General features: G+C 51.2%; 407 protein-coding genes, 8 tRNA genes, 1 other RNA gene, 38 pseudogenes and 1 other annotated feature (2 of these 455 cut by a window edge). Of the genes and pseudogenes, 210 read left to right on the top strand and 244 right to left on the bottom strand.

Going from position 1 to position 461,373, the window contains the following annotated elements; all coding sequences use genetic code 11:
• On the top strand, nucleotides 1–27 hold the end of the coding sequence (gene zorC / locus C1192_RS11025) for a type I Zorya anti-phage system protein ZorC (RefSeq protein WP_038355726.1). Its footprint begins 1,761 nt before the window's first position; only the last 27 of its 1,788 coding nucleotides appear in the window; its start codon lies beyond the left edge, outside the window; its stop codon occupies nucleotides 25–27.
• Nucleotides 27–3,266, top strand: coding sequence for a type I Zorya anti-phage system protein ZorD (gene zorD / locus C1192_RS11020; RefSeq protein WP_038355725.1), 3,240 nt, complete (start codon nucleotides 27–29; stop codon nucleotides 3,264–3,266). The genes zorC and zorD overlap by 1 nt, the downstream gene beginning before the upstream one ends.
• Before the next feature lie 388 nt (nucleotides 3,267–3,654).
• Here the strand turns inward: zorD and C1192_RS11015 are convergent.
• Nucleotides 3,655–4,286, bottom strand: a pseudogene (locus tag C1192_RS11015) (LysE family transporter).
• 133 nt (nucleotides 4,287–4,419) lie between these two features.
• A pseudogene (locus C1192_RS11010) lies at nucleotides 4,420–7,000 on the bottom strand (autotransporter outer membrane beta-barrel domain-containing protein).
• A gap of 582 nt (nucleotides 7,001–7,582) precedes the next feature.
• Between C1192_RS11010 and yahO the strand changes: the two are divergent.
• Complete coding sequence (yahO, locus tag C1192_RS11005) at nucleotides 7,583–7,858, top strand: DUF1471 family periplasmic protein YahO (protein ID WP_000848012.1); 276 nt, start codon at nucleotides 7,583–7,585, stop codon at nucleotides 7,856–7,858.
• 110 nt (nucleotides 7,859–7,968) lie between these two features.
• Here the strand turns inward: yahO and prpR are convergent, their stop codons facing one another.
• The gene (gene prpR, locus C1192_RS11000) at nucleotides 7,969–9,555 is read right to left on the bottom strand and encodes a propionate catabolism operon regulatory protein PrpR (protein WP_038354647.1); all 1,587 of its coding nucleotides are present in this window, start codon (nucleotides 9,553–9,555) and stop codon (nucleotides 7,969–7,971) included.
• A gap of 236 nt (nucleotides 9,556–9,791) precedes the next feature.
• On the opposite strand from prpR, the gene prpB reads away from it, so the two are divergent.
• From prpB to prpE, 4 genes are all read left to right on the top strand, one after another.
• Complete coding sequence (prpB, locus tag C1192_RS10995; RefSeq protein ID WP_001515833.1) at nucleotides 9,792–10,682, top strand: methylisocitrate lyase; 891 nt, start codon at nucleotides 9,792–9,794, stop codon at nucleotides 10,680–10,682.
• A gap of 243 nt (nucleotides 10,683–10,925) precedes the next feature.
• Complete coding sequence (gene prpC, locus C1192_RS10990) at nucleotides 10,926–12,095, top strand: bifunctional 2-methylcitrate synthase/citrate synthase (RefSeq protein ID WP_038354646.1); 1,170 nt, start codon at nucleotides 10,926–10,928, stop codon at nucleotides 12,093–12,095.
• 33 nt (nucleotides 12,096–12,128) lie between these two features.
• A complete protein-coding gene (locus tag C1192_RS10985) occupies nucleotides 12,129–13,580 on the top strand; it encodes a bifunctional 2-methylcitrate dehydratase/aconitate hydratase (RefSeq protein ID WP_038354645.1) in 1,452 nt (483 codons plus the stop codon).
• A 39-nt stretch (nucleotides 13,581–13,619) separates the two neighbouring features.
• Nucleotides 13,620–15,506, top strand: a complete 1,887-nt coding sequence (gene prpE, locus C1192_RS10980; protein ID WP_016248397.1) for a propionate--CoA ligase — start codon at nucleotides 13,620–13,622, stop codon at nucleotides 15,504–15,506.
• 74 nt (nucleotides 15,507–15,580) lie between these two features.
• Here the strand turns inward: prpE and C1192_RS25135 are convergent, their stop codons facing one another.
• Nucleotides 15,581–15,754: a hypothetical protein gene (locus C1192_RS25135; protein ID WP_158650415.1), complete on the bottom strand. Its 174-nt coding sequence runs from the start codon at nucleotides 15,752–15,754 to the stop codon at nucleotides 15,581–15,583.
• 82 nt (nucleotides 15,755–15,836) lie between these two features.
• Between C1192_RS25135 and codB the strand changes: the two are divergent.
• Nucleotides 15,837–17,100, top strand: a pseudogene (codB, locus tag C1192_RS10975) (cytosine permease).
• Nucleotides 17,090–18,373 (top strand): cytosine/isoguanine deaminase, encoded by a 1,284-nt coding sequence (gene codA / locus C1192_RS10970; protein ID WP_038354644.1) that lies wholly within the window; start codon nucleotides 17,090–17,092, stop codon nucleotides 18,371–18,373. Before codB ends, codA begins: the two are co-directional and overlap by 11 nt.
• Nucleotides 18,374–18,463: 90 nt before the next feature.
• Here codA and lacA read toward each other — a convergent pair whose 3' ends face one another.
• The 7 genes and pseudogenes from lacA to C1192_RS10930 all read right to left on the bottom strand — a co-directional run bounded on the left by lacA (nucleotide 18,464) and on the right by C1192_RS10930 (nucleotide 27,445).
• Nucleotides 18,464–19,069, bottom strand: a complete 606-nt coding sequence (gene lacA, locus C1192_RS10965) for a galactoside O-acetyltransferase (protein WP_001515838.1) — start codon at nucleotides 19,067–19,069, stop codon at nucleotides 18,464–18,466.
• Between the two features lie 65 nt (nucleotides 19,070–19,134).
• Nucleotides 19,135–20,388 (bottom strand): lactose permease, encoded by a 1,254-nt coding sequence (gene lacY, locus C1192_RS10960; RefSeq protein WP_038354643.1) that lies wholly within the window; start codon nucleotides 20,386–20,388, stop codon nucleotides 19,135–19,137.
• Nucleotides 20,389–20,439: 51 nt separating this feature from the next.
• A pseudogene (locus C1192_RS10955) lies at nucleotides 20,440–23,507 on the bottom strand (beta-galactosidase).
• Nucleotides 23,508–23,629: 122 nt separating this feature from the next.
• The gene (locus tag C1192_RS10945) at nucleotides 23,630–24,712 is read right to left on the bottom strand and encodes a LacI family DNA-binding transcriptional regulator (RefSeq protein ID WP_038354642.1); all 1,083 of its coding nucleotides are present in this window, start codon (nucleotides 24,710–24,712) and stop codon (nucleotides 23,630–23,632) included.
• A gap of 36 nt (nucleotides 24,713–24,748) precedes the next feature.
• Nucleotides 24,749–25,701 (bottom strand): annotated as a pseudogene (gene ovrA, locus C1192_RS10940) (OI-19-encoded virulence regulator OvrA).
• 19 nt (nucleotides 25,702–25,720) lie between these two features.
• Entirely contained in the window at nucleotides 25,721–26,497 is a 777-nt protein-coding gene (locus C1192_RS10935; protein WP_038354641.1) for an MBL fold metallo-hydrolase, read from the bottom strand.
• A gap of 114 nt (nucleotides 26,498–26,611) precedes the next feature.
• On the bottom strand, nucleotides 26,612–27,445 hold the full coding sequence (locus C1192_RS10930) for a DNA-binding transcriptional regulator (RefSeq protein ID WP_038354640.1): 834 nt from the start codon (nucleotides 27,443–27,445) through the stop codon (nucleotides 26,612–26,614).
• Nucleotides 27,446–27,635: 190 nt separating this feature from the next.
• Between C1192_RS10930 and C1192_RS10925 the strand changes: the two genes are divergently transcribed.
• From C1192_RS10925 to C1192_RS10890, 8 genes are all read left to right on the top strand, one after another.
• Nucleotides 27,636–29,300, top strand: a complete 1,665-nt coding sequence (locus C1192_RS10925; RefSeq protein WP_038354639.1) for a bifunctional 3-(3-hydroxy-phenyl)propionate/3-hydroxycinnamic acid hydroxylase — start codon at nucleotides 27,636–27,638, stop codon at nucleotides 29,298–29,300.
• A gap of 1 nt (nucleotide 29,301) precedes the next feature.
• Nucleotides 29,302–30,246, top strand: coding sequence for a 2,3-dihydroxyphenylpropionate/2,3-dihydroxicinnamic acid 1,2-dioxygenase (gene mhpB / locus C1192_RS10920; protein ID WP_016248402.1), 945 nt, complete (start codon nucleotides 29,302–29,304; stop codon nucleotides 30,244–30,246).
• A 17-nt stretch (nucleotides 30,247–30,263) separates the two neighbouring features.
• Nucleotides 30,264–31,130 (top strand): 2-hydroxy-6-oxonona-2,4-dienedioate hydrolase, encoded by an 867-nt coding sequence (gene mhpC / locus C1192_RS10915; protein WP_038354638.1) that lies wholly within the window; start codon nucleotides 30,264–30,266, stop codon nucleotides 31,128–31,130.
• 9 nt (nucleotides 31,131–31,139) lie between these two features.
• Nucleotides 31,140–31,949 (top strand): 2-keto-4-pentenoate hydratase, encoded by an 810-nt coding sequence (gene mhpD / locus C1192_RS10910; protein ID WP_038354637.1) that lies wholly within the window; start codon nucleotides 31,140–31,142, stop codon nucleotides 31,947–31,949.
• Nucleotides 31,946–32,896 (top strand): acetaldehyde dehydrogenase, encoded by a 951-nt coding sequence (mhpF, locus tag C1192_RS10905; protein ID WP_038354636.1) that lies wholly within the window; start codon nucleotides 31,946–31,948, stop codon nucleotides 32,894–32,896. The genes mhpD and mhpF overlap by 4 nt, the downstream gene beginning before the upstream one ends.
• Nucleotides 32,893–33,906, top strand: a complete 1,014-nt coding sequence (gene mhpE, locus C1192_RS10900) for a 4-hydroxy-2-oxovalerate aldolase (protein ID WP_038354635.1) — start codon at nucleotides 32,893–32,895, stop codon at nucleotides 33,904–33,906. The genes mhpF and mhpE overlap by 4 nt, the downstream gene beginning before the upstream one ends.
• Before the next feature lie 214 nt (nucleotides 33,907–34,120).
• Entirely contained in the window at nucleotides 34,121–35,332 is a 1,212-nt protein-coding gene (gene mhpT / locus C1192_RS10895) for a 3-(3-hydroxy-phenyl)propionate transporter MhpT (RefSeq protein WP_038354648.1), read from the top strand.
• A 100-nt stretch (nucleotides 35,333–35,432) separates the two neighbouring features.
• Complete coding sequence (locus tag C1192_RS10890) at nucleotides 35,433–35,972, top strand: DUF2058 domain-containing protein (protein WP_024191844.1); 540 nt, start codon at nucleotides 35,433–35,435, stop codon at nucleotides 35,970–35,972.
• 167 nt (nucleotides 35,973–36,139) lie between these two features.
• Here the strand turns inward: C1192_RS10890 and frmA are convergent, their stop codons facing one another.
• The 5 genes from frmA to C1192_RS10865 form a co-directional block, all read right to left on the bottom strand.
• Nucleotides 36,140–37,249, bottom strand: coding sequence for an S-(hydroxymethyl)glutathione dehydrogenase (frmA, locus tag C1192_RS10885; RefSeq protein ID WP_000842111.1), 1,110 nt, complete (start codon nucleotides 37,247–37,249; stop codon nucleotides 36,140–36,142).
• Between the two features lie 35 nt (nucleotides 37,250–37,284).
• Nucleotides 37,285–37,560 carry a formaldehyde-responsive transcriptional repressor FrmR gene (frmR, locus tag C1192_RS10880; protein WP_001515852.1) on the bottom strand — a complete coding sequence of 92 codons (276 nt, stop codon included), beginning with the start codon at nucleotides 37,558–37,560 and terminating at the stop codon, nucleotides 37,285–37,287.
• A 198-nt stretch (nucleotides 37,561–37,758) separates the two neighbouring features.
• A complete protein-coding gene (locus C1192_RS10875; RefSeq protein ID WP_000596077.1) occupies nucleotides 37,759–38,532 on the bottom strand; it encodes a YaiO family outer membrane beta-barrel protein in 774 nt (257 codons plus the stop codon).
• 1 nt (nucleotide 38,533) lies between these two features.
• Nucleotides 38,534–39,058 carry an LbetaH domain-containing protein gene (locus C1192_RS10870; RefSeq protein WP_001515853.1) on the bottom strand — a complete coding sequence of 175 codons (525 nt, stop codon included), beginning with the start codon at nucleotides 39,056–39,058 and terminating at the stop codon, nucleotides 38,534–38,536.
• Nucleotides 39,059–39,092: 34 nt separating this feature from the next.
• Nucleotides 39,093–40,289 carry a glycosyltransferase family 2 protein gene (locus C1192_RS10865; RefSeq protein ID WP_000860451.1) on the bottom strand — a complete coding sequence of 399 codons (1,197 nt, stop codon included), beginning with the start codon at nucleotides 40,287–40,289 and terminating at the stop codon, nucleotides 39,093–39,095.
• 24 nt (nucleotides 40,290–40,313) lie between these two features.
• Between C1192_RS10865 and C1192_RS26190 the strand changes: the two genes are divergently transcribed.
• Nucleotides 40,314–40,382: a hypothetical protein gene (locus tag C1192_RS26190; protein ID WP_420842033.1), complete on the top strand. Its 69-nt coding sequence runs from the start codon at nucleotides 40,314–40,316 to the stop codon at nucleotides 40,380–40,382.
• A gap of 374 nt (nucleotides 40,383–40,756) precedes the next feature.
• Nucleotides 40,757–41,907 (top strand): IS3-like element ISEc16 family transposase gene (locus C1192_RS10855; protein WP_103194781.1). Its coding sequence is split into 2 segments (ribosomal slippage): nucleotides 40,757–41,018 and nucleotides 41,018–41,907, totalling 1,152 coding nucleotides; the frame shifts between segments, so codons are not numbered across the junction.
• A 31-nt stretch (nucleotides 41,908–41,938) separates the two neighbouring features.
• Here the strand turns inward: C1192_RS10855 and C1192_RS10850 are convergent.
• A pseudogene (locus C1192_RS10850) lies at nucleotides 41,939–42,217 on the bottom strand (PIG-L deacetylase family protein); the annotation flags it as partial.
• Nucleotides 42,218–42,839: 622 nt separating this feature from the next.
• Between C1192_RS10850 and tauA the strand changes: the two are divergent.
• The 4 genes and pseudogenes from tauA to tauD all read left to right on the top strand — a co-directional run bounded on the left by tauA (nucleotide 42,840) and on the right by tauD (nucleotide 46,253).
• Nucleotides 42,840–43,802, top strand: a complete 963-nt coding sequence (gene tauA / locus C1192_RS10840) for a taurine ABC transporter substrate-binding protein (protein WP_038354849.1) — start codon at nucleotides 42,840–42,842, stop codon at nucleotides 43,800–43,802.
• 12 nt (nucleotides 43,803–43,814) lie between these two features.
• Nucleotides 43,815–44,582 (top strand): taurine ABC transporter ATP-binding subunit, encoded by a 768-nt coding sequence (gene tauB, locus C1192_RS10835; protein WP_001515857.1) that lies wholly within the window; start codon nucleotides 43,815–43,817, stop codon nucleotides 44,580–44,582.
• Nucleotides 44,579–45,405, top strand: a pseudogene (gene tauC, locus C1192_RS10830) (taurine ABC transporter permease TauC). Before tauB ends, tauC begins: the two are co-directional and overlap by 4 nt.
• Nucleotides 45,402–46,253, top strand: a complete 852-nt coding sequence (tauD, locus tag C1192_RS10825; protein WP_038354848.1) for a taurine dioxygenase — start codon at nucleotides 45,402–45,404, stop codon at nucleotides 46,251–46,253. Before tauC ends, tauD begins: the two are co-directional and overlap by 4 nt.
• 40 nt (nucleotides 46,254–46,293) lie before the next feature.
• On the opposite strand, the gene hemB is transcribed toward tauD, so the two are convergent.
• A complete protein-coding gene (gene hemB / locus C1192_RS10820; protein ID WP_001515859.1) occupies nucleotides 46,294–47,268 on the bottom strand; it encodes a porphobilinogen synthase in 975 nt (324 codons plus the stop codon).
• A gap of 527 nt (nucleotides 47,269–47,795) precedes the next feature.
• Here hemB and C1192_RS10815 point away from each other — a divergent pair.
• The 4 genes and pseudogenes from C1192_RS10815 to iprA form a co-directional block, all read left to right on the top strand.
• A pseudogene (locus tag C1192_RS10815) lies at nucleotides 47,796–48,614 on the top strand (autotransporter YaiT-related protein); the annotation flags it as partial.
• Between the two features lie 66 nt (nucleotides 48,615–48,680).
• A complete protein-coding gene (locus tag C1192_RS10810) occupies nucleotides 48,681–49,889 on the top strand; it encodes an IS256-like element IS1414 family transposase (protein WP_103194764.1) in 1,209 nt (402 codons plus the stop codon).
• 41 nt (nucleotides 49,890–49,930) lie between these two features.
• Nucleotides 49,931–51,628, top strand: a pseudogene (locus C1192_RS10805) (autotransporter outer membrane beta-barrel domain-containing protein); the annotation flags it as partial.
• Between the two features lie 85 nt (nucleotides 51,629–51,713).
• On the top strand, nucleotides 51,714–52,337 hold the full coding sequence (gene iprA, locus C1192_RS10800; RefSeq protein WP_038354485.1) for a hydrogen peroxide resistance inhibitor IprA: 624 nt from the start codon (nucleotides 51,714–51,716) through the stop codon (nucleotides 52,335–52,337).
• Here iprA and ampH read toward each other — a convergent pair whose 3' ends face one another.
• Nucleotides 52,338–53,495, bottom strand: a complete 1,158-nt coding sequence (ampH, locus tag C1192_RS10795; RefSeq protein ID WP_038354484.1) for a D-alanyl-D-alanine-carboxypeptidase/endopeptidase AmpH — start codon at nucleotides 53,493–53,495, stop codon at nucleotides 52,338–52,340.
• Nucleotides 53,496–53,846: 351 nt separating this feature from the next.
• Between ampH and sbmA the strand changes: the two genes are divergently transcribed.
• Both sbmA and yaiW read left to right on the top strand, forming a co-directional pair.
• Nucleotides 53,847–55,067 carry a peptide antibiotic transporter SbmA gene (sbmA, locus tag C1192_RS10785; RefSeq protein ID WP_001515862.1) on the top strand — a complete coding sequence of 407 codons (1,221 nt, stop codon included), beginning with the start codon at nucleotides 53,847–53,849 and terminating at the stop codon, nucleotides 55,065–55,067.
• A 12-nt stretch (nucleotides 55,068–55,079) separates the two neighbouring features.
• Entirely contained in the window at nucleotides 55,080–56,174 is a 1,095-nt protein-coding gene (yaiW, locus tag C1192_RS10780; RefSeq protein ID WP_038354483.1) for a surface-exposed outer membrane lipoprotein YaiW, read from the top strand.
• 57 nt (nucleotides 56,175–56,231) lie between these two features.
• On the opposite strand, the gene C1192_RS10775 is transcribed toward yaiW, so the two are convergent.
• On the bottom strand, nucleotides 56,232–56,540 hold the full coding sequence (locus C1192_RS10775) for a DUF2755 family protein (RefSeq protein WP_000763136.1): 309 nt from the start codon (nucleotides 56,538–56,540) through the stop codon (nucleotides 56,232–56,234).
• Nucleotides 56,541–56,798: 258 nt separating this feature from the next.
• Between C1192_RS10775 and C1192_RS10765 the strand changes: the two genes are divergently transcribed.
• Nucleotides 56,799–57,011, top strand: coding sequence for a DUF2754 domain-containing protein (locus C1192_RS10765; RefSeq protein ID WP_001515864.1), 213 nt, complete (start codon nucleotides 56,799–56,801; stop codon nucleotides 57,009–57,011).
• Between the two features lie 203 nt (nucleotides 57,012–57,214).
• Here C1192_RS10765 and ddlA read toward each other — a convergent pair whose 3' ends face one another.
• Entirely contained in the window at nucleotides 57,215–58,309 is a 1,095-nt protein-coding gene (gene ddlA, locus C1192_RS10760) for a D-alanine--D-alanine ligase (protein WP_038354482.1), read from the bottom strand.
• Between the two features lie 460 nt (nucleotides 58,310–58,769).
• Here ddlA and iraP point away from each other — a divergent pair, with 460 nt between their 5' ends.
• The 4 genes and pseudogenes from iraP to adrA all read left to right on the top strand — a co-directional run bounded on the left by iraP (nucleotide 58,770) and on the right by adrA (nucleotide 62,203).
• On the top strand, nucleotides 58,770–59,030 hold the full coding sequence (gene iraP, locus C1192_RS10755) for an anti-adapter protein IraP (protein WP_001515866.1): 261 nt from the start codon (nucleotides 58,770–58,772) through the stop codon (nucleotides 59,028–59,030).
• 101 nt (nucleotides 59,031–59,131) lie between these two features.
• The gene (gene phoA / locus C1192_RS10750; protein WP_000814409.1) at nucleotides 59,132–60,544 is read left to right on the top strand and encodes an alkaline phosphatase; all 1,413 of its coding nucleotides are present in this window, start codon (nucleotides 59,132–59,134) and stop codon (nucleotides 60,542–60,544) included.
• Between the two features lie 121 nt (nucleotides 60,545–60,665).
• Nucleotides 60,666–60,986 (top strand): annotated as a pseudogene (gene psiF, locus C1192_RS10745) (phosphate starvation-inducible protein PsiF).
• A gap of 101 nt (nucleotides 60,987–61,087) precedes the next feature.
• Nucleotides 61,088–62,203, top strand: a complete 1,116-nt coding sequence (adrA, locus tag C1192_RS10740) for a diguanylate cyclase AdrA (RefSeq protein ID WP_000484071.1) — start codon at nucleotides 61,088–61,090, stop codon at nucleotides 62,201–62,203.
• Nucleotides 62,204–62,219: 16 nt separating this feature from the next.
• Here adrA and proC read toward each other — a convergent pair whose 3' ends face one another.
• Nucleotides 62,220–63,029 (bottom strand): pyrroline-5-carboxylate reductase, encoded by an 810-nt coding sequence (proC, locus tag C1192_RS10735; protein WP_000412183.1) that lies wholly within the window; start codon nucleotides 63,027–63,029, stop codon nucleotides 62,220–62,222.
• Between the two features lie 121 nt (nucleotides 63,030–63,150).
• Here proC and C1192_RS10730 point away from each other — a divergent pair, with 121 nt between their 5' ends.
• From C1192_RS10730 to ppnP, 5 genes are all read left to right on the top strand, one after another.
• Nucleotides 63,151–63,609, top strand: a complete 459-nt coding sequence (locus tag C1192_RS10730; RefSeq protein WP_000158170.1) for a YaiI/YqxD family protein — start codon at nucleotides 63,151–63,153, stop codon at nucleotides 63,607–63,609.
• 182 nt (nucleotides 63,610–63,791) lie between these two features.
• A complete protein-coding gene (gene aroL, locus C1192_RS10725; RefSeq protein ID WP_000193402.1) occupies nucleotides 63,792–64,316 on the top strand; it encodes a shikimate kinase AroL in 525 nt (174 codons plus the stop codon).
• Nucleotides 64,317–64,365: 49 nt separating this feature from the next.
• A complete protein-coding gene (gene yaiA / locus C1192_RS10720) occupies nucleotides 64,366–64,557 on the top strand; it encodes a protein YaiA (RefSeq protein WP_001142443.1) in 192 nt (63 codons plus the stop codon).
• A gap of 257 nt (nucleotides 64,558–64,814) precedes the next feature.
• Nucleotides 64,815–65,492, top strand: a complete 678-nt coding sequence (locus tag C1192_RS10710; protein ID WP_001276430.1) for an AroM family protein — start codon at nucleotides 64,815–64,817, stop codon at nucleotides 65,490–65,492.
• 71 nt (nucleotides 65,493–65,563) lie between these two features.
• On the top strand, nucleotides 65,564–65,848 hold the full coding sequence (ppnP, locus tag C1192_RS10705; RefSeq protein ID WP_000941942.1) for a pyrimidine/purine nucleoside phosphorylase: 285 nt from the start codon (nucleotides 65,564–65,566) through the stop codon (nucleotides 65,846–65,848).
• Nucleotides 65,849–66,205: 357 nt separating this feature from the next.
• Here the strand turns inward: ppnP and rdgC are convergent, their stop codons facing one another.
• On the bottom strand, nucleotides 66,206–67,117 hold the full coding sequence (gene rdgC, locus C1192_RS10700) for a recombination-associated protein RdgC (protein WP_010379449.1): 912 nt from the start codon (nucleotides 67,115–67,117) through the stop codon (nucleotides 66,206–66,208).
• Nucleotides 67,118–67,241: 124 nt separating this feature from the next.
• Here rdgC and mak point away from each other — a divergent pair, with 124 nt between their 5' ends.
• On the top strand, nucleotides 67,242–68,150 hold the full coding sequence (gene mak / locus C1192_RS10695) for a fructokinase (protein WP_001515873.1): 909 nt from the start codon (nucleotides 67,242–67,244) through the stop codon (nucleotides 68,148–68,150).
• Nucleotides 68,151–68,328: 178 nt separating this feature from the next.
• On the opposite strand, the gene araJ is transcribed toward mak, so the two are convergent.
• The 3 genes from araJ to sbcD form a co-directional block, all read right to left on the bottom strand.
• A complete protein-coding gene (gene araJ / locus C1192_RS10690) occupies nucleotides 68,329–69,513 on the bottom strand; it encodes an MFS transporter AraJ (protein ID WP_052462990.1) in 1,185 nt (394 codons plus the stop codon).
• A gap of 125 nt (nucleotides 69,514–69,638) precedes the next feature.
• On the bottom strand, nucleotides 69,639–72,782 hold the full coding sequence (gene sbcC, locus C1192_RS10685) for an exonuclease subunit SbcC (protein ID WP_038354481.1): 3,144 nt from the start codon (nucleotides 72,780–72,782) through the stop codon (nucleotides 69,639–69,641).
• Nucleotides 72,779–73,981 (bottom strand): exonuclease subunit SbcD, encoded by a 1,203-nt coding sequence (sbcD, locus tag C1192_RS10680; RefSeq protein WP_038354480.1) that lies wholly within the window; start codon nucleotides 73,979–73,981, stop codon nucleotides 72,779–72,781. Before sbcD ends, sbcC begins: the two co-directional genes overlap by 4 nt.
• 189 nt (nucleotides 73,982–74,170) lie before the next feature.
• Between sbcD and phoB the strand changes: the two genes are divergently transcribed.
• The 5 genes from phoB (at nucleotide 74,171) to malZ (ending at nucleotide 81,360) form a co-directional block, all read left to right on the top strand.
• Nucleotides 74,171–74,860, top strand: coding sequence for a phosphate response regulator transcription factor PhoB (gene phoB, locus C1192_RS10675; protein ID WP_000113928.1), 690 nt, complete (start codon nucleotides 74,171–74,173; stop codon nucleotides 74,858–74,860).
• A gap of 57 nt (nucleotides 74,861–74,917) precedes the next feature.
• Entirely contained in the window at nucleotides 74,918–76,213 is a 1,296-nt protein-coding gene (gene phoR, locus C1192_RS10670) for a phosphate regulon sensor histidine kinase PhoR (RefSeq protein WP_000893630.1), read from the top strand.
• Between the two features lie 406 nt (nucleotides 76,214–76,619).
• Nucleotides 76,620–77,939: a branched-chain amino acid transporter carrier protein BrnQ gene (gene brnQ, locus C1192_RS10665; protein ID WP_038354479.1), complete on the top strand. Its 1,320-nt coding sequence runs from the start codon at nucleotides 76,620–76,622 to the stop codon at nucleotides 77,937–77,939.
• A gap of 75 nt (nucleotides 77,940–78,014) precedes the next feature.
• Nucleotides 78,015–79,388 carry a proline-specific permease ProY gene (gene proY / locus C1192_RS10660; protein ID WP_001515878.1) on the top strand — a complete coding sequence of 458 codons (1,374 nt, stop codon included), beginning with the start codon at nucleotides 78,015–78,017 and terminating at the stop codon, nucleotides 79,386–79,388.
• Nucleotides 79,389–79,542: 154 nt separating this feature from the next.
• Nucleotides 79,543–81,360, top strand: coding sequence for a maltodextrin glucosidase (gene malZ / locus C1192_RS10655; protein ID WP_052462989.1), 1,818 nt, complete (start codon nucleotides 79,543–79,545; stop codon nucleotides 81,358–81,360).
• A gap of 4 nt (nucleotides 81,361–81,364) precedes the next feature.
• On the opposite strand, the gene acpH is transcribed toward malZ, so the two are convergent.
• A complete protein-coding gene (acpH, locus tag C1192_RS10650; RefSeq protein ID WP_001009874.1) occupies nucleotides 81,365–81,946 on the bottom strand; it encodes an ACP phosphodiesterase in 582 nt (193 codons plus the stop codon).
• Between the two features lie 295 nt (nucleotides 81,947–82,241).
• On the opposite strand from acpH, the gene queA reads away from it, so the two are divergent.
• The 7 genes and pseudogenes from queA (at nucleotide 82,242) to yajD (ending at nucleotide 88,487) form a co-directional block, all read left to right on the top strand.
• On the top strand, nucleotides 82,242–83,312 hold the full coding sequence (queA, locus tag C1192_RS10645; RefSeq protein ID WP_001266487.1) for a tRNA preQ1(34) S-adenosylmethionine ribosyltransferase-isomerase QueA: 1,071 nt from the start codon (nucleotides 82,242–82,244) through the stop codon (nucleotides 83,310–83,312).
• Between the two features lie 54 nt (nucleotides 83,313–83,366).
• Complete coding sequence (gene tgt, locus C1192_RS10640) at nucleotides 83,367–84,494, top strand: tRNA guanosine(34) transglycosylase Tgt (protein WP_000667317.1); 1,128 nt, start codon at nucleotides 83,367–83,369, stop codon at nucleotides 84,492–84,494.
• Between the two features lie 22 nt (nucleotides 84,495–84,516).
• Nucleotides 84,517–84,849 (top strand): preprotein translocase subunit YajC, encoded by a 333-nt coding sequence (yajC, locus tag C1192_RS10635; RefSeq protein ID WP_000007629.1) that lies wholly within the window; start codon nucleotides 84,517–84,519, stop codon nucleotides 84,847–84,849.
• 27 nt (nucleotides 84,850–84,876) lie between these two features.
• A complete protein-coding gene (gene secD / locus C1192_RS10630; RefSeq protein ID WP_032141503.1) occupies nucleotides 84,877–86,724 on the top strand; it encodes a protein translocase subunit SecD in 1,848 nt (615 codons plus the stop codon).
• A 10-nt stretch (nucleotides 86,725–86,734) separates the two neighbouring features.
• Nucleotides 86,735–87,706 carry a protein translocase subunit SecF gene (gene secF / locus C1192_RS10625; RefSeq protein WP_038354477.1) on the top strand — a complete coding sequence of 324 codons (972 nt, stop codon included), beginning with the start codon at nucleotides 86,735–86,737 and terminating at the stop codon, nucleotides 87,704–87,706.
• A 193-nt stretch (nucleotides 87,707–87,899) separates the two neighbouring features.
• Nucleotides 87,900–88,052, top strand: a pseudogene (locus C1192_RS10620) (type II toxin-antitoxin system RelE/ParE family toxin); the annotation flags it as partial.
• 87 nt (nucleotides 88,053–88,139) lie between these two features.
• Nucleotides 88,140–88,487: an HNH nuclease YajD gene (yajD, locus tag C1192_RS10615; RefSeq protein ID WP_000268400.1), complete on the top strand. Its 348-nt coding sequence runs from the start codon at nucleotides 88,140–88,142 to the stop codon at nucleotides 88,485–88,487.
• A 38-nt stretch (nucleotides 88,488–88,525) separates the two neighbouring features.
• Here the strand turns inward: yajD and tsx are convergent, their stop codons facing one another.
• On the bottom strand, nucleotides 88,526–89,410 hold the full coding sequence (gene tsx, locus C1192_RS10610) for a nucleoside-specific channel-forming protein Tsx (protein ID WP_038354476.1): 885 nt from the start codon (nucleotides 89,408–89,410) through the stop codon (nucleotides 88,526–88,528).
• A 297-nt stretch (nucleotides 89,411–89,707) separates the two neighbouring features.
• Nucleotides 89,708–90,247, bottom strand: a complete 540-nt coding sequence (locus tag C1192_RS10605; protein WP_038354475.1) for a SadB/YajI family lipoprotein — start codon at nucleotides 90,245–90,247, stop codon at nucleotides 89,708–89,710.
• A gap of 149 nt (nucleotides 90,248–90,396) precedes the next feature.
• On the opposite strand from C1192_RS10605, the gene nrdR reads away from it, so the two are divergent.
• The 6 genes from nrdR to pgpA all read left to right on the top strand — a co-directional run bounded on the left by nrdR (nucleotide 90,397) and on the right by pgpA (nucleotide 94,498).
• Nucleotides 90,397–90,846, top strand: a complete 450-nt coding sequence (gene nrdR, locus C1192_RS10600) for a transcriptional regulator NrdR (protein WP_000543535.1) — start codon at nucleotides 90,397–90,399, stop codon at nucleotides 90,844–90,846.
• Between the two features lie 3 nt (nucleotides 90,847–90,849).
• On the top strand, nucleotides 90,850–91,953 hold the full coding sequence (ribD, locus tag C1192_RS10595) for a bifunctional diaminohydroxyphosphoribosylaminopyrimidine deaminase/5-amino-6-(5-phosphoribosylamino)uracil reductase RibD (RefSeq protein ID WP_001150410.1): 1,104 nt from the start codon (nucleotides 90,850–90,852) through the stop codon (nucleotides 91,951–91,953).
• A gap of 87 nt (nucleotides 91,954–92,040) precedes the next feature.
• Nucleotides 92,041–92,511, top strand: coding sequence for a 6,7-dimethyl-8-ribityllumazine synthase (gene ribH, locus C1192_RS10590; protein ID WP_001021161.1), 471 nt, complete (start codon nucleotides 92,041–92,043; stop codon nucleotides 92,509–92,511).
• Between the two features lie 19 nt (nucleotides 92,512–92,530).
• Entirely contained in the window at nucleotides 92,531–92,950 is a 420-nt protein-coding gene (nusB, locus tag C1192_RS10585) for a transcription antitermination factor NusB (RefSeq protein WP_038354474.1), read from the top strand.
• 77 nt (nucleotides 92,951–93,027) lie between these two features.
• Nucleotides 93,028–94,005 (top strand): thiamine-phosphate kinase, encoded by a 978-nt coding sequence (thiL, locus tag C1192_RS10580; RefSeq protein ID WP_038354473.1) that lies wholly within the window; start codon nucleotides 93,028–93,030, stop codon nucleotides 94,003–94,005.
• Nucleotides 93,983–94,498, top strand: coding sequence for a phosphatidylglycerophosphatase A (pgpA, locus tag C1192_RS10575; RefSeq protein WP_001515886.1), 516 nt, complete (start codon nucleotides 93,983–93,985; stop codon nucleotides 94,496–94,498). Before thiL ends, pgpA begins: the two co-directional genes overlap by 23 nt.
• An 87-nt stretch (nucleotides 94,499–94,585) precedes the next feature.
• On the opposite strand, the gene yajO is transcribed toward pgpA, so the two are convergent.
• The 4 genes from yajO to xseB form a co-directional block, all read right to left on the bottom strand.
• The gene (gene yajO / locus C1192_RS10570; RefSeq protein ID WP_001199769.1) at nucleotides 94,586–95,560 is read right to left on the bottom strand and encodes a 1-deoxyxylulose-5-phosphate synthase YajO; all 975 of its coding nucleotides are present in this window, start codon (nucleotides 95,558–95,560) and stop codon (nucleotides 94,586–94,588) included.
• Between the two features lie 256 nt (nucleotides 95,561–95,816).
• Entirely contained in the window at nucleotides 95,817–97,679 is a 1,863-nt protein-coding gene (gene dxs, locus C1192_RS10565; protein WP_038354472.1) for a 1-deoxy-D-xylulose-5-phosphate synthase, read from the bottom strand.
• A 24-nt stretch (nucleotides 97,680–97,703) separates the two neighbouring features.
• Nucleotides 97,704–98,603 (bottom strand): (2E,6E)-farnesyl diphosphate synthase, encoded by a 900-nt coding sequence (ispA, locus tag C1192_RS10560; RefSeq protein ID WP_000347244.1) that lies wholly within the window; start codon nucleotides 98,601–98,603, stop codon nucleotides 97,704–97,706.
• Entirely contained in the window at nucleotides 98,603–98,845 is a 243-nt protein-coding gene (gene xseB / locus C1192_RS10555; protein WP_001124936.1) for an exodeoxyribonuclease VII small subunit, read from the bottom strand. Before xseB ends, ispA begins: the two co-directional genes overlap by 1 nt.
• A 205-nt stretch (nucleotides 98,846–99,050) precedes the next feature.
• Between xseB and thiI the strand changes: the two genes are divergently transcribed.
• Nucleotides 99,051–100,499, top strand: a complete 1,449-nt coding sequence (gene thiI, locus C1192_RS10550) for a tRNA uracil 4-sulfurtransferase ThiI (RefSeq protein WP_038354471.1) — start codon at nucleotides 99,051–99,053, stop codon at nucleotides 100,497–100,499.
• A 52-nt stretch (nucleotides 100,500–100,551) separates the two neighbouring features.
• Here the strand turns inward: thiI and yajL are convergent, their stop codons facing one another.
• Nucleotides 100,552–101,142, bottom strand: a complete 591-nt coding sequence (gene yajL, locus C1192_RS10545) for a protein deglycase YajL (RefSeq protein WP_001276331.1) — start codon at nucleotides 101,140–101,142, stop codon at nucleotides 100,552–100,554.
• Nucleotides 101,105–102,016, bottom strand: coding sequence for a 2-dehydropantoate 2-reductase (gene panE / locus C1192_RS10540; RefSeq protein ID WP_038354470.1), 912 nt, complete (start codon nucleotides 102,014–102,016; stop codon nucleotides 101,105–101,107). Before panE ends, yajL begins: the two co-directional genes overlap by 38 nt.
• 167 nt (nucleotides 102,017–102,183) lie before the next feature.
• Between panE and yajQ the strand changes: the two genes are divergently transcribed.
• A complete protein-coding gene (yajQ, locus tag C1192_RS10535) occupies nucleotides 102,184–102,675 on the top strand; it encodes a nucleotide binding protein YajQ (RefSeq protein WP_001138904.1) in 492 nt (163 codons plus the stop codon).
• A 138-nt stretch (nucleotides 102,676–102,813) separates the two neighbouring features.
• Here yajQ and C1192_RS10530 read toward each other — a convergent pair whose 3' ends face one another.
• The 8 genes from C1192_RS10530 to C1192_RS10495 all read right to left on the bottom strand — a co-directional run bounded on the left by C1192_RS10530 (nucleotide 102,814) and on the right by C1192_RS10495 (nucleotide 111,679).
• Complete coding sequence (locus C1192_RS10530) at nucleotides 102,814–104,178, bottom strand: MFS transporter (RefSeq protein WP_038354469.1); 1,365 nt, start codon at nucleotides 104,176–104,178, stop codon at nucleotides 102,814–102,816.
• A gap of 149 nt (nucleotides 104,179–104,327) precedes the next feature.
• Nucleotides 104,328–105,218, bottom strand: coding sequence for a heme o synthase (cyoE, locus tag C1192_RS10525; RefSeq protein WP_000971348.1), 891 nt, complete (start codon nucleotides 105,216–105,218; stop codon nucleotides 104,328–104,330).
• 11 nt (nucleotides 105,219–105,229) lie between these two features.
• Nucleotides 105,230–105,559, bottom strand: a complete 330-nt coding sequence (locus C1192_RS10520; RefSeq protein ID WP_000019804.1) for a cytochrome o ubiquinol oxidase subunit IV — start codon at nucleotides 105,557–105,559, stop codon at nucleotides 105,230–105,232.
• Nucleotides 105,559–106,173 carry a cytochrome o ubiquinol oxidase subunit III gene (locus C1192_RS10515; protein ID WP_000179822.1) on the bottom strand — a complete coding sequence of 205 codons (615 nt, stop codon included), beginning with the start codon at nucleotides 106,171–106,173 and terminating at the stop codon, nucleotides 105,559–105,561. The genes C1192_RS10520 and C1192_RS10515 overlap by 1 nt, the downstream gene beginning before the upstream one ends.
• On the bottom strand, nucleotides 106,163–108,154 hold the full coding sequence (cyoB, locus tag C1192_RS10510) for a cytochrome o ubiquinol oxidase subunit I (RefSeq protein ID WP_000467192.1): 1,992 nt from the start codon (nucleotides 108,152–108,154) through the stop codon (nucleotides 106,163–106,165). The genes C1192_RS10515 and cyoB overlap by 11 nt, the downstream gene beginning before the upstream one ends.
• Nucleotides 108,155–108,175: 21 nt before the next feature.
• Nucleotides 108,176–109,123: a cytochrome o ubiquinol oxidase subunit II gene (gene cyoA, locus C1192_RS10505; RefSeq protein ID WP_038354468.1), complete on the bottom strand. Its 948-nt coding sequence runs from the start codon at nucleotides 109,121–109,123 to the stop codon at nucleotides 108,176–108,178.
• 458 nt (nucleotides 109,124–109,581) lie between these two features.
• Nucleotides 109,582–111,057: a muropeptide MFS transporter AmpG gene (gene ampG / locus C1192_RS10500; protein WP_038354467.1), complete on the bottom strand. Its 1,476-nt coding sequence runs from the start codon at nucleotides 111,055–111,057 to the stop codon at nucleotides 109,582–109,584.
• Between the two features lie 43 nt (nucleotides 111,058–111,100).
• Nucleotides 111,101–111,679 (bottom strand): lipoprotein, encoded by a 579-nt coding sequence (locus tag C1192_RS10495; RefSeq protein WP_000473501.1) that lies wholly within the window; start codon nucleotides 111,677–111,679, stop codon nucleotides 111,101–111,103.
• Nucleotides 111,680–111,983: 304 nt separating this feature from the next.
• On the opposite strand from C1192_RS10495, the gene bolA reads away from it, so the two are divergent.
• The 12 genes from bolA to fadM all read left to right on the top strand — a co-directional run bounded on the left by bolA (nucleotide 111,984) and on the right by fadM (nucleotide 125,004).
• Nucleotides 111,984–112,301, top strand: coding sequence for a transcriptional regulator BolA (bolA, locus tag C1192_RS10485; RefSeq protein ID WP_000973458.1), 318 nt, complete (start codon nucleotides 111,984–111,986; stop codon nucleotides 112,299–112,301).
• Nucleotides 112,302–112,644: 343 nt separating this feature from the next.
• Entirely contained in the window at nucleotides 112,645–113,943 is a 1,299-nt protein-coding gene (gene tig / locus C1192_RS10475; RefSeq protein WP_001198397.1) for a trigger factor, read from the top strand.
• A gap of 245 nt (nucleotides 113,944–114,188) precedes the next feature.
• A complete protein-coding gene (clpP, locus tag C1192_RS10470; protein ID WP_000122253.1) occupies nucleotides 114,189–114,812 on the top strand; it encodes an ATP-dependent Clp endopeptidase proteolytic subunit ClpP in 624 nt (207 codons plus the stop codon).
• A 125-nt stretch (nucleotides 114,813–114,937) separates the two neighbouring features.
• A complete protein-coding gene (clpX, locus tag C1192_RS10465) occupies nucleotides 114,938–116,212 on the top strand; it encodes an ATP-dependent protease ATP-binding subunit ClpX (protein WP_038354465.1) in 1,275 nt (424 codons plus the stop codon).
• A 187-nt stretch (nucleotides 116,213–116,399) separates the two neighbouring features.
• On the top strand, nucleotides 116,400–118,754 hold the full coding sequence (lon, locus tag C1192_RS10460; protein WP_001295325.1) for an endopeptidase La: 2,355 nt from the start codon (nucleotides 116,400–116,402) through the stop codon (nucleotides 118,752–118,754).
• A gap of 208 nt (nucleotides 118,755–118,962) precedes the next feature.
• On the top strand, nucleotides 118,963–119,235 hold the full coding sequence (gene hupB, locus C1192_RS10455) for a nucleoid-associated protein HU-beta (protein WP_001043542.1): 273 nt from the start codon (nucleotides 118,963–118,965) through the stop codon (nucleotides 119,233–119,235).
• 191 nt (nucleotides 119,236–119,426) lie between these two features.
• On the top strand, nucleotides 119,427–121,298 hold the full coding sequence (gene ppiD / locus C1192_RS10450; protein WP_000969351.1) for a peptidylprolyl isomerase: 1,872 nt from the start codon (nucleotides 119,427–119,429) through the stop codon (nucleotides 121,296–121,298).
• 175 nt (nucleotides 121,299–121,473) lie between these two features.
• The gene (tnpA, locus tag C1192_RS10440) at nucleotides 121,474–122,151 is read left to right on the top strand and encodes an IS66-like element accessory protein TnpA (protein WP_001339397.1); all 678 of its coding nucleotides are present in this window, start codon (nucleotides 121,474–121,476) and stop codon (nucleotides 122,149–122,151) included.
• Nucleotides 122,151–122,498, top strand: a complete 348-nt coding sequence (tnpB, locus tag C1192_RS10435; RefSeq protein ID WP_069906977.1) for an IS66 family insertion sequence element accessory protein TnpB — start codon at nucleotides 122,151–122,153, stop codon at nucleotides 122,496–122,498. Before tnpA (C1192_RS10440) ends, tnpB (C1192_RS10435) begins: the two co-directional genes overlap by 1 nt.
• Nucleotides 122,499–122,517: 19 nt before the next feature.
• A complete protein-coding gene (locus C1192_RS10430) occupies nucleotides 122,518–124,089 on the top strand; it encodes an IS66-like element ISCro1 family transposase (protein ID WP_103194797.1) in 1,572 nt (523 codons plus the stop codon).
• A 66-nt stretch (nucleotides 124,090–124,155) separates the two neighbouring features.
• Complete coding sequence (locus C1192_RS10425) at nucleotides 124,156–124,500, top strand: helix-hairpin-helix domain-containing protein (protein ID WP_038354576.1); 345 nt, start codon at nucleotides 124,156–124,158, stop codon at nucleotides 124,498–124,500.
• Nucleotides 124,501–124,605: 105 nt separating this feature from the next.
• On the top strand, nucleotides 124,606–125,004 hold the full coding sequence (fadM, locus tag C1192_RS10420) for a long-chain acyl-CoA thioesterase FadM (RefSeq protein WP_038354577.1): 399 nt from the start codon (nucleotides 124,606–124,608) through the stop codon (nucleotides 125,002–125,004).
• A 94-nt stretch (nucleotides 125,005–125,098) separates the two neighbouring features.
• Here fadM and queC read toward each other — a convergent pair whose 3' ends face one another.
• Both queC and C1192_RS10410 read right to left on the bottom strand, forming a co-directional pair.
• Nucleotides 125,099–125,794, bottom strand: coding sequence for a 7-cyano-7-deazaguanine synthase QueC (queC, locus tag C1192_RS10415; RefSeq protein WP_001515891.1), 696 nt, complete (start codon nucleotides 125,792–125,794; stop codon nucleotides 125,099–125,101).
• Between the two features lie 64 nt (nucleotides 125,795–125,858).
• Nucleotides 125,859–127,558, bottom strand: a pseudogene (locus C1192_RS10410) (SgrR family transcriptional regulator).
• Nucleotides 127,559–127,657: 99 nt separating this feature from the next.
• Between C1192_RS10410 and cof the strand changes: the two are divergent.
• The 6 genes from cof (at nucleotide 127,658) to amtB (ending at nucleotide 134,498) form a co-directional block, all read left to right on the top strand.
• Nucleotides 127,658–128,476, top strand: coding sequence for an HMP-PP phosphatase (gene cof, locus C1192_RS10405; RefSeq protein WP_038354578.1), 819 nt, complete (start codon nucleotides 127,658–127,660; stop codon nucleotides 128,474–128,476).
• 152 nt (nucleotides 128,477–128,628) lie between these two features.
• Complete coding sequence (decR, locus tag C1192_RS10400) at nucleotides 128,629–129,087, top strand: DNA-binding transcriptional regulator DecR (RefSeq protein ID WP_000884589.1); 459 nt, start codon at nucleotides 128,629–128,631, stop codon at nucleotides 129,085–129,087.
• Nucleotides 129,088–129,116: 29 nt separating this feature from the next.
• Nucleotides 129,117–130,889 carry a SmdA family multidrug ABC transporter permease/ATP-binding protein gene (locus tag C1192_RS10395; protein ID WP_038354579.1) on the top strand — a complete coding sequence of 591 codons (1,773 nt, stop codon included), beginning with the start codon at nucleotides 129,117–129,119 and terminating at the stop codon, nucleotides 130,887–130,889.
• Nucleotides 130,882–132,663: a SmdB family multidrug efflux ABC transporter permease/ATP-binding protein gene (locus C1192_RS10390; protein WP_038354580.1), complete on the top strand. Its 1,782-nt coding sequence runs from the start codon at nucleotides 130,882–130,884 to the stop codon at nucleotides 132,661–132,663. The genes C1192_RS10395 and C1192_RS10390 overlap by 8 nt, the downstream gene beginning before the upstream one ends.
• A 180-nt stretch (nucleotides 132,664–132,843) precedes the next feature.
• On the top strand, nucleotides 132,844–133,182 hold the full coding sequence (gene glnK, locus C1192_RS10385) for a P-II family nitrogen regulator (protein WP_000780338.1): 339 nt from the start codon (nucleotides 132,844–132,846) through the stop codon (nucleotides 133,180–133,182).
• Nucleotides 133,183–133,211: 29 nt separating this feature from the next.
• The gene (gene amtB, locus C1192_RS10380; RefSeq protein WP_000685045.1) at nucleotides 133,212–134,498 is read left to right on the top strand and encodes an ammonium transporter AmtB; all 1,287 of its coding nucleotides are present in this window, start codon (nucleotides 133,212–133,214) and stop codon (nucleotides 134,496–134,498) included.
• A 181-nt stretch (nucleotides 134,499–134,679) separates the two neighbouring features.
• Here the strand turns inward: amtB and tesB are convergent, their stop codons facing one another.
• Nucleotides 134,680–135,540 carry an acyl-CoA thioesterase II gene (gene tesB, locus C1192_RS10375; RefSeq protein ID WP_000075873.1) on the bottom strand — a complete coding sequence of 287 codons (861 nt, stop codon included), beginning with the start codon at nucleotides 135,538–135,540 and terminating at the stop codon, nucleotides 134,680–134,682.
• A gap of 218 nt (nucleotides 135,541–135,758) precedes the next feature.
• Here tesB and C1192_RS10370 point away from each other — a divergent pair, with 218 nt between their 5' ends.
• On the top strand, nucleotides 135,759–136,331 hold the full coding sequence (locus C1192_RS10370; protein WP_000779815.1) for a YbaY family lipoprotein: 573 nt from the start codon (nucleotides 135,759–135,761) through the stop codon (nucleotides 136,329–136,331).
• A gap of 30 nt (nucleotides 136,332–136,361) precedes the next feature.
• On the opposite strand, the gene C1192_RS10365 is transcribed toward C1192_RS10370, so the two are convergent.
• Nucleotides 136,362–136,673, bottom strand: a complete 312-nt coding sequence (locus tag C1192_RS10365; protein ID WP_038354581.1) for an MGMT family protein — start codon at nucleotides 136,671–136,673, stop codon at nucleotides 136,362–136,364.
• 162 nt (nucleotides 136,674–136,835) lie between these two features.
• Between C1192_RS10365 and ffs the strand changes: the two genes are divergently transcribed.
• An RNA gene (gene ffs / locus C1192_RS10360) (signal recognition particle sRNA small type) lies at nucleotides 136,836–136,932 on the top strand.
• A 120-nt stretch (nucleotides 136,933–137,052) separates the two neighbouring features.
• A complete protein-coding gene (locus C1192_RS10355) occupies nucleotides 137,053–137,406 on the top strand; it encodes a DUF1428 domain-containing protein (protein WP_000878149.1) in 354 nt (117 codons plus the stop codon).
• 36 nt (nucleotides 137,407–137,442) lie between these two features.
• Here C1192_RS10355 and pdeB read toward each other — a convergent pair whose 3' ends face one another.
• The 7 genes from pdeB to acrA form a co-directional block, all read right to left on the bottom strand.
• The gene (gene pdeB, locus C1192_RS10350) at nucleotides 137,443–138,993 is read right to left on the bottom strand and encodes a cyclic di-3',5'-guanosine monophosphate phosphodiesterase PdeB (protein ID WP_038354588.1); all 1,551 of its coding nucleotides are present in this window, start codon (nucleotides 138,991–138,993) and stop codon (nucleotides 137,443–137,445) included.
• A gap of 163 nt (nucleotides 138,994–139,156) precedes the next feature.
• The gene (locus tag C1192_RS10345) at nucleotides 139,157–139,627 is read right to left on the bottom strand and encodes a YlaC family protein (RefSeq protein WP_001515897.1); all 471 of its coding nucleotides are present in this window, start codon (nucleotides 139,625–139,627) and stop codon (nucleotides 139,157–139,159) included.
• 114 nt (nucleotides 139,628–139,741) lie between these two features.
• Nucleotides 139,742–140,293 carry a maltose O-acetyltransferase gene (maa, locus tag C1192_RS10340; protein WP_000102537.1) on the bottom strand — a complete coding sequence of 184 codons (552 nt, stop codon included), beginning with the start codon at nucleotides 140,291–140,293 and terminating at the stop codon, nucleotides 139,742–139,744.
• A 171-nt stretch (nucleotides 140,294–140,464) separates the two neighbouring features.
• On the bottom strand, nucleotides 140,465–140,683 hold the full coding sequence (hha, locus tag C1192_RS10335; protein ID WP_001280991.1) for a hemolysin expression-modulating protein Hha: 219 nt from the start codon (nucleotides 140,681–140,683) through the stop codon (nucleotides 140,465–140,467).
• Nucleotides 140,684–140,687: 4 nt separating this feature from the next.
• Nucleotides 140,688–141,083: an Hha toxicity modulator TomB gene (gene tomB / locus C1192_RS10330; protein ID WP_000344801.1), complete on the bottom strand. Its 396-nt coding sequence runs from the start codon at nucleotides 141,081–141,083 to the stop codon at nucleotides 140,688–140,690.
• Nucleotides 141,084–141,639: 556 nt separating this feature from the next.
• Nucleotides 141,640–144,789, bottom strand: coding sequence for an efflux RND transporter permease AcrB (gene acrB / locus C1192_RS10325; RefSeq protein WP_001132495.1), 3,150 nt, complete (start codon nucleotides 144,787–144,789; stop codon nucleotides 141,640–141,642).
• A gap of 22 nt (nucleotides 144,790–144,811) precedes the next feature.
• Complete coding sequence (gene acrA / locus C1192_RS10320) at nucleotides 144,812–146,005, bottom strand: multidrug efflux RND transporter periplasmic adaptor subunit AcrA (RefSeq protein ID WP_001515899.1); 1,194 nt, start codon at nucleotides 146,003–146,005, stop codon at nucleotides 144,812–144,814.
• A gap of 141 nt (nucleotides 146,006–146,146) precedes the next feature.
• Between acrA and acrR the strand changes: the two genes are divergently transcribed.
• Together acrR and mscK are read left to right on the top strand one after the other, a co-directional pair.
• Nucleotides 146,147–146,800 (top strand): multidrug efflux transporter transcriptional repressor AcrR, encoded by a 654-nt coding sequence (acrR, locus tag C1192_RS10315; RefSeq protein ID WP_038354582.1) that lies wholly within the window; start codon nucleotides 146,147–146,149, stop codon nucleotides 146,798–146,800.
• A gap of 121 nt (nucleotides 146,801–146,921) precedes the next feature.
• Nucleotides 146,922–150,284 carry a mechanosensitive channel MscK gene (gene mscK, locus C1192_RS10305; protein WP_000177768.1) on the top strand — a complete coding sequence of 1,121 codons (3,363 nt, stop codon included), beginning with the start codon at nucleotides 146,922–146,924 and terminating at the stop codon, nucleotides 150,282–150,284.
• A 203-nt stretch (nucleotides 150,285–150,487) separates the two neighbouring features.
• On the opposite strand, the gene rsmS is transcribed toward mscK, so the two are convergent.
• Nucleotides 150,488–150,655, bottom strand: coding sequence for a pleiotropic regulatory protein RsmS (gene rsmS, locus C1192_RS10300; RefSeq protein WP_000051145.1), 168 nt, complete (start codon nucleotides 150,653–150,655; stop codon nucleotides 150,488–150,490).
• 13 nt (nucleotides 150,656–150,668) lie between these two features.
• Entirely contained in the window at nucleotides 150,669–151,196 is a 528-nt protein-coding gene (gene priC, locus C1192_RS10295; RefSeq protein ID WP_038354583.1) for a primosomal replication protein N'', read from the bottom strand.
• Nucleotides 151,197–151,265: 69 nt separating this feature from the next.
• On the opposite strand from priC, the gene C1192_RS10290 reads away from it, so the two are divergent.
• The 8 genes from C1192_RS10290 (at nucleotide 151,266) to hemH (ending at nucleotide 159,386) form a co-directional block, all read left to right on the top strand.
• Nucleotides 151,266–151,634: a DUF454 family protein gene (locus C1192_RS10290; protein ID WP_001188908.1), complete on the top strand. Its 369-nt coding sequence runs from the start codon at nucleotides 151,266–151,268 to the stop codon at nucleotides 151,632–151,634.
• A 161-nt stretch (nucleotides 151,635–151,795) separates the two neighbouring features.
• Nucleotides 151,796–152,347: an adenine phosphoribosyltransferase gene (apt, locus tag C1192_RS10280; protein ID WP_038354584.1), complete on the top strand. Its 552-nt coding sequence runs from the start codon at nucleotides 151,796–151,798 to the stop codon at nucleotides 152,345–152,347.
• A 118-nt stretch (nucleotides 152,348–152,465) separates the two neighbouring features.
• Nucleotides 152,466–154,397 (top strand): DNA polymerase III subunit gamma/tau, encoded by a 1,932-nt coding sequence (gene dnaX, locus C1192_RS10275; RefSeq protein WP_038354585.1) that lies wholly within the window; start codon nucleotides 152,466–152,468, stop codon nucleotides 154,395–154,397.
• Nucleotides 153,730–153,794, top strand: a sequence feature (DnaX frameshifting element). It overlaps the preceding gene by 65 nt.
• A gap of 52 nt (nucleotides 154,398–154,449) precedes the next feature.
• The gene (locus tag C1192_RS10270; protein ID WP_001515903.1) at nucleotides 154,450–154,779 is read left to right on the top strand and encodes a YbaB/EbfC family nucleoid-associated protein; all 330 of its coding nucleotides are present in this window, start codon (nucleotides 154,450–154,452) and stop codon (nucleotides 154,777–154,779) included.
• Nucleotides 154,779–155,384: a recombination mediator RecR gene (gene recR / locus C1192_RS10265; protein WP_001195021.1), complete on the top strand. Its 606-nt coding sequence runs from the start codon at nucleotides 154,779–154,781 to the stop codon at nucleotides 155,382–155,384. Before C1192_RS10270 ends, recR begins: the two co-directional genes overlap by 1 nt.
• Nucleotides 155,385–155,494: 110 nt before the next feature.
• The gene (htpG, locus tag C1192_RS10260) at nucleotides 155,495–157,369 is read left to right on the top strand and encodes a molecular chaperone HtpG (protein ID WP_000678206.1); all 1,875 of its coding nucleotides are present in this window, start codon (nucleotides 155,495–155,497) and stop codon (nucleotides 157,367–157,369) included.
• 219 nt (nucleotides 157,370–157,588) lie between these two features.
• Nucleotides 157,589–158,233: an adenylate kinase gene (gene adk / locus C1192_RS10250; RefSeq protein WP_001313630.1), complete on the top strand. Its 645-nt coding sequence runs from the start codon at nucleotides 157,589–157,591 to the stop codon at nucleotides 158,231–158,233.
• Nucleotides 158,234–158,423: 190 nt separating this feature from the next.
• Nucleotides 158,424–159,386, top strand: coding sequence for a ferrochelatase (gene hemH / locus C1192_RS10245; protein ID WP_016248423.1), 963 nt, complete (start codon nucleotides 158,424–158,426; stop codon nucleotides 159,384–159,386).
• Here the strand turns inward: hemH and aes are convergent.
• Nucleotides 159,361–160,329, bottom strand: a complete 969-nt coding sequence (gene aes / locus C1192_RS10240; protein WP_016263004.1) for an acetyl esterase — start codon at nucleotides 160,327–160,329, stop codon at nucleotides 159,361–159,363. The genes hemH and aes overlap by 26 nt on opposite strands.
• A 151-nt stretch (nucleotides 160,330–160,480) precedes the next feature.
• Here aes and gsk point away from each other — a divergent pair, with 151 nt between their 5' ends.
• A complete protein-coding gene (gsk, locus tag C1192_RS10235; RefSeq protein ID WP_000671588.1) occupies nucleotides 160,481–161,785 on the top strand; it encodes an inosine/guanosine kinase in 1,305 nt (434 codons plus the stop codon).
• 120 nt (nucleotides 161,786–161,905) lie between these two features.
• Here gsk and ybaL read toward each other — a convergent pair whose 3' ends face one another.
• Both ybaL and C1192_RS10225 read right to left on the bottom strand, forming a co-directional pair.
• On the bottom strand, nucleotides 161,906–163,582 hold the full coding sequence (gene ybaL, locus C1192_RS10230; protein ID WP_000546244.1) for a YbaL family putative K(+) efflux transporter: 1,677 nt from the start codon (nucleotides 163,580–163,582) through the stop codon (nucleotides 161,906–161,908).
• A gap of 238 nt (nucleotides 163,583–163,820) precedes the next feature.
• The gene (locus C1192_RS10225; protein ID WP_038354586.1) at nucleotides 163,821–164,960 is read right to left on the bottom strand and encodes an MFS transporter; all 1,140 of its coding nucleotides are present in this window, start codon (nucleotides 164,958–164,960) and stop codon (nucleotides 163,821–163,823) included.
• A 220-nt stretch (nucleotides 164,961–165,180) separates the two neighbouring features.
• Here C1192_RS10225 and C1192_RS10215 point away from each other — a divergent pair.
• Nucleotides 165,181–165,537 (top strand): annotated as a pseudogene (locus tag C1192_RS10215) (metallophosphoesterase); the annotation flags it as partial.
• A 35-nt stretch (nucleotides 165,538–165,572) separates the two neighbouring features.
• On the opposite strand, the gene C1192_RS10210 reads toward C1192_RS10215, so the two are convergent.
• From C1192_RS10210 to C1192_RS10195, 4 genes and pseudogenes are all read right to left on the bottom strand, one after another.
• Nucleotides 165,573–166,781, bottom strand: coding sequence for an IS256 family transposase (locus C1192_RS10210; RefSeq protein ID WP_103194796.1), 1,209 nt, complete (start codon nucleotides 166,779–166,781; stop codon nucleotides 165,573–165,575).
• A gap of 126 nt (nucleotides 166,782–166,907) precedes the next feature.
• A pseudogene (locus tag C1192_RS25690) lies at nucleotides 166,908–167,168 on the bottom strand (transposase); the annotation flags it as partial.
• 93 nt (nucleotides 167,169–167,261) lie between these two features.
• Nucleotides 167,262–168,953 carry an NEL-type E3 ubiquitin ligase domain-containing protein gene (locus C1192_RS10205; RefSeq protein WP_103194795.1) on the bottom strand — a complete coding sequence of 564 codons (1,692 nt, stop codon included), beginning with the start codon at nucleotides 168,951–168,953 and terminating at the stop codon, nucleotides 167,262–167,264.
• Between the two features lie 160 nt (nucleotides 168,954–169,113).
• A complete protein-coding gene (locus C1192_RS10195; RefSeq protein WP_103194764.1) occupies nucleotides 169,114–170,322 on the bottom strand; it encodes an IS256-like element IS1414 family transposase in 1,209 nt (402 codons plus the stop codon).
• Nucleotides 170,323–170,395: 73 nt separating this feature from the next.
• On the opposite strand from C1192_RS10195, the pseudogene ushA reads away from it, so the two are divergent.
• A pseudogene (gene ushA / locus C1192_RS10190) lies at nucleotides 170,396–171,693 on the top strand (bifunctional UDP-sugar hydrolase/5'-nucleotidase); the annotation flags it as partial.
• 36 nt (nucleotides 171,694–171,729) lie between these two features.
• On the opposite strand, the gene ybaK reads toward ushA, so the two are convergent.
• From ybaK to copA, 3 genes are all read right to left on the bottom strand, one after another.
• On the bottom strand, nucleotides 171,730–172,209 hold the full coding sequence (gene ybaK, locus C1192_RS10185) for a Cys-tRNA(Pro)/Cys-tRNA(Cys) deacylase YbaK (protein WP_038355883.1): 480 nt from the start codon (nucleotides 172,207–172,209) through the stop codon (nucleotides 171,730–171,732).
• Between the two features lie 202 nt (nucleotides 172,210–172,411).
• A complete protein-coding gene (locus C1192_RS10175) occupies nucleotides 172,412–173,206 on the bottom strand; it encodes a TraB/GumN family protein (RefSeq protein WP_000365166.1) in 795 nt (264 codons plus the stop codon).
• A 386-nt stretch (nucleotides 173,207–173,592) separates the two neighbouring features.
• The gene (gene copA / locus C1192_RS10170; RefSeq protein WP_038355882.1) at nucleotides 173,593–176,094 is read right to left on the bottom strand and encodes a copper-exporting P-type ATPase CopA; all 2,502 of its coding nucleotides are present in this window, start codon (nucleotides 176,092–176,094) and stop codon (nucleotides 173,593–173,595) included.
• A 261-nt stretch (nucleotides 176,095–176,355) separates the two neighbouring features.
• Between copA and glsA the strand changes: the two are divergent.
• From glsA to cueR, 5 genes and pseudogenes are all read left to right on the top strand, one after another.
• A pseudogene (glsA, locus tag C1192_RS10165) lies at nucleotides 176,356–177,293 on the top strand (glutaminase A).
• Nucleotides 177,294–177,295: 2 nt separating this feature from the next.
• Nucleotides 177,296–178,588, top strand: a complete 1,293-nt coding sequence (locus C1192_RS10160; protein ID WP_038355881.1) for an APC family permease — start codon at nucleotides 177,296–177,298, stop codon at nucleotides 178,586–178,588.
• A gap of 341 nt (nucleotides 178,589–178,929) precedes the next feature.
• Nucleotides 178,930–179,466, top strand: a pseudogene (locus C1192_RS10155) (TolC family protein); the annotation flags it as partial.
• Between the two features lie 28 nt (nucleotides 179,467–179,494).
• A pseudogene (locus C1192_RS10150) lies at nucleotides 179,495–179,944 on the top strand (beta-barrel domain-containing protein); the annotation flags it as partial.
• Complete coding sequence (cueR, locus tag C1192_RS10145; RefSeq protein ID WP_001026744.1) at nucleotides 179,941–180,348, top strand: Cu(I)-responsive transcriptional regulator; 408 nt, start codon at nucleotides 179,941–179,943, stop codon at nucleotides 180,346–180,348. The pseudogene C1192_RS10150 and the gene cueR, both read left to right, overlap by 4 nt.
• A gap of 4 nt (nucleotides 180,349–180,352) precedes the next feature.
• Here cueR and C1192_RS10140 read toward each other — a convergent pair whose 3' ends face one another.
• The 3 genes from C1192_RS10140 to C1192_RS10130 are packed head-to-tail and all read right to left on the bottom strand — an operon-like array spanning nucleotide 180,353 to nucleotide 182,287.
• Nucleotides 180,353–180,556: a hypothetical protein gene (locus tag C1192_RS10140; RefSeq protein ID WP_038355880.1), complete on the bottom strand. Its 204-nt coding sequence runs from the start codon at nucleotides 180,554–180,556 to the stop codon at nucleotides 180,353–180,355.
• Nucleotides 180,553–180,975: a hypothetical protein gene (locus C1192_RS10135; RefSeq protein ID WP_038355879.1), complete on the bottom strand. Its 423-nt coding sequence runs from the start codon at nucleotides 180,973–180,975 to the stop codon at nucleotides 180,553–180,555. The genes C1192_RS10140 and C1192_RS10135 overlap by 4 nt, the downstream gene beginning before the upstream one ends.
• Before the next feature lie 52 nt (nucleotides 180,976–181,027).
• Complete coding sequence (locus C1192_RS10130; RefSeq protein WP_241482982.1) at nucleotides 181,028–182,287, bottom strand: YadA C-terminal domain-containing protein; 1,260 nt, start codon at nucleotides 182,285–182,287, stop codon at nucleotides 181,028–181,030.
• A 485-nt stretch (nucleotides 182,288–182,772) separates the two neighbouring features.
• Between C1192_RS10130 and C1192_RS10125 the strand changes: the two genes are divergently transcribed.
• The gene (locus C1192_RS10125) at nucleotides 182,773–183,135 is read left to right on the top strand and encodes a hypothetical protein (RefSeq protein WP_001001646.1); all 363 of its coding nucleotides are present in this window, start codon (nucleotides 182,773–182,775) and stop codon (nucleotides 183,133–183,135) included.
• A 103-nt stretch (nucleotides 183,136–183,238) separates the two neighbouring features.
• Here C1192_RS10125 and C1192_RS10120 read toward each other — a convergent pair whose 3' ends face one another.
• Both C1192_RS10120 and C1192_RS10115 read right to left on the bottom strand, forming a co-directional pair.
• Nucleotides 183,239–183,697: an NfeD family protein gene (locus C1192_RS10120; RefSeq protein WP_038355877.1), complete on the bottom strand. Its 459-nt coding sequence runs from the start codon at nucleotides 183,695–183,697 to the stop codon at nucleotides 183,239–183,241.
• Nucleotides 183,694–184,611, bottom strand: a complete 918-nt coding sequence (locus C1192_RS10115) for an SPFH domain-containing protein (protein ID WP_000904499.1) — start codon at nucleotides 184,609–184,611, stop codon at nucleotides 183,694–183,696. The genes C1192_RS10120 and C1192_RS10115 overlap by 4 nt, the downstream gene beginning before the upstream one ends.
• 145 nt (nucleotides 184,612–184,756) lie before the next feature.
• Between C1192_RS10115 and fetA the strand changes: the two genes are divergently transcribed.
• Together fetA and fetB are read left to right on the top strand one after the other, a co-directional pair.
• Nucleotides 184,757–185,434: an iron efflux ABC transporter ATP-binding subunit FetA gene (fetA, locus tag C1192_RS10110; RefSeq protein WP_001114841.1), complete on the top strand. Its 678-nt coding sequence runs from the start codon at nucleotides 184,757–184,759 to the stop codon at nucleotides 185,432–185,434.
• Nucleotides 185,421–186,200: an iron efflux ABC transporter permease subunit FetB gene (gene fetB, locus C1192_RS10105; RefSeq protein WP_038355876.1), complete on the top strand. Its 780-nt coding sequence runs from the start codon at nucleotides 185,421–185,423 to the stop codon at nucleotides 186,198–186,200. The genes fetA and fetB overlap by 14 nt, the downstream gene beginning before the upstream one ends.
• 194 nt (nucleotides 186,201–186,394) lie before the next feature.
• Here the strand turns inward: fetB and cnoX are convergent, their stop codons facing one another.
• Genes cnoX through tesA form a run of 3 tightly spaced genes read right to left on the bottom strand, consistent with a single transcriptional unit; the run spans nucleotide 186,395 to nucleotide 188,732 of the window.
• Entirely contained in the window at nucleotides 186,395–187,249 is an 855-nt protein-coding gene (cnoX, locus tag C1192_RS10100; RefSeq protein ID WP_001515914.1) for a chaperedoxin, read from the bottom strand.
• A gap of 60 nt (nucleotides 187,250–187,309) precedes the next feature.
• Nucleotides 187,310–188,119 carry an NADP(+)-dependent aldehyde reductase gene (gene ybbO / locus C1192_RS10095; protein WP_077784596.1) on the bottom strand — a complete coding sequence of 270 codons (810 nt, stop codon included), beginning with the start codon at nucleotides 188,117–188,119 and terminating at the stop codon, nucleotides 187,310–187,312.
• Nucleotides 188,109–188,732 carry a multifunctional acyl-CoA thioesterase I/protease I/lysophospholipase L1 gene (gene tesA / locus C1192_RS10090; RefSeq protein WP_024191847.1) on the bottom strand — a complete coding sequence of 208 codons (624 nt, stop codon included), beginning with the start codon at nucleotides 188,730–188,732 and terminating at the stop codon, nucleotides 188,109–188,111. The genes ybbO and tesA overlap by 11 nt, the downstream gene beginning before the upstream one ends.
• Here tesA and ybbA point away from each other — a divergent pair.
• Together ybbA and ybbP are read left to right on the top strand one after the other, a co-directional pair.
• Entirely contained in the window at nucleotides 188,703–189,389 is a 687-nt protein-coding gene (gene ybbA, locus C1192_RS10085) for a putative ABC transporter ATP-binding protein YbbA (RefSeq protein WP_001515917.1), read from the top strand. The genes tesA and ybbA overlap by 30 nt on opposite strands.
• On the top strand, nucleotides 189,386–191,800 hold the full coding sequence (ybbP, locus tag C1192_RS10080) for a putative ABC transporter permease subunit YbbP (protein ID WP_038355875.1): 2,415 nt from the start codon (nucleotides 189,386–189,388) through the stop codon (nucleotides 191,798–191,800). Before ybbA ends, ybbP begins: the two co-directional genes overlap by 4 nt.
• A gap of 333 nt (nucleotides 191,801–192,133) precedes the next feature.
• Here ybbP and mnmH read toward each other — a convergent pair whose 3' ends face one another.
• Both mnmH and allS read right to left on the bottom strand, forming a co-directional pair.
• Nucleotides 192,134–193,228, bottom strand: coding sequence for a tRNA 2-selenouridine(34) synthase MnmH (mnmH, locus tag C1192_RS10070; protein ID WP_001158163.1), 1,095 nt, complete (start codon nucleotides 193,226–193,228; stop codon nucleotides 192,134–192,136).
• 68 nt (nucleotides 193,229–193,296) lie between these two features.
• Nucleotides 193,297–194,223, bottom strand: a pseudogene (allS, locus tag C1192_RS10065) (HTH-type transcriptional activator AllS).
• 229 nt (nucleotides 194,224–194,452) lie between these two features.
• Between allS and allA the strand changes: the two are divergent.
• The 8 genes and pseudogenes from allA to C1192_RS10025 all read left to right on the top strand — a co-directional run bounded on the left by allA (nucleotide 194,453) and on the right by C1192_RS10025 (nucleotide 203,696).
• On the top strand, nucleotides 194,453–194,935 hold the full coding sequence (gene allA / locus C1192_RS10060) for an ureidoglycolate lyase (RefSeq protein WP_038355874.1): 483 nt from the start codon (nucleotides 194,453–194,455) through the stop codon (nucleotides 194,933–194,935).
• 77 nt (nucleotides 194,936–195,012) lie between these two features.
• Nucleotides 195,013–195,828 carry an HTH-type transcriptional repressor AllR gene (gene allR / locus C1192_RS10055; RefSeq protein WP_000141275.1) on the top strand — a complete coding sequence of 272 codons (816 nt, stop codon included), beginning with the start codon at nucleotides 195,013–195,015 and terminating at the stop codon, nucleotides 195,826–195,828.
• Nucleotides 195,829–195,917: 89 nt separating this feature from the next.
• Entirely contained in the window at nucleotides 195,918–197,699 is a 1,782-nt protein-coding gene (gene gcl, locus C1192_RS10050; RefSeq protein ID WP_038355873.1) for a glyoxylate carboligase, read from the top strand.
• A 12-nt stretch (nucleotides 197,700–197,711) separates the two neighbouring features.
• Nucleotides 197,712–198,488: a hydroxypyruvate isomerase gene (gene hyi, locus C1192_RS10045; RefSeq protein ID WP_000943579.1), complete on the top strand. Its 777-nt coding sequence runs from the start codon at nucleotides 197,712–197,714 to the stop codon at nucleotides 198,486–198,488.
• A gap of 99 nt (nucleotides 198,489–198,587) precedes the next feature.
• Nucleotides 198,588–199,466, top strand: coding sequence for a 2-hydroxy-3-oxopropionate reductase (gene glxR / locus C1192_RS10040; protein ID WP_016248432.1), 879 nt, complete (start codon nucleotides 198,588–198,590; stop codon nucleotides 199,464–199,466).
• 197 nt (nucleotides 199,467–199,663) lie between these two features.
• Nucleotides 199,664–201,118: an allantoin transporter gene (locus C1192_RS10035; RefSeq protein WP_038355872.1), complete on the top strand. Its 1,455-nt coding sequence runs from the start codon at nucleotides 199,664–199,666 to the stop codon at nucleotides 201,116–201,118.
• 60 nt (nucleotides 201,119–201,178) lie between these two features.
• Nucleotides 201,179–202,282: pseudogene (gene allB / locus C1192_RS10030) on the top strand (allantoinase AllB); the annotation flags it as partial.
• A gap of 85 nt (nucleotides 202,283–202,367) precedes the next feature.
• A complete protein-coding gene (locus C1192_RS10025) occupies nucleotides 202,368–203,696 on the top strand; it encodes an IS4 family transposase (protein ID WP_103194794.1) in 1,329 nt (442 codons plus the stop codon).
• A 92-nt stretch (nucleotides 203,697–203,788) separates the two neighbouring features.
• On the opposite strand, the gene C1192_RS10020 is transcribed toward C1192_RS10025, so the two are convergent.
• Nucleotides 203,789–204,997 carry an IS256-like element IS1414 family transposase gene (locus C1192_RS10020; protein WP_103194764.1) on the bottom strand — a complete coding sequence of 403 codons (1,209 nt, stop codon included), beginning with the start codon at nucleotides 204,995–204,997 and terminating at the stop codon, nucleotides 203,789–203,791.
• 72 nt (nucleotides 204,998–205,069) lie between these two features.
• Between C1192_RS10020 and C1192_RS10015 the strand changes: the two are divergent.
• From C1192_RS10015 to glxK, 3 genes and pseudogenes are all read left to right on the top strand, one after another.
• Nucleotides 205,070–205,300 (top strand): annotated as a pseudogene (locus C1192_RS10015) (allantoinase); the annotation flags it as partial.
• Nucleotides 205,301–205,354: 54 nt separating this feature from the next.
• Nucleotides 205,355–206,656, top strand: coding sequence for a uracil/xanthine transporter (locus C1192_RS10010; protein WP_001515923.1), 1,302 nt, complete (start codon nucleotides 205,355–205,357; stop codon nucleotides 206,654–206,656).
• A gap of 21 nt (nucleotides 206,657–206,677) precedes the next feature.
• Nucleotides 206,678–207,823, top strand: coding sequence for a glycerate 3-kinase (gene glxK, locus C1192_RS10005; protein WP_001515924.1), 1,146 nt, complete (start codon nucleotides 206,678–206,680; stop codon nucleotides 207,821–207,823).
• A gap of 221 nt (nucleotides 207,824–208,044) precedes the next feature.
• On the opposite strand, the gene allE is transcribed toward glxK, so the two are convergent.
• Genes allE through allD form a run of 3 tightly spaced genes read right to left on the bottom strand, consistent with a single transcriptional unit; the run spans nucleotide 208,045 to nucleotide 211,147 of the window.
• Nucleotides 208,045–208,830, bottom strand: coding sequence for a (S)-ureidoglycine aminohydrolase (gene allE, locus C1192_RS10000; RefSeq protein WP_038355212.1), 786 nt, complete (start codon nucleotides 208,828–208,830; stop codon nucleotides 208,045–208,047).
• 10 nt (nucleotides 208,831–208,840) lie between these two features.
• Nucleotides 208,841–210,076 carry an allantoate deiminase gene (gene allC / locus C1192_RS09995; protein ID WP_010380095.1) on the bottom strand — a complete coding sequence of 412 codons (1,236 nt, stop codon included), beginning with the start codon at nucleotides 210,074–210,076 and terminating at the stop codon, nucleotides 208,841–208,843.
• Nucleotides 210,077–210,097: 21 nt separating this feature from the next.
• On the bottom strand, nucleotides 210,098–211,147 hold the full coding sequence (gene allD / locus C1192_RS09990; RefSeq protein ID WP_001515927.1) for an ureidoglycolate dehydrogenase: 1,050 nt from the start codon (nucleotides 211,145–211,147) through the stop codon (nucleotides 210,098–210,100).
• 316 nt (nucleotides 211,148–211,463) lie between these two features.
• Here allD and C1192_RS09985 point away from each other — a divergent pair.
• The 4 genes and pseudogenes from C1192_RS09985 (at nucleotide 211,464) to C1192_RS09970 (ending at nucleotide 216,121) form a co-directional block, all read left to right on the top strand.
• Nucleotides 211,464–213,130: pseudogene (locus C1192_RS09985) on the top strand (acyl-CoA synthetase FdrA).
• Between the two features lie 9 nt (nucleotides 213,131–213,139).
• Nucleotides 213,140–214,399 (top strand): YlbE family protein, encoded by a 1,260-nt coding sequence (locus C1192_RS09980; protein WP_038355213.1) that lies wholly within the window; start codon nucleotides 213,140–213,142, stop codon nucleotides 214,397–214,399.
• A 10-nt stretch (nucleotides 214,400–214,409) separates the two neighbouring features.
• The gene (locus C1192_RS09975) at nucleotides 214,410–215,225 is read left to right on the top strand and encodes an oxamate carbamoyltransferase subunit AllH family protein (protein WP_016263019.1); all 816 of its coding nucleotides are present in this window, start codon (nucleotides 214,410–214,412) and stop codon (nucleotides 215,223–215,225) included.
• Entirely contained in the window at nucleotides 215,222–216,121 is a 900-nt protein-coding gene (locus C1192_RS09970) for a carbamate kinase (protein ID WP_038355215.1), read from the top strand. Before C1192_RS09975 ends, C1192_RS09970 begins: the two co-directional genes overlap by 4 nt.
• A gap of 113 nt (nucleotides 216,122–216,234) precedes the next feature.
• Here the strand turns inward: C1192_RS09970 and purK are convergent, their stop codons facing one another.
• The 5 genes from purK to ppiB form a co-directional block, all read right to left on the bottom strand.
• On the bottom strand, nucleotides 216,235–217,302 hold the full coding sequence (gene purK, locus C1192_RS09965) for a 5-(carboxyamino)imidazole ribonucleotide synthase (RefSeq protein WP_000815515.1): 1,068 nt from the start codon (nucleotides 217,300–217,302) through the stop codon (nucleotides 216,235–216,237).
• Entirely contained in the window at nucleotides 217,299–217,808 is a 510-nt protein-coding gene (gene purE / locus C1192_RS09960; RefSeq protein ID WP_038355216.1) for a 5-(carboxyamino)imidazole ribonucleotide mutase, read from the bottom strand. The genes purK and purE overlap by 4 nt, the downstream gene beginning before the upstream one ends.
• Before the next feature lie 95 nt (nucleotides 217,809–217,903).
• A complete protein-coding gene (locus tag C1192_RS09950; RefSeq protein WP_001250482.1) occupies nucleotides 217,904–218,233 on the bottom strand; it encodes a hypothetical protein in 330 nt (109 codons plus the stop codon).
• A gap of 111 nt (nucleotides 218,234–218,344) precedes the next feature.
• Nucleotides 218,345–219,067 (bottom strand): UDP-2,3-diacylglucosamine diphosphatase, encoded by a 723-nt coding sequence (gene lpxH, locus C1192_RS09945; protein WP_000212261.1) that lies wholly within the window; start codon nucleotides 219,065–219,067, stop codon nucleotides 218,345–218,347.
• Nucleotides 219,068–219,069: 2 nt separating this feature from the next.
• A complete protein-coding gene (gene ppiB / locus C1192_RS09940; RefSeq protein ID WP_000256002.1) occupies nucleotides 219,070–219,564 on the bottom strand; it encodes a peptidylprolyl isomerase B in 495 nt (164 codons plus the stop codon).
• Nucleotides 219,565–219,737: 173 nt separating this feature from the next.
• Here ppiB and cysS point away from each other — a divergent pair, with 173 nt between their 5' ends.
• Complete coding sequence (gene cysS, locus C1192_RS09935) at nucleotides 219,738–221,123, top strand: cysteine--tRNA ligase (RefSeq protein WP_038355217.1); 1,386 nt, start codon at nucleotides 219,738–219,740, stop codon at nucleotides 221,121–221,123.
• 41 nt (nucleotides 221,124–221,164) lie between these two features.
• Here the strand turns inward: cysS and C1192_RS09930 are convergent, their stop codons facing one another.
• The 4 genes from C1192_RS09930 to C1192_RS25685 form a co-directional block, all read right to left on the bottom strand.
• Entirely contained in the window at nucleotides 221,165–221,695 is a 531-nt protein-coding gene (locus tag C1192_RS09930) for a metal-dependent hydrolase (protein ID WP_038355218.1), read from the bottom strand.
• Between the two features lie 108 nt (nucleotides 221,696–221,803).
• On the bottom strand, nucleotides 221,804–222,016 hold the full coding sequence (gene ybcJ / locus C1192_RS09925; RefSeq protein WP_000190288.1) for a ribosome-associated protein YbcJ: 213 nt from the start codon (nucleotides 222,014–222,016) through the stop codon (nucleotides 221,804–221,806).
• A 1-nt stretch (nucleotide 222,017) separates the two neighbouring features.
• Nucleotides 222,018–222,884 (bottom strand): bifunctional methylenetetrahydrofolate dehydrogenase/methenyltetrahydrofolate cyclohydrolase FolD, encoded by an 867-nt coding sequence (gene folD, locus C1192_RS09920; protein ID WP_000729173.1) that lies wholly within the window; start codon nucleotides 222,882–222,884, stop codon nucleotides 222,018–222,020.
• 52 nt (nucleotides 222,885–222,936) lie between these two features.
• Complete coding sequence (locus tag C1192_RS25685; protein WP_256734171.1) at nucleotides 222,937–223,059, bottom strand: hypothetical protein; 123 nt, start codon at nucleotides 223,057–223,059, stop codon at nucleotides 222,937–222,939.
• A gap of 95 nt (nucleotides 223,060–223,154) precedes the next feature.
• On the opposite strand from C1192_RS25685, the gene C1192_RS09910 reads away from it, so the two are divergent.
• A tRNA-Arg gene (locus C1192_RS09910) sits at nucleotides 223,155–223,231 on the top strand.
• 15 nt (nucleotides 223,232–223,246) lie between these two features.
• On the opposite strand, the pseudogene C1192_RS09905 reads toward C1192_RS09910, so the two are convergent.
• Nucleotides 223,247–223,416, bottom strand: a pseudogene (locus C1192_RS09905) (integrase); the annotation flags it as partial.
• A 93-nt stretch (nucleotides 223,417–223,509) separates the two neighbouring features.
• Here C1192_RS09905 and emrE point away from each other — a divergent pair.
• Complete coding sequence (gene emrE / locus C1192_RS09900) at nucleotides 223,510–223,842, top strand: multidrug efflux SMR transporter EmrE (RefSeq protein WP_001070455.1); 333 nt, start codon at nucleotides 223,510–223,512, stop codon at nucleotides 223,840–223,842.
• A 352-nt stretch (nucleotides 223,843–224,194) separates the two neighbouring features.
• Here emrE and C1192_RS09895 read toward each other — a convergent pair whose 3' ends face one another.
• The 6 genes from C1192_RS09895 to cusR form a co-directional block, all read right to left on the bottom strand.
• On the bottom strand, nucleotides 224,195–224,872 hold the full coding sequence (locus C1192_RS09895; RefSeq protein WP_038355219.1) for a hypothetical protein: 678 nt from the start codon (nucleotides 224,870–224,872) through the stop codon (nucleotides 224,195–224,197).
• A 658-nt stretch (nucleotides 224,873–225,530) separates the two neighbouring features.
• The gene (locus C1192_RS09890; RefSeq protein WP_038355220.1) at nucleotides 225,531–226,421 is read right to left on the bottom strand and encodes a DUF4434 family protein; all 891 of its coding nucleotides are present in this window, start codon (nucleotides 226,419–226,421) and stop codon (nucleotides 225,531–225,533) included.
• Nucleotides 226,422–229,394, bottom strand: a complete 2,973-nt coding sequence (nfrA, locus tag C1192_RS09885) for a bacteriophage adsorption protein NfrA (protein WP_038355221.1) — start codon at nucleotides 229,392–229,394, stop codon at nucleotides 226,422–226,424. It abuts the gene before it with no gap.
• Nucleotides 229,381–231,618 carry a cyclic di-3',5'-guanylate-activated glycosyltransferase NfrB gene (nfrB, locus tag C1192_RS09880; RefSeq protein WP_038355222.1) on the bottom strand — a complete coding sequence of 746 codons (2,238 nt, stop codon included), beginning with the start codon at nucleotides 231,616–231,618 and terminating at the stop codon, nucleotides 229,381–229,383. The genes nfrA and nfrB overlap by 14 nt, the downstream gene beginning before the upstream one ends.
• Before the next feature lie 149 nt (nucleotides 231,619–231,767).
• Nucleotides 231,768–233,210 (bottom strand): Cu(+)/Ag(+) sensor histidine kinase CusS, encoded by a 1,443-nt coding sequence (gene cusS, locus C1192_RS09875; RefSeq protein WP_038355223.1) that lies wholly within the window; start codon nucleotides 233,208–233,210, stop codon nucleotides 231,768–231,770.
• Complete coding sequence (gene cusR / locus C1192_RS09870; RefSeq protein WP_000770938.1) at nucleotides 233,200–233,883, bottom strand: copper response regulator transcription factor CusR; 684 nt, start codon at nucleotides 233,881–233,883, stop codon at nucleotides 233,200–233,202. Before cusR ends, cusS begins: the two co-directional genes overlap by 11 nt.
• A 156-nt stretch (nucleotides 233,884–234,039) precedes the next feature.
• Between cusR and cusC the strand changes: the two genes are divergently transcribed.
• From cusC to pheP, 5 genes are all read left to right on the top strand, one after another.
• Nucleotides 234,040–235,422, top strand: a complete 1,383-nt coding sequence (cusC, locus tag C1192_RS09865) for a Cu(+)/Ag(+) efflux RND transporter outer membrane channel CusC (RefSeq protein WP_038355224.1) — start codon at nucleotides 234,040–234,042, stop codon at nucleotides 235,420–235,422.
• 24 nt (nucleotides 235,423–235,446) lie between these two features.
• Entirely contained in the window at nucleotides 235,447–235,779 is a 333-nt protein-coding gene (gene cusF / locus C1192_RS09860) for a Cu(+)/Ag(+) efflux RND transporter periplasmic metallochaperone CusF (protein ID WP_038355225.1), read from the top strand.
• Between the two features lie 15 nt (nucleotides 235,780–235,794).
• Nucleotides 235,795–237,018, top strand: coding sequence for a Cu(+)/Ag(+) efflux RND transporter periplasmic adaptor subunit CusB (gene cusB, locus C1192_RS09855; protein WP_038355226.1), 1,224 nt, complete (start codon nucleotides 235,795–235,797; stop codon nucleotides 237,016–237,018).
• 11 nt (nucleotides 237,019–237,029) lie between these two features.
• Nucleotides 237,030–240,167, top strand: coding sequence for a Cu(+)/Ag(+) efflux RND transporter permease subunit CusA (gene cusA, locus C1192_RS09850; protein ID WP_038355227.1), 3,138 nt, complete (start codon nucleotides 237,030–237,032; stop codon nucleotides 240,165–240,167).
• A 244-nt stretch (nucleotides 240,168–240,411) separates the two neighbouring features.
• Nucleotides 240,412–241,794 carry a phenylalanine transporter gene (pheP, locus tag C1192_RS09845; RefSeq protein ID WP_000786335.1) on the top strand — a complete coding sequence of 461 codons (1,383 nt, stop codon included), beginning with the start codon at nucleotides 240,412–240,414 and terminating at the stop codon, nucleotides 241,792–241,794.
• Nucleotides 241,795–241,890: 96 nt separating this feature from the next.
• Here the strand turns inward: pheP and ybdG are convergent, their stop codons facing one another.
• The 6 genes and pseudogenes from ybdG to C1192_RS25880 all read right to left on the bottom strand — a co-directional run bounded on the left by ybdG (nucleotide 241,891) and on the right by C1192_RS25880 (nucleotide 246,344).
• The gene (gene ybdG / locus C1192_RS09840) at nucleotides 241,891–243,138 is read right to left on the bottom strand and encodes a mechanosensitive ion channel YbdG (RefSeq protein WP_001153127.1); all 1,248 of its coding nucleotides are present in this window, start codon (nucleotides 243,136–243,138) and stop codon (nucleotides 241,891–241,893) included.
• A 107-nt stretch (nucleotides 243,139–243,245) separates the two neighbouring features.
• A complete protein-coding gene (nfsB, locus tag C1192_RS09835; RefSeq protein ID WP_038355228.1) occupies nucleotides 243,246–243,899 on the bottom strand; it encodes an oxygen-insensitive NAD(P)H nitroreductase in 654 nt (217 codons plus the stop codon).
• A gap of 92 nt (nucleotides 243,900–243,991) precedes the next feature.
• Nucleotides 243,992–244,360, bottom strand: a complete 369-nt coding sequence (locus tag C1192_RS09830) for an MmcQ/YjbR family DNA-binding protein (protein WP_000360970.1) — start codon at nucleotides 244,358–244,360, stop codon at nucleotides 243,992–243,994.
• Between the two features lie 64 nt (nucleotides 244,361–244,424).
• Entirely contained in the window at nucleotides 244,425–244,673 is a 249-nt protein-coding gene (locus tag C1192_RS09825; protein ID WP_000682506.1) for a DUF1158 domain-containing protein, read from the bottom strand.
• A gap of 65 nt (nucleotides 244,674–244,738) precedes the next feature.
• The gene (locus C1192_RS09820) at nucleotides 244,739–245,857 is read right to left on the bottom strand and encodes a YbdK family carboxylate-amine ligase (RefSeq protein ID WP_038355229.1); all 1,119 of its coding nucleotides are present in this window, start codon (nucleotides 245,855–245,857) and stop codon (nucleotides 244,739–244,741) included.
• A 219-nt stretch (nucleotides 245,858–246,076) separates the two neighbouring features.
• Nucleotides 246,077–246,344: pseudogene (locus C1192_RS25880) on the bottom strand (hypothetical protein).
• On the opposite strand from C1192_RS25880, the pseudogene C1192_RS09810 reads away from it, so the two are divergent.
• Nucleotides 246,277–246,462 (top strand): annotated as a pseudogene (locus C1192_RS09810) (Hok/Gef family protein); the annotation flags it as partial. The pseudogenes C1192_RS25880 and C1192_RS09810 overlap by 68 nt on opposite strands.
• A gap of 125 nt (nucleotides 246,463–246,587) precedes the next feature.
• Here C1192_RS09810 and entD read toward each other — a convergent pair.
• Both entD and fepA read right to left on the bottom strand, forming a co-directional pair.
• Nucleotides 246,588–247,208: an enterobactin synthase subunit EntD gene (entD, locus tag C1192_RS09805; RefSeq protein WP_077633338.1), complete on the bottom strand. Its 621-nt coding sequence runs from the start codon at nucleotides 247,206–247,208 to the stop codon at nucleotides 246,588–246,590.
• Between the two features lie 174 nt (nucleotides 247,209–247,382).
• Nucleotides 247,383–249,623: a siderophore enterobactin receptor FepA gene (fepA, locus tag C1192_RS09800; RefSeq protein ID WP_001034945.1), complete on the bottom strand. Its 2,241-nt coding sequence runs from the start codon at nucleotides 249,621–249,623 to the stop codon at nucleotides 247,383–247,385.
• A 244-nt stretch (nucleotides 249,624–249,867) separates the two neighbouring features.
• Between fepA and fes the strand changes: the two genes are divergently transcribed.
• The 4 genes from fes (at nucleotide 249,868) to wzz(fepE) (ending at nucleotide 256,518) form a co-directional block, all read left to right on the top strand.
• Nucleotides 249,868–251,070 carry an enterochelin esterase gene (gene fes / locus C1192_RS09795; RefSeq protein WP_001515944.1) on the top strand — a complete coding sequence of 401 codons (1,203 nt, stop codon included), beginning with the start codon at nucleotides 249,868–249,870 and terminating at the stop codon, nucleotides 251,068–251,070.
• Nucleotides 251,071–251,072: 2 nt separating this feature from the next.
• Nucleotides 251,073–251,291, top strand: a complete 219-nt coding sequence (locus C1192_RS09790; protein ID WP_038355230.1) for an MbtH family protein — start codon at nucleotides 251,073–251,075, stop codon at nucleotides 251,289–251,291.
• The gene (gene entF, locus C1192_RS09785; RefSeq protein WP_038355231.1) at nucleotides 251,288–255,169 is read left to right on the top strand and encodes an enterobactin non-ribosomal peptide synthetase EntF; all 3,882 of its coding nucleotides are present in this window, start codon (nucleotides 251,288–251,290) and stop codon (nucleotides 255,167–255,169) included. The genes C1192_RS09790 and entF overlap by 4 nt, the downstream gene beginning before the upstream one ends.
• Before the next feature lie 215 nt (nucleotides 255,170–255,384).
• Nucleotides 255,385–256,518, top strand: a complete 1,134-nt coding sequence (wzz(fepE), locus tag C1192_RS09780; RefSeq protein WP_001515946.1) for an LPS O-antigen length regulator Wzz(fepE) — start codon at nucleotides 255,385–255,387, stop codon at nucleotides 256,516–256,518.
• Here the strand turns inward: wzz(fepE) and fepC are convergent.
• From fepC to fepD, 3 genes are read right to left on the bottom strand one after another with little or no spacing between them, the layout of a single operon-like run.
• A complete protein-coding gene (gene fepC, locus C1192_RS09775) occupies nucleotides 256,515–257,330 on the bottom strand; it encodes an iron-enterobactin ABC transporter ATP-binding protein (protein WP_000140656.1) in 816 nt (271 codons plus the stop codon). The two genes, wzz(fepE) and fepC, sit on opposite strands and share 4 nt — an antisense overlap.
• Entirely contained in the window at nucleotides 257,327–258,319 is a 993-nt protein-coding gene (fepG, locus tag C1192_RS09770; protein WP_038355232.1) for an iron-enterobactin ABC transporter permease, read from the bottom strand. The genes fepC and fepG overlap by 4 nt, the downstream gene beginning before the upstream one ends.
• Nucleotides 258,316–259,320: a Fe(3+)-siderophore ABC transporter permease gene (gene fepD / locus C1192_RS09765; protein WP_038355233.1), complete on the bottom strand. Its 1,005-nt coding sequence runs from the start codon at nucleotides 259,318–259,320 to the stop codon at nucleotides 258,316–258,318. Before fepD ends, fepG begins: the two co-directional genes overlap by 4 nt.
• 110 nt (nucleotides 259,321–259,430) lie before the next feature.
• Here fepD and entS point away from each other — a divergent pair, with 110 nt between their 5' ends.
• The gene (entS, locus tag C1192_RS09760; RefSeq protein ID WP_038355234.1) at nucleotides 259,431–260,681 is read left to right on the top strand and encodes an enterobactin transporter EntS; all 1,251 of its coding nucleotides are present in this window, start codon (nucleotides 259,431–259,433) and stop codon (nucleotides 260,679–260,681) included.
• Between the two features lie 3 nt (nucleotides 260,682–260,684).
• Here entS and fepB read toward each other — a convergent pair whose 3' ends face one another.
• A complete protein-coding gene (gene fepB, locus C1192_RS09755) occupies nucleotides 260,685–261,641 on the bottom strand; it encodes a Fe2+-enterobactin ABC transporter substrate-binding protein (RefSeq protein ID WP_038355235.1) in 957 nt (318 codons plus the stop codon).
• A gap of 188 nt (nucleotides 261,642–261,829) precedes the next feature.
• Here fepB and entC point away from each other — a divergent pair, with 188 nt between their 5' ends.
• The 7 genes from entC to C1192_RS09720 all read left to right on the top strand — a co-directional run bounded on the left by entC (nucleotide 261,830) and on the right by C1192_RS09720 (nucleotide 269,290).
• The gene (gene entC / locus C1192_RS09750) at nucleotides 261,830–263,005 is read left to right on the top strand and encodes an isochorismate synthase EntC (protein ID WP_016248453.1); all 1,176 of its coding nucleotides are present in this window, start codon (nucleotides 261,830–261,832) and stop codon (nucleotides 263,003–263,005) included.
• Nucleotides 263,006–263,014: 9 nt separating this feature from the next.
• The gene (entE, locus tag C1192_RS09745) at nucleotides 263,015–264,625 is read left to right on the top strand and encodes a (2,3-dihydroxybenzoyl)adenylate synthase EntE (RefSeq protein ID WP_038355236.1); all 1,611 of its coding nucleotides are present in this window, start codon (nucleotides 263,015–263,017) and stop codon (nucleotides 264,623–264,625) included.
• Nucleotides 264,626–264,638: 13 nt separating this feature from the next.
• Nucleotides 264,639–265,496, top strand: coding sequence for an enterobactin biosynthesis bifunctional isochorismatase/aryl carrier protein EntB (gene entB / locus C1192_RS09740; RefSeq protein WP_001515953.1), 858 nt, complete (start codon nucleotides 264,639–264,641; stop codon nucleotides 265,494–265,496).
• A complete protein-coding gene (gene entA / locus C1192_RS09735; protein ID WP_001011656.1) occupies nucleotides 265,496–266,242 on the top strand; it encodes a 2,3-dihydro-2,3-dihydroxybenzoate dehydrogenase EntA in 747 nt (248 codons plus the stop codon). Before entB ends, entA begins: the two co-directional genes overlap by 1 nt.
• Before the next feature lie 2 nt (nucleotides 266,243–266,244).
• The gene (entH, locus tag C1192_RS09730) at nucleotides 266,245–266,658 is read left to right on the top strand and encodes a proofreading thioesterase EntH (protein WP_038355237.1); all 414 of its coding nucleotides are present in this window, start codon (nucleotides 266,245–266,247) and stop codon (nucleotides 266,656–266,658) included.
• 180 nt (nucleotides 266,659–266,838) lie between these two features.
• Nucleotides 266,839–268,944, top strand: coding sequence for a pyruvate/proton symporter CstA (cstA, locus tag C1192_RS09725; RefSeq protein WP_038355238.1), 2,106 nt, complete (start codon nucleotides 266,839–266,841; stop codon nucleotides 268,942–268,944).
• 148 nt (nucleotides 268,945–269,092) lie between these two features.
• Nucleotides 269,093–269,290: a YbdD/YjiX family protein gene (locus tag C1192_RS09720; protein ID WP_000460431.1), complete on the top strand. Its 198-nt coding sequence runs from the start codon at nucleotides 269,093–269,095 to the stop codon at nucleotides 269,288–269,290.
• Between the two features lie 9 nt (nucleotides 269,291–269,299).
• On the opposite strand, the gene hcxA is transcribed toward C1192_RS09720, so the two are convergent.
• Nucleotides 269,300–270,388, bottom strand: a complete 1,089-nt coding sequence (gene hcxA / locus C1192_RS09715; protein ID WP_001515956.1) for a hydroxycarboxylate dehydrogenase HcxA — start codon at nucleotides 270,386–270,388, stop codon at nucleotides 269,300–269,302.
• A 108-nt stretch (nucleotides 270,389–270,496) separates the two neighbouring features.
• On the opposite strand from hcxA, the gene ybdL reads away from it, so the two are divergent.
• On the top strand, nucleotides 270,497–271,657 hold the full coding sequence (ybdL, locus tag C1192_RS09710; protein WP_000183958.1) for a methionine-oxo-acid transaminase: 1,161 nt from the start codon (nucleotides 270,497–270,499) through the stop codon (nucleotides 271,655–271,657).
• Here the strand turns inward: ybdL and C1192_RS09705 are convergent, their stop codons facing one another.
• The 4 genes from C1192_RS09705 to dsbG form a co-directional block, all read right to left on the bottom strand.
• The gene (locus C1192_RS09705; protein ID WP_000526876.1) at nucleotides 271,658–272,287 is read right to left on the bottom strand and encodes an IbrB-like domain-containing protein; all 630 of its coding nucleotides are present in this window, start codon (nucleotides 272,285–272,287) and stop codon (nucleotides 271,658–271,660) included.
• Nucleotides 272,260–273,480 carry a phosphoadenosine phosphosulfate reductase gene (locus C1192_RS09700; protein WP_038355239.1) on the bottom strand — a complete coding sequence of 407 codons (1,221 nt, stop codon included), beginning with the start codon at nucleotides 273,478–273,480 and terminating at the stop codon, nucleotides 272,260–272,262. Before C1192_RS09700 ends, C1192_RS09705 begins: the two co-directional genes overlap by 28 nt.
• 141 nt (nucleotides 273,481–273,621) lie before the next feature.
• Nucleotides 273,622–274,527: a DNA-binding transcriptional repressor CitR gene (gene citR, locus C1192_RS09695; RefSeq protein ID WP_038355240.1), complete on the bottom strand. Its 906-nt coding sequence runs from the start codon at nucleotides 274,525–274,527 to the stop codon at nucleotides 273,622–273,624.
• Between the two features lie 207 nt (nucleotides 274,528–274,734).
• Nucleotides 274,735–275,481, bottom strand: a complete 747-nt coding sequence (gene dsbG, locus C1192_RS09690) for a thiol:disulfide interchange protein DsbG (protein WP_000913734.1) — start codon at nucleotides 275,479–275,481, stop codon at nucleotides 274,735–274,737.
• Nucleotides 275,482–275,854: 373 nt separating this feature from the next.
• On the opposite strand from dsbG, the gene ahpC reads away from it, so the two are divergent.
• Complete coding sequence (ahpC, locus tag C1192_RS09685; protein ID WP_000052796.1) at nucleotides 275,855–276,418, top strand: alkyl hydroperoxide reductase subunit C; 564 nt, start codon at nucleotides 275,855–275,857, stop codon at nucleotides 276,416–276,418.
• Between the two features lie 243 nt (nucleotides 276,419–276,661).
• Nucleotides 276,662–278,227 carry an alkyl hydroperoxide reductase subunit F gene (gene ahpF, locus C1192_RS09680; RefSeq protein WP_010380701.1) on the top strand — a complete coding sequence of 522 codons (1,566 nt, stop codon included), beginning with the start codon at nucleotides 276,662–276,664 and terminating at the stop codon, nucleotides 278,225–278,227.
• Nucleotides 278,228–278,347: 120 nt separating this feature from the next.
• On the opposite strand, the gene uspG is transcribed toward ahpF, so the two are convergent.
• The 11 genes from uspG to citC form a co-directional block, all read right to left on the bottom strand.
• On the bottom strand, nucleotides 278,348–278,776 hold the full coding sequence (gene uspG / locus C1192_RS09675; RefSeq protein WP_001515959.1) for a universal stress protein UspG: 429 nt from the start codon (nucleotides 278,774–278,776) through the stop codon (nucleotides 278,348–278,350).
• A 123-nt stretch (nucleotides 278,777–278,899) separates the two neighbouring features.
• The gene (yldA, locus tag C1192_RS26090; RefSeq protein ID WP_353889723.1) at nucleotides 278,900–278,989 is read right to left on the bottom strand and encodes a small membrane protein YldA; all 90 of its coding nucleotides are present in this window, start codon (nucleotides 278,987–278,989) and stop codon (nucleotides 278,900–278,902) included.
• Nucleotides 278,990–279,131: 142 nt separating this feature from the next.
• Complete coding sequence (gene rnk, locus C1192_RS09670; RefSeq protein ID WP_000089740.1) at nucleotides 279,132–279,542, bottom strand: nucleoside diphosphate kinase regulator; 411 nt, start codon at nucleotides 279,540–279,542, stop codon at nucleotides 279,132–279,134.
• A gap of 227 nt (nucleotides 279,543–279,769) precedes the next feature.
• Nucleotides 279,770–280,579 (bottom strand): ribonuclease I, encoded by an 810-nt coding sequence (rna, locus tag C1192_RS09660; protein ID WP_001515960.1) that lies wholly within the window; start codon nucleotides 280,577–280,579, stop codon nucleotides 279,770–279,772.
• Nucleotides 280,580–280,692: 113 nt separating this feature from the next.
• The gene (gene citT, locus C1192_RS09655) at nucleotides 280,693–282,156 is read right to left on the bottom strand and encodes a citrate/succinate antiporter CitT (protein ID WP_000050312.1); all 1,464 of its coding nucleotides are present in this window, start codon (nucleotides 282,154–282,156) and stop codon (nucleotides 280,693–280,695) included.
• 50 nt (nucleotides 282,157–282,206) lie between these two features.
• A complete protein-coding gene (citG, locus tag C1192_RS09650; RefSeq protein WP_000062439.1) occupies nucleotides 282,207–283,085 on the bottom strand; it encodes a triphosphoribosyl-dephospho-CoA synthase CitG in 879 nt (292 codons plus the stop codon).
• A complete protein-coding gene (gene citX / locus C1192_RS09645; RefSeq protein ID WP_038355241.1) occupies nucleotides 283,060–283,611 on the bottom strand; it encodes a citrate lyase holo-[acyl-carrier protein] synthase in 552 nt (183 codons plus the stop codon). Before citX ends, citG begins: the two co-directional genes overlap by 26 nt.
• Before the next feature lie 3 nt (nucleotides 283,612–283,614).
• On the bottom strand, nucleotides 283,615–285,147 hold the full coding sequence (gene citF, locus C1192_RS09640) for a citrate lyase subunit alpha (protein ID WP_038355242.1): 1,533 nt from the start codon (nucleotides 285,145–285,147) through the stop codon (nucleotides 283,615–283,617).
• A gap of 10 nt (nucleotides 285,148–285,157) precedes the next feature.
• Nucleotides 285,158–286,066, bottom strand: coding sequence for a citrate (pro-3S)-lyase subunit beta (gene citE, locus C1192_RS09635; RefSeq protein ID WP_000622357.1), 909 nt, complete (start codon nucleotides 286,064–286,066; stop codon nucleotides 285,158–285,160).
• Nucleotides 286,063–286,359: a citrate lyase acyl carrier protein gene (gene citD / locus C1192_RS09630; RefSeq protein WP_000700699.1), complete on the bottom strand. Its 297-nt coding sequence runs from the start codon at nucleotides 286,357–286,359 to the stop codon at nucleotides 286,063–286,065. Before citD ends, citE begins: the two co-directional genes overlap by 4 nt.
• A 14-nt stretch (nucleotides 286,360–286,373) precedes the next feature.
• Nucleotides 286,374–287,432, bottom strand: a complete 1,059-nt coding sequence (citC, locus tag C1192_RS09625) for a [citrate (pro-3S)-lyase] ligase (RefSeq protein ID WP_038355243.1) — start codon at nucleotides 287,430–287,432, stop codon at nucleotides 286,374–286,376.
• A gap of 367 nt (nucleotides 287,433–287,799) precedes the next feature.
• On the opposite strand from citC, the gene dpiB reads away from it, so the two are divergent.
• The gene (gene dpiB, locus C1192_RS09615) at nucleotides 287,800–289,458 is read left to right on the top strand and encodes a sensor histidine kinase DpiB (RefSeq protein ID WP_038355244.1); all 1,659 of its coding nucleotides are present in this window, start codon (nucleotides 287,800–287,802) and stop codon (nucleotides 289,456–289,458) included.
• The gene (gene dpiA, locus C1192_RS09610; RefSeq protein ID WP_038355245.1) at nucleotides 289,427–290,107 is read left to right on the top strand and encodes a two-component response regulator DpiA; all 681 of its coding nucleotides are present in this window, start codon (nucleotides 289,427–289,429) and stop codon (nucleotides 290,105–290,107) included. The genes dpiB and dpiA overlap by 32 nt, the downstream gene beginning before the upstream one ends.
• Before the next feature lie 37 nt (nucleotides 290,108–290,144).
• On the opposite strand, the gene dcuC is transcribed toward dpiA, so the two are convergent.
• Nucleotides 290,145–291,530, bottom strand: coding sequence for an anaerobic C4-dicarboxylate transporter DcuC (dcuC, locus tag C1192_RS09605; protein WP_038355246.1), 1,386 nt, complete (start codon nucleotides 291,528–291,530; stop codon nucleotides 290,145–290,147).
• Between the two features lie 573 nt (nucleotides 291,531–292,103).
• Here dcuC and pagP point away from each other — a divergent pair.
• Nucleotides 292,104–292,534, top strand: a pseudogene (gene pagP / locus C1192_RS09595) (lipid IV(A) palmitoyltransferase PagP).
• Nucleotides 292,535–292,708: 174 nt separating this feature from the next.
• Nucleotides 292,709–292,918, top strand: coding sequence for a transcription antiterminator/RNA stability regulator CspE (cspE, locus tag C1192_RS09590; protein WP_000034825.1), 210 nt, complete (start codon nucleotides 292,709–292,711; stop codon nucleotides 292,916–292,918).
• A gap of 52 nt (nucleotides 292,919–292,970) precedes the next feature.
• Here cspE and crcB read toward each other — a convergent pair whose 3' ends face one another.
• Complete coding sequence (gene crcB / locus C1192_RS09585; RefSeq protein WP_000939742.1) at nucleotides 292,971–293,354, bottom strand: fluoride efflux transporter CrcB; 384 nt, start codon at nucleotides 293,352–293,354, stop codon at nucleotides 292,971–292,973.
• Nucleotides 293,355–293,446: 92 nt separating this feature from the next.
• On the opposite strand from crcB, the gene C1192_RS09580 reads away from it, so the two are divergent.
• On the top strand, nucleotides 293,447–294,235 hold the full coding sequence (locus C1192_RS09580; RefSeq protein ID WP_038355247.1) for a deaminated glutathione amidase: 789 nt from the start codon (nucleotides 293,447–293,449) through the stop codon (nucleotides 294,233–294,235).
• Nucleotides 294,236–294,363: 128 nt separating this feature from the next.
• Nucleotides 294,364–294,567: a twin-arginine translocase subunit TatE gene (gene tatE, locus C1192_RS09575; RefSeq protein WP_000503933.1), complete on the top strand. Its 204-nt coding sequence runs from the start codon at nucleotides 294,364–294,366 to the stop codon at nucleotides 294,565–294,567.
• A gap of 99 nt (nucleotides 294,568–294,666) precedes the next feature.
• On the opposite strand, the gene lipA is transcribed toward tatE, so the two are convergent.
• The 15 genes and pseudogenes from lipA to leuS form a co-directional block, all read right to left on the bottom strand.
• Nucleotides 294,667–295,632, bottom strand: coding sequence for a lipoyl synthase (gene lipA, locus C1192_RS09570; protein ID WP_038355248.1), 966 nt, complete (start codon nucleotides 295,630–295,632; stop codon nucleotides 294,667–294,669).
• 209 nt (nucleotides 295,633–295,841) lie between these two features.
• A pseudogene (locus tag C1192_RS25675) lies at nucleotides 295,842–296,004 on the bottom strand (YbeF family transcriptional regulator); the annotation flags it as partial.
• A 42-nt stretch (nucleotides 296,005–296,046) separates the two neighbouring features.
• Complete coding sequence (gene lipB / locus C1192_RS09560) at nucleotides 296,047–296,688, bottom strand: lipoyl(octanoyl) transferase LipB (RefSeq protein ID WP_000284037.1); 642 nt, start codon at nucleotides 296,686–296,688, stop codon at nucleotides 296,047–296,049.
• Between the two features lie 99 nt (nucleotides 296,689–296,787).
• Nucleotides 296,788–297,051 carry a DUF493 family protein YbeD gene (gene ybeD, locus C1192_RS09555; protein WP_000850550.1) on the bottom strand — a complete coding sequence of 88 codons (264 nt, stop codon included), beginning with the start codon at nucleotides 297,049–297,051 and terminating at the stop codon, nucleotides 296,788–296,790.
• Nucleotides 297,052–297,159: 108 nt separating this feature from the next.
• Nucleotides 297,160–298,371, bottom strand: coding sequence for a D-alanyl-D-alanine carboxypeptidase DacA (gene dacA / locus C1192_RS09550; protein WP_010380725.1), 1,212 nt, complete (start codon nucleotides 298,369–298,371; stop codon nucleotides 297,160–297,162).
• Nucleotides 298,372–298,509: 138 nt separating this feature from the next.
• The gene (gene rlpA / locus C1192_RS09545; protein ID WP_038355249.1) at nucleotides 298,510–299,586 is read right to left on the bottom strand and encodes an endolytic peptidoglycan transglycosylase RlpA; all 1,077 of its coding nucleotides are present in this window, start codon (nucleotides 299,584–299,586) and stop codon (nucleotides 298,510–298,512) included.
• A 10-nt stretch (nucleotides 299,587–299,596) separates the two neighbouring features.
• Nucleotides 299,597–300,709 (bottom strand): peptidoglycan glycosyltransferase MrdB, encoded by a 1,113-nt coding sequence (gene mrdB / locus C1192_RS09540; protein ID WP_000131717.1) that lies wholly within the window; start codon nucleotides 300,707–300,709, stop codon nucleotides 299,597–299,599.
• A 2-nt stretch (nucleotides 300,710–300,711) separates the two neighbouring features.
• Nucleotides 300,712–302,613 (bottom strand): peptidoglycan DD-transpeptidase MrdA, encoded by a 1,902-nt coding sequence (gene mrdA / locus C1192_RS09535; RefSeq protein WP_038355250.1) that lies wholly within the window; start codon nucleotides 302,611–302,613, stop codon nucleotides 300,712–300,714.
• Between the two features lie 30 nt (nucleotides 302,614–302,643).
• On the bottom strand, nucleotides 302,644–303,111 hold the full coding sequence (gene rlmH, locus C1192_RS09530; RefSeq protein WP_000776105.1) for a 23S rRNA (pseudouridine(1915)-N(3))-methyltransferase RlmH: 468 nt from the start codon (nucleotides 303,109–303,111) through the stop codon (nucleotides 302,644–302,646).
• Between the two features lie 3 nt (nucleotides 303,112–303,114).
• A complete protein-coding gene (gene rsfS, locus C1192_RS09525; RefSeq protein WP_001161664.1) occupies nucleotides 303,115–303,432 on the bottom strand; it encodes a ribosome silencing factor in 318 nt (105 codons plus the stop codon).
• 259 nt (nucleotides 303,433–303,691) lie between these two features.
• Nucleotides 303,692–304,303 carry an adenosylcobalamin/alpha-ribazole phosphatase gene (locus C1192_RS09520; RefSeq protein ID WP_016248457.1) on the bottom strand — a complete coding sequence of 204 codons (612 nt, stop codon included), beginning with the start codon at nucleotides 304,301–304,303 and terminating at the stop codon, nucleotides 303,692–303,694.
• Between the two features lie 23 nt (nucleotides 304,304–304,326).
• Entirely contained in the window at nucleotides 304,327–304,968 is a 642-nt protein-coding gene (nadD, locus tag C1192_RS09515; protein WP_010380730.1) for a nicotinate-nucleotide adenylyltransferase, read from the bottom strand.
• Nucleotide 304,969: 1 nt separating this feature from the next.
• Nucleotides 304,970–306,001, bottom strand: a complete 1,032-nt coding sequence (holA, locus tag C1192_RS09510; RefSeq protein WP_000620521.1) for a DNA polymerase III subunit delta — start codon at nucleotides 305,999–306,001, stop codon at nucleotides 304,970–304,972.
• Entirely contained in the window at nucleotides 306,001–306,579 is a 579-nt protein-coding gene (gene lptE, locus C1192_RS09505; RefSeq protein ID WP_038355251.1) for an LPS assembly lipoprotein LptE, read from the bottom strand. Before lptE ends, holA begins: the two co-directional genes overlap by 1 nt.
• Before the next feature lie 14 nt (nucleotides 306,580–306,593).
• Nucleotides 306,594–309,176, bottom strand: coding sequence for a leucine--tRNA ligase (leuS, locus tag C1192_RS09500; RefSeq protein ID WP_001366479.1), 2,583 nt, complete (start codon nucleotides 309,174–309,176; stop codon nucleotides 306,594–306,596).
• 234 nt (nucleotides 309,177–309,410) lie between these two features.
• Between leuS and C1192_RS09495 the strand changes: the two genes are divergently transcribed.
• Nucleotides 309,411–309,893, top strand: a complete 483-nt coding sequence (locus C1192_RS09495; RefSeq protein WP_001044880.1) for a zinc ribbon-containing protein — start codon at nucleotides 309,411–309,413, stop codon at nucleotides 309,891–309,893.
• Nucleotides 309,894–309,967: 74 nt separating this feature from the next.
• On the opposite strand, the pseudogene C1192_RS25670 reads toward C1192_RS09495, so the two are convergent.
• Nucleotides 309,968–310,072, bottom strand: a pseudogene (locus C1192_RS25670) (hypothetical protein); the annotation flags it as partial.
• Nucleotides 310,073–310,164: 92 nt separating this feature from the next.
• On the opposite strand from C1192_RS25670, the pseudogene C1192_RS09490 reads away from it, so the two are divergent.
• Nucleotides 310,165–310,497, top strand: a pseudogene (locus tag C1192_RS09490) (J domain-containing protein); the annotation flags it as partial.
• 28 nt (nucleotides 310,498–310,525) lie between these two features.
• Here the strand turns inward: C1192_RS09490 and C1192_RS09485 are convergent.
• Nucleotides 310,526–311,080, bottom strand: a complete 555-nt coding sequence (locus C1192_RS09485) for a tetratricopeptide repeat protein (protein ID WP_038355252.1) — start codon at nucleotides 311,078–311,080, stop codon at nucleotides 310,526–310,528.
• Nucleotides 311,081–311,181: 101 nt separating this feature from the next.
• Between C1192_RS09485 and C1192_RS09480 the strand changes: the two genes are divergently transcribed.
• Nucleotides 311,182–311,889, top strand: a complete 708-nt coding sequence (locus C1192_RS09480) for a DUF1266 domain-containing protein (protein WP_016263043.1) — start codon at nucleotides 311,182–311,184, stop codon at nucleotides 311,887–311,889.
• A complete protein-coding gene (locus tag C1192_RS09475; protein WP_038355253.1) occupies nucleotides 311,886–313,337 on the top strand; it encodes a molecular chaperone DnaJ in 1,452 nt (483 codons plus the stop codon). Before C1192_RS09480 ends, C1192_RS09475 begins: the two co-directional genes overlap by 4 nt.
• 110 nt (nucleotides 313,338–313,447) lie before the next feature.
• Here C1192_RS09475 and hscC read toward each other — a convergent pair whose 3' ends face one another.
• From hscC to C1192_RS09460, 3 genes are all read right to left on the bottom strand, one after another.
• Nucleotides 313,448–315,118, bottom strand: coding sequence for a molecular chaperone HscC (gene hscC, locus C1192_RS09470; RefSeq protein WP_038355254.1), 1,671 nt, complete (start codon nucleotides 315,116–315,118; stop codon nucleotides 313,448–313,450).
• A gap of 83 nt (nucleotides 315,119–315,201) precedes the next feature.
• Nucleotides 315,202–316,137 carry a pyrimidine-specific ribonucleoside hydrolase RihA gene (gene rihA / locus C1192_RS09465; RefSeq protein ID WP_001515969.1) on the bottom strand — a complete coding sequence of 312 codons (936 nt, stop codon included), beginning with the start codon at nucleotides 316,135–316,137 and terminating at the stop codon, nucleotides 315,202–315,204.
• Nucleotides 316,138–316,155: 18 nt separating this feature from the next.
• Nucleotides 316,156–317,484 (bottom strand): IS4-like element IS4 family transposase, encoded by a 1,329-nt coding sequence (locus tag C1192_RS09460; protein ID WP_103194760.1) that lies wholly within the window; start codon nucleotides 317,482–317,484, stop codon nucleotides 316,156–316,158.
• 116 nt (nucleotides 317,485–317,600) lie between these two features.
• On the opposite strand from C1192_RS09460, the gene C1192_RS09455 reads away from it, so the two are divergent.
• Nucleotides 317,601–318,809 (top strand): IS256-like element IS1414 family transposase, encoded by a 1,209-nt coding sequence (locus C1192_RS09455; RefSeq protein ID WP_103194764.1) that lies wholly within the window; start codon nucleotides 317,601–317,603, stop codon nucleotides 318,807–318,809.
• 205 nt (nucleotides 318,810–319,014) lie between these two features.
• Here C1192_RS09455 and gltL read toward each other — a convergent pair whose 3' ends face one another.
• The 9 genes from gltL to miaB all read right to left on the bottom strand — a co-directional run bounded on the left by gltL (nucleotide 319,015) and on the right by miaB (nucleotide 328,241).
• Nucleotides 319,015–319,740, bottom strand: a complete 726-nt coding sequence (gene gltL / locus C1192_RS09450; protein ID WP_038355673.1) for a glutamate/aspartate ABC transporter ATP-binding protein GltL — start codon at nucleotides 319,738–319,740, stop codon at nucleotides 319,015–319,017.
• Nucleotides 319,740–320,414, bottom strand: a complete 675-nt coding sequence (gltK, locus tag C1192_RS09445) for a glutamate/aspartate ABC transporter permease GltK (RefSeq protein ID WP_000272808.1) — start codon at nucleotides 320,412–320,414, stop codon at nucleotides 319,740–319,742. Before gltK ends, gltL begins: the two co-directional genes overlap by 1 nt.
• Complete coding sequence (gene gltJ, locus C1192_RS09440) at nucleotides 320,414–321,154, bottom strand: glutamate/aspartate ABC transporter permease GltJ (protein ID WP_000020950.1); 741 nt, start codon at nucleotides 321,152–321,154, stop codon at nucleotides 320,414–320,416. Before gltJ ends, gltK begins: the two co-directional genes overlap by 1 nt.
• Before the next feature lie 169 nt (nucleotides 321,155–321,323).
• Nucleotides 321,324–322,232 carry a glutamate/aspartate ABC transporter substrate-binding protein GltI gene (gltI, locus tag C1192_RS09435; protein ID WP_016248465.1) on the bottom strand — a complete coding sequence of 303 codons (909 nt, stop codon included), beginning with the start codon at nucleotides 322,230–322,232 and terminating at the stop codon, nucleotides 321,324–321,326.
• 396 nt (nucleotides 322,233–322,628) lie between these two features.
• Nucleotides 322,629–324,167 carry an apolipoprotein N-acyltransferase gene (lnt, locus tag C1192_RS09430; protein WP_038355674.1) on the bottom strand — a complete coding sequence of 513 codons (1,539 nt, stop codon included), beginning with the start codon at nucleotides 324,165–324,167 and terminating at the stop codon, nucleotides 322,629–322,631.
• A gap of 24 nt (nucleotides 324,168–324,191) precedes the next feature.
• The gene (gene corC, locus C1192_RS09425; RefSeq protein WP_001278605.1) at nucleotides 324,192–325,070 is read right to left on the bottom strand and encodes a CNNM family magnesium/cobalt transport protein CorC; all 879 of its coding nucleotides are present in this window, start codon (nucleotides 325,068–325,070) and stop codon (nucleotides 324,192–324,194) included.
• A gap of 89 nt (nucleotides 325,071–325,159) precedes the next feature.
• Nucleotides 325,160–325,627 carry an rRNA maturation RNase YbeY gene (gene ybeY, locus C1192_RS09420; protein WP_000084457.1) on the bottom strand — a complete coding sequence of 156 codons (468 nt, stop codon included), beginning with the start codon at nucleotides 325,625–325,627 and terminating at the stop codon, nucleotides 325,160–325,162.
• Nucleotides 325,624–326,664 carry a PhoH family protein gene (locus C1192_RS09415; protein ID WP_024191850.1) on the bottom strand — a complete coding sequence of 347 codons (1,041 nt, stop codon included), beginning with the start codon at nucleotides 326,662–326,664 and terminating at the stop codon, nucleotides 325,624–325,626. Before C1192_RS09415 ends, ybeY begins: the two co-directional genes overlap by 4 nt.
• Nucleotides 326,665–326,816: 152 nt before the next feature.
• Nucleotides 326,817–328,241, bottom strand: coding sequence for a tRNA (N6-isopentenyl adenosine(37)-C2)-methylthiotransferase MiaB (gene miaB / locus C1192_RS09410; protein WP_001515972.1), 1,425 nt, complete (start codon nucleotides 328,239–328,241; stop codon nucleotides 326,817–326,819).
• A 145-nt stretch (nucleotides 328,242–328,386) separates the two neighbouring features.
• Here miaB and ubiF point away from each other — a divergent pair, with 145 nt between their 5' ends.
• Nucleotides 328,387–329,562 (top strand): 3-demethoxyubiquinol 3-hydroxylase, encoded by a 1,176-nt coding sequence (gene ubiF / locus C1192_RS09405; RefSeq protein ID WP_038355675.1) that lies wholly within the window; start codon nucleotides 328,387–328,389, stop codon nucleotides 329,560–329,562.
• A gap of 153 nt (nucleotides 329,563–329,715) precedes the next feature.
• Here ubiF and C1192_RS09400 read toward each other — a convergent pair.
• From C1192_RS09400 to C1192_RS09370, 7 genes are all read right to left on the bottom strand, one after another.
• Nucleotides 329,716–329,790: transfer RNA gene (locus C1192_RS09400), tRNA-Gln, on the bottom strand.
• A gap of 37 nt (nucleotides 329,791–329,827) precedes the next feature.
• Nucleotides 329,828–329,902, bottom strand: a tRNA-Gln gene (locus C1192_RS09395).
• 46 nt (nucleotides 329,903–329,948) lie between these two features.
• A tRNA-Met gene (locus C1192_RS09390) sits at nucleotides 329,949–330,025 on the bottom strand.
• Between the two features lie 15 nt (nucleotides 330,026–330,040).
• Nucleotides 330,041–330,115, bottom strand: a tRNA-Gln gene (locus tag C1192_RS09385).
• A 34-nt stretch (nucleotides 330,116–330,149) separates the two neighbouring features.
• Nucleotides 330,150–330,224, bottom strand: a tRNA-Gln gene (locus tag C1192_RS09380).
• Between the two features lie 23 nt (nucleotides 330,225–330,247).
• A tRNA-Leu gene (locus C1192_RS09375) sits at nucleotides 330,248–330,332 on the bottom strand.
• An 8-nt stretch (nucleotides 330,333–330,340) separates the two neighbouring features.
• Nucleotides 330,341–330,417 (bottom strand) — tRNA-Met (locus C1192_RS09370).
• Between the two features lie 331 nt (nucleotides 330,418–330,748).
• Here C1192_RS09370 and C1192_RS09360 point away from each other — a divergent pair.
• A complete protein-coding gene (locus C1192_RS09360) occupies nucleotides 330,749–331,186 on the top strand; it encodes a hypothetical protein (protein ID WP_000943492.1) in 438 nt (145 codons plus the stop codon).
• Nucleotides 331,187–331,227: 41 nt separating this feature from the next.
• On the opposite strand, the gene asnB is transcribed toward C1192_RS09360, so the two are convergent.
• From asnB to nagB, 5 genes are all read right to left on the bottom strand, one after another.
• The gene (gene asnB / locus C1192_RS09355) at nucleotides 331,228–332,892 is read right to left on the bottom strand and encodes an asparagine synthase B (protein WP_038355676.1); all 1,665 of its coding nucleotides are present in this window, start codon (nucleotides 332,890–332,892) and stop codon (nucleotides 331,228–331,230) included.
• Nucleotides 332,893–333,297: 405 nt separating this feature from the next.
• Complete coding sequence (gene nagD, locus C1192_RS09345) at nucleotides 333,298–334,050, bottom strand: ribonucleotide monophosphatase NagD (RefSeq protein ID WP_038355677.1); 753 nt, start codon at nucleotides 334,048–334,050, stop codon at nucleotides 333,298–333,300.
• 47 nt (nucleotides 334,051–334,097) lie between these two features.
• On the bottom strand, nucleotides 334,098–335,318 hold the full coding sequence (gene nagC, locus C1192_RS09340; RefSeq protein ID WP_000187581.1) for a DNA-binding transcriptional regulator NagC: 1,221 nt from the start codon (nucleotides 335,316–335,318) through the stop codon (nucleotides 334,098–334,100).
• Between the two features lie 8 nt (nucleotides 335,319–335,326).
• Complete coding sequence (gene nagA / locus C1192_RS09335) at nucleotides 335,327–336,475, bottom strand: N-acetylglucosamine-6-phosphate deacetylase (RefSeq protein WP_038355678.1); 1,149 nt, start codon at nucleotides 336,473–336,475, stop codon at nucleotides 335,327–335,329.
• Nucleotides 336,476–336,536: 61 nt separating this feature from the next.
• A complete protein-coding gene (gene nagB, locus C1192_RS09330) occupies nucleotides 336,537–337,337 on the bottom strand; it encodes a glucosamine-6-phosphate deaminase (RefSeq protein WP_001237072.1) in 801 nt (266 codons plus the stop codon).
• 331 nt (nucleotides 337,338–337,668) lie between these two features.
• Here nagB and nagE point away from each other — a divergent pair, with 331 nt between their 5' ends.
• The 4 genes from nagE (at nucleotide 337,669) to C1192_RS09310 (ending at nucleotide 343,767) form a co-directional block, all read left to right on the top strand.
• Nucleotides 337,669–339,615, top strand: a complete 1,947-nt coding sequence (nagE, locus tag C1192_RS09325; protein WP_001023084.1) for a PTS N-acetyl glucosamine transporter subunit IIABC — start codon at nucleotides 337,669–337,671, stop codon at nucleotides 339,613–339,615.
• Between the two features lie 243 nt (nucleotides 339,616–339,858).
• Entirely contained in the window at nucleotides 339,859–341,523 is a 1,665-nt protein-coding gene (glnS, locus tag C1192_RS09320) for a glutamine--tRNA ligase (RefSeq protein WP_038355679.1), read from the top strand.
• A gap of 455 nt (nucleotides 341,524–341,978) precedes the next feature.
• Nucleotides 341,979–343,385, top strand: a complete 1,407-nt coding sequence (chiP, locus tag C1192_RS09315) for a chitoporin ChiP (RefSeq protein ID WP_038355680.1) — start codon at nucleotides 341,979–341,981, stop codon at nucleotides 343,383–343,385.
• A gap of 49 nt (nucleotides 343,386–343,434) precedes the next feature.
• Nucleotides 343,435–343,767, top strand: coding sequence for a ChiQ/YbfN family lipoprotein (locus tag C1192_RS09310; RefSeq protein ID WP_001515975.1), 333 nt, complete (start codon nucleotides 343,435–343,437; stop codon nucleotides 343,765–343,767).
• Nucleotides 343,768–343,860: 93 nt separating this feature from the next.
• Here the strand turns inward: C1192_RS09310 and fur are convergent, their stop codons facing one another.
• The 5 genes from fur to ybfF form a co-directional block, all read right to left on the bottom strand.
• Nucleotides 343,861–344,307, bottom strand: a complete 447-nt coding sequence (gene fur, locus C1192_RS09305) for a ferric iron uptake transcriptional regulator (RefSeq protein WP_000131707.1) — start codon at nucleotides 344,305–344,307, stop codon at nucleotides 343,861–343,863.
• Entirely contained in the window at nucleotides 344,300–344,386 is an 87-nt protein-coding gene (gene uof / locus C1192_RS09300; RefSeq protein ID WP_010380762.1) for a fur leader peptide, read from the bottom strand. Before uof ends, fur begins: the two co-directional genes overlap by 8 nt.
• Before the next feature lie 209 nt (nucleotides 344,387–344,595).
• Nucleotides 344,596–345,126 carry a flavodoxin FldA gene (gene fldA, locus C1192_RS09295; RefSeq protein WP_001515976.1) on the bottom strand — a complete coding sequence of 177 codons (531 nt, stop codon included), beginning with the start codon at nucleotides 345,124–345,126 and terminating at the stop codon, nucleotides 344,596–344,598.
• A 191-nt stretch (nucleotides 345,127–345,317) separates the two neighbouring features.
• The gene (gene ybfE, locus C1192_RS09290; RefSeq protein WP_001300829.1) at nucleotides 345,318–345,611 is read right to left on the bottom strand and encodes a LexA regulated protein; all 294 of its coding nucleotides are present in this window, start codon (nucleotides 345,609–345,611) and stop codon (nucleotides 345,318–345,320) included.
• Between the two features lie 139 nt (nucleotides 345,612–345,750).
• Nucleotides 345,751–346,515, bottom strand: a complete 765-nt coding sequence (ybfF, locus tag C1192_RS09285) for an esterase (RefSeq protein ID WP_038355681.1) — start codon at nucleotides 346,513–346,515, stop codon at nucleotides 345,751–345,753.
• A 184-nt stretch (nucleotides 346,516–346,699) separates the two neighbouring features.
• On the opposite strand from ybfF, the gene seqA reads away from it, so the two are divergent.
• Both seqA and pgm read left to right on the top strand, forming a co-directional pair.
• Nucleotides 346,700–347,245, top strand: a complete 546-nt coding sequence (gene seqA, locus C1192_RS09280; RefSeq protein ID WP_001515978.1) for a replication initiation negative regulator SeqA — start codon at nucleotides 346,700–346,702, stop codon at nucleotides 347,243–347,245.
• 28 nt (nucleotides 347,246–347,273) lie between these two features.
• Nucleotides 347,274–348,914, top strand: coding sequence for a phosphoglucomutase (alpha-D-glucose-1,6-bisphosphate-dependent) (pgm, locus tag C1192_RS09275; RefSeq protein ID WP_038355682.1), 1,641 nt, complete (start codon nucleotides 347,274–347,276; stop codon nucleotides 348,912–348,914).
• 163 nt (nucleotides 348,915–349,077) lie between these two features.
• Here pgm and kdpE read toward each other — a convergent pair whose 3' ends face one another.
• The 6 genes from kdpE to kdpF are packed head-to-tail and all read right to left on the bottom strand — an operon-like array spanning nucleotide 349,078 to nucleotide 356,843.
• Complete coding sequence (kdpE, locus tag C1192_RS09270; protein ID WP_038355683.1) at nucleotides 349,078–349,755, bottom strand: two-component system response regulator KdpE; 678 nt, start codon at nucleotides 349,753–349,755, stop codon at nucleotides 349,078–349,080.
• Nucleotides 349,752–352,436 carry a two-component system sensor histidine kinase KdpD gene (gene kdpD / locus C1192_RS09265; RefSeq protein WP_038355684.1) on the bottom strand — a complete coding sequence of 895 codons (2,685 nt, stop codon included), beginning with the start codon at nucleotides 352,434–352,436 and terminating at the stop codon, nucleotides 349,752–349,754. Before kdpD ends, kdpE begins: the two co-directional genes overlap by 4 nt.
• A complete protein-coding gene (kdpC, locus tag C1192_RS09260; protein WP_001515981.1) occupies nucleotides 352,429–353,001 on the bottom strand; it encodes a K(+)-transporting ATPase subunit C in 573 nt (190 codons plus the stop codon). Before kdpC ends, kdpD begins: the two co-directional genes overlap by 8 nt.
• A gap of 8 nt (nucleotides 353,002–353,009) precedes the next feature.
• A complete protein-coding gene (gene kdpB / locus C1192_RS09255; RefSeq protein ID WP_000087925.1) occupies nucleotides 353,010–355,058 on the bottom strand; it encodes a potassium-transporting ATPase subunit KdpB in 2,049 nt (682 codons plus the stop codon).
• A gap of 22 nt (nucleotides 355,059–355,080) precedes the next feature.
• On the bottom strand, nucleotides 355,081–356,754 hold the full coding sequence (gene kdpA, locus C1192_RS09250) for a potassium-transporting ATPase subunit KdpA (RefSeq protein ID WP_000741116.1): 1,674 nt from the start codon (nucleotides 356,752–356,754) through the stop codon (nucleotides 355,081–355,083).
• Nucleotides 356,754–356,843, bottom strand: coding sequence for a K(+)-transporting ATPase subunit F (gene kdpF / locus C1192_RS09245; RefSeq protein WP_001272653.1), 90 nt, complete (start codon nucleotides 356,841–356,843; stop codon nucleotides 356,754–356,756). The genes kdpA and kdpF overlap by 1 nt, the downstream gene beginning before the upstream one ends.
• Before the next feature lie 314 nt (nucleotides 356,844–357,157).
• Here kdpF and C1192_RS09240 point away from each other — a divergent pair, with 314 nt between their 5' ends.
• The 14 genes and pseudogenes from C1192_RS09240 (at nucleotide 357,158) to phrB (ending at nucleotide 371,319) form a co-directional block, all read left to right on the top strand.
• Entirely contained in the window at nucleotides 357,158–357,364 is a 207-nt protein-coding gene (locus C1192_RS09240; RefSeq protein WP_000424791.1) for a YbfA family protein, read from the top strand.
• Nucleotides 357,365–358,122: 758 nt separating this feature from the next.
• Nucleotides 358,123–358,575, top strand: coding sequence for a DcrB-related protein (locus C1192_RS09235; protein WP_038355685.1), 453 nt, complete (start codon nucleotides 358,123–358,125; stop codon nucleotides 358,573–358,575).
• Between the two features lie 18 nt (nucleotides 358,576–358,593).
• Nucleotides 358,594–363,233 (top strand): annotated as a pseudogene (locus tag C1192_RS26275) (RHS repeat-associated core domain-containing protein).
• A gap of 3 nt (nucleotides 363,234–363,236) precedes the next feature.
• A pseudogene (locus C1192_RS09220) lies at nucleotides 363,237–363,596 on the top strand (Imm8 family immunity protein).
• A gap of 94 nt (nucleotides 363,597–363,690) precedes the next feature.
• Nucleotides 363,691–364,164 (top strand): annotated as a pseudogene (locus C1192_RS09215) (HNH endonuclease); the annotation flags it as partial.
• Nucleotides 364,164–364,661, top strand: a complete 498-nt coding sequence (locus C1192_RS09210; protein WP_038355687.1) for an SMI1/KNR4 family protein — start codon at nucleotides 364,164–364,166, stop codon at nucleotides 364,659–364,661. The pseudogene C1192_RS09215 and the gene C1192_RS09210, both read left to right, overlap by 1 nt.
• A 5-nt stretch (nucleotides 364,662–364,666) precedes the next feature.
• Nucleotides 364,667–364,833, top strand: a pseudogene (locus C1192_RS26085) (hypothetical protein); the annotation flags it as partial.
• Nucleotides 364,834–364,976: 143 nt separating this feature from the next.
• Nucleotides 364,977–366,112 (top strand): annotated as a pseudogene (locus C1192_RS09200) (ISAs1-like element ISEc1 family transposase).
• A gap of 204 nt (nucleotides 366,113–366,316) precedes the next feature.
• Nucleotides 366,317–366,994: an IS66-like element accessory protein TnpA gene (gene tnpA, locus C1192_RS09195; RefSeq protein WP_001631765.1), complete on the top strand. Its 678-nt coding sequence runs from the start codon at nucleotides 366,317–366,319 to the stop codon at nucleotides 366,992–366,994.
• A complete protein-coding gene (tnpB, locus tag C1192_RS09190) occupies nucleotides 366,994–367,341 on the top strand; it encodes an IS66 family insertion sequence element accessory protein TnpB (protein ID WP_069906977.1) in 348 nt (115 codons plus the stop codon). Before tnpA (C1192_RS09195) ends, tnpB (C1192_RS09190) begins: the two co-directional genes overlap by 1 nt.
• A gap of 19 nt (nucleotides 367,342–367,360) precedes the next feature.
• Nucleotides 367,361–368,932, top strand: coding sequence for an IS66-like element ISCro1 family transposase (locus C1192_RS09185; RefSeq protein WP_103194767.1), 1,572 nt, complete (start codon nucleotides 367,361–367,363; stop codon nucleotides 368,930–368,932).
• A 115-nt stretch (nucleotides 368,933–369,047) separates the two neighbouring features.
• Nucleotides 369,048–369,236: a hypothetical protein gene (locus C1192_RS09175; RefSeq protein WP_241482979.1), complete on the top strand. Its 189-nt coding sequence runs from the start codon at nucleotides 369,048–369,050 to the stop codon at nucleotides 369,234–369,236.
• Between the two features lie 158 nt (nucleotides 369,237–369,394).
• Entirely contained in the window at nucleotides 369,395–369,904 is a 510-nt protein-coding gene (locus C1192_RS09170) for a YbgA family protein (RefSeq protein WP_000350026.1), read from the top strand.
• Nucleotides 369,901–371,319: a deoxyribodipyrimidine photo-lyase gene (gene phrB, locus C1192_RS09165; protein ID WP_038355817.1), complete on the top strand. Its 1,419-nt coding sequence runs from the start codon at nucleotides 369,901–369,903 to the stop codon at nucleotides 371,317–371,319. The genes C1192_RS09170 and phrB overlap by 4 nt, the downstream gene beginning before the upstream one ends.
• 175 nt (nucleotides 371,320–371,494) lie before the next feature.
• Here the strand turns inward: phrB and dtpD are convergent, their stop codons facing one another.
• Nucleotides 371,495–372,976 (bottom strand): dipeptide permease DtpD, encoded by a 1,482-nt coding sequence (gene dtpD / locus C1192_RS09160; protein ID WP_001032669.1) that lies wholly within the window; start codon nucleotides 372,974–372,976, stop codon nucleotides 371,495–371,497.
• A gap of 270 nt (nucleotides 372,977–373,246) precedes the next feature.
• Here dtpD and ybgI point away from each other — a divergent pair, with 270 nt between their 5' ends.
• From ybgI to nei, 5 genes are read left to right on the top strand one after another with little or no spacing between them, the layout of a single operon-like run.
• The gene (gene ybgI, locus C1192_RS09155) at nucleotides 373,247–373,990 is read left to right on the top strand and encodes a radiation resistance protein YbgI (RefSeq protein WP_000798885.1); all 744 of its coding nucleotides are present in this window, start codon (nucleotides 373,247–373,249) and stop codon (nucleotides 373,988–373,990) included.
• 22 nt (nucleotides 373,991–374,012) lie between these two features.
• Nucleotides 374,013–374,669 (top strand): 5-oxoprolinase subunit PxpB, encoded by a 657-nt coding sequence (pxpB, locus tag C1192_RS09150; RefSeq protein ID WP_001188383.1) that lies wholly within the window; start codon nucleotides 374,013–374,015, stop codon nucleotides 374,667–374,669.
• Nucleotides 374,663–375,595 carry a 5-oxoprolinase subunit PxpC gene (gene pxpC, locus C1192_RS09145; protein WP_038355816.1) on the top strand — a complete coding sequence of 311 codons (933 nt, stop codon included), beginning with the start codon at nucleotides 374,663–374,665 and terminating at the stop codon, nucleotides 375,593–375,595. Before pxpB ends, pxpC begins: the two co-directional genes overlap by 7 nt.
• Complete coding sequence (pxpA, locus tag C1192_RS09140) at nucleotides 375,585–376,319, top strand: 5-oxoprolinase subunit PxpA (protein ID WP_038355815.1); 735 nt, start codon at nucleotides 375,585–375,587, stop codon at nucleotides 376,317–376,319. The genes pxpC and pxpA overlap by 11 nt, the downstream gene beginning before the upstream one ends.
• A gap of 35 nt (nucleotides 376,320–376,354) precedes the next feature.
• The gene (gene nei / locus C1192_RS09135) at nucleotides 376,355–377,146 is read left to right on the top strand and encodes an endonuclease VIII (protein WP_038355814.1); all 792 of its coding nucleotides are present in this window, start codon (nucleotides 376,355–376,357) and stop codon (nucleotides 377,144–377,146) included.
• Here the strand turns inward: nei and C1192_RS09130 are convergent.
• The 7 genes and pseudogenes from C1192_RS09130 to C1192_RS25115 all read right to left on the bottom strand — a co-directional run bounded on the left by C1192_RS09130 (nucleotide 377,143) and on the right by C1192_RS25115 (nucleotide 385,203).
• Nucleotides 377,143–378,189, bottom strand: a complete 1,047-nt coding sequence (locus C1192_RS09130; protein WP_038355813.1) for an AbrB family transcriptional regulator — start codon at nucleotides 378,187–378,189, stop codon at nucleotides 377,143–377,145. The two genes, nei and C1192_RS09130, sit on opposite strands and share 4 nt — an antisense overlap.
• A 148-nt stretch (nucleotides 378,190–378,337) precedes the next feature.
• Nucleotides 378,338–379,399 carry a fimbrial protein gene (locus C1192_RS09125; RefSeq protein WP_001272413.1) on the bottom strand — a complete coding sequence of 354 codons (1,062 nt, stop codon included), beginning with the start codon at nucleotides 379,397–379,399 and terminating at the stop codon, nucleotides 378,338–378,340.
• Entirely contained in the window at nucleotides 379,396–380,127 is a 732-nt protein-coding gene (locus C1192_RS09120; RefSeq protein ID WP_038355812.1) for a fimbrial biogenesis chaperone, read from the bottom strand. The genes C1192_RS09125 and C1192_RS09120 overlap by 4 nt, the downstream gene beginning before the upstream one ends.
• 14 nt (nucleotides 380,128–380,141) lie before the next feature.
• Nucleotides 380,142–382,600: pseudogene (locus C1192_RS09115) on the bottom strand (fimbria/pilus outer membrane usher protein).
• 50 nt (nucleotides 382,601–382,650) lie between these two features.
• A complete protein-coding gene (locus C1192_RS09110) occupies nucleotides 382,651–383,217 on the bottom strand; it encodes a fimbrial protein (protein WP_000472404.1) in 567 nt (188 codons plus the stop codon).
• A gap of 389 nt (nucleotides 383,218–383,606) precedes the next feature.
• The gene (gltA, locus tag C1192_RS09105; protein ID WP_000785838.1) at nucleotides 383,607–384,890 is read right to left on the bottom strand and encodes a citrate synthase; all 1,284 of its coding nucleotides are present in this window, start codon (nucleotides 384,888–384,890) and stop codon (nucleotides 383,607–383,609) included.
• Between the two features lie 205 nt (nucleotides 384,891–385,095).
• A complete protein-coding gene (locus tag C1192_RS25115; protein ID WP_122983127.1) occupies nucleotides 385,096–385,203 on the bottom strand; it encodes a hypothetical protein in 108 nt (35 codons plus the stop codon).
• A 380-nt stretch (nucleotides 385,204–385,583) separates the two neighbouring features.
• Between C1192_RS25115 and sdhC the strand changes: the two genes are divergently transcribed.
• The 14 genes from sdhC to C1192_RS09010 all read left to right on the top strand — a co-directional run bounded on the left by sdhC (nucleotide 385,584) and on the right by C1192_RS09010 (nucleotide 403,817).
• Entirely contained in the window at nucleotides 385,584–385,988 is a 405-nt protein-coding gene (gene sdhC, locus C1192_RS09090) for a succinate dehydrogenase cytochrome b556 subunit (RefSeq protein ID WP_000263344.1), read from the top strand.
• Nucleotides 385,982–386,329, top strand: coding sequence for a succinate dehydrogenase membrane anchor subunit (sdhD, locus tag C1192_RS09085; RefSeq protein ID WP_000254367.1), 348 nt, complete (start codon nucleotides 385,982–385,984; stop codon nucleotides 386,327–386,329). The genes sdhC and sdhD overlap by 7 nt, the downstream gene beginning before the upstream one ends.
• Nucleotides 386,329–388,095 carry a succinate dehydrogenase flavoprotein subunit gene (gene sdhA, locus C1192_RS09080; RefSeq protein WP_000775533.1) on the top strand — a complete coding sequence of 589 codons (1,767 nt, stop codon included), beginning with the start codon at nucleotides 386,329–386,331 and terminating at the stop codon, nucleotides 388,093–388,095. Before sdhD ends, sdhA begins: the two co-directional genes overlap by 1 nt.
• 15 nt (nucleotides 388,096–388,110) lie before the next feature.
• Entirely contained in the window at nucleotides 388,111–388,827 is a 717-nt protein-coding gene (gene sdhB / locus C1192_RS09075; protein WP_001235258.1) for a succinate dehydrogenase iron-sulfur subunit SdhB, read from the top strand.
• 388 nt (nucleotides 388,828–389,215) lie between these two features.
• A complete protein-coding gene (gene sucA, locus C1192_RS09070; RefSeq protein WP_001181470.1) occupies nucleotides 389,216–392,017 on the top strand; it encodes a 2-oxoglutarate dehydrogenase E1 component in 2,802 nt (933 codons plus the stop codon).
• A 14-nt stretch (nucleotides 392,018–392,031) separates the two neighbouring features.
• The gene (gene odhB, locus C1192_RS09065) at nucleotides 392,032–393,249 is read left to right on the top strand and encodes a 2-oxoglutarate dehydrogenase complex dihydrolipoyllysine-residue succinyltransferase (RefSeq protein WP_038355811.1); all 1,218 of its coding nucleotides are present in this window, start codon (nucleotides 392,032–392,034) and stop codon (nucleotides 393,247–393,249) included.
• A gap of 1,036 nt (nucleotides 393,250–394,285) precedes the next feature.
• Nucleotides 394,286–395,452 (top strand): ADP-forming succinate--CoA ligase subunit beta, encoded by a 1,167-nt coding sequence (gene sucC, locus C1192_RS09050; protein WP_001048605.1) that lies wholly within the window; start codon nucleotides 394,286–394,288, stop codon nucleotides 395,450–395,452.
• Nucleotides 395,452–396,321 carry a succinate--CoA ligase subunit alpha gene (sucD, locus tag C1192_RS09045; RefSeq protein WP_001515996.1) on the top strand — a complete coding sequence of 290 codons (870 nt, stop codon included), beginning with the start codon at nucleotides 395,452–395,454 and terminating at the stop codon, nucleotides 396,319–396,321. Before sucC ends, sucD begins: the two co-directional genes overlap by 1 nt.
• Nucleotides 396,322–397,105: 784 nt before the next feature.
• Nucleotides 397,106–398,803 (top strand): urocanate hydratase, encoded by a 1,698-nt coding sequence (gene hutU, locus C1192_RS09035; protein WP_038355810.1) that lies wholly within the window; start codon nucleotides 397,106–397,108, stop codon nucleotides 398,801–398,803.
• A 164-nt stretch (nucleotides 398,804–398,967) separates the two neighbouring features.
• A complete protein-coding gene (locus C1192_RS09030) occupies nucleotides 398,968–400,377 on the top strand; it encodes a cytosine permease (protein WP_052463071.1) in 1,410 nt (469 codons plus the stop codon).
• Nucleotides 400,378–400,402: 25 nt separating this feature from the next.
• Nucleotides 400,403–400,969 (top strand): HutD/Ves family protein, encoded by a 567-nt coding sequence (locus C1192_RS09025; protein WP_256734163.1) that lies wholly within the window; start codon nucleotides 400,403–400,405, stop codon nucleotides 400,967–400,969.
• Nucleotides 400,966–402,177 carry an imidazolonepropionase gene (gene hutI / locus C1192_RS09020; protein ID WP_038355808.1) on the top strand — a complete coding sequence of 404 codons (1,212 nt, stop codon included), beginning with the start codon at nucleotides 400,966–400,968 and terminating at the stop codon, nucleotides 402,175–402,177. Before C1192_RS09025 ends, hutI begins: the two co-directional genes overlap by 4 nt.
• The gene (gene hutG / locus C1192_RS09015) at nucleotides 402,177–403,115 is read left to right on the top strand and encodes a formimidoylglutamase (protein ID WP_038355807.1); all 939 of its coding nucleotides are present in this window, start codon (nucleotides 402,177–402,179) and stop codon (nucleotides 403,113–403,115) included. The genes hutI and hutG overlap by 1 nt, the downstream gene beginning before the upstream one ends.
• Nucleotides 403,116–403,175: 60 nt before the next feature.
• The gene (locus C1192_RS09010; RefSeq protein ID WP_173405933.1) at nucleotides 403,176–403,817 is read left to right on the top strand and encodes an aromatic amino acid lyase; all 642 of its coding nucleotides are present in this window, start codon (nucleotides 403,176–403,178) and stop codon (nucleotides 403,815–403,817) included.
• Here the strand turns inward: C1192_RS09010 and mom are convergent.
• The 3 genes from mom to C1192_RS08995 form a co-directional block, all read right to left on the bottom strand.
• Complete coding sequence (gene mom, locus C1192_RS09005) at nucleotides 403,799–404,524, bottom strand: tRNA(Gly)-dependent adenine aminoacyltransferase Mom (RefSeq protein ID WP_370567129.1); 726 nt, start codon at nucleotides 404,522–404,524, stop codon at nucleotides 403,799–403,801. The genes C1192_RS09010 and mom overlap by 19 nt on opposite strands.
• Nucleotides 404,445–404,633, bottom strand: a complete 189-nt coding sequence (locus C1192_RS09000) for a Com family DNA-binding transcriptional regulator (RefSeq protein WP_001300256.1) — start codon at nucleotides 404,631–404,633, stop codon at nucleotides 404,445–404,447. Before C1192_RS09000 ends, mom begins: the two co-directional genes overlap by 80 nt.
• A gap of 82 nt (nucleotides 404,634–404,715) precedes the next feature.
• A complete protein-coding gene (locus C1192_RS08995; protein WP_000905066.1) occupies nucleotides 404,716–405,309 on the bottom strand; it encodes a recombinase family protein in 594 nt (197 codons plus the stop codon).
• 65 nt (nucleotides 405,310–405,374) lie between these two features.
• Here C1192_RS08995 and C1192_RS08990 point away from each other — a divergent pair.
• Nucleotides 405,375–406,328, top strand: a pseudogene (locus C1192_RS08990) (tail fiber protein); the annotation flags it as partial.
• A gap of 2 nt (nucleotides 406,329–406,330) precedes the next feature.
• Nucleotides 406,331–406,864, top strand: a complete 534-nt coding sequence (locus C1192_RS08985; protein ID WP_000972169.1) for a tail fiber assembly protein — start codon at nucleotides 406,331–406,333, stop codon at nucleotides 406,862–406,864.
• Nucleotides 406,865–406,941: 77 nt separating this feature from the next.
• Here the strand turns inward: C1192_RS08985 and C1192_RS08980 are convergent, their stop codons facing one another.
• From C1192_RS08980 to C1192_RS08810, 35 genes are all read right to left on the bottom strand, one after another.
• Nucleotides 406,942–408,150, bottom strand: coding sequence for an IS256-like element IS1414 family transposase (locus tag C1192_RS08980; protein WP_103194764.1), 1,209 nt, complete (start codon nucleotides 408,148–408,150; stop codon nucleotides 406,942–406,944).
• A gap of 58 nt (nucleotides 408,151–408,208) precedes the next feature.
• A complete protein-coding gene (locus tag C1192_RS08975; RefSeq protein WP_038354873.1) occupies nucleotides 408,209–408,742 on the bottom strand; it encodes a tail fiber assembly protein in 534 nt (177 codons plus the stop codon).
• A 1-nt stretch (nucleotide 408,743) separates the two neighbouring features.
• Nucleotides 408,744–410,270, bottom strand: a complete 1,527-nt coding sequence (locus tag C1192_RS08970; protein WP_103194791.1) for a phage tail protein — start codon at nucleotides 410,268–410,270, stop codon at nucleotides 408,744–408,746.
• Entirely contained in the window at nucleotides 410,270–410,812 is a 543-nt protein-coding gene (locus C1192_RS08965; RefSeq protein WP_000301698.1) for a putative phage tail protein, read from the bottom strand. Before C1192_RS08965 ends, C1192_RS08970 begins: the two co-directional genes overlap by 1 nt.
• The gene (locus C1192_RS08960; RefSeq protein ID WP_021564714.1) at nucleotides 410,803–411,885 is read right to left on the bottom strand and encodes a baseplate J/gp47 family protein; all 1,083 of its coding nucleotides are present in this window, start codon (nucleotides 411,883–411,885) and stop codon (nucleotides 410,803–410,805) included. Before C1192_RS08960 ends, C1192_RS08965 begins: the two co-directional genes overlap by 10 nt.
• Nucleotides 411,886–412,323: a phage GP46 family protein gene (locus tag C1192_RS08955; protein ID WP_000130548.1), complete on the bottom strand. Its 438-nt coding sequence runs from the start codon at nucleotides 412,321–412,323 to the stop codon at nucleotides 411,886–411,888.
• Nucleotides 412,320–412,913 carry a phage baseplate assembly protein V gene (locus tag C1192_RS08950; protein WP_038355564.1) on the bottom strand — a complete coding sequence of 198 codons (594 nt, stop codon included), beginning with the start codon at nucleotides 412,911–412,913 and terminating at the stop codon, nucleotides 412,320–412,322. Before C1192_RS08950 ends, C1192_RS08955 begins: the two co-directional genes overlap by 4 nt.
• Nucleotides 412,901–414,040, bottom strand: coding sequence for a phage baseplate assembly protein (locus C1192_RS08945; protein ID WP_038355565.1), 1,140 nt, complete (start codon nucleotides 414,038–414,040; stop codon nucleotides 412,901–412,903). The genes C1192_RS08950 and C1192_RS08945 overlap by 13 nt, the downstream gene beginning before the upstream one ends.
• A complete protein-coding gene (locus C1192_RS08940; RefSeq protein WP_038355566.1) occupies nucleotides 414,033–415,520 on the bottom strand; it encodes a DNA circularization protein in 1,488 nt (495 codons plus the stop codon). Before C1192_RS08940 ends, C1192_RS08945 begins: the two co-directional genes overlap by 8 nt.
• 4 nt (nucleotides 415,521–415,524) lie before the next feature.
• Entirely contained in the window at nucleotides 415,525–417,597 is a 2,073-nt protein-coding gene (locus C1192_RS08935; protein WP_038355567.1) for a tape measure protein, read from the bottom strand.
• A gap of 144 nt (nucleotides 417,598–417,741) precedes the next feature.
• The gene (locus tag C1192_RS08930; RefSeq protein ID WP_072039167.1) at nucleotides 417,742–418,176 is read right to left on the bottom strand and encodes a phage tail assembly protein; all 435 of its coding nucleotides are present in this window, start codon (nucleotides 418,174–418,176) and stop codon (nucleotides 417,742–417,744) included.
• A 9-nt stretch (nucleotides 418,177–418,185) separates the two neighbouring features.
• On the bottom strand, nucleotides 418,186–418,542 hold the full coding sequence (locus C1192_RS08925; RefSeq protein WP_000918404.1) for a phage tail tube protein: 357 nt from the start codon (nucleotides 418,540–418,542) through the stop codon (nucleotides 418,186–418,188).
• Between the two features lie 9 nt (nucleotides 418,543–418,551).
• Nucleotides 418,552–420,039 (bottom strand): phage tail sheath subtilisin-like domain-containing protein, encoded by a 1,488-nt coding sequence (locus C1192_RS08920; RefSeq protein ID WP_001280310.1) that lies wholly within the window; start codon nucleotides 420,037–420,039, stop codon nucleotides 418,552–418,554.
• Nucleotides 420,036–420,242, bottom strand: coding sequence for a DUF2635 domain-containing protein (locus C1192_RS08915; RefSeq protein WP_173405931.1), 207 nt, complete (start codon nucleotides 420,240–420,242; stop codon nucleotides 420,036–420,038). The genes C1192_RS08920 and C1192_RS08915 overlap by 4 nt, the downstream gene beginning before the upstream one ends.
• A complete protein-coding gene (locus tag C1192_RS08910; protein ID WP_038355568.1) occupies nucleotides 420,226–420,774 on the bottom strand; it encodes a phage protein Gp37 in 549 nt (182 codons plus the stop codon). The genes C1192_RS08915 and C1192_RS08910 overlap by 17 nt, the downstream gene beginning before the upstream one ends.
• Nucleotides 420,774–421,199, bottom strand: a complete 426-nt coding sequence (locus tag C1192_RS08905; protein ID WP_001104972.1) for a gp436 family protein — start codon at nucleotides 421,197–421,199, stop codon at nucleotides 420,774–420,776. The genes C1192_RS08910 and C1192_RS08905 overlap by 1 nt, the downstream gene beginning before the upstream one ends.
• Complete coding sequence (locus tag C1192_RS08900) at nucleotides 421,196–421,606, bottom strand: HI1506-related protein (RefSeq protein WP_000017158.1); 411 nt, start codon at nucleotides 421,604–421,606, stop codon at nucleotides 421,196–421,198. The genes C1192_RS08905 and C1192_RS08900 overlap by 4 nt, the downstream gene beginning before the upstream one ends.
• A 66-nt stretch (nucleotides 421,607–421,672) precedes the next feature.
• Nucleotides 421,673–422,590 carry a Mu-like prophage major head subunit gpT family protein gene (locus C1192_RS08895; RefSeq protein WP_021526017.1) on the bottom strand — a complete coding sequence of 306 codons (918 nt, stop codon included), beginning with the start codon at nucleotides 422,588–422,590 and terminating at the stop codon, nucleotides 421,673–421,675.
• Nucleotides 422,587–423,672, bottom strand: a complete 1,086-nt coding sequence (locus C1192_RS08890; RefSeq protein WP_038355569.1) for a phage protease — start codon at nucleotides 423,670–423,672, stop codon at nucleotides 422,587–422,589. The genes C1192_RS08895 and C1192_RS08890 overlap by 4 nt, the downstream gene beginning before the upstream one ends.
• 196 nt (nucleotides 423,673–423,868) lie before the next feature.
• Complete coding sequence (locus C1192_RS08885) at nucleotides 423,869–424,339, bottom strand: phage virion morphogenesis protein (protein ID WP_000050891.1); 471 nt, start codon at nucleotides 424,337–424,339, stop codon at nucleotides 423,869–423,871.
• Nucleotides 424,336–425,655, bottom strand: coding sequence for a phage minor head protein (locus C1192_RS08880; protein ID WP_038355570.1), 1,320 nt, complete (start codon nucleotides 425,653–425,655; stop codon nucleotides 424,336–424,338). Before C1192_RS08880 ends, C1192_RS08885 begins: the two co-directional genes overlap by 4 nt.
• Nucleotides 425,636–427,174: a DUF935 domain-containing protein gene (locus C1192_RS08875; protein WP_021579478.1), complete on the bottom strand. Its 1,539-nt coding sequence runs from the start codon at nucleotides 427,172–427,174 to the stop codon at nucleotides 425,636–425,638. The genes C1192_RS08880 and C1192_RS08875 overlap by 20 nt, the downstream gene beginning before the upstream one ends.
• On the bottom strand, nucleotides 427,174–428,829 hold the full coding sequence (locus C1192_RS08870; RefSeq protein WP_038355571.1) for a terminase large subunit domain-containing protein: 1,656 nt from the start codon (nucleotides 428,827–428,829) through the stop codon (nucleotides 427,174–427,176). Before C1192_RS08870 ends, C1192_RS08875 begins: the two co-directional genes overlap by 1 nt.
• A gap of 7 nt (nucleotides 428,830–428,836) precedes the next feature.
• Nucleotides 428,837–429,412, bottom strand: coding sequence for a DUF3486 family protein (locus tag C1192_RS08865; RefSeq protein WP_000375394.1), 576 nt, complete (start codon nucleotides 429,410–429,412; stop codon nucleotides 428,837–428,839).
• A gap of 11 nt (nucleotides 429,413–429,423) precedes the next feature.
• On the bottom strand, nucleotides 429,424–429,714 hold the full coding sequence (locus C1192_RS08860) for a VpaChn25_0724 family phage protein (RefSeq protein WP_000606409.1): 291 nt from the start codon (nucleotides 429,712–429,714) through the stop codon (nucleotides 429,424–429,426).
• A complete protein-coding gene (locus C1192_RS08855) occupies nucleotides 429,711–430,010 on the bottom strand; it encodes a DUF2730 family protein (RefSeq protein WP_000364295.1) in 300 nt (99 codons plus the stop codon). Before C1192_RS08855 ends, C1192_RS08860 begins: the two co-directional genes overlap by 4 nt.
• Nucleotides 430,010–430,204, bottom strand: coding sequence for a hypothetical protein (locus C1192_RS08850; RefSeq protein ID WP_001001316.1), 195 nt, complete (start codon nucleotides 430,202–430,204; stop codon nucleotides 430,010–430,012). Before C1192_RS08850 ends, C1192_RS08855 begins: the two co-directional genes overlap by 1 nt.
• Nucleotides 430,161–430,382, bottom strand: coding sequence for an Rz1-like lysis system protein LysC (lysC, locus tag C1192_RS26175; protein ID WP_138650923.1), 222 nt, complete (start codon nucleotides 430,380–430,382; stop codon nucleotides 430,161–430,163). The genes C1192_RS08850 and lysC overlap by 44 nt, the downstream gene beginning before the upstream one ends.
• The gene (locus tag C1192_RS08840; protein ID WP_103194790.1) at nucleotides 430,363–430,749 is read right to left on the bottom strand and encodes a DUF2570 domain-containing protein; all 387 of its coding nucleotides are present in this window, start codon (nucleotides 430,747–430,749) and stop codon (nucleotides 430,363–430,365) included. Before C1192_RS08840 ends, lysC begins: the two co-directional genes overlap by 20 nt.
• Nucleotides 430,733–431,248 (bottom strand): lysozyme, encoded by a 516-nt coding sequence (locus tag C1192_RS08835; protein ID WP_000907404.1) that lies wholly within the window; start codon nucleotides 431,246–431,248, stop codon nucleotides 430,733–430,735. The genes C1192_RS08840 and C1192_RS08835 overlap by 17 nt, the downstream gene beginning before the upstream one ends.
• A gap of 94 nt (nucleotides 431,249–431,342) precedes the next feature.
• A complete protein-coding gene (locus C1192_RS08830) occupies nucleotides 431,343–431,765 on the bottom strand; it encodes a Mor transcription activator family protein (RefSeq protein WP_038355572.1) in 423 nt (140 codons plus the stop codon).
• Between the two features lie 141 nt (nucleotides 431,766–431,906).
• Nucleotides 431,907–432,269, bottom strand: a complete 363-nt coding sequence (locus C1192_RS08825; protein WP_000004161.1) for a hypothetical protein — start codon at nucleotides 432,267–432,269, stop codon at nucleotides 431,907–431,909.
• Nucleotides 432,262–432,480, bottom strand: a complete 219-nt coding sequence (locus C1192_RS08820; RefSeq protein WP_000515807.1) for a hypothetical protein — start codon at nucleotides 432,478–432,480, stop codon at nucleotides 432,262–432,264. Before C1192_RS08820 ends, C1192_RS08825 begins: the two co-directional genes overlap by 8 nt.
• Nucleotides 432,481–432,557: 77 nt before the next feature.
• The gene (locus tag C1192_RS08815) at nucleotides 432,558–432,947 is read right to left on the bottom strand and encodes a Mor transcription activator family protein (RefSeq protein ID WP_000133856.1); all 390 of its coding nucleotides are present in this window, start codon (nucleotides 432,945–432,947) and stop codon (nucleotides 432,558–432,560) included.
• Complete coding sequence (locus C1192_RS08810; RefSeq protein WP_001082361.1) at nucleotides 432,944–433,495, bottom strand: gp16 family protein; 552 nt, start codon at nucleotides 433,493–433,495, stop codon at nucleotides 432,944–432,946. Before C1192_RS08810 ends, C1192_RS08815 begins: the two co-directional genes overlap by 4 nt.
• A 30-nt stretch (nucleotides 433,496–433,525) precedes the next feature.
• Between C1192_RS08810 and C1192_RS08805 the strand changes: the two genes are divergently transcribed.
• Nucleotides 433,526–433,942: a DUF2513 domain-containing protein gene (locus C1192_RS08805; protein WP_038355573.1), complete on the top strand. Its 417-nt coding sequence runs from the start codon at nucleotides 433,526–433,528 to the stop codon at nucleotides 433,940–433,942.
• Here C1192_RS08805 and C1192_RS08800 read toward each other — a convergent pair.
• The 13 genes and pseudogenes from C1192_RS08800 to C1192_RS08735 form a co-directional block, all read right to left on the bottom strand.
• Nucleotides 433,904–434,215 (bottom strand): hypothetical protein, encoded by a 312-nt coding sequence (locus C1192_RS08800; RefSeq protein ID WP_001059085.1) that lies wholly within the window; start codon nucleotides 434,213–434,215, stop codon nucleotides 433,904–433,906. The two genes, C1192_RS08805 and C1192_RS08800, sit on opposite strands and share 39 nt — an antisense overlap.
• A 1-nt stretch (nucleotide 434,216) precedes the next feature.
• The gene (locus C1192_RS08795) at nucleotides 434,217–434,399 is read right to left on the bottom strand and encodes a hypothetical protein (protein WP_000429706.1); all 183 of its coding nucleotides are present in this window, start codon (nucleotides 434,397–434,399) and stop codon (nucleotides 434,217–434,219) included.
• On the bottom strand, nucleotides 434,386–434,916 hold the full coding sequence (locus tag C1192_RS08790) for a Mu-Gp12 family protein (protein ID WP_000465549.1): 531 nt from the start codon (nucleotides 434,914–434,916) through the stop codon (nucleotides 434,386–434,388). The genes C1192_RS08795 and C1192_RS08790 overlap by 14 nt, the downstream gene beginning before the upstream one ends.
• Complete coding sequence (locus C1192_RS08785; protein ID WP_038355574.1) at nucleotides 434,916–435,446, bottom strand: hypothetical protein; 531 nt, start codon at nucleotides 435,444–435,446, stop codon at nucleotides 434,916–434,918. The genes C1192_RS08790 and C1192_RS08785 overlap by 1 nt, the downstream gene beginning before the upstream one ends.
• Before the next feature lie 98 nt (nucleotides 435,447–435,544).
• Complete coding sequence (locus C1192_RS08780) at nucleotides 435,545–436,069, bottom strand: host-nuclease inhibitor Gam family protein (RefSeq protein ID WP_001107930.1); 525 nt, start codon at nucleotides 436,067–436,069, stop codon at nucleotides 435,545–435,547.
• Nucleotides 436,070–436,088: 19 nt separating this feature from the next.
• Entirely contained in the window at nucleotides 436,089–436,376 is a 288-nt protein-coding gene (locus tag C1192_RS08775; protein ID WP_000650004.1) for a hypothetical protein, read from the bottom strand.
• Nucleotides 436,377–436,388: 12 nt separating this feature from the next.
• A complete protein-coding gene (locus tag C1192_RS08770) occupies nucleotides 436,389–436,808 on the bottom strand; it encodes a hypothetical protein (protein ID WP_001101153.1) in 420 nt (139 codons plus the stop codon).
• Between the two features lie 20 nt (nucleotides 436,809–436,828).
• Nucleotides 436,829–437,098 carry a hypothetical protein gene (locus tag C1192_RS08765; RefSeq protein WP_021560932.1) on the bottom strand — a complete coding sequence of 90 codons (270 nt, stop codon included), beginning with the start codon at nucleotides 437,096–437,098 and terminating at the stop codon, nucleotides 436,829–436,831.
• A gap of 11 nt (nucleotides 437,099–437,109) precedes the next feature.
• Nucleotides 437,110–437,340, bottom strand: a complete 231-nt coding sequence (locus tag C1192_RS26270) for a hypothetical protein (protein ID WP_000334953.1) — start codon at nucleotides 437,338–437,340, stop codon at nucleotides 437,110–437,112.
• A gap of 2 nt (nucleotides 437,341–437,342) precedes the next feature.
• Nucleotides 437,343–437,570: a Kil protein family gene (locus tag C1192_RS08755; protein WP_000968313.1), complete on the bottom strand. Its 228-nt coding sequence runs from the start codon at nucleotides 437,568–437,570 to the stop codon at nucleotides 437,343–437,345.
• 15 nt (nucleotides 437,571–437,585) lie between these two features.
• Nucleotides 437,586–438,524 (bottom strand): AAA family ATPase, encoded by a 939-nt coding sequence (locus C1192_RS08750; RefSeq protein ID WP_001026711.1) that lies wholly within the window; start codon nucleotides 438,522–438,524, stop codon nucleotides 437,586–437,588.
• Nucleotides 438,525–438,562: 38 nt separating this feature from the next.
• Nucleotides 438,563–440,509: pseudogene (locus C1192_RS08745) on the bottom strand (transposase domain-containing protein).
• Between the two features lie 7 nt (nucleotides 440,510–440,516).
• Nucleotides 440,517–440,738: a helix-turn-helix domain-containing protein gene (locus tag C1192_RS08735; protein WP_000551058.1), complete on the bottom strand. Its 222-nt coding sequence runs from the start codon at nucleotides 440,736–440,738 to the stop codon at nucleotides 440,517–440,519.
• Between the two features lie 185 nt (nucleotides 440,739–440,923).
• Here C1192_RS08735 and C1192_RS08730 point away from each other — a divergent pair, with 185 nt between their 5' ends.
• The 3 genes from C1192_RS08730 (at nucleotide 440,924) to C1192_RS08720 (ending at nucleotide 444,127) form a co-directional block, all read left to right on the top strand.
• On the top strand, nucleotides 440,924–441,448 hold the full coding sequence (locus tag C1192_RS08730) for a MerR family transcriptional regulator (protein WP_038355575.1): 525 nt from the start codon (nucleotides 440,924–440,926) through the stop codon (nucleotides 441,446–441,448).
• A 373-nt stretch (nucleotides 441,449–441,821) separates the two neighbouring features.
• Entirely contained in the window at nucleotides 441,822–442,955 is a 1,134-nt protein-coding gene (locus C1192_RS08725) for an aromatic amino acid lyase (protein ID WP_077784581.1), read from the top strand.
• A gap of 266 nt (nucleotides 442,956–443,221) precedes the next feature.
• The gene (locus C1192_RS08720; RefSeq protein WP_001214252.1) at nucleotides 443,222–444,127 is read left to right on the top strand and encodes a LysR family transcriptional regulator; all 906 of its coding nucleotides are present in this window, start codon (nucleotides 443,222–443,224) and stop codon (nucleotides 444,125–444,127) included.
• Nucleotides 444,128–444,294: 167 nt separating this feature from the next.
• Here the strand turns inward: C1192_RS08720 and C1192_RS08715 are convergent, their stop codons facing one another.
• The 7 genes and pseudogenes from C1192_RS08715 to glmS all read right to left on the bottom strand — a co-directional run bounded on the left by C1192_RS08715 (nucleotide 444,295) and on the right by glmS (nucleotide 452,462).
• The gene (locus tag C1192_RS08715; protein ID WP_077784582.1) at nucleotides 444,295–445,947 is read right to left on the bottom strand and encodes a class I fumarate hydratase; all 1,653 of its coding nucleotides are present in this window, start codon (nucleotides 445,945–445,947) and stop codon (nucleotides 444,295–444,297) included.
• 284 nt (nucleotides 445,948–446,231) lie between these two features.
• Nucleotides 446,232–446,549 carry a DUF4387 domain-containing protein gene (locus C1192_RS08710; protein ID WP_038355578.1) on the bottom strand — a complete coding sequence of 106 codons (318 nt, stop codon included), beginning with the start codon at nucleotides 446,547–446,549 and terminating at the stop codon, nucleotides 446,232–446,234.
• Nucleotides 446,546–447,916, bottom strand: a complete 1,371-nt coding sequence (locus tag C1192_RS08705) for an acyclic terpene utilization AtuA family protein (RefSeq protein ID WP_038355579.1) — start codon at nucleotides 447,914–447,916, stop codon at nucleotides 446,546–446,548. The genes C1192_RS08710 and C1192_RS08705 overlap by 4 nt, the downstream gene beginning before the upstream one ends.
• Nucleotides 447,917–447,919: 3 nt before the next feature.
• A complete protein-coding gene (locus C1192_RS08700; RefSeq protein ID WP_000695017.1) occupies nucleotides 447,920–449,161 on the bottom strand; it encodes a methylaspartate ammonia-lyase in 1,242 nt (413 codons plus the stop codon).
• Entirely contained in the window at nucleotides 449,161–450,606 is a 1,446-nt protein-coding gene (locus C1192_RS08695; protein WP_038355580.1) for a methylaspartate mutase subunit E, read from the bottom strand. Before C1192_RS08695 ends, C1192_RS08700 begins: the two co-directional genes overlap by 1 nt.
• Nucleotides 450,607–450,624: 18 nt before the next feature.
• A pseudogene (gene glmL, locus C1192_RS08690) lies at nucleotides 450,625–452,013 on the bottom strand (methylaspartate mutase accessory protein GlmL).
• Complete coding sequence (glmS, locus tag C1192_RS08685) at nucleotides 452,013–452,462, bottom strand: methylaspartate mutase subunit S (RefSeq protein WP_038355581.1); 450 nt, start codon at nucleotides 452,460–452,462, stop codon at nucleotides 452,013–452,015. Before glmS ends, glmL begins: the two are co-directional and overlap by 1 nt.
• Nucleotides 452,463–453,850: 1,388 nt before the next feature.
• Between glmS and cydA the strand changes: the two genes are divergently transcribed.
• The 9 genes from cydA to tolB form a co-directional block, all read left to right on the top strand.
• The gene (gene cydA, locus C1192_RS08680; RefSeq protein ID WP_001516006.1) at nucleotides 453,851–455,419 is read left to right on the top strand and encodes a cytochrome ubiquinol oxidase subunit I; all 1,569 of its coding nucleotides are present in this window, start codon (nucleotides 453,851–453,853) and stop codon (nucleotides 455,417–455,419) included.
• Between the two features lie 15 nt (nucleotides 455,420–455,434).
• A complete protein-coding gene (gene cydB / locus C1192_RS08675) occupies nucleotides 455,435–456,574 on the top strand; it encodes a cytochrome d ubiquinol oxidase subunit II (protein WP_000568264.1) in 1,140 nt (379 codons plus the stop codon).
• A 14-nt stretch (nucleotides 456,575–456,588) separates the two neighbouring features.
• Nucleotides 456,589–456,702 carry a cytochrome bd-I oxidase subunit CydX gene (gene cydX, locus C1192_RS08670; RefSeq protein ID WP_000270283.1) on the top strand — a complete coding sequence of 38 codons (114 nt, stop codon included), beginning with the start codon at nucleotides 456,589–456,591 and terminating at the stop codon, nucleotides 456,700–456,702.
• Nucleotides 456,702–456,995, top strand: coding sequence for a cyd operon protein YbgE (gene ybgE, locus C1192_RS08665; protein ID WP_000034596.1), 294 nt, complete (start codon nucleotides 456,702–456,704; stop codon nucleotides 456,993–456,995). Before cydX ends, ybgE begins: the two co-directional genes overlap by 1 nt.
• A gap of 149 nt (nucleotides 456,996–457,144) precedes the next feature.
• Nucleotides 457,145–457,549, top strand: a complete 405-nt coding sequence (gene ybgC / locus C1192_RS08660) for a tol-pal system-associated acyl-CoA thioesterase (protein ID WP_001098372.1) — start codon at nucleotides 457,145–457,147, stop codon at nucleotides 457,547–457,549.
• On the top strand, nucleotides 457,546–458,238 hold the full coding sequence (gene tolQ / locus C1192_RS08655) for a Tol-Pal system protein TolQ (protein ID WP_000131311.1): 693 nt from the start codon (nucleotides 457,546–457,548) through the stop codon (nucleotides 458,236–458,238). Before ybgC ends, tolQ begins: the two co-directional genes overlap by 4 nt.
• Nucleotides 458,239–458,241: 3 nt before the next feature.
• Nucleotides 458,242–458,670, top strand: a complete 429-nt coding sequence (gene tolR, locus C1192_RS08650) for a colicin uptake protein TolR (RefSeq protein ID WP_000090096.1) — start codon at nucleotides 458,242–458,244, stop codon at nucleotides 458,668–458,670.
• Between the two features lie 64 nt (nucleotides 458,671–458,734).
• Entirely contained in the window at nucleotides 458,735–460,033 is a 1,299-nt protein-coding gene (gene tolA / locus C1192_RS08645) for a cell envelope integrity protein TolA (protein ID WP_103194788.1), read from the top strand.
• Nucleotides 460,034–460,165: 132 nt separating this feature from the next.
• Nucleotides 460,166–461,373: the 5' portion of a Tol-Pal system beta propeller repeat protein TolB gene (tolB, locus tag C1192_RS08640; protein ID WP_010352214.1), read on the top strand. Its footprint extends 85 nt past the window's final position; only the first 1,208 of its 1,293 coding nucleotides appear in the window; it begins with the start codon at nucleotides 460,166–460,168; its stop codon lies off the right edge, out of view.

Here is a 461,373-nt window from a genome sequence, read left to right as displayed (position 1 = left end):
GGTAAATTTACTTACTGGAGCAAATAGTGTTCAAAAAATTGTTGGGTAAATTTATTAAAGAGAATACCTTACTACCCGCTTCATTTGTGCCGCTGTATGCAATGAAAGAGGAGGGCTTTGCTTTCCCCTTTAGTCTTGCTGATAGTGAAGATAACTGGCCTGTCGCCTCATGTCTGGAACAGCTTCATGAGGAAGATTATGTTTCACACTGGTCTGATTGCTGGTTTCTTAGCTGGGATGATTTTTATCGCATCCGGAAAAATGATGACTATGCCAGCAGCCTGGCGATTTTCGCTTTTCCTCCACAGCGCAATCTGACGGCTCATCTTGCTGCAACGGGAAGTATTAGCGATGATACTTTTCGCGTTTTCATTGATAAATGGACGCAGCCCGACGACTATCGCCCCGTCGGAATAACTTGCACGGGAGCCAGCTTTTCCTCTGCGGAAGGCACCTTTGTGTTAAGCGAAGAGAACTGGCAGCTTCTGGACGCACTACAGCAACTCAGATTGCAGCAGCGACAGACGCCGGGCGAAACGGTCAACCAAACCAGTTGGGCTAAAATACGGCGGCAGGCCAAAAAAGCAGGGGCAAAACTGGATGACTATCTCGCAAAAACGATCGTTATCAGGCCAGAATCGTTACAGTTAAAACTGCGAAAATCGCTGGTGGTAGATACTCCGGTACTGGAAATTGAACCGGTTTTTGATGAGCAGCCTGCAAACTGGTTACAGAGTTTTGACCGTACGCAACAGGTGCAGGATCGTTACCGTGTTTTAGGGGATGATGGTGTCTTAAATCATGTCATTCTTTCTCCTGAAGTCAAAGACGTCCTGACCTCCGTGCACGCTATTACCGGGCGTCGCGTGGCGGGGGATGATGCGCTCTCATTTGTTCGCAATCCCTACACCTGGATTGGTGAAGAGGCGAGCCAGGTGCTCGATCCTGACGTTTACGAGCAGAATTTACAGGACGCCGGGATCTACTTTTATGATTTTCGTCTGGAGCCGCAGATCGATGAAAACAGGCAAATTGCATCTGTAACGCTTTTTCTCAGCCCCAGAACTGAACAATCCGTGCCGGATGAAACCTATATCTTTAAACGCCCAGGTGAACTGGCGGCGTTGCTCTCTGAACTGGAACAAAAGTTAGCGGCACAACTGCCCGCCGGAGTCTGGCAGGGTTACGATCTGGAGCTTTCCAGATTCAGCCAGGAAGAACTGCAAGGTTATCAGGCGTTGCTTGAAAACTGGCAGCAACAGGCGGCGGGAATGAATTTTACCCACGTTCTCGATCTCAACAAATACAGTGACCGGGTTATCGGGATCGGTGAATTTGAAAAAATCAGTTCGCCTTATCTGGTCAAAAGTGAAAGTGAAAAATGGCTTCCGGAGAACCTTGCGCAAGAGATGTGCGAGGTCATGTTCTCTGGCTGGGATCTCGATAATCATCAACATTTTCAGGAACTGGAAGAGCGGCTGGAAGAGGCAAAAGCCACGGATGCGCCGGAAGTTGTCATGCCCTGGAACGACAACCTTTTGCCTCGCGAAGAAGCAGAAATTTTCCACGATAAATGGAAAAAGAAAATCGGTGGCGAAACAAATGATGGCGTAAGCAGTGAACCGGTTAGTCGTGCCGTTCTGCTGATAGAACAAAATATTGAGCAGGCGCTGTATGTTAAACAACGGCGGGATTCCTTGCTCGGCGCACATCAGGCAGAAGTCGAACTGCCGATGATCCTCAAAACGTCCATTCAGCTACGTGAACATCAGCGTAAAGGGGTGGCGTGGCTCCAACAGTTGTATCTAAAGTCGCCAACCGAGACGGTGGGATGTTTACTGGCGGACGATATGGGGTTGGGTAAAACCTTACAGATTTTAACCTTTCTCATCTGGCATCGAGAACGTTTCCCGGATGCGCCCCCCTCGCTGATTGTTGCTCCGGTATCGTTACTCGATAACTGGGAACGTGAGGTCGGGAATTTCTTCCTGCGCGAGCAGGTGTCGATTTTAAAACTCTATGGTAATGAGCTTAAGGCGAAGAAGTGCGCGAAAGAGAGCATTCCTCAGGCACTTAAAAGCAAGGGCATTAAGAACTTACTGCAAAATGACTGGGTGGGTGACGCGCATATTGTTCTTACTACCTACGAGACGTTGCGCGATCAGGAATTTTCCCTGGCTCGTCAGCCCTGGTCCATAATGGTGTGCGACGAAGCGCAGAAAATCAAAAATCCGGCGGCATTAATAACCCAATCGGCAAAAGCCATTCAGGCGCAATTTAAAGTCGCATGTACCGGAACACCAGTCGAAAACACCCTTGTCGATCTGTGGTGTTTATTTGACTTCGTTCAGCCGGGATTGTTGGGGGCTTTAAATAATTTTGGTAAAGATTATCTGCGCCCCATTGAGCAACAGAATGATAATGCTGTCCTCGAATCGCTACGCAAATTAATAGAACCGCAGACACTGCGCCGCACCAAAGAAGAAGTAGCGAAAGATCTGCCGGATAAGATTGAAGATCAGTACTGTAAACAGTTGAATATGCTGCCATTGCAACGGGATCTCTATACCCACTCGGTTGTAAGCTGGCAAAACCAACAGGAGATCAGTGAAGGGCTGGATCAACGAGGCTCAGGTATGCTGGGGTTGCTGCATCGGCTGAAACTGATTTGCGCATGGCCTTATTCCGTAAGTGCAGATTTGCGCTTACGTAACGATGCTCCGAAAGTAAAATGGCTGCTGGAGACGTTAAACACCATTCGCCAGTCATCTGATGACAAAGTGATTATTTTTACGGAACTGCGCGATATTCAACGAGAGCTGCAACATCTGATTGCGCAGCATTTTGGCTTTAAGCCTTTTATTATTAATGGTGATACCAGCACCAAATCTGGCAGTGACCAAAATCGTCAGAGCCTGATCGATGCATTTCAATCAACGCCAGGTTTTAACGTTATTATTTTATCCACCATCGCCGTTGGGTTTGGCGTCAATGTCCAAAAAGCGAATCATGTCATCCACTTTACCCGCTGTTGGAATCCGGCGAAGGAAGATCAGGCGACTGACAGAGCCTACCGCATTGGGCAGCAGAAAGATGTTTACGTCTATTATCCGACAGTGCGTGATAGCCAGTTAATGACTTTTGAAGAAACGCTGGATGAATTACTGAACCGACGCAGAGCGTTGGCCAGAGATATGCTCAAAGGGGCAAGCGATCTGACCGCCGCAGATTTTGAAGCGGTGCTGGCGGGCGCTCCCCCGGCATAGGGAACGCAATGGTTGATGACAAGACCTAAAAGAGCGCGAAGTTGCCCCCTTCTATAACCCTGAATATGCCGGGGCAGGGCAAGTCAACCGACAGGGATTCGGTGTTGCTTGGTTTATGAATAATAAATATATTTTGTGAATGTATGAGTTGACATTTATATGAAAAAAATCATAATTCCATCAAGTTTGCATGGGGCGCTTTCTGTATCTTATGCATCGCACCAAAGCCTGACAGCGAATAATACTGTAAGGCTCATATCAAAAACCGCCATTAGCTCATCAGGAAGAGCAGACGACAACCAGGATTGTTGTATGGTACGGGGTTCGAGGCCTCGATGGCGGTCCAACTTCTCAATTAAGTTGATGACCTGGATATACCATTATCAGCTCATCGCTGTGTTACCCCTTCATAAATCAGCCGTAGCGCGAAGACACCGATAATCGCACCAATAATCCGACTGGCGACATGCTGCATACGCCCGTATGCGCGACGCACGGTCGGTAAAGAAAACGCCTGGCTAAGAAATACACGCCAGATAACAGACGCGAGTACAATTCCTGCCCAGGCCATTAAACGCGCCCAGGTCGGCGTTTCTGCATTTAACGTCACTGAGAAGATACTGATAAAAAATAAAACTGTTTGTGGATTAGAGAGATCGGTAATTAATCCACGGCGGAAAAATACATACCACGGGGCACTAAGGGGCTGTTGTAGCGCGCTCATCTGTGGTGTTGATTGTCGGCGCATACTGTTCAGGCAAACCATAAGAGATAAGTGCCGCCGACGATTTTAATGAGTGAGAAAATCTCTTCACACTGGGTAATGAGCGTTGCCATTCCAAACAACCCCAGCCCGGAATAGATGGCATCGCCCAACGCGACACCAAGCCCGGTGAGTACGCCCGCGCGACGGCCTGAAGCCAGACTGGTTTGAACCACGACAAAGAGATTTGCCCCGGGATTAAAAAAGGTGATAACGAACAGTCCAACGGTCAGGTAAACGGCGTGCAAAGGAACCATAGTGATTTCACTCATAAATAAGCTGAATTAACTTCATCATATTTATAGTAAAAATGACTGAATGCGAGCGCGATCACAAAGAACGCGGATCTAAAAAGAGTGCCACCTGTACGCGACAGGTGGCAAAGTGGCATTAAAAGAGATATTTCATGCCCAGCATTCCCTGGGTATCGCTGTAACCGTTGTCACCCAACTGCTGGGCGACGTTGCCCCACAGTTGCAGACGCGGATTAAGCTGACCTTCCACCCCGACTTTTAACTCACCGATGTTACGCGCACCGATGATTTCATCGCTGATGCCATCCATCTTCACACTGTAATTGCGGGAGTTATAAATCCAGTTGGCTTCCACAAAAGGCTGGAAGGAACGCTCTTTATGCTCATCAAGAGCATTATGGCCTTGCAGATACGCTTTCACCCCCAGACGCGTTTGTAGGTTGCCTTCGGTGCTGTCCTCAACCAGAGTGCCATTGTCTTCAGTATGATTGTCTGCCTTCACATCCATCCACGTCAGTTGCATTTTTGGCTGCAACCAGTAGCTGGTACGCGCATCGGCGCTTTCACCAAGACGGAAGGTATAACCCGCTTCAATGGCAGCGGTGATGCCGTCAGAGTGATATTTCTCACCCGGCAGGTACTCGCCGGAGACGGTGTTATCAAACCAGTTATAGAGCAACCAGCTATCAACATAAGTCCCGGTTTTGTCCGCTTCGTTAGCGTACCAGGTGCCATACACCCCCACACTGTAGCCGTCGATTTGCCCACGTGAGCTGTACCCGGTCAGGTTGGAATGGGTGTGACTCTTGCTGTTGGCATAGCCAGCCATTAAGCCGAGATGCCAGCGATCAAGGTCATTAGTGCTCCATTGTGCGAGGTCACCGCCCAGTTGCAGAACATAACGGTTGCTCTGGGTGCTCAATTCATCCGAACGATCTTTAAAGCGATTATGTCCGCCAATGTTACGCATCCACAGACTGGTCACTTTCTGCTCGCCGGTCAGCAGGTCGGTGTATTGTGTTTCCCCCAGACGGTCATGCAGTCGGGTATTAAACAGCGTATTTGCCGCCTGAATATTGGCCAGATAGCTGCCAATTTCCGGGCGATACAGATGTTTTCGTTCTGGTTGTGGAACAGATGGCTCCGGTGTCACAGGCGGTTCTGGTGTTACAGGGGGTTCTGGTGTTACAGGTGGCTCAGGATCTGGTTCCGGGATGACGGGCAGTTCCGGTGGGGTATACGGTCCTGCGGGAATTTCACTGGTTAAAAACCAGTTCTGGTTGTCGCTTTTTACCACGTTGTAGTTATAGGGACCGGCAACAATACGACCTTCTTTACTGAAAACGCCCTCTGACAGGCCGTCAACCTCCACAATTTTTATCCCTTCCAGAGTATCCGCGCCCAGACCGCCCGCATTGTTGACCATGACGCGGGTACTACCGGAAGTATCACCTTTTACGATGAGTTTATCCGTTACGGAATTATCATCGCCTAATACCGTATGCATGACTAACAAACCATCATTGGCAGTATAGTTACCGTTAATGGTCAGTGTGGTCGGCGTGAACTCGTGGCCATTTTCATACGCAGACAACGTTGCTGTTCCAGCCAGTGCCAGCGTTTTTAACGTTTGTGAATAACCATTTAAATCGAGATCTCCACCGCTGTCGACAATATAATCGGAGTTGGGGCTGAAGGTATCTACTTTACCAGCGCGTAGGCTGCCTTTGGTTATATAGGTATCACCAGTATAGATATTCGAGCCGGATAATGTGGTTGTTCCGGAACCTACCTGGTTAACCTGGCCTTTACCGTCTATGTATGAGGTCAGAACAAAATCAGCGTTGGTGTGATTAAAGTTTAATATTGAAGTGGTTGACGCATTTGTCCCCCCTAAATAAATTCGGGGTGTATTAATTGAACCAGCAGGCTGCGCAGCCTCACCTTGCGCACCTCCAATATTTAACATTCCTGTTCCGTTAGAGGAGACACCAACCCAGATATATGAATTCGCATTGATTACACCATCGTTGCTGACAGTGAGAATTCCAGTGGTATCAGAAACGGAAGATGTATTATATCCGCCAAGAAGTATATATGGGGCATTTACTGTTGAATTTTTGTCGGCAACCAGAACTTCTCCATAGCTACTCTGGTTAGCTGACAGAGAAGAATGGGCGTCAACATACCCAATATTCATTTGAGTCAGGGAAGTGAGTGTTCCGCCATTAGTAACAGATACTTTCCCTGTTCCCTGATCGCCAATAATAGCAATTTTAGAGGTGACTGATGAGCTTTCCCCATCAATAACCAACGTCCCCCTGGCATCACCATAAAACTCACCAACTCTTATTGATTGCAGGCCACTTATCTTACTACCTTCTAACACGTATAACGTACCGGAGCCTTCGTTAGTACCTAAAAAAATATTGGAGGAAGGTGTGTCGAACTGCCAGTTGGTATGGTTTGTTAAAGTGATGGAGCCTTCAGCATTATTACCAATGCTGGCTGCTGAAGTGGTAAGTGAAAGATTATCAATGAGTAATGAACCATTAGAGTCTTCACCTACTTTCAATGAGTTTTATCTCTTCATTATTATTAATGACAACATTACTATCTGAATTTACAGGTGGGGTGATAGCCAAGGATACTGGCGTAAATAATATGGTATAAATGGCTATCGCCCGTGTTGATAAGCTTTTTTTTGCTGATTTCATATCACTTACTTTTATCCTTAAAAATTAAATGGCGAAATGCTTTTTTATTGCACATCTTTTCTTCCTGAAACCTTGTAAGGCGTAAGCATGCAATTCTCTAAATAAGAATATCTGTAACAGAGGCTGCAATAAAAATATTAAAGTGTTAGTTATTCATTGCATTGATAGCTTTTTGTGGTTTGTTATCGATGTCAATATGTTAACATGGTATTTTTGAAAAAAATAATAATAAATCGTCTTAAGAACTATAAAAGTGCAATAAGTAAATCTTATATAAATCAATTAAATAGATGGTTAAGGTTTTTTTATTAAGAAAAATGATGTGGACTTCATGATTTTTACATTGAGTTTCTGGCAGGGTGAAAATTTGAGATTATTATAAAAATAATTCAAATGATACCAGCGACAATTGCAGGAAGAGTTATTAACTGGCAGAAGAAGTGGGATTCACATTAAGAATAATACAAATATATTCTCTTTTGCTATAGATTTTTCTTAATCGCTGAACTACTTATTAATCAACCCTGATGATGACTGTTAGCTTCAGGGTATTAGCCTAATCACACATCATGGAGTTCACCGATGAAAACTGGAACTAAGCTCTTAGTTGGTGCGTTAGCTTTTGTTGTCACAAACGTCTATGCAGCGGAATTGATGACCAAAGCGGAATTTGAAAAGGTTGAATCGCAATATGAAAAAATAGGTGATATTTCAACCAGTAATGAAATGTCGACCGCAGATGCGAAAGAAGATTTGATCAAAAAAGCGGATGAAAAAGGGGCTGATGTGTTAGTGCTGACCTCCGGTCAGACTGACAATAAGATCCACGGCACGGCAAATATTTATAAGAAGAAGTAATTCTTAAGTCCATGTAAACATGCCTAATGCGCACGTTTATCAGTAAATGCAACATATTGATATTCATAGTTTTGCAGGCCGGATGAGGCGTTCACGCCGCGTCCGGCAATTTAATTTTTTAATCGCCGCCAGAACGTCGTGCGGCTGATGCCTAAATAATTCGCTGCTGCTGTTTTATCGCCGTTAAATTTCTCCAGCGCCTGCCGTGGTGTCAGCACGGTGGCGGCGATAACGTTAACCGATTCTTTGGCCAGTTCTGGCAATAATCGCTGCAGAAATTGCAGCGTTAAATCTGGCATCGGTTCCACGCTTAAAAATAGCGCCAGTCGTTCCATCATATTGCGTAGTTCGCGAATATTCCCCGGCCACTTATAGTGCAATAACACCGCCTGGCAGGTATTTAACCCCTCGCGTAACGCAGCAGAATACGGGGCGGCAAGTGCTGCCAGTGACACTTTCAAAAAGCTTTCCGCCAGCGGCAGAATATCCGCAACCCGCTCGCGTAGTGGGGGTAACTGCAGGCGCAAAATACTCAGCCGATAAAACAGATCACGGCGAAACCGCCCTTGCTGCATATCCTCTTGCAGATTGCAGTGGGTGGCGCTGATAACTCGCACATTCACCGGAATCGGTTGATGCCCGCCGACGCGGGTGACCTCTTTTTCTTCCAGTACCCGCAGCAGGCGAGTCTGCAACGGCAGCGGCATTTCGCCTATCTCATCCAGAAACAGCGTGCCGCCGTGGGCAATTTCGAACAGCCCGGCGCGGCCTCCGCGTCGCGAGCCGGTAAATGCCCCTTCCTCATAGCCAAACAACTCCGCTTCCAGCAGTGATTCAGCAATCGCCCCGCAGTTAACGGCAACAAACGGATGCGATTTTTTCCCCTGTCGCGCATCGTGGCGGGCAACGTATTCCCGATGAATTGCCTGTGCTGCCAGCTCTTTGCCGGTTCCTGTTTCTCCCTCAATCAGCACCGCAGCATTTGAGCGGGCATACAGCAAAATGGTTTGCCGCACCTGTTCCATCTGTGGCGATTGACCGAGCATATCGCCCAGAACGTAGCGAGTACGCAGCGCGTTGCGGGTCGCATCGTGGGCGTTATGGCGTAGCGTCATGCGCGTCATATCCAGCGCATCGCTGAATGCCTGGCGCACGGTGGCGGCAGAATAGATAAAAACGCCGGTCATCCCGGCTTCTTCTGCCAGATCGGTAATTAGCCCAGCACCAACTACCGCTTCGGCGCCGTTGGCTTTCAGTTCGTTGATCTGCCCACGTGCGTCTTCTTCGGTGATGTAGCAGCGTTGGTCGAGGCGCAAATGAAACGTTTTTTGAAAAGCCACCAGCGCCGGGATAGTTTCCTGATAGGTGACGACGCTGATAGACGAGGTGAGTTTTCCTGCTTTTGCCAGTGCCTGTAATACATCAAAGCCGCTGGGTTTAATCAGAATCACCGGCACCGACAGGCGGCTTTTCAGGTACGCGCCGTTAGAGCCTGCGGCGATGATGGCGTCGCAGCGTTCGCTTGCCAGTTTCTTACGGATGTAGGCCACCGCTTTCTCAAAGCCAAGCTGGATAGGGGTAATGTTCGCCAGGTGATCAAACTCGAGGCTGATATCGCGAAACAGCTCGAACAAGCGCGTCACCGATACTGTCCAGATAACCGGTTTATCGTCGTTAAGTCGAGGTGGATGTGCCATTGCGCGCCATAAATCAAGAAACCGAATATTGGGTTTAGACTTGTTTCATCATTGTTGCAATGAAACGCAGTGAAACATTGTCTGAAACGTTAACTGAAACGCATATTTGCGGATTAATTAAGCGTGATTTTAATAACTCATTGAAATTTAATGCTTAGTTTGATTTGAGTAATTGTGGCACAGCCCTTGCTTTGTGTTTATCAACGAAATAACAAGTTGATAACAAAGGATGGGCTATGTCTCTACACTCTCCAGGTAAAGCGTTTCGCGCCGCACTCACCAAAGAAACCCCGTTGCAAATTGTCGGCACCATTAACGCTAACCATGCGTTGCTGGCACAGCGTGCCGGATATCAGGCAATTTATCTCTCCGGCGGCGGTGTGGCGGCCGGTTCGCTGGGGTTGCCCGATCTCGGTATTTCTACCCTTGATGATGTACTGACCGATATTCGCCGTATTACCGACGTTTGCTCGCTGCCGTTGCTGGTCGATGCTGATATTGGTTTTGGCTCTTCGGCCTTTAACGTCGCTCGTACCGTTAAATCGATGATTAAGGCCGGTGCGGCGGGGCTGCATATTGAAGATCAGGTTGGTGCGAAACGCTGCGGTCATCGCCCGAACAAAGCGATCGTCTCGAAAGAAGAGATGGTGGATCGGATCCGCGCGGCAGTGGATGCGAAAACCGATCCTGATTTTGTGATCATGGCGCGCACCGATGCGCTGGCGGTTGAAGGACTGGATGCAGCGATTGAGCGTGCGCAGGCTTACGTTGAAGCCGGTGCCGAGATGTTGTTCCCGGAGGCGATTACCGAACTCGCCATGTACCGCCAGTTTGCCGATGCGGTGCAGGTGCCGATCCTTGCCAACATTACCGAATTTGGCGCTACGCCGCTGTTTACCACCGATGAATTACGCAGCGCTCATGTCGCAATGGCGCTGTACCCTCTGTCAGCGTTCCGCGCCATGAACCGCGCTGCCGAACATGTCTACAACGTCCTGCGTCAGGAAGGCACGCAGAAAAGCGTCATCGACACCATGCAAACCCGCAACGAGCTGTACGAAAGCATCAACTACTACCAGTACGAAGAGAAGCTCGACGATCTGTTTGCCCGTAGTCAGGCGAAATAAAACAAACGCCCGTTGGTTGTATCCGACAACCAATGCCTGATGCGCCGCTGACGCGACTTATCAGGCCTACGGGGCGTGCTGAACTGGACGCATGGCGTCGCATCCGACAACCGATGCCTGATGCGCCGCTGACGCGATTTATCAGGCCTACGGGATGCACTGAACTGTAGGTCGGATAAGACACATGGCGTCGCATCCGACAACAATCCTGACCCTACAAATGATAACAATGACGAGGACAACATGAGCGACACAACGATCCTGCAAAGCAGTACCCATGTCATTAAACCGAAAAAATCTGTGGCACTTTCCGGCGTTCCGGCGGGCAATACGGCGCTCTGCACGGTGGGTAAAAGCGGCAATGACCTGCACTACCGTGGTTACGATATTCTCGACCTCGCAGAACATTGCGAATTTGAAGAAGTGGCGCATCTGCTGATCCACGGCAAGCTGCCGACCCGTGACGAACTCGCCGCCTACAAAACGAAACTGAAAGCCCTGCGTGGTTTACCGGCTAACGTGCGTACCGTGCTGGAGGCCTTACCTGCGGCGTCGCACCCGATGGATGTCATGCGCACAGGCGTTTCTGCGCTCGGCTGTACGCTGCCGGAAAAAGAGGGGCACACCGTCTCAGGCGCGCGGGATATTGCTGACAAATTATTGGCGTCGCTGAGTTCGATTCTTCTCTATTGGTATCACTACAGCCACAACGGCGAACGCATCCAGCCGGAAACCGATGACGACTCCATCGGCGGCCACTTCCTGCATCTGCTGCATGGCGAAAAGCCGTCGCAAAGTTGGGAAAAGGCGATGCAAATTTCGCTGGTGCTGTACGCCGAGCACGAGTTTAACGCCTCCACCTTCACCAGCCGGGTTATTGCGGGCACCGGTTCTGACATGTATTCAGCCATTATCGGCGCAATCGGCGCACTGCGTGGGCCGAAACACGGCGGGGCGAATGAAGTTTCGCTGGAGATCCAACAACGCTACGAAACGCCGGATGAAGCCGAAGCGGATATTCGTAAACGCGTGGAAAACAAAGAAGTGGTCATTGGTTTCGGGCACCCGGTTTATACCATTGCCGATCCGCGCCATCAGGTGATCAAACGTGTGGCGAAGCAGCTCTCGCAGGAAGGCGGTTCACTGAAGATGTACAACATCGCCGATCGTCTGGAAACGGTGATGTGGGAGACGAAAAAGATGTTCCCCAATCTCGACTGGTTCTCTGCCGTTTCCTACAACATGATGGGCGTCCCCACTGAGATGTTCACTCCGCTGTTTGTCATCGCTCGCATTACCGGCTGGGCGGCGCACATTATTGAACAACGTCAGGACAACAAAATTATCCGTCCTTCCGCGAATTACGTTGGACCGGAAGACTGTCAGTTTGTTGCGCTGGATAAGCGCCAGTAAACCTCTACGAATAACAATAAGGAAACGTACCCAATGTCAGCTCAAATCAACAACATCCGCCCGGAATTCGACCGTGAAATCGTTGATATCGTCGATTACGTCATGAATTACGAAATCAGTTCCAGAGTGGCCTACGACACCGCCCATTACTGCCTGCTCGATACCCTCGGCTGTGGTCTGGAAGCGCTGGAATATCCAGCCTGTAAAAAACTGCTGGGGCCAATTGTCCCCGGCACCGTCGTACCTAACGGCGTGCGTGTCCCCGGAACTCAGTTCCAGCTCGACCCTGTCCAGGCTGCGTTTAACATCGGTGCGATGATCCGCTGGCTCGATTTCAACGATACCTGGCTGGCAGCGGAGTGGGGCCATCCTTCCGACAACCTCGGCGGTATTCTCGCCACGGCGGACTGGTTATCCCGCAACGCGGTCGCCAGCGGCAAAGCGCCATTGACCATGAAGCACGTGCTGACCGCAATGATCAAAGCCCACGAAATTCAGGGCTGCATCGCGCTGGAAAACTCCTTTAATCGCGTCGGCCTCGACCACGTTTTGTTAGTGAAAGTGGCTTCCACCGCCGTGGTGGCCGAAATGCTCGGCCTGACCCGCGAGGAAATTCTCAACGCTGTTTCGCTGGCGTGGGTGGACGGTCAGTCGCTGCGTACCTATCGTCATGCGCCGAACACCGGCACGCGTAAATCCTGGGCGGCGGGCGATGCCACATCCCGCGCGGTACGTTTGGCGCTGATGGCGAAAACCGGCGAAATGGGTTATCCGTCAGCCCTGACTGCGCCGGTGTGGGGCTTCTACGACGTCTCCTTCAAAGGTGAGTCGTTCCGCTTCCAGCGTCCGTACGGTTCCTACGTTATGGAAAATGTGCTGTTCAAAATCTCCTTCCCGGCGGAGTTCCACTCCCAGACGGCAGTTGAAGCGGCGATGACGCTCTATGAACAGATGCAGGCTGCAGGTAAAACAGCGGCGGATATCGAAAAAGTGACCATCCGCACCCACGAAGCCTGTATTCGCATCATCGACAAAAAAGGGCCGCTCAATAACCCGGCTGACCGCGACCACTGCATTCAGTACATGGTGGCGATCCCGCTGCTGTTTGGGTGCTTAACGGCGGCAGATTACGAAGACAAGGTTGCGCAAGATAAACGCATCGACGCCCTGCGCGAGAAGATCACTTGCTTTGAAGATCCGGCGTTTACTGCCGACTACCACGACCCGGAAAAACGCGCTATTGCCAACGCCATTACCCTTGAGTTCACCGATGGTACGCGCTTTGAAGAAGTGGTGGTGGAGTACCCAATTGGTCATGCCCGCCGCCGTCAGGATGGCATTCCGAAGCTGGTCGATAAATTCAAAATCAACCTTGCGCGCCAGTTTCCGACTCGCCAGCAGCAGCACATTCTGGCGGTTTCTCTCGACAGAACTCGCCTCGAGCAGATGCCGGTCAATGAGTATCTCGACCTGTACGTGATTTAAGCAAACGGCGGTAAGGCGTAAGTTCAACAGGAGAGCATTATGTCTTTTAGCGAATTTTATCAGCGTTCGATTAACGAACCGGAGCAGTTCTGGGCCGAGCAGGCCCTGCGTATCGACTGGCAGACGCCCTTTACGCAAACGCTCGATCACAGCAATCCGCCGTTTGCCCGTTGGTTTTGTGAAGGCCGAACCAATTTGTGCCACAACGCCGTCGACCGCTGGCTGGAGAAACAGCCAGAGGCGCTGGCGCTGATTGCCGTCTCTTCGGAAACAGAAGAAGAGCGCACGTTTACCTTTCGCCAGTTATATGACGAAGTGAACGCGGTGGCGTCAATGTTGCGCTCATTGGGCGTGCAGCGCGGCGATCGGGTGCTGGTGTATATGCCGATGATTGCCGAAGCGCACATTACCCTGCTGGCCTGCGCGCGGATTGGTGCTATTCACTCGGTGGTATTTGGTGGATTTGCTTCGCACAGCGTGGCGGCGCGAATCGACGACGCCAAACCGGTGCTGATTGTCTCGGCAGATGCCGGGGCGCGTGGCGGCAAAATCATTCCCTATAAAAAATTGCTCGATGATGCGATAAAGCAGGCGCAGCACCAACCGCGCCACGTTTTGCTGGTGGATCGCGGGCTGGCGAAAATGGCGCGCGTCAGCGGGCGGGATGTTGATTTCGCTTCGTTGCGTCATCAGCACATCGGCGCGCGGGTGCCGGTCGCCTGGCTGGAATCTAACGAAACTTCCTGCATTCTCTACACCTCCGGCACGACCGGAAAACCTAAAGGCGTGCAGCGTGACGTCGGCGGTTATGCGGTGGCGCTGGCAACCTCAATGGAAACCATTTTTGGTGGCAAAGCGGGCGGTGTGTTCTTTTGCGCGTCGGATATCGGCTGGGTGGTGGGGCATTCTTATATTGTCTACGCACCGCTGCTGGCGGGGATGGCGACCATTGTTTACGAAGGGTTGCCGACCTGGCCGGACTGTGGCGTGTGGTGGAAAATTGTCGAGAAATATCAGGTGAGCCGAATGTTCTCAGCGCCGACCGCTATTCGCGTGCTGAAAAAATTTCCTACTGCTGAAATTCGTAAACACGATCTCTCGTCGCTGGAAGTGCTCTATCTGGCAGGAGAACCGCTGGATGAACCGACCGCCAGTTGGGTGAGCAATACGCTGGATGTGCCGGTCATCGACAACTACTGGCAGACCGAATCCGGCTGGCCGATTATGGCGATTGCTCGTGGTCTGGACGACAGGCCGACGCGTCTGGGAAGCCCCGGCGTGCCGATGTATGGCTACAATGTGCAGTTGCTCAACGAAGCTACTGGCGAACCGTGCGGCGTGAATGAGAAAGGGATGCTGGTGGTGGAAGGGCCGCTGCCGCCGGGCTGTATTCAGACTATCTGGGGTGACGACGACCGCTTTGTGAAGACATACTGGTCGCTGTTTTCCCGTCCGGTATATGCCACCTTTGACTGGGGTATCCGCGATGCTGACGGCTATCACTTTATTCTCGGGCGCACTGATGATGTGATTAACGTTGCCGGGCATCGGCTGGGCACGCGCGAGATTGAAGAGAGTATCTCCAGTCATCCTGGCGTTGCCGAAGTGGCGGTGGTAGGGGTGAAAGATGCGTTGAAAGGGCAGGTGGCGGTGGCGTTTGTTATTCCGAAAGAGAGCGACAGTCTGGAAGACCGCGAGGTGGCACACTCCGAAGAAAAGGCAATTATGGCGCTGGTGGACAGCCAGATTGGCAACTTTGGCCGCCCGGCGCACGTTTGGTTTGTCTCGCAGTTGCCGAAAACGCGATCCGGAAAAATGTTGCGCCGCACGATCCAGGCTATTTGCGAAGGACGTGATCCGGGGGATCTGACGACCATTGATGATCCCGCGTCGTTGGATCAGATCCGCCAGGCGATGGAAGAGTAAGGTATTGTCGGACGCGTCGCGCGCCGCATCCGACAACTGTGCTGTGATGCCTGATGCGACGCTGGCGCGTCTTATCAGGCCTGCAGGTCTGAACCGTAGGTCGGATAAGGTGCTCGCGCCGCATCCGACAACCGTGCTTTGATGCCTGATGCGATGCTGGCGCGTCTTATCAAGTCTACCCACTGTTTTTCCAGAGATAATTTTTTATCCACTTTTTCGCACTCATCCATATAAAAAATATATTCCACCACGGAAACGATTGCTTTTTATTTTCAGATGAATAGAATGCGGCGGATTTTTTGGGTTTCAAACAGCAAACGGAGGAATTTCGTGTCGCAAGATAACAACTTTAGCCAGGGGCCAGTCCCGCAGTCGGCGCGGAAAGGGGTATTGGCATTGACGTTCGTCATGCTGGGATTAACCTTCTTTTCCGCCAGTATGTGGACCGGCGGCACTCTCGGAACCGGTCTTAGCTATCATGATTTCTTCCTCGCAGTCCTCATCGGTAATCTTCTCCTCGGTATTTACACTTCATTTCTTGGCTACATTGGCGCAAAAACTGGCCTGACGACCCATCTTCTTGCTCGCTTCTCTTTTGGTGTTAAAGGTTCATGGCTACCTTCACTGCTGCTGGGCGGCACCCAGGTTGGTTGGTTGGTTTGGTGTTGGCGTGGCGATGTTTGCCATTCCGGTGGGCAAGGCGACGGGATTGGATATTAATCTGCTCATCGCCGTCTCTGGTTTACTGATGACCGCCACCGTGTTCTTTGGCATTTCGGCGCTGACAGTTCTTTCTGTAATTGCGGTTCCGGCGATCGCCTGTCTTGGCGGTTATTCCGTGTGGCTGGCCGTTAACGGCATGGGCGGTCTGGAGGCATTAAAAGCGGTCGTTCCCGCACAACCGCTAGATTTCAATGTCGCGCTGGCGCTGGTTGTCGGTTCATTTATCAGTGCAGGTACGCTCACTGCCGACTTTGTCCGTTTTGGTCGCAATGCCAAACTGGCGGTGCTGGTGGCGATGGTGGCCTTTTTCCTCGGCAACTCGTTGATGTTTATTTTCGGTGCGGCAGGTGCTGCGGCATTGGGCATGGCAGATATCTCTGATGTGATGATTGCTCAGGGCCTGCTGCTGCCTGCGATTGTGGTGCTGGGGTTGAATATCTGGACCACCAACGATAACGCGCTCTATGCGTCGGGTTTAGGTTTCGCCAACATTACCGGTATGTCGAGCAAAACCCTTTCGGTCATCAACGGTATTATCGGTACGGTCTGCGCATTATGGCTGTACAACAATTTTGTCGGCTGGCTGACCTTTCTTTCGGCAGCTATCCCTCCCGTTGGCGGCGTAATCATCGCGGACTATCTGATGAACCGTCGCCGCTATGAGCACTTTGCGACCACGCGTATGATGAGTGTCAATTGGGTGGCGATTCTGGCTGTCGCGCTGGGGATTGCCGCAGGCCACTGGTTACCGGGGATTGTTCCGGTCAACGCTGTATTAGGTGGCGCGCTGAGCTATCTGATCCTTAACCCGATTTTGAATCGCAGAACGACAGCAGCAATGACGCATGTGGAGGCTAACAGTGTCGAATAACGCTTTACAGACAATTATTAACGCCCGGTTACCCGGCAAAGAGGGGCTGTGGCAGATTCATCTGCAGGACGGAAAAATCAGCGCCATTGATGCGCAATCCGGCGTCATGCCCGTGACTGAAAACAGTCTGGATGCTGAGAAAGGTTTAGTTTTACCGCCGTTTGTGGAACCGCATATTCACCTGGACACCACGCAAACTGCCGGGCAACCGAACTGGAATCAGTCCGGCACGCTGTTTGAAGGCATTGAACGCTGGGCCGAGCGCAAAGCGTTATTAACCCATGACGACGTTAAGCAACGCGCCTGGCAAACGCTGAAATGGCAGATTGCCAACGGCATTCAACATGTGCGTACCCATGTAGATGTCTCCGACGCAACCCTGACTGCACTGAAAGCGATGCTGGAAGTGAAGCAGGAAGTCGCGCCGTGGATTGACCTGCAAATCGTCGCCTTCCCGCAGGAAGGGATTTTGTCGTATCCCAACGGTGAAGAGTTGCTGGAAGAGGCGCTACGCCTGGGAGCTGACGTAGTGGGGGCGATTCCGCATTTTGAATTTACCCGCGAATACGGCGTGGAGTCGCTGCATAAAACCTTCGCGCTGGCGCAAAAATACGACCGCCTGATCGATGTTCACTGCGATGAGATAGACGATGAGCAGTCGCGTTTTGTCGAAACTGTTGCCGCGCTGGCGCACCGTGAAGGAATGGGCGCGCGCGTCACCGCCAGCCACACCACCGCAATGCACTCTTATAACGGGGCGTATACTTCGCGTTTGTTCCGCTTGCTGAAAATGTCCGGCATTAACTTTGTTGCCAATCCGCTGGTCAATATTCATCTGCAAGGACGTTTTGATACTTATCCAAAACGTCGCGGCATTACGCGCGTCAAAGAGATGCTGGAGTCCGGCATTAACGTCTGCTTTGGTCACGATGATGTCTTCGAACCGTGGTATCCGCTGGGAACGGCGAATATGCTGCAAGTGCTGCATATGGGGCTGCATGTTTGCCAGTTGATGGGCTACGGGCAGATTAACGATGGTCTGAATTTAATCACCCATCATAGTGCCAGAACGCTCAATTTACAGGATTATGGTGTTTCCGCTGGAAACAGCGCCAACCTGATTATCCTGCCTGCAGAAAATGGGTTTGACGCGCTGCGTCGTCAGGTTCCGGTACGTTATTCGGTACGTGGCGGTAAGGTGATTGCCAGTACACAACCGGCACAAACCACTGTATATCTGGATCAGCCGGAAGCCATTGACTACAAACGGTAATCGTCTGGGGTGAACAGCCACTGACTTGTGTCAGTGGCTACCATGATTTATTACTCTGCTACCTTCTTTTGTTCCTGTGTTTATTTAACCTTAAGATTCAACTTTATAATCTTTGTAATAATACTGTTTATCACGCTCGTTTATTTCGCGAATAACCCGACAGGGAACGCCTGCAGCAACGACATTTGGCGGAATGTCTTTTGTTACGACACTGCCCGCGCCAATAACAGAGTTTTCTCCGACGGTGACGCCTGGATTAATGACCACATGACTCCCAATCCAGACATTATTGCCAATCGTTATCGGAAAAGAGTACATCTCTCCGTTTTTTCTCAATTCATGGTGTACAGGGTGCCCGGTAACGGAAAGGGTAACGTTGGGGGCAATCAGTACGTTATCACCGATAGTGACTGTGTGGTCATCGACGATGGTTAAATTGAAATTTGCGTAAAAATTGCGGCCTATATGGATGTTGGAACCATAAGAGAAATAAACAGGTGGTTCTATCCAGGCATTTTCTCCTACCGTGGCAAACATTTCTTTAATCAGGCTTTCCCTTTTTTCAACTTCCGATGGATGTGAGTGATTAAACTCATACATCAACGCTTTCCCACGAAGTCTTTTTTCAGGTAAACCTTCGCACATATCGGTAAATAACTTTCCTGCTTTTACTCTTTCGGTCATTGGCATGTTCATTACGATTATTCCGCTCTGGTATGTTGGTCGGATAAGGCGCTCGCGCCGCATCCGACATTGATTGCTTAAGCGACTTCGTTCACCTGCCGACGCAGCAAGGAAAGCGGGCCTGGGCCGCTAAGCGTGAATACGGAAATTAAGGTAAAGCCCAGCGCCACCAGACCCAGCACCAGATAAGCGCCCTGGAAACCGATGCTTTCATACATATTGCCCGCCAGAACAGACATGAAAATCATCGCCAGTTGTTTAAAGAAGCAGAAACAGACCAGATAAATTGTTGCCGAAAAACGCACTTCAAACTGGCTGGTAATATATTTAAAGCAGCCCACCAGCAGGAACGGTACTTCAAACATATGCAGCGTTTTTAGAATAACCACTTCCAGCGCCGAGGTGGCGAACGATGAGCCAATAATACGCACAGACATAATGGTGCCAGCCAGCAGCAGGGCATTTTTCCCACCGATGCGATTAATAATCAGTGGTGCAAAGAACATAATCGAAGCGTTAAGTAATTCACCCATTGTTGTGACATAGCCAAATACTCGCGTACCCTGTTCACCAGTGGTGAAAAACGAAGTAAAGAAATTAGCAAACTGTTGGTCAAAAACATCGTAGGTGCAGGAAACACCAATAACATACAGCGATAAAAACCACAGTTTCGGTTGTTTGAACAACTCCAGCGCCAGTTTAAGACTAAATGCGGAATGATTTGCACCTACGGCATTGGCAACCGTGGCGGAAGAAGGTGCATCTGTTTTGGCGAAAAAAAGCAGAACGGCGAGGATGAGCGCACAGCCGGAACCCAGCCAGAAGACAAAGTGGTTATTGATGGTGAACATGATGCCGACAATTGAGGCACACAGCGCCCAGCCAACGCAACCAAACATCCGCGCGCGACCAAATTCGAAATTACTGCGACGGCTGACCTTCTCGATAAATGCTTCTACTGCCGGTGCACCCGCGTTAAAACAGAAGCCAAGATAAATGCCGCCAACAATCGAACCTAATATAATATTGTATTGTAACAGTGGGCCAAAGATAAAAATAAAGAACGGCGCAAACATCATTAACATGACGGTAATAATCCATAGCAGATATTTGCGCAGCCCGAGTTTGTCAGAAAGCAGACCAAACAACGGTTGAAATAACAGGGAGAACAGAGAAATAGCAGCAAAAATAATGCCAGTATCACTTTTGCTGATATGGTTGATGTCATGTAGCCAAATCGGGAAAAACGTGAAATAGGCCCCCATGATAAAAAAGCAAAAGAAAAAGAATAAGCCGAACATCCAAAAGTTTGTGTTTTTTAGATAGAACATAATGGATTTCCTTACGCTAAATACGGGCAGACATTGCCTGTCCGGTTATTATTATTTTTGACACCAGATCAACTGGTAATGGTAGTGACCGGCGCTCAACTGGAATTCCGTCGAAACTGACGGACTCCAGGAGTCGTCGCCGCCAATCCCCATATGGAAACCGTCGATATTCAGCCAGCTCCCTTCCTCCGCGTGCAGCAGATGGCGATGGCTGGTGTCCATCAGTTGTTGTTGGCTGTAACGGCTGATATTGAACTGGAAGTCGCCGCGCCACTGGTGTGGGCCATAATTCAATTCGCGTGTTCCGCAGCGTAGACCGTTTTCGCTCGGGAAGACGTATGGGGTATACATCTCTGACAACGGCATATCCCAGCGGTCAAAACAGGCCGCAGTAAGGCGGTCGGGATAGTTTTCTTGCGGCCCTAATCCGAGCCAGTTAACCCGCTCTGCGACTTGTGCCAGTTGGCAGGTCAGACCCACCCGCGCCGGATGCGGCGTATCACCTGCTACTTCAACATCCACGCTGATGGCCATCTCACCGTGTCCATCAATACGGTAGGTTTTCCGGCTGGAAAATAAGGTTTTCCCCTGATACTGCCACGCGTGGGCTGTCGTAATCAGTACCGCGTCGGTAATCCGATCTGCCGTACACTGCAACAGCACTGCTTCTGCCTGGTAATGGCCTGCCGCTTTCCAGCGCTCTACCCATGCGTTCGGGTCAATACGAGTCGCTTCGCTTACGCCAATGTCATTATCCAGCGGCGCTCGGGTGAACTGATCGCGCAGCGGGGTCAGCAGTTGTTTTTCATCGCCAATCCACATTTGTGAAAGAAGACCTGACTGGCGGTTGAATTGCCAACGTTTATTACCCAGCCCGATGCAAAAATCCGTTTCGCTGGTGGTCAGTTGCGGGGCGGAGTGGGGCGCAGACGAGAGCGTTACGCGGAGGTTTTCTGCGAGTCGCCATTGCTGCCAGGCGCTGATGTGTCCGGCTTCTGACCACGCGGTCGCGTTTGGTTGCACCACCTGTACCGTGAGCCAAAGTTGCCCGGCACTCTCCGGCTGGGGCAGTTCAGGCAATTCAATCAACTGTTTTCCTTGTGGGGCGACAGCCAGAGGCACTTCACCACTCGTTAGCGGCTTGCCATCCAGCGCCAGCGACCAGTGCAGGATTTCGTTATCGCTATGACGGAACAGGTATTCGCTGGTGACTTCGATTGTTCGCCCGGATAAGCGGAACTGGAAAAACTGCTGTTGGTGTTTTGCTTCCGTCAGCGCCGGATGCGGCGTGCGGTCGGCAAAGACCAGACCGTTCATGCAAAACTGGCGATCGTTCGGTGTATCGCCAAAATCACCGCCATAAGCCGACCACGGGTTGCCGTTTTCATCATATTTAATCAGTGACTGATCGACCCAGTCCCAGACGAAGCCGCCTTGTAAACGCGGATACTGACGAAATGCCTGCCAGTATTTGGCAAAGCCGCCGAGGCTGTTACCCATCGCGTGGGCGTATTCGCAAAGGATCAGCGGGCGCAACTCACCAGGCAGTGAAAGCCATTTTTTGATTGACCATTTCGGTGCTGCCGGGAAGGGCTGATCTTCATCCACACGGGTATACATCGGGCAAATAATATCGGTAGCCGTAGTGTCTGCTCCGCCACCTTCATACTGCACCGGACGGGAGGGATCGACGGATTTTATCCAGCGATAGAGCGCGTCGTGATTAGCGCCGTGACCGGATTCATTACCCAGCGACCAGATAATCACGCACGGGTGATTGCGATCGCGCTGTACCATCCGCGTTACGCGCTCGCTCATCGCCGGTAACCAGCGCGGATCATCCGTCAGGCGATTCATCGGCACCATGCCGTGGGTTTCGATATTAGCTTCATCCACCACATACAAGCCGTAGCGGTCGCACAGCGTGTACCACAGCGGATGGTTCGGATAATGCGAACAGCGCACGGCGTTAAAGTTGTTCTGCTTCATTAGCAGGATATCCTGCACCATCGTCTGCTCATCCATGACCTGACCGCGCAGAGGGTGATGCTCGTGGCGGTTAACGCCGCGAATCAGCAACGGTTTGCCATTCAGTAACAGCAGACCATTTTCAATGTGTACCTGACGGAAGCCAACATCACAGGCTTCCGCTTCAATCAGCGTACCGTCGGCGGTGTGCAGTTCAACAACTGCACGGTAAAGGTTCGGGAGTTCTGCGCTCCACAGCGCCGGATTTTCGACGCTCAGACGTAGCGTGACGCGATCGGTATAACTGCCGCGCTCATCGATAATTTCGCTGCCGAAAGGTGCGGTGCTACTGGCGACCAGGTTTTCACCTTGCCACAAAGAAACTGTTACCCGCAGAAAGTCGCGCAACTCGCCACCCATGCGCACTTCAGCCTCCAGCACGGCGCGGCTGAAATCGTCATTAAAATGGGTAGCAACATGGAAATCGCTGATTTGCGTGGTCGGTTTGTGCAGCAACGAGACGTCGCGGAAAATGCCGCTCATTCGCCACATATCCTGATCTTCAAGATAACTGCCGTCACTCCAGCGCAGCACCATCACCGCGAGGCGGTTTTCTCCGGCGTGCAAAAAGGCGCTCAGGTCAAATTCAGACGGCAGGCGGCTATCCTGGCCGTAGCCAACCCAGCGTCCGTTACACCACAGGTGAAACGCCGAGTTAACACCATCAAAGATAATCCGCGTCTGGCCATCCTGGAGCCAGCTTTCATCAACATTAAATGTGAGCGAGTAACAACCCGTTGGGTTTTCTGCGGGAACAAACGGCGGATTCACCGTAATGGGGTAGGTCACGTTGGTATAAATGGGGGCGTCGTAACCGAGCATCTGCCAGTTTGACGGCACCGGAATATTATCGGCTTTTGGGAGATCGCGTTCGAGCCAGCTTTCCGGCACCGCTTCCGGTGCCGGAAACCAGGTAAATAACCATTCAGACTGCGCAATTGACGGGAAGGGTGATTATCACGGGCTTCTTTGCTATTGCGCCAACTGGAAAAAGGGGGATGTGCTGCAAGGCGATTGAGTTGGGTAACGCCTGGGTTTTCCCAATCACGACGCTGTAATACGACGGCCAGTGAATCCGTAATCATGGTCATAGCTGTATCCTGTGTGAAATTGTTATTCGCTCACAATTTCACACAACATACGAGCCAGATGCACAGAGTGTAAAGCCTGGGGTGCCTAATGAGTGAGCTGACTCACATTAATTGAGTTGCGCTCACTGTCCGGTTTCTAGTCGGGAAATTTGTCGCGCCAGTTGCATTAAAGAATCGGCCAATTCGCGGGGAGAGGCTGCTTGCGCGTTCGGAGGTTGCGTGGTTTTTCGTTTAACCAGTGACACGGGTAATAGCTGATTTCCCTTCACCGCCTGGCCCTGGGAGAATTGCAGCAAGCGATCCACGCTGGTTTGTCCCAGCAGGCGAAAATCCTGTTTGATGGTGGTGAGCGGTGGGATATAACACGAGCTATCTTCGGTATCGTCGTATCCCACAACCGAGATATCCGCACCGACGCGCAGCCCGGACTCGGTAATGGCGCGCATTGCGCCCAGCGCCATCTGATCGTTAGCAACCAGCATTGCGGTGGGGATGATGCCCTCATTCAGCATCTGCATGGTTTGCTGAAAACCCGATATTGCGCTCCAGTCACCTTCAAGCTCTGCTATTGGCTTAAGTTGATTGTGGCCGAGATATTTATGCCAGCCTGCCAGGCGCAGACGCGCCGAGACAGAACTTAATGGACCGGCTAACAGCGCGATTTGCTGGTGACCCAACTCGACCAGATGCTCCACGCCCAGCCGCGTACCGTCGTCATAGGAAAAAATAATACTGTTGACGGGTGACCTGTCAGAGGCGTCAAGAAACAAAACGGGCACGTTACCACAGGCGGCTTCCACAGCAATGGCATCTTGCTCATCCAGCGGGTAGTTGATGACAAGACCGCTGACGCGTTGCGCGAGAAGATTGTGTACCGCCGCTTTACAGGCTTCGACGCCGCTTCCTTCCACCATCGAGACTACGACGCTAGCTCCCAGTTGATCGGCGCGGGATTTTATTGCCGCGACAATTTGTGACGGTGCGTGCAGAGCCAGACTGGACGTGGCAACGCCAATCAGCAACGACTGTTTGCCTGCCAGTTGCTGTGCCACACGGTTGGGAATGTAATTCAGCGCTGCCATTGCCGCTTCCACTTTTTCCCGTGTTTTCGCAGAAACGTGGTTGGCCTGATTCACCACGCGGGAAACGGTCTGATAAGACACACCGGCATACTCAGCGACATCGTATAGCGTTACTGGTTTCACATTCACCACCCTGAAATGACTCTCTTCCGGGCGCTATCATGCCATACCACGAAAGGTTTTGCGCCATTCGGCGGGGCTGACGCCGAAGTGAGATTTAAAATGCTGACGCCACGTCACAGGTGAGAGGAAGCCCACCTCAGCCGCTACCCGCTCAACGGGCAACTGACTGGAACCCAACAGTTCCTGGCTACGGCGTAAGCGTTCAGTGATGAGCCATTCAGCGATACTCGAACCGGTCGCTTTCATAAAATGGCGGGTTAGTGTGCGGCGACTCATCATTACTCGCTGCGCCAGCGAGTCGAGATCATGCTGTTGTGCAATGTTTTGCCGCAGGTAATCCAGCAGGAGGTTGATGCGTTCATCATGGGTATTTTTCGGCACCGGTTGCTCAATAAACTGCGCCTGACCGCCGGTGCGATATGGCGGTACGACCATCCGTCGGGCAATGTGGTTAGCATAGTCGCTGCCAAAATGTTGCCGAACAATATACAAACAGCAATCCAGCGCCGCGGCAGTACCGGCAGAGGTAATAATGCCGTCATCGTCTACATACAACGCGTTAATATCCAGATGTGTTTCTGGAAAACGTGCCTGAAATTCACGTTCGAACTCCCAGTGCGTGGCTGCACGCTTATTCTTCAGTAAACCTGCATAGCCGAGCACAAACGTGCCCAGACAAAGCCCGACAATCTGTGCCCCGTTATCCTGTGCGGTCGTTAAGGCTTCCAGCAGTTTTTGTGGCGGTTTTTGTGTAATTGTTCCCCAGTAAGGAATTATCACAATATCCGCTTGTATGACTGCGGTATAGTCATGGGGGGCGGTTACGGAAAACCCATCGGCAGAGTCCACGTTTCCCGGCTTTTCAGCGCAGATAATCACGTGAAAGCGTTTTTTTCCGCCATTTTTTCGCTAAACACGATAAACGGTACGGAAAGGTGAAAAGGACTAAAACCGGCAACGGCGATAATGGCAACAGTCAGCGGGCGCATAACACTCTTTATCTCCGAATTAGAATGTCAACGTTTCACCATCTTCTGGTACGTTCACAAATTCGATAATTTGATTATCTCTGGCGTATTCCTTGAGCGCATCACGCGTCAGCAAACAGTGGTTTATGGCCTCCATATGTGTCGCGACAATTTGCGCTTCTGGCAGGGTAAAATGTGTTTTGAGAATATCTTCTGCTCCCATAATTATCGCACCATGCCCCAGAACATGCGCAAATCCGGCATTCAACACAACCACTTCTGGTTGGAAAGTTAGCATTGTAGCCTCGACGTCGTCACGCCAGAGGGTATCGCCAGCCAGATAGAGCGTTTTCTCTGTCGGATGCCGGAAAACAACGCCGCAGGCTGCGCCTAAACGCTTCGCCATAGCCGGGTCGGCATAGGTGCGATCGGAGCCGTGCTGCCCTGTCGTTTTATGCAGAGTTATATCGCCAAATTTAGTCTCGTCGGTAAGTACGGTAAGATGCGTAAATCCTTGTTTATGCAGTGATTCAGCATCTTGCTCATTTTGCACATAAATCAGTTTATCTTTGGGGACAACGCGGGAGGCTGTTTCGTCCCAGTGATCTTCATGCAAATGGGTCACGATTAGGGCGTCAACGTTGAGTAACGTTGTTAAATCACACGGTAATTCTACCGTTGGATTGCGGATTTCTGCGCGTGCCGTTCCGGCAAAACCCGGATAACTTCCTTTTGGCGAGAGTAACGGGTCGATAAGAAATGTTTTGCCAGCGTATTGGATAATTTGGGTGGCATTACGAATTTGAGTAATTTTCATGATTTGCTCCACATCACAGTATTGATGTCATTAGCGTAGCGTGCAGCCCGTACTGTGCATGTGGGCAAATGGGCGAATAACGATGAGAATGGGCCAAATTACACATTGACGTCGCTAGCGTAAATGCACGCCGCTTCGCCGTCCGGCCACCAGAATAGCCTGCGATTCCACACCTTCTTCGATCTGTTTTGCCACCCGTTGCAGCGCCGGAAGATGCTTTTCCGCTGCCTGTTCGATGGTCATTGCGCTCGCCATATACACCAGATTCAGACAGCCAATCACCCGTTGTTCACTGCGTAGGGGCACGGCAATGGAGGCGATCTTCTCTTCCTGATCCCAGCAGCGGTAGTTCTGTCCGTAACCCTCTTCGCGCGCGCGTGCCAGAATGGCTTCCAGCTTTAACGGTTCTCGTGCCAGTTGATAGTCATCACCGGGGCGGGCGGTTAACATTTCGATTAACTCCTTGCGTTCTTGTTCCGGGCAAAAGGCCAGCCAGGTCAGTCCTGAGGCGGTTTTCAGCAGCGGTAAACGTCGCCCGACCATCGCCCGGTGAAAGGATAACCGGCTGAAACGGTGGGTGGTTTCGCGTACTACCATTGCGTCAACATCCAGCGTGGACACATCTGTCGGCCATACCACTTCGCGCAACAGATCGCCCAGTAGCGGGGCCGCCAGTGCAGAAATCCATTGTTCGTCACGAAATCCTTCGCTTAATTGCCGCACTTTGATGGTCAGACGAAAACTGTCATCGGAGGTACTGCGGCGGACATATCCCTCTTCCTGCAGCGTTTCCAGCAGTCGCCGCACAGTGGTGCGATGTAGGCCGCTGAGCTCCGCCAACAGCCCGACGCTGGCACCGCCATCGAGTTTATTTAACATATTTAATAACATTAGACCGCGGGTTAAGCCGCGCACGGTTTTGTATTCCGCCTGCTCATCTTTCTGCATATTAATTGACATTTATATAGTTAAAACAACGTTGTGCACTTGGTGCACACTCAGACATGTTTTGATTGTAGCCGAAAACCCCCTTCCTATACTGAGCGCACAATAAAAAATAATTTACATGTTTTTAACAAAATGAGTTGCGCTGTACTGTGCGCGCAACGGCATTTTGTCCGAGTCGTGAGGTACTGAAATGGCAATACAACACCCTGACATCCAGCCTGCTGTTAACCATTGCGTTCAGGTGGCGATCGCTGGTGCCGGTCCGGTCGGGTTGATGATGGCGAACTATCTCGGCCAGATGGGCATTGACGTGCTGGTGGTGGAGAAACTCGACAAACTGATCGATTATCCCCGTGCGATTGGTATTGATGACGAGGCGCTGCGCACCATGCAGTCGGTCGGCCTCGTTGATAATGTTTTACCGCATACTACGCCGTGGCACGCGATGCGTTTCCTCACCCCAAAAGGTCGCTGTTTTGCCGATATTCAGCCAATGACCGATGAATTTGGCTGGCCGCGCCGTAACGCCTTTATTCAGCCGCAGGTCGATGCAGTGATGCTGGAAGGGTTGTCGCGTTTTCCGAATGTGCGCTGCCTGTTTTCCCGCGAATTGGAGGCCTTCAACCAACAAGATGACGAAGTGACCTTGCATCTGAAAACGGCAGAAGGGCAGCGGGAAACCGTCAAAGCCCAGTGGCTGGTAGCCTGTGACGGTGGCGCAAGTTTTGTCCGCCGTACCCTGAATGTACCGTTTGAAGGTAAAACAGCACCAAATCAGTGGATTGTGGTGGATATCGCCAACGATCCGTTAAGTACGCCGCATATCTATTTGTGTTGCGATCCGGTGCGCCCGTATGTTTCTGCGGCTCTGCCTCATGCGGTACGTCGCTTTGAATTTATGGTGATGCCGGGAGAAACCGAAGAACAGCTCTGCGAGCCGCAAAATATGCGCGAGCTGTTAAGCAAAGTGCTGCCTAATCCGGACAACGTCGAATTGATTCGCCAGCGTGTTTACACCCACAACGCGCGGCTGGCGCAACGTTTTCGTATTGACCGCGTACTGCTGGCGGGCGATGCCGCGCACATCATGCCGGTATGGCAGGGGCAGGGCTATAACAGTGGTATGCGCGACGCCTTTAACCTCGCCTGGAAACTGGCGTTGGTTATCCAGGGGAAAGCTCGCGATGCGCTGCTCGATACCTATCAACAAGAACGTCGCGATCACGCCAAAGCGATGATTGACCTGTCGGTGACGGCGGGCAACGTACTGGCTCCGCCGAAACGCTGGCAGGGCAGCTTGCGTGACGGCGTTTCCTGGCTGCTGAATTACTTGCCGCCAGTAAAACGCTACTTCCTCGAAATGCGCTTCAAGCCGATGCCGCAATACTACGCCGGTGCGCTGGTACGTGAGGGCGAGGCGAAGCACTCTCCGGTCGGCAAGATGTTTATTCAGCCGAAAGTCACGCTGGAAAACGGTGACGTAACACTGCTCGATAATGCGATCGGCGCGAACTTCGCGGTGATTGGCTGGGGATGCAATCCGCTGTGGGGGATGAGCGATGAGCAAATCCAGCAGTGGCGCGCGCTGGGCACACGCTTCATTCAGGTGGTGCCAGAAGTGCAAATTCATATCGCGCAGGATAACCACGACGGAGTGCTGCGCCTGGGTGATATGCAAGGTCGCCTGCGTAGCTGGTTCGCACAACATAATGCTTCGCTGGTGGTGATGCGCCCGGATCGCTTTGTTGCCGCCATCGCCATTCCGCAAACTCTGGGTAATACGCTGAATAAACTGGCGTCGGTGATGACACTGAACCGCCCTGATGCCGACGTTTCTGTCGAAAAGGTAGCCTGATATGCACGCTTATCTTCACTGTCTTTCCCACTCGCCGCTGGTGGGGTATGTCGACCCGGCGCAAGAGGTACTCGATGAGGTCAATGGCGTGATTGCCAGTGCCCGCGAGCGCATTGCGGCTTTCTCCCCTGAACTGGTGGTGCTGTTTGCGCCAGATCATTACAACGGTTTTTTCTATGACGTGATGCCACCGTTCTGTTTAGGCGTCGGAGCGACGGCAATTGGTGATTTCGGCAGTGCGGCGGGAGAGCTACCCGTGCCTGTGGAGCTGGCGGAGGCTTGTGCGCATGCCGTAATGAAGAACGGGATCGATCTTGCCGTTTCTTACTGTATGCAGGTGGATCATGGGTTCGCCCAGCCGCTGGAGTTTTTGCTCGGTGGGCTGGATAAGGTGCCGGTCCTGCCTGTATTCATCAACGGCGTCGCCACGCCGCTGCCCGGTTTTCAGCGAACCCGAATGATGGGTGAAGCGATTGGTCGTTTCACCAGTAGTCTGAATAAACGCGTGCTGTTTCTTGGTTCCGGTGGGCTTTCCCATCAGCCGCCGGTGCCCGAACTGGCAAAAGCCGATGCCCATATGCGCGATCGTCTGTTGGGTAGTGGGAAAGATTTGCCCGCCAATGAGCGCGAAATGCGCCAGCAACGGGTGATTAACGCCGCTGAGAAGTTTGTTGAGGATCAGAGAACTCTGCATCCGCTTAACCCGATTTGGGATAACCAGTTCATGACTTTGCTGGAGCAGGGACGCATACAGGAACTGGATGCCGTCAGTAACGAAGAGCTTTCCGCCATTGCCGGAAAGTCGACACATGAAATCAAAACCTGGGTCGCTGCTTTTGCCGCTATTTCTGCGTTTGGCAACTGGCGTAGCGAAGGGCGTTATTACCGCCCAATCCCGGAGTGGATTGCCGGATTTGGCTCGTTAAGCGCCAGAACACAGAACTGAATATGCAGGAGAAGATGATGGGTTATCAGCCACAAACCGAAGCCGCCACCAGCCGTTTTCTGAATGTAGAAGAAGCGGGTAAAACGCTACGCATCCATTTTAATGACAGCGGACAAGGTGACGAAACCGTTGTCCTGCTGCACGGTTCCGGCCCGGGGGCTACTGGCTGGGCGAACTTCAGCCGCAATATCGATCCGCTGGTAGAGGCGGGCTATCGGGTGATCCTGCTGGATTGTCCTGGATGGGGTAAGAGTGATTCGATCGTTAACAGTGGTTCGCGATCGGATCTCAATGCGCGCATCCTGAAAAGCGTCGTGGATCAACTGGATATCGGCAAAATCCACCTGCTGGGCAACTCGATGGGTGGGCACAGTTCTGTTGCGTTTACTCTTAACTGGCCGGAGCGCGTCGGCAAACTGGTGCTGATGGGCGGCGGTACAGGTGGCATGAGTTTGTTTACGCCGATGCCAACTGAAGGCATTAAGCGACTGAATCAGCTTTATCGTCAGCCGACTATCGAAAACCTGAAGCTGATGATGGATATCTTCGTTTTCGATACCAGCGATTTGACCGACGCTCTGTTTGAAGCGCGCCTGAATAATATGCTGTCGCGCCGCGATCACCTGGATAACTTCGTTAAGAGCCTGGAAGCCAATCCGAAACAGTTCCCGGATTTTGGTCCACGTCTGGCGGAAATTAAAGCGCAAACCCTGATTGTCTGGGGGCGTAACGACCGTTTTGTGCCGATGGATGCGGGGCTGCGTTTGCTGTCCGGTATCGCCGGTTCTGAACTGCATATCTTCCGCGACTGTGGTCACTGGGCGCAGTGGGAACATGCCGACGCTTTCAATCAACTGGTGCTGAATTTCCTCGCACGTCCTTAAGGAACGGTCATGACGAAGCATACTCTTGAGCAACTGGCGGCGGATTTACGCCGCGCCGCAGAGCAGGGCGAAGCGATTGCGCCGCTGCGCGATTTGATTGGTATTGAAAACGCGAAAGCCGCCTACGCGATTCAGCGCATCAATGTGCAACATGATGTCGCGCAGGGGCGTCGCGTTGTGGGGCGTAAAGTGGGACTGACGCATCCGAAAGTGCAGCAACAACTGGGGGTTGATCAACCGGATTTCGGAACATTATTTGCCGACATGTGTTATGGCGATAACGAAACCATTCCTTTTTCCCGCGTCTTGCAACCCCGCATTGAAGCGGAGATCGCACTGGTGCTAAACCGCGATTTGCCCGCGACCGATACCACGTTTAACGAACTGTATAACGCCATTGAATGGGTGCTTCCGGCGCTGGAAGTGGTGGGCAGCCGTATTCGCGACTGGTCGATTCAGTTTGTCGATACCGTGGCAGATAACGCCTCCTGCGGGGTGTATGTCATCGGCGGTCCGGCGCAACGTCCGGCAGGGTTAGACCTGAAAAACTGCGCTATGGCGATGACGCGTAATAACGAAGAGGTTTCCAGCGGGCGCGGCAGCGAATGCCTGGGGCATCCACTTAATGCCGCCGTCTGGCTGGCACGCAAAATGGTCAGCCTGGGTGAACCGCTGCGCGCCGGAGATATCATTCTTACCGGGGCATTAGGTCCGATGGTGGCGGTAAATGCGGGCGATCGTTTTGAAGCCCATATCGAAGGCATAGGCTCAGTTGCTGCGACATTTTCAAATGCGGCCCCAAAAGGAAGTCTGTCATGAGTAAGCGTAAAGTCGCCATTATCGGTTCTGGCAACATTGGCACCGATCTGATGATTAAAATTTTGCGTCACGGTCAGCATCTGGAGATGGCGGTGATGGTCGGCATTGACCCTCAGTCCGACGGTTTGGCACGTGCCAGACGTATGGGCGTCGCCACCCCCCATGAAGGGGTGATCGGGCTGATGAACATGCCTGAATTTGCTGATATCGACATTGTCTTTGATGCTACCAGCGCGGGCGCGCATGTGAAAAACGATGCCGCTCTGCGCGAAGCGAAACCGGATATTCGCTTAATCGACCTGACGCCGGCTGCCATCGGCCCTTACTGTGTGCCGGTGGTTAACCTCGATGCAAACGTCGATCAACTGAACGTCAATATGGTCACCTGCGGCGGCCAGGCAACTATTCCGATGGTGGCGGCTGTTTCACGTGTGGCGCGTGTTCATTACGCCGAAATTATCGCTTCTATAGCCAGTAAATCTGCCGGACCCGGCACGCGTGCCAATATCGATGAATTTACGGAAACCACCTCGCGAGCCATTGAAGTCGTGGGCGGCGCGGCAAAAGGGAAGGCGATTATTGTGCTTAATCCGGCAGAGCCGCCGTTGATGATGCGCGACACGGTGTATGTATTGAGCGATGAAGCTTCACAAGATGATATCGAAGCCTCAATCAATGAAATGGCTGAGGCGGTGCAGGCTTACGTACCGGGTTATCGCCTGAAACAGCGCGTGCAGTTTGAAGTCATCCCGCAGGATACACCGGTTAATTTACCGGGCGTTGGTCAGTTCTCCGGTCTGAAAACGGCGGTCTGGCTGGAGGTCGAAGGCGCAGCGCATTATCTGCCTGCCTACGCAGGCAACCTCGACATTATGACTTCCAGTGCGCTGGCGACAGCAGAAAAAATGGCCCAGTCACTGGCGCGCAAGGCAGGAGAAGCGGCATGAACGGTAAAAAACTTTATATCTCGGACGTCACGTTGCGTGACGGTATGCACGCCATTCGTCATCAGTATTCGCCGGAAAATGTCCGCCAGATTGCCAAAGCACTGGATGATGCTCGCGTGGATTCGATTGAAGTGGCTCATGGTGATGGTTTGCAGGGTTCCAGTTTTAACTATGGTTTCGGTGCATATAGCGACCTTGAATGGATTGAAGCAGCGGCGGATGTGGTGAAGCACGCCAAAATCGCGACGTTGTTGCTGCCAGGAATTGGCACTATTCACGATCTGAAAAATGCCTGGCAGGCTGGCGCGCGGGTGGTGCGCGTGGCGACCCACTGCACCGAAGCTGATGTTTCCGCCCAGCATATTCAGTATGCCCGTGAGTTGGGAATGGATACCGTTGGCTTTCTGATGATGAGCCACATGACCACGCCGGAGAATCTCGCGAAGCAGGCAAAGCTGATGGAAGGCTACGGTGCGACCTGTATTTATGTGGTGGATTCTGGCGGTGCGATGAACATGAGCGATATCCGTGACCGTTTCCGCGCCCTGAAAGCGGTGCTGAAACCGGAAACGCAAACCGGCATGCATGCTCACCATAACCTGAGTCTTGGCGTGGCGAACTCTATCGCGGCGGTGGAAGAGGGCTGTGACCGCATCGACGCCAGCCTCGCGGGGATGGGCGCGGGTGCAGGTAACGCGCCGCTGGAAGTGTTTATTGCCGCCGCGGATAAACTGGGCTGGCAGCATGGGACCGATCTCTATGCGTTAATGGATGCCGCTGACGACCTGGTGCGTCCGTTGCAGGATCGTCCGGTACGTGTCGATCGCGAAACGCTGGCGTTGGGATACGCTGGCGTTTACTCCAGTTTCTTGCGTCACTGTGAAACGGCAGCGGCGCGTTACGGCTTAAGTGCGGTGGATATTCTCGTTGAGCTGGGCAAACGCCGGATGGTTGGCGGCCAGGAGGATATGATCGTCGACGTGGCGCTGGATCTGCGCAACAACAAATAATGATGACTGCCGACAACGTGCATTTTGTATGCCCATCCCAGGCATGATAAGACGCGTCAGCGTCGCATCAGGCATCTGTGCACGACTGCCGGATGCGGCGTGAACGCCTTATCCGGCCTACATTTCGCCCGGAGGCTGTCATTAAATGGTTCTGATTACGCGGTTGGCAATGCATCAGCCGCGATTCACCTGCACCCGCAACGAGGTTCATCTTATGTCGACTCGTACCCCTTTATCATCTTCATCCCGCCTGATGCTTACCATTGGGCTTTGTTTTTTGGTTGCCCTGATGGAAGGGCTGGATCTTCAGGCGGCTGGCATTGCGGCGGCAGGTATCGCCCAGGCCTTCGCACTCGATAAAATGCAAATGGGCTGGATCTTCAGCGCCGGAATACTCGGTTTGCTACCCGGCGCGTTGGTTGGCGGGATGCTGGCGGACCGTTACGGTCGTAAACGTATTTTGATTGGTGCAGTTGCGCTGTTTGGTCTGTTCTCGCTAGCGACCGCTATGGCATGGGATTTTCCCTCTCTGGTCTTTGCGCGGCTTTTGACCGGTATCGGGCTGGGGGCGGCGTTGCCGAATCTCATCGCCCTGACGTCTGAAGCGGCAGGGTCACGTTTTCGCGGGACGGCGGTGAGCCTGATGTATTGCGGTGTCCCCATTGGCGCGGCGCTGGCGGCTACGCTGGGTTTCGCTGGAGCAAATTTAGCCTGGCAGACGGTATTTTGGGTAGGCGGTGTGGTGCCGTTGATTCTGGTGCCGCTGTTAATGCGTTGGCTGCCGGAGTCGGCGGTTTTCGCTGGTGAAAAACAGGCCGCGTCGCCGCTGCGTGCGTTATTTGCGCCAGCCACGGCAACCGCGACACTACTGTTGTGGTTGTGTTATTTCTTCACGCTGCTGGTGGTCTACATGTTGATCAACTGGCTACCGCTGCTTTTGGTGGAGCAAGGATTCTTGCCGTCGCAGGCGGCAGGGGTGATGTTTGCACTGCAAATGGGGGCGGCAAGCGGGACGTTAATGTTGGGCGCATTGATGGATAAGCTGCGTCCAATGACCATGTCGCTACTGATTTATAGCGGCATGTTAGCTTCGCTGTTGGCGCTGGGAACGGTGTCGTCGTTTAGCGGTATGTTGCTGGCGGGGGTCGGCGCTGGGTTGTTTGCGACAGGTGGGCAAAGCGTTTTGTATGCGCTGGCACCGTTGTTTTATAGCACGCAGATCCGCGCAACCGGTGTGGGAACCGCCGTGGCGGTTGGGCGTCTTGGAGCAATGAGTGGTCCGTTGCTGGCCGGGAAAATGCTGGCCTTAGGTACCGGCACGGTCGGCGTAATGGTAGCTTCTGCACCGGGCATTCTTGTTGCTGGGTTAGCGGTGTTTATTTTGATGAGCCGGAAAACACGAATGCAGGCGTGCACTGATGCCTGACGCGCTTTATCAAGCAGGGGAGAAAGGGACTTCCCCCAATACACCCACGGCGTTTACAGGTATACTCGCTAAAAATTATTCATCGGGTTTGGAAACAAAGATGGCAAAACTTACCTTACAGGAGCAGTTGCTCAAAGCGGGATTAGTCACCAGCAAAAAAGCAGCGAAGGTTGAGAGAACGGCGAAAAAATCGCGTGTTCAGGCGCGTGAAGCGCGGGCGGCGGTAGAAGAAAATAAAAAGGCACAGCTTGAGCGCGATAAACAACTTAGCGAACAACAAAAACAAGCGGCGTTAGCGAAAGAATATAAAGCCCAGGTGAAGCAGCTCATTGAAATGAATCGTATCACCATTGCCAATGGCGATATCGGTTTTAACTTCACTGACGGTAATCTGATTAAGAAGATTTTTGTCGATAAGCTTACGCAAACGCAGTTGATTAATGGACGCCTGGCGATTGCCCGATTGCAGGTCGATAACAATAGCGAAAGTGAATATGCGATTATTCCGGCAAGCGTTGCCGATAAGATCGCCCAGCGCGATGCCAGCAGTATCGTATTACACAGCGCACTCAGCGCTGAAGAGCAGGATGAAGAAGATCCGTATGCCGATTTCAAAGTGCCTGATGATTTGATGTGGTGATAATACCAAAGGCTAAATTGCCTTATAAGGCATTCACGCCGCATCCGGCAATTGCACACAGATGCCTGATGCGACGCTTGCACATCAGGTCATCTTACGTTTGTCATCAGTCTCAAAAGAAAACGCGACTCCCCGCCCGAACCGGACGGGGTAAAACCAGCGGGAAATTAGTAACGAATTACGGTTCGAATGGATTTGCCTTCATGCATCAGATCAAAGGCGTTATTAATTTCATCTAGGCTCATGGTATGAGTGACAAACGGTTCCAGGTCGATATCACCTTTCATCGCATCTTCAACCATCCCCGGTAACTGAGAACGACCTTTTACGCCGCCAAACGCGGAACCCTTCCATACGCGACCGGTGACTAACTGGAATGGACGGGTTGAGATTTCCTGACCGGAACCCGCGACACCGATGATCACCGATTGACCCCAGCCGCGGTGAGCACTTTCCAGCGCCGCACGCATCACGTTGACGTTACCGATGCACTCAAAGGTATGGTCGATGCCCCATTTGTTGATATCCAGCAGGACATCTTTAATCGGTTTGTCGTGGTCGTTCGGGTTAATGCAGTCGGTGGCACCGAAGCGACGCGCCAGATCGAATTTCTTCGGGTTTGTATCGATAGCGATAATTCGTCCAGCTTGCGCCTGACGAGCGCCCTGAACAACCGCCAGACCAATTGCGCCAAGCCCAAACACGGCAACGGAATCCCCTGACTGGACTTTTGCGGTGTTGTGTACCGCGCCAATTCCGGTGGTTACGCCACAGCCCAGCAGACAGACGTGTTCATGGTTTGCTTCTGGATTAATTTTTGCCAGAGAAACTTCCGCAACTACGGTGTATTCACTGAATGTAGAGCACCCCATGTAGTGATAAAGTGGCTGCCCGTTGTAAGAAAAGCGCGTGGTGCCATCTGGCATCAGGCCTTTGCCCTGGGTTTCGCGAACGGCGACACAGAGGTTGGTTTTGCCGGAACGACAGAACTCACACTCGCCGCACTCTGCGGTGTAAAGCGGAATCACATGGTCGCCAGGTTTAACGCTGGTCACGCCCTCACCGACTTCAACCACGACGCCAGCCCCTTCGTGACCGAGAACCACCGGGAATACACCTTCTGGATCATCGCCAGAGAGGGTAAAAGCGTCGGTATGGCAGACGCCGGTATGGGTGACTTTAATCAGCACTTCACCTTTTTTCGGTGGTGCGACGTCAATTTCAACGATTTCCAGCGGTTTACCGGGCGCAAATGCAACGGCAGCACGTGATTTCATATCTCGTTCTTCCTCAATAAGGTAAATAGGTTCAGCTACTTAAGATAGGTGCGAACCAATTCAATAGTGTCGTCAACGGATTGGCTGACTTCGCGGCTGTAGCAGTCATTTCGGTCAAACGTTTCCCGGATATGGCTTTCAAGCACTTCTGCCATTAGCCCGTTAGCCGCGCCCCGAACGGCGGCGATCTGTTGGAGTATGGCACGGCATTCGGCATCACCCTCCAGCGACCGTTCCAGAGCATCAATCTGCCCCCGAATACGACGAACTCGAGTAAGAACCTTTTTCTTCTCTTCCGGAGTACTGGGCATTTCGCACCTCATCATCTGCACGCAATATACTATAGGGGGGTATGTTATGAGTCAATGCATACCCCCCTATAGTATATAACATTGGCGAATAAAATTTATCTGCTGAATATGAGAGATATCTGGAGAAGAATGAAGAGGAAAGTGTTTGTGCGCTAATCAAGTGAGATTGCCGCCCCGGGAAGTGGGCGGCGGAAGGAATCAGAATTTCCAGGTCAGATGGGCTGCGAGTTGCAGACCGTTATAATCATCGGTTGGTGTGTCGTACCACACTTTACCTGCCGTCAGACCCAGATTAAGTTGTTCTGTCAGCGGCTGGATACGTTGCAAGCTTACGCTCTTCATGCTGCCGTAGCGCGTCTCTGGCGTCCAGTCATAGGTGTAAGCGCCTGTTCCGCGGCTTAGCCAAAGCTGGGTATAGCCACCGCCGCGCGGATCATTCAGGCGCACGGAAATCATATTGCTGTAACTGCCACCTGCATCGCTGGAGTCATAATGAGTATAGCGATAGCTGGTGATCACCGGGCCAGTATAGAGCGATACGCCGCCTTGCCAGGCATCGACTTCAACATCATCATAATATTTAGTGTAGCGATAACCGGTCGTGAACAGCGTTTTTGGCAGCAGGGCCAGGTTAATATCCTGACGAAAATCCTGGCGAGCAAAGACCGGCGTATTATCTGCAAAGGCAATACCCGTTCGGGTTGTCAGCCAGTTATTCCATTTGTACCAGACAGCCCCCTGACCGCGTGTGGCATTGAAATGTTCAGTTTCATAATCACGACGTCCCTGGGAAAGATTAAAAAGCAGCGTTGCGTTTTCAACTTTCGCCACCAGTTCAGCATACGCCAAATTACGGTTACCGTGATCGCCAGAATAATCGGTAAAATCGTAGCCTGCGGTAATGGAAGTTAACCCGGCACAAGCGGGAAATGCACTAAAAATTGCCGCTGCTAATAACGTCCGTTTTATCATTTTAATCTCCTGTACGGATAAGTTCTTGCCGGAGTGAATAACTTCCGGTAGGTAAATTACGTTCTACAATCACACGCGGGCCAAGTTGTGTGTTCGGGGAAATAATTCGTCCTGGCAATATAATAACCTGCACGCCAAGACGTGAACGTTGTCCAATATAACACCCTAATTTATCGCATCCGGTAGCGATAATACCTTCTGGAGTGTGCACAGACACTGGCTGTTCATCCAGACGATGATTACTGGTACGCACTTGTGCGCCCAAATATGCCAGGCTTGCAATTACCGAGTCGGCAATAAAACATTGCGGTCCAATCATTGCTTCCGATTCAATAACTGCATTTTTTATTTCAGTAGCAAAACCAATTTTTACACCATTGCTGATTACTGTGCCTGGGCGAATAAATGCATAATTACCTATCAGACAGTTTGCGCCAATCACTACTGGTCCCTGAATAACTGCGCCGTGGCAAATACGTGTATTCGCGCCGATAATAACCTCACCAGCACTTTCATCAATAATCACATGGTCTGCAATCTGAATATTTTTCTCTTTAATATTAAGCTTCAGATAGCTTTTCAGTTCCGGTGACAGAAGGTTGGGAATAAGCGATTGGCGCTTCCACCAGTGCGGAATAACGTGTAGGTTTGTCGCGTTGAGGCTCGCGTCCAGTAAAAAAGGCAATAAGTCCATAAATAATCCAGATGGCATAAGCTAATAATACATACACAACGGAAAGTGGCGCTAAAGGCACCAACAACCAGCAACGATGAAACCAGGCGCTAAAAGCACCAATAACACAAACTACGCCGACCCAGATAAGCGGAAACATTGCCAATACCACGCCATGTGGCCCGGTGGTGATGAATTCATTAAACCAGGTAGCGAGATAAATTCCAACGCCATAAAGCACAACCAAAAGCATAGGAAATATACTGAAGATGCCGAAACGGCTAAATAAAAGCTTTTTATGCAGGCGCATACAGACGGCATAGCCCACAATCCAACGCCGCCAGCGTCGCCATTCATCAAGTGGATTATTGCACTCTTGTGGGTAAACGATGCAGCGATTCGCCTGACGAATGCGGTAACCATTGGCGACCAACGTCCAGGTGAGGTCAAGATCTTCAACTTTCGTTCGGTCCGAAAAACCGAATTTACGCAATACATCAGTACGGAACATCCCGCACGCACCGCTGATAATAAACGGTGCGCCGCCCAGGAGTTGCTGTAGCGTGCGTTTCATAATGATCATCGGCAACTTTACGGTCGCGCGGATGTGCGGCAACAGGCCTGCGCCTTTCAAGGCTGTCGAGGGAATGCCGCCTACGGCGTCAGCGCCGTGCTCAATTTCCGCCAGCATATACCCCATGCCATTTTTATCTGGAGGGACGTAAGTATCGGCATCGCTTAAAAAAACCTGGTCACATGTGGCGTAGTTGAGGCCGTTCATTAGAGCACCGCCTTTGCCGGTGTTTTTTTGTGTAACAGCAACAAACCTATCGCCCCATTTGCGTTTGACTTCCGCCATTACTGCTTCTGTGTTATCCGTAGAGCCGTCGTTAACGCAAATCACACGGCAAAAATAAGGGTTGCGCAGTAGATTTTCCAGCGACTGTGCCAGACAAGGGCCTTCGTTATAGGCAGGAATAATTGCGTCAATACAGCCTTTCTTTTGGCTGGGCTTACGCCTTAACGTACTCAAAAACCATAGCAATATTGCGACGGCCATAAATATAAAGATCCAGGTTTTCATTTTATCTGCTCAAAGAATCATTTTATGAATAACAAAGCCTTCACCCAGATCGCTATTGACCTGTTGTCCGCGAAATTGTGCAACAGCACGTAAACGTTCATGACGCATATAATCACGTTGCTCCTGGCTTTTATGTTTTTTTAATGCTGCAAGTTTGACGGTGAAATATTCTTCTTTCACGGATTCAAAAAACTGGGGCATAAATGAAAGCCAGGTGCTTGGGGTTTCATAGCCGAGAATTTGTGGAATAGTGCGGCAGGCAACCATTGACGCCTGATAAACTGCCAGATGATCCTGATGGCGGTCAGCATCATGCATGGTATATACCCGTATGATTTCTACATCAGAGGGAATTTGATTTTTAATAATATCTTCCAGGGAAGAAATCATATCATTGAGTTGCATGATCTTACCCACCAATAGTGGACACAGGACTAAGTGAGTAAACTCTCAACCAGAGGTGACTCATGACAAAACCAGTATCAATCAGCAAGAAGCCCCGTAAACAACATACGCCTGAATTTCGTAACGAAGCCCTGAAACTCGCTGAACGCATCGGTGTGGCCGCCGCAGCCCGTGAACTCAGCCTGTATGAATCTCAGCTTTATGCCTGGCGCAGTAAACAGCAGCAACAAATGAGTTCGTCAGAGCGCGAAAGCGAACTGGCCGCTGAAAATGTCCGCCTTAAACGACAACTGGCGGAGCAGGCTGAGGAACTGGCCATCCTCCAAAAGGCCGCGACATACTTCGCGAAGCGCCTGAAATGAAGTATGTCTTCATCGAAAATCATCGGGCAGAGTTCAGCATCAAAGCGATGTGTCGTGTACTTCGGGTTGCCCGCAGCGGCTGGTATGTCTGGCTCAGGCGTCGTCACCAGATGAGCCTGCGCCAACAGTTTCGGCTCACCTGCGATACCGCTGTTCATAAGGCATTCTTTGAGGCAAAGCAGCGATACGGTGCTCCCCGCCTTGCTGACGAACTGCCGGAGTTCAATATTAAAACCATTGCCGCCAGCCTGCGTCGTCAGGGGCTGCGGGCGAAAGCCGGCCGGAAGTTCAGCCCGGTCAGCTACCGTGCACATGGCCTGCCCGTATTGGAGAATCTGCTGGAGCAGGACTTCAGCGCCAGCGGCCCGAACCAGAAGTGGGCGGGTGACATCACGTACTTGCGTACCGATGAGGGCTGGTTGTATCTCGCAGTAGTCATCGACCTGTGGTCACGCGCCGTTATTGGCTGGTCGATGTCACCGCGAATGACAGCACAACTGGCCTGTGATGCACTGCAAATGGCGTTGTGGCGGAGAAGACGCCCGGAAAGCGTCATTGTTCATACGGACCGTGGTGGTCAATACTGTTCAGGGGATTATCAGGCGCTGCTGAAGCGACACAACCTGCGTGGCAGTATGAGTGCGAAAGGCAACTGTTATGACAATGCCTGTGTGGAAAGCTTCTTTCATTCGCTGAAGGTGGAATGTATCCACGGGGAACGCTTTAGCAGCCGGGAAATAATGCGGGCAACGGTGTTTAATTATATCGAGTGTGATTACAATCGCTGGCGTCGTCACAGTGCCTGTGGCGGTCTCAGCCCGGAACAATTTGAAAACCATAATCTCGCTTAGGGCCGTGTCCACATTACGTGGGTAGGATCAGCAGATGTGTACGGGTGTCTGCAAAATTAAGATGAATAGTTTGCTGACAACCCAACATCTTTAATGCTTCGCGAGATTCTTCACAACGATCGATGACATCGCTTACACCCGAATTGCCGGCAGTCATGACAACAGCAGTGATATAAATTCCTTTCTGCGAAAGACGAGCAAGCGATGCACCACAACCTAATTCTATATCGTCAGGATGTGCGCCAATCGCAAGGATACCTTTCCTCTTTTCTGCTGAAGAATGCAACGCAGAATTTAAAACCTTGTCCAATTCATGACACTCCATTTTAATTATTATGCTGAAAGCGCGGCGAATGCAGAGCTGCAATCCTCTGCAACATACTCAGATGTTAAAAATGGCACGCTGTAAAAAAGAATAATCCTGAGAACGGGGTTATTTGATGCCCGGAGGGCCGTAAGCGGTATAAGTTTGAATTGTGTATATCATATGTTAACTGTTTGTGTGTTTTGTGAATGTGTTTATATTTTTTATATATTGTATTTAGATGTGATTTAGTTTGTCAATTAATTGCATTTAAAAAATATCTTCTGTGAAAAACTGGTTTTTATATTCGTATTGTGAATGAATTTGTATGATAAAGTGGTTTCTATGCTTTGCATTATATAAAATTGGAATGATATATGTATTTGTTATTGGTTTACTTAGTCAGTAGGTTGGAGAAATAAACTAGCGTAGTTCGAATTTTTATTCGCATATAAAAAGAAATATGGCATTACTTTGTAGGGAAACGATTAGCAAATGCATAACTAATCTATCGTTTGCCGTTTTTTTGCTAAGAATAAAAACATATTGCCCATAATGATTAATTCTTTTAATAAATGTCTTTACCCGCGAATACTGCACCCATAACAAGACAGGGGAGCAGATAATCATGACAATTTCATCGCGTAACACACTTCTTGCCGCACTGGCATTCATCGCTTTTCAGGCGCAGGCGGTGAACGTCATCGTGGCGTATCAAACCTCCGCTGAACCGGCGAAAGTGGCTCAGGCTGATGGCACCTTTGCCAAAGAGAGCGGAGCGAGCGTGGACTGGCGTAAGTTTGACAGCGGAGCCAGCATCGTGCGGGCGCTGGCTTCTGGCGATGTGCAAATCGGCAACCTCGGCTCCAGCCCATTAGCGGTGGCTGCCAGCCAACAGGTGCCGATTGAAGTCTTTCTTTTAGCCTCAAAACTGGGTAACTCCGAAGCGCTGGTGGTGAAGAAAACCATCAGCAAACCGGAAGATCTGATTGGCAAACGTATCGCCGTGCCGTTTATCTCCACCACGCACTACAGTTTGCTGGCGGCGCTGAAACACTGGGGCATAAAACCCGGACAAGTGGAAATTGTGAACCTGCAGCCGCCCGCGATTATCGCCGCATGGCAACGGGGAGATATTGATGGTGCTTATGTCTGGGCACCTGCGGTTAACGCCCTGGAAAAAGACGGCAAGGTGCTGACCGATTCTGAACAGGTCGGCCAGTGGGGCGCGCCGACGCTGGATGTCTGGGTAGTGCGTAAAGATTTTGCCGAGAAATATCCGGAGGTAGTGAAAGCGTTTGCTAAAAGCGCTATCGATGCCCAGCAACCGTATATTGCTAATCCTGACGCGTGGCTGAAACAGCCGGAAAATATCAGCAAGCTGGCGCGCTTAAGCGGCGTGCCGGAAGGCGATGTACCAGGGCTGGTGAAGGGGAATACCTATCTGACGCCGCAGCAACAGACGGTAGAACTGACCGGGTCGGTGAACAAAGCGATCATCGATACCGCCCAGTTTTTGAAAGAGCAGGGTAAAGTTCCCGCCGTGGCGAATGATTACAGCCAGTTTGTCACCTCGCGCTTCGTGCAATAAAAGGAGGCGCGAATGCTGCAAATCTCTCATCTTTACGCCGATTATGGCGGCAAACCGGCGCTGGAAGATATCAACCTGGCGCTGGAAAACGGCGAATTGTTGGTAGTGCTGGGGCCGTCCGGTTGCGGCAAAACTACCTTGTTAAATTTGATAGCTGGTTTTGTGCCTTATCAGCACGGCAGCATTCAACTGGCGGGCAAGCGTATTCAGGGACCGGGGGCTGAGCGCGGCGTGGTTTTTCAGAATGAAGGATTGCTGCCGTGGCGCAATGTGCAGGATAACGTGGCGTTTGGCCTGCAACTGGCGGGGATGGAGAAAACGCCACGTCTGGAAATCGTGCGCCAGATGCTGAAAAAAGTAGGTCTGGAAGGCGCAGAAAAAAGATATGTCTGGCAGCTTTCCGGTGGTCAGCGTCAACGGGTGGGAATTGCCCGCGCGCTGGCGGCTAATCCTCAGTTGTTATTACTCGACGAACCGTTTGGCGCGCTGGATGCCTTTACCCGCGACCAGATGCAAACCTTACTGCTGAAACTCTGGCAGGAGACCGGCAAGCAGGTGCTGTTGATTACCCACGATATAGAAGAAGCGGTGTTTATGGCAACTGAACTGGTTCTGCTTTCATCCGCTCCTGGTCATGTGCTGGAGCGGTTGCCGCTCAACTTCGCCCGCCGCTTTGTTGCGGGGGAGTCGAGTCGCAGCATTAAGTCTGATCCACAGTTTATCGCCATGCGCGAATATGTCTTAAGCCGCGTATTTGAGCAACGGGAGGCGTTCTCATGAGCGTGGTCATTAATGAAAAACTGCATTCGCGTCGGCTGAAATGGCGCTGGCCGCTCTCAGGTCGGGTGACTTTAAGCATTGGCACGTTAGCCGTTTTACTTTCTGTATGGTGGGCAGTGGCGGCGCTGCAACTGATTAGCCCGCTGTTTTTACCACCGCCGCAGCAGGTGCTGGAAAAACTGCTCACCATTGCCGGGCCGCAAGGATTTATGGACGCCACACTTTGGCAGCATTTGGCAGCCAGCCTGACGCGCATTTTGCTGGCGTTACTTGCGGCGGTATTGATCGGCATTCCGGTCGGGATCGCGATGGGGATAAGCCCGACGGTGCGCGGCATTCTTGATCCGGTAATCGAACTGTATCGCCCGGTGCCGCCGCTGGCCTATTTGCCGCTGATGGTGATCTGGTTTGGTATTGGTGAAACCTCGAAGATCTTACTGATCTATCTGGCGATTTTTGCACCGGTGGCGATGTCGGCGCTGGCGGGAGTGAAAAGCGCGCAGCAGGTTCGCATTCGTGCCGCGCAGTCGCTGGGCGCAAGCCGTGCGCAGGTGCTGTGGTTTGTTATTCTGCCTGGTGCGCTGCCAGAAATTCTCACCGGAATACGTATTGGTTTGGGGGGGGCTGGTCTACGCTGGTGGCGGCGGAACTGATTGCAGCGACGCGTGGTTTGGGCTTTATGGTTCAGTCTGCGGGGGAGTTTCTTGCGACTGACGTGGTACTGGCGGGGATTGCGGTGATCGCGATTATCGCCTTTCTTTTAGAACTGGGGTTGCGCGCGTTACAGCGCCGCCTGACGCCCTGGCATGGAGAAATACAATGAGTGAACGTCTGAGCATTACCCCGCTGGGATCGTATATTGGCGCACAAATTTCGGGTGCCGACCTGACGCGTCCGTTAAGCGATAACCAGTTTGAACAGCTTTACCATGCGGTGCTGCGCCATCAGGTAGTCTTTCTGCGTGAACAAGCCATTACGCCGCAGCAGCAACGCGCGCTGGCCCAGCGTTTTGGCGAGCTGCATATTCACCCTGTTTATCCTCATGCCGAAGGGGTTGAGGAGATTATCGTATTGGATACCCATAACGATAATCCGCCAGATAACGACAACTGGCACACCGATGTGACGTTTATTGAGACGCCACCCGCTGGGGCGATTCTGGCGGCGAAAGAGTTGCCCTCGACCGGCGGTGACACGCTATGGACCAGCGGTATTGCAGCGTATGAGGCGCTTTCAACCCCCTTCCGCCAACTGTTGAGCGGGCTGCGTGCGGAGCATGATTTCCGTAAATCGTTTCCGGAATACAAATATCGTAAAACTGAGGAGGAACATCAACGCTGGCGCGAGGCTGCTGCGAAAAATCCACCGTTGTTCCATCCGGTGGTGCGTACGCATCCGGTGAGCGGTAAACAGGCGCTGTTTGTTAATGAAGGTTTTACTACGCGAATTATCGATGTCAGCGAGAAAGAGAGCGAAGCGTTGCTGGGCTTTTTATTCGCCCATATCACCAAACCGGAATTTCAGGTGCGCTGGCGCTGGCAGCCAAATGACGTGGCGATTTGGGATAACCGTGTGACTCAGCACTATGCGAATGCTGATTATCTGCCGCAGCGGCGGATTATGCATCGGGCGACAATTCTCGGGAATAAACCGTTTTATCGGGCAGAGTAAGGTGAAGTGCCGGGTAGGGATTACCCGGCATCCATGGTCATTAACGCAGAATTTTTTTCTCAGCCAGATCCAGCGCAAAGTAGCTGAAAATCAGATCCGCGCCCGCACGCTTAATTGAACCTAAGCTTTCGAGCACCACTTTCTCTTCATCTATTGCACCTGCCAGCGCGGCGAACTTAATCATCGCGTACTCACCGCTGACCTGATACGCACCAATCGGCAATTCAGTACGTTCACGCAGTTCACGCACGATGTCGAGGTACGCTCCGGCTGGTTTAACCATCAGGCAGTCTGCGCCCTGGGCTTCATCCAGCAGTGACTCACGAATCGCCTCGCGACGGTTCATTGGGTTCATCTGGTAACTTTTGCGGTCGCCTTTTAATGCGCTTCCGGCAGCTTCGCGGAACGGGCCATAAAAGGAGGAGGCGAATTTAGTCGAATACGACATGATCGCAGTATCTTTAAAACCTGCGGCGTCCAGCGCCTGGCGAATTGCCTGCACCTGACCGTCCATTGCAGCGGAAGGGGCGATGAAGTCTGCACCCGCAGCAGCAGCAACTATCGCTTGTTTGCCTAAATTTTCCAGGGTTGCGTCGTTGTCGACGCCGTGATCGCACAGCACTCCGCAGTGACCGTGAGAAGTGTATTCACAGAAGCAGGTGTCTGACATGACGATCATTTCTGGCACGGTCTGCTTGCAGATGCGTGACATACGCGCCACCAGACCATCTTCCCGCCAGGCATCGCTGCCCGTTTCATCGGTATGGTGAGAAATGCCGAAAGTCATTACGGAACGAATGCCGGCGTTGGCGATGCGTTCTATTTCGCGTGCCAGATGTTTCTCTGGAATGCGCATCACGCCTGGCATGGCTTCAACGGCTTTGTAGTCGTCAATTTCTTCTTCAACAAAGATCGGCAACACCAGGTCGTTAAGGCTAAGTGTTGTCTCTTCAAACATGGCGCGCAGCGCAGGAGATTTGCGCAGGCGACGAGGGCGTTGGATTAAGTCTGTCATGGTCTGCCTGATGTTTGTGGAATTAAGGTGCACAGTATACCTGAAGCGGGGAAGGAGTGTTTTACGAAAGTTGTCGCGATGTTGTTAAGAAGGGAATGAAAGAGAGGCCATGACATCTTTTTAATAGAAATAGCAATAATTTCATATTCATTGAAAATATTTTTAATTTTTATTTATAGCTATTGGTTATTGTTTTTGGTTATTTGATTGCACTGTCAAAAACAGAATGATTAAAAGTTATTCTGGTTATTGATACATTATTTGTCTGATTTGTTTTTGTAATATATTGCAAAGTGTATGAGTTAAAATTAAGGCCATCATTAACATATTGAAATGCTGCGTTTTTATCTATTTTTGTAATAAGTGTGCACGTGTGATTTATATATGTCCACATTCGGACTTAGGGGAAAGAATAATTGAACCATTCGTCTGTAACGCAGCATAATCGTTAGCGCGAAACATAATATGTTTTCTATGCATTGATAATTGATGGATCAACTTATTACGTCCCTGAGGAGGGATGACAAATGCACTCCTGGAAAAAGAAACTTGTAGTATCACAATTAGCATTGGCTTGCACTCTGGCTATCACCTCTCAGGCTAATGCAGCGACCAACGATATTTCTGGTCAAACTTACAATACTTTCCATCACTACAATGACGCCACCTATGCTGATGACGTTTACTATGATGGTTATGCAGGCTGGAACAACTACGCAGCTGACAGCTATTACAACGGCGATATTTATCCCGTCATCAATAAAGCTACCGTTAATGGCGTAATCTCTACCTACTATCTGGACGATGGTATTTCTACCAATACCAACGCCAATAGTCTGACAATCAAAAACAGCACTATCCACGGTATGATTTATTCCGAGTGCATGACAACTGATTGTGTTGATCGTGCGGATGACTACTACCATGATCGTCTGGCGCTGACTGTTGATAATTCAACAATCGACGACAACTACGAACACTATACTTATAACGGCACCTACAATAATGCCGCTGATACTCATGTTGTAGACGTTTATAACATTGGTACTGCCATTACTCTGGATCAAGAAGTTGATCTGTCCATCTCTAATAACTCTCATGTGGTAGGTATTACGCTGATTCAGGGTTATGAGTGGGAAGATATTGACGACAACACGGTCAGCACTGGCGTAAACAGCAGTGAAGTGTTTAATAACACTATTACTGTTAAAGATTCTACCGTGACCTCAGGTTCATGGACTGATGAAGGAACTACTGGTTGGTTTGGTAATACCGGTAATGCCAGTGATTACAATGGTAATGGCTGGAACGCTGATGATATCGCATTAGCCGTTATTGCAGAGCCTGTACATAGATTTGTGTAATTGCCTGATTTTGATATGTTCAATCCAGCATCAAATGAAGGTTAATTTATGGACGAAAAACAGTTACAGGCTCTGGCTAACGAACTGGCCAAAAACCTCAAAACCCCTGAAGACCTCAGTCAGTTTGATCGGCTGCTGAAAAAGCTCAGCGTTGAAGCCGCTCTCAATGCAGAGATGACACACCATCCTGGGTATGAGAAAAATCAGTCCAGACCAGGAGCTAACTCCCGCAACGGTTTTTCCACAAAGACCGTTATCACAGGCGACGGTCCACTGGAACTGCGTACTCCGCGCGATCGTGACGGTACCTTCGAACCACAACTGGTAAAGAAAAATCAGACCCGTATTACCGGGATGGATAACCAGATCCTCTCGTTGTATGCCAAAGGGATGACCACCCGTGAGATAGCTGCTGCGTTCAAAGAACTGTATGACGCAGATGTTTCACCGGCACTGATATCAAAGGTTACCGATGCCGTGATGGAGCAGGTTGTAGAATGGCAAAACCGACCACTGGATGCTGTTTACCCCATTGTTTATCTTGACTGTATCGTCCTGAAAGTTCGGCAGGACAGTCGCGTCATCAACAAATCGGTGTTCCTGGCACTGGGCATCAATATCGAAGGTCAGAAAGAACTGCTGGGTATGTGGCTGGCCGAAAATGAAGGGGCGAAGTTCTGGCTCAATGTGCTGACTGAACTGAAAAACCGCGGTCTGAACGATATCCTCATCGCCTGTGTGGATGGCCTGAAAGGCTTCCCGGATGCCATCAACACAGTATATCCGAAGGCCCGCATCCAGTTATGCATCGTGCATATGGTGCGCAACAGCCTGCGCTTCGTGTCATGGAAGGACTACAAAGCCGTCACTCGCGACCTGAAAGCGATTTATCAGGCTCCCACGGAAGAGGCAGGCCAGCAGGCACTGGAAGCGTTCGCTGCGGCCTGGGACTGTCGCTATCCTCAGATAAGCCGAAGCTGGCAGGCTAACTGGCCGAATCTTGCCACGTTCTTCGCTTATCCAACGGACATCCGCAAAGTGATCTATACGACGAATGCCATCGAGTCGCTAAACAGCGTGATCCGCCATGCGCTCAAAAAGCGTAAAGTGTTCCCGACAGACGACTCGGTGAAAAAAGTGGTGTGGCTGGCAATCCAGTCTGCGTCCCAGAAATGGACGATGCCGTTGAAGGACTGGCGAATGGCAATGAGCCGCTTTATTATCGAGTTCGGTGACCGCCTGGACGGTCACTTCTGAGAAAAGGCATTTACACAGAATCTTAAACAGGCTCTTATTGGACTCTGAACACTGGTTCACAGTGGGATACCACCAAAACTTCTCTGATCGATACTCTGAGCATCAACAGTGGTTCAACTGTTAATGTTGCTGATTCAACGCTGATTTCTGACTCTATCTCTCTGACAGGTCTTTCTGCGCTGAACATCAACGAAGATGGTCATGTTGCAACTGATTCACTGACTATCGACAACAGTACCGTAACCATCTCTGATGAAGTTTCTGCTGGTTGGGCTGTAGGTGATGCAGCTCTGTATGCGAACAACATCAAAGTGACTAACGACGGTATCCTGGATGTTGGTAACACTGCGGCGAATGCTCTTCAGGTTGATACACTGAACCTGACCAGCACCACTGATACCAGTGGCAACATTCATGCTGGTGTATTCAACATCGAAAGCAACCGCTTCGTACTTGATGCAGACTTGACCAACGACCGTACCAACGACACTACCAAGTCAAACTACGGTTATGGCGTAATCGCAATGAACTCTGATGGTCACCTGACCATTAATGGTAACGGCGATAACGATAACACTGCTTCTATCGAAGCTGGTCAGAACGAAGTTGATAACAGTGGTGACCATGTTGCCGCTGCAACCGGTAACTACAAAGTTCGTATCGACAACGCTACTGGTGCTGGTTCAATCGCTGACTACAACGGTAACGAGCTGATTTACGTTAACGATAAAAACAGCAATGCTACCTTCTCTGCTGCTAACAAAGCTGACCTGGGTGCTTACACCTACGAAGCCCGCCAGGAAGGTAACACCGTTGTTCTGCATCAGACCGAGCTGACCGACTACGCGAACATGGCGCTGAGCATTCCGTCTGCAAACACCAATATCTGGAACCTGGAACAAGACACCGTTGGTACTCGTCTGACCAACTCTCGTCATGGCCTGGCTGATAACGGTGGCGCGTGGGTAAGCTACTTCGGTGGTAACTTCAACGGCAACAACGGCACCATTGACTACGATCAGGATGTTAACGGCATCATGGTCGGTGTTGATACCAAAATTGACGGTAATAACGCTAAGTGGATCGTCGGTGCGGCTGCAGGCTTCGGCAAAGGTGACATGAATGACCGTTCTGGTCAGGTGGATCAAGACAGCCAGTCTGCCTACATCTACTCTTCTGCTCGCTTCGCGAACAACATCTTTGTTGATGGTAGCTTGAGCTACTCTCACTTCAACAACGATCTGTCTGCAACCATGAGCAACGGTACTTACGTTGACGGTAGCACCAACTCTGACGCGTGGGGCTTCGGTTTGAAAGCCGGTTACGACTTCAAACTGGGTGATGCTGGTTACGTAACGCCTTACGGCAGCGTTTCTGGTCTGTTCCAGTCTGGTGATGACTACCAGTTGAGCAACGACATGAAAGTTGACGGTCAGTCTTACGACAGCATGCGTTATGAGCTGGGTGTAGATGCAGGTTATACCTTCACTTACAGCGAAGACCAGGCTCTGACTCCGTACTTCAAACTGGCTTACGTCTACGACGACTCTAACAACGATAACGATGTGAACGGCGATTCCATCGATAACGGTACTGAAGGGTCTGCGGTACGTGTTGGTCTGGGTACTCAGTTCAGCTTTACCAAGAACTTCAGTGCCTATACCGATGCTAACTACCTCGGTGGCGGTGACGTAGATCAAGACTGGTCCGCGAATGTGGGTGTTAAATATACCTGGTAATATTCTTCATTCTGAAGAAATAGGTAATTTAATCTAAATAATGCCCGTCAAGGATTTGACGGGCATTACTGCAAAGGACGCGCAAATGTTATCTGTAGTTAAACCTCTTCAGGAATTTGGTAAGCTCGATAAGTGTTTGTCCAGATACGGCACGCGCTTCGAGTTTAATAATGAAAAACAAGTTATATTTTCAAGTGATGTTAATAGCGAAGATACATTCGTTATTTTAGAAGGTGTTATCTCTCTGCGTAGAGAAGAAAACGTACTTATCGGTATTACCCAGGCTCCTTATATTATGGGTCTGGCTGATGGATTAATGAAAAACGATATACCATACAAATTAATATCAGAAGGAAACTGTATGGGATATCATCTGCCTGCCAAACAAACCATTACTCTTATTGAACAACATCAACTCTGGCGTGACGCTTTCTATTGGTTAGCCTGGCAAAATCGAATTCTGGAATTACGTGACGTTCAGCTCATTGGTCACAATTCCTATGAACAAATCCGCGCTACTTTATTATCAATGATTGACTGGAATGACGAATTGCGTTCATGTATTGGTGTTATGAATTATATCCATCAACGTACACGCATATCACGTTCTGTCGTGGCAGAAGTTCTCGCGGCTTTACGCAAGGGCGGCTATATCGAAATGAATAAAGGCAAACTGGTTGCTATCAACCGTTTGCCTTCAGAGTATTAATCAGGACGCGGGGATGACCAATGGTTTATTCCCGCTAAGTTCGGTCACCAAATCATTGATGCCATCACTCATATTTTTAAAGCGTGTCAACGGCGAACGCGTGACGACCACAAAAGCACCAATATTTTTTTGCGGGATCATCGCCATATAGGTAATGAATCCGCCACCGCCGCCTGTTTTCTGAATAATTCCCGGACGCCCATCTTTCGGTGCCATATATACCCAGCCTAAACCGAGCGCATCTGCTTTACCGGGTACATCCATGCCGATCACTTTCGTAAACTGCGTGCGTTGATAAATCAGCGTCTGCATACGATCCGCCTGGTTGCTGCGCTGATAAAAATCAGACGACAAATACTGCTGCATCCAGCGCATCATATCGCCAGGCGTGGAATAAACACCGCCGCTGCCTATTGCTGCCAGGGTATTATTACAAGGACTGGCCCCGCGCTCGGCAACCATTAAACGACGGCACTGGTCCGGTGATGGTGTGTATGTGGTGTCTTTCATCCCCAGCGGACGGGTAATCTGCTCTTCAAACAACTGCGTATATGGTTTGCCGGAAGCATTCGCCAGCGCATCTGCCAGTAAGTCGAATGCGAGGTTGGAATATGCAGCCTGACTACCCGGTGCGGCTTTTAGTTTGGCGGTAGAAAGGTATTTCCAACGTTGCTCGCGAGTCGGCCAGACAAACACCGGACGATTTGCTGCGCCGCCGGGCTGTTCACGCGGCAGGGCGCTGGTATGGGTTGCCAGATTCACCAGCGTAATGGGCGTTCCATTGTAGGTCGGCACGCGTGCGCCTGGCGGCGCATATTTACTTAGCGGATCGTTTAATTTCACCGTCCCTTGATCGAGCAATTTCACCAGCATCTCACTGGTCATCAGCTTAGTGAGCGACGCAATTCGCACGACAGAATCTAATTGTGGGCGAACGTTATTACCGGGACGCGTTTCCCCATAACTGCGGAAGACGCGCTGATTACCATCGATAACAACCAGGGCCATCCCCGTGGCACCGCTGCCGTAAAAAATATGATCGGCATAGCGATCGACAATATCAGAGGCGAACTCCGGTTCGGTGATCGACTGCGCCGCATGGACGGAGGTCAATGACGCCGCACACAGCACGGCAGAAAAAAGCAGACTACGTTTCAACGGTGGTGTCCATAAATTAAATGAAGGTAACTAAGCGTATTTATACTACTCATAGATGGATTGCAAAGGGCGAATTAGTGCAATAATAGTGTTAAAAACGTAACGGCGCGTAAACACGTTCTTTTTCCTGCTCACCAATGCCTGCATTTGTGATCCTGCGCGTGTTAATCCGCTAATGTAAACAATCCTTTGTTTGTGAAATCCGTCGAAACAATTCTTACGTTCAGGTTGACGAACTAAGTAGCTTGCCATTGGTCACAATGGGCGGTTTCATTTGGCTTGCTCTTTGGAGTGGTCATGCGGTTTATGCACAGCAGTTGTTAAAATGATAAGAAGTTAGCAGGAGAGCATATGTTTAAGTCTTTTTTCCCAAAGCCGGGTACGTTTTTCCTCTCGGCCTTTGTTTGGGCATTGATTGCCGTGATCTTCTGGCAAGCCGGTGGTGGTGATTGGGTGGCTCGTATCACCGGGGCTTCCGGGCAGATCCCGATTAGCGCCGCCCGTTTCTGGTCATTAGACTTCCTGGTTTTTTATGCTTACTACATTGTTTGTGTAGGACTCTTTGCGCTGTTCTGGTTTATATACAGCCCGCATCGTTGGCAATACTGGTCAATACTCGGTACTGCGCTGATTATCTTCGTTACCTGGTTTCTGGTGGAAGTTGGGGTTGCCGTCAACGCCTGGTATGCGCCGTTCTATGATCTGATCCAAACCGCGCTAAGTTCGCCGCATAAAGTGACCATTGAACAGTTTTATCGCGAAGTGGGCGTCTTTCTGGGGATTGCGCTGATTGCGGTAGTGATCAGTGTGTTGAACAATTTCTTTGTTAGCCACTATGTGTTCCGCTGGCGTACAGCGATGAACGAGTACTACATGGCAAACTGGCAACAACTCCGTCATATCGAAGGTGCCGCCCAGCGTGTGCAGGAAGACACTATGCGTTTTGCCTCTACGTTGGAAAATATGGGGGTAAGTTTTATCAACGCTATCATGACGTTGATCGCCTTCTTGCCGGTGTTGGTGACGCTCTCCGCGCATGTGCCGGAATTGCCGATTATTGGACATATTCCGTATGGCCTGGTGATTGCTGCCATCGTCTGGTCGCTGATGGGCACCGGGCTGCTGGCGGTGGTGGGGATCAAACTGCCGGGACTGGAATTTAAAAACCAGCGCGTAGAAGCGGCTTATCGTAAAGAGTTGGTTTATGGTGAAGACGATGCATCGCGCGCGACGCCGCCAACGGTACGCGAGCTGTTCAGCGCCGTGCGGAAGAACTATTTTCGTCTCTATTTTCACTATATGTATTTCAATATTGCCCGCATTCTCTATTTGCAGGTTGATAACGTTTTCGGTTTGTTCTTGCTGTTTCCGTCGATTGTTGCCGGTACGATTACGCTCGGCCTGATGACGCAAATTACCAACGTTTTCGGTCAGGTGCGCGGTGCTTTCCAGTATCTGATTAACTCATGGACTACGTTGGTAGAGTTAATGTCTATCTACAAACGTCTGCGCAGCTTTGAACATGAGCTGGATGGTGACAAAATTCAGGAAGTAACCCATACGTTGAGTTAAAAAGGAGAGGTAATGTCGCAGTTCACTCGTCTTTCTTCGCTTTCATTGTTGGCGGTTCTGGTTTTAGCGGGGTGTAGTAGTCAGGCTCCGCAACCGTTGAAAAAGGGCGAAAAAGCGATAGATGTAGCGAGCGTCGTGCGGCAGAAGTTGCCCGCCAGCGTGAAAGACCGCGATGCCTGGGCGAAAGATATTGCCACCACTTTTGAAAGTCAGGGGCTGGCACCGACGCTGGAAAACGTCTGCTCGGTGCTGGCGGTGGCACAGCAGGAGTCTAATTATCAGGCGGATCCGGCCGTTCCGGGCTTAAGTAAAATTGCCTGGCAAGAGATTGACCGTCGCGCCGAACGGATGCATATCCCCGCTTTTTTGGTTCATACCGCGCTGAAAATTAAATCACCAAACGGCAAAAGTTACAGCGAACGGTTAGATTCCGTGCGTACAGAAAAGCAGTTAAGCGCGATTTTTGACGATCTGAGCAGCATGGTGCCGATGGGCCAGACGCTGTTTGGTTCGCTTAACCCGGTGCGCACGGGTGGGCCGATGCAAGTCAGCATTGCTTTTGCCGAACAGCATACCAAAGGCTATCCGTGGAAAATGGACGGTACTGTCCGTCAGGAAGTCTTTAGTCGTCGCGGCGGATTATGGTTTGGTACTTACCATTTACTGAATTATCCCGCCAGTTACAGCGCGCCGATATATCGTTTTGCTGACTTTAATGCCGGCTGGTATGCCAGTCGGAACGCCGCGTTTCAGAACGCGGTCAGCAAAGCCAGCGGCGTGAAACTGGCGCTGGATGGGGATTTGATTCGCTATGACAGCAAAGAACCCGGTAAAACAGAACTGGCAACGCGCAAACTGGCAGGCAAACTGGGTATGAGTGACAGCGAAATTCGCCGTCAGTTAGAGAAAGGGGACCGCTTCTCTTTTGAAGAGACGGCGCTGTACCAGAAAGTTTATCAGCTTGCAGAAGCGAAAACGGGTAAATCGCTACCACGTGAAATGTTGCCCGGTATCCAACTGGAAAGCCCGAAAATCACTCGTAACCTTACAACAGCATGGTTTGCGAAGCGCGTTGATGAGCGACGGGCGCGTTGTATGAAACCGTGATCAATGGGGAATCGTAGGCCAGATAAGGCGTTTACGCCGCATCTGGCACAGCAAATCTTACTGGCGACGATGTCGCCAGTGCAGCCATAAAGCAACCACGGCAAAAATGAAGCAACCAACCAAAAATGGGATTAGCCCAAAAATGGTGCCGACACCTAAGCCGATTTCCACTCGTGGGCGGCCTGTATCCTGAACCTGCATTAAACGCTCATAGACGCCAGGCGCATGCACCAACAGATTCAGTAATTGCGCCCCAATCCAAAAGCAAAACAGTACAAACAGCGCATAGGCAATGTTGCCAGGCGTTGAAGAGGTGTTGCGATATTTTCCGTTAAACAGCGATTTTGATAGGGTGAAATCAGCCATAAAAACCTCCGGAAGTCATTTGCTTCTCTTCTGGTGTGATACCAGCGGCTATGGCAAGTCTGACAGGTCATTGAGATTGTCAATATCAGAATCATGGTAAATTGATGGTGGGAATATTCCCGAAGCGTGAATATTCGTCGTGAGTCACAAAATGGTAACTTTAAGCTAAATTTTTTAACGACACTGGAAATGCTGTCTACGCCACAGACGGATGTTACAGAATATGCGAGGATGCTGTTTTTCATTATCGGAGCTGCCATGAATTTGCCTGTAAAAATCCGCCGCGACTGGCACTACTATGCGTTCGCCATTGGTCTCATTTTCATTCTTAACGGTGTGGTGGGTTTGCTGGGATTTGAAGCAAAAGGTTGGCAGACATATGCAGTCGGTCTGGTGACGTGGGTAATTAGTTTCTGGCTGGCGGGGCTGATTATTCGTCGTCGCGATGACGAAACTGAAAACGCCCAATAACATATGATTGGGCGTTCAGGGGATGGCAAAGTGCTCGTTGTTAATGCCGGATGCGGCATTAACGCTTTAGCCTGTCTACAAAATCTTGCAAAATCAATATATTGAAATTGTCTGGTAGGCCTGATAAGCGTAGCGCATCAGGCAATCTTACGCTTGTCACCAGTCTTAAACGCCCAATAAAAATATTACCGGGCGATTGAAAATTACATTGTGGTTTTCAACGCGTTATCCGCAGCGTGACGTTCCAGTGCCAGTTCAATCAAACGCGTGATCAGGTCGGTGTAGCCCAGACCGCTGGCTTGCCACAACTTCGGATACATGCTGATATTAGTGAAGCCCGGCAGCGTGTTGATCTCGTTGATCACCACCTCGTTTTCCGGCGTTAAGAAGACGTCTACACGCGCCATGCCAGCACAGCCCAGCGCCTGATAAGCCTGAATGGCAATCGCCCGGATCTTATCGTTGATGTCTGGCGCAATGGCTGCCGGAACCACCACTTTCGCACCATCTTCGTCAATGTATTTGGTGTCGTAGGCGTAGAAATCGCTGGTCAGGACGATCTCGCCACAGGTGCTGGCTTGCGGATTGTCGTTGCCCAGAACCGCGCATTCGATCTCACGCCCTTTGATCCCTTGTTCAACGATCACTTTGTGATCGAACTCGAACGCCAGATCGACGGCAATCGTGTACTGTTCTTCGTTAGTCACTTTGCTGACGCCAACAGAAGAGCCCTGGTTAGCGGGTTTAACGAACAGCGGTAAACCCAGTTTAGACTCCACTTCGGCAAAACTGATTTTGTGACGATTGGCGCGTGTCAGGGTAATAAATGGCGCAATGTTCAACCCGGCATCACGCAGCAGACGTTTGGTGACGTCTTTATCCATACAGGCGGCAGAGGCCAGCACATCGGAACCGACAAACGGTAAATTAGCGACCCGCAACATCCCCTGCAGGGAGCCATCTTCACCCAGCGTACCGTGGACAATCGGGAAAATGACATCTACCGTCGGCAATGGTTGGCCGTTCTGTGCATCAATAAGTTGATGCTCATGTCTACCCGGCACCTGCGCGAGGCTGGTAGCCGAAGGGCGCAACGCGATATGGGCAGGATCGTCTGCGTTTAGCAGATAATTACTGGCATCGCTGACGTGCCATTGCCCTTGTTTATCAATGCCCAACAGCACAACGTCGAAACGACTTTTATCAATGGCATCGACAATGTTTTTTGCCGATTGCAGAGACACTTCATGTTCCGCTGATTTTCCACCAAAAACGATACCTACCCGCAGTTTTTCCATCTTAAAAACCTATCCCGTCGAACATAAAGAACATACATTACCACGACAAAACGGTTGATTCGCGGCCTTCTGACAGAATGTTGCAATCTTCTGGTCACAAAGCGCTCAGCGTACTGACTGTGAAATATCATCGATTAAATTATGTGCTACAGATCACAAAAATGATGAACGGGAAGCTAATTTGTTGCTGGCATTAACCATGACTCGGCTTGTGAATAACTTAATAATAAGTTAACGAACTAAATATATTTCATAACTTTTTATTATATTAATGATTTATAATTGAATAGCTGTTTTATTTGTAAGGTAATTATTTAAATAAGAGAAACGTTTCGCTGATAAATATGTAGAAATATTTGTGCAAAGTATTTCCTTCGTCATAAAAATACTACTTCCAGCCCCTATGCAGTTATGAAGCATAATGTTAACTTCTCCATACTTTGGATAAGGAAATACAGACATGAAAAATCTCATTGCTGAGTTGTTATTTAAGCTTGCCCAAAAAGAAGAAGAGTCGAAGGAACTGTGCGCGCAGGTTGAGGCACTGGAGATTATTGTCACCGCGATGCTTCGCAATATGGCGCAAAAAGACCAACAGCGGTTGATTGATCAGGTTGAGGGGGCGTTGTATGCGGTAAAGCCCGATGCCAGCATTCCTGATGACGACACGGAGCTGCTGCGCGATTACGTAAAGAAGTTATTGAGGCATCCTCGTCAGTAAAAAATTAAGCCTTTTCAACGATTGTCATAAAGCTGTCACGCCAGAGACTTATAGTCGCTTTGTTTTTATTTTTTACTGTATTTGTACATGGAGAAAATAAAGTGAAACAAAGCACTATTGCACTGGCTCTCTTACCGTTATTGTTTACCCCTGTAACAAACGCCCAGACGCCGCAGACACCCATTCTGGAAAACCGGGCTGCACAGGGAGATATTACTACGCCCGGCGGTGCCCGCCGTTTAACAGGCGATCAGACCGCCGCCTTGCGTGATTCACTTAGCGATAAGCCGGTAAAAAATATTATATTACTGATTGGCGATGGGATGGGGGATTCGGAAATTACTGCCGCACGAAATTATGCCGAAGGTGCGGGCGGTTTTTTTAAAGGAATCGATGCGTTACCGCTTACCGGGCAATACACTCACTATTCTCTGGATAAAAGAACCGGTAAACCGGACTACGTAACCGACTCCGCTGCGTCAGCAACCGCCTGGTCAACTGGCGTCAAAACCTATAACGGCGCGTTGGGCGTCGATATTCATGAAAAAGATCATCCAACGATACTGGAGATGGCAAAAGCCGCAGGCCTGGCCACTGGCAACGTTTCAACGGCTGAATTGCAGGATGCCACACCTGCCGCGCTGGTGGCGCATGTGACGTCGCGCAAATGCTACGGACCGAGCGTTACCAGTGAAAAATGCCCGAGTAATGCGCTGGAAAAAGGCGGTAAAGGCTCCATCACTGAACAACTGCTTAACGCTCGTGCCGATGTAACGCTTGGCGGCGGTGCAAAAACGTTTGCAGAAACAGCAACCGCCGGTGAATGGCAGGGAAAAACGCTGCGTGAACAAGCACAGGCGCGTGGTTATCAGTTAGTGACTGATACAGCCTCGTTAGAAGCGGTGACGGAGGCAAATCAGGATAAACCACTGCTCGGATTATTTTCCGATGGCAATATGCCGGTACGCTGGAAAGGTCCAAAGGCGTCTTATCACGGCAATATCGATAAGCCTGCGGTAACTTGTACTCCGAATCCGCAGCGTAATGACAGCATACCGACGTTAGCGCAGATGACCGACAAGGCCATTGAGTTATTAAGTAAAAATGAAAAAGGCTTCTTCCTGCAAGTCGAAGGTGCATCGATCGACAAACAGGATCACGCCGCGAATCCTTGTGGGCAAATTGGTGAGACGGTTGACCTTGATGAAGCTGTACAACGGGCGCTGGAATTTGCCAAAAAAGATGGTAACACCCTGGTAGTGGTAACGGCTGACCATGCTCACGCCAGCCAAATTGTCCCGCCGGATACCAAAGCACCGGGTCTGACTCAGGCGTTAAATACCAAAGATGGCGCAGTAATGGTGATGAGCTACGGTAACTCTGAAGAGGATTCGCAAGAGCATACTGGCAGCCAGTTGCGTATTGCTGCTTATGGCCCGCACGCTGCAAATGTCGTTGGCCTGACCGATCAGACCGATCTCTTCTACACCATGAAAGCCGCATTGGGCCTGTAATTAAACCGCACCCGACGATGAATTTGTGTCGTCGGGTGGTTTTTTTGCTGTTAGCAACCAGACTTAAAGGCAGATCACGGGCGCAAACGCTCCTGGTTAAAATGTTAAGAGGGATAGTGCTATGAAAATAACATTACTGGTTACCCTGCTATTCGGTTTAGTTTTTTTAACCACAGTTGGCGCTGCCGAGAGGACGTTAACCCCGCAACAACAGCGTATGACTTCCTGTAATCAACAGGCCACGGCGTAGGCGTTGAAAGGGGATGCCCGTAAGACGTACATGAGTGATTGCCTGAAGAACAGTAAGTCTGCGCCCGGCGAGAAGAGTTTGACGCCGCAACAGCAGAAGATGCGCGAATGCAATGGTCAGGCGACGCAGCAATCTCTGAAAGGTGATGATCGCAATAAGTTTATGAGCACCTGCCTCAAGAACGCCGCGTAATACCTGATAGTGCTAACGGGTGAGCTAAGAAAATGGCTCACCCGAAATATCATACTCCCGCTCTTAATCCCGTCTCTATAATTTGGGCAAATTGTTTCTAAATGTTCCCAAAAATAATGAATGATGAAAACTTTTTCAAAAAAGCGGCGGCGCACGGGGAGGAACCACCATTAACTCCTCAAAACGAACATCAGCGTTCCGGGCTGCGCTTTGCCCGTCGCGTCAGGTTGCCCCGTATGGTTGGGCTGGCTGGGATGTTCTTACCGATTGCATCAACGCTGGTTTCGCACCCGCCGCCGGGGTGGTGGTGGCTGGTGTTGGTCGGCTGGGCTTTTGTCTGGCCGCATTTAGCCTGGCAGTTAGCGAGCAGGGCCATTGATCCACTTAGCCGGGAAATTTACAACTTAAAAACTGATGCAGTATTAGCGGGGATGTGGGTAGGCGTGATGGGCGTAAACGTGCTGCCTTCGATCGCGATGTTAATGATTATGTGTCTGAATTTGATGGGGGCTGGTGGCCCTCGTCTGTTTGTCGCTGGTCTGGTGTTAATGGTAGTTTCCTGCCTTGTCACGCTTGAACTAACGGGTATCACGGTGTCGCTAAATAGTGCACCGCTGGAGTGGTGGCTTTCCCTTCCCATTATCGTTATTTATCCTCTGCTGTTTGGCTGGGTCAGCTACCAGACGGCAACAAAACTTGCAGAACATAAACGCAGATTGCAGGTAATGAGCACTCGTGATGGCATGACGGGGGTTTATAACAGGCGTCACTGGGAAATTATGCTGCGTAATGAGTTTGATAATTGTCGGCGGCATAACCGCGATGCGACGTTATTAATCATCGATATCGACCATTTCAAAAGCATCAACGACACCTGGGGCCACGATGTGGGTGATGAAGCGATTGTGGCACTGACCCGACAGTTACAAATCACTCTGCGCGGCAGTGATGTGATTGGTCGTTTTGGGGGCGATGAATTTGCGGTGATTATGTCTGGTACGCCAGCAGAAAACGCCATTACCGCCATGTTACGCGTACATGATGGGCTAAATACATTACGCTTACCAAGTACGCCGCAGGTGATGTTGCGGATAAGTGTTGGTGTCGCGCCGCTGAGTCCGCAAATGAGTCACTATCGCGAGTGGCTGAAATCGGCCGATATGGCACTCTATAAAGCAAAGAAAGCCGGACGTAACCGCACCGAAGTGGCGGCCTGACGTCCGGAGTGGTTCATCAGGATTTGCTAAGTTTTTCTGATTTTTCCATACACTTCGTCATCGCTTCGATCACTGCGGCACGGAAACCTTTCTCTTCCAGCACGCGTACTGCTTCAATGGTGGTGCCTCCTGGTGAGCAGACCATATCTTTCAATACGCCCGGATGTTCTCCGGTTTCCAGCACCATTTTTGCAGATCCCATTACCGCCTGGGCGGCAAATTTATACGCCTGCGCGCGTGGCATCCCACCTAGTACGGCGGCGTCGGCCATCGCTTCGATAAACATAAAAACATAGGCAGGTGAAGAACCGCTCACGCCGACCACCGGGTGGATCATCGGCTCGGCAATCACCTCCGCCTCGCCAAAACAGCGGAAAATATTCAGCACATCGGCGGTATCCTCTGGCGTGACCAGTGCGTTTGGCGTCACGGAGGTCATCCCGGCATTGACCAGCGCGGGAGTGTTCGGCATGGCGCGGATAATTTTCCGGTCATGGCCCAGTGCCCGGGCAAGTTGGTCGAGTGTGACGCCCGCAGCAATAGAAACCACCAGCGAGTCTTTATTCAGGCTGGAAGTGATTTCACTAAGCACTTTGATCATAATGCCAGGTTTAACAGCGGCAAAAACGATGTCGGTGATTTGTGCCACTTCCTGCGCCGATTCTGCGGCGTTGATGCCAAACTGATCATGCAAAGCGGCGACTTTATCCGGGGAGGGGGTATAGACCCAGATTTGCCCTGGAAGAACCTGACCACTGGCAATCAGACCGCCGAGAATGGCTTTTCCCATATTGCCGCAGCCAATAAAACCGATTTTCTTTTCCATTGCCTCACTCCTGCCGTGAAATTCATTGTTTTGGAAAGCGCCTGGTCAGAAGCATAAACAGAACTATGCCGGAAGGCAAAAGCGCGACACAATAGAGGATTACCCAACAAAGGAGGGGCTTATGACGATATGGGTGGATGCCGATGCGTGTCCCAATGTAATTAAAGAGATTCTGTATCGCGCAGCAGAACGTATGCAGGTGCCGTTGGTGCTGGTGGCAAATCAGAGTTTACGCGTGCCGCCATCGCGGTTTATTCGCACGCTACGCGTCGCGGCAGGCTTCGATGTTGCCGATAATGAAATTGTACGTCAGTGTGAGCCGGGCGATCTGGTGATCACTGCTGATATTCCTTTGGCTTCTGAAGTCATCGAGAAGGGGGCTGCGGCACTTAATCCACGTGGCGAACGTTATACGACGGCGACCATTCGCGAACGCCTGACAATGCGCGATTTTATGGACACCTTACGCGCCAGTGGTATTCAAACCGGGGGGCCAGATAGCCTTTCACAACGTGACCGCCAGGCCTTTGCCGCTGAGCTGGAAAAGTGGTGGCTGGAAGTGCAACGTAGTCGCGCATAAATGTAATTTATTATTTACACTTCTTTCTCGCTAATTTCTTGGTATAGTAAGGTGTAGATTGAAATTTTTACCTTAAGTGGAATTATTTCTTTACAATCGAAATTGTACTAGTTTAATGGTATGATCGCTATTCTCACGAAACCGGCTTTCGCCGCATTGCGGCCTTTTGGGGAAAACCCACGATGACACAACCTCTTTTTCTGATCGGGCCTCGGGGCTGTGGTAAAACAACGGTCGGAATGGCCCTTGCCGATTCGCTCAACTATCGGTTTGTCGATACCGATCAATGGCTGCAATCACAACTCAATATGACGGTCGCAGAGATCGTCGAAAGGGAAGAGTGGGGCGGATTTCGCGCCAGAGAAACCGCAGCACTGGAAGCGGTGACTGCGCCATCCACTGTTATTGCCACGGGTGGCGGCATTATTCTGACGGAATTTAATCGTCACTACATGCGCAATAACGGGATTGTGGTTTATTTGTGTGCGCCAGTAGCGGTACTGGTTAATCGCCTGCAAGCTGCACCCGAAGAGGATTTGCGACCAGCCTTAACCGGAAAACCGCTAAGTGAAGAAGTTCAGGAAGTGCTGGAAGAACGCGATGTGTTATATCGCGAAGTTGCGCATATTATCATTAACGCTAACAACGAACCCAGCCAGGTGATTTCTGAAATTCGTTGCGCCCTGGCACAGACGATCAATTGTTGATTCCCGAGTGCCTATACTTAACGTTCATCCTGTGAAATAAGGAAGAACGATGCCAACGAAACCACCTTATCCTCGTGAAGCATATGTTGTGACGATTGAAAAAGGAAAACCAGGGCAGACCGTAACCTGGTATCAGCTTAGAGCCGATCATCCCAAACCTGACTCTTTAATCAGCGAACATCCGACAGCTTTGGAAGCGATGGATGCGAAAAAACGCTATGAGGATCCTGACAAAGAGTGACCGTATCAGACTGCTCGGAAAGGACTCTGAGTGCTACCACAACGGACTTGCGTCACATTTTTCGCAATTCATGTTTTCCTAATAATTAGAATATTAAACAATAACAATCCATTACTGGAATCATTTGGAATCTTTACATTATGCCGGATGCGTCTGCTGCTACGCTTTTTGTCATTTGTAGCACAGGTAAGTGTCAGCAGTGGTGCTTAGCATTTGCCCGGTAATTAACGACGAAATAAAAGTAAGGTGGAAGAACAATGAGTGCGTCGTTGGCGATCCTGACCATCGGCATTGTACCTATGCAGGAAGTTTTGCCGCTCCTGACTGAGTACATTGACGAAAATAACATTTCCCATCATAGCCTGCTGGGGAAGTTAAGCCGCGAAGAAGTGATGGCGGAGTATGCGCCAGAAGCAGGTGAAGAAACGATTCTCACTTTATTAAATGATAATCAACTGGCCCACATTTCGCGTCGTAAAGTGGAGCGCGATCTGCAAAGCGTGGTTGAAGTGCTTGATAATCAGGGGTACGACGTCATTTTGTTGATGAGTACGGCAAACATTAGCTGTATGACGGCGCGTAATACAATCTTTCTCGAACCGTTACGTATATTACCACCGCTGGTTTCCTCCATTGTCGAAGGTCATCAGGTCGGTGTTATTGTACCGGTAGAAGAACTGTTGCACGTTCAGGCGCAAAAATGGCAAATCCTGCAAAAACCCCCCTTGCTTTCTCTGGGCAATCCCATTCACGATTCTGAACAGAAAATCATCGATGCCGGGAAAGAATTACTGGAAAACGGCGCAGATGTCATCATGCTGGATTGTTTGGGATTTAACCAACGTCATCGCGATTTACTGCAAAAACAGCTCGATGTTCCTGTTTTGCTCTCTAACGTATTGATTGCAAGGCTGGCAGCAGAATTACTGGTTTAATTTTGCGTGACAGTCAGCGCCTCTGACCCCTATAGTGAAGTGGATGTTTAACTACCAGACAGGGCCAGTTTATGCTTCAAAGTAACGAGTACTTTTCCGGCAAAGTGAAATCGATCGGCTTTTCCAGCAGCAGCACTGGTCGCGCCAGCGTTGGTGTCATGGTTGAAGGCGAATACACCTTCAGCACCGCTGAACCTGAAGAGATGACGGTAATCAGCGGGGCGCTGAATGTGTTGCTGCCTGATGCGACCGACTGGCAAGTGTATGAAGCCGGTTCCGTATTCAATGTTCCCGGCCACAGTGAATTCCATTTGCAAGTTGCTGAACCGACCTCTTATTTGTGCCGCTATCTGTAATATCTCGCCTTCCCGTTGATTGGGAGGGCATTTTTCTGAAAAGTAATTTGTTTTTATAATTAAAAATTTCAAAGGCTGCTGATTTTTATATTTTTGATATATTCAAATCAATTGGCTTTATTGAACGTTAACATTTAAATCAAAGGGTTAGGTGCTTGTATTGCTGGCCATGACGTTCAATCTCTAATTCATTGCTACCGCTACCTGATGCGCAATTAAAATAGTGGAAGCTCCGGTTTGCCATGTTATAAAAATCATTGCTCGATGTAGCGAATGATTATATTAATGCCTGGTATGGCGTCACATGCCAGATAAGACGCGTAGGCGTCTTATCTGGCGTTGAAGAAAAATCAGCAATTAACGTTGTGCTTCGCCACCTAATCCTTCGATCAGGTTTTGAATTAATGCTGCCAGTTCGCCGGTCATCAGGATGAAATCGGCATCAAAACGCTGGGCGTAATCTTCACGGTCGATGTCTTCGTTTTGATCTCGCAGTTCGTCGCAGAACTTCAGGCGCTTAAGCGAACCATCGTCACACATCACAAACTGAACGCGCTGCTGCCAGTCGAGCGCCAGTTTAGTCACCACTTTTCCGGCTTCAATATGATTGGTGATCTCTTCGCAGGTCAGATCCTGTTTTTTCGCACGGATCACGCCGCCATCTTCCAGCAGCGATTTCAGCTCGGCTTCATCAAGCAACTGGAATCCCTGTGCCGCGCTACCGGAGCGTACCCATTCGGTCAACGTCAGTTCAATCGGGTTTTCCATGCTCAACGGCACAACCGGTAACGACCCCAGACTTTTACGCAGCAGCGCCAGCGTATCTTCCGCTTTTTTGGCGCTGGCGCAGTCCACCATGATCAAACCATTAACCGTGTCGATCCACATCATAGTTTGGCTAAAGCGGCTGAATGCGCGCGGCAGCAGAGAGTGCAGCACCTCATCTTTCAGGGAATCTTTTTCGGTCTTCTTCAGCTTACGCGCCTGTTCCGCTTCCAGTTTGGCGATTTTCGCTTCCAGCGCCTGTTTAATGACCGGAGACGGGAGAATTTTTTCTTCTTTACGCGCACAGATAACAATTTGACCATTGGCAACGTGCGTTAATGCATCGCTGTGCGATCCCATCGGAGGAACCCAGCCCATCTTCGCCATGTCCTGGCTGCCGCATGGGGTAAATGCCATCGAGGCTAGCTGTTTTTCCATCTCTTCCGCACGCAGCGAAATTTCGCGGCTAAGACGGTAAACCATTAAATTTTTGAACCACAGCATGATAATTTCCACGGCCTTGTCGTTAAATTTAGCGGGCATAATAACGAATTGTCGGCGGCCTTGCATTGTCAATCCGGGTGTCCGTCTCTACGCTATTGATATTGAAAAAAATAAGGAGAGTTCTGTGCGTATAGGTATCGATTTAGGCGGCACTAAAACTGAAGTGATTGCACTGGGCGAGGCCGGGGAGCAGTTGTACCGTCATCGTCTGCCCACGCCGCGCGATGATTACCAGCAGACCATTGAAACGATCGCCACGTTGGTAGAGATGGCGGAGCAGGCGACAGGGCAGCGCGGAACGGTAGGCATGGGCATTCCAGGCTCGATTTCGCCCTACACCGGCGTGGTGAAAAATGCCAATTCAACCTGGCTTAACGGTCAGCCATTCGATAAAGACTTAAGTGCGCGACTGCAGCGGGAAGTCCGTCTGGCCAATGACGCCAACTGCCTGGCGGTTTCAGAAGCGGTAGATGGTGCGGCAGCAGGAGCGCAAACGGTCTTTGCCGTGATTATCGGCACGGGGTGCGGCGCGGGGGTAGCCTTCAATGGTCGGGCGCATATCGGCGGCAATGGCACGGCAGGCGAGTGGGGACATAATCCGCTACCGTGGATGGACGAAGATGAACTGCGTTATCGCGAGGAAGTCCCTTGTTATTGCGGTAAACAAGGTTGTATTGAAACCTTTATTTCTGGCACTGGATTTGCCACGGATTATCATCGTTTAAGTGGAAATGCGCTGAAAGGCCGCGAAATTGTTCGTCTTGTTGAAGAGAAAGATCCAGTTGCAGAGCTGGCATTGCGTCGTTACGAGCTACGACTGGCAAAATCGCTGGCACATGTGGTGAATATTCTCGATCCGGATGTGATTGTGCTGGGCGGTGGAATGAGCAATGTTGACCGTTTATATCAAACGGTTCCGCCGTTGATTAAACAATTTGTCTTCGGTGGAGAATGTGAAACGCCGGTACGTAAGGCGAAGCATGGTGATTCGAGCGGCGTACGCGGTGCCGCGTGGTTATGGCCGCAAGAGTAAAAACAGTTAGGCCATTGGTGCATCATGCCTGATGCTCAGGTCGGATAAGGCGCTCGCGCCGCATCCGACATCGTACTCCGATGCCTGATGTGACGCTTGCCGCGTCTTATCAGGCCTACAAAATGAGCATATCTGTACGCCGCATCCGGCAACAAGCAACGTTCACCGTGACCGCGACCTACCCCAATGGTTTCGCCAGCACCGGATTATCCGCTGCTTGCTGGCGCTTATAGCGACCATACAGCAGCAACGACGACATCGCAGCAAACGAAAGCAAGGCGGCGGGCAGCGCCACGTAATTATATGCCAGCCCCAGCGTCAGCATCATACCACCGCAATATGCGCCAACTGCGCTACCGAGGTTAAACGCTATTTGCCCACCTGCAGCACCTAATAACTCTCCACCTTTGGCATTTTGCAGTAGCAGAATTTGCAGCGGTGCAGAGAGGGCAAATAATCCCGCACAACAAATAAAAGCAAAAACCAGCGACGTTGTTTTCATACCGCCGAAGAAAAAGAGCATCAGCAATGCAAGCACAATAATGAAGTCAGTCACTGCCGCAATGCGCAGCGGAGAGTAACGTCCTGAAATCCGGCCACTTAGCACATTCCCCAGTACCATCCCCAGCCCGACCAGCATCATAATGAAGGTCATCGCCGTTTCCGAAAAACCGGAAATAAACATCATGTAAGGTTTTACGTAACTGAACCAGGCGAATACCCCCGCGTTACCAAACATGGTGGCGGCAAAAATTAGCCACGGCGCGGGGCTTCGCAAAAAATGAAACTGTTCGCGCAGGTTTCCTTTCACCTCGTCGCGAATATCTGGCACCCAAAAATAGACCGATGCCATCACTGCAATATTAAAAACAGAGATTAATAAAAAGGTGTAACGCCAGCTAAATTCCTGGCTTAAATACGTTCCCAGCGGAATACCCAGCAGATTGGCGACCGTCATCCCGGAAACCATACCCGCCACGGCGGCGGTGACTTTACCGGGTTTGATAATTTTCGATAATACAATCGCTCCGACACCAAAAAATGCGCCATGTGGAAAGCCGGAAACCAGTCGGCCAATGGCGAGCATCAGGTAAGACGAAGATAACGTAAACATGGCGTTGCCAATGACGCACAACGTCACCAGAAACAACAAGATATGTTTGAGCGAGTAGCGGTTGGAGAAGAGGGCGATTATCGGCGCGCCGACCACCACGCCCAGCGCATAATACGAAATCATATGCCCGGCGGCAGGAATAGAAATCCCCACATTATGCGCCAGCTCCGTGAGCACGCCCATAATGCCAAATTCGGCCATCCCCAGACCAAACGTGCCGAGAGCTAAAGATAAAATAACTTTATTCATACCACCATCACAACCAACAGGACGGCTACGAATCACCGTAGCCAATAAAGTGATAGCTTGCAGGATAACGACCAATCAGGCCAAGAGATAATTCGCCCCTCTGTATTCATTATCCTGCTGAATAGTTATTTCACTGCAAACGCGCTGTCCAGTTTGCTGTAGCCCAGACCGTTGATCTTCTTCACTTTGATTTGCACAGGAATACGCTCTTTCATCGCTTCAACGTGGCTAATTACGCCGATAGTTTTACCGCTGGCGTTCAGGGCATCCAGTGCATCAAGGGCGGTATCCAGCGTTTCGCTATCCAGCGTGCCGAAACCTTCATCAAGGAAAAGTGAGTCAATACGCGTTTTATGGCTGACCAGATCCGAAAGCGCCAGCGCCAGCGCCAGACTGACGAGGAAACTTTCGCCGCCGGAAAGGGTGCGGGTATCGCGCACCGCGTCGGCCTGCCAGGTATCGACAACCTCGACTTCCAGCGCCTCGCTGGCTTTGCGCTTTAACAGATAGCGCCCGTGCAGACGGGTCAGTTGCTGATTAGCGAGATGGACCAGATTATCCAGCGTCAGCCCCTGGGCGAATTTACGGAATTTGTCACCCTCTTTGGAGCCAATCAGCGAATTAAGATAACCCCAGTCCTCAACCTGCTGTGTCGTTTGAGTAATTTGCTGCATTAAGGTTTGTTGTTGCTGATGGTTGTCTGCATCCTGTTTCAGTTGCTGGCGAATCTCGCCCTGATGGGTGGTATTTTCACGCAGTTTTTGGTTAGTTTGTGCTAACTCTTGCTGAATCTGTTCCGCTGTCAAAGTGAGATCCAACCCGTCAGGCTGGTGTTGCTGATGCTGTGCCAGAGCTTCTGCCGCCTGAGTTGCCAGCGTTTGTGCCTGACGGCGCTGGTTTTCCAGATTCTGCTTGAGCTGTTCCAGTTGCGCTAGTGTTTGTTCATCCATCAGTGCCGCAAGAAACGCTTGCTGATCGGCAAAAATGCTGGCCTGTAGGGCAGCGTCAAACTGTGCCTGGACATTTTGCAGACTTTGCGCCGCCAGAACTTCCTGTTGCTGCAACGTCTGTTGCTGGCTTTGTAACGCGAGGCATTGCTCGTGAATTTGCCGCCAGTTTTCCAGCGTCACCGTTTCTTCGCTGTGCGGAAGTTCATCACTTTGCGGCAGCGTTTCCAGAATCGGCGTCAGTTGCTGGATGCGGTTTTGCAGCCCGCTTAATTCGTTCTGGCGCTGTTGCCAGATCTGCGCTTCTTGCTGACGTGCCGATAACCAGCTCTCTTCTTCATCTTCCTTCGGCAATGCCAGCGCGTAATCCGCTAATGCCGTAGAGAGTTGCTGATGGCGTTGCTCAATTTGCTGTTGATACTGGATAATTTGCTGATTATGCGCGGCAATTTGCGCCTGCAATTCTTGACGCTGATTGAGTAATTGCAGTTGCTTTTCATGCTCTTCCTGGGCGGTAAGCCACGGTTGAATATCGTCCTGCGGCTGCAAGGTGATATTGAGGCTGGCAGTGAGTGTCTGCCATTCCTGAGTAAGTGCTTGCTCATCTTGCCGGAGGCTTTGTGCTTCGTTTTCATCCCGCTGAAGCTGCCAGGTTAATGCGTCCAGTTGTCCACGTAATGCCGCGCCTTCTTCACCGAGCTTTTTCACTTCGTTTTCCAGCGTCAGTAATCGGGCCTGATTAACGCCAGGTTCCAGTGCCTGATACGCCTCTACCGCCGGGTGGCTGGTGGAACCACAAAGTGGACAAGGTTGACCTGCTTGTAACTGTGCGCGCTGTGCTTCCAGCGTTTTGATGCGCTCTTCCTGCTCGCAAATGGTTTTGACGTCGGCAAGCTGTTGCGTTTTTTCCTTATAACGCTGGCGCATTTCGGTCAGTGCGGCGTTACGTTGCGTCTGTTCCTGCGTGACGCTCTGGATAGTGGCTTGTAACTGCGCCAGCCGTTTTTGCTGGGGAGCAATTTGCCCATGCAGTGCAATCAGGCGCTGACGTAGCGGGCGTTGTTCAGCATGTTGCGCTTGTGCGACAGCAACTTCATCGCCGGTTAAAGCTAAAGAGATAGCCGGAAGGGCATTAAGTTTTTGCCGGGCATGGGTTAATTGCTGTTGCCACTGTCGCAGATGCCCGCGTTCACTGGCCTGTTGGGAGAACTGCGCACGCCAACCCGCCAGCTCGTTGTTCCATAGACGGAAGCGGTCGTGTTCCTGTAACCACGCATTCAGGGTTTGTTGATGGTGCTGTAATTCAGCCGACTGCTTCGCCGCCTGGTGACGAATGCTCGCGCGAAACACCATTGTGCTCTGTAAGCGAGTATTTACTTCTTCAATCTGTTGGCGAGTATGCGCCAGCGCCGTAGAGTGTTCTGCAATACGTTCCCAGTGCGGACGGAGATTTCGTGCGGGTTGTGCCAGACTAAGCGCCGCCAGTTGAGGTTGCGCTTTTTCTTCTTCGGTCAACGCCAGTTGCAGAGCCTGCTGACGACGGCTGGCCTCCTGCTGTAATTCATCCAGACGTGTTAACCAGTTAAGCGATTGTTGCTCTTGCTGCTGTGCGGCGAGTAACTGCTTTTCTTCGTCAGTGAGTACCTGCAAACTTTCTGTTAATGATTGCACCTGCTCAGGTGCTAATAACGCAACGCCGCTGGCCTGCGCTTGCAGTTTCTCCAGCGCAGTGCGGGCCGATTTGTGCTGTTCAAAGACCATCGCGGAGATTTGCCCGTAAATTTCGGTGCCGGTTAACTCCTCCAGCAATTCTGCGCGTTCTTTCGGTTTAGCATTGAGGAAGGCAGCAAATTGCCCCTGCGAAAGCAGCATCGAACGGGTGAAACGTCCGTAATCCAGCCCGGTTAACGTCGCCGTCATTTCCAGCTTATCTTTCACTTTATCAGCGAGGATTTTACCGTCTGTGCAGCGCGCCAGCTCTACGCGTGGCACCTGCAAATTACCGTCCGGCTGGTTACGCGCCCGGTTCTGGCTCCAGAATGCGCGGTAGGCCTCGCCTTTCACTTCAAACTCCACTTCCGCCAGACATTCGGCAGTATCGCGGGTCATCAGGTCATTTTGCGATTGCGAAACGTTGGAGAGGCGCGGCGTTTCGTGATACAGCGCCAGACAAATGGCATCGAGCAGCGTGGTTTTACCCGCGCCGGTTGGGCCGGTAATGGCAAACAGACCGTTGCTGGCGAACGGTTCGCGGGTGAAATCAATCTTCCATTCGCCTTTTAATGAGTTCAGGTTTTTCAGGCGCAGGCTGAGAATTTTCATGCTTCGTGTTCTCCGGCGAGGGTCTGCAACGTCATGGCGAAAAGATGTTGCAGGCGTTGATGCTGCGATTCATCCAGTTCTTCCAGTGCCAGACGACGATTAAAAACGTCTTCGACGCTAAGTTCGCTGAGTGTTTCACGCTGTTGGCTGGCTAACACACGCTCGCGCTGCTCCCGACTGCGACGCACCAGTAATACTTCGACAGGCAGTGATTCGGTTAATGCCTGGATTTTGCGCTGAATATCATGCAGATACTCATCGGTAGTGATTTCAATATCCAGCCAGACAGGCGGCTCCTGTGGCACATTACGCCATTGTTCAAGTTGCGCGGTAATCGATGCCAAATCGCCTTTCAGCACTGCCATCGGTTGCGTTACCGGTACGCTCAGGTTTTCCACGCTCTCTAATTTGCCATTTGAAAATGTCACCAGATGGACATATTTACTCTTGCCGCATTCATCAAAACTCAGTGGGATGGGAGAGCCGCAATAGCGGACATGTTCCATGCCGCCAATGATCTGCGCGCGGTGAATATGCCCGAGCGCGATGTAGTCGGCCGGCGGAAAGTTTTGTGCCGGAAACGCGTCCAGCGTGCCAATATAAATGTCACGCACGGCGTCACTTTTACTCGCGCCAACGGTCGTTAAATGCCCCGTTGCGATGATGGGCAGAGGTTGATCGCTGCGCAATTTGCAGGCATCTGCATAATGTTGTTGGTAATAATCGGTGATTGCTGCCAGCAAATGCTGCTGTTTTTCAATACCGTTAAGTCCCGCCTGGCTGGTAATAATGTCACGCGGGCGTAAAAAAGGGATAGGGCACAGTACCGCGCCAGGCGTTCCGTCGCGACGAGGCAATATTTGCGGCGCATGTCCGGCGCTGGCGACCACGGTGGTATTGAGAAACGCCATGATATCGCGCGATTCATTCAGCGTGGCTACTGAGTCATGGTTTCCTGCCAGTACCACCAGATGACAGCCTGTTTGCTGTAAATTGACAACAAAACGGTTATATAACGTGCGGGCGTAGCTGGGCGGTGAGCCGGTATCGAAAACATCACCGGCAACAATAATTGCATCCACCTGATGGGTTTGCGCTGTCTCCAGCAGCCAGTCAAGAAAGGCCTGGTGTTCAGCTTCGCGGCTTTTACTGTAGAAGTTCTGGCCGAGATGCCAGTCTGAGGTGTGAAGGATGCGCATAACAATTCCCTGGCGAAAAAGCATAGGCGCGATTATACCCAATCAGGTGTCTTATTTGCTTTTTTCTGCGCCACGGAAATCAATAACCTGAAGGGGAGTGCGACGTTCTTTTCATAAATCTGTCATAAATCTGACGCATAATGACGTCGCATTGATGATCGCAATCTATTTATTACAACAGGGCAAATCATGGCGAGACGTATTCTGGTCGTAGAGGATGAAGCTCCAATTCGCGAAATGGTCTGCTTCGTGCTCGAGCAAAATGGCTTTCAGCCGGTCGAAGCGGAAGATTATGACAGTGCTGTGAACCAACTGAATGAACCCTGGCCGGATTTAATTCTCCTCGACTGGATGTTACCCGGCGGCTCCGGTATCCAGTTCATCAAACATCTGAAGCGTGAGTCGATGACCCGGGATATACCGGTGGTGATGTTGACCGCCAGAGGGGAGGAAGAAGATCGTGTGCGCGGTCTTGAAACCGGCGCGGATGATTATATCACCAAGCCGTTTTCACCGAAGGAACTGGTGGCACGTATTAAAGCGGTGATGCGCCGTATTTCACCGATGGCGGTGGAAGAGGTGATCGAGATGCTGGGGCTAAGTCTGGACCCGACGTCTCATCGGGTGATGGCGGGCGAAGAACCGCTGGAGATGGGACCGACTGAATTTAAGCTGCTGCACTTTTTTATGACTCACCCCGAGCGTGTGTACAGTCGCGAACAGCTATTAAACCACGTCTGGGGAACCAATGTTTATGTAGAAGACCGTACGGTTGATGTCCACATTCGTCGCCTGCGTAAAGCACTGGAACCTGGCGGGCATGACCGCATGGTACAGACCGTGCGCGGTACAGGATATCGTTTTTCAACCCGCTTTTAACGCCTTGCTCGTCGGACGCAGAGCAAGGCTTGTTTGTTCATAACTGGAGTATCTTACGTGCTGGAACGGCTGTCGTGGAAAAGGCTGGTGCTGGAGCTGCTACTTTGCTGCCTCCCGGCCTTCATCCTGGGTGCTTTTTTGGGTTATCTGCCCTGGTTTTTATTGGCATCGGTAACGGGACTGCTTATCTGGCATTTCTGGAATTTATTACGCCTCTCATGGTGGCTGTGGGTGGATCGCAGTATGACGCCGCCACCCGGGCGTGGAAGCTGGGAACCGCTGCTGTATGGCTTACACCAGATGCAGTTGCGTAATAAAAAACGCCGCCGCGAACTGGGCAATCTCATCAAACGCTTTCGTAGCGGCGCGGAGTCGCTGCCCGATGCGGTGGTGCTGACCACGGAAGAGGGCGGGATCTTCTGGTGTAACGGGCTGGCGCAACAAACTCTTGGCCTGCGCTGGCCGGAAGATAACGGGCAGAACATCCTTAACCTGCTGCGTTATCCGGAATTTACGCAATATCTGAAAACGCGTGATTTTTCTCGCCCGCTCAATCTGGTGCTCAACACCGGGCGGCATCTGGAAATTCGCGTCATGCCTTATACGCATAAACAACTGTTAATGGTGGCGCGTGATGTCACGCAAATGCATCAACTGGAAGGGGCTCGGCGCAACTTTTTTGCCAACGTGAGCCATGAGTTACGCACGCCATTGACTGTGTTGCAGGGTTACCTGGAAATGATGCATGAGCAGCCGCTGGAAGGTGCGGTACGTGAAAAAGCGTTGCACACAATGCGCGAGCAAACCCAGAGAATGGAAGGACTGGTGAAGCAGTTGCTGACGCTGTCGAAAATTGAAGCTGCGCCAACACAGTTACTCAATGAAAAGGTTGATGTACCTATGATGCTGCGTGTCGTTGAGCGTGAAGCCCAGACTCTGAGTCAGCACAAACAGACATTTACCTTTGAAATAGATAATGACCTAAAAGTGTCTGGCAATGAAGATCAGCTACGCAGTGCGATTTCGAATCTGGTCTATAACGCGGTGAATCATACGCCAGAAGGTACACATATCACGGTGCGCTGGCAGCGAGTGCCGCACGGTGCCGAGTTTAGTGTTGAAGATAATGGGCCGGGTATCGCACCGGAGCATATTCCACGGCTGACCGAGCGTTTTTATCGTGTTGATAAAGCGCGTTCCCGACAAACCGGTGGTAGCGGACTGGGGTTAGCAATTGTTAAACATGCGGTGAATCACCACGAAAGCCGCCTGAATATTGACAGTACGGTGGGCAAAGGTACGCGTTTCAGTTTTGTTCTGCCGGAACGTTTAATTGCCAAAAACAACGATTAATCTGCCTTTGTCATTTTTTGTTGCCATAAGCCAGCCGACGCTGGCTTTTTTTCTTTGCAGCCAAAAAATAAGCGCTAAATCTTACAAGGGTTGGTGATTTTTTGTTCGCATGATTAGCCATGACTTTTTCGCTGAAATAGCGTTTTATACTGGTTAGTGATTTCTTATCGTTATATCCCTCTGGTTTTTAGATCCCATCTTGCTTTAAAACGTTATAAGCGTTTAAATTGCGCTTCAGGTGCTGTCATACTGACTGCATTCAAGCGGTAAATCGAAAAACTATTCTTCGCCGCGTCAGGTTGGGAGTATTTCCCGCTGAAATTGTTTAAAAATACCGCTGTATCATCCCCAGGGATTGGCACAAAAATTTAACGTTACAACACCACATCCACAGGCAGTATGATTTATGACCCATCAATTAAGATCGCGCGATATTATCGCTCTGGGCTTTATGACATTTGCGTTGTTCGTCGGCGCAGGTAACATTATTTTCCCTCCTATGGTCGGCTTACAGGCGGGCGAACACGTCTGGACTGCTGCGTTTGGCTTTCTCATTACCGCCGTTGGTCTGCCGGTATTAACGGTAGTGGCGCTGGCGAAAGTTGGCGGCGGCGTTGATAGCCTGAGCACCCCCATCGGTAAAGTTGCTGGCGTGTTACTGGCAACCGTCTGCTATCTGGCGGTGGGGCCGCTGTTCGCTACGCCACGTACGGCAACCGTCTCCTTTGAAGTCGGTATTGCGCCGCTGACGGGTGATTCTGCACTGCCGCTGTTTATCTACAGCCTGGTCTATTTCGCTATCGTCATTCTGGTTTCGCTCTATCCGGGCAAACTGCTGGATACCGTCGGTAACTTCCTTGCGCCGCTGAAAATTATCGCGCTGGTCATTCTGTCCGTTGCTGCAATTGTCTGGCCTGCGGGTTCTATTAGCACCGCGACTGAGGCTTATCAAAACGCTGCGTTTTCTAACGGCTTTGTTAATGGCTATCTGACGATGGATACGCTGGGTGCGATGGTGTTTGGTATCGTTATTGTTAACGCGGCGCGTTCTCGCGGCGTTGCTGAAGCGCGTCTGCTAACCCGTTACACCGTCTGGGCTGGCCTGATGGCGGGCGTTGGTTTAACTCTGCTTTATCTGGCGTTGTTCCGTCTGGGGTCAGACAGCGCGTCGTTGGTTGACCAATCCGCAAACGGTGCGGCTATTCTGCATGCTTACGTTCAGCACACCTTTGGCGGCGGCGGGAGCTTCCTGCTGGCAGCGTTAATCTTCATCGCCTGCCTGGTCACGGCTGTTGGCCTGACCTGTGCCTGTGCGGAGTTCTTCGCCCAGTATGTACCGCTCTCTTATCGTACCCTGGTATTTATCCTCGGCGGCTTCTCGATGGTGGTGTCTAACCTCGGTTTGAGCCAGTTGATTCAGATCTCTGTGCCGGTGCTGACTGCCATTTATCCGCCATGTATCGCACTGGTTGTATTAAGTTTTACACGCTCATGGTGGCATAATTCGTCCCGTGTGATTGCTCCGCCGATGTTTATCAGTCTGCTTTTTGGTATTCTCGACGGGATCAAAGCATCTGCATTCAGCGATATCTTACCGTCCTGGGTGCAGCGTTTACCGCTGGCCGAACAAGGTCTGGCGTGGTTAATGCCAACAGTGGTGATGGTGGTTCTGGCCATTATCTGGGATCGCGCGGCAGGTCGTCAGGTGGCCTCCAGCGCTCACTAAATCACTGAAAATTTGTTTTAACCACGGGGCTGCGATGCCCCGTGGTTTTTTATTGTGTTGATGGGTTAGGAATTGATGGAAAGTAAGAACAAGCTAAAGCGTGGGCTAAGTACCCGACACATACGCTTTATGGCACTGGGTTCAGCAATTGGCACCGGGTTGTTTTACGGTTCGGCAGACGCCATCAAAATGGCCGGTCCGAGCGTGTTGTTGGCCTATATTATCGGTGGTGCCGCGGCGTATATCATTATGCGTGCGCTGGGGGAAATGTCGGTACATAACCCTGCTGCCAGCTCTTTCTCGCGTTATGCGCAGGAAAACCTTGGCCCACTGGCAGGTTACATTACCGGCTGGACCTACTGCTTTGAAATCCTTATTGTCGCCATCGCTGATGTGACCGCTTTCGGTATCTATATGGGCGTCTGGTTTCCGACGGTGCCGCACTGGATTTGGGTGCTGAGCGTAGTGCTGATTATCTGTGCCATCAACCTGATGAGCGTGAAAGTGTTTGGCGAGCTGGAGTTCTGGTTCTCGTTCTTTAAAGTCGCCACCATTATCATTATGATCGTTGCTGGTTTCGGCATTATCATCTGGGGGATTGGCAACGGCGGGCAACCGACAGGTATCCATAACCTGTGGAGCAACGGCGGCTTCTTCAGTAACGGCTGGCTAGGCATGGTGATGTCGTTGCAAATGGTGATGTTTGCCTACGGTGGGATCGAAATTATCGGGATCACCGCCGGTGAAGCAAAAGATCCTGAGAAATCTATTCCGCGTGCGATCAACTCAGTGCCGATGCGTATTCTGGTGTTCTATGTCGGTACGCTGTTCGTCATTATGTCTATCTATCCGTGGAATCAGGTCGGCACTGCCGGTAGCCCGTTTGTGCTGACGTTCCAGCATATGGGCATTACTTTTGCCGCCAGCATTCTTAACTTCGTTGTGCTGACTGCCTCGCTGTCGGCAATTAACAGCGACGTGTTTGGCGTAGGCCGTATGCTGCACGGCATGGCAGAGCAGGGTAGTGCGCCGAAAATCTTCAGCAAAACGTCGCGTCGTGGTATTCCGTGGGTCACAGTGCTGGTAATGACCACCGCGCTGCTGTTTGCGGTGTATCTGAACTACATCATGCCGGAAAACGTCTTCCTGGTGATCGCTTCGCTGGCGACCTTCGCTACCGTGTGGGTGTGGATTATGATCCTACTGTCGCAGATAGCCTTCCGTCGCCGTCTACCGCCAGAAGAAGTTAAGGCGCTGAAATTTAAAGTCCCAGGTGGGGTGGCAACGACTATCGCGGGGCTGATTTTCCTGATCTTTATCATCGGACTGATTGGTTATCACCCTGAAACGCGCATCTCTCTGTACGTTGGTTTCGCGTGGATTGTTGTGCTGTTGATTGGCTGGATGTTTAAACGCCGCCACGACCGCCAGTTGGCTGAAAACCACTAATTCCCGCTTTTGTCAGCCGGATCAGGACACATCCTGATCCGGCTATTCCGAAAGTTATCCGCCCCCGTCCTCCTCCCCCCAAATATCCTTCAGATGATGATTGATCCTGAATCAGGCTGTGGCAAGGTGATCATATTTTAATCACAGGGGATTTATGATGTTGAATGCATGGCACCTGCCGGTGTCCCCGTTTGTTAAGCAAAGTAAAGATCAACTGCTTATTACACTGTGGTTGACAGGCGAAGAGCCGCCACAGCGCATTATGCTGCGCATGGAAAACGATAACGAAGAAACATCAGTGCCGATGCATAAACAGCGCAGTCAGCCGCATCCAGGCGTAACAGCATGGCGGGCTGCGCTCTCTCTCTCCACCGGGCAGCCACGGCGGCGCTACAGTTTCAAATTGCTGTGGCACGATCGCCAGCGATGGTTTACGCCGCAAGGTTTTAGCCAAATACCGCCAGCACGGTTGGAGCAGTTTGCCGTCGATGTGCCGGATATCGGGCCACAATGGGCAGCGGATCAAATCTTTTATCAGATCTTCCCGGATCGTTTTGCCCGAAGTCAGTCACGTGAAGCAACGCAGGATCATGTCTATTATCATCACGCAGCCGGACGGGAGATCATACTGCGTGGCTGGGACGAACCCGTCACGGCACAAGCGGGCGGATCAACGTTCTATGGCGGTGATCTGGACGGGATAAGCGAAAAACTGCCGTACCTGAAAAAACTCGGCGTGACAGCGCTGTATCTCAATCCGGTATTCAAAGCTCCCAGCGTGCATAAGTACGATACCGAAGATTATCGCCACGTCGATCCGCAGTTTGGCGGCGACGGGGCGTTGCTGCGTTTGAGGCACAATACGCAGCAACAGGGAATGCGGCTGGTACTGGACGGTGTGTTTAACCACAGTGGTGACTCTCATGCCTGGTTTGACCGGCACAATCGTGGAACGGGCGGCGCTTGTCACAACCCCGAATCGCCCTGGCGTGACTGGTATTCATTTAGTGATGATGGCACGGCGCTCGACTGGCTGGGCTATGCCAGTTTGCCGAAACTGGACTATCAGTCGGAAAGTCTGGTGAATGAAATTTATCGTGGTGAAGACAGCATTGTCCGTCACTGGCTGAAAGCGCCGTGGAATATGGACGGCTGGCGGTTGGATGTGATGCATATGCTGGGAGAAGCGGGTGGTGCGCGCAATAATTTGCTGCATGTCGCCGGGATCACCAGGGCTGCGAAAGAAACCCAGCCGGAAGCGTACATTGTGGGTGAATATTTTGGTGATGCGCGGCAGTGGTTGCAGGCAGATGTGGAAGATGCCGCTATGAACTACCGTGGCTTTACATTCCCGTTGTGGGGATTTCTGGCCAACACCGATATCTCTTACGATCCCCAGCAGATTGACGCCCAAACCTGTATGACCTGGATGGATAATTATCGCGCCGGGCTTTCTCATCAACAGCAATTGCGTATGTTTAATCAGCTCGACAGCCACGATACTGCGCGATTTAAAACGCTGCTTGGACGAGACGTCGAGCGTCTGCCGTTGGCCGTTGTCTGGTTGTTTACCTGGCCAGGCGTGCCTTGTATTTATTACGGTGATGAAGTGGGGTTGGATGGTAACAATGATCCGTTTTGCCGTAAGCCATTTCCGTGGCAGGTGGAAAAACAAGATGCGGAGCTATTCTCGTTGTACCAGCGAATGATTGTGCTGCGTAAGAAGAGCCTGGCACTGCGTCGCGGTGGCTGTCAGGTGCTGTACGCGGAAGATAATGTGGTGGTGTTTGTGCGCTTGCTAAATCAGCAGCGTGTGCTGGTGGCGATTAACCGTGGCGAAGCGTGTGAAGTGGTGCTGCCCGCGTCACCGTTGCTCAATGTTACAGCGTGGCAACGCAAAGAAGGGCACGGGCAACTGGCGGACGGGATTCTGACATTGCCAGCGATATCGGCCACAGTGTGGATGAATTAACGCCTTACAACGCTTTGCGTGAAGCCTGCGCCATCATCCGCGGATAAAACTGCCAGAAGCGGCTTTCGAGCGCGTCGTAATGGGTGTCTAAATCGTACCAGGAGTCACGCAGGGCATCCAGGCGTGGGCGACGGCTTGCCATGCCGTTTAACACACTCTGGATGAAATCCATATCGCGATAACGCACCAGCCACTGCTCTGACCATAAGTAATTGTTCAAATTGATAAAGCGTGGTGGTGAATCCGGCAGAATAGTGATTACTTGCTCGCGGGCATAACAGACAAATTCCTCTAACGGAAAATCGGGCGATAGCTGCGACCAGTGGCGGGAAAGAAAGTGATCCCACATGACATCCAGCGTGATAGGCGCAACCCGGCGGGTTTCACGACGAAACCACTCACGCGCTTCGCGGACTTCCGGCAGATTGTCGGTCAAAACGTCGATACGCCGATGCATATGAATGCCAGCCACGACGTCGGGTGGAAAACTTTCTTCAGGGTTTCCACGAACAAAATCAGCCAGTAAGTTGCCAGAAAGCGAGCTTTCAGCGAGATGGGCTAAATGCAGGTGAGCTAAAAAATTCATATACACTTCATCCTTCAAACTGCCTCTTCGTTGGCTGCTAGTTACTCGGCTCATCCATGAGCCTCGCCCTTACGGGCCACCGTTACACGGTGTTCAAATCTGTTTCGGACAGATTTGTCACTCACCCCAGTCACTTACTTAATGTAAGCTCCTGGGGACTCATTCAGTTGCCATCTCGATGCATCTTGAATGATTTTGTGTATAGATTATGTCATCCATCAAGGAGGGTAAAGGTTGCAGGGAGGACGCCCCGGCACTAGACTACCCGCCTCTTATTTTAGTCTGAGTCAGTGTCATGCGCGTTACCGATTTCTCTTTTGAATTGCCCGAATCCCTGATTGCCCACTATCCCATGCCTGAACGCAGTAGCTGTCGTTTACTGTCGCTGGACGGGCCGACGGGCGCGCTGACGCACGGTACTTTCACCGATTTACTCGATAAGCTCAACCCTGGCGATCTTCTGGTTTTTAATAATACCCGGGTGATCCCGGCGCGCCTGTTTGGTCGTAAAGCCAGCGGCGGCAAGATTGAAGTGCTGGTTGAGCGGATGCTCGATGACAAACGTATTCTCGCGCATATTCGTGCCTCAAAAGCACCAAAGCCGGGCGCTGAACTGCTGCTGGGTGATGACGAAAGCATTAAAGCAACGATGACTGCCCGCCACGGCGCGCTGTTTGAAGTCGAATTTAATGATCAACGTTCGGTGCTGGATATTCTCAACAGCATCGGTCATATGCCGCTGCCGCCGTACATCGACCGTCCGGATGAAGATGCAGACCGTGAACTTTATCAGACGGTATATAGCGAAAAACCGGGCGCAGTTGCGGCCCCGACCGCCGGACTGCATTTCGACGAACCGCTGTTGGAAAAATTACGCGCTAAAGGCGTTGAGATGGCGTTCGTGACTCTGCACGTTGGCGCGGGCACCTTCCAGCCGGTACGCGTCGACACGATTGAAGATCACATCATGCACTCGGAGTACGCCGAAGTGCCGCAGGATGTGGTAGACGCGGTGCTGGCAGCGAAAGCGCGCGGAAATCGGGTAATTGCGGTTGGCACCACCTCTGTGCGCTCGCTGGAAAGCGCGGCCCAGGCGGCGAAAAACGCTCTCATCGAACCGTTCTTTGACGATACCCAAATCTTTATCTATCCGGGCTTTCAGTACAAAGTGGTCGATGCGCTGGTGACTAACTTCCATTTGCCGGAGTCGACGCTGATTATGCTGGTTTCGGCATTTGCCGGTTATCAACACACCATGAACGCCTATAAAGCGGCGGTTGAAGAGAAATATCGCTTTTTTAGTTACGGTGATGCGATGTTTATCACGTACAATCCGCAGGCAATTAATGAGCGCGTCGGGGAGTAATTCCGCGGCGCTGGTTTAAACGTTGGACTGTTTTTCTGACGTAGTGGAGAAAAAATGAAATTTGAACTGGACACCACCGACGGTCGCGCACGCCGTGGCCGCCTGGTCTTTGATCGCGGCGTAGTGGAAACGCCTTGTTTTATGCCCGTGGGCACTTACGGCACCGTAAAAGGGATGACGCCGGAAGAAGTTGAAGCCACTGGCGCACAAATTATCCTCGGCAATACTTTCCACCTGTGGCTGCGCCCGGGCCAGGAAATCATGAAACTGCATGGCGATCTGCACGATTTTATGCAGTGGAAAGGCCCAATCCTCACCGATTCCGGTGGTTTCCAGGTCTTCAGCCTTGGCGATATCCGTAAAATCACCGAACAGGGCGTGCACTTCCGTAACCCTATCAACGGCGACCCGATTTTCCTCGATCCTGAAAAATCGATGGAGATTCAGTACGATCTTGGTTCAGATATTGTCATGATTTTTGACGAGTGTACGCCGTATCCCGCTGACTGGGATTACGCAAAACGTTCCATGGAGATGTCTCTGCGTTGGGCGAAGCGTAGCCGTGAGCGTTTTGACAGTCTCGGAAACAAAAATGCGCTGTTTGGCATCATTCAGGGCAGCGTTTACGAAGATTTACGTGATATCTCTGTTAAAGGTCTGGTAGATATCGGTTTTGATGGCTACGCTGTCGGCGGTCTGGCTGTGGGTGAGCCGAAAGCAGATATGCACCGTATTCTGGAGCATGTGTGCCCGCAAATTCCAGCAGACAAACCGCGTTACCTGATGGGCGTTGGTAAACCGGAAGACCTGGTTGAAGGCGTGCGCCGCGGTATCGATATGTTTGACTGCGTAATGCCAACACGTAATGCGCGTAACGGTCATCTGTTCGTGACCGATGGCGTGGTGAAAATTCGCAACGCGAAGTATAAGAGCGACACCGGGCCGCTCGATCCTGAGTGTGATTGCTACACCTGTCGCAATTATTCACGTGCCTACTTGCATCATCTCGACCGTTGCAACGAAATATTAGGCGCGCGACTCAACACCATTCATAACCTTCGTTACTACCAGCGTTTGATGGCGGGTTTACGCAAGGCTATTGAAGAGGGTAAATTAGAGAGCTTCGTAGCTGATTTTTACCAGCGTCAGGGGCGAGAAGTACCACCTTTGAACGTTGATTAATATTAATAATGAGGGAAATTTAATGAGCTTTTTTATTTCTGATGCGGTAGCGGCAACGGGTGCTCCGGCACAAGGTAGCCCGATGTCTTTGATTTTGATGCTGGTGGTATTCGGTCTGATTTTCTATTTCATGATCCTGCGCCCACAGCAGAAGCGCACCAAAGAACACAAAAAGCTGATGGACTCCATCGCCAAAGGTGATGAAGTGCTGACGAACGGTGGCCTGGTAGGTCGCGTAACCAAAGTAGCGGAAAACGGCTACATTGCTATCGCACTGAATGACACCACTGAAGTAGTTATTAAACGTGACTTCGTAGCCGCCGTTCTGCCGAAAGGCACCATGAAGGCGCTGTAATTAAAATTTTTCCCTAAGGGAATTGCCGTGTTAAACCGTTATCCTTTGTGGAAGTACGTCATGCTGATCGTGGTGATTGTCATCGGTCTGCTCTACGCGCTTCCCAACCTGTTTGGTGAGGATCCGGCTGTTCAGATCACTGGCGCGCGCGGAGTCGCCGCCAGTGAGCAAACGCTGATCCAGGTCCAGAAAACGTTACAAGAAGAAAAAATAACTGCTAAGTCTGTGGCACTGGAAGAGGGCGCTATTCTTGCGCGCTTCGACTCCACTGACACCCAACTGCGCGCTCGCGAAGCATTAATGGGCGTTATGGGTGACAAATACGTCGTGGCGCTTAACCTTGCCCCGGCAACGCCGCGCTGGCTGGCAGCTATTCACGCTGAGCCGATGAAGCTCGGTCTTGACCTGCGTGGTGGCGTTCACTTCCTGATGGAAGTGGATATGGACACTGCGCTGGGCAAACTCCAGGAACAAAATATCGACAGCCTGCGCAGCGACTTGCGCGAAAAAGGCATCCCGTATACCACTGTTCGTAAAGAAAATAATTACGGTCTGAGCATCACCTTCCGTGACTCTAATGCGCGTGATGAAGCCATTGCGTATCTGAGCAAACGCCATCCCGATCTGGTCATTAGCAGCCAGGGTAGCAACCAACTGCGTGCGGTGATGAGCGATGCGCGTCTCAGTGAAGCGCGTGAATATGCGGTGCAGCAGAATATCAACATCCTGCGTAACCGTGTAAACCAGCTTGGTGTTGCTGAGCCTGTGGTACAACGCCAGGGTGCAGATCGTATCGTTGTTGAATTGCCTGGTATTCAGGACACTGCGCGTGCGAAAGAGATTCTGGGGGCGACTGCAACGCTGGAATTCCGTCTGGTAAACACCAACGTTGACCAGGCTGCTGCCGCATCTGGCCGCGTACCGGGTGACTCTGAAGTGAAACAGACCCGCGAAGGTCAGCCGGTTGTGCTGTACAAACGCGTGATCCTGACCGGTGACCATATCACCGACTCCACTTCCAGCCAGGACGAATACAACCAGCCGCAGGTTAACATCTCGCTCGACAGCGCTGGTGGCAACATCATGTCTAACTTCACCAAGGACAACATCGGTAAACCGATGGCAACCCTGTTCGTGGAGTACAAAGACAGCGGTAAGAAAGATGCTAACGGTCGTGCGGTTCTGGTGAAACAGGAAGAGGTGATTAACATCGCGAATATCCAGTCTCGTCTGGGTAACAGCTTCCGTATCACCGGTATCAACAACCCGAACGAAGCGCGTCAGTTGTCGCTGCTGCTGCGTGCCGGTGCGTTGATTGCGCCGATTCAGATTGTTGAAGAACGTACCATTGGCCCGACTCTGGGTATGCAGAACATTGAGCAGGGGCTGGAAGCGTGTCTCGCCGGTCTGCTGGTTTCTATTCTGTTCATGATCCTCTTCTATAAGAAGTTTGGTCTGATTGCGACCAGTGCACTGATTGCCAACCTGATCTTGATCGTCGGCATTATGTCGCTGTTGCCAGGTGCAACGCTGAGTATGCCGGGTATTGCGGGTATCGTCTTAACCCTTGCGGTGGCGGTCGATGCGAACGTACTGATCAACGAACGTATTAAAGAAGAGTTGAGCAACGGACGTACCGTTCAGCAGGCGATTGACGAAGGTTATCGTGGCGCGTTCAGTTCTATCTTCGATGCGAACATCACCACGCTGATTAAAGTCATCATCCTGTATGCGGTTGGTACTGGGGCAATTAAAGGGTTCGCGATTACTACCGGTATCGGTGTGGCGACGTCGATGTTTACCGCGATTGTCGGTACGCGTGCCATCGTAAACCTGCTATATGGCGGCAAGCGCGTCAAGAAGCTGTCAATCTGAGGAGTGCGATGTGGCACAGGAATATACTGTTGAACAACTAAACCACGGTCGTAAAGTCTATGACTTTATGCGCTGGGACTACTGGGCCTTCGGCATCTCTGGTCTGCTGTTAATTGCTGCTATCGTCATTATGGGCGTGCGTGGCTTTAACTGGGGGCTGGATTTTACCGGTGGTACGGTTATCGAAATTACGCTCGAAAAACCGGCTGAAATTGACGTAATGCGTGATGCATTGCAGAAAGCGGGCTTTGAAGAGCCGATGCTGCAAAACTTCGGTAGCAGCCACGACATCATGGTCCGTATGCCGCCTGCTGAAGGCGAAATAGGCGGTCAGGTGCTGGGTAGTCAGGTTCTGAAAGTTATTAACAAATCTACCAACCAGAACGCGGCGGTGAAGCGTATTGAGTTCGTCGGCCCGAGCGTGGGGGCAGACCTTGCGCAAACCGGTGCGATGGCGTTGATGGCGGCGCTGCTGTCTATCCTTGTCTACGTGGGTTTCCGCTTTGAGTGGCGACTGGCGGCAGGGGTGGTTATCGCGCTGGCACACGACGTTATCATTACGCTGGGTATTTTGTCGTTATTCCATATCGAGATTGACCTGACCATTGTGGCATCGTTGATGTCGGTCATCGGTTACTCACTTAACGACAGTATCGTGGTATCGGACCGTATTCGTGAAAACTTCCGCAAAATCCGTCGCGGTACGCCTTACGAAATCTTTAACGTGTCCTTGACCCAGACGCTGCACCGTACTTTGATCACATCCGGTACTACTTTGATGGTTATCCTGATGCTGTATCTCTTCGGTGGCCCGGTGCTGGAAGGCTTCTCGCTGACCATGCTAATTGGTGTTTCCATCGGTTCGGCATCTTCTATCTACGTAGCATCGGCACTGGCTCTGAAACTGGGCATGAAGCGTGAGCACATGCTGCAGCAGAAAGTGGAAAAAGAAGGGGCGGATCAACCGTCAATTCTGCCGTAAGGGTGTTTTAAAGCCGTTCAGTAAAAAAAAAACCGTGGCGTTTTTGCGCTGCGGTTTTTTTTGGTTATTGCATATTGAACTGGATACAGCTTTGGTTGTAGAGATAGTTCTGACATATACTTTGTATTAATAGTTAATACGTGGAGATCGCTTATGCGCAAAATTACCTTAGTAAGCGTTGGCGAATAACTAGAAAATGCCCGGGATAGGGCAAGACTATGATGCGGTTCCAGAGGTAAAGAATATCGCATTTAGGTTTCATACTGTTTATTACGTTATAAGAGTAGATGACATTCTCATTGCGCGTATTCTTCATCAGCAGATGGAACCTCGCCGTCACTGGTAATGTGAGAATTTATTTACTCAGGATTGCGAAAATCCCTACATCTTGGGAAACTGCGCGTAACCCTACATTTCTTCCAGGTAATTTATTATGGCTGTCATCCCCAAAAACTATGCGCGGTTAGAAAGCGGTTATCGTGAAAAGGCGCTGAAACTCTATCCGTGGGTGTGTGGACGTTGTTCCCGCGAGTTTGTCTATTCCAACCTGCGTGAGCTAACTGTGCACCATATTGATCACGACCATACCAACAACCCGGAAGATGGTAGTAACTGGGAATTACTGTGTCTTTATTGCCACGATCATGAACATTCGAAATATACCGAGGCAGATCAGTATGGTACGAGCGTTATTGCAGGGGAAGATGCGCAGAAAGATGTTGGCGAAGCGAAATACAATCCGTTCGCTGATTTAAAAGCGATGATGAACAAGAAGAAGTGATAAAAAAATGCCGGATACAAGATCCGGCATTTTCATAATCAGAAGTTGTAACCTACTACCAGGTAACCACCCCAACCGGTAGAGCGAACGTTGAAGTTGCCGTTACCGAAGTTCAGTTCTGCATCGTCGTTCCACTGACCACCGTCATGCCAATAACGCGCGACGACAGAGTAGTGCCAGTGATCATAGTTCAGCGCCAGAATATGGCTGGAAGCGATAGAGTTATTGCTACGCGTTTTAATACCGTTGATTGCGTTACCGCTGTCATCACCCAGATCGGAGCCCCAGTCGAAGTTGGTGAAACCGATGTAGCTCAACTGGCCGCCCCACAGATCGGTAATCGGCACAAAGTATTTCACTTTAAAACGGTAGCCGTCCCACTCGTTTTCGTTCGCTGCGCCGTAGTTCTGCCACTGGTATTTCGCATACACGTTCAGGGACAGGCTCATCGGCAGGCCAGTATCGATGTCCGTACCCAGACCCATATACCAGGTGCTCTGGCGACCATCTTTGTTACGGCCCATGTCGTAGATGTAGTTGTTCGCGAAGTACCACTCTTTGAACGGACCGAAGCTGAGATCGGTATTAGTCAGTTTGTCGATGGAGAAACGCGGTTCGATTTCCATAAACAGCGGAGAACCGTGGTTCCAGATACCTTTTGCATCGGAGTTACCGCCGAAGAATACCGGCGCATCCGCGTAACCATAGAAGTCGAACCAGTCTTTTTTAGCGAATGCTTCGTACTCCAGGTAGGTATCGTTGCGGATCTGCGGTCCGAAACGGGTGTGATAGCTTCCGACAACGTTAACGCTCTGGTGCCACCAGTCGGAAAGGTACTGCGGTTTGTCGTTTTCAGCTGCGTTGATAGTAAAAGACGAAGAGAGCGCCAGTACCGCACCGGCTGCCAGTAATGTTTTTTTCATATGTATGCCACTGTTTGAAAATCCCTTACGGGAGTGAAAAAGGCGCAAATTGAGTTTCTAAATATTTCGTATACAGAGGAGCCTATTATAAAAATCATTGCTCACAAAAATATGTTTCGTTTCACAGTTCTATCATTTACGTAATCGATTGCGTTCACGTTTACACACATTCGGGCGGGGATTGTACTGACTTTCACCTTTGTTGCAAACTTTTACTATCAATCCGGGTGATGTAAGCGGAATAACAAAATGATGGGGAAAGATGTTGCGGGACACACAAAATGCCCCGCGAAACGTTTACTGCATAACAGGTTGAATGTCGTGGATGCGTATAAAGCCTAACTGATCCACTGAAATGCCATTTAACTGTAACGGAATATCAACATCACTGGGCGCGAGGACACTGGCAGGGGCGTTAATCAATTGATTCTGCACATTGAGCTCCTGAAAGTTGTCAATTGTTCCCTGAATTTTCCCATATTCAACGGTTCCGCTGAACGCGGGTAAGGGATCATTGGATTCGCCCTGAATACGCAGCGTCAGCGTAGTGCCATCTGCATTTGGCGTAATATTCACCAGCGACATACGTAAGGTGCCGATCTGGCTTTCCAGACGCGCTGGTGTCTTTGCTCCCGGCAGAAGGTAAACCCCACTGCTGGATTGTGCATTCAGCCTGTTTTGCTGAGTGATTTTGACGGTCTCTTTATTGAGTTGCGTCATCTCTTGATTCAGCGTGCTGACGCTTTGTTTCATCTGTCGTACTTCGCTTTGCTGTACACAGGCGCTTAAGCTGAACAGGCTTCCCAGCAAGAGCAGTCGAAAAACGTGAGTGTTCATGCTTGTCCCTTTCTTGTCGCAATTAGCCTAATGGTAGAGGGAAAAAGCAGCGAAAACATCGATCCTTTGTCTCAAAAGCGTTGCGCCTTTGTTGTATCGTCAGTTCAGGGTAAAATAGATTTCTGTTAACCACCTGGTCAGGATGCCGTATGCATTGCCCATTCTGTTTCGCCGTGGACACTAAGGTTATTGACTCTCGTCTCGTGGGCGAGGGTTCATCCGTACGCCGCCGTCGGCAGTGTCTGGTGTGTAATGAACGTTTCACCACGTTTGAAGTGGCGGAACTGGTTATGCCACGCGTTGTTAAAAGCAACGACGTGCGCGAACCGTTTAATGAAGAAAAATTGCGTAGCGGAATGCTGCGGGCGCTGGAAAAACGTCCGGTAAGTTCCGATGACGTCGAAATGGCGATTAACCATATAAAGTCACAGCTCCGCGCCACCGGTGAGCGCGAGGTGCCGAGCAAGATGATTGGCAATCTGGTGATGGAGCAATTGAAAAAACTCGATAAAGTCGCCTATATCCGTTTTGCCTCTGTCTATCGCAGTTTCGAAGATATCAAAGAATTTGGCGAAGAGATCGCGCGCCTGGAGGACTAAACCGTGCAGGATGAGTATTACATGGCGCGGGCGCTAAAGCTGGCGCAACGAGGACGTTTCACCACGCATCCCAATCCGAATGTCGGATGCGTCATTGTCAAAGATGGCGAAATTGTCGGTGAAGGTTATCATCACCGTGCGGGTGAACCACATGCCGAGGTACACGCGTTGCGCATGGCGGGTGAAAAAGCCAAAGGTGCAACTGCGTATGTGACACTCGAACCTTGTAGCCATCATGGTCGTACACCACCGTGCTGTGATGCGCTAATTGCTGCTGGTGTGGCGCGTGTGGTTGCCGCAATGCAGGATCCTAACCCGCAGGTCGCAGGGCGTGGACTTTATCGTCTGCAACAAGCAGGGATTGACGTCAGCCACGGCCTGATGATGAGCGAAGCCGAGCCGTTGAATAAAGGCTTTCTTAAGCGGATGCGCACTGGCTTTCCTTATATCCAACTGAAACTTGGCGCGTCGCTTGATGGCCGCACGGCGATGGCCAACGGCGAAAGCCAGTGGATCACTTCACCCCAGGCGCGTCGCGATGTTCAGCGTTTGCGTGCGCAAAGTCATGCCATTTTAACCAGCAGCGCCACGGTGCTGGCGGACGATCCGGCTTTAACGGTGCGTTGGTCTGAACTGGATGAACAAACTCAGGCGCTTTATCCGCAACAAAATCTACGCCAGCCGGTACGCATTGTGATTGATAGCCAAAATCGCGTAACGCCGGAACATCGCATTGTGCAGCAGCCGGGTGAAACCTGGTTCGCGCGCACTCAGGATGATTCTCGTGAATGGCCGGAAACGGTGCGCACCTTGCTGATTCCAGAACATAAAGGTCATCTGGATCTGGTTGTGCTGATGATGCAACTGGGTAAACAGCAAATTAACAGCATCTGGGTGGAAGCGGGGCCAACGCTCGCAGGAGCACTGCTACAGGCGGGTTTAGTCGATGAACTGATTGTCTATATCGCACCTAAACTATTAGGCAGTGACGCCCGCGGATTATGTACGCTGCCGGGGCTTGAGAAATTAGCCGACGCGCCCCAATTTAAATTCAAAGAGATACGTCATGTAGGCCCGGATGTTTGCCTGCATTTAGTGGGCGCATGATCTCCCGGCTCGAAAGGGAAGCAGCGCACGAAATATTATGCTAAAATCCGCCCCCTGCGGGGCCATACTCGAACCCGAAGGAAAAAAATGAACATTATTGAAGCTAACGTTGCTACCCCGGACGCTCGCGTCGCCATCACCATTGCGCGTTTCAACAACTTTATCAATGACAGCCTGCTGGAAGGTGCGATTGACGCACTGAAACGTATCGGTCAGGTAAAAGATGAAAACATTACCGTTGTTTGGGTGCCTGGTGCCTATGAGCTGCCGCTGGCGGCAGGTGCACTGGCAAAAACCGGTAAATACGACGCGGTGATTGCGTTGGGAACCGTTATTCGTGGTGGCACTGCCCACTTTGAATATGTCGCTGGCGGTGCAAGCAACGGCCTGGCGCATGTTGCCCAGGACAGCGAAATTCCGGTTGCTTTTGGTGTGTTGACCACCGAAAGCATTGAACAAGCGATCGAACGTGCTGGCACCAAAGCTGGTAACAAAGGTGCAGAAGCTGCACTGACCGCGCTTGAAATGATTAATGTATTGAAAGCCATCAAGGCCTGAAATTAGTAAGGGGAAATCCGTGAAACCTGCTGCTCGTCGCCGCGCTCGTGAGTGTGCCGTCCAGGCGCTCTACTCTTGGCAGTTGTCCCAGAACGACATCGCTGATGTTGAATACCAGTTCCTGGCTGAACAGGATGTAAAAGACGTTGACATCCTGTACTTCCGTGAGCTGCTGGCCGGGGTGGCGACTAACACCGCATACCTCGACGGACTGATGAAGCCATATCTGTCTCGCCTGCTGGAAGAGCTGGGCCAGGTAGAAAAAGCGGTACTGCGCATTGCACTGTACGAGCTGTCTAAACGTAGCGATGTGCCGTACAAAGTGGCTATTAACGAAGCGATCAAGCTGGCGAAATCGTTCGGCGCAGAAGACAGCCATAAGTTCGTCAACGGTGTACTCGATAAAGCAGCACCTGTGATTCGCCCTAACAAAAAGTGATATCCAGGCCGGTAGAGTAACGGAAAACAGTTCCGCACTCGCCGGCCTTTTCTTTTTTACCTGCTGAGGCGTAACGTATGGCATGTGGCGAGTTCTCCCTGATTGCCCGTTATTTTGACCGAGTAAGAAGCTCTCGTCTTGATGTCGAACTTGGCATCGGTGACGATTGTGCACTTCTCAATATCCCCGAGAAACAGACCCTGGCAATCAGCACTGATACGCTGGTGGCGGGTAACCATTTCCTCCCTGACATCGATCCTGCTGATCTGGCGTATAAAGCACTGGCGGTAAACTTAAGCGATCTGGCGGCGATGGGTGCCGATCCAGCCTGGCTGACGCTGGCATTGACTTTACCGAACGTGGACGAAGCGTGGCTTGAATCCTTCAGCGACAGTCTTTTCGAGCTCCTCAATTATTACGATATGCAGCTCATTGGCGGCGATACCACGCGTGGACCGCTATCAATGACGTTGGGTATCCACGGCTTTGTCCCGATGGGACGAGCTTTAACGCGCTCAGGTGCGAAACCGGGTGACTGGATCTATGTGACCGGTACGCCGGGCGATAGCGCCGCCGGGCTGGCGATTTTGCAAAACCGTTTGCAGGTTGCAGATGCTAAAGATGCGGAGTATTTAATAAAACGTCATCTCCGCCCATCGCCGCGTATTTTACAGGGGCAGGCACTGCGCGATCTGGCGAGTTCAGCCATCGATCTCTCTGACGGTCTGATCTCCGATCTCGGGCATATCGTGAAAGCCAGCGACTGCGGCGCACGAATTGATCTGACATTGTTGCCATTCTCTGACGCACTTTCACGTCATGTTGAACCGGAACAGGCGCTGCGTTGGGCGCTCTCTGGTGGCGAAGATTATGAGTTGTGCTTTACTGTGCCGGAGCTTAACCGTGGCGCGCTGGATGTTGCTCTGGGGCACCTGGGCGTACCGTTTACTTGTATCGGGCAAATGACCGCCGATATCGAAGGGCTTTGTTTTGTGCGTGACGGCGAATCTGTCACGGTTGACTGGAAAGGATATGACCATTTTGCCACGCCATAAAGATGTCGCGAAAAGTCGCCTGAAGATGAGTAACCCGTGGCACTTGTTGGCTACGGGGTTTGGGAGTGGGTTAAGCCCGATTGTTCCAGGTACGATGGGCTCGCTGGCGGCGATCCCCTTCTGGTATCTGATGACTTTTTTGCCCTGGCAACTCTACTCACTGGTGGTAATGCTGGGGATCTGCATCGGCGTCTATCTTTGCCATCAGACGGCGAAAGATATGGGTGTGCACGATCACGGCAGTATCGTCTGGGATGAGTTTATCGGCATGTGGATCACCCTGATGGCGCTGCCGACCAATGACTGGCAGTGGGTCGCTGCCGGGTTTGTCATTTTCCGGATTCTGGATATGTGGAAACCGTGGCCGATCCGCTGGTTTGATCGCAATGTGCATGGTGGCATGGGGATCATGATCGACGATATTGTCGCCGGAGTGATTTCCGCTGGAATACTCTATTTTATCGGCCATCACTGGCCGATGGGTATTCTGTAGCAGGCCGGGTAAGGCGTTCACGCTGCATCCGGCGGTTGTGCGCGATGTCTGATATGACGCTTGCCGCGTCTTATCAGACCTGCATACCTATTTAAATCCCACTATCGGATGTGGTTTATATGGCGTTTCCAGCTCGGCAATTTGTTCCGGCTTCAACGTGATATCCACCGCATTCAGTAACTCATCTAGCTGTTCTTCCCGCGAAGTTCCGATAATCGGTGCGGCAATGCCGGGTTTGCTCAATAGCCATGCCAGTGCGACTTGTGCCCGCGTAACGCCCAGTTCTTCACTTACACCGGCTAAACGGGCAGCTATTTGCGCGTCATTCTCATCGCTTTCTTTATAGAGATTTTTTCCCACTTCGTCAGAAACCAGTCGTGCAGTGGTTTCACCCCACGGACGCGTCAGACGGCCCCGTGCCAGCGGGCTCCACGGAATAACCGCCACGCCTTCCTGATAACACAGCGGCAGCATCTCGCGCTCTTCTTCACGATAAATCAGATTATAGTGATCCTGCATACTGACAAACTGCGCCCAGCCGTGCTGTTTTTGCAGTTCCAACGCCTGAGCAAACTGGGAGGCGTACATTGATGACGCGCCGATATAACGCGCTTTTCCGGCTTTTACGACGTCGTTCAGGGCTTCAAGCGTCTCTTCAATCGGCGTGTTGTAATCCCAGCGATGAATTTGCAGGATATCGACATAATCCATGCCGAGACGACGCAGGCTGTCGTCAATAGAGCGCAAAATTTGCGTGCGGGATAATCCTTCTGGTAAGTCACCGACACGATGGAAAACTTTTGTCGCGACGACCACGTCATCGCGACGGGCGAAATCCCGCAATGCGCGACCGACGATCTCTTCGCTGCTGCCATCGGAATAGCTATTCGCGGTATCAAAAAAGTTAATGCCGCCCTCAAGGGCGCGTTTGATTATTGGGCGACTGCTTTCTTCCGGCAGCGTCCATGCGTGATTACCGCGATCTGGCTCGCCAAAGGTCATACAGCCGAGGCAAAGTCGGGAAACGCGAAGGTCGGTTTTCCCTAAGAGGTTGTATTGCATGCTGCCACTCCCGTTATACTCGTCATACTTCAAGTTGCATGTGCTGCGGCTGCAAGTTATTCGGCCCATCCATGGCCTCACCCTTAACAGGGCCGCTGCAAACAGCGTTCAAATCCGCTCCATGCGGATTTGTCGTTCACCCCAGTCACTTACTTATGTAAGCTCCTGGGGCTTCACTCGTTTGCCGCCTTCCTGCAACTCGAATTATTTAGAGTCTATGAACAATCTTTTAAGCATAGCAGGAGTGGAGTAGGGATTATGCCAGCCAGGCTTTGATTTTGGCTTCCATTCCGGCGGCATCGAGGCCGAGCTCGGCGCGCATTTCTTCCTGCGTTCCTTGTGGAATAAAGAAGTCCGGTAGGCCAATATTCAGCACTGGCACCGGTTTACGATGTGCCATCAATACTTCGTTCACGCCGCTGCCTGCGCCGCCCATAATGGCGTTCTCTTCAACGGTGACCAGCGCCTCATGGCTGGCGGCCATCTCCAGAATTAACGCTTCATCAAGCGGCTTCACAAAACGCATATCGACCAGCGTAGCATTTAGCGATTCAGCGACTTTCACCGCTTCCTGCATCAAAGTACCAAAGTTGAGGATCGCCAGTTTTTCACCGCGACGCTTCACGATACCTTTACCAATCGGCAGTTTTTCCAGCGGCGTCAGTTCCACGCCAACTGCATTGCCGCGCGGGTAACGCACCGCTGACGGGCCATCGTTGTAGTGGTAACCGGTGTAAAGCATTTGGCGACATTCGTTTTCATCGCTTGGGGTCATAATGACCATTTCCGGGATGCAGCGCAGGAAGGAGAGATCAAAAGCCCCCTGGTGGGTTTGACCATCAGCACCAACAATGCCCGCGCGGTCGATGGCGAACAGAACCGGTAGCTTTTGAATTGCGACGTCATGCAGCACCTGATCGTAGGCGCGTTGCAGGAAGGTGGAGTAAATAGCCACGATCGGTTTGTACCCGCCAATCGCCAGACCAGCGGCAAAAGTCACCGCGTGTTGCTCAGCGATTGCCACGTCAAAGTAGCGATCCGGGAATTTCCGTGAAAACTCGACCATGCCGGAACCTTCACGCATCGCCGGCGTAATCGCCATCAGCTTGTTGTCTTTCGCTGCCGTTTCGCACAACCAGTCGCCAAAGATTTTTGAATAGCTCGGCAGACCGCCGCTGCTTTTGGGCAGGCAACCGCTGGACGGGTCAAATTTAGGCACGGCGTGGAAAGTGATTGGGTCTTTTTCTGCTGGTTCATAACCACGACCTTTTTTGGTCATGATATGCAGGAACTGCGGGCCTTTCAGGTCGCGCATATTTTTTAGCGTGGTGATAAGCCCCAGCACGTCGTGACCGTCAACCGGGCCGATGTAGTTAAAGCCCAGCTCTTCAAACAGCGTGCCAGGCACTACCATGCCTTTAATATGTTCTTCAGTGCGTTTGAGCAGTTCTTTAATTGGCGGCACGCCAGAGAAGACTTTTTTACCGCCTTCGCGCAGTGATGAGTAAAGTTTACCGGAAAGTAGCTGTGCCAGATGGTTGTTGAGCGCGCCGACATTTTCGGAAATCGACATTTCGTTGTCGTTGAGGATCACCAGCATATCAGGACGAATATCGCCCGCATGGTTCATCGCTTCAAACGCCATGCCTGCGGTAATCGCGCCGTCGCCAATTACGCAGACGGTGTGGCGATCCTTACCTTCTTTCTCGGCAGCCACCGCAATACCGATTCCGGCACTGATGGAGGTTGATGAATGCCCGACGCTTAACACGTCATATTCGCTTTCGCCGCGCCACGGGAACGGGTGTAGGCCGCCTTTCTGGCGGATAGTACCGATTTTGTCGCGGCGTCCGGTTAAAATTTTATGCGGATAAGCCTGATGCCCCACATCCCAGATTAACTGGTCAAATGGAGTGTTATAGACATAGTGCAGCGCCACGGTCAGTTCGACCGTGCCCAGCCCAGAGGCGAAGTGTCCGCTGGAACGGCTCACGCTGTCGAGTAAATAACGGCGCAGTTCGTCGCAGAGTTTCGGTAAACTCTCTTTTGGTAGCAGTCGCAACTCCTGGGTGGAGTCGACCAGTGCCAGGGTCGGGTATTTGGCAATATCAAAACTCATCAGAGGCCTATTAATACTTATTGTTTATTTATTACGCTGGATAATGTAGTCCGCTAGCGCTTCCAGTGCCGAGGTATCGAGCGACTGTTCAGCCAGTTGTTTCAGCGACTGGCGAGCATCGTCGATAAGATCTCTGGCTTTCTTCCGGGCTTGCTCAAGTCCCAGAAGTGCAGGGTAAGTACTTTTGCCAAGCTGCTGGTCGGCACCCTGACGTTTACCCAACGTTGCAGTATCTCCCACCACATCCAGGATGTCATCCTGAACCTGGAAGGCAAGACCGATGCTCTCTGCATACTTGTCGAGTATTGGCAGGGCATGACGTCCTTTATCTCCGGCGCTTAACGCACCAAGACGAACGGCGGCACGAATTAACGCACCTGTTTTATGACGATGAATACGTTCAAGTGCGTCCAGAGGTACGTGTTTGCCTTCCGCGTCTAAATCTAACGCCTGGCCGCCACACATTCCGGCAATACCGCTGGCATTTGCCAGTTCTGAAATCATCGCGATTCTGTCACGGTCTGAAACTTCTGGCATATCCGCATCGCTTAAAATCGAGAATGCTAACGTTTGTAAAGCATCCCCGGCGAGGATGGCGTTCGCTTCGCCAAACTTCACATGACAGGTGGGTAAACCACGACGTAAATCGTCATCATCCATTGCCGGTAGATCATCATGAATTAATGAGTAAGCGTGGATACACTCTACGGCTGCTGCTGGTGCGTCCAAAGTATTCAGACTTACGCCGAGCATTTGACCAGTAGCATAAACCAGGAAAGGTCGCAGGCGCTTACCACCTAATAATGCGCCATACTGCATGGTTTCTACCACGGGAGTGTTCTGAAAGGGCAGTGGGGCGATAAAACGGCTCAGCGCCTGGTTGGCCTGCTTAACGCAGGCTTCGAGTTGCTGCGGAAAGTCCATTACTCATTGTCCGGTGTAAAAGGTGTTGGAGAGGCGTCTTCGTTGTCAGACAGCAGGATCTGTACGCGCTGTTCGGCTTGTTGTAATTTGGCCTGCCCCTGACGTGCAAGCTGCACGCCACGTTCGAACTCATTCAGTGCCTCTTCCAGCGGCAGGTCGCCACTTTCCAGACGGGTCACAATCTGTTCCAGCTCGCTTAGCGCCTTTTCAAAGCTGGCGGGCGCCTCATTTTTCTTCGGCATAATGAATGTCTGACTCTCAATATTTTACGCCCCGTCATGGTAACGGACTCAGGGCAAATAGCAAATAACGCGCAATGGTAAGGTGATATGCGCAGCAAAGCGATGTTAGTGGTATACTTCCACGCCTGGATGCAGCCGCAGGTGTGGGCTGCTGTATTTTTCCCCAAACAAGTCGCTTAAGACTTGCCAAAGAACCATTGCCGCCATGAAGTTTATCATTAAATTGTTCCCGGAAATCACCATCAAGAGCCAATCTGTGCGCTTGCGCTTTATAAAAATCCTTACCGGGAATATTCGTAACGTTTTAAAGCACTATGATGAGACGCTCGCAGTTGTCCGTCACTGGGATAACATCGAAGTTCGCGCGAAAGATGAAAACCAGCGTCTGGCAATTCGCGACGCTTTGACCCGCATTCCGGGTATCCACCATATTCTCGAAGTCGAAGACGTGCCGTTTACCGACATGCACGATATTTTCGAGAAAGCGTTGGTTCAGTACCGTGACCAACTGGAAGGTAAGACCTTCTGTGTACGCGTGAAGCGTCGCGGTAAGCACGATTTTAGCTCGATTGATGTGGAACGTTACGTCGGCGGTGGCTTGAATCAACATATTGAATCCGCTCGCGTGAAGCTGACTAACCCGGATGTGACTGTCCATCTGGAAGTGGAAGACGATCGTCTGCTGCTGATCAAAGGCCGCTACGAAGGTATTGGTGGTTTCCCGATAGGCACCCAGGAAGATGTGCTGTCGCTGATCTCTGGTGGTTTCGACTCTGGCGTTTCCAGTTATATGCTGATGCGCCGCGGTTGCCGTGTGCATTACTGCTTCTTTAACCTCGGCGGCGCGGCACACGAAATTGGTGTTCGTCAGGTGGCACATTATCTGTGGAATCGCTTTGGCAGCTCTCACCGCGTGCGTGTTGTCGCCATTAACTTCGAACCGGTAGTCGGTGAAATTCTTGAGAAAATCGACGACGGTCAGATGGGCGTCATTCTCAAACGTATGATGGTGCGAGCCGCATCTAAAGTGGCTGAGCGTTACGGCGTACAGGCGCTGGTGACCGGCGAGGCGTTGGGCCAGGTGTCCAGTCAGACGCTGACCAACCTGCGTCTGATTGATAACGTTTCTGACACGCTAATCCTGCGTCCGCTGATCTCTTACGACAAAGAGCACATCATTAACCTTGCTCGTCAGATTGGCACTGAAGACTTTGCCCGCACGATGCCGGAATATTGCGGCGTGATCTCCAAAAGCCCGACGGTGAAAGCGGTTAAGTCGAAGATTGAAGCGGAAGAAGAGAAGTTCGACTTCAGCATTCTCGACAAAGTGGTTGAGGAAGCGAATAACGTTGATATTCGCGAAATCGCCCAGCAGACCGAGCAGGAAGTGGTGGAAGTGGAAACCGTCAATGGCTTCGGCCCGAATGACGTGATCCTCGATATTCGCTCTATCGATGAACAGGAAGATAAACCGCTGAAAGTCGAAGGGATCGATGTAGTTTCCCTGCCGTTCTACAAATTGAGCACTAAATTTGGCGATCTCGACCAGAGCAAAACCTGGCTGTTGTGGTGTGAGCGCGGGGTGATGAGCCGCTTGCAGGCGCTCTATCTGCGCGAGCAGGGCTTTAAGAATGTGAAAGTGTATCGCCCGTAATTATTGGTATTTACGTCGCATCTGGCCAGATGCGACGCTTACCGCATCGACATTACTCGTAATAATTATAAATCCCTGCCGCCATCACCAGTTGTGATGCGACTTCATGGGCTTTCTCGCGCCCAACCAGCAGGTCGATAATTTTCAGACCAAAATCAATAGCCGTGCCTGGCCCCTGGCTGGTCAGCAATTTTACGCGTGCGTCCCAGACGACGCGCTTGTCTTGCCATTGTTCTGCGGGAATTTTATCTTTCAGCGTCGGGAAACCGGTCATATTGCCAATCGGGAAGATGTCGTGCGGCACCAACACCGTGGCTGGCACAGCACAAATCGCCGCAACGATACGCCCGGAACGGTGGAACTGTTTAACCGTTTCGACCAGTAGGGTGCTGTCACGAAAACACTCTGCACCTTTGATCCCACCAGGCAGTACAATCACATCATATTCGCCATCGGCCACTTCGACCAGCGGCGCATCCGCCAGCAGCTTCACGCCGCGCGAGCAGGTAATTGCCAGGTTGCCATCGCTGGCGACGCTGGCAGTAGTGACATTAATGCCACCGCGAACCAACAGGTCGATAGTGGTGACCGCTTCAGTCTCTTCACTACCAGGGGCGAGGCAAACCAGTGCCGATGCGCTCATATTCACTCTCCTTTCTTTTTACCATTTCAAACAGGCGGGTGTTTTCCGGTACAGCAATCCCATGCGCGCGGGCACGACGTAGCAGAAAACCGTTGATATAGTCGATTTCTGTATGGCGCAACGCGCGAATATCCTGCAGCATCGACGAGATGTTTTCTGCCGTAGCATCAATCACCTGCATCACATAATCACGCAGATCTTCCGCAGAAGTATGATGCCCTTCGCGTTCAATCACCGCCGCAACTTCTTCGCATATCTGCATAATTTCTTGCGGATGATGACGTAATTCGCCATTCGGGCAATTCCAGATGGCAGTCAGCGGATTAATCACACAGTTAACCGCCAGTTTTCGCCACAGCTCGGCGCGAATATTGTTATGCCAGGCGACGTCAGGTAAAACGGTTTGCAAAATATCTGCCAGATAGCTGTAATCACCATCCTGTTGACGCGCCGGGCCTGTATGAGTAATACCGCTTGCCACGTGAATGATGACGTTGCCGTCGCGGCGCGCTGCATGGGTGGTCGTGCCCATCAGTAAAGGTTGCTCAATGTTCTGTAACTCTTCAATGGTGCCCATGCCGTTGTGGATCAGCAAAATTGGCGTGGTTACAGGTAGTGTTGATGCCAGACTTTTGACGGCATCAGACACCTGCCAGGCTTTCAACGTCACCAGTAACAGATCGCTGGTGGCCAGAAAATCTGGATCATTGGCGGTCAGAGATTCGTTAAATATCGAACCGTCTGTTTCAACCAGATTCACGCTACAGTACGGTTGTGGCACCCGCAGCCAGCCCTGAACTTCGTGGCCCTGTTTGCAAAGTGCTGTAAGCCATAATTGCCCTAAGGCACCGCATCCCAATACGGTAATTTTCATTGTTTCTCCTCACCCGCAACCACACCGGGTGTTCAATAAGGCTATCCCTTAATTGTGCATGGTGTTGTGACCATGCACAATTAAGGGATGCGTCCTGGCGCAGGACTGTCTGTTATTTAACTTTGCAGGTATTATGCTTCGCATCAAAAATGAAGGGAGAGAAAAAGATGCCATCTTTCGATATTGTCTCTGAAGTTGATCTTCAGGAAGCGCGTAACGCGGTCGATAACGCGAGTCGCGAAGTAGAGTCTCGTTTTGACTTCCGTAACGTTGAAGCGTCGTTTGAGCTGAACGATGCCAGCAAAACCATTAAAGTGTTGAGCGAGTCCGATTTCCAGGTCAATCAGTTGCTGGACATTCTGCGTGCCAAATTGCTGAAACGCGGCATTGAAGGCAGCTCGCTTGATGTACCGGAAAATATCGTTCATAGCGGTAAAACCTGGTTTGTGGAAGCGAAACTGAAGCAGGGCATTGAGAGCGCGACCCAGAAGAAAATCGTCAAGATGATCAAAGACAGCAAACTGAAAGTGCAGGCGCAAATTCAGGGTGATGAGATCCGTGTTACTGGTAAATCTCGTGACGATTTGCAGGCAGTGATGGCGATGGTGCGTGGTGGCGATCTCGGCCAGCCATTCCAGTTCAAAAATTTCCGCGATTAATCGCGATAACATACGCTTTGTTCATGCCGGCTGCGGCGTGAATGCCTTTTCTGGCCTACAAAAGTTTGTGAATTCAAAAGATTGCTGCAACTTTGTAGGCCAGATAAGCATAGCGCATCAGGCAATTTCGCCTCGTTTTTATGCCTGACGAATTGCCTGTTCAACCTCAAAGCGATTCGTCACTTTGCTGTCGATTTTCACGTAGGCTGAATGTTCTTCTTCTGCAATCAACACTTCTTTGACGCCTGCGGTTTCCTGTAAACGCACTTTTAACGCCTCGTTTGCGGCAATATCCGCCGGGATTTCAATGCGCAAACTGCTGACATACGGCGGTTCTTTCATGGTACTGGCGACTGCCAGCCACACTGCTGCCAGCATTGCGCCCGCGAGAAATACGCCCTGGCCGTCAAACATGCCGTCAATCCAGCCGCCGAGCGAACCGCCAATCGCCACGCCAAGAAACTGGCTGGTGGAGTAAACGCCCATCGCCGTACCTTTGTAACCTGCTGGCGACTCTTTACTGATAAGCGAGGGCAAGAGGGCTTCCATCAGGTTAAACGCCACAAAGAAAAGCTGCACGCCGACCACCAGTTGCCAGAACTGCGTTTGCGCGTTCCACAGCACGATTTCCGCAACCACGATCAGCCCGACGCAGAAGACAAAGACTTGCTTCATCTTACGCTTAACTTCAGCGTAGATAATGAAAGGCACGACAGAGCCAAAGGCGATTAACATCGTTGCCAGATAGACTTTCCAATGTTCCGCTGCCGGAAAACCCGTGCCAGCAAGTTGCCCAGGAAGAGCGACAAACGTCGACATCAGTAGCATGTGCAGACACATAATGCCAAAGTTGAGTTTCAGTAGTCGCGGTTCTGCCAGCACTTTGCTGAAACTGCCTTTCACCATCCCGGACTCACGATTAAGTACGTGCGTGCTGCTGTTGGGTACAACCCAAATGGTCAACGCAATGCCGGTCGTTGCCAGAATAGCGATCATCCAGAACAGCGCATGTAGCTCAAGTTTGTGAGTGATAATTGGGCCAAGCACCATCGCAATGGCGAAGGTAATGCCAAAGCTAACGCCGATAAACGCCATCGCTTTGGTACGGTTTTGTTCGCGGGTGAGATCGGACAGCAACGCCATAACGGCAGCGGCAATTGCACCGGAACCTTGTAACGCCCGGCCCAGAATAATTCCCCAGATGGAGTCAGAGAGCGCGGCGATAACGCTACCGGCGACAAATACGGCTAACCCGCCGACAATTAATGGCTTGCGACCAATGCGGTCAGAAAGCAGGCCAAACGGAATCTGAAAAACGGCCTGAGTCAGACCGTAAATGCCAATCGCAATACCGATCAACGCTTCGCTGGCGCCTTGCAGAGCCATACCATACGTGGTCAGAACCGGCAGAACCATAAACATGCCCAGCATGCGCAATGAAAATACGATCCCTAAACCCCAGGTCGCGCGCCGCTCACCTGGCGTCATTTTATAATCGTTCATTACCACCTCTATTTTAAATTCGCGACTAGTGTAAAGCGGTAAACGAATGGGGTAAACAAGCGGATTTTTTAGTAAATATTTCGTGGGGGATATGTTTCTAATGCTAAGAAAAAAGGTGCCGTAGCACCTTTTTTAACAGGGATGTTGCGTTACCAGACGGCAGCCAGCAGCGTATGCGAGTCCGGCACCATAAAATCAATGGACATCATTACCGAGAGAGCAGTGATGGCGATGATCGAGAAGCCGAACAGTTTACGCGCCCAGACTCTGTCATCAGCGACTTTATAACCGCGCAGGGCCATACCTAACCACCAGACGCTAACTGCCGCGGCGACCACCAGATATTTATACCCTGCGTAACCGCCGAGAGAGAGCATCAGTGTGGCAACGGCAAAGGCGATGATGTACAGCGTGATGTGATTCTTCGCCACGGAAATGCCTTTCACTACCGGCAGTACCGGAATGTTTGCCGCCTGATAATCTTTAAAGCGGAAAATGGCGATAGCATAAGAGTGAGGCATTTGCCACAGGCTGAAGATAGCCAGCAGAATCGCTGCGCCACTATCGAAATCACCGGTCACTGCACAATAGCCAATCACCGGCGGCGCAGCGCCGGAGAGAGAACCAATCAACGTGCCGTAGACCGAGTGGCGTTTCATGTACAGGCTATAAACGCCGACATAAACCACAAAGCCCATTACCCCCAGCCAGCAGGCCAGCGGATTCGCGCCAAACCACAGCAGCATAAAGCCAGCAATACCCAGCACGGTGGCGTACACCAGCGAGACAGCAGGAGAGATCAGGCCTTTAACCAGCACCCGGTTCTTCGTCCTTTCCATCTTTCTGTCGATATCCCTGTCGATGTAGTTGTTAAACACACAACCCGACGCCACAACCAGTGACACCCCAACCAACGTGTAGATAAACAGGGGATAATCAATGCTGCCCTTTGAGGCCAGCAGGAATCCCCCAATCACCGAGATCAGGTTGCCAAAGATGATGCCTGGTTTCGTTACTTGCAGGTATTGCTTAAACATCATAACCGCCGCTCTTAGTGCATCATCATGTTGTAGTTGAGGTTCCACATAATCCAGATGGAGCCTACAACCAGAATAGCGATGATTAGCACGGTGAAGACAAACGCCGTCATGTTCCAGCCTTCATCTGATTTGGTATTCATGTGCAGGAAGCACACCAGATGCACCAGAACCTGTACCACTGCCATTGCCAGGATCGTTCCCAGAATTACGGCTGGGGAGGCAGTTCCTGTCATTACCATCCAGAACGGGATCACCGTCAGGATTATCGACAGGATAAAGCCTGTCATGTAGGTTTTTACGCTGCCATGGGACGCGCCGCCGCTCACGTTAGAATGACTCATTACATCGCCCCCATCAGATAAACAACAGTGAACACACAGATCCACACCACATCGAGGAAGTGCCAGAACAGACTCAGACACATGATGCGGGTACGGTTAGTGCTGGTCAGGCCGCGACGCGCGATTTGCACCATCAGCACCGCCATCCAGATAAGACCGGAAGTGACGTGCAGACCGTGCGTACCCACTAGCGCAAAGAACGCTGACAGGAAGCCGCTGCGATCCGGGCCCATGTCGTTAACAATCAGGTGATGGAATTCATAGAGTTCCATCCCGATAAATCCAGCACCAAACAACCAGGTCAACGCCAGCCAGGAGATAACCTGGCTTTTGTTGTTTTTGTACATGGCGATAGCCGCCATGCCGTAGGTGATGGAGCTGAACAACAGCAAGAAAGTTTCAACCAGAACGAACGGCAGTTCGAAAATGTCCTTACCTGTCGGGCCGCCTGCGGTGCCGTTCACCAGAACGGCATAGGTAGCAAACAAGATAGAAAACAGAATGCAGTCGCTCATCAGGTAGATCCAAAATCCGAAGATTTTGGTTCCGCCTGCATCGTGGTGCCCGTGTTCGTGCGCGTGGGCAGTCGCGTGCGTCAAAGTATCAGTTGCCATTTTTCAGCCCTGCCTTAGTAATCTCATCGAAATGCTGATTTTCCAGTTTTTCGATTTCTGCCACCGGCACGTAGTAATCCACGTCCTCGTCGAAGCTTTTCACGATCCAGGTGATGATCATGCCTGCGAAGCCAACAATCGCCAGCCACCAGATATGCCAGATCATGGCGAAACCGAAGATGGTGGAGAAAGCAGCGATGACGATACCGGCGCCGCTGTTTTTCGGCATATGAATTTCTTCATAGTGGTCAGGCTTTTTGTACGCTTCGCCTTTCTCTTTCATTTCCCAGAATGCATCACGCTCGTGAACGTGCGGCACAACGGCAAAGTTATAGAACGGAGGCGGGGAAGAGGTTGCCCACTCCAGCGTGCGGCCACCCCACGGGTCGCCAGTCAGATCACGGTTCTGATCGCGGTCGCGAATAGAGACGTACATCTGAATCACGAGGCAGAGAATACCCAGCGCAATCAGTACCGCACCGCTGGCTGCAATCATCAGCATCGTGTGGAACTGCGGGTCAATCTGCTGGCTCAAACGACGGGTCATGCCCATGAAGCCCAGCGCGTACAGCGGCATAAAGGCAACGAAGAAGCCGATAATCCAGAACCAGAACGCGCGTTTACCCCAGGTCTCGTTCAGTTTGAAACCGAACGCTTTAGGCCACCAGTAGGTCATCCCTGCGAAGCAGCCGAAGACCACGCCGCCGATGATAACGTTATGGAAGTGTGCAATCAGGAACAGGCTGTTATGCAGAACGAAGTCTGCGCCCGGTACTGCCAGCAGCACGCCAGTCATACCGCCCACTGAGAAGGTGACGATAAAACCGATGGTCCACAGCATCGCAGAATGGAACACGATGCGACCCTGATACATGGTGAACAGCCAGTTGAAGATCTTCACCCCGGTCGGGATGGCGATAATCATCGTGGTGATACCGAAGAAGGCATTTACGTTCGCGCCCGCACCCATCGTAAAGAAGTGGTGCAGCCAGACGATGAACGACAGCACGGTAATACAGACAGTCGCCCATACCAGCGAGGTATAACCAAACAGACGTTTACGCGAGAAGGTCGCTGCAATTTCGGAGAACACACCGAAAACAGGCAGGATCAGGATGTAAACTTCCGGGTGTCCCCATGCCCAAATCAGGTTGATGTACATCATCATGTTGCCACCCATATCGTTGGTAAAGAAATGGGTGCCCAGATAGCGATCCAGGGTTAGCAACGCGACGGTAACCGTCAGAATTGGGAAGGAGGCGATAATCAGAATGTTTGCGCACAGTGATGCCCAGGTAAATACCGGCATCTTGAACATGGTCATGCCCGGTGCACGCATCTTCAGAATGGTAACGAAGAAGTTAATACCGGTTAGCGTCGTACCTATACCGGATAGCTGGAGACTCCATATCCAGTAATCGACACCGACTCCCGGACTGTACTCTATTCCCGATAGCGGTGGATAGGCCAGCCAGCCAGTCTGCGCGAATTCGCCCACGCCGAGAGAAACGTTAACCAGAATCACACCAACAACGGTAAACCAGAAGCTTAAGTTGTTGAGGAACGGGAACGCAACGTCACGCGCGCCAATTTGCAGCGGAACCACCAGGTTCATCAGACCGATAACGAAAGGCATCGCCACGAAGAAGATCATAATCACACCGTGAGCGGTGAAAACTTGATCATAGTGGTGTGGCGGCAGGAAGCCTGCTTCGCCAGCCGAGGCCAGTGCCTGTTGACTACGCATCATAATGGCATCTGCAAAACCACGCAGCAGCATCACAATCGCTACGATGATATACATGATACCAAGGCGTTTATGGTCGACAGAGGTCAGCCACTCTTTCCACAGGTAGGTCCACTTACCGAAGTAAGTGATCAGGCCAACGAGCGCCAGACCTCCCAAAATAATGCCAGCGATCGTAACCATGATGATAGGTTCATGGAACGGGACTGCATCAAGTGTTAATTTTCCGAACATCTTTATTCTTCCTCAACCCCTTTAATGGGCGGATTCCGCGTGGCTCATGTCCATGCCTTCCATACCTTCGTGTGCGCTGTGCTCACCTTCGGGCTGAGTCATGTCCATGCTCTTACCGTGAGCCATAAACTTGTTAATCACATCGGCAAACAAGTCGGGTTTCACGTTGGAGAAATATTCCACCTGGTTGTATTCGCTAGGCGCAGCCAGTTTTTCGAAGGTGGCCATGTCAGACACGGTTTTCGTCGACTGTTTTGCTTTTGCGACCCATTGGTCGAATGCGGCACGATCCGGTGTGGCGATAGCGTTGAACTTCATGCCGGAGAAGCCCTGACCGCTATAGCTGGCGGAAATACCGTCATAAGTACCGGGTTCGTTGGCGATCAGATGCAAGCGAGTCTGCATACCGGCCATGGCATAAATCTGGCTACCCAGACGCGGAATAAAGAAGGAGTTCATCACGGAGTTGGAGGTCACTTTGAAGTACACCGGAGTGTTCGCCGGGAAAGCGATTTCATTCACGGTAGCAATGCCCTGTTCCGGGTAGATGAAGAACCATTTCCAGTCCATGGAAACCACTTCGATGGTAATGGGCTTCTCGTCGTGTGCCAGCGGCTTGCTAGGCTCAAGAGCGTGAGTGGTTTTCCAGGTCAATACCGCAAGGAAGATGATGATTAAGATTGGCACCGTCCAGACCACAGCTTCCACTTTATTGGAGTGTGACCAGTTCGGGCTGTACTTAGCATCTTTATTGCTCGCACGGTACTTCCAGGCGAAACCAACAGCCATCAAGATTGCGGGAATAACGACAATCAACATCAGGCCAAATGCCGTCAGTATCAGCGAACGTTGCTCCAGACCAATCTGTCCTTTGGGATCTAACAGCGCAGAATTACAGCCACTGAGCAATACAGAGCCTGCAAATAATGACAACCATCCCAAACTTTTATTGTATTTCCTGAGTCTCATTTAACGACCTCAATTCCACGGGATCTGGTGGCGTTTAAAGTGTGTGGGCATTTTACGGGAAGGTTACATTACTGTAAACATGATTAAATTACTGTTACTTGAATTTGGCTCGTAGGTCACATATGTTGCAAAACATATCGGATTGATTTTAAGAAGCTGTTGCAAAAGGGCGTTATAACGAAAGGGGACTGAAGGAGGGGGTGGGGATGGCAATTGGTATAACCAATCTCAAAATAAAACAATTATTTAACAAATAATCATCATTAAGGTGACAAAACGGGCGTGGGGAAATAAAGAGTCATTAGCTGAATCGTGTAAAAAATAAAATATATAGATGGGGTCAATAATTTCCGAAAGCTAAGCCGCACAAAAGAACAAATATTATTAAGCGCTGCTGATGTTTATTTAGCCGTAATAATTACGCCGGGTGATTACTACAGCTAAATAATATTCACTGATTACGTCAAATGCGTTTTTCGTAGTGCCAGATAGTCCAATAAACCACCAAGTATGACACCACCCAGAGCGACTAAAACGCCGATTTCCAGCAGTGCAGGCAGGAAAGAGAAGTGAGTCAAATCCAGCGCATCCATCGTTAACAGCAGTAACCACACGGCCAACAGACTGACGCCTGCTGCCAGTGTCCACATGGCAAAGGTATAACCAGATGGATACTCGGTACGTGGGATAAAGTTGTCGTTGACCCGCGTGTACTCCAGCGTCTGGCGGCAAACCAGCAGCAAAATAAGTCCAGGTACAGCGGCCGCAACAGAGAACAGATAGAATGTCGACCAGCCGTGAGCTTCAACAAACCAGCCCGCTACGGGGCCTACATAAACCCGTCCTACAGCAGAAAGCGCTGAGAGCAGGGCGAACTGAGTAGCGGAAAATGACTTATTACACAGGGTCATTAACAGCGCCACAAATGCCGATGTGCCCATCCCGCCACACAGGTTTTCGAAAAAGACTGCCGCGCCCATACTGTAGAGATGCTTATCAGTCACAGAAAGCAGCCAGTAACCGGCGTTGGACGCACCTTGTAAAAGGCCGAAAATCAGCAGCGCACGGAACAGTGAAAGACGCTGCATCAAAATACCGCCGTACAATGCGCCGACGATGGTCGCCAGCAAGCCGAGCGTTTTGTTAACCACGCCCACTTCGCCGGCATCAAATCCGACACCGCGAATCAAAAAGGTGGTTGTCAGGCTCATGGCGAAAGCATCGCCCAGCTTATACAGCACAATTAAAAGCAGAATTAACCATGCGTTATTGCGACCAAAGAAATCACGTAGTGGCGCAACAACAGCTTGCTCCAGCGTTTTGGGTACAGGAATGGTGTCGGTTGGTTCTGGCGCAAGCAAAGTCGCAATGATGCACGGGATTAACAGAGCTGCCATTAGCCAGTACATGCCTTGCCAGCCCAACCATTTATCCGCCAGCCATAAGGCTAAACCGCCGGAAACCAGCATCCCTAAACGGTAACCCAGCACGCTGATTGCCGCACCTGCGCCGCGTTCTTCCGCGGGAAGCACATCCGTTTTCCACGCATCAAAGACGATATCCTGGGAGGCCGAGCAAAAAGCGATAACGACTGCCAGTGCCGCCATCCAGCGAAGTTGCGTACCAGGTTCGAGAAAACCCATCGCCGCAATCGCCAGCAACAATAACGCTTGCGTGGCGAGCAGCCAGCCGCGCCGTCGCCCGAGAAACGGCGGAGTATAGCGGTCCATCAGCGGCGACCAGAGAAATTTAAATACGTAAGCCTGACCCACCAACGAGAAGAAACCAATGGTTTTAAGATCGATATTCTCGACTGTCATCCACGCCTGTAACGTGCCGGATGTCAGGGCGAGCGGCAGCCCGGAAGCAAAACCCAGAATCAACAAAATAGCTGAACGAGGCTGTTGGAAAATACGTAAATATTGACTGGACATGGGCGTCTACAGGCCCGACTTGCACCGGGCCAGAGGGCAGAAATTAACGTGCGTTCTGCTTAATGAATTCGTGGATGCTGGTGTCCTGAGACATGTCAGCGATGGTGTCGGTCAGCACGCTGTTAACCGCGTCAGCGATGTTTTTGTTAGAGGCCTGAAAAGCGCCCTCAACGTTGTAGCTGGCACGATAGTTTTTGGTCATTTTGTTGCCATTCTGCGCGGTGGCGATGATGGCGATATCCGCTTTGGTAGCAATGTTGTAGCGCACATTGCCCTGGGACACGTCGGCATACAACTGGCTAACGATGATTTGCAGATTAACCGGGCCATTCGGGCCAACCATATAACCGCGAGCGGTCATTTGTTTTTCCAGCACTTCTTGCAGCAGGAAACGCAGATCGCGGGACGCGGTCAGGGTAACAATTTGGTTGTCACGGGTGACTTTTGCTAACGCCTGATCGGTACGCTGATCGGCACCATTAATGCTAACGGTGACGCCCATCAGACTTGGATCTTGCTGTGGCAGTGTCATCGTCGGAGAAACTTCAATGGTTGTTGGCGGTTTCGCGCATCCTGCAAGCATAAACAGAGCAACTAACGGGAAGAGGATTTTTTTGAACATGTTCTGGCTCTCAGAGACTTTTAAGCGTGTTTGGTAAAGATTCCCGCCATCATAACATCGCCAACGACGAGGGGAAGTGGGTAAGACATGTAAATTCATTATGTTGACGAAATAATCGCCTTAGGTAAAAGAAACACCGATGTGAAGCCGGTGAATCAATCTTTAAATCAGTAAACTTCATACGCTTGACAGAAAAAACAGGATGAAAGCTAATTATTTGTTGTTAAGCTGTAATGGAAACGGTTAAAGCGGCTAGTATTTAAAGGGATGGGTGACATCTCAGCGTTGTCGGAGGAGATATTTCATGATGATACGTGAGCGGATAGAAGAAAAATTAAGGACTGCGTTCCAACCCGTATTCCTCGAAGTTGTGGATGAAAGCTATCGTCACAATGTCCCAGCCGGCTCTGAAAGCCATTTTAAAGTTGTGCTGGTCAGCGATCGTTTTATGGGTGAACGTTTTCTGAATCGTCATCGAATGATTTACAGTACTTTAGCGGAGGAACTCTCTACTACCGTTCATGCGCTGGCTCTGCATACTTATACCATTAAGGAGTGGGAAGGATTGCAGGATACCATCTTTGCTTCTCCTCCTTGTCGTGGAGCGGGAAGCATCGCCTAAAAACGCATTTGCAACAGTTAGCGTTTTTCCAGTATGTTGCTAAAGATTTTATGAAAAACGGCCTGCGGGCCGTTTTGTTTTGTCTGGATTTTGCGCTTTTTGTCCAGCATTCAGACGAAAATTGCCCGGGAATTGTGAAAAAATACGCGGCAGCGCGCAATAACCGTTCTCGACTCATAAAAGTGATGCCGCTATAATGCCGCGTCCTATTTGAATGCTTTCGGGATGATTCTGGTAACAGGGAATGTGATTGATTATAAGAACATCCCGGTTCCGCGAAGCCAACAACCTGTGCTTGCGGGGTAAGAGTTGACCGAGCACTGTGATTTTTTGAGGTAACAAGATGCAAGTTTCAGTTGAAACCACTCAAGGCCTTGGCCGCCGTGTAACGATTACTATCGCTGCTGACAGCATCGAGACCGCTGTTAAAAGCGAGCTGGTCAACGTTGCGAAAAAAGTACGTATTGACGGCTTCCGCAAAGGCAAAGTGCCAATGAATATCGTTGCTCAGCGTTATGGCGCGTCTGTACGCCAGGACGTTCTGGGTGACCTGATGAGCCGTAACTTCATTGACGCCATCATTAAAGAAAAAATCAATCCGGCTGGCGCACCGACCTACGTTCCGGGCGAATACAAGCCGGGTGAAGACTTCACCTACTCTGTAGAGTTTGAAGTTTATCCGGAAGTTGAACTGCAGGGTCTGGAAGCGATCGAAGTTGAAAAACCGATCGTGGAAGTGACCGACGCTGACGTTGACGGCATGCTGGATACTCTGCGTAAACAGCAGGCGACCTGGAAAGAAAAAGACGGCGCTGTTGAAGCTGAAGACCGCGTGACCATCGACTTCACCGGTTCTGTAGACGGCGAAGAGTTCGAAGGTGGAAAAGCGTCTGATTTCGTACTGGCGATGGGCCAGGGTCGTATGATCCCGGGCTTTGAAGACGGTATCAAAGGCCACAAAGCAGGCGAAGAGTTCACCATCGACGTGACCTTCCCGGAAGAATACCACGCAGAAAACCTGAAAGGTAAAGCAGCGAAATTCGCTATCAACCTGAAGAAAGTTGAAGAGCGTGAACTGCCGGAACTGACTGCTGAATTCATCAAACGTTTCGGCGTTGAAGATGGTTCCGTAGAAGGTCTGCGCGCTGAAGTGCGTAAAAACATGGAGCGCGAGCTGAAGAGCGCCATTCGTAACCGCGTTAAGTCTCAGGCGATCGAAGGTCTGGTAAAAGCTAACGACATCGACGTTCCGGCTGCGCTGATCGACAGCGAAATCGACGTTCTGCGTCGCCAGGCGGCACAGCGTTTCGGTGGCAACGAAAAACAAGCTCTGGAACTGCCGCGTGAACTGTTCGAAGAACAGGCTAAACGCCGCGTAGTTGTTGGCCTGCTGCTGGGCGAAGTTATTCGCGCTAACGAGCTGAAAGCTGACGAAGAGCGTGTTAAAGGCCTGATCGAAGAGATGGCTTCTGCGTACGAAGATCCGAAAGAAGTTATCGAGTTCTACAGCAAAAACAAAGAGCTGATGGACAACATGCGTAACGTGGCTCTGGAAGAACAGGCTGTTGAAGCCGTTCTGGCGAAAGCGAAAGTGACTGAAAAAGAAACCACTTTCAACGAGCTGATGAACCAGCAGGCGTAATTTGCGCAGCCTAACGCGCTAAATTCGCACAAAGGCCCGTCACCGCCAGGTGGTGGGCTTTTTTTTGTCATGAATTTTGCATGGAACCGTGCGAAAACCCTCTTTCGGTGTTAGCGTCACAACAAAAGATTGTTATGCTTGAAATAGGATGATGCCGTACCCATAACACAGGGACTAGCTGATAATCCGTCCATAAGGTTACAATCGGTACAGCAGGTTTTTTCAATTTTATCCAGGAGACGGAAATGTCATACAGCGGCGAACGAGATAACTTTGCACCCCATATGGCGCTGGTGCCGATGGTCATTGAACAGACCTCACGCGGTGAGCGCTCTTTTGATATCTATTCTCGTCTACTTAAGGAACGCGTTATTTTTCTGACTGGCCAGGTTGAAGACCATATGGCTAACCTGATTGTGGCGCAGATGCTGTTCCTGGAAGCAGAAAACCCGGAAAAAGATATCTATCTGTACATTAACTCCCCAGGTGGGGTGATCACTGCCGGGATGTCTATCTATGACACCATGCAGTTTATCAAGCCTGATGTCAGCACCATTTGTATGGGCCAGGCGGCCTCAATGGGGGCATTCCTGCTGACCGCAGGGGCAAAAGGTAAACGTTTCTGCTTGCCGAATTCGCGCGTGATGATTCACCAGCCGTTGGGCGGCTATCAGGGCCAGGCGACTGATATCGAAATTCATGCCCGTGAAATTCTGAAAGTTAAAGGGCGGATGAATGAACTTATGGCGCTTCATACGGGTCAATCATTAGAACAGATTGAACGTGACACTGAGCGCGATCGCTTCCTTTCCGCGCCTGAAGCGGTGGAATACGGTCTGGTCGATTCGATTCTGACCCATCGTAATTGATGCCAGAGGCGCAACTGTGCCGCTATACTTATTCAGGTTGGCACAACGCTGTAAGCGGCTTGCGCCTGAGAATGGCATTTGCGTCGTCGTGTGCGGCACAAAGAACAAAGAAGAGGTTTTGACCCATGACAGATAAACGCAAAGATGGCTCAGGCAAGTTGCTGTATTGCTCTTTTTGCGGCAAAAGCCAGCATGAAGTGCGTAAGCTGATTGCCGGTCCATCCGTGTATATCTGCGACGAATGTGTTGATTTATGTAACGACATCATTCGCGAAGAGATTAAAGAAGTAGCACCGCATCGTGAACGTAGTTCGCTACCGACGCCGCATGAAATTCGCAACCACCTGGACGATTACGTCATCGGTCAGGAACAGGCGAAAAAAGTGCTGGCGGTCGCGGTGTACAACCACTACAAACGTCTGCGCAACGGCGATACCAGCAATGGCGTCGAGTTGGGCAAAAGTAACATTCTGCTGATTGGTCCGACTGGCTCTGGTAAAACGTTGCTGGCGGAAACGTTGGCGCGTCTGCTGGACGTTCCGTTCACTATGGCTGATGCCACCACCCTGACCGAAGCGGGTTATGTGGGTGAAGATGTTGAAAACATCATTCAGAAGCTGTTGCAGAAATGCGACTACGACGTACAGAAAGCGCAGCGCGGGATTGTCTACATCGATGAAATCGACAAGATTTCGCGTAAGTCTGACAACCCGTCCATTACCCGTGACGTTTCCGGTGAAGGCGTACAGCAGGCACTGTTGAAACTGATCGAAGGTACGGTTGCCGCCGTTCCACCGCAGGGCGGACGTAAGCATCCGCAGCAGGAATTCTTGCAGGTTGATACCTCCAAGATCCTGTTTATCTGTGGCGGTGCATTTGCCGGTCTGGATAAAGTGATTTCCCATCGTGTCGAAACTGGCTCCGGCATTGGTTTTGGTGCGACGGTAAAAGCGAAATCTGACAAAGCAAGCGAAGGTGAGTTGCTGGCGCAGGTTGAACCGGAAGATTTGATCAAATTTGGTCTGATCCCTGAGTTCATCGGTCGTCTGCCAGTTGTGGCAACGCTGAATGAACTGAGCGAAGAAGCTTTGATTCAGATCCTCAAAGAGCCGAAAAACGCCCTGACCAAGCAGTATCAGGCGTTGTTTAACCTTGAGGGCGTGGATCTGGAATTCCGTGACGAAGCGCTGGATGCTATCGCCAAGAAAGCGATGGCGCGTAGAACCGGTGCCCGTGGTCTGCGTTCCATCGTAGAAGCTGCGCTGCTTGATACCATGTATGATCTGCCTTCTATGGAAGATGTGGAAAAAGTGGTTATTGACGAGTCGGTTATTGAAGGGCAAAGCAAGCCACTGCTGATTTATGGCAAGCCGGAAGCGCAACAGGCGTCTGGTGAATAATTAACCATTCCCATACAATTAGTTAACCAAAAAGGGGGGATTTTATCTCCCCTTTCATTTTCCCTCTATTCCCGACGTTGAATGTGGGAGAAACATCCCCATATACTGACGTACATGTTAATAGATGGCGTGAAGCACAGTCATGTCATCTGATTACCTGGCGGACATTAAACTAAGAGAGAGCTCTATGAATCCTGAGCGTTCTGAACGCATTGAAATCCCCGTATTGCCGCTGCGCGATGTGGTGGTTTATCCGCACATGGTCATCCCCTTATTTGTCGGACGGGAAAAATCTATCCGTTGTCTGGAAGCGGCGATGGACCATGATAAAAAAATTATGCTGGTCGCGCAGAAAGAAGCTTCAACGGATGAGCCGGGTGTAAACGATCTTTTCACCGTCGGGACCGTGGCCTCTATATTGCAGATGCTGAAACTGCCTGACGGCACCGTCAAAGTGCTGGTCGAGGGGTTACAGCGCGCGCGTATTTCTGCGCTCTCTGACAATGGCGAACACTTTTCTGCGAAGGCGGAGTATCTGGAGTCCCCGACCATTGATGAGCGCGAACAGGAAGTGCTGGTGCGTACCGCAATCAGCCAGTTCGAAGGCTACATCAAGCTGAATAAGAAAATCCCACCAGAAGTGCTGACGTCGCTGAACAGCATCGACGATCCGGCGCGTCTGGCGGACACCATTGCCGCACATATGCCGCTAAAACTGGCTGACAAACAGTCCGTTCTTGAGATGTCCGATGTTAACGAACGTCTGGAATATCTGATGGCTATGATGGAGTCGGAAATCGATCTGCTGCAGGTTGAGAAACGTATTCGCAACCGCGTCAAAAAGCAGATGGAGAAATCCCAGCGTGAGTACTATCTGAACGAGCAAATGAAAGCTATTCAGAAAGAACTCGGTGAAATGGACGACGCGCCAGACGAAAATGAAGCGTTGAAGCGCAAAATCGACGCGGCGAAAATGCCAAAAGAGGCAAAAGAGAAAGCGGAAGCAGAATTGCAGAAGCTGAAAATGATGTCTCCAATGTCGGCAGAAGCGACCGTGGTGCGAGGTTATATCGACTGGATGGTGCAGGTGCCGTGGAATGCACGTAGCAAGGTCAAAAAAGACCTGCGTCAGGCGCAAGAAATCCTCGATACCGACCATTATGGTCTGGAACGTGTGAAAGATCGCATCCTTGAGTATCTCGCGGTTCAAAGCCGCGTAAATAAAATCAAGGGGCCGATCCTCTGCCTGGTTGGACCGCCGGGGGTAGGTAAAACTTCTCTGGGGCAGTCCATCGCTAAAGCTACCGGACGTAAATATGTCCGTATGGCGCTGGGCGGTGTGCGTGACGAAGCGGAAATCCGTGGTCACCGCCGTACTTACATCGGTTCTATGCCGGGTAAATTGATCCAGAAAATGGCGAAAGTGGGCGTGAAAAACCCGCTGTTCCTGCTCGATGAGATCGACAAAATGTCTTCTGACATGCGTGGCGATCCAGCTTCCGCACTGCTTGAAGTGCTGGATCCAGAGCAGAACGTGGCGTTCAGCGACCACTATCTGGAAGTGGATTACGACCTTAGCGACGTGATGTTTGTTGCGACGTCGAACTCCATGAATATTCCGGCGCCACTGCTGGATCGTATGGAAGTTATTCGTCTCTCTGGTTATACCGAAGATGAAAAACTGAACATCGCCAAACGTCACCTGCTGCCGAAGCAGATTGAACGTAATGCACTGAAAAAAGGTGAGCTGACCGTCGACGATAGCGCCATTATTGGCATTATTCGTTACTACACCCGTGAGGCGGGCGTGCGTGGTCTGGAGCGTGAAATCTCCAAACTATGCCGTAAAGCGGTTAAGCAGTTGTTGCTCGATAAGTCATTAAAACATATCGAAATTAACGGCGATAACCTGCATGACTACCTCGGTGTTCAGCGTTTCGACTATGGTCGCGCGGATAACGAAAACCGCGTTGGTCAGGTAACTGGTCTGGCGTGGACGGAAGTCGGCGGTGACTTGCTGACCATCGAGACAGCGTGTGTTCCAGGCAAAGGTAAACTCACTTACACCGGTTCGCTGGGCGAAGTGATGCAAGAGTCCATTCAGGCGGCGTTAACTGTGGTTCGCGCGCGTGCGGAAAAACTGGGGATCAATCCAGATTTTTACGAAAAACGCGACATCCACGTGCACGTACCGGAAGGTGCGACGCCGAAAGATGGTCCGAGCGCCGGTATTGCCATGTGCACCGCACTGGTTTCTTGCCTGACCGGTAACCCGGTTCGCGCCGATGTGGCGATGACTGGTGAGATTACTCTGCGTGGTCAGGTGTTGCCAATCGGCGGTTTGAAAGAAAAACTGCTGGCAGCGCACCGCGGCGGGATTAAAACAGTGTTAATTCCGTTTGAGAACAAACGCGATCTGGAAGAGATTCCGGACAACGTGATTGCCGATCTGGACATTCATCCTGTGAAGCGCATTGAGGAAGTTCTGACTCTGGCGCTGCAAAATGAACCGTCTGGAATGCAGGTTGTAACTGCAAAATAGTGACTTCGCGCAAATTGCACTAATAAAAAAAGGGCTGGTGGGTCAATTCGGGCTTGCCAGCCTTTTTTTGTCTCGTTAAGTTAGAGGGCGGATTAGGCTTGCCCTTATTAAGGGGTGTTGTAAGGGGATGGCTGGCCTGATATAACTGCTGCGCGTTCGCACCTTGAAGGATTCAAGTGCGGGATAAATTATAAAGAGGAAGAGAAGAGTGAATAAATCTCAATTGATTGACAAGATTGCTGCAGGGGCTGATATCTCTAAAGCTGCGGCTGGCCGTGCGTTAGATGCTATTATTGCTTCCGTAACTGAATCCCTGAAAGAAGGGGATGATGTAGCACTGGTTGGTTTTGGTACTTTTGCCGTTAAAGAGCGTGCTGCCCGTACTGGTCGCAACCCGCAGACCGGTAAAGAGATCACCATCGCTGCAGCTAAAGTACCGAGCTTCCGTGCAGGTAAAGCGCTGAAAGACGCGGTAAACTAAGTATTGTCCCCATTGGGGATGTGACGAAGTTCAAGGGCGCATCTACTGATGTGCCTTTTTTATTTGTATTCCGTGACTTTCTGCAAGTTGTGGGCTGACAATTGCCCCCGTTTCTTGTCACAATAGGCCTTTGCACGCAGCGATATGTTGCGTGAGGTATACAGTCACCTACAGCGGAGTGTTGTTACACCATGATGGACAGCTTACGCACGGCTGCAAACAGTCTCGTGCTCAAGATTATTTTCGGTATCATTATCGTGTCGTTCATATTGACCGGCGTGAGTGGTTACCTGATTGGCGGAGGCAATAACTACGCCGCAAAAGTGAATGACCTGGAAATCAGTCGCGGGCAGTTTGAGAACGCTTTCAACAGCGAGCGTAATCGGATGCAGCAACAGCTTGGCGATCAATACTCTGAGCTGGCTGCGAACGAAGGCTACATGAAAACCCTGCGTCAACAGGTGCTGAATCGTCTGATCGACGAGGCGCTGCTGGATCAGTACGCCCGCGAACTAAAACTGGGTGTCAGCGATGAGCAGGTTAAACAGGCTATTTTCGCAACTCCAGCCTTTCAGGTTGACGGCAAGTTTGATAACAGCCGCTATAACGGTATCCTCAACCAGATGGGGATGAGTGCCGATCAGTACGCACAGGCGCTGCGTAACCAGCTTATGACCCAACAACTGATTAACGGCGTTGCGGGCACTGACTTTATGCTAAAAGGTGAAACCGACGAGCTGGCAGCGCTGGTTGCTCAACAACGTGTAGTGCGTGAAGCGACTATCGACGTTAACGCTCTGGCGGCTAAGCAGGCAGTGACCGAACAGGAAATCGCCAGCTACTACGAGCAAAACAAAAACAGCTTCATGACTCCGGAACAATTCCGCGTGAGCTACATCAAACTGGATGCCGCAACGATGCAGCAACCGGTTAGTGATGCGGATATCCAGAGTTACTACGATCAGCATCAGGATCAATTCACCCAGCCGCAGCGTACCCGTTACAGCATCATCCAGACCAAAACTGAAGATGAAGCGAAAGCGGTACTTGATGAGCTGAACAAAGGTGGTGATTTTGCTGCGTTAGCAAAAGAAAAATCTGCCGATATTATCTCTGCCCGTAACGGCGGCGATATGGGTTGGTTAGAAGATGCCACTATCCCGGATGAACTGAAAAATGCTGGTCTGAAAGAAAAAGGCCAACTGTCCGGCGTCATCAAATCTTCTGTGGGTTTCTTGATCGTGCGTCTGGACGATATTCAGCCTGCGAAAGTGAAGTCGTTAGACGAAGTCCGTGACGATATCACGGCGAAAGTGAAACACGAAAAAGCCCTGGATGCGTACTACGCGCTGCAGCAGAAAGTGAGCGATGCGGCAAGCAACGACACCGAATCTCTGGCCGGTGCAGAGCAGGCTGCGGGTGTTAAAGCCACCCAGACTGGCTGGTTTAGTAAAGATAAACTGCCGGAAGAGTTAAACTTTAAGCCGGTTGCGGACGCTATCTTCAACGGCGGTCTGGTTGGTGAAAACGGTGCGCCGGGCATCAACTCTGACATCATCACCGTAGACGGCGATCGCGCATTCGTGCTGCGCATCAGCGAGCATAAACCAGAAGCGGTTAAACCATTGGCAGATGTTCAGGAACAGGTTAAAGCGCTGGTTCAGCACAACAAAGCTGAACAGCAGGCGAAAATCGATGCTGAAAAACTGCTGGTTGATCTGAAAGCGGGCAAGGGTGCGGAAGCTATGCAAGCTGCCGGTTTGAAATTTGGCGAGCCGAAAACCTTAAGTCGTTCCGGCCGTGACCCAATTAGCCAGGCCGCGTTTGCACTGCCTCTGCCAGCGAAAGACAAACCGAGCTACGGTATGGCGACCGATATGCAAGGTAATGTGGTTCTTCTGGCGCTGGACGAAGTGAAACAAGGCTCAATGCCGGAAGATCAGAAAAAAGCGATGGTGCAGGGTATCACCCAGAACAACGCACAAATCGTCTTTGAAGCGCTGATGAGTAACCTGCGTAAAGAGGCGAAAATCAAAATTGGCGACGCGCTGGAACAGCAATAATCCTGAAGCCGCTTCGCAAAAAAATGCTTTGTAGCTGTAACAAGAAAAGGTCGCTTTCGCGGCCTTTTCCATTTCTGAATATTGCCATTTGTTTACTGTTTTCACTGCCGTTAAGGTGATTCGTAACCGGCTCATTTAAACCGTCTGGTCTGTTTCCTCCGGCTCCACAAAAATAATGTCCATCATTTTTAATGGACACTATCGTATGAAACACCGGACCTGGATCACTGAAGCTTTACGTCTTCACTTTGAAGAACATTTACCCCGGGTTGTGGCCGGGCGTCGCCTGGGTGTACCAAAATCAACAGTTTGTAGTATGTTCGTGCGCTTTCGGAGAGCTGGCCTTTCGTGGCCTTTGCCCGCAGGCATGTCGGAGCAGGAACTTGATGCCTGCCTTTACGGACAATTTTCCACGGTACCAGTCGTACGTCCTGAAAGCACCGTTATATCCGAAGCCCCCGTGGTAAAAAAACGTCCCCGGCGGCCCAACTTCCCTTATGAGTTTAAAATCGCCTTAGTGGAGCAGTCACTGCAGCCCGGAGCCTGTGTGGCGCAGATCGCCCGGGAAAACGGAATCAACGATAACCTGCTCTTCAACTGGCGCCATCAATACCGGAAAGGTGGCCTGCTGCCTTCCGGAAAAAATATGCCGGCACTGCTTCCCGTGACGTTAACGCCGGAGCCGGATAATAAAATCCCGGCCCCCGCACAGGAACCAGAGCAGATAAATACACCGTCCGACAGTCTGTGTTGTGAGCTGGTTCTGCCGGCCGGAACTCTCAGGCTTAAAGGTAAACTGACGCCGGCGTTATTACAGACACTTATCCGCGAAATAAAAGGGAGCAGCCACTGATGATATCTCTCCCTGCCGGTTCGCGTATCTGGCTGGTTGCCGGTATCACCGACATGCGGAATGGCTTTAACGGCCTGGCATCAAAAGTTCAGAACGTCCTGAAGGATGACCCGTTCTCCGGACACCTGTTCATCTTCCGCGGACGCCGGGGTGACCAGATAAAAGTGTTGTGGGCTGACAGTGACGGACTGTGCCTCTTCACCAAACGCCTGGAGCGGGGCCGCTTCGTCTGGCCAGTCACCCGTGACGGCAAGGTGCACCTTACTCCGGCTCAGTTATCCATGCTTCCTGAAGGTATCAACTGGAAGCACCCGAAACGAACGGAACGCGCTGGAATCCGCATATAACCCGTTGTAAAGTGAGGATATGGACACCTCACTTGCTCATGAGAACGCCCGCCTGCGGGCACTGTTGCAGACGCAACAGGACACCATCCGCCAGATGGCTGAATACAACCGCCTGCTCTCACAGCGGGTGGCGGCTTATGCTTCCGAAATCAACCGGCTGAAGGCGCTGGTTGCGAAACTGCAACGTATGCAGTTCGGTAAAAGCTCAGAAAAACTTCGTGCAAAAACCGAACGGCAGATACAGGAAGCTCAGGAGCGAATCAGCGCACTTCAGGAAGAAATGGCGGAAACGCTGGGTGAGCAATATGACCCGGTACTGCCATCCGCCCTGCGCCAGTCTTCAGCCCGTAAACCGTTACCGGCCTCACTTCCCCGTGAAACCCGGGTTATCCGGCCGGAAGAGGAATGCTGTCCTGCCTGTGGTGGTGAACTCAGTTCTCTGGGATGTGATGTGTCAGAGCAACTGGAGCTTATCAGCAGCGCCTTTAAGGTTATCGAAACACAACGTCCGAAACTGGCCTGTTGCCGGTGCGACCATATCGTGCAGGCACCAGTACCTTCAAAACCCATTGCACGCAGTTATGCCGGAGCGGGGCTTCTGGCCCATGTTGTCACCGGGAAATATGCAGACCATCTGCCGTTATACCGCCAGTCAGAAATATACCGTCGTCAGGGAGTGGAGCTGAGCCGTGCCACACTGGGGCGCTGGACCGGTGCCGTTGCTGAACTGCTGGAGCCGCTGTATGACGTCCTGCGCCAGTATGTGCTGATGCCCGGTAAAGTCCATGCCGATGATATCCCCGTCCCGGTCCAGGAGCCGGGCAGCGGTAAAACCCGGACAGCCCGGCTGTGGGTCTACGTCCGTGATGACCGCAACGCCGGTTCACAGATGCCCCCGGCGGTCTGGTTCGCGTACAGTCCGGACCGGAAAGGTATCCATCCACAAAATCACCTGGCCGGTTACAGCGGTGTGCTTCAGGCCGATGCTTACGGTGGTTACCGGGTGTTATACGAATCCGGCAGAATAACGGAAGCCGCGTGTATGGCTCATGCCCGGAGAAAAATCCACGATGTGCATGCAAGAGCGCCCACCGACATCACCACGGAAGCCCTGCAGCGTATCGGTGAACTGTATGCTATCGAGGCAGAGGTCCGGGGCTGTTCAGCAGAACAGCGTCTGGCGGCAAGAAAAGCCAGAGCCGCGCCACTGATGCAGTCACTGTATGACTGGATACAGCAACAGACGAAAACACTGTCGCGTCACTCAGATACGGCAAAAGCGTTCGCATACCTGCTGAAACAGTGGGATGCCCTGAACGTGTACTGCAGTAATGGCTGGGTGGAAATCGACAACAACATCGCAGAGAACGCCTTACGGGGAGTGGCCGTAGGCCGGAAAAACTGGATGTTCGCGGGTTCCGACAGCGGTGGTGAACATGCGGCGGTGTTGTACTCGCTGATCGGCACATGCCGTCTGAACAATGTGGAGCCAGAAAAGTGGCTGCGTTACGTCATTGAACATATCCAGGACTGGCCGGCAAACCGGGTACGCGATCTGTTGCCCTGGAAAGTTGATCTGAGCTCTCAGTAAATATCAATACGGTTCTGACGAGCCGCTTACGGTGATTCCACTGTTAACAAACAAGGAGAAAACAGTATGAAACACGGAATCAAAGCACTTCTCATTACTCTGTCTCTGGCTTGTGCCGGAATGTCTCATAGCGCGCTGGCGGCTGCCCCTACGGCGAAACCGGCAGCGGTAGAAACCAAAGCGGCAATACCGGCGAAAGCCAGTGACGAAGAAGGCACCAGAGTCAGTATTAACAATGCCAGTGCGGAAGAGTTAGCCCGCGTTATGAATGGTGTTGGCCTGAAGAAAGCGCAGGCGATTGTCAGTTATCGGGAAGAGTACGGTCCGTTTAAAACGGTGGAAGATTTAAAACAGGTGCCGGGGATGGGCAATTCGCTGGTGGAACGTAACCTTGCGGTATTAAGTCTGTAATTAATTTGCATAGTGGCAATTTTTTGCCAGACTGAAGAGGTCATACCAGTTATGACCTCTGTGCTTATAACTGTTCTTATAACAACAACGTAAGGCTATTGCGCTATGCAAACACAAATCAAAGTTCGTGGATACCATCTCGATGTTTACCAGCACGTTAACAACGCTCGCTACCTTGAGTTTCTCGAAGAAGCCCGCTGGGATGGGCTGGAAAATAGCGACAGCTTTCAATGGATGACCGCCCATAACATCGCTTTTGTGGTAGTCAATATAAATATTAACTATCGCCGCCCGGCGGTGTTGAGCGACCTGCTGACCATTACCAGTCAGTTGCAGCAATTAAACGGTAAAAGCGGCATTTTAAGTCAAGTAATCACCCTTGAGCCGGAAGGACAGGTGGTGGCGGATGCGCTCATCACCTTTGTTTGTATTGATCTCAAAACGCAGAGAGCATTAGCCCTGGAAGGGGAACTGCGCGAAAAGCTGGAGCAGATGGTTCAGTAAACGTTTTGTTGTGCCGGATGCGACGCGGGGTGCGTCTTATCCGGCCTCCAGGCGTGATACAATCGTAGATCGGATCAGGCGACACCCCGAATAATTACTTCAATCCGGTCTTCTGTTTCATCGCCGTCATCACCGCCGATTTATCGGCCAGATAATGATTCAACCCGTTGGCACGCAGATTACACGCAGCACAATGACCGCAACCGTCGCCTTTAATGCCGTTATAGCAGGTCAACGTTTCGTTACGGACTAAATCCAGCTTGCCGTAATAATCCGCCAGCGCCCAGGTTTCCGCTTTATCAATCCACATCAACGGTGTTTCAAAGCGAATATCTTTCGCCATGCCCAGACTGACGGCATGGTTCAGTGCTTTCACAAACTCATCGCGGCAATCCGGGTAACCGGAGAAATCCGTTTCGCAGACGCCGGTAATTACTGCTTCTGCTTTTACCTGATACGCATATATTGCCGCCAGCGTCAGGAACAAAATATTACGCCCTGGGACAAACGTATTCGGGATACCATCGGCTTCAGGTTCATAATCTGGCACTGGAATGCTGTCACGCGTCAGGCTGCTAACCGCCAGCTCGTTGAGCAGCGTCACATCCAGCACCTTATGCGCGCGTGCCCCTAGTTTTAGCGCCAGTTCGCGGGCCACGTCGATCTCTGCGCGATGGCGCTGGCCGTAATCAAATGTCACGCAATGGACTTCATCATATTGCTGCAATGCCTGTACCAGACAGGTGGTGGAATCCTGGCCTCCACTGAACACAACGACAGCACGTTTCATAAATCATCCTGCTAAATCGGTAAAAACCTTATGGTAACGCCTGTGGTTAACCCCGACCAGTGCTTCATTGCGACGGTGTGGGAAGCCAGGCTTCGGTAAATTCAAACCAGCCGCGCGGCGTCAGACGGACACCGTTAACACCGGGCGGCGCGCTAATGCGATAGTGATAGTTAAACAGTGGTGTCAGCGTGGCGTTATCCATTAATTGTGTGAAGACCGCTTTCAGGGCGTTATGTCGGTTTTCCTCATCAGGCATCAATTGCACGGCATCCAGTGTTGAGTGCAGATGTGCATATGTGCTGGCAGTGAAAACATGTGGCCAGAGCGGATCGCAACGCAGCCATTGCTCAAGGGTATATTCCGGTGCTTCGCCAATTAATCTATCGCCCATCATCAAATCTGCCTGAGCCAGTGGGGTTGTGTCATCCCAGTTTTTCGCATGATGAAAAATAATCTTTAATTCGCAACCTTCTGCTGCCAGCGTCGTCCGTAGCTGTTCTGCCATAGCATGAAGTTCCACTGGCAGGTGATAAGCCAGCGTCAATGTTTCCGGTAGTTTGACCTCATCTGGCACTTCCCATTGCGGAATAGTCCAGCCAGGCAGCAATGCATTACTGGCGGTGATCAGGTTTTCTCCGACTTCTAACGTTTGCAGTAAACCAGATTGATGAATAATGGTGATCACTTTTCGCGCCTGCCAGAGGGTTAGTCGGGAGCTTTTGCGCAACGTTAAATAGCAAAAACCTAAACTGATGCCGCTACTGACCTGGCTGACCAGAGGCAGATCCTCGGGTTTACCGATAGTGATTTGCACTGGATGCTGGCAACTGGTTCCCAAATCTTTTTCAAAAAGCGGTGGAGTTATCCAGTATTCAACCGCTTTTAGCAGTGGATGACGTAAATGGTAATAATCGTGACTTTCCAGACGCACCAGTTCCGCTGTGAATTGTGTTAAGCGAAAAGGACCGGTTCCCACCTGCGGGAATTGTGGATGCGCGAGATGACTGCAATAGCTTGCCAGCCGGTGGGCAAGCCAGTAATCGGGGGATGTAAAAAGAAGGTCAGGCACTGTGGATGGGGGACTTCAATACGCTTCACGCTAATAAATAATTTACCCAATGCAGGTAGCTGGAGCAGCATCAACAACCGCTGATGCAGTTGCGTTGCTTTTACAGCATCGCCGTTATGCCAGTGCAGCGTTGAACGAAGATAAAAATCCCAGCGTAGCCCGTCAGTAGACGTTTCCCAGTGGTGCGCTAAATCGCCAATTGGGCGTTGCGTATTATTGTCGAAGCGGGTCAGGCCGGAAAAAACTTGCCCGGCGAGATGCTGCTCGGCACGGCCGGGCAAAAAGCCCGGTTGTAGCGGTTCGAGTGGGCGATAATAGGGGATACGCAACGCCGGTGTATCGTTATGCCATTGCCCGCCCATAAACGGTTGTAACAGGGTACGCAGCTCGCCAGGAGCCAGTTGCGCCAGCTCCAGCACATCCTGCTGTTTCCCGGTTTCCAGCGCCTGTTCCATCATCGTATTGCGCAGGAATTGCGGCGTCACCAGAAAGCGTAGTTGCCCGCGCTTTCCGCGTCCTGATTGCGCCTGCCACTCCAACCATCCAGCCTCCTGTGCCTGACGTAACAGTGTGCGCACATGCCGTTCGCTGCAAAAACAGCGTTCGGCCAGTTCGCTGACGGTCACGGACTGCGTCTCTCCCGCGGAAGGTTGCCACAGACGTTGATACTGGTTAAGACGGTTAAGCAGTCGCATATAACCCCGGAACAATATTATTTAACTATTCACTATTACTTCCGTATATATCAGGTGATACTCAATCACCATTAACCCTGTCAAAGAGTGGAGAAAGAAATGGCTCGTCTGGCAGCATTTGATATGGACGGCACTTTATTGATGCCTGACCACCACTTAGGTGAGAAAACCCTCTCTACTCTGGCGCGCCTGCGTGAACGCGATATCACCCTTACTTTTGCTACGGGTCGCCATGCGTTGGAGATGCAGCACATTCTCGGGGCGCTATCGCTGGATGCGTATTTGATTACCGGCAACGGTACGCGCGTGCATTCTCTGGAAGGTGAATTGTTACATCGTGATGATTTACCTGCAGATGTAGCGGAACGGGTGCTCTATCAGAAGTGGGATACCCAGGCCAGCATGCATATCTTCAATGATGATGGCTGGTTTACCGAACGCGAAATTCCGGCGTTGTTGCAGGCATTTGTCTATAGCAAGTTTCGTTATCAGATTATCAATGTTAAAAAAATGCCTCTCGACCGCGTCACCAAGGTCTGTTTCTGTGGCGATCATGACGATCTTACGCGCTTGCAGATCCAACTACACGAAGCATTAGGCGAGCGGGCACATTTGTGTTTTTCCGCAATTAATTGCCTGGAAGTACTGCCGGTGGGGTGCAATAAAGGCGCAGCGTTGGTGGTGCTGACCCAATATTTAGGTTTTTCGCTGCGCGACTGCATGGCCTTTGGCGATGCGATGAACGATCGTGAAATGTTAGGCAGCGTCGGCAGCGGCTTTATTATGGGCAATGCGATGCCGCAACTTCGCGCGGAACTCCCTCATTTACCGGTGATTGGACACTGCCGAAATCAGGCTGTCTCTCACTATTTGACGCACTGGCTGGACAATCCACATCTACCTTATTCCCCCGAATAACGAGATCCCTTCCAGCGCCGGGCAATAGCCCGGTTTTTTTTGCTTTGAATTTGTCATTTTGTGCAGTGGCGTTTAAACCGCACAGAATAAATTGTCGGTATTTGACCTTTAAAATAGAATGAAAAGAGAAAATAATTCTCTGTGGGTGGGCTATGTTAGATAAAATTGATCGTAAGCTGCTGGCCTTGCTACAGCAGGATTGTACCCTCTCTTTGCAGGCTCTGGCAGAAGCCGTTAATCTGACAACCACGCCTTGCTGGAAGCGTCTGAAACGGCTGGAGGATGACGGTATCCTTATCGGCAAAGTTGCCTTACTGGACCCGGAAAAAATTGGCCTCGGGCTGACCGCTTTTGTACTGATTAAAACGCAACATCACAGCAGCGAATGGTATTGCCGCTTTGTCACGGTGGTAACGGAAATGCCAGAAGTGCTGGGGTTCTGGCGCATGGCCGGTGAATACGATTATCTGATGCGTGTCCAGGTTGCCGACATGAAACGCTACGACGAGTTTTATAAGCGTCTGGTAAACAGCGTGCCAGGGCTGTCGGACGTTACTTCCAGTTTCGCGATGGAACAGATTAAATACACCACTTCTTTACCCATCGAATAAATATCCAAAATCAGGTCAGGACACAACGCGTGCGATTATTTGCTCAACTAAGCTGGTATTTCCGTCGGGAATGGCGTCGCTATCTCGGGGCTGTGGCCTTGCTTGTCATTATCGCGATGCTGCAACTGGTTCCGCCGAAAGTAGTCGGGATTGTGGTCGATGGCGTGACGGAACAACACTTTACGACCGGACAGATCCTGATGTGGATCGCCACTATGGTGCTGATTGCAGTCGTGGTTTATCTACTGCGTTATGTCTGGCGTGTATTGTTGTTCGGTGCGTCTTATCAACTGGCTGTTGAACTGCGTGAAGATTATTACCGCCAGTTAAGCCGCCAGCATCCAGAATTTTACCTGCGTCACCGGACGGGGGACTTAATGGCCCGCGCGACGAATGACGTTGATCGCGTGGTATTTGCCGCCGGGGAAGGAGTGCTGACGCTGGTGGATTCGCTGGTGATGGGCTGCGCGGTGCTGATTATGATGTCAACGCAAATTAGCTGGCAGTTGACCTTAATAGCGCTGCTGCCGATGCCGGTGATGGCGATCATGATCAAACGTAATGGCGACGCTTTACATGAGCGTTTTAAGCTGGCGCAGGCGGCGTTTTCCAGCCTCAACGACCGCACCCAGGAGAGCCTCACCAGTATCCGTATGATTAAAGCCTTTGGTCTGGAAGATCGCCAGTCGGCGCTATTTGCCGCAGATGCCGAGGACACTGGCAAGAAAAACATGCGTGTGGCACGTATTGATGCTCGTTTCGATCCGACCATCTATATCGCTATTGGGATGGCGAATTTACTGGCGATTGGTGGGGGAAGCTGGATGGTTGTGCAGGGCAGTTTAACGCTGGGACAGCTCACCAGTTTTATGATGTATCTTGGCCTGATGATCTGGCCGATGCTGGCGCTGGCATGGATGTTTAACATTGTGGAACGCGGCAACGCGGCGTACAGCCGTATTCGAACGATGCTGGCGGAAGCGCCGGTCGTCAAAGATGGTAGCGAAAGTGTGCCGGAAGGACGCGGTAAACTGGATGTGAATATTCGCCAGTTTACCTATCCGCAAACTCACCATCCTGCGCTGGAAAACGTCAGTTTCGTATTGAAGCCCGGTCAGATGCTGGGCATTTGCGGGCCGACCGGTTCCGGCAAAAGTACCGTGCTGTCACTCATTCAGCGTCATTTCGACGTCAGCGAGGGGGATATTCGCTTTCATGATATTCCTCTGACGCAGCTACAACTCGACAGTTGGCGTAGCCGCCTGGCAGTCGTCAGTCAGACGCCGTTCCTTTTTTCCGACACCGTGGCGAATAACATTGCGCTGGGTTGCCCGAATGCTACCCAGCAAGAGATTGAGCACGTAGCGCGTTTGGCCAGTGTGCATGACGATATTCTTCGTCTGCCGCAAGGTTACGACACAGAAGTGGGCGAACGTGGCGTGATGCTTTCCGGTGGCCAAAAACAGCGTATCTCCATTGCCCGGGCGTTACTGGTGAATGCGGAAATCCTCATTCTGGATGATGCGCTTTCTGCGGTGGACGGACGCACAGAGCACCAGATCCTGCATAACCTGCGCCAGTGGGGACAGGGGCGAACGGTCATCATCAGCGCCCATCGTCTTTCTGCACTGACAGAAGCCAGTGAAATAATTGTGATGCAGCACGGGCATATCGCTCAACGCGGCGATCATGATGTGCTGGCGCAACAAAGCGGCTGGTATCGCGATATGTATCGCTATCAACAACTGGAGGCGGCGCTTGACGATGCCCCTGAAATTCACGAGGAGGCCGTTGATGCGTAGTTTTAGCCAACTGTGGCCGACTCTGAAGCGCCTGTTAGCATACGGTTCGCCGTGGCGTAAGCCGCTGGGGATTGCGGTTCTGATGATGTGGGTTGCAGCAGCGGCAGAAGTGAGTGGGCCGCTGCTCATCAGCTATTTTATCGACAATATGGTGGCGAAAAATAATCTGCCGTTGAAGATGGTTGTTGGTCTGGCGGTTGCGTATGTTGGGCTGCAACTGCTTGCCGCCGGACTGCACTACGCGCAGTCGTTGTTGTTTAACCGGGCGGCGGTTGGCGTTGTACAACAGTTGCGTACCGACGTGATGGATGCTGCGCTACGCCAGCCATTAAGTGAGTTTGATACCCAGCCGGTCGGGCAGGTCATTTCCCGCGTCACCAATGACACAGAAGTGATCCGCGATCTCTACGTTACCGTGGTAGCAACCGTTTTGCGTAGCGCCGCACTTGTGGGTGCGATGCTGGTGGCGATGTTCAGTCTCGACTGGCGAATGGCGCTGGTGGCAATAATGATCTTCCCGGTCGTGCTGGTGGTGATGGTGATATACCAGCGTTACAGTACGCCGATTGTCCGCCGCGTGCGCGCCTATCTGGCGGATATCAACGACGGTTTTAACGAAATCATCAATGGCATGAGCGTTATCCAGCAGTTCCGTCAGCAGGCGCGATTTGGTGAACGTATGGGGGAGGCCAGCCGTTCGCACTATATGGCGCGAATGCAAACCCTGCGGCTCGACGGCTTTTTACTGCGACCACTGCTTAGTCTGTTTTCATCGCTCATTCTTTGCGGTTTGTTGATGCTGTTTGGTTTCTCTGCCAGTGGCACTATTGAAGTGGGCGTGTTGTATGCGTTTATCAGCTATCTGGGGCGACTTAACGAACCATTAATCGAACTGACCACGCAACAGGCAATGCTGCAACAGGCTGTTGTCGCAGGTGAGCGTGTATTTGAACTGATGGACGGGCCGCGCCAGCAATATGGCAATGATGATCGCCCGTTACAGAGCGGCACCATTGACGTCGATAATGTGTCGTTTGCCTATCGTGATGACAATCTGGTACTGAAAAACATTAATCTGTCTGTGCCTTCGCGCAACTTTGTGGCGCTGGTCGGGCATACCGGCAGTGGCAAAAGCACTTTGGCAAGTTTGCTGATGGGCTATTACCCGCTAACGGAAGGCGAGATTCGTCTCGACGGCCGTCCGTTAAGTTCGCTAAGTCACAGCGCGCTGCGCCATGGCGTGGCAATGGTGCAGCAAGATCCGGTTGTGCTGGCGGATTCCTTCCTGGCGAACGTTACGCTGGGGCGTGATATCTCCGAAGAACGCGTCTGGCAAGCGCTGGAAACGGTGCAACTGGCAGAGCTGGCGCGCAGCATGAGCGACGGCATTTATACGCCGTTGGGCGAGCAGGGGAATAATCTCTCAGTCGGGCAAAAACAGTTGCTGGCGCTGGCGCGCGTGCTGGTAGAAACACCGCAAATCCTGATCCTTGATGAAGCAACCGCCAGTATTGATTCCGGTACTGAACAGGCGATTCAGCACGCCCTGGCGGCGGTGCGCGAACATACTACGCTGGTGGTGATCGCTCACCGCTTATCGACCATTGTTGATGCCGACACCATTCTGGTGCTTCATCGTGGACAAGCCGTGGAGCAGGGGACGCACCAGCAACTGCTTGCGGCTCAGGGACGTTACTGGCAGATGTACCAACTGCAACTTGCAGGAGAAGAACTGGCTGCCAGCGTACGTGAAGAGGAATCGTTGAGCGCCTGATTAGCGCAAAATTTCATCGTTGGTGCAAAAATGCAACGCACTGTGCACTGTCATAGTGCGTTTTTGTTTTCAATCACCTTTGCGTCCTGCTTTCCCTCTCGTTTTTCATTTCTGGCACACCGCTTGCAATACCTTCTTCGTGTAGCAGAACCATTACCGAATTCTGACCGGAGGGGATCTATGAAGCTGGTGACCGTGATAATCAAACCATTCAAGCTGGAAGACGTTCGTGAAGCGTTATCTTCCATTGGCATCCAGGGCCTGACCGTCACTGAAGTGAAAGGTTTCGGGCGTCAGAAAGGGCATGCTGAGCTGTACCGTGGCGCGGAATACAGCGTCAATTTCCTGCCAAAAGTAAAAATCGATGTGGCGATTGCCGATGATCAACTCGATGAAGTGATCGATATCGTCAGCAAGGCGGCTTACACCGGAAAAATTGGCGACGGCAAAATCTTTGTCGCTGAATTGCAACGCGTCATTCGTATCCGTACCGGCGAAGCCGACGAAGCGGCGCTGTAATCTCTGGCACACAGCAACAGGACTGAAAAATGAAGATAGCGACGATAAAAACTGGGCTTGCTTCACTGGCGATGCTGCCAGGACTGGTAATGGCTGCTCCTGCGGTGGCAGATAAAGCCGACAATGCGTTTATGATGATTTGTACTGCGCTGGTGCTGTTTATGACTGTTCCGGGTATCGCGCTGTTTTATGGTGGCCTGATTCGCGGTAAAAACGTGCTGTCGATGCTGACACAGGTGACCGTGACCTTTGCATTGGTTTGTATTCTCTGGGTGGTTTACGGCTACTCACTGGCGTTTGGCGAGGGCAACAACTTCTTTGGCAACATTAACTGGTTAATGTTGAAAAATATCGAATTGACCGCGGTAATGGGCAGTATCTATCAGTATATCCACGTGGCGTTTCAGGGATCGTTTGCCTGTATTACCGTTGGCTTGATCGTCGGGGCGCTGGCGGAGAGGATTCGCTTCTCGGCAGTGTTAATCTTCGTGGTGGTGTGGTTGACGCTCTCTTACATTCCGATTGCGCATATGGTCTGGGGAGGCGGTTTGCTGGCTTCCCACGGTGCGCTGGATTTTGCCGGTGGCACAGTGGTGCACATTAACGCCGCAATCGCCGGTCTGGTAGGCGCGTATCTGGTCGGTAAACGCGTGGGCTTTGGCAAAGAGGCGTTTAAACCGCACAACCTGCCGATGGTCTTTACCGGAACTGCCATTCTTTATATCGGGTGGTTTGGTTTTAACGCCGGGTCTGCGGGCACGGCAAACGAAATTGCGGCACTGGCGTTTGTTAACACCGTGGTAGCAACGGCGGCGGCAATTCTTGGCTGGATCTTCGGTGAATGGGCACTGCGCGGTAAACCTTCTCTGCTGGGGGCTTGCTCTGGTGCGATTGCCGGTCTGGTCGGCGTGACGCCTGCCTGTGGTTACATTGGTGTTGGCGGCGCGTTGATTATCGGCGTGGTAGCTGGTCTGGCAGGCTTGTGGGGCGTGACTATGTTGAAACGTCTGCTGCGGGTGGATGATCCCTGCGATGTCTTCGGTGTACACGGCGTTTGCGGTATTGTCGGCTGTATCATGACCGGAATTTTTGCCGCCAGTTCGCTGGGCGGTGTGGGCTTCGCGGAAGGTGTGACGATGGGCCATCAGGTGTTGGTACAACTGGAAAGTATCGCCATTACGATCGTCTGGTCTGGTGTGGTGGCGTTTATCGGCTACAAACTGGCGGATTTGACGGTTGGCCTGCGTGTACCGGAAGAACAGGAACGTGAAGGGCTGGACGTCAATAGCCACGGCGAAAATGCCTATAACGCGTAACCTGCAATCAAATACAAATTTGCCTGATGCGCTGTGCTTATCAGGCCGACAATAAAAATCACAATTTATTGAATTTACAAGAGTTGGTAGGCCGGATAAGGCGTTTACGCCGCCACCGGCATCAACAAAAGCACGTTACCAACAATCTGACAGCCGGACGGTTTTCACCTCCGGCTGTTTTTTAATTGTGATTACGCATTACCCCTTCCTGAACGGTCGAGGCAATCAGCATGCCGTCCTGGGTATAAAACTCACCACGCACAAATCCGCGGGCACTGGACGCTGACGTGCTCTCCACGCTATACAGCAGCCATTCGTTTAGATTAAACGGTCGATGGAACCACATGGAATGGTCGATGGTAGCAATTTGAATCCCCGGTTCGAGAAAACCGATACCGTGCGGCTGTAAAGCTACTGGCAAGAAATTGAGGTCAGAGGCATAACCGAGCAGGTACTGATGAACGCGCAGATCATCCGGCACGCTGCCGTTCGCGCGGATCCACACCTGACGATGGGGGGCTGCGACGTGGCCTTTCAGTGGGTTATGAAACTCCACCGGACGGACTTCCAGCGGACGATCACAGATAAATTTATCTTTCAGCACTGGCGGTAACAAGTGGGCCAGCGACTGGGCGATTTGCGTTTCCGAAGGCAGACCATCAGGCGCAGGGGCTGGAGGCATCTCTTTTTGGTGTTCGAAACCCGCTTCCGGTGCCTGGAAAGAGGCCGTCATATAAAAGATCGGTTTGCCGTTTTGAATAGCAGCCACACGACGGGCGCTGAAACTGTTGCCGTCGCGCAGCGTTTCGACATCGTAAATAATCGGCTTTTTACTGTCGCCAGGGCGAAGAAAGTAGCTGTGGAACGAATGCACCAGACGCTCTTCGGGAACTGTCTCTTTTGCAGCATACAGCGCCTGACCCACGACCTGGCCACCAAACACCTGGCGTAAACCTAAATCTTCACTCTGGCCGCGAAAGAGTCCTTCCTCAATTTTTTCCAGATTCAACAATGTCAGTAAATTTTTTAAGGCCTGACTCATATTAACTCTCCAGTAACAAAGCTGCCGCAGCAAGCCAAAGTGAGTTGAGTATAACGCAATTTTTCTACTGGTCCGATGGGTGCAATGGTCTGAATTACTGGCTAAATGCAGGCGTTAATACGTGACATGTGCCACACTTATTGACGTTACTATTTTGTTAACCACTCTTCCGGCGAGGAAAGTTAGCCCGCTGGTGCATTGATAATAAGGAGAAGTGAATGAAACTCGTGCACATGGCCAGTGGTTTAGCGGTTGCGATTGCGTTGGCGGCTTGCGCGGATAAAAGCGCGGATATCCAGACGCCAGCACCGGCTGCAAATACGTCTATTGCAGCGACACAGCAACCTGCTATACAACAACCGAATGTTTCCGGTACGGTCTGGATCCGTCAGAAAGTCGCACTGCCGCCTGACGCCGTGCTGACCGTGACACTTTCTGACGCGTCGTTAGCGGATGCGCCTTCTAAAGTTCTGGCGCAGAAAGCAGTACGTACCGAAGGTAAACAGTCACCGTTCAGTTTTGTTCTGCCATTTAACCCGGCAGACGTTCAGCCGAATGCGCGTATCCTGTTGAGTGCGGCGGTTACCGTCAACGACAAACTGGTGTTTATCACCGATACCGTTCAACCGGTGATCAATCAGGGCGGAACCAAAGCTGACCTGACATTAGTGCCGGTTCAGCAAACCGCCGTGCCGGTTCAGGCCAGCGGTGGCGCAACAACCACTGTACCGTCGACTTCCCCGACACAAGTGAATCCGTCTTCGGCAGTTCCAGCACCTACGCAATACTAAGCGCCATTAACCCTCTCCGTCCGGAGAGGGTTAATAAATCCAGCGATAACGCTGCAAGTCGATTTGCCCGCTTCCCGACACCATCACACCTTCTGCCTGCAACGCCTGCCGCTGACGCTGTAAATCTGGGCCGGTTAACGAAATTGTGCCATGGCGATTAACCACCCGGTGCCAGGGCAAGGTGCTGCCTTCGGGTAGGCGCTTTAACACAGCGCCTACCTGGCGCGCGGCGCGGGGTGATCCTGCCAGTTTTGCGACATCACCGTAGGTGGTGACATAGCCTTCGGGAATAGCGGCTACGATTTGCCAGACGCGTTGGGGAAATGAATCTTCTTTTTCCATCTTTTCTTCCTGAGGTAATTTTTCAGCATAATCTGGAAAAACGCCTGAGTGAAGCCGCATTGCGCAAGAAAGCAGCATCTGGCACGCAATGGGTTGCAATTAGCAGGGGCAGCAGTGATAATGCGCCTGCGCGTTGGTTCTCAACGCTCTCAATGGGGGCTCTGTTGGTTCTCCCGCAACGCTACTCTGTTTACCAGGTCAGGTCCGGAAGGAAGCAGCCAAGGCAGATGACGCGTGTGCCGGGATGTAGCTGGCAGGGCCCCCACCCATTTCTGTTTCCCCGCCGTTTCGTCAAAAAATCTCAATGTGGCTAAACTTTAATCACGACTGACGCTGCAGGAATTGCCTGACTGCGCAGTACGCTTCGGAGGAGTTTCTGATGAAGTATGTTGATGGGTTTGTTGTTGCTGTTCCTGCCGAAAATAAGGATGCCTACCGGGAAATGGCCGCAAAGGCCGCGCCACTGTTTAAAGAGTTTGGCGCGCTTCGCATTGTCGAATGTTGGGCCAGCGATGTGCCAAACGGCAAAGTGACCGATTTTCGCATGGCAGTGAAAGCGGAAGAGAATGAGGAAGTGGTGTTTAGCTGGATTGAATATCCTTCAAAAGAGGTCCGCGACGCTGCCAATCAAAAAATGATGTCTGACCCACGGATGAAAGAGTTCGGTGAATCAATGCCGTTTGATGGCAAACGGATGATTTACGGTGGGTTCGAGTCAATCATCGACGAGTAGCGTGACGGGCTGTGCGGCGTGCCGCCAGCCCCTAATTCAGAGATGCTGTTTTGCCCAGATAATGAAATCTTCTTTTGGCAAAGCTTTGCTGTACAACCAGCCCTGACCGTAGTGCACACCATGCTGGCGTAGCCACTCTTCCTGTTTGCTGGTTTCGATGCCTTCCGCCACCATTTTCAGCTTCAGCGTTTTTGCCATTTCGATGATATGCGGGGTGACATTTTTATATTCCAGTGCGTCAACGAAGGATTTATCTATTTTCAGAATATCGACATCCAGATCCTGCAAATAACTTAAGCTCGAATAACCAGTACCGAAATCATCCAGATAAATATCATGACCGGCTTCCCGGTAGCGAGAAATGATCGGAGCGCTGGTTTTCGGATCGGCAAACTCGCGCTCTGTGAGTTCAAGCGCGATCTGTTTAGGGTTAACTTGGTAGTGGTTGATCATTTTCCCCAGGAGTTGCGGAATTTTTTCCGATATGAGCACAGTAGATTCCAGATTGATTGAAATATGCTGGTTCGGGTGTTGTCGCAGCCAGTCGCCCATATCTTCAAATACGTTTCTTATAATCAGCAGCGTCAGTGGTTCAGAAAGACCCGTTTGCTGTGCCAGCGGGATGAAACTATCCGGTGACAACCAGCTACCGTCCGTCTGTGGCCAACGTGCCAGTGCTTCGGCACCGACAATTTTGCCATTGGCTAAGGAGACAATCGGCTGATAATGTACGCAAATATCACGGTTTTCGATGGCATCTTGCAGTCGGTGATGCGGTGACTGGAGGCGGCGCAAAATACGAAGCACAAATATCGCTGCCAGCAGACCAATTAATAACCCAACAGGTAACCAAATAAAAACCTGCCGATACCAGCTTGTTTGCAACATTTTCGTTGGAGCCCAGGTGATGATGGAAATATTCATCTCCGGGAGGGGCTGGATGTCGTAAATAATTCCATTATTTTCGATATGCTCACCGGGCGTTTTTTGTAGTTGGGTAATAATGCCCCGGGCAATTTCATCGCTGCTGGTTATGACAGTATTATGGGCATTGCCAATAATGGCGGCATCAATTTGCCATGAGCTATAAGGAATTACGTCGATAAAGGAGGCAGGATCGATCATTACTACGTAATGTGCGGTTCCCATAGCAACCATGTAACGGGTGATACCTAAGTCGTTGTGCGAGGTTAACCAGACACGATAACCCTCTTTTGAAATCCTCCCCGGCTCCGGGAAGGTATCCGGTGGGCTTTCGTGTTCCAGAGAAGAGCACTGGGGAATGTTGTTATCGATATAGACCACTTCCTGAATATAGCGATAGCTGTATGAAACCCGGCGCATTTCCATGAGATGTTCTTCACTACAGGCTCCACCTTGCCATCTTTCCAGCTCTTGCAGCGCATCTTTTCCTTGCATCGCTACTTTATTGGCCCGAATAGCGACACGGGAAGAATAGGTATTCAACTCCTCAATAAATGACGCTTCTACCTGCTGATGGGCCAACCAGACGCTTAAGCCGACAGGCAGCAGTACTGAAAGTATAAGTACACCTGAAATCAGGCTGACCAGATGTCGTGTTCTCACCAGCATGTCCTTATTAACACAGTGTAGGGAAAGTATATCTGATCGTGAAAAAAGGCTGGCAAGAGATCAGTGGTTAGGACGGGGATTTCATGCAGTGACAGGTGGCAACGATCGTTGTCAATTGACCAGGCGTAGAGGTTTACGCCTGGTGGGAAAACCTAACTTAAGATGTTACTTCGGTGCGGGTGAGGGTGAATATATCGTAAAAAGACAGTTCACCTTTACGGGCGATCATTTTTTGCAGTTGTTCTTTGTGGATATTCGCGACACGCGGCGAGTTCAGTATGGCTTCAACCAGCGCAGCAGGGACAAATCGCGTGTTATACCATTCGCCGTTATAGCAAACCCGAAAATCGAGCACGTCGATATCTTCATAGCGGTAGCGTGGGTAGACATCGAAAAAGAAGAAACCGTTAAGCAGGATGAATAACACAACCAGTAGCCAGACTGAATCTGACAGCGTTTGGGACTGCAACATTACCGCCAGTGTGGCAAAAAAAGCAACATACATGCCGATAAACAGCCCCGGATGTTTGCGGATAAAACTGATACTAAAGCGGGGTTTGTTGTCGCGTTTTTCGCGCGTATTCAGAGAATCAATCGTTTCGGTTAGCAGGCGTTGTATTTCAGTCATCTTTTGCCTTCGTGGTATCTGCAACTTTCCAGTGAACACCCTATTTTAACGTGGGAATGATATGAAGAAAGTAACAGATTTGCCACAATTTTGCATAACAGTTGCTAATTGTAGTTACAACTTTTTAATGATTCTGGCTGGGTTGCCGCCCACGACGACGTTGTCCGGGATATCTTTTGTGACGACCGCACCTGATGCCACTACGACGTTATCGCCAATGGTAACGCCCGGGTTAATGATGGCACGCCCCCCAATCCAGACGTTATTACCGATAGTCACCGGTTTCCCCAGTTCACCACCAGCATTACGTTCTACAGGATCGACAGGGTGTGTAGCGGTATAAATATGAACGCCCGGAGCCAGAATGCAATTATCGCCAATACGAATAGGGCAGACATCAAGCATTACGCAATCGAAGTTTGCGTAAAACCCTTTACCGAGGAAAATGTTATAGCCATAGTCGCAACGAAAGGAAGGCTCAATATACGCATCCGCAACCTGGCCGAGTAAATCGGTGAGAATTTGTTGGCGTAGTGATTGATCTTCCGGCGCGGAATGGTTGTATTGGTGAATAAGCTGACGAGCGCGCAGGCGATCGCGAGATAAAGTCTCATCTGCCGAGCAATACAACTCACCAGCAATCATCTTTTCTTTTTCTGTGCTCATTACAAACATCCTGGTTGCTGAAAATGCGGCAACACAGTAATGCAAAAAGCCAATGAAGAGAACGTTCCCGTTACTTCTGTGTGATGGAGATCACATGAGGAATGTCTTCATGGAAAAAATAGAATATACTTAATAAACAGACTGTTATAGCCTGATTTTATACTAATTGAGTTATCGAATAAATTTCCACACCGAGGAAGGGATCTTGTCGTAAAGCTTATTCATGGTCAATTCTGCAAGGCGGTGATCTGCGGCTGAGTAAAATACCGCCAGTTCATTATCTGATAATTCGTATTTATTTTTCTCGATAACACGTTCCAGCGTGTCAATTGTCTGACAACGACGCAAACGCATCAAATAATCGGTTTTTGTTAAAGGTTTATCGGACATACTTCTACCCATGGTTGTAATAATTCGAACAAGATAAACTTGCAGGATTCTCTTTCGTGGCATTCACGAAACAACGGAACAGTCGGTTACCTGACTTCCGCCATTTCTGGAGATCCTGCATATTAATACCATAACTACTGAACAACATAAAGGTGTCGTCCAGATATTCATCTATCTGCTCAATGAGCTTATTGTCTTCATTATACTTAATTTTGTAATTAAGTGCGAAGGTTGCAATATGCTCAATGAGTTCATTAAGTTGCAGATTGATAGCCGAGGTAGGGTCGTTAACCCAACCATGATTGCTTTCTTCAAGGTTTGCAAGACAGTCATGATACAGGGTTTCGCAAAGAAACTTAAGCTGTGCAATATCATGTCTTTTTGGTGAGTATTCATCCATAACGCGTCCCCTTCTTAGCGATTGAACTAACGGACACCTTTCGGGATGGGAAAACTTACTGACCTGGACTTGCCCTCACATTTGTTAGATTAACTATAATCCACTCTTTGAAGGTTTTCATCGCATTATTACGAAAAATTACAATTAGGAGGAGGAGAGGGAAAAGGCTTACTTCTTCATCCTGGCACCAACCACGTAAAGCCTAAAGCAGTTAGTTTGATGCTATTCATAACGTAATCAGGATTCTCGCATCGCGGCTGATAAAATGGTATGGGAATTTGTCACACTAATACCCAGGATTGCTCTGATTATGATGTAATTGACATGAATAAATAAAGAATTGCCGCAAATAATTAAGAATAGCCTCTAGATGTCTATGGGTTATTATACCTATTAGCGCGACTTAATATAAATTAACTAACAATAGGCATTTTTTATGAATTTTATGCCGCGTTAAAACTACCCTCCGTTTGAAACCTTAGCTGTAAACATTGTGACTTTAAGATTATACGTATTAAAAAGGCCGCTTACGCGGCCTTAGTGATTACGAGTTTTATCAATGATGATCGACAGTATGGTTGTGTTCGATATCTTCATTCTTGCGGCTAAAGCGGCGGCGAACCACCACAAAGAACACCGGAACGAAGAAGATCGCCAGTACCGTTGCGGTCACCATGCCGCCCATTACACCAGTACCAACTGCGTTCTGTGCGCCGGAACCAGCACCAGTACTGATAACCAGCGGCATAACACCGAGGATAAACGCCAGTGAAGTCATCAGGATCGGACGTAAACGCATTCGCACCGCATCCAGAGTAGCTTCAATCAGACCTTTACCTTCTTTATCCATCAAGTCTTTGGCGAATTCGACGATAAGTATCGCGTTCTTCGCTGACAACCCAATAGTTGTGAGCAGGCCCACCTGGAAGTAAACGTCGTTGGTTAAGCCACGGAAGGTGGCTGCCAGCAATGCACCGATAACCCCCAGCGGAACAACCAGCATAACGGAGAACGGAATTGACCAGCTCTCATACAGTGCCGCCAGACACAGGAACACGACAATCAACGAAATCGCGTACAGCGAAGGTGCCTGGTTACCGGAGAGGCGTTCCTGATAGGACATCCCCGTCCAGTCGTAGCCAACCCCCGTAGGCAGCTTACTCGCCAGTTGTTCCATCAGCGCCATCGCTTCACCGGTACTCTTACCCGGTGCCGCCTGACCTAAGATCTCCATGGATGGCAGACCGTTGTAACGTTCCAGACGCGGCGAACCGTATTCCCAATGTGAAGAGGAGAACGCTGAGAATGGCACCATCTGACCATCAGCAGCACGAACATACCAGTTACCGATATCTTCCGGCAGCATGCGGTATTTCGCTTCTGACATTACGTAAACTTTCTTCACACGACCGCGGTCGATAAAGTCGTTCACGTAGCTGCCGCCCCATGCAGCCCCCAGGGTGGTGTTAATGTCGTTAATAGAAACACCCAGTGCCTGAGCTTTTTCCTGGTCGATATCAATCTTAAACTGCGGCGTATCTTCCAGGCCGTTCGGACGCACGCTGGTCAGCAGATCAGGGTGCTTCGCTGCTTCGCCCAGCAACTGGTTACGTGCCTGGGTCAGTTTTTCGTGGCCGAGGCCCGCCTGGTCAATCAGCTCAAAGTCAAAGCCGGTTGCCGTACCCAGTTCCACAATCGCTGGCAGGTTAAAGGCGAACACCATCGCATCTTTAATTTGCGAGAAGGCACGCGTTGCACGCGTGGTAATCGCTTCAACTTTGTTCTCATCACCCGGACGGTCAGCCCAGTCCTTCAACGAAACGAACGCAATACCCGTGTTCTGACCACGTCCTGCAAAGCCGAAGCCGTTAACGGCGAACACCGATTCAACGTTGTTCTTTTCTTTGGTCAGGTAGTAATTCGTCACCTCGTTGAGCACTTTTTGCGTGCGTTCTTGTGTTGCACCTGCAGGCAGTTGGACCATGGTCATAAACACGCCCTGGTCTTCATCTGGCAAGAAGGAGCTTGGCAGACGCACGAACAGATAGGCCATGCCGACAACAATGATCAGATACAGCACCAGATAACGCCCCGTACTGCGCAGAATACCGCCTACGCTGTCGGTATAGTGGTGCGTGCTCTTTTCGAACATGCGGTTAAACCAGCCGAAGAAGCCTTTTTTACCTTCCCCATGATCGCCTTTAGCGATAGGTTTTAGCATGGTCGCACAAAGCGCCGGAGTCAGGATCAACGCCACCAGTACTGACAATGCCATTGCGGAAACAATGGTAATGGAGAACTGACGATAGATTGCACCAGTTGAGCCGCCAAAGAAGGCCATCGGTATAAATACAGCCGACAGCACCATCGCGATACCAACCAGTGCGCCCTGAATCTGCCCCATTGACTTACGAGTGGCTTCTTTCGGCGGCAGACCTTCTTCTGCCATCACACGTTCAACGTTTTCTACCACAACGATGGCGTCATCCACCAACAGGCCGATAGCGAGCACCATCCCGAACATTGTTAGCGTGTTTATCGAGAAGCCAAAGGCAGCAAGGACGGCAAATGTTCCCAGCAATACCACCGGTACAGCAATGGTCGGAATCAACGTCGCGCGGAAGTTCTGCAAGAACAGATACATTACCAGGAACACGAGGATGATTGCTTCGACCAGGGTTTTCACTACTTCGTGAATGGAGATTTTCACGAACGGCGTAGTGTCGTATGGATAAACGATTTTCAGACCCGACGGGAAAAACGGCTCCATCTTCGCCAGTTCAGCCCGGATTGCTGAGGCGGTATCCAGCGCGTTTGCACCGGTCGCCAGCTTGATACCCAGACCAGAAGCCGGTTGTCCGTTAAATTCCGCGATGATGTCGTAGTTTTCACCACCCAGCTCAATTTTCGCCACATCACGCAGCAGTACGCGGGAACCATCCTGATTCACTTTCAGCAGAATTTTGCCGAACTCTTCAGTGGAGGTCAGACGCGTCTGAGCAATAATAGAGGCGTTAAGCTGCTGGCCTTTAACCGGCGGCGTACCACCGAGCTGACCGGCAGCTACCTGGGCGTTCTGTGCTTTGATTGCGGTAATAACATCAACCGGCGTTAACTGGTATTTGTTCAGTTCATTCGGGTTCATCCAGATACGCATCGCGTACTGGGAACCGAACAACTGAACGTCACCGACGCCCGATGTACGGCTGATGGCATCTTTCATATTTGCCGCTACGTAGTCAGAGATATCCTCCTGCGTCATGGTGCCGTCGGTGTTGATAACGCCGACAACCATCAGGAAGCTACTGGAAGATTTCTCAACACTCACCCCTTGCTGCTGTACTTCCTGCGGCAGTAACGGCATTGCCAGTTGCAGTTTGTTCTGCACCTGAACCTGCGCGATATCCGCATCAGTACCAGACTCAAAGGTCAGAGTGATCTGCACAGTACCCGTGGAGTCACTATTGGATGACATGTACATCAGGTTATCGATACCGTTCATATTCTGTTCGATAACCTGTGTAACAGTATCCTGCACTGTTTTTGCATCAGCGCCAGGATAGGAAGCGGAGATCGTTACTGCCGGCGGTGCAATCGTAGGATATTGCGCCACCGGCAGTTTGAGGATCGCCAGCCCCCCTGCCAACATGATGATGATGGCGATCACCCACGCAAAAATCGGGCGATCAATAAAGAAATTAGGCATGTCTTAACGGCTCCTGTTTAAGTTAAGACTTGGACTGTTCAGGCTGAGCACCGCTTGCGTCTTGCTGGTTGTTATCAGCGGTTATCTCTTGTGCTTTCACCTGGACACCAGGACGCACTTTCTGCAGCCCACTTACTACTACGCGTTCGCCTGCTTTCAGACCCTCAGTCACCAGCCACTTATCGCCAATGGCCTGGCTGGCGACGATCGGACGAGTTTCCACTTTGTCATCCGCGCCAACCACCAGTACGGTAGCTTCGCCGCGTGGTGTACGAGTTACCCCCTGTTGTGGAACTAAAATGGCGTTTGGATTAAGCCCTTCTTCCAGACGTGCACGCACGAACATACCCGGCAGCAGGGTGTGATCCGGGTTCGGGAAAATGGCGCGTAACGTGATAGATCCGGTGGTCTGATCGACGGTAACGTCAGAGAACTCCAGCGTACCATCCTGCGGGAACTTAATACCGTCACTGGTGATCAGCGACACTTTAGCTTTGCCGTTCTCTTGCTTCAGTGTGCCGTTAGCGAGTTCCTGTTTCAGACGCAGGAAGTCGTTACTGGACTGAGTCACATCAACGTAGATCGGATCAAGTTGTTGCACGGTTGCCAGCGCAGTCGCCTGACCGTTTTGCACCAATGCGCCTTCCGTCACGTTCGATTTACCAATACGGCCGGTAATCGGAGAGGTGACTTTGGTATAAGCCAGATTGATTCGTGCGGTTTCAACCGCCGCTTTCGCCGCAGTGACAGCAGCATTTGCCTGTTGTGCATCTGCCAGTGCCTGATCGTACTCCTGCTTACTGATGTACTGAGTACCCAGCAGCTTCTGGTAACGATTAACAGTCAACTGCGCGATATTGGCTGCTGCTTGCGCTTTAGCCAGATCGCCTTTTGCACTATCGTAAGCTGCCTGGTAGGTAGCAGGATCAATCTGATAGAGAGATACCCCCGCTTCGATGTCGCTACCTTCTTTGAAATTACGCTTCAGGATGATCCCGCTAACTTGAGGACGAACTTCTGCGATCCGGAAAGCACTGGTGCGGCCCGGAAGCTCGGTTGTGATCTGCAGAGGTTCAGTTTTGACTGTTACTACCCCAACGGCGGGCATCTGCTGGCCACCTTGTTGGGCCTGTTTGTCGTCACATCCTGTAAGCGCTAAGCTGCCTGAGAGCATCAGAACGATCGCCAGAGGCGTAAACCCTCTGTTTTTGTTCATATGTAAACCTCGAGTGTCCGATTTCAAATTGGTCAATGGTCAAAAGTCGATAAACCCATTGCTGCGTTTATATTATCGTCGTGCTATGGTACATACATTCATAAATGTATGTAAATCTAACGCCTGTAAATTCACTAACATATGGCACGAAAAACCAAACAAGAAGCGCAAGAAACACGCCAACACATCCTCGATGTGGCTCTACGTCTTTTCTCACAGCAGGGGGTATCATCCACCTCACTGGGAGAGATTGCAAAAGCAGCAGGCGTTACGCGTGGTGCAATCTACTGGCATTTTAAAGATAAGTCGGATTTATTCAGTGAGATCTGGGAGCTGTCAGAATCCAATATTGGTGAACTAGAGCTTGAGTATCAGGCAAAATTCCCTGGCGATCCACTCTCTGTGTTAAGAGAAATACTAATTCATGTTCTTGAATCGACGGTGACAGAAGAGCGGCGGCGCTTATTGATGGAGATTATATTCCATAAATGCGAATTTGTCGGAGAAATGGCAGTCGTTCAGCAGGCACAACGTAATCTCTGTCTTGAAAGTTATGAGCGTATAGAACAAACGTTAAGACATTGTATTGAAGCGAAAATGCTGCCCGCGGATTTAATGACGCGTCGCGCAGCAATTATTATGCGCGGCTATATTTCCGGTTTAATGGAAAATTGGCTGTTTGCCCCGCAATCTTTTGATCTCAAAAAAGAAGCCCGCGATTACGTTGCTATATTGCTGGAAATGTATCTCCTTTGTCCCACGCTTCGTGCACCTGCCGCCAACGAAAAATCCTGAATCAGACTCCAGGATTTATCCTGGACATTTTCGCTGTTGCTATTCTGGTTCTCCACGCCGTGCTATTCTAGCCGCTTGACTATTTCAGGTCGTTCTTCAGGTTCAGAAACCTTCACTCATCATGACTATGTTCCAGTATTACAAACGATCACGACATTTTGTTTTTTCAGCATTTATTGCTTTTGTTTTGGTCTTGTTATGCCAGAACACGGCCTTTGCGCGGGCGTCATCGAATGGTGATCTACCGACGAAAGCGGATCTACAGGCACAACTTGACTCGCTTAATAAACAAAAAGATCTTTCTGCCCAGGATAAGCTGGTACAGCAAGATGTTACTGACACATTAGCCACTCTTGAGAAAATCGAGCGTGTAAAAGAAGAAACGGTGCAATTACGGCAAAAAGTTGCCGAAGCACCAGAGAAAATGCGCCAGGCGACTGCTGCGTTAACTGCGCTTGGCGATGTGGATAACGACGAAGAAACCCGTAAGACGTTGAGTACGCTGTCGTTACGTCAGTTGGAGTCTCGCGTTTCGCAGGCGCTGGACGAGTTGCAAAACGCACAAAACGATCTGGCTTCTTATAACAGCCAGTTGGTTTCATTACAGACGCAGCCCGAACGCGTGCAAAATGCGATGTATACCGCCTCGCAGCAGTTGCAACAAATTCGCAGCCGTCTGGATGGCACTGAGGTTGGTGAGGCGGCTTTACGTCCCAGCCAGAAAGTGTTGATGCAGGCGCAGCAGGTTTTGCTGAATGCCGAGATTGACCAGCAACGTAAAAGCCTGGAAGGGAACACCGTCTTACAGGATACCCTACAAAAGCAACGCGATTACGTGACGGCGAACAGCACGCGTCTGGAACATCAACTGCAACTGTTGCAGGAGGCGGTGAACAGCAAGCGCCTGACATTAACTGAAAAAACAGCGCAGGAAGCGGCAACGCCGGACGAAGCTGCACGTATTCAGGCTAACCCGCTGGTGAAGCAGGAACTGGAAATTAACCAGCAATTAAGTCAGCGTCTGATTAGCGCCACAGAAAACGGCAATCAGTTGATGCAGCAAAACATCAAAGTTAAAAACTGGCTGGAGCGGGCGCTGCAATCGGAACGCAATATTAAAGAGCAGATTTCTGTCCTGAAGGGCAGCCTGCTGTTGTCCCGTATTCTTTACCAACAACAACAAACGCTGCCGTCGGCGGATGAACTGGAAAACATGACCAACCGCATCGCGGATTTGCGTCTCGAACAGTTCGAAGTCAACCAGCAACGTGATGCACTGTTCCAGAGCGATGCTTATGTGGCCAAACTGGAAGAGGGCCATGCTAACGAAGTCAACGATGAAGTCCGTGACGCACTGTTGCAAGTGGTAGATATGCGTCGTGAACTGCTGGATCAGCTAAACAAACAGTTGGGTAACCAACTGATGATGGCCATTAACCTGCAAATCAACCAGCAGCAGTTAATGAGCGTGTCGAAAAACCTGAAATCTATCCTGACCCAGCAAATTTTCTGGGTGAACAGTAACCGTCCGATGGACTGGGACTGGATTAAGGCGTTCCCGCAAACGCTGCAGGATGAATTCAAGTCGATGAAAATTACGGTGAACTGGGAAAAAGCCTGGCCCGCCGTATTTATCGCTTTCCTTGCCGGTTTACCGCTGCTGTTAATTGCCGGGCTGATCCACTGGCGTCTGGGTTGGCTGAAAGCGTATCAGCAAAAACTGGCTTCCGCCGTAGGTTCCCTGCGTAACGATAGCCAGCTCAACACACCAAAAGCGATTCTTATCGACCTGATTCGCGCGCTGCCGGTGTGTCTGATTATTCTCGCCGTTGGTCTGATTCTGCTGACCATGCAGCTCAACATCAGTGAATTACTGTGGGCGTTCAGCAAAAAACTGGCGATTTTCTGGCTGGTGTTTGGCCTGTGCTGGAAAGTGCTGGAGAAAAACGGCGTTGCGGTTCGTCACTTTGGTATGCCAGAGCAACAGACCAGCCACTGGCGTCGGCAGATTGTTCGCATCAGCCTCGCGTTGTTGCCAATCCATTTCTGGTCTGTGGTAGCAGAACTCTCCCCGCTGCATTTGATGGATGATGTGCTGGGGCAGGCGATGATTTTCTTTAACCTGCTGCTGATCGCCTTCCTGGTGTGGCCAATGTGCCGTGAAAGCTGGCGTGATAAAGAATCCCACACCATGCGTCTGGTCACCATTACCGTGCTGTCGATCATCCCGATTGCGCTGATGGTGCTGACTGCAACAGGCTATTTCTACACTACGCTGCGCCTCTCCGGGCGTTGGATTGAAACGGTGTATCTGGTAATCGTCTGGAACTTGCTGTACCAGACAGTGCTGCGTGGGTTAAGCGTGGCGGCACGGCGTATCGCCTGGCGTCGTGCGCTGGCGCGTCGGCAGAATCTGGTGAAAGAAGGGGCCGAAGGTGCCGAGCCGCCGGAAGAGCCAACCATCGCGCTGGAGCAAGTCAACCAGCAGACGTTGCGTATTACGATGTTGCTGATGTTTGCGCTGTTTGGTTTGATGTTCTGGGCGATTTGGTCCGATTTAATCACCGTATTCAGCTATCTCGACAGCATCACCCTGTGGCATTACAACGGCACTGAAGCCGGGGCTGCGGTGGTGAAAAATGTGACGATGGGCAGCCTGCTGTTTGCGATTATCGCCTCAATGGTGGCCTGGGCGCTGATCCGCAACCTGCCAGGTTTGCTGGAAGTGCTGGTGCTGTCGCGGCTGAATATGCGTCAGGGCGCGTCGTATGCCATTACTACCATCCTTAACTACATCATCATAGCCGTTGGCGCGATGACCGTGTTTGGGTCGCTTGGCGTATCGTGGGATAAACTCCAGTGGCTGGCGGCGGCATTATCTGTAGGTCTGGGTTTTGGTTTACAAGAGATCTTCGGTAACTTTGTCTCGGGTTTGATCATCCTGTTCGAACGTCCGGTGCGCATTGGCGACACAGTAACCATCGGCACTTTCTCCGGGACGGTCAGTAAGATCCGTATTCGTGCTACCACCATTACAGATTTCGATCGCAAAGAAGTGATTATCCCGAACAAAGCGTTTGTTACCGAGCGTCTGATCAACTGGTCGTTAACCGACACCACCACCCGTCTGGTGATCCGCCTCGGTGTGGCTTACGGTTCTGATCTGGAAAAAGTACGCAGAGTACTGCTTCAGGCGGCGGCGGAGCATCCAAGGGTGATGCACGAACCCATGCCGGAAGTCTTCTTCACTGCGTTTGGTGCCAGCACGTTGGATCATGAGCTGCGTTTGTATGTTCGTGAACTGCGTGACCGCAGCCGCACTGTCGATGAACTGAACCGCACCATTGATCAGTTGTGCCGCGAAAACGACATCAACATTGCCTTTAACCAGCTTGAAGTGCATCTGCACAACGAGAAGGGCGATGAAGTGACTGAAGTGAAGCGCGACTACAAAGGCGATGATCCGACGCCTGCGGTAGGGTAATAACAAAAGGGGCAGCATTGAGTTGCCCCGAGATTACTGACAAAGTGCGCGTTGTTCATGCCGGATGCGGAGTGACCGCCTTATCCGGCCTACAAAACCGCGAAAATTCATTATATTGCAGGAGCGGTGTAGGCCTGATAAGCGTAGCGCATCAGGCAGTTTTGCGTTTACCAGCAATCTGTGGGGACATTTAGCGGCCCCATTTATTTATCACTTTTCGCCTCATCATCGTGCGTTAATTTCTTTTCATAATCGCGTTTTACAATATCCAGTGCGCGCAGCACGGTGCGGGCTGGGATCTGATTTTCTTCCAACAGCACAATCAAATCGACGGCCAGTTTCACATCGTCAGGGGCATTTTCCAGTGACATATTTTCTCCATTGTTAGCGAGTTAAACGCGCTAACCTGTTTTCGATTTTTTCCAGCGCATGGCGGCACCGAACCAGGCGTGCTTCATAGGCTTCAACCTCACGATGCAGCGTCTGCTGCTCGACTAAATCGGTCGCCTGTGCCAGACGTGCTTTACGCTCGGCAACCATCTCACGTAGCCGCCGCTCAAACTCCTGATGCTGAATGCGTTTACGCTGCCAGCGGGCGATTTTCGGCGGCGCGCTGTCCCATTCGCGCAGCGACCAGGACGCCGCTTCACGGGCAATTGCTTCCAGTTGAGCTACCAGATGTTCCGCCAGCCAGGCCACTTGTGGCAGTTGTTGCCGTTCGACCGCGTGATGAAGCGCGGTCAGGTTGTCCCCAGCCTCAGCCAGACACGCCTGTAACGTCGTCGCGCGAGTCTGAAAAAGATGCCGGTCGAAACGGGCGCTTAGCGTGCCAAACTGCGCCACCGGGGCACAACGCTGGCGCAGCATGGCGAGCTGACCTTCCAGTTTTTCCAGCAGCAGGGTAGTTTTCACGATAAGACCTCAATGAAAATGATAATTGTTATGCTAAAGTAGCCACTCTGTAAGCTGACAACACTTAATATGCAACGAATCATTTTAATCATCATTGGCTGGCTGGCGGTAGTGCTGGGTACGCTGGGCGTGGTATTACCGGTATTACCGACGACGCCGTTTATCCTGCTGGCTGCCTGGTGTTTTGCTCGTTCTTCCCCGCGCTTTCACGCCTGGTTGCTGTACCGCTCATGGTTTGGTAGCTATTTACGCTTCTGGCAGAAATATCATGCAATGCCACGCGGTGCAAAGCCCAGAGCGATTTTACTGATCCTCGTAACCTTTGCGATTTCGTTGTGGTTTGTACATATGATGTGGGTACGCATCCTGCTATTGATCATCCTCGGTTGTTTGTTGATTTTTATGTGGCGAATCCCGGTGATTGATGAAAAGCAATAAAAACGGCGAAGCACAACAATCGCTGTTGCAATTATCGCCCACAGCCAGTACATTCTGGCGTTTTCGAGCACAGGCGCAGGCGGTCAAAGGTTAAACAAAAGTTACTTTTGATACGTTTAAAACGCGCCGTGAGTACCACCGTAACAAGCAGGCATACACTTATGACCGCGACTGCACAGCAGCTTGAGTATCTCAAAAATAGCATCAAAAGCATTCAGGACTACCCAAAACCCGGCATTCTGTTCCGTGATGTCACCAGCTTACTGGAAGACCCGAAAGCTTACGCTCTCAGCATCGACCTGCTGGTTGAGCGTTACAAAAATGCGGGTATTACCAAAGTTGTGGGCACCGAAGCACGTGGCTTCTTGTTTGGTGCTCCGGTAGCATTGGGCCTGGGCGTAGGTTTTGTACCGGTACGTAAACCGGGCAAATTGCCGCGCGAAACCATCAGTGAAACTTACGACCTGGAATATGGCACCGATAAACTGGAAATCCATGTTGATGCCATTAAACCAGGCGACAAAGTGTTGGTCGTAGACGATTTGCTGGCAACTGGCGGCACCATTGAGGCGACCGTGAAGCTGATCCGTCGTCTGGGTGGCGAAGTCACCGACGCTGCGTTCATCATTAATCTGTTCGATCTCGGCGGTGAACAGCGTCTCGAAAATCAAGGTATCACCTGTTATAGCCTTGTCCCGTTCCCGGGCCACTAATTTTTGCCAGCCCGCGTCGTGGGCAGTACAAGATGTACATTCAGCCTCGCCGTTCTGACGGGGCTGTGTTAGCATTACCCCTTCGTGAATCCACCTTCCAGCGTTTCAGAGCCTGCCAATGAGTTATCAGGTCTTAGCCCGAAAATGGCGCCCACAAACCTTTGCTGACGTCGTCGGCCAGGAACATGTGCTGACCGCACTGGCGAACGGCTTGTCGTTAGGGCGTATTCATCATGCTTATCTTTTTTCCGGCACCCGTGGCGTCGGAAAAACCTCTATCGCCCGACTGCTGGCGAAGGGACTAAACTGCGAAACCGGCATTACCGCAACGCCGTGCGGCGTATGCGATAACTGCCGTGAAATCGAGCAGGGGCGCTTTGTCGATCTGATTGAGATCGATGCCGCCTCGCGCACCAAAGTCGAAGATACCCGCGACCTGCTGGATAACGTCCAGTACGCGCCAGCGCGTGGTCGTTTTAAAGTTTATCTGATCGACGAAGTGCATATGCTGTCGCGCCACAGCTTTAACGCACTGCTAAAAACCCTTGAAGAGCCACCGGAGCACGTCAAGTTCCTGCTGGCAACGACCGATCCGCAGAAATTGCCGGTGACGATTTTGTCACGCTGTCTGCAATTTCATCTCAAGGCGCTGGATGTCGAGCAAATTCGCCATCAGCTTGAGCACATCCTCAACGAAGAACATATCGCTTACGAGCCGCGGGCGTTGCAATTGCTGGCGCGCGCCGCTGAAGGCAGCTTGCGAGATGCCTTAAGTCTGACCGACCAGGCGATTGCCAGCGGTGACGGTCAGGTTTCAACCCAGGCGGTCAGTGCGATGCTGGGTACGCTTGACGACGATCAGGCTCTGTCGTTGGTTGAAGCGATGGTTGAGGCCAACGGCGAGCGCGTAATGGCGCTGATTAACGATGCCGCAGCCCGTGGTATCGAGTGGGAAGCGTTGCTGGTGGAAATGCTCGGCCTGCTGCACCGCATTGCGATGGTCCAGCTTTCGCCTGCCGCGCTGGGTAACGACATGGTGGCCATCGAACTGCGGATGCGTGAACTGGCGCGCACCATACCGCCGACGGATATTCAGCTTTACTATCAGACGCTGTTGATTGGTCGCAAAGAATTACCGTATGCGCCGGATCGCCGCATGGGCGTTGAGATGACGTTGCTGCGCGCGCTGGCATTCCATCCGCGTATGCCGCTACCCGAACCGGAAGCGCCGCGCCAGTCCTTTGCGCCCGTCGCGCCAACGGCGGTAATGACGTCATCGCAAGTGCCGCCGCAGCCGCAATCAGCGCCGCAGCAGGCACCGACCGTACCGCTCTCAGAAACCACCAGCCAGGTGCTGGCGGCGCGTCAGCAACTGCAGCGCGCACAGGGAGCGACCAAAGCAAAAAAGAGTGAACCGGCAGCCGCTACCCGCGCGCGGCCGGTGAATAACGCTGCGCTGGAAAGACTGGCTTCGGTCACCGATCGCGTTCAGGCGCGTCCGGTGCCATCGGCGCTGGAAAAAGCGCCAGTCAAAAAAGAAGCGTATCGCTGGAAGGCTACCACCCCGGTGATGCAGCAAAAAGAAGTGGTCGCCACACCGAAGGCGCTGAAAAAGGCGCTGGAGCATGAAAAAACGCCGGAACTGGCGGCAAAGCTGGCGGCAGAAGCCATTGAACGCGATCCGTGGGCCGCTCAGGTGAGCCAACTTTCGCTACCAAAACTGGTCGAACAGGTGGCATTAAATGCCTGGAAAGAGGAGAACGGCAACGCGGTATGTCTGCATTTGCGTTCCTCCCAGCGGCATCTGAATAACAACGGTGCACAGCAAAAACTGGCTGAAGCGTTGAGCACATTAAAGGGTTCAACGGTTGAACTGACTATCGTTGAAGATGATAATCCCGCGGTGCGCACGCCGCTGGAGTGGCGTCAGGCGATATACGAAGAAAAACTTGCGCAGGCGCGCGAGTCCATTATTGCGGATAATAATATTCAGACCCTGCGTCGATTCTTCGATGCGGAGCTGGATGAAGAAAGTATCCGCCCCATTTGATCGTAAGCACAGCTTATGATCGTCATCCTTAACGTGATTGAGAGAGAAACCTATGTTTGGTAAAGGCGGTCTGGGCAACCTGATGAAGCAGGCCCAGCAGATGCAAGAAAAAATGCAGCAGATGCAGGAAGAAATCGCGAAGCTGGAAGTGACCGGTGAATCCGGCGCAGGTCTGGTGAAAGTGACCATCAACGGCGCGCACAACTGCCGTCGTGTTGAGATCGATCCAAGCTTGCTGGAAGATGACAAAGAGATGTTGGAAGATCTGGTGGCTGCGGCATTCAACGACGCAGCACGTCGCATCGAAGAAACTCAGAAAGAAAAAATGGCCTCTGTTTCCTCCGGAATGCAGTTGCCACCAGGCTTTAAGATGCCGTTCTGATGCAAACCAGCCCGCTGTTAACACAGCTTATGGAAGCACTGCGCTGTCTGCCGGGCGTTGGCCCGAAGTCGGCGCAGCGTATGGCGTTCACGCTGCTTCAGCGCGATCGTAGCGGCGGGATGCGTCTGGCGCAGGCGCTCACCCGGGCGATGTCGGAAATCGGTCACTGCGCCGATTGTCGCACCTTTACCGAACAGGACGTGTGTAACATCTGTTCAAATCCGCGTCGTCAGGAAAATGGCCAAATCTGCGTGGTGGAGAGTCCGGCGGACATCTACGCCATTGAACAGACCGGGCAGTTTTCAGGCCGCTATTTTGTGTTGATGGGGCACTTGTCACCGCTGGATGGCATTGGCCCGGACGATATCGGTCTCGATCGCCTGGAACAGCGTCTGGCAGAGGAAAAAATCACTGAAGTGATCCTCGCAACTAACCCGACGGTCGAAGGTGAAGCTACTGCCAACTATATTGCCGAGCTTTGCGCGCAATATGACGTTGAAGCCAGTCGAATTGCGCATGGCGTACCGGTTGGCGGCGAACTGGAAATGGTTGATGGCACCACGCTGTCACACTCTCTTGCCGGACGCCATAAGATTCGTTTTTAAGCAAACGAGAGCAGGAGCACCTGCTCTCGCTTGAAATTATTCCTCCTTGTCCCCATCTCTCCCTCATCCCGTTTTTAACCTTAAAAATGGCATTATTGAGGTAGACCTACATGAAAGGACAAGAAACTCGTGGTTTTCAGTCAGAAGTGAAGCAGCTTCTGCATCTGATGATCCATTCTCTCTATTCCAATAAAGAAATTTTCCTGCGTGAGCTTATCTCTAACGCCTCCGATGCGGCGGACAAGTTGCGTTTCCGTGCGCTCTCTAATCCGGATCTGTACGAAGGTGATGGCGAACTGCGCGTTCGTGTCTCTTTCGATAAAGACAAGCGCACGCTGACCATCTCTGATAACGGCGTGGGGATGACCCGTGATGAAGTGATCGATCATCTGGGTACTATCGCTAAATCCGGCACCAAATCATTCCTCGAATCGCTGGGTTCCGACCAGGCAAAAGATAGCCAGTTGATCGGCCAGTTTGGTGTTGGTTTCTACTCTGCGTTTATCGTTGCCGATAAAGTGACCGTGCGCACCCGTGCGGCAGGCGAAAAACCAGAAAACGGCGTGTTCTGGGAATCTGCGGGCGAAGGTGAATACACCGTTGCCGACATCACCAAAGAAGATCGCGGTACTGAAATCACCCTGCATCTGCGTGAAGGTGAAGATGAGTTCCTTGATGACTGGCGCGTACGCTCCATTATCAGCAAATACTCTGACCATATCGCGCTGCCGGTAGAGATCGAAAAACGCGAAGAGAAAGACGGCGAAACCGTTATTTCCTGGGAGAAAATCAACAAAGCGCAGGCGCTGTGGACGCGTAACAAGTCGGAAATCACTGACGAAGAGTACAAAGAGTTCTACAAACATATCGCCCACGACTTTAACGATCCGCTGACCTGGAGCCACAACCGCGTCGAAGGTAAGCAGGAGTACACCAGCCTGCTGTACATCCCGTCGCAGGCACCGTGGGATATGTGGAACCGCGATCACAAACATGGCCTGAAACTGTACGTACAACGCGTGTTCATCATGGACGACGCAGAACAGTTTATGCCGAACTATCTGCGCTTCGTGCGTGGTCTGATTGACTCCAGCGATCTGCCGCTGAACGTTTCCCGTGAAATCCTTCAGGACAGCACGGTAACGCGTAACCTGCGCAATGCGCTGACCAAACGCGTTCTGCAAATGCTGGAAAAACTGGCGAAAGACGATGCGGAAAAATACCAGACCTTCTGGCAGCAGTTTGGCCTGGTGCTGAAAGAAGGTCCGGCAGAAGATTTCGCCAACCAGGAAGCGATTGCCAAACTGCTGCGTTTTGCTTCTACCCATACCGACTCTTCTGCGCAGACCGTGTCTCTGGAAGACTATGTTTCCCGCATGAAAGAAGGGCAGGAGAAAATCTACTACATCACCGCAGACAGCTATGCGGCAGCGAAAAGCAGCCCGCATCTGGAATTGCTGCGTAAGAAAGGCATCGAAGTCCTGCTGCTTTCCGACCGCATCGATGAGTGGATGATGAACTATCTGACTGAGTTCGACGGTAAACCGTTCCAGTCTGTGTCTAAAGTTGATGAGTCGCTGGAAAAATTGGCTGACGAAGTCGATGAAAGCACGAAAGAAGCAGAAAAAGCGCTGACGCCGTTTATCGATCGTGTGAAAGCACTGCTGGGCGATCGTGTGAAAGATGTGCGTCTGACTCACCGTCTGACCGATACGCCAGCGATCGTTTCGACCGACGCCGACGAAATGAGCACCCAGATGGCGAAACTGTTCGCCGCGGCGGGTCAGAAAGTGCCGGAGGTGAAATATATCTTCGAACTGAACCCGGATCACGTGCTGGTGAAACGTGCGGCAGATACTGAAGATGACGCGAAGTTCAGCGAATGGGTAGAACTGCTGCTGGATCAGGCGCTGCTGGCAGAACGTGGTACGCTGGAAGATCCGAACCTGTTTATTCGTCGTATGAACCAGCTTCTGGTTTCCTGATGTAATACCGGATGTAACGCGATTGCGTTTCTCCGGCCTGAACGTTGAATACGATGCCGGATGACCTTAACGTCATCCGGCATTTTTTATCACCTTTCCTTAAATTATCCCCCCCTTAACCGTTTCAGCCCAAGGTGCCTTTCTTGAGGCAATCGCCTGTTGGTGGTATCGTTTATCGCTTTTTCAAAAAATTCGACACATTTTAAGGGGATTTTCGCAATGCGTATCATTCTGCTTGGCGCTCCGGGCGCGGGGAAAGGGACTCAGGCTCAGTTCATCATGGAGAAATATGGTATTCCGCAAATCTCCACTGGCGATATGCTGCGTGCCGCGGTCAAATCTGGCTCCGAGCTGGGTAAACAAGCAAAAGACATTATGGACGCTGGCAAACTGGTCACCGACGAACTGGTGATCGCGCTGGTTAAAGAGCGCATTGCTCAGGAAGACTGCCGTAACGGTTTCCTGTTGGACGGCTTCCCGCGTACCATTCCGCAGGCAGATGCGATGAAAGAAGCGGGTATCAATGTTGATTACGTTCTGGAATTTGACGTACCGGACGAACTGATCGTTGATCGTATCGTAGGTCGCCGCGTTCACGCGCCGTCTGGCCGTGTTTATCACGTTAAATTCAATCCGCCGAAAGTAGAAGGCAAAGACGACGTTACCGGTGAAGAGCTGACCACCCGTAAAGACGATCAGGAAGAAACCGTGCGTAAACGTCTGGTTGAATACCATCAGATGACTGCACCGCTGATCGGCTACTACTCCAAAGAAGCAGAAGCGGGCAACACCAAATACGCGAAAGTTGACGGCACCAAACCGGTTGCTGAAGTTCGCGCGGCTCTGGAAAAAATCCTCGGCTAATCTAAGTCACCATTGATTTGCACTCTGCCTGATAAGGCGTTCACGCCGCATCAGGCATGGTACATGTCAGCAGATCTACTTTCGGGCAGGTCTGCTTATCCTCCTCAGGCAATACCTCTCACAGCAATTAGTTCTTATTCCTCACTTTTCCGCTACAATTATCAACAAGTTGAATCGATAAGAGGCGGTAATGCGTCAGACAAAAACCGGTATCCTGCTGGCAAACCTGGGGACACCCGATGCCCCCACTCCTGAAGCGGTAAAACGTTACCTGAAACAATTTTTAAGCGACAAACGCGTAGTTGATACCTCACGGCTGTTGTGGTGGCCATTGCTGCGCGGCGTGATATTACCGCTGCGTTCGCCGCGCGTGGCGAAACTGTACGCTTCTGTCTGGATGGAAGGTGGCTCGCCGCTAATGGTTTACAGCCGTCAGCAACAGCAGGCGCTGGCACAACGCTTACCGGAAATACCGGTGGCACTGGGAATGAGCTATGGTTCGCCATCACTGGAAAGCGCGGTGGATGAACTGCTGGCGGAGCATGTCGATCATATCGTGGTGCTGCCGCTCTACCCGCAATACTCCTGTTCTACGGTCGGCGCGGTATGGGATGAACTGGCGCGCATTCTGGCGCGTAAACGCAGTATTCCGGGCATTTCGTTTATTCGCGATTATGCCGACGACCCCTCTTATATTAATGCTTTAGCGAATAGCGTTCGTGCATCATTCGCGCAACATGGCGAGCCGGATCTGCTATTGCTCTCCTATCACGGCATTCCGCAGCGTTATGCGGATGAAGGCGATGACTACCCGCAACGTTGCCGGACAACGACCCGTGAACTGGCTTCAGCACTGGGAATGGCACCGGAAAAAGTGATGATGACCTTTCAGTCACGCTTTGGTCGCGAACCCTGGCTAATGCCTTATACCGATGAAACGCTGAAAATGCTCGGAGAAAAAGGTGTAGGTCATATTCAGGTGATGTGTCCGGGCTTTGCTGCGGATTGTCTGGAGACGCTGGAAGAGATTGCTGAGCAAAACCGTGAAGTCTTCCTCGGTGCGGGCGGTAAAAAATATGAATATATTCCGGCGCTTAATGCTACACCGGAACATATCGAAATGATGGCTAATCTGGTTGCAACCTATTGCTAAAGAATCGAGCGCCGTCGCGTAGAGCATCGTCGGCGGTTTTCATCATCCGTGAATAATGCAAAAAGGCGTGTAGCGTACCGGAGTAGAGTTTGAACTCACAAGGTTGCTGGTGTGCCGCTAACGTCTGGTAAAGCAGGCGACTGTCATCCAGCAGCGGATCAAACTCTGCACCCGCGATAAAGCAGGGCGGCATATCGCGAGTGAGATCATTATTAAACAGGCAGTAATATGGCGACTCGCGGTCTGCTTTGTTACCTAAATAGGCCTCTTCATACATCAGCAAATCCTGTTGCGTTAAACCATCCCAGTCACCGCCCAACAGGCGGCGAGTTACGGAATCTCGTAATCCGTAAAGCCCATACCACAGCAAAACCCCAACAACTTTACCGCAATCAATCTGCTTATCTCGTAGCCATAAAGCACTGGCGAGCGCCAGCATCGCGCCCGCGGAATCACCGGCAAAACCTATGCGTGACATATTGATTTGATAATCGCTTGCCTGTCGGTGGAAGTGACAACAGGACGCCACGATTTCCTCTATTGCTTGCGGAAAACGCGCTTCTGGTGAAAGGGTGTAATTGATACCAACCACCGTACACTGAGTGTAGTTCGCCAGCAGCCGCATAATGCGATCGTGGGTATCGAGATTGCCGAGAATAAAACCGCCGCCATGCAGATAAAACAGCGTCGCGGTGCTGTCTGCGTCCGGCGAGTAGAGCCGTGTTTCCACCTGGCCATAAGGCGTGGGGACTGCGTAAGCTCTGGTTGCCATTTCTGGAGCGTCAGCATTCCAGAATCGACGCTCAAGTGTGTAATGCTGCCGTTGCTCAGTAATCGTTCCCGCTGCGGGCCAGGGCGGTAAATCGGGCTGAAGAGTATTAACAACGGCCTTCATTTCAGGAGAAATAAGTTCCAGCACGGATAATTTGTTTTCCGTCTTCATTAAAAAACTCCTTTCAAATAACGCCATTGTAAGGAACCACTGCCATGAAAATGCGATCTCACCTGCTGATATTGAAACTGCCTGCGTCTCGCGCGTTCAGGCATGATTGTGTTAACATTCGCCGCTCAGTTAACCACCCGTAAAAACAACCATGAAATTTCCCGGTAAACGTAAATCCAAACATTACTTCCCTGTAAACGCACGCGATCCGCTGTTGCAGCAAATCCAACCAGAAAACGAAACCAGCGCCGCCTGGGTGGTGGGTATCGACCAGACGCTGGTGGATATTGAAGCGAAAGTGGATGATGAGTTCATTGAGCGTTATGGATTAAGCGCCGGGCATTCACTGGTGATTGAAGATGATGTTGCCGAAGTACTTTATCAGGAACTGAAACAGAACAACCTGATAACCCATCAGTTCGCGGGTGGCACCATTGGTAACACCATGCACAATTACTCCGTGCTGGCGGATGACCGTTCGGTGCTGCTAGGCGTAATGTGCAGCAATATTGAAATTGGCAGCTACGCCTACCGTTACTTGTGTAACACCTCCAGTCGAACCGATCTTAACTATCTGCAAGGGGTGGACGGCCCGATTGGTCGTTGCTTTACGCTGATTGGTGAGTCTGGCGAACGTACCTTTGCTATCAGCCCGGGTCATATGAACCAGCTACGTGCGGAAAGTATTCCGGAAGATGTCATTGCCGGAGCGTCGGCGCTGGTATTAACGTCCTATCTGGTGCGCTGCAAGCCGGGTGAACCGATGCCGGAAGCGACCATGAAAGCCATTGAATATGCCAAAAAATACAACGTGCCGGTGGTGCTGACGCTGGGAACCAAATTTGTTATTGCGGAGAACCCACAGTGGTGGCAGGCGTTCCTCAAAGAACACGTTTCTATTCTGGCGATGAACGAAGAGGAAGCGGAAGCGTTGACCGGAGAGAGCGATCCGCTGCTGGCATCTGATAAGGCACTGGACTGGGTAGATCTGGTGCTGTGCACCGCGGGGCCAATTGGTTTATATATGGCGGGCTTTACTGAAGACGAAGCGAAACGCAAAACCCAGCATCCGCTATTGCCGGGGGCCATACCCGAATTTAACCAGTATGAGTTTAGCCGCGCCATGCGGCACAAAGATTGCCAGAATCCGTTGCGTGTCTATTCGCACATTGCACCATATATGGGCGGGCCGGAAAAAATCATGAACACCAACGGAGCCGGAGATGGGGCGCTGGCAGCGTTGTTGCATGACATTACCGCCAATAGTTATCACCGCACCAACGTGCCAAATTCCAGTAAGCATAAATTCACCTGGTTAACCTATTCGTCGTTAGCGCAGGTGTGTAAATACGCTAACCGCGTCAGTTATCAGGTTTTGAACCAGCATTCACCACGCTTAACACGCGGGCTGCCGGAGCGTGAAGACAGTCTGGAAGAGTCTTACTGGGATCGTTAAACCAGCGAACTGATGACTGTCGGATGCGGCGTAAACGCCTTATCCAACCTACGGAAGATGGCACGCGTAGGCCGGATAAGATGCGTTAGCATCGCATCCGGCAATGATGTCAATATATTATTACCCCGTCACCACCTCACCAGCCGGTGGCGCTTCCAGCAGTTCCAGCATAGTACGGGCAATTTCGCGTTCACCCATCACCACCTGATTTGCTCCACGTTCGGAGATATACGCCACCTCATCGTCATAATGGGCACGGGCGATAATCTCAATATCCGGGTTTTGGGTGCGAGCAGAGGCCACAATCTCACCGGCTTCGTAACCGTTGGGAATGGTCAGAATCAGCCATTTCGCGCATTTCAGATGCGCCAGGTGCATTATCTCTTCGTTAGCAGCGTTGCCTAATACTGCGCGAACCCCGCGTTCACGCAACTCATCAACACGGGTTCGTGATGTTTCAATCACCACTAACGGAATATCAGACGCGAGCAATTTTTCTCCCAGCAGGCTGCCCACGCGACCATAGCCCACCAGTATCGCGTGGTTGCAAATATCCACCGGGATCTGTTTCTCTTCTTCGATAGCCTCTTCCAGCGTCTGCTCTTCCAGTGTTTCGGTCTTCGCCAGATATTTCTCCAGCAGCGCGAACAGCACCGGGTTGAGCATAATCGACAGGATCGCGCCTGCCAGCACCAGGTTTTGCCCTGCCTGCGGCAGCAGATTCAGCGCCATCCCCAGACCTGCCAGGATAAAGGCGAACTCACCAATCTGCGCCAGGCTGGCGGCAATGGTTAACGCTGTACGCTGGGAGTGACCAAACAGACGAACCAGGAAAAGCGCTGCCACTGATTTACCAAACAGAATAATCGCCAGCGTAGCCAGCACCGCCAGCGGTTGCTGAATCAGGATCAGTGGATCAAACAACATGCCTACAGAGACAAAGAACAGCACCGCAAACGCATCGCGCAACGGCAGCGTATCATGCGCTGCGCGGTGACTAAGTTCGGATTCGTTAAGCACCATTCCGGCAAAGAATGCGCCCAGCGCGAAGGAGACGTCAAACAGTTCTACTGCACCAAAAGCAATGCCTAATGCCAGCGCCAGCACCGATAAGGTAAACAATTCACGCGAACCGGTTGCAGCGCTCCGCGCCATAATCCACGGCACCAGACGGCGGCCCACCAGCATCATAATGGCGATAAATGCGACCACCTTGCCGATGGTGATCCCCATATCAACCGCCAGCGTGGCAAAGCCAACATCGCCTTGTTCCATCATCCCCGCTACCGCCGGCAACAATACCAGCGTAAGAACCATCACCAAATCTTCCACAATCAGCCAGCCAATGGCGATTTGCCCGCGCTGACTGTCTATCAATTGCCGTTCTTCAAGCGCGCGTAGCAGTACCACGGTACTGGCGGTGGAAAGGCACAGGCCGAACACGATGCCGGTCATCAACGACCAGCCGATCACGGCAGAGAGAGCCATGCCCAGCAACGTCGCCACGGCTATCTGGGCAATCGCGCCGGGAATGGCGATCGACTTTACCGCCATTAAATCCTTTAGCGAAAAATGCAGGCCGACGCCGAACATCAGCAGAATAACGCCCAGCTCCGCCAGTTCCGGTGCCAGTTTAGTATCAGCAACAAAACCTGGGGTAAAGGGGCCAGCCAGCACACCCGCTAACAGATATCCCACCAGAGGAGAAATACGCAGTTTATTGGCCAGCATGCCGAGGATAAAGGCAAGCACAAGGCCGCCAACAATTGTGGTGATAAGCGGGGTGGCGTGATGCATTCCGTCTCCTTTTCCTGGTGGTAGTTGTCCATATTTTGGCCGGGAAAACCAAAATTACAGGTAATAGTTTATGACAATTTCATTGATGATGTTTATGAATAATTGTTGAATTTTGCAGAAAAATGGAATTAGCCGCAAAAAAAGCACGGATCGGAAAAGTGATGAGGTGTATGAAGAGGAAAGGCTTATGGCTACTGCAAAATGAAGCAGCCAAAGTTTACCTTTGGCTGCCGGGAATTCAGGGTTTATGCCGATTATCAGGTAAGAATATGGTCAACATTCCCAGAAGCGGCAGGAAAGCACAGATTTTATAAACTAACTCGATGCTGGTATGGTCAGCGAGAAGCCCCAGAACCGCTGCGCCAAGGCCTCCCATCCCGAAAGCAAAACCGAAAAAGAGTCCAGAAACCATGCCGATACGCCCCGGAAGTAGCTCCTGGGCGTAGACCAGAATGGCGGAAAACGCCGCAACGCCGAGGATAGAACCCCAAATTACATATTTTCTACCAATTCTGTCCCCCACAGGCCCGCCAATGACGGTTCCCGCCGCGACGGCAAACAGGAAGGCAAACAGATGAAGTTGGGCATTCTGGATAGATAAACCGAACTTTTGCATCAAATAAAAGGTGTAATAGCTGCTGATGCTCGCCATATAGAAATATTTCGAGAAAATCAGGATTAACAAGATGCTGACTGCCAGTACCACTTTGTCGCGTGGCAGCGGGTTAACAATCACTTCTTTCGGTTTGCTTTTACTCATTTGGTGTTGCGCGGCGTACCAGCGGCTGATTTGCGCCAGTACTACGATAGCCAGCAGTGCCGCCAGTACAAACCATGCGACGTTGCCTTTGCCGTAAGGTGCGATGATCACCGCCGCCAGCAATGGCCCCAACGAACTACCAAAGTTACCGCCTACCTGGAAGATAGATTGTGCCAGGCCATGACGCCCCCCAGACGCCATACGCGCCACGCGGGAAGATTCCGGGTGAAAGACCGACGAACCTGTACCGACCAGCGCCGCCGCCAGCAGAACCGCACCAAAACTGTCCGCCAGCGCCAGAAGCACCAGGCCGCTCAGGGTAAAGCACATGCCAATCGGCAGCGACCACGGCATCGGGTATTTATCGGTCCAGTAGCCGACCACCGGTTGCAGCAGGGAGGAAGCGAGCTGGAACGTCAGGGTAATCATGCCAATCTGCATAAATGTCAGAGAAAATTCAGACTGGAGCAGAGGATAAATCGCCAGAATTAGCGATTGGATCATGTCGTTCAGCAGATGCGAGAGGCTGATTGCGCCTAAAATACTAAACGATGTGCGTGCCTTAGTGGTTGACGCAGCCGCGCCCGCCACAGGCTGGGTTTGTTCACTCATTGCCATAGGAAAGTCACTTTTTCAGGGTTGCGATGTAAAGAATTATCTTATTTGTGATTATTACCTGACTAACATACCTGCATGCGCTGTCTTAAGGAAGTCTCAATGCTTAATACAGAATTTCCATTTTTGTATGTAGATTTACCATCACCACACACAGATTTGTCTATTATGTCGCGTCATACTAATTTTCAACACGTTGATATCTGGTCAGGGAGAGAGAAATATGAAGTTTTTGCAGCGGGGTGTGGCATTAGCATTATTAGCCGCATTTACACTGGCGAGTGAAACCGCCCAGGCTTATGAGCAGGATAAAACCTACAAAATTACGGTGCTTCATACCAACGATCACCACGGTCATTTCTGGCGTAATGAATATGGCGAATATGGTCTGGCGGCGCAAAAAACGCTGGTGGATGGTATCCGCAAAGAAGTCGCTGCTGAAGGTGGTAGCGTGCTGTTACTTTCTGGTGGCGACATTAACACCGGTGTACCGGAATCCGACTTACAGGATGCTGAACCTGATTTTCGCGGCATGAATCTGGTGGGTTATGACGCGATGGCGATCGGTAATCATGAATTTGGAGCCTGTTTAAGATTCTGTGTAAATGCCTTTTCTCAGAAGTGACCGTCCAGGCGGTCACCGAACTCGATAATAAAGCGGCTCATTGCCATTCGCCAGTCCTTCAACGGCATCGTCCATTTCTGGGACGCAGACTGGATTGCCAGCCACACCACTTTTTTCACCGAGTCGTCTGTCGGGAACACTTTACGCTTTTTGAGCGCATGGCGGATCACGCTGTTTAGCGACTCGATGGCATTCGTCGTATAGATCACTTTGCGGATGTCCGTTGGATAAGCGAAGAACGTGGCAAGATTCGGCCAGTTAGCCTGCCAGCTTCGGCTTATCTGAGGATAGCGACAGTCCCAGGCCGCAGCGAACGCTTCCAGTGCCTGCTGGCCTGCCTCTTCCGTGGGAGCCTGATAAATCGCTTTCAGGTCGCGAGTGACGGCTTTGTAGTCCTTCCATGACACGAAGCGCAGGCTGTTGCGCACCATATGCACGATGCATAACTGGATGCGGGCCTTCGGATATACTGTGTGCATTCCGTCCGGGAAGCCTTTCAGGCCATCCACACAGGCGATGAGGATATCGTTCAGACCGCGGTTTTTCAGTTCAGTCAGCACATTGAGCCAGAACTTCGCCCCTTCATTTTCGGCCAGCCACATACCCAGCAGTTCTTTCTGACCTTCGATATTGATGCCCAGTGCCAGGAACACCGATTTGTTGATGACGCGACTGTCCTGCCGAACTTTCAGGACGATACAGTCAAGATAAACAATGGGGTAAACAGCATCCAGTGGTCGGTTTTGCCATTCTACAACCTGCTCCATCACGGCATCGGTAACCTTTGATATCAGTGCCGGTGAAACATCTGCGTCATACAGTTCTTTGAACGCAGCAGCTATCTCACGGGTGGTCATCCCTTTGGCATACAACGAGAGGATCTGGTTATCCATCCCGGTAATACGGGTCTGATTTTTCTTTACCAGTTGTGGTTCGAAGGTACCGTCACGATCGCGCGGAGTACGCAGTTCCAGTGGACCGTCGCCTGTGATAACGGTCTTTGTGGAAAAACCGTTGCGGGAGTTAGCTCCTGGTCTGGACTGATTTTTCTCATACCCAGGATGGTGTGTCATCTCTGCATTGAGAGCGGCTTCAACGCTGAGCTTTTTCAGCAGCCGATCAAACTGACTGAGGTCTTCAGGGGTTTTGAGGTTTTTGGCCAGTTCGTTAGCCAGAGCCTGTAACTGTTTTTCGTCCATAAATTAACCTTCATTTGATGCTGGATTGAACATATCAAAATCAGGCAATTACACAAATCTATGTACAGGCTCTCTGCCACTCAGTGGTCTTATCCTGAACGGTATCTATGACTTTTAATATCTGTGTGGCTCGAAGCTGCCTTTACGATCACGAGGGGTTTTGAGTTCAACTTCGCCATCATCGCTGAGTAGGGTTTTAGTGAAATAGTCGTTACGTGCATTACTACTTTTTTTCAACGGATTTTTCTCGTACCTGCGATGCTCTGTGAGAGTAGCACTGAGCATGGCTTTGAGAGTAAGATTCGTGAGTATTCGTGAAAACTGTTTGAGATTAGATTAGGTTTTAAGGCCCTTTGCCCGTTCGGTAGCAAGAGCCTTGAATTTTTTTCGTCTAAAATAATTACCTGTTTCCGTAACGTTGGGAACATATCAAAAACAGGCAATTACACAACTTAAATTACAGTCTCATTATTAATCTTGTTAATGCGCGCCATTTCCACCTGACAGACCCCCTGACACCTCTTCTGTCAACTGACGGTAAATCTCCGTTTCTATCTCCTCCATTACTCGCACTCCGGCCTCCCTTTCCGCATCACCATCACCGCTCAGACCCAGCGCCGAAAGCCGCTCTGCCAGCCGCTGAGGATATTCCCTCTCCAGCATCTCATACTTCTTCTCCTCCGCCCGCGCCCAGCGCTCTGCTTCCGTTCGTTTCAGTACTGCATGCCACGGAGACCACCGCGCAAACCACTCCGCAAATTCTCTCTCCTCACGGCTGACGACGCGCGCAAGCGCGCTACTCAGGTCATCCTCTGTCACTCCGGATACCCCGTAGAACCGCATTTCACGCACCGCGGTGCTGAGCTCCAGTTTCTCCGCCAGCATCGTCTGGAAAGCAAGGTAGACTTCTATCTCATCCACAAAATGCAGCGTTTTGACTTTCTCCCGGGCTATTTCTTCCAGCACTTCCAGACGGTACATTTCACGGCCAAGGCTGAGCAGTCCTGTCAGGTCGCTGTCGAATTCCCCTTCCGAAGCCTGATGAACACGGTACGTTTTCTGCAGGTTATTCCACGTCAGGGCCACACGGTCTTCACAGCTCCGCGTCGCATCGGCGGCAACGGCAAAACACTGCTGGCGGAGTGCTTCAGACCTGCTGAGTTTTTCCAGAAATTCACTCACCTGTTGAGCGATTCCCGGGGCATTGCGCGCCGTCACCGTGTCTGCAAGACGGTCGAGGAAGGCGGCGAAGGTGGATGCGTTCTCTTCGTCTGTAAATGCCCCCCATCTCTGGGATACCTCAGACCGGAGGGACTCCGGGAACCATGCAGCCACGGCTTCAGGGAGGGAACGGACAGGCGTATGCTGCTGCCCGTTGCTCATGGAGAAGTGGATCTGGGGGCCGTGGTAGTCCGGGGAGGACATCAGTTGTTGCAGAGACTGCAGGATACGGTTGGACAGTGGGTTATTCTCAAGGTCAACCAGGCTGATTTCATTGAGACCAGTGATGCTTTCCGGAATATGAGTGATCTGATTCTGACTAAGCCAGAATATTCTCGGCATTTGATTATTTTCCACAGGGAAATCTGGCAGTCTTTCCAGCGCATTACTCTGTGCATTGACTATTGTCATCGCTGCAGGCAACTCGGGAAGCGCGGTCAGACGATTGCCACTCACGTTAAGGATTGTCAGTGAATTCGGCAGATCAGGAAGTGTGGACAGATTATTGCCATTCACGTTAAGAGTATTCAGTGATAGCGGTAGTTCAGGAAGTATGGACAGACGATTGCCTCTCACGCTAAGGACTGTTAATGATTCTGGCAATGAAGGGAGAGTCTCCAGTTGATTAAACGATGCTTCTATTTTTTCAAGGGAATAAGGTAACCGGGGAAGTGAAGTTAAGGAATTGTTGTCAATTTTAAGTGACATGACATGCTCAGGCAATGACGGCAGAGAAGTCAGATTTAATTCCGATAAATCCAGATGACTTTCATTATTCTCCAGACACAGTTTTAGCCGGCTAAAGGCTAACGCCCTGTTTTCACCGGGGGCGCAGTTTTCAGCCCATTCCGTCCACTCAGAAAGATACTGCTCCCTGATAAGTTGAGTCTCTGCAGGCTGTGGGAAAGAAAGACGTCCTGTTGATGAATGAGAGGAAGGAACAGATGGCATGATAACCTCACCTGAGTAAATATATGTTAAAATGATACTTCGTTAATGCACTGATGGAGTGCTGCCCTGATGTTTCTATATAAATGCGGGATATTCTTTTTGTTGAGAACGAGTGGCGCTTTCATTGAGCCTGTTTAAGATTCTGTGTAAATGCCTTTTCTCAGAAGTGACCGTCCAGGCGGTCACCGAACTCGATAATAAAGCGGCTCATTGCCATTCGCCAGTCCTTCAACGGCATCGTCCATTTCTGGGACGCAGACTGGATTGCCAGCCACACCACTTTTTTCACCGAGTCGTCTGTCGGGAACACTTTACGCTTTTTGAGCGCATGGCGGATCACGCTGTTTAGCGACTCGATGGCATTCGTCGTATAGATCACTTTGCGGATGTCCGTTGGATAAGCGAAGAACGTGGCAAGATTCGGCCAGTTAGCCTGCCAGCTTCGGCTTATCTGAGGATAGCGACAGTCCCAGGCCGCAGCGAACGCTTCCAGTGCCTGCTGGCCTGCCTCTTCCGTGGGAGCCTGATAAATCGCTTTCAGGTCGCGAGTGACGGCTTTGTAGTCCTTCCATGACACGAAGCGCAGGCTGTTGCGCACCATATGCACGATGCATAACTGGATGCGGGCCTTCGGATATACTGTGTTGATGGCATCCGGGAAGCCTTTCAGGCCATCCACACAGGCGATGAGGATATCGTTCAGACCGCGGTTTTTCAGTTCAGTCAGCACATTGAGCCAGAACTTCGCCCCTTCATTTTCGGCCAGCCACATACCCAGCAGTTCTTTCTGACCTTCGATATTGATGCCCAGTGCCAGGAACACCGATTTGTTGATGACGCGACTGTCCTGCCGAACTTTCAGGACGATACAGTCAAGATAAACAATGGGGTAAACAGCATCCAGTGGTCGGTTTTGCCATTCTACAACCTGCTCCATCACGGCATCGGTAACCTTTGATATCAGTGCCGGTGAAACATCTGCGTCATACAGTTCTTTGAACGCAGCAGCTATCTCACGGGTGGTCATCCCTTTGGCATACAACGAGAGGATCTGGTTATCCATCCCGGTAATACGGGTCTGATTTTTCTTTACCAGTTGTGGTTCGAAGGTACCGTCACGATCGCGCGGAGTACGCAGTTCCAGTGGACCGTCGCCTGTGATAACGGTCTTTGTGGAAAAACCGTTGCGGGAGTTAGCTCCTGGTCTGGACTGATTTTTCTCATACCCAGGATGGTGTGTCATCTCTGCATTGAGAGCGGCTTCAACGCTGAGCTTTTTCAGCAGCCGATCAAACTGACTGAGGTCTTCAGGGGTTTTGAGGTTTTTGGCCAGTTCGTTAGCCAGAGCCTGTAACTGTTTTTCGTCCATAAATTAACCTTCATTTGATGCTGGATTGAACATATCAAAATCAGGCAATTACACAAATCTATGTACAGGCTCTGAATTTGATAACCCGCTCGCCGTATTACGTCAGCAGGAAAAGTGGGCTAAGTTCCCGTTGTTGTCCGCCAATATCTATCAAAAAAGTACCGGCGAGCGCCTGTTTAAACCCTGGGCGTTGTTTAAGCGTCAGGATCTGAAAATCGCGGTTATTGGTCTGACGACCGATGACACGGCGAAAATTGGTAACCCGGAATATTTCACTGACATTGAGTTTCGTAAACCTGCCGACGAAGCGAAGCTGGTGATTCAGGAACTGCAACAGACAGAGAAGCCGGACATTATTATCGCCGCCACGCATATGGGGCATTACGACAATGGTGAGCACGGTTCAAATGCTCCGGGCGATGTAGAGATGGCGCGCAGCCTGCCGGATCGCTGGCGATGATCGTCGGTGGTCACTCGCAAGATCCGGTCTGTATGGCGGCGGAAAATAAAAAACAGGTCGATTATGTTCCTGGTACGCCTTGTAAACCGGATCAACAAAACGGCATCTGGATTGTGCAGGCGCATGAGTGGGGGAAATACGTGGGGCGGGCTGATTTTGAGTTCCGCAATGGCGAAATGAAAATGGTCAACTACCAGTTGATTCCGGTGAATCTGAAGAAGAAAGTGACCTGGGAAGACGGGAAAAGTGAACGTGTGCTTTATACCCCGGAAATCGCTGAGAACCAGCAAATGATCTCGCTGTTATCGCCGTTCCAGAACAAAGGCAAAGCGCAACTGGAAGTGAAAATTGGCGAAACCAATGGTCGCCTGGAAGGTGACCGCAGCAAAGTCCGTTTTGTGCAGACCAATATGGGACGATTAATTCTGGCGGCACAAATGGATCGCACAGGCGCTGACTTCGCGGTGATGAGCGGCGGCGGGGTCCGCGACTCCATTGAGGCTGGTAATATCAGCTACAAAAACGTGCTGAAAGTGCAGCCGTTCGGCAATGTGGTGGTGTATGTGGATATGACGGGTAAAGAGGTGATTGATTACCTGACCGCCGTCGCGCAAATGAAGCCGGATTCCGGTGCCTATCCGCAATTTGCCAACGTCAGCTTTGTGGCGAAAGACGGCAAACTGAACGACCTGAAAATCAAAGGCGAAGCAGTCGATCCGGCGAAAACTTACCGCATGGCGACATTAAACTTCAATGCCACCGGTGGTGATGGTTATCCGCGCCTTGATAACAAACCGGGTTATGTGAATACCGGCTTTATTGATGCTGAAGTGCTGAAAGGCTATATCCAGAAAAACTCGCCGCTGGATGCGAGCGCATATGAGCCGAAAGGTGAGGTAAGCTGGCAGTAATCTGAAAGTGCCGGATGTGCGCATCCGGCACAATGCTTAATCGCGGCGAGCAATATCGGCAAATTTCGCATCGAGGATCTTCGCCAGATCGCATGCTGCCAGTTCGATATCTAACCCGCGTTTACCACCAGAAACATAAATGGTGGCAAATTCTTGCGCGGGGGCGTCGATGATCGTCGGCAGACGTTTTTTCTGCCCCAGTGGGCTAATTCCCCCAACCAGATACCCCGTGGTGCGTTGTGCCACCATCGGATCGGCCATCTCCACTTTCTTGGCACCCAGCGCCTTTGCCACCTTTTTAAGATCCAGTTGACCTGCGACTGGCGTAACGGCTACCGCCAGATGTTTCATATCGCCGTTCACCGCGACAAGCAGCGTTTTGTAGACCTGATCCGCATTTAAACCTAATTTTTTGACCACTTCATCGCCAAAATTAGTTTCAGCCGGATCGTGATCGTAGGTATGAATCTGGAAAGAAATCTTGTTTTTTTCGAGTAATTTAACTGCGGGTGTCATCGTAATTTTCCTGCCTCAAACAAAAAACGGAGAAAGCATACGCCTGATGGCGGCCCAAAAAAAAGAGTCATCTTGCCTAAGAGTATTGGCAGGATGGTGAGATTGAGCGACAATCGACTTACACCGTCGCTTAAAGTGACGGCATAATAATAAAAATATGAAATTCCTCTTTGACGGGCCAATAGCGATATTGGCCATTTTTTTAGCGCAGCATCTGCGGCAAATTCCCTTCTCCATATAAGTGCAGTGCGCCAACCGCGACCACATAGCGCCCCGGCGGCATAGCGCGTAATTTATCCCGCCAGGCAAGATTGCGCTGGTGCATCAGCACATCGTACAGCGACTGACTGAATGTATTGGGCAGCGTTATTTCATTATCTTGCGGTGGCGCATTCAGCCACCAGCTCATCATTTGTTGCAACAACCGGGCGTTGGTATGCCAGTGGGTCAGAGTATCGTCCAGCAGTGCCAGTCCGTTGTCGGGAAGCTGGAGCAACATGGCAATCTGATTTTCTGCCCCTTCCAGTTCAATCACGGGCTTATGTTGTTGCTTCGCTACCTGCAATAACTGGTAATCGATGCCATATTCTGCCCGCAGCCCCAGTTTTTGCGCCTGTGTCGCCTGAAGAACCATCGCGATTTGCCACAGCGGTTGAGTAGAAAACAGCGAGGGAGAAATGCCCATCTCCTGGCTAATGTGTTGCAGGTTTTGCATCTGTTCTTCGCTGATACGCTCTTCCAGCGCCTCGCAGGAAGGGAGATTGGCAAATGGGGTATCGCTGGTGGAAACATCCGCCTCGACGATAAGCGCATCGGCTTGTTTGAGTTTTTTGAGCAGCCGGGCGGGCAGGGGAGCCATATCGTGGCTACCCATATGAATACTGCCAATGAGATGAAAATGACGATTACCGGAAAGAGAGATATCGATGGCAGGCCAGGTGTAATGATTACCGCGCAGCGCAGCCCAAAGTGTTTTTACCCGGTACAACAGATCCATACGACCTCCCTTTGTGAAATATCATGCTAGCGCGCGGGGAGGAATGGCGCAAATGGAGTTGATTGTTGCACTTGTGCACAGTGCTTTGTCCAGTAAACCGGACAAGGCGTTCACGCCGCATCCGGCACCTGAGCACTATTGCCTGATGCGACGCTGACGCGTCTTATCAGGCCTACAAACTTGTGCCCGAACCGTAGGCCGGATAAGGCGTTCACGCCGCATCCGGCACCTGAGCGCCATTGTCTGATGCGACGCTGACGCGTCTTATCAGGCCTACAAACTTGTGCCCGAACCGTAGGCCGGATAAGGCGTTCATGCCGCATCCGGCAGTCGTGCGTTAATGCCAAATGCGCCGCCCTGAAGCAGCGCATCCGGCAATGACGTACTTACTCTTTCGGTTTAAACCGCAGCAACCGGTTGGCGTTGCTCACCACGGTAATCGACGAGAGTGCCATGGCTGCCCCGGCAACCACCGGGTTAAGCAAGGTTCCGGTGAACGGCCATAAAATACCGGCGGCGACGGGGATCCCAATGCTGTTATAGATAAACGCACCAAGCAGATTCTGCTTCATATTACGCAGCGTTGCGCGGGAGATGGCGAGCGCATCGGCAACGCCCATCAGACTATGGCGCATCAGAGTAATCGCTGCGGTTTCAATCGCAACATCACTCCCACCGCCCATTGCAATACCGACATCCGCCTGGGCCAGTGCTGGCGCGTCGTTAATACCGTCACCCACCATTGCGACCTGACGCCCCTCGCTTTGCAGACGTTTAATCGCTTCGGCTTTACCATCCGGCAATACACCCGCAATCACTTCATCAATCCCCGCTTCTTTGGCGATCGCATTGGCGGTCGTTGGGTTATCCCCGGTCAACATCACCAGACGATATCCCGCTTTATGCAGCCGTTGCAGCGCCGCCACGCTATCACTACGTAATGGATCGCGTACTGCCAGCAGGGCTACCGCTTTATCGTCAACCGCCAGCAGCACTGGCGTTGATCCTTGCGATGCCTGGGCGGTAATCTCCGCTTCGATAGCTTTCGTATCTACTTGCTGATCATTTAACAGCGCCTGATTCCCCAACAGCAGCGCATGGCCTTCTGCTTCACCGCTCACGCCCAGCCCGCGCAATGTGCGGAAGCCGTTGACTTGTGGCAGTTGCATATCGCCTGCTTTATCGAGGATTGCCCGCGCCAGTGGGTGGCTGGAACCTTGTTCCAGTGCCGCCGCCAGACGCAGCGCCTGCGCTTCGTCAACATCAGCAAAGGTTTTCACAGTGACAACCTGCGGCTTCCCTTCGGTCAGCGTCCCGGTTTTATCGAAAACTACGGTATCCAGCGTACTGGCACGTTGCAGTGCGTCGGCGTCACGCACCAGCACACCGAACTCTGCCGCGCGGCCGACACCAGAAATAATCGACATCGGCGTTGCCAGCCCCAGCGCACACGGGCAGGCGATAATCAGCACCGTGGTGGCAATCACCAGGGTATAAACAATTTGCGGTGCCGGACCAAAGAAATACCAGATTGCCGCACTGATCAGCGCAATCACCACCACTACCGGCACAAACACGGCAGAGATTTTATCCGCCAGTTGGCCGATTTCCGGCTTACTGCTCTGGGCCTGGCGCACCATGCGAATAATCCGCGACAAGGTAGTATGGCTGCCAACCGCACTGGCGCGAAACAGCACGCTGCCGTCCTGCACCACCGTCCCGGCATGGACACTATCGCCTTCGCCTTTTTGCTGCGGAATAGGTTCACCCGTCAGCATTGCTTCATCCAGCCACGCTTTGCCCTGGGTAATCTCACCATCTACCGGCACACGATCACCGGTCGTCAGGCGCAGCAACATACCTGGCTGCACTTCAGCCAGCGGCACACTTTTTTCACCATCTTCGGTGACCAGTCGTGCCGTGGGCGGGGTTAAATCGAGTAATTTCTCCAGCGCTTTAGAAGAGCGTTGACGTGCGCGCGCTTCCAGCATATGGCCGAGATTAATCAGACCGATAATCATCGCGCTGGCTTCGTAATAAAGATGTCGCGCTTCCATCGGGAACCACTGCGGCCACAGGTTGACGCTCATCGAATAGAGCCACGCCACGCCTGTACCCAGCGCTACCAGCGTATCCATCGTCGCCGCGCCGTTCAGCAGGCTTTTCCATGCGCTGCGGTAAAAATGCCCACCCGCGAAAACCATCACCGCCAGCGTAATCAGGCCGATAACCAACCACAGGTTGCGGTTGTCGGCAGTGACCATCATGTTCTCGCCAATCATCCCCCAGACCATCACCGGGATACCCACCGCCAGGGCGACAATCGCCTGCCAGCGGAAGCGTTTCATAGTCGCGACGGCGGTTTCCTGCTGGCGTTCGCGGCGTTTAGCATCATCTTCAATCGCCTCTGCGCCGTAGCCCGCTTTTTCCACCGCCTGCACTAAATCTTGTGGGGAGGCACTGCCCATCACCAGCGCAGTGCGCTCCGCCAGGTTTACCCGTGCCTGGGTGACGCCCGGTACGCTTTGCAGCGCGTTCTGCACCCGGGTGACACAACTGGCGCAGCTCATGCCGCTCAGCAGCAACTGCTGACTATCGTCTTCGGCGGTCGCTGCCGGAAGCTCATCAGGAACCGCTGTCAGTGCTTCCGACGGGATTGATGACTCCGCCAGCGGTTTAGCCTTTGGGTGGCTTACTGATGCGTCATAACCCGCTTGCTTGATAGTTTCGATAAGCTGTTCTGCGCTGGCAGTACCGGTAACGTGCGCTTCAGTGATAGACACGTCCGCCTGCTCAACGTCCGGGCGCTGCTCAAGACTCTCTTTTACGCGTTTAACGCAGTGACCGCAGGACAAGCCGTCCAGGGTCAGGTCGATTGTTTGAGACATAATTCACTCCTTTAAGACAGTGTTGACTGACTGAGATAAAGGGTAAACCTTCCAGCAAGGGGAAGGTCAAGAAATTAATTAATCACCAGGATAAAAGTCAGTGAAGATTAAAAAATTGGCTCAATTTCCATCAGAATCAGACAATTATCTCTTTGTTTTCCTGTAGTTAATTTGCGGGTGCTAAGTTAAATCAGGATGCCTGAAAATTGGCATCGGGGTGAGGAATAACCTCCCGCATCTATAAAAAGGAGTTAACAAAAGATGTCAGATGCAAAAAATTTACAGCAGGCAGTGGACCAGGCATATACCCAATATCATTCACTGAGCGGCGGACAAAATGCCGATTACATTCCCTTTCTGGCGAATGTCCCCAGCCAACTGGCGGCAGTGGCTATTGTGACTTGCGATGGTAGCGTCTATCGCGCGGGTGACAGTGATTACCGCTTTGCGCTGGAATCCATCTCGAAAGTCTGTACGTTAGCCCTCGCGCTGGAAGATGTCGGCTCGCAGGCGGTTCAGGACAAAATTGGCGCTGACCCGACCGGATTGCCTTTTAATTCAGTCATCGCCTTAGAACTTCATGGCGGCAAACCGTTGTCGCCACTGGTGAATGCAGGTGCTATCGCCACTACCAGTCTGATCAAAGCCGACAATGCCGAGCAACGCTGGCAGCGGATTTTACACATCCAACAACAACTGGCTGGGGAGCAGGTGGCGCTCTCTGATGAAGTGAATCAGTCAGAGCAGACCACCAACTTCCACAATCGCGCAATTGCCTGGCTACTGTATTCCTCCGGATACCTCTATTGCGATGCGATGCGATGGAAGCCTGCGACGTGTACACCCGTCAGTGCTCCACGCTTATCAATACCGTTGAACTGGCGACGCTTGGCGCGACGCTGGCGGCGGGCGGTGTTAATCCGCTAAGCCAAAAACGTATTCTTCAGGCCGATAATGTACCGTACATCCTGGCCGAAATGATGATGGAAGGACTGTATGGTCGCTCCGGTGACTGGGCGTATCGCGTGGGGTTGCCCGGAAAAAGCGGCGTTGGCGGCGGTATTCTGGCGGTCGTACCTGGCGTGATGGGTATTGCCGCGTTCTCGCCACCGCTGGATGAAGAAGGCAACAGTGTTCGCGGACAAAAAATGGTGGCATCGGTCGCTAAACAACTCGGCTATAACGTGTTTAAGGGCTGATCATGATGAACACGGAAGGTGATAACGATAACAAACCCCTCGGGCTATGGAATGTCGTTTCCATCGGCATTGGGGCGATGGTGGGGGCGGGGATCTTTGCCCTGCTGGGGCAGGCCGCGTTGTTAATGGAAGCCTCGACCTGGGTCGCCTTTGCCTTTGGCGGTATTGTGGCGATGTTTTCCGGTTATGCCTACGCGCGGCTTGGGGCGAGTTACCCCAGTAACGGCGGGATTATTGACTTCTTTCGTCGGGGATTAGGTAATGGCGTCTTTTCGCTGGCTCTATCGTTACTGTACCTGATGACGCTGGCGGTGAGTATCGCGATGGTGGCTCGTGCCTTTGGCGCTTATGCCGTGCAGTTTTTGCATGAAGGCAGCCAGGATGAGCATCTTATTTTGCTGTACGCACTGGCGATCATTGCGCTGATGACACTATTTAACTCCTTAAGCAATCATGCGGTAGGGCGGCTGGAAGTGATCCTCGTCGGCATCAAAATGATGATCCTGTTGTTGTTGATCGTCGCAGGCGTCTGGTCGCTACAACCAGCGCACATTTCTGTCTCTGCACCACCCAGCTCCGGCGCGTTCTTCTCCTGTATTGGGATAACCTTCCTTGCTTATGCGGGCTTTGGCATGATGGCAAACGCAGCGGATAAAGTGAAAGATCCGGCGGTCATTATGCCACGGGCGTTTCTGGTGGCGATTGGCGTTACCACGCTACTCTACATTGCGCTGGCGCTGGTGCTACTTAGCGATGTTTCGGCATTAGAGTTAGAAAAATATGCCGATACCGCCGTAGCGCAAGCCGCTTCTCCGTTGCTCGGACATGTGGGTTATGTGATTGTGGTCATCGGCGCTTTACTGGCGACGGCCTCAGCCATCAACGCCAACCTGTTTGCCGTGTTTAACATCATGGACAATATGGGCAGCGAGCGCGAACTGCCGAAATTAATGAATAAATCCCTGTGGCGGCAGAGTACCTGGGGCAACATCATCGTAGTGGTGTTGATTATGCTGATGACGGCGGCGCTGAATTTAGGCTCGCTCGCCAGCGTCGCCAGTGCCACTTTTTTGATCTGCTACCTGGCGGTGTTTATGGTCGCTATCCGCCTGCGTCATGATATTCACGCCTCGTTACCGCTCCTTGTTGTTGGCACGTTGGTTATGTTGTTGGTGATCATCGGGTTTATTTACAGTCTGTGGTCACAGGGCAGCAGTGCGCTGATGTGGATTATTGGCGCACTATTACTAAGCCTTATTGTGGCAATGGTAATGAAACGGAATAAAACGGTATAAACTTTTCTGTGCGCGGTGCTTTCTGTACTGCGCTTTTATTTTTATCCTTAAATTAATCTCCTTTCTTATGCCTTTAATAAATAATTCACAAAAAAAGATATATAGACGATAAAACTGTGATTTCTATCACTTCCTGGTATGGATTATTCTTAACAAGAATGATGGTAATCTAAAAGTCGTAGTGTATTCTTAATAAATGACGTATAAGCTTTTCAACTGCATTTCTTTTAAAGGGGGAAGTAAAAACGAAAGAGATGCGCAAGTTATTACCCTTCTTAAATAAAATGATGCTGGTTATAAAGATCAGTTAAAATAATGACCTGGAAGGAAGTGACTTACCTATGGCGCGATTACAATTAAAAAACCGTAAAAATAAAGGTCTGATATTTTTAATAAGTTTTATTGTGATGGGAGGAGACGCGCTTGCTGCACCGTTACCACAATGGGCTAATGCCCCTGCGGTTACGCCGGTTGCCAGTTTATCCTTACAGGAAAGTATATTACGCGCATTTGCCCGCAATCCTGACGTCACCCAACAGGCGGCGCAGATAGGTATTGGCGAAGCGCAAATCGATGAAGCCAAAAGTGCCTGGTATCCGCACGTGGGTTTAACCGGCAACGCAGGCCCGTCGCGACAAACTGACTCCAGCGGCAGGCTGGATAACAACGTTTCTTATGGCATAACCCTGACGCAACTGGTGTATGACTTTGGTAAAACAAACAACAATATCAAACTGCAAACTGCCGCTCGTGATAGCTACCGCTTTAAATTAATGGCCACCCTGACCGATGTCGCAGAGAAAACGGCGACCGCCTATATGGAAGTTAGCCGTTATCAGGCTTTGTGTGACGCGGCGCAACGCAATATTCACTCACCATAAAATGTCTGCAACATGGAGTCACTGCGCGTTGGTACGTTGCATTGTCGAAGACGTTGACATCACTACTGTTGGCGGCGTCATCGCCCCCGGTGGTAAACTGATGACTATCGTGCCGCTGGATGAGCAACTGCTGATTGAGGCAAAAATCTCCCCGCGCGATGTGGCATTTATCCATCCGGGGCAAAAATCGCTGGTGAAAATAACCGCTTACGATTACTCCATCTACGGCGGCTTGCCAGGAGAAGTGGCGGTGATCTCACCGGACACCATTCAGGATGAAGTGCGGCGCGATGTTTATTACTATCGGGTGTACATTCGCACCTTCAGCAACCATCTGGAAAATAAACATAAACAACAGTTTCCGATATTCCCAGGTATGGTCGCGACAGTAGATATCCGCACGGGCAAAAAGAGCGTGCTGGATTATCTGTTGAAACCCTTTAACAAAGCACAGGAGGCGTTGCGCGAACGATGAACATTAGCGATGTGGCAAAAATTACCGGCCTGACCAGCAAAGCCATCCGCTTCTATGAAGAGAAGGGATTGGTGACACCGCCAATGCGCAGCGAAAACGGCTATCGCACCTACACGCAGCAACATCTCAACGAACTGACGTTACTGCGCCAGGCGCGCCAGGTGGGCTTTAACCTGGAAGAGAGCGGAGAGCTGGTGAACCTGTTTAACGATCCGCAGCGACACAGCGCCGACGTAAAACGGCGCACGCTGGAGAAAGTGGCGGAGATCGAACGGCATATTGAGGAATTGCAAGCCATGCGCGACCAGTTGCTGGCGCTGGCAAACGCCTGCCCCGGCGATGACAGCGCCGACTGCCCGATTATCGAAAATCTCTCCGGCTGCTGTCATCATCGGGCGGGGTGAAAAATCAGTTAATCCCCGGTTGCACAGAAAGAATATGCTGCAAACTTTCTACCATAATGCGTCCCGACTGAAATAAACCTTCCTGGATTGCGTTGCTGGCATTAACAGCGTGAACCAGGGAGGCTAATAAAACAACTTGTAAGAACGCAAAGATAAATGCACCAATAATCATAATATGCATCAGAGTTGGTTTTTTTTCATTCTTCATTTTAAATAGCCCACAAACTGGCCTTCCTTCATTAATGCGACTTTCCCTGTATGGTGATAAACAATCACGTTATAAAGACCAGACTGGTATACGGTGGCATCTTTATTATCTTCATCAATCGCGCATAATGAATCATTGAGATAAGCAAAGTTTTTACTGCTCATTCTAAAGGTAAGACCAAAACCTTTATAAATGGATTTTTTAGCGGCCTGGGCGTGTTGTGCGACTTCTGCGTTCTTATAAGCCTGCGCCTCGGATGCACTTAAAATAGCCGCCTGGCGCTGCTGTTCTGCAAGATAACAGGTGTCATGGCTGACGCCCTGCGCCTGGCAATCTGCGATACGGGAAGTGGGGGAGCTACAGCCAGCCAGTAAGATAATAGTCAGCAGGGAAAACGATTTAATGGTGCTATTCATCATTATTAACCTTAAAGAATTGAGAAATATTGCGAATAAGAAATCGCTATAAAATTTAGAAAGAATATCCCACGCCGACACCCGCGCCGAAATCAGATTGTGTGTCTGCAGAGACACCCGCTTTAATTACTGTATGAATTCCAGCGTTAAACGAAGCACCGACAGATACCGCAGATTCATTATTAAATGTACCCGCTCCGGCAGACACCATCATAAAATCACCTGTCTTAACCTGAGGCTGTGAAGCAATAGCGACGGCTGACGCGATACCTGCATTAGCTTCTTTACGGTTATCTTCCACCTCATGTTTCAACGAACTGAAATTGTTATTGAGTGAATTGATTTGTTGGCTGTTATCTGCGACACGTTTTTGGGTATTTGTTAACTGCTGATGCGTTTGGGTTACGTCTTGTGTCAGGCTGTCAATTTGTTCATGTGTTTGGGTTGAGTCTTGTGCCAGACGCTGAATTTGCTCCCCGTATTGCACGCTCTTGATATGCTGCTGCGTTGCCTGGTTGGTTGTGAGGGTATCTATTCTTTGTTTTTGTTCTGCTGTGGTACGTGTATTAGCGTCATTTTGTGCGGCCAGCCTGGCGTTAACCATCTCCTGATAATGTGCGCTGGTGCGGGCATCGCCAAGTGCGGAAACCGTTTTTTGTGTAGTGTCGAGTTGTTGCTGCTGTGCATCGGTAGCGGCTGTCTGTCTGGCGTCGATCATGCTCTGATAACGGGTGGCAGTCTGTACATCGCCAGTGTCGGCAACGGTTTTCTGGGTTTTGTCGAGTTGTTGCTGCTGAACGGCAATATCGTTACGGTTCTGCTCGATATTGTTTTTGTTTTCAGTCACGGCCCCAGAAAGTTTGACGCCGTTCATCAGTGCGGTGTTGGCGTTAATGTTGGCATGGTCAGCCGCTGACTGAGCATGTACGACATCGCCTTTCAAGGTGCTGACATCTGACTGCACGACCGAGACATCATTGCGGGTGTCGGCAATGGCGACTTTATTAGCATCAATATCCGTCTGCGCCACCATAATGGCATGATGCGTGTCATCGGCTTTCAGCGATGCCCAGTTGGCTGTGTGCTGCGCGTTCTTAATGGCGGTATCCTGCCCGTTGTCGCGGTCGAGCTGCGCTTGATTGGTTATCGGGTTCAGCGTACTGGTGGGCTGTACGGGAGAGGCGGCTGTATCATCGGCTTTCTGAGGCGTTGTAGTTTTGTAATTATGTGCAATTAGATCATTTTGTGTAGCAGCACTGTTCCCTGTCCTTTCTAAAAATCGACCAATTTTCTGATCAATTTCCATTTGCGACATTCCTGGCTGGATTGCCGCTAATTCTGTCGCTGCTGCCTCAACAGTATCACCCGCAAACGCAGATGGACTTACCGCGGTAGCAACAACAACAGCCAGTAAAGACAACTTTACAGATTTCATGTATTTTTTCTCTATCAAAGTAAGTCACGTTTATTGTTCTAAAGAAAACAAATATTGTTTCTATAAGAAATAATATTCGTTGCAGTTTGAACGAAATCTACGCCGCCATTTGTGTGATGTAAAGCGCATTTTTATGCGATGTAAGCGTAAACACTAGCCAAAAGAAACATTGGTTGTTTCTTATATAAATAATTATGAAGTTCATTTCGTGCTATTTCCTTGTAAAAAAGAGTAACGACTTGTTTTTATAAGCGAAATAAATTCCGTTTCTGGGCTAAACGTGAAGAGGTTCCTGATGTGTGCTAGAATGCGTTTCTTTGATAAATCTCAATTTTTAAGAGGTTTACGCCAGGCAGGGAAATTAAATGAATGAATTTGAGAAGATTTTTAATGAAATGAATCTGGACAGGGCGCTACTCCCCATCCTTTTTCGTTCGAATCGTTCCACGGTGTGGAAGTATTTAAGCGGCGATAGTACGGCTCCTGCCTCTGCTATGTCGCTGATCATGCTGTTGCAGTTGATCCAGAAGCGAAACCCCGATCTGTTAGCCGAATGGTTAACGCTTTCTGATTTTACCATTCCGCCAGAAGTGTACCTGGACCAGCCTGATTACTGGAAAGGGTGGGTGTATACCCAACATAAGGTCAATAAAAACGTCCTGGAATATCTAAAAAAACACTATCCGGATGAAGACCAAAAAAGTATGAGTAAAGGCCGGGAAGAGTAATTTTGCCTCTACTCGGCTATATGCCGGATGCGGCGTAAACGCCTTATCCGGCCTACGATTTAGGCATAGATTTGTAGGCATGATAAGACGCGTCAGCGTCGCATCAGGCGATGACCGCACGGATGATCAACGTTATCCCTTCAATCGCAATCACCTCAACATGCGTGCCTGCACCTAAATCTTCGCTGGCGTTGACCGGCCATGAACTGTCGCCAACGCGCATATGGCCACGCCCGTTGACCAGCGGCGTTTCCAGCACAAAACGACGACCAATTAACTGTTGTCCGCGTTGGTTTAGATGACTATCGCTGTGCTTTTGTTCGCGTACCCGCCGCGACAGCCATTTCCACCACAGCCAGGCGGCGAGTAACGTCAGAACAGCAAACATCACCCCTTGCCATTCCCAACCCAGCGGCAGTAGCCAGACCACCAGACCAGTAATCACCGCCGCGACACCGCTCCACAGCAGATAACCATTGCCGCCCAGCATCTCGGCCGCCAGCAGCAAACCACCGAGACTCAGCCAGAAAATATGCGGGTGGACTACCAGCAACGCGATCATGATTTAGCCCGCTCGCTAGCGCTGTCTTTCACCAGTTCGGCAATCCCGGCAATCGACCCCATCAGACTACTGGCGTCTAATGGCATCATTACCACTTTGCTGTTACTGGACGACCCGATCTGCTGTAACGCTTCGGTGTATTTCTGCGCCACGAAGTAGTTCACCGCCTGAATATCGCCAGAGGCAATGGCTTCAGACACCATTTGGGTGGCGCGGGCTTCTGCTTCGGCGGAACGTTCACGCGCTTCGGCCTGTAAAAAAGCCGACTGACGTTCGCCTTCCGCTTTCAGGATTTGCGATTGTTTTTCACCTTCCGCTTTGAGAATTTCCGCCTGGCGTATCCCTTCCGCTTCAAGGATGTAAGCGCGTTTGGTACGTTCCGCTTTCATCTGCGCGTTCATCGAAGAGATCAGCTCTGCCGGTGGGCGTACATCACGAATTTCGATGCGGGTGACTTTTATCCCCCACGGGTTAGTGGCTTCATCGACAATATGCAGCAGGCGCGAGTTAATGCTATCGCGCTGGGAGAGCATTTCATCCAGTTCCATCGAACCCAGTACGGTACGGATGTTGGTCATGGTCAGGTTAATGATTGCCAGCTCCAGATTGCTGACCTCATAAGCTGCGCGTGGGGCATCAATCACCTGAATAAAACAGACTGCGTCGATAGTCACGTTGGCGTTATCTTTCGAGATAACTTCCTGGGAAGGAATGTCGAGCACTTGTTCCATCATATTGATCTTGCGACCAATGCGATCCATAAACGGCACCACCAGGCTTAGCCCCGGTTGCAATGTTTTGGTATAGCGGCCAAAACGTTCCACCGTCCACTGATAGCCCTGCGGCACGATTTTGACGCCTGCGCCAACAATCACCAGCGCGACAAAAATAAGAATCGGGATAAAGATAAGCATCGGAAAAACCTCCTGTTGTACCGTCCATAATGAGCAAAGTTGCTGCTTGATTAAACAAATTATACCTGATTACTGAAAGGGAGTTCCCCCTTATTACTGTGGAGGATAAACTGTTTTTAGTAAAAATCAGAAAAAGGGATGGGTAATGCCGGAAAATAGTCTTCTGCTTCAGTTACACAACGTCGGATATCTGGCGGGTGATACGAAGATTCTTAATAACATTAATTTTTCGCTGCGAGCTGGCGAATTTAAGTTAATTACCGGCCCTTCCGGTTGCGGCAAAAGTACGCTGCTAAAAATAGTTGCTTCATTAATCAGTCCGACCAGCGGAACGTTACTGTTTGAAGGCGAGGATGTCAGCACACTAAAGCCGGAAATCTACCGCCAACAAGTTTCTTACTGTGCCCAGACGCCAACTCTGTTTGGCGACACAGTATACGATAACCTGATTTTTCCCTGGCAGATCCGTAACCAGCAGCCTGATCCGGCCATTTTTCTCGATTTTTTCGAACGCTTTGCTTTGCCGGATACCATCCTGACTAAAAATGTCTCCGAGCTTTCCGGTGGTGAAAAACAGCGCATCTCGTTGATTCGCAATCTGCAATTTATGCCGAAGGTATTATTACTCGACGAAATTACCAGCGCGCTGGACGAAAGCAACAAACGTAACGTCAATGAGATGATCCACCGTTATGTACGCGAGCAAAATATTGCTGTGCTGTGGGTGACACACGACAAAGATGAAATTAATCATGCGGATAAGGTAATTATGCTGCAACCGAATGCCGGAGAAATGCAGGAAGAACGCTATGAACACGCATAATATTACTAACGAGTCGTTGGCGCTGGCATTAATGCTGGTGGTGGTGGCAATCTTAATTAGCCATAAAGAAAAACTGGCGCTGGAGAAAGATATTCTCTGGAGCGTCGGGCGGGCGATAATCCAACTGTTCATCGTTGGCTATGTACTGAAATATATATTCAGTGTTGATGATGCCAGCCTGACATTATTGATGGTGTTATTTATCTGCTTTAATGCGGCGTGGAATGCGCAAAAACGGAGCAAATATATTACTAAAGCCTTTGTTTCGTCGTTTATTGCCATTACGGTGGGGGCGGGAATTACTCTGGCGGTGCTGATTTTATCGGGTTCGATTGAGTTTATCCCGATGCAGGTGATCCCTATCGCCGGGATGATTGCTGGTAATGCGATGGTTGCTGTGGGGCTGTGTTATAACAATCTCGGGCAGCGGTTTATCAGCGAACAGCAGCAAATCCAGGAAAAATTGAGTCTTGGTGCGACGCCGAAGCAGGCGTCTGCAATATTAATACGCGACAGTATTCGCGCGGCTTTAATTCCGACGGTCGATTCAGCAAAAACGGTTGGCTTAGTGAGTTTGCCGGGAATGATGTCCGGGTTGATATTTGCCGGGATTGATCCGGTGAAGGCGATTAAATATCAGATTATGGTGACTTTTATGTTGCTCTCGACCGCCAGTCTGTCGACCATTATTGCCTGCTATTTAACTTATCGTAAGTGTTATAATTCGCGCCACCAGTTGGTGGTGGCGCAATTGAAGAATAAATAATGCGATGCCTGATGCGACGCTGGCGCGTCTTATCAGGCCTGCATGGCTCCTGCAATATATTGCAGTTGCACGATTTGGTAGGCCGGATAAGGCGTTTACGCCGCATCCGGCGGTTATGGGCGGATGCCTGATGCGACGCTGGCGCGTCTTATCATGCCTACAAATCCGGGCAAGCGTCGCATCTCAACGAAATATCAATACAACAACGCGTACAACTGACGGCGATATTTCGACGCCAGCGCATCACCTGTACCCAGTGCGGCGAGGATCTCCTGGAACGTCTTACGTGTCTGACCGTCTGCGGCGGTTAAATCTTTACGCAGATGCCCAAACAGTAACTCCAGCGCCTCTTCATTGCGCCCAACCTGATGCAGTTGCAGCGCCAGTTGCGTCGCCAGTGCAGCATCTTCTGGATTCTCTGCCACCTGTTGTTGCAACTGTTGAATTTCCGGCGTATCAGCCGCCTGCTTCAGCAGTTCGATTTGCGCCACCAGCCCCTGGTAGCGGGTGTCCTGATCCTGCAACGGGATGGTTTTCAGCACCGCTTCTGCATCTTCTGAACGGTTCAGTGCAATCAGCGTTTCTGCCAGTAGCAGACCGATTTCCCCGTTCTGATTCGACAACTGCCAGGCGTCTTTCAGCAGCGGCAGTGCGTCGGTGTAATTTCCTTCCTGCATCAGTTGCATCGCCTGCTGCGCTTTCAGTTCTTCTTCGCGCGGCAGCACTTTATCCAGCAAGGCGCGGATCGCTTCTTCCGGCTGCGGCCCCTGGAAGCCGTCTACCGGCTGACCGTTCTGGAACAGATACACGGTCGGAATAGCGCGCAGACCAAACTGGGAAGCAATCATCTGCTCCGCGTCACAATCCAGCTTCGCCAGAATAAATTGCCCGTTGTACTGCGCCGCGAGGCTTTCCAGAATCGGGGTTAACTGCAAACAGTGCTGGCTACGTTCAGACCAAAAATAGAACAGTACCGGCGTGGTCATCGACTGTTCAAGAACCTGTTGCAGGTTAGATTCGTTAATGTTGACAATATTTTGTACGGACATGGAGTCACTCTCTGTTGTCGATATTTTCTTTGACATGGGGGCTTAAGCGCGCGCTTCAACTCACCCCTGCAATATTTTGTCCATCACGCGCCCCGGCAGCAGGCGTTTAAGCACCATTACCGCCCAGGTAACCAGCGTCACCGGATAGCGCATTTTGGGCTTCTCGCTGATAAAAGCATGGCGCACTTTAGCCACAACTGCTTCCGGCCCCAATGTAAAACGGGCGGCAATGCCGGGGTTTTCGACCGGTTGATCGCTTTGCGTCTGGTTGACGTTGTCGGTGAAACGAGTACGAATAGGGCCTGGCTCAATCAGGCTGACCTTGATTCCGCTGTGGCGCAGTTCCATGCGCAGCGCGTCTGACCACGCCTCCAGCGCATATTTGCTGGCCGCATAAGCGCCGCGACCCGGCGTGGAGATTAATCCCATCACCGATGAGGTCATGACAATACGCCCTTCTCCATGCGGCAACATGGCGGGTAACAGACGCATGGTGAGCTGATGTGCGCCGAAAAAGTTGGCGGAAAACTGCTGTTCCATCTGCATGCGGCTGATGGTGGAAAGGGGGCCATACACGCCGAATCCGGCATTGTTAAAGATCCCATACAGACAATTATCGGTCAGGGCGATCACTTCGTCGGCTGCGCGATCAACACTTTCCGGTGAATCCAGATCGATCAACACGCCGGTTAATCCCATATTGTTCATGCGCTCAACATCATCCGGTTTCCGGCAACCTGCCAGTACATGAAAACCCTGGCGTTTTAATTCGAGCGCGCTTTCCAGGCCAATTCCACTGGAACATCCGGTAATTAAGACCGATTTTTGCATAACTTTACCTGTCAGGATCTCCGTTGCTTTATGAGTCATGATTTACTAAAGGCTGCAACTGCTTCGCCATCCAGTCGGCAATAAACGGCTGGGCGTCGCGGTTGGGATGAATACCGTCATCCTGCATCCATTGTGGTTTGAGGTAGACCTCTTCCATAAAAAAGGGCAGCAGCGGGACATCGAACTCTTTGGCGAGTTTGGGATAAATGGCGCTAAAGGCTTCATTATAACGGCGACCATAGTTTGCAGGCAGACGTATTTGCATTAACAATGGTTCAGCGTTGGCGGTTTTGACATCCTGCAAAATCTGGCGCAGCGTCTGCTCCGTTTGCTGCGGCTGAAAACCACGCAAACCGTCATTGCCGCCCAGTTCAACCAGCACCCAGCGCGGCTGATGCTGTTTCAGCAGAGCCGGAAGGCGCGCCAGCCCTTGTTGCGAGGTGTCGCCGCTGATGCTGGCGTTGACTACCGACGTTTTACTCTGCCACTTATCATTCAACAAGGCAGGCCAGGCCGCGCTGGCAGACATTCGATACCCGGCGCTCAGGCTATCACCCAGAATTAATAACGTGTCCGCTGCGGCGGCACGGAAAGTTAACAGGACCAGGAACAGGAAGGGCAAATGCCAGCGGAAAACATTGTTGAAGTTCATCATCTTAAGAAGTCCGTCGGTCAGGGGGAGCATGAACTCTCCATCCTCACCGGAGTTGAGCTGGTTGTCAAACGCGGCGAAACCATCGCGCTGGTGGGCGAGTCAGGGTCGGGTAAGTCAACCTTACTGGCGATCCTCGCCGGGCTGGATGACGGTAGTAGTGGTGAAGTGAATCTGGTGGGGCAACCGCTACATACTATGGATGAAGAAGCGCGGGCAACGTTACGCGCGAAGCATGTCGGCTTTGTTTTTCAGTCATTTATGTTAATTCCTACCCTTAATGCACTGGAAAATGTCGAACTTCCGGCGCTGCTGCGCGGTGAGAGTAGCGCGGAAAGTCGTAACGGTGCGAAAGCGTTGCTCGAACAGTTGGGGCTGGGTAAACGTCTTGATCATCTTCCGGCACAGCTTTCCGGTGGAGAACAGCAACGGGTGGCGCTGGCGCGAGCTTTTAACGGTCGGCCTGATGTGCTGTTTGCCGATGAACCCACCGGCAACCTTGACCGCCAGACGGGCGATAAAATTGCCGACCTGCTGTTTTCCCTCAACCGTGAGCATGGCACCACCCTGATTATGGTGACCCACGACCTGCAACTGGCGGCACGCTGCGACCGCTGCTTACGGCTGGTGAACGGACAGTTGCAGGAGGAAGCATGATTGCACGTTGGTTCTGGCGCGAATGGCGCTCGCCGTCGCTGTTGATTGTCTGGCTGGCGTTAAGCCTGGCGGTGGCCTGCGTGCTGGCGCTGGGCAATATCAGCGATCGGATGGAGAAAGGTTTAAGCCAGCAAAGCCGTGAGTTTATGGCGGGCGATCGGGCGTTGCGCAGTTCGCGCGAAGTACCGCCAGCGTGGCTGGAAGAGGCGCAAAAGCGTGGCCTGAAAGTCGGCAAGCAGCTTACCTTTGCCACCATGACCTTTGCGGGCGACACGCCGCAACTGGCGAACGTCAAAGCGGTTGATGATATCTACCCGATGTATGGCGAGCTACAGACCAATCCTTCTGGACTAAAACCGCAACCGGGCAGCGTATTGCTGGCTCCACGGCTGATGGCGCTCCTGAATTTGAAAACGGGCGATACCATCGACGTGGGCGATGCCACGTTGCGCATTGCCGGAGAAGTGATTCAGGAGCCGGATTCCGGTTTTAATCCCTTCCAGATAGCCCCACGCCTGATGATGAATCTGGCAGATGTCGATAAAACAGGAGCCATACAGCCGGGAAGTCGGGTCACCTGGCGTTATAAATTCGGCGGCAACGAGAACCAGCTCGACGGCTATGAGAAATGGTTGTTACCCCAGCTTAAACCCGAACAACGCTGGTACGGTCTGGAACAAGACGAAGGTGCGCTGGGGCGTTCGATGGAACGCTCGCAACAGTTCCTGCTGTTTTCGGCGTTGCTGACCTTGCTGCTGGCGGTGGCGGCGGTCGCGGTGGCGATGAATCATTATTGCCGCAGCCGCTACGATCTGGTGGCGATCCTTAAAACGCTGGGGGCTGGGCGGGCGCAACTGCGTAAGTTAATCGTCGGTCAGTGGCTGATGGTACTGATACTTTCAGCCGTTACCGGCGGAGCGATTGGCCTGTTGTTCGAAAGCGTGTTGATGGTTTTGCTTAAGCCTGTTCTGCCCGCCGCGCTGCCGCCTGCCAGCTTCTGGCCGTGGTTGTGGGCGCTCGGCACCATGACGGTTATCTCGTTGCTGGTGGGGCTGCGACCGTACCGACTGTTGCTGGCAACGCAGCCTTTACGCGTATTACGTAATGATGTGGTCGCCAACGTCTGGCCGCTGAAGTTTTATCTGCCGATTGTCAGTGTTGTGGTTGTGCTGCTGCTCGCCGGGCTGATGGGTGGCAGTATGCTGCTGTGGGCGGTGCTGGCGGGCGCGATAGTGCTGGCTTTGCTATGTGGCGTGCTGGGCTGGATGCTGCTCAATGTATTACGCAGTATGACGCTGAAATCGCTGCCTCTGCGCCTGGCGGTTAGCCGCCTGTTACGTCAGCCGTGGTCAACGTTAAGCCAGCTTTCGGCCTTTTCGCTCTCCTTTATGCTGCTGGCACTGCTGCTGGTGTTGCGTGGCGATCTGCTTGACCGCTGGCAGCAGCAGTTGCCGCCAGAAAGCCCGAACTACTTTTTAATCAACATCGCCACGGAACAGGTAACGCCGCTAAAAGCGTTCCTCGCGGAATATCAGATAGTCCCGGAATCGTTTTATCCGGTGGTGCGGGCGCGGCTGACGGCAATCAATGGCAAAGCGACAGAAGGCAATGAGGATGAAGCGCTTAATCGCGAGCTGAATCTCACCTGGCAAAATACGCGGCCGGATCATAACCCGATTGTCGCCGGTAGCTGGCCGCCAAAAGCCGATGAAGTGTCGATGGAAGAGGGGCTGGCAAAACGCCTGAACGTTGGTCTGGGCGATACCGTCACCTTTATGGGTGACACCCAGGAGTTTCGCGCCAAAGTCACCAGCCTGCGCAAAGTGGACTGGGAAAGTCTGCGTCCGAATTTCTATTTTATTTTCCCTGAAGGGGCGCTGGACGGGCAACCGCAAAGCTGGCTCACCAGTTTCCGTTGGGAGAACGGCAACGGCATGTTGACGCAACTCAACCGCCAGTTCCCGACCATTAGCCTGTTAGACATTGGAGCGATCTTAAAACAGGTCGGCCAGGTGCTGGAGCAGGTAAGTCGGGCGCTGGAAGTGATGGTGGTGCTGGTCACTGCCTGCGGTATGTTGCTGTTGCTGGCACAGGTGCAGGTGGGAATGCGTCAGCGGCATCAGGAATTGGTGGTGTGGCGCACACTCGGCGCGGGCAAAAAGCTGCTGCGCACAACATTGTGGTGTGAGTTTGCCATGCTCGGGTTTGTTTCCGGCCTGGTAGCCGCAATCGGCGCGGAAACGGCGCTGGCGGTGTTGCAGGCGAAAGTGTTTGATTTCCCGTGGGAGCCAGACTGGCGATTGTGGATTGTGCTGCCGTGCAGCGGTGCGTTGCTTCTTTCCCTGTGCGGCGGCTGGCTGGGTGCGCGACTGGTTAAGGGGAAGGCACTGTTCAGGCAGTTTACGGGGTGATGAGAGGCGTTAGATTGCCTGATGCGACGCTTTGCGCGTCTTATCAGGCCTACGGTCTACGGGCAAAATGTAGGCCGGGTGAGGCGTTTACGCCGCATCCGGTAGCTGTGCACTGATGCCTGATGCGACGCTTTGCGCGTCTTATCAGGCCTACGGTCTACGGGCAAAATGTAGGCCGGATAAGGCACTTGTGCTGCATCCGGTAGCTGTGCACTGATGCTCGATGCGACGCTTTGCGCGTCTTATCAGGCCTACGGTCTACGGGCGAAATGTAGGCCGGATAAGGCGTTTACGCCGCATCCGGCATGAACAACGCGCACAGAATGCCGCCCATCACTGCGCCTTCACCCACTCCATCACTTCCGCCCACTCACCGCGAAAGACAACTTTTTCCGCTTTTTTCTCAAGCTGATAGCGATACATCGGGTCGTAATACTCTTCAAGCAGCGGCACCAGCCAGGCCATATGACCGTCGGTGCTGCCGGTTGCGAGTTGCGTTGTCAGCGCCGCATCCAGCCGTGCCGCCAGTTCGTTATAGCGCTGTAATCCCAGCCGACGCTTAATTGCTGAAAGCCCATGATGCAGGTACTCGCAATACTCTTGCCAGCCCTGTTCTTCACCATATGCATGGGTAAAATCATGATGCATACGCAGGAAATACTCTTCGTTCAGGCGTTCAAGACGGATCTCAAACGGGTCTTCCACCACCGCAATCGCCGCCTGGGTCATTCGCTCGCGCAGACATTCCGGAAGGTGATTTGAACCAATCATCCGGCTTTCATCTTCCAGCACCCACAGGTGCAGATCCTGACGGGCGTCGGTTTTTAGCATTTCGGCGGCCAGCAGGTTTTCAAAACTCGCCTGGCTAAGTTGTGGTTGTAACGTGCGACCAAAAGCAGAACCACGATGGCGAGCCAGCCCTTCCAGATCAACACCGTTCGGTTGCTGTTGCACTAACAGCGTTTTGCCGCTGCCGGTACAACCGCCAATCAGCACTATCGGTTTTTTTGACAGTTCAATGGTCGCCTGAATCGCGGTCTGGCGCAGTGCCTTATAACCGCCTTCCACCAGCGGATAATCAATCCCTGCGTCATGCAGCCAGCGTTGCACAATATGTGAACGTTGACCGCCGCGGGCGCAGCAGAGAATACCTTGTGGATTTTGCAGGCACGCTGCCCGCCAGGCGTCCATGCGATGCTGACGAATTTCACCCGCCACCAGTTTATGCCCCAACGCCAGCGCCGCCTCTGATCCTTGCTGTTTATAGCAGGTGCCAACGGCGGCGCGTTCATCGTTATTCATTAACGGCAGGTTGATAGCGGCGGGCATTGCGCCTTGCTCAAACTCGATGGGGGCACGAACATCAATAATGGGCGTATCAGCAATCAGCAGGGCACGATAGTCCTGTTCCGTGTATCTCTCTTGCATAGTAAAAAGTGAACCTCAAATCAGCTTGCGCGCTATTTTACGCGCCAACGCGCAAGGAAACTTGATTTTTAACTACGTGGGTTGCCGAAAATTTCTAAAAAACCGCTGATTTCCGGCCTGCGCTGGGTAAACAAGGTCACAATATCTTCCACCGCTTTGCCGCTGCCAAACTTGCGCCATGCCAGACTTAATGGCGAAGGAGGGCGCATCGTCGGGATGACCCGGCTGACCAGTTGTTGATTATCAATCATCGACTGGCAAAGTGATTTTGGCAAAAAACCAATGCCAACGCCCGCCAGATGGGCGGCGATTTTCGTTTCCATATCAGGAACAATAATTTCCTTTTGTCCCGGCAAACGCTAGGCGACGCGTTTGGTTAAGGTTCGGGCGCTGTCTTCAATATTGACCGCCGGAAAGCGCCGTAACTGCGCTTCTGTTAGCGGCTCTTCAACGTTCGCCAGCGGATGATCCGCCGCGATAACAAAGCGCCATTGCACCGAACCTAAAGGATCAAGGCTAAAAGTATTTGCCAGTGCTTCGGTCCCCGTGACGCCGATAGCCAGGGAAAAGCCTTCGTACAATAGCGAATCCCAGACACCCATATAGATTTGTCGGGAGATGTGAAACTGGGTAAAGGGATAACGTTCATTCAGCCACGCCAGCAGTTGGGCGACGGCCTGGGGGTTGTAGAGCAGGTTGTTGATGACGATATTCACCTGGCGTTCCACGCCATCATTCACCTGTTGCAGCTCGCTGGGCATACTTTCCAGCCAGCTCAGCCAGTCTCTGGCCTGACAAAGCAGATGCTCGCCTGCCGCTGTCAACGTCACGCTGCGAGTCGTGCGGAAAAACAACGCCACCCCGGTATTCTCTTCCAGAAGTTTAATGCGATAACTGATAGTCGCCGTGGTTTTACATAATCGTTCAGCCGCTTTTGAAAAACTTCCTGTTTCAGCAACAGCAATAAAAGTTCGCAAGGTTTCTGGATCAAACATCTTCAGGTATCCCAATTTAAATCAGCAAGTTGCGTGATTTTCCTGTCCTTTGATTTACCTGTATTTTCACATGATAACCCTGCGTGATTTGTGGACTAAATCTGGTTTTGGAAAAATATTCCAACTTTTGTATTGATGTTGTTCTCTTAAGGTTTTAGATTGCCTGTTATTGAAACCTGGCTGACCGGTCGGCGGTGGTTGAACGGAATTATGTTACAAGGACAAAAAGATGAAACTTCAGGTATTACCGTTAAGTCAGGAAGCCTTCAGTGCTTATGGCGACGTTATCGAAACGCAGCAACGGGATTTTTTCCATATAAACAATGGACTGGTGGAGCGTTATCACGATTTGGCGCTCGTTGAGATTCTTGAGCAAGACCGGACGCTTATCAGCATTAACCGCGCGCAACCGGCGAATCTGCCGCTGACCATCCACGAACTCGAACGCCATCCGTTGGGCACCCAGGCATTTATTCCGTTGAAAGGGGAAGGGTTTGTGGTGGTCGTGGCGTCAGGTGATGAAACCCCAGATCTGTCAACGCTGCGGGCGTTTATCACCAACGGTGAGCAGGGGGTGAATTACCATCGTAATGTCTGGCACCATCCGCTTTTCGCCTGGCAGCAGGTTACCGATTTTCTGACCATCGATCGCGGCGGCAGTGACAACTGTGATGTCGAAAGTATTCCTGAACAGGAACTCTGTTTTGCGTGACGCCTGGAACCGACTTGCATAAGATAAACTAATTGTTCATTGTTTATGCTCACTTGTAGGTCGGAGTTAACGTAGGTATGACGGAAGTTAGACGGCGCGGCAGGCCAGGACAGGCAGAGCCTGTGGCACAGAAGGGCGCACAGGCGTTAGAACGGGGAATTGCGATCCTGCAATATCTGGAAAAAAGTGGGGGAAGTTCATCGGTTAGCGATATTTCTCTCAATCTGGATTTGCCGCTCTCAACGACCTTTCGCTTGCTGAAGGTTTTACAGGCAGCGGATTTTGTCTATCAGGACAGTCAGTTAGGCTGGTGGCATATAGGATTAGGTGTCTTTAACGTCGGCGCGGCGTATATCCATAACCGCGATGTCCTCTCCGTTGCCGGGCCGTTTATGCGCCGCCTGATGTTGCTTTCCGGCGAGACGGTCAATGTCGCAATTCGTAACGGCAATGAAGCGGTTTTAATTGGTCAGTTAGAGTGTAAATCGATGGTCAGGATGTGCGCGCCGCTGGGCAGTCGTCTGCCGTTACATGCTTCCGGCGCAGGCAAGGCGCTGCTTTATCCGCTGGCGGAAGAGGAGCTGATGAGCATCATCCTGCAAACCGGTTTGCAGCAGTTTACGCCAACGACGCTTGTGGATATGCCCACCTTGCTGAAGGACCTGGAACAAGCGCGTGAACTGGGCTATACCGTAGATAAAGAAGAGCATGTTGTAGGCCTGAATTGCATAGCTTCAGCAATTTACGACGATGTAGGTAGTGTTGTTGCCGCTATCTCTATCTCCGGGCCTTCATCACGACTGACAGAAGATCGTTTTGTCAGCCAGGGTGAGCTGGTCAGAGACACCGCCCGCGATATTAGTACGGCGTTGGGACTGAAAGCACATCCATAGTGTCTGTCGCATCCCGCTCTGCGGAGCGGGTTTTTTTGACAAAAAATGAAAGTTGGAAAATTTTTCCAACTAATAGAGGTAGGAATAAAATGGCAAAAATGAGAGCCGTTGACGCGGCAATGTATGTGCTGGAGAAAGAAGGTATCACCACCGCCTTCGGCGTTCCGGGAGCAGCAATCAACCCTTTCTATTCAGCGATGCGTAAGCACGGCGGTATTCGTCACATCCTGGCGCGTCACGTAGAAGGTGCGTCGCACATGGCGGAAGGCTATACCCGCGCAACGGCAGGGAATATCGGCGTTTGTTTGGGGACTTCCGGGCCTGCGGGCACGGACATGATCACCGCGCTCTATTCTGCTTCTGCTGATTCCATTCCTATTTTGTGTATTACCGGTCAGGCTCCGCGCGCTCGTCTGCATAAAGAAGATTTCCAGGCGGTGGATATCGAAGCTATCGCCAAACCGGTCAGTAAAATGGCGGTTACTGTACGTGAAGCGGCGCTGGTGCCTCGTGTGCTGCAACAGGCATTTCACCTGATGCGTTCTGGTCGTCCGGGGCCGGTACTGGTGGATTTACCGTTCGACGTTCAGGTTGCGGAAATCGAGTTTGATCCTGACATGTACGAACCGCTGCCGGCCTACAAACCTGCTGCCAGCCGTATGCAGATCGAAAAAGCGGTAGAAATGTTAATTCAGGCCGAACGTCCGGTGATTGTTGCCGGGGGCGGGGTAATCAACGCCGATGCCGCGGCGCTGTTACAACAGTTTGCTGAACTGACCAGTGTTCCGGTGATCCCAACGCTGATGGGCTGGGGCTGTATTCCGGACGATCACGAACTGATGGCCGGGATGGTGGGGCTGCAAACCGCGCATCGCTACGGTAACGCAACGTTGCTGGCGTCCGACATGGTGTTTGGTATTGGTAACCGTTTTGCCAACCGTCATACCGGTTCGGTAGAGAAATACACCGAAGGGCGCAAAATCGTCCACATCGATATTGAGCCGACACAAATTGGCCGCGTGCTGTGTCCGGATCTGGGTATTGTCTCTGACGCTAAAGCGGCGCTGATGCTGCTGGTTGAAGTGGCGCAGGAGATGCAAAAAGCCGGGCGTCTGCCTTGTCGTAAAGAGTGGGTTGCAGAGTGCCAGCAGCGCAAACGCACTCTGCTGCGCAAAACCCACTTCGACAACGTGCCGGTGAAACCGCAGCGCGTGTATGAAGAGATGAACAAAGCCTTTGGACGCGATGTTTGCTATGTCACCACTATTGGTCTGTCGCAAATTGCCGCTGCACAAATGCTGCATGTCTTTAAAGACCGTCACTGGATCAACTGTGGTCAGGCAGGCCCGCTGGGCTGGACCATTCCGGCGGCGCTGGGCGTGTGTGCGGCTGATCCAGAGCGTAATGTGGTGGCGATTTCCGGTGACTTCGACTTCCAGTTCCTGATTGAAGAGTTAGCCGTTGGCGCACAGTTCAACATTCCGTACATCCATGTGCTGGTCAATAACGCCTATCTCGGTCTGATTCGCCAGTCGCAGCGTGCATTTGATATGGATTACTGCGTACAGCTCGCGTTCGAAAATATTAACTCCAGTGATGTGAACGGTTATGGCGTTGACCACGTAAAAGTGGCGGAAGGTTTGGGTTGTAAAGCCATTCGCGTCTTCAAACCGGAAGATATTTCTCCGGCCTTTGAACAGGCGAAAGCTTTAATGAATCAGTACCGTGTTCCGGTGGTAGTGGAAATTATGCTGGAGCGTGTGACTAATATTTCGATGGGCAGTGAACTGGATAACGTCATGGAATTTGAAGATATTGCGGATAACGCAGTGGACGCACCGACGGAAACCTGTTTCATGCACTATGAATAAGGGAGATAAATAATGTTACGTTTCTCTGCTAATTTATCGATGTTATTTGGCGAATATGATTTTCTCAGCCGTTTTGAGAAAGCCGCTCAGTGTGGTTTTCGCGGTGTTGAATTTATGTTTCCTTATGACTATGACATTGAAGAATTAAAACAGGTACTGGCGAGTAATAAACTTGAACATACGCTGCATAATTTACCGGCGGGTGACTGGGCGGCAGGCGAGCGGGGTATTGCCTGTATTCCAGGGCGTGAAGAAGAGTTTCGTGATGGCGTAGCAGCAGCGATTCGTTATGCCCGTGCGCTGGGTAATAAAAAAGTTAACTGTCTGGTCGGGAAAACACCAGCAGGTTTCAGCAGTGAACAGATTCACGCAACGCTTGTGGAAAATCTGCGTTATGCCGCGAATATGCTGATGAAAGAAGATATTTTATTATTGATTGAGCCAATCAACCATTTCGATATTCCTGGTTTTCATCTCACCGGAACTCAGCAGGCACTGAAACTGATTGAAGATGTTGGCTGCTGCAATGTAAAAATCCAGTATGACATTTATCATATGCAACGGATGGAAGGTGAATTAACCAATACCATAACCCAATGGGCCGATAAAATTGGTCATCTGCAAATTGCAGATAATCCACATCGCGGCGAACCAGGAACCGGAGAAATTAATTACGATTATCTCTTTACGGTAATTGAAAATTCTGACTACAACGGTTGGGTTGGGTGTGAATATAAACCCCAAACCACTACGGAAGCCGGTTTACGCTGGATGGAACCGTACCGTTAAAACGTAACGCTGTTCAGACAATGCTTTTTTAGGCCGCAACATCGGCAGGGGATCGTGTTGTCTGAATTCAGGAATGGCGACATTTAAAAGAGGTTAATTATGAAACTGGGATTTATTGGCTTAGGCATTATGGGCACCCCGATGGCCATTAATCTGGCGCGTGCCGGTCATCAATTACATGTCACGACCATTGGACCGGTTGCTGATGAATTACTGTCACTCGGTGCCGTTAATGTCGAAACCGCGCGCCAGGTAACGGACGCTGCCGACATCATTTTTATTATGGTGCCGGATACGCCGCACGTTGAAGAGGTTCTGTTTGGTGACAATGGCTGTACTAAAGCTGCGCTGAAGGGCAAAACCATTGTTGATATGAGTTCTATTTCACCGATTGAAACTAAACGTTTTGCTCGTCAGGTAAATGAACTGGGTGGTGATTATCTCGATGCGCCCGTTTCCGGCGGTGAAATTGGCGCGCGTGAAGGGACGTTGTCAATTATGGTTGGCGGTGACGAAGCGGTATTTGAACGCGTGAAACCGCTGTTTGAACTGCTCGGTAAAAATATCACCCTCGTGGGCGGTAACGGCGACGGTCAAACCTGCAAAGTGGCGAACCAGATTATCGTGGCGCTCAATATTGAAGCGGTTTCTGAAGCCCTGTTGTTTGCTTCGAAAGCCGGTGCTGATCCTGTGCGTGTGCGTCAGGCGTTGATGGGCGGCTTTGCTTCCTCGCGCATTCTGGAAGTTCACGGAGAGCGTATGATTAAACGCACCTTTAATCCGGGCTTCAAAATCGCTCTGCACCAGAAAGATCTCAACCTGGCGCTACAAAGTGCGAAAGCGCTGGCGCTGAATCTGCCAAACACCGCGACCTGCCAGGAATTATTTAATACCTGTGCAGCAAACGGCGGCAGCCAGTTGGATCACTCTGCGTTAGTGCAGGCGCTGGAATTAATGGCGAATCATAAACTGGCCTGATAAATGAGCATCATGGCTGATGAAGCTACGATGCCCGCAATGAATAATGGCCGATATCAAATAATTGATTCGGCCTGCAGTAAAAAAAGAAAGCAGCCAACGATGTTGCTTCAGTATTAAATCTATTTTTTATTTTATTAGTTCCTCATAGCTAGATTAAAACAGCGTTATTCAATACGTGAAATTAAGAGGGATTTATGGAACATCAGAGAAAACTATTCCAGCAACGTGGCTATAGCGAAGATCTATTACCGAAAACGCAAAACCAGCGGACCTGGAAAACATTTAACTATTTTACCTTATGGATGGGGTCGGTACATAACGTTCCCAACTACGTAATGGTAGGTGGCTTTTTTATTCTCGGCTTGTCTACCTTTAGTATTATGCTGGCAATTATCCTTAGTGCCTTTTTTATTGCAGCGGTAATGGTATTAAACGGTGCGGCGGGCAGTAAATACGGCGTACCATTTGCCATGATCCTGCGTGCTTCTTACGGTGTACGTGGCGCACTGTTTCCCGGATTATTAAGAGGTGGTATTGCCGCTATCATGTGGTTTGGCCTGCAATGCTACGCGGGGTCACTGGCCTGCTTGATCCTGATTGGCAAAATCTGGCCGGGGTTTTTAACTCTCGGTGGTGATTTCACTCTGTTAGGACTTTCTCTACCCGGCCTGATTACCTTCTTGTTTTTTTGGCTGGTTAACGTTGGAATTGGCTTCGGTGGCGGCAAAGTTTTAAATAAATTCACCGCCATTCTTAACCCGTGCATCTATATCGTTTTCGGTGGCATGGCGATTTGGGCGATTTCGTTGGTTGGGATCGGTCCAATCCTCGACTACATCCCCAGTGGTGTACAGAAAGCAGAAAACAGTGGTTTCCTGTTCCTGGTGGTGATAAACGCGGTGGTTGCGGTCTGGGCAGCGCCGGCGGTAAGCGCATCCGACTTTACGCAAAACGCCCACTCGTTTCGTGAGCAGGCGCTGGGGCAAACGCTGGGTCTGGTCGTGGCCTATATTCTGTTTGCGGTTGCTGGGGTAAGTATTATTGCCGGAGCCAGTATTCATTACGGCGCTGATACCTGGAACGTGCTGGATATTGTTCAACGTTGGGACAGCCTGTTCGCCTCATTCTTTGCGGTACTGGTTATTCTGATGACGACCATTTCGACTAACGCCACCGGTAATATTATTCCGCCCGGTTATCAGATTGCTGCTATTGCACCGACGAAACTGACCTATAAAAACGGCGTACTGATTGCCAGTATTATCAGCCTGCTGATCTGCCCGTGGAAATTAATGGAAAATCAGGACAGTATTTATCTGTTCCTCGATATTATCGGCGGAATGCTGGGGCCGGTAATTGGTGTTATGATGGCTCACTATTTCGTGGTCATGCGTGGGCAAATTAATCTTGATGAATTGTATACCGCATCCGGTGATTTTAAATACTACGATAACGGCTTTAACCTTACCGCGTTCTCAGTAACTCTGGTGGCGGTTATTTTATCTCTCGGCGGTAAATTTATTCCGGTCATGGAACCATTATCTCGAATTTCATGGTTTGTCGGCGTTATCGTCGCCTTTGCGGCTTACGCTTTATTAAAAAAACGCACAGCAATAGAAAAAACAGGAGAACAAAAAGTCACAGGTTAATTAATCCCGATATTGAACATTGAGTTAAAAAACCAATCTGTATTTTACAAGGAGTTTGTTATGTCTTTTGATTTAATTATTAAAAACGGCACTGTCATTTTAGAAAATGAAGCTCGCGTTGTAGATATCGCCGTTAAAGGCGGAAAAATTGCCGCTATCGGTCAGGAGCTGGGCGATGCAAAAGAAATTATGGATGCGTCTGGTCTGGTGGTCTCTCCGGGCATGGTTGATGCGCACACCCATATTTCTGAGCCAGGTCGCAGCCACTGGGAAGGTTATGAAACCGGCACTCGCGCAGCGGCAAAAGGCGGTATTACCACCATGATCGAAATGCCGCTCAACCAGTTGCCAGCTACCGTTGACCGCGCTTCTATTGAACTGAAGTTTGATGCCGCTAAAGGCAAGCTGACTATCGATGCGGCACAACTCGGTGGCCTGGTGTCTTACAACATCGACCGTCTGCATGAGCTGGATGAAGTGGGCGTTGTCGGCTTCAAATGCTTCGTCGCAACCTGTGGCGATCGCGGTATCGACAATGACTTCCGTGACGTCAATGACTGGCAGTTCTTCAAAGGCGCGCAGAAGCTGGGCGAGCTGGGTCAGCCGGTGCTGGTGCACTGCGAAAACGCGCTGATCTGTGACGAACTGGGCGAAGAAGCGAAGCGTGAAGGCCGCGTAACCGCGCATGACTATGTCGCTTCGCGCCCGGTATTTACGGAAGTGGAAGCGATTCGCCGCGTACTGTATCTGGCAAAAGTTGCCGGTTGCCGTCTGCACGTTTGCCACATCAGCAGCCCGGAAGGTGTTGAAGAAGTGACTCGTGCGCGCCAGGAAGGTCAGGACGTTACCTGTGAATCCTGCCCGCATTACTTTGTGCTGGATACCGATCAGTTTGAAGAAATAGGCACTCTGGCGAAGTGTTCACCGCCGATCCGCGATTTGGAAAACCAGAACGGCATGTGGGAAAAACTGTTCAACGGTGAAATCGACTGCCTGGTTTCTGACCACTCTCCATGCCCTCCTGAAATGAAAGCCGGTAACATCATGAAAGCATGGGGCGGTATCGCTGGTCTGCAAAGCTGCATGGACGTGATGTTCGATGAAGCGGTACAGAAACGTGGTATGTCTCTGGCCATGTTCGGCAAATTAATGGCCACCAATGCGGTAATGCCGATCAGTTAAGGATCAGTTGACCGATCCAGTGGCTGTGTAAGAATCCGGAAACGCTCACTCGTTTCCGGATTTTTTTATGCTCATTGGACAGGCCCTTGATTTGGTATCCCGATACGATTCTCTGCGTAACCCACTGACTTCTCTGGGGGATTGCCTCGACCCCGAACTCATCTCTCGTTGCCTTGCCGAATCAGGTACTGTACCGCTACGCAAGCGCCGTCTTCCCCTCGAAATGATGGTCTGGTGTATTGTTGGCATGGCGCTTGAGCGTAAAGAACCTCTTCACCAGATTGTGAATCGCCTGGACATCATGCTGCCGGGCAATCGCCCCTTCGTTGCCCCCAGTGCCGTTATTCAGGCCCGCCAGCGTCTGGGAAGTGAGGCTGTCCGCCGCGTGTTCCCGAAAACAGCGCAGCTCTGGCATAACACCACGCCGCATCCGCACTGGTGCGGCCTGACCCTGCTGGCCATCGATGGTGTGTTCTGGCGCACACCGGATACACCAGAGAACGATGCAGCCTTCCCCCGCCAGACACATGCCGGGAACCCGGCGCTCTACCCGCAGGTCAAAATGGTCTGCCAGATGGAACTGACCAGCCATCTGCTGACGGCTGCAGCCTTCGGCACGATGAAGAACAGCGAAAATGAGCTTGCTGAGCAACTTATAGAACAAACCGGCGATAACACCCTGACGTTAATGGATAAAGGTTATTACTCACTGGGACTGTTAAATGCCTGGAGCCAGGCGGGAGAACACCGCCACTGGATGATCCCTCTCAGAAAGGGAGCGCAATATGAAGAGATCAGAAAACTGGGTAAAGGCGATCATCTGGTGAAGCTGAAAACCAGCCCGCAGGCACGAAAAAAGTGGCCGGGGCTGGGAAATGAGGTGACAGCCCGCCTGCTGACCGTGACGCACAAAGGAAAAGTCTGCCATCTGCTGACGTCGATGACGGACGCCATGCGCTTCCCCGGAGGAGAAATGGCGGATCTGTACAGTCATCGCTGGGAAATCGAACTGGGATACAGGGAGATAAAACAAACGATGCAACTGAGCAGGCTGACGCTGAGAAGTAAAAAGCCGGAACTTGTGGAGCAAGAGCTGTGGGGTGTCTTACTGGCTTATAATCTGGTGAGATATCAGATGATTAAAATGGCAGAACATCTGAAAGGTTACTGGCCGAATCAACTGAGTTTCTCAGAATCATGCGGAATGCTGATGAGAATGCTGATGACATTGCAGGGCGCTTCACCGGGACGTATACCGGAGCTGATGCGCGATCTTGCAAGTATGGGACAACTTGTGAAATTACCGACAAGAAGGGAAAGAGCCTTCCCGAGAGCGGTAAAGGAGAGGCCCTGGAAATACCCCACAGCCCCGAAAAAGAGCCAGTCAGTTGCTTAACTGACTGGCATTACACCAATGCGGCGGATATTTTCGGTTTGCAGCAAAAAGGCCGTATGAGCCTGTTTAAGATTCTGTGTAAATGCCTTTTCTCAGAAGTGACCGTCCAGGCGGTCACCGAACTCGATAATAAAGCGGCTCATTGCCATTCGCCAGTCCTTCAACGGCATCGTCCATTTCTGGGACGCAGACTGGATTGCCAGCCACACCACTTTTTTCACCGAGTCGTCTGTCGGGAACACTTTACGCTTTTTGAGCGCATGGCGGATCACGCTGTTTAGCGACTCGATGGCATTCGTCGTATAGATCACTTTGCGGATGTCCGTTGGATAAGCGAAGAACGTGGCAAGATTCGGCCAGTTAGCCTGCCAGCTTCGGCTTATCTGAGGATAGCGACAGTCCCAGGCCGCAGCGAACGCTTCCAGTGCCTGCTGGCCTGCCTCTTCCGTGGGAGCCTGATAAATCGCTTTCAGGTCGCGAGTGACGGCTTTGTAGTCCTTCCATGACACGAAGCGCAGGCTGTTGCGCACCATATGCACGATGCATAACTGGATGCGGGCCTTCGGATATACTGTGTTGATGGCATCCGGGAAGCCTTTCAGGCCATCCACACAGGCGATGAGGATATCGTTCAGACCGCGGTTTTTCAGTTCAGTCAGCACATTGAGCCAGAACTTCGCCCCTTCATTTTCGGCCAGCCACATACCCAGCAGTTCTTTCTGACCTTCGATATTGATGCCCAGTGCCAGGAACACCGATTTGTTGATGACGCGACTGTCCTGCCGAACTTTCAGGACGATACAGTCAAGATAAACAATGGGGTAAACAGCATCCAGTGGTCGGTTTTGCCATTCTACAACCTGCTCCATCACGGCATCGGTAACCTTTGATATCAGTGCCGGTGAAACATCTGCGTCATACAGTTCTTTGAACGCAGCAGCTATCTCACGGGTGGTCATCCCTTTGGCATACAACGAGAGGATCTGGTTATCCATCCCGGTAATACGGGTCTGATTTTTCTTTACCAGTTGTGGTTCGAAGGTACCGTCACGATCGCGCGGAGTACGCAGTTCCAGTGGACCGTCGCCTGTGATAACGGTCTTTGTGGAAAAACCGTTGCGGGAGTTAGCTCCTGGTCTGGACTGATTTTTCTCATACCCAGGATGGTGTGTCATCTCTGCATTGAGAGCGGCTTCAACGCTGAGCTTTTTCAGCAGCCGATCAAACTGACTGAGGTCTTCAGGGGTTTTGAGGTTTTTGGCCAGTTCGTTAGCCAGAGCCTGTAACTGTTTTTCGTCCATAAATTAACCTTCATTTGATGCTGGATTGAACATATCAAAATCAGGCAATTACACAAATCTATGTACAGGCTCGGCCGTATCGCCCCAGGAAAAGATGCCGACTTCGTCTTCATTCAGCCGAATAGCAGCTATGTTCTTACCAATGACGATTTGGAATATCGCCACAAAGTCAGCCCGTATGTTGGCCGTACCATTGGCGCGCGTATCACGAAAACCATCTTACGTGGTGATGTGATTTACGACATCGAACAGGGCTTCCCTGTTGCGCCTAAAGGTCAATTTATCCTTAAACATCAGCAGTAATCTGGCCCCTGCAATGCCCGCCGCGTGCGGGCATTCTCCGGTTAAGGTGTGTTTATGTTCAATTTTGTAGTCAGCCGCGAAAGCCTGTTATCAGGGTTTCAGTGGTTTTTCTTTATTTTTTGCAACACCGTTGTGGTTCCTCCTACGTTGCTTTCGGCTTTTCAGTTGCCGCAAAGTAGCCTGCTTACGCTCACCCAATATGCTTTTCTCTCAACCGCGCTGGCCTGCTTTGCTCAGGCATTCTGCGGTCATCGTCGCGCAATTATGGAAGGGCCGGGGGGCCTGTGGTGGGGAACCATCCTCACCATCACCCTCGGAGAAGCGTCGCGCGGTACACCGATCAACGATATCGCCACCAGTCTGGCGGTGGGAATTGCGCTCTCCGGCGTACTGACAATAATGATTGGTGTTAGTGGCTTAGGTCATCGCCTGGCGCGGTTATTTACCCCGACGGTGATGGTGCTGTTTATGCTGATGCTTGGCGCACAACTGACCAGCATCTTTTTTAAAGGTATGCTCGGGCTGCCGTTTGGCATAGCCGATCCTGATTTTAAAATTCAGTTACCGCCGTTCGCGCTCTCGGTGGCGGTAATGTGTCTGGTGCTGGCGATGATTATCTTTCTGCCGCAACGTTTTGCCCGTTACGGCTTGCTGGTCGGCACGATAACCGGGTGGTTGTTATGGCATTTTTGCTTTTCGTCCTCGCATTCGCTTTCCGGTGAGTTGCACTGGCAGTGGTTCCCGCTCGGTAGTGGTGGCACGTTGTCACCGGGAATTATTCTGACGGCGGTGATTACCGGTCTGGTTAATATCAGTAATACCTACGGTGCGATTCGCGGTACAGATGTTTTTTATCCGCAACAGGGTGCGGGGAATGCGCGTTATCGTCGCAGCTTTGTGGTGACCGGATTTATGACCCTGATAACCGTACCGTTGTCGGTAATTCCATTCTCGCCGTTTGTTTCATCAATTGGTTTATTAACCCAGACTGGCGATTACTCGCGACGCTCGTTTATTTATGGCAGCGTTATTTGTCTGCTGGTGGCGCTGATTCCTGCACTTACACGACTGTTCTGTAGTATTCCATTACCGGTGAGTAGCGCGGTTATGCTGGTTTCTTATCTACCGCTGCTCTTTTCTGCTCTGGTATTTAGCCAGCAAATAACTTTTACCGCTCGCAATATTTATCGCCTCGCATTGCCGTTATTTGTCGGCATATTTTTAATGGCATTACCGCCTGTGTATCTGCAAGATCTTCCATTAACGCTTCGTCCTCTACTCAGTAACGGCCTACTGGTCGGAATTTTACTGGCTGTTCTTATGGATAATCTAATTCCGTGGGAACGCATCGAATAATTTGTTGAAAAAGGATTAATAATGAAAATTGTCATTGCGCCAGACTCTTTTAAAGAGAGCTTAAGTGCAGAAAAATGTTGTCAGGCAATTAAAGCTGGATTTTCGACCCTCTTTCCCGATGCGCACTATATCTGTTTGCCGATAGCGGATGGTGGAGAGGGGACGGTTGATGCGATGGTTGCTGCGACGGGCGGCAAAATCGTGACGCATGAAGTCTGTGGACCGATGGGCGAAAAAGTGAATGCTTTTTATGGCATTACTGGGGATGGGAAAACGGCGGTGATCGAGATGGCGGCGGCAAGTGGCCTGATGCTGGTCGCACCTGAAAAGCGTAATCCGCTACTGGCGTCAAGTTATGGCACCGGTGAGTTAATTCGCCATGCGCTTGATAACAGCATTCGTCATATTATTCTCGGCATTGGCGGCAGCGCGACGGTAGACGGCGGCATGGGCATGGCGCAGGCACTCGGTGTGCGCTTTCTCGATGCTGATGGTCTGGTGCTGGCGGCAAATGGCGGTAATTTAGCCCGTGTGGCAAGCATTGAGATAGAGGAGCGCGATCCGCGTCTGGTGAGCTGCCATATCGAAGTCGCGTGCGATGTCGATAACCCGCTGGTAGGGGCACGCGGTGCGGCTACGGTGTTTGGCCCACAAAAGGGGGCAACGCCGGAAATGGTCGAAGAGCTGGAACAGGGGCTGCAAAATTACGCCCGTGTTTTACAACAGCAAACTGAAATTAACGTCTGCCAGATGGCAGGTGGCGGCGCAGCGGGCGGAATGGGCATTGCGGCGGCAGTGTTTCTCAATGCGGATATCAAACCGGGTATTGATATTGTGTTAAATGCGGTCAATCTTGCGCAGGCGGTGCAAGGTGCGGCGCTGGTGATCACCGGTGAGGGGCGCATTGACTCACAAACGGCAGGCGGTAAAGCGCCGCTGGGTGTGGCGTCAGTGGCGAAGAAATTAAATGTCCCGGTGATTGGGATTGCTGGCGTATTGGGTGATGGCGTGGAAGTGGTGCATCAATATGGTATCGACGCTGTTTTCAGTATACTGCCGCGGCTGGCACCTTTAGCCGAAGTGCTTGCCAGTGGTGAAACCAATCTCTTTAACAGCGCGCGGAATATTGCCTGTGCCATTAAAATAGGTCAGGGAATTAAACTCTGATTCTTACCTTAATAAAGTGGATGCGGTTCATATCGCATCCGTTCAGATTACTGACAACGTGCGTGTTGTGTATGCCGGTTCCGTCCTGGAAATCGCGAAAATTATCATGTAGGCCTGATAAGTGAAGCGCATCAGGTAATGTTGCGAAAAAAAAGCCACGGTATAAACCGTGGCGAAATCCAACATAGCTAAAATAAAAATCTCAGCGAGAGTGGTATTAATTAAATCTCAACGTCGCGGTTGCAATCTTTCGAATAAATATAACTAAACGCTTCACCGCGCCCTACGCCATAACCGGCTTGCAAGGAATATGCGCCCATAAAGATGTAATCGCCTTTTTTCACTGGGATCCAGTTATTGTCGAGGTTATAAACCCCCTGACCGGAAAGAATATAGGCACCGTGTTCCTGAACGTGGGTTTCGATATAACCGTGGCTGGCACCTGGCGCAAAAGAGAGGATATGCATGTTCATATCAAAGCCTAACTCTTTTGGCAGGAAGTCCAGCAGGATCACATCGTCCATACCTTCATAGTGAATACGTTCCAGTTCATTTGCATTGCCAGAAACCAGCCACGGCGCATGGCCTTCTACCGGAATATAACGGCGCTTATATAAGAAGATTTGGCTGTCTTCGGTCTGGGAATTAACAAACGTCATTAAGGAACCTGGCGGGCAATACAGATACCCACCTTCGCTTAAGTCAAATTTTTTCCCTTCAGCTTCGGCAGTGATATTTCCAGAAATCACATACAGGAAAGTTTCTATCCCATCGCCGCCGAAACCCTGCTGATTACCGCCGTTTTGATGCAGCGTGGCCAGATAATCGACAAACGTAGCGCCCAGCTTTGGTGTAGACAGGATCGTCGAGTCACAATTTTCAAAGCCCGGAATAATATTTTTCACCAGGCCGTCTGGGGTTAACAGCGCGAAATTACCGTGTTTCACAATCGCGCGGTTAGCCAGTAAATCATCGCGGTAACCCGTGACGTTATTTAAATATCCCATTTATGACTCCTTATTTCTGCCAGGCAAGTTGATAAAGCATGAGTGCCAACGTTTTGACCCCTTCGGCAAGGTCGTTAATATTGGTGCGTTCCGCCGGGTTATGGCTGATCCCGTTAATGCTGGGAATGAAAATCATGCAGGTCGGCACGCGAGGCGCGAAAATTTGCGCGTCGTGTCCGGCACCGCTGTGCATTACCCGATAGTTCAGGGCTTCCTTCTTGCACAGCTCCGTCAGGGTGGCGACCAGTTCTTTGTTCATTGGCACGGGTTCTTCATCCATCCATAAATCGATATCAATACCGATATCCATTTCATCGCAAATCGCCCGCATGTCGTTTTCTAACCGTTGGGTGAAATCACGCAACACGGCGGCGTCAGTATGGCGACAATCAATAGTGAAAGTGGTTTTCCCCGGCACCACATTCACCGTATTCGGGCGCGGCTCCACCTTGCCAAAGGTGAGCACCAGCGGATCGCCCATCTTTTTCGCTTTTTCAACCGCTTGATTGCAAATGCGACTGAACGCGTAGACCGTATCACGACGATAGCCCATCGGCGTGGTGCCTGCATGGTTTGATTCGCCGTTCAGCGTCACCGTGTAGCGACGTTGCCCGACAATTGCATTCACGATGCCAATTGATTGACCATTACTTTCCAGCACACAGCCTTGTTCAATATGCAGTTCGACAAAGGCTTTGATGTCCTCGCGTGGTGGTAGCGGCGCGTTCGGCAGGGCAAATCCGCAGGCGAGCATCGCATCAAGGAAGCTGTTGCCTTTGGCATCACAGATATTCCGCACATCGTCAGGATTCGCCAGACCGAAAATGTTTTTACTGCCCCAGAAGACATATGGGAAGCGGCTGCCTTCTTCTTCTGCCATCGCCACCACTTCGACTGTACGCAGCGGCGCGCCGTATTGCGTTTTCAGCCAGTCAATTGCCAGCCACGCCGCCAGTGCGCCGAATTGCCCGTCAAGGTTACCGCCGTTAACAACGGTATCGATATGCGAACCGCTCAGAACCACTTCCTGTGGGTATTCGGTGCCGCTCAGGCGGCCGTATAAATTCCCCACTTTGTCGAAATGTGTTTCCAGCCCGCTGACGGCCATTCTTTTTTTGAATTGTTGCTGGGTTTCCAGCCATTCCGGCGAATAAAGTAAACGGGTCATTCCACCCGTTGGGTCTGCGCCAAAAGAGGAAAGCCAGGGCAGCGTTTCTTCTATGGCCTGGCGAAAATGTGTGATCATAGGAAAGTCCTGTCTCAATTATTATTGTGCAAAGGGATTTTTCGTTTCATATGACGTGTTATAAAGCGCGTCGGAAATTAAATACTGGTAAATATCATCAACAATCTCGATACCTTCGACGGCGGCTTTGCGTTGTTTAATATCTTGATCCTGTCCGGGATAATAAACCTGGCTAAAACCGGGCGCGGGGGTAATGGCATTTAATTCGCACATGGTCTGGCTAAGATGTTGTCGGAATAATTCGCTGGAGGAGAAAAAGTCAGGATTAATTACCAGATGTAATTGCCCCAAATTACGTCCGGCGTGTAAATCGTCATACATTGAACTGACCTGACGCCCGAACGGTAAACCGAGTAACACGCCTGAAAGCAGATCAATCATCATCATCAGGCCATAACCTTTCGGTCCGGCAGCGGGCAGCAGGGCGTTAACCGAGAATGGATCGGCTGTTGGTGCTCCGTTTTTATCGACCGCCCAGGTCTCCGGAATAGACATATTGCGCGAGCGCGCGTCGAGTACTTTCCCCCATGCCTGTACGGTAGTCGCCATATCAAAGGTAAGGATCTCGTCACTTTCTCCCGGCGCGGCAAAGGCCAGCGGGTTAGTACCGTAGTAAATTTCCGCCCCGCCAAATGGCACCACCATGGGATCGGACTGACACATCGAAATGCCAATTAATCCGGCGTGAGCTGCCTGCTGCACAAAATAAGAGATTGCACCGCTGTGCCCCATCCGGCTAATGCCGACCACGGCAACGCCATTTTGTTGGGCGGTTTTGATGGCATGTTCCATAGCCATTTTTGCGGCAACCTGCCCGGCGGCGTTGTCGGCATGTAAAATTGCTGAGCACGGCCCTGTCTCCTCAAGACGGAATGCCGGTTCGCGGTTAGTGCCGCCTTTTGAAATGCGTTCTGCGTAGTATTCCACGCGTACCGCGCCATGAGAGTGGATCCCTCTGGCATCGGCGTAAACCAATACTTCAGCAACGGTTGCAGCGTGCTCACGTTTTAACCCAGCCAGGCAGAGTTTATTCTCAATTAGCTGGTGGAGTGTTTCCCGACTGATTTTCATCTGTCTTCCTTTTTAACGACGGTGTGAAGCATGACTGCAATTAACATACAGGGAAAATATCTGGATTATGTGATCCAGACAGGCAAAAAAATATAGTTAGAATTTATTTGATAATCCGCCTGTTTTTAATCTGATTTTTAAAATTACGTCGCTTGTTAAAAAATAATACGTAATGCTCTGGCGGTTATTTGATTTATTTTACTAATAATCTCTGTGTGATGTTTATCACCTTATTTACCATCGACCGACGATACCGTAATTGACACATTAATACTGCTCGTGCAATTGCCATGGGTGCAATTTTTAAGGAGTTGTTATGAACCACGCCTTTATTAAAAAAGGGTGTTTTCAGGATTCGGTCAGTTTAATGATTATTTCACGAAAACTCAGCGAATCAGAAAATGTTGATGATGTTTCCGTAATGATGGGTACGCCCGCTAATAAAGCGTTATTAGAGACTACAGGTTTCTGGCATGACGATTTTAATAACGCTACGCCGAACGATATTTGCGTGGCAATTCGTAGCGAAGCGGCGGATGCGGGGATCGCGCAGGCGATTATGCAGCAGCTTGAAGAGGCGTTAAAGCAACTGGCGCAGGGGACGGTCAGCAGCCTGGCGTTAACGCAGGTGCGCCGCTGGGATAGCGCCTGTCAGAAATTACCCGACGCTAATCTGGCGCTGATTTCAGTGGCGGGTGAGTACGCGGCGGAACTGGCTAATCAGGCGCTGGATCGCAACCTCAACGTGATGATGTTCTCCGATAACGTCACGCTGGAAGACGAAATCCAACTCAAAACTCATGCGCGGGAAAAAGGCTTGCTGGTGATGGGGCCGGATTGCGGTACGTCGATGATTGCCTCTACGCCGCTGGCTTTCGCTAATGTGATGCCGGAAGGCAATATTGGTGTCATTGGCGCTTCTGGTACAGGGATCCAGGAATTGTGCTCGCAGATTGCGCTGGCAGGGGAGGGGATCTCCCACGCAATTGGTCTGGGCGGGCGCGATCTCAGCCGTGAAGTGGGCGGCATCAGTGCGCTGACGGCGCTGGAAATGCTCAGTGCAGACGAGAAAAGCGAAGTGCTGGCGTTTGTCTCAAAACCGCCAGCCGAAGCCGTGCGCCTGAAAATTGTTAATGCCATGAAAGTAACCGGCAAACCGACGGTGGCGCTGTTTTTAGGTTATACCCCGACGGCGACTCGTGACGAGAATGTGTGGTTTTCCTCCTCGCTGGATGATGCCGCGCGTCTGGCTTGCCTGCTTTCACGCGTTACAGCGCGACGTAATGCGATAGCTCCGGCCAGCAGTGGATTTATTTGCGGCTTGTATACCGGCGGTACGCTGGCAGCCGAAGCGGCGGGATTACTCGCCGGACATCTGGGCGTGCCAGCCGACGATGCCCATCATCACGGCATGATGCTGGACGCTGATGGTCACCAGATCCTCGATCTGGGCGATGATTCTACACCGTCGGGCGTCCCCATCCGATGATCGACCCGACGTTACGTAATCTGTTGATTGCCGATCTCGGTGCTAAACCACAAGTGCGTGTATTGCTACTCGATGTGGTGATTGGTTTTGGTGCGACTGCCGATCCTGCCGCATCGCTGGTAAGCGCATGGCAACAAGCCTGTGACGCCCGTCCAGATAGTCAACCTCTGTATGCCATTGCCACGGTGACGGGTACTGAACGTGACCCGCAATGCCGTTCGCAACAAATTGCCACACTGGAAGATGCGGGGATCGCGGTGGTCAGTTCACTGCCAGAAGCCACGTTGCTGGCGGCGGCGCTGATTCATCCGCTTTCGCCAGCCACGCATAAATACATTCCATCATTACTGAAAAACGTCGCTGTGATTAACGCCGGGTTACGCAGTTTTGCGCTGGATCTTCAAAGTGCCAGCAAACCGGTAGTGCATTACCAATGGGTGCCAGTCGCTGGCGGCAATAAAAAACTGGTTCGTTTATTAGAACGTTTGCAATAAGGGGTTCCCATGTTTACATCAGTGGCGCAAGCCAATACTGCGGTTATCGAACAAATTCGTCGCGCTCGTCCACACTGGCTGGATGTGCAACCGGCTTCTTCACTCATTAGCGCGTTAAATCAGGGTAAAACACTGCTTCACGCCGGGCCACCGATGCGCTGGCAGGAGATGACCGGGCCAATGAAAGGAGCGTGCGTGGGCGCATGTCTGTTCGAAGGCTGGGCAAAAGATGAAGCGCAGGCTTTGGCGATGCTGGAGCAGGGGGAAGTGAACTTCATTCCTTGCCACCATGTGAATGCTGTCGGACCAATGGGCGGTATTACCTCTGCCAGTATGCCGATGCTGGTGGTTGAGAATGTGACCGACGGTAACCGGGCGTATTGCAACCTCAACGAAGGTATCGGCAAAGTGATGCGTTTCGGTGCCTATGGCGAAGATGTTCTGACTCGCCATCGCTGGATGCGCGATGTGTTGATGCCAGTATTAAGCGCCGCGCTGGGGCGCATGGAGCATGGTATCGATCTCACCACGATGATGGCGCAGGGCATTACGATGGGCGATGAGTTCCATCAACGCAACATTGCTTCCTCAGCACTGTTGATGCGTGCGCTGGCACCGCAAATCGCCCGTCTCGATCACGATAAACAGCAAATCGCGGAGGTGATGGACTTCCTTAGCGTGACCGATCAGTTCTTCCTCAATCTCGCGATGGCCTATTGCAAGGCGGCGATGGATGCAGGCGCGATGATCCGCGCGGGCAGCATCGTTACGGCAATGACCCGCAACGGCAATATGTTTGGGATTCGGGTAAGCGGTCTGGGCGATCGCTGGTTTACTGCGCCAGTTAACACTCCACAAGGTCTGTTTTTCTCCGGCTTCTCGCAGGAGCAGGCGAATCCGGATATGGGCGATAGCGCGATTACCGAAACCTTTGGTATCGGTGGAGCGGCAATGATCGCCGCCCCAGGCGTAACGCGCTTTGTCGGTGCGGGTGGCGTGGAGGCTGCAAGAACGGTATCTGAAGAGATGGCGGAAATCTTCCTTGAACGCAATATGCAGTTGCCGATCCCCGGCTGGGATTTCCAGGGCGCATGTCTGGGGCTGGATATTCGTCGCGTTGTGGAAACCGGCATTACGCCGCTCATCAATACTGGTATCGCCCATAAAGAAGCGGGGATCGGGCAGATTGGGGCAGGCACTGTACGGGCACCGCTGGCCTGCTTTGAACAGGCGCTGGAAGCCCTGGCTGAAAGTATGGGTATTGGTTGAGGAACGCGCGATGACGATCATCCATCCTCTGCTTGCCAGTCGTAGCGCACCAGACTATCGCCAGTCCTGGCGGTTAGCGGGCGTCTGGCGGCGGGCGATTAATCTGCTGACGGAAAGCGGCGAACTGTTAACGCTGCATCGTCAGGGAAGTGGTTTCGGCCCCGGAGGATGGGTGCTTCGCCGCGCGCAATTCGATGCGTTATGCGGTGGATTACGTGGCAATGAACGACCGCAAGTTGTGGCTCAAGGGATTTGCCTCGGGCGTTTTACGGTTAAACAGCCACAGCGTTATTGTTTGCTACGTATTACGCCGCCTGCGCATCCTCAACCGCTTGCCGCTGCATGGATGCAACGCGCGGAGGAAACCGGGCTTTTTGGGCCACTGGTGTTGGCGCTAAGCGATCCGCTACCCGCTGAATTGCGCCAGTTTCGTCACTGTTTTCAGACCGCACTCAATGGCGTTAAGACCGACTGGCGGCACTGGCTGGGCAAAGGTCCGGGATTAACGCCAAGTCATGATGACACGCTGAGCGGAATGCTGCTGGCGGCCTGGTATTATGGCGCTTTAGATGCGCGCTCCGGTCGCCCGTTTTTTGCCTGTTCCGACAATCTTCAACACGTTACCACGGCGGTGAGCGTTAGTTATTTGCGTTACGCCGCCCAAGGCTATTTCGCCTCGCCACTCCTGCACTTTGTTCATGCTCTGAGTTGCCCGAAACGTATCGAAGCAGCGATTGATTCGCTGTTGGCGCTGGGGCATACGTCAGGGGCAGATACGCTGCTGGGGTTCTGGCTTGGTCAACAATTATTACAAGGAACACCATGAAAACACTGGTTGTAGCTCTTGGGGGCAACGCCTTACTCCAGCGCGGTGAGGCGCTGACGGCAGAAAATCAATATCGCAATATTGCCAGTGCTGTACCCGCGCTGGCACGTCTGGCGCGTTCTTATCGGCTGGCGATTGTTCACGGCAACGGGCCGCAGGTGGGGCTGCTGGCGTTACAGAATCTGGCGTGGAAAGAGGTGGAACCGTATCCGCTGGATGTGCTGGTGGCGGAAAGCCAGGGGATGATTGGCTATATGCTGGCGCAGAGTTTGAGCGCACAGCCGCAGATGCCACCGGTGACGACGGTGCTGACGCGCATTGAAGTTTCACCTGATGATCCGGCATTTTCGCAGCCAGAGAAGTTTATCGGTCCGGTTTATCAGCCGGAAGAGCAAGAGTCGCTGGAAACGGCATATGGCTGGCAGATGAAACGCGACGGTAAATACTTGCGCCGGGTGGTGGCATCTCCACAACCGCGTAAAATTCTCGACAGCGAAGCCATTGAGTTGTTGCTCAAAGAGGGGCATGTGGTGATTTGTAGTGGCGGCGGCGGTGTTCCGGTGACGGATGACGGAGCTGGGAGTGAAGCGGTGATTGATAAAGATCTCGCCGCTGCGTTGCTCGCCAGGCAGATTAATGCCGATGGGCTGGTGATCCTCACCGATGCTGATGCGGTATATGAAAACTGGGGAACGCCACAGCAACGCGCCATTCGCCATGCCACACCGGATGAGTTAGCGCCATTTGCCAAAGCCGATGGTTCGATGGGGCCGAAGGTGACGGCGGTGAGTGGTTATGTCAGAAGCCGTGGTAAACCCGCGTGGATTGGTGCGTTATCGCAAATTGAAGAGACGCTGGCGGGCGAGGCGGGAACCTGTATTTCGTTGTCGTCGTAGGCATTTGTGCCTGATGCGATGCTTGACGCATCTTATCAGGCCTACAACCGGTACAGGATCGGTAGGCTGGATAAGGCGTTCCCGCCGCATCCGGCAAGAATATGAGCACCAGGTTAACTGAACTTACTCTGCGCCCAAATCACGCCGCTGGCATACTCCGGCGGCAGCAGTGGGATTAATGCTTCCAGCGTCGCGGTCAGACGCGATGTGTCGCTGTCGGTCAAATTCAGATGCCCCACTTTACGACCTGGGCGTACTTCTTTGTCGTACCAGTGCAGATGCACCAGCGGCAGTTTCAGCCAGTCATAGTTCACATCGCTACCAATCAGGTTGATCATCACCGACGGGCTATTAACCACCGGTTGCGGTAACGGCAGATCGGTAATCGCCCGCAGGTGCAGCTCAAACTGGCTGATGCTGGCACCGTTTTGCGTCCAGTGACCGCTGTTATGCACACGCGGAGCCAGTTCGTTGATCAACAGACCTTGCGGGGTGACAAAACACTCCATCGCCATCACACCGACATAACCCAGTTCCTGCATAATCGCTGACAGCATTTCTTCGGCCTGCGCCTGCTGCGGTGCATTGGCCTGCGGGAAAGCCACGCTGGTGCGTAAAATACCGTCCTGATGCAGGTTGTGCGTCAGCGGATAAAACACTGTGCTGCCATCAAAGCCGCGCGCGCCAACCAGTGACACTTCGCCAGAGAAGTTAATGCCCTGCTCGACAATACATTCGCCGTAGCATTCAGCCGGTAACTGTTCGGTTTCATCGGCGCGTAAACGCCATTGACCGCGACCGTCATAGCCACCAATACGACGCTTAACAATCGCCAGCTCACCTAAACGATCAAACACCGCAGGCCACTCGCTGCGATCGGCAAGTAACTGCCACGGCGCGGTCGGTAGGTGAAGTTTGTCGAAAAGCTGCTTCTGAGTCAGGCGATCGGCAATAATCGGGAATACATCGCGGTTCACAAAGGCCGGATGGCGCGCCAGCTCGCGAGTTAATGCGGTTTCTGGCCAGCGTTCGATCTCAGCGGTAATCACGCTTTGTTGAAAAGGCACCGCCGCCGGTTCAGCGTCCAGCCCGACCGGCCAGACAGCAATGCCTAACGGTTCGCCTGCCTGGCGCAACATACGGCCTAACTGCCCGTTACCGAGGACGCAAACCTGTTTCATGCCGCACCTCGCGGGTCCGGGTTTTCCAGTACTTCGTCGGTCTGGGCTTTGCGCCAGTCATTCAGACGCTGGTGCAGTTCTTTATCATGAGTAGCAAGAATTTGTGCTGTCAGTAACGCCGCGTTTGCCGCGCCCGCTTTACCAATCGCCAGCGTACCCACCGGAATGCCGCGCGGCATTTGCACGATGGAGTAGAGGCTATCGACACCGCTCAGTGCGGCGCTCTGTACTGGTACGCCCAGCACCGGCACCAGCGTTTTTGCGGCAATCATGCCTGGCAGGTGCGCTGCGCCGCCAGCGCCCGCAATAATCACCTGATAACCGTTCTCTTCGGCGCTTTCAGCGAAGCTGAACAGTTTATCAGGGGTGCGGTGAGCAGATACCACTTCTACGTGGTGCGGGACATTCAGGATTTCGAAGATTTCGGCGGCGAACTGCATGGTAGCCCAGTCGCTTTTGGACCCCATCACGATGGCGACACGCGCCGGATTATTGCGGGAAGACATGCGTCTTAAAACTCCTGTGGTGCACAACTCTCGGCTTTAGAGGGCACAGAGAATAGCACGGAAAGAGAGCAAGGAAAACGGTTGCGTAGGCGGGGTTAACCGTCATTTGTTGAGTTTTTAATCTGATCTGCATGTTGATTATGCGCTCTGGATGAACTGGCAAAGAATGCCCATATCAGCACAATGCTCCACGGAAAAAAGCAAATACCGACAATCAATACAAATCTTTCGACAAAACGTTGGTTATGGGGGCGGGTGAGTACTAAGTAAATGAGCCAGAAATAGACTATCCACGAAATGACCGCAGCAACTACCAGTGACAATACGCCAAAATAGAAGCCGACAAGGCCAAACCAGCTAATACACAGAGGCGCTCCTGCCGTAAGGGCGATGCCAGAAATCAAAAATCCGTTGCAGCGTCGCATAATAATATTCCCTGTTGTTATTTCACTCAGGGACTTATTACCTTGCTGACTCAGAAAAAGATATACAGGTTGCGGTAGTCTGGCGCTTTTTCAGAATCTGTTCATTCGCGGTCAGAAAGGAAAATGGATTAGCTCAACGTCATCTGCCGTGACTTTCACCATCGAACCTTCGGTATGCCAGGCTCCCAGCACGACGCGGAAAGCAGGTTGCGCATTGGCGATGAGTTCATGCACCGCCGGGCGATGCGTATGCCCGTGGATCAGCCATTGTACCTGATGCTTTTCCATCGCACTGACCACCGCGTTTTGGTTAACGTCCATGATCGCCAGCGATTTACTGCTGTTGGCTTCTTTACTGTTTGCGCGCATTCGCGCAGCAATACGTTTACGTAAAAACAGCGGCAGGGCGAGGAATAGCGTTTGCAACCAGGGCTTGTGGACTTTGGCGCGAAAAGCCTGATAACCGACGTCATCGGTGCACAGCGTGTCGCCATGCATAATCAGCACCCGACGGCCATAAAGTTCGAGCACTTTTTCTTCTGGCAATAACGTCATGCCGCTTTCACGGGCAAAGCGTTTGCCGAGCAGAAAATCACGGTTGCCATGAATGAAATAACAGGGAACGCCGGAGTCGGATACCGCTTTGATCGCCGCCGCCATCTGGCGATGAAACGGGCTGGGATCATCGTCGCCAATCCATGCTTCAAACAGATCGCCAAGAATATACAGCGCGTCGGCCTTGCGGGCTTCTCCCGCTAAAAAACGCAGAAAACCGGCGGTGATCGCCGGTTCTTCCACGCAGAGATGAAGATCTGCAATAAAGAGTGTCGCCACGATTACTCGCTAACGGTCACGCTTTCAATGATAACGTCTTCTTTTGGCACGTCCTGGTGCATACCGCTACGACCGGTTGCGACACCTTTGATTTTGTCGACTACGTCCATGCCTTCAACCACTTCGGCAAATACGCAGTAACCCCAACCTTGCAGGCTCTCGCCGGAGAAGTTCAGGAAGTCGTTATCAACCACGTTGATGAAGAACTGGGCAGTTGCAGAGTGCGGAGCCTGAGTACGAGCCATTGCCAGCGTACCACGGGTGTTTTTCAGACCGTTGTTGGCTTCGTTTTTGATTGGCTCTTTGGTGGCTTTTTGCTTCATGCCCGGTTCAAAACCGCCGCCCTGAATCATAAAGCCGTTGATAACACGGTGGAAAATGGTGTTGTTATAAAAACCTTCGCGGCAGTAGTCCAGGAAGTTTTTAACTGTTTCAGGTGCTTTATCGTCAAAAGTTTTGATGACAATATCGCCGTGATTGGTGTGGAAAGTAACCATTTTTGCATCCTGTTCCGTTTGATTGGTGCTTCAACCCGGTTCGGGTCATATATAGGGTGGTGTTATAGCATAACCGCACGATCGGATCATCTCGCAATGTATGCTGATTCGCGCGGGAAATATGGGTATTATACGCAACTCAATTACCCACACATGTCTAAACGGAATCTTCGATGCTAAAAATCTTCAATACTCTGACACGCCAAAAAGAGGAATTTAAGCCTATTCACGCCGGGGAAGTCGGCATGTACGTGTGTGGAATCACCGTTTACGATCTCTGTCATATTGGTCATGGGCGTACTTTTGTCGCCTTTGACGTGGTTGCGCGTTACCTGCGTTTCCTCGGCTATAAGCTGAAGTATGTGCGCAACATTACCGATATCGACGACAAAATCATCAAACGCGCCAATGAAAACGGCGAAAGCTTTGTGGCACTGGTGGATCGCATGATCGCTGAAATGCACAAAGATTTCGATGCTTTGAATATCCTGCGCCCGGACATGGAGCCGCGTGCAACGCACCATATCGCAGAAATTATTGAACTCACTGAACAACTGATTGCTAAAGGTCACGCCTATGTGGCGGACAACGGCGACGTGATGTTCGACGTACCGACCGATCCAACTTACGGCGTGCTCTCGCGTCAGGATCTCGACCAGTTGCAGGCAGGCGCGCGCGTTGACGTGGTCGATGACAAACGCAACCCGATGGACTTCGTGCTGTGGAAGATGTCGAAAGAGGGCGAACCGAGCTGGCCTTCTCCGTGGGGCGCGGGTCGTCCTGGCTGGCACATTGAATGTTCGGCAATGAACTGCAAACAGTTGGGTAATCACTTTGATATCCACGGCGGCGGTTCTGACCTGATGTTCCCGCACCACGAGAACGAAATTGCCCAGTCCACCTGTGCGCACGATGGTCAATACGTCAACTACTGGATGCACTCCGGCATGGTGATGGTTGACCGCGAGAAGATGTCCAAATCGCTGGGTAACTTCTTCACCGTGCGCGATGTGCTGAAATACTACGACGCCGAAACCGTGCGTTACTTCCTGATGTCGGGTCACTATCGCAGCCAGTTGAACTACAGTGAAGAGAACCTGAAACAGGCGCGTGCGGCGCTGGAACGTCTCTACACTGCGCTGCGTGGCACAGACAAAACCGTTTCTCCTGCGGGTGGCGAAGCGTTTGAAGCGCGCTTTATCGAGGCGATGAATGACGACTTCAACACGCCGGAAGCCTATTCCGTGTTGTTTGATATGGCGCGTGAAGTGAACCGTCTGAAAGCAGAAGATATGGCAGCGGCGAACGCAATGGCGTCTCACCTGCGTAAACTCTCTGCCGTGCTGGGTCTGCTGGAGCAAGAACCGGAGGCGTTCCTGCAAAGCGGCGCACAGGCAGACGACAGCGAAGTGGCTGAGATTGAAGCGTTAATTCAACAGCGTCTGGATGCTCGTAAAGCCAAAGACTGGGCGGCAGCGGATGCGGCGCGTGATCGTCTTAACGAGATGGGGATCGTGCTGGAAGATGGTCCGCAAGGAACCACCTGGCGTCGTAAGTAACACCCTCACTCTTATCCTCTCCCGCAAGGGAGAGGATACGCTCAGCGCAATTTACGCCTGCTCCACCACAATATTCCCATCACTATTATTCCTGGTAGCCATACCCACATTAGCTCTGAAATAATCACCTGATGCCCATATGGCGTGGTGTAACGCGATAACGCAAACGGCGCGACTTTAATCACCTGCCAGGGGGCGAAAAATCGTTCCTCTGACCACGGCCACAACCAGCCAACACCTTTGCCGCCAGTGGTTACCGAATCCAGCAAGCTGTGTGATAGCAGCGATACGGTTAAAAATAGCCAGCAGCGAATCAGCCCCGTCCTGAACCATCGATGCCCAATAAGCACGCATAACAGCGGGACAACAAACGCAAATACCAGCGAATGAGTAAAACCGCGATGGCCAAAAACATTGCCGTAAGCAACGCCAAATTTAAACGACAATACGTCGGCGTCTGGCAGCATCGCCAGGATGATTCCGGCAAATAACAGACGCGGCGGGATGATTTTCGACCCCAACCCTAAACCAATACAAAGGGGGACGGCGGCGTGGGTAATAACGGTTGGCATGATGATTGCTTCGGCAAAATGTTGATGCTAACAGCATGAATGAAAGCAACGAAGAGGGCAAAGGTCTGAAAAGAGAATCGGCCTGCATACAGGCAGGCCGGAATGGGGTCAGGCAACAACCTGTACGCTGTGACCTGCAAAACTCACTGTCTGACCGGCGACGATTTTGCAACGTTTGCGCGTTTCAACTGCGCCGTCGACTTTCACCTGGCCTTCAGCAATCGCGATTTTCGCCTGCGCGCCGCTTTCGCTCCAGCCTTCCAGTTTCAGCAAGTCGCACAGCTCAACGTGCGGATGTTTACCTAAAGAAAATGTCGCCATGTTACTCACCCTGTGGATCATGATATTCAACGCACGCCTGTAGCGTGTTTTCAATCAGCGTGGCAACCGTCATTGGGCCAACGCCGCCGGGAACAGGCGTAATGTATGAGGCGCGCTTAGCCGCTTCTTCAAACACGACGTCGCCCACAACTTTGCCATTTTCCAGACGGTTGATACCGACATCAATCACAATTGCGCCTTCTTTGATCCAGTCACCGGGAATAAAGCCTGGCTTGCCGACGGCGACGATCAACAAATCGGCGTTTTCCACATGATGACGCAGATTTTTGGTGAAGCGGTGAGTCACGGTGGTGGTGCAACCTGCCAGTAGCAGTTCCATGCTCATCGGGCGACCGACGATATTCGATGCACCAATCACCACAGCATTAAGGCCAAAGGTATCAATGTTGTAACGCTCAAGCAGCGTGACGATACCGCGCGGGGTGCAAGGACGCAGGCGCGGCGCACGCTGGCACAGACGACCAACGTTATAAGGATGGAAACCGTCTACGTCTTTGTCCGGGTGAATACGTTCCAGTACTTTGACGTAGTCAATTCCCGCCGGAAGCGGCAACTGCACCAGAATACCATCGATGGTATTGTCGGCATTCAGCGCATCGATAAGCTCAAGCAGTTCTGCTTCGCTGGTGGTTTCAGGAAGGTCATAGGAGCGGGAGACGAACCCGACTTCTTCGCAAGCTTTGCGTTTGCTTGCGACATAAATTTGCGATGCAGGGTTGCTGCCGACCAGCACAACGGCCAGTCCTGGCGCCCGCAGTCCGGCCGCAACGCGTGCCTGAACTTTTTGAGCAACTTCAGAGCGCACCTGCTGCGCAATCGTTTTACCGTCAATAATCTTTGCTGCCATCAGAGAGAGGATTCCATCTGTTACGTAGGTCGAAGGGGATGCGTCTATTTTGTCAGAAGCGTAGCGCGCTGTCAGTTTTCGTTTTCTGAAAAGTAAAACCTTCTGTACCAGGCAGATTAACGCCGATAATGATAACCGCCGTTGGTTTGCCGTCGTAGTGAGATAAATCAGACACGACCGTACACTTGTTCAGCAACCAGTTCAAAAGCCATTGACTCAGCAAGGGTTGACCGTATAATTCACGCGATTACAGCACATCGTGGTATCAATGCGCCCTTAGCTCAGTTGGATAGAGCAACGACCTTCTAAGTCGTGGGCCGCAGGTTCGAATCCTGCAGGGCGCGCCATTACAATTCAACCAGTTACACCTTCTTTACCACCTTCATAATTTCAGAGTGGACGTATTTGGGGCATCATTACCAAAAATATCGTCTATTTTCCTCGCGTGCTCTGTCAAATGATTAGACGTAAGGTGAGCATATCTACGCACCATTTCTATGGATCCCCATCCGCCCATTCCCTGAAGCACTGATGAAGAGCATCAATGAATGCACCAGGGGGAACCAGTGAGTTAAGTTCGAACTGTAGTACAATTCTCTCCGGTATTAACAGGAATGAATATGCTATGAACCCTTATATTTATCTTGGTGGTGCAATACTTGCAGAGGTTATTGGTACAACCTTAATGAAGTTTTCAGAGGGTTTTACACGGTTATGGCCCTCTGTTGGTACAATTATTTGTTACTGTACATCATTCTGGTTATTAGCTCAGACGCTGGCTTATATTCCTACAGGGATTGCTTATGCTATCTGGTCAGGAGTCGGTATCGTCCTGATTAGTTTACTGTCCTGGGGATTTTTCGGCCAACGGCTGGATCTTCCAGCCATTATAGGCATGATGTTGATTTGTGCCGGAGTGTTAGTAATTAACTTATTGTCACGAAGCGCACCACATTAAAAAGAGTTTCGTTCGAGTTTAATGAAATACGTCAGCCCGTATATTTATACGGGCTAATTTTTATACTGCAGGTAAATGTTTTTTGGCAAGTGGAACAGGGGATTACCATATTTGTGTTTTGAATAGCAATAACAAAGTTGTAGGCAAGAAATACTGTCGGCATTTTGTGATTAAATAGTTTATAGCAATATAACAAGAAACTCTTAAGTCTGTTTGTTTTTTAAACTTCATCCACATCGTGGATAAATATGAGAACCACCCGCTGAACGGGTGGTTTTACGTAAGTTAAATTTTATAATTTCAGTGAATGTTTACGCTACAATAATACAAATGATAGTGGACAAAAACACAATCAGGCGATGGATTCACCGTAGGATGCAACTGCCTGAGCGGTGAAACCCACGCTCAATTCCTGTCTGACCTCATCATTTTTAAGCCAATAATAAATATTATCTTCTTTATTAAAAGCGTAAATTCTACAAATGCCCGCACATTCACTATTTGTGTTCCATCCACTATTAGCTACATCGCCCCATTCCTGGTAAAGTCCTGCGTTAACTTCTCGCTTAATAATATGCCCTGAATCATGATCATTATAATCGTAACTATCGATATCCTGCGCTTCAGGAAATTCTCCGTTCATTTTTTTAACCCACGGTAAAATATCTTTAACTGAATCATAAGTTTCAATGCTGTATTTGAAAAAACGCTTCACGGTAAAAATATAAATACCGGCAGATTTGTTCGTTGATTTATCAGTAGCGAAAATGGCAAAAATATTCCCGATGCACTTTTCGTCAACGTCAGGAAAAGTTACTGTGCCATCCTGACTGATCGCCAGAACATTATTGTCTGCATCAGTGCTACAGCTCCATTTTACCTTGTCATTATTAACCGGGTCATTATCAATGACCATCTTAAAGGTGGCACCTGGAAACAAGCAGTTAGGGAAATGGTAACCATTCGTCATATCATTTTTAATATCATAGATATGGTTGTCAACTAAAACGCCTGTAATTTTACTCATCATTGACTCTCTTTGTTTATTAAATAAAAGGTTTTATTCCTGTGTAAAGGAATATGCTGATATTAATGCGCTTGATGAATAGTTGTTCTTATTTAAAAGTTATATAGTGGTATAAATATGATTATATAATCCCTCTGAGAAGTGGTTACGCCGCTTATTTGTGTTATGTACGGGAATATCTGGAAAGTGCCAAATCGTCGCAAGCGTAATCCTGAGCCGAAGCATTGCAAGATCTGATGGCAACTATCATGTGGTGACAAATGGTAAAGCGGGTAATGATGTTTATTGTGAATATAATGGTGTAACCGCTGATAAGAATATTTGATTGGAGAGCAGATAATTAAAAGATAACGTATGAAAGAATGAGCTTTGAAGTTTCATGACAAACAGCAGTTTAAAACCTTCCGGTTATCTATTGACCGGTAGGAGAATGAAGACCTCCAGAACAAACAGTTAGTCGATGAAATTAGTTTCACCTATATTCTTCCTTTAACGCCTCCTCTTTCGCAAATTACACTATCACTTTTTGATCGCGGTTTGGTTAAATAATTGAAAAACGTCAGACGCATAAAATGCGTTGAAAACTGAGAATTAATACAGACAGGATTCTGATCAGGCAAGTGAAAAGGAAGGGAGCAAGCAAAGTTGCTCCCTTAAACAATTAATACTCGAGGATGCCACGCGCGACGGGCAAATAGCGCAGAGAGAAATAGAGTGCGTCTTTGCCACAGGCGGAACGTTTTGCTAGTAGCGAGGCGATCTCCGCATTCGGTTTTGGTTTAGCTGCAAACGTTTTACCTTTGCCCGCGACAAACAACTCATAAACAATGCCGCTGGCGGGTGAGGCAGTTTGGCAATCTGCGCTGGCTTGCAGATAACGGTCACGCTGTTCGGCGGTGAGTTTATCAACGCCGCCGCCATCCTGTACCCAGACATTAACGCCTGTCGCTCTAACTTGTTCCAGCAGTTGCCGATAGCCATCGGGCGACATATTGCCAGCGAAAAAGCTACTGATATAAACCGGTTTTGCTGAAACATTGCTAATCAGTCGCTGCGTATTGTTTAACCATTTTAGTAAAGGTTGTCGGGCGGCTTCACTGCGCCAGTTCAGATCGTCAATTTCCGCACTGATGTACCAGCCATCCGGCGTTACGCCAGGCGTGGCACGCCATAATCTGGCTTGCTGGAGATCGGCGGCCAGCAGGCGATTAAGGTAGCTTTCCAGCGCTGCAGATGACTGCTTCTGATGCAGAAAAAATTCCGGATCGGCGTTCAGACCAACAATCAGCTTCAGACCAGCCTGTTGCGCTGCTGCGGCACGCTTAAACAATAACGCGCGCTGTTCTGGCTGGGTGAATGCATCGCCATAACGAGTCCATTGCAGAATCAGGGTGTCGAAGCCCTGGAGACGCAACTGACTCATCAGTCCCTGCCACTGGGCGTCGGTGACCTGACTGTCACGGTTTTGCGGTTGCCAGATAATACCTTTCATTGCAAAGGAAAAAGGGCTGACCAGGAGCAGTGTCAGCAATACGAAAATGAACTTACGCATTTACCAGTGCACTCCAATGGTGAGAAACGCGTTGTTGCGCTCCCCGCTACGTTGATTAATCACCTTAAAGGTATGCTGATATTCGACGCCGAGACTGACTTTGTGCGGCCAGGCATCGTAATGCGTCTCGCCGGTCCAGATATTCCAGCGCACGCCGACGCCACCAAGCTGTGCGCCCTGAGTGCCTTTATCACGATAGCCGTTATCCTGTATGTGAGCGTAAGGTTCGATTGTCTGCCCGTTCGCGACTTTCTGATGCCAGCTCACACGGTAATCAGCCGTCCACGCCTGAATATCCTGGCGGACATATTGCGCCGCATCGAGATACAGGTTTTGGGCAAACCAGCCTGAACCGTTCGGGTGCCACTCATCGCTGTATTTGCCGCCGTTAAAGAACGAGGCGCTGGCACGCAGCATGGTGTCGGAGGTGCCATTTTGCCCATTCAGCGGGAACTGCTGTTCAACGGCAAGGAAAAAGATCTGATCGCGCAGCGGCTTCCAGCGCAGGCCGGTGCCGGACATCGGATTTTTCACCGGCATCACCACACCGTTTTCTCCGGTATCGGCAAACACACGGCTGTAAACCGAAAGCAGGTCGCCTTCCAGCAGTATATTGCGCCCGATGCGGTATTCGGCTTCCAGTTGTCCGTAGCTACGATAGCTTTTACCTGGCGCAGCGCCACCGACGTTATTGCTAGCTGAACTCATCGCGCCGGAACGCAAGCCGATGGAGGAATCGAAACTGAACGTCCAGCGGCGACCAACGTCCTCATGCAGACGACGGAAATTGAAGCGTTGCTGATTTTGTTCTGGTGTCAGCGGTGTAATCAGCGCCTGGTTATCAATGTCATCAATCACCAGCCGGGCGTAGTGTTGCGTCGCAGGCATATCATCCAGACGCTGATTCACGTAAGCCAGTTGTCTGATGAGTGCCGGATCGTCCGGTAGCCCTTTATGCGCCTGTTCCAGCATCTCCCGCGACTGCGCGATATCGCCGCTATCCCACAAGGCGTAACCGAGCGCCGCCTGGGTATTGCTGTTATTCGGTTCCAGTTCCAGAGCGGCGCGCAAATCGCTCACTGCCGCTGAGACATTATGACGTTGCCGATAAATCGTCGCCCGCGCAACGTAAGCGTTAGCTGAAGGCGCAATGTTAATTGAGCGAGTGAGATCGTTCAGTGCAAGTTCTGGCTGAGCAGGAATATAACGTTGTGCATGTAGCCACCAATACTGAGCATTGTTGCCCAGCCCGCGTTGTTCTGCCTGCTGAAGCCAGCGATCGCGAGCCGTGCCATTTCCAGCCGCCTGGGCGGTATTGGCGGCAGCGAGCAGATCTTCCTTGCTCATGTCGTGAAGACTGATTTTCTGCCAGGCCGCCAGTGCGGTGGCGTAGTCTTCAACCTGATACGCCTGATAGGCCACCGCGCGATGTTGCCACGCGTTCGGTTGCCGTTTTTCTGCCTGAAGCCATGCATACAACGCCACACCAGGTAGCGTCTCCCGATAACACTTCGCCAGACGGTTCCAGGCGGCTGCATCGTAAGTCGGTGACATATCGCCCAGTAAACGGACGATTGCCGGGCAATTGTCAGCAATACCCGGCAACTGGCTTTGCCACTGGCGTTGCGCCGCCAGCGGCAACGGTTTCGATAAAATCGCCACTTTCGCTGGCGTTGCCAGGTAAGGATGACTTTCCAACAGAGACGCCAGCCGCGTCATTAACGTATGGCTGGCGCTTGCATCGCCCTGGAAAGGGTAGCGTTGCAGTAACAAATCGGCAGCTTCACGTGACTGTCCGTTCTGCATCAGTTGCCAGGTCAGTTGATCCAGGCGCGTAAGATTTGCTGGTTCTCGCTGATACAGCAACCGCGCCAGACGTAGTGCTTCAACTCTGTTGTGGGTTGCCACACTGACGGCATAACGCTCTTCAAGCATTTCATTGGCGGGGAGGGTGGCGAGCAGTTTTTGCGCCGCGTCGTACTGACCCTCTTTTAACAGCTCCGGAAGCGTTGCGCCAATAACGTACTGGCGGTTATCGGCAAACTGTACCGTGTAATTCGCCAACGCTTGCACCGGAGTGTCACTGTATTTTGATAACAGATAGAGCCAGCTTTTCTCTTGTAAGTCAGTAGTGAACAGAGGTTTGTTTTCAGCGAGATAACGCTGGAGGCGTGCTTTTTCGCCACGATAAGCCAGTGCGGTCGCGTAAGTAATATACGACTGTGGATCGGTGAAGATCCCCACTGATTGCAGCGCCAGGATCCGATCATCCAGATGCCCGGCAAGAAGCACGTCAAACCACTGACGGCGCTCTGCTGCGCTTAATGTATTCTGCTGGCGTGCTTCATTGTATAGCGTATCCGCCTGGGACCATTGTTTCAGGTAGATTGCGCGTTGCAGCAGATCGGTTCGTAACGTTTTTCCTTCCGGCGATGCGGCAAACGTCGCATCGTTCAGTTGCGCTTTGGCAACAGATAACTGTGCCAGCCGCAGCGCATTCTGCCCAACTTCACTGCGGCAACGCAGAGTCGGCGCAGCATCGCACGCTTTTTGCTGGGCCAGCAGCTCCTCGATGGTATTCACTGTTTTGACTTCCACAGGAATTGCCGCAAGGCTACGTTGAAGTCGGGCATCGCCGGGAGTTCGTTTAAGCTGATCCTCAAGCAACAGCCGTGCGCGGTCATCATGACCAAAATGGCGATAGGCTTCTGCCAGATATAAAGTCAGCGGAATATTATCCGGCACCTGCTGATGAATATATTCAAATTCACGGATGGCGGTTGCTTCGTCGTTATTTTTCTGTGCTTTCAGCGCCTTATCGAGGCGGGGATAAATAACAAAATGGCGATAGTCGCTAAGCCCCAGCTCTTTGGCGCTGGTGCCAATATTGTCTGCGAGTGCGCCAGTACTCAATAAAGACGTCAGCAGTAAACCAGACCATCCGATGATGCGATTAAGGTTATTTTCCTTCATTTTCGGACTCCAGTTGCGCAACCTGTTCTGTGGTTAAACCTGCTTTGAGTAATAGAGATTGCATCGAAACTTGTAATTCGCGTTGAATTGTCAGTACGCGATCCAGCGTTTCCTGGCTGATGACACCTTCAGTAACCAAAAATTTGCCGAGCGGCAGAGAGCTGCGTTCATGACGCAGTAGCAGCACATTAATCGCTGAACGATTAATATGGCCGAGTGTGGTCAGTATTTCGGCAAACAGGAACTGATGCGGCACATATTGCTGCCAAATATCGCTGGCCTGTTGTTCCGTGAGCCACTGATGCTGAACCGCATTGTACAACATTGCCCGCGGATCGTGACCGCGGCAGCGTGCATACCAGTGGCGTAATCCGGTGACAATTTGCCCGCGCAGAACAATGACGTAGCGCACTTTACGTCCAACCTTGCGCGTCAGTGCCGCCAGTGACACCGGATCAATGCCGTCTTCACTACCGACAATTAACTCATCATTTTCCAGACGCAGCGGCAGCACCGCATAATGCAGTGCTACGGAAGCCGGCATTTCGGCAATCAGCGAGGAAGGGATCTGCCAGGCATCGATCGATTCCCATGCCACGCCGTTTTGCTCAGCCAGCGCCTGCGCCAGTTGTTCGGCGCTGATCAACCCTTGCATCAGCATCGAACCGCCGAGACGCAGACCTTCGACGCGATTACGCAGTGCTGTATCGAGTTGTTCTTCGGTGATGACCTGATTTTCCAACAAAATTTGACCTAACGGGCGCAACGAACGGGTATCGCCAGTCACGCTGGGGAAATCGTGCGTCGTTTTATCCCACGCTACGCGACGCGGATCGCCATGTTGAAGCACCTGTTTCAACGCGCGCCAGTTAGCCATAAAGTTAATCAGGTTGCCCCAGAATAGCCGCAGGACGGATAGCAGGCCCTGCGTCAGGCCGTAGTAACCGGTGACAAAAATCACCCGCTGCACAATACGGTTAACCATCAAGCCAAAGTTTAGCCATAGCAGGGTCATTAACCATGCGCTGCCGCTGAAAATAGAAAGAAAATGCCAGGCATCAGGCCATAAACTTTCATACGCCAGTAACAGCAAAAGCTGGATCATCACCAGCATCGCGAGGAAACTAACAAAGTTGCTGATTGCCCCTTTGCGGTCACGCCAGAGAAAGTAGTTGAGTGTCAGGCTGGAAGTCCATTTATGGGTTTTAAATCCCTGGAAAACAATGCCGATGATCCAGCGAGACTTTTGCCGCACTGCGGTGGAAAAGGTATCGGGGAAATATTCGCGCACGCAGATCATGTTTGACGTCCGCGCGTGCTGTAAAAATTTACGCTGCTCGCGTTCTTTAGCTTCGTCCACCACCGGAAAACGGACAAAAATCTCCGTCATTCCTTTCTCTTTCAGGCGAAAACCAATGTCGTAATCTTCGGTGAGACTTTGCACGTCAAAAGCAATGCCGTCACCGTCAGCCAACAGCGCGGTCACGGCGCGGCGGCTGAAACAGGTGCCAACACCTGCGCTGGGCACCTGTCCGGCGAGGGCTTCACGCACCGGAACATCTTTGCCATGCAGTTCGGAAAACTCATCGATATAGGTCATGCTGGTGAAGTGCGTCCATTCGCGTTCGAACGGATACACCGGGATCTGAATCAGATCCTTACGCTCGACAAGGTAGTTGAACAGACGCAGTTCCATTGGCGAAATCACATCTTCGGCGTCATGCAGAATAAAACCCGCAAAGGCGAAATTGGCGCTTCGCTCAAACTGGGTGATGGCGTCCAGCACATTGTTCAGACAATCTGCTTTGCTGGTGGGGCCAGGACGTGCGCAGACCACCTTATGCACGTTCGGGAAGCGAGCACACACTTCGTCAACATCACGCTGAGTATCGGGGTCGTTCGGGTAAGTGCCGACAAAGATATGATAGTTTTCATAGTCGAGCGTGGTTGCCGCCAGCTCGGCCATATTGCCGATGACGCCAGTTTCATTCCACGCCGGAACCATAATCGCTAACGGTTTTTCATCTGGTTTGTACAGTTCGCGGTAACTCATTCGTGGGTAGCGCCGATAAACACTCAACTTGCGCTTAATGCGACGAACCCAGTAGACGACATCAATGAAAAAATCGTCCAGTCCGCTGATGAACATTATGACCGCTAACGTTATCGCGATTACTTTTAAGCCATAAAGCCAGGTAGCAAAAACATCAAGAAGCCAGTCCACGCCAAAACCTTACATTAACGCTGCTTATGTTTAGGGTGGCGTATATTAAGGTTTTTTATGAATTGTGACAGCTTTTTACCATTAATAGGTATGACTATTGCGGCACGTTATTTTTACACTGGTGATAAAAGTTGCTGTTTGCTGAATGATTAAGCGGGTAATGAGATCACAAACCTTGTCCCACGCGCATCTGACGTTACCGCAACCGTGCCTTTATGCGCGACAACAATCGATTTCACAATCGCCAGGCCAATGCCGCTACCTTCACCTTTTCGTTGGCGGGAGGGGTCAACGCGGTAGAAGCGGTCGAACAATCGCGGTAAGTGTTCGGGCGGAATGGGCGTACCGGGGTTTTCGACGGTAACCTGTACCTGGCGATCGGTAGCCTGGCAACGCACTACAATTGCCTCTCCGGGCGGCGTATAACGCAGGGCGTTAGAAAGCAGGTTGCTTAACGCCCGACGCAACATCAACGGATCGCCCGCGACCTGACACTTGTCGCCAACAAATCGCAGTTCCACGCCGCGATCTTCCGCTAACGCCTCGAAAAAATCGAAAACTTTGCTGACTTCATCTGCCAGGTTGAGCATTTTCTTTTCCGGGATTAGCTGGTTGTTATCGGCCTGGGCGAGAAACAGCATATCGCTGACCATTTTCGCCATTCGCGTCAACTCTTCCAGGTTAGAGTAGAGCACATCTTCCAGTTCCTTCTGGCTGCGCGACTGACTCAGGGCAATTTCCGTTTGCGTCACCAGATTCGTAATTGGCGTGCGAATTTCGTGGGCGATATCTGCCGAGAAGTTGGACTGGCGGGTAAAGACATCTTCAATACGTTCAATCATATGATTAAACGACAGCACCAGTTGCTCCAGCTCAATCGGCACGGTCTGCGGGTCCAGGCGAACGTCGAGATCTTTCGAAGTGATATTCTGGATCTGGCGGCTGACGCTGCGGATCGGCGCGTGACCTTTATGTACCGCCAGCAGCACGATAAAGACGATCAGGATGCTGATGATCGATGCAGTCATTACAAGTTTATTCATCAAATCATTTATGTAATGAAGATGAAAATCGATCGACAGCGCAATGTAGAGCGTATAAGCCGGTTTGCCGTCCACCAGCGGGCCAACCGACAAGTTAATCATCCGCCAGTTGCTGTGTTCCCTATGCCCGTGACCGTGGCCCGGCATCATAATCGTCGGGCCGGAGAGGAGATACACCTCACCACCACGTGCGTCTTTATCGGGTATGGCATCGCGTGCAAACTCGCGGATATCCGGCGCGCCTGGGGAGTGATATACCGTTTTACCGTGGCTATCTGCCAGGGAAATCAAGACGTTGGAATAACCACTGACGATATCTTCCAGCGTCATTAAGCGTCGGGCTTGTGTCTCGTCAGGGTGATTAAGTACCCGTTCAAGGGTGGTGCTAATCTCTTTTAAATCATTAATATCCTGCTCAGCAAAATGGACTTTTACCGAGTGGATCATGATCCATGCAAAGGCGAAAAATGCCGCGATGGTGGCAAGGCTGATAAAAAAGGTCAGGCGGGTTGCCAGCGAAAACGGGCGCTGAAATGGCTTATTGGCCATCCGGCACCTCAAGCATGTAACCCACGCCACGCACGGTTTGAATCAGTTTTGGCTCAAAATCATTGTCGATTTTGCCGCGCAGTCGCTTCACCGCCACATCAATGGCGTTGGTGTCGCTGTCAAAATTCATGTCCCATACCTGTGAAGCGATAAGCGAGCGGGGCAGTACTTCGCCCTGATGACGGAGGAAAAACTCCAGCAGGGTAAATTCTTTACTGGTCAAAGTGATACGCGTGCCGCTACGGGTGACTTTGCGGCTGACAAGATCGACCATCAGGTCGGCAACCTGAAACTGGCTTTCGATAATCACCGCCGCTCCGCGCCGCAGTAAGGTGCGCACCCGCGCCAGCAGTTCAGCAAAAGCGAATGGCTTCACCAGATAATCATCCGCTCCCAGCTCCAGCCCCTTGACGCGATGTTCAATCGTACCCAGCGCGCTGAGCAGCAGAATCGGCATCCCTTTGTTGGCAGAACGCAACATGCGCACGATATCCCAGCCGTTCACGTCTGGCAGCATAATATCGAGGATTATCAGGTCGTAATCTCCAGTCATCGCCAGATGGTAGCCGTTAAGTCCGTTATCGGCCAAATCGACCACAAAACCGGCTTCGGTTAACCCTTTGGTCAGATATTCGCCGGTTTTCTTTTCATCTTCGACAATCAACAGTTTCATGTTTCCTCCGCATACTGCCCGGCCAATTCTAGAGGAGCGCGATCAGATGGCAATCGCTTATTGGCAAAATGACAATTTTGTCATTTTCCTGTCACCGGAAAATCAGAGCCTGGCGGGTAAAGTTGGCGGCATAAAATCACCAGAAATTATGCGCCTATGTCTCATTGTAAACTCCTGACACTTTGTGTGGCCCTCGCGCTAAGTGGTTGCTCACTGGCACCGGATTATCAGCGCCCGGCAATGCCCGTGCCGCAGCAGTTTTCGTTAAGTCAGAACAGCCTGATCAACCCGGTCGATAATTACCAGAGTGCGGGCTGGCGCACCTTTTTTGTTGATAATCAGGTGAAGACGCTGATTAGCGAGGCGCTGGCGAATAACCGGGATTTGCGTATGGCGGCGCTAAAAGTGCAGGAGGCGCGGGCGCAATATCGACTGACCGATGCCGATCGCTACCCGCAACTCAACGGCGAGGGTAGCGGCAACTGGAGCGGTAATCTTAAAGGCAATACCGCCACGACACGGGAGTTCTCGACTGGCCTTAACGCCAGTTTTGACCTCGATTTTTTCGGTCGCTTAAAGAACATGAGCGAAGCCGAGCGACAAAATTATTTAGCTACTGAGGAAGCCCGGCGCGCGGTGCATATTCTGCTGGTTTCGAATGTCGCGCAAAGCTATTACAACCAGCAACTGGCTTATGCGCAATTGCAAATAGCCGAAGAAACGCTGCGTAATTATCAACAGTCATATGCGTTTGTCGAAAAACAACTGTTAACCGGTAGCAGCAATGTTCTGGCGCTGGAACAGGCTCGTGGGGTGATTGAAAGTACCCGTAGCGATATTGCTAAACGTCAGGGGGAACTGGCGCAGGCGAATAATGCGTTGCAACTGTTATTGGGACGCTACGGCAAGCTGCCGCAAGCGCAGGCAGCAAACAGCGACAGCTTGCAAAGCGTTAAATTACCGGTGGGTTTGTCATCGCAAATCTTATTGCAACGCCCGGATATTATGGAAGCCGAACATGCATTAATGGCGGCCAATGCCAATATTGGCGCTGCACGCGCGGCATTTTTTCCGTCTATAAGCCTGACCAGCGGAATATCAACCGCCAGCAGCGATCTGTCGTCATTATTTAACGCCAGCAGCGGGATGTGGAATTTTATCCCCAAAATTGAGATCCCCATTTTTAATGCCGGACGTAACCAGGCCAATCTGGATATCGCTGAAATTCGCCAGCAGCAGTCGGTGGTGAATTATGAACAGAAAATCCAGAACGCCTTTAAAGAAGTGGCCGATGCGCTGGCGTTACGCCAAAGCCTGAATGATCAAATCAGCGCTCAGCAGCGTTATCTGGCGTCGTTGCAAATTACCCTGCAACGGGCGCGGACGTTATATCAGCACGGCGCGGTAAGTTATCTGGAAGTGCTGGATGCCGAACGTTCTTTATTTGCTACCCGACAAACCTTACTCGACCTGAATTATGCCCGTCAGGTTAACGAAGTTTCCTTATATACCGCTCTGGGTGGCGGTTGGCAGCAATAATTTTTTAACTCCAGGAGATATAAAATGAAAAAGACACTGCAAGTCGCAATGTTCAGTCTGTTTACTGTTATTGGCTTTAATGCGCAGGCTAACGAACATCATCATGAAACGATGAGCGAAGCACAACCGCAGGTAATTAGCGCCACCGGTGTGGTAAAAGGTGTTGATCTGGAAAGCAAAAAAATCACTATCCATCACGATCCGATTGCTGCCGTGAACTGGCCGGAGATGACCATGTGTTTTACCATCACCCCGCAGACGAAAATGAGCGAAATTAAAACCGGTGACAAAGTGGCGTTTAATTTTGTCCAGCAGGGCAACCTTTCTTTATTACAGGATATTAAAATCAGCCAGTAACCCAGGTTTAATGAAATGAAAAAAATCGCGCTTATTATCGGCAGCATGATCGCGGGCGGTATTATTTCCGCGGCAGGTTTTACCTGGTTTTCCCAGGCGGAACAGCCAGCAGAAAAAACACCAACCGCAGAATGTAAAATTTTATTCTGGTATGACCCGATGTATCCCAATACGCGGTTCGATAAACCGGGTAAATCACCGTTTATGGATATGGATCTGGTGCCGAAATATGCCGATGAAGAGAATTCTGCGTCTGGTGTACGTATTGACCCGACCCAGACGCAGAATCTGGGGGTGAAAACGGCCACCGTCACGCGCGGGTCGTTGACGTTTGCCCAGAGTTTCCCGGCAAACGTCAGTTACAACGAGTATCAGTTTGCTATTGTGCAGGCCCGCGCCGCCGGGTTTATCGACAAGGTTTATCCGCTTACCGTGGGCGATAAAGTGAAAAAGGGCGCGCCGCTTCTCGAGCTGACTATTCCCGACTGGGTGGAAGCGCAGAGTGAGTATTTACTGCTACGTGAAACCGGCGGTACGGCGACCCAGATCGAAGGCATTCTTGAGCGGCTGCGACTGGCGGAAATGCCGGAGGCCGATATTCGTCGCTTGATCGCCACGCAAAAAATCCAGACTCGCTTTACGCTCAAAGCGCCCATTGATGGCGTGATCACCGCGTTTGATCTGCGCGCGGGAATGAATATCGCCAAAGATAACGTGGTAGCGAAAATTCAGGGTATGAACCCGGTGTGGGTCACTGCCGCGATCCCGGAGTCCATCGCCTGGCTGGTGAAAGATGCCTCGCAGTTTACGCTCACCGTTCCGGCGCGACCCGATAAAACGCTCACCATTCGCAAATGGACGCTGCTACCCGGCGTGGATGCCGCGACCCGCACGCTGCAACTGCGTCTGGAAGTCGACAACGCCGAAGAGGCGCTAAAACCGGGAATGAACGCCTGGTTGCAACTCAATACCGCCAGCGAACCGATGCTGCTGATTCCGTCACAGGCGCTGATCGACACCGGCAGCGAACAGCGGGTGATTACCGTTGATGCCGACGGGCGTTTTGTTCCGAAACGCGTTTCCGTTTTCCAGGCATCACAAGGTATCACCGCGCTACGCTCTGGTCTGGCGGAAGGTGAAAAGGTGGTTTCCAGCGGGCTGTTTCTGATTGATTCCGAAGCCAATATTTCTGGTGCGCTGGAGCGGATGCGCTCTGAAAGTGCTACCCATGCGCATTGAGGGAATAACCAATGATTGAATGGATTATTCGTCGCTCGGTGGCGAACCGTTTTCTGGTGCTGATGGGCGCATTGTTTCTGAGTATCTGGGGCACCTGGACCATTATTAACACGCCAGTGGATGCACTGCCGGATCTCTCCGATGTGCAGGTGATTATTAAAACCAGTTACCCCGGTCAGGCACCACAAATCGTTGAAAATCAGGTCACTTATCCGCTAACCACTACCATGCTGTCGGTGCCGGGCGCGAAGACAGTGCGCGGTTTCTCGCAGTTTGGCGACTCTTATGTGTATGTCATTTTCGAAGATGGCACCGATCCGTACTGGGCGCGCTCGCGGGTGCTGGAGTACCTCAACCAGGTGCAGGGTAAGCTGCCTGCGGGTGTCAGTGCCGAGTTGGGGCCAGATGCCACGGGCGTTGGCTGGATTTATGAATACGCGCTGGTGGATCGCAGCGGGAAGCACGATCTGGCTGATTTACGCTCATTGCAGGACTGGTTTCTTAAATATGAGCTAAAAACCATCCCCAATGTTGCGGAAGTGGCATCGGTGGGCGGTGTGGTAAAAGAGTATCAGGTAGTTATCGATCCTCAGCGCCTGGCGCAATATGGCATCAGTCTCGCAGAAGTGAAAAGTGCGCTGGATGCCTCAAACCAGGAAGCAGGCGGTTCGTCGATTGAACTGGCGGAAGCAGAGTATATGGTACGTGCCAGTGGCTATCTGCAAACGCTCGACGACTTTAATCACATCGTTTTAAAAGCCAGTGAAAATGGTGTTCCCGTTTATCTGCGTGATGTAGCGAAGGTTCAGGTTGGGCCGGAAATGCGCCGGGGTATTGCGGAGCTGAACGGCGAAGGCGAAGTGGCGGGTGGGGTCGTTATCCTGCGCTCCGGCAAAAACGCCCGTGAAGTTATTGCCGCCGTGAAGGACAAACTGGAAGCGCTGAAAAGCAGCCTGCCGGAAGGCGTGGAGATAGTTACAACATACGATCGCAGCCAGCTTATTGACCGCGCTATCGACAATCTCAGCGGCAAGCTGCTGGAAGAGTTTATTGTGGTGGCGGTAGTCTGTGCGCTGTTCCTCTGGCATGTGCGCTCGGCGCTGGTGGCGATTATTTCGTTGCCGCTGGGGTTGTGTATTGCTTTTATTGTCATGCACTTTCAGGGGCTGAACGCCAATATTATGTCGCTGGGCGGTATTGCGATTGCCGTCGGGGCGATGGTCGATGCCGCTATCGTCATGATCGAGAATGCCCATAAACGGTTGGAAGAGTGGCAGCATCAGCATCCTGACGCCCCGCTGGATAATAAAACACGCTGGCAGGTGATCACCGATGCTTCTGTTGAAGTAGGGCCAGCGCTGTTTATCAGTTTGCTGATTATTACGTTGTCGTTTATCCCGATCTTCACCCTTGAAGGACAGGAAGGGCGTTTGTTTGGTCCACTGGCGTTCACTAAAACCTATGCGATGGCGGGGGCTGCGCTGCTGGCGATCGTGGTGATCCCGATCCTGATGGGTTACTGGATCCGTGGCAAAATTCCGCCAGAAAGTAGTAATCCGCTCAACCGCTTTTTGATTCGGATTTACCATCCGCTGTTGCTGAAAGTATTGCACCGGCCAAAAACCACACTGCTGGTGGCGGCGCTTTCGGTGCTGACGGTAATCTGGCCGCTCAATAAAGTTGGCGGCGAATTTTTACCGCAGATCAATGAAGGGGACTTGCTGTATATGCCTTCGACGCTACCGGGGATTTCCGCGGCGGAAGCGGCGAGTATGCTGCAAAAAACTGACAAGCTGATCATAAGCGTGCCGGAAGTGGCGCGGGTATTTGGCAAGACCGGGAAAGCGGAAACGGCAACTGATTCTGCTCCGCTGGAGATGGTAGAAACGACCATTCAACTTAAGCCGCAGGATCAGTGGCGGCCAGGTATGACGATGGACAAAATCATCGAAGAGCTGGATAACACAGTGCGGCTGCCGGGGCTGGCAAATCTGTGGGTGCCGCCAATCCGTAACCGTATCGATATGCTCTCGACCGGCATTAAAAGTCCCATCGGGATTAAGGTTTCCGGCAACGTGCTGGCGGATATCGACGCGATGGCGGAACAAATCGAAGAAGTGGCGCGAACGGTGCCTGGCGTGGCTTCTGCGCTTGCCGAACGCCTGGAAGGTGGGCGCTATATCAACGTTGAGATTAACCGCGAAAAAGCCGCGCGTTACGGTATGACGGTGGCGGATGTGCAGTTGTTTGTGACATCCGCAGTGGGCGGAGCGATGGTTGGCGAAACGGTGGAAGGGATTGCTCGTTACCCGATTAATCTGCGTTATCCACAAAGCTGGCGCGACAGCCCGCAGGCGCTGCGACAGCTACCGATTCTGACGCCGATGAAACAGCAAATCACCCTTGCTGACGTTGCTGACGTCAAAGTCTCTGGCGGACCGTCAATGCTGAAAACCGAGAATGCGCGACCGACGAGCTGGATTTATATCGACGCTCGCGACCGTGACATGGTGTCGGTGGTTCACGATCTGCAAAAAGCGATTGCCGAGAAAGTGCAGTTGAAACCGGGCACTAGTGTGGCGTTCTCCGGGCAGTTCGAGTTACTGGAGCGCGCGAACCATAAGCTGAAACTCATGGTGCCGATGACGTTGATGATCATTTTCGTGCTGTTATATCTGGCGTTCCGTCGCGTAGGCGAAGCGTTGTTGATTATCAGTAGTGTACCGTTTGCGCTGGTGGGCGGTATCTGGTTCCTGTGGTGGATGGGCTTTCATCTTTCCGTGGCAACGGGCACCGGTTTTATCGCTCTCGCCGGAGTCGCTGCCGAGTTTGGTGTGGTGATGTTGATGTATTTACGTCACGCCATAGAGGCAGAGCCGTCGCTGGATAATCCGCAAACCTTTAGTGAACAGAAGCTGGATGAGGCGTTGTATCACGGCGCGGTACTGCGCGTGCGCCCAAAAGCGATGACGGTAGCGGTGATTATCGCTGGTCTGCTGCCGATTCTGTGGGGAACAGGGGCGGGTTCCGAAGTGATGAGTCGCATCGCTGCGCCGATGATTGGCGGTATGATCACCGCACCGTTGCTGTCGCTGTTTATTATCCCGGCGGCGTATAAGTTGATGTGGCTGCACCGTCATCGGGTTTAGGCAAAATTGCCTGATGCGCTATGCCTTATCAGGCCTACAGCGTGAATTATAATTTATTGAATTTGCACGTTTCTGTAGGCCAAATAAGGCGTTAACACCTTATTTGGCAATAACAGAGTACTTTTTGTCGGCAATTTGCATAAGAAAAGGATACCCGGTTTAACTGTGTGGATTGTGTCTTGCGACGACCAGCACTAAATGTTAAAAGATGCCCCTCATTAAAAAAGACACACAGGGGAAAGGCGTGAAAAACGCGTCAACCGTATCGGAAGATACCGCGTCGAATCAAGAGCCGACGCTTCATCGGGGATTACATAACCGTCATATTCAACTGATTGCGCTGGGCGGTGCAATTGGTACTGGTCTGTTTCTTGGCATTGGCCCGGCGATTCAGATGGCGGGGCCGGCCGTGTTGCTGGGCTACGGCGTCGCCGGGATCATCGCTTTCCTGATTATGCGCCAGCTTGGCGAGATGGTGGTTGAGGAGCCGGTTTCCGGTTCGTTTGCCCACTTTGCTTATAAATACTGGGGACCGTTTGCAGGCTTCCTTTCCGGCTGGAACTATTGGGTAATGTTCGTGCTGGTGGGAATGGCAGAGCTGACCGCTGCGGGCATCTATATGCAGTACTGGTTCCCGGATGTTCCTACGTGGGTCTGGGCCGCCGCCTTCTTTATTATCATCAACGCCGTTAACCTGGTGAACGTGCGCTTGTATGGCGAAACCGAGTTCTGGTTTGCGCTGATTAAAGTGCTGGCGATTATCGGCATGATCGGTTTTGGTCTGTGGCTGCTGTTTTCTGGTCACGGTGGCGAGAAAGCCAGTATCGATAACCTCTGGCGCTTTGGTGGTTTCTTTGCCACTGGCTGGAATGGGCTGATTTTGTCGCTGGCGGTGATCATGTTCTCCTTCGGCGGCCTGGAGCTGATTGGGATCACTGCCGCTGAAGCGCGCGATCCGGAAAAAAGCATCCCGAAGGCGGTAAATCAGGTGGTTTATCGTATCTTGCTGTTTTATATCGGTTCGCTGGTGGTATTACTGGCGCTCTACCCGTGGGTGGAAGTGAAATCTAACAGTAGCCCGTTTGTGATGATTTTCCATAACCTCGACAGCAACGTGGTGGCTTCTGCGCTGAACTTCGTCATTCTGGTGGCATCGCTGTCAGTGTATAACAGCGGGGTTTACTCTAACAGCCGGATGCTGTTTGGCCTTTCCGTCCAGGGTAACGCACCGAAGTTCCTTACCCGTGTTAGCCGTCGCGGCGTGCCGATCAACTCGCTGATGCTTTCCGGGGCGATCACCTCACTGGTGGTGTTGATCAACTATCTGTTGCCGCAAAAAGCGTTTGGTTTGCTGATGGCACTGGTGGTGGCAACCTTGCTGTTGAACTGGATTATGATCTGCCTGGCGCATCTGCGTTTTCGTGCAGCGATGCGACGTCAGGGGCGTGAAACACAGTTTAAGGCGCTGCTCTATCCGTTTGGCAACTATCTTTGCATTGCCTTCCTCGGCATGATTTTGCTGTTGATGTGCACGATGGATGATATGCGCTTGTCGGCAATTTTGCTGCCGGTGTGGATTGTGTTCCTGTTTGTGGCGTTTAAAACACTGCGCCGGAAAGCGAAATAATAGTGTAGGTCGGATAAGGCGTTCACGCCGCATCCGACAAAATGATGTCAACAATTTGAAGCCGCTCTCATCCATTCGATGAGAGCGGTTTTTTAATTACTGCTTAAATGCTTCTGCCAGGGAGCGAATATCATTGCTGGTTGGTGACTGATGAAGTCGCAGACCAAACTCTTCGACGATGGCAAATATGTGGTCGAATATATCAGCCTGAATGCTTTCATATTCCAGCCACACCACAGTATTAGTAAACGCATAGATCTCAAGCGGTAAACCATTATCGCCGGGAGCTAACTGGCGCACCATTAAGGTCATATCTTTACGAATCCGCGGATGATTGCGTAGATATTCGTTCAGATAGGCGCGAAACGTTCCAATATTGGTCATTCGGCGCAGGTTTAATACTGACTCCGTAGAACCTTGCTGGCGATTCCACTCGTTAATTTCCTGATGGCGGCTGGTTAAATAGGGTTTCAACAAATGCGCTTTATTCAGCCGCTGCATTTCGGTTTCATCAAGAAAACGAATACTGGTGACATCAATGCTGATACTGCGTTTAATACGTCGACCGCCAGAGGCTGACATCCCGCTCCAGTTTTTAAAGGAGTCGGATACTAACGACCAGGTGGGAATAGTGGTAATGGTATTATCCCAGTTACGCACTTTGACGGTAGTTAAGCCGATATCGATCACTGAGCCATCCGCGCCGTATTTTGGCATCTCCAGCCAGTCGCCCAGTTTCAACATATCGTTCGCGGAAAGCTGAATCCCTGCAACCAGACCAAGAATCGGATCTTTAAACACCAACATCAGTACGGCAGCCATCGCGCCAAGACCACTGATCAGAATTGCCGGTGACTGACCAATCAGCAGTGAGATCATTAATATGCCGACCAGAATCGCGCCGATCAGTTTGATCCCCTGAAATATCCCTTTTAACGGCAACTGTTTTGCCGCCGGGAATTTCTGAGCCAGATTTAAAATAACATCCAGCAGGGAGAAGACTGAAAGCAGCGCATACATCATGATCCACAACTGCGCACAGGTGGTCAGGATATCAGCCGCTTCGGTGCCTTTTTGCAGCCAGAATACCGCCTGAATATTGACGATAATCCCCTGCAGGGTAAAAGCTAAACGGTGGAAGAGTTTATTCTGGGTAATGATTTGCAACCACAGCCGTGAGCTGGCGATGGCGCGTTTTTCGAAGGTACGCAGTACCACCCAGTGCAAAATAATATGCACTATTACGGCGGTCAGAAAAATAATACCGAAAATCATCACCATTGAGGTGGTGTGATCGATCTCAATACCCGCTAAATCTTCAACCTGGGATATTAAATCCTGCATAACGTCTCCTTTATACAACAGCGGCCTATGATGACGGGTGAAAGGGGGTTATGCAAATAAGTAAAATCTGAGGATAAATAGCCGGGCGGATGCCCGGCAAGGGAGAATTACACTTCGGTTAAAGTGATACTTTGTGGCAGACGAGATTTCGGCAGGGTAGCGTTAAAATCTTCGACGCTATGATGACCCACCGGAACGATCACCAGACTGGTGTAGCCTTTCTCTTTCAGACCAAATTCTTCATCGAGGATCGCGGCGTCAAAACCTTCGATTGGCACCGCGTCCAGACCCAGTGCCGCAACGCCCAGCAGGAAATTACCGACGTTGAGATATACCTGTTTTGCCATCCACTCTGCATCATCTTGCAGATCTTTACGGTGCATATCCGCGAAGAATTTGCGGCCTTTATCGTTCGCGGCTTTCGCTTCCGGCGTGGCAAAGCGGCCATCAGCATCTTCCTGGTCAACAACCAGCTTCAGCCAGGCATCGACCATTGCGGTTTTCGCGCAGAACACCACGACGTGCGAGGCATCAAGTATTTTACGTTCGTTGAACACGTAATTATCGGCAGCGGATTTGGCGACACGCGCTTTGCCTTCTTCAGTGCTGGCAACGATAAAATGCCACGGCTGGGAGTTGGTGCTGGAAGGGCTGTATTGCAGCAGGGTTTTGATCTGCTCTGCCTGTTCTGGGGTAAGTTTTTTGTTGGCATCGAATGCCTTAGTGGAATGACGCTTTAAGGCGACAGAAATAATATCCATAAAGACTCCTTGTGAAAGACATTTGTGTGCCAGCAGATTACAAGGATCGAAGTAAAATGGTAAGCGAGAAAAATGCTCTATAGATTTACGTTTTAGCCTGGGCGCAGTCTTTTTTGATCGCGTTTGGCTAAGCCATCAACCACTAAATTCCATGAATCGTTGATCAGATCGCGAAGTAACGCTTCGGAGATTTCCTTGCCGGGATACACCGAAATCCAGTGCTTTTTATTCATGTGATATCCAGGCTTAATGTTCGGATATATCTGCTGATTTAACAGGGATTTTTGTGGATCGGACTTCAGATTTATGAAGGGGACGCCGCGCAGTTCTGACGACAGCATAAAAATCTTGCCGCCAATTTTAAAAACATCAAACTCCGGGCCAAACGGCCAGCAAAGCTCGACGAAAGGCAGCTCAAGCGCCAGGCGTTTCGCCGTTTCAAGCAGTGATTGCTTATCCATAAACTTTCCTTAAGGCGAAGGAGAATAAGCAAAGTATGCCGCGAACCGCGGCGATAATCGATGTTTAATCCGCCAGCGAGAACCAGCGTCGCCAGATAAATCTAAGAATAAAATATTCAATAGCGCCCAGCACTAAAAACCACAGACAAAATAACAAAGTGTAAAGCTGACTCAGATCCATCAGATGGAACGTGGCCATCAGTTTCTGTGCCAGCGTCAGCCCCAGCGCGGGGGCGGGCAGCAGCAGGCAAGAGAGGAAAGCCATCAACAAAATGCCTGCTGCGGCGGTCAAGGTTTCTAAAGGATGTTTCATAACATTGTTAAATGTAAGTTAAAACACCATTGTCAGGGATATTCTTCTGTAAGGCAATTCCCGACTTAGTCTCCGGCCCAAATCTCACAATGCTTTTTCACCAGCCCAATCAGCGAGCCGCCATCGGCAACGAAATCACGCATCAACTGTGCTTCATTCAGACCGCTGGCGACCTGGCGATGCAGAGCCTCAACCGCACTCGACGCACCAATTTTATGCGCAGAAGGGGCGATTTTTTCCAGCAATCGTAAGGTGTCTTCTGTTAGTGGCCGACGATCGCCGGTGTGTGGATCGGTAACAACGCCTTCCAGACCATAGCGGCAGGCCTGGAAACGGTTGAACTTATACAGCAGATAATCCTTTTCCTGATGCTTAAAAGGGCGTTCCGTCAGCAGCCAGTGAGCGGTGGACTGAATCAATCCCGCCATATTTATCGCATGGCTAAGGGTTAACGGGGTATCCATCACCCGAACTTCTACTGTGCCAAAATGAGGGCTGGGGCGAATATCCCAGTGCAAATCTTTAATGCTGTCGATCATCGTGGTGTAGCTCAGGCAGCGAAACAGGGCTTCGAATTGCTGCCAGTTACTGACCCACGGCATCGGACCATTATCGGGAAAGGCGGAAAAGATATTTGGCCGTGAGGAGACAAAATGGGTATCTGTTCCCTGCATATACGGCGACGCGGCAGAAAGGGCGATAAAGTGCGGCACAAAGCGCGATAAGCCGTGTAGCAAATAAATGGCGTCATCGCCACTGGCGCAGCCAACGTGAACATGCTGACCAAAAACAGTCGCCTGCTGAATGAGATAACCAAAGTGTTCCAGCGTCCGCTGATAGCGTGCCTTATCGCACACCTCCTGACGCTGCCATTTCTGAAATGGGTGCGTACCGCCACCGCAAATTTCCAGATGATTCTCCGCCGCAGCTTGCAGAACGACTTTCTGCATCGCTGAAAATTGCCCGGCAGCCTGGTTGATATCACGGCAAACACCAGTTGCCAGTTCCAGCATACTTTCGGTGATATCGTGCTTCACTTCCCCGGCGCTAATCTCACTTTTTACCGCATCAATTAGCGTTGAAGAGTCCTGACTAAGATCGTAGCCCGGCGGATTAACCACCTGCATTTCCAGCTCAATACCGAGGGTAAAAGGTTCAGAAATATGAAAATCGGGTAATGACATAGATTTCTCTTATGTGGGCGTTTTCGTTTCAGTATAGAAGTGGGCGCGGCTGGGCGAGATGCGGAAGTTCTGGAATGTTTCTTTTTTTGGTGATGATGAACTGATTGCTACTTACTACTGAAGCAATTTGGCTACTTTTGCAATGTGACAAGTTATGGCAGAGCTGGCTGGTGGCGAAGAATTTTGACGATTGGGGCGTACAGAAAAACTGGCTCAGCTTCAGTTGATCTGATGAATTGTGGAAAGCCCGAAACAGGATTTACTGTATAAACAAACAGTTATTTTGCTAAGGAAGGGTAAGATAACCGCGGGTGCCTGAAGCTTTCCGGTTTCAGGTTTACTCTGAGGTCTGGAAAGATGAAGCCCAGGAGATATTTCTATCAACCCTGGGGCTACCTACCCAAACCTGAACAATTTGGATGCTAGTCCCTTCTTCGCATGGAGGCAATATAAACACGCTGACGAAATATGCCCTTGTGGCAGTCATAGTACTGTGTTTGACGGTACTGGGATTTACGCTTCTGGTCGGAGACTCGCTGTGTGAGTTCACCATAAAGGAACGTAATATTGAGTTTAAGGCTGTTCTCGCTTACGAACCGAAGAAATCGCCGCTGTGCGGGGAGAAATCCCTGCATATCCGGTTGTCAGGTCAGGAATGGTAGGGCACCTGCTTTACACTTTCGCCCGCGCTCAGTGATGGCTGCGGGCGAGCCACAGCAAGAGTTATCCATTAATCGTGTTGGCACAGCGTTATGATGTGTTTTCCTCTTATCTGCCAGTGCACAGCAAACATCTCGTCCTCCCAACGAATAATGATTCGCTGTTTATTCCAGTTAACCACCTGATAATTTAGAAATCCTGCGTCGGTCTGTATCTTGCTTGCCTTAAATGCACTCTCTTTTGCTGAAAATGCCAGTGTAAGTGCCACAGGGAAAGGTAAATTGCAGCCTGTAATAAACTCGCGTTCAGTGGGGGTAATGATGTTATCTGTCAATTCTCTGGCTGTGTGTGCAGAAAAAATTTCTTCGATATCCACACCAATCGGTTGGTGAGAGACGATTGCTATAGCCGTATCCCCGCAGTGACTAATACTGCCGTATAAGCCCGTAGGCCAAAGTGGTTGGCGATGTTCACCGATTGCGGGCACACATTTATAGCCATATCCCCGCAACGCATGAACAGCAGCAATCCGTCCGGCTAAATGTTCGGCTTTGCGTTTACGTCCGGCATGTTGCAGTTGTGCGTAATGCGGCAGCCAGAACAAATCCTGCTCGTGAAAACTTGCAGGATCGAACTCAACAATGTGCAGCGTATGTCCGGCAAAGGGAAGGGAGGTATGCGTGGTTTTCATTTCGCCCATATTAGAGACTGATGACAAACGCAAAACTGCTTGATGCGCTACGCTTATCAGACCTACGTGGTTCTGCAATATATTTGAATTGGCAAGATTTTGTAGGCCGGATAAGTCGTTCACGCCGCATCCGGCATGAACGACACGCCCTTTGTCAACAATCTGACGTTAGTATCAGAAGTGAGTATTAATGCTCATATACCATGTCCGTCCTGGTTCGTTATAGGTATACGCGCCAGCACCTGCGATATAGTTCGCACCGGCAAGATCACCCGTGGTCTGGGCATTCCCTTCACGCCACAAACGCTTGTCGAACAGGTTATCCACGCCGCCAGTCAGACTGACGTTCTTCGTCACGTCCCAGGTCGCACTCAGGCCAACAATACTGTACGGGCTAATCTCTTTGGTTTCCGGGCCAACCGCTGGCTGGCCTTTGTAGTTATATTTCTTCGGCTGCTGTTTGCCATACCAGGTGAAGGTGGTTTGCATCGACAAATCTTCCCGCGCCTGCCAGCTCAGCGTTGAGTTCAACGTATATTCCGGGATGATCGACAAACGGTCTCCCGTGGTTTTGTTTTCACTCTTCAGCATATAAGTGATGTTGTTGGTCCACATCACCGTCTCGCTAACCGGCACGTTTAACGATCCTTCCAGACCTTCAACCACCGCTTTCGGCACGTTATCCCACTGATAGAGATCGGTGCCTGCCGCATTTTTCCCTACAGCCACATAGCCCGCTTCAATCTTGTTGCGATAGTCGTTACGGAACCAGGTCACGCCCGCCAGCCAGCCGTCGCGTTTGAATTCCAGACCAATCTCTTTGTTGATGCTGGTTTCTGCTTTCAGGTCATCGTTACCTTGTAGATAGCAGCCGCCTGCGCTGGCATAGCAGCCCTGACCTTTACTGTAGAGAATGTAGTTCGGGTTAGTCTGATACAGGCTCGGCGCTTTATAGGCGCGTGCGATACCCATTTTCAGCGTGAAGTCATCGCCTAAGCCTTGCGATACGTTTAACGCCGGGCTCCAGTTATTACCGACAATGCTGTGATGATCGAAACGCAGCCCCGGCGTTACGATGGTGCTGTCGGTCAGTTCTATATTGTCTTCTGCAAACAGCGAGAAAATTTCTGCTTTTGAATATGGGCTACGGTCGGTGGCACTCACACCATCAATAGCACCGCCGGTATTCGTTCCGGTCAGCGCCTGGGTGTTGGAACTCAAGTCCTTCATCCGCTGCTGATTCCACTCCGTACCCAGCGTCAGCGTCTGGTTAACGAAGAAATCAATCGGCAGGTTAACTTCGCTATGCAGCATCACGTCATCGAGATCGATATCGACGAAATCCTGCGTCGCTTTTTCGTTAAATTTTCCTTCGGTGCCGCCCGCCAGACCTTCCGGGATACGCGAGTTACGGGTGTGTTCATACTGCACCCAGTTGCTGGTGGTCACACCGTTATCCCAGCCGCCGTTCCAGGTCAGCGAGTAGTTCTGGCGATAGAGACGGTTGGTTTCATCGCCGTATTTAGAGCGAGTGTAAGCGTCAGAGTTGGTGTTCTGGGTATCGCCCGCATACAGGTTGCCCTGGCGGCTGTAACCTGCTTCCAGTTCCAGCGATTGCAGCGGTGCGAAGTCCCAGCGAACTACGCCGTTAATGTCTTTGTTGATCACCCCTTCGCGCCCGGCTGGTAGGGTAGTTGCATAGGTTCCTGCACGTGCGGACTGATGACCTTTGTTAATATCCCACGCGTCGGCCTGCGTTTTGTCGAGGTTGCCGTACAAACGGAAGCTGAACTCGTCGCCCAGTGGACCGGTGAGGCTGAAGTTGGTGCGTTTGGTGGCACCTTCCTCTTTATGTTCAGGGGCATTGAAATAAGCATCCCAGGAACCGTGCCACTCGCCACTGCCTTTTTTGGTGATGATGTTAACCACGCCACCTGCCGCACCGTTACCGTAACGGGCCGCCGCCGGACCACGCAAAACTTCAATACGTTCGATCATCTCAGGTGGCACCCAGGAGGTATCGCCACGGGTATCACGCTCACCGCGCCAGCCCTGACGCACCGAGTTGCGGCTGCTGACCGGTTTACCGTCAATCAAAATCAGGGTGTTTTCCGGACCCATGCCGCGAATATCAATCTGGCGGTTATTACCGCGCTGACCGCTGGTGGAGTTACCCGTCAGGTTTACGCCTGGCATGGTACGGATGATTTCCGATACATCGCGGGCCACCGGGTTTTTGCGGATTTCATCTGCGGTGATGGTCGAAACGCCGGGAGCCTGCAAGTTCTGTTCGGCGGCGGTCACGACAATGGTATCGTCCTGTGAAACAGGGGTATCGGTTGGCTCTTGTGCCTGCGCTACTCCATAAATCCCCAGATTGACCAACAAGGCCAGGGAATGAATCTTCTTGTTCATTGTTTTTTTTCCTGCATTTTTGCCACGAATTCCAACGGTCTAAAGAGACGTAAGCTGGATTGATGTCGCCCGTCACTGCGAAAACCTTTGATTCCTGAAAGACACGCAGTGCAGTTGGTTAATTAATGCCCGCGCTTGACATAGCGCGCCAATACGCTATTGCAAATGCAAATAGTTATCAATAATATTATCAATATATTTCTGTAATCAATGAAAAAATTCACAATAAACATAAGGTTATGATGTGACGGCGTTAAAGGTGGGAAGTGATAGCTGGTGGCAGTCGAAACATGGCCCGCAATGGCAGCGTCTTAATGACGAAATGTATCAGGTCACTTTCTGGTGGCGTGACCCACAAGGTTCTGAAGAACGCTCAGCGATAAAGCGCGTATGGGTCTATATCACTGGTGTTACCGATCATCATCAGAACAGCCAGCCCCAGTCGATGCAACGCATAGCAGGCACCGATGTCTGGCAGTGGACGACACAACTTAATGCCAACTGGCGCGGCAGCTACTGTTTTATTCCCACCGAACGTGCTGACATTTTTTCTACACCATCACCAGATCGCCTCGAATTACGCGAGGGATGGCAAAAATTACTCCCTCAGGCGATAGCCGATCCGCTGAATCCGCAAAGCTGGAAAGGAGGGCGAGGGCACGCTGTTTCCGCACTCGAAATGCCGCAAGCGCCCCTGCAACCTGGTTGGGATTGCCGGCAAACGCCAGAAAATTCAGCCAGGGAAATTACCTGGAGAAGTGAACGGCTGGGAAATTCACGCCGTGTATGGATTTTTACCACCGGCGATGTACCAGCCGAAGAGCGTCCGTTAGCCATTCTGCTCGATGGTGAATTTTGGGCGCAAAGCATGCCCGTCTGGTCGCCGCTGACTTCGTTGACCCGCCGTCAGCAACTTCCACCTGCTGTGTATGTGTTGATCGATGCCATCGACACCGCGCACCGTGCACGCGAACTTCCGTGTAATGCTGATTTCTGGCTGGCAGTACAGCAAGAGTTATTACCCCTGGTGAAAGCCATTACCCCTTTCAGCGATCGTGCTGATCGTACCGTGGTCGCCGGGCAAAGTTTTGGCGGCCTTTCAGCCCTGTATGCCGGACTGCACTGGCCTGAACGTTTTGGCTGTGTATTAAGCCAGTCGGGATCGTACTGGTGGCCGCATCGGAGTGGGCAGCCGGAGGGGCAACTGATCGAACAGCTTAAATCAGGCGATGTTAGTGCTGAAGGCTTGCGCATAGTGCTGGAGGCCGGGATTCGCGAACCGGTGATTATGCGAGCTAACCAGGCGCTGTATGCACAATTACAGACCACACAACAATCCATTTTCTGGCGTCAGGTTGACGGCGGACATGATGCGCTTTGTTGGCGCGGCGGTTTGATGCAGGGGCTAATCGACCTCTGGCAACCGCTTTTCCATGACAGGAGTTGAATATGGCACTCAGTAATCCCTTCGATGATCCACAGGGAGCGTTTTACGTTTTGCGCAATGCGCAGGGGCAATTCAGTCTGTGGCCGCAACCGTGCGCGTTACCGGCGGGTTGGGACGTTGTTTGTGAACCGCAGTCGCAGCAAACTTGCCAGCAGTGGCTGGAAGCTAACTGGCATACACTGACACCCGCGAATTTCACCCAGCCGCAGGAGGCGCAATGAGTCAGCATTTACCTTTGGTTGCAGCGCAATCTGGCATCTGGATGGCAGAAAAACTGTCTGATTTACCTTCCGCCTGGAGCGTGGCGCATTACGTTGAATTAACCGGAGATATTGATGCGCCATTACTGGCCCGCGCGGTGGTTGCCGGGGTAGCACAGGCTGATACGCTGCGGATGCGTTTTACGGAAGATAACGGCGAAGTCTGGCAATGGGTCGATGACGCGATGACGTTCGAACAGCCAGAAATTATCGACCTGCGTACCAACATTGATCCTCACGGTACTGCGCTGGCATTGATGCAGGCTGATTTACACCAAAACCTGCGCGTCGATAGCGGTAAACCGCTGGTGTTTCATCAGCTCATTCAGATTGCGGATAACCGCTGGTACTGGTATCAACGTTATCACCATTTGCTGGTTGATGGCTTCAGTTTCCCGGCGATTACCCGCCAAATTGCCAACATTTACTGCACATGGCTGCGGGGCGAACCAACGCCTGTTTCGCCGTTTACTCCTTTTGCTGAAGTGGTGGAAGAGTACCAGCAGTACCGCGAAAGCGACGCCTGGCAGCGTGATGCAGCATTCTGGGCAGAACAGCGCTGTCAGTTGCCGCCGCCAGCTTCACTCTCTTCCGCACCTTTGCCTGGGCGTAACGCTTCGGCGGATATTCTGCGCCTGAAACTGGAATTTACTGACGGTGAATTCCGCCAACTGGCTACGCAATTACCAGAGGTACAACGTACCGATCTGGCTCTTGCACTGGCAGCCTTGTGGCTGGGGCGATTATGCAACCGCATGGACTATGCCGCCGGATTTATTTTTATGCGCCGCCTGGGATCGGCGGCGTTGACGGCAACCGGACCTGTGCTCAACGTTTTGCCATTGGGTATTCACATTGCAGCGCAAGAAACGCTGCCGCAACTGGCAATCCGGCTGGCAGGGCAGTTGAAAAAGATGCGCCGCCATCAACGTTATGATGCGGAACAAATTGTGCGTGACAGCGGACGTGCGGCGGGAGAGGAACCGCTTTTCGGCCCGGTACTCAATATCAAGGTATTTGATTATCAACTGGATATTCCGGGCGTGCAGTCGCAAACTCACACCCTGGCAACCGGCCCGGTTAATGACCTTGAACTGGCGCTGTTCCCGGATGAACACGGTGATTTGAGTATTGAGATCCTCGCCAATAAACAACGTTACGATGAGTCAACGTTAATCCAGAACGCTGAACGCCTGAAAATGCTGATTGCGCAATTTGCCGCGGATCCGACGCTGTCGTGTGGCGATGTCGATATTATGCTGCCAGACGAATATGCTCAGTTGGCGCAGATCAACGCCACCCAGGTCGATATTCCTGAAACCACACTGAGCGCGCTGGTGGCAGAACAGGCAGCGAAAACGCCGGATGCTCCGGCTCTGGCAGATGCACATTACCAGTTCAGCTATCGGGAAATGCGCGAGCAGGTGGTAGCGCTGGCTAATCTGCTGCGTGAGCGCGGCGTTAAACCCGGCGACAGCGTAGCGGTGGCATTGCCGCGCTCGGTCTTTTTGACCCTGGCATTACATGCGATTGTTGAAGCAGGCGCGGCCTGGTTACCGCTGGATACGGGCTATCCGGACGATCGTCTGAAGATGATGCTGGAAGATGCACGCCCGTCGTTGTTAATCACCAGCGACGATCAACTGCCGCGCTTTAGCGATGTAGCAAATTTAACCCGCCTTTGCTATAACGCCCCACTTACCCCTCACGACAGTGCGCCACTGCAACTTTCGCAGCCGCACCACACCGCTTATATCATCTTTACTTCCGGTTCTACCGGCAGGCCGAAAGGGGTGATGGTCGGGCAGAAGGCTATCGTTAATCGCCTGTTATGGATGCAAAACCATTACCCGCTGACAGGTGAAGATGTCGTTGCTCAAAAAACGCCGTGCAGTTTTGATGTCTCAGTATGGGAATTTTTCTGGCCGTTTATCGCTGGGGCAAAACTGGTAATGGCAGAGCCGGAAGCGCACCGCGATCCGCTCGCTATGCAACGGTTTTTTGCCGAATACGGCGTGACGACCACACACTTTGTACCGTCGATGCTGGCGGCGTTTGTTGCTTCGCTGACAGCGGAAACCGCTCGCCAAAGTTGCGCGACGTTGAAACAGGTGTTCTGTAGTGGCGAAGCATTACCGACCGATTTATGCCGTGAGTGGCAGCAATTAACCGGCACGCCGTTACATAATCTCTACGGCCCTACAGAAGCGGCGGTGGATGTGAGCTGGTATCCGGCCTTTGGCGATGAACTGGCGGCGGTGAGTGGTAGCAGCGTACCGATTGGCTATCCGGTCTGGAACACGGGGCTGCGCATTCTTGATGCGATGATGCATCCAGTACCGCCGGGTGTTGCGGGAGATCTCTATCTCACCGGCATCCAACTGGCGCAGGGTTATCTTGGACGACCCGATCTCACAGCCAGCCGTTTTATTGCCGATCCGTTCGCTCCTGGTGAACGCATGTATCGTACTGGCGATGTGGCTCGCTGGCTGGAAAATGGCGCGGTGGAGTATCTCGGGCGCAGTGATGATCAGCTAAAAATCCGTGGTCAGCGTATTGAACTGGGTGAAATCGATCGCGTGATGCAGGCGCTGCCAGATGTCGAGCAGGCCGTTACCCACGCTTGTGTCATTAACCAGGCGGCAGCAACCGGCGGTGATGCGCGTCAGTTGGTGGGGTATCTGGTGTCGCAATCAGGTTTGCCGCTGGATACCACTGCACTGCAGGCGCAATTGCGCGAAACATTGCCGCCGCATATGGTGCCTGTAGTTCTGCTGCAACTTGCGCAGTTGCCGCTCAGCGCCAATGGCAAGCTGGATCGCAAAGCTCTGCCGTTGCCGGAACTAAAAGCCCATACGTCGGGACGTGCGCTGAAAACGGGCAGTGAATCGATTATTGCTGAAGCGTTTTCGTCATTACTGGGTTGTGACGTGCAGGATGCCGACGCTGATTTCTTCGCTCTTGGCGGTCATTCGCTACTGGCGATGAAACTGGCAGCGCAGTTAAGTCGACAGTTTGCTCGCCAGGTCACACCGGGGCAGGTGATGGTGGCATCAATCGTCGCTAAACTGGCAATGATTATTGATGGCGGAGCAGAAAACGCCCAGCGTCTGGGATTTGAAACCGTTCTTCCACTGCGTGAAAGCAATGGCCCGACGCTGTTCTGTTTCCATCCGGCGTCCGGTTTTGCCTGGCAGTTTAGCGTGCTCTCGCGTTATCTCGACCCACAATGGTCGATTATCGGTATTCAGTCACCGCGCCCCAATGGCCCCATGCAGACGGCGACAAACCTGGATGAAGTATGCGAAGCGCATCTGGCAACATTACTGGCACAACAACCTCGTGGCCCTTATTACTTGCTGGGTTATTCGCTGGGCGGTACGCTGGCGCAGGGTATCGCGGCGCGACTGCGTGCTCGTGGCGAACAGGTAGCATTTCTTGGTTTGCTGGATACCTGGCCACCAGAAACGCAAAACTGGCAGGAAAAAGAAGCCAACGGTCTGGATCCGGAAGTGCTGGCGGAGATTAACCGCGAGCGCGAGGCGTTCCTGGCGGCACAGCAGGGAAGTACTTCAACGGAGCTGTTTACCTCCATTGAAGGCAACTATGCTGATGCGGTGCGATTGTTGACCACTGCTCATAGTGTGCCATTTGATGGTAAAGCCACGCTGTTTGTTGCTGAGCGTACATTACCGGAAGGTGTCAGCCCGGAGCGCGCCTGGTCACCGTGGATTGCAGATCTGGATATTTATCGCCATGATTGCGCGCACGTGGATATTATATCGCCAATGACGTTTGAAAAAATCGGGCCAATAATTCATACGATACTAAATAAATAACTTTATCTTAAATACAAATCCATAATTATGATAAATAATTATGGATTTTATTATTTGTCATATTAATACCCCCTGAGTGGATTGACTGAAAATGCTCCAAATATTGCGTTCGTGCGTGTAATTTACAAACTTCAGCTTCGGATAATTCTCACCAACTGGTAAAGTGAGCGCTATGGAGATTTACTCATATTGGACTCATTTTCAGGTTATACCGCATGTCATCACTGAATATTAAGCAGGGAAGTGACTCTCATTTTCCCGATTATCACTTGGCGTCGCCCAGTAATAATGAAATTGATTTACTTAATCTAATCGACATTTTATGGCAGGCAAAAAAAACGGTCATGGCAGTCGTTTTTGCGTTTGCCTGCGCAGGTTTACTTATCTCTTTCATCCTGCCGCAAAAATGGACCAGTTCGGCTGTCATCACCCCCGCAGAGGCTGTTCAGTGGCAAGACCTGGAGAAAACTTTCACTAAACTCCGCGTGCTGGATCTCGATGTCAATATCGACCGCGGCGGTGTTTTCAATCTTTTTATTAAAAAGTTTCAGTCGGTTAGCTTACTGGAAGAGTATCTGCGTTCATCACCTTATGTTATGGACCAACTAAAAGAGGCGAAAATCGACGAACTGGATTTGCATCGCGCTATTGTCGCATTGAGCGAAAAAATGAAAGCGGTTGATGACAATGCCAGTAAGAAAAAAGATGAGCCGACACTTTATACTTCCTGGACGCTAAGTTTTACCGCGCCCACCAGTGAAGAAGCCCAGACCGTTCTGGCAGGGTATATCGATTATATATCTACGTTGGTGGTGAAAGAGTCGCTAGAAAATGTGCGTAATAAACTGGAAATTAAAACCCAGTTCGAAAAAGAAAAACTGGCCCAGGATCGGATTAAAACCAGAAACCATCTTGATGCAAATATTCAGCGCCTCAATTATTCACTCGATATTGCTAATGCGGCAGGAATTAAAAAACCCGTTTACAGTAATGGTCAGGCAGTAAAAGACGACCCTGAGTTCTCTATTTCTCTCGGCGCAGACGGTATTGAGCGTAAACTGGAAATTGAAAAAGCAGTCACTGATGTTGCCGAACTGAACGGTGATTTACGTAATCGCCAGTATCTTGTTGAGCAATTAACAAAAGCAAATGTCAGCGATGTCAATTTTACGCCGTTTAAATATCAGTTGCGTCCGAGTTTGCCGGTGAAAAAAGACGGTCCTGGCAAAGCGATTATTGTGATCCTTGCCGCGTTGGTCGGCGGTATGGTTGCGTGTGGCAGCGTGCTTTTGCGCCATGCAATGGCATCCAGAAAACAGGATGCCATGATGGAAGGCCACTTAGTTTAAATCTTCGCGGTTGAAGGTGCCGTTCGTCCGAGCGGCACCACCAATGGTGTTCCTGCCACGGGATCATCAATAATCATGCAGCGCAAACCATAGATACGCTCAATTAATTCGGCAGTGACAATCTCCTTAGGTGCACCCTGGGCGATAATTTTTCCTTCTCGTAGCGCAATCAAATGGCTGGCGTAACGACAGGCCTGGTTGAGATCGTGCAGCACCGCAGCCAGCGTATAGCCTTTCTCGCGGTTTAGTTCACTGAGCAACTCCAGCAAATCAATCTGATGACTGATATCCAGCCAGGTCGTTGGCTCATCGAGCAACATAATCGCCGTTTCCTGGGCCAGCACCATCGCGATCCACGCTCGCTGTCGTTGCCCACCGGAGAGGGTATCCACGCTTTGATTCGCCAGATGAGTAATTCCCGTGGCCTGCATCGCTTTTGTAACCGCCTCTTCATCTTCTTTCCGCCAGCGGGTAAACAACGGCTGATGCGGATAGCGCCCACGCGCTACCAGCTCCTGAACGGTGATGTCGCCCGGCGTGGTAGCGTTTTGCGCCAGCAGACCAATCCGGCGTGCGACCTCTTTACTGGCGAAACGTTGAATCTGTTCGCCATCCAGCCAGACATGCCCGTGAGCGGGTGTCATCAGACGGCTTAACGTGCGCAGCAACGTGGATTTACCGCAGCCGTTTGGCCCGATAATCGCCGTGAAATGACCGTCAGGGATCTCTACGGTCAGATTTTCCGCAACGGTATATTTGCCATATCCCAGGGTTAACTGCTCGCCGCGCAAACGGGCTACTGATTCGGTCATTTTTTGCGAGACTCCTGAATTAACAAGACGATAAGGTAAATACCGCCGAGGCTGACGGTGACGACGCCAACCGGAAGTTGATACGGCATAAACAGTTGCTGAGCGCAGAGGTCTGCTGCCAGCAGTAACAGCGCGCCACATAGCGCCGCCTGGGTCAGCCCCCAGCGAGCGGTGCCGCTAATGCGTCGGGCAATATGCGGCGCGACCAGCGCAATAAAGGAGATCGGCCCCGCCAGTGCAGTTGCAGCAGCGGTAAGCACCACCGCCACCAGCATCATTAACAGACGCGAGCGTTCGACGCTGACGCCCAGCGCGCAGGCGGTATCATCGCCCATCTCCAGCAAGCGCATCCGCCTTACCAGCAAGGCTGCGGCAATTAACATCAAAATAATGATTGGCGCGGAAGGCCAGGTTTTCGCCCATGTCAGGCCGTTGAGCGAGCCGGCATTCCACAAACCCGCCGTTAGCGCCGTCTCTAATGAGGCTTTAAGCAATAGCCAGGTATTAAAGGCCACCAGCATGGCGCGAACACCGATACCGATAATAATCAGGCGAAAGGTGTCGATACCGTTACGCCAGGCGAGCAGCCAGACCAGTAGTGAAGTGACAATGCCCCCCGCCATTGCTGCCAGGGCGATAGCCGTCAGGTCCTGACCAAACAGTACCATCGCCACCAGCACGCCGCTCCACGCCCCGGTGTTAAAGCCCATCACGTCAGGGCTGCCGAGTGGGTTACGCATCAGCGACTGAAAAATAGCGCCGCTGACGCCCAGCGCCGCGCCAATTAACAGCGCCATCAGCACGCGCGGTAAGCGCCATTCGGTGACGACCATTGTCATACTGTGGGGAGCATCATCCATCAGCGCGGCGAATACCTGCGATGTTTCCAGTGTCACAGCACCACTGCGTAATCCCCAGATGCCCGCCACGATACAGGCGGTAATCAGCAACAAACAGGTTATGAGTAATCTGCGAGAGACGTAAATCATGCGCCACCTCGCGTTTTACGTCGGACGAGGAGGATTAATACCGGTGCGCCAATAAAGGCGCTGACCACGGAAACGCGCAGCTCGCCGGGCACAATCACACGCCCGATGATATCGGCAAACAGCAGCAGGACAGGCGTGGCGAGTAGTGTAACGGGGAGTGACCAGCGATGATCTGCTCCTACCAACCAGCGCGCCATATGCGGCATCATCAGGCCAATAAAGGCAATCGGACCCACCACTGCCGTCGCACTACCGCAAAGCACGGTAATCGCCAGCAGACCAATCAACTGTGTGCGCGCTACGCGGCTACCCAGCGCCGTCGCGGTGTTGTTTCCCAGACTTAAACTATTCAACGCACGACTCAGTAAGAGTGCGGTTGCTCCGGCGATCAGCACCGGGAGCAGCACCACTTTTAAGGTATGGAGGTTGCGAATATCCAGTGAACCGGCTTGCCAGAAACGCAACTGATCGTAGACGTCAGGATTAAGCAGGGCGATGCCGCTGGTCAGCCCTTCCAGCACCGCCGCCAGCGCCACGCCCGCCAGGGTTAAACGCACCGGACTTAACTGCCCGCCGCCCTGGCTGCCGGTAAAGGCAACAATTAACGAGGCCACCAGCGCGCCAGCGAAAGCCATCGCCAGTTGTTCCTGGGCGGAAGAGTAACCAAACAGCGCTGCGCCGAGCACAATGGCAAAGCTGGCTCCGGCGTTCACGCCAAGCAAACCGGGATCGGCAAGCGGGTTTCGGGTGAGGGTTTGCATTAACGCCCCGGCAAGGCCAAGCGCTCCGCCCGCCAGCAATCCGGCAAGGGTGCGCGGCAGTCGCGCGTCGAGCACGATGGTGCAGTCGGCGCTCTGGCAGGTGCCGGAGAGTGCCTCCAGGACCACGGAGGCGGGGAGTGATTTTGCCCCAATGAGCAGGCTTAATGCCGTCGCGATAATCAGTAATAACAGCAATCCGGGCACGGCAATGGCGCGTGTCACGGCAACAGAACCAGACATACGAACTTCCATGATAATGAAATTAATTATCGTTATCGATCTTATTTGGATATGTTAGCATGTGCAGCCTAAGAATAGGTATTTAAAATATTTGATGGCAAGGCATTGTAATGAATAAACAATCCTGGCTGCTTAACCTCAGCCTGTTGAAAACGCACCCGGCGTTTCGCGCAGTATTCCTCGCTCGTTTTATCTCAATTGTTTCTCTGGGGTTGCTCGGCGTCGCGGTGCCGGTGCAGATCCAGATGATGACGAATTCCACCTGGCAGGTTGGGCTTTCAGTGACGCTGACCGGCGGCGCGATGTTTGTCGGTCTGATGGTCGGTGGTGTGCTGGCGGATCGTTATGAGCGCAAAAAAGTGATTTTGCTGGCGCGCGGCACCTGTGGTATTGGCTTTATTGGTCTGTGCCTGAACGCGCTGTTGCCGGAGTCATCACTATTGGCAATCTATTTACTCGGTTTATGGGATGGTTTTTTTGCCTCGCTGGGCGTTACGGCGCTGCTGGCGGCAACGCCGGCGCTAGTTGGGCGGGAAAACTTAATGCAGGCCGGGGCGATTACCATGTTGACCGTGCGCCTGGGATCGGTAATTTCGCCCATGATGGGTGGCTTACTGCTGGCGACTGGCGGCGTCGCCTGGAACTACGGGCTGGCGGCGGCAGGAACGTTCATCACTTTACGGCCTCTGTTTAGCCTTCCGGCACTGCCGCCGCCACCGCAGCCGCGTGAGCATCCGCTGAAATCGCTTCTGGCAGCCTTTCGTTTTCTGCTCGCCAGCCCGCTGGTGGGCGGCATTGCGCTGTTGGGTGGGTTGTTGACGATGGCGAGTGCGGTGCGGGTACTGTATCCGGCGCTGGCAATCAACTGGCAGATGTCGGCGGCGCAGATTGGCTTTCTCTATGCGGCAATTCCGCTCGGTGCGGCAATCGGGGCGTTGACTAGCGGGAAACTGGCGCATAGCGTGCGGCCAGGAATGTTAATGCTGCTTTCCACATTAGGTTCATTTCTCGCCATTGGTTTGTTTGGCCTGATGCCAATGTGGATTCCGGGCGTGGTTTGTCTGGCGCTGTTCGGCTGGCTGAGCGCGGTCAGTTCGTTGCTGCAATATACAATGCTGCAAACGCAAACTCCGGAAGCGATGTTAGGGCGGATTAACGGTTTGTGGACGGCGCAGAACGTGACGGGCGATGCGATTGGTGCGGCGTTGCTGGGCGGTCTGGGGGCGATGATGACACCGGTTACATCCGCCAGCGTCAGTGGCTTTGGCTTGTTGATTATCGGTGTATTGTTGTTGCTGGTGCTGGTGGAGTTGCGCCGTTTTCGCCAGACGCCACCACAAGCGGCAGCGTCCGACAGTTAATGCTTAGAACAGCGCCTTAAGTCGTTCCAGCACTTGCATGGCGCTGTAGTAATCCAGACGGAACGTCTCGGTTCCCAGTGCATAAACCTGCTTGTTCTGTACTGCAGGCAGGTGCGCGAGCAGCGGATTAGCATAAATTGCATCGGCATCTTTCTGATCGCCGGCGAACAGGAACAGCGACTCACCGTTTAACCCGGCAGCCAGATTTTCTCCACCAAGCTGAATGATGTCATGGCGTTTGCCCTGACTTTGACTGGCGTTTAAGCCCGCAGGCAGTTTCGCCAGCGTAAAGCCGAGTTGTTCCAGCATCTGCCCTTGTGCTGATTCCGGCGTCCAGAGATTGGCACTGTGTGCAGCGGCGGTATAGACAATGGCAGTGACCGGCTGCGGCGGTAATTTGATTTGCTCTTTCGCTGCCGCCAGTTGCTTATCAAACTGCGCAATTCTTTCTGCCGCCTGTTTCTCATGCCCGGTAATTTCGCCTAACTGCGTTAACAGCGACTGCCAGCTTTTGTCGTCGTAATTGATAATTAACGTCGGCGCGATGGTGGAAAGCTGATCGTACAGTGGCATTGCAGAATCGCCGCCGGTTGCGCTAATCAAAATCAGATCCGGCATTTGTGCGGCTACCGCTTCGGCGTTCGGTTCTCCGATATAGAGGCGCTGCAGTTTGCGTTCCTTCGCAACATCGCTCCACTGGCGCAAGAATCCCTGGTCGTCCGCGACGCGGTTATTCGGCGTAGTTGCACCACTGGCAATCACCGGAGCGTCTATCGCCAGCAGCGACCCCGTCAGCGTGACGCTGGTTGAGACGATGCGCTGTGGCTGGCTTTCCAGCGTATGGCTGCCGCGGCTGTCAGTCACCTGACGTGGCCAGTCGGCGGCCTGTACTGTGGATATTCCAGAAAGCAAAAGTCCTGCTAAGAAAAGGGTCTTACGGTAGAGCGGGGCGAGTCTCACGAATCAGCGTCCTGTTATTAGTGAAGTTAATGCTTCTCATTTTCATTGTAACGACAAGCAGATGCAAGCCCGAGTCGTAGATTGTGTTGCGGCAAGAGTTGACATAGTGGCTGTTTGCTTTTAGGTTAGCGACCGAAAATATAAATGATAATCATTATTAAAGCCTTTATCATTTTGTGGAGGATGATATGGATACGTCACTGGCTGAGGAAGTACAGCAGACCATGGCAACACTTGCGCCCAATCGCTTTTTCTTTATGTCGCCGTACCGCAGTTTTACGACGTCAGGATGTTTCGCCCGCTTTGATGAACCGGCTGTGAACGGGGATTCGCCAGACAGTCCCTTCCAGCAAAGACTCACCGCCCTGTTTGCTAATGCCAAATCGCAGGGCATTAAAAATCCAGTGATGGTTGGGGCAATCCCCTTCGATCCACGTCAACCTTCATCGCTGTATATTCCCGAATCCTGGCAGCCATTCTCCCGCCAGGAAAAACAAGCTTCTGCGCGCCGTTTTACCCGCAGCCAGTCGCTGAATGTGGTTGAACGGCAGGCAATTCCGGAACAAGCCACGTTTGAACAGATGGTTGCCCGTGCTGCCGCACTTACCGCCACACCGCAAGTCGACAAAGTGGTGTTGTCACGGTTGATTGATATCACCACCGATGCCGCCATCGACAGCGGCGTACTGCTGGAACGGTTGATCGCGCAAAACCCGGTTAGTTACAACTTCCATGTGCCGCTGGCCGATGGTGGCGTCCTGCTCGGAGCCAGCCCGGAACTGCTGTTGCGTAAAGATGGCGAGCGTTTTAGCTCGATTCCGTTAGCCGGTTCCGCGCGTCGTCAGCCGGATGAAGTGCTCGATCGCGAAGCGGGTAATCGTCTGCTGGCGTCGGAAAAAGATCGCCATGAACATGAACTGGTGACCCAGGCGATGAAAGAGGTACTGCGCGAGCGCAGCAGTGAGCTACACGTTCCCTCCTCTCCACAATTGATCACCACGCCGACGCTGTGGCATCTCGCAACGCCCTTTGAAGGTAAAGCGAATTCGCAAGAAAACGCACTGACGCTGGCCTGTCTGCTGCATCCAACCCCCGCGCTGAGCGGTTTCCCGCATCAGGCCGCGACCCAGGTTATTGCTGAACTGGAGCCGTTCGACCGCGAACTGTTTGGCGGCATTGTTGGCTGGTGCGACAGCGAAGGTAACGGCGAGTGGGTGGTGACCATCCGCTGCGCGAAGCTGCGGGAAAATCAGGTGCGTCTGTTTGCCGGTGCGGGGATTGTGCCTGCGTCGTCACCGCTGGGGGAGTGGCGCGAAACGGGCGTCAAACTTTCTACCATGTTGAATGTTTTTGGATTGCATTAAGGAGTGAGGATGAGCATTCCATTCACCCGCTGGCCGGAAGAATTTGCCCGTCGCTATCGGGAAAAAGGCTACTGGCAGGATTTGCCACTAACTGACATTCTGACGCGACATGCTGAGAGTGACAGCGTCGCGGTTATCGACGGCGAGCGGCAGTTGAGTTATCGCCAGTTGAATCAAGCGGCTGATAACCTCGCGTGTAGTTTGCGCCGTCAGGGCATTAAACCTGGTGAAACCGCGCTGGTACACTTAGGTAACGTCGCTGAACTTTACATTACCTTTTTCGCGTTGCTGAAACTGGGCGTTGCGCCGGTGCTGGCGCTGTTCAGCCATCAGCGTAGCGAACTGAACGCCTATGCCAGCCAGATTGAACCGGCATTACTCATTGCCGATCGCCAACATGCGCTGTTTAGCGGGGATGATTTCCTCAATACATTTGTTGCAGAGCATTCCTCCATTCGCGTGGTGCAACTGCTGAACGACAGCGGCGAGCACAATTTGCAGGATGCGATTAACCACCCGGCAGACGGTTTTACTGCCACGCCGTCGCCTGCCGATGAAGTGGCGTATTTCCAGCTTTCCGGCGGCACGACCGGCACGCCGAAGTTGATCCCGCGTACCCATAATGACTATTACTACAGTGTGCGCCGTAGCGTCGAGATTTGTCAGTTCACGCAACAGACACGCTACCTGTGCGCGATTCCGGCGGCTCACAATTACGCCATGAGTTCGCCTGGATCGCTGGGGGTTTTTCTCGCAGGCGGCACTGTGGTTCTGGCGGACGATCCCAGCGCCACGCTCTGTTTCCCATTGATTGCCAAACATCAGGTTAACGTTACCGCACTGGTGCCACCGGCAGTCAGCCTGTGGTTACAGGCATTGAGCGAGGGCGAAAGCCGGGCGCAACTCGCCTCGTTAAAACTGTTACAGGTCGGCGGCGCGCGTCTTTCTACCACGTTGGCGGCGCGTATTCCCGCAGAGATTGGCTGCCAGTTGCAGCAGGTGTTTGGCATGGCGGAAGGGCTGGTGAACTACACCCGTCTTGATGATAGCGCGGAGAAAATTATCCATACCCAGGGCTACCCAATGTGTCCGGACGATGAAGTGTGGGTTGCCGATGCCGACGGAAATCCATTGCCACAAGGGGAAGTCGGGCGTCTGATGACGCGTGGGCCGTACACCTTCCGCGGTTGTTACAAAAGCCCGCAGCACAATGCCAGTGCCTTTGACGCCAACGGTTTTTACTGTTCCGGTGATCTGATCTCCATAGATCCAGACGGTTACATCACTGTGCAGGGGCGCGAGAAAGATCAGATCAACCGTGGCGGTGAGAAGATCGCTGCCGAAGAGATCGAAAACCTGTTACTGCGCCATCCGGCGGTGATCTATGCCGCGCTGGTGAGCATGGAAGATGAGCTGATGGGCGAAAAAAGCTGCGCTTATCTGGTGGTAAAAGAGCCGCTGCGTGCGGTGCAGGTGCGTCGTTTCCTGCGTGAACAGGGTATTGCCGAATTTAAATTACCGGATCGCGTGGAGTGTGTGGATTCACTTCCGCTGACGGCGGTCGGGAAAGTCGATAAAAAACAATTACGTCAGTGGCTGGCGTCACGCGCATCAGCCTGAAGGAGAGAACACGATGGCTATTCCAAAATTACAGGCTTACGCACTGCCGGAGTCTCACGATATTCCGCAAAATAAAGTCGACTGGGCCTTTGAACCGCAACGTGCAGCGCTATTAATCCATGATATGCAAGACTATTTTGTCAGCTTCTGGGGCGATAACTGCCCGATGATGGAGCAGGTGATCGCTAATATTGCCGCCCTGCGTGACTACTGTAAGCAACACAATATTCCGGTTTATTACACTGCCCAGCCAAAAGAGCAGAGCGATGAAGATCGGGCGCTGCTGAATGATATGTGGGGGCCGGGCCTGACGCGTTCACCGGAACAACAAAAGGTGGTGGATCGCCTGACGCCAGATGCTGACGATACAGTGCTGGTGAAGTGGCGCTACAGCGCGTTTCATCGTTCCCCGCTGGAACAAATGCTTAAAGAGAGCGGACGTAACCAACTGATTATTACCGGAGTGTATGCGCACATCGGTTGTATGACCACTGCGACCGACGCGTTTATGCGCGATATTAAACCGTTTATGGTGGCTGATGCGTTGGCCGATTTCAGCCGTGACGAGCATTTGATGTCGCTGAAATATGTTGCCGGGCGTTCCGGTCGGGTGGTGATGACTGAAGAGTTACTGCCAGCACCGATCCCTGCCAGTAAAGCGGAGCTGCGCGAGGTGGTTCTGCCGTTGCTGGATGAATCTGATGAACCGTTTGATGACGACAACCTGATCGACTACGGTCTGGATTCGGTGCGCATGATGGCGCTGGCGGCGCGCTGGCGCAAAGTGCATGGCGATATCGATTTTGTCATGCTGGCGAAAAATCCGACCATCGACGCCTGGTGGAAGCTACTCTCTCGCGAGGTGAAATAATGAATTTCAGCGGCAAAAATGTCTGGGTAACCGGCGCGGGGAAAGGCATCGGCTATGCCACGGCGCTGGCGTTTGTTGAAGCGGGAGCAAAAGTCACAGGCTTTGATCGGGCATTCACGCTGGAGCATTATCCCTTTGCGACTGAAGTGCTGGATGTTGCTGATGCCGGGCAGGTGGCGCAAGTCTGCCAGCGGCTGTTAGGCGAAACGCAGCGCCTGGACGTGCTGGTCAATGCGGCAGGAATTTTGCGCATGGGCGCGACAGACCAACTGAGTAAAGAGGACTGGCAGCAGACTTTTGCGGTCAACGTCGGCGGTGCGTTTAACCTGTTTCAACAGACCATGAATCAGTTTCGCCGTCAGCGGGGTGGAGCGATTGTTACGGTAGCGTCCGATGCCGCACACACGCCGCGTATTGGTATGAGTGCTTATGGCGCGTCGAAAGCGGCGCTGAAAAGTCTGGCGTTGAGCGTCGGGCTGGAACTGGCAGGTAGTGGAGTACGTTGCAACGTGGTTTCGCCGGGTTCCACCGACACCGACATGCAACGCACGCTGTGGGTGAGCGATGACGCGGAAGAGCAGCGTATTCGCGGCTTTGGTGAGCAGTTTAAGCTTGGCATTCCACTGGGGAAAATCGCCCGTCCGCAGGAGATCGCCAACACGATTTTGTTCCTCGCCTCCGATCTCGCCAGCCATATCACGCTACAGGATATCGTGGTGGATGGCGGCTCAACGCTGGGAGCATAACTGTGATCTGGAAACGTTATTTGACCCTGAATGAACTGAACGCTACCAGCGATAACACGATGGTGGCGCATCTGGGAATTGTTTACACCCGTCTGGGTGATGATGTGCTGGAAGCCGAAATGCCGGTCGATACCCGTACTCATCAGCCGTTTGGTCTGCTGCACGGCGGCGCGTCGGCGGCGCTGGCAGAAACGTTGGGATCGATGGCTGGATTTATGATGACTCGCGACGGGCAGTGCGTGGTGGGGACGGAACTTAATGCCACCCATCATCGCCCTGTCTCGCAGGGAAAGGTGCGCGGCGTCTGTCAGCCGCTGTATCTTGGGCGACAAAATCAGAGCTGGGAGATTGTCGTTTTCGATGAACAGGGACGGCGTTGCTGCACCTGTCGGCTGGGTACGGCGGTTTTGGGATGAACCCGACAGAATAAAATGAGATTGCAGGAAAACTCGGTTAATGGAGTGATCGAGTTAACATTGTGAAGTTAATTATTGGTTTTAACTCTTATTTGTTTGGTTATCGCGTTGTTAAATTTTGCAAAGATGTTATAGAAACAAAATGTAACATCTCTATGGATACGTACACGGATAACAATTATGAACAAGTCAGGGAAATACCTCGTCTGGACAGTGCTCTCTGTGATGGGAGCATTCGCTCTAGGATACATTGCTTTAAATCGTGGGGAACAGATTAACGCGCTGTGGATTGTGGTGGCGTCGGTCTGTATCTATCTCATCGCTTATCGTTTTTACGGTCTGTTTATCGCCAAAAAAGTGCTGGCGGTTGACCCGACTCGTATGACGCCAGCCGTGCGCCATAACGACGGTCTGGACTATGTGCCGACGGACAAAAAAGTGCTGTTCGGTCACCATTTTGCGGCCATTGCCGGCGCAGGCCCACTGGTCGGGCCGGTGCTGGCGGCGCAGATGGGTTACCTGCCGGGGATGATCTGGCTGCTTGCCGGGGTGGTTCTCGCCGGTGCGGTGCAGGACTTCATGGTGCTGTTTGTTTCCACGCGCCGCGATGGTCGCTCGTTGGGTGAACTGGTCAAAGAAGAAATGGGACCAACCGCCGGGGTGATTGCGCTGGTGGCCTGCTTTATGATCATGGTGATCATTCTGGCTGTGCTGGCGATGATCGTGGTGAAAGCCCTGACCCATAGTCCGTGGGGAACGTACACCGTTGCGTTCACTATTCCGCTGGCGCTTTTTATGGGGATCTACCTGCGCTACCTGCGTCCAGGTCGCATTGGTGAAGTGTCGATCATCGGTCTGGTGTTCCTGGTTTTCGCCATCATTTCTGGCGGCTGGGTGGCAGAAAGTCCGACCTGGGCACCGTACTTTGACTTTACGGGCGTGCAGTTGACCTGGATGCTGGTGGGCTACGGTTTTGTGGCGGCAGTGCTGCCGGTATGGCTGCTGTTGGCTCCGCGTGACTACCTCTCTACCTTCCTGAAAATCGGGACTATCGTTGGTCTGGCGGTGGGAATTCTGATTATGCGCCCCACGCTGACCATGCCGGCGCTGACCAAATTTATCGATGGTACTGGCCCGGTATGGACCGGTAACCTGTTCCCGTTCCTGTTTATCACCATCGCCTGTGGTGCAGTGTCTGGCTTCCATGCGCTGATCTCTTCCGGCACCACGCCAAAGATGCTGGCGAACGAAGGTCAGGCGTGCTTTATCGGTTACGGCGGAATGTTGATGGAATCCTTCGTGGCGATTATGGCGCTGGTTTCCGCCTGTATCATCGATCCGGGCGTGTACTTCGCCATGAACAGCCCGATGGCGGTGCTGGCTCCGGCAGGTACGGCAGATGTGGTGGCTTCTGCAGCGCAAGTGGTGAGTAGCTGGGGCTTTGCAATTACCCCGGATACGTTAAACCAGATTGCCAGTGAAGTCGGTGAACAGTCGATCATTTCTCGTGCGGGCGGTGCGCCAACGCTGGCGGTAGGGATGGCCTACATCCTGCACGGCGCGCTGGGCGGCATGATGGATGTGGCGTTCTGGTATCATTTTGCCATTCTGTTTGAAGCGCTGTTTATTCTGACGGCGGTAGATGCGGGTACGCGTGCTGCGCGCTTTATGTTGCAGGATCTGCTGGGCGTGGTTTCTCCTGGTCTGAAACGGACGGATTCACTGCCTGCCAACCTGCTGGCGACGGCGCTGTGCGTACTGGCCTGGGGTTACTTCCTGCATCAGGGCGTGGTCGATCCGCTGGGCGGCATTAATACCCTGTGGCCGCTGTTTGGTATTGCTAACCAGATGCTGGCGGGGATGGCGCTGATGCTTTGTGCTGTGGTGCTGTTCAAGATGAAACGTCAACGTTATGCCTGGGTGGCACTGGTGCCAACGGCCTGGTTGCTGATTTGTACCCTGACCGCAGGCTGGCAGAAAGCGTTTAGCCCGGATGCGAAGGTCGGCTTCCTGGCAATTGCGAACAAGTTCCAGGCAATGATCGACAGCGGTAATATTCCGTCGCAGTATACCGAGTCACAACTGGCGCAACTGGTGTTCAACAACCGTCTGGATGCCGGACTGACCATCTTCTTTATGGTGGTTGTGGTGGTTCTGGCGCTGTTCTCGATTAAGACGGCACTGGCGGCATTGAAAGAGTCGAAGCCGACGGCGAAAGAAACGCCGTATGAGCCGATGCCGGAAAATGTTGAGGAGATCGTGGCGCAGGCGAAAGGCGCGCACTAAATTATCACTATTACGCTCTCTCTTTTGGGAGAGCGTAAGGCTGATGACAAACGCAAAATTGCCTGATGCGCTGCAACATTTGTAGACAGGATAAGGTGTTCACGCCGCATCCGGCAATATCTCAGCAATCTGATTACCGGAGGTATTGATGTTTGATTCACTGGCAAAAGCCGGAAAATATTTAGGTCAGGCGGCGAAGCTGATGATTGGCATGCCCGATTACGATAACTATGTCGAACATATGCGGGTCAATCATCCTGATCAGACGCCGATGACTTATGAAGAGTTTTTCCGCGAGCGGCAGGACGCGCGCTACGGTGGCAAAGGCGGCGCGCGCTGTTGCTAAATCTGCATGTCAGACGGTAAATGATTCCACTTTTTCGAACGCTGCACGCAACGTATCAGGTGTCAGCGTGACCGGCAGATAATGAATGGACTCCACCGGACGCAAAGTATGGGCAATCACTTTGTCGATTTCCGCCTGATTATTGATATCCACTTCCAGTTCCGCCAGCGTGGTCGGTAGATGAAAACGCTTATATGCCCCGGTTAATTGCGCCAGCACGTCATCCTGTCCCAGCAAGGCGCTTTGTACCAGAATGCCGTAAGCAACTTTGGTGCCGTGGAGAAATTTCTCGGTTTGCGGCAGCACGGTCAGACCGTTATGCACGGCATGAGCTGCCGCCACACGCGTAAAACGATCGCCCAGACCTCCTACCATACCTCCACCGGCGATAATCGCATCCACCACATCGCAAAATGACTGCGTTAACTGCTTGTTTTGCTGATCGGCAAGAGCCTGTTCGCTACTGCTTAACAATACGTCGCGGATGGCCTGTGCGCTATTGAGCCCCAGACGCACAGTCAGCGGCAATGTTTCCGGTTGCGGTGCCAGCACCACCGCTTCATACCATTTCGCCAGCGTGTCACCGATACCCGCCAGCAGATATTCTTGAGGTGCATTGAGGATAATCTCTGGTTCCACCAGCACCATAAAATTGGTGTCGTCGAAAATCTCATAATGTAGCGCCTGTCCGGCGTCGTTATACCAGACGGAGAGCGGTGTCCAGGCAGCGCAGGTAGCGGCGATCGTCGGAACGGCAACAAACGGCAGACCCAGACGGCGGGCGAGGGCTTTCGCGGTGTCGAGCAGTGCGCCGCCGCCGACGCCAATCACGACGCTGCGATTGTCACCAGACTCAGCCGCCAGTTGTTGCACATCGTTTTCGCTGCAATGACCACGAAACAAAATATGTTTTGCGCCGGGCAGCTCAAACGCTGGTGGAAGTTTTGTTTCTGCCGCAGCAATGGCACGTTCGCCATAAATCCACACGGCACGAGCAAGCTGTTCGTTGGTGAAAAAATCATGCAGGTGATTCAGGCTTCCGGGATGAGAAAAGTAGTTAGCAGGGCCGACGACGACGCGGATAGGATTGTGAGGCATGTTGTGTTGTCCTTATTGTTTTATTTAGACATCTAAACGTCTTGATTGCCAAATGCTAACATCGTGTTATAGTGCCTTCAACACGCAACTTCGTCAGGCATGATAAAAATGACAAATAACCCTCTGATTCCACAAAGTAAACTTCCACAACTAGGCACGACTATTTTTACCCGGATGAGCGCGTTGGCGCAGCAGCACCAGGCGATTAATCTGTCGCAAGGTTTTCCTGATTTTGATGGCCCGCGCTATTTGCAGGAGCGGCTGGCGTATCACGTTGCTCAGGGCGCAAATCAATACGCGCCAATGACCGGCGTGCAGGCATTGCGCGAGGCGATTGCTGAGAAAACCGCACGGCTGTATGGCTATCAACCGGATGCTGAACATGACATCACCGTAACAGCAGGAGCGACGGAGGCGTTATATGCGGCGATTACCGCGTTGGTACGTAGTGGCGATGAGGTTATCTGTTTTGATCCCAGCTATGACAGTTACGCACCCGCCATCGCGCTAGCGGGTGGGGTAGTGAAACGCATCGCGCTGCAACCGCCGTATTTTCGCGTTGACTGGCAAGAGTTTGCTGCGTTACTGAGCGAGCGTACCCGGTTGGTGATCCTCAATACGCCGCATAATCCCAGCGCCACTGTCTGGCAGCAGGCTGATTTTGCAGCCTTGTGGCAGGCGATTGCCGAGCGCGAGATTTTTGTCATTAGCGATGAGGTCTACGAGCACATCAATTTTTCACAGCAGGGCCATGCCAGTGTACTGGCGCATCCGCAACTGCGTGAGCGGGCGGTGGCGGTGTCATCGTTTGGCAAGACCTATCATATGACTGGCTGGAAAGTGGGGTATTGCGTTGCGCCAGCGCCCATCAGCGCCGAGATCCGCAAGGTGCATCAGTATTTGACTTTTTCGGTCAATACTCCCACACAACTGGCGCTTGCCGATATGCTGCGGGAGGAACCTGAACATTATCTTGCGTTACCGGACTTTTATCGCCAGAAGCGCGATATTCTTGTGAATGCATTACGAGAGAGCAGACTGGAGATCTTACCCTGTGAAGGCACTTACTTTTTGCTGGTGGATTACAGCGCCGTTTCTACGTTGAATGATGTCGAGTTCTGTCAGTGGTTAACGCAGGAGCATGGTGTAGCGGCGATCCCTCTGTCGGTGTTTTGTGCCGATCCCTTCCCGCATAAACTGATTCGTCTCTGTTTTGCCAAGAAGGAATCGACGCTGCTGGCGGCGGCTGAACGCCTGCGCCAGTTGTAATTATTTCACCGTCCAGGCACGGGAATATCTACGGTCGGCAAACAACTCTTGCAGGCCGTTTATTTGCTTGAGGCGTAGCACTTCGTCGCTGTCCATACCCAGTTCTATACTGATTTTATTATCGTCCCATCCCAACTGGCTGAGTTCACGAACGATTTCTGACATTGCTGTGATTTGGTGGCGGCCACGCGCGCGGTTGTGGCGAATCGTTGCAGCGATGCGTTCGTTACGATCCCTTTCCAGACAGGTAACCGGTAAATACCCTTTTAAGCGCGTTTTTAACGTGTTAGAGCCTTTACCAATTTCATGGCGGTGGAAACCATCAACAATTTCAAGCGTATTAGCTCTGGTGTTGGTTACTACAATCGGTTGGGTAAAACCATCAATTTCAATGGATTTTTTTAATAGCTTCTTCTCTGGCGGTGCCACATTATTGGGATTGTAATCGTTTGGCACGAGTTGGCTATTTTTAACCCATAACACACAATCCACCGGCTCGTCGCGAAATGGACTCACTTGATGTATCGCCATCCGGATCTCATTGATCGCCTTAATGCGATCTTCTTCCGCTAAACTGGCGAGAAATTGCGTTAAATCCTGAGTTAATCGCTGTTGCATAATATTCCCCACTCCTGACGTTTTTCTTTCATCCGTTCGTTATAACGTTGATAATTTTTAGCTTTTGTAGGGCTGAATGATAACGCCCGGCACCAATAATCATTGTTGAGTAATACCTTGCAGATACGTCGCCAGGAGGGGACGTCTTTTGAGCCAATATCTCCTTGTTGAGTCTGAGGAATTTCGATTCCTTTTTTTTGATACCAGTGCAAATAAACAGCAATTTTATTGCGATAATGGTCAGCCGTTTTTTCTGGCATGCTGTTAAGCAGTAATAAGGCATATTCCTGCCAGTCTAAATGGTCAGGTTTTAGGATCTTCCTGTGGCCATAGAATTGATTATTGTGACCAGCGTAAATTCCACCGCTTTTTACGCCACTGACCCGGGCGCACATTGCGGCCCATCGTTCAGGTTCAAGAACATGATATAGCCACAAACCTTGCCGTTGCTCTGGACCAAAAGGTTCGCAAATTCGCATTTGACGCAGAGGGACGCCAGCCTGGTACATCAGGTTATACAGCGGATTACAGAGGTTTTGGCCTTTAGCGTACCAGGTCCAGATATCAGCGACTTTCCAGTCGTAAATGGGGTAAATGTACCAACAATGACCGCCTGGCGCGGCGGTGGTCCACGGCTTATCGTCAGCAAAACGTTGTTTATTTAAACTGGCAATGGCGACGAAACGATTATAAGACTCGTCGGCACGGATCCCGACCATCATTGCGGCTGGTCGTTGTTGTGAAAACCATTCGGCAAATTCACGCACGAAATGTTCAAACGTCATACCCGATTGATAAAACGAGAAAAATGCCGGGTCGGTTATCGCATCTTCTGGTGGCTGTCGAACCCATTCAGTATCAGGTTGCCAGCACTGCCATTCAGGTTGATATTGGGATAATGAATTTTGTGTTGTTAACGGTAGAGCCACCCAATAAAACGTTTCGATGACATCCGCATATTGTTCCCGTAGCGATTGAACATAGTCAATAGTACAAGAAAACTGTGCTTCCCAGTCGATAAACAGGACGTGTATTTTTTTTCCTATTTTCCTGGCCAGACCGGCGGTCAAATGAAGCATTAAGCCAGAATCTTTACCACCAGAAAAAGAGACGCATACGCGGGGCAGTGTATTAAGTGTCCAGGTGATACGGTCTTGTGCTGCTTCCAGAATATTGAGAGGAAGCGGAATTTTATAAATGGACATCTGTAAACGCTCTCTTAACATGACCGGGAGAAAGTGCAATAGTTTGCTGATTATAATATTAATAAACTTAAATGAAATATCTTATTTTATATTCACTAGGTGAATTTTTTTATGATGAATATTGTTCTTATTGATAGGTTTTCAGGATAAGCTGTCATTTAAGCGATCAATAAATCGAGAGAACGCCAGATTGTTTAATGATGATTTATTATAGGAAATATAAAGTGTATTAGAGGGGAGGTTATGTTTTAGTTTTATTTGTTTTAATTGCAGGTTTTTCTGATGACAACGATATAGTTCAAAGGGAACAATACCCAGTAAATCGGTTACCGCAATAGTATTGATAATAGTAAACAGAGAAGAACTACGGAATGCTATTTTTCGGTTTGCCAGAATCGCTTCTATTTCCATCTGAAAATCTTCAAGGCCAGATGCTTTTGATGTCAGAAAAGTAAACTCTTCATCAAGAATGTCTTCGCGGCTACTGTATTCCGTTATTCTCGGATGAGATGCACTACAGATAAGCGTGTTGCGTATCGATTGAAAAGGTACACAGCTCACCGAGCGACTGATGACTGGTATTAATTTAATAACCAGATCTGCTTTGCGATAAGCCAATAAATTTTCGGCGCTTTCTGCTGACATCATAATGTCATGATGTTCAATTTCTACCGATGTGTCTTGTCGTAGGCATCCGATCAAAAGACTACTGTTGGTTGACGAGATAAGTTGCGGACCATAAATAATAAATTTTTTCTTCAGCTCGGATTTATTGACAATGTTGATGGTTTGCTCAAGGTTTTTGAGATTTTTCTCAAGATGATGATGCAGATTTAATCCTGTCGTTGTTGGTGCAATTCCTTTACCGGAGCGAATAAATAAGGGGTCATTAAATTGCGCCCGTAGACGTTGTAAAGACTGGCTTACCGCAGAAGGCGTTATATATAATGATTCTGCGGCCTTGCTAATACTAAGATGTTGGTAGATGCACTCAAAAATGACAAGCAAGTTTAAATCGAATTTTTTTAAGTCGTAAAGATTAGCCATGATGCACTCCATTCATATGCTTGTTCTCATAATATTCATCAAGTCAATGATATGGCTTTATGTATTTTTATATATTATGTTATTTTACTTAATTCACGATTAAGTTTTTCTAAAATAGCATAGCTGATATGAGAGGGGTGAACAATACTTGCGATTTTTTGGATAACTGAAAAGAGATAAATATTCCAGTTATCCATAGAATGAAGGTTATTTATTTCCCATAATGATATTAAATGTTTTTTGATCTGGTAATCCGACAGCCTGCTGTAATGTGTTTTCTGGGCTCATGTAATAAATAGCAGGGGTAACATTTGCGCCCAGTTCGTCCATCAACGTCTCGTTGGCACTGAGAATCTTCATCTGTTCAGGTGTGATGCTCCCCGAGAGGTTCAGCTTTAACTTGCCGCCAGATGCCTCATACTCTTGCCACGTTTTTGCCGGATCTTTAGACGCGAGGATTGCCGCCGCGGTGGCCGGGCTTTCTGGTTTTATCACGCCAACCAGCAGAGTACGAATCTGAACTTTACCGGCATCAACCCATGGGCGTGCTTGTTGCCAGAATTGTTTGCAATACGGGCAGAAAGGATCGGCAAAAACATAAACCACGACCGGCGCGTCTTTTTTACCGTCAAGTAACCAGTTTGATTGTTCCATACGCTGCCACATTTCGCGTCCGGCAGGTGCGTAAATCTCTTTTTCAATAAGAGCGTTACTGAGGTTTTCTCCCTTTTCGTTGTACATATAGCCAGAGATGGCATGCTTACCGTCTGGCGTAAGGTAGATAGTGACCCCCATATCCTGATATTTCCCCAGATAACCTTTCATACCGCCTGGCGCATCGAACGATTTAATAATCGTAATTCCCTGTTTTTCAATCGCTTTAACGGGCGCAGGAAGCTCTTCGGCGTAAGCAATTCCTGGGAGCAGGGTAAAAAAAATTATCTTTTTTAACATTGTCTTGTCCTTTTCGTTCAGTGCAAATACACAATAAAAGGCTTAACCTATCACTGTCATAGTTAAGACCTTATCTCAGGTGATTGCCCTTTGTTTATGAGGGTGTTGTAATCCCTCTCGTCGTTGCGATTATCATCGCAGCACCGTAGCCTGTTGAACAGGCGCTGAAGATACCAAAGGGTAGTTCAGGTTATGCGGTCACCTGGAAAGGGGACCCATTTTACTTTTTATCGCCACTGGCGATGCAAAGTTCACAAAGTTGTCTTACGAAGGTTGTAAGGTAAAACTTATCGATTTGATAATGGAAACGCATTAGCCGAATCGGCAAAAATTGGTTACCTTACATCTCATCGAAAACACGGAGGAAGTATAGATGTCCTTGATTAACACCAAAATTAAACCTTTTAAAAACCAGGCATTCAAAAACGGCGAATTCATCGAAATCACCGAGAAAGACACCGAAGGCCGCTGGAGCGTCTTCTTCTTCTACCCGGCTGACTTTACTTTCGTATGCCCGACCGAACTGGGCGACGTTGCTGACCACTACGAAGAACTGCAGAAACTGGGTGTAGATGTATACGCAGTATCTACCGATACTCACTTCACCCACAAAGCATGGCACAGCAGCTCTGAAACCATCGCTAAAATTAAATATGCAATGATCGGTGACCCGACTGGCGCCCTGACCCGTAACTTCGACAACATGCGTGAAGATGAAGGCCTGGCTGACCGTGCTACCTTCGTTGTTGACCCGCAGGGTATCATCCAGGCTATCGAAGTTACCGCTGAAGGCATTGGCCGTGACGCATCTGACCTGCTGCGTAAAATCAAAGCAGCACAGTACGTGGCTTCTCACCCAGGTGAAGTTTGCCCGGCTAAATGGAAAGAAGGTGAAGCAACTCTGGCTCCATCCCTGGACCTGGTTGGTAAAATCTAAATTTTCTTCGTCTTTCACGCCATAGCAGTGTTGGCGTCGCCCGCTCACCCCGGTCACTTACTTGTGTAAGCTCCGGGGGTTCACAGGCTAGCCGCCTTGCTCTGACGCGAAATACTTCGGAAATTCACCTAATTAATCGGGTGCTGCGGCACCCGATTTTCTTCCCCGCACCATGATGCAAGCTGCATCCAGGTAGCCGCAGAGGCCGCTTGCATGATGATGTTTAAAGCCCAGGAGATAAACATGCTCGACACAAATATGAAAACTCAACTCAAGGCTTACCTTGAGAAATTGACCAAGCCTGTTGAGTTAATTGCCACGCTGGATGACAGCGCTAAATCGGCAGAAATCAAGGAACTGTTGGCTGAGATCGCAGAACTGTCAGACAAAGTCACCTTTAAAGAAGATAACAGCTTGCCGGTGCGTAAGCCGTCTTTCCTGATCACCAACCCAGGTTCTAACCAGGGGCCGCGTTTTGCAGGCTCTCCGCTGGGCCATGAATTTACCTCGCTGGTACTGGCTCTGCTGTGGACCGGTGGTCATCCGTCGAAAGAAGCGCAGTCTCTGCTGGAGCAGATCCGCGACATTGACGGTGATTTTGAATTTGAAACTTATTATTCGCTTTCCTGCCATAACTGTCCGGACGTGGTGCAGGCGCTGAACCTGATGAGCGTACTGAACCCGCGCATTAAACACACGGCGATTGACGGTGGTACGTTCCAGAACGAAATCACCGATCGTAACGTGATGGGCGTTCCGGCCGTATTCGTGAATGGTAAAGAGTTTGGTCAGGGGCGTATGACGCTGACTGAAATCGTTGCGAAGATTGATACTGGCGCTGAAAAACGTGCGGCAGAAGAGCTGAACAAGCGTGACGCTTATGATGTGCTGATCGTTGGTTCTGGCCCGGCGGGTGCTGCGGCGGCAATTTACTCCGCACGTAAGGGTATCCGTACTGGTCTGATGGGCGAACGTTTCGGTGGTCAGATCCTCGATACCGTTGACATTGAAAACTACATCTCCGTGCCGAAAACCGAAGGCCAGAAACTGGCTGGTGCGCTGAAAGTTCACGTTGATGAATACGATGTTGATGTGATCGACAGCCAGAGCGCGAGCAAGCTGATCCCGGCCGCGGTTGAAGGCGGTCTGCATCAGATTGAAACAGCTTCCGGCGCGGTACTGAAAGCCCGCAGCATTATCGTGGCGACCGGCGCAAAATGGCGCAACATGAACGTTCCGGGTGAAGATCAGTATCGCACCAAAGGCGTAACCTACTGCCCGCACTGCGACGGCCCGCTGTTTAAAGGCAAACGTGTAGCGGTGATTGGCGGCGGCAACTCCGGCGTGGAAGCCGCGATTGATCTGGCGGGTATTGTTGAACACGTTACCCTGCTTGAGTTTGCGCCAGAAATGAAAGCCGACCAGGTTCTGCAGGACAAACTGCGCAGTCTGAAAAACGTCGACATCATTCTGAATGCGCAAACCACTGAAGTAAAAGGCGACGGTAGCAAAGTTGTTGGTCTGGAATACCGTGATCGCGTGAGCGGCGATATTCACAATATCGAACTGGCCGGTATTTTCGTTCAGATTGGTCTGCTGCCGAACACCAACTGGCTGGAAGGCGCAGTAGAACGTAACCGCATGGGTGAAATCATCATCGATGCGAAATGCGAAACCAACGTCAAAGGCGTGTTTGCAGCCGGTGACTGTACGACGGTTCCGTACAAACAGATCATCATCGCCACTGGCGAAGGTGCCAAAGCCTCTCTGAGTGCCTTTGACTACCTGATTCGCACCAAAACTGCATAAGAAGAAGTAAGATTCACCTGCAATTGTTTAGCCGCCGGGGTCAAACCTGGCGGCTTTTTTTCGTTATAGAAAACCCTGCCGGGATGGCTCCGGGCAGGGCACCATAAATACGTTAATTTGTTAACGAACGACTAATACAGGCAGATGGGCGTGGCGGATCACGCTGGAAGCGTTAGAACCTAACAGATGGGTTGAAATTGATGGATTACGCGAACCGATAACCACAACATCCGCATTCAGTTCTTTGGCTAATTCATTCACCTCATCTCTCACGCTACCAAAACGGACATGTGGTTTGATACGGGAGGGATCAATAGTGAAATGACCCACCATTGTCTGCAGGCGCTCTTCCGCCTCATGTTGCAAATGCTCTTCGAAACGACGCACATCGGCAGCAAAACGGTGCAGACTAAGGCTTGCAGCGCCTGGTAATACATGGAGTAAATGAATTACACCATCATCCTGGGCGAGAAATTCAGCGTGACGAACGGCTTTGTCGCTTAATTCCATTTCAAATACGTCTACTGGCATAATGATTGTTTTGTACATAAGCATTCTCTCCTTGCTGTTGCATGCATACATAACATCATATTATTGATTTTAGATCTGTGATTTGCGACGTTGATTTTATATCTATTAAATATTGATGCTTAAAATGTATTCGTGTTGGCACTACCAGTGTTGCTCAAGGTATAGCACCGCTACAACAATTATTGCTGCGATGAAAATATAAAACGCTGTAATACCAAGAGCTTCACTCATAATGGAGTCCGCAGGTTGATAACCTGTTCAGATTAGAACGTAGCGGGGAAGAGCAAAATGATAAATCTGGTTGATATTTGAGCGGAAAGAGGATGCGGACGCATCCTCTGAGCAAAGCGATTTAACGCTTGTGCAGATGGGATTAAAGCAGGTATTCGCCAGCGGCTTCTGGCTGGTATTCGAGTTCCAGCACTTCAAGGTGGGTGGTAACGCCGCCCGGAAGTTCCCAGTGAATGGTGTCGCCAACGCGCAGCCCCAGCAGTGCGGCTCCAACCGGAGCCATAACGGAAAGCTGAGTATTGCTGTCGGTCATTTTGGCCGGATACACCAGCGTGCGCACACGCACTTCGCCATCGCTAAGATTGCGGAATTTAACCCGGCTGTTCATCGTCACCACATCGTGTGGCATATCTTCTGGCGAACACATTTGGGCGCGATCCAACTCTGCGTTTAACGCGTCAGCGACTGGCAAACCGGCGTAGGCGGGTTGCTCCAGCAGAATATCGATGCGTTCGGCATCCAGGTCGTTAATGATGATAGTTGGTCTGGACATTTTTACTCCATGTCGTCGGTACTGCGAGTGTCGCAGATAAACATACCCAAAAGAAAACCCTCACCGTCAGGCGGCGAGGGTTTAACTCATATGATGATACTGGCTGTTGCTCACACTTTGAAGTGATTTACGTCACATTCAGGGAATTCCTCAATGCAGCGCATTATTGTAGAAATCTTAATCGCCATGTTTCATGAAAAACGCACCACAGCGTTTTGCCTGTCAGATTATTGATAGCCCGCTTTATCAATCACAAAGGCTTTGCCACAGTTACCGGGATGTGGTTGTGGCAAGAATGAGTTTGCGGAAAGCGGTGCGTTGATGGCGTCAGCTTTGAGTGAAATCTGGATTTCAGTCAAATATGCCGGATTACCCTGACACGTTAACTTGACCGCTTTGACGTTCTCTTTCCCCCAGCTTTTGGCGAAGGCGGCGTCAAAGTCATTTCGACTCACGGTTTTACCATAGTTTTCAGCGAGAAATTTTCCAGCGTCGCTTTCTTTGATTTCTTGATTCAGACGCACCATCGTGCCGAAGTAAGCGTCCGGATCGAAACCAAAACAGGCGCCGTGTTTCGCATATTCGTAACGTTCCAGGCAGGAACGCCCACCCGCGCCGGGCATCACTTCACTTAGTTTAGCTGCCGTTTCCAGCGACAACCCCGTTTCCGGTGACGAACACATTCGGCTGGCGCGTGCCTCTGGCAAGTTTGGGATTGGGCGGGTGGCGCAGCCAAAGCGCATCCAGCGGCGTTCATCAACACCGCGTGCCGCAACCGACTTTGGCAACCCAGGCCACAGGCCGTGTACGGTCAAGAAATCAGCTTTGTTGGTCGTTTCGGTTTGCAGACGACATTCATCGCGTTCGTTACGATTGCGATCGTGCTGGCTTTGGCAAAATCCGGTTTGCCAGGAAAGAGCCAGCACATAGCGATCAAAATCGCCGTACTGTTTTGCCTGTAACGCCACGGCGTTAGCTGAAGATAAGGGGAGCAGAGAAGCCGTCAGTAAAGCGGCGTTACGCCAGAATGCTTTCATAATGGGTGTGGGACTCATACATACACTGAATACTATCTATTAAATCATAAAAAAGCCCGCCGGGTGGGCTTACCTGGCGGGCGTGATGATTTATTCAGCGTTTGGCGAACGTATTAGTTCCACATTGCCAGAATTGGCCAGCCAACCAACAGCAACATGGCGATGTAAATGACCCCGAAGATGGCACCCAGACGCCAGTAATCTTTCGATTTCACATAGCCGCAGCCGTAAATAATAACTCCTGGGCCAGTTGCATATGGAGTCAGGCAGCCCATGATACCGATAGACAGAACCAGCAGGATACACAGTTGTTCCATCGGTACGCCCGGAATACCTTTACCGACGGCCAGAATCACCGGCAGCATGGTTGCGGTATGCGCAGACAGGCTGGCAAACAGGTAGTGCGCAAAGTAGAACACCAGAACCAGTACAATCACTGTCGCGTTTGGTGAGAAACCTTCCAGGTGCGTACTCATGGTGTTGGCAAACCAGTCGATAAAGCCAGAACGGGTCAGGCCATTAGCCATGACAACCAGTGTTGCCAGGTTAACCAGCGTGTTCCATGCGCTGTTATAGCGGGTAATGTCTTTCCACGGCACAACGTGCAGCGCCAGCATCAGCGAAACCGCCAGCAGGCCAACAGCAGTGGCGTTAATGACTTCACTACCAAATACCCATAAACCCAAACTAAGCAGAACAAGACCAATCAGCGTCCACTCTCTGCGAGTCAGGCGACCCATTGTTTTCAGTTCGTCACCCGCCCAGGTTGCCACTTCTTCACTATGAGTGACTTCCGGTTTGTACAGTACATAGGAAAGCCACGGCGCAATGATAAGTAAGATAACGCCAACTGGCAGGAAGCAGAGGAACCACTGCAACCAGCTAATCTGGATACCGGCAATTTTGCTGACAAACTCCAGACCCAGCACGTTCGGTGCAGCACCGGTGACAAACATGGAGGAACTCAGACTGGTACTGATGACCATCATCCACATTAAATAACCGCCAATACGACGTGCAGACGGATCGTTCGGGAATGATTTAAACAGTGGCGGCAGGTTTTTAATGACCGGGAAAACGGTCCCACCTGTACGTGCGGTGTTAGACGGTGTAAATGGTGCCAGCAGAATATCGATGATGACAATCGCATAACCCAACGTCAGTGTGCGTTTCCCCATGAATTTCACCAGGAAAAGGGCGATACGACGACCTAATCCGGAAACTTCATACCCTAATGCAAAGATAAATGCGCCAAATACCAACCAGACAGTGGTACTGGAAAAACCAGCCAGTCCCCATTTCAGCGCCTGTTTTTGGGCATTAAAAGCGGGGTTAGCTAATTCTTTGGCGTCAAAGAGCAGATAATTACTGCCAATAACACAAATAGTTACTGCAATAAAACTGATTGCTGTTGCCGGAATTGGCTCGAGGATCATACCGACAATCATTGCCACAAACACGGCGAAGTAATGCCATGCCTGCGGCGGCATACCGTCGGGTACAGGGATAAGAAACATGACGCCCATCACCACCAGTGGGGCCAATAATTTCCATATCTTATCTTTTGCTAAAGACATACGGGTTCTCCGAAAATTAATATTTCCAAATTTATCAAGTGTTTAAATTTTTAAATCTGTGCTAAAAACCAGGTAAGAATCAGCAGGTCGGCGCTGCCGCCTGGGCTGAGATTTCGTTCGATACACTCCCTGTCGAACTGCCGGAGATAATCGAGATCGGCGGGGGTTCGGATGCCCCCTTTTTGCAATAGTGTTTGCGCCTGGCGTTGTAGCCAGCGCAGCCCCCCTTCGCCACCGCGTGATGCAACGTTGGTATCGCCGTTCATCGCCATCAGCAGCAGTAAGGTATCGAGCAATGCCAGTTCAGGATCTAACCCCTGATCCAGCAGAGTGAGGTAGTGCGGCAGGGCGTGGTTGATCACCAGCGGATAACCCGCTTCGGCTTCGCCGCGCGCGCCGGTTAGGCCAAGTTGTTGATACAACCGTTGACCTGCCGTCAGTTGTTGATTATTGGTACGTAGTTCGCGATCGGTCAGACCGCGGCAGAAACTTGCCGCCGTCGCACAAACGGTTTTGGGCGTTACCGGCTGGTTGAGCTGATGCAAACGACCAATCGCCGCACACAGTAGCCCTAAAGAAAAAATGCTGCCTTTATGGGTGTTTACGCCCGCAGTGGCGCGGAACATATCGCCTTCGCAGGCCATACCAATTGGGCGTAATCCGTTGAGTACCGCTTCCGGTGCCATTTCTGCGCTACAGGCACCAAATTCAATGAAACGCGGTAACCAGCCCTGAATTGCCAGTGCGCTACGGTGGAAATCTTCCAGCGCCATATCTTTGTGCGCACCGCAGTTAATGCGATCCACCAGGCCAGGTTTTGGTGACAGATTGACTTCAGTCAGCATGGCGCGCCAGCCCAGCAGGGCGTAGTCATCGATTAATGACGCAGCAAGCTTTGTGGTTTTAGTTGACGTTGCAGGCATCGACATCGTTCAGCAGCGCCTCCATGCGGTTGAGTAAATCGGTCAGTTGATGGGTTTTCCCACGCGCGCAAACAGCCGCGCTTTGTTCGCACAACAGGCAGCGGCGAGGCGGTAGTGAATAATTGCGGCGGGAGAGAATTTCGCCTTCGGGCGTCAGCACATCGATATCCCACAAACGCCTGAGAGGATGACTATGCTCAAGCTCAATGGTCGCGAGCTTGAGGTCGCGAGCCGGGGCGGCAATGCTCAACATGCCCTCCGGCCCGCTGGCAGAAACCAGTGCAGCCTGCTCCTGAATTTGCCAGCCCTGTTTTGCGGCTAAGGCATGCAGGGCAGTTACGCCATGATTAAAAATACGGCGTGTGACCTCGCTGTCTTTAATCGGCCCAGGCGCAACCACGGTAAAGGAGACCAGTGGAACAGGATGGCGCTTGAGCCAGGCGTGTTGCCGTGCTTGCCTTTCATCCCGGCTGATGAGCAACTCGGGAATCGAAACCGCATGGTGGCTGGCGAGTTCAGGGAGCAGGTGCATGGCTTATTCCTTCACCTGATGTACAACATCAATCACCGAGCCATCGCGGTAACGCACGACGGCAACGACGCGGTCGGTGAATTCAATCGGCTGTGGTTCACCGGTCAGCAGACGCGCACGTTCACGCAGCCACTCAATGGAAACCACTTTAATTCCCGCTTCCTGCAGACGTTCTGCCAGTTCCGGACGTGCCGGGTTAACAGCGATACCGAGGTCGGTGACCAGAATATCGACGCTGGAGCCAGGGGTAATGCAGGTCAGCACGTTATCCACCAGAGTTGGAATACGACCGCGAACCAGTGGCGCGACGATGATGGAAAGCGCAGAGGCAATTGCGGTATCGCAGTGACCGCCGGAAGCACCGCGCAGTACGCCGTCAGAACCAGTCAGCACGTTAACGTTGAACTGGGTGTCAATTTCCAGCGCGCTCAGTACCACTACATCGAGACGATCAACTGATGCACCTTTAGAACCCCAGTTGGCATACTGGTTGGCGCTGATTTCGATGTGATTCGGGTTACGGGCCAGTGATTGTGCGGCGTGGCTGTCAAAGCTCTGTACGTCCAACAGTTTGCGGATCAGACCTTTTTCATGCAGATCAACCATCGTGGCGGTGATGCCGCCGAGGGCGAAATCGGCGCGAATGTCACGGCTACGCATTTTGTCTTCCAGGAAACGCGTTACCGCCAGCGATGCGCCGCCGGTGCCGGTTTGCATGGAGAAACCTTCTTTGAAGTAGCCGGAGTTGACAATCACGTCCGCGGCGCTGCGGGCAATCAGCAGTTCGCGCGGGTTCGTGGTCATACGGGTCGCGCCAGCGCCGATTTTCGCGGCATCACCAACACGATCAACTTTGACGATCAGATCAACCTGATCCTGTTCAATGCTTGCCGGGTTATGCGGATAAGGCAGCAGCTCTTCGGTGAGCATCACGACCTGTTTTGCATTGTCGGCATCGACCATCGCATAGCCGAGGGAGCCGCAGCAGGCTTTGCCAGTGTAGCCGTTGGCATTACCGAACTCATCACAGGATGGGACGCCGAGGAAGGCCACATCGATGTTCAGTTCACCGCTCTGCACCAAATGCACACGACCGCCGTGGGAGTGGATTTGCACTGGTTCAGCCAGCAGACCACGGGAGATTTCTTCTGCCAGTGGGCCGCGCAGACCGGAAGTATAAATACGGGTTACCACGCCCTGACGAATATGTTCTACCAGTGGCGCGTGGCAATCACTCAGGGAACTGGATGCCAGGGTCAGGTTTTTAAAGCCCATTTTCGCGATGACGTCCATCACCATGTTGACGGTCAGGTCACCACCGCGGAAAGCGTGGTGGAAAGAGACGGTCATGCCATCTTGCAAACCAGAACGACGAATCGCTTCTTCCAGGTTGGCGCACAGTTTGCGATCGCGCGCTTTTTCTGCCTGATAAGTTTGTTTCGGTGAGTTCTGGAAAGCGGCAAGATCGCATTCAGCGTGACGATTCCAGGCCGCTACCCGTTCTTGTCGTTGAGATTGTTCAATTTTATGCGTCATTTTGATTGCCTTATTCTTCGCGGATGCCGGAAAGTTCTGCGCGGGAGAGCACCAGACGGGCGCGATCGATAACCGGACCGTCAACCATCTTGCCGTTCAGAGAAACCACACCGAGGCCTTCGCGAGCAGCGGCTTCAGCGGCTTCTACGACGCGGCGTGCGTGATCCACTTCTTTCTGGGTTGGTGCGTAGAGGTTGTGCAGCAGATCAATCTGACGCGGGTTGATCAGCGATTTGCCATCAAAGCCCAGTTGCTTGATGTGGGCAGCTTCTTGCAGGAATCCGGCTTCGTTGTTGGCGTCGGAATAGACGGTGTCAAACGCCTGAATACCGGCAGAGCGCGCGGCCTGCAAAATGGAGCAGCGAGCAAACAACAGCTCAGTTCCTTCCGGGGAGCGTTCTGTACGCAGGTTGCGCACATAGTCCTCTGCGCCCAGCGCGATACCGATTAAGCGCTCGGAAGCGTGAGCGATTTCTACCGCGCGGGTAATGCCCAGCGGAGATTCAATCGCTGCCAGCAGACCGGTACTACCCGGTTCACGACCGCAGGCTTTTTCAATGCGCAGGATTTCTTTCTCGATATCCAGAACGTCCTGAGCGGTATCGGTTTTCGGCAGACGTACAACGTCTGCGCCGCCGCGAACGACAGCTTCCAGGTCGTTAACGCCCCATTCAGAATCCAGCGCGTTAACACGCACGATGGTTTCGATATCGCGATACAGTGGGTGTTGCAGCGCGTGGTAGACCATGCGGCGAGCGGTGTCTTTTTCGCGCAGTGCCACGGAGTCTTCGAGATCGAACATCAGGGCATCAGCCGGGTAGATGAAAGAGTTGCTGACCATCGCGGCATTAGCGCCAGGTACGAACAACATGCTGCGGCGGGTGCGGGTTTTACGTTGTTGCAACGAAGCGGAAATCATTGGCAATCCTCCCATGGCAGAGCCGGGATACCGCTGGCGCGCGCCAGCAGAGCTTCCAGTCGTGCACGTAAAATGCAGTCCAGTGCGCCTTTGTCATCGACATTTAGCTGTACGCCGCGCACGTTATAGCGGGCAAGAACGTCCAGAATGGTGCTACGAATTGCATCGCCAAACTGTTTCTCAACGCTGCTGTTGATTTGCAGGTCGATATCCTGCGTATCGAGTGGGGCGATGCGTATCATCACATCCCCAGACTCTAGGGTGCCTGCAACGGCGGGCTGGTTTATTTTCATTTTTCACCTGTTTTTTATGCGGGGGTCTTTTGACGAACTGCCGCGTCGTGGCGGGAGTGTTCAAGCAGATTCTGCAAGTAATGCAGCGTGGCTGTCGGGACCAGCGGCGCGATAGCCGTGAGATCGTTTTTCACCAGTAGTTGGCGCACCCGTGAAGCGGATATCGGCATCTCCTGGTAACGCAGTCGCTCAATTTCAACCAGTTCGATGGGCGGTGCTGAGATAGTCGGTGTTTCCAGCCAGTAGCGCATATCCTGGTTGTACTGGGTGGTCACGCGACAATACGGTTCAGTACCGACAAAGCGGTGAGTTACGCCAAGCGCAGGAGCGAGGTACTGACGGAAAATCTTCAGATCAATTTCGGTGTAACAATGGTTAATGACGCTCTGTTCTTTAATGAAGTAGCAAGGGAACGTGGCGCGGGAAATGATGTACTCGGAACCGCGATGCACTGTCAGGCGCGGAATATCAGCGGTGCCTTTCAACACCAAATCCAGCCGGTCTTCATAGGGAAAGCGCGAAGAATCTTCTTTGACTAAAAATAGATGCAGCCAGTCGCACTGTGCTGCGGCTTGTTGAATCAGATAACGGTGGCCGTTAGTAAAGGGATTGGCGTTCATCACTATGCAGCCAATCTTCTTCCCTTCATGACGAAATTTTTTCAGCGATTCAGCATAGCGTTTCAGCCGCGTGGCACTGTTTTCCATCAGTACCATCATGCCTGGTACGCTGGTCAGCGTGGAGAAACCGCACTGGCGGAACAGCGCTTCGTATTCGGTTTTGGTATAAATAAACAGATGTGTGCAGTGCCGTTCATAGGCTAGGTTTATTAGTTCGGTGGCTAATGTCAGCGCCAGTCCTTCACCGCGAACAGATTCACTGATAGCCACGCACTTAATAATATTTCCGGCAATTCCACCGCAAGCGATAAGTTTTTCATTGCGGGTTACGGTAATAAATACTTCGACTGTTGTGTCAACGCTCAAATCATTTTCATGTAGAAATTGCGCGATTTCCGCCATTTTTTTATTTTCTGAACGTTTTACCCGGGTGAAAATATCATTGCCGAACATAATAAGTCGTATCCTGAAGGTATGTGTTGTTATCAATTTGCAATGAATGTTGCAAGTTGGTAATCATTTATTTTCAGTTGGGAGAAAGGGCTGCGAGTGAGGTATATCTGTTTCTCCTTTTGCTATACATCCTAAGGAGTATTGCAGTGAGAAATTTTGATTTATTTCACATAGAGTTAGTGGTTTTTTATTTATTTAATGGTTTTAAGTTTTTTAATTAATGTAATTGCGAATTGGCGCGTGGTTTTAAGTTGTTTAATTGATTTAATGAATGAATTTTGCCACGATTATATTTTATTTTTATCTGTCAAGATTCAACATTTTAATTACATTCACCAAAAACAGGGTTTACCCCGCAAGGAAAACAATGTTGCAGTTTAATGAGAATAAACAGTTTGCTTTTTTCCAACGACTGGCATTTCCGCTGCGTATCTTCCTGCTGATTCTGGTGTTCTCAATATTTGTCATCGCAGCACTGGCGCAATATTTTACGGCCAGTTTCGAGGACTATTTAACGCTCCATGTGCGTGACATGGCAATGAATCAGGCAAAAATTATTGCCTCCAATGACAGCATCATCACGGCGGTTAAAACGCGTGACTACAAACGACTGGCGACCATTGCCAACAAGTTACAAAGAGATACTGATTTCGATTATGTGGTGATTGGCGACCGCGACTCGATCCGCCTTTACCATCCTAATCCGGAGAAAATTGGTCATCCTATGCAATTCACCAAACCCGGCGCACTGGAGAAAGGAGAGAGTTACTTCATTACGGGTAAAGGGTCGATAGGTATGGCGATGCGCGCCAAAACACCGATCTTTGATGATGATGACAACGTCATCGGCGTGGTGTCGGTGGGTTATCTGGTCAGTAAAATCGATAGCTGGCGCGCCGAATTTTTATTACCGATGGCAGGCGTGTTTGTCGTGCTGTTGGGCATTCTGATGCTGTTATCGTGGTTCTTAGCCGCGCATATTCGCCGCCAGATGATGGGGATGGAACCGAAGCAAATTGCGCGCGTGGTTCGTCAGCAAGAGGCGCTATTTAGTTCTGTTTATGAAGGACTGATTGCGGTGGATCCACACGGTTACATTACCGCCATCAACCGTAACGCAAGAAAGATGCTGGGGCTGAGTTCTCCCGGACGGCAGTGGCTGGGCAGACCCATTGCTGAAGTGGTCAGGCCCGCCGATTTCTTCATCGAGCAGATTGATGAAAAACGCCAGGATGTGGTGACAAATTTTAACGGCCTGAGCGTCATTGCTAATCGGGAAGCTATTCGTTCTGGTGATGATTTGCTGGGGGCAATAATCAGCTTTCGTAGTAAAGACGAAATTTCCACCCTTAATGCGCAACTGACGCAAATTAAACAATACGTCGAAAGCCTGCGCACATTGCGTCATGAACATCTCAATTGGATGTCTACGCTCAATGGTCTGTTGCAAATGAAAGAGTATGATCGCGTGCTGGCGATGGTTCAGGGAGAGTCTCAGGCTCAGCAACAGCTTATTGACAGCCTGCGCGAGGCATTTGTCGATCGCCAGGTGGCGGGGTTGCTGTTTGGTAAAGTGCAGCGCGCTCGTGAACTGGGGCTAAAAATGACAATCGTCCCCGGCAGCCAGCTTTCCCAACTGCCGCCAGGGCTGGACAGCACTGAGTTTGCGGCGATTGTGGGCAACTTACTCGACAATGCCTTCGAAGCCAGTCTGCGCAACGATAAAGGGAATAAGATCGTCGAATTATATCTGAGCGACGAAGGCGATTATGTGGTGATTGAAGTGGCCGATCAGGGTTGCGGCGTCCCAGAGTCTCTGCGCGACAAAATATTTGAGCAGGGCGTCAGTACGCGTGCTGATGAACCCGGTGAGCATGGCATTGGGTTGTATCTTATTGCCAGCTATGTAACGCGCTGCGGGGGAGTTATCACTCTCGAAGATAATGATCCCTGCGGTACTTTATTTTCAATCTATATTCCGAAAGTGAAACCTAATGACAGCTCCATTAACTCTATTGATCGTTGAGGACGAGACGCCGCTGGCAGAGATGCATGCGGAATATATTCGTCACATCCCTGGATTCAGTCAGATATTGCTGGCGGGAAACCTGGCGCAGGCCCGAATGATGATCGAGCGTTTTAAGCCGGGGCTTATCTTGCTGGATAACTATCTCCCTGACGGTAGAGGTATTAATTTGCTGCATGAGCTGGTGCAGGCGCATTATCCCGGCGATGTGGTGTTTACTACTGCTGCCAGCGATATGGAAACGGTGTCTGAAGCAGTACGCTGCGGTGTGTTTGATTATCTGATCAAGCCAATTGCTTATGAGCGTCTGGGGCAGACATTGACCCGCTTTCGCCAGCGTAAATATATGCTGGAAAGTATTGATAGTGCCAGTCAAAAGCAAATTGATGAGATGTTTAATGCTTATGCTCGCGGGGAACCGAAGGACGATCTTCCGACCGGTATTGATGCGTTGACACTGAATGCAGTGCGGAAACTTTTCAAAGAGCCGGATGTGCAACATACGGCGGAGACGGTAGCACAGGCATTGACCATCAGCCGCACTACCGCCAGACGTTATCTCGAATATTGTGCCAGCCGCCATCTGGTTATTGCCGAGATTGTTCACGGCAAAGTCGGCAGACCGCAGCGTATTTACCACAGTGGGTGAAGAGAGTGCCGGAGGAAGCACGCCTCCGGCCAGAGAATTACTTACCAGTAACGGCGGCGGTTGTACCGGGGACCATCAACTCCGTGGCCACGATGACAATTACCAGCCCAACAAGCACCGGCACCGAGGTGCGTTTTACCACTTCAAAAGGTGAAATTTTCGCCATTCCGGCAACCGCAACCACCACGCCAGAGACTGGCGAAAGTGTACGACCCAGGTTTGATGCTTGTAGCATCGGAATTGTCAGGTATGCCGGGTTAATTCCGGAAGAGTGCGCCAGTTTCGGGATCATCTCAACGAATGCATAGAACGGCGCATTGCCGGAACCAGTAGTCACCGCCGCCAGCATCGTCAGGATAACCAGCACCAGCATGAGGATAATGCTCGCTGAACCGAATGAGGTAGCGATTGAGATCAGGCTCTGGATAAAGCCAATGGTGCTAAGGCCCTGGGCAAAAACACCGGCGGCAACTAATAGCATTACCACGTTAGCGAAGGCATCAGCCATGCCACGATAAGCCACTTCCAGGCCAGAAAAGACTTTTTGCGTATTAAAGCTGCGAATAAATTCCAGAATGGAGGCAATTAGCATACATATCACCAGAATGGTGATGATGTGCAATTGCGGCCCCCATTTGCCGTCAAAAAACAGCACGCCAATGATTGGGGTGAACGGCAGAATGGCGTAAAACGCAGGAGCGGTGGTCGTGATTTCGCTGACATCTAACATTTCATGGGAAATGTGCTCTTTGTTGTCCAGATAGCGCTGCCAGAAAAAGTGGGCAATCGCCATGCCGATAATTGCAGCAATTGAGATTGGCAGTGTCGTTTTGAAGGCGAAGTCAATTAACGGCATTTCGGAAGCCTGCGCCGCCAGTACCACATCACCTGAAGTCGGCGCGAGAATAATCGCCGCAGGTGAGGCACAAATGGCAGCCGCCGCGCCGCGACTGATACCAACGTTCACCATGACCGGGAACAGCGTTGCCATCAGTAAAACGCCCAGGCCGGTTGCGGAGGAAACTGCCAGTGACATCAGACAGGCAACAAAATAGGCGGCAATCATCAGCAGGTAAGGGGAGTTAATGTACTGCAATGGTTTTGACGCCAGTTTGACGACCATATCGTTTGCGCCGATATGGGGCATGTAAGCGGCAAAGCCACACAGCATCATGATCATCATGCCGAGGTCGCCACCGCGACTCATCAGTAATATTTTAATGTATTCAACGATATCCGTGGCGCTGTAGCCCGTTGAAGTCTGGCTGGATGGTAAAACTTTGTGCCCCATAATGGCACTGATTATCAGTAATAACAGACCGCCTGCAAATAACACCCCGGTGGCGGAATACCCTTTAATGATGTAGCGAGCTACACCCACAATAACTACAACTCCAATAAGGAGCTCAATAACTGTCAGCATAATTTTTCCTGTTTCCAGACTCCAAGATAAATAATAACAAATTCCTAAAACTAGTGAAAAATATGCCGAACAAATGGGTGGTGAATGCTGATTAAAATCAAGAAAAGCGACCATTAATACATTGATGTTGTTGTTTTTTATACATGAATAACAAAATGAATTTTTATAGTTGGTAATTACCAGTGTGACAATGTGTATTAATTGATAACTTAATGATGTGATTTTGTTAAATTATTCGATAATGGTTTCTTTACTTGTTTGAAAAATATGCGCTCATGTGTGCGCGCTGGTAGTGTTAGTGATGTTTATTTGTTAGCTTGTCATTGCATCTGATTAAAAAGCAAGAGGTTTTTTCTTTTGTTTATTGCTGTCTATGTCGGGGAAGATTTTTTTTGCTTAAGTTGTCATTTGGAAGGAAATATTGCTTAAGTCTCCAGAATAATTTGGTGATATTTATTTGTGTAAGCCTATAAAATATTAATGGTATTCTTTATGTAGGTGTTAATACGGTTATGTTCATTTTAGTCCAGCTATGCTGGAAGTGAATTTTTGATAAATATTTTATAGTCACTAATGGATATAAGTGAATGTATTACCGTAATTCCCTTTGTTTTTATTAAGTTAATCAGCGTGATGAAATTTCTGTCTGTACAGAACAATGGATTACGGCATTTAGAGAGAATGTCGCAGCAACCTGACGGCAGCCAGAACATATGATTTGTATATTCCTGCCATCACCAGGCATGCACGTTTCGCTTACGATAAAGAAAAAGCTGATCGCTATAACTAAAAACGTGGGGCGGCGGTTTCGGTTAGTCGCGTTGGGATGAGGAAGGCAACTGGCACGGTTTGTACGTGATGACATTTGAGGATTCGTGGAATAAATGGGAGCCTGTTGCTGGATAGGGCCGTGAAAGCCGCTGGCTATCTTTCAGATGACTTACATCCCTGGTATCTACAACAATGGCAATGTTTACTTTGCCTGGATGCGGTTTCAGTTTTAGACAAGCTGCGGTTTTATAAAAGCCTTAAAAAACATAATGTAAGGCAAGGAGCATCAAAAATAACGCGACTTTTATCACTTTTTAGCAAAGTTGCACTGGACAAAGCGTACCACAATTGGTGTACTGGTAACCGACACAGCATTTGTGTCTATTTTTCATGTAAAGGTAATTTTGATGTCTAAGATTAAAGGTAACGTTAAGTGGTTTAATGAGTCCAAAGGATTCGGTTTCATTACTCCGGAAGACGGCAGCAAAGACGTGTTTGTACACTTCTCTGCAATCCAGACTAATGGTTTTAAAACTCTTGCTGAAGGTCAGCGCGTAGAGTTCGAAATCACTAACGGTGCCAAAGGCCCTTCTGCTGCAAACGTAATCGCTCTGTAAGATACGTCAGCAAGAATTCAAAACCCGCTTAATCAGCGGGTTTTTTTTGCCTTTAATGTGCTGTTGACGCCGAAAAAAGCCAGAAAGCCAGCGCGGTCATGGCAAATGAACCTGACAGGTTAACGAAGACGTTCAGTAACGCCCAGCCAAAGCGTCCTTCTTGCAACAAAAATACCACTTCTGCTGAAAATGTAGAGAAAGTCGTCAGCCCGCCACAAAACCCGGTAGTGATTAGCACTTTCCACACGGGATCAATGTTCGTCATCCGGCTAAACCAGGCAAATCCCATTCCAATGATGAATGCCCCAATCAGGTTTGCTGCCAGCGTCCCCAACGGAATAGCCTGATGCAGCGGGTTAAACCGCATACTTAACAGCCATCTCGCCACGCTTCCCGTACCACCGCCAATAAAAACTGCTAAAAGGAGTTGTAACACTGCAAAATCCTGCTATTTGATTTGTATGAGTGATAAGTGTAACGCCGAATAATCGTCGTTGGCGAATTTTACGACTCTGACAGGAGGTAGTAATGCTGGTTGCCGCAGGACAGTTTGCTGTTACATCGGTATGGGAAAAGAACGCTGAAATTTGCGCCTCGTTGATGGCGCAGGCGGCGGAAAGCGATGTCTCTTTGTTTGTCCTGCCGGAAGCCCTGCTGGCACGAGACGATCATGATCCCGATCTGTCTGTTAAATCAGCACAGTTGCTGGAAGGTGAATTTCTCGAACGTTTACTGCGAGAAAGTAAACGTAACATGATGACGACGATTCTGACGATTCATGTTCCTTCAACGCCGGGGCGCGCGTGGAATATGCTGGTGGCCCTCCAGGCGGGAAAAATCATCGCACGTTATGCCAAACTGCATCTTTATGATGCGTTCTCCATTCAGGAATCGCGTCACGTGGATGCCGGGGATATGGTTGCTCCACTGCTGGACGTGGAGGGGATGAAAGTCGGTCTGATGACTTGCTATGATTTGCGTTTCCCGGAGCTGGCGTTGGCACAGGCTTTACAGGGAGCAGAAATCCTTGTACTTCCCGCTGCCTGGGTTCGCGGACCGCTGAAAGAGCATCACTGGTCAACCTTACTCACCGCTCGTGCTCTGGATACCACCTGTTATATGGTGGCGGCGGGGGAGTGTGGTAACAAAAACATCGGGCAAAGCCGTATCATTGATCCTTTTGGTGTCACTATTGCCGCAGCGGCTGAAATGCCTGCACTCATTATGGCGGAAGTGACGCCCGAACGTGTGCGTCAGGTGCGCGCGCAACTCCCCGTCTTAAACAACCGACGGTTTGCGCCACCGCAATTATTATGATGTTTTTTTACTCGGTGCTTGATTCACCTTGTTACAGATTGCTATTGTGTGCGCGCGTCGAATGACCGTTAATATTCTCTGGTTTTTAAGGCGCGTTCTGCTGCCTGTTTTATGTCAAGAAGGTATCTATGGGTGAGATTAGTATTACCAAACTGCTGGTAGTTGCGGCACTGGTCGTTCTGCTGTTTGGGACTAAGAAGTTACGTACGCTGGGCGGAGACCTTGGAGCGGCCATTAAGGGATTCAAGAAAGCGATGAATGACGACGATGCTGCGGCGAAGAAAAGCGCAGATGTTGATCTTCAGGCTGAAAAGCTCTCTCATAAAGAGTGACGTGGCGAGCAGGACGCTCCCTCAATATCTTGTTCGATAAAAAAACCCGCTTCAGATAGCGGGTTTTTTATCAGACAGATGTAAGTAATTATTACAGGATTACTTAACTTCCATCCCTTTCGCCTGCAAGTCGGCGTGGTAAGAAGAGCGGACAAACGGACCGCATGCAGCATGGGTAAAGCCCATCGCCAGCGCTTCGGCTTTCATTTCGTCGAACTCATCCGGGCTAACGTAACGTTGAACCGGCAGGTGATGGCGGCTTGGCTGCAAATATTGCCCCAGCGTTAACATGGTCACGCCATGACGACGCAGATCACGCATTACTTCAATAATTTCTTCATTGGTTTCACCCAGACCTACCATCAGACCAGATTTGGTCGGGATTTCCGGATGCGCTTCTTTAAAGCGTTCCAGCAGTTTCAGCGACCAGTTGTAATCTGCACCCGGGCGTACCTGACGGTAAATACGTGGTACGTTTTCCAGGTTATGGTTGAACACGTCTGGCGGTGTGGTGGTCAGAATATCCAGCGCGCGATCCATACGACCACGGAAATCCGGCACCAGAGTTTCAATTTTGATTTCCGGGCTTTTTTCCCGGATGGCAGTAATGCAATCTGCAAAATGCTGAGCACCGCCATCGCGCAGGTCATCGCGGTCAACGGAAGTGATAACCACATAGCGCAGTGCCATATCGGCAATGGTCTGCGCCAGTTTCACCGGCTCATTGGCATCCGGAGCTACCGGGCGACCGTGGGCAACGTCACAGAAAGGGCAACGGCGGGTACAAATAGCGCCGAGGATCATAAACGTTGCTGTACCGTGGTTGAAGCATTCCGCCAGGTTAGGGCAGGAGGCTTCCTCGCAGACAGAATGCAGGCCATTTTTGCGCATTGCGGCTTTGATGCCCTGGATACGTGTAGAGTCCGCTGGAAGCTTGATTTTCATCCATTCCGGCTTGCGCAGCAGGGCTTCGCGCTCTGTTGCCACGTTTTTAACCGGGATAAGGGCCATCTTATCGGCATCGCGGTATTTAACACCGCGTTCCATCACAATGGGTTTACTCATAGCGTGCGTGTTCCAGTTGCGAATTACGAAGGAAAGCGTTTCAATTCAATAGATTGTTGCAATTATCAACTATTTTTGAATTAACGACTGGCAGTATATCATTGAAACGAACCTGAAAGCAGCCAAAGCGGTCGCGAAAATGTAAAATTGTTGTTGGATTGTGCCATTTTATCGTTCTACGCTGTGAACTGGCTGTAACAATACTTTTTTCAAAATGCGTTATCGGTAACATCAATCATTCACCGTGAAGTAGGGGGGGCGGATGAATCGTTTGTAATGAACAGCAAAATCAATTTGCTCTTCATTTAATGTTGGAAAGGGCTATCTCTCCAGAGGCCAGCAACGGCTAAAGAGGACATAAACGTGGGCGGGAAAGCAATGACCCAGTGTAAGTTGGGCCATTTATGAGAGCCATTAAACAGGGATGTATTCTACGACAGGGTTGTTTAGCAGCATTAAAATATTTGCCAGCAAACGCGGTGCTACATTATCGGTTGTCGCATCAGGTTTCCATTGCGATATTTTAGCCATTTCCATTCCCGCATAGCCACAAGGGTTAATGCGTAAAAATGGAGAAAGATCCATATTGACGTTTAATGCCAGACCGTGAAATGAACAACCGCGACGAATACGTAAGCCGAGTGAGCAAATTTTCTTTTCCCCGACATAGACCCCAGGGGCATCAGCACGAGGATGCGCTTCAATATCCAGTTCAGCCAGGGTATTAACGACCGTTTGTTCGAGTAAGGTCACCAGCTCACGCACGCCCAGTTTGCGGCGTTTAAGATTGAACAGAACGTACATCACCTGCTGACCTGGGCCGTGATAAGTCACCTGACCGCCACGGTCGCTTTGGATCACCGGAATATCGCCCGGCATTAAGATATGTTCTGCTTTCCCCGCCTGCCCCTGAGTAAATACAGGGGGATGTTCTACCAACCAGATCTCATCCAGGGTGTTTTCATCGCGGGTATCGGTGAATTCATGCATAGCCTGTGAAATAGGCTCATAGGGCTGAAGGCCGAGCTGGCGGACAAGAATTTTATCCTGATACAAAACGGCATCTCCGTGGAGAATGAGTAAAAGAGGAGAAAAAGTATATCACAGCGGGGGGAGGGGAGTTACCCGACCAGGGCCGGGTAACGGAGAAACGAATTACAGTACCATGCGGACAATATCGATTTTGCCCAGCTCTTCATACAGAGTTTCAACCTGCTCGATATGAGTGGCGTTGATAGTGATAGATACCGAGTGGTAGTTGCCTTTGCTGCTTGGTTTTACCGTTGGGGTGTAGTCACCTGGCGCATGGCGCTGTACCACTTCAACCACCTGATCAACCAGCTCAGGTAACGCCTGCCCCATTACTTTGTAGGTAAACGGAGTAGGGAATTCAAGCAGTTCGTTAAGTTTGGTTTTCATGTCAGCTCCGGCGTAACGTAATTAAATAGCAACTCCCGCCAGAAGGCGGGAGTTTTTACTGATGTTTAGTATATGGGGGCGGAAATTACACTTTCAAGTGTTCAATTTTTAGCCAAACCAGTGATGGAACATTAATTTAATGTAATCAATGATTTTACCGAAGAAGTTACCTTCCGGAATTTCCTGTAACACTACCAGCGGACGCTGTTCAATGGTTTTGCCGTCAAGCTGGAAGTTAATTGTGCCGACCACCTGATTCTTCTGCAGCGGCGCATGCAGTTCGCTGTTGTTCAGCACGTAACTGGCTTTCAGATCTTTCATGCGGCCACGCGGAATAGTCAGGTAAACATCTTTATCGACACCTAACGAAGCGCGGTCAGTATTACCAAACCATACCGGTTCAGAGGCAAATTCTTTGCCGACTTTCAGCGGGTTAACGGTTTCGAAGAAACGGAATCCCCAGGTCAGCAGTTTTTTACTTTCGGCTTCACGGCCTTTGAAAGTGCGCCCGCCCATGACTGCGGAGATCAGACGCATCTGACCTTCTGTCGCGGAAGCGACAAGATTGTAACCTGCTTTGTCAGTGTGACCGGTTTTGATACCGTCAACATTCAGGCTGTTATCCCACAGCAGGCCGTTACGGTTGAGCTGACGAATACCGTTAAAGGTGAACTCTTTCTCTTTATAGATAGAGTATTCATTTGGCACATCACGAATCAACGCCTGTCCGATCAGCGCCATATCACGTGCGGAGCTGTACTGACCGTCAGCGTCCAGACCATGTACAGTCTGGAAGTGGGTATTTTTCAGACCCAGCGCGTTAACGTAGCTGTTCATCAGGCCAACAAAAGCATCCTGACTACCGGCGGCAAAGTCTGCCATCGCCACACAAGCATCGTTACCGGATTGCAGGTTGATACCGCGGATCAGCTGTGAAACCGGTACCTGCATACCAGGTTTGAGGAACATCAGTGAAGAACCTTTGAACACCGGGTTACCGGTAGCCCAGGCGTCGTTACCGATGGTCACTAAATCCGTTTCTTTAAATTTACCTGCTTTCATCGCCTGACCGATAACGTAGCTGGTCATCATTTTTGTCAGGCTGGCAGGGTCGCGGCGGACATCTGCATTTTGCTCAGCGAGCACTTTGCCAGAGTTATAGTCGATCAGGATGTAGGACTCCGCGTCGATCTGCGGTACACCCGGGATCATAGTTTTGATATTCAGGTCATCGGCATGTGCAGCAGAGATAAAGGCTGTGCAAAGAGCCGTGGTGAGCGCCAGGCGCTGCATGAAACGAGCGGAAAAAATGGTATTCATGGTCTGAACTACGACATCCGTGATGGAATTAAAAAAGTGCCCTACTATAGCAAATGCACTACCGCCAGGCATCTGACTTTCCGCGTGACTTTGTTAATGTCATTTACAGAAATTGACATTTCAGATGCCTGCTTTACGCTACTGCGCGGTGGTAATAAATGACTGTAATTGGGCTTCGGTTTGTAAACGTTGCTGCAAAGCACTGGCTTCGGCTTTGCTGGCAAATGGGCCAAGTTGAATACGCCAGACTGCGCCGTTTTGCGTCACACGCCCGGGTACTCCGAACTTCTGTCCTAACTGCTGCTGATACTGTTGCGCGCGCGCCTGATCGCTAACGGCGCCAACTTGCACCATAAAGTTACCGCTGGAGGCTGGCGACGCGGCTTGTGGTGTCACCATTGCTGACGTTGTAGCCGGTGCTGTGACCACGGGCTGTGGTGCAGGCGTCGGTTCACTGCCTTCCAGCACGCCAGGTGCCAGGGGGGTTGGCGCGCCGAGGAAGCCGCTGCTGGTTACCGGGGCTCCGGTTGGATCTTCGCTTTTCAGCGTCGAATTGCTGACGGGAAGAATATCGCCCTGCGGGCCAGATACTGAACTTGTTCCCGCTCCGCCGATTAAATCAGGTGGTGCGGGCAGGGCGTAAGTTTGCTTGGCGACGGTGGTGCAGGCCATACCGGGACCAGACAGCGAACCATCTTGCGCCACAATAATGGGGTCGATGCGAACTTTGGTGTTGTTCGACGTGTTAAGACGGTCGGCTGCTGCGCGAGAAAGCGAAATTACGCGATCATTGCCATAAGGACCACGATCGTTAATGCGCACCACAATCATCCGACCGTTAGCCAGGTTAGTGATTCGCGCATAGCTGGGGATCGGCAACGTCGGGTGCGCCGCTGTTAGCTGCATCGGATCGAATGCTTCACCTGAGGCCGTCAGATTGCTGCCAGGTTCGGCATCATAAATAGCAGCCAGGCCCGCCTGACTAAAGCGAGAAGGATCCTGCACGATTTTGTAGCTTTTGCCATCGCGCTGGTAATCCTGATTCGCCGTCGCGTTCAGTGGTTCGAAACGCGGTTCTGCCCCGCCAATCTCAACTATTGGGCCGTTACATACCGCAGGCTGCGGCACACTTACCGTCTGTTGCTGACCATCATCGCTTGTACATGCCGCGAGCATTCCTGCCGCGATGCAGATCCCGAGCCACTGCTTACGCATTGCACACCTCTTACACGCTTTTCGACAACATTTTCCTGTGGGTGTGGATTGACATAACAATCCCAAACCCAGCCATCAGCACTATGAGCGCCGATCCTCCATAACTGACCAGTGGGAGCGGAACCCCTACAACCGGCAGAATACCGCTTACCATACCAATATTTACGAAGACATAAACGAATAATATCAGCATTAAACCGCCAGCCATGACGCGACCAAAGGTGGTTTGCGCTCTGGCGGCTATCCACAGTCCGCGCATGATCAACAGAATGTAGAGGGCGAGCAGAATCAAAATGCCTACTAACCCCAGTTCTTCCGCCAGTACCGCGAAGATAAAGTCGGTATGGCGTTCGGGCAGAAATTCAAGCTGTGACTGAGTGCCGTGCAGCCAGCCTTTGCCGCGTAATCCACCAGAGCCAATAGCAATTTTAGACTGAATAATGTGATAGCCCGCGCCGAGTGGGTCTGATTCCGGGTCAAGGAGCATCATTACGCGCTGGCGCTGGTAATCATGCATCAGGAAGAACCACAGAATTGGAATGAATGCTGCTACCAGCACCACCGCAACGCCAATCAAGCGCCAGCTAAGGCCAGAGAGGAAAAGCACAAACAACCCGGAAAGCGCAACGAGGATTGATGTCCCCAGGTCTGGCTGCGCTGCCACCAGCAGTGTTGGCATAAAAATCAGCACCAGCGCGATGGCGGTATTTTTTAACGATGGTGGACAAACGTCACGGTTGATAAAACGAGCTACCATCAACGGTACGGCTATTTTGGCGATTTCCGATGGCTGGAAACGGACGATACCGAGATCCAGCCAGCGTTGAGCGCCTTTGGATATGGCACCAAAGGCATCTACTGCCACCAGTAAAATAATACAGATGATATAGAGATAGGGTGCCCAGCCTTCATAGACGCGCGGAGGGATTTGCGCCATGACCACCATAATGACCAGACCCATTGCGATTTGGCCAATTTTACGCTCCATCATGCCGATATCCTGGCCGCTGGCGCTCCAGATTACCAGAGCACTGTAGACCAGCAATGCCAGTAAGATCAGCAGCATTGTGGGATCAAGATGGACTTTATCCCAGAATGTTTTTTTATTCGGATTATCCGTCATGATTAATGGTCCTCCGCTGCGGTAACCGCTGGATTTTCCGCAGGCAGATCGGTGTTGTTATCGCCAAGCATAATGTGGTCGAGGATCTGGCGCATTAGCGTACCGACCGCCGGGCCCGCGCCGCCGTTTTCCAGAATCATAGCGACAGCCACTTGCGGATTGTTATACGGTGCAAATGCGGTCATCAGTTTGTGGTCACGCAGACGTTCGGCAATTTTGTGCGCATTATAAGTTTCGTTCGCTTTCAGACCGAAGACCTGCGCCGTACCAGATTTCGCCGCAATTTTGTACGGTGCGCTGGCAAAGTATTTATGCGCCGTGCCATTAGGGCGGTTGGCAACCCCGAACATGCCATCTTTTGCCAGCTCCCAGTAACCTGAATGAATATCGCCAACTGGCGGTTCATTTGGCGGCACCCACGGCACCTGTTTGCCATCTTCGGCGGTGCTCATCAGCAAATGTGGAACCTTCACGATACCGTCGTTAATCAGGATCATCAGTGCTTTACTCATCTGGATAGGGGTTGCAGTCCAATAACCCTGACCGATACCGACCGGAATGGTGTCACCCTGATACCACGGTTTTTTAAAGCGTTTCTGTTTCCATTCGCGGGTAGGCATGTTACCGGAACGTTCTTCAGCAAGATCGATACCGGTGTAATGACCGTAACCGAATTTACCCATCCATTCGGAAAGGCGATCGATCCCCATATCGTAGGCAACCTGATAGAAGAAGGTATCCGCAGATTCTTCCAGCGATCTCGTGACATTCAGGCGGCCATGCCCCCATTTTTTCCAGTCACGGTAACGTTTTTCCGAACCCGGTAGTTGCCACCAGCCGGGGTCGAACAAGCTGGTATTGCGGGTAATGACGCCCGCGCTAAGCGCAGAAACAGCTACATACGGCTTAACAGTCGAGGCTGGCGGATAAACCCCCTGCGTGGCGCGGTTCACCAGCGGTGTGTTCGGGTCGTTCAGCAACGCGGAATAATCTTTGCTGGAGATGCCGTCAACAAACAGGTTCGGGTCATAGCTTGGCGTGGAAACCAGCGCCAGAACGCCACCTGTACGCGGATCGGTGACCACGACAGCCGCACGACTGCCTGCCAGCAGTGTCTCAATATACTGCTGGAGTTTGAGATCAATCGTCAGGTAAATATCGTGCCCGGCTTGCGGTGGGACTTCTTTTAACTGGCGGATAACGCGACCACGGTTGTTAACTTCAACTTCTTCATAACCCGTCTGACCGTGCAGCACGTCTTCGTAATAACGCTCAATTCCCAACTTACCAATGTCATGCGTCGCGGCATAGTTGGCCAGTTTGCCGTCATTATTCAGGCGTTCGACATCTTTATCATTGATTTTCGAGACGTAACCGATGATATGCGTCAGTGCTGAGTCGTAGGGATAGTAACGGCGTTTATAGCCTTTCACTTCCACCCCCGGAAAACGGTACTGATTGACGGCAAAGCGTGCAACTTGTACTTCGGTCAGATTAGTTTTCACCGGTATGGAGGTAAAACGGTGTGAACGTGCGCGCTCTTTTCTGAAGGCTGCAATATCGTCATCGGTCAGATCAACCACGTTGCGCAGGGCATCCAGCGTTTGCTGCACGTTATCGACTTTCTCTGGCATCATCTCTATCTGATAGATAGTGCGATTGAGTGCCAGAGGGATGCCGTTACGGTCGTATATAATGCCGCGGCTGGGGGCGATAGGCACCAGCTTGATGCGGTTTTCATTAGAACGGGTCTGATAATCGGTAAAACGAACAATTTGCAGATTATACAGGTTGGCGATAAGCACGCCGGTCAGCAGCAAAATCCCCAAAAAGGCGACCAGCGCCCGGCGCACAAACAGCGCGGACTCTGCCGTATAGTCGCGAAAAGAGTTCTGTAGTTTCATCCGCTGCGTTTTCTACTCAAAACTTTCTTATCACTCACGATGATAAGGATGGTTGGTGGTGATGCTCCACGCCCGGTACAGACTTTCTGCGACCAGTACGCGAACCAGCGGATGGGGGAGTGTCAGCGTGGAAAGCGACCAGCTTTGTTCTGCTGCTGCTTTACAGGCAGGCGATAACCCTTCCGGCCCGCCAATAAGCAGGCTGACGTCGCGGCCATCGAGTTTCCAGCGTTCCAGTTCAGCGGCTAACTGCGGCGTGTCCCAGGGCTTGCCTGGAATATCGAGGGTGACAATGCGGTTTTTACCTGCGGCTGCCAGCATTTGCTCACCCTCTTTGTCGAGTATGCGCTTGATGTCCGCGTTCTTGCCGCGTTTTCCGGCCGGTATTTCAATCAGCTCAAAAGGCATATCTTTTGGAAAACGACGCAGGTACTCGGTAAAACCGGTTTGTACCCAGTCCGGCATTTTCGTTCCTACGGCGACAAGTTGCAGCTTCACACATTAACTCCAGAGTTTTTCCAGCTCATACAGGCGACGGCTCTCTTCCTGCATAACATGGACAATCACATCGCCCAGATCGACGACGATCCAGTCAGCGCTGTTTTCACCTTCAACGCCGAGCGGCAACAGACCCGCTGCACGGGACTCCTGCACCACATGGTCGGCAATAGACATGACATGACGGCTGGATGTACCCGTACAGATGATCATGCAGTCGGTGATGCTGGATTTGCCCTGAACGTCTAAGGCGATGATGTCCTGACCTTTGAGGTCATCAATTTTGTCGATAACAAAATCCTGGAGTGCTTTACCCTGCAAGTTTTCCCCCTGGGTGAATCAAAAAAGATAAAAATGGTCTGTCAGTATACCTGAACCAGAGGCGATTTCGGGACAATTGTCTCCGAATCGGCTTCGAAAGTGGGCTATCATCCCACCCCGCGCCGCAGATTGCATCGCCATTTTTGTAAAACAATTTCTACAAAGTCGTGTTTAGCGGAAAAAGTCTGGCTGCGGAGAATATCAGCCTGCCCGGGGCTGTCAATGGTCGTTGCGGCTTACCCGTAAAAAAACAGAAAAGTCATGCGCTCTCGAACCCGATGGCACGGCTATTGAGGACACGCAAGGTTACAAATGTTTCGTTGATATCAATGGCGCTCCAGCATCCCTGGTCGATGCGAAAATGCCACATTGCCCCGGCGGGCATGCCAATTAAACGGGCAATTAACAGGCTCAACACGCCCTGATGGCTGACGACTAATATATTTTTATATTGCTGATATTCCTTAAGCCCGGCGATAAAGCGCTCTACGCGTTGCGAAAACGCCTGAAACCCTTCACCGTTAGTCGGGATGGTATGCTGCCAGTCATCGCACCACGCGCTGTAATTTTCAGCATCTTCTTGCATCAAATCGCGATGGTGCCGCATCTCCCAGTCACCAAAAAACATTTCGTTGAGTTCAGGGACGGTGTGTAGGGAGAGCTGACGATCGCTGAGAACCAGCCGCGCGGTATGCTGCGCACGTTCCAGTTCACTGCATAAAACTATATCGAAGGGAACATCACGCAGCAGGGTATGCAGGCTTTGCGCTTGCTCGACACCGCGCGCGGTCAGTGGCGTTGGCGCATGACCACTATATAAACCATCGACATTCGCTTGCGTTTCTCCATGACGAATTAACCATAGTCGCATCATTCCCTCCGTGATGACAGGTATCAGCGATACAAGCCTTGTTGGTTAATGTAGGTCAATACTGATTCCGGCAACAAATCCTCACACGATTCACCGTTTTGCAAACGTTCGCGGATAATGGTCGCAGAAATGTTAAACCACGGCGTTTCAGCAAGATAAATTTTACCGGCAGACTGAAGATGCAGATCTTCCGGGTTATGCGTCAAATGATCTTCCAACCACTGTTGATACTGTGGTTGCGCCATTTCAAGCGGATAACCGGGACGCCGACAGACAATCAAGTGTGCATTGTCGAGAATAGTTTCGTATTCGTACCAGGTCGGAAAGGTCAGCAATGAATCCTGACCGATAATAAACGCCAGCGGCACATCTGGTCCTTGCTCTTGCCGCCACTCTTTTAGTGTTTGTGCAGTGTAAGAGGGGGCATTGCGCTTTAACTCGCGTTCATCCAGGGTAAACAGAGGCTTGTCGGCAATCGCCAGTTCAAGCATGTGTTTTCGCTGTGCGCTGTTCGCTTCCGGCTGCGGACGATGCGGAGGAACATTGTTAGGGATGATAGTAACCCGCGTCAGACCAATCAAATTCGCCAGTGTTTCCACGGGTTTAAGATGACCATAGTGCACCGGATCAAAGGTGCCGCCAAACAGAGCCTGTAAAGATTTCATATCAACCATCGATAAATACGTCCGCCAGTGGTTTATGGCTTAACAGAAGAGATAACCCCTCCAGCTCTGCCCACACCGACTGACCGTAATCTTGTTTGAGGGTGAGTTCCGTTCGTGCCAGAAGTTGCACGGCCTGACGTAACTGCGGCTGGCTTAGGCGATTTAACGCCTCACCCATCATGCCCCGGCGGTTCTGCCAAACGCGATGCTTATCAAACAACACGCGTAATGGCGTATGGGCAGACTGGCGTTTCAGGTTAACCAGTAACAACAGTTCACGTTGTAACGTGCGCAACAAAATAACCGGCTCGCTGCCTTCCAGACGCAGTTGCTGAAGAATATGCAACGCGCGCTTGCTTTTGCCCATTAACAAAGCATCAACCCAATGAAAAGGGGTGAAATGCGCGGCATCATTCACCGCTTGCTCAACGCGTGGCAGCGTCAGTTTGCCGTCAGGCCAGAGTAACGACAATCGCTCCAGTGCCTGTGCCAGCGCCAACAGGTTACCTTCATAACAATAGCAGAGTACCTGATTTGCGGCGTCATCCAGTTCCAGGTTGAGCTGTTTGGCTCGCGTGGCAACCCAGCGAGGGAGCTGAGCCTGTTCCGGCGTCTGACAGGTTACCTGCACACTTCGATTGGCAAGTGCGGTAAACCAGGCGGCATTTTCCTGCGCTTTACTTAACTTATTGCCGCGTATGATCAACAGCAGATCGTCATGCAGAAGTCCGGTGAGCGTGAATAGTTGTTCATTGATCGCTGCATTTGGCCCATTTTCTGGTAATAACAGCAACAGCGTTTGTCGACTGGCGAACAGGCTCATGGCCTGGCATAACGAAAAAATCGCATTCCAGTCCGTGTTGGGATCAATGGAGAAAGTGTGGTGTTCTTCGAATCCTTGTGCTGCGGCCACCTGACGAACAGCGTCCTGGCTTTCCTGCAACAACAGGGGATCGTTACCAAGTAAAAGATACGCCGCGCGCAGCCCTTCATTGAGCTGCGCGCGGAGTTGTTCTGGGTACAACCGAATCATCAGTTACCCAGTGTGGTGGAGACGCGTGCAGGCGTTGCTGTAGTATCCGTTGTTGTCGACGTATCTTCGTCGGAACGGATATCCGCAGCGCGAATGCTTGGCAGCTTACGAATAAGCTGTTCGGCGGCACGGTCGTACATCTCTTGAATGATCATGCTCTGCTCATTATCTTTCGCTAACGCCATTTGCGGGTTATCGAAGAACGAACGGAAGACTTTGGCGCTAATCGGGTAGATGTCACGGCCAGGGATCAATACGGTCGCATTCACCGTCATGATCATCTGATACTCTGCTGTTTGACCGTTACGGAATACAGAGGCGGTATCTTTCGCGATGCTCACTTTGCCCAGACGCAGAGATGGGACATCCTTGCGTGTAGTTTCTTTATCAAGTAGCTCAACACCGTTCAGACGCAACTGATTACGCACCGCACGGCTTAACGGCCCGTTCGGGTCGCCAGAGTCCAGGATCATGACTTTCATTGTGGAAGGAATCTGCGTGGTGTTACGCAGATGCCAGCCACACCCGGTGGTGATTAACACCGCCAGAGATAACAACAATGTTGCCAGATATCGCACGCTTCCTCCCGCGCTTAGCCAACGACCAGATTGAGGAGTTTACCCGGTACGTAAATCACTTTACGTACGGTAACGCCATCAAGATATTTTGCCACCAGATGTTCCTGGCCAGCACGTTCGCGAACCTGCTCTTCCGTTGCATCCACCGGAACGGTGATTTTGGCACGGACTTTACCGTTAACCTGCACAACCACCAGCGTGGAATCTTCCACCATCGCTTTTTCGTCAGCAACCGGCCACGGCGCGTTGTCGATATCGCCTTCGCCTTTCAGCTCCTGCCACAAGGTGAAGCAGATGTGCGGCGTGAACGGGTTAAGCATACGCACAACGGCCAGCAGAGCTTCCTGCATCAGCGCGCGATCCTGCTCGCTATCGGTCGGCGCTTTCGCCAGCTTGTTCATCAGCTCCATAATCGCCGCAATTGCGGTGTTGAAGGTCTGACGACGGCCGATATCATCGGTTACTTTAGCGATAGTTTTATGAACATCGCGACGCAGAGCTTTCTGATCTTCAGTCAGTGCATCGACGTTCAGTGCCGCAACATCACCTTTTGCAGTGTGCTCGTAAACCAGTTTCCAGACACGTTTCAGGAAGCGGTTAGCCCCTTCAACGCCGGACTCCTGCCATTCGAGCGTCATATCTGCCGGAGATGCGAACATCATAAACAGACGAACGGTGTCCGCACCATAACGTTCAACCATTACCTGCGGGTCGATACCGTTATTCTTCGATTTGGACATTTTGCTCATGCCGGTATACACCAGCTCATGACCTGCCGCGTCTTTCGCTTTCACGATACGGCCTTTCTCGTCACGCTCAACGATGGCATCAACCGGAGAAACCCAGTTACGCTCGCCGTTTTCGCCAACGTAGTAGAAAGCATCTGCCAGCACCATGCCCTGACACAACAACTGTTTCGCTGGTTCGTCAGAGTTCACCATACCTGCATCACGCATTAGTTTATGGAAGAAGCGGAAGTAGAGCAGGTGCATGATGGCGTGTTCGATACCACCAATGTAGATATCTACCGGCAGCCAGTAGTTAGCTGCTTTGGAATCCAGCATACCTTCTTTGTACTCCGGGCAAGTGTAGCGCGCATAGTACCAGGAGGACTCCATAAAGGTGTCGAAGGTGTCGGTTTCACGCAGTGCTGGCATACCGTTAACAGTGGTTTTCGCCCACTCAGGATCTGCTTTGATTGGGCTGGTAATGCCGTCCATCACCACATCTTCCGGTAGGATCACCGGCAGTTGGTCATCCGGAGTTGGCATTACAGTACCGTCTTCCAGCGTAACCATTGGGATTGGCGCACCCCAGTAACGTTGACGGGAAACACCCCAGTCACGCAGGCGATAGTTAACTTTACGCTCGCCAACGCCCATTGCCGTCAGTTTGTCGGCAATGGCGTTAAAGGCCGCTTCATGGTCAAGACCGTTGAACTCGCCAGAGTTGAACAGCACGCCTTTTTCCGTCAGCGCCTGCTGGGAGAGATCCGGTTCAGAACCGTCAGCCGCCAGGATAACCGGCTTGATGTTCAGACCATATTTAGAGGCAAATTCGTAATCGCGCTGGTCGTGACCCGGAACGGCCATGACTGCGCCAGTGCCGTACTCCATCAATACGAAGTTTGCCGCCCAAACCGGAATTTCTTCGCCAGTTAATGGATGAACAGCTTTAAAGCCGGTATCGACGCCTTTTTTCTCCATTGTCGCCATTTCAGCTTCGGCAACTTTGGTGTTACGGCATTCATCAATAAAGGCCGCCAGTTCAGGATTATTTTCTGCTGCCTTCTGTGCCAGCGGGTGACCTGCCGCTACCGCCAGGTAGGTACAACCCATAAAGGTGTCAGGGCGGGTAGTGTAAACGGTCAGTGTGTTGTCATAGTCGTTAACGTTGAATGTGATTTCCACGCCTTCGGAACGACCGATCCAGTTACGCTGCATGGTTTTAACAGTGTCTGGCCAGTGATCCAGTTTATCCAGATCGTTAAGCAGCTCGTCAGCGTAAGCGGTGATTTTGATAAACCACTGCGGGATCTCTTTACGTTCAACTTTGGTATCACAACGCCAGCAGCAGCCGTCGATAACCTGCTCGTTCGCCAGTACGGTCTGGTCGTTCGGGCACCAGTTGACCGCAGAAGTCTTCTTATATACCAGGCCTTTTTTATACAGCTCGGTGAAGAATTTCTGTTCCCAACGGTAGTATTCTGGCGTACAGGTCGCCAGCTCGCGGCTCCAGTCATAACCAAAGCCCAGCATTTTGAGCTGGTTTTTCATGTACGCGATGTTGTCATACGTCCACGGTGCTGGCGCGGTGTTGTTTTTCACCGCTGCGCCTTCCGCAGGCAGACCAAACGCATCCCAGCCGATCGGCTGAAGAACGTTTTTGCCCAGCATACGCTGGTAGCGGGCGATCACGTCACCAATGGTGTAGTTACGAACGTGGCCCATGTGTAGTCGACCAGAAGGATAGGGAAGCATAGACAGGCAGTAATACTTCTCTTTGCTCTCGTCTTCGGTTACTTCAAATGTGCGCTTCTCATCCCAGTGAAGCTGTACTTTGGATTCTATCTCTTCCGGGCGGTATTGCTCTTGCATGGCAGCCAGTGGTCCTGTTTTCAATACGGCTACAAATGTAGCGTTGAGGTGGTTTTTCAGATCCGCATAGCATAGCCCAAACGTCCGCGTCAAAACAGCCTTTCGCGCACTCGACGTTGAAATGATGCCCGGATTATTCATACATTAATTTACAGAGTTTGTGGGCGTATTAGCAAAGTAAGGAACAAAGAACGTCTATTATTATAGTCAGTTAACGACCGGGGAGATGAAACGATGAACAAGGTTGCTCAATATTACCGTGAACTGGTCGCGTCACTGAGCGAACGCCTGCGCAATGGCGAGCGTGATATCGACGCGCTGGTAGAACAGGCGCGCGAGCGCGTAATAAAAACAGGGGAGTTAACGCGAACCGAGGTCGATGAACTGACACGCGCCGTCAGACGTGACCTGGAAGAGTTCGCTATGAGCTATGAAGAGAGTCTGAAAGAAGAATCTGACAGTGTTTTTATGCGGGTGATTAAAGAAAGCTTGTGGCAGGAGCTGGCGGATATCACCGATAAAACGCAGCTTGAGTGGCGCGAAGTTTTCCAGGATCTCAACCATCACGGGGTTTACCACAGCGGAGAAGTGGTAGGGCTGGGGAATCTGGTCTGCGAGAAATGTCATTTTCATCTCCCAATCTACACGCCGGAAGTGCTGACGCTATGCCCGAAATGCGGCCACGACCAGTTCCAGAGACGCCCGTTCGAGCCGTAATAGTCTGATTTCGCACAGTAATAAAGATAATTTGGGTCGAATGAAAATCGTCCGACCCTTATCTGTTTTTATCTCTACAGTAAATTTTCAATCTCACGGATTTCTTTACTGACATCTCTTGTAGCGGATGACTGAACTTTACGGTACAAGTTGAGAGCCTGTCGGAGATCGACAGCCTTTACCAGTCAACCGCTTCTTCATATTTAGGGGGGTTGTATCGTCGAGAATGCGCCCCGGCAAATTGGCTGCTAATGCATGTTCTTAATACACTGAAATTGCAGAACATGAAATTTTGCTGGCATTTCGCGCATTATTATCCTCGGATGAGGAACGATTTAAGCAGTCCACCTGGCAGCGATTCATTCATCAATTAAATTATTGCTCAATGGAAGAGATTGATAAGTTACGCTGGTTGCTGTGCAGGATAACCATGAATGCTGCCTATTTATCTTTCGAGTATGTCGTGTTATTAGCAGAAAGAGTGCGGTGGTTGCAGGAGGAAAATGCCGGGATAATAGACGAAAAAGAACTGGAATCCTTTTTATATGCCATTGCCAGGGGTAATGTTTTTAACTTCCAGACCATCCTGTATTTACCCGTTGCATTCTCCATTTAGTTGGCTGATAAAAATCTTAATGTGCGGGAAGCTCTGCAAGTAATTCTTCCGCATTTTTATAATGTTGTTCCGCTGCCAGTTTCAACCATTTGCGGGCTTCATAATTATTGACGTTTATGCCTGTGCCGTTTCTGTAGATCAAACCCAATGTGTATTGTGCATGAACATACCCTTGTTTAGCGGCTTCTTTATACCAGAGAATTGCTTTACGGGTATCGGGTTTGACTCCCAGCCCTTTCAGGTAGATCCACCCTAGTTTGCTCTGCGCGCGCGGATTTTCCTGTTCCGCCGATTGCTCATACCAGTACCTCGCCATTGCATAATCCAGCGGTTTACCATTACTACCATGAAGATAAAATTCGCCAAGGCGATATTGCGATGTTGAGTGACCATGAATGACGGAAAGTTCCGTTGCTGCCGTGGTAAACGGAAGGCTGCCCGGTGCGCTTAAATAATCAAAGACATAATTCGCCATAGCTTTATCGCGCAAGGTCGTTTTCTTAGGTTGGCTAATACAAGTGATTGCCGCAACTATAAATATTGCGAATATAAAATATATTTTTTTGTTCATTTATCAATGCTTCGATTTTCTTTTTTTTTTGAAAGCGTCAAGTTTATACTCATCATTAATAAAAAAGTAGTCAGTTAATGTACTTAAAGGATTGTTAATAAATGGATAAGGATGAACAACACCTTCTATTTGCGCTTTCTACGCCAATGGAAATTCTTAATCAGGGATGCAAGCCTGCACACGACTCGCCAAAAATGTATACCGGAATAAAAGAATTTGATCTCTCATCATCCTGGGGAATAAATAATCGTGATGATTTAATTCAGACTATTTACCAAATGACTGATGATGGACACGCGAATAATTTAGCTGGTTTATATCTGGCATGGCATCGCTCTTCCCCTGATGAGTGGAAAGCATTAATTGCTGGTGGCTCCGAACGCGGGTTGATTTATACCCAATTCGTTGCCCAAACCGCTATGTGCTGTGGGGAAGGGGGAATCAAAGCCTGGGATTATGTTCGGATGGGGTTTTTGTCGCGCGTCGGTGTACTCAATAATTGGCTGACAGAAGACGAAAGTTTATGGCTGCAATCGCGCGTTTATGTTCGGGCACACTATTACTATCACAGTTGGATGCACTATTTTTCCGCCTATTCGTTAGGGCGTCTCTACTGGCAATCCTCCCAGTGTGAAGACAACGCTTCGCTACACGAGGCGCTAACCCTGTACAAATACGATAGTGCCGGAAGCCGAATGTTTGAAGAACTGGTGGCAGGAAGCGATCGTTTCTATGCCACGCTTCCCTGGCGGCCATTAACTGTTCAGCCTGAATGCCCGGCAACGCTTAAGGATGTGAGCGACCTATGAAAACATGTTGGCAAATTCTCGAAATCGAAAGCACAACGCAAATTGATATTATCCGTCAGGCTTATCTTGCTCGCTTACCGTTGTGTCATCCCGAAACCGATCCGCAAGGGTTTAAAGCATTACGTCAGGCCTATGAAGAGGCGCTGCGACTGGCGGTAAATCCTGTAGAAGAATCAGTTGATGAAAAGAGCAACGCCGCAGTTGAACATGAAGCACTGAGCGCATTCAGAGCATTACTGAATTCAGAAAGTGAACGTTTTCAGCCCTCCGCCTGGCAGAAATTTATTCAGCAATTAAATAACTACAATATGGAAGAGGTGGATCAATTACGCTGGTCGCTGTGTGCAATCGCCATAGAAGCTCGATACCTTTCATTAAATTGCGCTTCTTTGCTGGCCGGGCGTTTGAACTGGCATTCATTTAGTGACAGCGAAGGAATGGATGAAGAAGAGCGGGAGGCTTTTCTTGAAGCTATTCAGGCTGGGGATTGTTTCGATTTTCTTAGCCTTCTGGAATACCCCGTCGCGTTACAAAACCAGACTATTGAGTATTACTTCGCGCTGGAACGCTGCTGTCGTTACCATCCTGACTATGTTACTGCGTTTTTAGCGATGGAAGGTCCGTGGTTCATTCCTGATGATGCGAAGTTACATCGCAAACTGTTGCGCTGGTACAGCTCGGTGCAAACAGGTATGGCGGAACTCATTCCTGTAGCCCAACAGTGGCAAGCGGAAGAACCAGAAAGCGAAGATGCCCGTTATTACCAGTGTGCACAACGGTTGTACTGCGGCGAGGGGGAAAGCCTGCTTGCCGATCTCTGTGCATACTGGGAGAGTCATTCATCGACGCAAGCGGATAATTTGTTGTTGCAGTGGAGTGCGCAACATTGCCCGGATTATTTCGCGCTGTTAGTGATGGTTATCGAAGCGCAGAGCATGGTTGATGCACAAGGTAAGCCGCTGAAATATGTTCCAGGCGAGAGCGCCCGGACGCGGCTGCTATGGGCGGAAATTTTACATAGCGGTAAATTATCGTCTTTAGGGCAATCATTTATTGAATCGTTGTTTTATAAGCGCAAAGCATGGGCGTGGTGGAAATCAAAAGTCGGTAGCGAGACAGAGCAAGATTCACCGTTACTGAATCTGTATCAGGTAGCGGAACAGGTTGTGCTGGAAGCGTTTCCGAAACAAGAGAAGCTGGCCCGCCTGAAGGCGCGGCTGGAATGCGGAGAAGCACATCCGTTAGAAGCGATTATCACTCGTATGCTGTTGACGAAAGTGAAGCTGGAGCCGGTGGATGAAGATGTCGATGAGCCAATACCTGAAAAACATGAAGAGAAGAATGATGAGATTGAAAAACCACAGAGCATTATCAGCATTATCAAAATCAGCTTAACGGTGCTGGTGATAGGTTATGCACTCGGCAAAATTGCGATGTTGTTCAGTTAGATGTGAGGCTAACGCATCCTATCCTTCAATGTCGGATGCGATGCTAACGCATCTTATTCGACCTACGGGTAGGCCGGATAAGGCGTTTACGCCGCATCCGGCAGCCGTGCTTAAGGGATCTCAATGGCCAGATAATCGCTCGCCCGCCGACGAACTTCATCGACGCGCGCTATGTCGTTTGACTGCAATGCCGCATCAAAATCGGCAATCACCCGGCCAATCTCTTCTCTTTCATCGCCCAGCGCTCGTGCCCATAACTCTTCCAGTTTGGCTTTAAAAGTTCGGTTAATAAGCATATCGCGCGGATAAATTTTTAATGCCGATAACCGCGCCCGACTCTCTTCTATTTGCTGCGCATTTAACGTCACCGGGCTGTGATTAATCACTCTGGACTTAACGTTACCATCTTCCAGAAGCACGTCAACTTCAAGCAATCCGTTGATATCATAGCTAAAACGAATATCGATAGACTGGTAAGCGCCGGTTTTTTTCAGCGGCACATCGAAGGACTCCACCAGAATATTGTTCTTAACTTTGTGGTTTTCCCCCTGGTAGACATTAACCGTAATTGAATCCTGCTCCGGGTGCATGGTCGAGTAAGTTTCTACACGCGATACAGGTACAGTCGTGTTTCGTTCAATAATCGGTGAGAAAATGCCGGAAACCCCCTGACGGTTTACTTCTACGCCCAAAGAGTAAGGGCAGATATCGGTGAGGATCACTTCTTCAATATCTTCACTGCGTAAGCGGCAGGCGGCCTGGATTGCTGCGCCTAATGCGACAATGGTGCTCGGATCGTAGCTTTGATACGGCAACTTGCCAAACAGACGTACCGCAATTCGCTGTACTAATGGCATTTGCGAAGCGCCACCAACCAGCACCAGACTGTCGATTTGACTCGGTTTCAAACGTGCATCGCGCAATGCCTGTTCGATAGGCACACGCAAGCGGTTGAGTAGCGGTAACCACAAATCTTCCAGTTCGTTCTCGTAAAATTCGCACTCCCGCGTTTCTTCCTGGTACTGCCAGTGAATGTGCAGCGGTAATTGATTGCCACATTTTGCCGCTTCTACACAGACATACAGCGCCGCCAGTTCACTTTCGTTGAGCGTGTTTTTAGCCACTGCGGCGCGTTTTAACACTTCATCCACCAGCATATGAGTAAAATCTTCGCCACCAAGGAAGTTGTCGCCAGCGGAGGCGTGAACTTCAATCACCGGCGTGGCGTATTCGAGCACCGTGACGTCAAACGTGCCGCCTCCGAGATCAAAAACCAGCGAGCGGGTGTTTTGTTGCGTATGCAGGCCATACGCCATCGCGGCTGCTGTGGGTTCATTAATTAAGCGTGCTGCATTTAACCCGGCTAACTCCGCTGCTAAACGGGTATGCTTGCGTTGTTCATCGCTGAAATAAGCCGGAACGGAGATCACCACATCTTTAATCGGACGTTGCAGAAATTCTTCGGCATCTTCTTTTAATGAGCGTAATACCAAAGAGGATAGTTCTGGAGCGTTAAATGTGTCGCTGCCTAACCGCCAGTTGGTATTACTGCCCATTGCGCGTTTAAATAACGCTGCGGTTTTATCCGGATGCGAAGTGCGCCGTGATACAGCCGGTTTTCCGACCAGAATATGATTATTTTCATCCATGCTAATTATGGATGGTGTTAAATATTCACCGAATTTATTTGGAATTAATTGTGCGGCACCGCCTTTCCAGACGGCAATTAAACTATTGGTAGTACCGAGATCGATACCAATGGCGAGTTCTGCATTATCCATTGCATTTATATCTTGAAGGAAAAAGAGAGAGTCAGAGTAAGATCACCCCATTTTCACGTGGTGATCTTAATCAATGACGTGTATTAAGCGTAAAATTTCAGACGATCGGCCAGTAAATCAACAAAGCCCTGACGATCCACATCGACCATTATGGTGGTATTTGGTTTATTACCAGTGAGATAGTAATAATCAACAACCGTCATACCCTGAGTATATTTCCCTTGTGTTTCGACACCAACCCAGCGTTCAACGGTGGTAAACAGTTCAGGTTTTAGCAGCCAGGCGATGGTGCATGGATCATGCAACGGTGCGCCGACAAAGCCCCATTTTTCGTCTTTGTGATATTCGAGGAAGAAATCCAGCAGTTCGGCAACGATGGTTGAAACAGGGTTACCAATAGCGCGGAAACGCTCGGTATCCTCAACGTGAATTTGCGCTTTGTGGGTGACATCCAGACCAGCCATCACCACCGGAATCCCTGACTGGAAGACAATTTCCGCCGCCTCCGGGTCAACGTAAATATTAAATTCTGCCGCTGGCGTCCAGTTACCGAGTCCCATCGCGCCGCCCATAATCACAATTTGAGCGATTTTGTTATGCAGCTCCGGGTGGCTGTTGAGCAACAACGCAACGTTAGTTTGTGGTCCGGTGGAAACTATCGTGACGGGTTCAGCACTTTCGCGCAGCGTTTTCGCCATCAGCTCCACCGCCGTGCAATTTTGCGGCGCAAACGCCGGTTCCGGCAATGCCGGGCCGTCCAGGCCGCTTTCGCCGTGCACATTGTCCGCGATAATCAAGTCACGCATTAACGGTTTTACTGCGCCACCAGCCACCGGAATATCGGTGCGATTAAGTAGGGTCAGCATACGCAGAACATTACGTAATGTTTTATCGGGCGTCTGGTTTCCGGCGGAGGATGTGATGGCTTTGACATCAAGCTCTGGTGAGGCGAGGGCGAGAACTATTGCGATAGCGTCATCATGACCTGGGTCGCAATCTAACAGAATTGGCAGTGCCATTGTTGTAATGCCAGTCAGTTAAGCAACTGACTGGCTCTTTTTCGGGGCTGTGGGGTATTTCCAGGGCCTCTCCTTTACCACTCTCGGGAAGGCTCTTTCCCTTCTTGTCGGTAATTTCACAAGTTGTCCCATACTTGCAAGATCGCGCATCAGCTCCGGTATACGTCCCGGTGAAGCGCCCTGCAATGTCATCAGCATTCTCATCACCATTCCGCATGATTCTGAGAAACTCAGTTGATTCGGCCAGTAACCTTTCAGATGTTCTGCCATTTTAATCATCTGATATCTCACCAGATTATAAGCCAGTAAGACACCCCACAGCTCTTGCTCCACAAGCTCCGGCTTTTTACTTCTCAGCGTCAGCCTGCTCAGTTGCATCGTCTGTTTTATCTCCCTGTATCCCAGTTCGATTTCCCAGCGATGACTGTACAGATCCGCCATTTCTCCTCCGGGGAAGCGCATGGCGTCCGTCATCGACGTCAGCAGATGGCAGACTTTTCCTTTGCGCGTCACGGTCAGCAGGCGGGCTGTCACCTCATTTCCCAGCCCCGGCCACTTTTTTCGTGCCTGCGGGCTGGTTTTCAGCTTCACCAGATGATCGCCTTTACCCAGTTTTCTGATCTCTTCATATTGCGCTCCCTTTCTGAGAGGGATCATCCAGTGGCGGTGTTCTCCCGCCTGGCTCCAGGCATTTAACAGTCCCAGTGAGTAATAACCTTTATCCATTAACGTCAGGGTGTTATCGCCGGTTTGTTCTATAAGTTGCTCAGCAAGCTCATTTTCGCTGTTCTTCATCGTGCCGAAGGCTGCAGCCGTCAGCAGATGGCTGGTCAGTTCCATCTGGCAGACCATTTTGACCTGCGGGTAGAGCGCCGGGTTCCCGGCATGTGTCTGGCGGGGGAAGGCTGCATCGTTCTCTGGTGTATCCGGTGTGCGCCAGAACACACCATCGATGGCCAGCAGGGTCAGGCCGCACCAGTGCGGATGCGGCGTGGTGTTATGCCAGAGCTGCGCTGTTTTCGTGAACACGCGGCGGACAGCCTCACTTCCCAGACGCTGGCGGGCCTGAATAACGGCACTGGGGGCAACGAAGGGGCGATTGCCCGGCAGCATGATGTCCAGGCGATTCACAATCTGGTGAAGAGGTTCTTTACGCTCAAGCGCCATGCCAACAATACACCAGACCATCATTTCGAGGGGAAGACGGCGCTTGCGTAGCGTTACAGTACCTGATTCGGCAAGGCAACGAGAGATGAGTTCGGGGTCGAGGTAATCCCCCAGAGAAGTCAGTGGGTTACGCAGAGAATCGTAACGGGATACCAAATCAAGGGCCTGTCCAATGAGCATAAAAAATCCGGAAACGAGTGAGCGTTTCCGGATTCTTACACAGCGAGCCTGTACATAGATTTGTGTAATTGCCTGATTTTGATATGTTCAATCCAGCATCAAATGAAGGTTAATTTATGGACGAAAAACAGTTACAGGCTCTGGCTAACGAACTGGCCAAAAACCTCAAAACCCCTGAAGACCTCAGTCAGTTTGATCGGCTGCTGAAAAAGCTCAGCGTTGAAGCCGCTCTCAATGCAGAGATGACACACCATCCTGGGTATGAGAAAAATCAGTCCAGACCAGGAGCTAACTCCCGCAACGGTTTTTCCACAAAGACCGTTATCACAGGCGACGGTCCACTGGAACTGCGTACTCCGCGCGATCGTGACGGTACCTTCGAACCACAACTGGTAAAGAAAAATCAGACCCGTATTACCGGGATGGATAACCAGATCCTCTCGTTGTATGCCAAAGGGATGACCACCCGTGAGATAGCTGCTGCGTTCAAAGAACTGTATGACGCAGATGTTTCACCGGCACTGATATCAAAGGTTACCGATGCCGTGATGGAGCAGGTTGTAGAATGGCAAAACCGACCACTGGATGCTGTTTACCCCATTGTTTATCTTGACTGTATCGTCCTGAAAGTTCGGCAGGACAGTCGCGTCATCAACAAATCGGTGTTCCTGGCACTGGGCATCAATATCGAAGGTCAGAAAGAACTGCTGGGTATGTGGCTGGCCGAAAATGAAGGGGCGAAGTTCTGGCTCAATGTGCTGACTGAACTGAAAAACCGCGGTCTGAACGATATCCTCATCGCCTGTGTGGATGGCCTGAAAGGCTTCCCGGATGCCATCAACACAGTATATCCGAAGGCCCGCATCCAGTTATGCATCGTGCATATGGTGCGCAACAGCCTGCGCTTCGTGTCATGGAAGGACTACAAAGCCGTCACTCGCGACCTGAAAGCGATTTATCAGGCTCCCACGGAAGAGGCAGGCCAGCAGGCACTGGAAGCGTTCGCTGCGGCCTGGGACTGTCGCTATCCTCAGATAAGCCGAAGCTGGCAGGCTAACTGGCCGAATCTTGCCACGTTCTTCGCTTATCCAACGGACATCCGCAAAGTGATCTATACGACGAATGCCATCGAGTCGCTAAACAGCGTGATCCGCCATGCGCTCAAAAAGCGTAAAGTGTTCCCGACAGACGACTCGGTGAAAAAAGTGGTGTGGCTGGCAATCCAGTCTGCGTCCCAGAAATGGACGATGCCGTTGAAGGACTGGCGAATGGCAATGAGCCGCTTTATTATCGAGTTCGGTGACCGCCTGGACGGTCACTTCTGAGAAAAGGCATTTACACAGAATCTTAAACAGGCTCTACACAGCCACTGGATCGGTCAACTGATCCTTAACTGATCGGCATTAGTGCCATTGTTGCTCCTTGTTGTGTGCTTCTTTGCGACAAGGGTAACGCCGGGATGTAACAGATACGAGAGGCGAAACGATAAAGCGTGAGATGGCGCGCACTTGAGTATGCGCGCCTGACTTATTAGTGCAGTATTTTCGCGAGGAAGTCTTTTGCGCGGTCTGATTTCGGATCATCAAAGAACGCGTCTTTTGGCGAGTCTTCGACAATTTTACCTTCATCCATAAAGATCACCCGATTTGCTACTTTACGGGCAAAGCCCATTTCGTGGGTGACCACCATCATAGTCATTCCTTCATTCGCCAGCTCCACCATCACATCCAGCACTTCGTTGATCATCTCCGGATCCAGTGCCGATGTCGGTTCGTCGAACAGCATCGCAATAGGATCCATACATAATGCGCGGGCAATCGCTACACGCTGCTGCTGACCACCGGAAAGCTGCGCCGGAAACTTATTGGCATGCGCAGAAAGTCCCACGCGTTCCAGCAGTTTCAGGGCCTTTTCGCGGGCGGGCACTTTATCGCGTTTAAGCACTTTTACCTGCGCCAGGGTCAGGTTTTCGATAATCGACAGATGGGGAAACAACTCAAAATGCTGGAACACCATTCCGACGCGGGAACGCAGCTTTGCCAGATCGGTTTTCTTATCGTTAACCACGATGCCATCAACGGTGATTTCACCTTGCTGCACCGGTTCGAGGCCGTTGACGGTTTTAATCAGTGTCGATTTACCGGAGCCGGACGGGCCGCAAACCACCACCACTTCGCCTTTTTTTACTTCGGTTGAGCAGTCGGTCAGCACCTGAAAGTGACCATACCATTTTGAAACATTTTTCAGGGTAATCATTATGCTGTCCTTCTTTTCAAGTAGCTGACCAACAACGATGCGCTAAGGCTAATGATGAAATAAACAAATCCGGCAAACAGGATCATCTCCACCTGCGTACCATCACGTTCACCAATGGTTGAGGCGGTACGGAAGAAATCGGCCAGAGATAACACATACACCAGCGAGGTATCCTGAAACAGGACGATGCCCTGAGTGAGCAGCAGCGGCACCATCGCACGGAACGCCTGCGGCAGAATAATCAGTTTCATCGACTGCCAGTGGGTCATTCCTAACGCCAGCGCAGCGCTCGACTGACCACGAGAAATACTTTGAATACCGGCGCGGATAATCTCGGAATAGTAGGCCGCTTCAAACATCGAAAATGCCACCATTGCAGAAATTAAGCGGATATCGGTTTTGGGTGATAATCCCAGCACGTTTTGCAGAAAACCCGGCACGATCAGGTAAAACCACAACAGAACCATCACTAACGGTATTGAACGGAACACGTTGACGTAGGCTTTGGCAAACCACGCCACGGGTGCAAAGCTGGACAGGCGCATTACCGCCAGCATCGTGCCCCACAAAATACCAATCACGACTGCCGTGATGGTGATTTTCAGGGTGATCACCAGCCCATCCAGCAGATACGGCAGGGAAGGAACGATTGAACTCCAGTCAAACTCGTACATTATTTGCCTCCCATGTTGCCGGGCAGGCGAACTTTACGTTCGACCAGCGTCATCACCAGCATAATAACGGCGTTAATCAGCACATACGCCAGCGTTATGGCGGTAAACGATTCCCAGGCGTGAGCGGAGTAATCGAGCAATTTTCCGGCCTGTGCTGCCATATCTACCAGACCAATGGTTGAGGCGATGGCGGAGTTTTTCACCAGGTTCATCATCTCAGAGGTCATCGGTGGGACGATAACACGATAGGCGTTAGGTAACAGAACATAGCGGTAGGCTTGCGGCAGCGTCAGCCCCATCGCCAGTGCGGCATTCTTCTGCCCTCGTGGCAGCGACTGGATCGCGGCGCGTACCTGTTCGCAAACACGAGCGGCAGTAAACAGCCCCAGGCAGAGCATGGAAGAAAGGAAAAACTGAATATTGGGATCCAGCTCCGCCTTAAACCACATGCCGATTTTTTCCGGCAGTAGTTCTGGGATCACCAGATACCAGGTAAAGAATTGCACAATCAGTGGCACGTTGCGGAACAGTTCGACATACAACGTGCCCAGACCGGAGAGAAAACGGTTTGGAACGGTACGTAAAATGCCGAATAACGAGCCGACGAGGAAAGCGATAATCCAGGCGCAGATCGACAGAGCGATAGTGACCTGAAAGCCGCTCCAGATCCAGCCGAGATAGGTGGTGTTGCCGAACGGGGCTTGTTGTAAAAAAATACCCCAGTTCCAGTCTATAGACATAAATCTACTCCAGAAAAAAAAGGGTAGCAGCGTTAACTGCTACCCTCGAAGATTGTTACCCAGCGTATTGCGGTTTTCAGGCCCGATGGGGAACGACCATCAGGCGTATAGTCTGTCCGTGCTACGTAACAATCGAGAGGGCTGAACTTTCCGCCCCTGGTTCTTGTAATTAGTTCAGTGCTTTGTCATTAGGTTCTTTGAACAGTGCTTTCATTTCGTCCGACAACTCGAAATTCATGTTCAGGTTTTTCGGTGGAATGGGGTTTTTGAACCACTTATCAAACCATTTTTCCGCTTCACCGGAGGTCTGCACCTGGGCGATGGTGTCATCCATCAGCTTTTTGAATTGCGGATCATCTTTGCGCAGCATGCAGCCGTAAGCTTCCTGAGACTGCGGTTTGCCGACGATTTCCCAGTTATCAGGCTTCTTCGCTTTCGCACGTTCACCGGCCAGCAGGGCGTCATCCATCATAAAGGCAACGGCACGACCGCTTTCCAGCGTGCGGAAAGAGTCACCATGGTCTTTGGCGCTGATGATGCGCATATTCATCTTCTGATCTTCATTCAGTTTGTTGAGCAGAACTTCAGAAGTGGTGCCGGAAGTGACTACTACGGCTTTGTCTTTCAGATCAGCAAAATCTTTAACATCGCCGCCTTTTTTGGTCAGCAGGCGCGTACCGACCACGAAAATGGTGTCAGAGAAAGCCGCTTGTTTCTGGCGTTCGAGGTTGTTGGTGGTAGAACCACATTCAAAATCGAAAGTGCCGTTTTGCAGCAGCGGAATACGGTTTTGTGAGGTGATCGGGATCAGTTTCACCTGCAGATCCGGTTTGTTGAGTTTCTTTTTCACTGCCTCGACAATGGCGTTGGAATAATCCTGAGAGTAACCCACCACTTTTTGCTGGTTGTCGTAATAAGAGAAAGGCACCGAAGATTCGCGGTGACCGACGACAATCACGCCGTTTTTGGCGATTTTGTCCAGCGTACTGCCTGCAGTCGGGGCAGTGTCTTCTGCCTGTGCCAGACCTGCGGAAAGCGCCAGGGCCAGGATTGCTGTGGCAGATTTACGTAATTGCATATCCAACTCCTTTATCTTCTGCGTTAAGAACGCATGGATACCCGTTGTGAGTGTTTGTGTTGTTATCATCTGCAACTTTATTGTGCAGTGTTGTGCTTGTTAGGTAACATTTAGTTTGTATAAATGTAAAGATATTGATGTTTTATTGTTTGTTTTTGCGAGATACACCGCACCATTCCGAAGCAAAATTCTCAAAATGCACTCTTTTGGTGCTATCGGTGGATTGCTATGGTGCAACCTGGTTGTACCGACACCGGTTCAAGGTTTGCCTTGTATAACAAAGCAATAGATGTGCCAAAGTTGGATAGGGGAATTTTGTCATCCGGATAACGCATTGACGCCGCATCCGGTGAGCGTGCCGAAATACGTAATGTATTCCGGCACAATTAGAAGGGATTATTTACGTCGCTGACGGAGACTCATCAACACAGAGGCAAAACCAAACAGTGCTGTCAGCACCCACAGCGGCCAGTTGCCGGTACGTGCGTACGGTGTGAGTCCGGTAGTCGGCGTCACGTTAGTGGTTAACACCTCGCGGGTGAATTGCGGGATCATCGCCTGAACCTCACCCTGTGAGCCAATCACCGCCGTAATGCCGTTGTTGGTGCTACGCAGCAGCGGGCGCGCCAGTTCCAGCGCACGCATTCGCGCCATCTGGAAGTGCTGCCACGGGCCAGTAGACTTACCAAACCATGCATCGTTGGAGATAGTCAGCAGATAGTCGGTATCCGGGCGGAAGTTATCGCGCACCTGCTCGCCAAGAATGATCTCGTAGCAAATGGCTGCGGTAAGCTGAATACCATTCACGGACAGCGGCGGCTGGATATAAGGCCCGCGGCTGAATGACGACATCGGCAGATCAAAGAACGGCGCTAACGGACGCAGAATCGACTCCAGCGGGACAAACTCGCCAAACGGCACCAGATGGTTTTTGTTATAGCGATTGGTCGATTCATAGCTGTAAGGTGCACCTTTACCCAGCGTGATGATGGTGTTGTAGGTATCGTAGCGGTTCTGCTTATTGAGGCGCGCGTCGACAATCCCGGTGATCAGCGAGCTACCTTTTTCACGCAGCACGCCATCCAGCTCTTTGAGGAACGGTTGCTGATTCATTTCCAGATCGGTAATTGCTGACTCTGGCCAGATAATCAACGACGATTTACCCATCAGCGGTGCTGTCGCGTTGTAGTAAATCTTCAGCGTATTAAGAAGCTGACTTTCATCCCACTTCAGTGATTGTGGAATATCACCCTGAACCATTGAAACCTGAATGGTTTTCTCCGGTTGCGGGGTAAACCACTGGATGTAACGCAGAGGGAAGGGGAGTGCAAACAGCACAACGGCCACCACCAGCGGACGCCAGTTGCGTTTGACCAGCGCCAGCGCCAGCAGGCCACTAACCATCATCAGCAGGAAGTTAATGGCTTCCACGCCCATTATCGGTGCCAGCCCTTTTAACGGCCCGTCAATCTGGCTATAGCCGAACTGCAACCACGGAAAGCCAGTTAGCACCCAACCGCGCAGAAACTCGGTGACTTGCCAGAGGGCAGGGGCGGCAATCGTCACGCGCAGCCAGGTGGTTTTCGGCCACAGCCGCGCCAGAACACTAGCAAACAGCCCGGTATACAGCGAAAGATACGCCGCCAGCAGCACCACCAGGAAGATGTTTACCGGGCCTGGCATCCCGCCAAAGGTCGCGATGCTGACATATACCCAGTTAATACCGGTGCCAAACAGGCCAAATCCCCAGCAGAAGCCGATAGCGGCAGACTGAAGTGGGCGGCGGTTAAAGGTCAGAGCCTGAAGCCCCATCAGCGAAACAATCGCCGCAGGCCAGACGTCATAAGGGGAGAAGGCCAGCGTTCCGCAGGCACCGAATAATAACGCCAGCAGCAGGCGAATGCGCTGGCGTTCAAGTAATGAGGCAAAAGCCATGTAGTTATCTATCCAGTTTCGGTTTTATTCATCCAGCTTCGGCTGGGGTGAGTCATCCGGGATTTTGACATGAACCTGAATAATACGCCGACTGTCGGCCATCGCCACTTTGAACTGGTAACCGTCGATGTCGATGGTTTCGCCACGCGCCGGAAGATGCCCAAACGCCTGCATCACCAGACCACCGATGGTATCGACCTCTTCATCGCTAAAGTGGGTGCCGAACGCTTCGTTGAAATCTTCGATGGAAGCCAGCGCACGCACGGTCCAGGTGTGACGGCTAAGTTGACGGAAGTCGATATCATCTTCTTCGTCATACTCGTCTTCAATCTCACCAACAATCAGTTCCAGGATGTCTTCAATGGTCACCAGACCGGAAACACCGCCGAATTCGTCAATGACGATCGCCATGTGGTATCGCTGAGAGCGAAACTCTTTCAGCATCCGGTCTACGCGCTTACTTTCAGGAACGACAACCGCCTGACGTAACACTTTGTCCATGCTGAAGGCTTCAGCATCGCTGCGCATAAACGGCAGCAAGTCTTTCGCCATCAGAATCCCTTCAATGTGATCTTTATCCTCGCTGATCACCGGGAAACGCGAGTGGGCAGACTCGATGATGACATCAAGGCATTCATCCAGCGTCTGGTTGCGTTTCAGAGTAATCATCTGGGAGCGCGGGATCATGATGTCGCGAACGCGTTGGTCTGCGATGTCCATTACCCCTTCGAGCATATCGCGCGTATCTTCGTCGATAAGGTCGTTCTGCCCGGAATCACGGATCAGCGCCAGCAGTTCGTCACGGTTTTTCGGTTCACCGTGGAAAAGTTGGCTGAGTAACAGGGAGAAAAATCCCTTCTTGTTGCTTATCGTGTCACTACTGTGTGAATTGTCGTCGCTCATGGCGTCGTATGGGTTCTCATGTTAGTTAATCAAAACACCGTCGTTACTTACCAACGGCGGGGACGTCTGCCAGTCAAATGCCCGGCAAATTATTCTTTCTCGGCAATGTACGGATCCTCATAGCCCAGAGCAAGCATAATCTCTGTTTCGAGGGCTTCCATCTCTTCTGCTTCGTCATCTTCGATGTGATCGTAACCTAACAAATGCAGACTGCCGTGCACCACCATATGCGCCCAGTGCGCCTCCAGTGGTTTACCTTGTTCCTGCGCTTCTTTCTCAACCACCTGACGGCAGATAACCAGATCGCCCAGCAGCGACATCTCCATGCCAGGCGGCACTTCAAATGGGAAGGAAAGCACATTGGTCGGCTTATCTTTACCGCGATAGGTCAGATTCAGACTGTGGCTTTCGGCGGTATCGACCAGGCGAATAGTCACTTCTGATTCTTCCTGAAACTGCGGGATCACCGCATTCAGCCATGTCTGAAACTGGCTCTCTTCCGGTAGCCCGGAATTATCTTCACAGGCCAGTTGTAAATCGAGGATCACCTGACTCATTTTTGTTCCTGTTCTTCACGCTTGCGCTCTGCCGCCAGCGCCGCTTTACGTTTTTGTTCGGCTTCTTCCCAGGCTTCATAGGCGTTAACGATACGCGCCACTACCGGGTGACGAACAACGTCTTCGCTGTGGAAGAAGTTAAAGCTGATCTCTTCGACATCGGCCAGCACTTCGATGGCGTGGCGCAGACCCGATTTGGTATTACGCGGCAGGTCGATCTGCGTGACGTCGCCGGTGATAACCGCTTTTGAGTTAAAACCGATACGGGTCAGGAACATCTTCATCTGTTCGATGGTGGTGTTCTGGCTCTCATCAAGAATGATAAATGCGTCGTTCAGTGTTCGACCACGCATATAGGCCAGCGGCGCGACTTCAATAACGTTGCGCTCAATCAGTTTCTCGACTTTTTCAAAACCAAGCATTTCGAACAGCGCGTCGTATAGCGGGCGCAGATACGGGTCTACTTTCTGGCTTAAATCGCCGGGCAGAAAACCTAATTTTTCACCAGCTTCTACTGCCGGACGGGTCAGCAGAATACGACGGATTTCCTGACGTTCCAGCGCATCAACCGCCGCAGCCACAGCCAGGTAGGTTTTACCCGTACCCGCCGGACCCACGCCGAAGGTGATGTCATGGTCAAGAATATGGGCGATGTACTGCGCCTGGTTCGGTGTGCGTGGTTTAATGACCCCGCGTTTGGTCTTGATATTGACCGCTTTTCCGTACTCCGGCACGCTCTCCGCACTTTGTTCCAGCACTCGCGCTTCTTTAATCGCAAGGTGGATCTGCTCCGGTTCGATATCCTGGATCTGACCGCGCATTGGGGCAGTATCGACATACAGGCTGCGCAGAATGTCTGCCGCGGCAGTGACGCAAATCGGACGACCGGTCAGTTTAAAGTGGTTATCGCGGCGATTGATTTCGATGCCGAGACGGCGTTCGAGTTGCTTGATGTTGTCATCAAACGGGCCGCACAGGCTCAACAAACGCGCGTTGTCTGCTGGCTCCAGGGTGATTTCGCGAGTGTCTATGTTCAAACCGTTCCTCTTATTTGTATGCCGCCGGAAGCTGAACATTCACCGGCCTATAAGGAAATTATTCACGCCACAGGAAAAAGGCGCAAGCATTGCGATAAAAATGGGGATAAAGAGAGAAAAAACAAGGCCCACCGGAACGGCGGGCCTGAGAATTACGGCTGATAATAACCCACGCCAAGGTCGTTTTCTTTGCGGGTACGGGCAATCACTGATTCCGGAGCCTCTGCCACGCGCAGACCCATTTCCTCTTCGGTACGTACCACTTTACCGCGCAGGGAGTTCGGGTAAACGTCGGTAATTTCCACATCGACGAATTTACCGATCATATCCGGCGTGCCTTCGAAATTGACCACGCGGTTATTTTCGGTACGCCCGGAAAGTTCCATGATGTTCTTACGCGAAGTACCTTCCACCAGAATACGCTGGGTGGTGCCGAGCATCCGGCGGCTCCATGCCATCGCTTGCTGATTGATACGTTCTTGCAGAATATACAGACGCTGCTTCTTCTCTTCTTCCGGAACATCATCAACCATATCGGCGGCTGGCGTACCCGGACGTGCGGAGAAAATGAAGCTATAGCTCATGTCGAAATTGACGTCGGCAATCAGCTTCATGGTTTTCTCAAAGTCTTCGGTGGTTTCGCCAGGGAAGCCAACGATGAAGTCAGAACTGATCTGAATATCCGGACGCGCCGCACGCAATTTACGGATGATCGCCTTGTATTCCAGCGCCGTGTGGGTACGGCCCATCAGGTTGAGGATGCGATCGGAACCGCTCTGTACCGGCAGGTGCAGGAAGCTCACCAGTTCTGGCGTATCGCGATAAACCTCGATGATATCGTCGGTAAATTCGATCGGATGGCTGGTGGTAAAGCGAATACGATCGATCCCGTCGATAGCGGCAACCAGACGCAGCAGATCGGCAAACGAGCCGGTGGTGCCGTCGTAGTTCTCACCGCGCCAGGCGTTCACGTTCTGACCGAGCAGATTGACTTCACGCACGCCCTGAGCGGCAAGCTGGGCAATCTCAAACAGAATATCGTCGGATGGACGGCTTACCTCTTCACCACGGGTGTAAGGCACCACGCAGTAGGTGCAATATTTATTGCAACCTTCCATGATGGAGACAAACGCGGTTGGTCCTTCGGCGCGCGGTTCTGGCAGACGGTCAAACTTCTCGATTTCCGGGAAGCTGATATCTACGACCGGGCTGCGGTTTCCGCGCACGGAGTTGATCATCTCCGGCAGACGGTGCAGCGTTTGCGGCCCAAAAATAATATCGACGTAGTGGGCGCGTTGACGAATGTGGTCGCCTTCCTGCGAAGCCACGCAGCCGCCAACACCGATAATCAGGTCCGGATTCTTCTCTTTTAACAGTTTCCAGCGACCCAACTGATGGAAGACTTTTTCCTGAGCCTTCTCGCGGATTGAGCAGGTGTTCAGCAGCAGCACATCCGCTTCTTCCGCCACGTCGGTCAGTTGATAGCCGTGGGTGGCATCCAGCAGATCGGCCATCTTCGATGAATCGTACTCGTTCATCTGACAGCCCCAGGTTTTAATATGGAGTTTTTTGGTCATCGACTTGCTCTTGCGAAATAGTAGCCAGGAATGCAGGGCGCATAGTGTAATGCTTTGCTGCCGTTGTGACCAGTATGAGCGTTATCAGCCCTTGGGGGTAAAAATCCTGTAAACTTAAAGCATATTGCTAACAGGATGATTGACCATGACAAATCAACCAACGGAAATTGCCATTGTCGGCGGAGGAATGGTCGGCGGCGCACTGGCGCTGGGACTGGCGCAGCACGGATTTTCGGTAACGGTTATTGAACACGCTGAACCTGCGCCGTTTGTAGAGGACAGCCAGCCTGACGTGCGTATTTCAGCGATTAGCGCTGCGTCGGTATCATTGCTTAAAGGTTCAGGTGTCTGGGATGCGGTACAGGCTATGCGTTGCCATCCTTATCGCAGACTGGAAACGTGGGAGTGGGAAACGGCGCATGTGGTGTTTGACGCCGCTGAACTTAAGCTACCGTTGCTTGGCTATATGGTGGAAAACACCGTTCTGCAACAGGCGTTGTGGCAGGCACTGGAGACGCATCCGAACGTGACGCTACGTGTGCCGGCCTCGCTGATTGCGTTGCATCGCGATAATGATCTTCAGGAGCTGGAGCTGAAGGGCGGAGAAGTGATCCGCGCGAAGCTGGTGATTGGTGCCGATGGGGCAAATTCACAGGTGCGGCAGATGGCGGGAATTGGCGTTCATGCCTGGCAGTATGCGCAGTCGTGTATGTTGATTAGCGTGCGGTGCGAGAATGATCCTGGCGACAGCACCTGGCAGCAGTTTACACCTGACGGGCCGCGTGCTTTCCTGCCGTTGTTTGAGCACTGGGCGTCGCTGGTGTGGTATGACTCTCCGGCGCGCATTCGCCAGTTACAGAATATGAATATGGCGCAGTTACAGGCGGAAATCGCGAAACATTTCCCGTCGCGTCTCGGTTATGTGACGCCGCTTGCTGCGGGGGCGTTTCCACTGACGCGTCGTCATGCATTGCAATATGTTCAGCCAGGTCTGGCACTGGTGGGCGATGCGGCGCACACCATTCATCCGCTGGCGGGGCAGGGCGTGAATCTTGGTTATCGCGATGTTGATGCTCTGATTGACGTTCTGGTGAGCGCGCGCAGTCATGGCGAAGCGTGGGCCAGTTATCCAATCCTCAAGCGTTACCAGATGCGTCGCATGGCGGATAACTTCATTATGCAAAGCGGTATGGATCTGTTTTATGCCGGATTCAGCAATAATCTGCCGCCACTGCGTTTTGTACGTAATCTTGGTTTGATGGCGGCGGAACGCGCTGGCGTCTTGAAACGTCAGGCGCTGAAATATGCGTTAGGGTTGTAGCCTCACAACATTGCCGGATGCATGCCAACCGTAGGTCGGATAAGACGCGGCAGCGTCGCATCCGACTTCGTAGGGTAAGGCGTGCCAACATCGCATTCGATATTGAATAAACGCAGAAAAGCAAAAAGCCCGCCGAAGCGAGCTTTTTTAATGTGGCTGGGGTACGAGGATTCGAACCTCGGAATGCCGGAATCAGAATCCGGTGCCTTACCGCTTGGCGATACCCCAACAGGGTGCACTTACGATGTAAGCGTCTTGAATAAATTGGCTGGGGTACGAGGATTCGAACCTCGGAATGCCGGAATCAGAATCCGGTGCCTTACCGCTTGGCGATACCCCAACAAATTTTTTTGAACTTGCCGAACCTGTTCGACACATTCAGAATTTGGTGGCTACGACGGGATTCGAACCTGTGACCCCATCATTATGAGTGATGTGCTCTAACCAACTGAGCTACGTAGCCAGATTATTTCTTCGATGGCTGGGGTACCTGGATTCGAACCAGGGAATGCCGGTATCAAAAACCGGTGCCTTACCGCTTGGCGATACCCCAATAACCGGGCGGTGAACCGCTTACTCGAAGAAGATGGCTGGGGTACCTGGATTCGAACCAGGGAATGCCGGTATCAAAAACCGGTGCCTTACCGCTTGGCGATACCCCATCCGTACAACGCTTTCTGGTGAATGGTGCGGGAGGCGAGACTTGAACTCGCACACCTTGCGGCGCCAGAACCTAAATCTGGTGCGTCTACCAATTTCGCCACTCCCGCAAAAAAGATGGTGGCTACGACGGGATTCGAACCTGTGACCCCATCATTATGAGTGATGTGCTCTAACCAACTGAGCTACGTAGCCATCTTTTTTTCGCGATACCTTATCGGCGTTGCGGGGCGCATTATGCGTATAGAGCCATGCAGCGTCAACCTCTTTTTCAAGGAAAATTGCTTGAAATTGACTGTTTGGTTAGGTTGCGAACAGCGTGGCGCTATATTCGTCAATTATTGTTTACTTTGTGTTTTTTCTACAGCCTGCAGCCATTCTTTTGTCATACGGGGTGAAATTCAGAATTCAACAATAGCGGCGGGAAATTAATCTATGAAATACTGACCCGTTGCAACAGGACAGAACAGGGATCGCTACGCCTGCATCTCTGCTACCACTTCAGGCGATTTATTGAGGGAATAATATGTTGCGTTTTATGACGGTGCTGGTCAGTGCTTTATTACTTATGCAATCGGCGTTTGCCGATACAGCCCGACCGGAAATTGGTAAGTATGTCTTTGGTTATCGTGGGCAGGAAGGAGCAGTGGTCTGGATGATGCGAATTGGGCCGAAAGCGGAAAATGAAGCCCTTGTTCAGGTATCTCATGTTGATAATGACATCGATGGTCAGATTTTTCGCTGCAAAGTAAAAGCATTACAGGAAGGTGAGAAATCGTATACCGCTGTAATCAAGGGCGAATCTTTTGAGTTATTACGCCTGAAAGAGGGAAATGGAAGCCTGCATATCCCGGATGAATCGGCAGCCTGGTCAGTCGCCTACAGTAATGAGTTATCTGACAGCGATGTAGCAAATCCGGAACATTTCCTCACAGCCTATCAGAATCAACAAGTTCCCCAGTAACTGAAATTGCCCCGGATTTCTCCGGGGCATTATTACACGTCTTATTTATACGCCGACTGGTGAACACCGACTGCGCGACCCGATGGATCGTCCATTTTCTTGAACGCTTCATCCCACTCAATCGCTTTGGCAGAAGAACAGGCAACGGACGGCCCCCCTGGTACGCACTCTGCGGCACTTGGGAGCGGGAACAGTTCTTCAAAGATTTCGCGATACAGATACGCTTCTTTTGAGGTCGGCGTATTGTATGGGAAGCGGAAGCGGGCCGTTTCCAACTGTTGATCAGAAACCTGCTGCGCCGCCACTTCTTTCAGAGTGTCGATCCAGCTATAACCGACGCCATCTGAGAACTGCTCTTTCTGCCGCCAGGCCACACTTGCGGGCAGATACGCTTCAAAACATTCACGCAGGATGTGTTTTTCCATCTTGCCGTTGCCGCACATTTTGTCCTGCGGATTAATGCGCATCGCTACATCAAGGAATTTCTTGTCAAGGAACGGCACGCGTGCTTCCACGCCCCAGGCCGACATCGCTTTGTTGGCGCGTGCGCAGTCATACATATGCAGGGCCAGCAGCTTACGCACCGTCTCTTCATGCAACTCTTTGGCGTTCGGCGCTTTGTGGAAATAGAGATAACCGCCAAACACTTCGTCAGAACCTTCACCGGACAGTACCATCTTAATGCCCATCGCCTTGATCTTACGCGACATTAAATACATCGGCGTTGAAGCGCGAATCGTGGTCACATCATACGTTTCAATGTGATAAATCACGTCGCGGATGGCATCGAGACCTTCCTGTACGGTGAAGTGAATTTCGTGATGCACAGTGCCCAGATGATTTGCCACTTCCTGGGCCGCTTTCAGATCCGGTGAACTAGGCAGACCCACGGCAAAAGAGTGCAATTGCGGCCACCAGGCTTCTGAACGTTCCTGATCTTCCACGCGGCGGGCGGCGTATTTTTTGGTGATAGCCGAAATAATTGAGGAATCCAGACCACCGGAGAGCAGCACGCCGTAAGGCACGTCAGACATCAGGTGGCTTTTAACGGAATCTTCCAGTGCCTGACGCAGCTCGTTTTTGTCGGTCATGTTATCTTTCACTGCATCGTAGTCGAACCAGTCGCGGTGATAATAAGAACGGATTTCGCCGTCCTGACTCCACAGATAGCTCCCTGCCGGGAACTCTTTAATGGTGCGGCAAACCGGCACCAGGGCTTTCATTTCTGAGGCCACATATAGCTGGCCGTGTTCGTCATAACCCATATACAGAGGGATGATCCCCAGATGGTCGCGACCAATCAGATATGCATCTTTTTCGCTGTCGTACAGGGCAAAGGCAAACATGCCCTGCAAATCGTCGAGAAATTCCGCCCCTTTTTCCTGATACAACGCGAGGATCACTTCGCAGTCAGATCCAGTCTGGAACTGGTAACGATCGCCATACTCAGCACGCAGCGCCTGGTGGTTGTAGATTTCCCCGTTCACTGCCAGTACGAGGGTTTTTGATTGATTGTAGAGAGGCTGCGCACCCGCGTTAACATCAACAATTGACAGACGTTCGTGGGCGAGAATTGCATTATCGCTGGCATAAATACCGGACCAGTCCGGGCCACGATGACGCATCAGGCGTGACAGCTCGAGTGCTTTCTTCCGCAGCTCAACTGCGTCTGTTTTGATATCGAATACGCCAAAAATTGAACACATAACCTTCTCCGTTAACCTGGTGTTTGCTGCTTGTTGTGTTTGCTTGTTTAAAAAAATGCCGCAAAGCAGCAATGTGCGCAAGAGATTTGGCGGTGAAAAAATAAAAAACGTAATGGTGATTGATGAATGGTGAAAAAGAGTGGGGTGCAGTGACCTGTTTATTGATGGATCGATAATTTTTAGCGGGTTTTATTGAATGGGTATATTTTGCAGGGGGATCAGAAACCAAATCGCTTACAAAGTGAGATTTGTTCATGCCGGATGCGGCGTAAACGCCTTGCTTGGCCTACAAAATCATGAAAATTCAATATATTGCAGGAGCTGCGTAGGCCTGATAAGCGTAGTGCCTCAGGCAGTTTGGCGTTTGTCATCAATATCAACCACGTCCTGAGACGTGGTTGATTTTCAGATAACGTCGATTTCAGCGACTGATGGGTAAATCCAGCTAGGGCGGAACGGCATACTGTCGATATCGTCGAGCGACGAAACACCAGAGAGCACCAGAATCGTCTCCAGACCCGCCTGGAAGCCAGCCAGAATGTCGGTACGCAGGTTATCGCCAACAATCACCGTTTCTTCCGAGTGCGCCTGCATTTTGTTTAATGCTGCACGGATGATCCACGGGCTGGGTTTACCAACATAGAACGGTTTACGTCCGGAGATTTTCTCGATCCCCGCGCACAATGCGCCACAGGCCGGATAGAAACCACGTCCGTGAGTATCCGGGTTGGTGGCGATAAAACGTGCGCCGTTGGCGACGAAATACGCCGCTTTATGCATCATGTCCCAGTTGTATGAGCGCGTTTCGCCAACAATCACAAAGTCAGGATTAACATCGATAATGGTAAAACCGGCTTTGTACAGTTCATGAATCAGCGCGCCTTCGCCCACTACATACGCTTTTTTGCCTTCCTGTCGACGCAGGAAATCGGCAGTTGCCATCGCGGAGGTATAAAACACACTGTCTGGCACATCGACACCCGCAGTGGCAAAGCGGTTTGCCAGGTCTTGCCCGGTCTGCGAAGGATAGTTGGTCAGCAACACCAGCGGCAGGCCTTTATCCATAATCCCGTGCAAAAACTCCGCTGCACCCGGTACGGCGACGTTATCGTGCATCAGCACGCCGTCGATATCGCAAATTACATTTTTAATGGTCATGGACTACCCAGAATATTCACAACAATAAGCGCCACTATAAAAGCACATTAATTTTCCAGCAAATGCTGGAGCAAAATACCGTTGAGCATGGCGCGTTTTACCAGTGCAAAAGCACCGATTGCTGAGCGGTGATCCAGTTCGGAACGCACTACCGGCAGATTAGTGCGAAACGCCTTCAACGCCTGGGTATTAATGCAGCTTTCAATGGCGGGCAGCAGCACTTTATCGGCTTCGGTGATCTCACCGGCAATAACAATTTTTTGCGGGTTAAATAAGTTGATGGCAATGGCGATGGTTTTACCCAGATGGCGACCGACATACTCAATCACTTCCGACGCCAGACTGTCGCCTTTGTTTGCGGCTTTACAGATAGTTTTGATGGTGCAGTCATCCAGCGGCACGCGGCTCTGATAGCCCTGCTTTAACAGATTCAACACTCGTTGTTCAATGGCGGCGTTGGCAGCGATAGTTTCCAGACAACCGAAATTTCCGCAGTGGCAGCGTTCACCCAGCGGTTCAACCTGAATATGGCCAATTTCACCAACGTTGCCGTTGCGGCCGATAAAAATGCGCCCGTTAGAGATGATTCCGGCACCTGTTCCGCGGTGCACGCGCACCAGAATGGAGTCTTCGCAATCCTGACTTGCACCGAAGTAGTGCTCTGCCAGCGCCAGACTGCGGATATCGTGACCGACAAAACAGGTCACTTTAAAACGTTCTTCCAGTGCCTCTACCAGCCCCCAGTTTTCCACCTGGATATGCGGCATGTAATGAATTTTGCCGCTGTCCGGGTCGACAAGCCCTGGCAGAATAACCGAAATGGCGATTAACTCTCGCAGTTTGCGCTGGTAGCCATCAATAAACTGGGCGATGGCGTTTAAGAGCGCATGTTCCAGCGTTTGCTGGGTACGCTCTGGCAGCGGGTAATGTTCTTCTGCCAGCACTTTGCTGCTGAGATCAAACAGGGTGATGGTAGCGTCGTGACGACCAAGTCGTACGCCGATAGCCTGGAAATTGCGGGTTTCGGTGACAATAGAGATTGCGCGGCGGCCTCCGGTGGAGGCCTGCTGATCAACTTCTTTGATCAACCCGCGTTCGATAAGCTGACGCGTAATTTTAGTTACGCTGGCGGGGGCAAGCTGGCTTTGTTCGGCAATCTGAATTCGCGAGATTGGCCCATGCTGGTCAATCAGGCGATAAACCGCCGCGCTGTTAAGCTGTTTTACGAGATCAACATTACCTATCTGAGCTTGTCCGCCTGGTGTCATACTTTCTCTTATTGAGTTACGACCTCGTTACCGTTAACGATGGTCCTGGTGATTTTAAAATCAGGTGTGAATGCGGTCAGGTTGGCCACTTTACCTGCGGCGAGAGTGCCGAGACGTTTCTCAACGCCAATTGCACGCGCCGGATAGAGCGTCGCCATACGCAGCACTTCATCCAGTGCGATACTACAATGTTCGACCAGATTACGCACGCCTTCAATCATGGTTAAGGATGAACCACTTAACGTACCGTTCTCATCCACACAAAGTCCGTTGCGGTAGTATATTGTTTTACCCGCAAAAATGAACTGTTCAATATTGGCACCTGCTGGCGCAGTCGCATCGGTAACCAGACACAGTTTGTCGCCTTTCAGACGTTTGGCGTTGCGAATGTTAGCGTAATCAACGTGCAGGCCATCGGCAATAATACCGCAATAAATGTCAGCTTCGTCGAGGATCGCGCCCGCCAGACCCGGCTCACGCCCCGTAATATACGGCATCGCATTGTACAGATGGGTGGCAAAGGTAATCCCCGCGCGGAAACCGGCTTTCGCTTCTTTCAATGTGGCGTTGGAGTGACCGGCTGAAACCACAATACCAGCATTTGCCAGTTTACTGATCACTTCCGTTGGCACCATTTCCGGCGCTAGTGTGACTTTGGTAATAACATCGGCATTTTCACAAAGGAAATCGACCAGCGCGGCATCGGGCTTACGCACGAAATTCGGATTATGAGTGCCTTTTTTTACCAGATTCAGCCACGGACCTTCCAGATGCAGACCTAATGCCTGATTCGGATGTTTTGCCAGGTATTCGCGCATTACGCGCACACCCTGTTTCATCAGCTCATCGCTGGTGGTGATAAGCGTCGGCAGGTAGTTAGTACAGCCTGATTTCTCATTGGCTTTCTGCATGATTTCCAGCGTTTCCACGCTGACCGCTTCAGCAGTATCGTTGAACTGTACGCCACCGCAGCCGTTTAACTGCACATCGATAAAACCGGGGGAGAGAATGGCCCCGTTCAGTGAACGTTGTTCAATCTCTGGCGGCAGTTCCGCTACTGGACAGACGCTTTTAATCAGGCCATCAGCGATAACAACCGCATGGTCATCAAGAAATTCGTGGCCGGTAAAGATCCGGCCCTGGGTTAATGCATACATTCCGACCCCCGATATCAAAAATAATACAGCCCTGAACGAAACGTCAGGGCAGGGATAACAATTACAGACCTTTGATGTTTTCTGCTTCTAATTCATTGAAATATCTTAAAGTCTTAACTTTCAGCTCCATGGTCGAAGGTTCATCACACACCATGATCGCTTTCGGATGCAGTTGCAGACAGCTAATAGTCCACATGTGGTTAACGCAACCTTCAACGGCCGCCTGCAGTGCCAGTGCTTTCTGGCTACCCAGCACCAGAATCATCACTTCTTCGGCATCCAGCAGTGTACCCACACCGACGGTCAGCGCATATTTTGGCACCTGATTAACATCATTATCAAAGAAACGAGAGTTTGCGACGCGAGTGTCATGTGTCAGGGTTTTGATACGGGTGCGAGAGGCGAGAGAAGAGGCTGGTTCGTTAAATGCAATATGACCGTCGTTACCTACACCGCCCATAAACAGATGAATTTTACCGTAAGAGCGGATTTTTTCTTCATACTGGCGGCATTCGGCGTCGATATCCGGGGCGTTGCCATTGAGAAGGTTGATATTTTCTGCTGGAATATCAACGTGATCGAAGAAATTACGGTGCATAAAGCTGTAGTAGCTTTCCGGATGCTCTTTCGGCAGACCGACATACTCGTCCATGTTGAAGGTGACAACGTGCTTAAAGCTGACCTGGCCTGCTTTATGCATTTCGACTAACGCTTTATAGGTGGTCATCGGTGTGCCACCGGTCGGCAAGCCAAGCACGAACGGGCGATCGGCAGTCGGTTTGAACGCATTGATGCGATTGACGATATGGCGCGCAGCCCATTTGCCGACCTGTTCAGCAGTAGTCAGGGGGATCAGTCTCATTATTCACCTCGATAAGAAAAATTAAGCCGTTGGCGGATTTGGCATCTTTAAGCGTAACCTGGATTTGCGCAGACAGGCGTCAATCCGACCTGATTTTTTGAATGATAAAATAAGTTTTCTGGTTTAGCCAGTAAAAGGGAGTGATGATAACGATATTTGGTGACAAAACTCACAAAAGACACGCGTTTAATTTGCGGTACGAATTAATTTTTTACACACTCTGTAGCAGATGATCTAACAACCTGATTACAGAACATCGGCAGTACAGTTTGCAGCAAAATAAAAATACGGCTTTAAACAAGCCAAATAGGGTTCTCGTAGGGGGAATAAGATGAATATTTTAGGGTTTTTCCAGCGACTCGGTAGGGCGTTACAGCTCCCTATCGCGGTGCTGCCGGTGGCGGCACTGTTGCTGCGATTCGGCCAGCCAGATTTACTTAACGTTGCGTTTATTGCCCAGGCGGGCGGTGCGATTTTTGACAACCTTGCGCTTATCTTCGCGATCGGTGTGGCATCCAGTTGGTCAAAAGACAGCGCGGGCGCGGCGGCGCTGGCGGGGGCAGTCGGGTATTTTGTACTGACCAAAGCGATGGTAACCATCAACCCGGAAATTAACATGGGTGTTCTGGCGGGTATCATTACCGGTCTGGTCGGTGGTGCAGCCTATAACCGTTGGTCCGCGATTAAACTGCCTGACTTCCTGAGCTTCTTCGGCGGTAAACGCTTTGTGCCGATTGCCACTGGCTTCTTCTGTCTGGTGCTGGCAGCCATTTTTGGTTATGTCTGGCCGCCGGTGCAGCACGCTATTCATGCAGGTGGCGAATGGATCGTTTCTGCAGGCGCGCTGGGTTCCGGTATCTTTGGTTTCATCAACCGTCTGCTGATCCCAACGGGTCTGCATCAGGTGCTGAACACTATCGCCTGGTTCCAGATTGGTGAATTCACCAACGCGGCGGGTGCTGTATTCCACGGCGATATCAACCGCTTCTATGCGGGTGACGGCACGGCGGGGATGTTCATGTCCGGCTTCTTCCCGATCATGATGTTCGGTTTGCCGGGTGCAGCGCTGGCGATGTATTTTGCCGCGCCGAAAGAGCGTCGTCCGATGGTTGGTGGGATGCTGCTTTCCGTGGCTATCACCGCGTTCCTGACCGGTGTGACTGAGCCGCTGGAATTCCTGTTCATGTTCCTCGCTCCGCTGCTGTACCTCCTGCACGCACTGCTGACCGGCATCAGCCTGTTTGTCGCAACGTTGCTGGGTATCCACGCGGGCTTCTCCTTCTCTGCGGGTGCCATCGACTATGCGTTGATGTATAACCTGCCGGCCGCCAGCCAGAACGTCTGGATGCTGTTGGTGATGGGCGTTGTTTTCTTCGCTATCTACTTCGTGGTGTTCAGTGTGGTTATCCGCCTGTTCAACCTGAAAACGCCAGGTCGTGAAGATAAAGAAGACGAAATTGTTACTGAAGAAGCCAACAGCAACACTGAAGAAGGTCTGACTCAACTGGCGACCAACTATATTGCTGCGGTTGGCGGTAGTGACAACCTGAAAGCGATTGATGCCTGTATTACCCGTCTGCGCCTGACGGTGGCTGACTCAGCTCTCGTCAACGATGCGATGTGTAAACGTCTGGGTGCTTCTGGTGTGGTGAAACTGAACAAGCAGACTATTCAGGTGATTGTCGGTGCGAAAGCCGAATCTATCGGTGATGCAATGAAGAAAGTCGTTGCCCGTGGGCCGGTAGCAGCAGCGTCTGCTGAAGCCGCTCCGGCAACCGCTGCTCCGGCAGCAAAACCACAGGCTGTACCAAACGCAGTGTCTATCGTTGAACTGGTATCACCGATTACTGGTGATGTTGTGGCGCTGGATCAGGTGCCAGACGAAGCATTCGCCAGCAAAGCGGTGGGTGACGGTGTGGCGGTGAAACCGACGGATAAAATCGTTGTATCACCAGCCGCAGGGACTATCGTGAAAATCTTCAACACCAACCACGCGTTCTGCCTGGAAACCGAAAAAGGCGCGGAAATCGTAGTCCACATGGGTATCGATACTGTGGCGCTGGAAGGTAAAGGTTTTAAACGTCTGGTGGAAGAGGGCGCGCAGGTAAGCGCAGGGCAACCGATTCTGGAAATGGATCTGGATTACCTGAACGCTAACGCTCGCTCGATGATCAGTCCGGTTGTTTGCAGCAATATCGACGATTTCAGCGGCCTGGTTATTAAAGCCCAGGGGCACGTCGTAGCGGGTCAAACACCGCTGTTTGAAATCAAAAAGTAATCGGCTTTATGCCTGATGCGACGCTTGACGCGTCTTATCAGGCCCGTAGGTTGGATAAGACGCGTCAAGCGTCGCATCCAACAATGACAAGCGGTGGGGGATCTTCTCTACCGCTTTTTTTTCATCAATCATCCCCATAATCTTTGTTAGATTTTTCGATTTTCTCTAACTAACAGTTGTCAGCCTGTCTCGCTTATAAGATCATACGCCGTTATACGTTGTTTACGCTTTGAGGAATCCACGATGAGTGAGGCTGAAGCCCGCCCGACTAACTTTATTCGTCAGATCATCGATGAAGATCTGGCCAGTGGTAAGCACACCACAGTACACACCCGTTTCCCGCCGGAGCCGAATGGCTATCTGCATATTGGCCATGCGAAATCTATCTGCCTGAACTTCGGGATCGCCCAGGACTATAAAGGCCAGTGCAACCTGCGTTTCGACGACACCAACCCGGTAAAAGAAGATATCGAGTACGTCGAGTCGATCAAAAACGACGTTGAGTGGTTAGGTTTTCACTGGTCAGGTAACGTCCGTTACTCCTCCGATTATTTTGATCAACTCCACGCCTATGCTGTTGAATTGATCAATAAAGGCCTGGCATATGTTGATGAACTGACGCCAGAGCAAATCCGCGAATATCGTGGCACTCTGACGCAGTCGGGTAAAAACAGCCCATACCGCGACCGCAGCGTTGAAGAGAACCTGGCGCTGTTCGAGAAGATGCGTACCGGCGGTTTTGAAGAAGGTAAAGCCTGCCTGCGTGCGAAAATCGACATGGCATCGCCGTTTATCGTGATGCGCGATCCGGTGCTGTATCGCATTAAGTTTGCTGAACATCATCAGACCGGCAACAAGTGGTGCATCTACCCGATGTACGACTTCACCCACTGCATCAGCGATGCGTTGGAAGGTATTACCCACTCTCTGTGTACGCTGGAGTTCCAGGACAACCGTCGTCTGTACGACTGGGTTCTGGACAACATCACTATTCCTGTTCATCCGCGCCAGTACGAATTCTCGCGTCTGAATCTGGAATACACCGTGATGTCCAAGCGTAAACTGAACCAGTTGGTGACCGACAAGCACGTAGAAGGCTGGGACGATCCGCGTATGCCGACCATTTCCGGTCTGCGTCGTCGTGGTTATACCGCGGCTTCTATTCGTGAGTTCTGCAAACGCATTGGCGTGACCAAGCAGGACAACACTATTGAGATGGCGTCGCTGGAATCCTGCATCCGTGAAGATCTTAACGAAAACGCCCCTCGCGCAATGGCAGTTATCGATCCAGTAAAACTGGTTATCGAAAACTATCAGGGCGAAGGCGAAATGGTTACCATGCCGAACCATCCGAACAAACCGGAAATGGGTAGCCGCCAGGTGCCGTTTAGTGCTGAGATTTGGATCGATCGTGCCGATTTCCGCGAAGAAGCCAACAAACAGTACAAACGTCTGGTGCTGGGTAAAGAAGTGCGTCTGCGTAATGCTTACGTGATTAAAGCGGAACGCGTGGAGAAAGATGCTGAAGGCAATATCACCACTATCTTCTGTACTTACGATGCTGACACCCTGAGCAAAGATCCGGCTGATGGTCGTAAGGTCAAAGGCGTTATCCACTGGGTAAGTGCGGCACATGCGCTACCGGTTGAAATCCGTCTGTATGACCGTCTGTTCAGCGTGCCGAATCCAGGCGCTGCGGATGATTTCCTGTCGGTGATTAACCCGGAATCGCTGGTGATCAAACAGGGCTTTGCTGAACCGTCGCTGAAAGATGCGGTAGCAGGTAAAGCGTTCCAGTTTGAGCGTGAAGGCTATTTCTGTCTCGACAGTCGCCATTCCACTGCGGAAAAACCAGTATTTAACCGCACCGTTGGGCTGCGTGATACCTGGGCGAAGGTTGGCGAGTAACGTTAAGTTCCACTTTGCCGGATAAGGCGTCCACGCCGCATCCGGTATGAACAAAGTGCACTTCGTCAACAATCCCAAACGCCGCACTCTGCGGCGTTTTTTCTGCTTTTCTTCGCGAATTAATTCCGCTTTGTAATTTATCCATAAAACAAATTTAAAATCACCAGCCATAATTTAATAGAATGCGACTGCCTTCATCCCACTGGAAAGCCGCATATTTTTCTTCTACGCGCTCTCCTGGTACAAATTTAAACCTTGTAACAAAAATCATCAAAATATGTGCGGTTGCTCATGTTCTTACATTCTCGTTACAGAAAGAGATTGATAATTCGCGGCGCGAAAAATAGTCTGTTCCTGTAGTCAGCGAGACTTTTCTCAACGCTACTTTTTTAATTTTTTATTTTTTCGCTGTTCACCCTTGGTGCAGCAATTTATACGTCAAAGAGGATTAACCCATGCGTACGTTTAGTGGTAAACGTAGTACGCTGGCGCTGGCTATCGCCGGTGTTACAGCAATGTCGGGCTTTATGGCAATGCCGGAGGCTCACGCCGAAGGATTTATCGACGATTCAACCTTAACCGGCGGTATCTATTACTGGCAGCGTGAACGTGACCGTAAAGATGTTACCGACGGCGACAAATACAAAACCAACCTTTCTCACTCCACCTGGAACGCCAACCTCGATTTTCAGTCTGGTTATGTCGCGGATATGTTCGGCCTTGATATTGCTGCGTTTACGGCGATTGAAATGGCGGAAAATGGCGACAGTTCACACCCGAACGAAATCGCTTTTTCGAAAAGTAATAAAGCCTATGACGAAGACTGGTCAGGCGATAAAAGCGGTATAAGCCTGTATAAAGCAGCGGCCAAATTTAAATACGGTCCGGCGTGGGCGAGAGCAGGTTATATTCAGCCAACCGGTCAGACGCTGTTAGCGCCGCACTGGAGCTTTATGCCGGGTACTTATCAGGGCGCGGAAGCCGGGGCTAATTTTGATTACGGTGATGCTGGTGCGTTGAGCTTCTCCTACATGTGGACCAACGAATATAAAGCGCCGTGGCATCTGGAAATGGATGAGTTTTATCAGAACGATAAAACCACCAAAGTTGATTACCTGCACTCCCTCGGGGCGAAGTACGATTTCAAAAATAACCTCGTGCTGGAAGTGGCATTTGGTCAGGCTGAAGGGTATATCGATCAGTATTTTGCTAAAGCCAGCTACAAATTTGATATCGCCGGTAGCCCGCTAACTACCAGCTACCAGTTCTACGGTACGCGCGATAAAGTTGACGATCGCAGCGTCAACGATCTTTACGACGGCACCGCCTGGCTACAGGCGTTGACCTTTGGCTACCGGGCGGCTGACGTAGTGGATTTGCGCCTGGAAGGCACCTGGGTGAAAGCTGACGGTCAGCAGGGGTACTTCTTACAGCGTATGACCCCAACCTACGCTTCCTCTAACGGCCGCCTGGATATCTGGTGGGATAACCGTTCTGATTTTAACGCCAACGGCGAAAAAGCGGTCTTCTTCGGCGCGATGTATGATCTGAAAAACTGGAATCTTCCAGGTTTCGCCATCGGCGCTTCTTACGTTTACGCCTGGGATGCCAAACCCGCTACCTGGCAGAGCAACCCGGATGCGTTCTACGACAAGAACCGGACTATTGAAGAGTCTGCATACAGCCTGGATGCGGTCTACACCCTTCAGGATGGTCGCGCCAAAGGTACGATGTTCAAGCTGCACTTCACCGAATACGATAACCACTCCGATATCCCGAGCTGGGGCGGCGGTTACGGCAACATCTTCCAGGATGAGCGTGACGTGAAGTTTATGGTTATCGCGCCATTCACTATCTTCTGATGTCCGACGCGGCAGGTTTTTCGCCTGCCGCACGTTTGAGGAATTTGCTATGAAGAAACTGATTCTCATCGCCATGATGGCATCGGGGTTGGTGGCCTGTGCGCAATCAACCGCGCCACAGGAAGATAGTCGTCTGAAAGAGGCGTACAGCGCCTGTATTAATACCGCACAAGGCTCGCCGGAAAAAATTGAAGCCTGCCAGAGCGTGTTAAACGTGCTGAAGAAAGAGAAACAACATCAGCAGTTTGCCGAGCAGGAAAGTGTGCGCGTGCTGGATTATCAGCAGTGTATTCAGGCAACGCAAACCGGTAATGATCAGGCGGTGAAAGCCGATTGTGATAAGGTCTGGCAGGAAATTCGCAGTAATAACGCTACGCAGTAAAAAACAAAAAGCGAGAGCTGTAACTCTCGCTTTTCTTATTTCTCTTTATAAAAAAGCCAACCCGCAGGTTGGCTTTTTCTCGTTCAGGCTGACTTAATTGCCTTCGTGCGCGTGCTCATCTTCGCGGCAATCGCCTTCGGCGCAGTGACCGTAAAGATAGAGACTATGGTTAGTCAGGCGAATGCCGTGTTTTGCGGCAATTTCACGCTGACGCGCTTCGATAGATTCATCACTAAATTCGATAACCTTGCCGCAATCGAGGCAGATCAGGTGATCGTGGTGATGTTGCTGGGTCAGTTCAAATACGGATTTACCGCCTTCAAAATTGTGGCGGGTGACGATACCGGCGTCGTCAAACTGGTTCAGTACGCGATATACGGTAGCCAGACCAATTTCTTCACCCATATCGATCAGACGTTTGTACAAATCTTCCGCACTGACGTGATGGTTGTCCGGCTCCTGAAGAACTTCCAGGATTTTTAAGCGTGGAAGCGTTACTTTCAGGCCAGCTTTCTTTAGGGCGGTATTGTTATCAGTCATGCGGAATCTGTCCTGTTACTAAGCGATTCACTTCATTAAAAGAAGTGACAGAATTTGCTCTTGAGATAATGCGTATCATTATAGAATTGCCATGCCTAAATGAAAACTACAAGTCCCTGGCAAATATTGTTAATAAAAACGTGGCTTAGCTTACATTTACATCGGTAAGGCCACTTCAACACTGGAACATTGTACAGGTACAACGGCAAAAGTTACAAATTTGTAGCAATTATTTTGATTGGCATTATCTATTAATACGGCGTAGACATGAGTCTACGCCGCATCACATCAGGCGTTGATAATTTCGTCGAGATGCAGCTCTTCAGAAATTTGTTTCACCCATTTTTCCACGCGTTCGGCGGTCAGTTCCGGCTGACGGTCTTCGTCGATAGCCAGACCGACAAAGTGGTTGTCATCCGCCAGACCTTTTGAGGCTTCGAAATGGTAGCCCGCAGTTGGCCAGTGACCAACGATGGTAGCACCACGCGGTTCGATGATGTCACGGATAGTGCCTAACGCGTCGCAGAAATATTCTGCGTAATCTTCCTGGTCGCCACAGCCAAACAGTGCAACCAGTTTACCATTGAAATCAATCTCTTCGAGAGTCGGGAAGAAGTCGTCCCAGTCACACTGCGCTTCGCCGTAGTACCAGGTTGGGATGCCCAGCAGCAGAATGTCATAAGCTTCCAGATCTTCTTTGCTGCTTTTTGCAATGTCATGGACATCGGCAACGTCTTTACCAAGCTGTTTTTGAATCATTTTTGCGATATTTTCGGTATTACCGGTGTCGCTGCCGAAAAAGATGCCAGTGATAGCCATGAGTGAAATAACCTCTTGAAACTTATTGAAATGGGGGTGGCAAATTGCCCACGGATAAAGGCAATCATAGCAGAACAGGCAGTCTTGCGGAATCAGCAAACTCGCAGGACTGCACACTGTGCTACACAATTTTTTTGTCCAACTTCAAGTTACATGGGCTGTAACCCGAATTATTTGAGTAAAGGATGGGATCAGACGATGCCCTGACTACGCAGCGCCGCGAGTTGTTGCATCAACATCTCTTCGATCAGTTCGCTACGGCTCATATTACGCGACTCTGCCAGCTCGTTCAGCGCCTCGACAGCTTCTGCATTCAGCTTCAGTTCGACACGCTTAAGACCACGTACTTTGTCGCGTTTTAGCTGGTTGCGTTTATTAATACGCAGCTGTTCATCGCGCGAAAGCGGATTGGTTTTCGGTCGTCCCGGTCGACGCTCGTGCGCGAACAGATCTAATGTCGTACGGTCCGTTTGTTCTTTGGCCATGATCTTGGTGACTTCGGGGGAAACAATCAGCCAGGCGTCTGCCCGGATGGATAGCGCGCCATAATACATCAGCGCGATGAGTCACGCCAACGCCCACGCGCGGAAAGCGACGCAGACGCTGGGTTTTTAATCAGTTGCATTAATCATTGAGATAGCGGCGGATGGCGCGCAGCACTGCATCAGGTTTTTCTGCGTGTACCCAGTGACCCGCACCTGCAATCACATGCGCCCGTGCCTGCGGAAATTGCGCCAGTAAATCATCACGATATTGTTCAGTAACATACGGCGAATTACCACCGGGGATAAATAGGGCGGGGTGATCCCACGCCGGGATTTTCTCCCAACCCACAATATGCGGATACTGATCCCACAACACCGGCACGTTAAAACGCCATTCGCCGTCAACGTAGGATTTCAACAGAAACTGAATCACCCCTTCTTCATTCAGATGCTGACGCATCACCGTCGCCGCCTGTTGACGTGTTTGTGCGTCAGATTCGCTGACCGCGTTGATGGCCGCGAAAATCTCATCATGACGGCGCACGTGATAATCGACGGGCGCAATATCGATTGCCACCAGTTTATCGATGCGATCAGGGGCCAGCGCGATGAGCGCCATTACTGCTTTGCCGCCCATTGAGTGGCCAATAAATGTCGCCTTATCGATCTGCTGAGCATCCAGCGTATCCAGCAGATCCTGCGCCATCGCCGGATAATTCATCACAGGATCGCGCGGTGAAAGTCCGTGGTTACGCATATCCACCTGGATGATATCGTGGTCGCTCACCAGGTCACGTGCCAGCACGCCGAGGTTGTCGAGACTACCAAACAGACCATGAACAAGGACGATGGGAGAATTATTGTGCTGATTTTGTGTAGATTGCGCGCGGATATTCAATTTCATGGCAAAGTTCTTTTTTTCGCGAAGTCGGGTTAGGGTATTATGTTGACCATTGTGCCACAGGGCTGCAACAAATAAGGTTTAATCCGAGTTTTTCTGCAAGCTAGGCTTGACGCTATCCGCTGCCGGGATTTATTCATATACTCCTGGCGACTTGTATTCAGCTAAGACACCGCACTGGATTAAGATGAAAACGATTGAAGTTGATGATGAACTCTACAGCTATATTGCCAGCCACACTAAGCATATCGGCGAGAGCGCATCCGACATTTTACGGCGTATGTTGAAGTTTTCCGCCGCATCACAGCCTGCTGCTCCGGTGACGAAAGAGGTTCGCATTGCGTCGCCTGCTATCGTCGAAGCGAAGCCGATCAAAACGATTAAAGACAAAGTACGCGCAATGCGTGAACTTCTGCTTTCCGATGAATACGCAGAGCAGAAGCGTGCGGTCAACCGCTTTATGCTGCTGTTGTCTACACTATATTCTCTTGACGCCCAGGCGTTTGCCGAAGCAACGGAATCGTTGCACGGTCGCACGCGCGTTTACTTTGCGGCAGATGAACAGACGCTGCTGAAAAATGGTAATCAGACCAAGCCGAAACACGTGCCAGGCACGCCGTATTGGGTGATCACCAACACTAACACTGGCCGTAAATGCAGCATGATTGAACACATCATGCAGTCGATGCAATTCCCGGCGGAATTGATTGAGAAGGTTTGCGGGACAATTTAAAACAACGTTGCAGATAAAGGACAAAGCAATGGCAATCCACAATCGTGCAGGCCAGCCTGCACAACAGAGTGATTTGATTAATGTCGCCCAACTGACGGCACAATATTATGTACTGAAACCAGAAGCAGGGAATGCGGAGCACGCGGTGAAATTCGGTACTTCCGGTCACCGTGGCAGTGCAGCGCGCCACAGCTTTAACGAGCCGCACATTCTGGCGATCGCTCAAGCGATTGCCGAAGAACGTGCGAAAAACGGCATCACTGGCCCTTGCTATGTGGGTAAAGATACTCACGCCTTGTCCGAACCTGCATTCATTTCCGTGCTGGAAGTGCTGGCAGCAAACGGGGTTGATGTCATTGTGCAGGAAAATAATGGCTTCACTCCGACACCTGCCGTTTCCAATGCCATTCTGGTTCACAACAAAAAAGGTGGCCCGCTGGCAGATGGTATCGTGATTACGCCGTCCCATAACCCGCCGGAAGATGGTGGTATCAAATACAATCCGCCAAATGGTGGCCCGGCTGATACCAACGTCACCAAAGTGGTGGAAGACAGGGCCAACGCACTGCTGGCCGATGGCCTGAAAGATGTGAAGCGTATCTCCCTTGAGGAAGCGATGGCATCCGGTCATGTGAAAGAACAAGATCTGGTGCAACCGTTCGTGGAAGGCCTGGCCGATATCGTCGATATGGCGGCGATTCAGAAGGCTGGCCTGACGCTGGGTGTCGATCCGTTGGGTGGTTCCGGTATCGAATACTGGAAGCGCATTGGCGAGTATTACAATCTCAACCTGACCATCGTTAACGATCAGGTCGATCAGACTTTCCGCTTTATGCACCTCGACAAAGACGGCGCGATCCGTATGGACTGCTCCTCTGAGTGTGCGATGGCGGGTCTGCTGGCACTGCGTGATAAGTTCGATCTGGCGTTTGCTAACGATCCGGATTATGACCGTCACGGCATCGTTACTCCGGCAGGGTTGATGAATCCGAACCACTACCTGGCAGTAGCGATCAATTACTTGTTCCAGCATCGTCCGCAGTGGGGCAAAGATGTTGCCGTCGGTAAAACGCTGGTTTCTTCTGCGATGATCGACCGTGTGGTCAATGACCTGGGTCGCAAGCTGGTAGAAGTACCGGTAGGTTTCAAATGGTTTGTGGATGGTCTGTTTGACGGCAGCTTCGGCTTTGGCGGCGAAGAGAGCGCGGGCGCTTCGTTCCTGCGTTTCGACGGTAGGCCGTGGTCAACTGATAAAGACGGCATCATTATGTGTCTGCTGGCGGCGGAAATTACTGCCGTCACCGGCAAAAACCCGCAGGAACACTACAACGAGCTGGCAAAACGCTTTGGTGCGCCGAGCTACAACCGTTTGCAGGCAGCAGCAACTTCCGCACAGAAAGCGGCGCTGTCTAAGCTGTCTCCGGAAATGGTGAGCGCCAGCACTCTGGCAGGCGACCCAATCACCGCGCGTCTGACCGCTGCGCCGGGCAACGGTGCTTCTATCGGTGGTTTGAAAGTGATGACCGACAACGGCTGGTTCGCCGCGCGTCCGTCAGGCACGGAAGACGCATACAAGATCTACTGCGAAAGCTTCCTTGGCGAAGCACATCGTAAGCAGATCGAGAAAGAGGCGGTTGAGATTGTTAGCGAAGTTCTGAAAAACGCGTAATCATATAAAGTAAAAAAAAAGGGCGGTCGGAAGATCGCCCTTTTTTACTTATGACCGCCTGATGCGCTACGCTTATCAGGCCTACGAGAATAGTGCAATATATTGAATTTTCACTATTTTGTAGGCCGGACAAGGCGTTTTCGCGCATCAGACAAATAACACCCTAAAGCATAAACCGATACCCAATACCGGTTTCAGTAATAAAATGGCGAGGTCGGGCCGGGTCTTGTTCCAGTTTTTGTCGCAGATGCCCCATATAAATCCGCAAATAGTGACTGTGTTCGACCGCATTTGGCCCCCATACCTGGTTGAGTAACTGGCGCTGGGTAAGCACTTTCCCGGCGTTGTTGAGCAACACAGCCAGCAGGCGGAACTCTATCGGCGTCAAATGCACTTCTTCCTCGCCGCGATGGATCACGCGGGCGGCCAAATCAACGGTCACATCGGAAAATGTCACCACCGGATCGGGCGCGGCGGTGGCGGAGTGGCGGCGTAACGCGACGCGTAGACGAGCCTGCAATTCACCAATGCCAAACGGTTTACTCAGGTAATCATCAGCTCCGGCATCCAGCGCGGCGATTTTGTCGCTCTCTTCGCTACGTGCGGAAAGCACAATTACCGGCACCGCGCTCCACTGGCGCAGGTCGCGGATAAACTCAATTCCATCGCCATCGGGCAGGCCGAGATCGAGAATAATCAAATCCGGCTTACGGGTTGCCGCCTCCAGCAGCCCACGTTGCAGTGTTTCGGCCTCAAAGACGCGCATACCGTCGCCCTCCAGCGCTGTGCGCAGAAAGCGACGAATAGCCTGTTCATCTTCAACAATCAGAATGTTTGTCACATATCCTCATGAAATTCTTCAAGTTCAGGAGCGGTTTGCTGAGGAAGTGTAACACGAAAACAAGCGCCACCTTCCGGTCGGTTGAATGCGATGATCGTACCACCGTGTATTTCTACAATCGCCCGACAAATTGCCAACCCAAGCCCGACGCCCGGCACTGCTGACTCTTTATTCCCGCGGGCAAATTTATCAAAAATCGTCCGTTCCTGACCTTGTGGAATACCGGAGCCGTTATCCCAGACATCCAGTTGTAGTTGCTCTCCCTCGACATGGGCATCAATACCAATTTCAGCCTGCGTTCCCGCGTACTTCACCGCATTCTCCAGCAGATTAATCAGCACCCGCTCAAACAGTGGCCCGTCGACGTGGATCAAGGTCAGCGGTTCAGGCAGAGAGAGGTTGATGGGTGACGATAAACCTGGCTCCAGCATTTGCAGCGCACTGCCGACGACTTCTTCCAGCGTTAACCACTCTTTCTTCAAATTAAAGCCGCCGGACTGAATTCGCGCCATATCCAGCAAGTTATTTACCAGTCGGGTCGTGTTCAGCACATGCTGGCGAATTTCGCTGGCCTGGCGAGCGTGCGGAGAACCTTCGCTTGCCAGATCAAGCGTTAAGATTTCTGCCTGACCAAACAGCACCGTAAGCGGGGTGCGTAAATCGTGAGACAGCGCCGCCAGCAGCGCGTTGCGGATCTGTTCACGCTCGCTGGCCATCCGCGCCTGTTCTTCGCTGGCGGTCAGCATCAGGCGCTCAAGAGCATTGGCCACTAACAGCGTAAACGTTTCCAGCAGGCGCTGTTGTTCCGGGATCATCAACTGGCGCAAATTTCCCGGTTCCACCACCACCAGTCCGTAGGTTTTCTCGCCGCTTTTTAACGGCAAAATCTGGTACGGCACGCCGGGTAAAGTGTCGGTGCCCGCACCCGCAGGCAGACCTTTATCAAAGCTCCAGCGGGCGATAGCATCGTCCCACGGCGTCATCCCCTGCGGATGTGTTAGCGGCAGTAATATACCGTTGTCATCAGGTAACAACACCTGACTGCGGGCATGAAAAGTAGAAGCAATAAACTGCTCGCTGGTGGCGGCGATGTCCTGGGGACTGCGGCCTACCGCCAGCGTTTTTGACATTTCATATAAGTGTCGCGTGCGTTGCTCGCGGTAACGGGCTACCCGCGCCTGGTAACGCACGCCAGCGGTAAGGTTCCCGATCACCAGCCCGACGGTTAACATCACCGTGAAGGTCAGCAGATACTGCACATCAGAGACGGCGAGCGTGCCGCGTGGGGCGATAAAAAAGAGATCGAAACTCACCACGTTAATGACGGTGGCAACCACCGAAGGCCAGCGACCATAAAAAAGTGCCACCACCACCACGCCCAACAGATACAGCATCACCAGGTTAGCGGCATCGAAGGCCATCAGCCACTGCATGGCAATTAAAGTGATAACGGCGCATAACGTGGCGGCAACCACGCAGCCCTGAATTTGCACCCGCCATTTGTCTTTAAAAGAGCGGCTATCCGGCGCGTTATTAATTGTGCGCGCAGGTGGTTCATCAAGCGCGACCAGTACCTGATCGAGGTCGGGGGCGATGCGCGCCAGTCGGTCGGCAAAGGTTTCCCGACGCCACCAGCGGCGCGAGGCCGGGCGACCGAGAATTATCTTGCCGAGATTATGCTCCCGGGCATAACGCACTACGGCTTTTTCTTCTGCCGGATCAGAAAGTGTTGCTGTCTCTGCGCCTAACTCCTGCGCCAGACGCAAGGCGCTGAGAATGGCTCGACGTTTTTTCTCCGGTAAGCGGTGCAGGGCAGGGGTTTCAACATATACAGCGTGCCAGACGCTCCCCAGCCTTGACGCCAGCCGCGCCGCCGCCCGAACCAGTTTTTCGCTGCCCGTATTATGCCCAATACATAAAAGGATCGCGTCGCGCGTGTGCCAGACTTTCTCTTCGCCAGGACTCCCCCGCCAGGCGCGCATTTGCTCATCTACGCGATCGGCAGTACGGCGCAGCGCCAGTTCGCGCAGGGCAATCAAATTGCCTTTGCGGAAAAAATGTTCAATGGCGCGCTCAGCCTGCCCGGCAATATAGACTTTGCCTTCTTTCAGTCGCTGGCGCAGATCGTCCGGAGGCAGGTCCACCAGCACCACGTCGTCGGCGGCATCGAAAAAAGGATCGGGCACGGTTTCCCGTACCTGAATTCCGGTGACGCCACTGACCACATCGTTCAGACTTTCCAGATGCTGAACGTTGACGGTAGTGAAAACATCAATGCCTGCTTCCAGTAGCTCTTCGATATCCTGCCAGCGTTTAGGATGACGGGAACCTGGCGCATTACTGTGCGCCAGTTCATCCATTAATATCAGCGCCGGACGGCGGGCGAGGGCGGCATCGAGATCAAACTCGCTGATATGCCGCCCACGGTACGCTTGGCGTTTCAGTGGCAGAACAGCCAGACCTTCCAGCATTGCGGCGGTATCTTTCCGCCCGTGGGTTTCTACCACGCCAACCACAATATCCAGCCCTTGCGCCCGCAGTCGCTGGGCTTCCGCCAGCATCGCCCAGGTTTTCCCGACGCCCGCACAGGCACCGAAGAAAACTTTTAGCTTTCCGCGATGCGGCGCGGCAGTTTGTTCCAGCAGACGGTCGGGGTCGGGACGTAAGGGTTCGTTATTCATCAAGCTTATCCAGCGCCAGATTGAGTTCGACAATGTTGACGACCGGCTGGCCGATATATTTCACCAGCGGTTGTTGGCTGTATTTTGCGACCAGTTGTGTGAGCTGTTCAACGCTGAGATTACGCGCTTTCGCCACCCGTGGGATCTGCCAGGTCGCCGCTTGCGGGGTAATGTTATTGTCCAGCCCGCTTGCCGAAGCCGTGACCAGTTCAACCGGAACGCTCGCGCTGGCATCCGGGTTAGCGGCTCGTAAAGCAGCAACGCGTGCAGCTATTTGTTTATTCAGCGCCGGATTACTGACCGCCAGATTGCTCCCGCCAGAAGCTTGTGGATTATAGGGCATTTCTGCCGTTGCCGACGGGCGGCCATGAAAATAGCCGTTATCGGTAAAATTCTGCCCGATTAATGCCGAACCGCGCACTGTATCACCTTCACGGATCAACGAACCGTTGGCCTGCCAGGGAAACCACCATTGCCCAAGTAGGGTGGTTAGCAGCGGGTAAACGCCGCCAGTAATCAATAACAGAAAGAGAAAAGTCGAGAATGCCGGACGTAATCCACGCATGGTAAACCTCACACCAGACCGCAAACGGTCAGCAGTAAATCAATGACTTTGATACCGATAAACGGCACCAGCAGCCCACCCATACCGTAAATCCATAAGTTACGGCGCAACATGGCAGAAGCGGTAAGCGGTTTATAACTCACGCCTTTTAATGCCAGGGGAATCAAAAAGACGATAATCAAGGCATTGAAAATAACTGCACTGAGAATGGCGGAGTCGGGCGAATGCAGGCGCATGATGTTCAGCGCATTCAACTGCGGATACGTTGCCGCGAACGCCGCCGGAATAATGGCGAAGTATTTCGCCACATCGTTGGCAATGCTGAAGGTCGTAAGCGAACCACGGGTCATCAGCATCTGTTTGCCAATATGCACCACCTCGATCAACTTGGTCGGATTGGAGTCGAGATCCACCATATTGCCCGCTTCTTTCGCCGCCTGAGTGCCGGAGTTCATCGCCACCGCGACGTCGGCTTGCGCCAGCGCTGGGGCATCGTTGGTACCGTCGCCAGTCATTGCCACCAAACGGCCTTCCGCCTGGTACTGACGAATCAACGCCAGCTTGGCCTCTGGTGTCGCTTCGGCAAGGAAATCGTCGACGCCCGCTTCCGCTGCAATGGCGGCGGCGGTCAGACGGTTATCGCCGGTAATCATCACCGTTTTAATGCCCATTTGGCGCAGTTGGGCGAAACGCTCTTTAATGCCACCTTTGATGATATCTTTCAGCGCAATAACGCCCAGCACGCGAGAACCTTCCACCACTACCAGCGGCGTGGCACCCTGACGCGCAACCTGATCGACTTTTTGGTCGACATCGGCAGGGAAGTGGCTACCGTTAGCCTCGACATGACGGCGAATGGCATCGACAGAACCTTTACGGATCATGCGGTTATCAATGTTGATCCCACTCATCCGGCTTTGCGCAGTAAAGGGTACAAAGGTGGCATGGAGCGACTGCACATCGCGCTCGCGCAGGTTAAAACGCTGCTTGGCGAGGATCACAATACTGCGGCCTTCCGGCGTTTCATCGGCCAGCGAAGCCAGTTGTGCGGCGTCGGCCAGCGTTTTTTCCTCCACGCCCTGCGCGGGGATAAACTCTGATGCCTGGCGGTTACCGAGGGTGATGGTGCCGGTTTTATCCAGCAGCAGGACGTCCACGTCGCCCGCAGCTTCAACTGCACGTCCGCTGGTGGCGATCACATTCGCGCCCAGCATCCGGCTCATCCCGGCGACGCCGATAGCTGACAGCAAGCCGCCGATAGTTGTTGGGATCAGACAGACCAGCAGCGCTACCAGTACCGTCACGCTGACTGCGTTACCGCCCCAGGCGGTAAATGGCCATAGCGTTGCGGTTGCCAGTAAAAAGACGATGGTCAGGGCAATCAGGAGAATGGTCAGGGCAATCTCGTTCGGCGTTTTGCGTCGTTGTGCGCCTTCCACCATCGCGATCATCCGATCCAGAAACGTCTCGCCGGGGTTAACGCTGCACTCAATTACCAGCCAGTCAGAAAGAATACGCGTGCCGCCAGTGACGGAGGCAAAATCGCCGCCGGACTCACGGATCACCGGTGCTGATTCCCCGGTGATGGCGCTCTCATCGACCGATGCGCCACCTTCAATAACTTCACCATCGCAAGGGATAATATCGCCCGCTTCTACCAGCACGATGTCGCCTTTACGCAGTTGATCGGCCGGAACTTTGTCTGCCACAGCACCATATTTCGGCTCGCGCAGCTTGCGAGCAAAGGCGGTTTTTTTCACCCCTTTCAGACTGTTGGCCTGCGCTTTACTGCGGCCTTCCGCCAGCGCCTCTGCGAAATTGGCGAACAGCACGGTGACCCAAAGCCAGCCACTAATTGCCGCGCTAAATAGCGCATTGCCGGGCATCGCACCGCTCACCATCGCGATACTAATAAAGGTGGTCAGCAGACTGCCGATCCAGACGATAAACATCACCGGATTGCGCCATTGCGCCTGCGGACTTAATTTTTTCACCGCTTCTTTCAGCGCCTGGGCGACAAGTGTTGGTTCGAATAGCGCCAGTTGTTTACGACTCATATTCAGTGCTCACTCAATATCATCAGGAGAGATATTCCGCCACCGGACCAAGCGCCAGGGCAGGGATAAAGGTCAGTGCGCCAACCAGCAACACGGTGCCGATTAACAGGCCAATAAACAGCGGGCCGTGCGTTGGCAGTGTACCGGAGCTGGCGGGTTGGCTCTTTTTACTCACCAGCGAACCGGCAATCGCCATCACCGGGATAATCACCCCGAAGCGCCCGACAAACATGCAGAACGCCAGTAAGCAGTTCCAGAACGGTGAGTTGGCGCTTAATCCGGCAAAGGCACTGCCGTTGTTGTTGGCGGCGGACGACACGGCGTACAGCACTTCGCTAAAACCATGCGGGCCAGGGTTGAGCATGGCGCTACGTCCGGCATCGGTCATCATCGCCAGCGCCGCGCCCATCAGCACCAGCGTTGGGGTAACCAGAATCGCCAGCGCGGTCAGTTTCATCTCGCGCACGTCGATTTTTTTACCCAGATATTCCGGCGTGCGACCAATCATCAGCCCGGCAATAAACACCGCCAGCAGGACGAACAGCATCATGCCGTAAAGGCCAGAACCCACGCCGCCGAATACCACTTCACCAATTTGCATCAACCACATCGGCACCATGCCGCCGAGAGCGGTAAACGAATCATGCATCGCAATCACTGCGCCGCAGGAAGCCGCCGTAGTCACGACCGCAAACAGGCTACTGACCAGTACGCCAAAACGGCTCTCTTTACCTTCCATATTGATGCTGCTGTCTGCGCCCAGCGCCAACAGATGAGGATTACCCTGAATTTCTGCCCACATCACCACGGCCACGCAGATGACAAAAATCACCGACATTGCCCACAGCAACATGCGCCCCTGACGACGATCGCCCGCCACTTCGCCAAAGGCAAAGCAAAGCGCCGTTGGGATCAAGAAGATCGCCAGCATTTGCACGAAGTTGGTCAGTGCGGTCGGGTTTTCAAACGGATGCGACGAGTTGGCATTAAAGAAACCACCGCCATTAGTACCGAGCATCTTAATCGCTTCCTGAGAAGCCACCGGCCCCATCGGTAACAATTGCTGTGCCCCTTCAACGGTTGTCACAGCCTGATAAGGCAGAAAGTTTTGTAGCGCACCTTGTTGAATAAAAAACAGGGCGATCAACAACGCCACTGGGGCTAACACCCATAACGTGATGCGTAACAGATCGACCCAGGCATTGCCCAGTGTGCTCATGCTCTGGCGGGTAAACGCGCGGATGAGGGCGAAAATCACCGTAATCCCGCTGGCGGCAGAAAGAAAGTTTTGTACCGTTAAGCCCGTCATCTGACTGAAATAGCTCAACGTTGTTTCGCCGCTGTAAGACTGCCAGTTGGTGTTGGTGACAAAGCTGACAGCAGTATTCAGCGCCAGATCCCACGACAAACCCGGCAGTTGCTGCGGATTAAGCGGCAGATAGTGCTGACCGACCAGCATGAAAAACAGCACCGCCAGTCCCAGCAGGTTCAGGCAGAGAATGGCAGACAGATACTGCTTCCAGTTCATCTCACGGTCAGAGACGCCAAGTGCGCGAAAGAGTACGCGTTCAACGCCTGCCGTACCGGGAAGAGGAATATCATTAATCAGCCGTGCCAGCCCGCTGCCTAAAGGGCGCGCCAGCACCATCAGCACCAGTAAAAACGTGGCGATCAGTAAGAACCCTTGCGCAGCCATCAGAACGCCTCCGCATTGATCAGGGCATAAACCAGATAACCCAGTAATAAAAACACCAGCAACACGCCGGTTATCACGCCTGCACTCACAGTGCACCTCCAGTGGCCTAAAAGTGATACCGGAAGGGTAGAATTGTGGCTGCAAAGATTTCGCAAAAATCTGCGGGCGGGGTGTAAAAAAAGTATAAAAATGGCAAAAGCCATGGTTTAACTAATGGTTAGTATCATTTTAACTTTTATGTAACTTAATTACACGGTGAATGTAAATAAACCATCAATAAGCAAAAATAAGTGGTCGGATGAGTAGTAAAATTACACAAAAGGCGGTACTATTTTCATCAGATAAACGAATTCATTTTTCCGGTGTCATTCACCGGGTAGATACAAAAAAGGGGGAGAAAAGTATGGAACTCTATAAAGAATATCCTGCATGGCTTATCTTTTTACGCCGTACTTATGCGGTTGCAGCGGGCGTTCTGGCGCTGCCTTTCATGCTTTTCTGGAAAGACCGCGCCCGCTTTTACAGCTACCTGCACCGCGTCTGGTCGAAAACCAGCGATAAACCGGTGTGGATGGATCAAGCCGAAAAGGCAACCGGTGATTTTTACTGATTGCTAGCACATTTAAGCCAGCCTTGTATACGGGGCTGGCTTAGGCGTTCTGTATCAACGGATCTCATGACGCCTTCATTTCATCACTGTTTTATCTTCAAGTTTCGCTAGTACCCTTTTAAAAGGGTAACTCAGAATGCGGTTATCCTCATTGTCTCTCTAAGCGGCTCTATCGTCAGAAATCTCTGGTTAGGTTGGATACCCCATTACACTCTTTCCTGTAACTTCAGTGTAAAGTGAGAAAGTCGCTATCACTTTTGCTCACTCCAGCATCTAAATAAATTCCGAATTTTGCTATTAATATCGCTACTTCAATAAAAGTAGATAGTAAAGAGAGTAATATATACTTTATTGATATATTAAGAATAATTCATTGTTAATGAATCTAATGCGATAAGGTGTATTGGTGTTAATAAAAAGATATTGTATTTTTAGTTGATAATTAAAAACACACAATATTTCAGCCTTTTCTATGTAAGAACTCAATTTTATAAGGTATCCATTTTTATATGGAGGCGGTAGCGTGTCTGTTGTTGGTGATTTTATTTACACGCTGAATATAATTGAATTATCGAATATATAACTATGTATCCGTTCCAGTCGTCATAACTATTGATAATTATTTGATATTATTATTGATTATTGCTGGAAAGATAAAAATGAGCGACAAAGCAGCAATAGACGTCACCTTCATGACTAAAAAATAAATAAAAATCCATCAAAAAATAATTCGTTTATTAAAAAGGACTCATGCCATTATGACGGAATATTACCTCAATGAGACAGTTATAACTTTCACCGGGAATATTATTCAGGACAGTACCATTAATATGTTGCGGCTCAGCAATCCCGACGCCGCACTCATTATCAGCCGGGGTCAGATGCAGGAAGGAGACGAATTAGCCTCTCAGGTTGAACAGCAAATGAAAAAGTTAGAAAAGCAGGTCAGGGAACTGCACTACACGCCCGTGCAGGTGACCCGCGTGGGGATTAATGACGCTGAGGAAGGGCTGGAGATACAGAGCCAGTTTCTCCGGGGTAACGAGCAGGTGTATCAGTGTCAGGTGGCATTTGTATTGCCGGGTGAGCGGGTCATGATGGCCTTCACTTACGCCAGAACCACACCGCTGACCCCGGCAGACATGACGCGCTGGGCTGAAATTAAAAAGAATCTGCGCTTCAGGATACGGCAGGAAACCAGGACGCATTAATCACACAGGGAACGGGACATGGAAGATGCATTCTGGGCGGCAAGGCAGGGTGATGCCCTGCTGCATACGTCGTTTATGGCAGATGTGCTGGGGGCGGTGCTGGAAGTGGCCGCAAATGTCGTTATTGATGCCCTCATTGTCGGCGCAACCTCGTTACTGGCGGCGTCAGTAGGGATCACGATGGGGTGCACGGCTGTCGTGCTGACCGGTTTTGTGGCGGGTGTGGCGATGGTGTACACCGGCGTGACAGAAACGGTCAGCGAAGCCTGTTCAGACCTCGCAGATATGCTTTTCCCGCCTCAGATTGAAGGTTACATCCTCACCGGCTCTGGTGACACATTGATCAACAGCAAACCTGCCGCGCGGGCAGCGGCCACAGCGGCATCGCGGCAGGAGATTGAGGCACAGGAAGCGCAGGCGAAGGCGGAACAGGAAGAAGCGCAGCGTCAGGAGGACGCCAGAACGTTCCGGGATGTGGCCGGGGAATATCTGGAAATGGCGGGGGCAATAGCCCTGGCGGTTCATCCGGTGACTGGACCTGTTCTGATGTCCCGGGCGCTGCACGACCAGCTCAGTACGGAAGAAGGGCGTTCTGAGATGGTGGATGGCGTGACACATTTTGTGTCGGAACTATGGCAGCCCACCGTGGCCAGTGCGGCACCTGGCTCCACCCCGACCCCTGACGATAAAATCGACTGCCATAAACATCCTTCCTCACTGACTCAGTTACTCGCACAAAAAAAAGCCGCCTTTCTGGATGACCCTCTGGGAACGGCCCTTAACCTGTTGAGTCCGGACGGTCTGCTGGAAACCGCCTTTCAGGGAGTGAATGCGGTTATTGGTAGTATCAGTAATCTGTTCAAAGGTGATGACGAACCGCCCGCGGCGGAATATATCGCGGAAGGTGCGCGGGATGTGCGTGTCAACAGTCAGCCAGCGGCACGCAGCGGGGCACGCTGTACCTGCGAGGCCAGGGTGGTGAATGCGCCGGGGGACGGGGCGTTTGTGTCACCGGATGTCCGCATTGGCGGTCCGTTACTGGTGGTCAGGGATATCAGAAGCGGCAGGTCGCAGATAACCCTGGTGGCAACCGTGGCGCTGATGTTTCTTCGCCCGGGCAAAATGCTTTCTAAAATCGCCTGTTTTGCTGCCGGTATCGGGATGAGCATGATGACGCAGAAGGCCATCAGCGCCCTCCCGCATCCGGTCAACGCCGCCACCGGGGCCAAATACCTGGCTGATGATGATGACTTCGATTTCAGCCTGCCGGGCCACTTTCCGCTGGACTGGCAGCGTGTGTACAGCAGTCGTGACGAACGCACGGATGGGATGTTCGGTCAGGGCTGGAGCGTGATGTATGAAGTCAGCCTCGAGCGCACACCGGGTAACGCGGACGAAAACTGCATGACCTTTGTGTCGGGTATGGGGCGACGGCTGGATATGGAAGCCGTGCTGCCGGGGAGCGGATTTTACAGCCCCGGTGAAGGACTGGCAGTACGGCGTGGTGAGCAGGGGCACTGGCTTATCAGCAGCGATGATGGACATTTTTTTCTGTTTGAAGCCGACCCGCATCACCCGCAGCGCCAGCGGCTGAAAATGCTGGGCGACCGTAACAGCAACTGTCTGAATCTGTACTACGACGACCGGGGGCGCATCACTGAAATCCGCGGCGAACAGCAGCGTCCGTGCATCCGTCTGTATTACGAACTGGCGGCGCATCCCCGGGGGGTGACACAGATTTATCAGCATTTCCCTGATACTGCACCTTTACTGCTGCGTCGTTACAACTATGACGAGGCTGGCCACCTGAACGGCGTGTACGACAGCACGGGGCACCTGTTGCGTGAGTTTGCTTACGACGAAAACAACTGCATGACGCTGCACCGGCAGCCCGGCGGCGAAGGGTATTATTACCAGTGGGGCTGGTATGAAGGGCCGGATGATGCAGGCTGGCGCGTGACGGGCCACCATACCGACAGTGGCGCACGATACCGTCTGGACTGGCGGATGGCTGAACGTGTGGTATGCGTGACAGACGGGCGGGCCGGACCCGCTTTCATCAGTGGGATGCACAGAATCAGGTGACGGCGTACTAGGACGAAGCCGGGCAGGTGATGACGTTCCGCTGGAGCGACGAAGAACGATTGTTGCTGGGGATGACCGATGCTCAGGGCGGCAAATGGCGCTATGTGTATGACCGCCTGGGGCATATCACGGAGACGCACGACCCGCTGGGGCGGGTGGCACAGACACAGTGGCACCCGGTGTGGCACGAACCGGAAACGGAAGTGGATGCAGCGGGGAACAGTTGGCGCTGTGAGTACGATGAACGCGGCAATCTTCTTGCCGTGACCGACCCGCTGCAACAGAACACCCGGTATCAGTATGACCGCCACGGCCAGGTGGTACAGATAACCGATGCCCGTGGGGGGAATAAATACCTTCAGTGGAACGAAGACGGGCAGCTCACGCGGCATACGGATTGTTCCGGCTCGCAGACGGTCTGGTTCTACGACGAACGCACGCGGCTGATACGGATGACAGACGCGCAGAGCCACAGCACACGCTACGGGTATGACGACAACGGTCACCTGGTGGAGGTGATACTGGCGGACGGCCGCTCGGTGAATTACCAGTCAGACGCGGCTGGCAGGCTGGTAAAGTACACCAGCCCGATGGGGAGGATAACGCGCTGGCAACGCGACGGGCAGGGCCGGGTGCGCAGCCGGACGGACTCAATGGGGCGCAGGACGGCGTTCGGGTACGACGCTTACGGGCGGCTGACCCGGCTGACAAACGAGAACGGAGAAAGCTATCAGTTCCGCCACGATGTGCTGGACCGTCTGGCGGAGCAGATAAACCCGGACGGTTGCCGCCAGGCGTACCGTTACAACGCGCTGAACGCGGTCACGGAAGTGGTGTTCACCGGGGACCGGGGCGGTGAAATCCGTCACCGGCTGGCGCGTGATGCGGTGGGCCGGCTCACGGCAAAGGAGACAGCCGACAGCCGTACGGAATACGTCTATGATGCGGCAGACCAGCTACTGGAAATCCGCCGCCAGCGGTCGGATGCCGGGGAAACGGATGCACCGGAGATTATCCGCTTCAGTTACGACAGACTGGGACGGATGCTGACTGAGGAGACGGCGCAGGGCGTCTTAACCCATCAGTACGATGAACTCAGCAACCGGACTGCCACCACCTTTCCGGACGGCAGAACGCAGCGCCATCTGTATTACGGGAGTGGACATCTCCAGCAGATAAATCTGGACCGGGAGGTCATCAGCGAGTTCACACGTGACGCCCTGCACCGGGAGGTGCTCAGAAGTCAGGGGCGGCTGAGCACGCGGCGGCTTTACGACCCTGCCGGGCGGCTGAAGCGCAGGGAGACATACAGCGGGATGCGCGGGGTGGTACCGGAGACGTTCACGGACCGCCAGTACAGCTACAACGGTCAGGACGAACTGCTGAAGACGCGGCACAGCCGGCGGGGGGAAACGGATTACTTCTATGACACCACGGGCCACATCACGGCATGCCGCTCGGAGGATGAGGGGTATCTGGCGAGCTGGCAGTACGACGCGGCGGGAAATCTGCTGGGGAGGCGCGCGGGGGAAAGGGCCACGGCAGAAAACAGCGTGGTGCCGTTCAACCGGCTGCTGTCTTACCGTGGCGTGCACTATCGTTATGACGAACACGGCCGGACGGTGGAAAAGCAGGGCCGGAGCGGAACGCAGAGTTACCGTTATGATGCGGAACACCGGATGGTGGAAGTGACGACAGTGCGGGGAACGTACCGGTATGTATACGATGCGCTGGGGAGGCGGACAGAAAAACAGCACATCAGCCCTGACGGTAAACCGTACAACCGGACAAAATTTTTATGGGACGGGATGCGGCTGGCGAAGGAGAGCAGGCCGGAGGGAACAAGCAGCCTGTATATCTACAGTGACCAGGGGAGTTATGAACCGCTGGCGCGGGTGGATAAGGCGGGGAAAGAGGGACCGAACCGGATACTGTATTTTCACACAGATGTGAACGGCGCGCCGGAAGAGATGACGGACAGTGACGGGAAAATCGTGTGGGAGACGGGGTATCAGGTCTGGGGTAACACGATACAGGAGAAGGACCACGGCAGGGTGGAACAGAACCTGCGTTACCAGGGACAGTACCTCGACAGGGAAACGGGGCTGCACTACAATCTGCACAGGTACTATGATCCGGATGTCGGGCGGTTCATAGTAACGGACCCGATAGGGCTGGCGGGGGGGATTAATCTTTATCAGTATGCACCGAATCCGTTGTCATGGATCGATCCACTCGGTCTATTGGCTGGGTGCTGGAGAAATAAACTTCGGAAAATAGACGATGCGGTGAAAGCTCCTGGAAATGCTGGTCTCAAAATGACACTTAGTCGAAGAGAGGCTAACCGTTTAGGTAAAGAGTTTGTTGGTGAAGGGTATTCAGTAGTACGAGGTAAAAAGGGAGAACTATGGTACATTTCTGCTGATGGAAAACGGATGTATAGAAGTCCTACCCCGAAAAGTTCTGATTATGCAAAAACAGGTAAGCAGGCGAATTTCCACGAACGAAGAAATGTAAATGACAACTGGTGGGATACTCAGCGGGTATCAAACGTACATGTGCATGTGGAATAGAATATGAGATTAGTTATTAAATTCGCATGTGTTGCTGATGGCGTAAATTTACGTGTATGGGAACCAGTGGATCGTAAAACCATAGCAGAGTTTATTTATCTTGAAATTGGTGAAAAAGGAACTAAAAAATCTGATGGGTTTACAATAAGAGTGGCAACACCACAAGGTCTAAAAAACATTTCAGCTAATGAAGGTATTATTGCAGAAAGACCTTTGGTTATTATGGATGAATATAATTTCTCTGAGTTATAGAAATGGCTTGAATGTATAGTTTCTTCTTGTGAGGGAGATACATGGCTTCAATGTGTAGAGTATCTTAGACGTTATTTTGATTGGGAGTATGATAATTATAAGCACAACTGATGTTTGTTCATTTTTTAGTAAAGATGTTAGGATTTTTTCTATTCATAAACGGCGTAGGAACTACTATCTGAAGATAGGTTAAAATATTTATCCTGACCCGATAGGACTGGCGGGTGGGTTAAACTTATACCAATATGCGCCAAATCCTCTCTCTTGGGTCGATCCTTTAGGGTTAGCTCTTACCGGTGCTGATTTTACGGGAAGCCCTGATTTATTCCCTGCTAAAGGTAATCAGTTAAATATTGTCGAAATAACGATGCAAGGTTCTCGTGGGAGAGATTTTACTGAAACGTTTAAAAAAGCTGGTATAACGAAAGCTGAGTCTACAGGTTATACATGGCATCATTTGAATGATTTTGATCCTACAACGGGTAAAACAACTATGCAGTTAGTAAAAACTTCAGCTCATGAAGGTACTTTCCCCCATGCAGGCTCGGTTTCTCAGTTTGAAAAACATTTCAACTTGCCTTCTGGATCTTATGGAAGTTCAGATGCTATTGCTATATCTCATTCTAAAGGATGGCTAGCTGGTCGTATTCCAAAAGCGTTAAAAAGAGGGTGTTCATAATGGATAATCCGTGCAAAAATTGCGAAAAAAATATTGTTCTTTCAGATATTAAATCTGTAGAGCAGGATTTATATTATTGTTTTCCTGATGAATTTATATCGCATTATCTGTCCTTTAATGGTGGGGTGCCGTCCAGAACTTGGTGGGAAAGCAATGATGGTTTCGAACCATTGGAGGTTGCTTTTTTGAAACCATTTAAATATAACAAATTAACTAATGATGACCCGAAGTCTTTAATTGATGGCTGTTATCATGAGATGATTGCAAAGAATGTGATTCCGAAAAACATCATACCTTTTGGAAATGACTGGGGGGGTAATTATTTTTGCCTAAATAAGAATGATAGTAGTGTAGTCTTTTATGCGACAGATTCATTTGATCCAGAACTTTCTATGGATAAAAATCATGTGTTAGTACAAAAAAAACTAGCTTCTTCTTTCAAAGAATTTATGGACAAATTAGTTACCGAAGAGGATTTGGATTATCTATGTAATTAATTTCAAAAGCCGGAGACCTGCTGACGGATGAATATCAGGGAGCGGTGATAGACAACCGCCTGCCGGGCTACGGGCGTGACCGTTACCGCTATAACGAATGGGGTGAACTGACAGAGCGGCGAGAACAGCAACTGGAGTGGAACGCACAGGTCAGTTAACGCGGGTCATCAGCAGGGAAAGATCACGTAACGCTGTTTTTTTGTACTAAACAATTCGCACTAAATGTTCAATAATTGAGATATTCCTTATTACCTAAAGCTGTTTTTCATTGCTTATACATGATCAAATACTCCTTACATAATTAAGGAAAACAAAATGGAACTTAAAAAATTGATGGAACATATTTCTATTATCCCGGATTACAGACAAACCTGGAAAGTGGAACATAAATTGTCTGATATTCTACTGTTGACTATTTGTGCCGTTATTTCTGGTGCAGAAGGTTGGGAAGATATAGAGGATTTCGGGAAACGCATCTCGATTTTTTGAAGCAATATGGTGATTTTGAAAATGGTATTCCTGTTCACGATACTATTGCCAGAGTTGTATCCTGTATCAGTCCTGCAAAATTTCATGAGTGCTTTATTAACTGGATGCGTGACTGCCATTCTTCAGATGATAAAGACGTCATCGCAATTGATGGAAAAACGCTCCGGCACTCTTATGACAAGAGTCGCTGCAAGGGAGCGATTCATGTCATTAGTGCGTTCTCAACAATGCACAGTCTGGTCATCGGACAGATCAAGACGGATGAGAAATCCAATGAGATCACAGCTATTCCTGAACTTCTTAACATGTTGGATATTAAAAGAAAAATTATCACAACTGATGCGATGGGGTGCCAGAAAGATATTGCAGAGAAGATACAAAAACAGGGAGGTGATTATTTATTCGCTGTAAAAGGAAATCAGGGGCGGCTTAATAAAGCCTTTGAGGAAAAATTTCCACTGAAAGAATTAAATAATCCAGAGCATGACAGTTACGCAATTAGTGAAAAGAGTCACGGCAGAGAAGAACTCCGTCTTCACATTGTTTGCGATGTCCCTGATGAACTTATTGATTTCACGTTTGAATGGAAAGAGCTGAAGAAATTATGCGTGGCAGTCTCCTTTCGGTCAATAATAGCAGAACAAAAGAAAGAGCCAGAAATGACGGTCAGATATTATATCAGTTCTGCTGATTTAACCGCAGAGAAGTTCGCCACAGCGATCCGAAATCACTGGCACGTGGAGAATAAGCTGCACTGGCGTCTGGACGTGGTAATGAATGAAGACGACTGCAAAATAAGAAGAGGAAATGCAGCAGAATTATTTTCAGGGATACGGCACATCGCTATTAATATTTTGACGAATGATAAGGTATTCAAGGCAGGGTTAAGACGTAAGATGAGAAAAGCAGCCATGGACAGAAACTATCTGGCGTCAGTCCTTGCGGGGAGCGGACTTTCGTAATTTTGCCCTGGTTATTGGGGCCAGTGAGGGTAAAGAATCTCAATGGGTTCGAGTTGAACTTAGCGATGGGAAAATACATGGGCATCCCATATCACTCGATGAATTCCGAAGGCTAACAACACCATGAACATTGATTTCTTAGGAAAAAAAGGTAACCGGCTCATTTAAACCGTCTGGTCTGTTTCCTCCGGCTCTACAAAAATAATGTCCATCATTTTTAATGGACACTATCGTATGAAACACCGGACCTGGATCACTGAAGCTTTACGTCTTCACTTTGAAGAACATTTACCCCGGGTTGTGGCCGGGCGTCGCCTGGGTGTAACAAAATCAACAGTTTGTAGTATGTTCGTGCGCTTTCGGAGAGCTGGCCTTTCGTGGCCTTTGCCCGCAGGCATGTCGGAGCAGGAACTTGATGCCTGCCTTTACGGACAATTTTCCACGGTACCAGTCGTACGTCCTGAAAGCACCGTTATATCCGAAGCCCCCGTGGTAAAAAAACGTCCCCGGCGGCCCAACTTCCCTTATGAGTTTAAAATCGCCTTAGTGGAGCAGTCACTGCAGCCCGGAGCCTGTGTGGCGCAGATCGCCCGGGAAAACGGAATCAACGATAACCTGCTCTTCAACTGGCGCCATCAATACCGGAAAGGTGGCCTGCTGCCTTCCGGAAAAAATATGCCGGCACTGCTTCCCGTGACGTTAACGCCGGAGCCGGATAATAAAATCCCGGCCCCCGCACAGGAACCAGAGCAGATAAATACACCGTCCGACAGTCTGTGTTGTGAGCTGGTTCTGCCGGCCGGAACTCTCAGGCTTAAAGGTAAACTGACGCCGGCGTTATTACAGACACTTATCCGCGAAATAAAAGGGAGCAGCCACTGATGATATCTCTCCCTGCCGGTTCGCGTATCTGGCTGGTTGCCGGTATCACCGACATGCGGAATGGCTTTAACGGCCTGGCATCAAAAGTTCAGAACGTCCTGAAGGATGACCCGTTCTCCGGACACCTGTTCATCTTCCGCGGACGCCGGGGTGACCAGATAAAAGTGTTGTGGGCTGACAGTGACGGACTGTGCCTCTTCACCAAACGCCTGGAGCGGGGCCGCTTCGTCTGGCCAGTCACCCGTGACGGCAAGGTGCACCTTACTCCGGCTCAGTTATCCATGCTTCCTGAAGGTATCAACTGGAAGCACCCGAAACGAACGGAACGCGCTGGAATCCGCATATAACCCGTTGTAAAGTGAGGATATGGACACCTCACTTGCTCATGAGAACGCCCGCCTGCGGGCACTGTTGCAGACGCAACAGGACACCATCCGCCAGATGGCTGAATACAACCGCCTGCTCTCACAGCGGGTGGCGGCTTATGCTTCCGAAATCAACCGGCTGAAGGCGCTGGTTGCGAAACTGCAACGTATGCAGTTCGGTAAAAGCTCAGAAAAACTTCGTGCAAAAACCGAACGGCAGATACAGGAAGCTCAGGAGCGAATCAGCGCACTTCAGGAAGAAATGGCGGAAACGCTGGGTGAGCAATATGACCCGGTACTGCCATCCGCCCTGCGCCAGTCTTCAGCCCGTAAACCGTTACCGGCCTCACTTCCCCGTGAAACCCGGGTTATCCGGCCGGAAGAGGAATGCTGTCCTGCCTGTGGTGGTGAACTCAGTTCTCTGGGATGTGATGTGTCAGAGCAACTGGAGCTTATCAGCAGCGCCTTTAAGGTTATCGAAACACAACGTCCGAAACTGGCCTGTTGCCGGTGCGACCATATCGTGCAGGCACCAGTACCTTCAAAACCCATTGCACGCAGTTATGCCGGAGCGGGGCTTCTGGCCCATGTTGTCACCGGGAAATATGCAGACCATCTGCCGTTATACCGCCAGTCAGAAATATACCGTCGTCAGGGAGTGGAGCTGAGCCGTGCCACACTGGGGCGCTGGACCGGTGCCGTTGCTGAACTGCTGGAGCCGCTGTATGACGTCCTGCGCCAGTATGTGCTGATGCCCGGTAAAGTCCATGCCGATGATATCCCCGTCCCGGTCCAGGAGCCGGGCAGCGGTAAAACCCGGACAGCCCGGCTGTGGGTCTACGTCCGTGATGACCGCAACGCCGGTTCACAGATGCCCCCGGCGGTCTGGTTCGCGTACAGTCCGGACCGGAAAGGTATCCATCCACAAAATCACCTGGCCGGTTACAGCGGTGTGCTTCAGGCCGATGCTTACGGTGGTTACCGGGTGTTATACGAATCCGGCAGAATAACGGAAGCCGCGTGTATGGCTCATGCCCGGAGAAAAATCCACGATGTGCATGCAAGAGCGCCCACCGACATCACCACGGAAGCCCTGCAGCGTATCGGTGAACTGTATGCTATCGAGGCAGAGGTCCGGGGCTGTTCAGCAGAACAGCGTCTGGCGGCAAGAAAAGCCAGAGCCGCGCCACTGATGCAGTCACTGTATGACTGGATACAGCAACAGATGAAAACACTGTCGCGTCACTCAGATACGGCAAAAGCGTTCGCATACCTGCTGAAACAGTGGGATGCACTGAACGTGTACTGCAGTAATGGCTGGGTGGAAATCGACAACAACATCGCAGAGAACGCCTTACGGGGAGTGGCCGTAGGCCGGAAAAACTGGATGTTCGCGGGTTCCGACAGCGGTGGTGAACATGCGGCGGTGTTGTACTCGCTGATCGGCACATGCCGTCTGAACAATGTGGAGCCAGAAAAGTGGCTGCGTTACGTCATTGAACATATCCAGGACTGGCCGGCAAACCGGGTACGCGATCTGTTGCCCTGGAAAGTTGATCTGAGCTCTCAGTAAATATCAATACGGTTCTGACGAGCCGCTTACAAAAAAAGGGAATGTTGTTTTTAATGACTTTTCCCTGAAGCAAAGCATCCCTCTTAATGAACAGCGAGATGAACTTAAGGAAGATATGCTCCAGGTTGAATATCCAGGTGGGTATCTTTTGGATGTTGGGTGGCGACCATCTTTTGATATAAATGGGAAGTTTTATATTTGTTTAATAAAGGATTTTGATTGGGATATTCCCATTTATAATGGCTCTGCGAAAGATATTGTCTCATTATTATTTGAAATTAACCAAGCTATAAATAAACTTTAAAAAAGCTGGGAGGAAAATTAAATCTTCCCGGCTTTTTATTATTTAATTCTCGTTTAGCACACTAAACGCCCCATCACACATTCCTACAACAGGATTAACTCCACAAATCTCATTTCCCATCGTCTACACTTACTCCTGTAAACCGTTCAGGAGCAGTAATGGATCACCAACTATTAGATGACAGCCCCCTTATCCGCATTTTTGCTTTGCATGCGTTACACAATCTCAAAGAGCGAGGCTTAACGCGCGGGGCGCTTCTCGATTATCACAGCCGCTATAAACTCGTCTTTCTGGCTCATTCCCAGCCTGAGTACCGCAAACTTGGCCCGTTTGTGGCTGATATTCACCGGTGGCAAAATCTGGATGACTATTACAACGAATATCGCCAACGCGTAATTGTTTTGCTTTCTCACCCCGCCAACCCGCGCGATCACACCAACGTTTTGATGCACGTTCAGGGTTATTTTCGCCCGTACCTTGATTCTACAGAACGCCAGCAACTGGCTGCGCTTATCGACAGTTATCGCCGTGGCGAGCAGCCTCTTCTTGCGCCGCTGATGCGTATCAAACACTATATGGCGCTTTATCCTAACGCCTGGCTTTCAGGGCAGCGTTATTTCGAACTTTGGCCGCGTATTTTTAACTTGCGCTATGCAGGAGTTTTATGACCACCCATCTGGTCTGGTTCCGCCAGGATTTACGTCTGCACGATAATCTGGCGCTGGCGGCTGCCTGTCGCAATCCGTCTGCACGCGTGCTGGCGCTGTATATTGCTACACCTCGTCAGTGGGCGACGCATAATATGTCGCCGCGTCAGGCTGAATTTATCAATGCTCAACTTAATACACTGCAAATCATGCTGGCGGAAAAAGGCATTCCCTTGTTGTTTCATGAAGTGGATGATTTTGCCGCCAGCGTTGAAATGGTTAAACAGGTGTGTGAGGAAAACCGCGTAACCCATCTGTTTTATAACTATCAGTACGAGGTGAACGAGCGAGCGCGGGATGCCCTGGTTGAGAAAACGTTGCATAACGTGGTGTGTGAAGGATTTGACGGCAGCGTGATCCTGCCACCGGGCGCGGTGATGACCGGCAATCATGAGATGTACAAAGTTTTTACTCCGTTTAAAAATGCCTGGCTGAGACGGCTGCGGGAAGGGATACCGGAGTGCGTCGCTGCACCAAAAGTTCGTAGTAGCGGATCGATAGCGCCCCCGTCATCCATTACGCTGAATTATCCCCGTCAGTCTTTCGACACAGCGCATTTTCCGGTGGAAGAAAAAACGGCGATTGCACAATTACGCCAGTTTTGCCAGAGCGGTGCCGGAGAGTATGAGCAACAAAGAAATTTTCCGGCAGTGGAAGGCACCAGCCGTTTGTCCGCCAGCCTGGCCACGGGAGGATTATCGCCTCGTCAGTGTTTGCATCGCCTGCTGGCAGAGCAACCGCAGGCGCTGGAGGGCGGGGCGGGTAGCATCTGGCTTAATGAGCTGATCTGGCGCGAGTTCTACCGCCATCTGATGACGTATCACCCCTCGCTGTGTAAACATCGCCCGTTTATTGCCTGGGCCGATCGCGTCCAGTGGCAGAGTAACCCCGCGCATTTAAAGGCCTGGCAGGAAGGCAAGACCGGCTATCCGATTGTTGATGCTGCCATGCGCCAGCTTAATGGCACTGGCTGGATGCATAACCGTCTGCGGATGATTACTGCCAGTTTTCTGGTGAAAGATTTGTTGATCGACTGGCGCGAAGGCGAGCGATATTTTATGTCGCAACTGATTGATGGTGATTTGGCTGCCAATAACGGCGGCTGGCAATGGGCGGCTTCTACCGGAACTGATGCCGCGCCGTATTTCCGTATCTTTAACCCGACAACTCAGGGCGAGAAATTTGACCGCGAAGGTGAGTTTATCCGCCAGTGGTTACCGGAACTGCGCGATGTGCCGGGGAAATTGGTGCATGAGCCGTGGAAATGGGCGGAGAAAGCAGGCGTGAGGCTGGATTATCCGCAACCGATTGTTGATCACAAAGAAGCGAGAGTACGAACGTTGGCAGTGTATGAGGCTGCGAGGAAGTGGAAATAACAGACGCGTCAGGCAATCGTGCCCGGATGCCGGATGCCGGATGCCGGATGCCGGATGCCGGATGCGGCGTGAACGCCTTATCCGGCCTACTAAATAGTGCAAAATCAATATATTGCAGGGGAATCCAGGCCTGATAAGACGCATCAGCGTCGCATCAGGCATCGGTGTTGACTTATTAAGACTCCAGCGCCAGCGCACGGTTTCTGAACTTAAGCGCCTGGTACAGCCAAATCATCAGTACCAGCCCTACACAAGCCAGCGCACCCCAGGTGATTTGATCGAACACTTCAATATATGCATTGATGGAGTAGTTGATCGCCCCAGAAGCATCAAACGAAGCTTGCGATGTCTGATCGGCAATGACCCCCGCCAGATAGTTGGCAATCGCACCAGAAAGCAGCATATAAATGCCGGTTAATACACCGGTCACGCCGGGGATTTCAATGCGTGTAATTTGCGACATGGCAACCGGGTCGATAAACAGTTCGGCAAAGCCCATCACCGCCAGCCCCAGCACCATCAGTGGCAGAGAAGAGTGACCATACATTGCTGACCAGCGGGCACTTAAGGCCAGAATGCAGAATCCGGCACTCATCAGGCCGAGGCCAAGTGCAAATTTCCCCCAGATGCGCACGGTACGATTACCCGCGACACTCTCTTTTACGACCCACGCCAGGAACACACCGCACAGCATCACGGCAAAGGCATTAATCGACTGGAACATGGCGGTCGGAACGGTGTAACCAAAAATATCGCGGTTAACGAAACGGTCGATATAAAGGCTGATTGAACTGCCGCCCTGCTGTGCAAAGGCCCAGAACAACATGCTGAAGAAGGTAAGAGTGACAATCAGCCCCAGCTCTTTACGCTGTTTCTGGTTTTCTGCTTTGCGATAAATTTTTGCCAGCACGCCAAGACCAATGATAGTGGCGACAATTAAGGCGTAAACCGACCACTCTTTCCAGAACAATACGGTAATCAGTGCAGGCGTTGCGACCAGCAGAACCAGCAGCCATCCCCAGTTTGGCAGGAGAACGTTTTTCGCACACAGTACCTCTTTGTTAACGCCGCGGGTATGAGCGAAATGACGATTGCCACATAAGAAGATAACCAGCCCGGCGATCATCCCAACCGCAGCCAGGCCAAAGCCCATTGCCCAACTGTACTCTTGCTGGGCATAACCGCAGGCGATAGGTGCGATAATAGAACCCACGTTACCCGCCGCATACATCAGCGAGAAACCGCCATCACGACGTGGATCGGTTGGCTCGTAGAGTTCACCTAGCAGGCAACTGACGTTAGATTTAAACAGGCCATAGCCGCAGACGATAATCGCCAGCGAGAGATAAAGGAATGTCGGGTGGATTTCGCTGGCACCCAGCACCAGATGCCCGATCGCCATCAACAACGCCCCCAACATCACTGCCATGCGGTTGCCGAGAACCTTATCCGCGAGGAAACCGCCAAGGATCGGCGTGACATACACCAGCGAACAGTAGGCGCTGAATAACGCGTAAGCGTGAGTATCGTTGTATTTCAGTTGGTTGGTGAGATAGAGAATCAGCAGGGCACGCATGCCGTAGAAGCTAAAATATTCCCAGATTTGTAGCGCGACAACGTAGTAGATAGCGCGCGGCTGTGATGCGTGTTTATTCATAATAATTCCGCGGTTGGATGCGACACCACGTAATAGTGGCGTGGCGTGCGTGTGTTTCTTTAAAGTTAAAACCTTGAAACAGATCTGATTATTTATGCAATATGCTGTCTGTTTGCATAAATATACATGAACTATGGCGTGGCGAGATAAACAATTTGCGTCTTTTGGCGGTGTGTTTGTTTCTTAATATGTCAAAAGATTGGCTATCGACGAACAGGCGAGGTAACGCTATGTTAACGGTGTAGCTATCAGAATACAGAAGGCGCGAAGATGAAAAACACCGAACTGGAACAACTGATTAACGAGAAACTGAACAGCGCGGCGATAAGTGATTACGCGCCGAATGGCTTGCAAGTGGAAGGCCAGGAGACGGTGCAAAAAATTGTTACCGGCGTCACCGCCAGCCAGGCGCTGCTCGATGAAGCTGTGCGTCTTGAGGCTGATGCGGTGATCGTGCATCACGGCTACTTCTGGAAAGGCGAATCGCCGGTGATTCGCGGCATGAAGCGTAACCGTTTGAAAACCTTGCTGGCGAATGACATCAACCTGTATGGCTGGCATCTGCCGTTGGATGCGCATCCTGAACTGGGCAATAACGCGCAGTTAGCGGCATTGTTGGGGATTACGGTAATGGGTGAGATCGAACCACTTGTGCCGTGGGGTGAACTGACGATGCCGGTGCCGGGGCTGGAACTTGCCTCGTGGATTGAAGCGCGTCTGGGACGCAAGCCGTTGTGGTGTGGCGACAACGGCCCGGAGGTGGTACAGCGCGTCGCCTGGTGCACGGGGGGCGGGCAAAGTTTTATCGATAGCGCCGCGCGTTTTGGCGTGGATGCTTTTATTACTGGCGAAGTTTCTGAACAAACCATTCATTCTGCCCGCGAGCAGGGATTGCATTTTTATGCTGCGGGGCACCATGCTACTGAACGCGGTGGTATTCGCGCGTTAAGCGAGTGGTTGAATGAAAATACCGATCTTGATGTGACCTTTATTGATATTCCTAATCCTGCATAACGAATAATCAGAGGGATCGAAAGTGCAACGAGCGCGTTGTTATCTGTTAGGCGAAACGGCGGTAGTGCTGGAGCTGGAGCCGCCAGTGACGTTGGCAAGCCAGAAACGTATCTGGCGACTGGCCCAGCGTCTGGTGGATATGCCGAATGTGGTTGAAGCCATTCCCGGAATGAACAATATCACGGTGATTTTACGTAATCCGGAGTCGCTGGCGCTGGATGCTATAGAGCGTTTGCAACGCTGGTGGGAGGAGAGTGAGGCACTGGAGCCAGAGTCACGCTTTATCGAAATCCCGGTGGTTTATGGTGGCGCAGGCGGGCCGGATTTGTCGGTGGTTGCGGCGCATTGTGGGTTGAGCGAAAAACAGGTTGTTGAATTGCACTCCTCCGTGGAATACGTGGTCTGGTTTTTAGGTTTTCAACCGGGCTTCCCGTATCTCGGGAGTTTGCCGGAACAACTAAACACGCCACGACGCGCAGAACCACGCTTGCTTGTTCCGGCGGGGTCTGTCGGGATCGGTGGATCGCAAACGGGTGTTTATCCGGTGGCAACGCCGGGCGGTTGGCAGTTGATTGGTCATACCTCGCTCAGTTTGTTTGACCCGACCCGTGACGAGCCTATCTTATTACGTCCTGGAGACAGCGTGCGCTTTGTGCCGCAGAAGGAGGGAGTATGCTGAAGATTATTCGCGCGGGGATGTACACCACTGTTCAGGATGGCGGTCGTCACGGCTTTCGCCAGTCGGGTATCAGCCACTGTGGAGCGCTGGATTTGCCTGCGCTGCGCATTGCTAACCTGCTGGTGGGTAATGATGCTAACGCTCCGGCACTGGAAATCACGCTCGGTCAGTTAACGGTTGAATTTGAACGCGACGGCTGGTTTGCCCTGACAGGCGCGGGTTGCGAAGCTCGGTTGGATGATAACGCCGTCTGGACGGGCTGGCGTTTGCCGATGAAAGCAGGTCAGCGTTTAACGCTTAAACGCCCACAACATGGTGTACGCAGCTATCTGGCCGTGGCGGGCGGTATTGATGTTCCGCCAGTGATGGGATCATGCAGTACCGATCTCAAAGTAGGGATTGGCGGGCTGGAAGGGCGCTTACTGAAGGATGGAGGCCGACTCCCCATCGGCAAAGCGAAGCGTGATTTTATGGAAGCGCAAGGCGTTAAACAGTTGCTGTGGGGTAACCGGATTCGCGCCTTACCGGGGCCGGAATACCATGAGTTCGATCGCGCCTCGCAGGATGCATTCTGGCGTTCGCCCTGGCAGCTTAGCCCGCAAAGTAACCGGATGGGCTATCGCTTACAGGGGCAAATCTTAAAGCGTAATACATCCCGCGAGTTGTTATCTCACGGCTTGCTGCCGGGCGTGGTGCAGGTGCCGCATAACGGTCAGCCGATTGTGTTGATGAATGATGCACAGACGACCGGCGGTTATCCGCGCATTGCCTGTATCATTGAGGCCGATATGTACCATCTGGCGCAAATTCCACTCGGACAGCCGATTCATTTTGTCCAGTGTTCACTGGAAGAGGCACTAAAAGCGCGGCAGGATCAGCAACGTTATTTCGAACAATTAGCGTGGCGGCTGCACAATGAAAATTGACCTGAACGCCGATCTGGGTGAAGGCTGCGCCAGTGACGCTGAGCTATTAACGCTGGTTTCCTCAGTCAATATTGCCTGTGGATTTCATGCAGGCGACGCGCAAACTATGCAGGCTTGCGTGCGTGAAGCAATAAAAAATAGTGTAGCGATTGGCGCGCACCCGAGTTTCCCCGACAGGGAAAACTTTGGACGCAGCACCATGCAACTGCCGCCGGAAACGGTTTACGCCCAGACGTTGTATCAGATTGGCGCGCTGGCGGCGATTGCCCGTGGTGAAGGTGGTGTGATGCGTCACGTCAAACCCCATGGCATGCTGTACAACCAGGCGGCGAGAGACGCACAACTGGCAGACGCCATCGCCAGAGCGGTTTACGCTTGCGATCCGGCATTGATTCTCGTTGGACTGGCAGGAAGCGAACTGATTCGTGCAGGCAAGCGATATGGCCTGACAACGCGTGAGGAAGTGTTTGCCGATCGTGGATATCAGGCTGACGGCTCGCTGGTGTCGCGAAGCCAGCCAGGCGCGTTGATTGAAGATGAAGAACAGGCGTTGGGGCAAACGCTGGAGATGGTGCAACACGGCAGAGTGAAGAGTATCACTGGCGAATGGGCGACGGTAACAGTACAGACAGTCTGTTTGCATGGCGACGGTGAGCATGCACTGGCATTCGCCCGCCGGCTACGATCTGCATTTGCCGAAAAAGGGATTATGGTTACAGCATAATCCCGTTGAGTAAAGAACGAAAAAAGGAAATCACCATGCCTGAAGGCCCGGAGATCCGCCGTGCAGCGGATAACCTGGAGGCGGCGATCAAAGGCAAACCACTGACCGATGTCTGGTTTGCCTTCCCGCAGTTAAAAACTTATCAATCACAACTTATTGGTCAACACGTCACCCATGTGGAAACGCGCGGAAAAGCGTTGCTGACCCATTTTTCCGGCGGGTTAACGCTTTATAGCCATAACCAACTCTACGGTGTCTGGCGAGTGGTTGATACCGGCGAAGAGCCGCAGACCACGCGGGTGTTGCGGGTAAAACTGCAAACGGCCGACAAAACCATTCTGCTTTATAGCGCCTCGGATATTGAGATGTTGACGCCGGGACAATTGACTACGCATCCGTTCTTACAACGGGTCGGCCCCGATGTGCTCGACCCGAATCTGACGCCGGAAGGGGGGAAAGAACGGTTATTGTCGCCGCGCTTTCGTAACCGTCAGTTCGCCGGATTACTGCTCGACCAGGCGTTTCTGGCGGGGCTGGGCAACTATCTGCGGGTGGAGATCCTTTGGCAGGTTGGGTTGACCGGAAATCATAAAGCGAAAGAACTTAACGCGACACAACTGGATGCGCTGTCGCACGCGCTACTGGATATCCCGCGCCTCTCGTACAAAACGCGTGGTCAGGTTGATGAGAATAAACATCACGGGGCGCTGTTCAGCTTTAAGGTTTTTCATCGTGATGGTGAGAAGTGCGAACGGTGTGGCAGCATCATTGAGAAAACCACGCTATCTTCGCGCCCGTTTTACTGGTGCCCTGGCTGCCAGCACTAGGCAGAACGTTTCGGCGCATAGGTTGAAATAAACCGCGCAATGGCTGGTCCCGTCAGCAAAATACTGAACAGGCGCAGGGTTTGCATCGCCATGATGAGCGCCATATCGGCATTGCTCCCTGCGGCGATGACCGCTACCGTATCAAGCCCGCCAGGGCTGGTGGCGAGGTAGGCGGTCATAAAATCAATATGCATAAACCGGGTCAGCCCCCACGCCATACCGGCACAAATAGCCAGCAGTGCAAAAATCGACAACAGGATTTGCGGCAGTGGGTGTAATGCCCGCAGTAAGATTTGCTTATCGAAACCCAGCCCAATCCGCCAGCCAATCGCCATATATGCTATCGCCAGCAGCCATTCCGGTAACTCAATCGTGATGAACTCGCCAGACTGGAGCACCGCACCCGCCAGCATCGGGATGAGCATCGTGCCGGAAGGAAGACGCAACAGGCATCCCGCCGTGCCAGCAATGACCGCGAGCAAGACGGTAAACAGGAGATTTATGCTGACGGGCGGGAACCAGACTATTTGCTGATTCATCGCTTCAGCGTTATCGCCCAGCATCATTCGCGCTACCAGAACCGCCGCGCCCGCGACAAACAGAACTCGCAGATACTGCATAAACGCCACCAGGCGAATATCTGCGCCGTAATCTTGTGCCATAGCATCCATTGCCGCCGCACCACCAGGCGAGGAGCCCCAGGCACCGGTATTTCCGGGCAGTGAGCTATAGCGCACCAATAACCAGCCCACGATGGCGCTGGAAAGCAACGTTACCAGCAAAATAGTTAACACAATCGGCCAGTTAACGGCCAGAGTGGTGAGAATAGAACCGGTGAGGTTTTGCGCAATCATGCAGCCAAGAATGGCTTGCGCGGCGAGAAAAGCGGAGCGGGGGAGTTGCAGGGTCACTCCGCGCATACTGAAGATGATCCCGGCGAGCATCGGTCCGAGCAATAGCGCCGCCGGGAGATGTACCGCGAGGAAGCCAATAGAAAGGAGAAGTGACAACACACATAACATTCCCCACTGCAAGACTGGCATCCTTCGTATCCTCGTTATTTTATCTTTGGTGTATCGATACAGCATAAAGAAAGCCGGACCTGGAAAAAATAACGGCAATCAAGGAAAAGGGGAAAATCAGCAATTATCTGAATAAGATGCCCTGTACTGGCAAAGGGCATTAGTCTCATCAGTTGTAGTTAATTTTAAAAAGCACCACCGTGTCGAATGGCCCAGCCTCGATGGGAGTGCCTGGCGTGGACGAAAGTTCAGCCGTATAGTTTTTTTCGTAGATCAACATGTCGCTGGTGAAATCGGCATACTCGCTGTATTTGTTGAAGGTGTAGGGCGAGTCGTTTTCATCCAGTAACCGCAGCTTAAGTCCGTTGCCAATGAGTAATGCTTTATCGTCTTCAACTAACGTTTCTTCTGTATAAAACGAGGAGCTAACCTTAAATCCGTCGGTGCATTGATCATTTTGTGATTTGGTCGTTTTAATACCGAACGTTTTTGTCATGTTATGCCGCCGGATATCCAGCACATTAAATTTACCGAAATCAATCACCTGATTGGCTGGGGTAATAGAAAAATTCACGCTGCAATCCAGCACGCGAATGTTTTCCAGACCGATAATATGATATTTCAGGTTTCTGGCGGTGGGATCTTCGTTAACACTGCCCGCGCCATCAAATTGCACCACGATGTAGTCGCTGAGAGTACTTTGATAATCATGAGGCGGCATGGTGCGGACTTTGACGTAAAGTCGCATACGTGCAATAAAAGTCCGTGATTTATGAATATTTGTCGGCTCACCGGAGCAAAGTTTGTTTTGCCAGCCCATCGCAATGATCTGTTCCGGGGTGTAAATATCAATTTTCTTACTATCGATACACTGATTCGTGTCGATGCGGCTTTGCCCCAGACTGGCGTCATAGTCCACACCTTCATAGGTTACGCCTAATTGATAATAGGGGTCCTGCACGCCTGGGTACGGGTTTACCCAAGCAAAAACATGCTCACTCTCAAAGTTGCCGTTAGTATTGTTGTCGCAATAGACGGGAATTCTAATATCATCAGACTCCCAGATTTTATCGCCGGGTTTGGCATTACCCGGTACAGCAAACGGCTGAATATTTTCTGATTTTTCTACCTGACCACCCGATGCACCAAAATAACAGTCCAGCGCCAGCGCAGACCTCAGCGGCAGAAATAGCAGACAAATAACAAGTAATAATCCTTTGCCAGCACTCATTTCTTCGCCTCCACTGGCTGTAAACGGCACGGCCCGTTACAGTCTAGGGTGGTCATTCGCAATGCGCCGTAATCATCCATGTAGCCGAGGTAAAATTGACTGCCGTTATAGCTTCCCGTATTAGTGGTTACCGAGCCGAAAGGTGCGACCATAGTGGTTTTGAAACCGGGGAGTACCCCTTTTTCATTTTGCCCCAGGTAGGCGATAGTCAGATAATAGGCGGTAGGATTTTTCAGTGTCAGTTGGTTGCTCTGTTGGCTAACCTGTAACTGCAGCTCTACATGTTCACCTGTTTTCTTGCGTAACGTTGCAGGTCGCCAGAACAATTTGATACGACTTTGGATAGCGATCTGAAGTACCGCATGATCGCTGCTTTTATCCGGGGCTGGAGGAATTTCGCGCATGTTATAGTAGAACAGCGTTTCGCGATCGCCGGGCAATTTTGGAGTTGATGCTTGTTTTACAATCCGCACTTGCGATGTTGCTTTCGGTTCCAGACGTTGAATCGGTGGCAGGGCGACCAGAAGATCGTCGCTTTTCTCCCCTTTTTCATTTTCTATCCAGGAATAAGCAAGATAAGGCAGTTTGTCACTCTGGTTTTCTATTCGCAGGCTGGTGGCTTTATCATTGGCGTTAAACACAATGCGTGTGCGATCAGGTTGCACTGCAGCGTAGCTACCCAGGCTGACGGTTAACAGAATCAGTGGCAGTCCTTTAATAAATGTCATTCGCTTTTCCTTAATTAATGACAAGGTAAAATCAGGCGTTTTGTTGTGTCTTCCAGACGTTCTGGTAGATGAATAATGCAACTTTGTTTGTCACCCCAGATCACGGTAAATTGTTGATTTTCAGCAACACCGCTTAACCAGGCATGACCTTCTTCGCCAACCATACCCACGCTGATACCGCTGTCATCCTGCCGGATATCGGCACCGAGAGGTGGGAAATGGCCGTTGGCGGTGCGAATGATGGTGTTAACGTCTTTACCGGAACGGGATGCCAGCGTTTGTAACCAATCGCGCCTTCAATCCACGTTTCTTTGATGACATTTTCTGCTACCGTCACGCCGTCAGGTAAATCATTCATGTTGACTGCCACGGTGGACGGCTGGTAACTGGAAATTAGCGGTATCACGGCGATACCAAAATGATTGGTATAATCGAGTTGGCCCTGAACCGGGATATCTGCCACACCATCGGTGCTGATCATCAACCGTGGTTCATTGGTGGAGCTGCGGCGATGGAACGCTGCACCATATTGGGTTGCGGTGAAAGAACCGCTCCAGCTAGTGCTGACAGAGCTGTAATCATTGGCGGCATAGGTGCCAGAAAGATCCCATTCGCCCGCCGAACTCAGATGTTGATAGTTGCCGCTCAACTGTGCGCCATCATCCGGGCGATCGGATTGCATTCCTGCAGACATGCCCCAGCTATTACGTTCATCCAGCGTATCATTCAATGACATGCGGTGTGTGGTGCTGCTGCTACTGTTTTGCATGTCATAACCGATTCGACCACCGTTACCAATGGGTAATGAAATCGACAAGTAAATCTGGTTGTCGCGATCTTTGTCTTCGTAGTGGGTCGTATTGAACGACGTTGAGATTGAGATATCTTTCCAGTCACCAATATCAACATTAAAGCCCGCCGTGATGTTGGCAGTCGTGGAGGCATCTGCGTTCCACCAGGTCTGATGTAAGAGGTTGGCGTACAGGTTGAGATTCAGCGGGATAATCGGTTGGCCTACGGATAAGCTGATTGTCTGTTTTTCATCTTGCGCATCGTTGTCGTTGTATTTGTGATCCAGATAGTTGGCGTAGCTGTGAAAATGACGATCTGAGAAGCGATAAGCGGCGAGCGAAATCGTGCTGTTTGTGGCATCTACTTGTTTGCTGTAATTAAAGCGATAGCTTAAGCCCCGCTCGTCCTGCTGGTTGTCAAAATGGCTACTGGCCCAGGTGACATCAAACGACAGCGCGCCAAGCCAGAGCATATTTTGCCCGATACCCAATGCGGCAGAATGGTAGTCATCACCAGAAATCAGCAGGCCGCCGTACAGCGAGGTATTTGAGAGCATCCCCCAGGAAACTTCATTGCTAAAAAAGGTTTCATTTTCAGTTTGATGTGACATGGAGGGTCGTGGCTGGCCTGCGGCCAGTTTATAGCGAGCCTGCCCCTGGCGCGTCAGGAAGGGCGTTGATGCTGCCGACACCTGGAAATTATTCACACGACCATCTTCCTCTGTCACTTTAACATCTAACGTACCCTGGACGGACTGATTAAGGTCATCAATGATAAACGGGCCTGGCGGGACTTTTTTCTGGTAAATAACGCGGCCTGATTGACTGATAGTCACCGTGGCATTGGTTTGTGCTATACCGCTAATTTGTGGGGCGTAGCCGCGCAGTTCCCACGGTAACATCCGATCGTCACTCGCCAGTGCCGCGCCGGTATAAGAAAAGCCATCGAAAATATTGGAACTGAAATCCGTTTCACCGAGGGTTAATTTTGAACCTAATTGCGGTAATGGGCGAAAAAGATAAGTGCGTGATATTTCGCCTGACTGTTCATGGTTATCATCGCTATCGGTCTGATTCAACTGGTAATCACTGCGTAAGCGCCATGCCCCTGCGTTAATTCCGACTGTTCCGTAGGCGTTCAGGTTAGTGCTGCTGCTGCCATCCTGTGGGCGGTAGCTGCTGGCAAACAGGTTGTAATCCATCAGGATCCCGGCGACACCTTCTTTCCATGTGGAGGGGGGCATCCAGTTTTCTGAATGCCACGCCAGCCAGGCTTGCGGAATAGTGATATTCAGTTGCTGATTGGCCTGATCAAAATTGAAGAGCATTTCAGGTCGGGAGCTAAAATCGACGCACTGATTTATCAGTGGTAACGACTGACGGACTTCAGGTTTTAAGCCAAATTTATCGACCAGTAATTCATTGATGCACGGAATGGTTTTGTCACCATTTTTTTGCCAGTTAATTTTTTGCCCATTACTGATTTGGTTATTATTTGCTGCAATGCTAACAAAATATTCACCGGGAACAATGACACCTTTTTTCTTTAATAATGAAATATCAATGCGGTCGCGCATTGATTTATCGAGGACATTCAGGTTGAATTCGACCGCCACTGCGGAAGGCATCGCCATGACCAGGCAGGATACAAAAGAGAGTCGATAAATATTCACGGTGTCCATACCTGATAAATATTTGAAGAAAGGCGGCGATGACGCCGCCAAAATAATAGTTATTTATAATCCAGCACGTAGGTCGCGTTAGCCGTAACTGCGCCTGGAGTTACTGGTGTAACCTGATCAATTTGTTCCATCCAGGCAAAGAAATTCAGCGTTTGCTCGCTGGACGTCGGTGCCAGGTCGATGTCCGGAGAAGCTGTGCCTAAAATGATATTACTTTGATCCTTATTCATTAAACGCACACCGACACCGGTGGCTTCTCCAGTGCTGGTATTGTTGAGTATCGGGTCTGCACCGGTGGTTTTCGCTGAGCTGTCAAAGGTGACTGCGACTTTAGAAATCTTGCCACCGGAACCGTTATTAGAGTTTTCCAGATCGCAATTGACTAAGCGTAGGTCGACAGCAACGACATCGCTGTGATGTGACTGATTAATGTGGCTGGTGGTCACCTGGCCGAGTTCAACTTCTTTATCGATATCATCCTGATGGATTTCACACGGTGCTTCAATAACTTCACCTTTAAAGTGAATTTCACCGGAACCTTCATCAGCAGCATGAACAGGTGCTGTGAACAACAGAGATACAGCCAGTGCAGCTAATGTTTTTTGTCCTTTAAACATAACTGAGTCCTTTAAATAAAGAGATAGAGTATTGCGTGACAAGAATATCTGAGCTGGCAATTGAATATGTTTTGTTTTATTTAACAATATTAAAAATCTTGTTATGTAATAGGACCATTAATTGATTATGTAAATTTATTGTTTTATGTGATGAAGGTAGGGCGCATTTGGATATGCATAATTTTCATTGGGTTAATGATGCTACCGGCGGGGAAGTATAAAATTAAATTTATCATTCTGCTCAGAATATGAGTTATCACATTTTTTAATCTTATTTATGGATATTTGTACTCGATTTAATTTTTACAGTTTTTTGTGTTTAGGTATATAAAAATTAACCCGCCATATAGAGGACGGGTTAAAAGAATTTACTGCGCAGTAATCAAAGACTAGCGTTTGATATCGCTTTTAAAATCGCGTTTTTCGTAACCAGTATACAGTTGGCGTGGACGGGCGATTTTCATGCCTTCGTTATGCATTTCGCTCCAGTGAGCAATCCAGCCGACAGTACGCGCCATGGCGAAGATCACGGTGAACATAGAAGACGGAATACCCATCGCTTTCAGAATGATACCGGAGTAGAAATCTACGTTCGGGTACAGTTTCTTCTCGATAAAGTACGGGTCATTCAGCGCGATGTTTTCCAGCTCCATAGCCACTTCCAGCAGCTCATCTTTGCTGCCCAGCTCTTTCAGCACTTCGTGGCAGGTTTCACGCATTACTGTGGCGCGTGGGTCGTAGTTTTTATACACGCGGTGACCGAAGCCCATCAGGCGGAAAGAGTCATTTTTATCTTTCGCACGACGCATAAATTCCGGAATGTGTTTCACCGAGCTGATTTCTTCCAGCATTTTCAGCGCAGCTTCGTTAGCACCACCGTGAGCCGGCCCCCACAGAGAGGCGATACCTGCTGCGATACAGGCGAACGGGTTCGCACCCGAAGAGCCAGCGGTACGCACGGTAGAGGTCGACGCGTTCTGTTCATGGTCTGCGTGCAGGATCAGAATACGATCCATCGCGCGTTCCAGAATCGGATTGACTTCATACGGTTCGCACGGTGTGGAGAACATCATGTGCAGGAAGTTACCGGCGTAGGAGAGGTCATTGCGTGGGTAAACAAATGGCTGACCAATGGAATACTTGTAGCACATTGCTGCCATGGTCGGCATTTTCGACAGCAGACGGAACGCCGCGATTTCACGATGACGCGGATTGTTAACATCCAGTGAGTCGTGATAAAACGCCGCCAGTGCGCCGGTAATGCCGCACATGACCGCCATCGGATGAGAGTCGCGGCGGAAGGCGTGGAACAGACGAGTAATCTGTTCGTGGATCATGGTATGGCGGGTAACCGTAGTTTTAAATTCGTCATACTGTTTCTGGGTCGGTTTTTCACCATTCAGCAGAATGTAACAGACTTCCAGGTAGTTAGAATCGGTCGCCAGTTGATCGATCGGGAAACCGCGGTGCAACAAAATACCTTCATCACCATCAATAAAAGTAATTTTAGATTCGCAGGATGCGGTTGAAGTGAAGCCTGGGTCAAAGGTGAATACACCTTTTGAGCCGAGAGTACGGATATCAATAACATCTTGACCCAGTGTGCCTTTCAGCACATCCAGTTCAACAGCTGTATCCCCGTTGAGGGTGAGTTTTGCTTTTGTATCAGCCATTTAAGGTCTCCTTAGCGCCTTATTGCGTAAGACTGCCGGAACTTAAATTTGCCTTCGCACATCAACCTAGCTTTACCCGATTGTTATTTGGCTCGCCGCTCTGCGAAAGAGGGGAAAACCTGGGTACAGAGCTCTGGGCGCTTGCAGGTAAAGTATTCATTGATGACGAATAAACGGCGAATCAAGCACTTAGCAATCCGAATTATTAAACCTGTCTATCACTAATAACTGTCCTGGATGGATTGGTCAATACTTCCACACTGTTACATAAGTTAATCTTAGGTGAAATAGTGACCCCATAACTTTTACGCATTATATGCTTTTCCTGATGATGTTTGTAACAACTTTGTTGAATGATTGTCAAACTAGATAATTAAAAATTAAATAAATGTTTTTATCGTGACTCAGATCACTGTTCTGGATAAAACCAGACAAACCATATGTAGGTTAATTGTAATGATTTTGTGAACGGCCTATACTGCCGCCAGGTCTCCGGAACACCCTGCAATCCCGAGCCACCCAGCGTTGTAACGTGTCGTTTTCGCATCTGGAAGCAGTGTTTTGCATGACGCGCAGTTATAGAAAGGACGCTGTCTGACCCGCAAGCAGACCGGAGGAAGGAAATCCCGACGTCTCCTGGTAACAGAAAGTTATCCTCTGTACCCGTAGTCCCCAGGGAATAATAAGAACAGCATGTGGGCGTTATTCATGATAAGAAATGTGAAAAAACAAAGACCTGTTAATCTGGACCTACAGACCATCCGGTTCCCCATCACGGCGATAGCGTCCATTCTTCATCGCGTTTCCGGTGTGATCACGTTTGTTGCAGTGGGCATCCTGCTGTGGCTTCTGGGTTCCAGTCTCTCTTCCCCCGAAGGTTTCGAACAAGCTTCCGCCATTATGGGCAGCTTCTTCGTCAAATTTATCATGTGGGGCATCCTTACCGCTCTGGCATATCACGTCGTCGTAGGTATTCGCCACATGATGATGGATTTTGGCTATCTGGAAGAAACATTCGAAGCGGGTAAACGCTCCGCCAAAATCTCCTTTGTTATCACTGTCGTGCTTTCACTTCTCGCAGGAGTCCTCGTATGGTAAGCAACGCCTCCGCATTAGGACGCAATGGCGTACATGATTTCATCCTCGTTCGCGCCACCGCTATCGTCCTGACGCTCTACATCATTTATATGGTTGGTTTTTTCGCTACCAGTAGCGAGCTGACATATGAAGTCTGGATCGGTTTCTTTGCCTCTGCGTTCACCAAAGTGTTTACCCTGCTGGCGCTGTTTTCCATCTTGATTCATGCCTGGATCGGCATGTGGCAGGTGTTGACCGACTACGTTAAACCGCTGGCCTTGCGTCTGATGCTGCAACTGGTGATTGTTGTTGCGCTGGTGGTTTACGTGATTTATGGATTCGTTGTGGTGTGGGGTGTGTGATGAAATTGCCAGTCAGAGAATTTGATGCAGTTGTGATTGGTGCCGGCGGCGCAGGTATGCGCGCGGCGCTGCAAATTTCCCAGAGCGGCCAGACCTGTGCGCTGCTCTCTAAAGTCTTCCCGACCCGTTCCCATACCGTTTCTGCGCAAGGCGGCATTACCGTTGCGCTGGGTAATACCCATGAAGATAACTGGGAATGGCATATGTACGACACCGTCAAAGGGTCGGACTATATCGGTGACCAGGACGCGATTGAATATATGTGTAAAACCGGGCCGGAAGCGATTCTGGAACTGGAACATATGGGCCTGCCGTTCTCGCGCCTTGATGATGGTCGTATTTATCAGCGTCCATTTGGCGGCCAGTCGAAAAACTTCGGCGGTGAGCAGGCGGCACGTACTGCGGCGGCGGCTGACCGTACCGGTCATGCACTGTTGCACACCCTTTATCAGCAGAACCTGAAAAACCACACCACCATTTTCTCCGAATGGTATGCGCTGGATCTGGTGAAAAACCAGGATGGCGCGGTGGTCGGTTGTACCGCACTGTGCATCGAAACTGGTGAAGTGGTTTACTTCAAAGCCCGCGCAACGGTGCTGGCGACTGGCGGGGCTGGGCGTATTTATCAGTCCACCACTAACGCCCACATTAATACCGGCGACGGCGTTGGCATGGCTATCCGTGCTGGCGTACCAGTGCAGGATATGGAAATGTGGCAGTTCCACCCGACCGGCATTGCGGGTGCGGGTGTGCTGGTGACTGAAGGTTGTCGTGGTGAAGGCGGTTATCTGCTGAACAAACATGGCGAACGCTTTATGGAGCGTTATGCACCGAACGCCAAAGACCTGGCGGGGCGTGATGTGGTGGCGCGTTCCATCATGATCGAAATCCGTGAAGGTCGCGGCTGTGATGGTCCGTGGGGGCCACACGCAAAACTGAAACTCGACCACCTGGGTAAAGAAGTTCTTGAATCCCGTCTGCCGGGTATCCTTGAACTCTCCCGAACCTTTGCTCACGTCGATCCGGTGAAAGAACCGATTCCGGTTATCCCAACCTGCCACTACATGATGGGCGGTATTCCGACCAAAGTGACTGGTCAGGCGCTGACCGTGAACGAGAAAGGCGAAGATGTGGTGATTCCAGGGCTGTTTGCGGTGGGCGAAATTGCCTGTGTATCGGTACACGGCGCTAACCGTCTTGGCGGTAACTCTCTGCTGGATCTGGTGGTATTTGGACGAGCGGCGGGTCTGCATCTGCAAGAATCTATCAGTGAACAGGGTGCACTGCGCGATGCCAGCGAGTCTGATGTTGAAGCCTCTCTGGAACGCATGAATCGCTGGAACAACAACCGTAACGGTGAAGATCCGGTGGCGATTCGCAAAGCACTGCAAGAATGTATGCAGCATAACTTCTCGGTATTCCGGGAAGGTGATGCGATGGCGAAAGGCCTTGAGCAGTTGAAAGTGATCCGCGAGCGGCTGAAAAATGCTCGTCTGGATGACACCTCCAGTGAGTTCAACACTCAGCGCGTTGAGTGCCTGGAACTGGATAACCTGATGGAAACGGCTTATGCAACGGCTGTTTCTGCTAATTTCCGTACCGAAAGCCGTGGCGCGCATAGCCGCTTCGACTTCCCGGATCGTGATGATGAAAACTGGCTGTGCCACTCCCTGTATCTGCCAGAGTCGGAATCCATGACGCGACGTAGCGTCAACATGGAACCGAAACTGCGCCCGGCATTCCCGCCGAAGATTCGTACTTACTAATGCGGAGGCAGGAAAATGAGACTCGAGTTTTCAATTTATCGCTATAACCCGGATGTTGATGATGCTCCGCGTATGCAGGATTACACCCTGGAAGCGGAAGAAGGTCGTGACATGATGCTGCTGGATGCGCTTATTCAGCTCAAAGAGAAAGATCCCAGCCTGTCGTTCCGCCGCTCCTGCCGTGAAGGGGTGTGCGGTTCTGACGGTCTGAACATGAACGGCAAAAATGGTCTGGCTTGTATAACCCCAATTTCGGCACTCAACCAGCCGGGCAAGAAGATTGTGATTCGCCCGCTGCCTGGTTTACCGGTGATCCGCGATTTGGTGGTAGACATGGGACAATTCTATGCCCAATATGAGAAAATTAAGCCTTACTTGTTGAATAATGGACAAAATCTACCAGCTCGTGAGCATTTACAAATGCCAGAGCAACGTGAAAAACTCGACGGGCTGTATGAATGTATTCTCTGCGCATGTTGTTCAACCTCTTGTCCGTCTTTCTGGTGGAACCCCGATAAGTTTATCGGTCCGGCAGGCTTGTTAGCGGCGTATCGTTTCCTTATCGATAGCCGTGATACCGAGACTGACAGCCGCCTCGACGGTTTGAGCGATGCATTCAGTGTATTCCGCTGTCACAGCATCATGAACTGCGTCAGTGTCTGTCCAAAAGGGCTGAACCCGACGCGCGCCATCGGCCATATCAAGTCGATGTTGTTGCAACGCAATGCGTAAACCTCAGGCCTGATAAGATGCGCAAGCGTCGCATCAGGCAACCAGAGCCGGATGCGGCGTGAACGCCTTATCCGGCCTACAAAAGAAATGCAGGAAATCTTTAAAAACTGCCCCTGACACTAAGACAGTTTTTAAAGGTTCCTTAGCGGACGCAGAAAATACGACAAGTCCGCAACAAGTGAACCCCGGCACGCACATCATTGTGCGTGGTAGTATCCACGGCGAAAATACTCGTCATATTTCACGTTGCATGTGCGTTGGTTGCGCTTGCTTACCCCGGTCACTTACTGAGTGTAAGCTCCCGGGGATTCACAAGCTGACCAACTTCCTGAAACGTGAACTATTTAGAGTATTAAGTAAGCATAAAAAAGATGCTTAAGGGATCACGATGCAGAACAGCGCTTTGAAAGCCTGGTTGGACTCTTCTTACCTCTCTGGCGCAAACCAGAGCTGGATAGAACAGCTCTATGAAGACTTCTTAACCGATCCTGACTCGGTTGACGCTAACTGGCGTTCGACGTTCCAGCAGTTACCTGGTACGGGAGTCAAACCGGATCAATTCCACTCTCAAACGCGTGAATATTTCCGCCGCCTGGCGAAAGATGCTTCACGTTACTCTTCAACGATCTCCGACCCTGACACCAATGTGAAGCAGGTTAAAGTCCTGCAGCTCATTAACGCATACCGCTTCCGTGGTCACCAACATGCGAATCTCGATCCGCTGGGACTGTGGCAGCAGGATAAAGTGGCCGATCTGGATCCGTCTTTCCACGATCTGACCGAAGCAGACTTCCAGGAGACCTTCAACGTCGGTTCATTTGCCAGCGGCAAAGAAACCATGAAACTCGGCGAGCTGCTGGAAGCTCTCAAGCAAACCTACTGCGGCCCGATTGGTGCCGAGTACATGCACATTACCAGTACCGAAGAAAAACGCTGGATCCAACAGCGTATCGAGTCTGGTCGCGCGACGTTCAACAGCGAAGAGAAAAAACGCTTCTTAAGTGAACTGACCGCCGCTGAAGGTCTTGAACGTTACCTCGGCGCAAAATTCCCGGGTGCAAAACGCTTCTCGCTGGAAGGCGGTGACGCGTTAATCCCGATGCTTAAAGAGATGATCCGCCATGCAGGCAACAGCGGCACCCGTGAAGTGGTTCTCGGTATGGCGCACCGTGGTCGTCTGAACGTGCTGGTGAACGTGCTGGGTAAAAAACCGCAAGACTTGTTCGATGAGTTTGCCGGTAAACATAAAGAACACCTCGGCACGGGCGACGTGAAATACCACATGGGCTTCTCGTCTGACTTCCAGACCGATGGCGGCCTGGTACACCTGGCGCTGGCGTTTAACCCGTCTCACCTTGAGATTGTAAGCCCGGTGGTTATCGGTTCTGTTCGTGCCCGTCTGGACAGACTTGATGAGCCGAGCAGCAACAAAGTGCTGCCAATCACCATCCACGGTGATGCCGCAGTGACCGGACAGGGCGTAGTTCAGGAAACCCTGAACATGTCAAAAGCGCGTGGTTATGAAGTTGGCGGTACGGTGCGTATCGTTATCAACAACCAGGTGGGCTTCACTACCTCTAACCCGCTGGATGCCCGTTCTACGCCGTACTGTACTGATATTGGTAAGATGGTACAGGCACCGATTTTCCACGTTAATGCGGATGATCCGGAAGCGGTTGCCTTTGTTACCCGTCTGGCGCTCGATTTCCGTAACACCTTCAAACGTGATGTTTTCATCGACCTGGTATGCTACCGCCGTCACGGCCACAACGAAGCCGACGAGCCGAGTGCAACCCAGCCGCTGATGTATCAGAAAATCAAAAAACATCCGACGCCGCGCAAAATCTACGCGGACAAGCTGGAGCAGGAAAAAGTGGCGACGCTGGAAGATGCCACCGAGATGGTTAACCTGTACCGCGATGCGCTGGATGCGGGCGATTGCGTAGTGGCTGAGTGGCGTCCGATGAACATGCACTCTTTCACCTGGTCGCCGTATCTCAACCACGAATGGGATGAAGAATACCCGAACAAGGTTGAGATGAAGCGTTTGCAGGAACTGGCAAAACGTATCAGCACGGTGCCAGAAGCCATTGAGATGCAGTCTCGCGTTGCCAAGATTTATGGTGATCGCCAGGCGATGGCGGCCGGTGAAAAACTGTTTGACTGGGGCGGCGCGGAAAACCTTGCTTACGCCACGCTGGTTGATGAAGGTATTCCGGTTCGTCTGTCTGGTGAAGACTCCGGTCGCGGAACCTTCTTCCACCGTCACGCAGTGATTCACAACCAGTCCAACGGCTCCACTTATACGCCGCTGCAACATATTCATAACGGTCAGGGCGCGTTCCGCGTCTGGGACTCCGTACTGTCTGAAGAAGCAGTGCTGGCATTTGAATACGGTTATGCCACCGCAGAACCGCGGACGTTGACCATCTGGGAAGCACAGTTCGGTGACTTTGCCAACGGTGCCCAGGTCGTTATTGACCAGTTCATCTCCTCCGGCGAACAGAAATGGGGCCGTATGTGTGGTCTGGTGATGCTGCTGCCGCACGGTTACGAAGGGCAAGGGCCGGAGCACTCCTCCGCGCGTCTGGAACGTTATCTGCAACTTTGCGCCGAGCAAAACATGCAGGTTTGCGTACCGTCTACTCCGGCACAGGTTTACCACATGCTGCGTCGCCAGGCGCTGCGTGGGATGCGTCGTCCGCTGGTGGTCATGTCACCGAAATCGCTGCTGCGTCATCCGCTGGCGGTTTCCAGCCTCGAAGAACTGGCGAATGGCACCTTCCTGCCAGCCATCGGTGAAATCGACGAGCTTGATCCGAAGGGCGTGAAGCGCGTAGTGATGTGTTCTGGTAAGGTTTATTACGACCTGCTTGAACAACGCCGTAAGAACAATCAACAAGATGTCGCCATCGTGCGTATCGAGCAACTCTACCCGTTCCCGCATAAAGCGATGCAGGAAGTGTTGCAGCAGTTTGCTCACGTCAAGGATTTTGTCTGGTGCCAGGAAGAGCCGCTCAACCAGGGCGCATGGTACTGCAGCCAGCATCATTTCCGTGAAGTGATTCCGTTTGGGGCTTCTCTGCGTTATGCAGGCCGCCCGGCCTCCGCCTCTCCGGCGGTAGGATATATGTCCGTTCACCAGAAACAGCAACAAGATCTGGTTAATGACGCGCTGAACGTCGAATAAATAAAGGATACAAAATGAGTAGCGTAGATATTCTGGTCCCTGACCTGCCTGAATCCGTAGCTGATGCCACCGTCGCAACCTGGCATAAAAAACCCGGCGACGCAGTCGTACGTGATGAAGTGCTGGTGGAAATCGAAACTGACAAAGTGGTACTGGAAGTACCGGCATCAGCAGACGGCATTCTGGATGCGGTTCTGGAAGATGAAGGTACAACCGTAACGTCTCGTCAGATCCTCGGCCGCCTACGTGAAGGCAATAGCGTGGGTAAAGAAACCAGCGCTAAATCTGAAGAGAAAGCGTCCACGCCTGCGCAACGTCAGCAGGCGTCTCTGGAAGAGCAAAACAACGACGCGTTAAGCCCGGCGATCCGTCGCCTGCTGGCTGAACACAACCTCGATGCCAGCGCTATTAAAGGCACCGGTGTTGGCGGTCGTCTGACCCGTGAAGATGTGGAAAAACATCTGGCGAAAGCCCCGGCGAAAGATGCAACTCCGGCAGCAACTGCTCCGGCGGCTCAACCAGCACTGGCTGCTCGTAGCGAAAAACGTGTACCGATGACTCGTCTGCGTAAGCGCGTGGCAGAGCGTCTGTTGGAAGCGAAAAACTCCACCGCTATGCTGACCACGTTCAACGAAGTCAACATGAAGCCGATTATGGATCTGCGTAAGCAGTACGGTGAAGCGTTTGAAAAACGCCACGGCATCCGTCTGGGCTTTATGTCCTTCTATGTGAAAGCGGTTGTTGAAGCGCTGAAACGTTACCCGGAAGTGAACGCATCTATTGATGGCGATGATGTGGTTTACCACAACTATTTCGACGTTAGCATGGCAGTTTCTACGCCGCGCGGTCTGGTAACGCCGGTTCTGCGTGATGTCGATACCCTCGGCATGGCTGACATTGAGAAGAAAATCAAAGAGCTGGCTGTGAAAGGCCGTGACGGCAAGCTGACGGTTGAAGATCTGACCGGTGGTAACTTTACCATCACCAACGGTGGTGTGTTCGGTTCCCTGATGTCTACGCCTATCATCAACCCGCCGCAGAGCGCAATTCTGGGCATGCACGCTATTAAAGATCGTCCGATGGCGGTGAATGGTCAGGTTGAGATCCTGCCGATGATGTACCTGGCGCTGTCCTACGATCACCGCCTGATCGATGGTCGCGAATCCGTGGGTTTCCTGGTGACAATCAAAGAGTTGCTGGAAGATCCGACGCGTCTGCTGCTGGACGTGTAGTAGTTTAAGCCTCACCTGCACTGTAGACTGGATAAGGCGTTATCGCCGCATCCGATGAATGATGCCTGATGCGACGCTTAACGCGTCTTATCAGGCCTACGGGTGACTCCGATGTAGGTCGGATAAGGCGCTCGCGCCGCATCCGACAAGCGATGCCTGATGTGACGCTGACGCGTTTTATCAGGCCTATGGGTGACTCTGATGTAGGTCGGATAAGGCGCTCGCGCCGCATCCGACAAGCGATGCCTGATGCGACGCTTAACGCGTCTTATCAGGCCTACGGGTGACTCCGATGTAGGTCGGATAAGGCGCTCGCGCCGCATCCGACAAGCGATGCCTGATGCGACGCTGACGCGTCTTATCAGGCCTACGGGTGCCTCCGATGTAGGTCGGATAAGGCGCTCGCGCCGCATCCGACAAGCGATGCCTGATGCGACGCTGACGCGTCTTATCAGGCCTACGGGTGCCTCCGATGTAGGTCGGATAAGGCGCTCGCGCCGCATCCGACAAGCGATGCCTGATGCGACGCTTAACGCGTGTTATCAGGCCTACGGGTGACTCCGATGTAGGTCGGATAAGGCGCTCGCGCCGCATCCGACAAGCGATGCCTGATGCGACGCTGACGCGTCTTATCAGGCCTACGGGTGACTCCGATGCAGGTCGGATAAGGCGCTCGCGCCGCATCCGACAAGCGATGCCTGATGTGACGCTTAACGCGTCTTATCAGGCCTACGGGTGACTCTGATGCAGGTCGGATAAGGCGCTCGCGCCGCATCCGACAAGCGATGCCTGATGTGACGCTTAACGCGTCTTATCAGGCCTACGGGTGACTCCGATGTAGGTCGGATAAGGCGCTCGCGCCGCATCCGACAAGCGATGCCTGATGCGACGCTTAACGCGTTTTATCAGGCCTACGGGTGACTCCGATGTAGGTCGGATAAGGCGCTCGCGCCGCATCCGACAATACCCGGAAGCGATACGTCACATTCGGTCTACGGTTTAAAAGATAACGATTACTAAAGGATGGACAGAATACATGAACTTACATGAATATCAGGCAAAACAACTTTTTGCCCGCTATGGCTTACCAGCACCGGTGGGTTATGCCTGTACTACTCCGCGCGAAGCAGAAGAAGCCGCTTCAAAAATCGGTGCCGGTCCGTGGGTAGTGAAATGTCAGGTTCACGCTGGTGGCCGCGGTAAAGCGGGCGGTGTGAAAGTGGTAAACAGCAAAGAAGACATCCGTGCTTTTGCAGAAAACTGGCTGGGCAAGCGTCTGGTAACGTATCAAACAGACGCCAATGGACAACCGGTTAACCAGATTCTGGTTGAAGCGGCGACCGATATCGCGAAAGAGCTGTATCTTGGTGCCGTTGTTGACCGTAGCTCCCGCCGCGTGGTCTTTATGGCCTCCACTGAAGGTGGCGTGGAAATCGAAAAAGTGGCGGAAGAAACCCCGCACCTGATCCATAAAGTTGCGCTTGATCCGCTGACCGGCCCGATGCCGTATCAGGGACGCGAGCTGGCGTTCAAACTGGGTCTGGAAGGTAAACTGGTTCAACAGTTCACCAAAATTTTCATGGGCCTGGCGACTATTTTCCTGGAACGGGATCTGGCGCTGATCGAAATCAACCCGTTGGTTATCACCAAACAGGGCGATCTTATCTGCCTCGACGGCAAACTGGGCGCTGATGGTAACGCACTGTTCCGCCAGCCTGATCTGCGCGAAATGCGCGACCAGTCGCAGGAAGATCCGCGTGAAGCGCAGGCTGCACAGTGGGAACTGAACTACGTAGCGCTGGACGGCAACATCGGTTGTATGGTTAACGGCGCAGGCCTGGCGATGGGCACGATGGACATCGTTAAACTGCACGGCGGTGAACCGGCTAACTTCCTCGATGTTGGCGGTGGTGCAACCAAAGAACGCGTGACCGAAGCATTCAAAATCATCCTCTCTGACGAAAAAGTAAAAGCCGTTCTGGTTAACATCTTTGGCGGTATCGTTCGTTGCGACCTGATTGCTGACGGTATCATCGGCGCGGTAGCAGAAGTGGGTGTTAACGTCCCGGTTGTCGTACGTCTGGAAGGTAACAACGCCGAACTCGGCGCGAAGAAACTGGCTGACAGCGGCCTGAATATTATTGCAGCAAAAGGTCTGACGGATGCAGCTCAGCAGGTTGTTGCCGCAGTGGAGGGGAAATAATGTCCATTTTAATTGATAAAAACACCAAGGTTATCTGCCAGGGCTTTACCGGTAGCCAGGGGACTTTCCACTCTGAACAGGCCATTGCATACGGCACTAAAATGGTGGGCGGCGTAACTCCAGGTAAAGGCGGCACCACCCACCTTGGCCTGCCGGTGTTCAACACCGTGCGTGAAGCAGTAGCTGCCACTGGTGCCACTGCTTCTGTTATCTACGTACCAGCACCGTTCTGCAAAGACTCCATTCTGGAAGCCATCGACGCAGGCATTAAGCTTATCATCACCATCACTGAGGGCATCCCGACGCTGGATATGCTGACCGTGAAAGTGAAACTGGACGAAGCGGGCGTGCGCATGATTGGCCCGAACTGCCCGGGCGTAATCACTCCGGGTGAGTGTAAAATCGGTATCCAGCCGGGCCACATCCATCGCCCTGGTAAAGTGGGTATCGTTTCCCGTTCCGGTACGCTGACTTATGAAGCAGTTAAACAGACCACGGATTACGGTTTCGGTCAGTCTACCTGTGTCGGTATCGGCGGCGATCCGATCCCTGGCTCTAACTTTATCGACATTCTCGAAATGTTCGAAAAAGATCCGCAGACCGAAGCGATCGTGATGATCGGTGAGATCGGCGGTAGCGCCGAAGAAGAAGCGGCTGCGTACATCAAAGAGCACGTCACCAAGCCAGTTGTGGGTTACATTGCCGGTGTGACTGCGCCGAAAGGCAAACGTATGGGTCACGCAGGTGCAATCATTTCCGGTGGTAAAGGGACTGCGGATGAGAAATTTGCTGCCCTGGAAGCCGCAGGCGTGAAAACCGTTCGCAGCCTGGCTGACATCGGTGAAGCACTGAAAACTGTTCTGAAATAAATATCTGTAATAAGAAATAGCCCTCGCCGCGTCCCTCTACAGGAATGGCGAAGGGCTGTCGGTTTCGACATGGTTGGCCATCTTATGATGGCCTTTTTTATGCCTTAAACGTTAACCACGGTCGAAATCTGACTGCTGGTTGAATCAATCCTGTCTCCTGCGGGGCTTCGATAAGTGAATCAATATCGCTTATAAGCGACCACCGCTTCTTCTTGATGCCATTTTGTTGAAAATGAAAAATTATATTCTCCAGGGTTCATATTTTTTAATTTTATATGTTTGCCAGCTTTTTTAGTTAGGGTTTGTTATTTTAAGGATGATAAAAATAGAATATGTATTAATGATAACAAGACATGCTCTTATGCTTGAAAATTAATGGTTGTTTTTAAATGTCGCTATATATCAATGTATTATGCTCCTGATACAACGCTGGTTTTTCGGCTATTACGTTAATGATTAGCTGTTGTGAATACGTTTTTACGAATAATTAAATTACAGACATCTTGCAATCTCATCATATTCATATGTTCAAATGAGAAAATATTTTGCCAACAATATCACTTTTTCCAAAAGTTAAATTAAGCATATTGAATTCGCATACAAAGCGTTGGCAATTTTTTTTGAATTTATATTCACGGTGAATATGCTATAGAAATTAAATTCACTAAATGAATTAATAATACGAAATTATAAACAGGAATTATATAAGCCGTTTCTGTATTCATTCGCTCATCTTTCTGAGCGATTACAGCATTTAATTTTATCCAGTAACAGGAGAAGATTCATGAGTAAGCCTTCAGATCCTCGTATTGATACCAGCCGCGTCATCCATGCGCCACAAGGTACTCAACTGCATTGCAAAAACTGGCAGATCGAAGCTGCCTATCGGATGTTGCAGAACAACCTTGATCCAGACGTGGCTGAAAATCCGCAACATCTGGTGGTGTACGGCGGTATTGGCCGCGCGGCACGTAACTGGGAGTGTTTCGACCAGATTCTGGAATCCCTGAAAAATCTGGAACCCGATGAGTCGCTGCTGGTTCAGTCCGGTAAACCCGTTGGTGTATTTAAAACCCATACTGACGCGCCACGTGTGTTGATCGCCAACTCTAACCTGGTGCCGCAATGGGCCAACTGGGATCACTTCAACGAACTCGATCGCAAAGGTCTGTTCATGTATGGACAGATGACCGCCGGTTCGTGGATCTACATTGGTAGCCAGGGCATTGTGCAGGGAACGTTTGAAACCTTTGTTGAGGCGGGGCGTCAGCACTACAACAATTCGCTAAGCGGAAAGTGGATCCTGACTGCGGGTCTGGGTGGCATGGGTGGAGCACAACCGCTGGCGGTGACTCTGGCAGGGGCATGTTCATTAAATATTGAGTGTCAGCAAAGTAGCATCGACTTCCGTCTGCGTACCCGTTATGTCGATAAACAGGCGAAAGATCTCGATGATGCACTGGCGCTGATTAAATACCACACCGAGCGCAAAGACGCCGTTTCTATCGCGCTACTGGGCAATGCGGCAGAAATTGTTCCTGAACTGGTGAAACGTGCACGTCAGGGGGCGATCAAACCGGATCTGGTCACTGACCAGACGTCTGCCCACGATCTGATTAACGGCTATTTGCCGATAGGGTGGAGCGTAGAACAATGGCGTGCGGCACAACAAGATCCGCAACAACACGCCAGGCTGCAAAAAGACGCCGCACAAAGTTGTGTGGCGCATGTTCAGGGGATGCTGGACTTCCAGGCGATGGGTATTCCGGTTGTCGACTATGGCAACAATATCCGTCAGGTAGCCTTCAATGAAGGTCTGCAAAATGCCTTTGATTTCCCGGGCTTTGTCCCTGCTTATATTCGCCCAATGTTCTGTGAAGGCAAAGGCCCGTTCCGTTGGGTAGCGCTGTCTGGTGACCCGGAAGATATCTATAAGACTGATGCCAAAATTAAAGAGCTGTTCCCCAATAACGTGCTGACGCACCGCTGGCTGGATATGGCGCGCGAGCGTATTGCTTTCCAGGGCTTGCCTTCACGAATTTGCTGGCTGGGGCTTGGCGAGCGTCACCTGGCGGGGCTGGCATTCAATGAAATGGTACGCAACGGTGAATTAAAAGCGCCGATTGTGATTGGTCGCGATCATCTTGATACCGGCTCTGTCGCCAGCCCGAACCGCGAAACCGAAAGTATGCTCGATGGCAGTGACGCGGTATCTGACTGGCCGTTGCTCAATGGTCTGCTCAACACGGCGGGCGGGGCAACGTGGGTGTCTCTGCATCATGGCGGCGGCGTTGGGATGGGATATTCCCAGCACGCCGGGATGGTCATTGTTGCTGATGGTAGCGAAGAAGCTGAAAAACGCCTGGCGCGTGTGCTGGTTAATGACTGTGCGTCAGGCGTTATGCGTCACGCTGATGCCGGTTATGAAGCCGCTATTGAATGTGCCAAAAATTATGGTCTGAAATTGCCGATGATTCGCTAAATATTAACGCTGTTATTTAATATTTGCGCTAATACAGGCGGAAAGTAATCCGCCTGTATAACAATAATTATCAAAAAATATTCATTACATCGTCGAAAGAAATATCTCTCGACCCTCTTTTGCTGTTTCAAAAAATGACCTCTCATTTTGCAGGAGACTTTTTCATGGAATCAAGCAGCCCTATCCGCAGTAAAAAACCGGTTTTAGAATCAAATACTATTAACGCCGTTCCTGAGTCCGCTCGCCATGGCGCGCCCTCCAGCCAGTTTACTTTGTGGCTAAGTGCTAACTTACAAATTACCGCCGTGGTGGACGGCGCGTTAGCGATTATTTTTGGCTCTGAAGCCATGTCAGCAATTATTGGTTTATTAATCGGTAATATTATCGGCGGCGCGGTTATGGCATTGCACTCGTCACAGGGGGCAAAGCTGGGATTACCACAGATGATCTCCAGTCGTATTCGCTTTGGTGTCAAAGGTGCGGCGTTACCATTATTAATGGTTATTATTATGTATCTCGGATTCGCTGCGACCGGTACGGTATTATCCGGCCAGGCGATTAACCGGATATTTGGTTTTGAGTCAGCATCGACCGGAATTATTATTTTCGGTATGCTTACCGCGATGATCGCATTGGTCGGTTATAAACTTATTCACGTCGTTGGCCGTGTTGCAGGGATATTAAGTATTCTGGGGTTTATTTACCTGGCCACTCAACTTAGCGGTCACTACGATGTGGCTGCGGCATTTGGTCAAAAGCCATTTAGCTTATCGGTGTTCTTATTAACGATTGCGCTCTCAGCCGGATGGCAATTAACGTTTGCACCATACGCCTCTGATTATTCCCGCTATTTACCCTCTGATACACCAGCAAAATCAATCTTCTTTGCCACCTTTCTTGGTACCACGCTTGGCGCGCAATGTGCCATGACCTTTGGCGTTCTTGTTGCTGCTTGCGGTGCTAACTTCCTGAAAGATCAGGTCGGTTTTATGGGCGAGTTAGCCGGGCCAACGTTTGCCATTCTGATTTATACGGTGATTGTTTGCGGCAAACTGACGGTTAACTGTTTGAATGCCTACGGCGGCTTTATGTCGATTCTGGCGACCGTCAGTGCCTTTAATAATCGCAGTCAGGTTTCACAGCGTGTTCGCGCTGCTTACGTTGTGGGCTTCGTGCTGTTGTCGATGGTCGTTGCGTTGGCGGCCAGCGCCGATTTCTTAAATAATTTCAAAAACTTTGTTCTGCTGCTGTTGACGGTATTTGTTCCGTGGAGCGCCATCAATCTCATCGACTACTACTTCATCTCACAAGGTAAAACCGATATTCCGGCACTCTATACCCCGGATGGACGCTATGGCGCGTATAACAAAACCGCGTTGGTTTGCTACGGAATTGGTGTGCTGGTGCAGATCCCCTTCCTGAATCAAAAACTGTATCAGGGGCCCATTTCTGTACTGATGGACGGGGCGGATATTTCCTGGATTATCGGTTTGTTAATGACTGCCGTTATCTATTACCCGTGGGCGAAACGCACCACCAGTGTCCCTGCCCAGACTATTTATCCCGAGTCGTAATATGGAACCAATGCTGATATCTGCAATGGATAAGCCCTTGCAACCGTGGCGCAACGGCGGGGGTTTTACGCGACAACTGCATGCCTGGCCTGATGATGAAAATTGGCTGTTACGCATCAGTATGGCCAATGTCAGCCAGGACGGTCCTTTTTCGGCGTGGCCAGGCGTGGTACGTGGTCTCGCGATCCTCGATGGGGAAGGGGTGAAACTGACGTTTGTCGATTCGATCATCAACCTGCAACGTCACGATCCCGCCTTAATTTTCCCAGGTGAAGCGATGCCGGATTGCCAGTTGCTGGGCGGGACTGTTCGCGATCTCAATGTCATGGCGCGGGAAGCTGATGTGGGGATGTTGCGGGTGCAAAGTGCTGTTGACTGGCTCCCTCCGTCACTCGCGCAAGCGGGGCTGTTCACGTTGTGTGACGGGGAGTGGATAAGCGGCGAGAAGAGGACGTTTGTAGCTACGAATACGCTGTTATGGCTGGCTCAGCCTGATGGCAAGCCCTGGCGTTTCGAACCACGGAAAAAAGTCTCTGTCGGTGAGCTGGCGGGCTGGTGGCTTTATTATCTACGAGGGGAAAAATCCTTATGAGTGCATTAACGCTCTGGCGAAATACCACGCTGGCGATACTTTCCGCTAACGATTGGGGAGTGATTGAAAATGGTGCATTAATCAGCCGTGGCGACACTATTGTTTGGCTTGGCAAGGCCACGCAGATCCCTCGCGAACTGACGGCTGACATTACAGAGGAACACGACCTGCAGGGTAAGTTGCTGACACCCGGTCTGGTGGATTGCCATACGCATCTGGTGTATGGCGGCCAGCGGGCGAATGAGTTTGAGATGCGGCTGCAAGGCGTGGCTTATGAAGATATCGCCAGAGCGGGCGGCGGGATCTTATCTACCGTCAATGCCACGCGGGCGGCCAGCGAAACACAACTGTTTGAACTGGCGGCGCAGCGACTACAAAACTGGTTGCGTGAAGGCGTCAGTACGCTGGAAATAAAATCCGGTTATGGCTTGACGCTGGAAGATGAAGCGCGCTGTTTGCGTGTTATCCGCCGCTTACAGGAATCTACAGGATTACGTATTCAGTCTACGTTTCTTGGGGCGCACAGCTTGCCGCCAGAGTTTGCCGGGCGCAGTGATGATTACATTACGGCGCTTTGCGACTGGATGGGCGTCCTGCATGGACAGGGGCTGATTGATGCGGTTGACGCTTTTTGTGAAAACATCGCCTTTAGCCCAGACCAGGTACGGCGCGTTTTCAGTAAAGCGCAACACTATGGATTGCCTGTAAAACTGCATGCCGAACAGCTTTCTGACCAGCAAGGCGCTGCGCTGGCGGCGGCGTTTTCTGCACTCTCCTGCGATCATCTGGAATACCTGAGCGAGTCGGGGATCGTTGCCATGAAAGCGGCCGGAACGGTGGCGGTTCTGCTCCCCGGGGCCTATTACTTCCTGCGCGAAACCCATCTGCCGCCGATTGCCGCTTTGCGGGCAGCGGGCGTGCCAATTGCCATCTCCACGGACCATAACCCCGGAACGTCTCCTAATATGTCATTGCCATTGATGATCAATATGGCCTGTACGCTGTTCCGCATGACACCGCTGGAAGCCGTTCAGGGCGTTACGCGTAATGCGGCAAAGGCACTTGGACTTATTGATCGGGGGGAACTTGCGCCGGGGTTACGGGCGGATATGGCGGTCTGGGATCTAAATCATCCACGTGAACTGGCCTATTGGTTTGGGCACCAGCCTTGTCAGGGGCTGATTGTCGGTGGAAAAAGGAGTTGGTAATGAAGCAAACATTTTTGCCGTGGAGTGGGCGTGTTGACTCGCAGGAAACCGGCGTCAGCACTCGCTGGCATCAGCATGTGCAACCGTTTAGTGAACAAAGCCTTGGAGGCTGTACGCTGATAGGTTTTGCCGTTGATGACGGCGTACAACGTAACGGTGGGCGAACGGGCGCAGCAGGTGGGCCGGGTGCATTACGCAGCATATTGGGCAATATGCCGGTGCTCAATGAAGACGCTATTTTTGATATGGGCGATGTGCAAAGTGAGGAACAGGCGCTGGAATCCGCACAAAACTGTCTGGCGACAAACGTTGCCACGGTCATTGCGCGTAACAGTTTTCCGCTGGTTCTGGGCGGTGGTCATGAAGTGGCGTGGGGAACATTTCAGGGGATTATGCAGTCGCGCCCTGATATCCAGCGACTGCTGATTATCAACCTTGACGCGCATTTTGATTTACGGATGGCTGAAAAGGCCAATTCAGGTACGCCATTTCGCCAGATGCAGGAGTGGAACACGCAGCATGGCAAACCATTTAGTTATCGCGTGCTGGGAATAAGCCGTTTTGCCAATACTCAGGCGTTATTTGATCGCGCTGATAGCCTCGGCGTGCGTTATTGGCTGGACGAATCTCTGCAATTTGAAAGCGATTTGCATGAGGTTATTAATGCGCTCTCGGCAGATATTCAGGCGTGTGACGCTATTTATTTAACGATTTGTCTCGATGTCCTACCGGGGTATCAGGCTCCCGGCGTTTCTGCGCCATCACCGTTAGGCGTGCCGTTAAATATTACTGAAGCCATTGTGAATTTAATCGCCGGTAGCGAGAAGTTGATTGCTGCGGATATTGCCGAACTTAACCCGGAACTGGATCGCGATAATTTGACTGCGAAAGTTGCCGCTCGCCTGGTGACCAGCATTGTTCGGCGGGGGAAAAGATAAGACAAATTAAGACGTTGTCGCAGTAACCCGTTGTTAAACTCATCATGATAAGGAAACACAATGAAAGGATTGATACGAAGAGTCACTGTCACCGTTGTGCTCTGGAGCGTTTGCTCCATCGCGATGGCAAAATCAACCATTACGCTGGATGGCGAACATCTCTCTATTGACCAGGCCTGGTCAATTGCGTTAGGTGATAACGACGTCAAAATCGCGCCGAAAGCCATGGATCGAATGGAAAAAAGTTATGATTTGGTGATGACCGCCGCGCATTCTGGAACACCCGTTTACGGTTTAACCGTGGGCGTGGGGCTAAATAAAGATCAGCCCATATTTGATGCCAAAGGAAATTTAACGCCAGAGGTGATTGACGCGTCGAAAAAATTTAATGCTGCCGCGCTGCGCGCCCATTCTGCAGGCGTCGGCTCAATGTTACCGGATTATCTTGCTCGTCTCTCAATGGTATTACGTTTAAATACCATGCTGCATGGGCAAACCGGAGCGCAGCCTTATATTGCCGAACTGTATGTTGAATTTATTAATCGCGGCGTTACACCTTTAATTCCGGTGAAGCGGCGCACGAAAAACGCGAAAGCGTTTCACGATAAATGCGAAAACTTTAGCTTTCGCGCTTCAAATGAAACAGCAGTATTAATTACTGCTTTTTATTCATTACATGGGGATCACTTAGGGTATGTCTGAACCTTGAATAGCTTGGTATTTAGTCGCTTCCTTGCTCGCTTGTTCAGGAACCTGATGTAGCGATACTGATTAAATTTGTGCACCACGGCACGCTCTTTATTAGCCCGTAAATACACGCCTCGTTGTCCACCGCGTTTAATCGCGTTCATCGTTATCTCGTGATACCACTCACCATCCAGCTCGTAGAACGTGCTTTCATGGCTGCCAATAAAATCAAAATTTGACGCCTGATACACAACGCCAGCACGTCCGCAGCGTTCGTCTGCAAAAGACTGAACCCACTCCACTGACGGATACAGTAACCTTATGGTTTTCAGTGCATAACTGATGGCCCGTGATTCAGAGTTGCGGGGCATGTCGTCGTGTAGCCACATGCGGTTCAACTCCATATAGCCCCGGTTATCCGTTTCAAGCACGACACGACGACCTGAGTTGGGGTTAAGGGCATATCCCCACTGGAGAACGCCAACCAGATCGCGTCCGCTGAATACTCCCAGGTGGAGGTAAGAGTTATTCACAAAACGGCGGGAATAGTGCTTTGTCTGAATAATTGTGCGGGCCAGCCAGCAGGATATGGTTTCAACGCGCAGCTCCTTTGAACCATAGCCAACAATCTGGCCTTCATACTCAATAACGCACGGTTTCGTCAGAATGCGTGATTTTTTCTCTTTTCCCACAATGTTTCTCCGTGGGATGCTCGCAGGCATTCAGCATTATGATGTGACGTTTGCAACGCGGACACCTGATTTCAATGTGATCAAAGGAATCCGCCTTAAATAACAGTTTGTTGCAGTTTTTACAGCGAATTGATTTCATCTCACCTCCTTTGCATCAATTCGCCACTATCTTAAAAAACATCATGGGTTGAGTGTGGTTATTGAGACATAATCGATCTGTATTACCGATCGATTTGATTGATTCGATCGTCGTTTTCTATATGCGTTCGTTTCGCGGGGTGTTTTTTATACAGAGTTGACAGGGCCACATCGTAGATCAATGCAACCTGCTTGCGGGGGATTCCTTGTGCTAATAAACGCCCGGCCTGCTCCCATTCCGCTTTGGTTAGTTTAGGTGGTCGCCCACCAATACGGCCTTTATTTCTGGCGGCAGCAAGTCCTGCCATCGTTCGCTCGATGATTAGTTCTCGTTCCATTTCAGCCAGGGCACCCATAACGTGGAAGAAAAAACGCCCCATTGGGGATGACGTATCAATACTGTCAGTAAGGCTGCGAAAATTAATCCCTCGCTCCCGTAGTTCTCCGACGAGAGAAATCAGATGTTTCATGCTTCGCCCGAGGCGATCCAGTTTCCAGACAACCAGTGTGTCACCTTTTTGAAGACGCTTTAAAGCGCGCTTTAATCCAGGTCTGTCTGTCCTTGTTCCGCTTAATTTATCTTCAAATATCTGTTCACATCCTGCACAAACAAGAGCGTTTCGTTGCAGGTCTGTATTCTGGTCATTTGTTGATACCCTTACATAGCCAATCAGCACTCTGGATCTCCCGTTTAAAAGCGCAAATCATGCCATGCAGGCCGGAAACAGCCATTATCTAAAACCTTGGTTTACAGGAAACGGTAAATCAGGCTTCTGGTGCGTTGCAGAAAAACCAGAATGGCGCAGATATTCCAAACAAAGATAAATTTACGCAAACAATAGGTGCTTGCCGCTCTTTTCATGGTGCTATTAGCACAGGTGCAGGAAACTGGACGACGGCACAATTGATTGAATGGCTGGATTCTCAAGGGGCATTCAATCACCCATACTGGATGTGCAAATGTTCATGGTCATACGGCAATAATAAAATTATTACCGATACTGGCTGTGGAACTATTCATCTTGCAGGTTGCGTTATTGAGGTTATGGGTAATAAAGGAGCCATGACCATCCGTGTAACCACCCCGAGCACTTCCAGCGGTAGCGGAATTACTAACGCTCAATTCACCTATATTAATCATGGTGATGCTTATGCTCCTGGCTGGCGACGAGACTACAACACGAAAAACCAGCAGCCTGCATTTGCTTTAGGGCAAACAGGAAGCACTGTCGGAAATGATAAAGCTGTTGGCTGGAACTGGAACAGCGGGGTTTATTGCGCCAGCATCACCGGCGCATCAACGTTAATTCTGCATTTCAATATGAATACGGGGAGCTGCCCTGCTGTACAGTTCCGCGTGAATTACAGAAATGGCGGAATCTTTTATCGTTCAGCGCGTGATGGTTATGGCTTTGAAGCTGACTGGTCAGAGTTTTACACCACAACCCGCAAACCCTCTGCGGGAGATGTTGGTGCATATACGCAGGCAGAATGTAACTCAAGGTTTATTACAGGTATTCGCCTTGGCGGTCTGTCATCTGTTCAGACATGGAATGGTCCCGGCTGGTCTGACAGGTCAGGTTATGTCGTTACGGGTTCAGTTAACGGAAACCGTGATGAATTAATTGATACAACTCAGGCAAGGCCAATTCAGTATTGCATTAATGGAACGTGGTATAACGCGGGGAGTATTTAATTATGATGCACTTAAAAAATATTACTGCTGGCAACCCTAAAACAAAAGAGCAATACCAGCTAACGAAACAATTTAACATCAAATGGCTTTATACAGAGGATGGGAAAAACTGGTATGAGGAACAAAAGAACTTTCAGCCTGATACGTTGAAAATGGTCTATGACCACAACGACGTTATTATTTGTATTGAAAAGGATGTTTCAGCAATTAATCCAGAAGGCGCAAGCGTCGTTGAGGTTCCTGATATTACAGCAAATCGCCGGGCTGATATTTCGGGTAAATGGATGTTCAAAGATGGCGTAGTGATAAAGCGAACTTATACCGAGGAGGAACAGAGGCAGCAGGCAGAGAATGAAAAGCAAAGCCTGTTGCAACTTGTCAGGGATAAAACCCAGCTATGGGACTCACAGCTACGGCTGGGTATCATTTCAGACGAGAATAAACAAAAATTAACCGAGTGGATGCTCTATGCGCAGAAAGTCGAATCTACAGACACCTCCAGCCTGCCAGTAACGTTTCCCGAACAACCAGAATGAGAGAAGGCCCGCTATCGGGCCTTAATTTTACTCTGGTTTTTGTGAGCCTGTTTAAGATTCTGTGTAAATGCCTTTTCTCAGAAGTGACCGTCCAGGCGGTCACCGAACTCGATAATAAAGCGGCTCATTGCCATTCGCCAGTCCTTCAACGGCATCGTCCATTTCTGGGACGCAGACTGGATTGCCAGCCACACCACTTTTTTCACCGAGTCGTCTGTCGGGAACACTTTACGCTTTTTGAGCGCATGGCGGATCACGCTGTTTAGCGACTCGATGGCATTCGTCGTATAGATCACTTTGCGGATGTCCGTTGGATAAGCGAAGAACGTGGCAAGATTCGGCCAGTTAGCCTGCCAGCTTCGGCTTATCTGAGGATAGCGACAGTCCCAGGCCGCAGCGAACGCTTCCAGTGCCTGCTGGCCTGCCTCTTCCGTGGGAGCCTGATAAATCGCTTTCAGGTCGCGAGTGACGGCTTTGTAGTCCTTCCATGACACGAAGCGCAGGCTGTTGCGCACCATATGCACGATGCATAACTGGATGCGGGCCTTCGGATATACTGTGTTGATGGCATCCGGGAAGCCTTTCAGGCCATCCACACAGGCGATGAGGATATCGTTCAGACCGCGGTTTTTCAGTTCAGTCAGCACATTGAGCCAGAACTTCGCCCCTTCATTTTCGGCCAGCCACATACCCAGCAGTTCTTTCTGACCTTCGATATTGATGCCCAGTGCCAGGAACACCGATTTGTTGATGACGCGACTGTCCTGCCGAACTTTCAGGACGATACAGTCAAGATAAACAATGGGGTAAACAGCATCCAGTGGTCGGTTTTGCCATTCTACAACCTGCTCCATCACGGCATCGGTAACCTTTGATATCAGTGCCGGTGAAACATCTGCGTCATACAGTTCTTTGAACGCAGCAGCTATCTCACGGGTGGTCATCCCTTTGGCATACAACGAGAGGATCTGGTTATCCATCCCGGTAATACGGGTCTGATTTTTCTTTACCAGTTGTGGTTCGAAGGTACCGTCACGATCGCGCGGAGTACGCAGTTCCAGTGGACCGTCGCCTGTGATAACGGTCTTTGTGGAAAAACCGTTGCGGGAGTTAGCTCCTGGTCTGGACTGATTTTTCTCATACCCAGGATGGTGTGTCATCTCTGCATTGAGAGCGGCTTCAACGCTGAGCTTTTTCAGCAGCCGATCAAACTGACTGAGGTCTTCAGGGGTTTTGAGGTTTTTGGCCAGTTCGTTAGCCAGAGCCTGTAACTGTTTTTCGTCCATAAATTAACCTTCATTTGATGCTGGATTGAACATATCAAAATCAGGCAATTACACAAATCTATGTACAGGCTCGTTTTTGTGGCCATTCTGGCTTTGCCGTATCCACGCGGCTGACCAGAACGCTGTAGCGTTCCCAGGCTTCCAGTCGTGTACGTTCCTCATCCGTCGCCATATTCAGCCTGACAGCGCGTTCCAGTGGCTGAATAATGCTTTCTGCTTCGGAAAGTAACGCGGCCTTTTGTGATTCGGCCTGTTGTTGCTGTTCGTCTGCCGTATAAATCCGTTTAACCACAGCTCCGTCCTTAAACATCCACTTACCGGAATCATCGGCCCGACGATTGGCCGTTATATCGGGAACCTCAACGACGCTAAAACCTTCAGGGTTAAGCGTGGATGCATCTTTGGTGATGGCGACAATAATATTATTTTCATCGTAAACAATCTTTATTGTGTCTGGCTGAAAGTTTTTCACTTCCTCATACCAGTTTTTTTCGTCCTCAGAGTAAAGCCAGATGACTCCGTGCTTCTTTGTTAACTCATACTGCTCCAGTGTTTTAGCGTTACCCGCTTTTATGTTCTTTAAGTGCATCATATTAAACGCTCGCTACATTATACCAGGTGCCATTTATATACTTTTGAACGGGTCTGTAATAAACGCCCGCTATATTATCGGCAGAGTTGGACCCTGTATCCTGAACATTAATACCAGACAATACATGACCTGACGGGCACTGGAAATTCCATGTTTGCCAGTTGTTCACTCCATAATATTGCTGTGAACCAAGTCGAACATCTTTCACATATCTGGAGTCAAAATTGCCATAGTTGCCGGGAATAACTTGCGCACCGCAAAGCCAGTTCCCGTTATTATCCATGTACGCCTGACCATCGGTACCATTGGCTGTCCTTGAGTTATTAATCATGTAGATGCCAAATTGCTTATTTCCCAGTCCACCTATCATGAACTTTCGGTCGGCGTGATTCTGGCGAAGCAACGCCTGAGCGCTATCAGTGTTAACTATATTTTTCCCAAAGATAGCGTTGTTATCGCGCATCTGAATCCACATACCATTACTGCTGTTAATAGCAAAACGGTCTGAAAGTGTCTCCCCTGAAACATTAAGGCCACGCCCCATCGAAACAGCGCCAGTAGCGTTATTAATCCATAATGGCCTTAATCCGTTATAAGTGCCCATGTTGTCACCGGAGTTTGTCAACATGAAGTATGTATTTGAACCATCATTACGAATAAAGAATCCGTAATTACCATAAGCAATACGTAGGCCGTTTGCTGATTTTGATATGACTTCGCCATTTACAATGGCATTGACAAGAACATACAAAGCATCCCATTTAAGATTCATCAGGTCTTTTGTTGTGGTGCTTTGTTTGCTTCTCCATTTGAAATATTCATTGCCGTTGTCGCCTGTTTCAAACCACATGTATGAATCAGTGTCGCTGTCGGCATCATTTTTAAATCCAATCTTTGCCCAGTCAGTATTCCGAATCCAGGCAAGGATTGAGTCGTTTTCAAAAGTAAGTCCGCCGGACAAGGTATCGCCTGTCTTTTGAACGGCGTTACCAGCCTTGTTTACCGTTTCCTGTAAACCAAGGTTTTGGATAAACAGCGGCTTATTGGGAATATCTGCTCCGTTCCGGTCTTTTGCCAGACGGGCATTGGCATTATCCATCGCAATTTTCACCGCTTTTGCGGTGGCTGCCAGCGTTTCACTGGGGCTGTCAGTGGCACTGGTTAGCTGAACGAGTCCTTTTTTGTTCAGGCTGGCATCATAGATATCCAGATTTTCACGTGCTGTACGCTGTGCTGATGCCCCGGCAGTTTTAATTTCGCTGAGGTTATTTTTTATCAGCAGCGCGTTATTGCTCATAATGGCTTTAATGGACAGTGCAAGCTGGTTTAATTTTGTTTTATCCGGTTGAATACCGGCTTCTTCCAGCGTGTTTAATAACTCCGCCTGCACAATATTAAACCAGTCCATGCCGGGCCATGTGATAACATTATTCCCATCACCTTCTGAAAACCAGCGAACGATAGCACTACGCTGGGCGGATACGGGCGGCATGACGGTTACGCCGCTGTCGTTATCAATATAAAACATTAGTTATCTCCGTCATGGTAAACAAATTTATAAATCTGATGTGCGGGTTTATATTTCTCCAGTAAACATTCCAGCGCACCCGATTCATAAACACGTAACGGCGTCAGAACATTATCCAGCACCGTTGCGTTGCGATAATTTTTAATACCGTAAATATTGACCTGCGTAACCCACTGGCCTTCTGTGGAATCCGTCAGCCTGACGGTAAAACCGTACTGCGCAGCCAGCCATTCATAAAAGCGCCTACTCAGATTGCCGGTCATACGCATTTTATTTGCGGCAGCCCGCTGGCGTTCTGACAGGGTGCCGTTTTCGCTGGTACAGTCCGGCAACCCCAGAAATGATTCCCACTCCCCCAGATACCAGCGGGATGTGGACGGGAAACGCTCCCGCAGCATTTGCCGCGCATCATCCGCCGCAGTGGCAATCACGTCGCTGATGGCCTGCGCCAGCGCAGATAATTTGCTGTCGGGGCTTTTATTCCAGGCAAGCCCTGACGGCAGTAATTGCAGAAAGGCCGTCTGATATGGTGTTACAGCCATTCAATTGTCCCCGGTGTTAACAGTTCCGTATTCTCCGAACGCTGGATCTCTGTCGGGAAACGCACTTCAAAATCATCCAGACCGGTAACACCTGCCACCGCACGGATAATACGGGAGGGGGCAAGTGCGCCGCCCGGCGTCACCTCATTAAAAAACATGGTATTAATGGCGTGGGTAATAGCCTGTTTCAGTTCGGCTGTCTTCGGTGATATATAAATCCGTGGATTTACCGGCTTTGCCTTTGGCGCAAATACAGTGACATTTACACCGTCAGGCTGTCCGACAATCAGACCGGTGATCGGGTCAGTATGACCGGCGATATAATCCGCCACGCGTTCCACGTCTGCCGGTTGTGGAAAAATATTGCTCCGGTTATCCATAACAAACGTCACCCCGACTGTGCCACCGCCTTTCCATGTCGGAAAACACCAGGCACGGGTAACGCCGCTGACTTCACGTGCCCAGCGAACGTAATCAAACTGATTACCGCCGAACGGAGGGTACTGGACACGATATTCCAGCCGTGACAGCAGCTCCGCTGCACTCTCAATATCAGCCCCACCGGAAAACCCTTTTACAGTGATGGCATCGGAAACAACACAGGCAACCGGGGTGATCAACGTTAAAAGGGTATTCTCACCGGTATTTCCTGCCTCACCGGCAGCCAGTGCGGTAACGGTAATTTCCGTCGTTCCTGCCTGGTCAATCACAATGGCATCAGCCAGGCTGTAAACCACACCATCAGCACGCTGCCAGCGTGTACCGGCAGGAATGGTGGTCGCTGCCGATGTGGTGACAGTCAGCGGGCCGCTGGCGGCTGTCGCCTGTTTGCGGCGCACCCCCCAGAACCGGCAGTGCTCCAGCAACTCATCTTCATCAGCTGTCGACGGGATAATCTGCCGTCCAACCCATGAAATATGCTCGTGACAACCGGCAGCAAGGCCCGCCTGAGCATAAGCAATGGCACTCAGCGTTTTTTCACGGGCCTGAGGCCAGCTACCCGGCAGGCGCTGTTCAATATTCTGTTCTGTACGGGCAATCAGCGATGATAATGTCGGTGGTGAATAAGCCATTTAAACCCCGTTAAATGCTGCTTTAAACTCATAAGGAATAACGGAACCATCCGGTAATGTCAGTGCAATGTAGAGGTATAACCAGCCCTGATGTAACTGTTCCGCTCTGACGTTAATCGCACTTACCCGGCCCGCTGTTTTCAGCCATTCCAGCGCCTCTTCGGCATACCCTCTGGCGCGTTCCAGCGTATCCGGTGTGGCTTTTTCACGTGATAACAGCCACAACCGCGAACCGATGGGGCGGTCGCGGTAACTGTCACCCCACCATCCACGGCGATCATCTGAACCATCCGGCAGCGTGTCAGAATCCAGCGCGCGCCGGTCTGTAAACAGGGAGATTGTCACATCGGTTGTCAGGCTGTCGTCAGTCAGCATATCAATGCCATCCTGTGCAATATCGCCGCGTCCGTTCGTCCAGATAATGGCTAAATCGGTCATTGCATTGGCCCCGTGGTTCCGCCGCTGTCGCCATGGTGGATATGCTTATCCGTCGATTTGCCATTGATGATGGCATCCGGGGCAGTAATATTGCTGTCGAACTGGCTTTTACCTTTAACGCCCAGACCTTTCTGGATCTCAACGTCGCCGGTAAACGTGGTTCTGGGTGTGTCAACGGTCATACTTTCATCAGCGTAAACCTCGACCGTTTTACAGGTAATGATGCAGCGTCCGTCCTTTGTCAGCCTGATACGATGCCCCTCATGGTGGTAAATGCCTGCATCACCCGATTCAAGATTTGTCGGGCGGTAGCGGCGGTCTTCCACCACAACAGCAATCCCCTGATCACGTTGTGCGCCTACACAGGCAATCAGCGCCTCTGCGCCCGGCAGGGGAACGCTGAAATGTCCGTAATTTTGCAGGCGCTCCACTTCATCGGATTCCTCATCATCCAGTAGACCGACCTGCAGGTTCTGAACTTTTCGCCCGTCGTTAATCACGTTAACAACGGCACGCGCAAGCATCAGGCGCACACGACGCATCAGCGGCGTCAGCAGGCGGTTCAGGGCGGAATCATTTACTCTTTCCACGGCGGCGTTTTCTCCGGGTGTCTGCGATAATAATCTTCAACCAGCGCATCAATACCGCCGTTACTGTCGCCGCCTTTCCTGTTTTTACGGTCGCTTTCAACCGGCACTAGAAAGCCTTCGCGTGGTGCAAGGCTGACGCGGGTTTTCAGCCCGTCCAGGTCATTCAGTATCAGGGTGACTTTGCTGACCAGTAATTCCGTGGTTTTGATGGCATATTTCGAGGCATCAATAGTGACCAGCAGGTTCGGCATCCAGAGTTGCCCGTCCTTGCGAGTCCATCCGTCAATTTCTGCCTCAAAGGTGATGGATTTTGCCAGTCTGCGGCGTTGCTCACGCAGGGCGCGGGCCTGTGCATCCTTCGCCGTAATCTTGCTGTCAGCAATGATGATCATCGGTCTGTAACGGGTCACATCACTGTCAGTGGCGGTCCCTTTCCGGGAGACGATACTTTTAGCATCAATATCATCACCCTCAGCACCGTTTGCGCGGGCATACCCCTTGACGGTGTATTCGCTGAACCGGTCGCGGAAGTCTTCCTCAAAATCCAGTGTCAGCAGATTTTCTCCGAGAACCAGCTCATCAGTGGCTGTGCTGGCAGCCCGGCTGAATACCAGCTCTCCTGCTGCATTGCTGGTCATCAGTACACCGCGTGCGCGGGAGGCACGCACCAGCGCCTCATAAACGGTTTCTGAATGGTCCAGCGTGAAGCCGGGAAAAACTGCCGAACTTTCCTTATCGGAAAGCTCCCAGCGAACAGTAACGCCATAAGGGGCGCACAGGTCACGCGCAATCTGCTCCAGTGTGCGGTTTTTCCACTGTCCGCCACTGTAAACGGCAGCACAGTCAATCAGGTCAGCCGTTTTGTCACGTCCGGCGACAGTGATTTTCATACTGTCAGCGGTCATCTGGCGTCGCCGTGAATCGATATAACCGGTGCAGACAATCTGCCCCTCGATTTCGAGCGTGAACTTCTTCCCCGGTGCCAGCCCGGATAAATCCGTGCCCGGTGGCACGTTCACCCCCAGCTCAAAATATCCGGCTACGGATTCAATAGAGTGGGTGACAGAGACTGACGTCCAGCCGGTAAAAAGCCTGCCATCCGTTCGCAGCGTGACGGTATTACTCATTAATCACCTCAATACTGACGCCACCGGGAACAAACAACGGGTTGCTGATACCGTTCCTGCGGGCCAGCCGTTGCCAGTTCCGGCTGTTTCCTGTGTAACGGTACAGGGCCACCATTGCAGGCATCGTCTCCGGCAGGCGGTGCGTTTCACTGCCCGCCAGTTGCAGCCCGCGTTTTTCCAGGTCGGCAACAACCAGCAGACGCAGTTGCGTAAGCTGAACGCTGTCTGTCGAAAAGCCCTGCTCAGATGCCGTCAGAATGACGGTATCCAGTGCAGCCCCCAGCATGGCGGCTGTTTTTCCGATATCGGACACACTTTCAAATACCGGGGGCGTGGCTGTACCACTGTCTGAAAAGGATACCTGTGAAAAGCCGCCGTCCGGGGTTATGGCAGTTAACTGTAACTGTCCCTGTGTGACGGTAGCAGATGTGCTGCTGGCCCCGCTGGCTGTGCCGGTTGTGGTGGACGGGGCATCCAGTACAGGTGCACGGGCGGCATTATCCATCCGGCGACTGAAATCCAGTGCCGCAGTCAGTGCCTGGCTGGCAGCTTCTGCCCGGTATGTCTGCGCCGCTGCCAGCATGACGTAGTTCAGTGTGGCAATATTTTTTTCTGCAACCGGACTGTTGTACGAGGTTGTGATTGTCCCCTGTCTGCCTGCGGTGGCGGCATGGCGACGTTCGAATCGCTGCGCCAGACGGTTCCATGTGGAAAATGCTGTCCGGGTATCGCATAACGATGAAACGCCGGACAGCGCCCCCATCAGCGAGGAGGCCAGCATGGCAGGCTGGTTAATCAGGCTGGTCACAGAGCCTTTCATCGCAGAAAGCGATCCCATCAGACCGCTGACAGTCTGCGTAACCCCCAGATTGTCCACCGCATCACTGATATCATCGATGACACCGGTTACAGCTTCCATCACGGCGGTTGCCGCCGCAGTGCCATCTTTTACGGTTTGCCAGACAGAGGACAGCGTATCTCCCAGAGAACCGGTTACAGCAACGGCCTGTGCCGGTACGGCTGCACTGGTGTCTGTCTCTGCGTCCGGGGCAGTATCCTGCAACGACGGATAAACGGTAACGGTGAACGCGTAATAATTCAGTTCATCCGCTTTAGTGCGGCATTCCCATGAATCCACCATGACGTCCACAGTGCCGAAATCAGGATGTACCAGCTCACCGCTACCCGGAGCATCAAGAGCATCCATCAGCGCACCCGCTTCATCTCTGGCTGTTTCTGCGTTGCTGTTCAGAATGCAGGCGCTGAATGTACGGGAGCGAAGCTTTTTCCCCAGGTCATTGACGCCGCCGGTATCACGTAACGGGTACTCGCGTTTAACCAGGCGACGTCCGCCAGCCTGTTTTTGCTCCTCGATGACGAGAAACGGCACGTTACGGAACGTGCCTTTGCCGGTTGTTTTCCTGCCTCCACCGGTTTTATCCCGGACAGCATTAACGGCATTTAAAGCATCTTCAAACATGGTTTTACCAGCCCGTAATGTAGTTATCGCCCGCGTAAATATTCAGCCCCATACCATCCTCGGTGACGCGGGAACTGGTCAGACGTAACCCCTCGCCAAGTTCGACGCGCAGCGAGGCTTCCGCATTGACTTTTTGTTCCTGCGGTTCCTTATCCGTGGCCGTCCATTTCTGATACAGGTCGGTTACAAAACCGCCCAGATACTCCCCGGCGACACTGCCCAGCGTGGCACCGGCAACCGTACCCAGCGGTCCGGCAAGGCTGCCAACGGCACCGCCGAGCCATGCACCGGCTGTACTGCCAATTGCGCCTGCTTTTTCATGGGTTGACGCCTGCTCATCCATCAGGACGGGGGCAAGCTGGAGTGCCCCCATTACCGGGCCACCCAGACGTGACAACGCACGACCGGCACCTTTCCCCATCCAGCCCAGCGCCCCGGCACCTTTTGTCACAACCCGACCGATCGCACTGCCTGCAAGTTTGTTTCCGATACCGGAAAACCACCCGCCAACGGCACGCCCGGCATCAGCCAGCTTTCCGACCGTTCCCGTAACCAGTTGCCCGGCAGCACTGCCTGCAAGCCTGCTCAGAAGACCGGATTTACCGGGTAAAGGTAATGGTGCAGGCCGTGCCGTTACCGGTACGCCGGGTGGGGGTAATGCCAGTACAGGGCGTGGTGCAGGTAATGCCAGCGGCTGTGGCCCGGACAGCAATAACGGCTGGCGGGGTAACAGCGGGGCCATTCTTCCGCCGCTCCGTACGCGACGACCGCCGCCACTCCCGTAGCCACCAAATCCACGGGGCCAGTTGATGACAAACACACGCTGAATGCCGACACCCTGCAACAGCGTCTCAGACGTCATGGCATCCGGGACCGGCAGACCTGCCTGCCCACGTTTGCGGTTTCGCATCCAGCGCCACATACGACGCCCGGTTTTAAACGGATAACTGGCAACCTGCCATGAGGGTTTTGCCACAGCCCAGCCTGCTCTCAGGGCTTTATTGGCAAGCCAGACAGACACCAGAACAGCAGCCAGTTTTTTCAGGCTGACAATATTCTGGTCAACCCATGCCAGCGCATCTTTACCCGGTTTCAGCCAGCGCCATAACTCCTGCGCCGCGATTTTTACCGTTCTGAACGTGGTCAGAAATTTCTGACCAATGTTTTCTGCCAGTGCGTCAAGCTCCCCGGATTTATCCGCCATGTCGTGCCAGTTAAGCACCCGGCGCATCTCGTTCTTGATTTCTTCAAAGGGGCCGCTGTTTGCCACCTTTATGCGAAATTCAAGCAGGTTGGCTTCCATCTGGGCGAACATCCCGTCCCAGGAGTTCATCGCACTGGCCTGTGCACCTTTTGACTGTTCTGGCAGCGTTCTGAATACCGTCAGAATGGATTTCAGGCCCAGCTTGCCCTTTGTACCCAGATCACGGATTTTTTTAACGTCCGTTCCCGTTGCATCCGCCAGCGCCTGATAAACGTTGATACCGTAACCGGTCAGCAGGTTGGCATCCGCCGCTGTGATTTGCTGGCGGGCAAACATCTGTTTCAGTTGCAGTGAGGCACCCTGGGCAGTGGGTAAATCCCAGCCGTGCATGGCCCCCTGATCCTGCAACATGGTGATGAACTGTTTCGTCTGTTCATCCGTCATGCCGAAGCCTTTCGACGAACGGATCTCATCCAGAACACCACTCAGCCCCCACGTGGTGTCCTTCGCGTTCTGCTTTGCCCAGGCCATCATGGCCTGCGCTCTGACCTTATCGCCGTGATACAGCGAGTTCATGGCGATGATCTGCTGCTCACGCTGGGCGGCTGCACCAATAAACAGTTTATTGGCGGTGTAACCCACACCAGCGATACCCAGCGCCCCGGCTGACAGCATTCGGAATGTACGGGTTGACAGTGAACCCATTCTGTCAATGGCACCAGAAACGCGCACAACCTCCATACGCAGGGCACGAAGGGAACTTTGCCCGCTACGGGACAGGGCGTTTATCTGGTTCGAATACTGGCGGGAACGCCGGGAAAGATTGCCATTAAGATCAATAATGACAGACGCCTTTAAGCGTTTCCCGGTCATAGAGATTTCCTGATTTAACGGTGATATTGAGAGAGGGTTTTCGCCTGCTGGCAGTGCCGGAAAAAGCGGGACAGCGGGAGAGACAAGGCCCATTCCGGGCCACTTTTCAGAATAACGCCAATCGCTGTCGCCGCTTTCTCAATATCATTCCGGCACCGCAGCCACTCGCCCCCGTTCTTGTGTCAGCGATGCTGCCACAGCCATGTCGTACATTTCTGTGGCCAGCGACAGACGCTGGAAGTCATCAGCGGACAGTTTACGAATCAGTGCCATCGACAACGGGCCTTTGATGCAGCCCACGCTGGCAATCTGTCGGCGCAGCATTTCCAGTCCCATCCGGGACGGGGAACTGACCAGTATCGGGCCTTCCTTGCTCATTACCAGCTTTTCAGCCGCCGCCTGGGCATCAATCAGATCGCCTGCGGTCAGTTCACGCAGTGTCACGTCATACTGCATTTCAGTCTCGTCACCGGTGCCGAACGGCAGGCCGTCTTTCAGTTTCAGCACGCCGGACTGAATTTCTGCCACAATGCTGTCATGCAGTTCCTGTGCTTCAGGACCTAAATTCATTTCGTCCATTGTTTCCCCTTATGCAATGCGTTTGCTTTGTTTTGCCATCAGTACCAGCGAAATTTCGCCGCCGTCGTTTTTCGGTTCATCTGCCTGCCAGGCATTCGCCATCATCCAGGTTTCACCGGTGTCTGCCTGAAACTCTGCCGTGATGTTTTCCCAGCCGATGATTTCATCCAGACCGATATCACCACCGCCCGGAATTTTGCATTCCAGCTTTGCGGCACGTGGTTTACCTTTCCAGCCATAAACCCGCGAGCCGGTCACTTCTTCACGGGTGATGCCGGAAGGCGTGAAGGAGGCCCCTTCCATCGTTTCAAGCTCCATGCCATTGACACGGATGAACGCCACCCCCTGACGCTGATTTCCAGCCATAAATGCTCCTTACAGAATGAACTGAACTTGTGCCGCGAAAATGCGGAACTGGTTAATCAGATTCGGGCCGCACAGCACATCAAGACGGTCTTTGTCGTCCTTGTTACGTGCCACATACAGCTCCTCTTTGAACGTGTCGAAATCCTCGACCAGTCCGGCGTTTTCCCATTCTTCAAACAGTGCCAGCAGCTCCGTTTTGATCACGGATGGCGTCACCACGGCCTGACCGGTGGCAAAGCGGGTGCCATCACTTGCCAGCTTGTAGTTCGGGAATTTCTGCGTGATGCGGGTTCGCAGCGAATAACGCAGATAACTCAGCGTGGCGATGGTATTCACGTTCAGATAAGACGGATCGCTGTCACCGTACTTGTTTGTGCGGTACATCGTGATCATGCGTTCAATCTGCATTTCACCACCATCATTCACGTTAAACGTGGAGATGCCGTCAAACAGCAGCGCATTACGTTCTGACCAGGTGAAACGATCCCCCACCGCAGGCGGCATTCTTCCGGGCAACGTCAGCGTCTGGAGTGGACGCGCCGGGTCGATGGAAAGCGCCTGGCTGGCAACGGCACACAGTGTGGCGGCGTACAGATATGACGGTTCCGGTGCACCGGCAATCCCCATACAGGAAATCAGATGGTCATTACGGCTGACACCAAACGTGGAAATGTCCCCATACGTGCCGGACAGCACTGTCACGGCAAAGCCATCAGCCTGATTGACCGGTCCCCAGCGTTCCTGCAATTCAGTGCGTAACAGATTCAGGTTCGGTTCATCGGTATAGGGCATCACAATATATTTGTATTGCAGATCGCCCATTCCCGCGATACTTGCGCTGATATCCGGGTTGCCATTTTTCCCGGAGGCGGCTTTGAATGCCGTGATAATCCCGTAAGGGGTCGTTTCACCCGCGTAATAGTTCCAGCGCACGTCCACGGCAGATAATGCACCCGTAAATTTTGCACTCAGAACCACATCTGCATGGGTGTCATCATCCCCGCTGTCTGCGCGAACTTCTGCCGTCACCGGTAAATCAGGCTGGCCTTTGATTCGGGCAACCAGCAGGTCAGCCAGCGCCGCTCCCGTTGCACCTGCTGCGACAGATACCGCCAGTCGCTGACCGGCAATGTAAGTCACAAGCGAGCCGTTTTCGCCTGCCGTTCCTGACAGTGAAATTTCACCGACAGCAGCATTACCGGTGCCGTTCCCCTGCGGAATACACCACAGCTCCGCCACGCGGTTAGCGTTCAGGAATGCATCTGCCATCAGTGCCAGCATGGAACCCTGACCAAACGCCGCACTGGCCTGTGAGCCGGAACGGATACGGACAGGCACGTTTGGTGCCGCACTGGCTTTACTTCCGCTTTGCCCGAACATCAGCACGCGCTGACGGGGTGCCGGTGTTCCGCTGACGGCATTACTGTTATCAAATTCGATATACGTCAGAGGAACGCGAACATCTGACGGGATCGCGTTAAATGAAATATCGCTCATTTCGATTTACTCCGTTTTTTCGGCGCAGCGTCGGTATCATCCGCCGTGTTTTCGGTGCTCCCGACTTCAACCACATCACCGGCTGCAAGGCGACGTATCCAGAAACTGTTACGGGGCTTTTCTTCTCCCTCCGGAGCCAGTAATTTCATCGCGAGCGGGTCACGGATGGCTTTTCCCGCTGCGGGTTTAATTTTCAGCATCATGATCCTTTTCCTGATTCACATTGATATGTGCGGCAAATTCCGGGGTTTCGTCCGGGAATTTCCAGGTCTGCCAGTGACGCTCGTAATCATCCAGCGAATCCATGTCCACCACGGACGGCAGCGGGGTAGTGCCACTGAACAGAACGCCGTAAAGCAGCACACCGGCATTGATACGGTTGTCGTCACAAAGATTTCTGACCTGCGTCAGTCTCATCCCGGTGGTCGGGCCAAACGTCTGACCGTTAACACCGGCAATCAGTCGCTCCACAATCTGATAAATACCGGGCCGGTTTACCGGTTCCCCGTTCAGCAACTCCGCCACGACAAAAAATGCCCAGCGACTTTCAACTTCCCGACGCGTACGCCCCTCACCACAGCCCATCCATGCCAGAAATACCGATGGCGGGGCCAGAAAGAGACGGTGCACATCCTCGTTAGTCCATGTGCCGGTAAGGGGTTCCACCTGCCGCAGGGTTGCCCCAAACAACTCACGAACGCGCGCCAGCAGTGCGGCTTCGGTTTCTTCCAGCATCAGATAAACCCCTTCTGTTTTCGTGAGAAGACCGGCGCGTCAGACTGCACCTGCACAAGGTTTTCACCATCCGGCGAGGCTGCCGTCCTGCTTTCCACGCCGGGATCTGTTTTGCCATCGCGCACCTGTTCCAGCCAGCGCACTGTGTCCCTGTAGGCAGCGGTGATCTGCTCGGTGGGTTGTGATTCATTCAGATAAAACCAGGCCACCACGCAACACTGCCGTTTCAGCAGTGAGGGGACGACGGTAAGCGGCAGAACAAAGCGCGCGGCGAGATAGCCATCAATAAAGGCCGAAGCATCTGCCAGTGCCTGTTCTGCCACGGCATCATCCGGCTGCCCGTCCGCTGTTTTAGGGCGGGTGAGAATATCCAGCCGCGTACGTGTATAGCGGGCGCACAGGTCATTTACCGTCGCGTAATTCATGCATCCGCCTCAGCCAGCGCCGCTTTGATTTGCGCACTGCTCACCGGTTCCCCCAGCGCCGCACTGACGGCTTTCACTTTGGGTTCTCCCCCTGCGGTAAAGTGCTCCGGGTTTGCCTTATCCAGACCGGCAACGGTCGCACGGATACGGGTATTCAGATCGCCCACACCCAGAACGTCCAGCCCCCCAGCCTCAGCGAGCGTTTCTGCTGACGATGCAGATACCACAGACAGCACGCTGTCGGCACGAATGATCGCCAGTTGTTCTTCGGTGACTTCCACGGTGTTTTCGCCACGTGTAAAGGCGATTCCGGCGCGGCGGTAGACCGGACGAAGGCATTTAATAATCGCCGTGCAAGTGATGCGAGAAGTGTCCAGCCGTTGTGAATTAAGCGAAGTGCCTGACATAACACATGCTCCTCCTTTTCCTTTAAATCAGATTAAAAGGCGGTCTGAACCGCCTTTTAATGACAGTTACAGGTAGTCAGCAACAACCAGTTGCAGCTTGCCCTTCATCTCGTTGGAGACGGTGGTATTGCCATCCGCGAACAGTTCACGGTTAAGCAGTTGCTCTGCGGCTTTTTCCAGCCCGACCGGTACAACGATATGCGTCGGCTTCAGGCCCAGTTTCTTACCGCCATCACCTTCAAAAGAGCGCATCAGTTGCCAGCCCTTCCAGAGGTTATCCAGCGTCAGATCGCCTTTTACCGCGACAGCCATCTGCCAGAAGCCGTAACCGGCAGCACGCCGGGCGCTGGCACCAAACAGGAACTCGTTATCCATAAAAACGTGGTCGTCATCGATACGGGTACGTGCGACCAGTTCCGGTTTGCGGCGCTCCTGGAAAATCAGCGGTTTGACTGCGCGGGAGCAGTCCAGCAGATAGAATGGCAGACCGCTGAAGCTGTCCTGCTCAACGATGTTGGAGGTATTAACCGCGCTGCCCGTGCCATCCACATTCGGATATACCGGATGCTCCTTGTCGAAGAAGTTCTGACCGTCATAGCAGGGCTGGGTAAAGCCATCTTTCAGAAGTTTAAAAATCAGCTCATCCGGCTGAACTGCCGCAGAACGGCCCATCTCCTGAAAAATCGGCGCATAAATACCCAGATTGTCATCCTCGAAGTCATCACGGGAAATACCCACGGTGCCTTCAAACGTTTTATTGGCGATGGAGTAGCCATGCGCTTCCATTTGCTGAATGGTTCGCTTACCCACCCATTCTTTCAGGGTCGGGAATTTACCCAGCCAGCCATAGGTATTACTGCGGGTGGAAGAGTTCACCACCATTGCAATTTTGTTGTACTGCGACGGGGCGTCTTCAAGACCGCCCTGAAAATCCTTACGCCAGGAGGTCATCAGGGCTTTAATGGATGCCGGGGTGACAATCATTTTTCTTGTTCCTGTTTCATTTTCAGATACTCAGCCTCTGTAATGCCGAGCGCCTTCACTGCTGCCTGTTCATCAGCAGACAGCACCGCCACCGCCGTTTTTTCCTGCGACGGGATTTTCGCTGTGGTGGTCTGCATGGCAGATAACGCAGCGATGGGCTGTTTTTTCTCAAGCTGTGCCGACAGTGCCGCCACGCCAATCTGACCGCCAAGCTGTTCCAGGTAAGTGCGTTCGCTTTTGAAAATGCGGCCTTCCTGTTCCGCCTTGTCCAGAACGGCGCTCAGGCTGGCTGTAGCGCTTTGTGCAGTCGCCTGTGCCAGTTCATCACGCAGGGCGTTGTAGCTTTCCACCGGGACGTATTTCGTCAGGTCAACGGCGGCTTTCTGTCCCTTTTCCAGTTCGGCAGACAACGCCGCCACTTTCCCGGCATTAATTTCCAGCGTGTCCAGCGCGGTCAGTGCCGCTGTTGCCTGTTCATCGGTGATGTCTGCATTTTCGGGGACAGTCACCCCAAGACGCGCAAGCAGCTTGCGCAGCGTTTCATTCATGGGTTTGTTCTCCTGTTGAAGGATGTCGGGAAGGTCTGCCGCCAGTGCGGTCAGCTTTTTCATGCCGGTGGCACCGGGGTCATTGGTCAGCGCAGCAAGGCGGATTTGCAGCACCGCACCGGTGGCGGTGTCATACGGAAAAACCGCAGAGAGATAACCAAATTCGCCGTCATCGATGCGCTGCTGGGCCGCCGCCGTCCAGCGTGGGTGGATAAATAACCCTTCACCTTCACGCCACTGCATTTCATCGGCGTTAAACCAGCCAGCCGCGACGAGTTGTTCCGGGGGTAATCCTTTGTCCTTACGTAGCTGGTTATGCTCGTAATCAATCAGCACGTCCTGGTTGAGCGCGCGAACGCCTTCAACCAGACGCCCGGCAATCTCACCGTCGATGAACCACCCCTGACCGCCTGTCACATCAAACGGACGACCATCACGGGCACTGAAATGACCGGCAGGCAATAACTGGCACCAGCCGTCATCGTCAATGGACAGCGCATTCAGTGCGGCAATGCCAATCGCGTGTTTTTTCATGTCCTGCTGCTCATCATGGTTTGTGAGCAGTCAGTTTGCGGGAGGTGCGGGAAAATCTGGGGTTATGCTATTTGAGTACTGGAGAAAGAAAGTGGAAGGAAGATAAAACGGGATTCATACACCGTTAAATACCGGTTTAAAAATCCCGTGGCGCGTTTTAAAAAATCTGTGCGGCTGATTTCATGTCTGATTCCGTTTATTGCCTCAGAGCGGCGCTGACGCGTTTTCTGATGGCATCAAAAATTTCCTGTTCCCCGGTCTTATCCAGCCCCATATAAGGACGCGCAGGAACGCCTGCCGGGCGGGGTGCCATATCGGGTGTACCGCCCCACTGATGAATGGCAGCATAAATTTTTGGCGAACCAATCAGGGCATAATCCTGTCCATAATCGGTGGTAATGCTGCGTGCCAGATCGCCATGCAGGGTAAGGATACTGCCCGGAACAAAACCATGATCCTGACGCCATGCCAGCCACGAATCGCTCCACGCTTCCCAGCCTTTCCCTGTATCCGGGTCTGCCTGCCGTTCAAATGCCTGTTCCGTGGATGACAGCAGCGCCGCAGCCATCACACGGGGAATGACGCGGTCACGTGTGACGGTTCCCAGTTCATCCAGCGCAAGCTGAATACGTCGCACATCCACGGCAACGTTCATATCAAGACTCACTTATTCACCTCCACATGCCCCTCCAGTATGTCAATCATCCCGTCAGCAATCGCGGCTTCAAGCGACTGTGCAGATACGCGGCTGACACTGACCAGCACATCCGCCCGGTCATTCTGCCTGCCGACTGTCTGTGATGTTCTGACCACAATCCGGGCCGTGCCGTCACGGGTTGCCACAACATACAGTAACTGGTGGTTCTCCCTGTCCCACAATACCGCCTGTGGTTTTGCCATCAGCGACGGCAGACGCTGTAAATCCTCCGGTTTCAGGGCGGCATCAGCAGTGGTCGCCAGACTTTTCCCGTTCATTACAAGCAGACGGGCTGGCATATTCCCGGTGCGCTGATATACGGCTTCAGCCACGGATCCCGTCATAAACCCCAGCGCCCGGATTTCATGACCGGTCTGACGTGATCCTGCCAGGCGTTTAAGCCAGAGGGAAAAAGCAAGCTGACGCTCCCGGCTGTTATTCAGCGTCTGAACAACCTGTTCACGCAGCTGCGTGTCACGAACTTCCACCAGTTTTCGAATCAGTGCCTGATCCGTACCAAATGCCGCCGAACCGGGGTTATATGACCAGCCCACATCCGGCGTCATTTTTACCCGACCGTTGTCAAACGTGGTTGACGATGTGCGGAAAATCTCGCCGGTGCTTTCATCCGTACCGGCATCCACTTCGCGGGTATTCATGAATGACGCACCATAACTGACCTGTAACCCCAGCTCTTTCATGCGGGCCGCAGACAGCGCCCGGACGCGACAGCGGCAGCGCCAGCCGTTCGGCGGGTAATGCGTCTGCCAGAAAATATCGTCACACCGGAAAACCATATTGCGCAGCAAGAGGTGTTCCGGGCGCGTTCTGCCATCTTCGACAACAACGTACTGCCAGAACGGATACAGGTCCGCCGTGTTCATCATCTGCGCATAACGTCCCGCCGCATATGCTGTACGGGTGTTGACGTCATAAATGGTTGCCAGACGACGCGGACTGCCCAGTTCGATTTCCTTCGCGTTTCCCTCTGCATCCACGATGATTTGTTTTCCCCACCATCCGAGTTTTTGCAGCCGGGGGGCCAGTGTGCGGGTAAATTCCTCACGGGTGATGCCTTCACTGACAGCCCGCTCCACTTCCTCACGGATTGTGGTCAGTACATCCATCCGGGTGGCTTTGGCAACGGTAAAGGCGCGGGCGTGCGCGTCTGCCAGTTGTTCGTACCAGTTCCAGGTGATGTTGTAGCCTTTGGCGCGGAAATACGCGACAGCCTCCTTTGGCGGGAGGCGTGCGGCATACGCCAGATCAATGGTCTGCTGCGGCATCCAGACGCCCCCATATATCGGCAACAAAAATGGCACGGGTCAGCATGTCGATAAGTTCTGCATCATCCATCTGCGGATATAATGAAGCGGCTTTGTTCATGGCGGCTTCCGGGCCATCTTTCAGCACAGAAAAAATGACGGGTTTCAGCAGGGGATCAACCGAACGCTGCCAGTCTTCCGGTGAGACGCCCATCCGGTCGATATCATCCTCCTGCGGGATATCTTCAGCGGATAATGCAGCCTCTTTCTGCGGACCGTTATCCATGACGACCGGTTGAGCAGTAAACACGGCTTCATCACCGACCGGCTGCGGAATATGGAGTTTTTCCTGTATCCAGGAGACCGGAATACGCATTCCCGCCGCCAGTTTCGGAATGGCGTCAGACAGTGCCGTAATATCACCCGCTTCACTGGTATCAAATACAATGCCCGGCAGGCGGTTAATATCAATGGTGCTGTCACTGTTCAGTGCCAGCAGGGGATAAATCAGGTCACGGTTAATACTGCGGGCAAGCTGGCCCACATCCGCGTTACGGATTTCCCGGCGAACCTCATCATGCACTTCACCCAGCGACCGTGCACCTTTATCGCCGGCCTCTGTGGTCAGGGTGCCGCCCAGAATGGCTTTTGAAATCGCTTTTTCTGCCCAGCCAATCATCGCCATAAAGGGGTCTGACTGACCATCTGCGGCGCTCTGAAAATCCAGCGTCATCCCCATCGGAATAATGCCACCGGCACGTCGCCCGATATCCATCACGGCCTGCATCAGCGTGGCTTTCTCGCGGTTTGTGGAGCCGGTCGGATATTTACCGACGCGCATGGGGAGTCCGTAAATTTCCAGGAACTCCGCAAAATCACGCACGGAATAGTTTTTAAAAATAAAAGGCCAGATAAGCGTGCGCACAAGGCCATTGGTGCCAACGTACCCGGTGCGGGATTTGGCCCGGTGCATAAACCAGCCGAACGGTTGCAGCTCCAGCCCGTGATAAGACGTATCACGCAGACGTAATTCGTTCAGATTATCGGGGTTCGCGCAGAACAGCGCCGGATCGCGATGATGCAGCGCCACCGGCACGCGCATTTTTCCCAGCCAGCCCCATTCAATCTCCTGCATGGAATAACCCTTGAGAATGGCATCACCGGCATCAAACAGGGCATCTTCAAACCACGCCGCATCATGCAGATATTCATTCAGCATGTCAGCGTCTTTTTTCTCCTGTGCGCTGGCATCACGTGCCGGAGCGATGCGCCATTCCAGCGCCTGAATGGCAAGGCGGCGTTTGCTCAGTTCGGAAAAAAGGTGGGTGTCCTTTTCTTCCATATCAAAGGCCAGGTCAGCCTGTGCTGTCAGATCACCGCGTTCGGCATCACGCAGCATCTGCGCGGCCCGGTTCGGCGTCACACCACTGGAAGGATGCTCCTGCGTGCGCTTCATGACCATTGCCAGCTCATCGCTGCGGGTCTGCATTTCATCGTCAAAATCAAACGGCTGCCCGGAAATATCCAGAATACGGCCCATTACCAGCCCCCTCGTTCAAACTGGTGATAATCATCAAAATCATCGTTATCAACATCATCACCACGGTGGCGTGGTGGCAGCGCCTGTATGCTGTCCTCGTCGATAACAAAACCATTCATATAAGACGCCCTGACAGCCATACAGAGCGCCACGGCAAAGTCGCCATGTCGTCGGCCTTTACCGCCTTCATCTTTTGTGCGCCCCTTATCAATCTGCGGAATACCTTTGTCCACCTTGATGTGGAGCAGGTCATCAAGTGTGGTCTGGTGCCGGGCAATCGTGATGTTCTGCGCTTCAAACTCGCCTTTCAGTTTTGGCATCCACTCCTGATACCAGGATGCGGTCAGATTCACACAGTCGATCATCTCCGGGCCATAAATCAGACGGGCGGCTTCTGCCAGATAACCGCCGTTACCGGTGGCATCAAATGCAGCGCCGGTAAAACGGGGCAAACGGGACAGAATGAATAAAAGGATTTGTCGCTGCTGGTCATAGGTCACATTACGCAGCTCCACGCGGAAACATTCGCGTTTGCGTAAGTCAGGCGTGATGGCAAGTGGCACAAACACCGTCAGGTCGCCACGGCGTGCAAAGTCTTCGCCCAGTACGTGTTTATTGAGCGGCGACAGCGCATCGAGCAACGGGAGCAGCTCCTGTTCACACCAGTCCTGAACGATGCCGTGGCGCATTTGTGGTGTCAGCGATTCAAAATCGTCCGGGGCTTCAAAACGCAGAATCGGGATATCCCGCGCTGGCGTCATGGCGGCTTCAATCAGCACGCGTGACAGATAAGCGCCCCCGGATTTTTTAGGAATGCAGCCGTATTCCTCGTCGGCACTCTCTTTATTCGGCGCATTCCGGTACAGGCCATCACGCCAGGCTTTTTCCGCTTCCGGCGACCACGGCTGATTCGTGACGTAACAGATACGTCGGTATAACCCGTCAGCGATGGCATCATCCAGCGTGATGCGGTGAACGCTGTAATCCTTGCGCCCCTCGCGCGCATCCTGAATGTACTGGTTAAACAGGTTATCGACGCCGTTATGTGTCGATATGATCCGCACGCGGGCACCCCACATGGTGAGAGCAAAGGCCGCTTTCAGGAGTTCGTCCAGGGCTTCATGAAATGCCGCCTCATCAATCACCACGTCCCCCTGCAAACCACGCAGGTTAGACGGACGGCTTGACAGCGCCTGCACCTTAAATCCGCTGTTAGGGAAACGGATCATATAAGTGAGGATTTCTTCTTTTTTGTCGCTGTCCCAGAAGGTCTGCTCCCAGACGTCAGCCTTTGCCAGTTGGTTAAAGGCGCGGGCAAACAGGGCACAGGCGGCGATGTATTCCAGCGCCATTTCCTGACGGGAACCCACATAAAAGACGTTGCGACCACCGCGACGCTTCGGCTTTGCGGCCGTCATGACATTGCGGCCCGCTTCAGCCCATGTCAGACCGGTACGACGGGATTTTTCAGCGATGCAAATCTGGCTTTCATCCTCAAACCAGCGCCGCTGATAGCCCAGAAAAACCGGTTCATTGCGGGGCTGTGCTTCCCCGATATCGGTCACGATATTCACGCCGAGCAGTCCGGCTTCCTCACGCAGGTTGATTTTTCGGGGGGCATGAAGGGCTTTAAGGTTGTTTTCTCTGGTGTTCATAACCCTCTCATGCCTTACCCAGCAGTACATCACGGATACGCTGCTCCAGCTCTTCGCTGATGCCATCCTGCCCGCGCAGTTCTTCACTCACGGCGTTTGCCGCTTCTTCTGCGAATGCCTGGCGGATTTCTTTCTCGCGCCGGTGGCTGGACATTGCCGTGGATTCCAGACGCTGTGCCGCCAGCATGGCATTTTTCAGCAGGTCAATATCCACGTCAGATTCCGGGTTTTCGATTTGCCGCATCATGGCCTTAAAAAGCTGGCTGCGGGCCATTTCCAGAATCAGCTTTGTGGTTTCTCCCATTGGCTTGTCGCCAAGTTCTGCGGTCAGTGCTGACGTCATTTCACGCATCTGTCGCAGGTTATGGCCTACCTGCTCGACGTTCGTCGCGTAACGGTTCAGACCGGAACGGGAGAGTTTCATCTCATCCGGCAGGCCAGCGTCTTCAATCAGTGCGTTAATTTCTTCCAGAATGCGGGCCTGTGGGATCGCTTTATCACGCAGCATTTCATGCAGCGTTTTACGTACGTTTTCCGGCAGTAAATCCACTTTTGAAGCCCGGCCCCGTGTTTTCCTGTCCATCACGCCTCCTGTCATGCACGGGGACGAGGACGCTTGACACCGGCAACGCGGGCACGACCTTCTGCCACATCCTGACCTCGGGAGGTCAGCGTTACGACATAAAAGCCGCGCAGGTTTTCCACGGTGACCAGTTGCTGCTCTGCCAGCCAGTCAATCTGGCCGCGAACCACATCGCGGGAAACGTTGTGTCCGTATGCATCCAGACAGTCCTGAAGGATGGATTCGTTTGCTTCGTTATTGCAGTCCATCAGGGAACGCAGGATGACCAGACGACGGTCTTCGGTCAGAATATCGTTAATCATGAATTACTCCGGTTTACTGCGTTTTCAAGCAGCAGCTCCAGTTGATGGGAAAATGACTGCACCCGCTGGGACAGCACCCGGATATCGCCGGACAGCTCTGCAATTCGCAGGCGCATTTCGTGTACATCTTCTGTGCCAGGGATGCTGGCGTAGCGGGTTTCCATTTCGGTCATCCGGTTTTCAAGACGCTCCACACGCTCAGTGCTGGCAAAACTACGACGCATTGCCCAGACGGCCCCACCGGCCACAACAGGCAACAGGTAAGGCCATAACGCTAAAACTGAAATCAAATCCATTATTCTGCTCCACGGCACCAGTGGCAGTAGTTCGCCATCGGCTGCTGTCTCAGCACATCAGGCCGCAGCTCACGACCGCAACCGGCACACAATACAGGCGGGTCATACGCCGCCGGGCGGGGAATATCACGGGTATCCCCCTGCCAGAGTTCAGCGAGCAGCAGCGCCACCGCCCGGTTCTGGTCTTCGTTCATAAATTTCTTTCCTTCGGGTCTCCTGTTCCCGGACTGATGCCTTGTCGCGGTTGCACTGCCCGAGCGCCATCAACAGGTCAGCATTCCAGAGAAGGGATGCTCCCCACGTCAGGGGCTGTGGCATGGGCGGAACGGGCGTTGCTTCCGTCAGTTCTGCATCAGTTTCGGGCAGGATCACCACCGATGGCACGGGTGCGTTTTTCGAGTTCCCGCAACCTGTCAGCAGCAACGGCAGGCACAGGACGAGTGCTGCAATTGTCACCGGTAATGGCGGTTGTAATTTTTTGTTTTGCATCATGATGTTCTATCTCGTCTGCCAGCCGCGCGGCACGATTTGCGGCACGGATAGCGGAAAATACCTGCATCGTCTGTTCCTGACCGTGTAACAACCATTCAGCCGTGTTGCGGGCCTGTTGCTCCGTCTGTAATTCACGGCGCAGCGTCTGGTTATCGTGGCGGGTGCTGTCCAGCCTGTGCCACAACACCCCGGACAGAACGGCGGCAAACACGGCTGCCAGCAGTAAACTTTTACTGGCGAAGGTCATCCGCCCCCCTGATATTCCAGATAGCCATTTCCACTTCGCGACGGTTCATCAGTCCTTTCCATTTATGGCCTGCGGCAAACACCCAGCGGGCCATCTGGTCACGCGCTCCGGCGTAATCACCGGCATTGAGTTTTTTCAGCAGCGTTGATTTACTGAATGCGGTAACACCGGTGTTGAAAATAAACGTTGCCAGCGCCGTTTTCTGATATGGCGTCAGCGGCACCCTGACAAGACGATCGATTGCCGCATAAACCGGTTTTAAATCACTGTCGAGAAGAGCCATACACTCCGCATGGCTGTAACGGCGCATTTCGATATCCGGCCCGGTATGTCCCACACAGACCGTAAGCACACCGGCAATATCGCGGTAAGGCATATAAGCGATATTTTCCAGATGGATCAGAGACTGACGGGTCATTTCCTGATAACCACCCACACCGCCACCGGCAATCGTTGCCGCCAGCAGTGCGGCTTTCAGTTTTTTTGGTATCCCCGCCATCATGCTTCCCTGAAAAAATGCTCTGATGGCAGTCTAAAAAATCAGATGGCAGGTGCGGGATTATGGTGACAGGAAATAACCGGCAGGATGCCGGTTATTTCTGGCTTTCAGGTGAGAACAGATCAGGCTGATGACGTCGTGTATGCAGCTTTCTCTGGCGGGCAATAATCTGGTAGATCTGCGGCTGGGACAGGCGATACTGGCGACGCAGTTCTTCCATGTTACGACCATTGAACTGGCAGTAAAGCAAATCGTCGTGTAACGCGGTCAGGATCGTATCGCCGCAGGGGATGTAAAACTGCCGCCCGCCCAGAAAACAGGACAGGGCAACGGCCTGTTTACGGGCAAGCTCACGGGGATTGCTGACGTTCTGGCGTTTCAGTTCGTTTTCCAGAACATCAATCAGATCAACCACCGAACGGGGCCAGCGTGATTCCAGTTCCGGGGCCGGGATGTTATCAATATGTCCGATTAACTGGCGAATTGCCGGATCGTGTTCAAATAAATCATGCTGCATATTTTCCCCTGGTTAACAGACAGAAAGATACACCATGGCACTGATGGTTATCAGAACCACAAGGGCAATCACTTTTATCGCACTCATCAGCGTGGACGGCCCGAAACATTCATCACTGAATTTTCTGTACATGGTGCCCCTTTACCCGAACAGACGAGCGCGAAAACGAAAGGAGAGCCAGAACGTCAGCAATCCGGCCAGCGCCCAGATGACATGCTCAGGACCCGTTTTCAGTTGAGACGTTGCCATCACGGCTAATCCCAGCCCGGACAGACTCCCCAGCCAGGTCAGAGGCCAGACGAACCGGGCAAAATGTTCAGGCACCCGGCAGCTCATTATCAGCGCATCCAGACAATCAGCGGCAACACATAAAGCAACACTGAAAACCGAGGCACAGCAAAACATCAGCGCGCGCCAGCCACAAAACAGACTTATCCACAATAACAGCGCCAGTAATACCACCGATAAAAAATCAGGCCACTGACGAGCAGAACGCTCAGACATAATGTTTCTCCCTGTAAAGCAGGCAATGATGAAGAATTTCCGGCATATCAACTGACTGCCAGCCTTTCATGTAATAACTGCCGTGGGTGCCATCATGACCGGTATAGTCGCGGGGCGCAGGCCGTGGCCCACCGGCGACACGGTGCAAAACCTCCTGACGCAGCCGCTCACGTCTGCCAAGATGAAAGGATGCATTCCAGCCTTTACCCATGATGATTTCCCCCGGTACGGTTATTCATCACAGGATATTGAGGACGTAAAAAAAGCCGGATTAACCGGCTTTACTGTTTACAGAAGTGAGGGCTGGTACTGGCGGTATTTCAGCCGTCGCATCCGGCGAATGGCCTTGTAAACCGTATTGAAAGTGACACCATAACGGGTGGTCAGTTCGCTGACGTTGCGACCGTTAAAATCATTCCAGATACGCAAATCCCGAATCAGCGAGTCCAGAACCTGACCGCGTGGAATGTAGACCTGACCGCCGCCCAGATGCTTACAGATAGCCACAACAATCTCCAGTGAATGGGCAGGATCAACACCCAGCCGGGACAATTCCCCGCGTAGTAAATCGTTCAGCTCCGCCAGCAGTGCCGGAAAGCGTGACGTATCCTCTGCAGGATTGTCAAGATGTGCCAGGATGGTGTCATCCTGCAAATCACCAAATAAATCTTCCGTCATTGTGCCATCCTCCGCGTCTTTCTGGCATGGGCATAAGCCGCCGTCATGGCATCATAGCCGCGCAGTTCACGACCGGACGGACTGACCGGCAATGGAAGCCCGTGACGGGAAAAGGCTTCACGAATACAGCGGATGTGCCACTGCTTGAGTGTTTCGAGGACTGTCAGCAGCGTGTCGCCATGACACCACGCCAGTGTGGAAACGCCCTGTCCGCCGTTGCGTTTCGCGGTCAGGCGCTGAACATATTTATCCAGCGCCACATCACCGCCATCGGTAATAAAACCGTCTTCTGCCATCTGCTGCCAGACTTTGTACACCTTCTCGCGGGGCGTGACATGTTCCTTAAAGCGGCGACGTGGATGTTTATTCAGCTTCTTAAAGCCGCGTTCTTTCATTGCATCGAGCGTCTGTTCCAGTTGCGTAACCGTCAGCTCGCGGCAACTGGTTTTGCCCGTTTTCTGCATCAGAAAGGCGCGGTAAGTGTCATCGTCGAGTTGTAGCTCCCGACGGGCGACATGGATTAATTTAATAAGCGATGTGCGATTCATTTGCTCACCTCTCATATTAAGGAATGAGATATGAAAATTGATTATGACGAGATAGCCAGAATATTTGATGTTTTTCTGGAGGCCGACACCGCATTCATTCGACTGGAAGATGTCGGCTGGGATCGTTCTCAGCGGCACAGCGACAGCCATCAGAAGCTGGTTTTCCATATTCTGTTGCTGGTTGAAAATGGTTTTATCAGCAACAGATATCTGGAAACAGGCACCGCAAAAAGCATTGGTCTCACCCCAACAAGCCTCGGATATTCATATTCAGGCACCAGTGTCAGACTTACACAAGATGGTCATGATTTTGCGAAAGCACTACATCAAAAACCCATTCTTGAGCGCATAAAACAGGACCTTGCCGACGCCCCGATGACGCTCGTAACAGACGTCGGCAAACAGTGGTTAACCTCGTTTCTTAAAAAGAAACTCGGGATTGAATAGTTCCCGGTTCATACGTTGCAGCACATCAAGGGCGGCGACAGCCGCCACTTTATCGTTACCATCAGCAATAGTGCGGAGATTTTCAATAATCCAGTGAGGACTCAGTGACTCAGCAATAATGCCAAACCGGTACGCCATGACTTCATCAATAGCTTTTTCATGAGACGGCTCATATACAAAATTCACAAAGTCATGCACTTCTTTTTTCGGCAAACCACCGGCAATCAGCAGGGCGGCAAGCTCTTCTGATTTTGAAAATACACCATTATTCATGTCACTCACCTTCACAATTCATGCACGCCGTGTCATCGCCCATATCGCAGTGGTTGCATTTCTGCCCGCCACAATGAGGGCACTCTTTCAGATATTCAGGGGATTCATTACCGCAGGTCGGGCATTCCTGTTTCACCGTGGTAAATTTCCCCAGCCACGAATACGATGTTTCATTGTTTTCCATTGTTTACCTCCGCCTGTTTTTGCGCCCGGATAAATTCGTCAGAAAGGATTTCAGTCATGCGGCCCTGTGCGGGAGTCATCCCTGTCATGACGTAAATCACATCACCAACACGGAACCACCGGAGCGGGCCGAATATTGTTGCGCTGAAATCCAGTCCCAGTGCGGGTAAGAGAGCGTCAGTACGGGCATAAGTGACCGGAATATTCTCCTGCCATATTTTCGCCAGCTCTTTTGACTGCTCCCGCAGATGTGCAGGAATGCGCGATGTTCTTGGCCTGCAACTGTTACCTGATGCGGAGCGTTGTACAGTCCACAACTCCGGCGAGAAAGGTCGCTCATTCCCCGGAAAATTCACGCCATGAAAATGACGCCCACCAATACCTGTGCTGAATACTGACCGGCAACCACAACCCAGAACCTTATCAAGATGGCGGGCTTCTTCGCGTAGTTTCAGGCAGTCCGCCATAAACTGGTCCCATGCCAGCAGTGCTGCGGGATTTGACGTTTTAAAAAACATCACGCCACCTCCTGCACCGCTGCGGGAGCCGGAGAACAATCAAGAATGAGATAACGCAGTACATGGTCGGTGATATTCCAGGCGCTTGAACTGCAAATAAAACGCCCCAGCCGGATATCGATATAAGCCATCACAAAACGGGGCATTCCCTGTTCGCACATTCTGTTATCCACCTCAGCAACAATGTGGACTGACTCACAGGTCAGCACGCCCGTCGCAAACTCTTTTGCCAGCGCGGGGATGGTATTACCTTCCACCCAGGGTAATGAGCGACGCCAGTTGCACCACACCGCATCATCAACAGCAGGCTGCTCAGTTGCGTTTCGTCTTACAGGCGACGTCGGACGCGGGCGCGGAACGTCATAAAATCCGTTGCATTCGGTGAGCACTCCGGCATCAACCGCATCACGCAGGAAATACACCATTGACGAGGGCAGCATATTCATTTTTTCAGCCAGAACTCCGCAGGTCAGGCGTCCGTAAGCCCGTAATAATGTGCTGACACCATTCAGAATTTTTGCATCAACCATGTTTTATTCCTCAGTAATCTGTTTCAGGTGCGAGCAATCCCCTGACGTATCGCGCCATAATTAAAAGAATGTGAATTAATTAAATATTAATGGTGGTATTAAATACCGGCTTCCTGTTCAAATGGAATAATAGAAAAATCCTCAATGCCTGATTTAACTGTAATTCCGGCAACGCCTGCGACCGCTTTCGGTTCCAGTAAAATCGCTTCCTTGTTGATTTCCTGCTTCGTGCGAATAAAGCGTTGCAGGCCAAGACGCTCCAGCGTTTCCATCACTGCATCCATACCACGAATACTTACTGATGGCGGACGGACCCGCCACGATACATCACCGGTGACAAGATTCGCCGTCTTCACTTTGCCGCCGTTCGTCAGTTCGTCGCGGTTCGCTTCACACCATCCCTGAACGCCTTTTGAAAGGGTTTCAATATCGGTTTTAATCGGTGCAATCCGGGCTGCAAATTTCTCCGTAATTTCCGCGATGGCATCATTCATTTCCGTTTCCAGACGTGATGCTTCGCGCTGTAAATCCCCGATGCGTTTAATATCGGTAATCACCGCATCGCGGTTTTGTGGCACATAAGCCGCTGCGGCACTTTTGATACGTTTTGCTGGTTTAGCCATAAATTAAAGCTCCTGTTAATTAATATCCGCTGTATACAATGCTGGATACAGCTCGATTGCTTAATTCCATCTTTCGGGCAATGACATGAATATCCAGTCCTTCTTTATAAAGTTCACGACATAAATATTTGTCGTGTTCACTGATTCGGTATACACACAATGATATTCCGTGCCTTCTGGCATGTGCCCGGAGGGCGGTTGTGGCGACTTTCAGTTTTTCCGCCATTTCTTCAATGGTCATTTTCCCGACGTTGGCTTCGATAAATTCCCGGTCTTCGCGTGACCAGCGCTTACGATTACACTTCATGTCAGTCACCATTCAGTACAGCAGAGGCTCGCGCAGTGATGCCGGAATATGCCGCAGCGATAACTGAACCGCTTTCAGGGCAAGCGAGGAATAACAGCAGCGCGCCCAGCCTTTTGCCATTAACCGGTAATCGCGCCAGATACGCTGCCACATTTCACGGGCTTCAGGGTCTGATGCGCAGATGTATTCCCGGTCCATGACGTACTCCCATAAATCCACGTTGAACGCACCACCAAATGCAATGGCGCGGGATATGCTTTCGCCGCAATAACGCGCACAGATGCTGTAATGGTCGAAAGCGATCAGGTACGTCTTTTCACCACAATCATCAACTTTCCTGGCGCAAATAAACTCGCGTAATTCACCACCGTTGTTATTGCGTTCCTGAATTCGGATTAATGCCTGAATTTCATTTCGGATTTTGACGTTCATTGTCAGCGTTCCTTTGCGAATTAATGTTTAACCGCATTCACCGGATGTGGTACTAAATCACATTCAGCTTCCATACCCACTTTCTTCATAGTGGTCAGCATCTCATCTTTGGCCTTTTTAATAATTTCAGGAGCCATAGTCAGGACGATATTTGCCAGTAAATCATGAGGCCCGGTATTTTCCGTTGGCGAGATATCTGCAAGACATGCTTTTGCATCCAGAACTTCTCTGCGCCCATTGCAACCGTCACTACTTTCCAGCCATGTAAACTCAAAGATAACCTTTGCCATTTTGTTTCTCCTTATTGATTCTGAATAACTGCGCTGGCTTTTACCTTCGCGCCTTTTACCTGCTTAAAGAAAACCGCGCTGCACCACGGACAACATGTCAGGGAATCCCGAATTTCCTTTTCGGGTGAGCATTGCGTCATAATCTGTTCACCACATCCGGGGCATTTATATGTCGTCAGCGGCACCCCGTGGCACTGACAGTGTTTAACCCATTCAATATATTTTTCAGCTTTAATACACATCGTTATCTCCAGATAATCTGGCAACCATTAAGACGGGCCGTCCATACAGAACGGGCCACCCCGGACTTATGCTCCATAATTCTGACCGCGCTTTTTACCAGTTCCACCGGTGGGTAAGTGATTTCAAGAATCGGACGCGCCACGCCGAGATATGATTCATTTACATGACTCCCGCGCGCCTGTAACCAGTTCTGCGCATCCGTTGCCATTTTTATATTTCGGGCCATCATAATTTCTTCTCCTTCTTAATTACGCAGCAGCGTTGAAATATCAACGTCCAGGTCTAATTCACGGAAAGCCTGACGCAGATAATCTTCGTTAACACGCTCACCTTTACCGTGAGCCGTCATGGCGGCAAGGCGAAGTGAATGATTCAGAATGCGAAGCGCACCTGGTTTCTGCGCAATCTGCTGTAATAACTCCAGTTCATTTTCGCCGTTAATCTGCCAGGCATCCGCAATAGCTTTTACATCGGCTTTTTTGGTTTTATTAATTGCAGTGCGCTTTGCAATACGGGAAAACAGACGGGCAAATTCAACCGTTCTGTTACCCCCCGTCATATTTGAATAAACCCGGTGATTTCCCATCAGCACAAGGCCAGTGCGGGTTGATTCCTGTAACAGGCGGAGTTCTTCCAGAACTTCGGCACCAAGATGATCAGCTTCGTCGATGATAACCAGCCCCTGTGTACCTTCAAGGCGACGTCGCAGGGCACGGGAGAGTGGCCCTTTACGGCGTGGTGCGTCATTCATTCCCAGCTCAAACGCCAGTTCAGTAAGACATTCCAGAACGCTGGCACAGGATGGCGTAATGGTGATCATCCAGACATTGTTATTGGTGCGGCGATATTCACGGGCCGCTTCGGTTTTGCCCACACCAGGATTGCCACATACAACAGCAATACTTTCAGTCAGGCTGGCAAAACGCATACTTGTCCAGATTTGTTTTACCGTCTGCGTTTCCACAAAGCGGGGCGGTTCAGGTAGTTCTGCCACTGCATGATATTTTTCCAGCCAGCGTTGCAGCATTTGTGAGACACGCTCGTTATCCCCGTTGTACTTATCATTGATAAAACTACTGATAGTTCCGGTAGAAAGTCCGCTCTCAAGAGCAATTTGTTTAAAGGTGGTTTCTTCATTTTCTACAAGCGTGCGCAGTCCTGCGCGAATATCGGAAATATTCATCTGAATAACCTCGTAATTAAATTTTGTTTAAACGTTAATTAAATGGCTTTTTTACGTCTGTTCTGTTCCAGAATATCCAGCGAATAATTCAGATATTCATCACGCTCAGTTTCGTATTCATCATCACGCTCCTGATTCTTCACCCGTTCCGTATTACCGGAAGGCCGGAAAATACCAACAATTCGTGATTCTGGTGCTGCTGGTTCGGCTATCTGCGGCAGCAGTTCAGCAACTTCCAGCGCGTCCATTTGTTTCTGCGCCTTAATGGCTGCTTTAGTTGCAGATTTCAGTTGTTTCTGGCGGCGGCGATATTCACGGCCTGCCGCAGCATCATTAAATGCAACAGGTGCCAGACATTCCGCTTCACAGATAAACCGACCGTCCAGGGTGTAACAATAAACCGTGCTGTGTAGCTGCTGCGGATCAAACCTGACCACAACTTTTTTCACGCCTTTAAGGGAGCCGCCAACTTTAAGCGTAAACTCGCCTTTGCGTGAAACGTTCACCGCCTCGGCAGGCAGTAACAGCATCCGTTTTTGTTCTTCGGTTGGCTTACGCACAATCGTTCTGGCGTATTCACGCTCGAAAACATCATCAAACGAGAGTTTGCCCCCGCACATTTCTGTTTCACGGCCTGTTCTGGCATTGAACATCGCCACACCTTCGGCAAGGGTTTTCAGAAACAGCTCTGCATCAACAGCGCGGTCGCCATAGTTATCAGGTTTTGCCTGCGGATTTGGCCCCGTATATGCGCCAGCCAGTGCCGGATGCTTATCAACGTATTCCTCAAGCCCACCAACACCGAAAGCACGTTCAACAGGTTTTGCCTGGCCCCAGCCTTTACCGGCAACAACGCTTGTCCAGTGCATTTTCGCACCCATCAGTAAAAACACCCCCTTTGGATCGTCTTCTTTCACCTTAAAGCGGTAGCGATTGGGCGCGCCTCCCGTCAGCCATTTATTCGCAGCACCACGGGTGTTATCAATGGTGATGTGAAAATCCTCCGGGATACCGTAGCGAGTCACAACATCCATGAACGAGAGGCGAATTGAATCAATGTTCTCGCTCACATCGCAGCGCCAGCCCAGAATTTTTCGGGTTTTCACATCCTGCCAGAACCATGTTTTCGGACGGATCACATCACCGTTAAACCAGCGTACAAAGACGTTATGCAGATAACCGTCGCCGTTGATCCACTGCATGGCGTCCAGGTGTTCCACAGTTCGCTGCTGTGCCGGTATCAGATGCATCAGTGCATGTTCACCTTCACGACAGGCAACAACCATTGCCTCGTCCAGTTGCTGAATCCGGCGAAAGGCCGTGGCACGGGAGGGAATACTCCAGCCATGCTCGCGGGCTGCCAGTTCCAGACGCTCATAACATTTGCGGAAGGCGGGCTTTTCCGGTCGCAGATAATCTGCAATCAGAAACTGCCAGGCATCCTCGTCAAATTCACTTTTGTGAACGTTGCGACGGGATGCACCACGTCCATCAACAAGCGCAGCCGCCCAGTCAGGCTTCGCAAACTTCTGTACCTGGTAATACTTGTCCCGCAAAGTGGATGCGCTGACCTGGTAATGCCCTGCAACGGTCGCAAAAGCCGTTTTTGTTGAAATCCCCTAGTTCAGCATTTCGTCTGCAGTCTGAACCGCAGGCAACCATTTTTCAGCAAGTCTGCGCTGGGAATCGCTGGCGTTATCCCATTTGCTCCACAGTGCCTCACGATCATAATCATGGGCTTCCAGCGTGGGGCGGGCGATTTCAAAATACCCCTGACTTGTTTCAATTCTCCCTTGTTGCAACAGAATTTCAGCACGTAATGCGACAGGGAATGATTTGATATTGAATTCAAATGATACACCTTTAGTCCCTGCAACCTGCCTAAACTCCCAGCCTTCTCTTTGTGCCTTACGTGTAATGTTAGTGGCTTGCTTTGGTAAACCTGCCAAACCGAGCAACTCTTTTGCTGTATACCATTCTTTCATAGCGCACCTAGTATCGAGACGGCCAAATATCTTGCGGTGTCATTCCCAGTGCATCTGCAATGATTTTCTCCGCTTTCGGATATCTCTTATCCAAAGCATTTTTTAATGTTGAAGACGAAAGATGATTAGATCTTCCCAATTCAGCTAGTGACATATTGCGTTTTCGTAGCTCTGCAACGATGTCAGCTCTGTGCCAATCTTGGCGGTTAGTTCTTTTATTCATATGCATTTCATGTAATCCTTTCAGATTCCCCCGTGAGCTACGCTATAAAGTAGCTCACGGCATATCGTGCAATGTAGTGTGGAATCACTTTCAAATCAATAGGGATTTGAATGGATTTATCATGATTTCATATAACAGTATGATTTTTATATGAATTTATTTTGTCTCTATTGAAATCACTAGGATTTTAAATGATATCTTTTGAAATCAAAGAATGGTTTAATGCGAAAGAGCTGGAAGGGATGCCTGGTGTACCAAAGTTGGCGACTAACATTACCAGGAAAGCTGTGGCGGAAGATTGGGTAAAACGTCAGCGTCACGGTGGGAAAGGTGTCGCTTATGAGTATCACATCAACAGTCTGCCAGAAGAAACACGCAGGGCCATTAAAGGAGCCTCACTTTCTGATAAACCAGTGCATACATCAATCGCCCATACAGTTGATGAGAGGCTGATTTATGCAATGAGCTTCTTAACACCAGATGAGCAGGCCGCAGCTGTGGAGATCATTCGTGTAGCAGGGATTAAAGGACTTATGCCTACAATTGTCAGTAAAGATAAGGCATTAGAGGCATTAGGGATTACTGTGGAGCAACAGAAAACCCTGCAAACTCTTCAGGCATTACCACCGGAAAAAGTAAGAGAGATTTTGTCTCAGTATGAAGGCAAAGAACATAATTTCCCTGTAAGAGAAAACGATGTAAAGAAAGCTGTATAACAACCAGGTAATAGCTAAGACATAAACTTCACTCCAGGTAATTACATATGTAAGATACCCAAACAGTGATGATTGTTTTTGACACACATCACTTGCTGAAAGCCTGGTTGTTACCGTTTTTGAAGCATTTTTGAAGCTGTACTTGAAATGATGCGTGAAGTAATTGCTTTTCGTGTCTTTAATGAATCAAAAGCTGTTTCCAACAATCTTTCGCGTTTCAAGATGTAACGGCTAAAATCTGTCCTACAGGCTTGCAAGCCCCACTAAATCTAATCCCGCCAAATCCCGAATAATCCAATGTCCTCCCGGTTTTTTTCGTACTTCAAGTGAATCAATACATCCGGCGCGTGGAAGCATTGGCGCAGCAGATATTATGCTCGCATCACACGTTGGCCTGGTGATGATGGGGGAATGGAAAGCGCGGGTTAATGGCGTGGAAATGAGTGGTGGCGATGCGCTGGCGAAAGTGGGGCTTAAACCACTGGTGCCGCAGGGTAAAGATATGCTGGCGATTTTGTCGAACAACAGCGTTGGCACGGCGTATGCGATTGAAGCGGTACGGTCGGCACGCCAGTTGCTGAATGTCAGCCCGGTGGTTTTCGCTATGAGTCTGGAAGCGTTGAATGGTAACGTCGCGCCGGTACTGCCGCAGTCGATCGACGTGCGTCCTTTCCCGCAGTTGGCTGATTCCGCGAAAGAGATCCGCGATGCGTTAATCGGTTCTTATTTATGGCATAAGGATGACAAACGCGCATTGCAGGATCCGTTATCGTTCAGAACAACGGTGTATACCCTTTCTGAGTCGGTACGTGCGCTACATGACGCAGAAGATATCATTACCGTGCAGATCAACAGTTCTGACGATAACCCGGCAACTGTGCTGAATGCTGATAAGGCGTACCAGGATTCCAGCCAGGTCGCGCAATATTTTGTTAAAGATGGCGCAATCAGCGGCGGGATTTTCCCGACGGCAAACTTCGAATCGTTACCTGTTGCGCTTGCCACCCAGCGTCTGACCGTGGCGTTAGTGCATGTTTCGCATAACAGTATGCGTCGCTCGCTGCACCTGGAAGATGATCACTTTACGGGTTTAACGCGCTTCCTGTCGGCACCTAGTAATAAAGGTCACGGCTTCGGTTCGCTGCATATTCCTTTTGTCGCGCTGCATGCAGAAAATGTTGATCTCGCCAATCCTGTTTCTTTCGATATTCAACCGGTTGCCGGAGGCATTGAAGATACCGGTGCCAATAACGACCATGCAGCCAGAAGACTGAAACAGGTGGTTGATAATTTGAACATTATTTATGGCATTGAATTGATGCATTCCGCGCAGGCAATCGATTTGCGGTTGCAAGCCGATCCACAACTGGCATTAGGTAAATCAACAAAAGCGATGTTTACCGCCTACAGAAAAGTCGTGCCATTTGTCGAGCAGGATCGCATCTTTACTCCGGATATTGCAGCATCGCAAAAATTCTTAGAAGGATATGCGATAAATCAAAAATAAAATCGGTGTTGGTTGTTTATCATAATATCTATAGATATGATAATTATCAGTTTAATAGTTTTTCTTAATATTGATTATAATAATCCGAAGGGCGTTTTGCTTTTCGGATTATTATTGCCTCATTAAGGTAATTGCCATACCGAACGTGCTGGGTTATAAATATCAATCATGATACTTATAAATTATTTATTGCTGCTTTGGTTACCATTACTTAGTAATAAGTAATGTATTTTTGATAGTTTAAACTATTTTTAAGGGACGGCATTATGAGAGGAAAAATACCCAAAACGGAATTGCTGGTGACTTTTGAGGTAGTCGCACGTCATGAAAGTTATACCAGAGCAGCAGAGGAGTTGGCGTTAACCCAAAGTGCAGTATTCAGACAAGTTAGCGCACTGGAAGAGTTTTTACATATATCATTATTTGCGCATTCTAAAAAAAGAATATTCCTTAATGATGCCGGTAAATATTATCTGGGAATTGTTAAAGAAACATTGAATAAACTGGAACGTGACACAAATACAATCATGACCTGGCAACCCACGGTTCAGGTTATTGAGCTTGCTGTCAATCCTACCTTCAGCACGCACTGGTTGATCCCCAATTTACGTGAGTTCAATAAATTGTATCCCGATATTATTGTCAATATCCACTCATTAGCCAATAACGGGGATTTTCTTAATCGGGAATACGATGCTGTCATTATGCGCGAAAATTTTTGCGCCCCCTGGTCGAAGGTAGAATATCTCTTTGAGGAAGAGATTCTGCCAGTATGCAGCGGCAGTTTGCTTTCACTGCCCGATCAAAAGCTGTCCGTTGCAGAACTACTTAGTGAGCTACCTCTTCTGCATCAGAGCACCCGTATTACTGGCTGGGAAGAGTGGTTTGCGCTATCGGGCGTTAGCAGTCCGCTGGTCAATAATGGGCCGCGTTTCGATTTGCTTTCGATGCTGATTGCCGCCGTGCGCTCTAATCTCGGCGTGGCATTGCTGCCGCGGTTCGCTATCCAACACGATTTAGATAGTGGTGATATGGTGATCCCGTGCGATGTGCCCATTCTTACCGGTAATCGCTTCATTATGACGTGGCGGGAAGAGAAGGCTGAATATCCGCACTTGCAGCTCTTTCGTGAGTGGTTGCTGGCAAAATCGGTGGTGCCGGAGGAGATGTAAACCTACGCCTGGCGAAATGCCAGGCGCAGATATTAACCGTCGAGACCTGGTTGTGCCTGATGGGGCAATTTTGCAGTGAGGCGTTCACCTCTTCAGTATCCAGAAAATGGTAAGCCAGCATAAAGATCAGCTCACCCAGCACGACTAAAGCGTAACATTCACTTTCATTAATGCCCCGCAGGGCAACTGGCACAGCGGTGTTGCTGCTCAAACTGGCTAAAGAAATTATTGCCTTTATCATCCACCAGAATGAATGCGGGCAGATTTTCAACTTCCATCATCCACACGGCTTCCATGCCCAGCTCCGGGTATTCCAGACAGCGAAGGCTTTTGACATATTCTTGCGCCAGTAACGCCGCCGCACCGCCAATACTTCCCAGATTAAAGCCGCCATGTTTGTGACAGGCATCGGTGACCTGCTGGCTGCGGTTGCCTTTCGACAACATGACCAGACTGCCGCCCGCTGCCTGAAAGGTATCGACATAACCGTCCATTCGACCGCCAGTGGTTGGCCCCAATGAACCGCAGGCCATGTTTTCTGGTGTTTTCGCCGGCCCTGCGTAATAGACAACATGATGTTTCAGGTAATCCGGCATCGGTTCACCGTTATCCAGTCGCTCTTTAATTTTTGCGTGGGCGATATCGCGCGCCACCACGATTGGCCCACTTAACGACACGCGGGTGCCGACCTGTAACGTGGCGAGATCTTGCATCACGTCACGCAATGGACGATTCAGATCGAGATGCATATGATGCGTGCGATTTTCTTCCCGCATTGATACAGGAATATATTGCCCCGGATTATGTTCGAGTTTTTCCAGCCAGATACCGTGTTTGTTAATTTTGGCCTTAATATTGCGATCGGCGGAACAGGAGAGCGCCATGGCAATTGGGCAGGAGCCGCCGTGGCGTGGCAGACGAATAACACGAATATCATGAGCGAAATATTTGCCACCAAACTGAGCACCAATACCAAATTGCTGGCTGGCGTCGAGCAATGTTTTTTCCAGTTCAACATCGCGGAATGCTTGTCCCTGCTCGTTTCCGCTGGTGGGCAGATTATCGTAGTATTTCGTTGAAGCCAGTTTGGCGACTTTTAACGCCTGATCGGCAGAAAGTCCTCCGACGACAAAGGCGATATGGTAGGGCGGACAGGCGGCGGTGCCCAGCGATTTCATTTTTTCAATTAAAAATGCGGTCAGTTTTTCCGGTTGCAGGAGAGATTTTGTTTCCTGATAAAGCGCGGCTTTATTGGCGGAGCCTCCCCCTTTATTAACACACAGAAAATGGTATTCGTCGCCGGGTACGGCGCTGATATCAATCTGCGCCGGGAGATTGGTTTGGGTATTCATCTCGGTATACATATCCAGTGGCGCATTTTGCGAAAAACGCAGATTATTTTCCTGGAAAGTGCTGTAAATACCTTTGCTCAGGGCTTCAGCATCATTGCACCCGGTCCAGATATGTTGTCCCTTGCTGGCAACAATCGTTGCTGTGCCTGTGTCCTGACAGTTGGGTAATATTCCCTTTGCCGAGACCTCTGCATTTCGCAGTAACTGCAAGGCCACGTATTTGTCATTACTGCTGGCTTGCGGATCGTTAAGAATGCTGGCGACCTGTTGCAAATGAGCAGAGCGTAAGAAAAAAGAGGCTTCATAAAATGCCTGTCGGGCAAGCAACGTTAACGCGTCAGGGGCGACTTTTATTACGTCTTCACCGTCTAACTTCGTTACCATAATATGTTGATCGCTAATTAATTTATATTCTGTACCGTCTTTATCTTGCAAAAACGGATCCTGCCAGACGAATGGTTTAGACATGATCTCTTCTCACGTTGTGGTTATTTTTACCGAATGCTAAGACAGGCCATTTTTCCAGCAGGAGCTGGATGTTTATATCACGTTGTCATTCGGTATTTACTTAAGCATTTTTTGTTTAATTACGTGTGATTTTTAGAGGGATGTAGTTCACCCGTTATTTAAGATGTGATAATACCAGCATGCTTCGCAATTTATTTTAGTGATATATTTAGATAAATGTACCTGTCATGAATAAATCTGTGCAGGTACATTTATGAGGTTGATAATCTAAACAATATTAATTATTAAATATCAAAATGAATACTTAATAAAGGTGCGTGTTGCTGTGCACCATAAACATCACTATCACCCACATTTCCGGAGATAATATCTCGTGGCATGACGATTTTTACTGCATTAGAAGGATCAAACCAGACAATACGATGAATAAATTCAGGTTCAACATGATATAAGCCAGCCACCAGTTCTGGGGTTAATTGCCCAGATGATTTAACTCGCTCATAGTTTTCTTTCGTTTTAAATAAAATATCTAAAACCAGTTCATAGGGTCCGGCGTTTTTGGAGCGGATCACCTGCTCCAGTGAACGAATTGACTGTTTCATGCCTGAATTCCTTCCGGCGTCACCTGTTCGATGTGGAAATCAAAACGCAGTGCGTCGTTGGCTTCAATCAGGTGATAGATCGAGAACTCATATACCGGCCCAGCCTGTACATCTGAGGGCGAGAACGGGAAGGCGAGGTTACCTGCGGTAGCGATGCGATTTTCATAGCCATAGTGCAACATGGTTGAACGCACCAGCGAGCAAACGCTATTGGCAATCTCCTGAGTTGGCGCGACGACATCCAGCAGGATCCCCAGTTCGTGTCCGGCAGTTTGCGTGGGTTCATGAGCACCCATGACGCCATTTTTTCCGTACAGGTGGAATGTAATGCGGATGCTGTCATCGTCCAGCGAAAGGTTACTCGCTACGCTTGCTTTCACTTCTTCGATAATTTTGTCGATCCCGGCAATCATAATAGGATCGCGGGTCCCGGCAATGGTCAGGCAGCGGAAGCCAACCCGACGGGCGCCTTCCAGTTTCAGGGCATACGGCGTTTCTTCATGTTTTGAACCGCTGACATACACTTCGCCATCATTGACCGCTTTAAATGTACAGCTCTTTAGATTCAGTACGCCGCCAGGTCCAGGCAGGAAGTACGGATCAGATTTCTCATACAACGTATGCGCGGCGGCGGACGTTTCGGTAAATTTACGCTGTGGATTAAATGTCTTCAGCGTAAAGCCGTTGTCGTCAATGATACCCATTGCACAGTCTGAACCGGAGCCAGGCGTTGCGGCAATGGCCGCGCACTCAAGGATTTTCCCGCAGTGCAGCGCCAGCCCTTCGTCAAACCCCTGCATGATAGGCAGTGCGGCAAAGCAGGCCGGGTCGTAAGCGCGCCCACCCAGAACCACCTGAGCGCCTGCTTTCAGCGCCCGCTGGAAAGGCTCGATCCCCATTTGCGCCACAATGTAGGTACTTTCGTCGATTGCTTCATGGGTTAATGCCGGGACAAAATCCAGCGCCGTGATTTTGCCATTATCCAGCGCTTCGTGGACGAGTGCTTTGTCGACGTCAGCAGGAATCAGCGCCATCGAGAACGAGAGTTTTTCTTCTTGCGCAATTTCATGAATAATTTCACGGCACCACTCCAGATGTGGGGCCGCGCCGGAGCCGCCTGCCGTACCGATTACCACCGGAATGTTGTTCTTCACGCCAGCGGTTATCATGTAACGCAGGTCGCGTTTGACGCCCGCCCGGTCGGTAAAGGCTTTACCCGCCCCCAGGTAATGGGGACCTGGGTCAGATGAACCGGCGTCAACGGCGATCAGATCCGGAGATTCTTCCATCGCCTTATTAAAACTTTCTTCCGGGAAACCATAACCAAGAATGGCTGTTGGCGATAACACTTTGAATTTACGAGCCATCTGTTATCCCTTAGCCTGCAACAGTGCGATAGTACGATTCATTTCGTTGAAGACGATGTTGAGGCCTTCGTCGAAACCCATCCCTGGCTTGACCAGCATACGCATTGGGCGTGCGGCCAGCGCAACGTGCACACAGGTGCGGGCGCTGATCTCTGTTTCGTTGCAGGTGCCGCCCTGGTAGGCTTCCATCCCGTGTTTGTTGCAATACAACACTGCGTCAACGATGTTATGAACACCGCCAAGATCCGGCGTTTTAATTTGCACCATATGACAACTGCCTGCATCGGTGAAATCAACGATATCCTGGTAGGTGTTACACCACTCGTCAGCGACAATTTTCACGCCGGAACCGAGGCGCGTCAGCTCTTTGGTGATGGCGGTTAACAAGCGAATTTGATCAGGTTTATTACCGGCATCGACAGGACCTTCAATGTACAGTGGCAAACCTTGTGCTTCGTCTTCCAGACTGGCGATGTATTGGGCGCAGCGCACCGGATCCATATCGAAGATCAGACCGATAGTGCCGTAAACGTCAATGTGCAGGGTAGGGCGATAGCGTGCGCTGGTGCGTTTGCCCAAAATGCGATCCGCCAGCCAACGGATATATTCGCGTAGTTTTTCACCTTTATAGCCCAGCTTCTCTTCAACGTTATTAATCAATGCATGTGGCAGGACATCGACGCCTTTAAGGATCATTTTATCCACAGCGATGTAACGGTCGTCACCGCTTTGACCAAATAACGGAATGGATTCCGCTACGCAGGGTAATTGCCATTCGGCACAAACGACCTCGGTTTTCAGGCGACCGGTTGCCAGCGCGGTGGCGTCAAGTAATGCCTGCGATAAACCATAACGCACGGCAGTGTGCAGCAGGTTGCCGTCAATACGCAGTTTGTCGAAGAAACGGGCATTCGGCAGGAATGCGTCCACATCGCGGCCTTCCAGCAAAGGTTTGATATGCGTGTTGAGGAACGGAATAAAGTGTTCAGCAAGGAATAGTGGATCGCGGCCACCGGCTCCGGAGTATTGAACAGCAGCACAGTCACCGACGGCGACGGCACCGTTTTCCAGAATCAACTGAACTGAAACGCACTCCCCGGCCTGGCGCACAGCGCTAAAACCGGGCGTTACTGGCTCCCCGGTATAAAAAAAGCCGTCATGACCCGCTCCGTTTTTTATCGCCTGCTGGTCATCGAAATAGAACGATGAGTAACCAGCGGTGAAAAGGGCCTGTTTTATTTTCATTATGGTCTTCCTATTAATTTGCTGTGGGATACGGCATTGATGTCATCTACAACCATCTGGAATGTCGGTTGGCGTCCTTCAACGCGTGCGCGTTCGGCAACGTAATCGTGGTGGAGGTCAAGAATCTCTTTTGGCAGAGGAACGGCTCCGGCTTCAAGTACGCGGATAGCCCCGGTGTTGTCACGAACCGGAAGAAGTTTGCCCGCGTTGCAGGCGGCTGGCGCAAAGGGTACATCCAGTACACCCGCTTCAAAAGCCAGCACTGTACCGCGCGCGATATCACCATTGCCCAGTTCGAACACTTTATTCAGGACGGCACGAACTTCACTTTTAATCAGCTCAATTTCCAGTTCAACCACAGGGCATGGCGGGAATTTTTGATCGCTGACCATATTGAGCATTTGACGGGAGGCTTTCAGCCCCTGCACGTTGGCGGCGGCGGTAGGTATACCCCATGCTTCATGTGGGCTTTTGGTGATAACTTTAGTTGCGCCCGACATGCCTGCTACCGCCGCGCCCCAGGAGATAATGGCGAACGCTTTCGATTCGTCTTCCGGAAAACCGCCCATCCACTGGTGGAACACCGTACTTAACTCGTAGTCCGTATAACCATTGTTTTGGAAGTATTCGTGCGCGAGTTCACGTAGAGACCGGATCGCCGCAATATCTTGTGTCAGGCAGCCGACCTGGCCATAACCAACAGTGATAGATTTTACGCCTTGTTCCAACGCCAACAGGCCCTCGATAATCGAAACAGAGTGCGAGATAAATGGCGGGATCAGCGTTCCAGTCAGTGGGCCAAATGGTTCGCGGTTGATACGAATGCCATGTTCTTCATACAACCCCATTAAGCGGTCGCAGTACTGCCAGTCGCGGATAGATTTTTCCAGCGTTACACGTTTGGCATACGGAATATTGTAGGAAATGCCGCCGCCTTCATAACTGGTGAAGCCACTGGCCATTGAGATTTCAGCCAGCAGGCGCGCATCTGGCGTGCCGTGGCGGATCTGTAACGGTTTTTGCAGGGTTTCGGTCAGACGGCGGCACGCTGCGACACCGTGGTTAACCACCGGTAAACCGTTCAGTTTAGATGTTCCGGCTTCGATGGACTTCTTAATTCCCACCGCCGCTTCTTCGTAACGATTCAGACGGGTGTAGGCATCAATGGTGCTCGGCAGCAGATCGCACTCTTCTTGTAGTGTTTTCAGTAGTTCAATGTGTTCGTCCATCAGCGCCACGCCAGCGCGCGGCTGGCTAAGTGTTTTACCTTCCAGGTCTGCTTTCAGCAGGGCAAGGGAGAAGCGTTTATGTTCAGGAATGGTTTGTTGGTATTTAACGCCATCTTCGAATTTTTCAACGTCCTTGCCAGTTTCCCAGGTTTTCAGTACCTGTTGCCGCTCGGCCATGAATTCGTCATGGGTTAATTTCTTGTTTCGAAGTTCCATTGGTTGCTGCCTTAATTGTTATAGGGTTAAGCATTGAATACTGGTGAGCGCGGCGGCTTGCGGGTCTACTCTGGCGACGTTTGCCAGCAGTGGAAATAGCCCCTGTGAATCACGGTAATATTCAAATTGAGTCGGTAAGAGAATGCGTTTGCCGTCGTCGTTTAACTCGCGGTACTTCAGCCAGTGATGAATATCAAACTGGCTGGCGCGCGACAGCCATCCACCGGAGCCGATGACTTTGTGCACGGTGGTAAGGTCGCGTCCCATTTGTAAATCAACATTACCGACGCAGGTGCAGACTTCTTTTTTGGTGCCCGCATGACGTTCTGTGGCGTAACCCACGCACAGCCCGGCCAGCACAGCATCGAAATATTTTTCTTCTGTGTTAGCGGGTAAGTATTCGGGATGAGCGGCCAAATGACGAAGGTAATGATAAAAAGCCTCCTGCTGCACGGGTTGCTGAGCAAAGATCATATTGACTAAGTCTTTTGCGTTTTCACCAACCACCGCCGCCGAGACGCGCATCCCCAGATCGCCTTCTACGGTTCGTTTTATGAATGGTTCTGGTACGCCGTGCAAAACGGTATCTGGCGCGAGATGATTAATGCAGGCGGAATAGACGTCGGTGGTTGCGCCGCCCATGTCGAGAAGAATGAACTCTTTCCAGTGACTATTTACATTGCTGATGGCCTTTACCAACTCATAGACCGTCCACGGTGTCGGCATCGGTTCTTCGCCCGTTTCATCAACAATGACATCCAGCCCTTTTCCTTTAACAATACGTTTGAGAAAAATGTCGCAGATGGCCTGACGCGCGGCCAAAGGGGTTGGATGGTCAAGGTCAGGCAGGACGTTATCGACGATAGTCAGCTCTTTATGCCCAAGGATGGCTTGCACTTCATCCTGAATATCCCTGTTTCCGGCATAAATAATGGCTCAGTCGAGTTTTGATTCTGCCAGCACGCGGGCGTTATTCAGTCCGTAACTTTCTTCACCGCCGTCGGTGCCGCCGGTGAACAACAGGATGTCTGGCGGTGTCTCTTCCAGCGCCTGAATATCACGGCGGTTCAGCTTGTAGGCGTAATATTGCGTGATTTTAGCGCCAGCAGAGTGAGCGGTTACTTTCGCAGTTTCCAGGGTGATAGAAGGCACTAACCCCATTGCAGCGACCGCCAGTCCCCCTTTGGCTGAGGAGGAATACTTCAATGCAACCTCACCGCAGTTTAACAGGGGGAGGGCATTATCTACGTTTAACACCTGGTTCAGGCTGGAGAATAAACCTTCCGCCAGATGGTGCGTGGTGGTTGGAGTCAGAACGTGGTTAACCAACGTTAACGCGTCCCCCTCCCGAGTGAAGAGGGCTGCTTTGGTCCACGTCGATCCAATATCGACAGAGACAATTTGCATCAGATTGCCTCTTCGAGAATGTGTATTTCTACGCCATGACGTTGGCTGATATCGTTGGTCATCAGTTGGTAGACATCTTCTAAGTCATGGCTGGGTGCGAAGACGCGATCAAAACCCATTTCTTTGAATTTGATTTCCACGTCAGCGAAGTCATGTTTACCCACCACCAGGTTACCGCCCACATAAAGCAGAATGTCACCCAGCCCGCGCTCGATGCAGCGTTCACGCATGCCCAGACAGTCGATATCGCCATGACCATAGATAGAGGAAACCACAATCGCGTTAGCGCCAGTTTCAATGGCGGCATCAATATATTCGTCCTGGCTGACCATAACGCCCAGATTAATGACCCTGAAGTCATGGGTGGTAAAAACACGATCCAGAACTTTATTGCCTACTGCATGGCAGTCAGCGCCAATAACGCCAATCACAAGTGTTGCTTTCTTCATGGGTAATCCTTTGTAAGACAGAGAGTAAAATAAGTTACACACGTTGTATTTATGGCCATACATAACGGCACATGCTTAATATCACTGGAGTTTCTTTGCCCAGTCATTAGGATGCAATTGATCTATTTTCAAAATATCTTTCGTAAAATGCTTGTTTATAATGTGTGTTTAAATAGGTGATAAATTTCAATGCGTTGCGATGCCTTGCGCCATTGATTTTAATTTTTTTTAAATTCTATTGATCTAATATGTTGATATAATTGTGATCAACATCTAATTTGCATTTTGGGCACACTTTTAACCCCTATAAAGGCAATTAAAAAAGTTTGATGTATGTATCCAATACTATTCGCTTCTGGCTTAACGCAGAATTGTAAAAATAATGTTGTAAGTAACAAGTGGGTAATATCCTGCACAGGGTTATGCCATTCGTTGGAGCTAATCAACTTTACGCCATAGGAGTATTTTTTAGAGGCAGGGTAACGTATTGTTCGAAGGAATCTGGAGGTTTTATAACACTCACTTACAATCCCACTTCGTTGTTTCGTGTTGCTGTTAAATGAATAACAATATTCTATATATAACAGCCTGCGGTAGACTTACTTGCTGAATTACCTGCTATTTTTCTTAATTGTTAATTGCTGAATTAATCGTAGAGGACAAGAGCGGGAAAATACCTATACCCTATAATTTCGCTTAAAAAATTTTCGTCCCGCCTGACTATACCCAATACATCTATTCCCATAAGTGATTATTACCAGAGAAACAATAAAATAATGGACTCATAGGAATGTGCTCATAAAGACAACAATCGATTAACTTTGATAAAAATATGTTATGTAAAATGGCAACAAATTGGCTACTCTAACTAATTAGTATTATAAAAAGTCGATAAAGCAGCTCTGTTAAATAAAATACTGGTTTTTTATCTATATCTCTCCATTGCGATAATAATTCTGTATTTATGGTTTACAATGTTTTAACAATAAAATTACCAACAATCTATAATTCACACATAATTAACATATGTGATTGATTTTGATATAAATCAATTTTTAATTCTTGAAAAAAATCTGCAAAACACGATAAATTGTCGTAGATCAAATTGGTGAGATGGTGACAATTTCGCTATAAATTGATCACTGTCGAAAAATGCAAATTTGTTCAATAAAAACCTGTTTATTGTAAGGATTTTGCGGCGTAATATAATTGCGGGATCAATTTGGTTTATTCATTAACATGTTTGTAACTTTTTATCATTGTCTTTTCCTCTTTTGATGAAATGGCAACGATAGGGGCGAGCAAATAATTTTGTATTGGGGCATGCGTGTGACCCTTTCTAACGGGGTTCACTCTCGGAGTCTTCATGCGATGAGCAAGGAGTCATGATGTTAGATATAGTCGAACTGTCGCGCTTACAGTTTGCCTTGACCGCGATGTACCACTTCCTTTTTGTGCCACTGACGCTCGGTATGGCGTTCCTGCTGGCCATCATGGAAACGGTCTACGTCCTTTCCGGCAAACAGATTTATAAAGATATGACAAAGTTCTGGGGCAAGTTGTTTGGTATCAACTTTGCTCTGGGTGTGGCAACCGGTTTAACCATGGAGTTCCAGTTCGGGACTAACTGGTCTTATTATTCTCACTATGTAGGGGATATCTTCGGTGCGCCGCTGGCAATCGAAGGTCTGATGGCCTTCTTCCTCGAATCCACCTTTGTAGGTCTGTTCTTCTTCGGTTGGGATCGTCTGGGTAAAGTTCAGCATATGTGTGTCACCTGGCTGGTGGCGCTCGGTTCAAACCTGTCCGCACTGTGGATTCTGGTTGCGAACGGCTGGATGCAAAACCCAATCGCGTCCGATTTCAATTTCGAAACTATGCGTATGGAGATGGTGAGCTTCTCCGAGCTGGTGCTTAACCCGGTTGCTCAGGTGAAATTCGTTCACACTGTTGCGTCTGGTTATGTGACTGGCGCGATGTTCATCCTCGGTATCAGCGCATGGTATATGCTGAAAGGCCGTGACTTCGCCTTCGCAAAACGCTCCTTTGCTATCGCTGCAAGCTTCGGTATGGCTGCTGTTCTGTCCGTTATTGTTCTGGGTGATGAATCCGGTTACGAAATGGGTGACGTGCAGAAAACCAAACTGGCTGCTATTGAAGCCGAGTGGGAAACTCAACCTGCGCCTGCTGCCTTTACTCTGTTCGGTATTCCTGATCAGGAAGAGCAGACGAACAAATTTGCAATCCAGATCCCTTATGCGCTGGGTATCATCGCTACACGTTCTGTGGATACGCCGGTTATCGGCCTGAAAGAGCTGATGGTGCAGCACGAAGAACGTATCCGTAACGGGATGAAAGCGTACTCTCTGCTTGAGCAACTGCGTTCTGGTTCTACCGACCAGGCTGTACGCGATCAGTTCAATAGCATGAAGAAAGATCTCGGTTATGGTCTGCTGCTGAAACGCTATACGCCGAATGTGGCGGATGCGACTGAAGCGCAGATTCAACAGGCAACCAAAGACTCTATTCCACGTGTAGCACCGCTGTACTTCGCGTTCCGCATCATGGTGGCGTGTGGCTTCCTGCTGCTGGCAATTATCGCGCTCTCCTTCTGGAGCGTAATCCGCAACCGTATCGGTGAGAAAAAATGGCTGCTGCGCGCCGCGCTGTACGGTATTCCGCTGCCGTGGATCGCTGTAGAAGCGGGCTGGTTTGTTGCCGAATATGGTCGTCAACCGTGGGCTATCGGTGAGGTGCTGCCTACCGCAGTGGCGAACTCGTCGCTGACTGCAGGCGATCTCATCTTCTCTATGGTTCTGATTTGCGGCCTGTATACCCTGTTCCTGGTGGCAGAAATGTTCTTAATGTTCAAGTTTGCACGCCTCGGCCCAAGCAGCCTGAAAACCGGTCGCTATCACTTTGAGCAGTCTTCCACGACTACTCAGCCGGCACGCTAAGACAGGAGTCGTCAAATGATCGATTATGAAGTATTGCGTTTTATCTGGTGGCTGCTGGTTGGCATTCTGCTGATTGGTTTTGCAGTCACTGACGGTTTCGACATGGGGGTGGGCATGCTCACCCGTTTCCTCGGTCGTAACGACACCGAGCGTCGAATTATGATTAACTCCATCGCCCCACACTGGGACGGTAACCAGGTTTGGCTGATCACTGCAGGCGGCGCATTATTTGCTGCCTGGCCGATGGTCTATGCCGCTGCGTTTTCCGGCTTCTATGTCGCGATGATCCTCGTGCTGGCATCTTTGTTCTTCCGTCCGGTCGGTTTTGATTACCGTTCCAAGATTGAAGAAACCCGCTGGCGTAACATGTGGGACTGGGGCATCTTCATTGGTAGCTTCGTTCCGCCGCTGGTGATTGGCGTGGCGTTCGGTAACCTGTTGCAGGGTGTACCGTTCAATGTTGATGAATATCTCCGTCTGTACTACACCGGTAACTTCTTCCAACTGCTCAATCCGTTCGGCCTGCTGGCTGGTGTGGTAAGCGTCGGGATGATCATCACTCAGGGTGCAACCTATCTGCAAATGCGCACCGTTGGTGAACTGCACCTGCGTACCCGTGCAACGGCTCAGGTGGCGGCGCTGGTAACGCTGGTGTGCTTCGCACTGGCTGGCGTATGGGTGATGTACGGTATCGACGGTTATGTTGTGAAGTCGACAATGGACCATTACGCAGCATCTAACCCGCTGAATAAAGAAGTGGTTCGTGAAGCTGGTGCATGGCTGGTGAACTTCAACAACACGCCAATTCTGTGGGCTATTCCGGCTCTGGGGGTGGTTCTACCACTGCTGACTATCCTGACTGCGCGTATGGATAAAGCCGCGTGGGCGTTTGTGTTCTCTTCTCTGACACTGGCCTGCATCATTCTGACTGCGGGTATTGCAATGTTCCCGTTTGTAATGCCGTCCAGCACCATGATGAATGCAAGTCTGACAATGTGGGATGCAACTTCCAGCCAACTGACGCTTAACGTCATGACCTGGGTTGCGGTGGTTCTGGTGCCGATCATTCTGCTCTACACCGCCTGGTGTTACTGGAAAATGTTCGGACGTATCACCAAAGAAGATATTGAACGTAACACCCACTCTCTGTACTAAGTAAGGAGCTAAAAATGTGGTATTTCGCATGGATTCTGGGAACGCTTCTTGCCTGTTCATTTGGGGTAATTACCGCGCTGGCGCTTGAGCACGTCGAATCAGGCAAAGCCGGTCAAGAAGACAGTTGATGAGTAAGATTATCGCAACCTTGTATGCGGTAATGGACAAGCGCCCTCTGAGGGCGCTTTCCTTCGTGATGGCGCTTCTGTTAGCAGGATGTATGTTTTGGGACCCATCACGTTTTGCCGCGAAGACCAGTGAGCTGGAAATCTGGCATGGATTATTGCTGATGTGGGCCGTCTGCGCAGGCGTTATTCACGGCGTGGGGTTTCGTCCGCAGAAGGTTCTTTGGAAAGGGATTTTTTGCCCATTGCTTGCTGATCTTGTTCTCATTGTAGGGCTGATTTTCTTCTTCTTTTAAATCAGAATTCTCTTTAAAAATTTATGGGCCGTTGAGGGTCCATAAATTTTTACGCTCCCTTAACTTACCCTCATTCCCAAACCTCAATCGCACGCGTATAGTAGCAGCGTTTAAAAGTTCTAACTTTTGTTGCATTACCGGGATGTAAAGTGAATACAACGCTGTTTCGATGGCCGGTTCGTGTCTATTATGAAGATACTGATGCCGGTGGTGTGGTGTACCATGCCAGTTACATCGCTTTTTATGAAAGAGCACGCACAGAGATGCTGCGCCACCATCACTTTAGCCAACAGGCGCTGATGGCTGAACGTGTTGCCTTCGTGGTGCGTAAAATGACGGTGGAATATTACGCACCTGCACGGCTCGACGATATGCTCGAAATACAGACTGAAATAACATCAATGCGTGGCACCTCTTTGGTTTTCACGCAACGTATTGTCAACGCCGAGAATACTCTGCTGAATGAAGCCGAGGTTCTGATTGTTTGCGTTGACCCACTCAAAATGAAGCCTCGTGCGCTTCCTAAGTCTATTGTCGCGGAGTTTAAGCAGTGACTGACATGAATATCCTTGATTTGTTCCTGAAGGCTAGCCTTCTGGTTAAACTTATCATGTTGATTTTGATTGGTTTTTCAATCGCATCCTGGGCCATTATTATCCAGCGGACCCGTATTCTTAACGCTGCAGCGCGTGAAGCCGAAGCGTTTGAAGATAAATTCTGGTCTGGAATCGAACTTTCTCGCCTCTATCAGGAGAGCCAGGGAAAACGGGATAATCTCACTGGGTCGGAACAAATCTTTTACAGCGGGTTCAAAGAATTTGTGCGCCTGCATCGTGCCAACAGCCATGCGCCGGAAGCAGTGGTGGAAGGGGCTGCACGTGCGATGCGTATCTCTATGAATCGTGAGCTGGAAAATCTGGAAACACACATTCCGTTTCTCGGTACGGTGGGTTCTATCAGCCCGTATATCGGTTTGTTTGGTACAGTCTGGGGGATCATGCACGCTTTTATTGCCCTTGGTGCGGTGAAGCAGGCAACACTGCAAATGGTGGCTCCCGGTATCGCAGAAGCGTTGATTGCCACGGCAATCGGTCTGTTCGCCGCTATTCCGGCGGTTATGGCTTACAACCGTCTTAACCAACGCGTAAACAAACTGGAACTGAATTACGATAACTTTATGGAAGAGTTTACTGCGATTCTGCACCGCCAGGCGTTTACCGTTAGCGAGAGCAACAAGGGGTAAGCCATGGCCAGAGCGCGTGGACGAGGTCGTCGCGATCTCAAGTCCGAAATCAACATCGTACCGTTGCTGGATGTACTGCTGGTGCTGTTGCTGATCTTTATGGCGACAGCACCCATCATTACCCAGAGTGTGGAGGTCGATCTGCCAGACGCTACTGAATCGCAGGCAGTGAGTAGTAACGATAATCCGCCAGTGATAGTTGAAGTATCTGGTATTGGTCAGTACACCGTGGTGGTTGAGAAAGATCGCCTGGAGCGTTTACCTCCAGAGCAGGTGGTGGCAGAAATCTCCAGCCGTTTCAAGGCTAATCCGAAAACGGTCTTTCTGATCGGTGGCGCAAAAGATGTGCCTTACGATGAAATAATTAAAGCGCTGAACTTGTTACACAGTGCGGGTGTGAAATCGGTTGGTTTAATGACGCAGCCTATCTAAGCATCTGCGTTTCCCTTGCTTGAAAGAGAGCGGGTAACAGGCGAACAGTTTTTGGGAACCGAGAGTGTCAAAGGCAACCGAACAAAACGACAAGCTCAAACGGGCGATAATTATTTCAGCAGTGCTGCATGTCATCTTATTTGCGGCGCTGATCTGGAGTTCGTTCGATGAGAATATAGAAGCTTCAGCCGGAGGTGGCGGTGGTTCGTCTATCGACGCCGTAATGGTTGATTCAGGTGCGGTAGTTGAGCAGTACAAACGCATGCAAAGCCAGGAGTCAAGCGCGAAGCGTTCCGAAGAGCAGCGCAAGATTAAGGAACAGCAGGCAGCCGAAGAACTCCGTGAAAAGCAAGCGGCTGAACAGGAACGCCTGAAGCAACTTGAGAAAGAGCGGTTAGCTGCTCAGGAACAGAAAAAGCAGGCTGAAGACGCCGCCAAACAGGCTGAGTTAAAGCAGAAGCAAGCGGAAGAAGCGGCAGCGAAAGCTGCGGCAGATGCTAAAGCGAAGGCCGAAGCGGATGCCAAAGCAGCAGCCGAAGCGGCGAAGAAAGCGGCTGCGGATGCGAAGAAAAAAGCGGAAGCAGAAGCTGCCAAAGCCGCAGCCGAAGCGCAGAAGAAAGCTGAGGCTGAAGCCGCCAAAGCTGCTGCGGCACTGAAAAAGAAAGCCGAAGCTGCAGAAGCCGCCGCTGCTGAAGCAAGAAAGAAAGCAGCGGCTGAAGCTGCTGAAAAAGCGAAGGCTGAAGCTGAGAAGAAAGCGGCTGCTGAAAAGGCTGCGGCTGATAAGAAAGCAGCGGCAGAGAAAGCTGCGGCTGATAAGAAAGCAGCGGCAGAGAAAGCTGCGGCTGATAAGAAAGCAGCGGCAGAGAAAGCTGCAGCTGATAAGAAAGCAGCAGCAGAGAAAGCCGCAGCCGAGAAGAAAGCAGCAGCGGCAAAAGCGGCTGCTGAAAAAGCCGCTGCAGCTAAAGCGGCCGCAGAGGCAGATGATATCTTCGGTGAGCTAAGCTCTGGTAAGAATGCACCGAAAACCGGTGGTGGGGCGAAAGGGAACAATGCTTCGCCTGCCGGGAGTGGTAATACTAAAAACAATGGCGCATCAGGTGCAGATATCAATAACTATGCCGGGCAGATTAAATCTGCTATCGAAAGTAAGTTTTATGACGCATCGTCTTATGCAGGCAAAACCTGTACGCTGCGCATAAAACTGGCACCAGATGGCATGTTACTGGATATCAAACCTGAAGGTGGCGATCCCGCACTTTGTCAGGCTGCACTGGCAGCAGCTAAACTTGCGAAGATCCCGAAACCACCAAGCCAGGCAGTATATGAAGTGTTCAAAAACGCACCATTGGACTTCAAGCCGTAATCGCGATGTTGGCCGTCACGGCGGTTAATATCAGACATCGGTTGTCGCGGGGTTCTGGTAGTTTTGTGTATTTGAGTTTGTTAACATTCTGCTAAATTATCGTGGACTATCTGTCCGGATAAGGGAGATATGATGAAGCAGGCATTACGAGTAGCATTTGGTTTTCTCATACTGTGGGCGTCAGTTCTGCACGCTGAAGTCCGCATTGTGATCGACAGTGGTGTAGATTCCGGTCGTCCTATTGGTGTCGTTCCTTTCCAGTGGGCAGGGCCTGGTGCGGCACCTGAAGATATTGGCGGCATCGTTGCTGCTGACTTGCGTAACAGCGGTAAATTTAACCCGTTAGATCGCGCTCGTCTGCCACAGCAGCCGGGTAGCGCGCAGGAAGTTCAACCCGCAGCATGGTCTGCACTGGGTATTGACGCTGTGGTTGTAGGTCAGGTCACTCCGAACCCGGACGGCTCTTACAATGTTGCTTATCAGCTAGTTGATACCGGTGGTGCTCCGGGTACTGTACTTGCTCAGAACTCATATAAAGTTAACAAGCAATGGCTGCGTTATGCTGGCCATACCGCCAGTGACGAAGTGTTTGAAAAACTGACCGGCATTAAGGGTGCGTTCCGTACTCGTATTGCCTACGTTGTTCAGACCAACGGTGGTCAGTTCCCGTACGAATTGCGCGTATCTGACTACGATGGCTACAACCAGTTTGTGGTTCACCGTTCTCCGCAGCCGCTGATGTCTCCGGCGTGGTCACCAGACGGTTCTAAACTGGCATATGTCACCTTCGAAAGCGGTCGTTCCGCGCTGGTTATCCAGACGCTGGCAAATGGCGCTGTGCGTCAGGTGGCTTCATTCCCGCGTCACAACGGTGCGCCAGCGTTCTCACCGGATGGCAGCAAACTGGCGTTTGCCCTGTCTAAAACGGGTAGCCTGAACCTGTACGTAATGGATTTAGCTTCTGGTCAGATTCGTCAGGTGACTGATGGCCGTAGCAACAACACTGAACCGACCTGGTTCCCGGACAGCCAGAACCTGGCATTTACTTCTGACCAGGCAGGTCGTCCGCAGGTTTATAAAGTGAATATCAACGGCGGTGCGCCACAACGTATTACCTGGGAAGGTTCGCAGAACCAGGATGCGGATGTCAGCAGCGACGGTAAATTTATGGTAATGGTCAGCTCCAATGGTGGGCAGCAGCACATTGCCAAACAAGATCTGGTAACGGGAGGCGTACAAGTTCTGTCGTCAACGTTCCTGGATGAAACGCCAAGTCTGGCACCTAACGGCACTATGGTAATCTACAGCTCTTCTCAGGGGATGGGATCCGTGCTGAATTT

The sequence above is a fragment of the Escherichia marmotae genome (assembly GCF_002900365.1).
Classification (GTDB): domain Bacteria; phylum Pseudomonadota; class Gammaproteobacteria; order Enterobacterales; family Enterobacteriaceae; genus Escherichia; species Escherichia marmotae.
Note: the sequence above shows the minus strand (reverse complement) of the source record. Positions and strands in the feature narration are given on the sequence as shown.

Coding starts and splice junctions, on each gene's coding strand:
- yahO (WP_000848012.1), top strand. CDS start 7,583: ATGAAAACTGGAACTAAGCTCTTAGTTGGTGCGTTAGCTTTTGTTGTC.
- prpR (WP_038354647.1), bottom strand. CDS start 9,555: ATGGCACATCCACCTCGACTTAACGACGATAAACCGGTTATCTGGACA.
- prpB (WP_001515833.1), top strand. CDS start 9,792: ATGTCTCTACACTCTCCAGGTAAAGCGTTTCGCGCCGCACTCACCAAA.
- prpC (WP_038354646.1), top strand. CDS start 10,926: ATGAGCGACACAACGATCCTGCAAAGCAGTACCCATGTCATTAAACCG.
- C1192_RS10985 (WP_038354645.1), top strand. CDS start 12,129: ATGTCAGCTCAAATCAACAACATCCGCCCGGAATTCGACCGTGAAATC.
- prpE (WP_016248397.1), top strand. CDS start 13,620: ATGTCTTTTAGCGAATTTTATCAGCGTTCGATTAACGAACCGGAGCAG.
- lacA (WP_001515838.1), bottom strand. CDS start 19,069: ATGAACATGCCAATGACCGAAAGAGTAAAAGCAGGAAAGTTATTTACC.
- lacY (WP_038354643.1), bottom strand. CDS start 20,388: ATGTTCTATCTAAAAAACACAAACTTTTGGATGTTCGGCTTATTCTTT.
- C1192_RS10935 (WP_038354641.1), bottom strand. CDS start 26,497: ATGAAAATTACTCAAATTCGTAATGCCACCCAAATTATCCAATACGCT.
- C1192_RS10930 (WP_038354640.1), bottom strand. CDS start 27,445: ATGCAGAAAGATGAGCAGGCGGAATACAAAACCGTGCGCGGCTTAACC.
- C1192_RS10925 (WP_038354639.1), top strand. CDS start 27,636: ATGGCAATACAACACCCTGACATCCAGCCTGCTGTTAACCATTGCGTT.
- mhpB (WP_016248402.1), top strand. CDS start 29,302: ATGCACGCTTATCTTCACTGTCTTTCCCACTCGCCGCTGGTGGGGTAT.
- mhpC (WP_038354638.1), top strand. CDS start 30,264: ATGGGTTATCAGCCACAAACCGAAGCCGCCACCAGCCGTTTTCTGAAT.
- mhpD (WP_038354637.1), top strand. CDS start 31,140: ATGACGAAGCATACTCTTGAGCAACTGGCGGCGGATTTACGCCGCGCC.
- mhpF (WP_038354636.1), top strand. CDS start 31,946: ATGAGTAAGCGTAAAGTCGCCATTATCGGTTCTGGCAACATTGGCACC.
- mhpE (WP_038354635.1), top strand. CDS start 32,893: ATGAACGGTAAAAAACTTTATATCTCGGACGTCACGTTGCGTGACGGT.
- mhpT (WP_038354648.1), top strand. CDS start 34,121: ATGTCGACTCGTACCCCTTTATCATCTTCATCCCGCCTGATGCTTACC.
- C1192_RS10890 (WP_024191844.1), top strand. CDS start 35,433: ATGGCAAAACTTACCTTACAGGAGCAGTTGCTCAAAGCGGGATTAGTC.
- frmA (WP_000842111.1), bottom strand. CDS start 37,249: ATGAAATCACGTGCTGCCGTTGCATTTGCGCCCGGTAAACCGCTGGAA.
- frmR (WP_001515852.1), bottom strand. CDS start 37,560: ATGCCCAGTACTCCGGAAGAGAAGAAAAAGGTTCTTACTCGAGTTCGT.
- C1192_RS10875 (WP_000596077.1), bottom strand. CDS start 38,532: ATGATAAAACGGACGTTATTAGCAGCGGCAATTTTTAGTGCATTTCCC.
- C1192_RS10865 (WP_000860451.1), bottom strand. CDS start 40,289: ATGAAAACCTGGATCTTTATATTTATGGCCGTCGCAATATTGCTATGG.
- tauA (WP_038354849.1), top strand. CDS start 42,840: ATGACAATTTCATCGCGTAACACACTTCTTGCCGCACTGGCATTCATC.
- tauB (WP_001515857.1), top strand. CDS start 43,815: ATGCTGCAAATCTCTCATCTTTACGCCGATTATGGCGGCAAACCGGCG.
- tauD (WP_038354848.1), top strand. CDS start 45,402: ATGAGTGAACGTCTGAGCATTACCCCGCTGGGATCGTATATTGGCGCA.
- hemB (WP_001515859.1), bottom strand. CDS start 47,268: ATGACAGACTTAATCCAACGCCCTCGTCGCCTGCGCAAATCTCCTGCG.
- C1192_RS10810 (WP_103194764.1), top strand. CDS start 48,681: ATGGACGAAAAACAGTTACAGGCTCTGGCTAACGAACTGGCCAAAAAC.
- iprA (WP_038354485.1), top strand. CDS start 51,714: ATGTTATCTGTAGTTAAACCTCTTCAGGAATTTGGTAAGCTCGATAAG.
- sbmA (WP_001515862.1), top strand. CDS start 53,847: ATGTTTAAGTCTTTTTTCCCAAAGCCGGGTACGTTTTTCCTCTCGGCC.
- yaiW (WP_038354483.1), top strand. CDS start 55,080: ATGTCGCAGTTCACTCGTCTTTCTTCGCTTTCATTGTTGGCGGTTCTG.
- C1192_RS10775 (WP_000763136.1), bottom strand. CDS start 56,540: ATGGCTGATTTCACCCTATCAAAATCGCTGTTTAACGGAAAATATCGC.
- C1192_RS10765 (WP_001515864.1), top strand. CDS start 56,799: ATGAATTTGCCTGTAAAAATCCGCCGCGACTGGCACTACTATGCGTTC.
- ddlA (WP_038354482.1), bottom strand. CDS start 58,309: ATGGAAAAACTGCGGGTAGGTATCGTTTTTGGTGGAAAATCAGCGGAA.
- iraP (WP_001515866.1), top strand. CDS start 58,770: ATGAAAAATCTCATTGCTGAGTTGTTATTTAAGCTTGCCCAAAAAGAA.
- adrA (WP_000484071.1), top strand. CDS start 61,088: ATGTTCCCAAAAATAATGAATGATGAAAACTTTTTCAAAAAAGCGGCG.
- proC (WP_000412183.1), bottom strand. CDS start 63,029: ATGGAAAAGAAAATCGGTTTTATTGGCTGCGGCAATATGGGAAAAGCC.
- C1192_RS10730 (WP_000158170.1), top strand. CDS start 63,151: ATGACGATATGGGTGGATGCCGATGCGTGTCCCAATGTAATTAAAGAG.
- aroL (WP_000193402.1), top strand. CDS start 63,792: ATGACACAACCTCTTTTTCTGATCGGGCCTCGGGGCTGTGGTAAAACA.
- yaiA (WP_001142443.1), top strand. CDS start 64,366: ATGCCAACGAAACCACCTTATCCTCGTGAAGCATATGTTGTGACGATT.
- C1192_RS10710 (WP_001276430.1), top strand. CDS start 64,815: ATGAGTGCGTCGTTGGCGATCCTGACCATCGGCATTGTACCTATGCAG.
- ppnP (WP_000941942.1), top strand. CDS start 65,564: ATGCTTCAAAGTAACGAGTACTTTTCCGGCAAAGTGAAATCGATCGGC.
- rdgC (WP_010379449.1), bottom strand. CDS start 67,117: ATGCTGTGGTTCAAAAATTTAATGGTTTACCGTCTTAGCCGCGAAATT.
- araJ (WP_052462990.1), bottom strand. CDS start 69,513: ATGAATAAAGTTATTTTATCTTTAGCTCTCGGCACGTTTGGTCTGGGG.
- sbcC (WP_038354481.1), bottom strand. CDS start 72,782: ATGAAAATTCTCAGCCTGCGCCTGAAAAACCTGAACTCATTAAAAGGC.
- sbcD (WP_038354480.1), bottom strand. CDS start 73,981: ATGCGCATCCTTCACACCTCAGACTGGCATCTCGGCCAGAACTTCTAC.
- phoB (WP_000113928.1), top strand. CDS start 74,171: ATGGCGAGACGTATTCTGGTCGTAGAGGATGAAGCTCCAATTCGCGAA.
- brnQ (WP_038354479.1), top strand. CDS start 76,620: ATGACCCATCAATTAAGATCGCGCGATATTATCGCTCTGGGCTTTATG.
- proY (WP_001515878.1), top strand. CDS start 78,015: ATGGAAAGTAAGAACAAGCTAAAGCGTGGGCTAAGTACCCGACACATA.
- malZ (WP_052462989.1), top strand. CDS start 79,543: ATGATGTTGAATGCATGGCACCTGCCGGTGTCCCCGTTTGTTAAGCAA.
- acpH (WP_001009874.1), bottom strand. CDS start 81,946: ATGAATTTTTTAGCTCACCTGCATTTAGCCCATCTCGCTGAAAGCTCG.
- queA (WP_001266487.1), top strand. CDS start 82,242: ATGCGCGTTACCGATTTCTCTTTTGAATTGCCCGAATCCCTGATTGCC.
- tgt (WP_000667317.1), top strand. CDS start 83,367: ATGAAATTTGAACTGGACACCACCGACGGTCGCGCACGCCGTGGCCGC.
- yajC (WP_000007629.1), top strand. CDS start 84,517: ATGAGCTTTTTTATTTCTGATGCGGTAGCGGCAACGGGTGCTCCGGCA.
- yajD (WP_000268400.1), top strand. CDS start 88,140: ATGGCTGTCATCCCCAAAAACTATGCGCGGTTAGAAAGCGGTTATCGT.
- tsx (WP_038354476.1), bottom strand. CDS start 89,410: ATGAAAAAAACATTACTGGCAGCCGGTGCGGTACTGGCGCTCTCTTCG.
- C1192_RS10605 (WP_038354475.1), bottom strand. CDS start 90,247: ATGAACACTCACGTTTTTCGACTGCTCTTGCTGGGAAGCCTGTTCAGC.
- nrdR (WP_000543535.1), top strand. CDS start 90,397: ATGCATTGCCCATTCTGTTTCGCCGTGGACACTAAGGTTATTGACTCT.
- ribH (WP_001021161.1), top strand. CDS start 92,041: ATGAACATTATTGAAGCTAACGTTGCTACCCCGGACGCTCGCGTCGCC.
- thiL (WP_038354473.1), top strand. CDS start 93,028: ATGGCATGTGGCGAGTTCTCCCTGATTGCCCGTTATTTTGACCGAGTA.
- pgpA (WP_001515886.1), top strand. CDS start 93,983: ATGACCATTTTGCCACGCCATAAAGATGTCGCGAAAAGTCGCCTGAAG.
- yajO (WP_001199769.1), bottom strand. CDS start 95,560: ATGCAATACAACCTCTTAGGGAAAACCGACCTTCGCGTTTCCCGACTT.
- dxs (WP_038354472.1), bottom strand. CDS start 97,679: ATGAGTTTTGATATTGCCAAATACCCGACCCTGGCACTGGTCGACTCC.
- ispA (WP_000347244.1), bottom strand. CDS start 98,603: ATGGACTTTCCGCAGCAACTCGAAGCCTGCGTTAAGCAGGCCAACCAG.
- xseB (WP_001124936.1), bottom strand. CDS start 98,845: ATGCCGAAGAAAAATGAGGCGCCCGCCAGCTTTGAAAAGGCGCTAAGC.
- thiI (WP_038354471.1), top strand. CDS start 99,051: ATGAAGTTTATCATTAAATTGTTCCCGGAAATCACCATCAAGAGCCAA.
- yajL (WP_001276331.1), bottom strand. CDS start 101,142: ATGAGCGCATCGGCACTGGTTTGCCTCGCCCCTGGTAGTGAAGAGACT.
- panE (WP_038354470.1), bottom strand. CDS start 102,016: ATGAAAATTACCGTATTGGGATGCGGTGCCTTAGGGCAATTATGGCTT.
- yajQ (WP_001138904.1), top strand. CDS start 102,184: ATGCCATCTTTCGATATTGTCTCTGAAGTTGATCTTCAGGAAGCGCGT.
- C1192_RS10530 (WP_038354469.1), bottom strand. CDS start 104,178: ATGAACGATTATAAAATGACGCCAGGTGAGCGGCGCGCGACCTGGGGT.
- cyoE (WP_000971348.1), bottom strand. CDS start 105,218: ATGATGTTTAAGCAATACCTGCAAGTAACGAAACCAGGCATCATCTTT.
- C1192_RS10520 (WP_000019804.1), bottom strand. CDS start 105,559: ATGAGTCATTCTAACGTGAGCGGCGGCGCGTCCCATGGCAGCGTAAAA.
- C1192_RS10515 (WP_000179822.1), bottom strand. CDS start 106,173: ATGGCAACTGATACTTTGACGCACGCGACTGCCCACGCGCACGAACAC.
- cyoB (WP_000467192.1), bottom strand. CDS start 108,154: ATGTTCGGAAAATTAACACTTGATGCAGTCCCGTTCCATGAACCTATC.
- cyoA (WP_038354468.1), bottom strand. CDS start 109,123: ATGAGACTCAGGAAATACAATAAAAGTTTGGGATGGTTGTCATTATTT.
- ampG (WP_038354467.1), bottom strand. CDS start 111,057: ATGTCCAGTCAATATTTACGTATTTTCCAACAGCCTCGTTCAGCTATT.
- C1192_RS10495 (WP_000473501.1), bottom strand. CDS start 111,679: ATGTTCAAAAAAATCCTCTTCCCGTTAGTTGCTCTGTTTATGCTTGCA.
- bolA (WP_000973458.1), top strand. CDS start 111,984: ATGATGATACGTGAGCGGATAGAAGAAAAATTAAGGACTGCGTTCCAA.
- tig (WP_001198397.1), top strand. CDS start 112,645: ATGCAAGTTTCAGTTGAAACCACTCAAGGCCTTGGCCGCCGTGTAACG.
- clpP (WP_000122253.1), top strand. CDS start 114,189: ATGTCATACAGCGGCGAACGAGATAACTTTGCACCCCATATGGCGCTG.
- clpX (WP_038354465.1), top strand. CDS start 114,938: ATGACAGATAAACGCAAAGATGGCTCAGGCAAGTTGCTGTATTGCTCT.
- lon (WP_001295325.1), top strand. CDS start 116,400: ATGAATCCTGAGCGTTCTGAACGCATTGAAATCCCCGTATTGCCGCTG.
- ppiD (WP_000969351.1), top strand. CDS start 119,427: ATGATGGACAGCTTACGCACGGCTGCAAACAGTCTCGTGCTCAAGATT.
- tnpA (WP_001339397.1), top strand. CDS start 121,474: ATGTCCATCATTTTTAATGGACACTATCGTATGAAACACCGGACCTGG.
- tnpB (WP_069906977.1), top strand. CDS start 122,151: ATGATATCTCTCCCTGCCGGTTCGCGTATCTGGCTGGTTGCCGGTATC.
- C1192_RS10430 (WP_103194797.1), top strand. CDS start 122,518: ATGGACACCTCACTTGCTCATGAGAACGCCCGCCTGCGGGCACTGTTG.
- C1192_RS10425 (WP_038354576.1), top strand. CDS start 124,156: ATGAAACACGGAATCAAAGCACTTCTCATTACTCTGTCTCTGGCTTGT.
- fadM (WP_038354577.1), top strand. CDS start 124,606: ATGCAAACACAAATCAAAGTTCGTGGATACCATCTCGATGTTTACCAG.
- queC (WP_001515891.1), bottom strand. CDS start 125,794: ATGAAACGTGCTGTCGTTGTGTTCAGTGGAGGCCAGGATTCCACCACC.
- cof (WP_038354578.1), top strand. CDS start 127,658: ATGGCTCGTCTGGCAGCATTTGATATGGACGGCACTTTATTGATGCCT.
- decR (WP_000884589.1), top strand. CDS start 128,629: ATGTTAGATAAAATTGATCGTAAGCTGCTGGCCTTGCTACAGCAGGAT.
- C1192_RS10390 (WP_038354580.1), top strand. CDS start 130,882: ATGCGTAGTTTTAGCCAACTGTGGCCGACTCTGAAGCGCCTGTTAGCA.
- glnK (WP_000780338.1), top strand. CDS start 132,844: ATGAAGCTGGTGACCGTGATAATCAAACCATTCAAGCTGGAAGACGTT.
- amtB (WP_000685045.1), top strand. CDS start 133,212: ATGAAGATAGCGACGATAAAAACTGGGCTTGCTTCACTGGCGATGCTG.
- tesB (WP_000075873.1), bottom strand. CDS start 135,540: ATGAGTCAGGCCTTAAAAAATTTACTGACATTGTTGAATCTGGAAAAA.
- C1192_RS10370 (WP_000779815.1), top strand. CDS start 135,759: ATGAAACTCGTGCACATGGCCAGTGGTTTAGCGGTTGCGATTGCGTTG.
- C1192_RS10365 (WP_038354581.1), bottom strand. CDS start 136,673: ATGGAAAAAGAAGATTCATTTCCCCAACGCGTCTGGCAAATCGTAGCC.
- C1192_RS10355 (WP_000878149.1), top strand. CDS start 137,053: ATGAAGTATGTTGATGGGTTTGTTGTTGCTGTTCCTGCCGAAAATAAG.
- C1192_RS10345 (WP_001515897.1), bottom strand. CDS start 139,627: ATGACTGAAATACAACGCCTGCTAACCGAAACGATTGATTCTCTGAAT.
- maa (WP_000102537.1), bottom strand. CDS start 140,293: ATGAGCACAGAAAAAGAAAAGATGATTGCTGGTGAGTTGTATTGCTCG.
- hha (WP_001280991.1), bottom strand. CDS start 140,683: ATGTCCGATAAACCTTTAACAAAAACCGATTATTTGATGCGTTTGCGT.
- tomB (WP_000344801.1), bottom strand. CDS start 141,083: ATGGATGAATACTCACCAAAAAGACATGATATTGCACAGCTTAAGTTT.
- acrB (WP_001132495.1), bottom strand. CDS start 144,789: ATGCCTAATTTCTTTATTGATCGCCCGATTTTTGCGTGGGTGATCGCC.
- acrA (WP_001515899.1), bottom strand. CDS start 146,005: ATGAACAAAAACAGAGGGTTTACGCCTCTGGCGATCGTTCTGATGCTC.
- acrR (WP_038354582.1), top strand. CDS start 146,147: ATGGCACGAAAAACCAAACAAGAAGCGCAAGAAACACGCCAACACATC.
- mscK (WP_000177768.1), top strand. CDS start 146,922: ATGACTATGTTCCAGTATTACAAACGATCACGACATTTTGTTTTTTCA.
- rsmS (WP_000051145.1), bottom strand. CDS start 150,655: ATGTCACTGGAAAATGCCCCTGACGATGTGAAACTGGCCGTCGATTTG.
- C1192_RS10290 (WP_001188908.1), top strand. CDS start 151,266: ATGCAACGAATCATTTTAATCATCATTGGCTGGCTGGCGGTAGTGCTG.
- apt (WP_038354584.1), top strand. CDS start 151,796: ATGACCGCGACTGCACAGCAGCTTGAGTATCTCAAAAATAGCATCAAA.
- dnaX (WP_038354585.1), top strand. CDS start 152,466: ATGAGTTATCAGGTCTTAGCCCGAAAATGGCGCCCACAAACCTTTGCT.
- C1192_RS10270 (WP_001515903.1), top strand. CDS start 154,450: ATGTTTGGTAAAGGCGGTCTGGGCAACCTGATGAAGCAGGCCCAGCAG.
- recR (WP_001195021.1), top strand. CDS start 154,779: ATGCAAACCAGCCCGCTGTTAACACAGCTTATGGAAGCACTGCGCTGT.
- htpG (WP_000678206.1), top strand. CDS start 155,495: ATGAAAGGACAAGAAACTCGTGGTTTTCAGTCAGAAGTGAAGCAGCTT.
- adk (WP_001313630.1), top strand. CDS start 157,589: ATGCGTATCATTCTGCTTGGCGCTCCGGGCGCGGGGAAAGGGACTCAG.
- hemH (WP_016248423.1), top strand. CDS start 158,424: ATGCGTCAGACAAAAACCGGTATCCTGCTGGCAAACCTGGGGACACCC.
- aes (WP_016263004.1), bottom strand. CDS start 160,329: ATGAAGACGGAAAACAAATTATCCGTGCTGGAACTTATTTCTCCTGAA.
- gsk (WP_000671588.1), top strand. CDS start 160,481: ATGAAATTTCCCGGTAAACGTAAATCCAAACATTACTTCCCTGTAAAC.
- ybaL (WP_000546244.1), bottom strand. CDS start 163,582: ATGCATCACGCCACCCCGCTTATCACCACAATTGTTGGCGGCCTTGTG.
- C1192_RS10225 (WP_038354586.1), bottom strand. CDS start 164,960: ATGGCAATGAGTGAACAAACCCAGCCTGTGGCGGGCGCGGCTGCGTCA.
- C1192_RS10210 (WP_103194796.1), bottom strand. CDS start 166,781: ATGGACGAAAAACAGTTACAGGCTCTGGCTAACGAACTGGCCAAAAAC.
- C1192_RS10205 (WP_103194795.1), bottom strand. CDS start 168,953: ATGCCATCTGTTCCTTCCTCTCATTCATCAACAGGACGTCTTTCTTTC.
- C1192_RS10195 (WP_103194764.1), bottom strand. CDS start 170,322: ATGGACGAAAAACAGTTACAGGCTCTGGCTAACGAACTGGCCAAAAAC.
- ybaK (WP_038355883.1), bottom strand. CDS start 172,209: ATGACACCCGCAGTTAAATTACTCGAAAAAAACAAGATTTCTTTCCAG.
- C1192_RS10175 (WP_000365166.1), bottom strand. CDS start 173,206: ATGGATCTGTTGTACCGGGTAAAAACACTTTGGGCTGCGCTGCGCGGT.
- copA (WP_038355882.1), bottom strand. CDS start 176,094: ATGTCTCAAACAATCGACCTGACCCTGGACGGCTTGTCCTGCGGTCAC.
- C1192_RS10160 (WP_038355881.1), top strand. CDS start 177,296: ATGATGAACACGGAAGGTGATAACGATAACAAACCCCTCGGGCTATGG.
- cueR (WP_001026744.1), top strand. CDS start 179,941: ATGAACATTAGCGATGTGGCAAAAATTACCGGCCTGACCAGCAAAGCC.
- C1192_RS10140 (WP_038355880.1), bottom strand. CDS start 180,556: ATGAAGAATGAAAAAAAACCAACTCTGATGCATATTATGATTATTGGT.
- C1192_RS10135 (WP_038355879.1), bottom strand. CDS start 180,975: ATGATGAATAGCACCATTAAATCGTTTTCCCTGCTGACTATTATCTTA.
- C1192_RS10130 (WP_241482982.1), bottom strand. CDS start 182,287: ATGTCGCAAATGGAAATTGATCAGAAAATTGGTCGATTTTTAGAAAGG.
- C1192_RS10125 (WP_001001646.1), top strand. CDS start 182,773: ATGAATGAATTTGAGAAGATTTTTAATGAAATGAATCTGGACAGGGCG.
- C1192_RS10120 (WP_038355877.1), bottom strand. CDS start 183,697: ATGATCGCGTTGCTGGTAGTCCACCCGCATATTTTCTGGCTGAGTCTC.
- C1192_RS10115 (WP_000904499.1), bottom strand. CDS start 184,611: ATGCTTATCTTTATCCCGATTCTTATTTTTGTCGCGCTGGTGATTGTT.
- fetA (WP_001114841.1), top strand. CDS start 184,757: ATGCCGGAAAATAGTCTTCTGCTTCAGTTACACAACGTCGGATATCTG.
- fetB (WP_038355876.1), top strand. CDS start 185,421: ATGAACACGCATAATATTACTAACGAGTCGTTGGCGCTGGCATTAATG.
- cnoX (WP_001515914.1), bottom strand. CDS start 187,249: ATGTCCGTACAAAATATTGTCAACATTAACGAATCTAACCTGCAACAG.
- ybbO (WP_077784596.1), bottom strand. CDS start 188,119: ATGACTCATAAAGCAACGGAGATCCTGACAGGTAAAGTTATGCAAAAA.
- ybbA (WP_001515917.1), top strand. CDS start 188,703: ATGCCAGCGGAAAACATTGTTGAAGTTCATCATCTTAAGAAGTCCGTC.
- tesA (WP_024191847.1), bottom strand. CDS start 188,732: ATGAACTTCAACAATGTTTTCCGCTGGCATTTGCCCTTCCTGTTCCTG.
- ybbP (WP_038355875.1), top strand. CDS start 189,386: ATGATTGCACGTTGGTTCTGGCGCGAATGGCGCTCGCCGTCGCTGTTG.
- mnmH (WP_001158163.1), bottom strand. CDS start 193,228: ATGCAAGAGAGATACACGGAACAGGACTATCGTGCCCTGCTGATTGCT.
- allA (WP_038355874.1), top strand. CDS start 194,453: ATGAAACTTCAGGTATTACCGTTAAGTCAGGAAGCCTTCAGTGCTTAT.
- allR (WP_000141275.1), top strand. CDS start 195,013: ATGACGGAAGTTAGACGGCGCGGCAGGCCAGGACAGGCAGAGCCTGTG.
- gcl (WP_038355873.1), top strand. CDS start 195,918: ATGGCAAAAATGAGAGCCGTTGACGCGGCAATGTATGTGCTGGAGAAA.
- hyi (WP_000943579.1), top strand. CDS start 197,712: ATGTTACGTTTCTCTGCTAATTTATCGATGTTATTTGGCGAATATGAT.
- glxR (WP_016248432.1), top strand. CDS start 198,588: ATGAAACTGGGATTTATTGGCTTAGGCATTATGGGCACCCCGATGGCC.
- C1192_RS10035 (WP_038355872.1), top strand. CDS start 199,664: ATGGAACATCAGAGAAAACTATTCCAGCAACGTGGCTATAGCGAAGAT.
- C1192_RS10025 (WP_103194794.1), top strand. CDS start 202,368: ATGCTCATTGGACAGGCCCTTGATTTGGTATCCCGATACGATTCTCTG.
- C1192_RS10020 (WP_103194764.1), bottom strand. CDS start 204,997: ATGGACGAAAAACAGTTACAGGCTCTGGCTAACGAACTGGCCAAAAAC.
- C1192_RS10010 (WP_001515923.1), top strand. CDS start 205,355: ATGTTCAATTTTGTAGTCAGCCGCGAAAGCCTGTTATCAGGGTTTCAG.
- glxK (WP_001515924.1), top strand. CDS start 206,678: ATGAAAATTGTCATTGCGCCAGACTCTTTTAAAGAGAGCTTAAGTGCA.
- allE (WP_038355212.1), bottom strand. CDS start 208,830: ATGGGATATTTAAATAACGTCACGGGTTACCGCGATGATTTACTGGCT.
- allC (WP_010380095.1), bottom strand. CDS start 210,076: ATGATCACACATTTTCGCCAGGCCATAGAAGAAACGCTGCCCTGGCTT.
- allD (WP_001515927.1), bottom strand. CDS start 211,147: ATGAAAATCAGTCGGGAAACACTCCACCAGCTAATTGAGAATAAACTC.
- C1192_RS09980 (WP_038355213.1), top strand. CDS start 213,140: ATGTTTACATCAGTGGCGCAAGCCAATACTGCGGTTATCGAACAAATT.
- C1192_RS09975 (WP_016263019.1), top strand. CDS start 214,410: ATGACGATCATCCATCCTCTGCTTGCCAGTCGTAGCGCACCAGACTAT.
- C1192_RS09970 (WP_038355215.1), top strand. CDS start 215,222: ATGAAAACACTGGTTGTAGCTCTTGGGGGCAACGCCTTACTCCAGCGC.
- purK (WP_000815515.1), bottom strand. CDS start 217,302: ATGAAACAGGTTTGCGTCCTCGGTAACGGGCAGTTAGGCCGTATGTTG.
- purE (WP_038355216.1), bottom strand. CDS start 217,808: ATGTCTTCCCGCAATAATCCGGCGCGTGTCGCCATCGTGATGGGGTCC.
- C1192_RS09950 (WP_001250482.1), bottom strand. CDS start 218,233: ATGCGACGCTGCAACGGATTTTTGATTTCTGGCATCGCCCTTACGGCA.
- ppiB (WP_000256002.1), bottom strand. CDS start 219,564: ATGGTTACTTTCCACACCAATCACGGCGATATTGTCATCAAAACTTTT.
- cysS (WP_038355217.1), top strand. CDS start 219,738: ATGCTAAAAATCTTCAATACTCTGACACGCCAAAAAGAGGAATTTAAG.
- C1192_RS09930 (WP_038355218.1), bottom strand. CDS start 221,695: ATGCCAACCGTTATTACCCACGCCGCCGTCCCCCTTTGTATTGGTTTA.
- ybcJ (WP_000190288.1), bottom strand. CDS start 222,016: ATGGCGACATTTTCTTTAGGTAAACATCCGCACGTTGAGCTGTGCGAC.
- folD (WP_000729173.1), bottom strand. CDS start 222,884: ATGGCAGCAAAGATTATTGACGGTAAAACGATTGCGCAGCAGGTGCGC.
- emrE (WP_001070455.1), top strand. CDS start 223,510: ATGAACCCTTATATTTATCTTGGTGGTGCAATACTTGCAGAGGTTATT.
- C1192_RS09895 (WP_038355219.1), bottom strand. CDS start 224,872: ATGATGAGTAAAATTACAGGCGTTTTAGTTGACAACCATATCTATGAT.
- C1192_RS09890 (WP_038355220.1), bottom strand. CDS start 226,421: ATGCGTAAGTTCATTTTCGTATTGCTGACACTGCTCCTGGTCAGCCCT.
- nfrA (WP_038355221.1), bottom strand. CDS start 229,394: ATGAAGGAAAATAACCTTAATCGCATCATCGGATGGTCTGGTTTACTG.
- cusS (WP_038355223.1), bottom strand. CDS start 233,210: ATGGCCAATAAGCCATTTCAGCGCCCGTTTTCGCTGGCAACCCGCCTG.
- cusR (WP_000770938.1), bottom strand. CDS start 233,883: ATGAAACTGTTGATTGTCGAAGATGAAAAGAAAACCGGCGAATATCTG.
- cusC (WP_038355224.1), top strand. CDS start 234,040: ATGTCTCATTGTAAACTCCTGACACTTTGTGTGGCCCTCGCGCTAAGT.
- cusF (WP_038355225.1), top strand. CDS start 235,447: ATGAAAAAGACACTGCAAGTCGCAATGTTCAGTCTGTTTACTGTTATT.
- cusB (WP_038355226.1), top strand. CDS start 235,795: ATGAAAAAAATCGCGCTTATTATCGGCAGCATGATCGCGGGCGGTATT.
- cusA (WP_038355227.1), top strand. CDS start 237,030: ATGATTGAATGGATTATTCGTCGCTCGGTGGCGAACCGTTTTCTGGTG.
- ybdG (WP_001153127.1), bottom strand. CDS start 243,138: ATGCAGGATTTAATATCCCAGGTTGAAGATTTAGCGGGTATTGAGATC.
- nfsB (WP_038355228.1), bottom strand. CDS start 243,899: ATGGATATTATTTCTGTCGCCTTAAAGCGTCATTCCACTAAGGCATTC.
- C1192_RS09830 (WP_000360970.1), bottom strand. CDS start 244,360: ATGGATAAGCAATCACTGCTTGAAACGGCGAAACGCCTGGCGCTTGAG.
- C1192_RS09825 (WP_000682506.1), bottom strand. CDS start 244,673: ATGAAACATCCTTTAGAAACCTTGACCGCCGCAGCAGGCATTTTGTTG.
- C1192_RS09820 (WP_038355229.1), bottom strand. CDS start 245,857: ATGTCATTACCCGATTTTCATATTTCTGAACCTTTTACCCTCGGTATT.
- entD (WP_077633338.1), bottom strand. CDS start 247,208: ATGAAAACCACGCATACCTCCCTTCCCTTTGCCGGACATACGCTGCAC.
- fepA (WP_001034945.1), bottom strand. CDS start 249,623: ATGAACAAGAAGATTCATTCCCTGGCCTTGTTGGTCAATCTGGGGATT.
- C1192_RS09790 (WP_038355230.1), top strand. CDS start 251,073: ATGGCACTCAGTAATCCCTTCGATGATCCACAGGGAGCGTTTTACGTT.
- entF (WP_038355231.1), top strand. CDS start 251,288: ATGAGTCAGCATTTACCTTTGGTTGCAGCGCAATCTGGCATCTGGATG.
- fepC (WP_000140656.1), bottom strand. CDS start 257,330: ATGACCGAATCAGTAGCCCGTTTGCGCGGCGAGCAGTTAACCCTGGGA.
- fepG (WP_038355232.1), bottom strand. CDS start 258,319: ATGATTTACGTCTCTCGCAGATTACTCATAACCTGTTTGTTGCTGATT.
- fepD (WP_038355233.1), bottom strand. CDS start 259,320: ATGTCTGGTTCTGTTGCCGTGACACGCGCCATTGCCGTGCCCGGATTG.
- entS (WP_038355234.1), top strand. CDS start 259,431: ATGAATAAACAATCCTGGCTGCTTAACCTCAGCCTGTTGAAAACGCAC.
- entC (WP_016248453.1), top strand. CDS start 261,830: ATGGATACGTCACTGGCTGAGGAAGTACAGCAGACCATGGCAACACTT.
- entE (WP_038355236.1), top strand. CDS start 263,015: ATGAGCATTCCATTCACCCGCTGGCCGGAAGAATTTGCCCGTCGCTAT.
- entB (WP_001515953.1), top strand. CDS start 264,639: ATGGCTATTCCAAAATTACAGGCTTACGCACTGCCGGAGTCTCACGAT.
- entA (WP_001011656.1), top strand. CDS start 265,496: ATGAATTTCAGCGGCAAAAATGTCTGGGTAACCGGCGCGGGGAAAGGC.
- cstA (WP_038355238.1), top strand. CDS start 266,839: ATGAACAAGTCAGGGAAATACCTCGTCTGGACAGTGCTCTCTGTGATG.
- C1192_RS09720 (WP_000460431.1), top strand. CDS start 269,093: ATGTTTGATTCACTGGCAAAAGCCGGAAAATATTTAGGTCAGGCGGCG.
- hcxA (WP_001515956.1), bottom strand. CDS start 270,388: ATGCCTCACAATCCTATCCGCGTCGTCGTCGGCCCTGCTAACTACTTT.
- ybdL (WP_000183958.1), top strand. CDS start 270,497: ATGACAAATAACCCTCTGATTCCACAAAGTAAACTTCCACAACTAGGC.
- C1192_RS09700 (WP_038355239.1), bottom strand. CDS start 273,480: ATGTCCATTTATAAAATTCCGCTTCCTCTCAATATTCTGGAAGCAGCA.
- citR (WP_038355240.1), bottom strand. CDS start 274,527: ATGGCTAATCTTTACGACTTAAAAAAATTCGATTTAAACTTGCTTGTC.
- dsbG (WP_000913734.1), bottom strand. CDS start 275,481: ATGTTAAAAAAGATAATTTTTTTTACCCTGCTCCCAGGAATTGCTTAC.
- ahpC (WP_000052796.1), top strand. CDS start 275,855: ATGTCCTTGATTAACACCAAAATTAAACCTTTTAAAAACCAGGCATTC.
- ahpF (WP_010380701.1), top strand. CDS start 276,662: ATGCTCGACACAAATATGAAAACTCAACTCAAGGCTTACCTTGAGAAA.
- uspG (WP_001515959.1), bottom strand. CDS start 278,776: ATGTACAAAACAATCATTATGCCAGTAGACGTATTTGAAATGGAATTA.
- yldA (WP_353889723.1), bottom strand. CDS start 278,989: ATGAGTGAAGCTCTTGGTATTACAGCGTTTTATATTTTCATCGCAGCA.
- rnk (WP_000089740.1), bottom strand. CDS start 279,542: ATGTCCAGACCAACTATCATCATTAACGACCTGGATGCCGAACGCATC.
- rna (WP_001515960.1), bottom strand. CDS start 280,579: ATGAAAGCATTCTGGCGTAACGCCGCTTTACTGACGGCTTCTCTGCTC.
- citT (WP_000050312.1), bottom strand. CDS start 282,156: ATGTCTTTAGCAAAAGATAAGATATGGAAATTATTGGCCCCACTGGTG.
- citG (WP_000062439.1), bottom strand. CDS start 283,085: ATGTCGATGCCTGCAACGTCAACTAAAACCACAAAGCTTGCTGCGTCA.
- citX (WP_038355241.1), bottom strand. CDS start 283,611: ATGCACCTGCTCCCTGAACTCGCCAGCCACCATGCGGTTTCGATTCCC.
- citF (WP_038355242.1), bottom strand. CDS start 285,147: ATGACGCATAAAATTGAACAATCTCAACGACAAGAACGGGTAGCGGCC.
- citE (WP_000622357.1), bottom strand. CDS start 286,066: ATGATTTCCGCTTCGTTGCAACAACGTAAAACCCGCACCCGCCGCAGC.
- citD (WP_000700699.1), bottom strand. CDS start 286,359: ATGAAAATAAACCAGCCCGCCGTTGCAGGCACCCTAGAGTCTGGGGAT.
- citC (WP_038355243.1), bottom strand. CDS start 287,432: ATGTTCGGCAATGATATTTTCACCCGGGTAAAACGTTCAGAAAATAAA.
- dpiB (WP_038355244.1), top strand. CDS start 287,800: ATGTTGCAGTTTAATGAGAATAAACAGTTTGCTTTTTTCCAACGACTG.
- dpiA (WP_038355245.1), top strand. CDS start 289,427: ATGACAGCTCCATTAACTCTATTGATCGTTGAGGACGAGACGCCGCTG.
- dcuC (WP_038355246.1), bottom strand. CDS start 291,530: ATGCTGACAGTTATTGAGCTCCTTATTGGAGTTGTAGTTATTGTGGGT.
- cspE (WP_000034825.1), top strand. CDS start 292,709: ATGTCTAAGATTAAAGGTAACGTTAAGTGGTTTAATGAGTCCAAAGGA.
- C1192_RS09580 (WP_038355247.1), top strand. CDS start 293,447: ATGCTGGTTGCCGCAGGACAGTTTGCTGTTACATCGGTATGGGAAAAG.
- tatE (WP_000503933.1), top strand. CDS start 294,364: ATGGGTGAGATTAGTATTACCAAACTGCTGGTAGTTGCGGCACTGGTC.
- lipA (WP_038355248.1), bottom strand. CDS start 295,632: ATGAGTAAACCCATTGTGATGGAACGCGGTGTTAAATACCGCGATGCC.
- ybeD (WP_000850550.1), bottom strand. CDS start 297,051: ATGAAAACCAAACTTAACGAACTGCTTGAATTCCCTACTCCGTTTACC.
- dacA (WP_010380725.1), bottom strand. CDS start 298,371: ATGAATACCATTTTTTCCGCTCGTTTCATGCAGCGCCTGGCGCTCACC.
- rlpA (WP_038355249.1), bottom strand. CDS start 299,586: ATGCGTAAGCAGTGGCTCGGGATCTGCATCGCGGCAGGAATGCTCGCG.
- mrdB (WP_000131717.1), bottom strand. CDS start 300,709: ATGACGGATAATCCGAATAAAAAAACATTCTGGGATAAAGTCCATCTT.
- mrdA (WP_038355250.1), bottom strand. CDS start 302,613: ATGAAACTACAGAACTCTTTTCGCGACTATACGGCAGAGTCCGCGCTG.
- C1192_RS09520 (WP_016248457.1), bottom strand. CDS start 304,303: ATGCGACTATGGTTAATTCGTCATGGAGAAACGCAAGCGAATGTCGAT.
- nadD (WP_010380730.1), bottom strand. CDS start 304,968: ATGAAATCTTTACAGGCTCTGTTTGGCGGCACCTTTGATCCGGTGCAC.
- holA (WP_000620521.1), bottom strand. CDS start 306,001: ATGATTCGGTTGTACCCAGAACAACTCCGCGCGCAGCTCAATGAAGGG.
- leuS (WP_001366479.1), bottom strand. CDS start 309,176: ATGCAAGAGCAATACCGCCCGGAAGAGATAGAATCCAAAGTACAGCTT.
- C1192_RS09495 (WP_001044880.1), top strand. CDS start 309,411: ATGAACAAGGTTGCTCAATATTACCGTGAACTGGTCGCGTCACTGAGC.
- C1192_RS09485 (WP_038355252.1), bottom strand. CDS start 311,080: ATGAACAAAAAAATATATTTTATATTCGCAATATTTATAGTTGCGGCA.
- C1192_RS09480 (WP_016263043.1), top strand. CDS start 311,182: ATGGATAAGGATGAACAACACCTTCTATTTGCGCTTTCTACGCCAATG.
- C1192_RS09475 (WP_038355253.1), top strand. CDS start 311,886: ATGAAAACATGTTGGCAAATTCTCGAAATCGAAAGCACAACGCAAATT.
- hscC (WP_038355254.1), bottom strand. CDS start 315,118: ATGGATAATGCAGAACTCGCCATTGGTATCGATCTCGGTACTACCAAT.
- rihA (WP_001515969.1), bottom strand. CDS start 316,137: ATGGCACTGCCAATTCTGTTAGATTGCGACCCAGGTCATGATGACGCT.
- C1192_RS09460 (WP_103194760.1), bottom strand. CDS start 317,484: ATGCTCATTGGACAGGCCCTTGATTTGGTATCCCGTTACGATTCTCTG.
- C1192_RS09455 (WP_103194764.1), top strand. CDS start 317,601: ATGGACGAAAAACAGTTACAGGCTCTGGCTAACGAACTGGCCAAAAAC.
- gltL (WP_038355673.1), bottom strand. CDS start 319,740: ATGATTACCCTGAAAAATGTTTCAAAATGGTATGGTCACTTTCAGGTG.
- gltK (WP_000272808.1), bottom strand. CDS start 320,414: ATGTACGAGTTTGACTGGAGTTCAATCGTTCCTTCCCTGCCGTATCTG.
- gltJ (WP_000020950.1), bottom strand. CDS start 321,154: ATGTCTATAGACTGGAACTGGGGTATTTTTTTACAACAAGCCCCGTTC.
- gltI (WP_016248465.1), bottom strand. CDS start 322,232: ATGCAATTACGTAAATCTGCCACAGCAATCCTGGCCCTGGCGCTTTCC.
- lnt (WP_038355674.1), bottom strand. CDS start 324,167: ATGGCTTTTGCCTCATTACTTGAACGCCAGCGCATTCGCCTGCTGCTG.
- corC (WP_001278605.1), bottom strand. CDS start 325,070: ATGAGCGACGACAATTCACACAGTAGTGACACGATAAGCAACAAGAAG.
- ybeY (WP_000084457.1), bottom strand. CDS start 325,627: ATGAGTCAGGTGATCCTCGATTTACAACTGGCCTGTGAAGATAATTCC.
- miaB (WP_001515972.1), bottom strand. CDS start 328,241: ATGACCAAAAAACTCCATATTAAAACCTGGGGCTGTCAGATGAACGAG.
- ubiF (WP_038355675.1), top strand. CDS start 328,387: ATGACAAATCAACCAACGGAAATTGCCATTGTCGGCGGAGGAATGGTC.
- C1192_RS09360 (WP_000943492.1), top strand. CDS start 330,749: ATGTTGCGTTTTATGACGGTGCTGGTCAGTGCTTTATTACTTATGCAA.
- asnB (WP_038355676.1), bottom strand. CDS start 332,892: ATGTGTTCAATTTTTGGCGTATTCGATATCAAAACAGACGCAGTTGAG.
- nagD (WP_038355677.1), bottom strand. CDS start 334,050: ATGACCATTAAAAATGTAATTTGCGATATCGACGGCGTGCTGATGCAC.
- nagC (WP_000187581.1), bottom strand. CDS start 335,318: ATGACACCAGGCGGACAAGCTCAGATAGGTAATGTTGATCTCGTAAAA.
- nagA (WP_038355678.1), bottom strand. CDS start 336,475: ATGTATGCATTAACCCAGGGCCGGATCTTTACCGGCCACGAATTTCTT.
- nagB (WP_001237072.1), bottom strand. CDS start 337,337: ATGAGACTGATCCCCCTGACTACTGCTGAACAGGTCGGCAAATGGGCT.
- nagE (WP_001023084.1), top strand. CDS start 337,669: ATGAATATTTTAGGGTTTTTCCAGCGACTCGGTAGGGCGTTACAGCTC.
- glnS (WP_038355679.1), top strand. CDS start 339,859: ATGAGTGAGGCTGAAGCCCGCCCGACTAACTTTATTCGTCAGATCATC.
- chiP (WP_038355680.1), top strand. CDS start 341,979: ATGCGTACGTTTAGTGGTAAACGTAGTACGCTGGCGCTGGCTATCGCC.
- C1192_RS09310 (WP_001515975.1), top strand. CDS start 343,435: ATGAAGAAACTGATTCTCATCGCCATGATGGCATCGGGGTTGGTGGCC.
- fur (WP_000131707.1), bottom strand. CDS start 344,307: ATGACTGATAACAATACCGCCCTAAAGAAAGCTGGCCTGAAAGTAACG.
- uof (WP_010380762.1), bottom strand. CDS start 344,386: ATGATACGCATTATCTCAAGAGCAAATTCTGTCACTTCTTTTAATGAA.
- fldA (WP_001515976.1), bottom strand. CDS start 345,126: ATGGCTATCACTGGCATCTTTTTCGGCAGCGACACCGGTAATACCGAA.
- ybfE (WP_001300829.1), bottom strand. CDS start 345,611: ATGGCCAAAGAACAAACGGACCGTACGACATTAGATCTGTTCGCGCAC.
- ybfF (WP_038355681.1), bottom strand. CDS start 346,515: ATGAAATTGAATATCCGCGCGCAATCTACACAAAATCAGCACAATAAT.
- seqA (WP_001515978.1), top strand. CDS start 346,700: ATGAAAACGATTGAAGTTGATGATGAACTCTACAGCTATATTGCCAGC.
- pgm (WP_038355682.1), top strand. CDS start 347,274: ATGGCAATCCACAATCGTGCAGGCCAGCCTGCACAACAGAGTGATTTG.
- kdpD (WP_038355684.1), bottom strand. CDS start 352,436: ATGAATAACGAACCCTTACGTCCCGACCCCGACCGTCTGCTGGAACAA.
- kdpC (WP_001515981.1), bottom strand. CDS start 353,001: ATGCGTGGATTACGTCCGGCATTCTCGACTTTTCTCTTTCTGTTATTG.
- kdpB (WP_000087925.1), bottom strand. CDS start 355,058: ATGAGTCGTAAACAACTGGCGCTATTCGAACCAACACTTGTCGCCCAG.
- kdpA (WP_000741116.1), bottom strand. CDS start 356,754: ATGGCTGCGCAAGGGTTCTTACTGATCGCCACGTTTTTACTGGTGCTG.
- C1192_RS09240 (WP_000424791.1), top strand. CDS start 357,158: ATGGAACTCTATAAAGAATATCCTGCATGGCTTATCTTTTTACGCCGT.
- C1192_RS09235 (WP_038355685.1), top strand. CDS start 358,123: ATGACGGAATATTACCTCAATGAGACAGTTATAACTTTCACCGGGAAT.
- C1192_RS09210 (WP_038355687.1), top strand. CDS start 364,164: ATGGATAATCCGTGCAAAAATTGCGAAAAAAATATTGTTCTTTCAGAT.
- tnpA (WP_001631765.1), top strand. CDS start 366,317: ATGTCCATCATTTTTAATGGACACTATCGTATGAAACACCGGACCTGG.
- tnpB (WP_069906977.1), top strand. CDS start 366,994: ATGATATCTCTCCCTGCCGGTTCGCGTATCTGGCTGGTTGCCGGTATC.
- C1192_RS09185 (WP_103194767.1), top strand. CDS start 367,361: ATGGACACCTCACTTGCTCATGAGAACGCCCGCCTGCGGGCACTGTTG.
- C1192_RS09175 (WP_241482979.1), top strand. CDS start 369,048: ATGCTCCAGGTTGAATATCCAGGTGGGTATCTTTTGGATGTTGGGTGG.
- C1192_RS09170 (WP_000350026.1), top strand. CDS start 369,395: ATGGATCACCAACTATTAGATGACAGCCCCCTTATCCGCATTTTTGCT.
- phrB (WP_038355817.1), top strand. CDS start 369,901: ATGACCACCCATCTGGTCTGGTTCCGCCAGGATTTACGTCTGCACGAT.
- dtpD (WP_001032669.1), bottom strand. CDS start 372,976: ATGAATAAACACGCATCACAGCCGCGCGCTATCTACTACGTTGTCGCG.
- ybgI (WP_000798885.1), top strand. CDS start 373,247: ATGAAAAACACCGAACTGGAACAACTGATTAACGAGAAACTGAACAGC.
- pxpC (WP_038355816.1), top strand. CDS start 374,663: ATGCTGAAGATTATTCGCGCGGGGATGTACACCACTGTTCAGGATGGC.
- pxpA (WP_038355815.1), top strand. CDS start 375,585: ATGAAAATTGACCTGAACGCCGATCTGGGTGAAGGCTGCGCCAGTGAC.
- nei (WP_038355814.1), top strand. CDS start 376,355: ATGCCTGAAGGCCCGGAGATCCGCCGTGCAGCGGATAACCTGGAGGCG.
- C1192_RS09130 (WP_038355813.1), bottom strand. CDS start 378,189: ATGCCAGTCTTGCAGTGGGGAATGTTATGTGTGTTGTCACTTCTCCTT.
- C1192_RS09125 (WP_001272413.1), bottom strand. CDS start 379,399: ATGAGTGCTGGCAAAGGATTATTACTTGTTATTTGTCTGCTATTTCTG.
- C1192_RS09120 (WP_038355812.1), bottom strand. CDS start 380,127: ATGACATTTATTAAAGGACTGCCACTGATTCTGTTAACCGTCAGCCTG.
- C1192_RS09110 (WP_000472404.1), bottom strand. CDS start 383,217: ATGTTTAAAGGACAAAAAACATTAGCTGCACTGGCTGTATCTCTGTTG.
- gltA (WP_000785838.1), bottom strand. CDS start 384,890: ATGGCTGATACAAAAGCAAAACTCACCCTCAACGGGGATACAGCTGTT.
- C1192_RS25115 (WP_122983127.1), bottom strand. CDS start 385,203: ATGCGTAAAAGTTATGGGGTCACTATTTCACCTAAGATTAACTTATGT.
- sdhC (WP_000263344.1), top strand. CDS start 385,584: ATGTGGGCGTTATTCATGATAAGAAATGTGAAAAAACAAAGACCTGTT.
- sdhD (WP_000254367.1), top strand. CDS start 385,982: ATGGTAAGCAACGCCTCCGCATTAGGACGCAATGGCGTACATGATTTC.
- sdhA (WP_000775533.1), top strand. CDS start 386,329: ATGAAATTGCCAGTCAGAGAATTTGATGCAGTTGTGATTGGTGCCGGC.
- sdhB (WP_001235258.1), top strand. CDS start 388,111: ATGAGACTCGAGTTTTCAATTTATCGCTATAACCCGGATGTTGATGAT.
- sucA (WP_001181470.1), top strand. CDS start 389,216: ATGCAGAACAGCGCTTTGAAAGCCTGGTTGGACTCTTCTTACCTCTCT.
- odhB (WP_038355811.1), top strand. CDS start 392,032: ATGAGTAGCGTAGATATTCTGGTCCCTGACCTGCCTGAATCCGTAGCT.
- sucC (WP_001048605.1), top strand. CDS start 394,286: ATGAACTTACATGAATATCAGGCAAAACAACTTTTTGCCCGCTATGGC.
- sucD (WP_001515996.1), top strand. CDS start 395,452: ATGTCCATTTTAATTGATAAAAACACCAAGGTTATCTGCCAGGGCTTT.
- hutU (WP_038355810.1), top strand. CDS start 397,106: ATGAGTAAGCCTTCAGATCCTCGTATTGATACCAGCCGCGTCATCCAT.
- C1192_RS09030 (WP_052463071.1), top strand. CDS start 398,968: ATGGAATCAAGCAGCCCTATCCGCAGTAAAAAACCGGTTTTAGAATCA.
- C1192_RS09025 (WP_256734163.1), top strand. CDS start 400,403: ATGGATAAGCCCTTGCAACCGTGGCGCAACGGCGGGGGTTTTACGCGA.
- hutI (WP_038355808.1), top strand. CDS start 400,966: ATGAGTGCATTAACGCTCTGGCGAAATACCACGCTGGCGATACTTTCC.
- hutG (WP_038355807.1), top strand. CDS start 402,177: ATGAAGCAAACATTTTTGCCGTGGAGTGGGCGTGTTGACTCGCAGGAA.
- C1192_RS09010 (WP_173405933.1), top strand. CDS start 403,176: ATGAAAGGATTGATACGAAGAGTCACTGTCACCGTTGTGCTCTGGAGC.
- mom (WP_370567129.1), bottom strand. CDS start 404,524: ATGCCTGCGAGCATCCCACGGAGAAACATTGTGGGAAAAGAGAAAAAA.
- C1192_RS09000 (WP_001300256.1), bottom strand. CDS start 404,633: ATGAAATCAATTCGCTGTAAAAACTGCAACAAACTGTTATTTAAGGCG.
- C1192_RS08985 (WP_000972169.1), top strand. CDS start 406,331: ATGATGCACTTAAAAAATATTACTGCTGGCAACCCTAAAACAAAAGAG.
- C1192_RS08980 (WP_103194764.1), bottom strand. CDS start 408,150: ATGGACGAAAAACAGTTACAGGCTCTGGCTAACGAACTGGCCAAAAAC.
- C1192_RS08975 (WP_038354873.1), bottom strand. CDS start 408,742: ATGATGCACTTAAAGAACATAAAAGCGGGTAACGCTAAAACACTGGAG.
- C1192_RS08970 (WP_103194791.1), bottom strand. CDS start 410,270: ATGTTTTATATTGATAACGACAGCGGCGTAACCGTCATGCCGCCCGTA.
- C1192_RS08965 (WP_000301698.1), bottom strand. CDS start 410,812: ATGGCTGTAACACCATATCAGACGGCCTTTCTGCAATTACTGCCGTCA.
- C1192_RS08960 (WP_021564714.1), bottom strand. CDS start 411,885: ATGGCTTATTCACCACCGACATTATCATCGCTGATTGCCCGTACAGAA.
- C1192_RS08955 (WP_000130548.1), bottom strand. CDS start 412,323: ATGACCGATTTAGCCATTATCTGGACGAACGGACGCGGCGATATTGCA.
- C1192_RS08945 (WP_038355565.1), bottom strand. CDS start 414,040: ATGAGTAATACCGTCACGCTGCGAACGGATGGCAGGCTTTTTACCGGC.
- C1192_RS08940 (WP_038355566.1), bottom strand. CDS start 415,520: ATGTTTGAAGATGCTTTAAATGCCGTTAATGCTGTCCGGGATAAAACC.
- C1192_RS08935 (WP_038355567.1), bottom strand. CDS start 417,597: ATGACCGGGAAACGCTTAAAGGCGTCTGTCATTATTGATCTTAATGGC.
- C1192_RS08930 (WP_072039167.1), bottom strand. CDS start 418,176: ATGGACGAAATGAATTTAGGTCCTGAAGCACAGGAACTGCATGACAGC.
- C1192_RS08925 (WP_000918404.1), bottom strand. CDS start 418,542: ATGGCTGGAAATCAGCGTCAGGGGGTGGCGTTCATCCGTGTCAATGGC.
- C1192_RS08920 (WP_001280310.1), bottom strand. CDS start 420,039: ATGAGCGATATTTCATTTAACGCGATCCCGTCAGATGTTCGCGTTCCT.
- C1192_RS08915 (WP_173405931.1), bottom strand. CDS start 420,242: ATGATGCTGAAAATTAAACCCGCAGCGGGAAAAGCCATCCGTGACCCG.
- C1192_RS08910 (WP_038355568.1), bottom strand. CDS start 420,774: ATGCTGGAAGAAACCGAAGCCGCACTGCTGGCGCGCGTTCGTGAGTTG.
- C1192_RS08905 (WP_001104972.1), bottom strand. CDS start 421,199: ATGAATTACGCGACGGTAAATGACCTGTGCGCCCGCTATACACGTACG.
- C1192_RS08900 (WP_000017158.1), bottom strand. CDS start 421,606: ATGTCAGGCACTTCGCTTAATTCACAACGGCTGGACACTTCTCGCATC.
- C1192_RS08895 (WP_021526017.1), bottom strand. CDS start 422,590: ATGATTGTCACCCCGGCATCCATTAAAGCCCTGATGACCTCCTGGCGT.
- C1192_RS08890 (WP_038355569.1), bottom strand. CDS start 423,672: ATGAAAAAACACGCGATTGGCATTGCCGCACTGAATGCGCTGTCCATT.
- C1192_RS08880 (WP_038355570.1), bottom strand. CDS start 425,655: ATGCCGCAGCAGACCATTGATCTGGCGTATGCCGCACGCCTCCCGCCA.
- C1192_RS08875 (WP_021579478.1), bottom strand. CDS start 427,174: ATGGGCCGTATTCTGGATATTTCCGGGCAGCCGTTTGATTTTGACGAT.
- C1192_RS08870 (WP_038355571.1), bottom strand. CDS start 428,829: ATGAACACCAGAGAAAACAACCTTAAAGCCCTTCATGCCCCCCGAAAA.
- C1192_RS08865 (WP_000375394.1), bottom strand. CDS start 429,412: ATGGACAGGAAAACACGGGGCCGGGCTTCAAAAGTGGATTTACTGCCG.
- C1192_RS08860 (WP_000606409.1), bottom strand. CDS start 429,714: ATGATTAACGATATTCTGACCGAAGACCGTCGTCTGGTCATCCTGCGT.
- C1192_RS08855 (WP_000364295.1), bottom strand. CDS start 430,010: ATGGATTTGATTTCAGTTTTAGCGTTATGGCCTTACCTGTTGCCTGTT.
- C1192_RS08850 (WP_001001316.1), bottom strand. CDS start 430,204: ATGAACGAAGACCAGAACCGGGCGGTGGCGCTGCTGCTCGCTGAACTC.
- C1192_RS08840 (WP_103194790.1), bottom strand. CDS start 430,749: ATGACCTTCGCCAGTAAAAGTTTACTGCTGGCAGCCGTGTTTGCCGCC.
- C1192_RS08835 (WP_000907404.1), bottom strand. CDS start 431,248: ATGGCGGGGATACCAAAAAAACTGAAAGCCGCACTGCTGGCGGCAACG.
- C1192_RS08830 (WP_038355572.1), bottom strand. CDS start 431,765: ATGCAGCATGATTTATTTGAACACGATCCGGCAATTCGCCAGTTAATC.
- C1192_RS08825 (WP_000004161.1), bottom strand. CDS start 432,269: ATGTCTGAGCGTTCTGCTCGTCAGTGGCCTGATTTTTTATCGGTGGTA.
- C1192_RS08820 (WP_000515807.1), bottom strand. CDS start 432,480: ATGGGTAAAGGCTGGAATGCATCCTTTCATCTTGGCAGACGTGAGCGG.
- C1192_RS08815 (WP_000133856.1), bottom strand. CDS start 432,947: ATGACGGAAGATTTATTTGGTGATTTGCAGGATGACACCATCCTGGCA.
- C1192_RS08810 (WP_001082361.1), bottom strand. CDS start 433,495: ATGAATCGCACATCGCTTATTAAATTAATCCATGTCGCCCGTCGGGAG.
- C1192_RS08805 (WP_038355573.1), top strand. CDS start 433,526: ATGAAAATTGATTATGACGAGATAGCCAGAATATTTGATGTTTTTCTG.
- C1192_RS08800 (WP_001059085.1), bottom strand. CDS start 434,215: ATGAATAATGGTGTATTTTCAAAATCAGAAGAGCTTGCCGCCCTGCTG.
- C1192_RS08795 (WP_000429706.1), bottom strand. CDS start 434,399: ATGGAAAACAATGAAACATCGTATTCGTGGCTGGGGAAATTTACCACG.
- C1192_RS08790 (WP_000465549.1), bottom strand. CDS start 434,916: ATGTTTTTTAAAACGTCAAATCCCGCAGCACTGCTGGCATGGGACCAG.
- C1192_RS08785 (WP_038355574.1), bottom strand. CDS start 435,446: ATGGTTGATGCAAAAATTCTGAATGGTGTCAGCACATTATTACGGGCT.
- C1192_RS08780 (WP_001107930.1), bottom strand. CDS start 436,069: ATGGCTAAACCAGCAAAACGTATCAAAAGTGCCGCAGCGGCTTATGTG.
- C1192_RS08775 (WP_000650004.1), bottom strand. CDS start 436,376: ATGAAGTGTAATCGTAAGCGCTGGTCACGCGAAGACCGGGAATTTATC.
- C1192_RS08770 (WP_001101153.1), bottom strand. CDS start 436,808: ATGAACGTCAAAATCCGAAATGAAATTCAGGCATTAATCCGAATTCAG.
- C1192_RS08765 (WP_021560932.1), bottom strand. CDS start 437,098: ATGGCAAAGGTTATCTTTGAGTTTACATGGCTGGAAAGTAGTGACGGT.
- C1192_RS26270 (WP_000334953.1), bottom strand. CDS start 437,340: ATGTGTATTAAAGCTGAAAAATATATTGAATGGGTTAAACACTGTCAG.
- C1192_RS08755 (WP_000968313.1), bottom strand. CDS start 437,570: ATGATGGCCCGAAATATAAAAATGGCAACGGATGCGCAGAACTGGTTA.
- C1192_RS08750 (WP_001026711.1), bottom strand. CDS start 438,524: ATGAATATTTCCGATATTCGCGCAGGACTGCGCACGCTTGTAGAAAAT.
- C1192_RS08735 (WP_000551058.1), bottom strand. CDS start 440,738: ATGCATATGAATAAAAGAACTAACCGCCAAGATTGGCACAGAGCTGAC.
- C1192_RS08730 (WP_038355575.1), top strand. CDS start 440,924: ATGATATCTTTTGAAATCAAAGAATGGTTTAATGCGAAAGAGCTGGAA.
- C1192_RS08725 (WP_077784581.1), top strand. CDS start 441,822: ATGCTCGCATCACACGTTGGCCTGGTGATGATGGGGGAATGGAAAGCG.
- C1192_RS08720 (WP_001214252.1), top strand. CDS start 443,222: ATGAGAGGAAAAATACCCAAAACGGAATTGCTGGTGACTTTTGAGGTA.
- C1192_RS08715 (WP_077784582.1), bottom strand. CDS start 445,947: ATGTCTAAACCATTCGTCTGGCAGGATCCGTTTTTGCAAGATAAAGAC.
- C1192_RS08710 (WP_038355578.1), bottom strand. CDS start 446,549: ATGAAACAGTCAATTCGTTCACTGGAGCAGGTGATCCGCTCCAAAAAC.
- C1192_RS08705 (WP_038355579.1), bottom strand. CDS start 447,916: ATGGCTCGTAAATTCAAAGTGTTATCGCCAACAGCCATTCTTGGTTAT.
- C1192_RS08700 (WP_000695017.1), bottom strand. CDS start 449,161: ATGAAAATAAAACAGGCCCTTTTCACCGCTGGTTACTCATCGTTCTAT.
- C1192_RS08695 (WP_038355580.1), bottom strand. CDS start 450,606: ATGGAACTTCGAAACAAGAAATTAACCCATGACGAATTCATGGCCGAG.
- glmS (WP_038355581.1), bottom strand. CDS start 452,462: ATGAAGAAAGCAACACTTGTGATTGGCGTTATTGGCGCTGACTGCCAT.
- cydA (WP_001516006.1), top strand. CDS start 453,851: ATGTTAGATATAGTCGAACTGTCGCGCTTACAGTTTGCCTTGACCGCG.
- cydB (WP_000568264.1), top strand. CDS start 455,435: ATGATCGATTATGAAGTATTGCGTTTTATCTGGTGGCTGCTGGTTGGC.
- cydX (WP_000270283.1), top strand. CDS start 456,589: ATGTGGTATTTCGCATGGATTCTGGGAACGCTTCTTGCCTGTTCATTT.
- ybgE (WP_000034596.1), top strand. CDS start 456,702: ATGAGTAAGATTATCGCAACCTTGTATGCGGTAATGGACAAGCGCCCT.
- tolR (WP_000090096.1), top strand. CDS start 458,242: ATGGCCAGAGCGCGTGGACGAGGTCGTCGCGATCTCAAGTCCGAAATC.